The organism is Streptomyces sp. NBC_01237, from assembly GCF_035917275.1.
Taxonomy (GTDB): Bacteria; Actinomycetota; Actinomycetes; order Streptomycetales; family Streptomycetaceae; genus Streptomyces.
In genome coordinates this window covers 7623919-8085291 of record NZ_CP108508.1, presented here as the reverse complement: position 1 = coordinate 8085291, position 461373 = coordinate 7623919, and the positions used below count along the sequence as shown (strand labels likewise).

The window sequence follows — 461373 nt, the reverse complement described above, 5'->3', positions numbered from 1 at the left end:
GAGCCGATGGAGAGCCGGTACGCGGCGAAGGCGGCCGAGCTCGAGGTGGCGACTCGCACGGTCAAGCGGTGGGTCGCGGCCTTCCGTCAGGACGGTGAAGCAGGGCTTGTGCCGGCCCGCAGCGGGCCACGTTCGGGGCATCGGAACGCTGAGGTGTGGTCGGAGGCGGCGCTGGAGGTGATGGTCGAGCACACGGGCCAGTCCAAGCCGTCGCGCAAGATGGTCATCGAGCGGACCCGGGCCCGGCTGCTGGCCAGGGGCTTTACGGAGGAGGACTTGCCCAGCCGGGCGACCACCTACCGCCTCCTGGAGGATCTGGAGCGGCGTCATCCGACGTTCCGGCTGAGCACGAAGCGGAACCGGGACATCGCCACCCGGCCCGGCGGCGTCTACGGGAAGCTGCGGCCGACCCGGCCGGGCGAGTACCTGCTGATGGACACCAACCGGCTGGACGTCTTCGCCCTGGACCCGGTGACGCTGCAGTGGCTGCAGGCGGAGCTGACCGTCTCGATGGACTGGTACACGCGCTGCGTCTTGGGGATCAGGATCACGCCGGTGTCGACGAAGGCCGTCGATGCCAGCGTTGCCCTCTACCAGGCGTTCCGCCCCCGGCCTGCGGGGGAGGACTGGCTGGCGCATGCTGTCTGGCCCGAGCACGGCATCCCGCGGTCGGTGCTGATCGACGTCACGGCGTTGGAGGGGCCGATGCGTTCGGCGGCGTCGCCGGCGGTGGTGCCGGAGACGGTGCTGGTCGACCACGGCAAGGTGTTCGTCTCGGAGCATCTGACCAGCGTCTGCCGCCGGTTGGGGATCTCGGTGCAGCCGGCCCGGCTGCGGACGGGCCGGGACAAGGGCCCGCTGGAGAGGTTCTTCCTGACCCTGCGCGAAGACCTGCTGCAGGGCCTGCCCGGCTACAAGGGCCCTGATCTGCACTCGCGCGGGGAGCGTCCCGAGGGTGAGGCGTTTTTCTTCCTCCACGAGCTGGAGGCGATCATCCGCGAGTGGGTGGCCTGCGTCTATCATCACCGGCCGCACACGAGTCTGGTCGATCCGGGGGTGCCGGGGCTGCGGATGTCGCCGGCGGCGATGTTCGAGCACGGGCTGAATCGGGCCGGCTACGTCGAGGTCCCGCGCGATCCGGACCTGGCGTTTGAGTTCCTGCGGGTGGAACGACGGAAGATCCAGCACTACGGGATCGATCTGGATGCTCGCCGCTACAACGGCGCCGCCCTGGATCCCTACCGCGGTCTGCTCAGCGGCGAGCGGGACGGCAAGTGGCCCGTCGCGGTGAACCCGGACGACATCAACGCGGTCTACTTCCGCGATCCCGCGAACCGCGGGTGGCATGCGCTGGCTTGGGAACACGCACCGGGCCGGGACATGCCGGTGAGCGAGGAAGCCTTGCAGTTCGCCCGCCGCCTGGCCGCGTCCCGCGACCGGTTCCCTGACGACAAGGCCGCGGTCCGGGACCTGTTCGAACGCTGGAATCTCGGGCTGGGCACCACGCTGGTCGAGCGCCGCATGGCCCTGCGGCTCGCCCGGGAACAGAAGGCCCTGGATCTGCCCGAGCCTGAGGAGAGCGTCGCGACGCTGCCGAGCGTGAGACGCCTCATGGACTTGCCGGATGAGGCAGAACCGCAACTCGCGTCCGGGGCCGCACCGGAGATGGGCGATGACGACGCGGCTGACGAGGCCGAATTCGTGGAGCTCGAAGACGACAGCGACTTCTACTCGGGCGCTCTGGAGGACGCGTGAACAGCGAGGGCACCTGGACGCCGGGAGACTCCCACCGTCTGGACGCGCTGACGCTCTCGCGCAAGGAGGGCTGGGCGGCGTTCGCGGAAGCCGCACCGCGGACACAGCCGGAACTGCTGCCCCGCGACGAGTACATGGCGCTGGGCGAGCGCGCGAAGGCGCAGTATGACCAGGCCCGGCGGGTCTGGCACGCGAACCTCGGGCCACTGCGGACCCCGCAGCTGGCCGAGCTGCACGAGGACTTGTGGGACATCCTCGATAGCAACCAGCAGGATGGTGACCAGGCCAAGGGCGCCGTCGCGGTGGACGCCTTCCCCGGGCTGGGCAAGACGACGGCGGTGCTGGCCTTCGCCCGGGACTTCCACCGCCGGGAGATCGCCGAGGGCGGCGCGTTCACCGCCGGCGGGCACGAACGGCTCCCCGTCTGCCGGGTCGGCCTGACCGGGAACACCGGGATGAAGGACTTCAACCGGGCGATGCTGGAGTTCTTCGGCCACCCCGGCCGCACCACCGGCACCACGGCACAGTTCGCCCAACGGGCCCTGGACTGCGTGCTTTCCTGTGATGTGAAGCTGCTGGTCGTCGACGATCTGCACTTTTTGCGCTGGAGGGCGACCGGCGGGGTCGAGGTGAGCAATCACTTCAAGTACGTCGCGAACGAGTTCCCGGTCACGTTGCTGTTCGTCGGGGTCGGCCTGGCCAAGCGCGGCCTGTTCTCCGAGGGCGAGTCCTACGACAACGCGGTCCTGGCCCAGACGGGCCGGCGCACGACCCGCCTGGACATGGGGTCCTTCGAGCTGGTCACCGACCAGGGCCGCAGCCAGTGGCGCCAGCTGCTGCTGGCCCTGGAGAAGCGCCTGGTCCTGCGTGGCACCTACCGGGGCATGATCGCCGACGACCTGTCCGACTACCTGTTCATCCGCTCCAGCGGCCACATCGGCTCGCTGATGACCCTCATCAACCGCGGCTGCCAGCGAGCCGTCCGCACCGGCGCCGAGCGTCTGGACGAGGAACTTCTCAGCCGCGTCAAGATCGACCAGGCGGCGCACCTGGCCCAGGACGACGTACGCAATCTCCTGAAGGGACAGCGCTCCCGACGGACCCGCCAGAAGGCGGCCCGCCGGTGACGCGCGCGCGGACCCTGCCGATCCGACTCGCCCCGCAGCCGGGCGAGGCACTCGACTCCTGGTGGGAGGCGATCGCCCACCGGCTGGGCACCACCACCGGCGACGTCCTGGCCTCGATGGGCCTGCTGCCCCGCGGATCCGCCCGGCCGGTGGACTCGGGCATCTTGAGGCGCCTGGTCACTCTTCTCGACGCGGACCAGGCGGCGGCCATCTCATGGTCGGCCGGCCCCACCCCGGCGCAGGCACACGCCATGACCCTGGCCCGCTACGACCAACGAGCCCTCGTCGTCGACGCACAGCGTCGACGCGTGGCGGCACGGCATGTCTGGGGTCGGGCCCGAGGATCTCGATACTGCCCGGCCTGCCTGGCCGCGAGCGGCGGCAGATGGCGACTGGACTGGAGGCTGGGTTGGTCCTTCGCCTGCCTCGATCACCGCATGCTGTTGGCGGATGCCTGCCCGCGCTGCAGCCGCATGCCCCGGCACTTCCCGGCGACCACCCGGCACCCGCTGACTCCGGGCCGCTGCCACAGCCCATCGGAGAACGACGCGCCGCCGACGCGCTGCGGTCAGCCGTTCGAGGAGGTCCCCGCCCTCACGCTCGCCACGGGAGGACCTGTGATCGCGGCCCAGGCGATCATCGAGAAGACGATCGCCTCGGGGCAGGCCGATTTCGGCGTCTACCAGGACCACCCCCAGCCCAGCCTCGCGCTGTTCGGTGACCTTCGGGCGCTGGCCTGCATCCTGCTTCGCCGTGTCCCCGACCGGCTGACGGACTTCGTCCCGCCGGAAATCCTGGCACTGCACCAACAGCCCCTGCCCGAGAAGCGGCGATCCTTCGATCCTGTCGAGGAGACCCGCCCGGGACGTCTTGCCCCACGGCGGGCCGCGACTGCCGCCCTCGCCGTCACCGCGGCCCTGCGCATCCTCCAGCACAGCGACGTCCACGCGGCCGGAGCCGCCCTTCGCCACCTGATCAGCCACGCCGACGGCAGCATTCCACTCGCGGTCGGGCTGCAGTGGGCCCACACCAGCCCGGTCTTCGACGCGATCCATCTTGCAACGCTCGCACCTCGTCTCGGAGGCCCTGATCAGCTGCGTTACCGCACTGCGCACCAACTGCCACGCAAGCCGGGCCGCTCGGCGGCAACACGGGTCGCCGAGCGGGCCCGCAGGACCCCGACGCAGCTCTGGCCCGCCTGGTCCGCCCGGCTCAGCCCTCTCGACGGGGCCCTCTCACGCACCATCCGCCCTGCCCTGTCGTGCTACCTGCTGCTGATCGGAGGCACAGGGAACTTCACCACCACGGCCCGCCTCCTCAACGCACCGGTGGAGGAACGGCTGGGATCTCACATGACGTTCCGGCTCACGAAGCGGGGCCACTTCCACGGCATCAGCCTCGGCCTGCTTGCGTTGGCGGACTACCTCGACCAGGAAGGATCACCGATCGACTACACCCGTCGCCGCACGGTCGACTACCGCGATCTGCTGCCGCTGGACACCTGGACGCAGCTCTGCCGGGGCATCGACTTCGAAGCCGGCGGAGTACGGCGCCACCAGTTCGCCCGAGCGATGCTGTTCGAACGGCTCAGCGGACTCCCCGCAACCCTCGCCCCGGCCACCTACGCGCCCAGCACCACGGAACTGCGGACCATGCTGCGGACCTTCGAAACAGATCTCACCCCGGTGCTGATGAGCCAACTCGAAGGACACGCAGCCGAGTTCCTCACCCAGCAGGGAATCCACGACGAACCTCTCTCCTGGCAGCCCCCGACAGACATCGTCCGCGATCTCAAGTTACCCGGTTGCGACCTGCGGGACATCGACCCCGGCATGCTGCACCGGCTCATCAGGGACGAACGCCTGACAACAGCACAGGCCGCCCGCCGCCTCGACGTCAGCCATGACGCAGTCCGCTTCATCCTGCGGGAGCGGCCAGCCCCTCCCGCAGAGGCGAAGAGCGCGAAGTGGGAGAGAGGAGCCACGGTCCGAAGGGCTCGCGCCGCCCTTCCCAGGGACAAGTTCGCACGCTTCTACCTCGACGAATACCGCTCGCTGAAGTGGATCGCGGAGCACGCCGGCGTGAACGAAGAAGCCATCAAGGTCCTCGTTCGCGAATACGGCATGAAGCGCGACGGCAAAGCCACCCGCTGGCGCCAGATCGATCTCGACTGGCTCCACGCCCAACGGGCCGTCGGACGCACCTGTCGCCAGCTGGCCGAGGAGACAGGCTTCTCGATCGGGATGATCAGCTACCTGGCCCGGCGCCATGACATGCCCGGTGGCCAGCCAAGGGCCAGCCGAGAGACGCACTGACCCTGCAGACTGGTGCCACTCGACCGCCTTGGCCTCCCGATGGACGCGCTTGTCGACGTCGGCCCGGCGGCAGTCGACGCACGCCTCGTCGCTCCAAGCCGTCCGCTCCCGCTGCTCCCACCGCTCGTCCGAAGCCGCCCGGCAACCCCCCAAGGAGTGTCCCGGCATGGCCGTTGACCATGTTCGCGGGTTCACTGCCACAGCTGCTTCGACCAGTCACCCCGAGGGTGATAATCACGACCGTCGCCGACCTGCTTCATCCCGCCGGGAACAACGTCCCCGTGGTACGGATACTGTTCCGTCACCGCCGCCAGCAGGAACTCCAGGAAGCCGCCCTCAAACAGGTCCCACTCCTGCATCGAGTCGAACTTGGCGGCAACCGGCCACCGGTCTGGGTCCGGGTCCCGCATCAGCCAGAAGAACTGGTCGGAGTTCCAGTTGTTGCCCCACTTCAGAAGCCCGCCCTCGGCCGGGAACAGCGGATACGGGCACTCGTTGTAGTCCCCGCCCTGGTAGGCCTGGGCCAGCATGGCGCAGTATCCGTAGGGGTCCGTCGTGGCGTACAGGAATCCCTCGAAACCCAGCGGCTCCCCGATCTGGGGACTGGGCGCTGCCGATGGTGTGTAGATGTGCAGTTCGTCACTGATACTGACCATCCCGTACCGGTCTGCGAACGCCCGGTAGTCCGCAGGCAGTTGGAAACCGAGCACCTCACGCCCGAGCTCCCACGGAACCGGCACCACTCCGCCCGCAGGCGGCGGCCCGATCACCGCGCCCAGCCGGTCCAGCATCTCCTCGACGTTCATGTCCACTCCCGTCGGCCGCCCGTTCTCGCCGGAGGCTAGTAGTTTCCCAGGTTCGCAAGTCCGGTCGCGCCGTAGCGCGCGTTGTCCACGACCGTCCATGCAGAGTCCGTGCTCGCCCCGGTGGTGGCATCCCAGGCATAGAGCGACATACTCCATTTGCTCGGAATGGTGCTTCTGGTGCTGTTGTACTGCGGATGCACGTTGTACAGCACATAGCCCCGGTTCATGCCGCTCTCGGCTCTGGTCTCGAAGGTCCGCATGCTGTTGGTGATGGTGCCGCCGGTTGCCTGATTGGTGTTGGCCCCCTGCTGGAAACACGGCGTCAGGTTCCGCTCGTCCGCAGTTCCGCCGGCCATGCGTGGCACGGAGTGGCAGCGGGCGATGGCTTTGCCCGAGGTGAACCCAAGGGCGGTGGCCCGCGCCTCAGCGTCGTTCCAACCCCGGATGTTGCCGGTCGCGGACTGCCCCCTCTTGGAGCTGGGCTTCCCTTCGAGACAGGCCTTGACTCCCCGGTTACGGCCCTGAGCGTCCGGCGGCAGGTAGTCGACCCATCCTCCGCCGTTCAGGTCCGTGGCTCCCGAAGGCTTCAAGTTCTTGCAAGTGGGGACGCTCCGGTTGCTGTTCCCTCCGGGGTTCGGGCCGCTGTGTCCCGCAGCGGGCTCCGAGGAGACGGGGACTTCCTCGACCGTCGTGACCTCGTCGACGGGGAGTTGTTCGCCATTGAGGTGCACAACCAGCCCCCCGGGTCCGAGGACCGCCGGGGCTGGGGCATTGGCGGCGGCCGGGGCCTGCACCCGTAGCGCAATGTAGTGGCCGTTGGACTTGCGGACCAGCCCGTCGTAGCTGATGGCCGGGCTGCCGAGAGTGGCTGCCTGCGCGGGGGAGAGCCGCCGGACGGCGTTGGGCGTCAGGTACGCCGTGCCCGGTCGCATGTCGACGGTGGTCCCGTTCTGCTTCGCGTACTGCTTCAGTGCAGAGGCCCGGGGCTGCCGGTAGGGGGTGTCGCCGGTGTCCTCGTCCTGGCTGACGGACCGGTTGCCGTCCTGCGGGGCTGGAGCGGGCGCGTCCCCGCCCTGGTGCATCGCGGCCGCTGGGTTCGACGGAGTGGAGGCGAAACTCTGGATCACCTGCGCCATCTGCGCGAGCAGTTGCTGGCTCTGGGACTGGAGCTGCTGTGCCTTCGTCCTGAGCCCGTCGGCCTTCGTGTCGTTGGCCTTGGAGGCGGCGTCGAGCCGGGAGGACCTGGCGTCGATCTGGGAAGCCTTCTGCTTGATCTGGCTTTCCTCGCCCTGGATTTTGTCCTCCACGGCGTTTTCCTTGTTCTTCTCGGCCTCCAGTTGGCGGGCCTCGGCGTCGTAGGCATTGGCTGCGGCCGCCTGCGCCGGCAGTTTGAACCTGTTCGGTTTGGCGTTGTGGGCGGCGATCTTGCCGTGTAGGGCCTTCGCGCGTTTGTTGTGGCCGCTGATCTCCTGGTTCACCGCGGCGACTTTGGTGTTGAGCGCGGTCTTGCTGTCGCGGATGGCGGCGGACTCCTTGGTGATCCGCTCTGCCTCGGCGACCACGTCTTTCTCCTGCTGCGCCAGCTTTGCCGCCTGTCGGTTCGCGTCGTTGATCTCCACCAGGCGGGTCGCCAGGGCGGCCTCGAACCCCCGGGGCGTCGCCAGCGGGACGGGGGCAAGTGCGCCGGCCTGTACCGTGACCGCCACGGCGTCGGTCGCCGTAATCGTTTGCGCTCCCGCAGCAACGATCGGCGCCAAGAGGGCCATCAGCACGAGGTGGAGGATGCGGGGCAGCATCCGCCGGCGGTGCGCGGCCGTGCTGCGCGAGGGCGCGGTCATCCGGTCACCTTGCCGGTGAGCTCGTCGGCGATCATGGAGACGGTGGGCTCGCCGTCACCGGCTTGGCAGACGGAGGTCTGTATCAGGCTTGCGCCCTTCACTCGTGCCTGGTGGTAGCAGGCCCAGTTCGCGGTGTCGCCCTGCGTCGCGGTCCACGCCACCGCAACCTCGGTGGCGGGGTGCGCCGTGTAGGCCCATTTCGAGGTACGTCCGGCCTGGTCGGTGAGTGTCGAGGACGGGCACTTGGTGAGGCCGTCGGCGAGGGTGCGGAAGGCTGCGGTCGCCTTCTTGCTGTCCGGGAACACGCCGATCACCTGGTTCACGGTGTAGCTGCCCGAGCCTGCGGCGTCCTGGTAGGTCGCCGACAGGAACGCCTTCCACGCCTGCCCGTAGACCGACTGCGTTGTCGGTCCGGCGGCGATGGCGCATTCCGACGGGGTCACGGTGAGCGGGGCGTGCGGCCGGTTCGATTGGGGCCCGGCCACCATTGCCGTTCCGGCCAGTTTGCTGACGCTGTCGGCGCTGAGTAGGTCCGCCTGGACGGTTCCTTCGGCGATGTGCGGCGGACCACTCGCAGAAGGCTGCGGCCAGAGCCACCACCCGATGCCGGCCAGCAGGAGGCAGGGCATCATCGCGGCCACCAGCAGCCGCCAGTGGCGCAGCAACCTATTTCCCCGGCGCGCTGCCTGCGCCGCGGGCGGCGGCTGCGTGCCCGTCCCGGCAGCCGGTTGTACGGGCGTGGACGGCGCCGCGCCGCCGCGGCCGAGCTGGGGCGGTACCGCGCGTGGCGTCTGCTGCCAGGTGGGCGGCGCCGGTGCGGCCGGGTTCTGGTTCCAGTAATGCTTCGTCATGACGTCCTTCCTGGTTGCGGTGTTCGGGTTAGCGACGTTCACCGGTTGCACGAGGCGGCGAGGATGAACAGCAGGAACAGCACGGCGAGGACGCCGAGGCAGCCGATGCTGCCCTCGGGGTTCTTGGTGTTGGCCTCGACCGTTCCGCCGGGGCACAGGCCGGGGTGGCGGTCGGTGTAGTGCGTGATCTGCGCCTGCTCGCCCTGGGATTCGGTGCCCCAGGAGGTTTTGAAGCTGCACTCGCCGCACCGGTAGCGGTATGCCATGTCGGATCCTTAAAAAACTCTGTCGGTGGGATGGTGGGTCGGTTGTCGCGCGGCGGGGTCAGCGCCAGCGCCAGCAGACGGTGTAGCCGAGGTCGGGGTACTCGTTGGAGCGCCAGGAGGTGGAGCCGTCCTGGCCGCAGAATGCGGGGTGGTTCGGCGTGCTGGTGCGTCCGGTGACGTGGACGTTGGAGCGGTCGCAGCTGCCGACGTTGGTGAAGGTGGAGCCCGACTTGGACAGGCATTCGCGGACGGTGGCGTAGCCCGCGTCATCGGGGAACACCATGGACAGGCATTGCAGGACGTCTTGGCCCGCGCCCTTGGGGCCGGAGACGGTCCGCCACTGGTTGTAGTGGGGCCAGCTGTCGCACTTGGAGTGGTTGCTGGTGCCGTGGTAGACGGCGAGGACCTTGAAGGCGCCGGTCCGGCAGGACAGCAGTGACCACGGGCCCGCGCTGTTCGGCCCGAAGACGCAGTCGCCCTGCCGGGCGTGGTAGGAGTCCCCGCCAGAACTCTGGTAACTGAGGCACAGGACACGCTTGTAGCGCTTGGAGCTGACGCTTTCGTCGTTTCGGGGCACGTTGGCGCAGCCGTCCAGGTCGGTGCTGCCCTCGTTGATTCGGACGACCTTGAACGTCCCGGTGGTGCAGGTGGTCGGGGTGAGGTCGGCGTTCCCGCTGGTCCCGGTGTCGAAGAAGCAGTCGCCGACGCCCGCGGTGGCGACCGGGTCGGTAGGACTCGGGCTCAGGCTCGGGGTAGGAGTGGGTGTCGGTGCCGGGGTTCTCGGACGGGTGCTGCTAAGGGTCGGATCGGGCTGCGGGGACCGGTACGAACTGCTGGCGGAGCGTGACGGGTGAGTGGCCATCGGCGTGTCGTTGTCGGCGACCGAGTGGGCGTCGGCCGGGTGGGAGTCGTCACGGTGGGTCACGATCAGCAGCATTGCCACGACGGCGGCCACGGCGGCGAGTACCTTGCCAACCTGGGCCGTCGCGCTGCCCAGTCCCGTGCCGCCTGCTGCGGAACCCGCCGAACCGGCTCCGCTGTTGATGTGTGGTCGTGGGGCAGCCGGCACGGTCGGCGGCTTCGGCTTCGCTCCCCTGACTGCTTTCGGCCCGTGGCTGGGCTTCAACTTGTTCGAAGCCGATGTCAGTTGCTCGGACCAGGCGGCGGGCGTCGGCCGGGCGTCCGGGGCCGTTCCGAGCGAGGCACGGGCCAGGGTGCCGAGGGCCGGGTCGATCGCCGCCAGCGCGGCCGGGTCGGTGGTGCTTTGGTCGCGGGCGAAGAGGCGGACGGCGAGCAGGGCGAGCTTGTAGGTGTCGCTGTGCCGGGTCGCCCGTTCCTCGCCCGCGGGGACGTGCCAGTCCGGGGTCTCGGCCTGCGGAAGTACCGTCGCAAGGTCGGTGCGGGCCGCGTCACAGTCGATGAGGAAGCACTCGGGCTGCGGTGCGAGGGCGAAGAGCAGGTTCTTCGGCGAGAGGTCGCCGACGGCGACGCCGAGTCGGTGCAGCCGGTCGAGGGTGGTCGCGAGGTCGGCGAGCAGCAGCAGGCGGTCCCGGTCGGTGACGTTCAGTCCGATCCCGGCGACGTAGGCGTCCTCGTTGAGGAGGTACTCCAGGGTGGCGAGCCGGGGCGAGCCCTGGTTGCCGGCCGCCAGGGTCCGGAGGGTGAAGCGGAAGCGGTCGGGGGCGGCCCGCATCAGGAACCCGCATGTCTGTCCGCCGCGCCGGACCACGGCGGCTGGCCAGGCGGTCTTCTCGCACAGCCAGCGTCCCTGTTCACCGGTCAGCCGCCCGGGCAGTGCGACCGCGGTGGCCAGCGCGGCGGCGTCCACCTGAGGCAGTACCGCGGGGGCGTACTCCTTGTAGACGACCTCCCAACCGCCCTCGGTCGCTGACTCGTTGATGTGCTTGTTACGTACCCGGTGGACCGATCCCTGGCCTCCTCGGCCGATTTCCCCGTCCAGCGTTAGCGTGGCGAACTCGACCGGGCCGGCCGACCGCGCGCTCACGTCGCTCCCTCGGCCCGGGGCCAGATCGCCAGTAGGGTGCGGTCGTCGTCGAAGGTCTCCCGGGTGAAGTCCAGCACGTGGCCGAGCCACAACGGCGGCGGTGGCGAGGCGAGGTGACGGGCAAACAGCTCCCCGACCCGGCCGTCTCCCTCGCCGAGCGGGTCGCCGAACCCGTCGGTGCCGACCAGCAGCGTCCACGGCTCGGCCAGCCGTCCGACGGCGGTCTCCAGCCGGTCGGGGACCAGGGGAAGCGGGGAGACCTCGTTACTGACCAGCGGCGTGCCCGGTACGGCCTTGCCGCCGAACATCGGGTGGTAGCCGCCGTCGGCCCGGTCGAGGAGCCACGCCCCGGAGTCGCCGATCCGGAACACTTCGGCCTCCAGGACGTCGCCTGCGGCACGGACCACCCCCGCCACCAGGGTGGTCGCGTACAGCCGGGCCACCTCGGCCGCCTGCGGCTCGGCGATGCCGAGCCGCCACCGCGCCAGTTCGCGCAGCCGTTCCGCGGCGTGGGCCGCGACGTCGGGGCAGTCCAGCCGCTCCGCGTTCCGGTCGAGCAGGTGCAGGATGCGTTCGACAGCGGCCCGGCACGCCTCGACGGCGCCTTGGTGGGACTCGGCGGCGCTGGACACGCCGTCGGCGACCGCGAAGACGATGCTGCCGGTGGCCTCGTGCACGGCGGCGCGCGCCGCGTCCTGGCGCGGCTGCCGGTAGTAGCGGTGCTTGGCGCCGCGGACGGAGGCGAACCGCAGGGTGAGCCGGTCGGTGGACCAGCCCTCGCACTCGCTGTCGGGGAAGTCGAAGGCGTACTGGCTGGGAGGCCGGGCCTCGAACTCCAGGCCCGGCACGTCCACGGTGATCCGCTGCCACGGCACCGGGTCAGGTCCGGTCGCCGGGGGCGGCCCGGCGGGCTTCGGGGGCGCCGCCGACGGCACGGGGTCCGGGTCGCCCCGGCGGGCGGGCGTCACCGGCCGACCTCGTCGATGGCCATGGTGAACTGGTCGGGCCGGTTCACCACCAGCTGCGGGTTGGCCGAGTTCAGGGCGTGTCCGGAGGCCACCAGGCTCATGGTGAGCGAGTGGAAGAACTCCGAGATCGCCCGGCCGACGTCGGTTCCGGACTTGGCAAGGAAGGCGAACTCGGGGCGGGTCGCGACCTTGACCATCGTCTGCGCCCAGGCGTCGCCGAGACCGCAGGCGATGATGTTCGGCGCGGTCGGCGTGCGGTCCCGGTCGGTCAGCTCCGCGTGCGGCGCGTGCCAGGACGAGCCGTCGGTGGGCTGGCCGTCGCTGAGCAGGAAGACCACCGGGCGGTGCACCCGGTAGCCCTCGCCGCGCAGCCACTTCACGTCGCCGGGGATCCGTTGCAGCAGGTCCTCGAAGACGGCCTGGTAGTTGGTCACCCCGCGGATCACCAACCGGGGCACCGTGGTCTCGGTGCGCATGTCGGCCACCGCGAGCCGGACCTGGACATCGTCGGAGAAGCCCAGCACGGCCAGCCGGAGCTTGGCCGCGACCATCGGCTCCGCACGCAGCCCCTCGCACAGCGACGCCACCCCGTCCCCCAGCTCCCGCTGGTACGGGGCCATCGAGCCCGACTCGTCGGCCACCACGTAGGCCGGCAGCAGGACGCCCTTCGCCTCCGCCATCGCAAACACCGCCTCTCTCAAGTTCACGCAACTGGTGTCGCGGACGGGGCGGCCCGGACCGTGCAACGAGGTGCGCCGGGGGCCGCAGAACTGCTGTCCGCACCACCGATGCTGGCGTCGCATCAGGCAAACGCACAGGTCACAGCGCCGGTCATATGTGACCGGTCGCCAGCGGTAGGCTCGACGCCTGTTCTTTTGAACTTCGGGGGAAGGGCGGGGCGTGGCGGAGACGCTCGGAGCACTGCTGCGGCAGTTACGGAAGCAGGCCGGTCTGACGCAGTTCCAGCTCGCCGAGCGGGCTGGGCTCGGCGAGAGCACTGTCCGCCGGATCGAGACTGACCGGCCCTTCGATCACCGGCTCGGCACCATCAACCGCATCGCGGACGCGCTCGACGCCGGCCCCGAGGACCGCCGCTGGCTGAGCGCCCTCAGCGGGGGCACCGTCCCGGAAGCCCCGGCGCCCCCACCGGAACCACCGCCGCCGCCCCGGGACCACGGCCCGCTCACCGACACCGCCGAGGAACTGGCCCGCGAGAGCCGGCAGCGTTGGCGCCGCGAGGAGGCCCAGCACCGGGTGCACCACCCGTTCGCACTTCCGGTGCGCTGGCAGCAGGTGTCGGCGGGCGTGGCCGACCAGTCGGCGAACGCCCACCTGCTGGCCCCCGGCGAGGCCCGCACCGAACCGGACCTCAACGGCGACCTGCGGCGGGTCGCCGAGATCTACCGGCGCGTGCCGTCGGGCCGACTGGTGGTCCTCGGCCGGGCCGGATCGGGCAAGTCGATCCTGGCGGTGCGGTTCGCCCTCGACCTGCTGGACGCCCGCACCCGCAACGAACGGGTGCCCGTGATCTTCAGCCTCGGCGCCTGGAACCCGACCACCGTGGCCCTGCGCGACTGGCTGATCGCCCGGCTGCTGCGCGACTACCCGCACCTGGCCCGGCGGGTCCCCAGCGGCAAGACACTGGCTGCGGACCTGCTCGACGACGACCTCCTCCTCCCCGTCCTCGACGGGTTCGACGAACTCGCCGAAGACCTGCGCGCCCCAGCCCTCGAAGCACTCAACCTCGCCCAGCTGCCGCTCGTCCTGACCAGCCGGCACACCGAGTTCACCGCCGCCGTCCGAGAGGCGCACGCCCCGCTGGCCGCCGCAGTCGTCCTGGAACTGCGCGACCTCGACCTCGACGACCTGCGCGGCTACCTGCCCCGGACCGACCCGGCCTTCCACGAGCCCGCCGACACCGGTGGACAGGGCGCGACCTGGGAGGCCGTCCTCGACCCCGCCCGGACGGCGGAGAGCGCCGGCCGCACTAACCTCGCTGCCGCGCTGCGCACCCCGCTGATGATCGCCCTCGCCCGCACCATGTACAGCGACCACCCAGATCGGCGGCCGGGCGAACTCCTGGACACCGCCCGCTTCCCCGACCCCGATGCGATCGAGGAGCACCTGCTGGCCGGGTTCGTCCCCGCCGTCTACCGCCCCCGTCCCACTGAACGGCTCGACACAGCCCACCGCCAACCCGGATCGTGGGACGCGGAACGCGCCGAACGCTGGCTCGGCCACCTCGCCGACCACCTGACCCGACTCGGCCGCGAACGGCAGGACATCACCTGGTGGGAGGTCGGCACCGGCATGAGCCGCTTCTCCCGCACTGTGATCATCGCCGTCCTGGCCGGCCTCGCCTTCGGCGTCACCACCGGGATCGGCAACGTCCCCATCGATCTGGTCGCCACTTCGCACAGCCTCCGGTTCGCTGTCGTCCGAGGCCTGCTGGTCGGCGTTCTGCACGGCCTCGCCGCCGGCACACTCTTCGGACTCGTCTACTGGCGCGCCTCCGCCCGCGCCGCCCTCAGACCCTCGCCGGTCCGTATGCGGCTCGGCATCGGCACCCCGACAACCCGCCGCAATGCCCGCATCCGGTTCCTGATCGGTCTGTTGGGCGGAGCAGTCGGCATGGCGCTGCTCATCCTGGTCGACGAAGGCCTGGTGGCCCCGCTCGGCCTCGCCGACGGACAAGGGGCCGGCCTCGTCGCCGGTCTTGTGTTCGTTGTACCGATTGCCCTCTCGATCGGGATGGTCTTCGGCCTGATTGCCCTGTTCGAAGCCCCGGTCCGCATCGAATCCGTGGTCAGTCCCGCAGACCTGCTGCACATCGACCGCCGCAACGTCGCCTACCACCTGCTCACCTGGACTCTCGTCCTCGGCATCGGCGTCGGTCTGGTCAACGGCATCGTGTATGGGCCGCTGCGCGGCTTCGAGGTCGGCCTGGTGTTCGGGCTAGAGGGTGCGTTCGGTGCCGGGCTCGGCTACGGACTGAGCCTGACCGCCTGGGGTCAGTGGGTGGCACTGGCCCGCATCTGGCTGCCGCTCACGGGCCAACTGCCCTGGGCACTGATTGCCTTCCTGGACGACGCCCACCAGCGCGGCGTGCTCCGCCAGGTCGGCGCGGTCTACCAGTTCCGCCACGCCTGGATCCAGAGCCACCTGAGCCGCAGCCACCAACAGCGCCACGGCCGCAGACAACGCCGACGCGACCACTCGACAAAAGGGGCACGATGAGCGCCGAATCCCGTACGCACCGCCCGAGAAGGCGCACCCGGCACGCGGCAGTTGCCGCAACCGCCATCGCTCTCGCCACCGCCCCCGCAGCAGCCCAGCCCGCCGCCCCCACCCTGCACTACACCTGCATCTTCCCAACCATCGGCGGACAGGCCATCACCGCCAGAATCTCCGCGGACATCCCCGCCACCCTGCCGGCCGGCGAGTCCAGCCCGGCCTTCGCCATCCAGGCGGCCGCCACCGTCGAGGCCTCCTTCACCCTCGGCCTGCGCTACGTCCTCGGGGTGCGCACCATCGAAGGCTCGATCGACGCCGAGACCCGCGTCCTCGCCCCGCAGAGCGAGACCGCCGTCCCCGTCCGCCTCACCATCACCCGCACCGCCGTCCCCGCCTCCGGCTCCTTCGAGATCCCCGCCACCGGCAACGCGCCCCGACTCTCCTTCACCCGCCCCGGCACCGGACGCGTGACCGCCGGCAGCTTCACACTCCACCTCGTGCCCAAGGACGCCGACGGCAACCTGGCCGGGCCCGGCCAGGTCGACGTCCCCTGCACTCTGAACGCCGGCCAGGACAAGACCGTCGCCCCCTTCAAGGTCACCCCCGCGAAAACCTCCCCCACCCCGTCCCCCACCGCCCCGGCCTCACCCTCTGCAAGCCCTGTCACCACCCCGCCGGGAACGGACGCCTCCGCTGTCGCAACCCCGGCCGCCACTACCACCCCGCAAGCCCCTCCACCGTCGGCATCCGCCGTCCCGCTGACACAAACCGCCCACCCCGCGGGCGTCGGCCTGATCACCGCCGCCATCGCCGCAGCCATCGCCGCCATCGCCGCAGCCGCCGTCCTCCACCGGCGGTCGAAGCGCCGCAGCACGTCATAACCGCCCGTCACCGGGCGCTGGTCCCTCTCACTCTGTGCCGGGGCATGTCATGGCGCTGGGCGCCGGATGTCGGCATACACGCGCCCCTTCACCCCCAGTGCTCCCGGTTCGCTGTGTACAGGAGTGCTACCGGAGCTGGCCCACCGCTGTTCCTGCGTGGCCATGACGGCGTGGGCGGTGTCCTCGTCGGCGGCGGTCATGTCGAGCACCACGAGGTCGGGCTCGGCGATGTGTCGGGAGTCGATCTCCATGCCGCTTCTGACGCGGTGACTGCTCGGCAGGGGGCATGGGCACCGTGCCCGTAATCCGTACGAGCGACGGGGCCCGGGGCGGTGGACGGCACCGTCTGACCCAGGCCCGACGGAGGGTCGGATGAGGTGGGCTGGTCCGGGTTCAGGGGATGTCGCCGACCCAGTCCCACCGGTCCGGAGTGCCGGGGCGTGCTTCGTATTCGGCGCGGCCACCGGCCCCGTACGCGCCGTCGTTCGTGATCAGCGTGGCCCCGGTGGCCCGCTCCGCGGGCGTCCAGTGGGTGGCATCGACGAACTGGCCGTCCAGGGGCGCCGCCGACGAGCTCGACCTACTCGTGGCCGGGCTGCTCGTAGGGGTCGGGGTCGTCGTGGAGTGACCCCTGAAATTCCGACACCTGGGCGCTGGATGTTTCGTCATCCAGGGGAAGTGAGCCGGCCCCTCCCGCAGGGGCGAAGAGCGCGAAGTGGGAGAGAGGAGCCACTGTTCGACGCCCTCGCGCAGCTCTCCCCAGGGACAAATTTGCACGCTTCTACCTCGACGAATACCGCTCGCTGAAGTGCATCGCGGAGCACGCCGGAGTGAATGAGGAAGTTATCAAGGTCCTCGTCCGCGAATACGGCATGAAGCGCGACAGCGAAGCGACCCGCTGGCGCCAGATCGATCTCGACTGGTTCCGCGTCCAGCGGCGCGTTGGTCGCACCTGCCGCGAACTCGCAGAGGAGACCGGCTTCTCACTCGGAATGATCAGTTGCCTGGGCCGGCGGCACGACCTGCCCGGCCGCCGCCCGGGGAAGAACCGACCGACCCTCAGGGCTCCAATGAGTAATACCCCGTTATAACGGGGGCCAATGGTCTATCCTGAACAGGTCGCCTTCGCATCTTTCCCCCCTCACCCGAGGCGGCCTCGCAGGGAGGCGCGATGATTCAGATCACCCTCGGCAAGAAGAAGGATGTCGACCCGAACAGCGATGCCCTCCAGCGCTCGCAGATCGGCTGGAGCGACGGGCTGTCCGACCAGCAGCTCCACGACATCGCCCGCGGCGTCTGGGTCATGCCTGGATCACGCGTCGAACGAGAGCGGTTCGCGGTTGTCAACGGCGGCGGGATCGTCCGCCAGGCCATGGAGATCGAGCGGATCGTTGACGTCCCTGGTGGGCGACGAGCTTTCGAAGGCCGCATCCTCGGCCCCGGGCACCCCGTCCACGATCACTACGTCGGCAAGCCGGCCCCGAACGGCGCCCAGCAGAACCCCATCACCTACTTCGACTCCCCGCTGGGCAACCGTGAATGCAACTGCGGATGCGGCAAGCCCATCAGCCGAGGCGACTTCCTCCCCGGTCACGATCAGCGAGCCATCCACGAGAGGATCGCCCGCATCGGAACCGTGAAGGACTTCATCGCCTGGTTCGACCAGACCTGGAAGCCCGCCGACGACCCGCAAAGCGATGCCGCGTGAGGAAATGCCACCGAGCTGAGACCGAAACCGTGGGACAACCAATGAGACAGCAGCGCAAGCAGCAGGTCACCGCGGACCGGAATGACAACGGTCGCGCGAACCTACACGACGCCGTCCTGGACGAAGGGGAGTAGGCCGTGGGCGAGATCGACGACGCGATCGAGCGGGCCGACCGCGAGGCGTTCACCAAGGATCCGCCCAAGACCCTCAAGGGGCAGGTCGGGTTCCTGATCAAGCAGTTCGGCAGCGCCAAGGCCGTCGCGGCGGAGCTCGGCGTCACCGCCGACTCCGTCAACCGCTACCGGCGCGGCGCCCGCAAGCACGCCCGCGCCGACGTCGCCGCGAAGATCGACGACGCCGTACGGCAGCGGTGGCAGCCCCAGGTACGCAAGCGCCGGCAGAAGCAGGCAGCCGCCTCGGGCGGGATCACGGTGGAGACCCGGGCCCGGTTCGGCTACACGTCGTCCGCCGGATCGACCGACGACGGCCGCTTCCGCCGCCTCACCGTCAAGCTCCCCGCCACGTACGCGCAGCGCCTCTTCGACGCCCGCGACACGGGGGCCAGCGACCAGGACATGCGCGGAATCATCGCCGAAGGATTCAAGGAAGTGTATTTCCAGGACGGCGGAGGCCGCGCCATGGGACTCTCGGACGTCACCCTCAATGACATTGATTACCTGGATCTGGGCTACTGAACAGGAGTGAATGCATGCCCACCGAATTCCCGGCCGTCGACCGGGACAAGGCACCCGGTAGGAGGGGATCGCCGCATGTCCGCTTCCACGGCCACCCGGCGCGCGTACGGTGAGGTGACGACCCGCCGGGAGGACCAGATGAGCGCGCAGCCCGACCACGCACCCCTCACCCCGTACGCCCCCGCACCCGGAGCTCCGGCCGAACTCCTCGCCCAGCTGCGCGCCGACCGGCGCGCCCCGCAGTGGGTGCCGGCCTTCGAGCGGGAGTGGGCGACCGCGCTGGAGAAGTCCCGCAAGTCGTTCTCCCTCGCCGGGCTGTACGAGGTCGTCCAGGAGTGGCAGGGCCTCATCGCCTCCGCTCCGGCGGTCGACGCGTTCGTCGCCTCCGGCTACGACGACAGCGACTTCGTCGACATGGCGGAGCTCCGCGGCAGGCGCCGGTGACCGGACAGCCGTACGCGGTCCGTTTCTCCGCCCCGGCCGCCAAGGTTCTTGACGCCCTGCCCGAGCACGCAGAGGACACGGTGTGGGACGTCCTGGACGCCGCCGCGGCCGACCCCTGGGGCTTCCGGCAGTTCAACACCGACGACCTGGAAGGCGAGGACGTACGCCACGCGACCGTCGGCCAGCTGTCCCTCACCTACTGGGTGAACCGGCCCCTGCGCCACCTGTCGGTCCTCACCATCACCTGGCTCGGATAGCCACTCGTGACAACGCCCTGCCCCCGGCATCGCAACTGCCGGGGTCAGGGCGTTTCCGATCGTAGCCACGGCCGTATCCACCGGTAGCTACCCGGGCGGCAACGCGTTGCCGCCCGGGTAGTCACCAGCGGCCGCGAGGCCGTTCGGCACCGAGCTGGACCTCCCGCCGGCACTCCGGGCAGTCCGGCAGGTCCTCCACCCGGCGCGGCCTGTCGCCCTTCGTCCAGCTGAACCCGCACAGCGCCTTGTGCGTGACGCCCCGGAAGCCCTCGTCCTTGGTGGCGTGCGAGCCGTAGCCCGGCACCGCCCAGGTGAACGACGCCTCCCCGTCGTACGGGGCGCCCTCCGGCCAGGCGTACACCGCCTCGGTCGTGGTGCAGCGCATCCGCACATCAGGCCCCGTCCAGCGCTTGCCGTGCCGGACCTCCGAGCTGGCATCGACCGCGTCCGCGAGGCGTTCGAAGGACAGGTCGTAGTCGTCCATGTGCTTCCACTTGCCGGGCAGCTGCTCGCGCATCAGCTTGCGGAACATCAGCAACAGCCGCGCCAGGTCGTGCTGACCGACCCGGACCGTGGCCGTCTCCGGGTCGTAGCCGTACGTCGGGTCGTGGGCGGGCTTCTTCGACATCGGTCCTCGTTCGCGTTGCGGTGGCGGTCAGCGCGCCGCCACCGGGCCTACGGCGCGGCCGGATGCTCAACGACCCAGGCCCGCCGGAGCCACGCTGACCGCCGCCGTTCGTGCGCCGGCCGAACCGCCGTGGGCCTCGCGTCTCAGGCTTGCGGCGGCGTCACCCCAGGGAGCTCCCGAGAGAAGGCCCACCACTGCTCGATGGTCCACACGGCGGCGCTGGAGCGGTCGGTGGACATCCGCAGCCACACCTCCTCGCCGCCGGGCATAAGCGCCACCTCCAGGTGCTCCTCGTCCCACGTGCCCACCGGGTACATCCACTCAATGCCGTCGGGCCAGGTCCGCATCGCCACCGTGCGCACGCTCAGCGCCGCGGCGAAGGCGTCCAGAGCTGTCTTGGGTATCCGCACCTCCGCCGGCTCCCGCTCGATCCCCGCCACCAGGCCCCCTCGCATCGTGTGCGCGGGACCAGCGCCCGCCGTCGCGGATCAGCGTGACAGACCCGTGCGCCCCACGGTGTCACGCTGTGAGTACCTGTTCCTGAACCTGAAGTTCCTGTTCAGGAGAGTCTGGGGCCTCAGTGGTGACAGAGCCGTTTGGCTTGCCGTCACCGAGAGGTCAAGCCGAACGGCTTCTTATTAGGGGACCAACTTGATGTCCCGTCGGGGCGATGGTGCTGAGACTGGCTATGCGGCGGACTGGTTCGGGCCTGTGACCGGTTCGCGGCGGCTCAGGGCTACGGGTTCGATCTTGTGGCGCTTGACGAGCACCACAACGATGAGGGTGACCTGGAGGAGGATGATGAGGGCCATGCCTACGGACGCCTGGGGCTCGTCGCCGACGAGGTTGGAGATCAGGCTGGTGTCCCAGAGTCCGTGGACGAGCATCGGCAGCAGGATGATGCCGCCGACGCGCAGGCACAGGTAGAAGAAGTAGCCGGAGGTGGAGACGATGAGGGCCTGGGCAATGGCCTGTGCTCCTTCGCCGAAGGCGTTGCTGATGTGCACAAGGCCGAAGACCAGGGAGGAGTAGAGGGCGACCTTGCCTTCGGTGAGTCCGGCCCGGCGGAATACGTGGACTCCGATGCCGCGGAACATCAGCTCCTCGCCGACGCCGACGAACAGGCCGAGGACGAGCAGGCAGGCCACCAGGGAGAGGCTCTGGTCGGCGAGGTGACCGTAGTTGACCCCGACCAGCGCGACCACGAGCATCGAGATCGGCACCCAGCGCACCCAGCGCCGCACAGGCGCGCGATAGTGCAGGACCTCGCGCCACCAGCCGAGCCAGGTCACAACGGCCGCCGCGAACACGATCGACGCCCCGATGGGAATCAGTGCGTTGCGCACCAGGGACTCGGTGGTGGGGAACTGGCTGTCGGAGTAGCTGGTGTCCACCCCGATCAGCGCACCCAGCCCCTGGATGATGGCCGCATACGCGATCACCACCACCAGGAACCACGGCCACGTCAGCCCGCGCCCCGGTCGGCTGTCCTGTGTGGAACTGGTTCCGGCACGCACCGGCTACCCCATTTCGTCTGGTGGTCAGGGGCCTTGCCCTGCCGGGTTGCCCGGCCGGTCAAAGCCGACGTCCCGCAGATCATCTCATGTGATTTAGCTTTAAATCTCCCAAAGGATCTATATGCGGACACTCCTGATCCAGAGCTGACGTAGCCTGCCCCCGCTCTCCTGCCCAGGCCACGGCTTCGTTGCGTGGCGGTCCTGATATCGGCCTGGCCGCGGACGGTGCCGGCGGTCTCCGGTGTCAGGGCACTCCGGAGGAGGCCGGTGACAGTCCGCCGAGAGGCCGGAACCGGTGGCAGGAGGCCGGTCAATGCGCACTCGGGCGTCGGTGGCGTGCGAGGGGGGGCCTACCCGGGGGGTTTTCGGGTCGCCGTCTTCAGCCGCCCGGCAGGGATCCGCATGATCGGCGCCCCGGCCCTCACGCCCCAGGAGGTGCAGGACGGTAGGGGCACCTGGTCTTAGCCCGGCTTGCCGGGCCCAGCTGGCAGAAAATCGGTCAGGGCCAGCGTCTTTCCGGTCGTTTGTCCTCAGATCCCGATCAAGTTTCTGTCCGTGCACCGTTCGCCGGGCGGTGTCGACCAGACTGGCCGGAAGTCCTTACCACCCGAAGGAGCAGTACATGAGCTGGCTCGACCAGACCCTGCTGATCATCACCGACCTCGACCTCTACCCGCTGATCATTCCGTTCACCGGCTGATTCCTGGCCGCGCGGCGGCCGTCGCTTGGGATCCGGGCATGTTCTGTGGCTCAGGTCCGGGTGCCGGCCGCCGCTACCGCCTGCTGTCTGTGTCGGTGCGGGCGGTGACCCGCAGCCGGAGGCCGCGCGGGCTCATGACCGCGGCCCGGGTAGGACGGACCGGGCCGCCGCCGACAGGGTGCAGGTTCCAGCGGGAGACGACGGCCGCCAGGGTCATCACGGCCTCTGCCTGGGCGAGGCCGTTTCCCACGCAGCTGCGGGCGCGGTCCCCGAATGCGAGAAAGGCATGCCGGTCGGGCGGGGTGCGTCCGGGGCCCCAGCGGTCGGGGTCGAAGACGTCGGCGTCCGGGTAGCAGTCGGCGCGCTGGTGGATGAGGTAAGGGCTGAAAGCGACGACGGTGCCGGCGGAGACCGGGTGGCCGCCGAGCACGGTGTCCGCGGTCACCGTGCGGGTGACGATCCACACCACCGGGTGCAGGCGCAGCGTCTCGGTGACCACCTGCCTGGCCAGGGACAGCGCGGGCAGGTCCTGAACCGAGGGCGCACGGCCTGCCAGGACGGTGTCGGCCTCGGCCTGGAGCCGCCGGGCGATATCGGGGCGGCCGGCCACGGAGTGCAGCATCCAGGCCATGGTGGCGGCCGTCGTGTCGATACCCCCCACGAACATCGTGACGACCTGGTCGACGAGTTCGGTGTCCGAGAGACCCCGCCCCGAATCCGGGTCCCCGGCCGCCAGCAGCGCCGACAGCAGATCCCCGTCATCACCACCGTCGCCGCCCCGGCGGGCCGCGACGATATCTCCGGCGAACCGGCGCAGCCTGTCCCGGGCCAGGAAGTAGCGGCGGCTGCCCGGCAGGGCGACCCCCGCGAGGGCGGGCGGCAGCACGGTCCGGGCGCCGATGCCCGCAACAACCGTGCGCAGGTCGGCGCCCGCCCCGCGAAGCGCCTGGGGCGAGGGCACCGACTCGCCGGAGAAAACGGTGCCCAGCAGGATCGCCGTGCTGAGCTCGCGCATCTCCGCCACGACATCCACCGTCCCACCGTCGTCCCAGGACGCCGTTACTCCCTCGACCTGGCCGGTAAGAACCCGGCCGTATCCGGGCAACCTGGACCGGTTGAACGCGGGCTGCACCAGGCGCCGTTGCCGCCGGTGCGCCGCGTGGGGACAACTGCCCAATCCGTCCCCGGTGGTCTCCCGGAGCCGGTCGAACAACGGCCCGCCCTTGTCGAATGTCCGGTCGTCGCGCAGCACCTGCTGCACCAGCTCAGGGCTGCAGACGAACACCGCGCGGACTCTGCCGAGCCGCACGGCCACCAGATCACCGTGCTCCGGGAGCGATCTGAGGAAGCCCAGCGGGTCCCGCAGCAGTACCACCGCATGCCCGAGCAGCGGCCAAGCACCCGGCACACACGGCACTCCTGATCCAGTCGTCCTCACAGTTGAGCCCTCCCCTCAGGCACGATCAGGCACGATCGATGGATCCCTCACCGTCCGTCAGGAACACCGCTCTCCCCGGGTCGGCGGTGACTCTGACAAGGCCGGCGGAGGGCGGGGAACCGAGTCCGCCGGCCCACTCCAGGTGGCCCACTGGGCCGACGGTCCTGGTCTCAGGATCTTCTTGAGCTCATGCCCGGCCGCCCGCGAACGGGATCGGGCGGGACTCCGCACCGCCGAGGGCCGGTACACAACGGTGGCATCCTGGCCTCGCGTGAACCGTTCAGCATGCCACCCCAGCAACCAGGTGGACGAGCCGATGGTGCGGACTCCCAGTGTCCGGGCGCAGGTGGGATCAGTTGTAGCAGGCGGCGGAGGACGCGTGGTTGTCCTCCGACGACAGCACGTTGACGCGGTAGCCCGGGTCCATCACATGGGTGCCGCTGCCGACTCCGTTCTTCCACCAGAAGCACGGCACACCCGTGTCGTTCGACCAGGACGACATCTGGTCGTTGAAGCCGTACCGCCAGAGTTCGGAGATCTCGCTCCAGCGCGAGAGGTAGACACCGCCGCCGGTGAAGTTGGAGTCCCTGTAGAGGCATGCCTTGTTGGCCGGGCAGGCGGAACCGGAGAACGTACCGACCGGGTCAACGGCCTGCGCGGGGCTGACGACAGCCAGACTGACCCCTAATGACAGAACAGCGGTGAGCAGAGAGAAGCGACGCATCAGGGAGCCTCCTGGGCTCTAGTTCGGCGAGTGGAGTAGACCTCCGAACCGGACTTGCCCAGGCAGTTCCGTTCCATGCGACTGCCGTCTCGATGCCACCCAAACGGACTCAGTATCTGCCTCCTGACCTGGAGCGTCTCCGCACACTGGAACCCTGGCTGGCCCTCTCCCTGGATCGGGTGCGTGAGCAGATCGCGGCTGTCGAGCGGCCAGCGCAGCCCCGGCGCGCACCGCAGCCCCCGGCCGCCGCCCGGCCGCACCGTACGCCGACGCCTGGCTGGGGTATCTCTGCTGTCGGTATCGGGGCTCCCATCGCTGAGGTTCGCCGGGGTGACTGCTTCGCCGGGGGGAAAGGGCGCTGCGGCCGGTCCGTGCGGAGCGTGCCCGTGCGGAGCTGGCCGGCGGTGTCCAGGCTTGTGGGGTGTGCCCGGGTCCGCCTGCTCCCCCGTCGGCGCGCTCGGCATCGCCGGAGACGGGACGCCCCGCCAAGTGCTACATGGCAATGACGGCCAGGCTCGGTGGAGCTATGACTCGAACCGCGGGTAGTTTCTCAGGCTGGTGAATGTGCGCGAAGGGGTTCAACCGCTGGTTGGCGCGGATTTCCTCGGCCAGTTTGGTGCAGCGTCCTTTCCTGCGATGCGCCTGGTCATGAGAGTGATGGCTGCCCAGGTGATCAGCGTCTCGGAGTGTTGGACGAGCCGCTCGTAGTCGCGGGCGTGGCGGCGGGCGTTCATGATCCAGGCGAGGCTTCGTTCGACAACCCAGCGCCGGGGGATGACGACAAAGCCGGTGGCGTCCTTGGGCCTGCTGACGGTTTTGATCGTCAGGTTGAGGTGGCGTTTGGCCCAGGTCACGAGCTTGCCCGCGTAGGCTCGGTCGGCCCAGACGATGGTGATCTCGGGGTGCATCAGGCGGAGGCGGAAGAGGACCTCCTTCGCTGCGGCGGAGTCGTGCAGGTCGGCGGGGGTGACCATCACGAGCAGCGGCAGGCCGCGGGTGTCGACGACGAGGTGCCGTTTGCGGCCGTTGATCTTTTTGCCCGCATCGTATCCCCGGCTGTCCCTGCCGACGGTCGAGGCGGCTTTCACGGACTGGGAGTCGATGATGGTGGCGACCGCCCGGAGTCCTTTCCCCATGTCCCGGCGGATCCGCCCGGCGAGGTGGTCTCGGATCTGGCCGACGATGCCGGCGGCCGCCCAGCGGGCCATGAAGCCCCAGACCGTGCGCCAGGGCGGGTAGTCGGCGGGCAGGGCCCTCCATTTGCAGCCGGTGTCCACGACGTAGCGGATCGCGTCCACGATCTCCCGCCGGGGGTGCTTCTCCGGGCGGCCGCCGATCGTGGTCTCGCAGGCCGGGATGGGCAGCAGCGGTTCGAGCAGGGCCCATTCGGTGTCGGTGGTGTCGGTGGGATAGCGGCGGCGGCGCATGGCAACAGGTGTCTCCAGACATGGGTGCGGGGGTAGGTCAGGCTGAGGCGATGAGGTCGAGTGTGGATTCGATGGAGTTGAGCTGGGCGACGATGTGCCGTACCCACTTGTCGTTCGGGTGGGCGGCGGCGTGCGGTGCGACGGTGCCGGTGATGAACCGCCGGAACTGGGTCAGTTTCTCGCCCACGACCTGTCGTTCGTAGGCTTCCAGCGCGGCCCGTTCCGCGCCGAGCTGGTAGCCGTCGAGCCGATTCCAGATCAGCGGCGGCCAGCCTTTCGACCCGGCCTCGTCCTTCAGCGCGGCCAGGCCGGATCGGACCTGGTGCGGGGAGAGTGCGCTGGCGCGGACCAGCTGGTGGAACTCCAGTCCGGCCGGGCGGGCTTCGAAGAGGACGAAGCGGACGGTGTCCGCGTGCCGTCTGGCGGCGTCCCCTTTGCGCCGGGAGGCGCGGGGCACGACTACTCGCCCCGCAGCATGGCCGCGAGCTCGTCGTCCATGTCGACCTTGCCGGTGTCGACCGCGGTCTCGATCCAGTCCAGCGTCGCCCGCACTTTCGCGACGTTCTGGTGGACGATGGCGCCTTCGTCTTCGGACAGGGTCCGGTCGCGCAGGCCGGGGACGGTGCGGCCGGCCGCGGCGACGAACGCGTGGCAGGCGGTCACCAGGTCCAGGAACTCCACCGTCCGGTCGATGTTTCGGACCGCCGGGGCGACCGGGCTGGTGTCCTCGAAGTGCTGACGGGCTTGCCGGCTGCGTTCGTTCTGAGCATGGTTGACCTGGAAACGGGCGGTGTCATCGCTCATCGCCTTGAACGCGACGTCCGGCCGCCGCAGGAGGTTCGTTGCCGCCGTGGTGGCGACGCCCTCGTCGCGGGTCAGTTCCTCCACCACCCGGACCTTGTTCTCCGTGGAGACTTTGGCCGCGACCTGCGGGCGCCGGAGGAAATCGGTGGTCACCGTCGCGGCAACCTCCTCGTCCTGGGCCAGGTGGTGAATCGCGGTGATCCTCTCCTGCGGGGTCTCCGGGCTGTCGACCGTCCAGCCGACCCGCCGCCTGGCGTCGTCCGCAGTCCACCGCGATTTGCCCTCGGGAGGGCTCTTGATCGCGGCCCACCTCTCCGTGTCGTCCTCGATCCGGCCCAGGATGCGGTGGATCGTGAACGACACGTCGGCCTGGCGGTGTTCCTTCGGCCAGCGCGACGCGTTCCACCTCGCGTTCTTCACCGTGTTGAACGTCAGGCCGATGTCCTCGGCCAGACGGACCAGGGACTCCCGAACTGTCCACTCGGTGTCCGGGGTGCCGCCACGGGGCCTGACCGGCTCGATCTCCAGGGCCCGGTCGCCGATCGTGAACTTGCCGCGGGTTTGCTGTTCGACGACTTTCCGCAGCTCGGCAACGATCTGCTCGTAGCGGGACTGGCTGACGGCTCCGATGCTCTCAATCTGCTCGGACATGGCTTTCACCATCCAAATACGGCCCGAGGCACGGCACTTGGGGCCGCGACAGGGCAAGGACCGCATCTGCTTCCGAGAGTCGGACCGTAAATACGAAGATCACAAGGAATGACCACAATTGACCGTTCTGTGAACGGAACCGGTCCGAGGATGCGTTCGGTCAGTGGTCACTGTGAACGGTCCGCGAACGGATCCTTCCGCTTCCGCCAGGCCCTCACGACGCACCGTCGCGAGCAGAACCGGGCGTCCGAGCGGCGGTCAACACCGGCCACCCAGCGAGCTCCGCACTCCGGGCACTCGACCGCGCCGGCTTCACCCTGGACGGCCGCCAACCGCTTCCGCAGCCGTTGCTCCTTGCGCCACTGCCTGGAACGACATACCGACGAGCAGAACACCGCCTCGGGCCGGGCACCCGGCCTGAGGCGTTCGCCGCAAGCCCGACAGCCCCTCTCGCCAGCCCTCCTGGCACCCTCAGACACCGGTCCAGGCTAGGGCGCAAATCTGCCCAGAACCTGGGATCGGAAACAGCTACTAAGCGGACCACCTTGTGGTCTGCCACTACCCCTGGGCCCTGATGGGTCACATTTGCTGGTCACGGCTCCCCTGAACAGGGGAGATCCACCAAAATGCACCAGATGTTCCGGCTGCCAGCCGGGCTCTCTGCAGGTTTTTCCGGCGTCGCCGTCACATCCAGCCCCGGCTTTTCACTTGGGCCGGGTGTGGATCATAGTTACGCCCTCGAGACCCGCCGCGTCCTGCCGTGCCGTCTGCTGTCTGTCGGCGGCTGTCTGCGTATCGCCTGGCTGGGCCGGTGAGCGCCGTGGCAGCCAGGGCTGCCACAACCACCCCGCACAAGCGCCGCCGCGGCGGCACCTTGCGTGCCGTACCGGACCAGGCGGGCCCCGTGACGCAGCTGGACCTGGGTAACCCGCTCCAGCTCACGGAGACGATGCGGACCCGCCTGCTGGCCGCGGTCCGGGCCCTGGTGCGGGACCCGGCGCGGACGACGTCGGACGGTGCCCGCCTCGCTGCCGTGGTGCTGACCGCCAAGGCCCGGGTCCGGGACGACTACCGGACGGCCATCACCACCAGGGAGCTCGGCCGGTGGCTGGGGCTGGGGAGATCGCAGGTGGGGCACACCGTGCTGCCGCAGCTCCGGGCCGCAGGTCTCCTCGGGGCGAAACCGTCGACGAGCGACTTCGGGCGGACGACCGGCCTGGAGTGCTGGGTTGTACCGATGTACCGGGCGCAGCACGCGGGGGACCGGCAGCATGTGCTGGCACTGTCGCGTGCCGAGCTCGCGGTGCTGCTGCGCCTCGTCGAGGTGTTGTTCGGACCTGGCTGGACGCACCGGGACGGTTCGGTGACCCCGCCGGGGCTGCTCGCCGGCCGAACCGGCCGTGGTGCCGCGACGGACCGGCTCGGACTGCTGCTGATGGTGCTGAGCACCAGCTCGCAGGGCTGGATGCGGCTGTGCTCGGGGTCGGTCGATACCGAGCGGGGCCGCCCCGCCGTGACGGTCGCAAGGCTGTTGGGCTGCTCGGCGTCGGCCGGGGCGAAGGTGCTTGCGCGGCTGGGGGCGCAGGACGGTCCGGTGCTGGTGGAACGGCTTGGGACCGGTTCGGGTCTGCACGGCCGGTCGCGGGTGCGGATCCGTCCGGTCGCCGAGGCGTACGGACGCTTCGTCATGGAGGCCCGCAAGGCGTCCGCCTCTGTGATTGCAGACCTCCCGGTTACTGCATCCGGAGATCATGAGCCCGCAGAACAGAGCGTGACCCGTGTGATTACTGAGGTGCCCGGTGCGCCGGAGGCCAGGACACCTGGATCTCCAGACCTCGCCGGTAGTGCACACCTTCACTCTCTCCACGCTCCTATGGCTCCCCCCGGTGGGTCTCTCTCGCTCTCTGGTTGCTTTTCCGGCGAAGGCCGTGGGGGTGACCACCGGCTGCCGGACCGCGCGTGCGAGCGCGAGGACCAGGCCGCCGACGGCGATGCCGCATCCCGGCTGACGCTGATCGGCAGCCAAGGTCGCCCGCTGCGCGGGGAGAAGCCGAAGAAGTCCCCGTCGTCAAGCAGCAGGAAGCCCAGCAATCGGCCGGTGGCCTCAACTTCGGCGCGGCCCATGGACGGACCGGGACGGAACAGCCAGCAGCGGGGGAGGGCGGCGGTCCGGCCGTCGGAGAACCTGCGGGCCGTCCTGGATCCGGTCCAGCTGTTGTGGGCGCGCCTGGACCGACAGGCCGCCCGACGGCTGGTCGAGGCCGCGACCCGTAGCGAGCTGGCGCGGATCGTCGGGTTCGCCGGCCGCACCGACGCGCCGAAGGTCCTCACTGCCCGGCTCACCCGGCGTCTGGGCGACCAGATGCGGCTGGGCGGGCCGATCACGGACCCGGTCGGCTGGCTGATCGCCCGGGGCCTGCCCCAGCGTCAGCAGTGCGCCGACATCCGGTGCGACGACGGCGCGCTTCTCGGCTCCGGCCGGGACTGCCCACGCTGCGCGGACCGGCAGGCCGACCGCCATGCCCAGCGTCAAGCGGTCGCGGCCGCCGTCGAGACCGCGATGCCGCACGCCTCCGGGACCGAACGCCGCAAGGCCGCCGAGCAGCGGCTCCACGAGACCGTGACGGCCAGGGGATGGGCCCGCGAGCACGAGCGGGAGCAGGTCCGGGCCCGACGGGCCGCCGCAGGGGACCGCACCGCAGCCGCGGCCGCTGCGAAACCATCGCAGCCCGATGTTGCCCCTTCGGGCGCGCCAACGGTTCCGATCGTGCCGTTCGCGACGCACCCGGCGCCTGTCATTCCGGAAGCCGAAGTCGTCGACGGCGACGGCGACGGCGACGGCGACCAGGAGCTGATCCTCGAAGACCTCACCCGCGAGCAGGTCCTGGACTGGCGTAACCGCGCCGCCGCCGACCACCAGCTCGTCCACGACCACATCGACCGGTACGGCGAGCACTCGGCACAGCGCCTGTTCACCAGGGCATTCGTCGCACAAGTGCAGCGCATCTCCGGCCTTGGGCACCTGAACCTCGGCCACACCACCTGGCGGCAGGCATGAGCGAGGTGTCCGGCGTCGACCTCGCCCGCGTCGCCCTGCGCGCCGCACAGAGCGACGCCCGCCAGCGCGGCAACCGGCCCGCTCGCAAAAACGACGAGAAGCGCCCCCACCGGGCCCGCCGCAGCGGACGCGATCCGCTCGGCCTCGGAGACGCGATCAACGCGTTGGTCGGCGAACGCGGGTGGACGGCCCCGACTGCCGGCGGCGGTGTCTTTGCCGAATGGGAGGCCATCGTGACCGCAGTCGCCCCGGACCTCACCGGGCGCACCCAAGCAGTGCAACTCAACGTCGACACCGGGCAGCTCGACGTCGTTCCCAAAACCGCGGCCGAGGGCACGATGCTCCGGTGGACCGCGCCGAAGCTGATCGCCCGCATCAACCAGTCGGTGCCGGGCTCGAAGGTCCGCACCCTGCACGTCCTGCCGCCCTCCACGCGTGCGGCCGCGCACACCGAGCGAGCCGCAACCGTCGCCCCGGCACCTGCTCCGGCGCCCGAGACTCCGGTACGGACCCGCGAGACCGCCTCGAACGGATACCGGCTCACACTCGCCGCGCACCAGACCAGCCGGCACAACGAGGAAACCGAAATAGACGCCCGCATCCGCGCCGCCGCCGAACGCCAGACCCAGGCCCTTCTCCGCAAGCGAGAACCCGAAGCCGTGCACGTGGAGGCCTACGGCGAGCAGCGGCACGAGCAACGGCAACCGCCCCCGGACCGGCTCGACGCAAGCATCCGGGCTGCGCTCGCCTACAAACACCGCCACAGCAGCCGCAGCTCCGGACAGCCACTCTCCCGAAAACCGTAGACCTTACCGGGGCTTGAGGAACATCGGAACGAAAACCGGCGCTAACCTAAGCCTTGCCTGGTCTTGAGAGGGCTTTGACCTGGGCTTCTGTGGGGGTCGAACCTTCGGCAGTCGTATTGATCGATTGTCTGGAGGTCCGGGGTGCCTGTCGAGTTTTTGACGGATGAGCAGGTAGAGGCGTACGGGACGTTCGCCGAAGAGCCGACGAGGCCCGAGCTGGAGCGGTTCTTCTTCCTGGACGACGTGGACCGGGATCTGATCGCCCTGCGGCGGACGGAGTATCACCGGCTCGGGTTCGCGCTCCAGATGTGCCCGGTTCGGTACGTCGGCCTGTTCCTGGAGGACCCGCTCGCGGTGCCGTGGCCGGTGGTCGAGCACCTGGCCGTGCAGCTCGGCATCGAGGACCCGTCCGTGGTCAAGCGGTACACGGAGCGGCGCCAGACGCTGTACGACCACGCGTGGGAGATCCGGGACGCCTACGGCTACCACCCCTACGAGGACGCCGAATGGGGCCGTCGATTCCGTACGTTCCTGCACGGGCGGGCGTGGACGCACGCTGAGGGCCCGAAGGCGCTGTTCGACCACGCGGTGGGCTGGTTGCGCCGTCACCGGGTCCTGCTGCCTGGGGTGTCGGTGCTGGCCCGGCAGGTGTCGGAGGCGCGGCAGGTCGCGGAGAAGCGCCTGCACGCCACGGTCACGGGCGCCGCCCGCCGCGCTGACCCGGCGCTTCCCGGGGATCTAGTGGCGACGCTGAAGACGCCGGAGGGCTCGCGGTTCTCGGAGCTGGAGCGGCTGCGCCGGCCGCCGACGCGGACGACGGGGACGGCGTTCGCCCGTGCGCTGGAGCGGGTGGACGAGATCGGTGCGTACCGGCTCGGCAGGTTGAGGCTGTCGCAGATCCCGCCGAACCGGATGGCGGCGCTGGCCCGGTACGCGCTGGGGTCGAAGGCGCCGCTGCTGGAGCGGGCGGCGGAGCCGAAGCGCACGGCGATGCTCACTGCGGTGATGCGGCACCAGGAGGCGAAGGCGATCGACGAGGCCCTGGACCTGTTCCAGGTCCTCATGGCCACCCGGCTGCTGAACGCCGCGAAGCGCAAGACGGAGAAGGAGCGGCTGTCGACGCTGCCGCAGCTGGAGAAGGCGTCACGGGTGCTCGCGCGGGCGGCGAAGGTGCTGTTCGAGGAGCTGGAGTTGGTAGAGGAGCACGACGCGGACCTGGACGTGGCCGCCCTGTGGGCAGCCGTGGAGGAAGTGGCCCCGCGCGCCGCCGTGATGAGCGCGGCGGCCACCGTGGTGACCCTGGTGCCCGAGGACGAGAACTCGGCCGAGGTCGCCATGCGGGCCGCGCTCGCGAACCGGTACGCCACGGTGCGTCCGTTCCTCGCGCTGCTGGGCGAGTCGAAGGCGCTGGACGCGGCGAGCGCCGGGAAGCGGGTCCTGGCCGGATTGCGGGGTCTTCCGGCGCTGGCGCGGCGGAAGGTGGGGGTCAAGCCGCTGCTGCCGCGCGAGGTGGACGACAAGCTGGTGCCGCCGGCGTGGCGCAAGGCGGTGTACGCCAACCCGGATCTGCCTCAGGGTGCAGTAGACCGGGACGCGTACGTGGTGTGCGTGCTGGAGCAGCTGCATCGGGCCCTCAACAACCGCGACGTCTTCGCCTCGCCCTCGCACCGCTGGTCCAACCCGCGCGCTCGGCTGCTGGACGGGCCCGACTGGGACGCGGTGGAGGAAGACGTCCTGGCGGCCCTGAGCCTGGACATGCCCGTCACCGAGCATCTGGCGGAGTTGGTGCGCGGCCTGGACGCCGGGTGGAAGCAGCTCGCCGAACGTCTGGAGGAAGCGGGCCCGGCGGCGAAGGTCTCCATCGAGGTCCAGGACGACGGGCGGGTGAAGCTGAACGTCGACAAGCTCGGCGCGCTCGGCGAGCCGAAGTCCCTGACCTGGCTGCGCCAGCGAGTCGAGAAGATGCTCCCGAAGATCGACCTGCCGGACCTGCTGTTCGAGGTGAACGCCTGGACCGGGTTCCTCGACGCCTTCGTCCACCTCGGCGACGGCACCACCCGGATGAAGGACCTGCCCACCTCGGTGGTCGCGCTGCTGGTCTCGGAGGCGTGCAACATCGGCCTGGCCCCGGTGGTCAACCCCGGCTACGAGGCCCTGACCCGGGCCCGGCTCGTGCACGTCGACCAGTACTACCTGCGCGCCGACACCATCGCCGCGGCGAACGCACGGCTCATCGCCGCCCAGGCCGGCATCCCGATCGTGCGCTACTGGGGCGACGGACTGCTCGCCTCCGTGGACGGGCTGCGCTTCCAGGTGCCGGTGCGCACCATCCACGCCGCCCCCTCGCCGAAGTACTTCGGGTTCAAGCGCGGCATCACCTGGCTCAACGCCGTCAACGACCAGGTCGCGGGCATCGGGCAGATGGTCGTGCCCGGCACCCCGCGCGACTCCCTGCACATCCTGGACGCCCTGCTGAACCTGGACGGCGGGGTGAAGCCGGCGATGGTGGCCACCGACAACGCCTCGTACTCCGACATGGTGTTCGGCCTGTTCAAGATCCTCGGCTACAACTTCAGCCCGCGGTTCCGCGACCTGGACGACCAGCGGTTCTGGCGGGCCACGATGCCCGGCGTCGAGACCGGAACGTACGGCGCGGTGGAGGACCTGGCCCGCAACAGGGTGAACCTGAACAAGGTGATCATCCACTGGCCGGACATGCTGAAGGTCGCCGGTTCCCTGGTCACCAACCAGGTCCGCGCCTACGACCTGCTGCGCGTGGTCGACCCGGTGGACGACACCTACCAGCGGCAGATGAACCGGCAGCTCACCGTGCAGGAGTCCCGCCACAAGCTGGCGAGGGACGTGTGCCACGGCAAGCGCGGCACCATCCACCAGGCGTACCGCGACGGGATGGAGGACCAGCTCGGCGCGCTCGGCCTGGTCCTCAACGCCATCGTGCTCTGGACCACGAAGTACATCGACGCCGCCGTCGCCCAGCTCCGCGCCGAGGGCCACGAGATCCGCGACGAGGACATCGCCCGCCTGTCCCCGCTCAAGCACCGCAACCTGAACCTGCTCGGCCGCTACAGCTTCACCGCCAGCGTCCCGGCCGCTGGCGCCCTGCGCCCGTTGCGCGACCCGGACGGGCCGGAGCTGGACGAGGACGACGACGGAAGCGGGCAGGACTAGGCGGGGCCGGAAAGGGTGAGTGCGGGTACGCCTCGGCGATCGCGGCGCGTCCACCCTTCAGCTCGGGCTTCGGCACGTCAAGGGGGCCTCAATAGTCAGTTACGCCTGACTTCCGGTCAAGCATCCACGTATATCTGGCTATCCACCCGGACCGACGTGAGGATGCCTTTTGCGCAGGGCGATGAGCCCCACAATCGCGAGTCGGAAAGGTGTTCCAATGAAGCGTGTGTTAGCAAGTGCGTTCGCTACGCTGGCCCTGGTTGGGGCGAGCGTAGCGACCTCCGCGTCATCCGTGTCGGCGGCTCCTCAAGGCCCGTCCGCGCTGTCGTGCACCAAGGTATTCGATGACGGCAACACTGCGGGCATCAAGTGCACGGGCAGCACCTTCGTAGGTTGGGCCAAGTGTGCGAACGGACGCACCGCCCAGGGTGCAGCCGCAGCATCTGGCACCACCTCGTACGCGTACTGCACCACCTACAACTCACATCTGGCCTCGCCCCGCTCATGGGGTGGAATTCCCTGGTAAGCAGTTGAGATGCTGAGCCTTCGAGGCCACCGAGTGCTTCGACGACTCCGTGCATGACGGTGACGCGGCCGTCCGCCTGTCGTCAAACGATCGTTTGACGACAGGCGGACGGGACGCCCAATGAACCCGTGCAATCAGGGGGTTCGCCGCCGCGCGAATCCAATCAGATCCGATGGTGATTGCTGACAGGGTTTGACGACAGATAGGGTCCGATCCTCCGTACGGAAGGGGCCCCACTGTGGCGAACCTGGTCTACAAGCGGGTCTCGACCGACCAGCAGTCCACCGCCCGACAGGACCTCGTCCTGGCCGAAGCCGGGATCGAGGACCCGGTCGCCTTCGAGGAGGACCCGGGGACCTCCAGCCGCCTCCACCCGCTCCAGCGCCCGAAGTTCCGCGAGCTGCTGACGTACGCGCGGCCGGGCGACACCGTCCACATCTCCGAGATGTTCCGCCTCGTGCGCGGCAACCAGCACATCCTCGACGTGCTGGGTCCTGCACCGCGACCGCCTCGCGCTGCGCATCCACGACGGCGCGTTCTCCGCGATGGACCTCACCGCCCGCCACCCGCGCACCGGAGAGCTGCTGTCCACCGTGAAGTTCATGGTGCAGACCCTCGCCGCCGCCGGCGAACTCCAGCGCGACCTCCAGCGCGAGCTGACCTACGACGGACTGCGCGCCGCCGAGGCCAAGGGCAGCAAGGGCGGACGCCGACCCGCCGTCCCGGCCGCGCAGACCGTCGGCGTACGCACCGCGTACCTGGAGGGCCGGTCCATCTCGGCCCTCGCGCGCGACCACGACGTCAGCCGCGGCGCGATCCGCACAGCCGTCGCCGATCTCCTGCCCGAGCACACGGCTGGCGACCCGGGCGTCCCGGCCCCGGAGCTGCCGGTCGTCCTCGACATGCCCGGCAAGGTCGCCGACTACCTCCGCACCACCGAGCTGGAGCCCGTCGAGCGGGCGGCGCTCGACCAGGGCGTGACCGTACGGCGCGGTCAGGGCTACACCCTGCGCGTCAGCGCCGTCCCCGCCGTGCACCGAGGGCTGCTCGCCCGCTGCCAGCCGCTCGACGGCGTCCAGGGCGCCCCCGCCGTTCCGGCCCAGCGCAAGGCCCGCCGCGAGTACGAGAACCGGGTCAGCACCCTCATGCCCTGACCAAGATCGTTCTCACCGATAACCGCTGTACCAATGTTCCCCAAAGCCGGAGTTGACGCAGATCAAGCGCGAGCGGACCAACCTCCAACACCGGCTCGACGCGGCAGCCACTGTCATCGCCGCACTCCACCACGACAACACAGCCCTCCGCGAAGAACTCGCCGCCCACAGCACGATCGTCGACCTCGACCAACGCCGAACCGCCCGCCCTGACGTCATCGGCCCCTGCTGAGCTCATTCTTCAGGGGTTGGGACGTCCTCGGCGATGAACGTGAAGTTGATGGTCGGGTCGGCCCGAAAGCGGCCGGCCAGGCGACCCTGCATAACACCGAACGCGTGCTGTGCCTCGCGGACGTTGCTGAACCCGTCGGGGTGGTCAGCGCGGCGACGGTCGAACCATTGCTCGACACGCTCCGCGGCGTCCGGCGTGAGGATGTAGCCCTCGGAGGCACTTCTGCGGCGTAGCACCTCGACGAGTTCCTCGGTGGTGTACGAGGGAAACTCCAGACGCTTCGTGAAGCGGGAGGCCATGCTGCTGTTGCTGCGCAAGAACGCGTCCATTTCACGCGGGTAGCCAGCGGCAATCACCACGAGTCGGTCGTTCCAGTACTCCATCTCCCTGACCAAGGTGTCGACAGCCTCATTGCCCGCCAGGGCGTAGGCCTCGTCGATGAAGAGCAACCCGTCGAGGGCCTGATGCACAACTGCGCGGACCTTGGACGCGCTCTGGCCGACGTACTCGGCAACCAATTCAGAGCACGTGACCTCGTGCACGTGGCCCTTGCGTAGCAGCCCCAGGGACTGGAGCCATTCGCCGACATGCCGTGCCACAGTGGTCTTGCCGGTCCCGGGCGGCCCCACGAACACCAGCGCGGGCAGGCTCTCCCCGCGGGCATGGTGGAGCCGAATGCGGTTCTTGAGCTCTGTGAGGGCATCGCGCACCGTGCCGAGGCCGACCATGTCGTCCAACGCAGACACTAGGGTGCCATCTCTGATGAGAGTGTCGGGGTGTTCGGAACTGAGTAGCCGTTCACGATCTGCCAGCACCTGTTTTTGCAGGGTGACGGCCTCGTGCGTCCGCCCCGCCTGCCAGTAAGAGTGGGCGAGGTTGTGGCGGGCGGTGAGAGTGTCAGGGTGCTCAGAACTGAGCAGCCGTTCACGATCGGCCAGCACCTGCTCCAGCAGAACGATGGCCTCCCGCATCCGCCCCGCCTGCCCGTAAGAGACGGCGAGGTTGTGGCGGGCGGTGAGAGTGTCAGGGTGCTCAGAACTGAGCAGCCGTTCACGATCGGCCAGCACCTGCTCCAGCAGAACGATGGCCTCCCGCATCCGCCCCGCCTGCCCGTAAGAGACGGCGAGGTTGTGGCGGGCAGCGAGAGTGTCAGGGTGCTCAGAACTGAGCAGCCGTTCACGATCGGCCAGCACCTGCTCCAGCAGAACGATGGCCTCCCGCATCCGCCCCGCCTGCCCGTAAGAGACGGCGAGGTTGTGGCGGGCAGCGAGAGTGTCAGGGTGCTCGGAACCCAGGGTTTCCACACGCTGTGCGAGCACAGCTGTCCGCAGGGGTATCGCATGACTATCGCGCCCCTGCTGATACAGGTGCTGCGCTGCTGCTTCGTAAGCACGGACGGTGTTGGTGGACGGTGGATTGTGCTCAGGGGTCGAGTCCGCAACCGCCATGAAGTGGGGCAGGACCTGATGCCATTCTGTGGCGGCAGCCCCCGCTGCAGGAGTGGCCTGCTGGATGAGGCGCTCTGCCTCTTCTCTGCCTGGTCCATACGCGCCAGGGGCGCTGGTGCCCCTGTGGCGGAGAACCGTCTGTACGAGACGGTGGACATGAAGGCTCTGCTCGGCGCCGTAGGCGATCATGCTGTAGGCGCGCAGTACGCCTAGAGCCTCGTCGAGGGCGGCTGGTTCCGGGCATAGGGGAGCGAGCAAGGCCCGGGGGATGTCGGCGGGGGCAAACCAAGCAATCGCGCTCAGCACGGTGACCGACTGCGGATTGCGGGCTTCGACAGCGACGAGAGTGTGGTCCCAGATTCGGGCGATGGTGCGTTCGGAGTCGATCCCGCCCGCGTCCGAATCGATGACCTGGCCGAGCAGAGTGCGGTAGTCGGCCGGCGCCATACCGGTCTCGTGGAGGTAGGCGCCCGCCTGCTCCAGTGCCAGGGGCAGGTAGCCCAACTCGGCTGCCAACGCTTCCGCATCCTCTCGCTTCCCTGGTGGGAGCGCGTGCTCGTCTCCGAAAGCGAGGATGCACAACAGCGTGACGGCGGCATCAGGGTCGAGGAGGCCGAGGGGCATAGTAGGAGCGATGCTGTGCCAGCCGGTAGAGATACGGCTGGTTGCCAGGTAATGACCGCCTTGAAGCGTCCCCAGGTAGTGGTTCAGCTTGCGGGGATCCTCGACGTTGTCAAAGATCAGCAGCCACCCGGGATGGATCTGAAGCCACGAGATGGCCCATGCAGCCCGCTCGTCGGTGTCTGCAGTCCCGGCCCACTGCGGGCACAGCCGCATGGCCAGGGCGGCCAGGCTGGAGGGGATGTTGTCAGTTCCGTCTCCGGTCGAAGCTGCGTCGATCCACCACACCAACGTGTACTCGCTGCGATAGCGGTGCGCGTACCGGGCCGCGAGCGTGGATTTACCGATACCGCCCAGTCCGTGGATAGCCCGGGTCCCGGACTCCTGCGTGACCGCCGCCCCACCCTCATCGGTCAGACGTCGCCGCAGTTCAGCGAGTTCATCTTCACGCCCGACGAACACACCTGCGGCAGACCGCGGAAGATTCCCGGTGCCCGGCGGCGCCTCGATCTCCTGGACCCAGCGCACAGCCTCTGGTGGCAGATGCACGATCCGATTGTTGTCTCCGGTGATCGCCACACCGACCGTCCCCGCGGCGACGGACCGGTCACCCGACGCTTGCGGGCCCTTCGACTCAGGCACAGGCGCTCCTGTTAACGCTGGACCGTGTTGTTGTCTCCGGTGATCGCCACACCGACCGTCTTCGCTGCGACAGCCCCCGTACCAGAGGCCGTCACCTGCACCGACTCTCCAGTCGACAAGATCCCAGCCAGCTCAGCCCGCAGGCCGGCGTCATCCCGCAGCGCCCGCTTGATCTGCTGCCGCACCGCACCGACCGCATCGGCGTCTTCCGGCGCTTCTGCCACGTCCTGAACGGCGGCCTCCAACGCGGCCTGCCCCCGCTCGTCCCGCCTGCCCCAGACCGCCTGCAACATGCGTCGACCGGTATTCGCCGTCGCGTCCACTGCAGCGTCCTCGGCCCGCTGGAACACCGCCACCCCGTACGCTCCCACGGCACTCGCCACGTAGGGCCACGCTTGCTCAACCCACTGCGCGATCTCGGCACTCACCCTTATGCCCCCTCGAATCCAGCCGACGTCCTTGGCTCCAGAGCCTGTTCCATCCTCGCAGCTTCGAGAGCACGCTTCAAAAGAAGGCCGCCCGCTGAGCCCGCTGTCACTTCTCTCGGCCGGGGAACACCATCTGCAACTACGTGCCCCAGCTAAAGGGCGGTCGCCTCGCCCGTCAGACCTGCTGGGTACGGAATAAGCCAGCAGGATCGGTGACAGCATTCTTACCGGCACCCCTACCCGTAAGACATTCTCGCGCATACCAGTGTCACGACATTGCGATCGGTAGGGGGGAGTCTTTTTCCTGGGACGCTTGGTGTTCGGCTGCCGACAGCGCGCCCCCGCATCTGCGTCCCCGCTTCCGCCTTGCGCTACGCGTCGTTCTGCCAGCCCCATGCGAGGTGTCCGAGACCAGCGTTGGTGTCTTCGATGGTCTGTCACTCTATCCCTGTGGGGTTCCGTGCCTGGGGTAGGTGCGTGCCGCTGTCCGTGGTGATGTTGTCCTGGTGGGCGTTCTCGGTTTCCTGCGGGGCGTGCTGGGGGAGATCGCCCGGAGAGGTGCCGCTGGGGGAGTGGCTGGTTCGTCGGAGGAGAGGGCAGTTGTGGCTCGGCTGGTCAGCAGGCAGGGCTTGGACGTGGAAGTGGATTTCTACGGCTGGTGTCTGCAGGACGTGGACGACACGGTCGTGCCTGTGCCGTTCCCCGAGGGTTTTGACGGGGAGTCTTTCCTGGCCGCGCATGAGGGCCGTCTTGATTTCAGCAGCGCCGGCCATACCCATACCGCGGCGCTGACCGCCGAGGTCTGGGACGACGAGCCCGCAGAGGCCGGGGCGGAGAACGGCTGGGACGAGGTCGCCGAGGGCGTGATCGTGTGCCGTTCGGGGGAGTTGGCGGTGTGGGCGGTGGCTGGCGGCCCGATGCCGGTGTATGTCCGCCTTTCCGGCCAGGCCGGCCGATGGCGGGTGCGGGCGCACTGTCGGGGACGCGAAGAGGTCCGCCGTCTGGCCCGTGAGGGCGTTCCCGAGGGCGTGGAACGCTATCTGATCCAGTTCTGGCCCACCGAGACCTACTGAGGAAGGGGGGAACTACGGCTCCCCCCTTCCTGTCAGGTGGTCATGAGGTGATTTTGACCAAGAAGCCGTCATCCGGACCGTCGATGATCCGGTTCTTGGTCAGGAAATGGCCAAGTATCCGGCCCGCATCCTGGTTCTGCGTCGCGTCGACCGGCAACACGGAGAAGTTCAGTTTTTCCGAGTGCGGGTCGTATTCTGCCTGCGCGGCACCTTCGTAGGTGGTTGCGAAGGGGTACTCGTCGCAGTCCTTGCCGCCCTTGGTGTAGTCGGCGCCGAAGTACCGGCGGCAGTTGCTGACAGCTCTGGACCGGTTGTCCTTACGGCGTTTCGCATCAAGGTAGAGCCGGTGCAGGGGGGTGTCGACGTTCTGGCCGGGGATCCGCTTGTCGCCGTTCGGCGGCTGTGTTGTCTTCGGCTTGGTGAACGCCTTCTTGATGTGGGCTGCCGCTCCGCGCTCGGGAGCGGTGGCTTTCGTGCTGTACTCGAGTGTCGAGAGGTAGCTGAAGGCGGCGCTGCCCTTGTTCGCCGGTTTGGTGCCGCCGGTCGGGTTGTTGAGGTACTTGGCCGCGTCCCAGCGTGGGGCCAGCAGGAATGGTTTGCCGGTGCTGGGGGCACCGATCCAGCCAGGCACCGCGGACGCGGTGACTACCGGCTGGTACACCGCGAAGACGACATCGGCCGCGCCCGCACCGGTGCCCTGCCCCGGCGCGTAGCGCACCGTATGGGTGAAGTGGGCGGATGGCATAGCCCTCAGTGCGTCGAAGCTCTTGGTGACGGGCAGGCTGCCGCCCTTCGTGTAACGGGCTTTGGACGGCCACGTCTGCGGGATGGTGCCTTCGATCTTGTACATCTCCCGATCGGTCGGAATAGCCCCGACCTTTTTGAACCCGACGACGTCGTAGTCGAACGTCATCGTCCGGTCGGCCTCCTTCGGCACCGTGCCCCGGATGAAGATCTTCGTCTCGCTGGTGCCCACGGGTGCGCCACGTTTGGTCCAGGTGGAGATCATGCGGATGCCCGTGCAGACGGCGAAGCGGGACTTGACGTAGAACTTCCCGCCGTCGGGCCGGTCGATCTGTGCCCGGCACTCGGCAAGTGAGATCGACCGAGCCGGATCGGGATAGGTGACCGCTGCAGGCCCCACTGTCCGAGGGCTTCGGGGTGTCGGTGCTCCAGTGGCCGAGGCTGTCGAGGCGCGCGCTGTATAGCCGGACACCGGGCCGGCAGTCTCCATTGCTGTCGTTCCTTTGCCTGTCAGCGCTGTTCGATGACCCAGCGTCTTGAGTGCCTCGGCGCCGACCAGCCCATCAGGCACGGCGGTCCCGAGAGGCAGGGCATAGGAGATCCGCTCAAATTCGCCCGGGTGGTCCGCGGACGCTGCCGGTGAACTCGCGGCCATAATTACGGTGGTCGCGGCGAACGCCCCGTTCCGTAAGAACCACATGCTCGTACGCATAATGAACCCCCTGTGGTCGTGTGGCCCTCCGAACAGCGGGTCAGGCTGATCCGGACCAAGTCAGGGAGACCCTCGCACCCCATGTGCGAACGGGCGAATGAATTTCAAACACATGGCGGAAACGGGACCCTTCCCCCTGCACTTGAACTCGGTCGCGAACGAACAAAGAAGCATGCCGCCGGATACCCAGGGCACGCGGCCGCTCCCTTTGATCATGTGCCCGTGCCTCGCCCAGGGGCACTGCTCTTCGGATGGTACTTCTGTACGCCCTGGTCCGGAGTGCCCAGGAGGTATCGGGGCTGTGATACGCGGGGTATGAGGGCCGGATCGCATATTCTGACCCTTCCGGGCGTGGTTGCGATCCTCCCCCGCCACGAAATCCGCGCGCCACTTCGGCCGCCGGGCATGACTTCCCACACGGAGTAGGTTGCGATCCTCGCTCACCGCGAGAGGTGAGCGCCACCCTCGGCGACGAAACGAATCTCGGACAGGCGATGTCGTTTGCGACCCTCACTCGCCCTGGGGGACGAGCGCCATTCGATCTCGTCAGTCCAGTGGCTGTTGTAGACGTCGTTGCGATCCTCGCCCGCCCCGAGAGGTGAGCGCCACCTGGGCCGCCACCGCGTTCCACCGCCAGCGCGATGTGTTGCGATCCTCGGTCGCTCCGGAGGGCGAGCGCCACCCGGGAGCGCGGCCACGAGCGCTGCGAGCGGCAGGGAGTTGCGATCCTCGGTCGCCCCGGAGGGCGAGCGCCACTCGCCGAGCCCGGTCTCCCCGCGGTCCAGCCACACGTTGCGATCCTCGCTCGCCCCAAAGGGCGAGCGCCACCGGTGGCTCTCGAATTCGTCTCCGTCTGGCGTGAAGTTGCGATCCTCGCTCGCCCCGAAGGGCGAGCGCCACCGTGGGTGCCCTTCGATGGAGGGTGGCCTGCGAAGACGTTGCGATCCTCGCTCGCCCCGAAGGGCGTGGCGGTCGCCCTCCGGGACGACCGAGGATCGCAACCACGTGGCCGAGATCTCCCGGACCGACGGGAGCCGGTGTGGCGGTCGCCCTCCGGGGCGACCGAGGATCGCAACGGCGCGGAGTGGCAGTCCCGCGCTTTTCCCCGGCTGCGGCTGCCGCAGGCTGACCGGGCCCCAGCGCGCTCTCGCCGAGCGGCTGGCCCGCCGGCCGGGGAGCTGCGGGCCGGGGCCGCCCTAAACGACGGGGACGGCGGGCTGCCGGTGAGTGACGCGGTCGCCCTGGCGGCCGTCCGACTCGGCTTCTCGCCCTCGGGCTGACGGGTACCGGCGGTCTCCTCCCGCCGGCGGGCGGTGTACGGCTGCCGCGGGCGGGAGGAGGATCGGTGCCGCCCCGCGGCCATCGGCCGCCGCGGGGCGGGTGTCCGGGCGTCGGCGGGTCCACCGGCCGGGACGCGACCGCGGACGTCCGGGTGTCCGGGCTGGAGAAGCCCGCGGTCGCACAAGCTCCTTTCCCCGGGCCCGCGCCGCTCTGACACCGTCCGGGCCCTGCCCCACGAACGGGTAACCCGGACCGCCCGGAAGGCGCAGCCCGGGACGCCGGGCCGTGCTGCATGTGGTTGAGCCGAAGTTGGCGTCCCGAGCGTCTCAGTCGGCCACGGGCCGATACACAAGGTGAGGTGGTGAAGTCCAGTGCTGCGACTCGGGGTCCCATACAAGGAAACCGGAGGGGCCACAGGCTACCCAACAGGATCCCGTCCAGTCGATCGCCCCGAACGGCGGGTAGGGGAGGCTGCCATCGATGGCGGCAGGGGGGTCGACACGGCAGAAATCGACTAGCTGTGTCAACCCCTCGACGGGAAGGTCGCCTGTTAGATGCACACGCCATCCATGCTCTGTCTCCAGCGTTATCTCAACCCTGGCCGTCCGCGGCAACACGTCTTCGGATGGGTCGACTTGTTCCTCAGCCTGACGGCGCAGGAAACGCGCCACTGCCCAGCGGGCGCCTTCATCCACCGCACCAGCCAGCCGGTTGCCGAAGTGAGTGGCGAACGCTTGCAGAAAGGGCGCTGCTGCCATTCCGACTGCGACACTCACAAAAGTGTCCGCTTCAATATTCCTAAGTTCAGGTTCCGGCTCTGTACTCATCTCAGCCCCCTTGCCGCAGCGGTGCAATACCCCCCGTAGGGGGCAAGCGTGACATGAACCGCAGTGCTCCATCGCATCAGCTCCGTGCCCGATCCCCACTTTGACGCATCAACAAGGGGCGGCGACTCCGAAGTGAGGATTTCAAAGGCTCACTGGCAAACGAAACGCCCAGCCATAGCCCCGGGCACCAGCGACGACGACCGGTCCGCCTGATCACCCAGCACCTCCCGCCGTCGTACGCGGCCCGCCTCTGCGACGCCCAGGCCGCCGGCGCCACCGATGCGGAGCTCCAAGCCGTCGTCGCCGCCGGCCTCCAGGACCAGTCCAGTACTTCACCGACCGCGGCCGCCGCGCCCCCGGGCTTGCAGGTCGAGTTCACCGACATCGACTGCATCGAAATCCGCTGCCAGTGACCGCACGTTGTCGGAGGCCGGGCTCCTTGGCCTCCCGCAGTACGCGGATCAAGGGATGAGTCGGCGGCGCCACGCTCCGGACGGCGCCCAGCCCGCCGTCGTCGGTATCTGGCCCGGCAACCTTCCGGAGGCCCCGGTGCCCGGTCTGATCTTTCCGGCCAACAGGTCACTTTGCGTCAGCATCCGATAACTGGGCGGCACGGGTGGGAGATCCGGGATACATAAGGGGGGTTGAGCGGCCCGCCCTGTACCGGCCGGGCCCGGATGAAGTCCGACCGGGGGCGGGGACAGACAGAGTGCTGACGATCAATCTGGGGCTGCTGCTCGCCGTCATCGTCGTCTTCCGGCTCCGGCGGCGCACCGAGGCCCGCAGCCGGAGGGACGAGAAGTTCGCGTCGTCATCGTGCTCGCCCTGGGTGTGGTCATCGCCCCGACCCCGGTGGGCGAGGGGATCCTGGAGTTCCTGGGCCAGCTCGTCTCCGGCATCTCCGACTCCGGCCGCTGACGACCGGATCGCCCTGATGGCCACCCGCCGCACACCGCGCCGCCCGGGCCCCGCAACGCCGAAACAGTGAGACGCCTACCTGAAGGAGCCGACCGTGACCGACGACGAGCAGCAGCTCGCCGCCCTCCTCGATGACCTTCCCGGGCATGAGGGCGCCCGGTTCTGGCGCGGGCTCAAGGAAGCCGCGGGTATCTACCGCATTCGCTCGACCATGTCCTCCGCCGTCAGGGAGGCCCAGGACGGCGACTTCGGACCGCTCGCCGCGTTCGTCCTCGACGTGTTCAACCGCGACGCCCAGCTCAAGGACATCACCACCGCCCTCGCCACCCATCTCGGCAGCACCCTGCGCGCCCGGGCCTGGATCACCGACGCCATCGCCACGGCGGACCGGGTCAACCGGACACACACCGGGGATCCCCTCGACGGGCTCAACGGCAAGTGGTGAACACGGTGGCGGGGCCGGCAACAGGAGTCGTCGGACACGGTCACCCGTCAGCCTTCGCTCCCAAGCTCTGCAACGTCTTGAAACCGGTAGGGCCGGGCTCCCCGCCCCTACCGCTGACAGCCTCGCGCGGCAGTGCCATCACTCTGCCTGACGGGCAGGTACTGGATACGGCCGCTGGCCGCTCGGCGCCTGAGTCTGAATGCGTCACGGCGCAGGTGTAGGTGTGTCTTGCGTGCTACAGGAACGGTGGGTCGGGGCCGTGTCTGACCCCCGTCGTCCTATCAGAAGGAAGAGGAATTCACCGTGTACCGCCTACGTCCGGTCGCCAACGGCACCCGTACCGACTACCCGGTCCCTGGCTTGCCGTTCATCAATGACGAGCGTCTGCCCCTGAGTAATCCGGACGCGATCGAACGAACCGGACGCAATCAGGGCAAAGGGCTCTGGGGTCGTACCGATCCGACCGCGGCCGGAGGATGGGTCGCGTTCACCACCGAGCCCAAGAACCCCGCCTACGCCTGGGCTGTGCACCACCACCCGGACTACGGGCGCACCGTCCTGCTCATCCGGGATGGAGACCAGGGCGATCTGCACCACTACTGGAAATACGACCACGACGGCTTCCTTCACCGCAGCGGCGGCTACTGGTGGAACGGAAAGCGCTGGTACCGGCCGAGCCAGGTGTGGGACTCGGCTTTCGAGCACTACGACCTCAGGCCCGTAGACGAGCCCACCACTGTCACTGCCGCGGACCTGCTCAGCAGCTCCGGCAAACCCGAGAACGGCAGGGTCGAGAAGATCGCCAGCTTCACCGGGGCCGGGAACCCCCTGCCTGGCTGGGAGGACCACCTGGCGCTGTGGGCGCAGCTGCGAGCCTCGCAGCCCGGAGCGCGGCCCCTTGAGGACTGCGTCGTCGACCTGCGGACGCCGGAGCTGGAAAGGGCGAAACTGATCGGCAGGACGGGGCTGGCCGAGGCCGCGGGCATCAGCGTGGAGGACCTGCCGGACCCCAGGTACGGTCGCGGCGACCTGCCCGTACCGCAGCACGAGAATGCTGAAGACGGTATGTGGTGGTCGGTGCCGGTGGCACAGGACTGGGCCGAGCACTACCGCCGGAAAAACGGGCCCGAAGCCCTGCTGTCGGCATCCACCGTCTACGGCTCCACCCAGCCCGTCGGCCTCGTCGCCGACCATGACCGGCTGCGCAGGATGTTCCACGACGACCTGACCAGCCGGCGCCAGAAGGGGAAGAAACCTCTACGGCCCTACATGGAGGGGGAATCGGCACAGGAAGCCGCCGACGCTCTCGCATGGGGTGCCGCAGCCAGCTTCATGTACGGCCATGACCAGGGGTTCGTCCCCCACGGGATTCTTCGCGATGTACTGGTCGCGGCCATCCTCCGCAGTCTCATGGAAGACGTCGAGGACGGGGTCGGCTACGGCAAGAAGGTGGAGGACCTCTTCCTCGGTGACCTCCCTCTCAGCACGGTCAAGCTCCTCTCCTGGTACATCCAGCGCCAGCCCGGCTCCACGGCGGGCATCTTCGGGGAAGTGTGCCTCAGCGCGCGTACACGCCTCGGGCTGCGGCCTCTCCAAGTCGGGCGGCTGCTGCGCCGGTCGCTCCGCTTCGACAGCAGCCTCGACGTCGAGATGATCGACGCCTTGCTGGCCATGACTCTGCCTCCCTCGGCGAAGGATCCCAACCGGCAGTAGACCGCCGGGACCTGCCGCCGCTGCTCTCGTTCCATCGAGAGCGGCGGCGGTCGTTCGTTTGGTCGGTCACGGCGGGCGGTTTCCCTGTGTGCCGGTCCCTGGAGGCCGTGCCGTGTTCCTGTTGCCAGGACGTCTGCGTCACCGGGAGCGGTGGCATATGCGCCGTCGCGCCATGTGGGCAGGTGAGGGGAAGTCAGGCCGTGAAGTGGGCGATGTGTCGGGCTTGTGGTGGGCCTGTGCCAAGCATGAGCTGCTGCAGCCACACCTATATCGGACGCCTGACCCATACGGCGAGCGGCAGTCAGCGTCTACTGGCACCATACGGTTAACTCCAGCCATTTCCCCTGATACCACCCCCGCTACTGGTGGTGGCCGCTACTATCCGCAGTTTCTGGATCCGGGGGAAAGGGCGGGATGTGTTCCGGTTACAGGCGTGGCAGCGGTTCCTGGCAGTGACGGTGTGGGACTTCTTTGAGCCGGACAGCACCATGGTCTACCGCAGGGCTGTCTCCAATGTCCTGGCCGAGCCGGCTATGGCACAGCTCCTGGGCAAACGCCCGGGCGTGGACCGCGCAAACGTCGAGGCCGCCCTCCGTGACCCCCACTACGTTGATTTTGCGACCAGCCAGTGCGCGCCGGGCCCGCGGGCCGCGTTCGAGACAGCGTCCGAGGACCTGGAGGAGATTGCCGACAAGCACCGTCAGGTGGCGGCCGAGTCCGAGTGGAACTGGCTGGCGGTCTGCCTGCTGATCGCAGCGGCCATCGTCACCGCCTTCATCCTCGGCGGCGTGTTTTCGGTCCTGGGCCTGTTGGCCGCCGCCGTAGCCGCCGCCACCATCTTCTACTTCCGGGGGACCGCGGTCTGGTTCAACCTCCGCCTCAGCCTCCTCGCCGCTGGCTACGGCGTCGCCTGGCTGGCCCAGCGTGTGGAACTGGGAACCGTCGCTGTCCGGTGGGGTGAGGCTCTGCGCGACGACGGAGCCCGCCTCCTGGTGCAGCCCCTCGTCCGCCACATGCTCGGCCCCGACCCCGACTCCGTGTTCATGCCGGACGGCCACGACGGGCTGCGCACCCCCCGGGCCCGCGCCTACCTCGTCGACACCAAGGCATCCGGCCATCTCAAACGCAAGCTCTCTCACCTGGAAGACGGCACGATCGCGGTATGCGGCCCGCGTGGCGCCGGCAAGACCACACTCCTGGAACAGCAGGTCGACACCGCCGGCTTCGGTGTCCTGGCCCAGGCTCCCGCCACCTATACCCCTCACGAGTTCCTGCTCACTCTGTCGGTCCGTCTGTGCCGCACCTACATGGCCAAGCATGGGGCCGAGCCACCCGAGTTCACCCGGCTCTCCCCCTTCGGCCGCCTCCTCAAGCGAATGTGGAAGCGAGCCGGACGCCTCGGCCGCTGGGGGTCCTACGCGCTACCCGCCACAGCACTGTTGATCCTCTCGTTCTCCAGCCCGGTCCGCGCCCTCTACACCCGCTACGCCGAAGTCCTCACCCAGTTCGCCGTCCGGCAGGCTCACAGGGCCGCGGACCTGGCCCTCGATATCTGGCACGGCCAGGCCGTCGCCGCCAGCGTCATCGCCGTCTTCGTTGCCCTCGGCCTGTGGAACTCCCGGAAGACCTCTTGGATCCCACGCCTCCTGCGCCGCGTCACGACAAGAGGCTGCCTGATCCTCGGATTAGTCCTGATCGGTGGAAGCCTCTTGAGCGTCCTCGTCGACTATGGCGACGTCTCTGTCCACTTTTCCCTCAGACCTCTGGGCCTGACCACGGACCCGGGCCCCTGGCCGCTGGACAAGGAGCCCCCCTGGGATGCACTGATCCGCGCCGGCCTGGTGTTCGCGGTGTGGGTCCTTTTCGCCAGGGCCCGCGACTCCGGCATCGAGTTTCCACTCGGCAGCCGTCACATCCACCTGCGGAGGATCTTCACCCCGCTGACCACCCTGGCCGGCGCCTGCACACTGCTCTACCTCGCCCAGGACCCCGACACCTACCGCCTCATCGCCGACGAGGAAAACCCCCTCCGCCTCGCGGCCTTCAATGCCGGCATCCTCCTTATGCGCGTCGACGACTGGGAGCCCCGGTCCCGCGAGCCCGAACTCGTCTCGCGCTGCCGCGACTACCTCTTCCGCCTCCAGACCGTCCAATCGTCAGGCAGCACCTTGACCACAGGGATTTCCCAGCTCCTGAGCCTCGGCACCACCCACAACACCTCCCTGTCCACCGTCCCCCCGAACTTCCCCGAACTTGTCGAAGACTTCCGCGCCCTCCTGCGTCTCATCGCCCACGAATATGCCGAAAAGGGCAAAACCGTGATCATCGCCATCGACGAACTCGACCGCCTCGGCTCCGACACCAACGCCCTCGCCTTCCTCAGCGAGATCAAAGCCATCCTCGGCATCCCTCACGTCCACTACCTGATCTCCGTCGCCGAGGACGTCGGGGCCGCCTTCGTCCGCCGCGGCCTCCCCCACCGCGACGTCACCGACAGCTCCCTCGACGACATCGTCCACGTCCAGCCCAGCACCCTCGCCGAATCCCGCACCGTCCTCGCCGAACGCTCGGCCCTCCCCACCCCCTACACCCTCCTCGCCCACACCCTCTCCGGCGGCATCCTCCGCGACCTGCTCCGCTACGCCCTCCAGATCCGCGAAATGCAGGAAAGATCCCGCTCCCACGAACTCGCCGAGATCTCCCGCCACCTCATCCTCGAAGAGCTCTCCGAAACCCTCGCCGGCTTCCGCACGCTCCTGAGCAAGCGCCAGTGGACCCCCGACACCGAAGGCACCCTCAGCGCCTTCCGCACCCTCGGCGGCCACCTCCGCGTCCCCTGCCCGTGCAATCTCCGCACCCTCGCCCATGGACTCGAACAACTCGCCTACCACCCCCTCACCGGTCACCGCCCAGGCTCGGACACCTCCGACACTCTCAGCGAAGACGCACACCAGCTCATTGCCGAAGCCTCCGCCTACGCCTACTTCTCCCTCACCCTCCTCGACATCTTCAGCACCACCGGCTTCGACGAACGCCTCAAGCAAGCCCAGGCCCAAGGCTTCCCCGGAGAACCCGAACGCCTCGCCGAAGCCCGCCAGGAACTCGGTATCTCCCCCTACAGCGCCCGCACCCTCATCACCGACATCCGAAAAGCCTGGTCACTGGCCCTCAGCCCCGAACCCAGCGGACCCATCCCCCCGCAACGCTCCGCGCGCTGCGCGATCCACCCCGCCATCTGACCGGCCCTGCGGTCCTGTTGCGGTGGTGGTTCGGTATCTGTACCGACCGGCACCGCCTGGATCAAGATCCGCAGGCGTCCGCTCGTTCGAGGTCATCGTCGGGGGCTGGGCGCAGGACCGCGCTTGCCTCCTAGAAGGCGCTGGCATTGCCGACCCCGGGAACCGTCCTGGACGACCCACCGTGGGGGGAATGGCGCAGCGGTCATGCCCGCGGGTTCAGCGCTGCCTGATTCCTGTGGGGTTCGGGGTGCTTCCGCTCGGCTTCGAAAGCCCGGTTCCCGGATGGGGCAGAGCCGGGGGTGGGGCGGTGAGCCGCCGCGTCCGTAGGCGCCGGCTCACCGGGGTGCGCCGGTGAGCCAAACACCGGTGCGGTAGTCCCTGCTCGACTGCGGTTGGAGCCGGTAGCGGCACAGGGTGCACGAATCGTTCCAGCGGAACACATCTGACGCAAGTGAAAGTGTGGCAGCGCTGCATGAACATCGGGCGAGATGAAAAACGGAATCCGTGACACCGGAACGGTGCCGGGAAAACCGGCAGGTCGCGTATCGGGTGATTACTGATAGCTGCCGCCTTGGCCTGAGCTTTGGGTGCGAAGACGCGATCGCTGCCCGAAAGGATTACGGCCCTGCCGTAGCTTGCCTCCGGCAAGGCAATGGGACGAACTTCCACGCGTGAGACAGGAGTGAACTTTGTGCCCCTGAACCGGCCTGAATGATCTTCACACAGTGGCACGATGCTCTCACGTGACGTGGCGAGCCAAACGCCCGTACGGATCAAGCCGGTTGGAGCCGGACGCTCTCGTGTTCCGAGAGCGCCTCGTTGGCCGCCCCTGGTGGCAGGCACAGAAAGCGGAGCACCATGTCCTTCATTCGCACTACCCCTCGTCAGCGTCGCCTCGGAGCAGCCGGCGCCGCCGTCATCATCGTGATCGTGGTGGTGGCCGCCATCCTGACCGCGACCACCCCCGGCGGCGCGCCGGCTCAGCCCGCCGGTGTCCTCGGTCTGCTCGCCGCTTCGTCCTTCACCGGCGTGGTCGTGGTCCGTCTCGCCGCTACCGGACTCGTCGATCCCCTGCTCACCCTGATGGCACGCATCCTTGCGTCCGCGCACCCGCAGACCTGAGGATCCGGCTCCATGACGCCCCGGAAGGGCCGGCCACCGGGACCGGTGGCCAACGCCGGCAACGACATAGGCGAGCTGGCGGAGTACCTGCGATCGGCCCGCCTCAAGAAGGAGCTGACACGCGAGCAGCTCGCAAGCAAGCTCGGATGTTCCATCACGACGGTCCAGCGAGCAGAGGGAGGGAAGACCCCTCCCGCACGGGACACCGTCCACGGATACGTCCGTGTCTGCGTCCTAGACCACACCCGAGCCGAAGCCCTGTTCAACAAGGCCACGAACTTCCGCCGCGGCCGCACACGACCCAACTACACGCAGGCTCCCAGGCCCGACCTGGTGCGCACCGCCGATGAACTCGGCGCCGCACTCGCCCGGGCCTGGGAGCGCAACGGCCGCCCCTCCACACGGGAGATGGAGAAACGCGCGGACCGCCGTTACCCGGAGACGAGGGCTTCTCTCTCACGCAGTACCGCGGAGAGGATCTCGCGGCGTAAGTCGCTGCCGGGTTCGGAGCGGACGCTGAAGGCGTATCTGATCGCGTGCGAGGTCCTGGACACGCAGTTCCTCATGTGGACGCAGGCATGGAGACGCGTGCACGAGAGGCGCCTGGCCGCGCGGGAGAGGGACCGCAGAGCGGCCAGGAGGGCGATACGGAGGCAGGCACCCGAGGCCAAGGCCCGCATGCGGGAGGCTGGCCTCATCGCGCTCGACAAGTTTCCCGGGCCGGTGGCCCCGTGGTCCGCCCGGCACATTCCGTGTGACACGGTCAGCCGATTCCGACTCCGGTCGGTACTTCAGGGCACCGCTCAATGCCCCGTCTGCCACGAGCTGGTCGCCGCCGGGGGCAGGGAAGACAGGAAGTGAGAACCGGCGACCCCAGCCGCAGCGGCCCGCGACGTACCGGGCCGCCGCGGGAGCTCCGGGCCCCGCACTCGGTCGGGTGATCACTCCGGAACCGCGGAAATCGCCCGGCCCGTGCGACGTGATGCCGTACACGGACCCGATCAACGAGAGGCACGTGAAGGAGCCGGGGCTGGTCGTCATCGACATGGCGGCCACCCATGACGTGACGGCGCTCGCCCCCAAGGCTTGTCCCGCAATTGATCTCTGGAGCATGGTCGGCTGCTTCGCAGAGACGGGACTGAGCCTGTTAGCTTGTTTTTTAACCGTTTCGTCGGGGTTTGGTGCCGACCTTGTGGTGGGCGGGACGGGTGTATGCCTGGCCAGTGATGAGGACTCTGCCCACGTCGTGGCAGGTAGCGGGGCGTCGGTTCTTTGAGCCGGGCGGGCGTCCGGGGCCGGGGCGGGTGGGTTTCGGTGCACGGGCTGGAGAACCCGTTGTCGTGCGGAGGTTCCTGAACCCGCGTCGGACCCGTGCGGGGGTGAGCTTGCTCGGCGGGGCAGGCTTTTCCCACGGCCGACGGAGATCCGTGGCCAGCGGGCGGGCGAGCCGGAGCTGAGTGTGGGCGACGATCACCAGCCAGGTCCAGCGGTCCGCCGCGGCCGAAGTGCGAAGCCGTGGTCTGGTCCAACCGAGGGTCTGCTTCAGCATGCGGAAGGTGTGTTCGAGGTCGAAGCGGCGGAGAAAGGACTGCCAGCAGCGGTCGACGTCTGCTGTGGTGGCACCGGTGCCCGACCACCACAACCAGACCGGCTTGTTGGCTCCGCCGGAGGGCAGGCGCTCGACAACCAGGCGGATGACGGAGCCCTCGATAAGGGGTAGCGGCCCGTCGTGATCGAGCCAGGCGGCCCGCCGGGTCAGCCTGGGGTGCAGCCGGTCCCACGCTTGCGCGGTCGCCTTCCCATAGAGGCGAGTGTCGGTGACCGTGATGGCCTGCTCGGTTCCCCAGGTGACGGCATCGCCAAAGACGAACTTGCCGCCGTGTTTGGGCGGTCGGCCGCCCTTGGGATCGTAAACCCGCGGCGGTGTCGGACGGCGCATCACACGATCGGAACGGAGCCGACCAAGGATCTGCACCGGCAGGCCAGCCAAGAGGTGGGCGATGCGCGGGGCGTCGTATCCAGAGTCCAACACAACCAGGATCTGTGGGTCGCCCTCCGCCCACTGCCCGGCTTCTATCAGACGCTCGACCACCTCGCGGATCTGCGCGGTGGTGAGCGCGGCGAGGTCTGCTCCAGGCTGTAGACGAACCGCGTCCAGGAGCGCAGTCCAGGAGGTACGGCCGGTTTCCAGCGCGGCCACGATCGAGTACGGCCAGCCGGGCATCATCTGATGCTTGGCCTCGCCACGGCCGTAGGTATGGCAGAACGAGCGGTCGGGCACCGTGGCAGCGTCGGGCCGCAGCCACGGCGAGACGTCCACTGCCAGGACCAGACGGCCGTCTGCCGCCTTTGGCAGCGGCAGCCCTGCCAGCGTCCGACGCAGTCGGTCCAGGTCGATCCGGCCTTGGTTCAACCCGGCGTAGAGAGATCCATGCCCACGGCGGTGTTCCGGCGCGAGAGCCAGCTCGACCAGTGACCGCACGGGCCGGTCCGTGCAGAGCACGGCGTCCGTCAGCTCGAACAGAGCATCGGCGCGGGTGGTCAGGCAGCCGTAGAGGTCGGCCCGGAACTGGGATAAGACGGTCAAGGACTCGGCGTACAGCGAACTAACCCTCGTGGCCATGGCGTGATCAACAGCGTCTCTACAACGCACATGATCACATTCTGGCCGAACCACCGTCACACCAGGAGCCCCAGGCCGAAGTCCTCAGGCCCCAGCTACGCGGGGAGGCAAGCCGGTCGGTAATACCGTGTGTGCTCACCGGGCCAATTCGAGTAGTTCGTCGATCACCGGCTCCTCACCACCGTTACCGAGGTGGGCGATGGCCGCGAACGGTGCGATCACCTGACTCCATGAATGGAGCCGCTCGCCGTCGAGTCGACACGCCACTGCCACGTGCTCGCAGCGGGTCTCGATGCCCTCCAGCCCGGCGCCGGCTACGACGTAGTCCACGGCGTCGAAGCACGGATCGCCGACACAGGCTTTCGGGTCGATTGCCATAAGGTCGCGATCTGCGCCGCCGTCGAGGACGTTGCCCAGGTGCAGGTCGCCGTGGAGCAACACGGTGGTCGCTTCCGTGTCCAGTAGGCGTTCGCACCGCTGGATGGCCCTGTCCCACGCGGTGGCATCCATCCGCGCGCTGATCTCGGGCTCGGACAGCCGCCTGCCGACCCGGGTGAATGCCTCCTCGCACCGCCCACGCAGCAAACGCGTGGGCAGCGGAGGCGGCGCGACCCCGTGCAGAGCGGCGAGCAGATTCGACCATTGTTCCGGAAGCGGCGCCGCGGGCATGTCTCCCGCCGGTGTCCCGGGCACGATCTCCTCCAGCACCATCGCGCCCGCTTCCCTGTCGACGGCCAGCACCGCAGGTACCCGGCCCGAGGCAGCGAACCACCCCAGCATGTCGACCTGTTCGGCCATGAGAGCTTGGTCCGGACTGACCTTCAACACCGCCGGCGTCCCGTCGGGCAGGCAGCACCGTATGGCGATCGACGAAGCGCCATCCGGGAGGGGTTCACCGAGTGAGAGCCCCCACTGGGACGATAGCCGCGCGATGAGATCCGGCGTGTCAGCGCACCATCCGGCCACCCGGGGGCCGAATCGGCGTACCAACCGCGCAGTGACGCCTTCCACATCCACCAGCAGTCGATTCACAAGGGTCAGTGTGCCGCTCACGCGATCTTTGTCCACCGCTTTTCCATGGCTCGCTGTGAACGCGAGCCCACGAGCGAACCGGACTGGAGCAGCCCCCGAGAACCACTCAGCTTCCACTGAGAAGTACCGCATGGACGTTAAAAAACAAGCTTAGAGGTCGTTTTCATCCGTGTTGCCCGTTTGTAAGTGGATTCTCGGAGTGCTCGGTTGCGGTGCAGGTGAGGTGGTGGAGGTGGTCGATGCCTGCGGGGCGGGAGGGGTTGTGGATGGGGCGGAAGGCTATGTGCTTCTGTCTCATCCCGGGATGACCGATCTCCGGGATCGTGTGCTTCCGTCGTCATCGCTGTGCGCCTGGGCGCATTCGGTCCGGCGCGGTACGCCGGAAGGATGCCGAAGCGACGTCCGTACCCGAGCGATCTGTCCGATGCCCGCTGGGAGTTGATCGAGCCGGTCCTGGCTGCGTGGCGTTTCGAGCGCCGCGGCAGAGCCCTGGACTTCGGCCGGCCGCCCGAGCACGACCTGCGCGACATCATGGACGCGATCTTGTACGTGGACCGCACCGGGGTCCAGTGGCGCTACCTCCCACACGACTTCCCGCACTGGAACACCGTCTACGGCTACTTCGCCAAATGGGCCGACGAGGGCGTGTTCGCCCAGCTCAACGGCCTGCTCAGGCAGCTGCTGCGCGAGAAGGAAGGCCGGGACGCCGAGCCGACGGCCTGCGTGATCGACGCCCAGAGCGTCAAGACCTCCACCAGCGTTCCCGCAACCGGCCAGGGCATCGACGCCGGGAAGAAGATCGTCGGACGGAAGCGGAGCATCGTTACCGACACACTCGGCCTTCTCCTCGCAGTGCTGGTCACCGCGGCGAGCGTGCAGGACTCCGTGGCCGGCACCGCGCTCATCGACCAGGTCGCCGCCGAGCACCCCAGCATCCGCAAGGTGTGGGCCGACGGAGGCTACCGCCAGCACCTCGTCGAGCATGCCGCCACCCTCGGCATCGACATGGAGATCACCGCCCGCAAGCCCGGGACCAGGCGATTCACCCCGATCCCGAAACGATGGGCGGTCGAGCGCACCTACGGATGGCTCATGCTCCACCGCCGTCTCGCCCGCGACTACGAAACCCTGCCCACCCGCTCCGGAGCCGTGATCCACATAGCCATGACCGACCTCATGGCCCGCCGCCGAGCGCGAACACCATCTCCTGGCGTCCATCCTCGCGGAAGTCACCGGTACGAGCGTGCACAACGCGACGCGATGGGCCACCTTGGCCAAGCGCGACTGGACGGAGTACATCGCCACCCGCCGACACGACTCCGGAGCTCGCTGAGTGGTCATCCCGATCACGGATGGTTTTGGCTCTGCCTACCGTCGAGGATGTCCACGAGATCTTCGAGTATCCCAACGAGCTCTGCGGTCGGGATTTTCGCTACGAAGACCTGGCCCGCTTGCTCAGGATGCTTGAGCAGGTGTTCGTCCCGCCGGAACTGCAGCGTGATCAGTGACCCGTCCCCGTCTCGGAAGAGGTGGGTCGTCACATTGTCGGTCGTGGGGCCCCAGTCCATGACACGGAACCGGCTGCGAAACTCGAAGTCGGCTTCGGTTTCGTCGTCAGCTCCGGCGCGGAGCATGAGATGCCGGTGTGTGGCTTGCGGGGACAGGCCATCGAATGGCAATGCAGAGGCCATGCCGGACCGCAGCCACGCGGCCGTGTCCCGTACGTCGCGGCGGAACTGCCGGACGAAGACCATGTTGTCGTCGCAGGTCAGCCACTGCCCCGCAGCCCAGATGTCCACCCGGCACAGCTCGTGGTCCCAGTCATCCACTTCCGTGGCGAACCGCTGCCTGTCTCCCAAAATCGTGCTCACGCCGGGACCCTCGCAGGCCACGCCTTCGTCCGCAAGTAAGTTCCCGCGCTGCAGTGGCCGCCACACGGCACTGGGGCTTCAACTGTGTGCCGGGGGTGCTGCCCACCACTCGTGAATCAGGCGAGGCCACCCTTTCTTCAATGCTGCGCTGCTCTGCTGTTGGAAAAGCGGTCCCGCCCGCGCCTCGATACCGCGCCCGCGCAACTGAACGCCACCTACCTGGACCGGAATACGACACCTTCGGAACATGTGCACTCCGCCAGTACCGCTGCGCACCCAGGGCCGTTGCGACCCCTGCGACAAGGGCTACGAGCCCAGCCCCGACAGCTACGTCGCGTCCACGGCGCCGGTGATCCACCGGCTCGCCGCCTGATCAACGATCCCTTCGAAGGAGAGTCACTGTGGCTCTGTTCACCCGCACCGCCCCCACTGCCGTCCCCGAGACGTGGACGCCGGAGGGCACGATCGTCTCCCAGCGCTACCGGGCGCTGGAGGGCGCGACCGTCCTCGTCTACACCGCCGACACCAACCACGGCACGCCGCCCTACGTCGCCGCGTGCCTCGGCTGCACCCACCGCGCGGACCGCAACACCGCGGGCGCCTTGATGACGGAGGCGGAGGCCGCCCGCGCCGCCAACGCGCACGCCACCACATGCCGGGCGCTGCCACGCGGCGTGCCCGCCCGCCCCGACGACACCGCGGCCGCCGCACTGATCCGCACCCGGCTCTGGGCCCACCGCTACAGCACGACCCCGCACCCGGTGCGCCTCTCGGACTTCGACGTGCTCCGCGTCGACCTCCAGCGCCACACCGACTGGATCAAGGCGGCGCTGGCATCCCTCGCACAGACGGAGCCCGGCTTCCTCACCGCGACGCCCACCAGCTCCGGACAGGGCACCCGCTTCACCGTCCAGCCCTGACGTACGAACTCCGCCCCCGGCTACGCAGGCCGGAGACGGAGTTCGTACACCGGGGCGACCGCAGCATCGGCAAAGAGGCCGGCCGCCCCGCTCCCTCACCTGTATCGAGATCAGGAGAACCCCAGCATGCCCCGTCTGTCCCTGACCACCGAGCGCATGGCCCTCTTCGGCACCCTGCTGGCGATCTTCGGCGAGCTGCACGCTGCCTGTGACCACTGGGCGCAGGGATCGAAGACGGCCTCGCGGAAGCGTCTGTACGGCGAGGACCTGGTCCACGCCGACGGCTCCCCCGCCACGCCGGACTCCACCCTGCCGACCATGACCACCAGCACGCTCGGCAGGCGCGCGGTGGCCTGCCACGTCGCCTCGGCACGGGTGACCCTCCGCCAGAACGCCAACGAGGCCCACCGTTTCCATCGGAAACGGCAACCCCCGCGCGAGGTAGGCCGCTGACTCTCCTTGCTCGGACTGCCGACGACGGCCTCACCCTCCCCCGGATCTACCCCAACCGCGACCAGGAGCCCACCCGATGAAGCTGCGACTCTCCCGCCGCCGCTGCGGCAACACCGCTGGCACTGCTCTCACCTCCGAGGACCAGGCCGTCGTCGACGCATTCCGCTCCATGCTCGCCGCCCTGCGCACCCCGCAGCCGTGGGCACCCGGATGCGCCCGGGACATCGCGGTGAGGATCGGCCCGTTCGTCGAGCGCGCCCGCCCCCGCCCCGGCGACGACCACGGCCCCGACCTCATCGCCATCGCCCTGCAACACCCCGACACCCCATACGCCACGGCCTGCCTCCGCAGCAGCCAACTCGGCTACACCAACAAGGGCTGGCTCCGCTGCGAGACAGCCACGATCCTCGGAGTCTGGAACCCCGCCTACACGCCGCTCACCCACGCCGCGGCTGGCCTCGACCTCCCCGACGACGTCGGCATGAAACCCGCGCACTACGGAGTCCACGTCGAAGTCCGCCGCAGCGACGGCACCGGCCACACCCTGCTCCGCCTTGGCCCCTACACACAGACCTGGCTCGCCGCCCGGGACGCAGACCGCCTCAACACCGAACTGGAGGGCAGGGCAGCCACCGCCATCCCCGGATTCACCATCACCGCGCACGGCGCGCCGTTCGACTTCCATGGCCACGAGCGCTACGCCGATCCGTACGAGGCGAACGTCGTCGCGCTCCTGGCCGCCGCCGTCGAGGACGGTGAACGAGGCACGCAAGCTGGCTGACATGTACGACTGACGGGAAAGGTCCGTACCCCCGAGGCCTCGGGGGTACGGACCTTTTGTGTTTCGGACGCCCCGGCACATTTGGATTTGTGCTCGCGGTCCAGCTGTCGCCAGCACATCAATCCGACAAAAGGCCTGAGTTACCAGAAATGCGACGCCCAGAATGGCGCCTCAGGCGGCTGAACGCGATGCACCTGGTGTGAGACTGTGTCGAGCTTCGTGGTGAGCCGCCAGAGAGGCGCACAGCGGTTATTGGTGCCAGGGAAGTGGCGCTGATGCGCCATACGAGCCGCTGAAGCCTGGGAGTGATTGGTCTCTACTGCTCTGACCGGGATGGTTCACCGGGTTGCTTCGCGGTCAGGGGCCGGGGGCCAGTTGGATGTGGGGACACACCCGATCTGGTGCGTGGAGGCATGGTGGCAGAACCGGTCAAAGCCCGCAGACTGACCGACCAGGAGGGGCAGCGGCTGCAGCAGATCGTGCGGCGGGGCAGCACCAGCTCGGTGCGCTACCGGCGCGCGATGATGCTGATGGCATCGGCCGGCGGGAACCGCGTGCCGGTGATCGCCCAACTGGTGGCGGCCGACGAGGACACTGCGCGCGACGTCATTCACCGCTTCAACGAGATCGGCCTGGCCTGTCTGGACCCTCAGTGGGCGGGAGGGCCGTCCCCGCCAACTCACTCCTGAGGAGGCGGACTTCTTCGTTCTGACGGCCACTACTCGCCCGGCCAAGCTCGCTCAGCCCTTCACGCGCTGGTCGATCCGTAAGCTTGCCGCCTACCTCCGCAGAGTCCATGGGCGGGTGATCCGCATCGGTCGTGAGGCTCTGCGCTGCCTGCTCGCCCGACGCGGCGTCACTTTCCAGCGAACCAAGACCTGGAAGGAGTCCACCGATCCTGACCGCGATGCCAAGCCGGATCGGATCGAGCACGTCATGGACCATTTCCCTGACCGCGTTTTCGCGTTCGACGAGTTCGGGCCGCTCGGAATACGCCCGACCGGCGGATCCTGCTGGGCCGAGCAGGGCCGGCCCGACCGGATCCCGGCGACCTACCACCGCACCCACGGCGTGACCCACTTCCACGGCTGCTCCCCCATCGGCGACGACACCCTCTGGGATGCCAACCGCCGCCGCAAGGACACCACCAACAGCCTGGCCGCGCTCAGGTCCATCCGCGCCTCTCGCCCCGACGACGCCCCGATCTACGTGATCATGGACAACCTCTCCGCCCACAAGGGCGCCAAGATCCGCCGGTGGGCGAGGAAGAACAACGTCGAGCTGTGCTTCACCCCGACGAACGCCTCCTGGGCCAATCCGATCGAGGCGCACTTCGGGCCGCTGTGGCAGTTCACCCTGGCCCACTCGAACCACCCCAACCACACCGTTGAGACCCGCGAACTGCACCGCCATCTGCGCTGGCGCAATGCCAACGCCCGCCACCCCGACCTCCTGGCCGCCCAGGCCGCCCAACGCCGCGAACGAGCCCGCATCCGCAGAGAGAAGGGTCTCCGCTGGGGAGGCCGACCGTTGGCCGCGGCCTGAGGCTTCCCGCGATGGCGGCCTACTCGGCCATCTCCTCGGGAGAAAGACGAGTGATCTTCTTTCCCGCTTCGGTCTCGACCAGGGTCAACGCGCCAATCCAGTTCCCGTCTTCGGGATACTCCCAGTTGGCCACGTCTTCGAGAATCGCCGGAAGCTGATCACGAGGCACCAGCTCGCCGGGCTGGAAGCCGTTCTCCCCGGCGGGGGAGGTCCACGGCGCGAGTCGACGGACCTCGATCCACCCGCGATCGATGAGAGCGAGCAAGATTCCCACCAGCTCGTCGACCGGTCGGGACTGGTCGGCTTCGTCGAGGTCGCCCCAGACACCAGGCAGGATGTCGATCTCATAGGAATTGACCAGGAAGGCTTCTTCAGACTTGGTCAATGTGTCCCACTCTTGCTTGCTCACTCAGCAATCGTCGCAGAGCCGGGGCACGACAGGCTCCCTCCACCGCTGACCAGACCATCCCAACTCGGAGCTCACCCTGACCGCCCGGACCCGGTGAACCTTCGCGGTCACAGCACTACCGTCGTCGCCCGCCTCGGGGCACGCACGACGTAGACGCTGACCCCTTCGAGGTCGGCCTCTGAGGAGTCGGTCGGCCAGCCGTTCCCCATTCCGGCCAGCATCAGATCGGGGCCTGAGCGGCTCATTGACTCTTCTCGGTGATCATGCTGATCAGGCCCTGGGCCGTGCTGTACTCGGAGTCGGTCCCCGGAATCTCTCCGCGTTCCGAGGTGGTGGCCGCTGCGCTGCGGGGGAACATGGCCTGCTCGTACTCGGTGAGCGCGGCGAGGGGCTTGCCGAGTTCGGCGCCGTCGTACATGGCAAGGTTGGCGCCGTCGCCGTTCGGGGGCGCGAGGTGGGTGGCGTCGCCGATCAGGGTGACCCCCGGCACCCGGTCCCACCGGTGCCCGGTCGGCAGGGCGTACTGGGGGCGCAGGGCCGGCGCGGTGTCGCCGTCGGTGATCAGCGCGGTGAGTTCCGGTGCCCAGCCGTCGAACTCGGCCGCGATCCGCGCGGTGGCCGCCGCGGTATCGGGGAAGTCGGTACCGCCCTTGCGGAACGCGGCCGGTGCGCTTCAGATCCGCCTGAACTCTTTCGGCTAACTCCACTTGCCCACCGGGCGGGACGGCTCCCCGCCCCGCCCGCTGCCGATCGGACGGCGGACATCCGCGACCAGCACGACCTCGACGGCTCGCTTTCCCTGGAGTTCAGGAATTCATCCTCAGCCAGGAATGGGGTGGTTGGCGGTCCTGGCCCGTCAAAGCCCCGACGGACTGCTGGAAAGCCAGTTGGCATGCCTCTCGCGCGTGAGATCCCGTTCCTCAGGCGTGGTGAGGAAGACGTCAGCGCCCCCGTCGTAGGGGTGGTGGATGCGCCGCATCTGCATGTCGGTGACCAGGACTCCCGCCACTTTCTCGTCGGCGATGTCACGAAGCAGCTCGTCGAGGCAGCCATACCGCCAGGGGCGGCGGGCGGCGAAGAGATGGCAGTAGGTGCGGAGTTCCGGGTCGGGATCGTTCTCCACCAGCAGGCTCTGCCAGTAGGTGGCGTCGGGCCGCAATGGCGGAACGTCGGCTTCGGTCGTCCAGACCGGCGTGATCACGTACACATCCCCACCAGCGAACAACTCATCGAGGACCGCGTTGTACCGCCCCAGGACGACGGCGTACTCGTTCTCGTTCTCCGCGTATCGCTTCGACTCCGGCAGGCTGTGGAAGCGCACCCAGACATCGCGATACGGGTCGCGGAGCTTGTAGCCAACCGGTGGGCAGTCGGGCCAATGCTGCTGCCACAGGTCCGTCAAGTCCGTCCGTACGTCTCCAGACACCTGTCGCACTCGTCCTCTCGGGCATGGGCTCCCGTCGAGGACCATGATGCCCGGCACCTACCCACCAGGAGAAGCAGTGTCTCAGTCCGGAAAAGGGCATCCGGCCTCACGGAACTGATGGTCCGCGGCCGGAAAGCCGAGCAGCTGCACGTCCACCTGCCGCGCGTACTCAAGACACCCGCCAGACAACTGCCCTGCCTGCGCTGCTTGCAGGACTCGCGATCGAAAGCCGACCGACCAGGCAGCCTCCGCTCGGAAACCGGGCTGCGGCCGGCGGACCGGCTCTCAACATTGCTCGGCCAGCTGCGCTACAGCCTCTCCACTGAGGGAGGCAGGTTGTGCCACGTGTGTCCGCAGGTGCCTCTGCAGTAGGTCTGTCTGCGGCGGGTGTCGGCGACGGACAACACCGAGACAAGGACACGGAACGCTTTGACGTGCTCGTCGGCGGGGAGGGCTACGAACCCGTAGCGGGGTGGGTCCATGCAGATCATCACCGCAGGGTTGGCGGTGGGCTTCACTCCGGACCGGGCAACCCCCGCGTGGCCGTCCGCCGACGTGATGTGCGCTTGCATCGCGTAGCCGGCGACCTCCTGCAGCACAACCTGCCGTCCCGACTGGGAGAGGGCTGCGAACCAGGATGTCCCGTCGTCCAACGTGCGGCGTCCTTGCGCGACCCCGTTGACGACTCGCTCGGCCTCACGCCGAAGGGCTCGCCCGTCCTCACTGCTGGTCCCCCGCATTTCTCGATCATCCCACGTCACCTCGGGTCGAGAGGGAGCTGGCGGCATGCCGCACGACTCCTCCCCCGGCCAACGCCAATGATCGACAGGAAACGGCCGCGGACTCTTGCTCGTGACGCATTCCTCGACGCCCGAGGCTGGTCCGCTGGATTCTGGAGCACGTCGGCTTCAAGGACTTCGAGGAGTGGCAGGGAGCCGCAGGATTTTCCTATGCCGCTGGCCGCAAGGGGCGCTGACGACGCCTTTGCGCCGCCACCACGTACGACAACTCAGTACGCGGCCGTTCAGGCTTCATCCCAGCCGGTACAGCCAGCAAGTACCCCCAGCGCACTCAACCGCGCGGCCAGGTTCCCTGAGACAGAATCCGCCGGTGTGTTGGGGCTGGTCCAGATGTGAGGGTGCGGGCTGGTGATAACGCCGTTATCGAGGTGTGCGGTGATCGGGAGGCGTTGACCTGTCTCAGTAGACGCGGGCCATCGTGAAGTCGTGACCTGGGGTGGTTCAGGCTGAGTGAGACGGCGATGGCTGGTCTGTCTCACTCAACCCGAGCGGTTGGAGCCTGTGGCTATGGCCCATCGTCGTAGCGGTGAGCGTGCCAGAGGCGCCTCAGGGCTTCGAGTTCGGTTCGAGGGAAGTGCTCGCCCCATTTGCCTCGGTAGCCGCTCTCGCCGTAGGTGCGAACGACCTCGTCGAAGCAGCGGATCACGGCTCGGGCGAGTGTGTCGATGGGGAGTTGGGCCGACCAGATCTCTGTGCCCCTGATGTCGTGGTCGCTGCCGCGACGTAGTTCCAGCAAGCGGATCCAGACATCCGCAGCTTCGCGGTAGAAGACCCGCCGGTAAGCGGTCGGCTCGGCTTCAAACTGGGCGCGGGCTTCCGTCTCGCCCGCGACGAGCCGGGCCACCGCCGTCAGAAACGCTTCGGGCGCGTTGCTGATGTGGGACGCGGTCAGCTCCGCTGTCGCCTGGTGGTCCTCAACGACGCAGTCGGCCCACCCATGTGCCCCCAGTGTCCAGGTGATTCGTATGCCGGCTGTCACCGCGGTTCCCCGGCGAGGAAGTGCCGGACATCGGCCGCCAGGGAAGCCATCTGCTCACCGGCCTCCAGCCAGGTGGTCACCGAGGTACTCCAGCCGCCGGCGGCCTTCGGCCATGGCCGCAAGGTCCAGGTCAGTCCGACGTGGCCGCCGGACCGGAAGGCGGCTGACACTGCGAGGTCACGGTCGTTGGTCTGCCAGCTCCATTCGCCGTCCCATCCCCGGTAGTCGGCGGCGAGCTCTTCCAGGAACGGGACCAGATCGCTGTCCCAGATCCAGGCGACGACCTCATTGACTCGGGCGGCCAAGCCTGGAGCCTGTAGTTCGACGGCGTAGTGCACGGAGTCTTCGTCGAAGCTGAACCGATCGCAGAACCTCACACCGACAGACGAGTTGTCCTGGCAGCGGATCGTCACGCTGGCCTCATCGTCAGTGCCGATGTCTGTGGTGGTCATGGGCGGAACGCTAGGTCAGCAGCACGTTCGACGTCACTTGGATTCGCTGTCCGTGGGGTGGAGAACGGCTTCGGCGATTTCACGGACGCGCTCCATAGTGATGCCGGTCCGCTGTTCGACTGCGAGAGGGTGGTCGGTCGGCTCCAGCTCGATGAAGGGACGCTGTCCGATGGGGCGGGTGTGGACGTGGGTCTTCAAGTTGATGGTGCTGGGCGAGTAGAGGAAGAGGTTGGTGGAAAGCCACCCGAAGTACGGCTCCTCGGTCTCACGTCCCGGGGTGTCCCAAAGGTCTGCGGTTCGGGCGAAGTTGTCCCGGCTGAGGGAGACCCATGCGGCCCAGGAGAACACCTCGTCCCTGCCGATGATCGGGATCTCGATCAGACCCTTGACGAAGTAGTGCTGTGCCTGGATGACGCACTGATCCGACGAGAGCAGGCAGTCCGCAGAGTCGGCGAAACGCGGATCCCAGACGTAGGGGGCCGTGGCCGAGTAGTTCATCGGCAGCTCGGCGTGATGGCTGCCGCAGCACGAGCAGGCGAATCCGGGGTCGCTGGTCATGAGCGGAGTCTAATGATCGGCTCCGACGTTGCTGACGTCAGTTCCCCTGCTCCGTCGGCCCCGTGTGCTGCCGGTAGGCCCGCGGCGGCGTCGATGGTGTCCGCGATCATGCGGAGCTGGTGGATGAACCACGGCCTGGCGGTGGTGCGGAGGTGGCGCAGAAAGAGCGAGACGGATCGGTAGATGACCCAGATTGACCGGGACGCAAGACCAGATGACTCGGATAGCCCGAGACTGGCCCGCCTTCAGCAAGACAAGTCAAATGGGATGGAAACGGGTCTGATCCCTTGCGAGTCGGGCCCCACGCTGCCAGTGGAGTTAGTAAGGTGCCTTCATGGTCATCCAAAACCCCTCCGGAGACAGAGAGAAAGTTGTCTCCAAGTTGCCAGCCGAGCTGCGCCAGGATCTGAAGGTACGAGCGGCCGAACTCGGCGTGGACATCCAGGACGCTGTCACCGAAGGCGTCGAAGCCTGGCGTACCTCTTCAAGAGTGCACGAAGTCATCGACACGGCAGGGTCCGTGACGTTCTCGACCTGGCTGTTCTCAGGCCAGTGGGAGGACCTGAAGGCGACGTGCGGGCGGCGCGGCATTCCGTTCGTCCAGGGACTCGCACAGTCGGTCGCCCTGTGGCTCGAGATGCACCCCTCCCCCAAATACAGGCCCGTCACTGGGCTCCCCCGACGCATCGTGGTGTGCAACCAGAAAGGCGGTGTGGGGAAGACCGCCATCTCTGCCGGCGTTGGCGAGGCCCTGGCAGAGGGCGAGTCCTACGTAACCGTGGCCAAGAACGTCGAGGCGCTCCTGGAAGAATTTCGGGGGCTGGGTCTGCGAGTTCTGCTCGTCGACTACGACCCTCAGGGCCACCTCACCAAGCAGCTCGGCCTGCAGTCCCTTCCCGCGAAGGGGCCCAGTCTGGCCAAGTTCATGGCCGGGCAGATCAAGGACGCCTCAATCAGGGACCTCGTAGTCGCTGTCGACGATGAGCGATACGGAGACCGCCTACACGTCCTGCCGTCCTGCCCGGACGCGTTCCTCCTCGACATCATGATCGCGATGGACCGCAACCGGCAGGCAACTCTCGAGCGCGCTCTTGAGCCTTTGGAGAAGGACTTCGACGTCATCGTCGTTGATTCGCCTCCCAGCCTGGGTGTGGGCATGGACGCGGCGATCTACTACGGGCGGCGCCGTGAGGGCGAGGCCAAGGAACAGTCCGGCGTGATGATCATCGTGCAGGCGGAAGACTCGTCAGCGGATGCCTACGAGCTGCTGATCGAGCAGATCGAGTCCGGCAAGACGGACTGGAGGATCGACGTCGAGTATTTGGGTCTCGTAGTCAACATGTACGACGCCCGCGACGGCTACGTCGTCACCTCCTCCCTCAAGGAGTGGGAATCACTCAGCGACCCCAGGGTCCTCGCCAAGGTCGCCCGCCTCAAGGAACAGCGCGAGGCAGTCAGAAACAAGATGCCGCTCCTGTCCTACGCACCGGAGTGCGACCAGGCCATGAGCATGCGCAAGATCGTCCGGGAGATCACGTGAGTACCCGCCAGTCCGCCGCAGACCGTGTCGGGAGCTCAAGCTCCTTCGGCCGGGCAGCCCTCGCCCGCAGTACCCGCGGCCAGCTCATCGCAGCCGCGACAGGCGAAACACAAGAGAACACCGTCACCGAACTCAGCCTCGACGACATCAGTCCGAACCCCGACAACCCCCGCGACGCCCTCGGGGACATCGAGGGCCTGGCCTCCAGCCTCACCGAGATCGGACTCGTCCAAGCGATCACAGTCGCCACCGTCGAGGCCTACCTGAACGAGCGGCCCGGACGTGAAGACGAACTCGCCGCCGGTGCGAAGTACGTCGTCATTGACGGCCACCGGCGCCTCGCAGCCGCCCGCGAAGCAGGCATCGACTTCGTCCGTATCACCGTCAACGACGCCCTGGCGGCCACTGACGAGAAGCTGCTCGAAGCCGCCTTCGTCGCCAACGCCCAGCGTGAGAACCTGACCGACCTGGAGGAGGCCCAAGCCCTCAGCCAGCTCGTCAAGCTCTACGGCTCGCAGCACAAGGCAGCCAAGCGGCTGGGAGTGACACAGCCGTACATCTCCCAGCGCCTCTCGCTCCTCGCGCTCGCACCTGACCTCCAGGCAGACCTGGAAGCCGGTCGGCGCAAGGTCGAGCACGTGCGCGGCCTCGCCAAACTCCCCCCCGAGAAGCAGCGGACGACAGCCGACGAACGGGCCGCCGCACCCCAACCACGGCGCCGGAGCGCCGTGCCGGCCCAGCCCTCGGCCCCTGCGACTGATAACGCCGTTATCAACGCGCCGACGGCTGCACACCCAGACGACACCACATTGGTCCCCCCGACGACTGATAACGCCGTTATCGCCTCCAAGTCCGAGGACCAGCGCACAGAGCCGCCGGCGACCGATAACGCCGTTATCAGCGACGAGACCTCCTCCGCCCAGCCGACGGACCCTCGGAAGGTGCCCCCTGCGCTGTGGCACGACGGCAACGCCGTCATGGACCTCGTCATGGCCACCTTGGACGAAGAGCAGCGAACCCGATTCCTGCATCGCTATGTCGAGCGCAGCGGGAGCAAGGAGGCGCTGGTCGCTGACCTCGCACGTGGCCTCCCCCGGGAAGGGCGCCTCCAGCTTGCTTCGATCCTGGCCGCAGTGGCAGCCGACCTGGGCTCTATCTGATCGACACGTAGATCGAGAACTGTGCTCACGTAGCACCTCCATGCAGAGGCCGGACTCGGCGAGAGTCCGGCCTCTGCGTCTGGATGGATCCGTGCTCGGTTGGGGAGCTGTAGAGCGCACGGACAGCCGGATCAAGGGAGGGGATCGGAGCATGGGAACGGGAATGGTGCTGCTCATGGCCTTAGCGGTTCTGGCCGCAGGGGGTGTGACGGTGGCCCTCGTGCACGCCGGCCGCCGCGAGGCCGAAGCCGAGAAGGTCCGGCTCGCGGAGCAGGCGCGGCTCCAAGCGCTGCACTCCATGGAGGTGATCTGGTCACTGGGGGACCGCGAGTTCGAGGAATACGTCGCGGCCCTGTGCCGCCGGGACAGCTGTACCGAAGTTCGCCGCGTAGGCGGCGCGAATGATCTGGGTGCCGACGTGATCGGACGGCTGCCGGACGGTCGGAAAATCGTGGTGCAGTGCAAGCGATACGCGAAGCACCGCACAGTCGGCAGCCCGGACCTTCAGAAGTTCAACGGAACCGCACGCAGCGAACACGGAGCGGACGTACCGCTCTTCGTCGCCTCGTGCAAGTTCACCAAGCAGGCCCGGGCCTTTGCCGCCCGCCACGGTCTGGTCCTCGTCGATGTCGACCTGCTCGGCTTCTGGAACAGTGGCACAGCCCTGGCCTCGCTTCTCGACCTGGACATCAGCCGCTCCGGCACCAACCGGAAGCTGGCCCCCGACAACTGAGCTCTTGTTCCGCTCAGAGGCGTCGACTCCCTTCCAGGCGTGCCGATCCCGCGCCGGCGCAGCTCTCGACTACCAGGAAGCACGCGGTACCCGCGGCAGGCTGGTGCCCAGCGCTGCGAGGCCTGCCGAGCGCAGGCGGTCAGCGTAGTCGTCTCGGCTACTTCGGGTCGCGGTCGAACTGCGTTGTCGACCAGTGGTAGCCGAGCACAGTGAGGTCGACGCACCGGGCGCTCGCGTTCCAGGCGTGTTGCCGGATTCGGTGCCGAGGAGGAGGCCGCGAAGGGTTTCGATGGCGAGGGTGAAGGGCTGGTACTCGGCGATCGGCTGGAACGAGCCCGGCCTCGTTCCAGCGGGGATGAACGCGCTGGAGATGAGCGCCAAGAGGATCAGCGGCATGGCCGTGTGCCGACCGCCTCGGGTTCGAACTGGCCGCCCAAGCCGACCGCGATCCAGGTGAGTGCCAGCGAGAACAGCGTGATCAGCCCGAACACCACAGCAGGAAGCACGGGCGCGGCAACGGGCACGGGGCGGAGCCGGACATGGAGGAGTGCGGGAGCTGCCAGCCGGAGACGGGTCTGGCAGAGGGGTAGGCCAGTCTGGTCCCGCACCAGGTGCGGGCCACCACGGCACACCCACCGTCACCGGACACGGTGTCGGACAACAGCGAGGGCACCGCCGCCTCCTTCGCCTACAGCGCGGCGCGTGTCACGAGTTCTGCAGCAGCTACCTGTCTGTTCCTCGGGTGTGGTGGTGCCGGACCGGCGCGGAGTGTTCGTCGGTACGGCACCACTGTGATCATGCCGTCTTGCAGTCGTGGGGGAGTAGGGGGCGGGTCAGGCCAGCGGCGGGCGCGCCGGTCGTCGGCCTGACCGGCGGTCCGGACCCATTGAAGGGAGGAGAGTTGGACACCCGTAGCTCTTTACGTGCTCGGACCGGTCACGGTGGTCATCGGGACGATCAGTCGGCCAACCGGCGGCCTGAGCTCGAGAGATGGCCGTCGGCCAGGGGCCGGTCCAGGATGCTGTGGGTCCCGATGCGGTGCCACACGATGTGGCGTGCTCCGGTGACCTTCTCCCGGCCGTACGACCATGTCGCGCGCCCGTCCGGTGCCCAGGTCAGCTCGTAGACGCCGGGGGAGACACGCACACCCTTGATGCGCAGGCCGGGGCGGAACGGTCGCCCCGTGCGGAGGTCGGGGACGAAGGAGTCGAGGACGACGCGGCGGAACCGCCGACGCTGGGCGGGGGTGAGGTGCTGGAGGTCGGTGGTGAAGCGGGGGCAGGTCTCGAAGGTGGGCACGGTGGTCTCCTTCGGGGCAGCACGACAAAGCCCCCGGCGGGTGCCGGGGGCTGATGTAGGCGGGGCTCGTTGGTGGTGCACTTTCCTTGGTGCTCAGTGGCGCTCGGTGGTGTTGTCCGGGGCGTGAGATGTGGACTGCCGGAGAGCGATGACATTCGCTGACCGGCCAGAGCTGCTTTCCACCTGACGGGCACTCGACAAGAAAGTTCGGCTGCTACTCCCGCTTGGACGGACGTCCCGCTGATCGGCTCTTTCTTGGAGTTCAGGGCCGTGTGGTGTGGTTCGCATGATGGATATCGCGATCATCGGAGCCGGACAGATGTATCGCTACTACTTGCGCCAGTTCCTCGTCGGCGATGGTCGCCGTCAGTCAGGCCCGCACGCCGCTCCGTGAGGCTCAGGAGGAGGCTGGTGTGCTGACCGGGCGACGGATGGGGTCGTGCTTGGTTTGACGGCGGGGGAGGAGGCCACCGAGCAGCTGCGGAACCTCTTCGGTGAGCGGGGCCGGCACCCGTACGCGGACCGGATCGAGGCCGAAGAGCTGGCCGTGGGAAAGCCACCGAAGCATGAGTTGAGACTCGGGGCCCTCGGGCGACGGGTGACAGCCACCGGTTTCGATCTCGTGCTCCGGCTGCAGCCGACGGTCCACCTGTTGTGGGCGCTGGGTGATGAGGAGACCCGGCGAGAGGGGCCACTCACTGCGGTCGTCGACACCCTCATCCGGGCCGCCGACACGATTGGTGTCCCGCTCGCTGACCTGGTGTGTGAGTAGCCCGGCTGGTCACCAGAGTCCGTGGCGGTTCGGGTTGTGGCAGGCGCCTTTCGTGGTGCCGCATCCGGCGCATCCCTGGCCGCCTTCGTCGTTCGCGGGCGGGGAGGGGATCAGGTTGCTGTGCATGGTGGTTCCGTTCAGGCGGGTTTCAAGGTGTGGCACGGGCACGCGCAGTCGGGACGTCGGCAGTGGTCGTGCCCGTCGGCCAGGTGCGGATGCTGTGCTGCGCGGCAGTGGGCGCTGTGTGTGTCGCCGCGGATCTCCTCGGCGAGGTCGAGCACCTCATCGAGCCGGGCTCCGGCGGCTGTGGCTTGGGCCAGTTCGGTGTTCGTGATCGGTTCGCCGTGCCACAGGAGGGTGATCCCGTGTTCGGGGCACCGGGCCATGTCGTCGGTCTCGATCGGGAAGTCGTGGACGCCGCCGCTGTGGTGGCACTTCACTCGTCGTCCCTCCCTGTGCGGTCCGGGGGAGTGGCCGGGGTGTTTAGCCATTCCCGTTGGTCGCTGGAGGCGCGCCAGTCGTAGTGGGGTCCCGCGTGGTCAGGAGGCTGGGTGCAGCGGGCGTACGAATCGGGGCGCTCCGCCGAGCAGTACCCGTGCCCGATCGGCGCGCTCACCGCCGTGTCTTCTTCCACCCGCGGCCAAGCCGTATGACGGTCGCGCACCGTGCCCCAGCACGGCAGGCGTCGCGTGCCAGGGTGTGCCCGAGGCACGCCTGATACGCGTGGTCCGGGGGCTGGTGCGCGGTCCGCTGCTGCGTTGATGCCATCACCGGGCTGCCCTCCGCCCCGAGCACACGAGGATGTTCACGCACTCGCGGGGGAACCACGCGTACGCGGAACCGTTGGCGGGGGTGACCCGCTGCTCGCCGAGGTCGACACCCAGGTCGGCACCGAGCGGCGCCGCGCACCATACGCAATGCCAACCGCGCTGCTGCTGTTCCGACAGCGCACTGACCGGCGGTAGCTGTTGCACAGTCATGGGGCTCCCTGAGTCATCGCAGTGGACCTCAGACCGTAAGGACCGCCTGTGCGTGCACACCAGCCATGTGCAGATGTGTGCACCTCCGTCCACTCGACCGATTGGACCGGCCGAATCATGCCCTTGACCAGCCGAGACCAGTGGCTCGACTCTGTTGCACAGAACTGCACACCCCGATACCGGAGGTCAGCATGTCGCTACAGTTCGTCGGAATCGACCCCACAACCGGAGACAAGCAGAGCCCTACGGTGTGGGTCGACGCCGACGCCAAGGAGCTGGTCTTGCAGGGTTGGAAGCCGGACCCCGACCTCGAAGCCGAGTGCGCGGCGTTCACCGTGCCCGGTCATGCCGTCGGCATCCCCCAGAACGAGGCTGTCATCCGCATCCCCGCCCGTATGGTCGGCATGATCAGGGAGGCGTGCGATGCCGTCGAGCGTGCCGACCTTCGATGACCTGATCTCCAGCTGCGCCACAGCCGTCCACCTGGAGATGCGGGACAGCTACGCCGTCGACTACGAGGAGGGGCCATTCGCCCAGTGGCGCGCCGGCTTCCGCCACGATCCGGCCGACCGCGCGTCCTGGTGGCGCCCCTGGCTCGACGTGATCCAGGACACCGCCGAGCGGGGAGCAGCGGTCAAGCGAGCCCGGATCGTGTCCGAGCCCGTCAGCGAGTACACCCGGTTCCTGTACGACGGGACGTTCACCAACGTCGCAGCCGGCGAGCAGGTCCGGTGGCTGCCCCGCCGCCAGGCCTCCGACATCGCCCTGCCCGGCAACGACTTCTGGCTCTTCGACGACCAGTGGGTCCACTGGAACCACTTCTCCGGCGACGGCGCGTCACTCGGCGAGGAAATCACCGACGCCCCGGCCGCGGCCAAACTGTGCGCCGACGCCTTCCGCACGGTGTGGGAGCGCGCCACACCACACGAGCACTTCACGACCGGCTGACAGGAACCTCGCCGCCCATGCCTATCTCCCCCTCGTCGTCCGCCCAGGCCGCGCGCGAGAACGTCGCGCTCCGTCTGCGTGACCTCCGGAAGGGGGCGGGACTCACCGTGGTGGAGCTGGCCAGTCAGTGCGGGTGGCACCACGCCAAGACCTCGCGAATCGAGAACGCACGTACCGCCCCGTCGGCCTCTGACATCGGCCGGTGGACCACAGCGTGCGGCGCCTCGGACCAGGCGCCTGACCTGGTGGCCCAGTCCCTCAACGCGGAGTCGATGTACCAGGAGTGGCGACACCAGGTACGAGCCGGGCTGAAGCAGCTGCAGGACAGCTGGGTGGATTTCTACCGGTCCGCCCAACTGTTCCGCGTGTACTCACCGACGCTGATCCCCGGCTTGTTGCAGGCCGAGGGATACGCGGCCGCCCTGCTGTCCTCGATCGGCAGGTTCCGCGGTATTCCGGTCAACGACGGTGCGGAAGCGGGAGCCGCCAGGGTCGACCGGTCCCGCGTCATCCGCGAGCCGGGGCGCAGGTTCGTCTTTCTGATCGAGGAAGCCGCGCTCACCTACCGGGTCGGAGACGCGGACGCGATGGCCGCACAGCTTGGCTACCTCCTGAGCGCAGGGGCGCTTCCGTCCGTGTCGCTGGGTATCATCCCGTCGTCGGTGTCCCGTGATCAGGGCTTGTGGCCGCAGGAGATCTTCCACATGTATGACGACAACTTCGTCTCTGTCGAGCTGCTGTCCGCTCAGGTCAACATCACTCAGCCGTCCGAAGTCGAGCTGTATGTCCGGGCGTTCGAGCAGTTGCGCGGTATGGCCGTATACGGAGCAGCAGCGAGAGCCCTTGTGGTGAAAGCCATCGAAGCCCTCGCCTGACCACAGACGCACGAAAGAGCCCCTCCCGCACCGGCGGAAAGGGCCTGGACCGCCGGCTCGGCTACACGGCGCCGGAGTGGGGCTGATACTCGACGATCTGCTGCCCGCGCCACTCTGCGAGCACGGCCAGTGCCGCAACCTCGGGGCGTCTGTGGTCAGGCTCCAGCGGAGCTTCGTCGAGACCCAGGGCTGTCCCGTAAATGGTGCGCCGAGTGGGGTGCCTGGCATGACTTGGTACGGTTTCCCACATTTGGATGGCGGCCTGGACGTGTAGTGGGCCTCGGATTTCATGGAGGCCGAGCGGTGAGGTTCGCCTGCCGAAACTTTGGACTCTCGGATCTGCCGCGGCGCGGTCTCGCCCTGCACGAGGCTCCCCTGGAGGTGCTTCTCCTTGACATCGAGGCAGAGCTGTCCATCTGGGATGAGGGGAGAGTGGCGTGGTCCGAGAAGTCGTTCCCCGTGGCCGATCTTGCCTACCAACTGGCGCTCTGGCTCCAGGGCCCCGCAAGCCAACAGAGCTTCGAGCTCGACTCGATGCAAACGGATGCGGGACTGATCCGCATCGCGAGTTCTGACGGAGGATGGCGGATTGGCTCCGACTTCACGCCCGACTTCTGGACCTCTCCCGTTGCTTGGGATGCTCTCGTGGCAGAGATCAAGCAGTTCGACCGTTCCGTACGTGGGGGAGTCACTGCGATGGGTATCGAGCCGTCCTTCATCCCCGCGGTCTGACGGCTCTTCCGTCCGATCGGGGCAGGACAGAATGATCATGATATGGATGGTGTGATCACGGCGTCAGAGCCGTCCTGGACAGGCCCGTTCACCGGGCTGAGCCCGCGCCGGTTAGCCAAGCTGGTGACCGCGCTGCGGCGCGACGAGCGGACGCGATCCACAAGGGGCGACCATGGGGTCTTCCGCTGGAAGGCCGAGCGTTTGATCGCGGCGGAACTCGGCGTTCGAAGCGAACGCGTGCCGGGCGTGTCCGCGGTCTCGAACAGCCCACTTCCACACCGCGAATGACCTTGGTGCCCATGGTTTCCGCGATGGCCAGCTCCTGGCGGGCCCGGTGCCCACCGGCCAGCTGGCGGCGCCACGATCTGTACTGGGTCTCCAGGCCGACGAGCCTTCCTTTCAGCTCGGCAGCCAGGTCTGGGCGGCCCACCGCCCCGGCCCACTCCGTGAGGTCCGCTGCGGTGGGGGTCTGCTTTCCGGTCTCCAGACGTGAGACCTTCGAGCGCTGCCATCCGAGAGCCTCGTCTACACCCTTGCCGTCGAGGCCGGCTTCGGTGCGCAGCTCGCGGAGCCGTGCGCCGAGGACAACTCGGGCAGATTGGAAGTCAGTGCTCACGCGGTCGAAGTTACCGTCCTGGTGAAGTCGGCGGTGGGAGTTGCGTGGTGCCAGGCTGCGTCCCTGGTCTGGCAGGCTGCGGCGATCTCGGTCGGGTCCTCGCTCAGGATCACTCCGAGGGTGGTGTCGGCCTCGTCGAAGACGAACCGGGCGAGGAGCTTCGAGTCGAAGAGCCAGAAGTCGGCGTCTGGAACGCCGAGTTGTGCGGCTTGGGAGCGGTTCAGGTTTCGAATGTCCTCGCCTGCGGCGACGTTGCTGTGCCCGCTGTCGAGGAGGAACCGTTGCCCCTCTGTCAAGGGCTGGTCGACGAGCCGTACCCGCTCGAAGCGCTTTCCCTGCTCGGTCTGCCGGCGGATGTTCTCGCGCCACGCGTTGTCCGGCTCCGTTGCGATGTCCGCGCCCTCCTTCCAGCGGGTCCACTTCGGGCTGTTGCGGTCTGAGGCGTAGCCGCGGCGGGTCTCCAGCCGGAAGGCGGTGTGCCTGAACTCACGGAACAGCGAAGCGATCTCAGAGAAGGGGATCATCTTGCGGACGGCGGTGCGCGGGGCGAGCCGGATGAGGAGTTTGCGCGGGACGAGTACGAACGTCTCACTCTCTTTGACGTCGCGGAGACGGGCGAGCTGTTCGGGGTCGGTCACGCGGTCGCCCTGAACGAGGACGTCTATGGTGCCTTCTACCTCGTAGAGGGTCGGGCAGTCGCCGTCGTCGCTGGTCGTGCCGAGGAACCTGAGCGTCATGGTGCCCTCCGTATGCGCTGGGTGAGCGTCCAGGATGCGACGGATAGCGAGGGATCGCTGGCGGATTGCGGCAGATTGCGGATTGCCGTGAGGTGCGGACAGTTGCGTGCAACCGAAAGGATGAGCTGCGCTCTTGCGCCAGACGCACAAAATGCGCCCCCTTCGCCGAAGCCGAAGGGGGCACGGACCGTCGGCTCGGCTACAGGGCGCCGGAGGCAGGCTGATAGTCGACGGTCTCCTGTCCGCACGACTCTGCGAGCACGGCCAGTGCCGCGACTTCAGGGGCGTCTGCGGTCAGGCTCCAGCGGAGCTTCGTGGAGACCCAGTCCGCGGCGTATGTACAGCGGGCGTCGGCCAGCGGCGGCAGCCAAGTGCTCGGGTCCTGGTCGCTCTTGCTGCGGTTCGTCGTCGCGGTCACCGCGACCAAAGAGCGGTCGGCTCCCAGGTCGTTCGCGTATGCCTCCCGGCGAGTGGCCGTCCACTGAGACGCCCCGCTGTCCCAGGCTTCGGCGAGGGGGACCATGTGATCGATGTCCAGACCGCCGGGGGCGGTGACGGTCACGGCGTCGTAGTACGAGTACCACTGGCCAGCGACGATCTTGCACCCGGCTTCGATCGTGGCCGGAACACGGGACTCCGAGATCAGCACCTCAGCCCTGGTGTTGCATGAGTCGTGGTCGGCATCGACCCAGTGCTTGAACTTGGCCCGCTCGTAGCCGTCGCGGGACTCCGCTGCCAGCGGCAGCCGCTGGACCGCTTCGGAGAGAGCGAGGACCTCGGGGACCCCGGTGGCCTGGGACGGGGAAGCAGAGAGCAGGGGCAGGATGGCGAGAACGGCGGCGGCAAGACCCCGCACAGCATTGGTGATCACGCAGCCTTGCTACACGCTGGCGGATCCCCCCGACGCAGAACCGGCTGCCCGTCACCCGGGCGAGTGGGAAGTCGTACCGCAGGCTCGCCTGTCATACGCATCGAACCGACAGCGAGCGGTAGGGGAATCTTGTTGACCTGTCGTTAGGAAGGGCCTTAAGGTGCCCTGGTGGCTTCTGAGGCGTTGTTCGTGATGATTCATGTAGGGCAGAAGGTCGGGCACCAGCGGAACCTGGAGCACGGCATGGTGACGCGTTCCTGGGGATTTCCGAGGAAGCCGGACTGGTACGGCCAGCGGGAGCCGGTCTTCGCGGTGCTGGTGACCGGGGCAGCGCCGCGGGTGCAGCCGGGGGAGTGGGAAGCGAAGTCCGTGCGGATGGTGCTGTGCAAGGTGCAGGTCGGTGTGTACAAGGGCACGGCGCCGCACTGGCCGGACGAGGTCGCCGAGGAGCGGGTCATCTACCCCTACCGGCTGGGCCTGGAGCCACTGGCCGTGCTCGATGAGGTGCCACTGGGCCCGGACGGTCCGCTCAGTGCGGAGGCGTCGGACGCGGCGCGCCGGTCGGGGACCCAGCAGGGAGTGGGGTACCTGGTGGGGATGGACCCGCAGCCTCTGTTCGACGCGGCCGGCATCGAGGCCGACTGGGCCGCGGACCATGATGTCGCGCTCGCCACGACACCCGGCGTCACGCTCGAGCAGCTGGAGGGCCCCAACAGCCCCCGGCGCGGGCGGCGGGGCGCGGGCCGGCAGATGGACCCGGAGAAGCGCAAGGCGGTCGAGCTGTACGCCGAGGAGAAAGCCGTCACCCACTACCAGCATCCCGAGCGGGGCTGGACGGCGCACAAGGTCGGCAAGCCCTACGACCTGCGCCTGGAGCGGGGAGGGCTGGAGCGGCGGGTGGAGGTCAAGGGCACCACCGGCGCTCCCACCAGTGTGGAGCTGACCGTGAATGAGGTCTTCCACGCCCGCGATGCCCGTCACACTGTCGACCTGTTCATCGTCAGCGACATCAAGGTCACCAAGACGGACGGTACATACCACTGCAGTGGCGGCGATGTCCTGCTGCTCGACGACTGGCAGCCGGCCGAGGAAGATCTGCGCCCCACCCGCTACCAGTACCTCGTCCCCCAACCCCTCGCCGCCTCGCACTCATAACTGCGGCCCGGCTCGCCGGATCTGGCCCCCTGCACTCGGAGGCCGGGACAAGCGACACACGCGCGCGGCAGACGCGTTACGGACAGACCCCTCCGGTGCCGAGCGAGGACAGCCCCTGCGGGCCGGTCCGGTCCGCGTGGCCGGGCAACGCCGCCCGACCACCACCAGGCCGCGCTCACCCGCGCGGGGCCGCCCGCGCTGCTTCACCAACCGCATCCGACCGAGGAGACGATGATGCCGTTACTGCGCATGCCCGTGCACGAGTTCGTCGACCGCTGCCAACAGGGCACGTTGGCCGATGACCTGGCGGGCCGTCACCGGCGGGCGCGACTGGGCCGGCTGGAGGACGGGGAGATACGGTCCTGGCGCAACAGCCTGCCCGCCCTGGCCCGCGTGCTGGATGACGCCGGACTGCAGCATGTCGAGGTACTGATCGAGTACCAGCTGGCGCTGTCCAGCCTGCGGGCCGACGTGGTGCTGGCCGGCTGGCACCCCCACACCTCCCAGCCGTCCTACGTCATCGTCGAGCTCAAGCAATGGACCCACGCCCGGGCCCTGACCGACACCGAGGACCTCTGTCTGCCAGGGGCCGGCAACAATAACCGGGCCTTCTTGCATCCGGTCGCCCAGGTACGGCGCTACTGCCAATACCTGCAGGACTTCACCACCGTCCTCGATGCGGAACCCGACGCGGTGGCCGGCGTGGCCTACCTCCACAACGCCAACAGCACGCGTGTAGCCGACCTGCTCGCCCTCGAACCCGACCACCACGGGCGCCTGTTCACTCACAGCACCCGCGATCACCTGATCACCTACCTGCAGTCGCGCCTCTCACCCGCGCACGGCACCACAGCCGCCGACGAACTCATCGACAGCCCCCTGGCACCCAGCCGCTCCCTGCTGCGCGCGACCGCGGAAGAGATCCTGCACACCGACCGGTTCGTCCTGCTCGACGAACAGCAGACCGTGGTCTCGCTGGTGCGCCGCGCGGTGAAGAAGGCCCGGGAAGCGGACAGCAAAGAAGTCCTCATCGTCACCGGCGGCCCCGGCTCCGGCAAAAGCGTCATCGCCCTGCACTTGATGCGCCACCTTGCCCACGACCGCCACACTGTGGTCCACGCCACCGGATCCAAGTCCTTCACCCGTACGCTCCACCACGCCGTCGGCACCGACAACCCCCAGGTCCGTAAGCTTTTCGGCTACTTCATGAACTTCGCCGACGCCCCCAAGAACGGGCTGGATGCACTGATCTGCGACGAAGCCCACCGCATCCGCGCACACTCCGTCCGCCACCGCGGGGTACGCCAGATCGATGAACTTCTCGACGCCGCCCGCGTCCCCGTCTTCCTCCTGGACGACCACCAAGTCGTACGCCCCGGCGAGATGGGCAGCCGCCAGGCGATCGACCAGGCCGCCGCCGCCCGGGGCCTGCAGCCACGCCACATTGACCTCAACGGCCAGTTCCGCAACGGCGGCAGCCGCGCCTACGAGCAGTGGGTCCTGCGCCTGCTGCAGCTCACCGACGAGCCCGCCACCGAGTGGGCCGACGAGCGGACCTTCCACGTCCGCGTGGTCGACTCCCCGCAGCAGATGGAAGACCTCCTGCGGGCCAAGGAGGAGCAGTACCTCACCGCCCGCATCACCGCCGGCTTCTGCTGGCGATGGAGCGACCCGCGCCGCGGTCGTCTGGTCGACGACATCACGATCGGCTCCTGGCGCAAGCCGTGGAACCTGCGCGGCGAGTCCCGCCTCGCCGACGTCCCTCCGTCCTGGCTGTGGGCCACCGACCCTGGTGGCTTCGGTCAGGTCGGCTGTATCTACACCGCCCAGGGCTTCGAGTACGACTGGAACGGTGTCATCCTCGGAGACGACCTCGTCTGGCGCCAGGACCGCTGGCTCCCCAACCATCAGGCCAGCAGAGACCCCGCGCTCAGCAGCACCGACCCCGAGACCTTCCTGCGCCTGGTCCGCAACACCTACAAAGTCCTCCTCACCCGTGGCATGTCCGGAACCCTCTTGTACTCCACCGACTCCGAAACCCAGGAAAGGCTGCGTCAGTTGGTCCCCGCGCCGAATGCGGCAGAGCCCGGCAGTCCTGTGTCACCGGTGGGTGCAGGAACCACTGGGCCTTGACCCTGGATGTTGAACACGTCTATGCGGCTTGGGCCAGGGTATTTGCTGCTGGTTGGAGGTCGTTTTCGTAGGCGATCGGAGATCGCTGGCCGAGGCGGGAGTGCCGGCGGCGGGTGTTGTAGCGGGTCAGCCAGCGGAAGGCGTCGAGTCCGGCCTCGCGTTCGCTCGACCAGGCTTTGCGGCCTTTGAGTGTCTCTCTTGAAGGCGGCGTTGAAGCTTTCCGCGGCGGCGTTGTCCGCGCTGGAGCCGATCGCGCCCATGCTCTGCCGGACCCCGGCTGACCTGCAGAGTTCCGCGAAGGCCCTGCTCGAATATTGAGATCCGTGGTCCGTGTGCATGATCGCTCCGGTCAAGTTCCCGCGGGTCCGCTCGGCCGCCGTCAGGGCGTCGATGACGAGCTCGGTGCGCATGTGGTCGGCGATGGCCCAGCCGGCCAGCCGGCGTGAGGCGAGGTCGATGACGGTTGCGAGGTAGAGCGGCTTCGCGCCGCTGACCGGCAGGTATGTGATGTCGCCGACGTACTTCATGTTGACCTCGGCCGCGGTGAAGTCACGTCCGATCAGGTCCGGTGCCTTCGCCGCGGCCTGGTCCGTGACAGTGGTGCGGTGCCGGCGGCGCAGACGGACTCCCTCGATTCCGATGGTCCGCATGATCCTGGCGACGCGCTTGTGGTTGACTGCCGGGCCGCCCTCGTCGCGGAGTTCCGCGGTAATTCTGGGGGCTCCGTAGGTGCCGTCGGAGTCCTGGTGGACCTTGCGTATCCGGGCCGCGATCCCGGCTTCGACACTCTGGCGGGCCGCTCTCGCGGATGCGGTGCGGCACCAGTAGTAGAAGCTCGAGCGGGCCAGGCCGAGGATGTCGCAGAGCCGCTTCACGCCGTGCCGGCGCTGGTGATCCTGGACGAACTGGTAGCGGTTCACCAGCGCGTCTCCGTCGCGAAATACCGGGCCGCCTTGCGGAGTATGTCCCGCTCTTCCTCCAGCTCACGGATCCTCTTGCGGGCGGCGGCCAGCTCCGCTTGGACGGCGTCACCGCCGGCCTGCGAGGCGGCCGCCGGTGCGGAGTGGGCGCCAGGTCGGCGGCCGTCGGCGGCCCGGATCCAGTTCCTCAGCGTCTCGGTGTTCACCCCGAGATCACCGGCGACCGACTTGATCGTCGCTCCCGGCCTCGACCGGTACAACGCGACCGCGTCCGCCTTGAACTCGGCCGGGTAATGCTTCATCCCCACAGGGACTCCGTTCTCCTGGACCATCAAGATCCAAGTGTCTCCGGTGTCCAAAACCCGGGGTCAAGGCCCCTATCGGCCTCACCCAGGCGTAACCACAGTCGCCCGGCCGCGCGAGCGCGACCAAGCAGCTCAGCTCGCCAACGGAGCAGCGACGAGGGGGACGCGTCCGCCTGATCACCCAGCACCTCCCACCCGTCTACGCCGCTCGCCTCTTCGACGCCCAGGCCGCCGGCGCCACCGACGCGGAGCTCCAGGCCGTCGTCGCCGAAGGACTCCAGGACCAGTACTTCGCCGACCGCGGCCGCCGCGCCCCCGGCCTCCAGGTGGGGTTCACCGACATCGACTACGTGGAACTCGGCTTCTGACCGGCTCGATCGAGCAACCGAAGGGCGTCGCTGCTGGTACTGAGCGTTTCGGTTGGCCATTGAGTGATTCAGTTGGCCGCCCTGGTGCTCAGGGTTGTTGATCAATATCTGGCGCCGCTCAGCCCTCGTCGGGCCGCCACAGCCAGCGGAGGGCATCGGGGAGCAGGACGCCGCCGTGGTTGGGGCTGTGACCGCCGTCGCCCAGGACGAGGCGGAAGTTGTAGCCGGCTTCAGCGAGCGTGGCCGCGACGCGCAGGTTGTTATGGAATCCGGCGCCCACCCGACGCAACAGCCGGACCCTTACCGCACCCGCAACCAGCCACGACCCCGAAATGGTCCGTCGGATATTTCGACGGACCGTAACGAAAGATCGAGGCTAGAAGATCGTTTCCGCGTTGCGCTGTCCTGTTTTCCACCACCTAAAGGTTGTCTCGCTCCCCGGTCTGGGGAGCGAGACAACCTTTAGCAGCCTGGCGTGCCAACACGTCCGAGTGTCTGGCAATGCTGCTGCGCGGGTGACTACTGCCGAGGTGATCGCCCGGGTTCGGGGCGATCACCTAGACGGCGAAGGTCCTCCCTCAGGGTGCTTGGAAGACCTTCTGATGGGTCGAGGTTGACTTACGTCCCGTAGGTTCGCATTCGAGACCTATCAAGGAATTCGAAATTTGAATCAACAAATTCCTCCAAGTCGCAAACGAGAAGCAGCTCATATTTTCGAGTTTCATTCAATCTCGAAAATACGTAACGCGCAAACTGTTCCGCGTCCGACCATTTCGTGTGGTCCGTCGGGTAATGAATATCCACCACTAGCGGATGCTCCTCGAAAACATCCCAGACCTCCCCGCCCCCCGGGGGAAGCGCCATGACATTAGCCACAGCCGATGGACTCCGAATCGTCATTACCTGCGCCGCAAGGGGTGGCGGGGCTCCGATTGCCGTTGCCACGTCGAGTGCCAATTCGTGAGCGAATTCGGACTGACCCTCAACTCCGGACCGCCTGACGTAGATCTCGAAGTCGCCCATAATTATCCGTACACTTTATCGAACCTCTGATCTCTGGGTATCAGAGATCTGTCCGAGTTCCCGAAGATCACCCACACCTCGCTGAAGCTGGGCCCTCCGCCGAATGACTGGACCTGCCCGTTCACGGCGCGCCGGACAGTGTCGAAATCCCAGGAAATATTTGTGCCGCGAACATCCAAGAATACAGTGTCCACATTCTGCGTGTGCGCCTTTTTTAGTCGCTGCTGAACCGCGTTTCTCGAGGATGGCGCCTTAAATTCTGAACGTTTACCATCGACCCAGGCGTCACCGCGCTTATCGGTATCGTCGCGCGAGGTTACTTTACTTTCACGCAGAGCCAGATATATGGCAGTTGCGTATTCCTTGTCTGAAAACCCAAAGCCCTTATTCTCTTTGCGTGTGCCAGAGTCTGCCCAGGATTCGTCAATCCGGTAGACCGCTTTACGCACATCGTTCCACGTTTTGAATTCGTAGGCTTCTTCCATGCCACCGCAGACGGCCTTATCGATCATCTTCGCCATGCAGGTCCATTCAACACCATCGCCACTTTCGTCAATCTCGTCTTTGATGCCGAACTTGCCCGTCATCAGCTGAGCGAACCGCATATCTGCAAGCCGCCGGGCGCTCGCTGGATCAGTATTATGCCTTTCGGATTCGAAACCACCTCCGCCTCCGCCTCCGCCTCCGCCTCCGCCTCCGCCTCCGCCGCCTCCACCGCCGGAAGTACCGCCCGTGTTCGGTGCCGGGTTGGTGTTGATCGGGAAGGCCGGGTCCGGCTTGCCGCTGTTGTTGCCCGGTTGGCAGTGGCCGTTGCCCGGGTCGAGGCAGGTGCCGGTGGGGTCCGAGTTGGTGGCAGGGCTCTGGCCGGCGTAGCTGTAGCCGTTGAGCGTCTGGTGTTTGGTGGTTTCGAGCAGTGGGTCGACGCTGATGAATTGGCCGATGGTGGGGTCGTATTCGCGGGCGCCGATGTGGGTGAGGCCGGTGGTCTTGTCGTCGGTCTTGCCGAGGAAGGACTTGTCGTCGGGCCAGATGCCGGTGGTGTTGCCTCGGGCGGAGCCGAAGGGAGTGGTGTAGCGCTTCGTGACGGTTTGTGCGCTGTCTGCGGTGATGGCGATTGAGCTCGTGCTGTGGTGGTCGGCGGCAAGGAAGCTGAGCTTCTCGGTGCCGGTCTCGTTGGAGCGGATGGCGATGGTGGAGCCGGCCGCGCTGTAGTAGCGGTTGGCCCACTTCTTGCCGGACTTGAGGTGTACCTCGGTGTCGCCGAGGTAGAGGACGGTTTCTCCGGAGGTTGCGTTGTCGCGGCGGATGAGGAGTTCACCGTTGGCGTCGTAGACGTAGTCGGTGGCGGTGGTGCCTTCGGTGAGCTTGACCGGCTTGCCTTCGGCGTTCCACTGCAGGGACTGAGTGGTGGTTGAGCCGGCCTTCTCAACGCGGGTGGTGGTGTTGCCGGTCTTGTCATAGGTGTACTGGGCGGCGACTCCGGTGCAGGTGGAGCTGGTGGTGGCGGTCAGCCCGTGGGGGTGGTCCGGGTCGTTGTAGCAGTAGGTGCGGGTGACCGGGGTGCCGGTGTTTTGCTTCTCAGTCTGGCGCTGCCCTGCCTTGTTGTAGGTGTAGGAGGTCCAGTAAGGAGCTGGGCCGCCGAGGTTGGCGGTGGTGCGGCCTGCCGCGGCGCAGTCGGCGGTCTTAGGGGTCCAGGCTTCGGTGAGGCGGTTGTTGCCGTCGTAGGTGAAGCACTGGTTGTCGGTGCTGGTGCCAATGTCGGCCTGGTCGGCGATGGCGGTGACATTGCCCGCCTGGTCATAGGTGTAGTTGAGGTCCTGGACAGGGCCCCGGGTCTGGTCGTCGGTTGCTGCGGTGATCAAGCGCCCGGTGCCAGCCTCGTAGGCATTGGTCTGGAAGACCCGCTTGGTTCCGGTGGCGGTGGAGGTGCCGAGCTGGAGCTGGGCGACCTGGCCGAGAGAGGTGTAGCTGGCTCCCAGGAGATACCCGGAGGCGCCGGACAGACCGGTGATCAGGCCGCTGTCGGCGTTGTAGTCGGCGGTGACGGTCTCGGCGGCCAGCCCGCCGCCGGCAGCCGTTTTGAGGCTCTTGAGCGTGCCGTCCAGACGGTAGGCGACCTCTGTGGGGCTGTTTGCCGTGACCGCGCCGGAGGTGACCAGGGCGTCGGTGGGCGGCAGGGCCACCGTGGCAGCGGTGGCGCGGCTCAGCGCATCGTAGGCGGTTACCTGCTTTGTATAGGTCTTGCTGCCGCTCTGGCCCTTGCCCTCCTCATAGCGGGTGGAGGCGACCGGGAGCCCCTTGGCTCCGGTGATGCTGTCGAAGGTCCACTCGGCCTGGAGGTTGGTGTCTGTGCGGCTGGTCTGCCACTGCTTCGTCTTGCGGCCGAGTTCGTCGTACTCGTAGAGGAGGACCTTGTTCTCGGAGTCGGTGATGGACTCCATCTGGTCGAGCTCGGTGTAGCCGGTGGTCGCCTTGCCCTTGTCGGGGTCAGTGGCTGTGCGCTGACGGCCGAAGAGGTCGTAGGTGTAGTACCACTTGGTGTCGTCGATACCAGTGATCGTCTCGGGCTTGCCGTCCCTGGTGTGAGTGTGGGCGGCACGGGTGTATGGGGTGCCGAGGGTGGCGCCGTACTGGGTGTCGTCCGGTTGGGTGCCGGCGTAGGTACGGGTCTCCTTCACCCGGCCCAGGACGTCGGTGATGGTGCGGCTGGCGTTGCCTCCGGCCGGGGCCGTGGTGGCGGTGGAGTCACCGGTGTACGTGGTGGTGGTGTCCCACTTCTTGACACCGTCGACCATGAAAGTGGACTTGGTGGGGCGGCCGGCCCCGTCGTAGTCGGTCAGGGTCTGGGAGCCGCTGCCGTAGGGCACCTTGGCGTAGGTGCCCGTGGGGGTGTTGTCCTTGTCGTAGACATCGGCGTACGTCTCGTAGGCGATGCCTCGGGAGTCGTAGCGGGTGTCGGTGAGGATGCGGCCGCCGTTGGGCGAGGGTCCTTGGGTCTGGACCGGACGCAGCATCGAGTCGAGGAGTGCGTAGACGGTCTTGTAGCTGGTGCCGTCGGCTTTGAGGGTGGCGACCGAGGTCCAGGGAGCTTTGTCGCGCTCCAGGCCGTAGTCGTACTTAGCACTGGGGCTGTCGCCGCCGGACTTGGAGCGGTTGGGCATCCAGGTAGCGGTGATCCGGCCCAGCGCGTCGTAGGTGTTCTCGGTGCGCTTGAGGTTGGCGTCGAGGCTGTAGTTGACGGTACCGCGGGAGGGGTCGTGGTAGGTGCTGGTCTGGTGGGCCTGGTTGTTGGAGGTCAGCTTGGGCTTGGTGATCACCACGGTGGCCAGCGGGCCTGCGGCAGCCGGGTAGTAGGTGGTCGTGGTGGTGCGGTACTTGGCGTCGGTCACCTTGAGCGGGCGGCCGAGCTTGGCGGTGGCGGTGTCGTACTCGGTGGTGGCGACGGTCTGCCAGCCGCCGGAGACGGCGGGGTTACGGTCGGCGGTGTCGTTGGCGGCCGGGTATGCCTGGGCCCGTCCGGTCCAGGTGGGCAGGCCCAGAGTGGGCTTCTGACCCGGAGCCCAGCCGGTGACGGTGGAGCCGGCGGTGTCGTAGACGACGGCGGTGTCGGACAGGACGTCGCCTCGCTTGTCCTTGCCTTCCGCGAGGGCCGGCAGGGTGAGCTTGTCGTCGGTGTCGGCGCAAGCCTTGGCGACCGTGCGGGTCCGGGATACCAGGTTGGTCAGACCGACGTCGGTGTTGCGGGCGTACCAGGTGCGGGTGCAGGTCTCGTCACCGGTCGCCGACCAGTTGCCGTGGTCTTCGGTCTTGGTGGCCATGCCGTACGTGTCGTCGAACGTGTTCGAGACGGCGGTGACGCGCCAACTGTTGCTCGCGGTGAGCCAGGTGCGGCTGTAGGTGCGGGCGGTGCGGATGTAGTGCGCTTTGACGTGGGCGTACGACTTCTGCTGGCTGGCGGTCTGCTTGGCCCACAGGTTGTTGAGGTTGGTGGCGATCGGGGTGCTGCCGGTGTAGGTGATCTGCTGGCGGAGCTGGCCGGCCCAGTAGTCGGTGTCGGTGGCATCGGGCATGTCGGCCGACGGCAGGTCGATGCCTTGGACGGTGGCGGTGCGGGTGGTGCCGTCCTTCTTCTTGTCGCCGTGCATGCCTTGCATGTAGAGGCTGACGGTCTTGGATTGAGTGCCGCCGACTTCACCGCTGGTGGTCGTGACCTTCTGGTATCCGCGCCAGGAGGACCAGGTGCGTTCCTTCTCCTTGGTGAAGGGGTCGTCGTTGTAGTGCCAGCCGGGTGTCGCGTAGGAGTACTGGGATTCGGTGCCGGGGTTGCCGGTGGCCGGGTCGTTGGTGGTGACGGCGAGAACGCGGTACTTGTGGAACCAGTCCAGTGCGGGGTCACCGCCGTTGATTGGCCAGTAGACCGGGTAACAGGACTTGTTGTTGTCGTCCTCGGCGGCCGGCATGTTGCTGCCGCGCACGCACTCGGTCGGGGAGAGCGCGACGGTGGTGATCGCGCCGGTCTCGGAGGTGATGTGCTCGATGCGCGGACGCGTCAGCGGCAGGATGTCGTCGAAGGTGGCGTCGACGCGGTTGGGGCGCTGCTGGTAAGTGAACTCTACCGGCGGTGCGCTGACGGCTGGCGTGGCAGTCTTGCCGGTGCGGACGAGCTTGGTCAGGACCAGGCTCTGGTCGGAACTGTTGTCGATGTCCTGGCCGTCCCAGAACTTTTGGGTGAGGGCGTAGGAGTCGACCGGGACGTAGGCGTCCGGTTCGGCGGCACGCGACCACGAGTAGGTGTCGATGTCGGTGAGCCGCTTGCGTGTGAAGAATGCCGGTCCTGTGCCCTTGCAGTCCGTCTCCGAGGCGGAGCAGATGGTGTCGAAGGGGACGTCGGGCCAGTTGTCCGCGGTGTCCTTGGTCAGCGAGGAGCAGTCACTGGCGGTGCAGCGCTCCTTGTAGGTATAGGTCACCTTGCCGGAGGGCTGGCCGGTGAACAGGGTGTCGGCGCGCTGGCCATAGCGGATCTCGCTGACGTAGCCGCCGCGGGTGTATTCGGCGAGCTCGGTCTTGTCGCCGTTCTTGGCATAGTGGTTCGTGTCCGCCTTGTACCAGTAGGTGGCGGCGTTGCCGTGGACGTCGGTGACGAGGTCGAGGTTCCAGCGCCACGCCTGGGTCTTGGCACGGCCGGAGAAGCCGGTGCCGGAGGAGTATCCGGGTTCGCCGGAGTCGTCGCCGAAGACGGGGACGGTCCAGACGGAGTTGGTCCGCTCGGTTCCCGCACCGGGCAGCTTGTTCAGGCCGAAGGTGTAGACCGTTCCGTCACCGGTGACGACCTTCCAGTACTCGCCCTTGCCGTCGCCCTTGCCGCCCACGATGTCGTCACCGTCGTCATCGTTGGTGGCGCCGGTCTCGTGGGTGACCTGGGAGGCGTCGTCGTTCTTCAGCCGCCAGACGCCCGTGCCGTCGTCCTTGACGAGCTCATTGGACTTGCCGTTCAGGACAAGGGAGGCATTCTCGTACTTCCAGCACTGGTCGAACTTGTCGCTCTGGCCGTCGTCCTCGCACGAGCCGTACTTGCGCTCGATGTAGGAGGAAGTCAGGTCAAACCCCTCACCGACCTGGGAGCTCTGGTTGTTGGTGTTCGCGGTGCGGCCGTCAATGCTGCCGGAGTCGTACGACAGAGCCAGCGACGGGACAGGGCCTGCAGCCGCCGGGGGGACGGTCAGCGGGTAGGTCCAGGAGAAAGCGCCCGAGGAGGCGCCGGCTTCCCAGGAGGAGGAGGCCGAAAGCGCAGTCGCCTTGAAATCCCCCAGGCCAGAAGCAGAGGTCGCAGTCGCGGCCGTCACAGCAAAGACGGTGGGGGCGGAGATGGCCTCGGCCTTGTGGGGCACGGTACGCGCACTGGCGGTGTCGGCGGTGGCGATGGCAGTGCGGGCGGTGACCGTCTGGGTCTGGGGGTCGTTGACCGACTCCACCGAAGTGGTGGTGCGGCACTTGTCCTTGTCCGGGGTGGTCAAGACACATGCGGGCATCTGGACGAGTCCGAGTCGCCCGGCCCAGTCACCACCGATGGCTGAGGCGAACCCGGAGTAGTCCACTGTGACTTTGGCCGTGCCGGGCTGCTCGGCGGCGGCAGTGAACAGGACACCGGTGATGCCAGCCTTGTCCGCGACCTTCTGGTCCAGGACTGTGATCTTCGCGGTGCCACCTGCCCTGGGCCGGGCCTGGCGGGAGGACTTGTCGGGGGTGACGGCGTCGACGGTCACCGGGCCGATCGGCTTCGCACCGGCGGCGTCCAGGTCGGTTGCGGCAGAAGTCTGCTTCGGCCATGTGGCGCGGGCACGTTCGGCCTCGGCATGGTCGAAGCTGCGACGATCGTCCCTCTTTGCCGATGCCACCTTGGCACGGGCTTTGGCCGCGCCCGGCGTGGTGGTGTTCTCGACCGTGGTGGACTTCACGTCGGACACGCCGGGACGGCCGGGGCGTTCGGCTGCCGAAGCGAGCGGGGTCAGGGATGTGGGTATCGACAGCACTGCAGCGAGGAAGGCAAGCAGTGCTGTTCGTCTGCCTCGGGGGCGGGACGGTGGTGAGGAACTCTTGGACATGCACTCTCTCCGGGAGAAAAGGGCGGAAGACCCCGTGCCGGCCGGCACGGGGATGGTGAGAATCGAGACCGCGATGGTTGAGCGCCGGAGCAGACAATTGCTTCGGCGCATCACTGCGGTAACCGGCTGGCCCGTCCCTCGCCTGCTGCAGAGCCGCAGCCGGAAGCGCGCGGGCGCCGCATCAGGGGAGGGGGTGTTCCCCGGGCTGTGGGGCCCGGGGAACACCCGTCAGTCGGTCAGTAGCCGACGACTGTCGAGACCTGGGTCTCGTCGGTGACAGCACCGGCCCACAGGCGGATATCGGTGATGCGGCCGGGCAGGAAGTTGCCCCACGCGCTGCTCAGCCAGCCCTGGCCGACCGAGAGTTCACCGGTACCGGCCTGGGCGGTGTAGGCGAGCCGGTCCCCCTGGATCTCGCTGCCGACGTAGAGCGTGATCTGCCCTGTCCTGGAGTCGAAGGTGCCGACCAGGCCCACGGGGGTGTCCAGTGCAGCCAGAGTGTCGCTGGCCACAGAGGTTCCGGTGCCGTCGGCGGTCAGACGGCCGAAGTGCCAGCGGCCGACCGGAACGATCTTGGGAGGAACCGGATTCCCGTTCTCGTCCAGGACAGGGTTTTCGTCCTCGTCGACGACAGGCTCGCTGATGGTGCCGGTCTTCTCAAGCCACAGTCCCCACGAGGAGCCGGTGGCTGTGCGCTGCCCCATGATTTGAGCGCGGTAACCGTCAGGCTTGGAGGCCAGCGCTGAGGTGGTCACGGCAACCTCGGTAGCGACGGTGAACGAACCGGTGTCATCCACCGGGCGACGTGGCGCGGTGGCCGAGCCGGAGCTGCCGTTCAAGACGAGACCCGTACCGTCCAGGGATGCCCCGGAGCCGAGCGTCACCGTGTTGCTGTAGTTACTCAGATCGGTAAGCGAGGTGGCTCCCGATGCGGCGGCCTCGGGGTTGTAGTGGGCGACGAGTTCGGCATACGCCTTGCCGTTGGTGTCCACCGGGTTGGCGTCGCGGGCGATGTCGCCGGCGGTCTTCGCCTCCTGCCACACCGTGACCTCGTCGACCTCGCCGGCGAAGTGGTCAACGTAGCCGCTCTTGTGCTTCACCCGGCCGATCTGGAGCGGACCGGAAGACGACCAAGCCCCGGTGGTGAGGTCATCGGAGTTCTGCAGGACTCCGTTGACGTACAGATGCAACTTCTTGCTCTGGGTATCGACAACGCCGGCCAGATGCGTCCAGACCTTGGCCGAGGCGGGCTGCTTGCTGTCGGCCCGCTGGTTGTCCAGTGATGTCACAGCCGCATCGGCATCTGCCAGCCGGAAGCACCAGCGGTTGACGCTCTCGCAGTAGCCGAGGAAGAAGGGACTAGAGTGCGTGCCGTCCTGGCCGAGCACGGTGAAGTTGCGCCCGATGGTGTCCAACCGTACCCAGGCCGCCACGGTGTAGGACGCCTGCGTCTCCAGTACCTTTCCGGAGGTGGAACCGTAAGCGGAGTTCGCCAGCCACAGCCCCTTATCCTCACCGGTGGCCGTGGTCGCTCCCATCACACCGTCGGTGATGGTCTTCTCGGTTACCACCCCACGACGACCGTTCGAGGTTCGGGAAGCGCCCGCCAGGGTGACATCGTCACGCAGAGCGGAGGTTGTGGCGGAGAGGTCGTAGCCGACACCGGAGGTCTCGTTGAACGACCACTTGCCCAATGGGGCACCACCCTCACCGACCAGGAAGCGGACAGTGTTCTCGCCGGTGCGGTTGAGAGAGTCCTTGGTCATCACGTTGAGAATGACCGTGCCCGAGTCCGTAGGGACGATGTTCTCGGTGACCGTCGCACCCGGCTTCCAGGGCCGCCAGGCAGCGTCACCGGTCAGCTTGTAGGCGTAGGCCACATTCACATCACTAGTGCCAGCCGCAGGGCCAAAGGTCACCTGCCCCACGGCCCCGGGCTTGCCACCGGGTACACAAGAACCCGGAAGGCATGCGCTGTAGACGGAGTTGAAGGTGATCGTGGGCGGCTTGGGTGCCGCACTGTCGATGGTGAAGTAGCAGAAGGGGGAGCCACTGCTTCCGAGATACTTCGCGTACGTGGTGTCGTAGTAGGAACGGGTGTACGCGGCGTAGCGGTACTGCTTCCCATCAGCAAGCGAGACGTCCCACGTCTTGTTCTGGTCCGCTCCGTCACCGACGTGGCCGCTCGTGGGCTTGAGAGAACCGGAAGTAGGCTCAGAGAAGTCCGACCAGCTACCGTCGGTGTTCTTCACATCAATGTCAAAGTAGGCCCGGAGCATCGCCCCGCTCTCGCCTCCAGAGGCGGTCTGCGGGGTCGCTGCCAGGTTCGGCGTCGGGTCGGACCAGACGGTCGGCTTGGCGGAATCCTTGCTACAGACCTGCCCCGTTCCGGTCTCCAAACCGTACTCGGTGGGAACGGCGGGCTTGCCTACGTAGATGACCCTCAGCACCGCGTCGTCGTCGAACCGCTTCCACGCCACGGCGTCGGACTCGTCCTTGGCTTTCAGCATCAGAGTGAGCGTCGAGAACTTGCCCGCAGCAAAGTCCCTCACCGTCGGAGTGAGGTTCTCGTCCGGCTCAGGGGCATAGTCACTGAACGTGACGGGTGCACGAGGCTGAGAGGGGCTGCAGGCGCTACCGCGGCCATGGGAAACATTACGGTCGCCCATCTGGTCCCAGGAGTTGTCCGACTTCGGACCGCCCGGCCCCGGCCACTTCGTGGACGCGGAGATGCCGTCGGTACGCTCCAGGTCCACCCAACGGGCGTCACAGGAGAAGGACCACGTCTCCGTCACCGTGAATTCGGCGTCCAGGACGTGCTTGCCCTTGAGGTTGCCGGCGGTGAACTCGTAGTACATCCGGTTGGTGTAGGGCGTGCCGCTCGTGCAGTAGTACCGTGTCCCGCCGATCACGGCGGAGCCGCAACGGCCCACGCTCATCCCGTTGTCGCCACCGGAGAAGTTGTAGAACACATCGCCGTCGGAGGACAGCACGGTCCTTTCGGACTTGTTCGCATTGACCGCAGGGTCGATGTAGACAGGGAAGTCGGCCGGAGCGGTCTGCTCGATCAGGCCGGCGTCGGGGGTAACGGTCAGAGAATTGTGGGAGACAACGACGTCCATCACTGCTGCCTCGTCGCCGTCGCCAGGGCCCGCCAGCGGGTCGCCCTCCCCTGCGGGAGCGACCGGGGCGGATTCAGCAGACTGAGAGGCTGCGGGGGTAGTCGACGCAGAAAGCGGGCGGACGGCCAGGGACTGAGTGCTGACGCCCTCGTCTGCCCTGTTACCGGCGGAGTTCCACATCTGGGCCGTAGGAGACCGGAAGACCACCCGACCGTTACCGTCCAGGGCCTCCATAGTGCCCACAGCACCGGTACGGACCGTCAGGCCCTCGGCTTCCATGGAGTATTCGATGGACTTCAGCTCCGGATTGGCCGCCGCTTCAGGTGTCTCAACCTCCAGCACCTGCCGGAAGCCCTCCACCGTGGCCGTCATGATCAGATTCACATCGGGCAGCACGTTCTCGTAGACCGCGCGTTCACCGTCGAGCATCGGAGCGGGCAGTGCTCCGGGCCATCCCAGGGAGATCGTCTGCCTGTCCTCACCGATGGTGACAAGACCGTTTCCCTTGCCTCCAGGGGAGAAGGTGAGGTCAACGGTCGCAGCCTTTGGTCCGATCGAACCGTCTGCCCGCTTCACCAACGTCGCGTCCGGCTCCTGCCATCCACCGCCGGGCTTCTCCACGCGGACCGGAGTGATCGACTTCTCCAGCGTGAACGTCGCTCCGTCCGGGTTGGCAAAGGTCGTCTCGTACTCGGTTCGCTCCTCTACGACCTCGACCTGCTGTCCTGAATCAGAGGCCTGCGCCAGGGCGTTCTGGGGAGGATCGGCCGCTGAGGCAGTTTCAGTTACGGATGCCTGCGCGGAAGGCACCGTTATGAGCACCGGGGTGCCCGCGAGGACGGCCAAGACTGCCAGCGAGGTGAGGATTCGACGCTTTCCCCCACGATGACTTTTTTGACCGTTTAGCAACTTTCTCACAGAATCCCCATGGTTACTCCAAAAGATCAATCGACCTGGCACATAGAACAGTCACGATTACGCCAGGTCAACGGCCGTTACAGGAACGCAATTTCCGATCGCGCCCAAGGGTGCACGAAAGGCAAATATGCGGAAAATGCGAGAGGCTCGTGGCTGAGCTCGCGAACATCAGGCGAGCCCCTGCCTGCCGTCGCCTGCGTGCACGCGCTCCTCTGTCCACAGCCAAACCATGAGGCCCTAGCGGTGGTTTGTTAAACCGGGCAGTAGAGATCAAGCGGGTGGCCTGCGCCGACAGCGTTGATCAGTGCTTGGAGTTCGGGTGGTGGCGGCTCGTTGGTCCAGGCTCGCCAGCAGCGTTGGAGGGTGGTCCAGGGGTCGAGCCAGGCCCGGACGGCGCGGATCGCGCATTACCCGGCCGAGTTCAAGGCGGACGCGGTCGCGTTGTACCGGTCGAGGCCGGGAGCGACGATCAAGTCGGTCGCCGGTGATCTCGGGGTGAACACCGAGACGCTGAGGAACTGGATCCGGGCCGCCGACGGCCGCCGACCTGGCGCCCACTCCGCACCGGCGGCCGCCTCGCAGGCCGGCGGTGACGCCGTCCAAGCGGAGCTGGCCGCCGCCCGCAAGAGGATCCGTGAGCTGGAGGAAGAGCGGGACATACTCCGCAAGGCGGCCCGGTATTTCGCGACGGAGACGCGCTGGTGAACCGCTACCAGTTCGTCCAGGATCACCAGCGCCGGCACGGCGTGAAGCGGCTCTGCGACATCCTCGGCCTGGCCCGCTCGAGCTTCTACTACTGGTGCCGCACCGCATCCGCGAGAGCGGCCCGCCAGAGTGTCGAAGCCGGGATCGCGGCCCGGATACGCAAGGTCCACCAGGACTCCGACGGCACCTACGGAGCCCCCAGAATTACCGCGGAACTCCGCGACGAGGGCGGCCCGGCAGTCAACCACAAGCGCGTCGCCAGGATCATGCGGACCATCGGAATCGAGGGAGTCCGTCTGCGCCGCCGGCACCGCACCACTGTCACGGACCAGGCCGCGGCGAAGGCACCGGACCTGATCGGACGTGACTTCACCGCGGCCGAGGTCAACATGAAGTACGTCGGCGACATCACATACCTGCCGGTCAGCGGCGCGAAGCCGCTCTACCTCGCAACCGTCATCGACCTCGCCTCACGCCGGCTGGCCGGCTGGGCCATCGCCGACCACATGCGCACCGAGCTCGTCATCGACGCCCTGACGGCGGCCGAGCGGACCCGCGGGAACTTGACCGGAGCGATCATGCACACGGACCACGGATCTCAATATTCGAGCAGGGCCTTCGCGGAACTCTGCAGGTCAGCCGGGGTCCGGCAGAGCATGGGCGCGATCGGCTCCAGCGCGGACAACGCCGCCGCGGAAAGCTTCAACGCCGCCTTCAAGAGAGACACTCAAAGGCCGCAAAGCCTGGTCGAGCGAACGCGAGGCCGGACTCGACGCCTTCCGCTGGCTGACCCGCTACAACACCCGCCGCCGGCACTCCCGCCTCGGCCAGCGATCTCCGATCGCCTACGAAAACGACCTCCAACCAGCAGCAAATACCCTGGCCCAAGCCGCATAGACGTGTTCAACATCCAGGGTCAAGGCCCGGTCCATGGTCCCCCCAAGGATGATCATTGGCGGTACCAGCCTAGGCGTCCGGACGGTAGGCCGTGACGGCTTGCGCGACCCCGCGCGCCCTGAAGGCAGCTTCCCGGCCGGGGACAATGGCCTCTCCGCCAGCGCCCGATACGAAGGAAGTCCCTTGTCAGAGCAGTGGAGTCCGCAGGCCGCCGAAGAGGCTGTGCTGGCCGTGACCAGGTGGTACGCCGAGCAGATCAGGAAGCGGCAACGCTCCGGGGAGGGCCCGGAGGTGCTCCAGGTGCTGAAGGAGGGCCTGGCCGTATGCGCCGCCGACCTGGAAACGCTCCAGGAAGGCGGGGAGGAAGCGGCTGAGGTCGGGGCCCGTTACGCGGCCCTCGCCCAGGAGCTGGAGGGCCTGTAGGGAGAGCTCGTCCGGACGGGCAGCGGGGCCGGGGTGATCGGCACCGCGAGCACCTCGCACTACACGGCGCTACGGATGCTCCTTATCGAGTTCAGCGAAGAACTGGCGCACAAGATCGACACCTCACGGCCGGAACAGTAGCTCCAATAATCGAGACCAAGTTCCATCTATGAGCCGGAGCCCGCTATGGCGTGAACGGCTTCGCTGGTGGCATTCGACGTCGGTCCAGGGTGTTCAATCCAGTGGCACACGGGCTTCCAGGACTCTGGCGGTGAAGGCCGTCAGGTGAGCCCGCATCTGCTCACGGGTCATCCGCTGTTGGCCGACGAGGTGTTCGACGAGGTCGGCGCGGGTGGCAGCAAGCAGAGCATGCGCAGTGAAACCGCTGTCGGCAAGCCCGGGAATCTGCTCCAGGGCGGCCTGGAGTGTGCTGTGCCACCACTCGTAGTGTTCTGCCGCGTAAGGGCTGTCGCCGCCGGTTCCCTCCAGTGCCAGGGCAAGGTGGCGGTTGTCGATCTTGAAGCACAGCACGGCGTCGACGAGGGCGGGTACGCGCTCCAGTGGCGAGGTGACGGGCCCCAGAGGTGGTGGCCCCTCTTCGGCGGCGAGCCTGATCGGTGCGAGCCGCAACGCGTAGAGCGCGTGGATCAGGCCGGTGCGGTCACCGAAGCCGCGGAAGAGCGTTGCCTTGCCGACGCCGGCTGCTGTCGCGATGTCAGCCATGGTGACCGCCTCAGGGCTCTCGCAACGGGCGAAGAGCGTGTCGGCAGCCGCAAGGACGGCCTCCCGATTGCGAGTGGCGTCCGCGCGTGGCTTGCGTTCGGGCATGCGGTTCCCTCGATCCTCCGATTGCAAAACGGACCCGGGGTCCGTATCGTCAGCTGCGTGAAACGGACTCAGAGTCCGTATCGTACGGGACGGAGCACCCCATGAGCACGAACATCGCATCGGCGGACGTGTACCGCCACGGCCTGCAAGCATTGCTAGACAAGGACATCTCCGCCTGGGTCGGCCTGTGGGACGAGAACGGGATCTTCGAGTTCCCCTTCGCGCCGGAAGGCTGGCCAAAGCGGCTGGAGGGCAAGGCGGCCGTCGCCAAGTACATGCGCGACTACCCCGACCACATAGACCTTCACGACTTCCCCTATGTGGAGATCCATCAGACCATCACCCCCGAGACCATCGTGGTCGAGATGCGCGGTGTGGGCCGTCTGGTGGCCACTGACAGCCCCTTCGACATGTCCTACATCGCCGTGGTCACCGTCAAGAACGGCCTCATCGCCCACTACCGCGACTACTGGAACCCGCTCGCCGTCCAGGACCCCGCCACCCACTTCGCCGGAAGCAACTCATGAACGCATCCCAGGAGTTCGCCCTGGTCATCGGGGCCACCGGCACCACCGGCAGCCGCGTCGCCGCCCAACTGGCCGCCGCAGGCCAGCGCGTCAAGGCTGCCAGCCGACGCGTCACCCCCGTCGACGGGGCCTGTCCCGTACGATTCGACTGGGACGACCCCGCATCTTTCGAAGGCGCACTCGAAGGCGCGGACCGGGTCTATCTCATCCCGCCGCTCGGCTCTCCGGACCCGGCAGCCGTCATGCTGCCCTTCCTCCAGCAGGCCCGCACCGCAGGAGTCCACCGCGCTGTCCTGCTCAGCTCGTCGGCGATCCCCGCCGGCGGCCCCGCCGTGGGACAGGTTCACCAGGCCCTGCCCGGCCTGTTCTCCCAGTGGGCGGTCCTGCGACCCTCGTGGTTCATGCAGAACTTCAGCGGCGACCATGCGCACGCCCGGACCATTCGAGCGGACGGGACCATCCGAACGGCAACCGGCGGGGGCCGCGTCGGGTTCGTCGACGCCGACGACATCGCCGCCGTCGCCGTGCACGCGCTGACCGAGGCGCAGGCCCCGAAGACCGACCTGATCATCACCGGGCCCCAAGCGCTGAGCTACGACGACATCGCCACCGTCCTCGCCCACGTCACCGGCCGGACCATCACCCACCGTCGGCTTACCTACGAGCAAATGCGCGACCGCCTGATGGCCGACGTGCCCGCCGAGTTCGCCGCGATGCTCGCCGGTATGGACCACGCCATCGCCGAAGGCGCCGAGGACCGCACCACCGACACTGTCCAGCGCCTCACTGGCCGTCCGCCGCGCAGCTTCCGCGCTTTCGCGGAACGGGAGATGCACCGAATCCGGGGCTGACGTCCCCCAGTTCCAACATGCGTGACCAAGTTCCAACTAGCGTGTCCTGGCTCAAACGTAGTGGTCGTCCAACTTCCCTGGCAAACGATCCAGGTTCGGTGTCAGAGGACAATCGTAGGGCGGTACTGACGCCTCTCAGCCACCTGCCAGGTATGAGGCTCACACCTCTTTCCCCCAGGTGAACGCGCTGACCTGTAAGGCAATGAGCCTGTGAGATTCAGCCCGGCGATGCGTTGTCACCCTCGCATCCGTCAGCATCCAGTACGCCCCACCCCTCGATCCGGTGAACTGCTGATCAGCAGAGCCCTGAAACCGGCTCATCGGTTCGCTGCCGCACGCCCTGGTGGCGCCCTCCGTTCCGGAGGACGATGGAGTAGTGGGCGAGCACAACGAGGACCAGGACGACGTCGTCGAACCGGCGCGGACGCCGCTCAGCGCGGAGCAGGCCCGCGAGGTCACAGCCGGGCTGCGCGACGCGATGGACGACGTCCGGCGCTCCGTGGCGGTGCTCGCCGCCCGGGTCCGCGACGCGCACGCCGCCCGGGTGGGGCTCCCCCTCGGGCACAGCCGCTGGGAGTCGTACTGCGACGCGGAGTTCGGCATCAGCCGCGCCCAGGCGTACCGGCTGCTCGACGTCGCCCGCTCCCTCGCCTCGATCCACGCCGCCGTTGCCGCCAGCCCCGATCTGTCTCGCATGCGAGACACCGACCCGGCCGCCGCGGCCGCGCTCGACTACGGCCTCTCCCGGCGCGCCCTGATCGACGTCTCCAGTCGCAGCGGCGACGTCGCGGAGCTGATCACCCGCCGACTCGGCACGCTCGCCCACAGCGGCCTCCAGGCCCTCAATGAGGCCACGGTGCGTGCCGTGGTTCGCCAGGCCGTCCGCGACATCCGCACCGCACCGCCGGTGCCACCCGCCGATCCGCCGGCGGACCCGACCGTCGCCGCGCTGCGCCGCGTCGTCGACGACCTTGCCGCCAGCAGCCATGCGATCGGGGAGTTGATGCTCGAAGTCGCCCCGGCCTACCTCTCCGACACCGACGCAGCCGACGTCCTGGCGCTGCTGTGCGACCAGATCGGCGAACCCCTCGAACACGGCCTCGCCGCCCGCCGCTACGCGATGTCCGGCGACCGCCGCGCCCTGCACGGCACCGTCCTGTAGACCTCCCATCCCGGCTGCTCCTATGAGGCACACAGCCCGTTTCCCCAGGTAGACGCGGTGCGCGTGAAGGTGTGAGGTGTGAGCCGCAGGCCTGCGGCAGCTGTCCTCTGACAGATGATCTTGACCGATTACCAAGAGGGTTTGACCGGGTCAGGTGCTCGGCCGGTCGCGGTGAAGCTCCGCTCGACGTTCTTCGACGAAGTCCATCGCTTCGTGGATCGTGCAGCCTGACACGTCCCGGTACGCCTTGATCGCATGGATGATCCGGCCGTTCAGGATCTCGTGATCCACGCTCTCTGGCACGTGCTTCATGGGCCGACCGTACCGACAGACGTTCGACCTCGTCGGTCAAGATCACCTGGCAATCGGTCAAGATCATCTGTCTAAGGACAGCAGCGGAGTGCTGCTGCTCCTGGTCGTGCTGCTCGCCGGGGTGCTGTGCTGGTCCTGGTGGTGGTCCTCGGAGTGCAGCAGGGCTGCATTGCGAGTGCAGCGCAGCATTTGCATGGGCCAGGCGGCCCACGGGTGCTGCACGGGTAGCAGGCTGGCTCCGGCCGGTGCAGCTCGGCCAGCTGCTGCACGCTGCTCGGGCCGTGCTGCCTCCAGCCGGCGCCTGCTGCTCCGCAGTGTCAGCAGGGCCGTTGGCCCGCCCACGCGGCTGCATAACATCGCAGGTCTGCGATGTTCCACGCGAGATCCATGCACAGCTGCTGCATCCAACGCCGGATCGGCTACCAGCAGCTGCGCTCTGTGGGAGGCTGAGGTGCTGCAGCTGAGCCAAAGCACGGTAGTTGTCCCATGGGCGGGCGTGCTGTCACCAGGGCCGCCGGGCGGCGAATGTCGAGCGGGGTTCTGGACCGCATTGCGGTCTCAGTTGTCCACCCCGGCTTCCCACTTGCGTCGGCGCAGCGTGTGGTCGCTGAAGAGGTGTCGGCTCCGGTCGAGCAGTTCGCCCACCTCCGTATCCCCGCGTCGCTCGTCCGGCGACGGATGCCAGTGCTGTACTGATTGCGCGGCCCGGGTGCGCAGCTTCATATCCGAATCTTCGAGCAGACCGACTGCTGCCTGTAGTGCCACGGTGCCGCCGCGGGCGTCGAGCAGACGGAACGCGCCGACGCGGACGTGCCGCAGCCGATCTGTACTGGCGCGCTCCAGTAGCCATTCGGCGGGCAGTTCCTTGGCCAAGGGCAGCAGGGCTGCGGCGGTCTCGCGGACCACCGCGGCGGCAGGGTCGTCGAGGAGCGGCCGCAGCTGCTTCGCATCCACGCAGTCCAGCGCCCGCAACCCTGCCACTGCTCGCGCCCGCACCCCGGCCGCCGGGTGCACGAGCAGTAGCTGCAACAGCCCGGCGTCCGCGTGGTTCCCGCACTCGGCCAGCCCGATGACTGCACCGGGTGGCAACTCGGGGTCGTCCGCTGCCGTGCACCGCTCCCGGTACCAGGCCGCCGGGTCACCACCCTGCTGTCGTACGACATACCGGGCACAAGCACGCACGAGTGAGGAACGGTCACTGAGAAACGGCTCCGCCTGCTCGGACCGCCCCGCTTGTCTCAGCGCGGTGACGCCGGCCGAACGGACACGTGGGTTGCGTGCGGACAGCAGTGGAGGCAGCACATCCTCGTAGGCATCCTCGTCGCCGAGAGCCGTGAGAGCCGCAGTGGCACACAGGTCCTGGACCACGGTGTCCTGGTCCCGGGTGGCCGCGCTGGCCAGCTCGGGGGGACGGAGGAGCCGGCCCTCGATGGCCAGCCGGTAGGCGAACCGCCGGACGAAGCGGTCGGGGGCAGCGAAAAGAACAGCGAGCTGCTCGTGGGATGCCTGACACAGGATGTGGCCGAGCACGTCGACGCCGAAGGCACCTCTGTCGCGGCGGCCGATGCGGAGGATGAGCGACGCGAGGTCGAGGGCAGAGTCCACGTTCAGGGCCTTGCGCAGCAACTGCCGTGCGTGCTCGCGCACGGGGCCGACCCAATCGGCGCAGCGGACAACGACCAACGGCAGCAGACCGGGGTATCGGACCGACTGACGCAGCGCCTCCTGACGGATCCGCCCGTCACGGTGGCAGAGGGCGACTGCGAGCAGAGACTCGCCGAGCTCAGTCAGGGGGCCGGGGTGCTCCCACCCTGGCAGGAACTGCGGACGGTACCAGGCCACGTCACGCGCTCCAGCGTCCAGCGCGAGCCAGCCACCCGGGTCGGCGACATCAAACGTGCTTGAAAGCGGCGCACCGCCCGCGAGCCGGATCGCTGCCGCTGCCCCGTCCTCGATGTCCTCAAGCATTCCCGCCCCTCCAGCAGTCGTACATGTGATCGTAGGACGCGGGGATGGTGTAGGGCGCGTGGAATATGGCCCGTGACCGCCGGGGCCGCCGCCTGGCATCCACCAGAAACCGAAGGCGGTGACATCGCCCATGCTTCGCTTGCCGCTGATGACAGGTAGCACGCTGCACCGGTGACAACCACCACGCTTTGTCCTACTGAAGCCGCAGGCCAGCGGATGCCGATGGTGACAACTATCGTGCTTCGACCACACCAGGCCGGCCCCATCCATCTGCAGCCGGTCCAGCTCCGCCAACAGGGGCAACCGCTGCAGGATCGCTGTGGAGGTCAACGTGTCCGGAGACCGGGCAAACGTCAGCTACGTTCGGTGGCCAGGGAGTCGAAGGTCTCCCTCATCATCCGGTCGATGACTCCGGGCCGTCCGGTGAGGGAATCGAAGAGGTCGGCGAGCAGCCACAACACGAAGCTGTGCACCAGAGCCTCCTCCGGCGGGATCTGCCCGAACCGATCGCGCCAGGCCACGGTGTCCATGCCCATCGCAGCGGCCATGAGAACCCCGGTGACCATCGGCACCTGAGCCGGGTCGGCCATCTCGAAAGTGGGCAGTCTGCGGATCACCGCGGGGATCAGATCGCTGAGCGGGTCAAGACGATCCTCGCCGCCGGCTTGTTCGGCGATCAGGTATCCGGTCAGCACACCTACCAGAAAGACCGTGCCGCGGGACACCTCCTCACGCCCATAAGTGTCCGTCGCAGCCTCGACCCGCTCCCGCGCCTCTTGGCGCTCCTCGGCGGAAGTCCGCTTCTCCAGGATCCGGTAGGAGTCCCACGCCGCATGGATCGCCTCGTCCACGACTACGCCATCACTGTTCATCAGCCAACCGTAACGACACGACGGGTCCCGCAGGATCGGCGTGAGGGAAACGCGCCCGCCACGAAGACCTGATGAGCACTACTCCCTCACGGCAGCGGACGTCCATGAGCCGTGACAAGGCTCCCGCCAGCACTCTTGAAACCTGCCCCGGCCGCAGCGCTGGCTTGCCAGCGCTGCGGCTGACCTGCACCGGAGCATTCGTCGCCGCTGGAGAGGCTCTGCGACGACGACCTGTCAGAAGCCGATCACGGGACTGACGGGACTGAGGTTTGTACATAGCTCAGCCTTCCGGTGACGGGAGTGTTCTTCAGTCCCGCAGGGGCTGAGTCCCGTACCGGGGCTCGGAGGAAAAGGCCAGGTCAGAAGCTACTTGCTGCAACCGTGCGGGACTGACGGGACTCAGCTCCGCAGTTATCACCTGTGTGTGGTGTCTTCGTATACGCGCGGGTGTACATGTACTGAGTAGTCTTGAGGAGCCTATAACTGCCAAGGTTGGTCCCGTCAGTCCCGTGGAGGGCGATGAGGGTAGGGCTGACCTGCGAATATGTGGTGCGGGACTCAAGCGGCCGGTGCCCGGACGGGACTGAACGAAAGCCCTCGCCCTTCGTGAACGGCTGACCCAACGGGTCTGACGGGACTCAACTTCTGCGACACGCGGAAGAACCTGTGTGGGGGCGACATACGGTGAGCTACGCTCTGTCCCGTAATGCAGAAATCTTGGTCCCTTCAGTCCCGTAAGTCCCAGCGAAGACTGCCGCTGATCAGGACTTCCCGTCTCTGGGACAAGAACGTCAAAAACGATACGGACTTCGACAAGGACACAGCCGTTGCCCCGCAAGCCCGCGACATCGTTGACGGTCCCGGACGCACCCCTTGAGTGTCATGCGATCGCCCGGCGAACCCTCCGAGCAGGGCGACCGGTGTGGTCCGTCCCAGCGATCTGGCGTTCTGTGACGGTAGCCGACCGAATCCTTGACCCACTCCAGGCTGAGGGCGACAGCCGCGCGACAACACCGCAAGGCGCAGGAATCACAGAGAAGCTCAACCGAGCCGTCCCCACCGCTGGATGTCTCGTCCAAGAAGGCCGCCTCACCGAGCCCGAGGCGAGGGACCACATGCTGGAGACCTCAGAGTCGGTGCGCCCCCACCAGGATCGCGGCAACTTCACGATCATCGAGTCCGCTCTGTCCGCAGGTGCTCAGCACCCGCTCCACCCCCGAGGACGCTCATGAGCGCCGAGCCCATCCGCTTCGATGCAGAAGGCGCTGCCGAGCAGATCCGCCAGCAAAGCCTCGACCTCGCGCTCCCCGAGACGCCCAGCCTCCCGGCCCAGCAATCCGACGCCCGCAACTCACCCCCCACCAGTGCTCCTGTCGTGCTGCCCGACTCACTGACCGACCGCGGCAACGCCAAACTGTTCGCCCGCTTCTACGCCGACCAGTTCCGCTACGTCGTCGGCATGGGCTGGCACTCATGGGACCAGTACCGCTGGAAACTGACCGGCGGTGACGAAGCAGCTGTCTGGGCAGCCGGCGAGATGGCCGAGCAGTTCGCCGAAACCGACCCCAGAGGACGCTTCAGCAACCGCGAACTCGCCAGCCACCGCAGGCGCTCAGAATCGACCTCGGGCGTGAAGGCTCTGCTGTACCAGGCACAAGCGGCACCGAGCCTTCGCCTGGACCCCGACGTCCTGGACGGCGACATCTACGCCCTGTGCACCCCATGCGGAGTCGTCGACCTGCAGACCGGAGAACTGCGCAAGCCGAACCCGCTCACCGACATGCACTCGCGCGCCACCATGGTGGCACCCCAAAAAATGCCGATCCCTCGATGGGAAAGCTTCCTGCGCGACACCTTCGGCGACGACGCCAAAGGCATGGAAACCACCCGTTTCCTGCACCTGCTGCTCGGCTACTCCATCACCGGTGACGTCGGCGCACAGGTCCTCCCCTTCCTGTACGGCTCGGGAGCGAACGGCAAGTCCGTGCTGCTCGAGGTGATGACACAGATCCTCGGTGACTACGCCAACGCCGCCCCGCCCGGATTCCTCATGGAAAAGGGAAAGTTCGCCGAGCACAGCACCGAGCTCACCGAACTCCACGGCCGCCGTATCGTCGTCTGCAGCGAACTGAAACCCAACGACAAGTTCAACGAGGCCCGCGTCAAGCTCCTCACCGGCGGCGACACCATCACGGCGCGCCGCATGCGCCAGAACTTCTTCACCTTCACCCCGACACACAAGCTGTGGCTGCTGGGCAACCACCGCCCCGAAGTCGGCACCGGCGGCCACGCCTTCTGGCGGCGCATGCGCATCATCCCCTTCGAGCGACGCGTCCCCGACGAGCGGAAGATCGACAACCTCGCCGCCGAACTCGTCCGCGACGAAGGACCAGGCATCCTGCACTGGCTGATCGACGGCGCCCGCCGGTACCTCACCACACGCGACCCGCTCACCGGACCGGCCTCCGTCCGCGTGGCCACCGCTGCCTACGAGACAACCGAAGACCACATCGGCCGCTTCATCACCGAATGCTGCACCAAGGGCAACGACGGTCGGCCCAACCCCGAACTGCGCGTCGAACAGAAACTCCTCTACGAGACCTACGGGCGCTGGTGTGCCGACGAAGGGATCAGGCCCTCGACGAGCCGGGCCTTCGCCAGCCGCATCAGACAGGAACTCGGACTGTCCTCACCCGCCGAGATGATCAAGAACAACGCCACCAAGCTCTACCCCGGCCTGGGACTCCTCCCGGATGACAGCGACCCCGACGGGGAAAGAACCTCGTGACCAGCCACTGCGCCCTGGGATCCCCAGCAGACCGACCGTACGATGGACGCGATGCTCCCCTGAAGGACTGCACACGGTCCGCCAGAGGCCGAAGTCGCATGACCGCCACACCTGCCGACCGGCACCCGGCCGTAGACAACCAGGAGGCCCAATGAGCGCGATGCCCCAAGAAGGCGATCTCGCCCAGGAAGCCGAAGTCGTGTGGCTGGAGAGCACGGAAGATCTCGACTACGTCCGGCAGGCCCTCGACAAGGTCAGCACGCGTAAGGGCAAACCGCGCTACGAACGCGATGGCCGCCTCGTCGGCTACACCAACCTCGCTCCGACCGCGCCGCGGCGGCCTGACAGCGGCCTCTTCGCACGCCGTACGTTCTACCTCTTGCCGCACGACCGTCCCAACCAACCCGACGACCCCGAGTGCCCCTACAAGGTGGGCTCGCCACTCGAAGCGGTAGACCCCCGGACCGTTGAACCGGGAAAGGCCGGGGAAAAAACTCCTCGTTCCCAGGCCACCTTGGAAATAGTGCCTGCCGCCTCCTGACGCGAGCGGCTGCCGCGGTGAGCCCTTTTTCTCACCAGGTGCCTGTGGGCCTGGTGGAAGCTGCCGACAAGTGGGTCTGGCTCAAGTTCTGTGGTCTGTGACGTTGGGTAACCGATTAGATCTCGAAGAGGGCTTCCTCTTGTGGCGGGATCGGAGGGCCAAGGATGTCGCGGAGGCGGGTGATGTCCTGGCGCCACTTTGACCAGTTCGCAGCTTTGGCCCACAGCTCGGCGAGTTCAGACCGGTTGGAGATCACTTGGTCCAGGGCGTCGACGGCGAGCATTCGAAGGTCTGCAGGCAATTCTGGTAGCGGCTCTGATGGGCCATAGTTCGAACACGCCGGATCGCCCTCAGGATGCTGGGCGACGACCAGGGCCGCCGCGGCCACGGCACGCTCGCCGTCGCAGATACCCAGGAAGTCTGCAGACCCGGCGGAACGCTTGAGCACGCTCCGGACCATGGCTTCATGTTCTTCCAGTGCTGCCTCGTCCAGGTCACCGGCGAAGTCGGCGGCGGTGTCGTTGTCGAAGGGGCCGATGTCCCACGTACCCATGTCTCTCCTCGCGTGGTCGTCCCGGGATCGTCGCATTGGCCGCCGACAGCGAGGTCAGGATGCAAGCAGTACCCGCATCCTTCGCTGTGAGGAAAGTTCTCCCAAGGAACGTCGTCGAGGACGGCTCCGTCGATCTTCTCGGGCCGAATGGGCCGCCACCACAGCCCGGATGTCGAACGGACCTCCTACGAACGAGGGCAGATCCGCCCCGTCCACCAGAGCCCGGCACATCGCGAATGTCGGATCGGTCCGCCAGTCCCCCACACCACACCACCCACACCGTCGAATTCTCTGAGGTTCGATCATGAGCGATCCGTACGTCGCGAAGCCACCTCGGCAGTCAGAGCGCTGCACGCCACGGCGTCTTATGACCCATGAACCCACCAGCTCAGTGTGCCCTTACCGCTTTCGCGTGGGCCAACTATTGCGCTCAGTCACAACCCCCACTGTGACTGAGTGTGTTAGATGGCCCGTCTGGCCAGCTGCGGGCTCAGTCTTGCGCCACGGGGACGCCGGGCGCGAGAGGGGACGACGTCGTCCACGGCCTGCAGAGTCTTTAGATGCAGTACGTGCCTGTTGGCACGCCGTGGGCAACTCCGTACGGGGTCAGGGCGATGACGCCGACACCGCGTGAGGTGGTCTCCGAGTTGATGCGGAGAGGGCTGGTCCCGAGATGCTGGGCGATCTGGGGTGCGAGTTCGAACGCTGCCCATTGCCATTCGTCGGCGTCGTCCTCGGATTCCAGCGCGGCGTCCCATACGGGCTGGAGGCCGAGTTCCTCTCTGCGTGTCTGTTCGAACGTAAGGGGATCGCCCAGGGTGAGCAGATGGTCCTCGCCTTCGCCGGTCTCGCTGTAGCGTCGGAGCACCTTGCCGTGATCAGTGACGAGCCACGCGGAGCCATCGCCTTGAGCGCCGTAGTAGTACGCCGCGGCGCGTCCGTAGCGTGAGCTGAGGAGAGTGCAGAGCCTCAGGACGTCCTCGCTCCGTTCCGCGTCGCAGGGGTCGCACCACGCGCCGAGCACGAAGGTCCAGCCTTCGAGGTCCGGGGTGACGAAGACCCTGGTGAAGCGCCCGTGACTCCCCGGTTCGGCGTCGTGTCCGTCGGAGTCCACGATGTCGTTGCCGAGCGCGAAGGTCACCGGTCTCGGGTCCGTGAGGCCCAGGATGCTGATGATCCCGGCCTGATCCCCGCTCGGTACCGCGATCCAGTGATTCCAGCAGGCCCCCGACACCGTCGGCCGGTCATTCGGGAGCTTCACGCGGATGAGGCGCTCGACTGCCGCCACGTCTTGCGCGGGCAGCACGGTCTCACCGCCGAGCGCCGCGAGGACAGTCAGCGCCCGGGCACGCTGTCGGCCGGGCCCCGCCCGCCGGATCTGCTGGAGGAGAGGAACAAGGCTGGCTTCGATCTCCTTGCCACGGATCACCAAGGTGTCCTGCGCCTGTTGGGCGACCTCAGGGTCGGGGTCGCCGAGTAACGGCACCAAAGCAGGGACCGTCGACACGCCGGCCCCATCACAGAGCCGTATCCCGACCACCGCCTGACAGCGGACGAACGCCGAGGTATGAGACATCGCCGTGACGTACTGGTCCAGAAAATTCGCGCCCAGCCATGTGAACGCGAGGCCGACCCTGTCCTTGGCCTCCGCCGTGGACGCGTCGAGGAGTCCCTGGACCAGGCAGTCGAACGCCGCGTCCCCGATGCGCTGGAGCACGGGCACGGCATCCAGCCACTGCACCGGCGACAGCTCATCCGCCAGCTCACGCACGATGGCCTCCGCCGCCACCTTCCCTCCGCTGACCAGTACCTCCGCCGCCGCGACGCACCGGTCCGGGCAGCCCAAGTCCCTCACCAAGCCATTCATCGAAACCCCTCCCAGTGACCTTCCGCCCGGAGACCGCATGATCGCGCAGGCCTACGACAACGCGCCGAGCCGCCGGACCCACCGACCGGTTTCGCCTCGCTGCTGAACGCCGCCGACCACAGCTCCGTCCGGTCACGCTGCACCTTGCGGTGACCCGGCTCGAAAGCGGTGCTGTGGCGCCCCGCGCTGCGGGGGCACGATGTGCCGGGCGAAGGCTGCGCAGGGCGACCACAACACCCACGTCCTGGCTGATACACGTTGCCCAAAACTCGCATGTTCGAATTACTGTTCGATACAGTTGAAATGTAGTTGGGTGTTTGGTATCGATTTGGGGGTATTCAGGCGGAGGGTGTCATGCGTGGAGGAGTTCCTCACTTGCATGTCAGTAGTGGGTTTTCGGCCCGCTACGGTGCCTCGCACCCGCTCGACCTGATCACCCGGGCCGCCGAGCGCGGGATCGGGGCGCTTGCCCTGACCGACCGCGACATGGTCACCGGCACGGTGCGTTTCGCGAAGGCGGCCGCGGCCGCGGGTGTGAAGCCGCTGTTCGGGGTCGATCTGGGTGTCGCCGCCCACGCCCCGCCCGCCACGGTGCGCCGCCGGACCCCGGTGCGCGGCGGCGAGCATGTCGCCGAGGCGCCGTTCCGCGCGACGTTCCTGGCCCGGAACGCAGGCGGATGGGGGCGGCTGTGCCGGATGGTGTCCACCGCACACGCCGACGCCTTCCCCACGGGCACACCGCCGATGGCATCGTGGGAAGCCCTCGCCCGATATGCGGACGAGGGGCTGACGGTGCTGCTCGGCCCCGCCTCCGAGCCCCTGCGCGCTCTCGCCGCCGGCCGCCCGGACGTGGCCGAGCGGCTCCTCGCCCCGTGGCGGCAGACCGCCGGGGACGGGCTGCGCCTGGAGATCGTGTGCTGGGGCCTGTCCGGCACCGGCCCGGGCTCCGTACGCCTGGCCGCGCACACCCTCGCGCTCGCCGACCGCCTCGCCATCCCCGCGGTCGTGACCAACGCCGTCCGCTATGCCGACCCCGCCCAGCACCGGATCGCGGACGTCCTGGACTCGGCCCGCCTGCTGCGGCCCATCGACCGGCGCCGCCTGGACTGCGGTGAGCGCTGGCTCAAGGACGGGCCGGCGATGACCGCGATCGCCGAGCGGGTGGCGGCCGCCGCCGGGGCCGGATGGCGCCGGGCCGGGCAGCTGATCGCCGACACCGTCGCCGTCGCCGACGCGTGCAGGATCGACCCCGTACAGGACCTGGGGCTGGGAGTACCGCATTTCCCCGAGCCCTCCGTGGTCGGCGCCGGACCGGGGCCGGAAGGAGGAATGCGGCTCCTGCGGCAGAGGTGCGAGACAGGCATGACCGCCCGCGGCCTCGACCGGGACCAGCGCGCGATGGACCAGCTCGACTACGAACTCGGCATCATCGGCCGCCTGCACTACGAGCCCTACTTCCTCGCAGTCGCCCAGGTCGTCGCCGACGTGCGGGACATGGGCATCCGGGTCGCGGCGCGCGGCTCCGGCGCCGGATCCATGGTCAACCACAGCCTGTTCGTCGCCACGGCGAACCCGCTGGAGCACCGGCTGCTCTTCGAACGGTTCCTGTCCGAGCGGCGGGCATCGCTGCCGGACATCGACATCGACGTCGAATCCGCGCGCCGCCTGGAGGTCTACGACCGGATCATCACCCGCTTCGGCCGGGAACGGGTCGCGGTCACCGGCATGCCCGAGACCTACCGCGCCCGCCACGCCCTCAGGGACACCGGCCTCGCGCTCGGCCTGGAACCGGCCACCGTGGACCGGATCGCGAAATCCTTCCCGCACATCCGCGCCTGCGACATCCGCTCGGCCCTCACCGAACTCCCCGAGCTCCGGCAACTCGCTGCTGAGGCGGAGAAGTTCGGGCCGCTGTGGGAGCTCGCCGAAGGCCTGGACGCGCTGCCGCGCGGAATCGCCATGCACCCCTGCGGGGTGATCCTCTCCAACGCGAGCCTCCTGGACCGGCTGCCGGTGCAGCCCACACCCGGCGGCGAGTACCCCATGCTCCAGGCCGACAAGGAGGATGTCGAGGACCTGGGCCTCCTCAAGCTCGACGTCCTGGGCGTGCGGATGCAGTCCGCCATGGCCCACGCCGTCACGGAGATCCGCCGCACGACCGGCAAGGCCATCGACCTCGACAATCCCGACCACGTCCCCCTCGACGACCGGTTCGCCTTCGCGCTGATCCAGAACTCGGACACGGTCGGCATGTTCCAGCTGGAGTCACCTGGGCAGCAGGATCTTGTCGGCAGGCTCCAGCCCCGCGGCCCGCAGGACGTGATCGCGGACATCAGCCTGTTCCGGCCGGGCCCGGTCCAGGGCGGCATGCCCGCCCTCTTCATCGCCGCCCGCCACGGCGCCGCACCCGTCTACCCGCATCCCGACCTGGAGCCGGTCCTGCGCGACACGTACGGGGTGACCATCTGGCACGAACAAATTATCGACATTCTCGCGGTCATGACCGGCTGCGACCGCGCGCTGGCCGAGGTAGCCCGCCGCGCACTCAGCAACGAACAGCGCCTGGCACACGTCGAGACGTGGTTCCGGCGACTGGCCGGGGCCCGCGGCTACAGCCCTGAGGTCCTCGACGACGTCTGGGACACCGTCGCCTCGTTCGGAGCGTACGGATTCTGCCGCGCCCACGCCGTGGCCTTCGCCGTTCCCGCACTGCAGTCCGCGTGGCTCAAGGCACACCACCCCGCCGCCCTCTACGCCGGACTGCTGGAGCACGACCCAGGTATGTGGCCGGCCCGGGTGATCGTCGCCGACGCCCGACGCCACGACGTGCCTGTCCTGCCCGTCGACATCAACCTCTCCAAGCCCCAGTACACGGTCGAACAGACCGAATCCGGCGGGGGCGTACGGATCTCCCTCGCCTCGGTGCACGGCATCTCCGACCAGGAGGTCACACGGATCGCCCACGGCCGCCCCTACACCTCACTGCAGGACCTCTACGCCCGCGCCCACCCCAAACTGCCGACCCTCGAACGCCTCATCCGCATCGGCGCCCTCGACCGGCTGAAGGGGAACACCACGCGACGCGACCTCCTGCTCCAGGCGACCGAGATCCACCACCAGGCCCGCACCCGCCCCACCACCGGACAGCTCCCGCTCGACACCCCACTCCACGCCGCAGGCCCGTCCGGACTACGGGAGACGACCGCCCGCGAACAACTGGACGCCGAGCTCGGCGTCCTCAAGATCGACGTCTCCAGACACCTGATGGAGGACCACCACTGGCTCCTGCGCGAGATCGGCGCCACCGACGCCGCACACCTGCGCACGATGCACCCCGGACAACGCGTCCTCGTGGCCGGCGTCCGCGCCTCCACCCAGACCCCGCCCATCGCGTCAGGAAAACGGATCATCTTCGTCACCCTCGAAGACGGCTCCGGCCTCGTCGACCTCGCCTTCTTCGAGAACACCCACGAGGAATGCGCACACACGATCTTCCACCACGGCCTGCTCCTCGTCCGCGGAACCGTCGAAGCCCGGGGCCCACGACGCACCGTCGTCGGCGAAATGGCGTGGGACCTCGACGCACTGGCCACCGCCCGCGCCACCCACGGACCCCAGGCCGTCCTCGACCTCCTGGACCAGGCCCCGGCATCCACACCCGCCCAGCCCCACACCGTCAGGACAATCCCGGACGGCACCGCAGGCGCCCGACTCCACCCGTGGAGCGATCTCCAGCCCGCCGGCACCCGCTCGGCCGACCTCACCCGCCTCGGCCACAAGAGCCCGGGGAGCGCCGGATGACCACGAACACCACGCCGCCGCGGCCACGCGCGATCCTGCGGATCCACTTTCATCCCGCAGAGCGGACCGACAGCCTGTACGGACAGTTCCTCACAGTCCTTGAAGGCATCAGCCCCCGCATCGAGCCCCTGCCCGCCGACTGGTCCGCCTACGCCGACCTCACCGGAGCCCTGAGATTCTGGAACCGCGACGTCGAAGGCATCGTCGACCTGCTCCGCCTCCGACTGCTGGCGCTCCACGGTGTCCAGAGCTCGGCCGGCGCCGGTCCCACACGCGGGATCTCGGCCATGGCCGCAGCCTCCACCCCGCCCGGCGCCGCCACGGTGGTCGGGGACGACCCGTACGAGATCGCCGCATTCCTGCGCCCGAAACCGGCCGCGGCCCTGCCCGGCATCGGCCCCAGGACCGCCCGCACGCTCGCCCGCTACGGCATCACCACCGTCGGCGCCATCGCCGACACCCCGCCCGCCACACTCCAGCGAATCCTCGGCACCGGCGCCGCCCGCCAAGCCCACGACCTCGCCCGCAGTATCGACGAACGCCCCGTCGTCCCATCCGCCGCCCCCAAGACCCGCAGCGCCCACCACCGCTTCGACCACGACGAACTCGACCCCGACCACCCACCACCGCACCGTCCTCGGCCTCGCCGAAGAACTCGGCGCCCGGCTGCGAACCACCGGCGAGATCACCCAGGCCCTCACACTCACCGTCACCTACGCCGACCGCACCCAGACCACCCGCAGCCGCACCCTTACCGAACCCACTGCCCACACCCCCGCCCTCGCCACCACCGGCCGCGAACTCCTCACCGCCCTCGGCCTCCAGCGCGCCCGCGTCCGCACACTGGCTCTGCGCGCAGAGCGCCTTTGCCCCGCCGAGCACGCCGTGCACCAGCTCACCCTCGACGACCGCGACGAGAAACTCCGACGCCTCGAAAATGCCCTCGACCGGGCTCGTGCCCGCTACGGCCCCGGCACCGCCGGAGCAGCCTCCGCCTTCCCGAGAGCCGGATAGCACCAGCAGGCCGACCAGGTGACCGACACCGAGCCGGTGACCCCCGACCACCCCACGAAGAGACCCGGCAGCACCTGCACCGCACACCCATCCGCCCCACCCCGAGCCCAGACCCGGCCCACCGCACGGGCTCGGGCCGCCCGCACCGCCCCGGACGACCGACACCACGCCGACCTGGACCTACGCGGACACGAACCGCAGGGGCGGCATCCCTGCCTCCCGCCCCTGGGTTCGTACCCTGGAGGCCATGAGCATTCAGACCGGTCCCTGCGCCTCGTGCCGTCAGCCCACACAAAGATACGGAGTCGGCGGGAACCCGCTCTGTCCCTCGTGCCGGGCGGACCTGGAGGCAGCGCGGGCACGGAAGTAGGCCATCACGTCTGCCGGCGGAAAGCCCGGGCGAGACACCCTCACCCGGTCGGAGGCCGCCGGACGCGAGAAGCCAGCCCCCACCGGCCCGGATGCGAGGAACCGGGTGCGGCGTGAGGATCAGTACTACGGGCAGCGGCCCGACGCGCCAGGCCCCCCAAGGGGCCGGTTCCCCCTTCCGGCGCTTCCGGCCCGCTTCCCGGCCCAGCCGCCAGGGGGGGCCTGGCGGAAGCGATGCCGCGCCCCCTGTGGACCGGAGCCATCAGCTTCGGCCTGGTCACTTCTCTGAACCAAGCCGCGGTAGGCCGGTTCGCGAGGTGGAGCGCGGCCAGTGGTTGTGGCCTATTGGGTGACATGAAACCGGTGCATTTACCGGCGAACGTTTCCTACCGCTGATGTTCCTCAAATTTGGGTCGTAGGTGTCGAGGGCTGGGCATCTTGTTGTCATGTCGCTTGCAGCAGTCGCCCTCCTTGTCGCCGTGTGTAGCGCTGTTGGGACCATGGCCAACATGGTCGCGTCCTGGGCCACTTATCGCAGGAATGCGCCCCGCCTGAAGCTTCGGGTGCGTCGGCGTCCCCACAACATCCGCGAGGCATACCTGGCGGAAGACAAGAGCCGGTGGTGCACGTCCTTCCATGTCCACGCCATCAATCGATCTGCGGCGGATGTACAGGTCGAGAAGGTCCAAATGATCGGGTGGATGCCGTCCTTTTGGCCGGTCGGCGTCGCCATGAGGTATGCGTTCAGGCGACTGCTGGAAATGCCGGTGATCGCACAGTTCTTCGATTTCACCTTCCTTGAGGGCGAAGATCAAAAAGTGATACCCGCTCATGGCGGGGTCAGGTGGGTTCTGGCCGACTTGATCAGCCGAGGTCCATACCCGCAGAGGTGGTACACCGCCCTGATGGCGTTCCAGCTGCGTGTGACGCTGACTAACGGTCGGGAGATTCGGAGCCGGCCGATGCCCCTGCGGCGAGTAGTCGCGGAACATCGCGAGGTGTACAAGGCGGGCCTGGCATTTGTGGAGCGGAGCAAGGGCGACGTCACCTTGGACGATGCCCTCAAGGAGCTGGAGGAGGAACGGAAGGGCACGGCCTGAGACGGCCTTCTGAGCTCTCTCGTTAGCCTGCGGCTCACACCGATCTCGCTGCTCCACGGCTGGGACTCAGGGTGCGGTGGCCCGTGCGAGGCGCGAGGATCGAGCTGCGGTGGCGGCCGGGCCACGCTGATAGACCGCCAGGCGCGGCCTGCCTCCGCCTCTGAGAGAAGTGACTATCTCTGCACTTCGAGCTGGTCCCGCCCTTCGAGACCAGCGACCTGCTCGCACGAATGAATCATCTATCCCCCTCTTGATGTTCCATCAAGAGCAGGATCCTCCCCGACCACGGGCTACTGGAGGAATACGCGAGGACCGGCCGCACCCCCACCTACCGGGTCGACCCCGTCAGAACGGTGAGCGACGACGAGCACGTAGTCGCCACCACGGACGTGCTCCTCCGCGAACCCCACCCCCTCATCTCGCCCGACCCCGACGACAACACCTACATCCGGGACCCCAGCGGCCACTACATCCCGGGATTCGACGGCACCCTCGGCGACGCGGTGGCCGTCCTCGCCCCCCGCTACGCCTCCACGGTCGGGGTGCCCCTGGCCGAGGCGTCCCAGCGGGTCAGGCACTACCTCAGCGGCGCGTACATGGTCCGCAACAGCGCTCCGGACAGCACCCTCGTGGACGCCCGGAGCGCCCGCCGCGACTACGTAGAGGCGATGAAGGCGACCGGATGCGACCGGTACTGACGCCGCCAACGCCCAACGCACCTCCCACCCGACCACCGGTGCCATGCGCACCAGGAAGCAGACGCCGCCATGATCGATCTGACCGCCAGCTACACCATCACCGACGGACCCGAAGCCGGCACGGTCATCAACGCCAAGGTCAGGACCCGGGAGCGTGACGGCGCGACCATCACGTCGGTACGCGGCATCGCCGCGCTCCTGGCGTGCCGTGCTCCTTCGGGAACGCGGTGAGAGAGGTGCATCCGGACCCCATGGGTGCGTTGACGGGGACTGTCTCTTCGGCGGGGACGGTCTCAGCGAGGTGCGGCACTCCAGTCGAGGAGGGCTCAAGCCGCACTGCGCTAACCCAGAGGTGAGCTTCGACCGCGCGGAGTTCTCCGGCGGCAGCGTGGACTTCCGCAACACGGCCAGTCCGGCTCCTCCGGGGCTTCTTGCTGCCGTCGGCACACCTCCTCCTGCGGAGGTCACCCTGCCTTCCGCTTGGCTACTGCCAGCTCCATAGGACCCTGGGGGGCTTAACCGGTCGTACTGGCCAAGGCCTGTGGTTGTCCTCTGCCGACTGCAACCGTTGACCTTGGCGCCCTGTCTTCATCGTCATGACGTCCAGGCGAAGTTCACGATCACTGAATGAACGCGAGCTGCGGCTGTGGAAGGTCGGCCGCGCCCTGGTTCTGACCTTCGTCGCTGCGGTCTTGGTCGCGGGCGGAGTCTTCTACGGACTGGTCGTCCTGCTGGACTTCAAGGAGATTGGCACCACCGCGAAGCTCGACGCGAAGACGCTCTTCGACTTGGTCAAGCTCTCCTTTGGTGTGGTCGCCGGGGCTGGCGCGCTCGTCGCCCTAGTCGTCGCGTACCGCCGCCAGCGCGTCGACGAAGCCGGCGCCCACCGAGAGGCCACCCGGCTCCATACCGAACGCTTCTCCCAGGCCGTCGACAAGCTCGGCTCGGACTCCCCAGCCGTCCGGCTCGGCGGCGTCCACGCCCTGGCCGGACTTGCCGACGACGCCCCTGACGACAACCTGCGCCAGACCTGCATCGACGTCCTGTGCGCCTACCTCCGCCTGCCCTTCTCTCCCGATCCCGGCGACCTGCCCGGCCCCTTGCCTGATGGGACCTCGCCCTCCGAGGAACGGCGCGATGCCCATCAGGACAAAAGAGACCGGTACCGCGCACTGCGCGAGGTTCGGCACACGATCTTGCGGCTCATCGGAGATCGCTACTGCATCCCCAAAGGCACTCAGCGCTCGTGGCAGGGCTACAACCTTGATCTCACCAGAGTCGTCATCGACAGCGGCGTGGACTTGAACTTCGGCGGCGCGATGTTCTCCGGCGGCACCGTGGACTTCGGCGGCGCGACGTTCTCCGGCGGCAGTGTGTACTTCGGCGGCGCGATGTTCTCCGGCGGCACCGTGGACTTCGGCGGCGCGACGTTCTCCGGCAGCAGGGTGGACTTCCTCCACGTGACGTTCTCCGGCGGCAGGGTGAACTTCTGCGACGTGACGTTCTCCGGCGGCAGGGTGGACTTCATCGACGTGACGTTCTCCGGCGGCAGGGTGGACTTCGGTCCCACGGCGTACACCGGCGGCAGGGTCCGCGGCGCGATGTTCTCCGGCGGCACCGTGGACTTCGGCGGTGCGACGTTCTCCGGCAGCAGGGTGGCCTTCCGCGGCGCGACGTTCTCCGGCGGCACCGTGGACTTCGGCCACGCGATGTTCTCCGGCGGCAGGGTGGACTTCGGCGGCGCGATGTTCTCCGGCAGCACCGTGAACTTCGACTACGCGTCCGGTCCGGCTCCTCATCAGCTTCTGTCTGCCGTCGGCACCCCTGCTCCTGCAGAGGTCAACCTGCCTTCCGCTTGGCTACCCCCAATTCCATAAGACTGCGGGGGGGCTTAATCGGTCCCATCAGGTCGAACATTCACTGCAATATGCGGTCATGGCTCAGCCTGGCGTCCTGAGCTGGCCACTACCCACCCAACGAGAGGCAGCAGTAATGAGCAGCAGCAACATCGACCGGGCTCACGTCCTCGGCTTCGCCCTGGCCACCGCGGCGATGGATGCCAGCAAGAAGATCGCCCGGCGTGACATACAGGGGTTCCTCAGCTACGCCATGGCCGACTTCCTGCGCAATTTCGGGCCGGGCAGCGAGGAACGGAGTGTGCTCTTCAGCACGATCGGCTCGACGGCACGCCGCCGCGGCTACAAGGGTGACCCTCGTCGTCTGTTCGGACTGCTGTGCGGGGCCATGATCGAACACGGCGCAGCGACCAAGGACGAGCTGGACGAGCTGATTGCCGACTAACTCCGAACACCGCCCCGCCGCGCCCCGTCTGCCTCACGGCCAACGGGGCGTTGTCGCTGCCGGGACCCTTGATTGGCCATCGGGGGCGAAAGCGGCCGTCTTAGCTCCCTCCGGCCGATCGAGGCGAGACGAACGAAAGGGTCGCATCGGTGAGCCGATCCGATCCCGTCCAATCAGGATTACGCCCCGCCATTTCACCCCCGGGAGTGACCAGGGTGCCTGAAGCCGATCCGCTTCCCCTTCCCGGCCTGCACTGGCCACCGCTCACATATCCGGAGTCCACACACTGACGCGTCCTCAGACCCGTCCGCACAGCACCTGAAGCGGAGCACCACGACCCAGGACGCCGCAGACGGATTCGCACAGCTCGACGGCGGCGGCGACGACTTCCTCACCATCTACGACCTCCACAACGCGGCCTTCAGGAAAATGATGGCGGAACGGGCGCAGCAGGCCCAGAACGGCGAAGCCCCGGTCGTCGCCAGCGCCCGTAACGCCTGACGGGTGCGCACCCGTGCGGATGTGGGAGCGGATGTGCGGTGGGGTTTGCCCGGCGGGACGAGTAGACCCGTGAACACCTCCCTGGTGTCTCTTCCGTGTGAACTGCCGTGGTCGCGGTGGGTGGTTGGGTACTGTCCTGTGCGCATGCGGGCTGTGGACTGTCAGCCGACCGGATGAGGACGTGGGGGAGACGGGTGCTGAGCGACGAGGAAGTCCTCAAGGCCGTGCAGGACGAGATCGCGAAGCGAGGGGAATCCCTGTCGGGCACGCCGGGTGCCGCGGCGATCACGTGGCATCCCCTCCTGGAGGGAAGGATCGTACGGTGCGTCGAATCCCGCACGGAGACGGAGCGCTTCCACGCTGGTCCTCTCGACCTCTCGGACCGTCCGGTGTACGACACGACGATCGGCCGGCGCCGGGTCCCGCCGCCCCGGGATCCGTCCAAGCCGACCACCATGAGACTGGTACAACGGGGGTCGGTCGATGCCCGGTCCTGTGACTGCGGCAACGGGAACGTTGCCTGCCAACGCTGCAAAGGCGCAGGTGACATCCCCTGCGAGCAGTACCGCCCCTGCGGCGCATGCCGCAGCCTCGACAGCTGCCTCCGCTGCGACGGCACCGGCATCCCCACCCCCAAACCGGCCGGCCCCTCCGCGCAGGACACAGACGAGCGCGTCCCGTGCGGGCAGTGCGGCGCCCTCGACGCCGCATGCGCCGCATGCCGCGGCCGCGGCCGGATCCAGTGCACCGCCTGCCAGGCCACAGGATCCCGCTCCTGCCCCGACTGCGACGGCGACGGCACCGTGCAGCACCGGCGCTGCGCGGGCACGGGCAGGACCGTGACCTGGACAGAAGGCGTCATCACCAGAACGCCCAGCACCGGCGAGGTCAAACTTCCCGCATACGGCGTGCCCTACCTCGCACGCCAACAAGTACGCGAACGCGGCACCTGGACCCCGACGGACCTCACCGACAACGACCCCCTGCGCGACCACCTCACCAAAGCGTTCGGCCCGACCCTGAAGACGCTGCTCCTCCCGCACGACCAGGAAATCGCACGTCACGCAACAGCCCGGTACATCCGGCTCGCACGAGTCGTCGTGACGGAGCACCCGCACAGGGTCTACTTCGTCTTCCCCGCCTCCACGGGGCCGCACGTGCTGGTGCTTCCCTCGCAGAAGCGAACCTGGCAGATCACCGCGATCGTGCTCGGAGCACTCGTACTCCTCGCTCTGATCGCCCGCCTCGTCCCCTGACCCAGGCAGCCCGGCACCGCCCGCCCGACAGCCGGTCATGCGCTCGGGGGTGAACTCTGCGCCTCGTGCGGGTGAGTTGATCCGTGGTTGCGTGCGGGCGGACCCGTTGCACCGCTACAACCCGTTTCATGATCAGGAAATGGATGCGTGGTTGGGCCGCGCTCGCTCTGGCTCTTCCTCTGCTCGCCACCGCCCCGGCCGCTCACGCCACCAGCACGCCGCAGGCCGCGCCCGTGGTCCCTTCTGCGCGGACGGCGTTGCCGTTGTTCGATGCGATCGACCGGATCCCGGTAGCGGAGGAGCACCGGGAGGGCTACAAGCGGGATCTGTACAAGCACTGGAACCGCGGCCTGCTCTCCGACGGGTGTGACACCCGTAAGGAGGTCATCCTCTCCGAGGCTGTCGTCGCCCCGGAGGCCGCTCCGGGGTGCAAGCTGACGGGCGGGTCCTGGCGCAGCGCCTACGACGGTGTGCTCATCACCGACGCCGCCCGTCTCGACGTCGACCACTTCGTCCCGCTCGCCGAGGTGTACGACTCCAAGTAGGCGGAGTTGGGGTGGCTGCATCATTCCGCGCCGTCCGCGGGTCCTGCGGCGGCGGCCGGGAGCGGGGGTGTCGCTCGTCCAGGTGACGCTGTGGGGTTCTGGACCTGGGGCGGTGTATCTGACGCCACGATGTTGCATTCGGTGCAACCGTCGGAGGTGTGGGGTGGGTGTGGCAGATGTGCCGGGTGCGATCCGGCTGGTCCGCGCGGGCAACGTCCGCGCTCTGGACCCGGAGCCCGCCATGTTCGACGCGATGCTGCGGGGGTGGCAGGACCAGCAGCGGAGCAGGCTGCTGGCGAGGAAGACGATCGTGGACCGGTTGAGCCTGGTGCGCCGGTTCGCCCAGTTCACGGGCACGTATCCGTGGGACTGGACGCCCGAGGACGTCGAGGCGTACTTCTCGGTCCGGCTCTCCCGCGGTGAACTCGCCTGGTCGACGGTGCGGGGGCAGCAGGGCTCCCTGGAGCTGTTCTGCGCGTTCGTCACCGATCCGCGGTACGGGTGGGCGGCGGGCTGCCTGGAGGAGTTCGGCCGGTTCCCGGTCCAGGTGTGCCACGACTGGAACACCGCCCAGCACGTCGCCGCCTACGAGGGGCGCCCGGGCCGGCGCGCGTTCACCTACGACGAGCTGCAGACGCTTTTCGACGCAGCGGACGACCGGGTGGAGCAGGTCCGCAAGCGGGGCCGGAAGGGGGTGCTGGCCGCTTGGCGGGACTCGGTGCTGGTCAAGCAGGTCTACGCGTACGGTACCCGGCGCCGGGAGACGTCGATGCTCGACCTGCCGGATCTGCGGCACAACCCCCGCGCGCCCCAGTATGGGCGGCTTGGAGCCCTCGAAGTCCGGTATGGGAAGGCGTCGCGGGGTAGTCCGCCGAAGCGGCGGACCGTGCTGACGGTGCCCGAGCTCGACTGGATCGTCCCGGTCGTCCTGGAGTGGGTCGAGGAGGTCCGGGGCGGGTTCTCCCCGGGGCGTCATCCGGCCCTGTGGGTGTCGGAGCGGCGGGGCCGCCTCGGCGGACGCCGGCTCGACGAGATCTTCGCGGTCCTGCGGGAGCACGCTGGTCTGTCCGCGGAGCTGGACCTGCACTGCCTGCGGCACACCTACATCACGCACCTGATCGAGTTCGGGTATCCGGAGCGGTTCGTGCAGGAGCAGGTCGGGCACTCCTACGCGGCGACGACCGCCCTGTACACGTGGGTGTCGGACGAGTTCCGCAACCGGCTGATCGAGTCCGCGCTCCAGCGGCGTCTGGAGCCTGCTGCTGGAGGGGTGTTGCCGCGGTGATGAAGCGGATGGGCTTCACGTGGAATCTGCGCCGGCTGATGGCGGAGCGGGACATGTACCAGACCACCGACCTGGTCCCGCTGCTGGCCGAGTACGGGGTCCACCTCTCGCGAGAGCAGGTGTTCCGGCTGGTCACCCAACCTCCGCAACGCCTCTCGATGGACACCCTCGCCGCCCTCTGCGGCATCCTCGGCGTCACCCCGGCGGACCTGATCGAGGTAGCCGAGACCCGTGTCCAGGTCGCGAAGCCGACGGCGACCGGCGAGAACGCGGGTACGGCGAAGGCTCCGCCTGCCCGCCGTGTTCGAGTCCTGCGCCCGGGCGATCGGTGAGCGGCCCGGTGCCCGCTCGGGCCTCGTGGGAGGAACTCGCGGAGCAGGTCGCCCGGTTCCTGCCCGCTCTCGTGCCGGACGAGGCGGCCCGGATCGTGGCCGGGCTGACCCCGTCGGCCCGGGGGCGGATCCGTGCTCACCTCGCAGCGCACCCCGACGCGCTGGTCAGCGGGTCCTCCCTCGCCCCGCTGTCGGTCCAGGCCCTCATCACCACCCTCACCGCCATGGGCGTCGCCGGGGTCCGGACACCGGCCTGCCTGCGGTGCGGCCGCATCCGGCCGCTGCGCCGGGCGGTGCCCGGCGGCAGGGTCTGCCTCGGCTGCGAGGGCATCCTGGCCGCGCAGGCCGACGTCGGCCCCTGCACCGCCTGCGGGGAGACCCGGCCCCGCCCGAGCCACAAGACCTGCGGGCCCTGCCGCCGGGACCAGCTCTCAACCGGCCGGGCCTGCTCGGACTGCGGGAACCGCTCCCTCATGGATCCGTGCGCGAACTGCCGCCCCCGCCCGCTCGCGTCGTGCGCCGTGTGCGGGGACCGGGCACCGGTGTGTGCCCGGTGGCCGCTCGGGCCGGTCTGCAAGCCGTGCTACCGCCAGGCCCGCCGCAATCCCGCCCCGTGCCCGGGGTGCGACCGCCGCCGCGTGCTCATCGCCCGCGCGAAGGGACGCCGGGTCTGCGGACCCTGCGCCGGGCACCCGGATCCGCATGCCTGCCCGCGCTGCGCCGAACCCCGCTCCTACCAGGTCAAAGGGCTATGCGACCGATGCGCGGTGCACGACCAGCTCACCGCACTGTTCCCCACCGTCCCTGACGACGGCGCGTACGCGCACCTGCGCGCGACCCTGGCCGACAGCCCGGAGCCCGGCACCGTCCTGACCTGGCTGCGCAACTCCCGCTCCGCCCCGCTGCTCGCCGACCTCGTGGCCACCGGCCGGCCCGTCACCCACGCCGATCTCGACCTCACCGCGGCCGAAGGCCGGGCCGCCGCCCGGACCGTGGAGTACCTGCGCGGCCTCCTCACCGCCTACCAGGTACTGCCCGAGCGCGACGAGCTGTCCGCGCGGATCGAGCGCCACCTCCAACGGGTTGCCGCCCGCCACCCCGAACACGCCCTCCTGCTCCGCTCCTACGTGCGCTGGTCGCTGCTGCCGCGAGCCCGCCGCCACGAGCGGCTGCGCGGCGGCGGATTCCTCTTCCGGGCCCGCGGCGCCTACGCCCGCATCAACCGCGCCGCCGAGTTCCTGAGCGCGATGACCGCGCGCGGACTGCCCCTGCAGGAAGTGACCCAGCACGAGGTCGACGGCTGGCTCGCAGTGAGCCCCGGCACCCGCTTCGCCGTCCGAGACTTCGTCATCTGGGCCACCCGCCGCGGGCACGCCCGCATCCTTCATGTCCCGCACTGGCCGAAAAAGGACCCGGTCGCGCTGGACGAGGACTCCCACTGGGAACTCCTCCACCAGTGCCTCACCGACACCGACCTGCCGCTCGAAGTCCGCGGAGCCGGCGCGATCCTCCTCCTCTTCGGCCAGCACCTGACCCGGATCACCGCTCTGACCACCCAGGCCGTGACCACCGTCGGCGAGGACACCTTCCTCACCCTCGACCGCACCCCCATTCCCCTGCCCGTTCCCCTGGGCGCCCTGCTGGCCGACCTCGCCAACCGGCCTCCGCCCACCAACTGGGCGGCGAACACCGCCCGGGGCTGGCTCTTTCCCGGGGGCCGCCCCGGACAACACCTCTCCGCCACCGTGCTCGGCCGCCGCCTGGCCGCCCACCAGATCCCCAGCCGGCCCGCCCGGGCCACCGCCCTCGTCACCCTCGCCCAGGACCTTCCCCCCGCGGTCCTCGGCCCGATGCTCGGCCTCCACCCCGTCACCGCCGCCCACTGGCGCCGACGTGCCGCCACCGACTGGACCGCCTACCTCGAAGCACGCCTGGCCGCCCCACCCTCCTGACCAGCCCCCGTCGACCCCGCTCCGTGGGCCGGTCCGCAGAGCGGGAGTGTCGTTTCGCCGGTGAATCCGGCCGCGCATTCGGGTGACCCCTGCGGAGCAACGGCCCGCCGACGGCGGGCAGGCGGCTACAACCGGCTCCGTGATGATCACTGTGATGCGCGCGGCCGCCGCCTTGGCCCTGACCGTGCTGCCCCTGTCCCTGCCCACCACCGCCCAGGCCGCGGCCGCCGCCCCCGAGGTCCTGCCGATCGGGGTTGCGGTCTCCGCGCTGCGGATCGCGGACGAGTCCCGGGACGGCTACGACCGTGACGCGTTCAGGCACTGGAACGCGGGCGAGAACCGTACCGACGGCTGCGACACCCGCCGGGAGGTCCTGATCGCCGAGGCCGTCGAGCCGCCGGTGGTGGGCCCGCGGTGCACACTGACGGGGGGCAGCTGGTGGTCGTACTACGACGAGCAGACCGTCACCTCCGCCACCGCGCTGGACATCGACCACATGGTGCCCCTCGCCGAAGCCTGGGACTCCGGCGCCTCCACCTGGACACCGGCTCGGCGTGAGGCGTACGCGAACGACCAGCAGCAGACGTCCAGCCTCGTCGAGGTCACCGCGCGGTCGAACCGGCAGAAGGCCGACCAGGACCCCTTCGAGTGGCTGCCGCCGGCCTCGGAGGCGCTGTGCCGGTACGCCTCGGAGTGGACCGCGACCAAGCTCCGCTGGCAGCTCGCCGTCGACCGAGACGAGCAGGACCGCCTGTACGACATCGCGGCCGGCTGCGGCGGCAACACCGTCACCTACACCCCCGCCCCGTAGCGTCGACGAGATTGATCGGCAGACTCTCCTCGGACTCGTCGAGGCTTGTCCCGCCACCCACCGTCGTCTACGAGGCCGCCCCCAGGGCCGGGGCAGTTTCCGCTCGTGCTGTGGCCCCGGTGCTGAACGGTGCACCGGGGCCCGCCGACGTACACGGATCCCCGTGGGGGTCGTTCGGAATCCGTGCGCGTCGGAGAACCAACGATGCGGCACCCTTGCCAGTTGCGGTGACGCGGATGACGGATGTCAGCCGAACACCCAGTCCGCAGTCATCCGTCCACACTGGCGGCCACCCCGTCGGCTCAGCACCGCGCGGCGCCGTGTCAGATCTGGCCGTTGAAGCTGAACTTGCGCGTCACGTTCTGCCCGTCGATGGTGACGGCGACGCTGCCTTCCATGCTGAAGCTCAGGTTCTCGTCACCGCCGGCAGTGCCGCCGGGTGCGCCGCCCGCCGAGGGGAGGGCAGCGCTCCAGGTGCCGGAGCCGGGGGTGCCCGTGTTGCCCGCGCAGGAGAGGGTCTGGGTGGTGGCGCCGAGCGGGAGGCCGGTGATGCGGTCGGCCGCCGTGAGGCGGAGCGTCACCGTGCCGACCGGGGTCTCGCAGTCGAAGCCGCCGGAGACGGTCAGGCCGCTCGGGGTGGGGGTGACGCCGTCCAGGGACGCCTTGTTGAGGCGATTGCCGACCAGGGCGACCTGGTCGGAGGCCAAGGTGGCGCCGAGCAGGCCGCGCATCGTGGTCGTCAGGGTGATCTCCCTGCCCCAGGAGCCGCCGAGTCCCAGCAGTCCGGTGCTGACGGTGCCGCTGACGGATGCGCCGGTGACCTTGCCCAGGCAGGTGATGACGGCCAGGCCCGTCGCGCTGTGGCCGAGTTCGTCACTGGCGTGAACCGTCACCGTGTTGGCGACACCGCCCGCGCACGAGTAGCTCCCCGACCAGGCAAGGGTGCCCCCGGAGCTCTGCGCGGAGACGATCCTCACCCCGGTCCCGGCAGGCTCCGCGGCGTGTGCCACGCCGGAGAGCGACCCGGCCGCTACCACCGCACCGCAGGCCGCCGCACCCGCGACCAGAGCGCCTCTGCGCACCGCCGGACTCTTCGATATCAACGCAGGAACCCTTCCAGGACATGACCAGGACATGACGATCATGCCCCATCCGGCAGGCCTGGTACCGGCGTTCGCGAAGAACCCGATCAGGTGTCACATGCCGGCTCCTGCGATACCCGCCCACCGCCGGCTTCTGCCCCTCGTGCATGGCGTGGTGCTTCGGCTCGCCCTGCGGCAGCGGCATTTCCGCCAGTTCGCCGCAGGTCCGGTAGGGGATTCCACCCCTTGGGGTGGGCTGCCCCGCTGAGCCTGGCGGGCTGCCGGCGGGCCTGGAACGATCTGCTGAGACGACTGTTTCGGTCGCCGCCTGTCGCGTCGGCCGTCCGCAAGGTCGCAGACCCGCAGGACGGCAGCGAAGTCCCTGGCGCAGATGCGGACGGCCAGGCCGCTGGCGCGCAGGTGCGGACGCGCGCCAGCGGCCTTGTCAGTGGCCAGCGGATCTTCCCGGCTGGTGGCCAGCATGGTGCGGGCTGCTGGCCACGACGATTCCAGACGGATGGCCAACGGGTGACAGTGTGTGATGATTTCCGGTCGCCGTCGGGGGTCTTGGGCAGGGGACCGTTCGGGCCGCGTCGGCCTCCGGTCCGGCGAGTTCCGGAGTCGGGCCGTTGGACTGGGGCTGGGCCAGGACCGTTACCGCCCCCGGGCGGCAGTCGTTGTGGATCATGGCCGTCCGGCCGACATCCTGAGCGAAGGTGCGACTGTCCGATGCCGCCGAATACCAGCCCTCCGTCCCGCCTGCCCTCGGCCCAGCTGGAGGCCGGTGGCGGCACCGGGCCGCTGGCGGTGCACCCGAAGGTGTTCCGCGACGAACTGACCGCCGCGGCAGGCTGGGTCGCCGACTACCTCGGGCAGATCAACGAGCATCCGGTGGCCCGGCCCATCCCGCCGGCGCACCGGCAGACCCTGGCAGCCGGGGCGCTGCCGCAGGAGGGCCAGGACCTCGGCGCCCTGCTGGAGTTCGTCGACCAGGCGATCGCCCCGTACCCGACCGGGAACGGCCATCCCGCCTTCTTCGCCTGGATCAACTCACCGCCGTCGCCGGCCGGGGTGATCGCGGAACTGCTGGCCACTGCGGTCAACGCGACCTGCGGCATGGGCGAGCACGCCCTTATGGACCTCGAACGCGGAGTGGTGCGCGACCTGGCCTCGCTGGCGGGCATGGCACCGACCGCCCGCGGAGTGCTGACCAGCGGCGGCTCGATGGCCAACCTGCTCTGCCTGGGCGCCGCCCGCACCTGGTTCCTGCGCCAGAACGGCGCCACCGACGGCCCCGCCTACGACCAGGCCCACGCGCGCCTGACCGCCTACCACAGCGACCAGGCCCACATGTCGGTCGCGAAGGCCGCCGCCGTGATCGGCCTCCCGCCGTGGCGGCTGCGCGCGGTGCCCACCACAGCGGAGCGGCGCATGGACGTCGAGGCCCTGGAGGAGATGATCGACGCCGACCGCGTGAACGGCCTGCTGCCGTTCTGCGTCGTGTCCAACCTGGGCAGCACCGCCAGCGGCGCCGTCGACCCGATCGAGGCGATCAGCCGCGTGTGCCGCCGTCAGGGTCTGTGGCACCACGCCGACGGCGCGTGGGGCGGGCTCGGCGCCCTCGTCCCCGAACTGGCCACCCTCTACCGAGGCGTCGCAGACCTCGACTCACTCACCGTCGACCCGCACAAGACCCTGTCCGTCCCCGTCGGCTGCGGCGCCGCCCTCGTCACCGAACCCTCCAGGCTGCGCGACGCGTTCACCTTCCGCGCCTCCTACCTCGAAGGCGACCAGGACTGGCCCTGGATGTCCGACTACACGATCGAGCTCACCCGTCCCGGCACCCGCGCCCTCGCCCTCTGGGCCACCCTTCGCCAGCTCGGCCGCTCCGGCGTGATCGCCCTCCTTCAGCACTACCAGGACCTCGCCCAATACCTGCGCCAACGCGTTCAGGAGCACCCCGGACTGGAACTGTGTAGCGACGGCCCACTGCCTGTGGTCTGCTTCCGCCTGACCGACAGCCCCGACACAGGGCGTCGGGATGCGCGAGCGGACCTGCACACGGCGGTGGCCGCACGCGTCCAGGCCCGCAGCCACGCCTATCTCGCCACCGTCTGCCACGACGGCGAAACGGTCCTGCGCGCCTGCGTCTGCAACTACCTCACCACCACCGACGACGTGGACACCCTCCTCCAGGAAGTCCAGGCCGCCGTCGACCATCTCCGGACCACCGACCCCTCAGGCACCCCGTTCGAACCCCAGACTTAGTCACCCTGCGTCAGGCAATTCGAGGAACCTCCTGGTGGCCACCGGCCTGGACTTTCCGATGGCCACGAACAGGCCTGATGGGCCAAGGCCAGAGGTAGCTGGGCACCGAGAGCGGGCGGTGCTGCCTCCTGACCACCCCACCCTCCTTCGGCCGGCATGGCCACGCCTGGCCTGAGCTCGTCGGCGCAGGTACGGCATGCCGGTCCCCTCGATCCGGACGTACAGCTCACCGATCTTGTGAACACCATCATCCGATCGAGGGGATCTTGGTCTTCCGATGCGGTGCCCGTGGCGGCGATCGACCAAGATCGTCGCATGAGCAGCCCCATGACACGACGTCACATTCTCGGTGCGGCAACGGCGGCCGGCGCCACCGTCCTCCTTGGCAGCGGGACCGCAGCATCCGCCGCCCGGGCCGCATTGGGCCCCGCACCCGTACCGTCGCGGGCCACCGCGGCTGATGTCGCCCCCGAGGAGAGGGCGTTTCTGGAGGGCCTGAAGCAGGTCGCGGACCCCCAGTGCGACGAGGCCGTGAGCGAGGCATTCGAGCGGGGACAGGGAGCGGCTGTCAACGAGGCGCTCAAGGGGTGGAAGACCAACGGCCAGGCGATCCCCGGCGGTCTGCCTGCGAAGCTGCGCGACTTCCTGGAGACGACCCGCCGACTGCCGTCCTGGGTGGACCCGGAGGCGCTGGCCGCCGGTCACCGTTTCGGGATGGCGCACGCGCAGCAGATCTCCTTCGCCGCGGTGCTGGACGTCACGCCGGAGAGGATGCGCTTCCCCGCCGCGGCAGCGGCCATCATCGGCATCGAGGGCCCGCACGACAACAAGCAGGGCTTCGCCAAGGCGCTGCGCGCGGTGGGTGACATCCTGCACAAGACCCCCTACGGGCCCGAGGGCGCGGCCTTCGTCACCCCTGCGCGGGTACGGATGGCGCACTCCGCCGTGCGCTACCTGCTGCACACCGAAGGGCACTGGGACACCGCCAAGTGGGGCCTGCCCATCAACCAGCTGGACCTGCTCGCCGAGGGAAGCCTGTTCACCAGCTACCTGATCGACCACCTGGACAAGCTGGGCGTCCACCCCAGTGAGCAGGAGGCGGAGGCCTATTTCCACGAGTGCCGCGTCGGCGGTTATCTGATGGGGATCAGGGCGGACGGCATGCCCCCGACGCTGGCCGCGGCGCGCAAGCGCGCGGCGGCCGTCGACGCCGTCCACGCGCGGGTGACGCCGCAGTCCGCGAAGTACGTGAAGGCCACCATCGAGTACTTCTCCTCGTTGGCCGGCCCGAAGGAGATCACCGTCCCGCCCGCGACCGCGCTGGTGCGGTACATGATCGGCGACGTGGACGCCGACGCGTTCGACCTCGCCCGCTCCACGTGGGACGCGGTCGTGCCGACTGCCGTTCACGGCTTTTTCACCGGCACCCAGGCGGGCGGCCTGCCGACGCCGTCCGCGACCATGACCCGCGTGGCGGTGCAGATGGTGGAGCGTGCGATGAACGACGGCAAGAGGGCGGAACTGACGATGCCCCTGCACCTATACGGGCACCGGTAGAGCGGGGTTGCTCACCACAGGCGCCGTCCCCTTCGCCCCCTGCTGTCTTCGCCCCGGCCCCGGCCGCCGCCCGGGTCCTGGGTGGGGACGGCGGCTCGCGGCGATGATCGCGTGCTCGCAGGCGCAGGGGGCGCCGGGGCCTGATCGGCACACCGGAGGACGAGCCGACGGCCTCGGCGCGTGCTCCACCTTGACGTAGCGGACGGTGTCGGCCACCTCGGCCAGCGGGCATTCATGGTCGACGACCGGTGTCAGGTGTCCTGCCCTGACCAGCGCCGTCAGTGCCCCAGGCTGTTGCGGTCCGGCGCCGCCGTGAGCACCCACAGCCGCCGGGTGACCGGGCTCGGAGACGCCCCGATGCCGAACGCCGGCCCGCTCGTGGGTGGCCGGGCTCCGGCCGTACGCAGGACACCGCAGCCCTACCAGTCGGCAGAGAAGCCTTGCCCCTCACCTGCCGGGCAGCCGGCGGGATGCGGGCGCAGTGGTGGGAGGGGTTCGGTGAGGCTGAGCCGGCCGGAGGTGGAGCCGTCGGGGACGTGACCGTCACCGAAGTAGCGTGGGGTGAGGTAGTGGTGCGCCTGGGTGCCGCCGATGAGGTGGCCCACCGCCCCGAAGCCGGCGGCGACATCGGGGCGGGCGCCGAGGGGGCCCTGCAGGGTGCGGGCTTTGGGGTAGGCCTAGACCTCGATCAGCCGGGTGGTGTTGCCGCCGCACGCATCCTGCTGGAGGAAGCCCCGGGATTCGTTGGCCAGGCATTCGGTCCTGCCCTTGAACGGCTGGGAGATCTCGGTGAATCCCTCGCTGTCGGGCTCGTTGATGCGCCAAGCCTTGCGGGCGAAGATGTCCGAGCAGGCCTTGGAGGTAACCCAGGTGGGTTCATGGGGCCTGGGCGCGGAGACGCCGAGGCACTTACCGGACGAGGCGCTGCGGAAGGTCGTCACGGTGAGGGTGGTGGTCACGTTCCACACGGTTGACGTCGAACAGTCGTTGCCGAGCGCGATCATGTATTCCGATCCCTTTGCGATTTCCTTCGCGCACTGACCGCCCACTTGGATCCGGTACTTCCCGTTGGGAGTCGCGGCCGATGCCGGTGAGGCGGCGAGACCGACGGCGACAGCGGCGGCCAGCAGACCGCCCAGCACGTGACGACTACGCATGAAATCTCCCTCTGAGAACGGGCCTTGTGACGTCGTCCGGTGACGAGGCGGTCCGCTTTCTGCATGATCACATAAGACCGATGGAGCCCGGCTGCGGGAGGCCGACCTTGTCCGGTTCCAAGCGTGCCGCGAGCGTTTCCCGCCTGCAGGGCTCCGATCCCATATAGCGCGTGGCCGCGAAGAGCCCAGCCAACGGCACAGGCTGTGAGTCGGCCGCGACCGGATCGCTAGGAGATCATGTTGATCTTCTTCGTCTCGTACGCCTCGGCGGTTGCGCCGGTGGCCCTGGCCAGCTCGGCGAACGTCGTGGCAGAGGTTTCGTCGAAGAACGCCAGCGTGAACGAGGAGTCGGAGCGTCCCAGCAGGTTGTCGATCTCCGCGGGGCCGTATTGGTCACCGACCCTCTCCTCGAGGACGGCCCGCAGCAGGTCCTGGTCCCCGCCGGAGACGTCGACGTTCCACAGGTAGGAGATGGGCCTGCCCGAGGAGGTCAGGGTGCCGTTCATTTGGTCGCTGCCGAGCCCGTTGTCGTAGTAGCCCATGATGCTTGCCTTCCGGTCGGTGTGACGAGGGGCGGGAGGACCTTCGCCGTGGCCGGGCCACGGGCGTGGACCCTCATCCCCCAGATGGAGCGGCCCCAGGTGCGGGAGGGCCGTCGTGAGCGTTCAACCGCCCTGACGCCGTCCGGTTACGGCCGCAGGCCGCGTGACCGGGACTTCCGGCAGTGGGCTCGGGCCGGGGCTCGACGGACGGCCCGGCCATGCCGACGCCCTTGCCGTGGAACACATCGGGGCACACCGGCGATCCCGGATCCGCCCTACGTGCCGGGCCCCGTAGGGCGGCCGTCGGCCCACGACCGTGCGGCGTTGATCCCGGAATCCCCGACAGGCCGACCGGACCGTGTCCCGCACGGTGACCGGCGCGGCCTGTTCTCGTTGACCATTACATGATCAAGAAGACCGCGCAGGCCGCACTCGTCGTAGGCACCGTCCTGCTCTCCGCCGGCTTGGCGCACGCCGACGACGCCGTCGACGAAGCCGCCCTCAGGGACCGTGTCAACATCCTCACGGCAAACGTCGAGGAGCAAAACCTTTACAGTTCAGGGCTGCCGGCGGTCACCGACACCCTGGGCATGCCCCGGCCCGGCGACAACATTCCCCTTCCCATCGAGGTCGACTTCACCGCCAACGAAGACAGCAAGACGGCCCAACTGGATGTGACGGCCGACCAGGCCTGAACCCGGCATCCACACGGTGCGAGACCCCTGCCCACGCAGCCCGATCTCATCATCCTCACCGGCAAACGCAAGGGCCGGGCGCCCAGCGTGGCGAGCATCTACCGCGCACTCGCCGTGGGCGGCGGGCTCCGCCTCCAGCCCGAGCGCCGTCAGGATGGTCGGCTGCACGCTCTCCCACCACTGCCCGGCCAGGAGCTTGGCCCGCGGATCACCCCACCGGTCCCCGCTCCTTGCGTACACGTCCCGCCGCCGCAGGGCCCCGTGAGGGTGTTTCATCACGCAGAGCGAGTACGCCGCCTTGTCCGCCAGGCCCGGTTCGGTGCCGGGAGCGGCGAAGACCGGCGCCGCCACGACCCGGTCACCAGCTCCCGCTCGACGTCCGCGGCAGGAAGCTTCTTGGTGGATCAGGTGCGGCAGCTGGCGAAGCGCCCTGGCCATCGGGGCGCCGGCCGGAGCCGCGCCGAAGTCGACGACAACTCCCCGCTCTCGGTTGCCGGGGCGGTCTCCAGCAGGAACCCGACCTTCGCGACCCGGCCCGCGGCCCGCTTCTGCTTCGGCAGCGCCTTGAGTTTCTTGTCCTTGCCGACCTGGTCCGCCCGTGCGAGGAGGCGGAAGGCCATCAGGACGTCGAGGAGGTCCAGGGCGCCGTCCACGCTCGCCAACTCCAGATGCCGCACCGTCGCCTGCAGCGTCGTCGTCTTCCGGCTCTCCTCCAGCTCCCGCAAGGTCGGCGCCTTCGAGCCCAACCCATACCGGGCCAGGCCCGCCATCCGCGCCGCCGGCACCACCGACGTTGGCACGAGGTGCGCACGAGCCCCCGTACGCCCTTCGCCCGTTCCAGCGCGCCCGTCATCGCCGACCCCGACACCCGCATCGGGCCGATCCGCAGCCGCTCCAGCTCCGAGACCCGCTTCCCGGCGGGACCCCAGAGTCCGGTACGGCAGCAGTGCCTGCGGTCGGCCGGGGTGTTCTGGTGCCGGAGGGGTGGGTCGACGGCCACCGCCGCCCCATCAGGCGACCGCGGGGCGGTCCGTGGCCGGGCACAAGCGTGCGAACCCTGGTGGAAGGCTGTGGAGCGGCGCAGGTCTCGTCGCTCGATCGGCTCCGTTGCCGCAAGGGCGGTCCAAAAACGATCTAGTCGTCACGTGGTGCGACGGATACGGTTCGTACCGTAAAGGCGGTATAACGCAAGGGGATTTTTCATGACCGGACTGGACTACGCTGCCGTGCTCGCCGAGGTCGAGGCCGACGCTGCCGCTCTCGGCAGGTCGTTGAAGAAGCTGGAAGGCGCTCCGGAGCCGATCAGGGCACAGGCCCGCAAGGCTGTGGTCCAAGTGCAGCAAGCCGCGGTCGGCGGCGGCGGGTTCGCTGGCTACGGCGGTGGCGCGGCGTACGATCAGGCGATTCAGGCCCAGTTGGCGCGGCAGGCGCAACAGGGCTAACACGCCCCGTGAACGGCAGCAGCTGGTGGATGCAGCCAGCCTCATTAGGCCGGTGGTTGTGGACGCCGCCGGTGCTACGGCGGTACCCGGCGCCGGGTCAAGGCGGACAGGTCGGCGCTATTCGCGGGTAGCTCCGACCGGTCCGCCGTGCCATCGGCTGAGGATGTCCCCTTGGCGCCGGGCGGCGGCTCGACCCGGTGCCCGGCGCGGAGCCCCTGTGTCACCGAATCCCGTGCCTGGGTGTGGTACCCGTCAGAGTTTCCGGCCGGGGCCTGCCCCCTACGCCACGGTGGGCGTCCTCTGCGGCTGGGGGCGCAGTCGGGCGAGGGGTTCGGTGAGGCTGAGCCAGCCGGAGGTGGAGCCGTCGGGTGCGTAGCCGTCGCCGAAGTAGCGCGGGGTGAGGTAATGGTATGCCTGGGTGCCGCCGATGAGGTGGTCGAGGGCGTCGAGGTAGGTTGCGACGTCGGTGCGGCCTCCGAGGGGGCCGTTGAGGATACGGTCGCGGGCGGTGAGGTAGGCGCGGCCTTCGGCCTCGATGAGGTGGCAAAGCGCGTTGACGGCGTCCTGGAGGTCGAGGTTGTCGTTGTGCTGCAGGACGGCGACGGCGTTCATGGTGTCGGCCCGGGCATGTTCCTTGCGCCAGGACAGCAGGTCGTTGACGAGGATCATCTGGCGCACCGCGTGCCCGTTGGCCTTCTCGAACTCGGGGGTCGGGTGGAGGTCGATCATGTCGACGCGGGCGCCGTACTCGGTCATCAGTGCGACGAAGGGCCAGCCGAAGCTGACCACGCGCAACTTCATGTAGCCGTCGAGGGCCAGGACGTGGCCCGCGTGGCGGTGGGGTACCTCATCGGCGTAGCCGCCCAGGCTGATGGCCAGGCTCTCCTTGAACCGGCCCACCTGCGCCGGGGAGAGACCGGGGGTGATGCGACGCCACAGGTCGGCGCCGGCGCGGATCAGCGGCGAGGTGTCGTCGGTTTCGGTCCCGAAGCCGTGGGTGATCCTGGCGAGGGCGCCGCGGGCCTGCTGTTCGGAGGTGGATGTGCCTGCGATGGCGTCGTCGACGATGGTGACGTATTGGTAGAAGTCGGCGATGTCACCAGCCCGTTGCCCGTCCGCGAGCGGTGAGACGGCCGGGCCGTAGAGACCGGCGCGCTGGCGCAGATACGAGAGCAGGGCCTGCTCGTCGGTGAAGCAGGACTGAAGGTGGCGGCACACCCACGCGTTGGATCGGACCTCGATCTCGACGGCGTTGGGGTGGTACGCGGACGGCAGCAGACGCGGGAGTTCCGGAAGATAGAACTCGGTCTCCTGCGTGCCGTGAGCGGCCTGCGGTGGTGTACCGACCAAGGGCAGTTCCTGCGGCCGGTCGGTGTCCTGGCGGCTGGAGGGTACTGCGCTGGTCATCGTCGTTCCCGCATGGTGGTGAAGTGCCCGGGGCCGGGCGCGGGCCCGCCCGCGGCGACCCCGGTGGATCATGCCCGAAGCGAAGCGCCGAGGGGAACACCGGCCCGGATCCGCATCGACTGCCAGCGGTCGGGGCCGAAGGCGGCAGCCCGTTGAGTCATGGCTGCCGGCCGCCAGGCTCCTGGTCCGCACCCGTCGGCGCCCAGGGCGGTCCGCGCCCGCTCCTCGCAGGCGGGAGGGTCTCTGTAAGCTGGCTGGGGCTCCGTCACGGCGGCCGTGGGCACCGGCTACCTTCCCTTTGGGATCATCCGATCGGTGGCGCGTCCGCCGTGTTCTCCGCTTCGAAGAGCCCTGGGGGAAAGTCCTGATGCACCGTCCGATCAGGCCGCCCGGCCTAGATGCCACTCACGCGTGCCACACCGGCGGCCCGCAGGGAGGGCTCGGGTGACACCGGCTCCTTCCCCCGAGAGCCTGGGTGGGAACGCCGGGCTGATCTTGCGTCAAGCCCGCGATCTGGTCGATCCGGAGCTGCGTAAGGCGGTGGGGCGGCTTCCCCCATCGGCGCGGACCGTGGCCGGGTACCACTTCGGCTGGTGGGACCGCAACGGAGTGCCGGAGCCGAGCGCTTCAGGCAAGGCCCTGCGTCCGGCATTGGCGCTGCTCGCGTGCCAGGGCGTCGGCGGCCGGGCGGAGCAGGCGCTGGAGGCCGCGACGGCGGTCGAGCTCGTGCATAACATGTCGCTGCTGCACGACGACGTCATCGACGGTGACACCCTGCGGCGCCACCGTCCTGCCGCTTGGTCGGTGTTCGGGCTGCCCGCCGCGATCCTGACCGGCGACGCCCTGCTCTCCCTGGCGATGCGGATCCTGTCCGAGGCGCCCGCTCCGACCAGCGGGGCGGGTCCGGGGTGGCTGGACGACGCCGTGCAGCAGCTTGTCGAGGGCGAGTTCGCCGACACCGCGGCCGAGGACCGCCATGACGTCACCTTGGCCGAGAGCATGGCCGTCGCGGAGGCGAAGACGGGTTCCCTGATCGCCCTGTCGTGCGCGCTCGGGGCGCTGGCCGGTGGCGCGGATGCGGCCCGGACGGCCCACCTGCGCCGGTTCGGACACCACGCGGGAGCCGCGTTCCAGCTCGTCGACGACATCCTGGGTATCTGGGGCGACCCGCAGGCCACCGGGAAGCCGCACCTGTCCGACCTGCGGTCCCGCAAGAAGTCTCTGCCAGTGGTGGCCGCTCTCACCGCGACCAACCCCGCCTCGGAGGAACTGGCACACCTCTACCGTTTGCCCGCCCCGCTCACCGAAACCCAGCTGGCAGACGCCGCGGCGCTGGTGGAGGCAGCGGGCGGCAGGACGTGGGCCGAACGCGAGGCTGAGCGACGCACGGCTGACGCGACGGTGGCACTCGAGGCCGCCGAACTGATCGGGCCCGCCCGCGCCGGCCTGCTCACCCTCACCCGCATGATCAGCGACCGCTCTCACTGACCCCGGCTGCTCTAGGCCTCCGGTTCGGCAGGAGCAACACAGCGCCGGACCGCCTCCAGACTGCTCAGTCTCTCGGGAGATCCGCACTGATCGTGATTCCGACGCCCGGAGAGGGACCTGCGGCCAGCGCCCGCCACAGCACATGCGGAACCGCCCAGCTCACGGGCGGCCGCCCCCTCCGCTATACCGGTGCGTGCCGGGGACTCGGCTCAGACCGGTACCGGCAACGCCTGCCGAGAGAAGGCGCCGGTGGAGTAGCCGTCAGACTTGGCGACCACACGGTGATGTCCGTTCCGCCTCGTCGAAGAAGACGCGACACCTCACCCGCGGTCCCACCAGCCCCGAGGGCCTTGCACGCCCGACCGCCTTCGGGCATCACCGGCGACGTGGCACCGGACCGTATCCGGCGTGAACCCGGTCCCGCCTGCGGAGAACCCGCCGAGCCCTTGAGGGTGCTTCGGCCGAGAGCGGGCACACCGGCGGCTGCCCCCGAGCCGCACTCCCCACCACCCGTCGGCTTCTCGCCGACGACCGGGTTGCCGGGGCACGGACACCATCGGCGGCGACCCTCCGCTGTCGGATCACCACCTTGCGTAGTGGCATCATCGGCGGGCGGCCGGCGCCCTGCCGCCGCATGAGGAGGATTCGCCATGACCGAGAAGGACCTCTACGCCGACGAGCCCGAACTCGTCATCACCACCGTCGCCGGTGACGAGGGCGCCCAGGACGGCTCGGAGGAGGGGGCACCTGCCGAAGGGCAGGCGCAGGCGCGCAACATGATGCAGCAAGGCCAGTCCTGACCCACACCGACAGGTCTCCCGGCCCTGTCCTGTCCGCCCGAAGACAGGCCCGCCGGCCGCGGTCGCCGTTCCGCCGGGGCGAGCGGTAATCGGTCACCGGCCTGATGTGAGTCCGGTGATGAATTTGCGGCAGTGCCCCTGGTGGACGGGGTTGATGCCATGGATGAGCTGGGCCCCGTAGACGGTGGCGGTGCCGGTGTCGGCGGGCAGGACGGTGGGGCTGCCGGTGACGGTGTGGATCCAGGACGTGTCCTGCTCGCCGCGGGAGATCTTGTCGTGGGGTGCGATACGGGTGAACCGCATGCCCGGCTCGTAGCCGGTGTGGGGTCCGGCGTCGAGCCGTGTGTCCCATACGGCTTCGCCGGGGCCGGTCTCGATGAAGAACCCGCCTCCGGCGGTGGCGTCCTCGATGGTCACGCCGATGCGGGCGACATGCCGCGGGTGGGCCAGCGGGTCGGGCCCGATGCCGTCGAGGTGGCGGACCGCGCCCTCGCCCGGCCCGAACTGGATGAACTGCCACGGCGAGGCCCCCACAGCCGAGGGGAACACCTGGCGGATCTCCGGCAGGTGCCGGGCGACCGCACGGTCGAGTACCTCGTGCACGCGGGCGGGAAGGTCGTCGAGTTCCTCGCCCACGTACGCGGGGCGCCAGCTGATGGCCGCGAGATGATCGTCAAGGAGCGCGGTGAGCTCGGTGATCTCTTTCGGGTCCAGGAATCCGGGCACGGTGCGGACGGCGAGCGTCTCGGTCAGGGTGATCACGGTCATCCCTTCGGGCAGGCGACGGAGCGTCCGGCCGCATGAGGCGGGCGGGCGGGCTTCATCCTCGAACAGTGTTCGGGAGCCCGGCGGGGCGCGGCGGCGGCGCACGGGCGCACATGCGCAGCGGCACCGAGGCCTTCGTGGCCCGCCTAGTCTCGGCCTTCCCGCTGTGCCGACCTGCGAGGTTTCCCCCGTGAGTGAGCTCGACGACTACGCCGCCAAGATGGCGGCCCGCTTCCACACCTTCGACCAGGACGGTGACGGACACATCACCCGCCGGGACTTCCAGCTCATGGCCGAGCGGGTCGCTCGCGCCTTCGACGTCGCCGACGACACGGGCCAGGCCGCTCTGCGGGAGGCGGCCGACCGGTACTGGGAGGGCATGGCCGGCCTCGCGGACGGCGACCTCGACGGACTCATCACCCGCGGGGAGTTCGTCGGCGCCGCCCTGGCCGGCCTGCACCAGGACCCGGAAGCGTTCACCCGGATCGCCCTGCCCTGGCACCGGGCGGTGTTCACGGCCGCCGACCACGACGGCGACCGCCGCGTCACCGTCAACGCGGTCGACCTCATGCTCGTCACGCTCGGCGCGGAACCGGACCAGGCACGCCGCGTCGCCGCCGAACACCACACCGACCCCACCGGCCTGATCACCGAGGACGAGATCCTCACCGCCGTCACCGCCTACTACACCACCGGCCAACCCCAGCAGGCCTTCGCCGTACCAGTCTGACGCGTCTCGTCCCGTACCGGGTGAGACGGCCGTGCCGGATCCTGGCCTCGCAAAAGGGCGCGGCCGGTGGCGCATTGGTGCGCCGGGCGTGCGCCCTGTCGAACCCGCTTGGCTCCGCGTTGGCTACGGGCATGACAGACGCTCTGAGAGACGGACGGCAGACGGCCCCGGCAGACACCTTCGTAGGGCCGCGGACCCTGTCCGGCCCGGTGAAGCCGGTGGCGGTGATCCCGGCTCCGATCCTGCGTCTGGACGGTTTCCTCGGCGCCGAGAACGCGGAACGCCTACACGCCTTCGCCGTCGATCACCAAGCCGAGTACGTGGCCGGCGACGACTCCGAGTTCGGGCGACAGGCGGCCTACCTGCCCATCGACAGCCCGTTCCTGCGCCAGGCCCTCGCGAACGCCGTGCCGCTAGCCCGTTCCGTCCTGGGCAGCCAGGCACCCGGCGTCAAGGTCGCCACCCAGATCACGGCCTACGGCGACGGCGCCGGCTTCGCCCCTCACACCGACGCCGGTGAACTCGGCTTCGACCCCGTCCACCAACTCACTGCCCTCTACTACTTCCACCGTCGGCCGAAACCGTTCACCGGCGGGGCCCTGCGCCTGTACGACGTCGCTGCTGCTGACGGCAAGGCGTGGCGTGCGGACTCCTACCAGGAGATCGAGCCCGCCTTCGACACCTTGCTCCTCTTCCCTGGGACCGTCTACCACGAGGTACTGCCCATCAGCTGTCCGTCCGGCAAGTTCGCTGACAACCGCTTCGCCGTGAACGCCTGGATCTCCTGAACCGCACCGGCACCACTCATCACCACCCGAAGGGAACCTGCACATGGAATCGACCCAGCCCAGCCCCGTCCTCGTCCTGCTCCGTCACGCCGCCGAAACCGACCCGCGCGGCTGGGGCCGCGAGCCCGCCGTCACCGAGCTTCCCAGCCCCGACGCGAACCGCCTGGACCCGCTGCACGTCCTCTGACACGGCCGCAGCACCCGCGTCCGACCGACCTGTGATGCCGGCGCCCCCTGAGCACAGGGGGCGCCGGCATCGTGCGTACCCGATCCGGATCGGCTGGGACTGGACTCCGCCGTCTCGGCTGCGCCTGGCAATCGACCGGCCGACTCGGGGCCCGGCGGGCGGGACCAAGGCCTGCGATCAGCGCGCGGTGGTGCACGGTGGTCTGTCGCGACCCTGTGGTGCGATTTGCTTGGGTACCCGAGGGACTTCCCGGTGGATGCTGACGGACCAGGCGGTAATCGCCTCGGGCGCCGAGCCCCCCGGAATTGGTCGCGACACACACGCCAGCCGCCATGAGCGCCAGACGGGAATACCGCACGATTCGAATACCGCTCCCTGCCAGCTGAGCCGACGCCGTGGAGTGCGGCGCGGCGGGAGGCGTACGCGAACGACCAGGGCAGCCCCGACACGCTGATCGCGGTCTCCGCGGCCTCCAACCGCTCCAAGTCCGACAAGGACCCGGCCCAGTGGCTGCCCTCGGACGGCGCCTACCACTGCACCTACGCCGCTGCCTGGGTCGGGACGAAGCTGCGCTGGGACCTGGCCATGGACGAGGCGGAGCGGCAGGCGCTGCTCGGCCTCGCGGAGGACTGCCCCACCACCACGGTCGTCTACGAGCACGCCGCGTGACCTCCGGCATACGCAAGTCTGACCGTTCGTCCGGGCGCCCGGACTGGTTCAGCGGCTCCTGACCCGCACGGCGGAGCCCCCTCGGTCGAGGGGGCTTCGTCATGCGGGCTGGGGTTCGTGGGTTGTGGTGGGGTTACCGGCCGGTCCAGGTGGTGGCGGGGGTGATGGGGGCGGGGTGCCGGCGTCGGGGTGCGGTGGGGGAGTTGGCGGGGCGGGTGGTGTTGCTGAGGACGTTGCCGAAGGCGGTGATGAGTTCTTCGATCCGGTTGGTGCTGCTGTGGCCGGTGGAGGCGGGCGCGGCTGTACTGGTACCGGTGTTGGTGCCGGCGGGGGGTGTGGGGGCACTGCCGCTGTGGTGGGTGGTTGCCTGGTGCCAGAGCGGTTCGAAGTAGGTGTATTCGCCGTCGAGGGTCTGGACCAGGATCTGGATCTCCTCCCAGGTTCCTGTCGTGGTTCCTTCGAGGAGGCCGGTGATGTGGTCCTGGGTCAGGAGGTGGCCGCTGTTGAGGGACATCGACCAGGCGGTGGGGCTGCCGGCCCGGTGGTGTAAGTAGCGGAGTGCCGAGTCCAGGGTCTCGGGTCGGGGCTTGCGGCTGCGGCGGATGTCGGCGTCCTCCCAGACCTTTCTGAGGACTTCGGGGTCGGCGCCGCAGGCGCGGGCGATGGAGACGGTCGCTTCCCAGCTCGGGAAGCGCTCGCCGCTCATGGTCCGGGACAGGAAGCTGGGGGAGAGGGCGGTCTTCTTGCTCAGGGTCCTGAGGCTGTGCCGGGAGGCGCGCTGGAGGTTGCTGAGCACGCAGGCGAAGTCCAGCGGTGCGGGGCGGGTGCTGAGCGGTGCGGGTGAGGGGGCGGGGTCTGTGTCCGGTGCGGGTTCGGTGTTCTCGTTGTCGGTGTCCTCGGTGCCGGGGTGCTGGACGGAGGGCTGCTGCTGGGGCCGGCGCTGCGCGGGAATGGACGGGGCGGGCCGGGGGGTCGGGCCGGCGGGCGCCGTCCTGCAGTGGCGGCGGGTCAGGGCGCGCTGGACGACGGAGGAGTTGTACTTCTTGCGGACGGTGTCCTTGTTCATGCCGAGGAGCTGGCTGATCATCTCCCAGGAGGAGCCGAGGCGTTTGGTGCGGCCGACCACGGCCGGGGTGAGCTGCTCTATGCGCCGCTGCAGTTCCAGCAGGCGTTCCAGGGGCGTTTCGGCGGGGCTGGGGGTGTGCAGGGCCCGCTGGAGATCGCGGATCTCGGCGCAGGCGGAGTCCAGCTCGCTGTGGAGGAAGGTGTCGAAGTCGGCGGTGTCGGGGAGCAGCCCCTTCTGGCGTTGGGTGTGGGCTGCCTGCCGGCACTTGGTGCTGCAGTACTCGCCGGGGCGCCCGGTGTGCCGCTGGTCGCGTTTGCCGCCGCACCACTTACAGTGGTCGGACGAAAATGTGTTCCCCATCGTTCGCTTTCTTGGGTCCGGTCCCGGGCGACGAAACGGGTGTCGCCGCCCGGGAATCGTGAGGAAAAGCGGTGCTCGCCCGGCCGTTTCGTCGGATGCGCCGGTGCAGGGTCACTGCTGAGGGCTGGTCAGCGCGATGTCGTACTGCCGCGCGAGGCCAGCCATACGGTGAGCGTCCACAGGGCCACCGGGGCCAGCATCAGGGCCAGGGCGGTGTAGCCGGGCGAGCCGGGAACAATCAGCAGGGGCGGAAAGGCGATACCCGCGGCAGGGTGGGGAACCTGCGGGGTGTTGCCCAGCTGTGCCGCGTTGTTGACAGGCATATCGCGGGCCGCGACCTGTTTGTTACTGTCACCTGCGAGTCGGCGCCATACGCGTTTGGCTTTGAAGCGATCCGGGGACGAAGGCATAGAGCCCTCCTCTGGGTTGTAGTCGCATTGGGGGCGCGAACCCAGGTCCGTGAGAAGAGCGGGTTCGCGCTCCGTGAGCGTAGTTTCACGCTCTGCCCAAAGCCATTCGGACATTTGGGCCCATTCCCTATAGAAGTCCGGTCCGATCGGACACTTTCGTCGGCACCGGGCGGGCAATCGGCATGCATTTCCGATAAGCGCACCCATTCGGGGCGTGATCTTGGTATTCCAGCCCCCGCCCCGCCCGCCCCACCGCTCCGAACATCCCCGCCCGGAGACCCTCTTCGTGCGGCGAGCCAAGGCCGGCCCGCCCACCGCCCCGCGCAGCGGATCGCGGGCAGGGCCCGGCTGCCGGAGCTGTCGACCGTCATCTCGACGCACCCGTTCCGCCAGGCCCCGGGCACCGGGGACACGTCGGTGCGTGCGCCTCACCGCGGTGGTTCTCCCGCGTCCGGCGACGGGAAGGTGCCGGGACGCCGGGTGTCGGCGTAGACGCGTGCCCGGATGCCCGGATACCCGGGAGTCCGCTGCCCGGTACTGATGCCGGATGTCGCCCACCGTTCCTGAAGGCCGGCCATCACGGTGTCCAGGGTGGTCTCGTCGGGGGCGGTGATGTCCAGGACCACCAGGCCGGGCTCGGACAGATGCTGCTCATGGATCGGGTGCATGCCCTCACCGACGCCCTTTCCCGCGCCGTCGGTTCGGGGGAGCGGCCGGCCCAACCCGGACGGGGGATCCCGTGCGAGTCCCACCAGGGTGAGTTCCGCTGCCGGAGGCATGGTCCTCGTCGCGACGTCACCGCGAGAATCGTTGCCGTCGCAGCTCAGCCCGCTGACGGGATGGATTGTCAGCGGGCTGAGGGCAGGCGTTTCCAGGGCGTCTCCCAGGAATTCCGTAGAAATACGGGATCGGACCGAGCCCGGTACCACGGGCCGTACCGTCAGTGCATCAACCGCTATCGAGCGAGGGGCACCCATGACTCGGGAGGAAGTTCTTGAGCGGCTGAAAGGCTTGTCCGGCACCATCCGTACAACGGCAGCACTCCTCCATGAGGGGTGGACAACAGCCGAGGCAGCCGAATTTTACGGAGTCGTCCCGGAGACCATCCGGCAGCGCGTACGCAAGGCACAGCGCGTGCTCGGCATCACCCGGGCCGAGTGGGAGACGTTCCTGCGGGACCACGGGCAGCTGCTCGCCCCCTGCCTGGTGCCGTCCGACCCTGCCCGGGCAGACGGCACACCCTGCCCGAGAATCAGGGGGGCTGCTCAGTGTGCCGCTTGCGACGAACTCGCGGAAAGGAACCGAGAGCTTCTGGGACGAGACTGTCCCCCTCTTGCTGATGGTGTGTCTGATTAGTCCCGGCACCGTACGAAGCGGGGCGGCCGTCGGTCACGGTGACCGGGTCACGGCCAGCTGCCGGCCCGAGCGGAACTGCAGCTGCTGGCCGGGTGGTTGGCCGGTCCCGCAGCATCGCGAATCCGGCAACGCGCTGTCCGGGCGGCTCCCACGGTGCCCGTTCGAGGGCCCCGGAGATGGCCAGGCCGACACGTCGGCCGATGGCCCGATCCAAGTCACCGTTGCCGTTTCCCTGCCACGGCGTTGGTTCCGGGGATCTGGGTCAGCGGCGGGGCGGACGGGCCGGCGCTGACCCGGCCCGGCCGGTGGTGCGGCGGTATTCTGGGATCAGACGGTCTTCCTCCGGGGTGCGGCGCTTCATGGCCCCCCTCACGAAGGCCGCCGCCACGTGTCCCGTGCCATGTGCCGCCACCGTCCGGCTCCGGCTACGCGCGCAGTCCGGGGCACTCGGCCGCCCAGTGCAGTGCCTGGGTGGGCGTGAGGCTGTGCTCGGGGCAGTCGGCATCCTCGGTCCCGGCCGCTACGCCCCCGCAGGCGGCCTTGGGGCAGACGCACACGGGGTAGGAGTGGCCGTTCCTGGTGAGGCCGCCGTGCCGCACGTAGTCGCTCGCCTCCATGACCCCCCGGATGTCCGGGGCCGTGGCCGTGGCCGGTGCGGGCGAGGAGATCCGTCATGTGCCCGGCGGTCGTCATCAGCCGTGCCGCGTGGCCGGGGTCGTCGGCCGCCTCGCGTCCGGCGGAGTGGGAGAGCAGGCGGACCGCGTGCGCGAGGGCGCCCCGTAGCTCCTCGATGTGCTGGTGCAGGGCGGCGATGGGCTGGTCGCCGCGGATGGTGGGGTCGGTGTCGGTCATGGGTCGGGTCCTCTCGTGCGGCCGACTGTCCCGGCCGGGGTGGCCGTGTGCGTCGTCGTGCGACCCGGCGCGTGACCGGGATGACGTACGGCGGTGAGCACCAGGAGCACGGCGCCGTGGCTCTGTTTACGAGTCCCGGCGGCAGAAGACCCTGGACGGATGAGCGCCCAGGGTCTCCGTGCGACATGACGTGACGTCTGTCCCGACAGGGTTCAACGACCGGCCACGCCCGGTGTCACGCCCTGCCCCGCCCCGGGTCCCGCAGGCAGGGGCTCCGTGCCCCGTGGGCGCCGTAGGGCCGGGCGGCGGCATGGGGCGGCCCTGCGGTTTCCGTAGGGCGCCAGCGCGCCCGTCAGGCAGCGTCTTCGTCCTCGTCCTGGGGCCACGCCTCCTCGCGGAGGAGTTCGGCGCAGGTGCACGATTCCGGCGGGTCGGCGTAGGTCGGGTACATGCAGTCCTCGTGGTGGTCCTGGCCGTCGTACACGATCTCGATCACGCGGGTCCTCCCGGTGGGTGAAGCGGTGCGGTTCTCCCGTACACCGCCGCGTGGTCGGAAGGCGGTGGATCCGGGCGGAGGACATCAGAGTTGAGGCAGGTGTGACGGGTGTGACGTGCCGGGGCGCGGTCGCCGAGGACGGCGCCGGCCGGGCCGGAGTCACCGGGAGGGTCAGGGCACACCGCGCTCCCGGACCCACGGGCCGCAGGGCAGCTGATGGCCGGCAACACGGGCGGGAAGCCACCAGGAGCTACTGGGGCTCAAAAGGCAACTGCGTATCGCTGTCAGTAATGGATGAGTCAGTCTGCCCCTTTATCATGTCCGCGCCGCGCAGGTCCGCGCCGCGCAGGTCCGCGCCGCGCAGGTCCGCGCCGCGCAGGTCCGCGCCGCGCAGGTCCGCGCCGCGCAGGTCCGCTTCGCGCAGGTATGCGTCGCGCAGTTTTGCCTCGGGCAGGTCCGCGTCGCGCAGTTTTGCCTCGGGCAGGAACGCGCGGCGCAGGTTCGCGCCGCGCAGGTACGCGTCGCGCAGGTTCGTGCCGCCCAGGCTCGTGCCGCGCAGTTTTGCGTAGGGCAGGTACGCGCGGCTCAGGTCCGCGCCGCTCAGGTTTGCCTTGTCCAGAGCTGCCTCGGAGTCGCCGAGGATGAGGGTGATGTTGGGGAGCTTGGCGCCATGGAGGTCAAGGCGGAAGGTGCCGTCCCGGGTCGCGTCGCGGGCGGCGAGGGCGGTGAAGGCGGCTTGGACGTCGGCCTCGACGTCCTGGCCTTTCGCCGGGGGTTTGGCGGCGTGGGTGCGGATGTAGGTGGCGAGGACGTTGGCGATGGTGGGCTGGTCACGGCGGGAGTCCTGCATGATCCGCTGCAGGGCGTAGATGCCGCCCAGCCGTACGTCCATCTTGTCCTCACCGAGGTTTCCCACCGCCGCCGTGTACCGGTCGGTGATCTGCCCCTCCTTGGCCAGCGCCCGGTCATCCCGCGCCTGCTCATTGGTCTGCCTGGTCTGAACGTTCGAGTACCAGAGACCCACCACCGCCACCACAGCGGCGACCACGACCGTGAACAACTCGATCCGCCGCGCCCAGTCCAGGGTCTCCGGACGTTCCTCGGGGGCAGGAGCCGGGGCCGGGCCAGGGCCAGGGCCGGGGGCAGGGCCGGGGGCAGGGGCAGGGGCAGGGACAGCGGGGGTGCCTGGTGGCTGGGTGGAGCCTGCTCCCGGGCCGGCGGAGGTCCGGGCAGTGAGTCGGGTGCTACGGCGTAACCGCGGGCGACGGGCAGGCGTGGAAGGCATACCTGTATTCGATCCCAACACCCCACTCCGGCGCAGCGATTCGGGTCGATGAAGCTGCGGTCTCGGTGCGGCACACCCGTGGTGTGGCGGGTTTCCGGGAGCGGCGGCACTCCAGCGGTGACGGGTTGCTCCGCACCTGCCTTCTGGCTGGATTGCTCACCTGTGGGGGTGTCTGCCTCGTACGGTGAGGTGGTGGACGACACGACGACCGAGGTGGAGCTGTACGGCGGGCCGCTCGATGGGTGGGTGGTGCCGGTGGGCACCGACGATCCGGATCCCTGGACCGCGATCATCAGCGACTACGGCCAGTTCTCCGGCGGCCGGTCGCTGTACGCACCGGACGGCTCCGGCGTCTGGCGATGGGTGAGGGATCTGCGCCCGGAAGAGCTGTGACCTTCTTTACCCCGCTCGGCTGGGCCGGGCGCCGGGCCCAGCCGAGCGGGGCGCTTCTTTGGGCCTCGTTTCGGGTGCGGTTTTTGAAACCGGGGTTCAGGCCCAGAGGGTGACAGGCACTGACGCCAGGGTGGGGTGTTGCCGGTGGGTACCGCCCCGTGCGGCACGCGGGCGTACGGAGACTGACGCGTCATCCGGACCCGTATGCGCTCCCCGCATCACCCATGCGCGGGGCGGGTGCGGTGGAGGGCTCGTCCCAAGGGAACTGGTACCGCACGAAGCAGAGACGATGGGCGCGTGCACCTGGCTCCAGTGGCAGGGAGCAGAGCCGCGCTACCGGTTCGTGAGCGAAGCGGCAGCGAAGGAATGGCTGCAACGCAACGAGCACGACGACATCGTGACGACGTGGTTCGGCCCGGTGGAGGAGGAGTTCGGCCCGACGAGCGTCGGCGGGCGCCCTGCGGTAGGCACGAAGGCCGAGCCCCGGCTCCCGGACGACATCCTGGCCGCCCTGGACGCACGGGTTGCTGCTGAGGGCCTCACGCGCACAGACGATCCGCAGCCTCGTGACCGCCGGCCTCCAGCCCGCCTGACCCACACACAACACCGACAGCACGAGACCCCGGACGACACCGCCCGGGGTCTCTCTGTGCAGTGCCGTTCCACCGGTTCAACGATTCGTGGCCGACGTCGCTCCAAACGGCCGCCGTCTAAGAGGTTCACCGGCGGAGGCCGCTACAGCTGGCGAGTGCCTCCAAGCGCTGCATCCGCCCGGCCCGTCCCTCCCTGCCTACGGAGCTGGACGTCGTAGTCAGGGTTTTGCCCGGAGAGCGTCATTGGCGAGTCGGTTGAGCTTCGCGCTGTACTTCTTCAGCTCGGGCGAAACATGGTCGGAGTCCTCTATGAGCTTCCGCGCCTTGCGTGCCTGTTTCTGCACGCATTGTTCCACTGATTCGGCGTCGCCTTGCTTCACTGCGTCATCGACAAACCAAAGTACGGCCTCGGTGAATGAAGAGTCCATGTACGTCATCTCTGGGACTTCGATGCGAGATCCATCATCAAGGTCGAGATTGATCTTAAAAATGTAGACGAGTGGAAGGGCCCCCTCACCGGAAAACTTCTGACCGACGGTGAAGGCCACCCGCTCCTGTTTGTGAGGTGGAATAGTGTACTTCATCTTGCGGACCATTTCAAAGGGCGCACGTGCTTCTCCAGGGACCTTGATGTCATACCGGGCATAGATTTCGGTTCCCCCGGCACCGTACGGGCAGCCCAATTCGTCCATCGAGCTAAAATTTAATGTGGCTTGCGATACTAGAACGGGATTATTGCTTTTGTTTCTGAGGGTTATGGTAATGAAAGATGCCTTCCAGTCTTTAATCACCCCTTTCCCTAAGGAGCCTTCGTCGACCTGCCAGTCTGCCTGAATGTTTGATTCCTTATCAATGTCGAAGTCCATCAGTTCAATTGCTGACTCAGGGGTTGGCTCGGGCTGAATATCGGGGAACAGTAAGAACAGGAGTCCGAGGATTCCGGCGACGATGGTCACCACCCCGCCTGCAACCGCAAGCACCCCCTGAGGGCGCTGCAAGAAGGGGCGCTCACTGCCTCTGGGCTGTTCGCCGTCCGAGGTGCTCGGCTGCCCGGTTGTTAATTCGGCGCGCGAAGTGTCTCGATTTTCCGTCATGTGTGCTTCCACCTCATTCGGATACAGCTCCCCAAGCCCATAACCCTGATGGGGCAGGCTCGGCTGCTTCCTAGTTCCCCAGGTTTTCCCAGGGGGCATAGCCACCTGGGAAGTTGGCCGGTCGCGAGAGTGTTATTCACAGTGATGGTGATGCCCAACACGTCCAGCGTATGCCGACCTTGGACAACTGCTCTACCCGTTCCTCTCGAATCAACCCGGAGCGTGCTCCGCGATGAGCCGACGGCACTGTCCTGCACGGTAGGCCAGTTCGTCACCCAAAACGGAGAGCTCATCCAGGTAGCGCAACAGGTCCGCGGTGGCATCGTGGTCCGGGCCACCAGCGAGAAACAATCGAGTTGCTTCCACCACGCTGCTCTCCGGTTCGATAAGCAGCACCCGGAACAGCCCGAAGAACCTGGTGGCATCCCCTTCTGGCGTACTCACCGGAGAGGCGAGCAACTGATCCCACCGCTCCGCACACCCTTCGAGCCCCGACTCCACTGTCTCAAGCATGAGCTTCTCGAACGCGAAACCGCGATGCCCAACATCGGCTTCGACAGCACGTTCCAGATCCTCCCGAGCTTCGCCGTAGTGGCCTGCCTGCCGGTGCGCCACTCCGCGAGACGTGAGTACCGAGGTGAGTGTGGGGTCGAGTTCGAGTGCGGCGGTGTAGTCGGCGATGGCTTGGTCGTAGTGGCCTGCTTGCCGGTGTGTCTCTCCGCGAGACGTGAGTGCCCAGGTGAGTGTGGGGTCGAGTTCGAGTGCGGCGGTGTAGTCGGCGATGGCTTGGTCGTAGTGGCCTGCTTGCCGGTGTGTCTCTCCGCGAGACGTGAGTACCGAGGTGAGTGTGGGGTCGAGTTCGAGTGCGGCGGTGTAGTCGGCGATGGCTTGGTCGTAGTGGCCTGCTTGCCGGTGTGTCTCTCCGCGAGACGTGAGTGCCCAGGTGAGTGTGGGGTCGAGTTCGAGTGCGGCGGTGTAGTCGGCGACGGCCTGGTCGTACCGGCCAACCTGCTGGTGTGCTCGGCCGCGGTAGCCGAGTGCCCAGGCATCGGCAGGGTTGAGTTCGAGTGCGGCGGTGAAGTCGGCGATGGCTTGGTCGTAGCGGCCGGCCTGCCGGTGTGTTTGGCCGCGGTAGCCGAGTGCCCAGGTGAGTGTGGGGTCGAGTTCGAGCGCGGTGGTGAGGTCGGCGATGGCTTGGTCGTACAGGCCGGCCCGCCGGTGTGTCTCTCCGCGAGATGCGAGTACCCAGGCGAGTGTGGGGTCGAGTTCGAGCGCCGCGGTGAAGTCTGCGACGGCCTGGTCGTACAGGCCTGCTTGCCGGTGTGTTTGGCCGCGCAGGCACAGTGCCCAGGTGAGTGTGGGGTTGAGTTCGAGTGCGGTGGTGAGGTCGGCGATGGCTTGGTCGTAGTGGCCTGCTTGCCGGTGTGTCTCTCCGCGAGATGCGAGTGCCCAGGTGAGTGTGGGGTCGAGTTCGAGCGCCGCGGTGAAGTCTGCGACGGCCTGGTCGTACAGGTCGGCCTGCAGGTGTGTCTCTCCACGAGACACGAGTGCCCAGGTGAGTGTGGGGTTGAGTTCGAGTGCCGCGGTGAAGTCGGTGACGGCCTGGTCGTACCGGCCAGCTTCCATGTGTGTTTGGCCGCGTTGGCCCAGTGCCCAGGCGTAGGTGGGGTTGAGTTCGAGTGCGGTGGTGAGGTCGGTGATGGCCTGGTCGTCGTGGCCGAGCAATCGATGGGTTTCCCCGCGACGAGCCCAGGCACGGGCGTTGCGGGCGTTGTGCCCGATGGCTCGGTCGAACTCGGCGAGCGCATCGTTCTCCCGGTCGCAGAAGTGGAGGCGGATGCCCCGATAGGTGAAGGCCCAGCTTCTGCTTTCAGCACTCAGATGGCTGTGGGACAGCAGGGCCCGAAGACACACGAGAGCGGGCTCGTCGCCGGTGAGTGCGCCCCGAAGGCGCTCCGCCCAGGAGAGCAGGGCTGTGTCGGTGGTGTCCTGCGCGGCCTGTTCCAGGGTCTCGATCCACTGCCGCAGCACGGTGGCGTCCTGACCCGCAGCGTGCACGAGGTCTTCCAGAGCGGCCGTCAGATACGCAACCGGGTGGGCACACAGCCGGTGGTACGTCTCGTCAAGGCGGTGCCGACGCCATCCAGCGTCTCTCCAGCGCTTGCCCTCGGGGAGCCGTTCCTCGGCCGCGGCACGCCAGGCGGCATGAGTGTCAGCGAGCCGCAGATGCGCCGAAGCCCAGCCCTGCGGGGAGTGGATACGCTGCTGGCCTACCATGCTGGCGCGGACTACCGCATGGTAGTGCTTGTAGTCGCCACGGCCACTGACGAACGGCTGCCCACACAGCCACTCCCACAGCCCCGCTGCGCCAGGGCCTGCCGCGGCGGCGAAGACATCCTCGTTCAGCTGCAACGGCAGCGCGCATGCCCGCACCGCCTCACGCTTTTCCGGGTCCGTGATCCACTGGACGAAGCGCTCGACGGCCACGTCGGCGAGGTCTCCGCCCGCGTCGACGTCCTCGACCGTGTGCGGCCGGGCCAGAGCAAGAAGCTCGACGAGCAGCGGAAGCCCCATCGACAGCTGCAGCACCGCTTCCACCACCCCCGGATCGGTCACCTCCCGCGCAGTCAGCAGCGAGCGTGTCTCCGCCTCGGTGAAGACTCCCAACGGCACGTCCGCGACCTGATCCCGCAGCGGCGCCCACTCCCGCTCCGTCAGCTCGTCACGGCCCGCCATCACGACGATGACGTTCGCCGGCACCGGACCAAACTCCTCGTCCAGCAACCGCAGCAGCCACCCGTCCAAGTACTGCGCGGTCTGCTCCCACGTGTCGAAGAACAGCACCACCCACCGCTGCCGACGACACAACCGCTCCAGCTCGCCGACGAAAGCACGGCTCAACCCCGTCTCATCACCCCGGCCACCACGCCGCTGGGCACGAGTCCGGGACGCCGACCTCAGCCGGTCCAGCCCCTGAGCCGCAACGTCCGGATTCGCCATCGCCGCCACGACACCGGCCCCCGGTATCAACGACGCCGCTCCCAACGCGACCTGCGTCACCGCCCGGCTCGATACCGACGCTTCACCCTCCACAGGCGTCGGCTCCGCCTGAACCGCCTGCTCCCGCCTGAACTGCTCCACCGCCTTGTCGAACTCCTTGCACGGCCCCGCCTGCTCCGACAGCTGTCGGGCCAGCTCGACCAAGGCCTGCTCCACCCCATGGACATCGTTCTCGTCCACCACTGCCGTCACCGCGTCCGCACGCCGGGCCGCCTCCTGCCACTGCCGCAGCAGCGTGGACTTCCCCACACCGCCAACACCGCGCACATGGAACAGAAAGTCCGCAGGAGCCTCCTCGGAGAAAGGGTCCTTCGACAAATTCTCCGTGAACAGCGCCAACTGCGCCCGCCGACCCACGAACCGCGCTTTCGCACGCTGCCGGATCAACGCCCCCCGCGACAGACCCCGCATACCCGACCCCGACCCCGACCCCGACATCCCGCCACCCCCGCCACTCGCCTACCTCACCCGGAGGACGACATCACGCCCGCCCACGCTCGCTGCGTCAGACGCAGACCATCAGTGTCCAATCCAGAGCTCCCGTCTGTCAGCCAAGCGCACCAGAGCGCCAGCATTCAAAAATCTCGCGGTCAGAGCGAACTCGGTGCTCTACGCCGCCCACTCCAGCCCCAGACCGGCGAGAAGTTCGCGCTGCTCGGGGGTGAGCTTGTCCCTCCGGGTGCGATCTCTCGGGTTGGTGTCAGTGGTGGTGAGGGTCAGTGGCGGGGATTGTTGTCGTGGGTTCTTGTTGCTGGTCAGAGCGGTGTCGATCGTCTGGTTTCACTGTCATGAAGTGAGAGATTTTGCTGTCATGAGGCGTTGTCTCATGGTGGGTGACGCTGTCTTAAGGTTCGAGAGTTCTTATGCAGTGAGGCCGGTGGGTGCGGTCTGATCGCAGGGTGGGGTCTGCGGACCGGGTGTTGGGGAGACCGCGGGCCGCCCGCGGTCTCGGCAGGGTCACGGTGGAGCAGGGCGACCCGACGGCGGAGGTGGCCATGACCGCCGCGGAGCTCCGGACCGTCGCGGCGGGCAGCGAGCAGTCGGAGAAGGGCCTGTCCATTCGGCCTCGGCCCTGTTCATGAGGGGAGGCCGGTAGACATGCCCGTCCTGCCGTCGCCCGGTCTATCCGGCGGGTGATGTCTCGTCGATGATCCTCAGGATGGTGACGTGGTCGTCGGGGACGGTGTGGGCGGTGGTGGTGTTCTGGGTTGTCCACCAGGTGTCGCTGACGGGTTGTCCGGCGGTGCCCCACTGGGTGAGGGTGAGCTCCTCGCCCTGGGTGAAGTGGCGGTGGATGGGTGGGTCCGCGGTGACGGCGGTGTGGTCGCGGATGATCCTGACGCGGGCCCGTACGTACCGGTCGCTGCGGGCGACGGCGGGCTCGGCCCTGTTCTGCATGGGGGTGGTTCCTCCGGTCGGTGCGGGTGTTCTTGTGCGGGTGCTTTCCCGCCCAACGTCCGGAGCGGCCGGGGAAGTGCCTGATTCGAACGGAGGATCCCGGGCACCGATGTCCGGGATCCCGCTGGCTCTCCCTTCGTGTTTCTATTGCCCCATGGACGAACGGCAGGCGCTGGGGTGCCTGGACCTCTACCACGCGCAATTGCGGGGGCGTGTGCTCGGAGAGCGGGGTGACCTCATCGGATGGCTGAGCCCGGCCGCCGAGGACGCGGGGCCGGTGGCGCGCATGTTCGATCCCGTGGAGGGACGGCTGTTGCTGTATCCGGCGCCGACCGCCGCAGGCGGGTGGGATCCGGACATGCTCATCGCCGGTGAGTGCGCCCGCAGCGTGGCGATGAACGTACCGCTGACGTGGTACTGCCGAGACGACGCCTCCGACGGCCTGCCCGCCGGTCTGCGGGCGGCCGGCTTCGTGGCCGAGGACCGTGAATACGTCATGGTGGGCCGTTCCGCCGACATCGCGACCGGCCCCGGCGCCCACCCCGCCCTGCCCGAAGGTTTCGTGGTGCGCCAGGTGGCGACGGCACAGGACTTCACGCGGGTCCGGGAGCTGACCGAGAGGGCCCGCGGCGGCTGCTGGAGCTGGCTCCCTCCGGCCCTGGAGCACTGGGCAGCCGACGAGAGGGACCCGGCCGTCGTGACGGTGGTCGAGACACCGGACGGGGACGTCGCCGCCGCGACGCTGCTCCGCTGTCACACCGGCACCGACTTCGCGTCGCTGTGGAGCACCTCGACCCTGCCGGCCTGGCGGGGCCGCGGCCTGTACCGACTCCTGGTTGGACACCGCGCCGCGCTCGCGGCCCGCCGCGGCCATCGGTACCTCTATGTCGAGGCCCTCCCCGCCAGCCGGCCGATCCTCACGCGACTGGGGATGGCGGTCGCGAGCACGCAGACCCCCTATCGCCTCACACCGCTCACCGACGACAACGCGAGCTCGGCCCGGTGACCGGGCGCGGGCGGAACACCGCCGGACAACAGGACCGCGCCGCACCGTGAACACCACCCCGGACGCGTCGGGCGAACCCGGGAGTTCACCGGTCGGGAACCCAGACCGGCGTGGCTCGCCTTCAGGTACCCCGGCCAGGATGGCGAGATCGATGCTGCGGTGGCCGACGCCGCAGGCCCTGCGCGGATGCCCCCTTGTCCTCCAGGGCGGAGCATGTTTTCCGGGGTCCGCCGCGCGAGTACCCCGGCGCGACTGATGGTGCGCCCCACGACGGCACCCAGGGCACGACTCAGGGCTCGACCTGATCCGTCACCACCCCTGGCCGCTGTACCGGACTGCGGGATCCTGCCCGCCGCGGCAAGTGCATTTGCTCCTTCCAGTGCTGGCTGCCCGGTCGTCTGACCAGCATCGCCGACCGCGACTTCTCGCTGATGTCGGGCCGCCGATTCATGTTCCCGGCGAAGCCGTGCTGGAGCACTACGAGAGGGTGGCGGCATGCTCGCGCAGGAAGGCTCCGGCATGAGCGGCGGCCTCTTCCTTCGTCGCGTACCAAGTGCCGCCCTCGGCGGCGCCGCAGGTTTCGTCCTCGCCTTCGCCTGCCCAGGCCCAGCCACCGGACGACGGGTCCTGCACGAGTTCGGCTGTGCCGCCGAAGAGTTCGAGCGTCGCGCCCCTCTGTGCCGTCACGGCAGCGGGTCGGGGAACGGCGTCGGGCCATTTCTTGCGCGCGCCCTGGCGGGTTATGCCCCAGACGGCGCCCATCTGCTCGTAGTTCGCGCCGTAGGAGCCGGCTGTGGCACCCGGGCGGGCGCTGCGCTGGCTTGCCGGGCCTGTGTTCGGCCGGTGCACGGTCCCGTGCCCGGGGTGAGCGCGGGCACGGGACCGTGCACCGGCTTGCTGGGTATCAGTCTGGCTCTTGCGGGCGGGGGCGTCAGCGTGGGCGGGATGGGTCATCCGTTGAGCGCAAGACCACCGCCAGGCAGCATCCCGACCGGGATGCCCAGTTCCACCACATCAACGACCGTGCTGACGTGTTGTCCGAACGGCTGCGCCAGTCAGACAGCTTGCGCCCGTGACAGTGGGGCCAGTTGATAGCGCTTTTGAGACAGCCGCCGTTAAAGCGGTGGCCAGCTGACTGAGGGTGACAGAGGATACGTGCCGCTGCCGACCTTCCGTGAAGAATGCGAAGTGGAGCAGCTAAAAGGGGAGGGAACACCATGCTTAGGAAGACTGCGGCTGTGGCCGTGTCGCTCACCAGCATCATGGCTCTCAGCGCTGGAACGGCTGCTGCCTTCGGCTCCAAGAGCACCACGCTGTCCAACGGCGTGCTGACCATCACGGCGGACGACGGCTGCTCTGTCAGCGGCAACTGCACGCTGTACTACTCCGCGACCACGTACAAAAAGACCGGCGGCGGTACCGTTTCCATCGAGCTCGCAATGAGCACATCAGATGCCCTCTACAAGGCTGCCGCCGTGAATATTTCGTCCGGGCAGACCAAGACGCATAGCTGGGGCGGGAAGGCGAAGTCCCAGGTATCGGACTGTGACATCACCGGATACATGGTGGCGTCCACCGGCAGCTACTACACCCCTCCCGTCGACGTCTGTTAGTCCCGCTGATCCGGGGCTGGGCAAGGAAATTGCCCAGCCCCGGACCGTTTCTTGAGGTCACGCTGTGATTGAAGCCTCCATCGGCGCCGTCCCGGGCCTGATTATCTCTTTCCTTGTCCTGGCTGCGATCACCGCGATCCCCGCAGCCCTCATCTGCAGGGCCTGCGGCAGCCCAGCTCTCCTGCCAGCTCTGGCCGTAGCGGCGACCGCGGGAATCGTGACAGTCACGCTGCTTCCCAGCAGCGCCGGAATTTCGAGCGGGCAGTGCGACGCGGGCATGCCGCGACACGTGCTCACCTCCTCCAGCGCCCTGCTCAACATCGCCCTGTTCGTTCCGGCTACGGTTCTTGCCGTTACGGCTTCCCGGCGGCCGGTGACCATCGCAGCGACGTTCGTGGCGTCCAGTGGCGGCATTGAGTTCCTGCAGTCGGTGCTGCCTCTCGGCCGTGCCTGCAGTGTCACCGACATGGTGGCCAACTCGATAGGCTCCCTGATCGGCACTGCCCTTGGCGTCCTTGGGATGAAGCTGGGCAAGCGGCCCATCCAACGGCTTAGACGTGATGCGGTCTGGGGCATCGGTGTCGCTGCGGTCTCCGCGGCGATACTCGCGGGGTCGTTCCAGACGCAGGTTCGGGCGGTCGACGCCGTGGCGATCGAGGACCGGAACAGAGCGTATGGCGACAGTCTAGACGGTTCGGACGAGTGGATCCGTGACGCAGCGGTCGGCGTTTTCGGCAAGGGGACGCAGGTCACGGAGACTTCAGCCGAGAAGAGTGGACAGCGTTCCCTGATCACCGCCGTGACCAACCGGGGCCCCATCTCTGGGTGGTGGCCCGACCGGACGCTGGTGCAGGCATGGGCGACGGACAATCAGGGCGACGAAGGGAAACTCTCCGAGGCCCAAGCTGGGGAAGTCGCTCACTCGTACGCCCAGAAGTGGTTTCCCGACAGCGTCCAGGGCAGCACGAAGAAGATTCGGCAGGTCGGTGAGGACCACGCACAGGCCGTCTATGCCGTGACCTACCGGCGCTACGTCCACGACGTGATGATGCCGATGCGCCTCGACGTAACCGTCACCAAAACGGGCCGCATCATGGGTTTCACCTCCAAGCCCGTCAGGGACCCCGTACTACCACCGACAGCAATTACGGAGAAGGGCGCTCTGAGGCGCGTGGCAGAGCAAACCAGAGCGAAGCCAACGAGCACGAAGCTGCTCGCTCAGCAAGTAAGAGGGAAGTGGCGGCCGGTCTGGCTGATCGGCGTGAACGGAGACGACGTTTTCATCGACGCTGCCACGGGACAGAAGACTCAACCCGATAGGTGAGGATCAGGGACCACTCCCGGCAAGCCTGAGGCGGCCCTGGGCAAGCCCACCCGGTGACGGGCTTGCCCGGGGTCGTTCGTACGTAGGAGCGCGAGCACACCCCGGTGTCCAGACACCCTGAACCCAGCCGTCCGCAGGGGCGGATCGCAGGCCGTCCCAGGCGCCGCCGGACCGTTTCTTCCTCTCTCGCCTATGAGCCCCGGCCCGGTCGAATCTTCAAAGTCCGCCGCGAAGCCAAGTCAGATGGTTGCCACTTTCCGCCCGCACCCACGGCCTACTCCCAACCCGCCTCGGACGCCTCATGGTGCTACCGACGCTGCTCCGCGCTGTCCGAGAACGACGACGGCGCCCTCCATGTCGGGGGCGCCATCGTGCTATGCGGGATGCAGCTCAGGTTCACCCGGCAAGCCGGAGGGCGGGCCGGGCCTCGGGGGCGGGCGCGTCCTGGCCGCCGTCCGGGTCGGGGTCGAAGTCGGTGCCGGTGCCGGTGCGCCCGTCCCGTACGCGGGCGGGCGGATGACGCCGCCGGGGAAGTTGATGGGCCACACGTGGGCCTGCGGGACTTGCCGGCGACATCGACCAGCACCGGCGCCTGCATGTGGTCGGTCTCCCACACGTGGTTGCGCCAGCTCCGTGGCCGGGCTAGCTCGGCAGCGGTCTCGGGCAGCTTCTCCGCGAACGCGCGGGCCTCCTCGACCTTCTGGTGGGCGGCCTTCCTCCGGACGCGGGTCTACCGGCCGGAGTCCCTGGTGTGGCTGGAGGGCTACCGGCGACACGCCCAGGCGTTGAGCGAGTTCCTGCTGACGGATGTGGACCAGGCTTCGACGTGCTCACCGCGCGCCAGGAGCCGCGGCAATCCCTGCGGGCGGGTGAGCTGGAGGAGCGGCACAAGACTGCGAGCACACCGCGACCATCGGCGCCTGGTGGCCTACCAGGCGCCACGCCTGGGCGGTCTGCGCGAGCAGGTCCAGGGTCGGCACCGTGACGAGGATCCGGCCGTCCGCGGAGCTCTCCAGCGCGCACGCGGCGGCCGTGATCGTCTTGCCGGAGCCGGTCGCGGACACGATCGTGCCCCGCGCCCTTTGCGGGGGCACGGATGACCGTGCGGGGAATCCCACCCACTCTCGGAAGGCCGCCTTCTGGACCACCTGGTGTTCGCGCAGCTTGATGACGGACATGGACGCCCTCCCCTCGGATTCGGTACGGGTTAGTGCTGCGGATCGTTCCGCCGGAGTTCACGCCGGAGATCGTCTAGTGTGCGTCCGTCGGGCAGGTGCCACAGTGTCCAGCCGTTGATCACGTTGCCGGTGATCGCCTCAGCCGCTTTCGACGGGGAGGGAAACGGGGAAGCATGCCCGTCGACGATGAGCCGCCCCTCGGCAGTGACGACGGCCCGCCCCCTGCGGTTGGCGCGCCGCTGGAAGAAGGTGAGTTCGGTACCCGCGCTGAGCAGGCCGGCCTGCAGGAGTTCGGCGAGCGGGCCGTGAGGAGCTACCGGGGCGGGGCGTGACCTTGAGGGCCTCGTCGCCTCCGCCGAGGGACAGGGTCAGGTGGACGGTGTCGCCGCCCGTCGCGCGGGCGAGATGAGCGAAGACAGACGGATCGAAGTGAAGGCTGACCGTGGGCATGAACACTCTCCAAGTACTGAGGCTGAACTCGTGGTGTCGTAGGGGGTGACGGCTGGTCGGTGGCTGCGGTATCACCGGAGTCATGCGGTATCCACAAGGAGGCGGGCTGACCGTCGAACGGCAGCAGTTCCGCGAGGAGTTACGACTCAAGGCGGCCGAGCGGTTCGCCTTGGGCGAGGGCAGTTCAGCGATCGCCAGAGATCTGCGAGTCAGCGTCCGCTCGGTCCAGCGATGGCGTCACGCGTGGGCGGAGGACGGCCCGCGGTCCTTGCGGTCGCAGGGGCCGGCGTCGTTGCCGAGGCTGAGCGAAAAGCAGTTCACCCAGTTGGAGGCGGAGCTGGCCAAAGGGCCGACCGCGCACGGCTGGGAGGACCAGCGCTGGACTCTCAGCCGGGTCAGGACAGTGATCGGGCGACGCTTCCATCTGACGTACACGATCCAGGGCGTGCGGAAGCTGTTGGTACGAAACGGCTGGTCCTGCCAGGTGCCGGCTCGTAGAGCGATGGAGCGGGACGACGACGCGGTCGCGGGGTGGGTCAAGGAGGTGTGGCCCTGCGCGGAAGGCTCGCGGCGGCCCGTGGAGCCTGGCTGGTCTTCGAGGACGAGGCCGGATTCTCCATGACGCCGCCGCACGCGAAGACGTGGTCGCCACGCGGCCGGACCCCGGTAGTTCGGGTCCGCGGACGTTCCCGCAGACGCATATCCATCGCAGCTCTGACCTGCTACAAACCCGGCCACCGGTCAAGGCTGATCTACCGGCCCCGCCGCGACGACGGCAACCGTGACGGGCGCAAGAGCTTCTCCTGGCGCGACTACCGCGACCTGCTCATCGCCGCCCACCAGCAGCTCGACGGCCCGATCGTTCTCGTCTGGGACAACCTCAATGTGCACAAGGCCGCCGGTCTGCGGAAGTTCGCCGAAGCCCGGGACTGGCTGACCATCTACTACCTGCCGCCCTACGCACCCGACCTCAACCCAGCCGAAGGCATCTGGTCCCTCCTGCGGCGCGGCTGGCTCTCCAACGTCGCCTTCAGCACCCCGGAACACCTCGTCCAGACCATCCGGCACGGCCTACGGCACATCCAGTACCGCAGCAACCTCATCGACGGCTGCCTCACCGAGACCGGCCTGACCATCCGACCCCCTAATCAGCAACACGACATCCCGAGTTAGACCTCAGTAACTTATGGATTTTCATCCATTAGGTCTTCGAGACTGTTATGCAAGCGCTCGCTCTGCATTCTGGTGGACGACCAAGCCCGACTGAAATGCACGAGATGCTTGGCATCTGATCGACTGCTCAATCCGAGATCCACAACAGCGCGAATGCACTCGACTTGCGATAGGCCCGCCTCCTTCAACTTGATCAGGATGGCTTCACGGCCAGCACCGTCTTCAAAGTCCCCGCGCGCTGAGCTCAGCGCACTTAGGTATCTATCCATGCAGATACTCTTCCCATCGTTTGGTGAGCTTTCGCTAGCATCCCTTAGGAAGGTCGATATTCCATTTTCCCGACTTACCATTCTCCGGACCTGAGCTTGTGCGAAGCCAATTGACCTCAAGCTTCCCAAATCCCTGGGCTGCAGCCGCTTCTATGATATTTCTCTTAAGAGCCAAGAAATCACTTGCACCGACAGAGCCTCGGGGAAGATCGCCGTCCGCTCCATAGATAGCCACATTATCTAGTACGAGCTTATTTCCATCGATTTCGACGAAGGCTCCGACGTCTATGTTCCCCTGGGCTGTGTTCAGCACCGTATGAAAGTAGGATCCGCCTCTAAAGTCATCGATAGATGCGTTACCCGAGCTGTTGTGCACGAGTACTGGTGTGCTGCCTGCGAGGACATAGTACGTGTGCAGGTCTGCGACCGTCAGGTTGTAGACCTTGGCTACCTGGGCCCAGTTCTTTACGTCGGCTACGCGCTCAAGCTTTCCGGCACTCGTACGAAGGTGCTGACCTGCACGAAGATCTTCGGCATCGACCCATTGCCTGAGCTCCGCCACCCAGAAGGGATGGCCGGCTGTGGCTGTGATTGACGCTGCTTCGGAGTTTCCATTGGGGTCAAAGGTGACTCTTACGAGGGTCTTGGGGCCCTGCCCAAGGATCTCTGCCGTTACGGTCTTCGCTATGGTTTCGCCGGTTTCTGGGTCCGTGGCCAGAACCTTGTCGCCGACTTCAACATCGGCAATCGCTTTGCGTGTCCCGTCAGCCATGAGAACGCTGGTGTCGGGCAGGAAGCTGTTGCACTTGCCGCGCTTCGCCATTTTGGCGATCTTGGCGATCTTGGCGATTTTTCCAACCGGAATGAGCCCTGCGACCGTCCAGACGCAAGAACTGGCGCTCCCTCCGACGCAACGCATTGCGTCTCGGACACCGATGAGCTCGAGAAAGTCCTCGGTTGGGCTAATCCACCCGAGATCATGAGCTGCCTTGCAGAAATCAGTACCGCTATCGGACGAGCACTTATTCTGAGCCCATTTCACAATCAGTTCGCTGTACGAAGCAGGCTTGCCGTAAGAATACCCGCTGTAGTAGAGCTCGGCTTTGGTAGGAATCGGCTCACCGCCAACCACCGGCCGTTCGTCAGAGCCGTTCGCGGAGCCGGAATTATCGCCTGTGGGATTCGCTGACCCGCTCCCGCCACTGCTGCCAGTAGCTTTATCCTTGTATTCCCAGCCGTCATCGGTCTTTGTGTAGCTACCGGTATCCGCGGAGCACTGGTGGGCTCCGCCACAGGCACCGTCGGGACGTAGACCGCTCGGGTCGGAGAGTGTGGCGGGATTGTTGTTGGCGTAGGTGTAGCCGTGCATCTGCTGGGGGTCGGACAGGTCGAGGATCGGGTCCACGGATATGAACCGGCCTGTGTCCGGGTCGTATTCGCGGGCGCCGAGGTGAGTCAAGCCAGTTGTTTTGGTGTCGTCGGTGCCGCCGACGAAGCCCTTGGTGCCCGGCCAGTTGGTTGGCGTCTGGCCACGTATTTCACCGAAGGGGAGGGTGCGGCGTTGCGTGATGGAGAGGTTGTTTGCCTGGATGGCGAGTTCGCCGGTGCCATGGTGATCGGCGATGGTGAAGGCGAAGGAGCCGTCGTCGCTGCGTATGGCCGTGTGACCGCCGCCGAGGCTGACGTAGCGAGTGGCTTTGGCCTGGTCGGCCCCTGTGGCAAGGGTGACCTCGGTGTGCCCCAGGTGAAGCGTGGTTTCGGTGGGTGTGCGGCTGATCAGCCGATTGCCGGAGGTGTCATACAGATAGCTGGTGGTTTTGCCGTTCTCGGTGACCGTGGCGAGGTGGTTCTCGGCGTCCCAGGTCAGCTCCTGTTCTGGGCGGGTGGTTGTGTTGCCGGCCGGATCGTACACGTACGACTCGGTGCTGGTTCCGGTGGAGTCCGTCGTGGTTCGTGAGGTGAGGCTGTGTGGGTTCTTCGATCCCGCCGGCGGATAGTTGTAGGAGCGCGTGATGTCCTTGGCCGCGTTGCCTGTGCTGTCGTGCAGGGTTTCGGTTTTGCGGTTTCCAGCCTTGTCATACGTGAATGACTGCCAGTAGGGTTCCGGCCCTCCTAGCTTTTCAGCAGCGGGAGCCGTTGCGCAGGTCGTGACGGGCTGGGTCCATGCCTCAGTGAGTCGGGTGAGGTAGTCGTAGGTGAAGCATTGGTTGTCCGTACCGGTGCGGGACACATCGGCGATGGACAAGACGTTGCCGGCCTCGTCGTATCCGTAGGTGGCGTGACGATCGACTCCAGCCTGATCCTCACGGTCGACCCGTGCAGTGGACAGCCGCTGCGTGCCCCACTCATAGGAGTTGGTGACGGTGGTCTTCTTGCCGCCGTCCGTCAGGCCCATCTCATACTGCAATGGCTTGCCGGTGGAGCTGAAGGAGGCGCTGGCCGTTACGCCTTGTCCGTATACGCCGATGGGCCTGAGCGTCTGCTCCTCGTAGGTGTACCCGACCGAGCCTCCGGGCAGCGATCCGGCCGCAGAGTAGTTGGTGCCGTCAGGCAGCCCTGAGGGGAGGAACGTGGCACCGGTCTGGTACGTCCCCTGAAGCTTGCCCTCGACCGCAGGGATGACGACGGAGGTTCTGATCGCGCGGTAGAGCGCATCGTAGGAAGTGACCTTGGTCGTGTATTCCTGCTCGCCGACGTACCGTGTGGACTCGGCGAGCTGCCCCTTCGCACGAGCAACCGTGTCGTACACGTGCTTGATGCGCGGCGCCCCGGTGACAGAGCCCTCACGCACTTCGGTCTGTCGGCCGAGGCCGTCGTAGATGTATGCGAGTCCCGGCACGTCGGCGCGGGACCCCTTACTGAACGTCAGTTGGCCACGATCGTCATACGTGCTCTCGCTACGGCCCTTGTCCGGGTCCGTGGCGGTCTTCTGGCGTCCGAGCTGGTCATACTCGTATGTCCAGTTGTTGCCGAGGGGGTCGGTGACCTTGCTCAGCTGACCGCGCGGCGTGTACTGGTAGGAGGTGCTGTCGAAGGGGGCGTCGGCACTGGGTGTGTGGTGCTGGCGCAGCTCCGTCGTGTTTCCGCGGACGTCCGTGAGTGTCGTGGTCGCCGTCGAGCCCACAGGCGGGATGGTGGTGGTCCGGTCACCGTCGTAGATGGTCTTCGCGGTGCTGAGTACCTTGCCGCCGTCTCCGTTGCCTGCGATCTGGCGTGCTTCGACCGGACGGTTCAGGCCGTCGAATGTGGTATGGGTCTGAGTTTCGATAGACCAGGCGTTGTCAGGTTTGAAGATCGTGGCGGACGGCTTTCCGGTCACGAAGTAGGGCGCGAACGACTTCGTGGCCAGGCCGCGCTCGTCGTAGAAGACGTCGCTGAGGATGCTTCCGCCTTCTGGCCCGGGGGCCTGATTCTGACGCTGGCGCAGCAATCCGTCGTACAGCACGTAGGAGGTGAGTTGGCCGCCCTTGTTGTCCAGTGTTTTCGCGGCCACGGCAACTGCTTTGCCCTCAGTGATCGTATAGATGAACTCCTCGCTAGGCGTCTTGCTGACAGGCCGGTCGGGGCGCCACACCTTGACTGTGCGGCCGAGTGCGTCGTAGGCGATATGCGTGGCGTTGTTGTTCGCGTCGGTCTGCTTAACAGCGGTACCCCGTCGGGGGTCGATCGTGGTGATACTTGTCAGCGCTGAAGCCGCATCACCGGCTTTGGCAGGCGGGGTGGTCATCTTGATCGTTGCGGGCAGTCCGCTGGAGGGTGTGTACGTTGTCGTCGTGGTGAGCCCGTCGTTTCGAACTGCGCGAACGGGTACCGAGGTGCCAGTCACCGTGACGTCGGCAGCCAAGTCCACCATGGTCAGCTGACGGCCGTATGCGTCGTGGGTGCTGCTGGCCTCCAGGTAGGTGGCCTTGGTGCCGTCGTGGCTCTTCAGAGTGGCCGCAGCTGTGACGTCGCCCCTGGTCGGTGCGGCGCCGTACGCACCGCCGTCATAGGCCGCTCTTGCGTCGGAGATGACGTCCTTGGACCTGTCGATCTGGGTGATGCCGCATGCCTTGGCTATCGTCTCGATGCGAGACGTGAGGCCGAGAATGTTCTTGGTCGTCACCTCTGGATACGTCGTACGTGTGCACTGGTCGTCGGTGTCGGTGGAGTCGTCAGCGAAGTCGTCGATCTGGACGACTCTCCCAGCTATCGTGTCTTGTTTGGTTGCCTTTGACGTGGTGCGCCACTTGGCGCCGGCACCTCTGTCCAGGGAGACCCATTGCTTCGCGTTCGACGTACCGGTGAAGTTGGCGGTAACCGTGCCCCAGTCGCGGACCTTCTTCGCGGTCTCGTGGTGCCATGGGCGATCGACAGCCTTCTGAAGGACCTTGCCGCCCGGTTGGTCGAAGGTCACGGTCTTGTAGCTGAAACCGGCAGCGGACTCGTGGTCGGTGATCGAGTCACCCTCGTTGTCGGGGAGGGCGACGGAGACACTCTTGACTCCGCCGGTCTTGTTCTTGCGGTCTCCGTCCATTCCCCTCAGGAAATACGAGTCGCGCTGTGTCTTCATCGCGGCGTCGCCCCCCTGGCCTCCGCTCAGGACGCGGACTTGCCCGTATCCACGCCACTGCGACCAGGTCTTTTCCTTCTCCTTGATCAAGCCGTCGTCATCGTTGTAGTGCCAGGCAGCGCTGCCCAGGTACTGATAGCGCGTCAGCTGATCGGGAGCGCCACCGGTACGGTCCTTGGCGGTGACCGAAGTTGTCACATACTTGTTGAACCAGTGCTGTTCAGCGGGTATCGAGCTGGTCCCTCCGATGAACTGAGGGAAGCATCGGGTTGAGTTTGTCTCCGGGGTCGGGAGCGCGTTCCAGTCGCAGGCAGGGGCCGAGTAGTTGGCGCTGACCTGCCCTCCGTACTCGTCGTCGACGGTGGAAAGGCGCTCCTTGATGAATGGAGCGTATCCGTCCCCCGTCTTGTCCAGGCGGTTGGCGAGCTGGGTGTAGGCGAACGTTGTCTTCGGGAGAGTGAGGGCTGGGGTCGCAGACTCACCGGTGTGCTGAATGCTCTCCAGAAGAAGCTGGTAGTCGGTGTCGGCCATGCCCCAGCGGTGGTCGAGTTTCCAGGAGTCGACCTTGTCGTATGTGCCGCCGGTGTTCAGTACCTGAGTGGTGATGCCGGTGAGACGGTTGCGGGTCCAGAAGGAGGGAGACAGCCGGCCGTTGTCGCAGCTGGTTCCTTCATCGCAGTTGAGGTCCCAGGGCGTGTCGTACCAGTAGAACGCCTTGGCGTCGATGGTGTCTGGGGCGCAGGTGACGCCGGTCTGCGGGAGGCAGCGTTCGAGGCTGTCGAAGACGACCTGTGAGAGAGGTTTTGAGGCATACAGGTCGTTTGACTTCTGTCCGTAGTCGATGCGCTTGAGAGTGCCGCCGCGGGTGTACGGGGTGTCGTCGTTGGCCTTGAGATTGCGGCCGTAGGAGTTGGTTTCCTTGGCGTAGTGGTAGCTGACTGTATTGCCGTGGGTATCGACGGCATAGTCGAGGTTCCAGCGCCATGCCTGCTGACACCAGGAGTCCGAGAATGCCGAAGTGTGGCACTCCTCCCCGGTGTCGTTGCCGTAGACCGGGTGCGTCCAGGTCGAGTCGGTGGTGGGTTTTCCGGCGGCCCAACCCGGCAGGCGGTGATAGCCGAAGAAGTACTGAGTTCCGTCATTCGTGGTGAGTCGCCAGTACTCGTTGTCGTTGTCACCGTTGGCACGGTCGGCTGACTCCAGACGATTAATCCGGGTGCCGTCATCGCTCTTGAGCTTGAACTCGTCCTTTCCTGCTGGCACGAGTTCACCGCTGGAACCGTTGAAGGAAATGAACGCGTTGTCGTAAGCCCAGCACATATCACCGGGCTCACTACCATCGGTGTTCTTGACACCATCGTCCACGCACGGTTTGTAGCGTCGCTCGATGAATCCGGGCCACAGGTCAAAACCGTCGCCGACCCAGGAACCCTGGTTGTTCGTTCCCCCGGTGCGGCCGTCCATCGATCCGGAGGAGTAGGAGAGTCCGAGCCGCGGTTTGAGACCCCCCGGCACATCAGGGACAGGTATGTCATAGGACCAGGTGAAGTCACCTGTGTTGAGGCTAGTGATCCAGGTAGACGAGGGGGACAGAGGAGTCGCTTTGTAGTCGCCCTTGTCCCCGGTGGCAGTTGCGGTGGCAGCCAGCACCGTGGCGGCGCCGGACCTTAGAGTCACCGCATTTGTGGTCAGGGTTTGACCTGCCGTGTCATTGGTTGCGGTCAGCGGCTTGCCGCTGCGGCACTGCTTCCTTTCCGGCGTGGTGAGTGCGCAGACGGGCAGTTCGATCAGCTTCATGCGTGAGGCATAGGCGCCCCCGTAGGACTCCGCGAATTCCGAGTAGTCCACTGTCACGGCGAACGGTGACTTGGCCGGGTCTTGGGGCGTGCGGTCCGAAGCGGCAGGACTCTTCGGGGTGAGTGTGAACATCATCCCGTTCACACCAGCGCGCTCGGCCTGGGTGCGGTCGAGGATGCGTGATGTCACTTCAGTCGTGGCGGGGGTTGAGCCCGTCCCGACACTTGCGGCCTTGTTGGCCACAGTGCGGGCACTGGTACGACCGATGCTGATCGGTTGTCCCTTGGGCCGGACGAAGTGTGGCGCATCCTTCGCCCCGGTCGTCGGAACTGTGACCGTCCCCTTGGTGGGGGCTGGTTTTGACGCCTTCGGCGCGTTGGCGGGTATCCGGGGCCCCTTCGTCACTGCGCGGGGCTTGACCGTGTTGTTCTTGGCGCCCGTGATGGGCTTCTCCGAAGCGGGCAGGCCGGGGAGGTTCGAGGAAGCGGCAGCGACGACCGGAGCTGCTGCGGTCTGCAGCAGGCTGGCGATCATCACTGCGGACAGCGCGAAGGAAGAGCGGCGGAGCATCCTGGCTCTTGGTGGGGATATGCGTGCGGTTCTCATGAGGTGGTATATCCATCGCTGCTGGGTGCTGTGCCCGGTAGCGGGCAAAACACGAAACGTAGAAAGGTCAGGACGGCCCCGGGGCGAGCGCGACCTGTAGCAGGGCCCGCCCCGGGTGCGATGGTGTCATCTGCCGCTGGGTACTTCGGTGGGGGTGTCGTACCAGGCCCGGTACAGCTCACCAATCTGGCTTTCGGTCAGCGATCCCTGGAAGGTCCAGACGTCGTCGATCGAGCCGGCGAAGTACTCGCCGGGGTTGTCTTCCTGAGCGCACCCGACCTGGAGCGACTTGGTCGCCTTGACGGTCAGGACGTCATCGGCCCAGGCGATGAGTTCTTGACACGCCGCGTCGCCAGCTTCAGGGTCGCTGCAGGCAACTTCCTGAAGGATGCCATTGACATACAGGCTCGCTTCCTTGGCGAATCCGTCATAGACCACCGCGATGTGGTTCCAGTCCCGGGCGTCGTTGAACTCAGTGCTGCTCAGCTGCTTGACGGTGGCCGTCGCACTGTCCTTGTCGGGAATGGCGAGCCCGAAAGAGCCCAGTCCATCGGGGCTTGCCGCATCGGGGTGGAACCGGACCTCCAGGGCGCTTCGTGTTGTGCCCCCGGCGCTGAAGACCGCCATGTCGTGGTCTGGCAAGGCAGCCGCCTGGGCCCAGGCCGTCATCGTGAAACTGGTGCTCGTGTCGACAGGCATGATCGCCGTCGCCGCGTAAGCGTCCGTGCCATTCAGCTGAAGACTGCTGCTGTCGACCATGCCCGCACCCAACCGGGCCGCTCCGTACAGGCTCAGACGGTTCTTCTCCGTTGAGGAGTCCGGAGTGGTCACCGGCGTTCCGGCAGCCGTCTCCTCGAAGTTCCACCGGCTCTTCACCAGAGGGCGCTGACGGAACAGTTGCTGGACCTCTTCGGCAGAGACGGGCCGCTCGAAGAGTCGGACGTCGTCGATCACGCCAGGGAAGTAGTTCCTGATGACCTTGCTGGAGGCACCGGCTCCGATCAGCATCGACTGGGCGGCGTAAAATGCGTCACCGAGTGCGACGGACTCGGCCTTCTGCCCGTTGACGTAGAGCGTCAGGGTGTGCGCCACGGTGTCGTGCACACCAGTCAGGTGGGCCCATTCACCGGCCCGGGCGGTCGCACCGTCCGGCTGCATCGCGCGGACCGGTGTGGCGTCCGCAGTATCGGCCGAGTACTGGTTGAACGCCCACCGGTCGTAGGTAGCCGAGTAGTACAGCTCGAAGCCGGGAGCATAGCTTCCGGTCTGGGAGGCGACGATCGCCGCGCTCTTGGGTTTGACGGTATCCATCTTTACCCAGGCGCTCACACTGAAGCTGCGCGAGGTGTTCACGTGAGGACCGCTGGTCTGGCCGATCTTGGCGTATCCGGTGGTCCCGTCGAACTGTGCTGCCTTTCCCGCGATACCCGGGACTCCGGTGTTGACACCGCCGATGTAACGAGCGGGCAGCACACCACCGTGGCCGCGGATCTCTGTGGCATCCGGTTCTTCGTCGAGAGCGAAGACGGCCACGGCCGGGCGACCTGGGTCGCCTACGGGCTGCTTCTGGTACAGCTTGTCGACTTCCGACTGCACGATCACCTTGTCGAAAATCTGTATCTCGTCCACGGCTCCGGGGAAGAATGCCTTCGCGACCCCGCCGTACGAACCGGCACCGATCTGGAGACCGCGACGGCCATTCCACGCGTTGGGCAATGGCGCTTCACCGACAAGTTTGCCGTTGACGAAGAGGCTCAGCTTTTTGGCCACACCGTCGTAGGAGCCGACCAAATGCGTCCATACGTTCGGGCTTACGCCTCCCGGCTGTGCAGCCATGGCGCGGATGACGCCTGCACCGGGCGTGTCCGTCTCGTACTGGTTGAACACCCAGCGATCGAGCGCGGCGGAGTAATACAGCTCGAAGCTCGGACTGTGGTTGCCCGGCTGCGCCGCGACGATCGCCGCACTGGTGGGCAGCTTGGACAGCTTCACCCACGACGAGACGGTGAAGCCGCGCGTCGTATCGACTGCTGAGAGGTCCGACGAGGCATAGCCGTCGATGCCGTTCAGCTCAAGCGCCGTGCCCTTGGCGCCAGCAACGCCGGTGGTGACCCCTCCATGGAGAGCGAGGGCCCTCGGCGGGGTTGAGCCATCGGCCTGGGCAGCTCCGGCGGGCTCGTCAAGCTGCCACGTGGCGCGTTCGGGCTGGCCGGCCTTGACGCGGAACTGATACGTACGGATTTCCGAACCGTTCCCGGCGGCGTCGAAAGCCTGGGAAGTGATGAAATTCAGGCCCGGTTTGGATGGGAGGAAATCTATGTCCTTCGGCGCACCGCCGGTGGTGGCCAGCTGGCGTGCCGACGTCGGGTCGCTGTTTATGCCATACCAGTAGCGAGTCACATCAGTCGATGCCGTGTCGAACGTGAAGGTGCCGTACTGACCCACACCGTCCAGCCACGGATCGTTCGGGTCATCGGGACGGGATGCGGGATACTCCCCGGACGCAATGCTGGGTGCTGCCGGAACCGTCTTGTCGTAGACGAAATAGCAGCCGGTCGGGTCTCCCGCAGAAGACCAGGGCGAGTAGTGTCCCCCATCAAAGGCACGCACGTACCAATTGACTGTCTTACTCTGCGGGATCGTGGTGGGAAGACTCAATGCGAAGCTTGCACCTGACCTGCCGTATGACGTTCGAGCAGGCTGCCATCGAACGATCAGGCCCTTGCCATCGCCTGCGTCCCAGGCGGCACGCACTTCCACAGCGACGTTGTCGCCGTCCGGGTCGGTGACACCGTTTATGTAGATCTCGCCGAGAGTGCGTACGCGCGGAGCACTGTCAGGGCGCTTGCAGAACCCTCCGTACTTCATGGAAAGCTGAGACATCTTCACCTGGGGGGGGCGGACGGTTGTACAACACCCTCAGATGTGCCTTGTCCGAGAACCGCTTCCACCCGAGAGCGTCCTCCTCGCTCTCCGCGCGCAGCCCGAACGTCAGCGAAGGCGACTTGCCGTTCGCGGACTCCTGCACCGCGGACTTCACATTGAACTCGGCATCCTTCGCCGCGCATCCGTCGTGGCCGTACGCGAACGATTCCGTGGCAAGTTTCTTGATCCAGAAGTCCGATTTGTTCTGCGAGGTCCAAGTCGTCGAGGAGGAGATGTCGTCGGTCCGCCACAGCTCGACGCTCTTGGCCGTACAGGAAGCAGCCCACGTACTGCGGACGACGAATGTAGCCTCCAAGATCGACTTCCCGGCGAACTTGGAAGTGGGGATCCGATACATCAGGCGCTTCGTGTCGTGGGGTGCGCAATAGCTCCAATTGCAGTAGCCCATACCGGCGGTCGACTCACCATTGAACTTCCATTGCGGTGAGGAAGCCCAGTATTTCGAGGCCATCGTCCACGCCGAAGCCCTGGGCGAATACCACTGTGGATCGATGAACACCGGATACGTGGTGTCCTTCCCACGAAGCACATCGGCGTCCGGCGTCAGAATCAGCTCCGTGCCGTGCTCGGGCAGCGTCACTCCGACGGGAGCGAGCTTTCCCGATTCCGTGGCCGCAGGTTCGCTCGCACCGTCAGATGTGGGGGCCTCAGGTGCCGCACGCTCCGGCGCCACGGACGGCTCTTTGTTCGGCACGCCTGCGGCCGGGGTGCTGGAGTCCCACATCATGGGTTTGGGCGCTTCAAACACGGCTCCTAGAGCACCTTTGTCGACTGCCTCCAGGCCGCCTTCACTGGTCTCCTTCACGTCCATACCGTCTGCAGCCAGTTTCAGGCGCAGTTCGGAGAGTGCGTCGTTCGCCGCAGCCACTGCGGAGTTGACCACCAGCAGCTGTGTGAAGCCGTCCTCTTGAGCCTCCATGCGCAGATCGACATCGGGCAGTACGTCGCGGTATATGGCGGTGGCACCGTTGAGTTCAGGGGCCGGCAGCCGCCCGGGCCACGAAAGGGCCAGCTCACGGCCGGACTTCGTCATCCGTACGAGCGGAGCGTCACCGCCCCCGGAGAACGTCATGCCCACAGTGGTTGTCCTCGGGCTGACGGAGCCGTCCGCCGACCTGATCAAGTCTGTCTCTATGGGCTGCCACTTGCCCTCGATACGTGCACGCACGGGACGCAGATACTCCCGCGCCTCCAGGTTCCCTTCCGGCGTCGCGAAGACATCGCTGCTCTCACCGCGCATCGACGTCACCTCAACAAGGCGGCCGGTCTGTTCGGCGGCATCCTGCGCGGCGTCCAAGCCCTTTCCGTCGTCCGCGGCTTGCCTCGCGGAAGAGGCAAGCCGCTCTGACGGACCGGCGGCCGCTTGAGGTGTCACGGTCACCAGTACGGCGAGGCTGACTCCCGCCACCACCGCACGAGTGCCTCTAGGCGAACGCAGACGTCTCCACACAGTCCCCACCCCAACCCGAAGAAGAAGATCCCCGACAGTGAGGAGCTCAGCGGGACTCTATGAAGATCCTGTGTGAATATCTAGATGATTATCTGGACCTCAAGCGTCTGAAACTGGACGCCAGGTAGGTGACTTGCCCCACATCTGGTCGGCCTCCAACTTGGTGCATGATGGGGGTGAGGTGCCCTCCGGAGTGTGGACACAGGGGTTCATGCCGCGAGTGGGGTTCTATGTTCTATTTGGTGCTGTTGTTCGAACTCGACGGGTGAGAGGTAGCCGAGCGAGCTGTGGCGCCTTCGCCCGTTGTAGTACGTCAGCCACTGGAAGAGTTCCAGTCTGGCCTGGCTGATCGTCGTGAAGAGCCTCTGGTGCATCGTCTCTCTCTTCAGCCCCTGCCAGAAGCTCTCGGCGCGGCGCTGTCGTATCTCGACCCGATGCGGCCCATGCTCCTGCGGATCCCGAAACGGTCGCAGACCTAGGCGAACGTGTTCGAGGTGTATTGGGATCCCCTGTCCGCGTGGAAGATCACCCCGGTCACGCTGCCGCCCCGGGTCGCCACCGCCATCTTCAGTGCGTCGACGACGAGTTCGGTCCGCATGTGGGTGGCCATCGACCAGCCGAGCACCCGGCGTGAGCAGACGTCCAGGACGCAGGCGAGATACAGCCATGTGCCACCGGCCTGCACGTATGTGATGTCGCCGCACCACTTTCGTGGAGCTGCCCGGCATGGAACACGCGGTTCACCAGGTCCGGGGCCTGCGGCGCGAGCCGGTCCGGGACTGTGGTGCGTTTGCGCCGCCGCAGATGGCGGCCCTCGACACTGTTGACGCGCATCAGCTGCTCGACGCGTTTGAGATTGACGGTGTGCCCGAAGCCGCGCAGTTCGGCGTGGATGCGGCGGACTCCGTACGTGCCCTTGTGATCGGCGTGGATCTCGCGGTTCTCCTCGACCAGGGCGTCGTCGGCCGCCCGGCGGGCTCGCCGGGCCTCCGCCCCCGCAAGCCACCGATAGTAGCCCGAGCGCGAGACCTCAAGGACCCGGCATATCCTCTGCACGCCGAAGTCGGCGCGGTGGGCGGAGATGAAGTCCCAGCGACCGGTCATGCCCTCATCTCCTTGGCGAAATACTGGGCCGCCCGGCGCAGGATCTCCCGCTCGAGTTCCCACTCCTTCTCGGCCTTGTGCAACCGGCCGAGTTCGGCCCGGAGCCTCACCAGTTCCTCGTCCCGATCCTCTGCCGTCTCCTCACCGCGGACCTGCCCACGGCCGGCGGCCTCGTCGGCCTGCCGGACCCAACTGCGCAGCGTCTCGCCGGTCACCCCGACGTCCGCGGCGACAGCGACATTTGTCCGCTTCCCTCCCCCACACGGTACAAAGCCACCGCGTCGTTCCTGAACTCCACCGACTTCCGTCCCACCAGAGCGCCCTTGCTCGGACCTACAGGATCCATTTTTGTCAGAGTGTCCACACCACGGGAGTCACCTCAATCCGTCCCGCGGCCCGGGTACTGGACGGTTAGGGTCGGCAGTGACCGGTCAGTTGCCGCAGCCTGTGAGGTATTCATGTCTTCCCCCGTACCGGACAGCCGTGCCGAGTTGGTACAGCATTTTGGCGTCGAGGGGCTGCGGCTGTTCGGACGCGGCAGCTTGCTGGGGGCTCAACTACCGGCTGCGGCATCGGTACTGCTGGAGGAGACCGGGGTGCCGAAGGCTGTCTCGCCGTACTTCCAGGCGCCGGCGGCTGACGAGCCGGTCACTCTCGGGGTCGTGGCCGCTCGTTCGGGTGGGCTGAGGCCGCACTCTTCGTTCGATGCGTGGCCTCGGATAGGGTCCGACGGACTCGCCCAGCTGTGTGTGCGTCCCGATGGTGCCGTCCAGGCAGTTCTGTTCGGTGATGTCGGAGACGACATGTTCGTCAACACGGATGTCTCCACCTTCAACGCGTCACTTCTGGCGCTGGACCGTGCCCTGCCTCTGATCTCGGCGGCTTCGGGCCTGACCGAAGCCGCAGGCGTCTTCCGTAACCTGAGTTCGGAGGTTCGGCTGATCGATGCGGCCGCGTTCGAGGCCCGTGAGGCGTGGTGGCCGCGAGTGCTCGACGACGTCCGGCACACCCTGAACTTTCCCTTCTCCGCCGCGATCGAGTACGTCGATGCAGCCGGCGCCAAACAGGTTGTTACAGAAGCGACGGGGCCTGGGCAGCCGCACCCGGAGGAGATCATCTGGCGGCATTTGTCCGGAGATGGAGTGGAGGCGTCCCAGGTCCGTCGCGTCTACTGCGAGCTTGCCCCCTGCCTGATGCCGGGCCACTACTGTGCGGTGTGGATGCAAGACCTCTTCACGCAGGCCGAGTTCAGCCACAGTTTCGACTACGGGCAGGACGCCGAGTCCCGCGAAGAGGGGATGAAGCAGTTGATCACGCATGCCGCCGAGCAGGCGAGGCGTCGCTGATGCGCTGGGAGCGGCCGCTGGGTGGGCGCGAGCCGGCGGCAGCGGCCCTGCTGGGCTGGCTCGCCGATCCGCACGCTCCGGGTCTGTGTCTGGTTTCCGGATCGCAGGGGTGTGGGAAGTCGGCATTGCTCGCCTGGCTCGTCCGCCACGGAAGCAGGAGCGGAACCCCAGCAGAACGCGCTGTTCACGCCGTTGTTCCTGACGCCGGGCAGAGCGTCCGGGGAACCGTGTGGGCGCTGGCTGACCAGCTCGGTGTCATAGCCCGGTCTCCGGACGAGCTGGTGCACGCACTGGGCCATGACCCGCGCCGCACGGTGATTGTCCTGCCGGATCTGCACGGCGGCACGCTGGTCGATCTTGTCCTGGATCTGATGCGCCTGCCGCATCTTCGTCTGGTGGTGGAATCCCGGTCCGGGGGTACGGCCCATCGCCTTCTGGCCGAGGTCGAGTGCGCCGAAATGGACTTGGACCTGGAGCAGTGGAGGGACAGGGGTCGCTTCGCGCAGGGGCGGGCTTTCCCGCCCGCGGACCAGGGGTCTGGCGGGGTGGCCGGAAGTTGTGCGGTCGTGGATCTCTCCGACCCGGCTGCAGTCTGCTGTGCTGATCCCTGGGAGGTCACCGCCCTCTACGAAGCGGCGGATGGCCAGTCTCACGGGGGGCTTCGGCAGGCGTGGTTGAGAGCTGGGCAGTCGCTCTGTCAGGAGCAGGCGCCGGCTTCCCGGGCTCTGATCCTTCTGACCGCTCTGGGTGACCGTGCCGATCCCGACGTCATATCCGTACTGTCCGAGCTGGCCTCGGACGCGTCCTGGTCCATGGAGTGGAGCCGTGTGCGCGGTGATCTTGCCCCGCCCTGGCCGGGGCCCGTGTCCGCGCTGGCCGTGGGAAAGGGCCCCCTTGGCGGTCGTCTGCTGGTGACCGCAGGCCAAGGCACCGTGCGGGCTGTGGACATGGACGACGCCCGATCACGCGGACGCTTGGCCGTGCACGGTGTTCAACCGGTGTCGGTTTCCGTGCTGGGAGACGGAACCGTGCTGCTGCTCGATGACAGCGGCCACGTACATGCAGACAGCACGTGGGCCTCCCGGGCCGCGGGATCAGGTATCGAGGGGCTGCTCAACGATCAGCCCACGCGGCTCGAACTGCTGATGGCAGCGCTGCAGAGCCACATTGGTACCGCCGTCGCCTCGGCGACGGACGACAGCGTCACCGGGGTTGTGGCGCTCGGAGACGCCTCTGGAACGGTGCGCTCCTTCGGCGACGTGACGGACTCGGCGGAACTGCACAGCGGGCCCGTGAGCGCCCTCTCCGTGCTCAGCGTGCCGCTGGTCGGGGAATCAAGGGCGACCTTCGTCTACAGCGGCGGGGCCGACGGCAGGGTTCGGGCCTGGTCTCCGGGCCACACTCCTATGAGCGCTCCGCTTCTGGAACGGTCCTGCCGTGTGACCGCCCTCGATGCCGCCATGACGGCCGCGGGGCCTGCGCTTGCGGTCGCCTGGGGCGATGGTGCCGTCGACCGGATCCTCTGGGACACAGGTGAGCAGCGAACGTTCCGGCCAGGACCACCCGTCCGGGCTGTTGCGCTCGGTGCCGACGGCCGGGTCGTGATCGGCATGGACGAAGCACTGACCTGCCTGGCCCCCGCCCCCTCACACCCCGCCAGTGAAGGCTCTGGGCAGATGTTCATCTGACTCATTCACGGCGCCCTCACCTGAACGAAGTTGACGGCCAATCAGAGTGCGTCGGAGGGTGGTGTCAATGATCACGCGACGGGGGGACGGGTGGGAAAGCAGCTTCCGGACGATCTGGTCGATGTCCTGGACCTCATCGGCATCGACTGGCCGCAGATAGACGAGGACGAGGTCGAGAGCTCCGCGAAGGACTACCGGCATCTGGCCGAGGGCATCCGGGACGCGGTCAAGGAAGGCAACAACGCCTGCTCGCACATCGTTGCCGGCAAGAGCCGGGGCGAGACCGTCACGGCCATCGACCGGCGCTGGGGCAAGCTCACCACGCGGGACCTGGCAACGTTCGCCAACGGATGCGACGATCTGGCCGACGCCCTGGACGAGTGCGCCGGTCTCATCCTCACCTGCAAGATCGCCATCATCGCCAAACTGTCGGCCACCGCGGCCACCGCCACCGCGGGCGTCGTCGGCATGTTCTTCACCGCCGGGGTCAGCGGCCTGTTGTCCGCCGCCGCAATCGCCGCCGCGCGGTTCATCATCCAGGAAGCCATCGACTACGCAGTCGGCCAGATCACGTCGATCGTCACCGACAAGATCGAGGCAAAAGTCCTCGCGGAGATCGAGAAGCTGTTCTCCGACCGGCTCGGTGGCGGCAGCACCTACGACGTCATGGCTTCCGGTGACGCCGGCATGGCCCAGGACCTGGTCATCGAGTTCGACGAGTTCGACCGTGCCGCCGGCGACTACCGGAAGACCGCCACCAACTTCGACAAGAAGAAAGGCGACTTCAAAGGCGGAGGAGGCACACGAAAGACGTCCGTCAGGAAAGACAGCCGGTTCCACAAGCTCGCCACCGTCATGGACAAAGCCGAAGACGCGGTCGAGAAGAAGGCCGACGAGATGGTCAAGACGCTTGAGGACCACGGCGGCAAGATCGACAAGAGCAAGGGCGACCACAAGGGTCACGACGAAGAACGCAAGCGGGACTTCGACAGATGCAAAGACGATGATGACGAAGTCCCGATGTACTTGCTCAACGCCGACGGTTCCGTCAAGGTCCTACACACCGACGGCTCGACCAGCGACGTTTCCAAGACTGACAAGTCAGGTGTCTGGGGCTTCCTCGAAAAGGACGGCACCGTCTGGCGGCCGGCCCCCCGGGAGAAACACGGCTTCAACCTACCCACCAGCCGCAAAGGCCCCAAGGTCACGTCCACGAAGATCGCCCCCGGGAGCACCGACCTGTCCCGGGCGACGGAAATCGCCCGCTTCGCGAAACAGGACTACCGCGGCACCAATTTCGCCGCCGGCCGCTATATCGACCCGGACTCCAACAAAGAAATCATCCTCGTCGGCGACAGCGAAGGACCGCATTCCGAGCGGACGCTCGGCTACCCACTGCTCAGGCACAACAAGGAGGCCAACCTGAAGGAGGTGTACACGGAGCGGGAACCCTGCCAACTGTCCCCCAAGTGCGACCAGTGGTTAGACCTTCACTTCAAGTCAAAGAATCCAGACCTTGAAGTAACACATGCCAATTCATACGACCAGACAGACAAAAGCTCCAAGAGAGACAATGAACACAGGCTGTACGTGAGAGAATTAGCGAAACGCCACAACGCCCAAGGGCATCCGTAAGAAAGGCCGCCCGTGCTGATCGACATCCAGCCCGAACAAGCCACGCGCACGTTCGGGCTGACAGGCATCACCTACTTCCCGCGCACCAGGGGGGGCCACCTGCACGCGGCAACAGCCCAGTTCCTGTCCACCGTCGGCCTCCCGTCGAACAAGTTCTTCTCCCCCAAGCTCGATCTCGACGACCCCACACGCCTCGAATGCCGACCATCCCTCAAGACAATGTTCGACGCCGATGGCACACCCTGCCCGGCCGAGGCCGAAAACTGGGAAATCCTCGGCGAGTTCCAGTACGCAACAGTCGCCATCGACCCGGAGTCCGGGAAGATCTACTCCTTCGGCGAAGGGGAAGAATTCGCCGTCCCCATGCACGGCGACGCTTCCTCCCTCGTGCATGCGCTCGTCACCCTGGAGATCAGTCTCACTGAGCTCAAGAAGATCGCACCCGATGACGACCCCGCCCGGGAGTTGGCGGTCGACAGCCTTCGCCAGCAGATCCTCAAGTCCGACGCCACCCCGTTCGCCAGCGAGGACGGAGAGTGGAGCAAGCTCCTGGAAGAGATCGGCTTCGGCATGTGGGGATGACCGAGCCCGCGCCAGGCCGACGGAACTGCCCACGAACCCAGGCTCTGAATGGACGACGGTCAGGAACCGGTCGTTCTGGACGGCGGGGAGGACACCACCGCAGAATGGCAGTCCAGAACGCACACGGTCCCTTGGCTGCTGACCCCTGACTGATCTCCCGCTCGCATCAATCCGAGGAGACGCTCGCGCGGAGATCACATCGAGTCCTTGGGGAAGTTGCACTTGCCGCACGACTCACCTCTGCTTGCGCGGAGAGCACTGGAGGTCGAGCGCCTCCCGCTCCTGCTGCTGCGGCTCACCTCCGCTCGCGCGGAGAGCACTCCAGGCAGCAACCGCGGCCCGACTTGCGGACCGGCTCACCTCCGCTCGCGGAGAGCACGGCCGGAGGCTCGGCCGCCGTCGCCGCCGTCGCGGTTCACCTCCGCTCGAGCGGAGGTGAGCCGGCATCTGCTGGGCCGTCAGAATGAGGATGCCGGTGCTCTCCGCGCGAGCGGAGGTGAACCGGAGTGGAAGATGGCGTGGATCGACGGCATCACGTGTCTCTCCGCGCGGAGCGGAGGTGAGTCGGCGGTAGCCGGGACTCTGCATCAGGGGGCCAGCGGGGCAGGAGAGACGTTTAGGGCGAGGCGGATGACGCTGCGGGCGCCAGTTCCGAGCCAGGACATGATGGTTTCCGGCCTCGGATGGCGGCTGACAGGGATTCGGCGGCGCAGAAGTGGAACTGATGCGCGTGTGCGGACACTTGTTGCTGTGGACATCCCATTGCATGAACGGGTCCGATCTGGTGATCGGGCGGCGTTCGCCGAGATTTTTGACGAGCATGCGCGCGTCGTCTATGCCCACGCGATCCGCACGACGGGTGACTGGGCCCTGTCCGAAGACGTCATGTCGCTCACCTTTCTGGAGGCCTGGCGGCTTCGGGACAAGCTGCGGGGAGAGGTCAGGAGCGTCCGGCCGTGGCTGCTGGGCATTGCGACCAATGTGATGCGCAACATCGCACGGGCTGCACGTCGGCATCGGGATGCGATGTCCCGTCTGCCGCCGCCGGAAGTGATGCCTGACTTCTCGAACGAGGTGGTCGGGCAGATGAACGACGCTCGGCGGCTTGCCGCTGCGGCGAGAGCGCTTCAACGCCTGAAGCGGAGTGAGCGCGAGGTCTTCTCGCTGGTCGTCTGGTCCGACCTGGGGTATGCGGCGACTGCTGAGGCGCTGGGGATTCCTGTGGGCACCGTGCGCTCCCGGCTCTCACGAGCACGGCAGAAACTGCGCGTGCTGGTTGAGGAGGAACTTGCCGTGGACCCCCGTACTGCGGAACTGCGGACCGGTAGCGGACACATGTCACAGAGCGGAGTGAACGCGACCCGCACAGGACACAGGAGGAGTACAGGATGAATCCGCAGCAGCAGGAGCAATCCGAGCGTGAGCAGGCGAGCCGGACGCTGCCTCCGCCTCCCGCTCCGGAGCCGGCACCCGGGCGAGTCGCAGCTCGTCGCGTGCACTTCCTGAGCGAGATTGACCGGCAGACACCGGCCCGCTCCTACCGCCCGATGCTGCGGCCGGGAAAGCGCTGGGGCCTGGCGCTGGGTACTGCAGTGGCTGCCGCAGCCTCCATTGCCGTTCTCAGCCTCGGCTCTGGATCCCCCGCCGCTCCCGCCAAGGTGCCACCGGCCTCTGCAGCGTCGGTCCAACTGCTGGAGAGAGCGGCTCTGGTGGCTGCTGCGACGCCGCAGACGAAAGCCCGCGCAGGGCAGTACACGTACATCAAGACGGTCGGCCATACGTCTGTACTGTCCGAAACGAAAACTGGCGAGATGGCACTCCTCCGCCAGGACGAGGGCATGGAGCAGTGGACCTCGGTGGACGGCAGCGCGCAAACGCTGCAGCGCAAGAATGGCAGCGACACCCTGCTTCCGGGAAACCCGGGTCAAGGCAATCTGAACTCTCCGACCTACAACCTCCTGGACGGCCTGCCGACCGATCCCGAAGCCCTACTGAAACGCATCAGCGATGACGCCGAGGAAAACCACGGTGCCGGTTCCGAGTCCACGACCGGACCGCACCAGGAAGCTTTCGTCACCATCGGAGACCTTCTGCGCAACGGTGGGACTCCCCCCGACACCACTGCTGCTCTCTACCGTGCCGCTGCTCTCATTCCCGGCGTCGACGTCGTCCCCGACGCCGTGGACGCAGCAGGCCGGCACGGGGTCGCTGTGGCCAGGACACACGACGGCGAACGCATCGAGTGGATCTTCGACGAGAGCACCGTCCGCCTTCTGGGCGAACGCACGGTGCTCGTGGAAGACAACGCCTGGGGTAAGGCTGGCACCGTCGTCACCTCCGTTGCCCTCATCGACTCCGGAATTGTCGACGAGGCTGGGCAGACCGACTAAGGGCGAGCCCTTTCGCGGAACAGCGCTGTACACCCATGCCCTCGCCCCCGCAAGGTCGAACATCCGGACGATTTCGATCGAAAACTCGACGCACCCGACCCCGTCCGCCCCATGACCCCTACGCATGCTGTGGGATCACTGTGACTCAACAACACATCACCACCACAGGAGCACCACATGCACCGCATGCGTATCCTCGTTCCGCTTCTTGCTCTGTGTGCCTTAGCCGTGGGCGTGGCACCGACCGCAGCCGCGGAACCGCTCCCGTCCGGCGTCCCCGAGGTCGGCCTTGCCACGCCGGCGGAAGAGGCCCTGCTACAGCAGCAGCTTGCCGAGGCCATGCCTGTGATTGCTACCTACAAAGGAAAGAAGATCGATCTGGCCGATGGGTGGCAAGGTGCGCAAGCTTGTTCCGAAGTAGCGACCGGTGAGGTCTATTGCTACGACAGTGCAGAAGAAGCTGACCAGGCGCTCGCTTCCATCGCCCCTGCAGCCGGAGGAACCCCCGAAGGCGGCGCGGCCTCAGCAAAGGGCAGCGGCGATTTCGGTCCCACAGCCATCGGGGACTGCCTCTACCGGTGGGTCTGTCTCTGGGAGCACTCGAACTTCACGGGGCGGCGGCTTCAGTGGCAGGCGGGAGGTACGAAGCAGCTCTCGACCTGGGACTTCCGGGACAAGGCCAGTGCCGCCTGCGTGAACCGTGATCAGGGTGGTCTTCTGGCTTATGACGCCAGGACGGCGCAGCCCGATCCGTACATGGCCCTGGGTGTCGGCTACTGCTACAAGTTCACCGACTCCAGCTACCCCTACGGTGGCACCTTCAACGACAAGGTCGACTACATCAAAATGTAGCCGCCCGGGAGTGACATAGCCCCCGATGACGGCGGTTTTTGAGGTACCGACACATGGGGGCGTGTTCTGCCCTTCCTGGCTGTGATCCCAGTTGATCCCAGCCGGGGACCCGGCTATCCGGTCGGCCATCTGGGGCGCCCTGTTCAGCAACTAAGGGCTTGCAGGGAATTAACCTGCTGTCGAACACCCGGCCTGAGCTGTGGTGTCAAGACTGGCAACACGCAACTTATTTTTCTGCAAGCCCTAAGGGTTGTCCCGTAAGTTGCGGGCGCCCGCGATCCGGTGGTCAGCCGAAGATGATCTCAACGTCTTTGTCCAGGCAGAACTTCATGACGGTGACCAGTTGGCGGGTGTCATCGATGCGTCGTTCGAGAGCGGGGTCGCTGCCATCGTGGCGCCGCTCATCGATGATGGCTTCCAGCCGGGGCAGCATGGCCGCGCATTGAGCGGGCGTGAGGTCCGGACCATTGTCATCTGGATGGTCGAGTAGTGGTGTCAGCGTTGTGGAGACGCTGCTCCACGGGCGGTCTCCGTCGAAGCCGTGCATCTCGGAGAGGGTGAACCCCTCGGCCTGGGCCAGCCAGAGTAATGCTGCGCCCCAGAGCCTGGGGCGCAGCAAGTTGGGAGCTGCCATTAGTTGCAGGCACCTATCTTGAGGTAGTTGTCGACTACCACCGTGCTTCCGGCCTTCATGTACGAGTACACCTGGCCGCAGTAGCCCTTGTTCTGGTAGACGGGTCCCGCGTAGGTGCTGTACGTGCCGAAGTCTTCAACGTCGGGGGTGGCGGTGTAGTTGTCCTTCAGGCGGATGCCCATGGAGCGTGCGACGCCGGTGTCGTTGAAGAACACAGCACAGATCGGGGCGTCCTGTCCACCGGCCCGTCCGCCGGAGCCGTCGCCTGCCTGGGAGTACTGCTTAGGTTCCCTTACTGATTCCTTGGTCACTGCTCCCGCCACGCCGAGTAGTTTGCCGAGCACCCGGACAGCGCCTGATGTCAAGCCTGAACCGTCGCCATCTATCAGCTACTTGGGGAAAACAAAGGTTGTCACGCTCGGCGCCACCGAGATACGGGCCACTCGTAACGCACTCGGCATTAATGTCGCCTGCAACACAACCAACACCACTGACTCGAATCGCAACATCAGAGTCACAGTTAGCGTCGGCAACGGAACGGACTGGGTGCAAGTCAACAACTTTGAATTTCAACAAGTAGCGCCAGGTCAGATCGGCAGAGAATCCGTACTCATGGGCGCTTCCTATGAAGGCAACCTGCCGGACGACCCGAAAATCTACATCGATTCAGTCATGTACTACTGATGGACCAGGTTCCCCACTGGTACTTGCTGAGCGGCTCACCATGTCGACCATGGTAACGAGCGAACATTATTTTCACTCAATGTTAGGGAAGGTGGGTTATCGTGGCTGATGCGAAGGTCCTCGAGGGTCAGAAGTGGGTCAATGCCACTTATGCCGGCGTGTCGGGGTACGTCAAGTGCCCGGAAAACGGTCAGACCAGCTGGGCTACCATGAACTCACTGATCATGGGCCTACAGCATGAGCTGGGGATTAGTCCTGTCGTTGCCTCGTTCGGAGCAACGACAATGAGTAAGCTCGAGGCGCTCAAGGGCATCACGGACGGAGAAAACCAGCCTAACAAAAATATTCCCTACATCGTTCGCTACGGCTTGTTCTGCAAAGGCTACTGGGGCGAAGCCGGGGACACGTTCAACGCCGACGCGCTTGAGTCGATGAAGAAGAACATGGGTATATGGCAAGAGGGCCAGGGGGCTTGGAACCGCATGGTTCAGGCCAAGGTTTTCAAGGCCCTTCTCACCATGGATGCCTACGTTGTGGTCGCAGGCGGAACTGACAAGATCCGCGGAATTCAGCAATGGCTAAACGGCCTGTACTGGGAAAAGTCAGCCTACTCAATTGGCCCGTGTGACGGCCTGTATTCGCGAGACGTGCAAAAATCCCTGGTGATTGCCCTGCAGTATGAAATGGGCATCGCGTCACCGAATGGCAACTTCGGTCCTGGCACCCAGGACGCCTTGAGGAACCATACGCTCACCGAGGGTGCCACCGGAATCATGGTGCGACTGTTCACTGCTGCCTGCGTGTTCAATGAACCGGTACCGGTCGGGGAGTTTGCGGAACGTACCACCTTTACCTCTACTTTCGACGCAGCCACCACCAGGTACGTGAAACTGTTCCAGAAGTTTTCCTACCTAGAGGATTCCGGCAAGGGCGACTATGACACTTGGTGCCAGTTGCTCGTATCCATGGGAAATCCCGACCGTCAGGTGTTCGGCTCCGATACCCGGTTCGTCATCAATGCCGACCGCGCCACCTGGCTAAAGAACCACGACTACCAGATCGTCGGCCGGTATCTATACAGCCCGGATCCCAACTTCGAAAAGGAGATCAAGCCCGGCGAGCTTGAAGTTATTCTCGATGCTGGCCTGAGATTCTTCCCGATTATGCAGGTCCACGGCCGGGACGCGACTGAGTACACGTACACCACTGGTTTCCAGCACGCTTTGATAGCCCATGAGAAGGCGACGACGTTCGGCGTTCCACGTGGGTCGGTCATCTACTTCGCGGTGGACTACGATGCCACCCAGGACCAGATGGACTACATCGTGAGGTATTTCAACGGCGTGGTCGCCGGCCTTGCAGATCGCGGAAAAAAGTACGTCCATGGCGTGTACGGGTCGAGGAACGTGTGCATCAACGTCACCAACAAGACCTATGCTCGGTACTCATTCGTTTCGGGTATGTCCTGGGGCTTCTCCGGGAATCTCGGCTTTCCCCTCCCGGCGAACTGGTCGCTGAACCAGATCAAGGAGATCTCCGGCATCGAGATCGGCGGCGCCGGGGGAAAAATCGACCTGGATAACACCGTATGGCGACTGCATGACGACGGCGGAGACCCCGGCGTGTCCTCCTTGGCCACCGCTGCCTCCCCGGCGGCAGATTTTATATCCTATATTGACCAACTGTATGCCACCGCTCAGGACTACAAGGCTGCCAACTCCACCCACCGCAGTGCATCCCAATTGGTGATGGAGTTCGTCCGCCACGAAGATTACGGCGGGGCGGACTGGGGCTATCTGATCGGCCCCTACGACCGGGATTGGGTCGCCTACGCCAAGAGTAAGGGCCACAAGATAAAAAAGGATTTCATCGATCCGAACTCGGGCTATGAAATGGGCCCCGAGCACTTGCTGGCCACCGCTAACGGCCACTTGCTCTTTACTCAACCCGCGAACGTGAAGTCCGTGAACGCTGGGGACATCGCCGGGTGGGTCGGCGATCTCATGACCTTCTACGCTAACTGGCGCAACGACGAGCAGCAGTATGCATCCGGCAAGGCATACTGTGACGCAAAGCTCGCCAAGCCGGGCGTGGCCTCTTCCTTCTCCTTCAAGGACCTACTCGAAGACGCCGACGGCTACCTGATTGCCCGCGCCTGCACTGCCGGGACCCCGATTAACCAGATCGTGCGTGAGCACTACGGCGACGGCGGTGGCCACCGCACCCGGTTCACCCAATATTTCTCCAAGCGGTTTTTCACCGCAGCAGATTGCAAGGACCAGGCGTACAACGCTCTGACGATGGAGAACGAGACCTACAACGTGGCGCGCGGCGCGCTGATCCTGGCAACGGGGGCGCAGTCTCCGACAGTACTTGCGAACCTTCCTGGCGGGTTTGATAAACTGCAGAGCTTCTGCCAGGGGTTTGTCGACGCGATCGTCGCAAGGGTTGGTGCCGAGTCCTAATGTTCCTCCTCGTCTTCGCAGCTCTCGGCCCGGCCATCCTGGCAGGACTGATGCTGCGTCGCAGCATTAGATCGCGATGGTACGAGCAGCCTATTGAGCTCATTGGTGCCGCCGCAGCAGCCGGCGGTTTCGCGGTCGTGGTATGGGGGGTCGGCGTCTTCGCCGGCGGGCTGGACGATCGCGAGACCTGCCAGCTTACCCACCACACCACCTACGACCAAGCGTGGCGTGAACGCACGGGAGCAAACGGCCAGTCGTTTTTCCCGTTGGCCAACGCATGCAACGAGCACATCAGCCTGGTTCCCGCATGGGTGAACCCAACGATCACCGTTCTCGCTGCCTTCACCATCAGCGCTCTCGCCCTTGCTCTGTTCCGAATCGTTTATGCGATTTTCCACAGAAAGGAGCTGGTCTCCTCATGATCGGTATAACCAGCCGTAGAAGTTTGCTCGGAGTAGGCGCAGCTACCGCTGCCGGCCTCGCTCTCGCCACCACCGGGAGCCCCGCGCAGGCATCTGCCCGGCCGAAGCCACTGCCGAAGGCCAAGCAAGTAGAGCTACCGGAAGGCAAGGAATGGATCGGACGGAAGTCTGCAAACGGATGGGACATCCCAGCCGAGGCCACCAAGTACCAGGTGCAGGGCGCATCGAAGCTCACCGTTAGCCTTGCAGCGGGCCCCGCTGCAACCGTGCTGCTGTACGTAGTCCGCCGCTATGCCTACGAGATCGACATGCTCCGGCCCGAGGAACTGACAGGGCACACCACGGACCGTACAGTGGGTGCAGCTTTCGAATCGAATTACCTGTCGGGGACAGCCGTAGCGATTCAGTCAGCGCTCTACCCGCTGGGAGGTACGGCAGTTAACGGCATGAGCGAGCTTGCAGTGACAGTGGTAGAGGACATTCTTGCCGACGTGGGCGAAGTCGTAGCCTGGGGCGGAGAGCTAGACCCGCTCAAACAGTCCCATTTCCATATAGCCACCCCCCCAGGCGATCGGCGCCTTGAAGCGTTGGCTGACCGCATCGGCGAATGGAACACCCGTCCCGGAAAGGGCGCTGGCTGCATCGACGCCTTCACCCACTCCCGAATCTCTCGTTCTCGAGCGGCAAAGAACGCACGCTGAAAACTGAGCCTTTTCCAACCTGATGGCGCTGGCCGCGTGTTGGTCGGATCTGCGGAACGACGAAGCTCCTGGTAGACGGGTTCACGACCAAGATCCACCGCCCGCCAGGAGCTTCGTGTGCTTGTCTACCCGTCATCGATCGACCTGTCCAGTCGCTCCCTGCGGTGCCTGCCCGGACGACTCGCTGCACGGCGAGGGGAGAGCGGGACCGGGTGGCGGTGTCTGACCGCCGGCCGTCATGCTCTCCTCGCCCTGGCCCATCTGCGGTGCGGTGACACCTACGCCCAGCTCGCGCCGGATTCGGTATCCGCATCGCGACGCATAACGCTCCATACGCGAAGCCGTCGACGTACTGGCCGCGCTCGCGCCCACCGTGGCCGAGGCGATGCGCATCGCGCGGACCAAGGCGTTCCTGATCCTGGACGGCACCCTGCTGCCGATCGACCGGATCGCCGCCGGCACCCCGTACTACTTGGGCAAACACAAGCGCCACGGCATGAACGTCCAGGTCCTCGCCGACCCGATCGGCCGCCTGCTGTGGGCCTCGCCCGCGCTGCCCGGCTCTACCCACTACTTGACCGCCGCCCGCGCCCACGGCATCGTCGAAGCACTCGCCAACGCCGGCCTCAAGTGCTGGGCCGACAAGGCATACCAAGGCGCCGGCGGTTCCATCCGGGTGCTCTTCCGCGGTCAGCGCCTCAAGCGGTGGCAGCACCACCACAACAGCACACACGCCAAGACCCTCTGCCTCAGCGAGCAGGCCATGGCCACCCTGAAGGGCTGGCGTCTCCTGCGGAAGCTCCGCTGCAGCACCAACCGCATCACCGCGATCGTCCAGGCCGTCCTCGTTCTTCACCACACGCCAGCGTGAGGTTGGAGAGGCCAGTACCGCGCCCCAGGCCGACCTCACCGCGACGCCTAGGGCTCTGACCTGCCCGAACTCCTGGACGCTGCAACGTCCGACGACATCGGTACCGAGAACCCGTTCCGGTAGAACGCGGGGTCGTATACCCGACGATCCCCGGTTACCGAAACCGGGGATCGTCCGGATGCTTGTTCCTCCCACCGCCTCCCCGCGCACCTCGTGGAAGGAACCTCCTGCTGTGCCCGTCTCCCGCCACCCGCATGCCCCAGGTGACATCGTCACCCCCGAACGCGACATCACCCACGCCCACTTCCGGCCCGGCGACCAGGTCGTGATCCTCAAGGGCGTCGCCGGAAGCGAACTGTGGGGCGATGCTTACAAGGTCGTCACCCCCTCGTGGCACACCCCGACCGACGAGGACGGCTGGCGCCTGTTCGACCCGTCCGGAGGTGAGCGCACCTACATCACCTCGCACCCGCGCTACCTCGTCCACCTCTCCAGCCGGTGCCCCGACTGCCTCATCTACCAGCAAGCCCTGCGCACGTACCTGGTACCGCGCCTGGCCGGCGCCGACGAGGACATCGACTGCGGCTGGTACTCGGTCACCCACCTCAACCAGGTGGTGCACGTCGCCGACGCCCGGGGTGGTAAGTGACACACGCACTCGACTCGGAGCGCACCGCAGCCCTGACTGGTGCGGCTTCAGTGGCCATCGAGGCGATCACCGGGAGCGAGTGGCCGACGCTGCTCGCCGAGGCTCTGCGCGAGATAGAGGCGACGTGGCAGGAGTCGGCCGAAGTGTGCGCCGACATCGCCTGGCAGGCCCGCGCAGCCCAAAATAGCGCGCTGGTCGTACTCCACCCCGAGCACGTCACCGCCGCCGGCCCGGACCCGGTGATTCGGCGGACGTACCGGCACCTCTACCTCAGCACTTTGCGCTACGACTTCCGCTGCCGCGACATCGAGGACCTCATGAACAAGGTGCCGGTGAGCGTGCTGAACGAAGACCCGTACAGCGAAGCCCTCTACGGCTTCTCACGGTTGGGGCAGTCACGCTCCGACGGCCTCGCCGTCATGCACCGGGTCCTCGTTGCCGCACCCGGCCACCCCAAGACCCTGCACGTCCTGCTGCACGGTGTGTGGCTGGGCACCTTCCTTCCCGGCCGAGCGCCCATGCTGCTGATGCTGGTGGGGCTGCTCCCCGAGGGCGGACTCGACGATCCGATCGCACTGTTCCGCATGGCCTCGGCCCGGCGCGCCCTGGGCCACTATCCCGAGGCCCTCACCGCCATCGACCACGCCGTGGAGCTGCTGGCGCCCGGCGAACTGGCAGTTCACGCCGACCTGGTACGCGAACGCCTCCTCATCACCGCCGCACACGACCTGACCCGCCTCATCCACAACCGTCCGGACCCCACCCCATGATCATCCGCGTCAACCCGCGCGACCTCAGCCCCAACGAGCCGCTCGCCGAAGCCCTCGGCCGCCCAGTCAGCGGCCAGGAGGGCCCGACCGACCACACGGTGGTCGGCCACTGGCCGGGGCTGGACTACTACACCCCCTTCGACGAACAGCAGATCTGGACGTGCACCGAGTGGGCCGAGCACCTGGACGCCCCCACCTGGCAGCGCTCCTTCCCCGCCAACCCGAACGACGACCACCGCACCATCTGGCACGCGGACGTGCGCCTGGCCCCCGACGACCGCGACCTCACCGGACCGGAGTGGTCCGAGATCGCCCACCGGATCGCCCGCACCGCCGGCATCCAGCGCCCCGGAGACGAACAGGGCTGCCGCTGGATCGCCGTGCAGGCGCAGCCCGGCCGCCTCGATCTGCTCGCCAACCTCATCCGGTCGGACGGCACATGGACCGCACAGCCGCATCGGCTTCTCGCGCTCCTGACCGCTGAGGGCCGACGCATCGAGGCTGAGCTGGGCCTCATTTCGCCCCGGGCCGGAGGCCCTGACCTGGATTCAGCCGCCCGGTTCGCCCGGCGCGCCACCCCGCAGGCCGACATTGCTGACGCCACCACGCAACTCGCCGGGCTGCTGAGGCAACTCGCCGACGAGAACACCGGGCCGCTGTCCACCGTCCGCGGCCTCGTCGAGCACGCGGCTCATCGCCTCGGCCGCCTCCCACACGCTCACGCCCAAGACACCGCACACCAACTGGAATTGATCGCACGCCGCCTCCACGGCATCCAGCAGGACCTCGACGCCACCGCCGCCGCCCTGCCCACCGCCCCAGTGGCCCCGGCGCGACCGACACCCCCGCCGTACCGGGCCCCGGCAGCCCCCGCCCCGCCCGGCGCCCGCCTTGCCCGCTGACCCGCCAGAAAGAACCACCACTTGGCCCTTGCCGATCGCTCCCTGACCCTGCGGCGCGCCTGCGCCGCCGAGGTCGGACGGGACGAACGCGAAGCATCCGCCGTCTGCGCCTGCCCGCCTCATCCACCGCGCCTGGCCACCAGCCCTGTCGCACCGCCGACCGCACCTGCCCCCGCAGCACGCCCCCGGCACTGAGCCCGCTCCCCTTCCTTGTCTGAGGAGACCATGCACGACCCCACCCCCGACACCGGTCTCGGCTCGTTCGCTGCCGTCCTGGCCGACGAACTGCCCGGCGACTGGACCAGCACGTACCACCCGGACCGTGGCGGCCTCAACGTCCATCACGTCCTCACCAACCGCGTGTGGGACATGAATGACGTAGCCGATGCCCTGGCCAAACGCAATGTGGACCACTGCGCCGTCCTGCACCGGCATGACGGCACCCGCCTCTTCGTCGCCGAGCAGCCAGGACGCGGCGAGGGATACCTCATCGCCGCCATGGCCCCGGACGACGCACCGGAGGAGGCATTCCGCGGCGTACGCGAGCCCGACGGTCTCGCGGTCGACGCCGATCCGTTCAGCGCCGCCGAGGACGTCACCGTCGACCTGCTGCCCCGGTACTACGTAGCGCTCGCCCAGGTGCGCGGCGACGCCGACCGGCTGGCGATGCCGCAGGCCGACCCGCAGCGCGTCGTTATGACCTGGTCTGACGGCTCGCTCGTCGTCGACAAGCCCGACCGCGCCGACATCGCTCGGGCCCTGACGGACAACGGCTTCACCTTCGACCCGGACCGCGACGTCCTCGTCCTGTCCGGTGACGACATCGCCCACCAGGCCGCCTCCGCACGAGCCGCCGGAACCCGCCTGGATGAACTGGGCATCGGCGTCGTCCTGCGGCACCCGCAGGCCCGGCCGGCACTGGGCACCGCCTCGGTCGCGCCGCCGACCCCGACGGTCGCCGCACCGCACCGAAGCCGATGACGCACCGCGACGACGAACCAACCTTCTTCGCCCTGGACTACGTCACCATCACCCGCGATCCCGGAACCCAGCTGGTCGTCGCGATCGGCGGCGACCCCCGTGCGGCGGGCATCCTGCAGACCACGGGAGGTTTCCACTCAGCCCCGAGCGCCGGCCGCGACTACCACCGCCCCCGCACCACATGCCGGTCGAGCACCAGCGCCATGGCGCCACGGCCGCAGCCCACGCCCTGCTTCTCGCCGGGTACAGCGTCCATCTCGCCCCCTCCCTGAACACCCTGACCGCTCCGGACGGCGACCGGCAGGCCGCCCGCCGCTACCTCGACCGACTCGCCGAGCGCGCCCGTGCCGCCGAGACCGAGCAGGACTTCGCCGACGTCTTGGCCGAGATCGCCGCCCCGGAGGTAGGGCTGCTCCCGCAGCTGGTGCAGTCCCTGATCTCCACGTGGGCGACATGGGGCGAGCGCCGCCGCGAAGCCGGCCTTGATGAAGAACCCGCGGACCAGCTGATGGAGATCACCAGCAACCTGTCCAACCACGCCTGGCGGATCACTCAGATCCGTAACCAGGCCGCCCGGCACACCTCGCCGGCCGCCGTTTCCGGAAAGGCCGTCCCGCCTCCAGCCCCTCGGCCGCGCCGTCTGCGCGACGGCGATAGCCCCGACTCGTAGGAGCCACCCTCACGGTGGGAAACCGTGCCGACGACGAAGGCACCGACGTCACGATCTACCGCAAGGCCCTGACCGACACCGTCCACGCCGACACCCCAACCGGCGCGCCCGAACAGCTCCTGGCCCTGCTCGACCGCCTCGGCTTCGAGCGCCAGACTCTGGCCACCGCCGGGTCGGTCTACATCTGGCACGAAGTGCCCGGCCACCTCGACGAAGCCGCGAAGAAGCAGCTCGCCACCCATGCGGTGCCCTGGCTGCGCAAGGCCGGATACATGGTCCACATCACCGATGACGTCTGGGACTCCGCCGCCTACACCGACGCCGCCGCGGCGATACGCAACCAGAACGTCCCGGCACCGCCGCCGGCCGTGGCCGCAGTCCGGACCACCGAGCGTCCGCCAGGCACCCGCCGCCGGTGAGACGACCAGCACCAGGAGCATGCCCCGGCCTCCGCACCGCGCTCTGCGCGTGCGCGCCGTACCCGCTGGCCACCCGACCACGCCAGCCCCTTACCACCGGGGCCGGCGCCCGCCCTCACCAGGAGCCCCCGTCACCGACGAACCCGACCGCACACCACCGCCCATCAGCACCAGCCGCAAACCCCGCCTGGCCACCGCCCTGTTCCGCCGATACCTGCGAGCCGTGACCGTCGGCAGCGCTGAACGCACCATCACGCTGGCCAGCGGACGCCCCGAGGCAGCACTCGACGAAGCCCGCCGCCGCGACGCCCTCCTCCTCGTCGACAGCTACCGCCTCCGCCACCACGACTAACACCCCGAACCGCCCTGTTCAGGAGGCCCATGACTGACTCGAACCTCCCTTCCGTACAACTGGCTGAAGCCATCGCCGGGCAGCTCGGCCAGCTCCGTCGCCTCCTCGCCCTGGCGCCGCCGCACGAGGCGGCCCAGATCCTGGCAGGCGTCCTCGACTACGACACCGGCATCCTCGGCGAGGTCACCCAACTCGTCGAAACCGGATCGCCCTTCGCGAAGGTCCACTCCGAGCACGGCGTCCTGCCCCCCGAGGTCTGGCTGGCCCTCGGCCGCGCCGCCAACGAACTCGACAGCGTGGGCGGCGACCTCGCCGAACACACCGGCACGATCAAGCAGGTGGCCAAGCCCACCGCTCCCTCCAGCAGGCCGACCGCCGCGCCGGTCGCGTCCGCGATGGTCATCAGGCGGCGCCGGTGAAGAAGAACCAGCAGTGGGCCGGCTGGGGCCTCACCAGTCAGCAGGCCCAGCAGCACTACCTCGTCGAGCCCCGCCACCTCGCCGGCGGCGGCGACGTGCGCTACGTCACCGAGTTCCTGCGCGCCTCCGGGTGGAAGGACAGGTCCAAGAACGGCGGACCGGCCGTCTTCGACAGCCCCGACAAGTCCGTGCGCATCGGATACGACCCGTTCGCCCAGCCCGGCGGCTGGACCATCAGCGGGAAGCAGACCGCGACGCAGGAGGCATGGCACGCCGCCCTCGGCCGCCAGGTCCCCGTCGAGATCGTGGCCGGCGTCACCGACGCGCTCACCTGGCCCCGATCCGCGCACGCCCCCAACGTGTGGGAACCCCTCCAGCAACAGGGCTGGGAAACCGAGCGAGGACAGCACTTCACCGCGCGCAGCCCTGACGGAGACGCGTTCGTCCGCTTTCACCAGTCCGCTCCCGGACAGGCGCACTGGTGGGCCGGCGCCCGCAATGAACACGGCCGGGTGTGGGAGGCCGTGTTCACGCCGACCACACCGATGCACCTCGTGCAAGCGTTCAGCACCGCGCTCGCCGATCCGGAGCCGGTGATGCGGCCCCTCGGCCACGTGCCGCCCTCCCAGAGAATCCGTACCACCTCGGTGTCCGTGCTGCCCTCGCAGCTCAGTGCCTGGCAGCAGGCCCGGATCACCGCGGCGCGCGCCGCCACCTGGGCCAGCAACGCCTTCGCCACCAACAAGGCGCGCTCTCAAGGCCCCGGAGCCCGCCCGTTCGCCAAGGCCGGGCGGACGCGGTGAGCCACGAACGCTTCTACTCGCGCGTCAACGGCCCCACCCTGCATCGCGTCAACACCGTCCGATGGCTGGACGAGGTCTCGCCGCGGCACCTGGCCGGCGGGGGCGACCCCCGGCACGTGACCGAGCACCTGCTTGCGTCGGGCTGGAGCAGCCACTCGGTGCCCGGCTTCCCGCACGTCCTGCTGGAGAGCCCCGACCACCGCCTGCACCTCACGCTGGAGCCCCAACCCGACGCACACAGTGCCTGGTGGCGGATCCACCCGGCCGAGAACCGCATGTGGTCCGCCCAGTTCAACGGCCATACGCCCGTCGAGATGATCGCGAAATTCACCGACGCCCTCGACAGCCCAGCTCCACGCCCGGACACGGACCTGTGGCACCTGGCTGCCAGCCGGGGCTGGTCCCGGCTGGCAGGCAGAGAGCAGGCGAGCGTCCAGGTCTCCGTCCCCCTCTCCGACGGGCAGCATCGGTGGGTCTGGAACGCCTCCATCGACGAAACCGCTCCGGCCGCCGCGCTCGCCGGGTTCGTCACCGCGCTCACCGAGCCCGGCCCGCTGCTGCGCGACGAGGGCCAGACCCCAGCCCTCACGTTCGGATACCTCGACTCCCACCGGAGCGTCGTCACCCCGGAACAGCACCGTCGCCAGCATCTGCAGCGCCTCGAAGCCGCTCAGCATCCCGGCCCGCCCGATCCATCGCCGTCAGCACCGGCCCCGCCTCCTCCGCAGCGGCAGCCCCGCCACAAGAAGCACCGCTGACCAGGCGCGCCCGTACGCCTTCCTCTTTCCCCCTTCACGAAGGACGTTGATGCCCAACCCCTCTGTGCCCAGCGCCGACCAGGTCGCGCAGGCGACCGCCACCCTGGCCCAGGCCAAGGACTACCTGCGGACCCATCCGCCGGTATCCGACGTACTGCCGCTTCTCGCCGGGCTCCTCGACGAGGACACCGGCGTGCCCATTCTGCTCGGCGATGTCCTGCGCAGCGCAGCGCGCCTCATCGCCCAGCAGACCAGCGCCGAGACCGACGAGATCCGCCTGATCATCACCGGACTCCGGGAGGCCGCCCAGGAGGCCACCGACTGGTATGTCCTGCACTGGGACGTGCAGCGCCTGCGCGGCTACACGTCCGAGGCCGCCGGGCCGCCGCCGGCCACGTGACGCGTCCCTACATCGCCAGCAAGGGCCGACGCCCCCTGGTCCCGAATCTGGTTCGACACCACACCCCGCCACCTCGCCGGACCCGGCGACCCGCGCCATGTCACTCAGGCGCTACGAGCCGGCGGATGGAAGAACTTCGGCGACCCCGACTTCCCCCACGTCGTTCTCGCCAGCCCCGATTACCGACACACGCTGGTCCTGGAACCCACACCGGAGACGTACGGCTCCTGGTGGCGCATCTCCTCGACGCCGTGGGGCGGGTGGCACGCGTCCTTCGGCGGCAACACGCCCGCCGAGATCATCGCCGGATTCACCGACGCGCTCCCGCACCCCCCGCCCGAGACCGAGCCGGGCATCTGGCCCGTGCTGCAGGCGGCTGGCTGGACCTACGAACGCGACGAACGAGGCAACGAGCACGCACGTCACCCGGACGGCATCACCACCATGGAGCGGTCGGCCACGCTGACCAGCGACCACTTCGCCTGGACTACCGAAGTCGCTCTGCCCACCGGGCTCGGCGGCCACAACCGGCTGTGGCACGCGTACTTCGACGACCGCACCCCTCGCCACCTGCTCGCAGGATTCGCCGCCGCCCTCACCGATCCGGCCCCCGTCTCCCGTGGCCACTACGACGTCCCCCACTCCCACCTGGTCACGCAGGTGGAACGCGGAGCCCAGGGTGATCATCTCGCTGCCGCCCACGACGCGCGGCTGAAGGCCATCCGGACCGCCGCCCGCAAGTCCCGCCGCACTTCCGCACCCACCACACGTCCGGCCTCGCCGCCCGGCGCCGAGGCGACCGCGCCTGCGGCCCGAAGCCGCTGAACGGTGCGGAGCGGCCCCAACCGCTCCGCACCCGGCCCGACCACAACCGCACGCCCGAAGGCCCTTCTTGACGATCTCACTCGAACCCGGGAGCCAGGAGCACCGGCTCTACCTGAGCCAGCTCGCGCTCTACCTGCGGCACAGCCGGCAGATCCTCGCCGCCTGGGACCACTACTCCGCCCGGCACTCCGACCCCGTAACGTTCCAGCCCCACGACGAGGACGCCTACGGCCTGCGCCAGCAGCAACGCGACGCCCACACCGTGTCCGCCTTCGGCCGCGTGTACTACCACGCCGACGAACTGGTGCATGTCGCCGAACAGCAGCTCGCCCAGCTGGCGGTGTCTGACCGTACGCGGCGCTACGCCTGGCAGGTACGGGAACTGCAGGAGGCCACGGAATGCCTGTATGCCGTCTACGACGACTGGCTTACCGTACGCGCCGCGCTGCCCGAGAGCGCCCGGCCCGGCACGACGGCGTATGAGGGACCGCTCGCCGAGAGCAACGCGGAAGCATGGCACTACCTGGACCAGTGGGCGATCCACGGCCAGGCCCTCTTCGCCGTCAACGCGCTGGCCGAGCGGCAGTCGAAGACCGGCGCACCCACGGCGGTCGCCGCCCCTCCGGCACCCTCCGCTGTGCGGCGGTGGGCGCCGTGACCGAGTCCATCGAGCAGACGCTCATCTCTCCCCGCTATCTGGCCGGTAGCGGCGACCCGGCCTGGGTCACTGTTCCCCTCCGTCGCGCCTGCGGCTGGAGCACCGCCGAAGATCCGCTGGTGCCGCGGGTCATCCTCACCAGCCCCGACCAGCTCGCCCAGCTGCGCATCGCGCCGGACCCGGACCCGGCCGAGCCGTGGTGGACCCTGCGTCATGCGCATCACGGTGATCAACGCGCCTGGGAGATCACCTTCGACGCCCAGACTCCGGTCGAGATCATCGCCGCGGTCACCGACACGCTCACCTGCTCCCCGCCACCACGACGGTCTCACCTCGCCCAAGGGGATGAGTTCCCCCGACGGCCTGGCACGGGTCGACCGGATCGTCGACGAGAGCGGGCGCAGCGCCGGCTGGATCGTCGAAACGTCCGTCCATCACCTCCCCGCCATCTGGCGCGCGTATGCAGACGGCAACACTCCGTCCCACGTGGTCTCCGCGTTCTTCGGCGCGCTGGCCGACACGACGCCCCTCATCCGGCATCCACACCGCGTTCCTTCTCTGGCCGTCGCTCACGGCAGTACCAGCACCCGGCAGGTCAGCGCAGAGTCCGTCGCCTTCGCGCTCAGGAACCGCGCCACCGCCCTCGCCCAGCGGAACCCCGCATCGCCGCCGTCGGCGCCTCCCGCTCCGCCGCACGCCTCGACGGCGCGTCGCGCCCGCTGAACGGCACCACCGCGCCCCACCTCCACGCTCCCTGGAACAGCCCCTTGCCCCAGCCCAACTCCACGTCCACTGACGGATACGACATAGCCTTCCGCGTCCTGGGCATCGTCCTTGCCATCGCGATCCCCCTGGCCAACCTGGCCTGGGTGGGCGGCACTATCACCGCCCGGGTCACCGACGCCGACACCGGTGCCCCGTACCAGCCCGTCGCAGCCCTGCTCCATCCCGAGCAGCTGTGGCCCCACCTCGGTGAAACGTCACTGCTGATCTGGACACGCATCGTTCCCGGCGCCCTGCTGCTGTCCCTCGCCGTCACCACCGCCGTGCTCTACAAGCGGCACAAGGACGGCGGAAGCGGACGCAAGAAGCGCGTCGTGGGCATGGCCAAACACAAGGACATCGAACCTCTGATGTCCAAGGCCATCACCGCCAAGGCCCGTTCGCTGCGCCCGAGTTTGAAGGACGCCAAGCACATCGACGCAGCCGATTCCGGCATCCTGCTCGGCAACCTCCAGGGCACCAAGTACGAGGTGCGGATGGGATACGAGGACGTGGCCGTCGCGATCATGGCGCCCCGCTCCGGGAAGACCACCAGCCTGGCGATCCCCTCCATCCTGGCAGCGCCCGGCCCGGTCCTGCTCACCTCCAACAAGGCCGCCGGGGATGCCTACACCGCAACGATCGACGCACGGGCAGCCGTCGGCCGGACATGGTCGATGGACCCGCAGCAGATCGCCCACGCCGAACGGGCGATGTGGTGGAATCCCTTGGCCGACGCCAAAACCCTCGACGGTGCCGGGCGCCTTGCCGGCCACTTCCTCGCCGCCAGCGTCGACGCCAGTCAGCAGGGTGACTTCTGGTCCAAGGCCGGGTCGAACATCCTGAGCCAGCTGTTCTTGGCCGCCGCGCTCGCCGAGCGGCCGATCACCGACGTGATGGCATGGCTCGCCTTCCCCGCCGACCGAACCCCGCTCGACATCCTGCGTGACCACGGCTTCGCCGCAGTCGCCGCTCAGCTCAAGGGAACGGTCGAGGGGCCGCCGGAAACGAGGGATGGGATCTATGAGACGGCCCGCCAGTACGCCGCAGCCCTCCTCAACACGGAGATCGCTGCCTGGGTGACCCCGCAGAAGAACGTGCCGGAGTTCACACCGTCCACGTTCGTCACCTCCAAGGACACGCTCTACCTGCTGTCGAAGGACGGCGGAGGCGGCGCCAGCGCACTGATCGCCGCGTGCGCGGACAGCGTGATGCGGGCCGCGACCGCCCAGGCCGAACGTGCTGGTGGACGCCTCGACCCGCCGATGCTCGCGATCCTCGACGAGGCCGCGAACGTGTGCAAAATCAGCGACTTGCCCGACCTGTACTCCCACCTCGGCTCGCGGGGCATCATCCCGATGACCATCCTGCAGTCCTACCGCCAGGGCCAGAAGGTGTGGGGGGACGCGGGCATGGACGCCATGTGGAGCGCCTCCACGATCAAGGTCATCGGCTCCGGCATCGACGACCCGGACTTCGCGGACAAGCTGTCCCGCCTGATCGGCGACCACGATGTCGAGACGACCTCGACCTCGACGTCGGATTCGGGTAAGTCCACCTCCGTGTCGATGCGGCAGGAACGGATCCTGGCCGCCGACGCCATCCGCGCCCTGCCCAAGGGAACCGCGCTCGCATTCGCCACCGGCATGCGCGCGGCCATGCTCGACCTGCGGCCCTGGTATCTCGAGCCCGGCGCCGGCGAACTCTCCGCCGCCTCCGCCCGCGCGTCCAAGGGCATCACCGAACGCGCCATCGCCAAGGCGGCACCGAAGCAGAGCGACTTCGGCCCGGCCGCTTAACCGTCACCGCACCCGCGGCCCCGCCCCACTCGACTGGAGAAGAGACTCATCGCCCCCGCCCGCCCGCACGGCGGCGCTCATGACCGAGCCACCCGCCGAAGCCCTGCTGTTCGATGTCCCGCCGCCGCCCACCCCCGTCGAGCGGCTGCTCCACCTGGCCGACCAGTACACCCAGCACAACGACGCACTCGACCTCCACCTGCGCACCACCGCCCCGTCCGGGCCGGACACCCACGCCGACTCGGCGCTGCGCCTGGCAGCCGACACCCAGTCCGCGATCAAGGCGATCCAGAGCGAACGACTCTACGAGAGCGTGGAACTGACCGAGACGGTCATGCGCCTGCAGCAGCTCGCCTTCCTCGCCACCGCCTCGGCGGACCTCCGTACCGGGGCGGCTCGCGGGCTGACCGCCCTGGCCCCGGAAGCGGCCGTCAGTTGCGCGGTGACCCTGGCCGCCGAGACTCGCCGGCGCCGCTGGGCCTCCGCCCCGGCCGCCGATCAACGGCTGACTGAGGCGTGGGCGGTACCGACGGATATCCCGAAGGCTGCGGCGATCTGGGCGAGGGTGTCGTGGCGGCGCAGGTATACGAGTGCGACCAGCGCGCGGCGGTGCGGCGGAAGTTTGCACCGCCGGTCACCCTCGCGGGTGACGATGAGCATCGTGACCCACTCGACCAAGGCGTGGGGCAGGTCGAGTGCGGCAGGATAGGGAACCAAGAGGGCTCCAGTGCTGCTGAGTTGAGACGTCGAACACCTCCCTCAACGGCACGGGGGCCGTGTCCGTTGCCCACCCGACCTCACACTGGCCCGTCACCTGATCAGTGGCCACACTGAAAATGCTCTCTGACTCAGGTCACTAGGGCCGAGCAGGCAAACGCAGTAGCCCCACCTCATTCTGGGAATTCTCTTGCGCTTCTCACCCGCATCCACACTGCACCATTCTGGACAAGATCGACCTTTCGAATCTGACGGGGTGGCGCGAAACACGCTTGAATCCATGCATCACACAAGTTAAGGTAAGTCAGTCCGTCGAGCCTTTCCGGAAAAGCGAGGGAAACAGATGGCCGAACAAGAGAGTATTGGCGTTTTTTTAGTATGTGAAGACCAATTGGAATGCGCCGGCCTGATTGCCCTCCTCAACAATGACCGGGGAATCTCTATTGTCGGAGACGCTCCCTCTGCGGCTACGGCGCAAAGAATGATCTCCACACTGAGACCTAATGTGGTTCTCCGCAGTGAGCGCGCATTGTCACATCAGACGATCGAGCTTGCCGAAAAGCTTGCAGAGCAGTCCAATGAATTCAATCCCATCCATCTCATCGTCCTGCTCCCCTCGCTTAACGACCCGGACATCGAACTCCTGCGCATCGACCGATGCATCGTGCTGGACCGACGCATGAGTTCGGCCGAGCTTGTCGCCGCCATCCGAGTTACCGCCGCTGGTTACCTTCCAGTACGCAGTGACTTGGCCGGCAGTTTGGCTCGAGCGTCGGTAAGTCTCAAAGGAGCCAGCGGGACAGCGGGGAAGCAGGTGCTGAATCTGACCAAGCGCGAGCGCCGCGTGTTCGAACTCATGATCCAGGGGCTCTCCAACCCAGAAATCGCCGCTGCGCTCAACGTGGCCGAGTCGACCGTCAAGTCACATGTGCAGGGCATCTTGAACAAACTTGACCTGCGCGATCGCATCCAGGCGGTGATCTACGCCTACGAAGCGGGATTCGTGCAGCGGTCGTTCCAGCTGGAGGAGCAGTGCATGCTTGCCCACTGTTGAGCACGATCCCATCCTGCGGAGCACACGCCTCCGGCTGCAGCCGGGCGAAAGATCCTTTCGCCCGGCTGCAGCCGTCTCCGCGGCCACGTCACGGGGCCAGACTGCGGCTCGGGGGCCCGGGCTGCCCGGTGAACGACCGAGCCTCCCGAACCAGAGGGTCCGCTTCCCCGTTATCTTTTTCGCGGTCCTGCAACGGGGCCGCTGGCCTCCGGGCTCGGCATGACTGTGTCCCCCTGTCGAAGGAATGACCTGGGGGGTGGTGTCACCGGGCCCGGGGGTGTTCGTCGGAGACGCTGATCAGAGGTCCGGCCACCGTCCGGTCCGGCGCAATGCCGGACAGTTCGCGGGCGGTAGGTCTGCATAACGTGGATGCGCGAGCACGACACCCGAGCCGAGGCCAGCACCGTCAACACCCTGGAAAGGGCACGATGTTCGAGATCGAAGACGTGGGCGTGTTCCTCGGTTTGGACGTCGGCAAGTCCGCTCACCACGGCCATGGGCTGACGCCGGCGGGCAAGAAGGTCTTCGACAAGCCGCTACCCAACAGCGAACCGAAACTGCGGGCCGTCTTCGACAAGCTGACCGCGAAGTTCGGCACCGTCCTGGTCATCGTGGACCAGCCCGCCTCCATCGGTGCCCTGCCGCTGACCGTCGCACGCGACGCCGGCTGCCGCGTCGCCTACCTGCCCGGCCTGTCCATGCGCCGGATCGCCGACCTCTACCCCGGAGAGGCCAAGACCGACGCCAAGGACGCGGCCGTCATCGCCGATGCCGCGCGGACCATGCCGCACACCCTGCGCTCGCTGGAACTGACCGACGAGATCACCGCCGAGCTGACCGTGCTGACCGGCTTCGACCAGGACCTGGCCGCCGAGGCCACCCGCACCTCCAACCGGATACGCGGCCTGCTCACCCAGTTCCACCCCTCCCTGGAACGCGTCCTGGGACCGCGCCTGGACCACCAGGCCGTCACCTGGCTCCTGGAGCGTTACGGCTCCCCGGCCGCCCTGCGCAAGGCCGGCCGCCGCAGACTCGTGGAACTGATCCGCCCGAAGGCCCCACGCATGGCCGCCCGGCTGATCGACGAGGTCTTCGACGCGCTCGATGAGCAGACCGTCGTCGTCCCTGGCACCAGCACCCTGGACATCGTCGTGCCCTCCCTGGCCGCTTCCCTGACCGCCGTGCACACCCAGCGCCGGGCGATGGAGGCCCAGATCAACGCCCTGCTGGAGGCCCACCCTCTTTCCCAGGTCCTGACCTCGATGCCCGGCGTCGGCGTCAGGACCGCCGCTGTCCTGCTGGTCACCGTCGGCGACGGCACCAGCTTCCCCACCGCCGCCCACCTCGCCTCCTACGCCGGCCTCGCGCCGACGACGAAGTCGTCGGGCACCTCGATCCACGGCGAACACGCACCCCGAGGCGGCAACCGGCAGCTCAAACGGGCGATGTTCCTGTCCGCCTTCGCCTGCATGAACGCCGATCCGACCTCCCGCGCCTACTACGACAAGCAACGCGCCCGCGGCAAGACCCATACCCAAGCCCTCCTCCGCCTCGCCCGCCAACGCATCAGCGTCCTGTTCGCCATGCTCCGCGACGGCACCTTCTACGAGTCACGCGTCCCCGAAACAGCTACCGCATGACCAGCCTCGGACTTGCGTAGCTGAACCAAACGGCCTCACAGGCAGTCGCATCCTGTGGAGTAGAGCAGCAGGAAGAGGGCCGTCATGGCGGTCACGGTGAAACCGACAGCGGTCAGGGCGGCGAGGCCCCGACGGCGCCCCTTCGCGGGGGTGCGGAAGGTCTGCCAGGCGCCGTGGGCGAGGAGGAGGCTGAGCAGCCCAGCCCCCGCGATGGTGAAGCGCGGGCTGAGGGACCAGCTCAGGTAGGCGATCAGAGCCAGGCAGCCGAGCAGGGCACAGGCGAGCAGGCTGAGGATCACCTCGGCGACGGCTTCTCCCAGCGCCTCGACCAGGAAGTCGCCGACGCCTTTCGCTGCCCTGCGGACCCCCATGACGCTCCTCCCTCTTGCGTCGAGGCCCCGAGCGGGGCCTGGTATGGAGGACCCCCGCCGAGCCGGAATGGTTGCCGGGGTGCTCAAGAGTCGCCTACTGCGGCACACGGTCACACCTTGACGAAGGACATAGAGGCACCCCCCGTTATCTTTTTCGCGGTCCTGCAATGGGGCCGTTGGCCTCCGGGCCCGGTACGACTGTGTCCCCTCTGTCGAAGTGATGACCTGGGGGGTGGTGTCGCCGGGTCCGTGGGGTGCCGTCGGAGACGCTGATGAGAGGTCCGGCCACCGCCTGGCCCGGTGCAATGCCGGGCAGCTCGCGGGCGGCAGGTCTGCATAACGTGGATGCGCGAGCACGGTGCCACCGCCGAGGCCGGCAAGGTCAACCACTTGGGAGGGGTGCGATGTTCGACACCGGCGATGTGGGCGTCTTCCTGGGCATGGACGTCGGCAAGAGTGCCCATCACGGCCACGGGCTGACCCCGGCCGGGAAGAAGGTCTTCGACAAGCCGATGCCCAACAGCGAACCGAAACTGCGGGCCGTCCTCGACAAGCTGACCGCGAAGTTCGGCACCGTGCTGGTGATTGTCGACCAGCCCGCCTCGATCGGTGCTCTGCCCCTGACCGTCGCCCGGGACGCGGGCTGCCAGGTCGCCTACCTGCCCGGCCTGTCCATGCGCCGGATCGCCGACCTCTACCCCGGAGAGGCCAAGACCGACGCCAAGGACGCGGCCGTCATCGCCGATGCCGCGCGGACCATGCCGCACACCCTGCGCTCGCTGGAGCTGACCGACGAGATCACCGCCGAGCTCACCGTCCTGACCGGCTTCGACCAGGACCTCGCCGCGGAAGCCACCCGCACCAGCAACCGGATACGCGGCCTGCTCACCCAGTTCCACCCCAGCCTCGAGCGCGTCCTGGGCCCGCGACTGGACCACCGGGCCGTCACCTGGCTCCTCGAACGATACGGATCCCCGGACGCCCTGAGGAAAGCCGGCCGCCGCAGACTCGTCGAACTCATCCGGCCCAAGGCCCCGCGGATGGCACAGAGGCTGATCGACGACGTCTTCGACGCCCTCGACGAACAGACCGTCATCGTTCCCGGCACGGGCACCCTCGACATCGTGATCCCGTCCCTGGCCGCCTCGCTCGCAGCGGTCCACGACCAGCGCAGAGCGCTCGAAGCCCAGATCACCACCCTGTTGGAGGCCCACCCTCTTCACCCGGTCCTGACCTCGATGCCCGGAGTCGGAGTCAGGACCGCCGCCGTCCTGCTGGTCACGGTCGGCGACGGCACCGGGTTTCCCAGCGCAGCCCACCTCGCCTCCTACGCCGGCCTCGCCCCCACAACCAAGTCGTCCGGGACCTCGATCCACGGCGAACACGCACCACGAGGAGGAAACCGGCAGCTCAAACGCGCGATGTTCCTCTCCGCCTTCGCCTGCATGAACGCAGACCCCGCCTCCCGCACCTACTACGATCGCCAACGCGCCCACGGCAAGACCCACACCCAAGCACTCCTCCGCCTCGCCCGCCAACGCATCAGCGTCCTGTTCGCCATGCTCCGCGACGGCACCTTCTACGAGTCCAAAGCCCCCACCGCCATCCTGGCCGCATAACCACCCCAAAAGCCCGCACACCCGGCGCCACGTCCTTGACGAAGGACATAGAGGCACCCCCCCCATCGGACGAGAACGGGCCGGAAACCGCATCCTTCGATGGACCCATATCCCTGGACGTTAAGCCTGGGGAGGGATTTACCACGCGCCACAGGGACCGTAGCGTCTCCAATCGAGCTCAGAACCCGCACTTCGGATATCCAGAGAGGTCCTTGTGCGCCCTTCAAGAACCTCCCCACCCAGAGCCGAGAAGGGGGAATCCGCGTTCGTCGTTTCTTGATCAGCTGTTGCCGCGCGACGGTTGTACAGGTTATTGATTTCTAATGTCCGGAGAACCCTTGGCGTTCTCCACATGTGTGGACACGTCACACCGGACAGCCCAGACCGTCCTAGCCTGCCGAAAGTCGGCATTAACGAAGACCGTGTCATCGCCGACCTGTAGCAACCACTGAAGATGCCGCATTGGCGGCAGGGCCTCTTCCATAGAACGAGGCATTCCCTGGACTATTCGGAAGGGTTGAGCCGCCATTACCTCCCATAATTTCAACGCTGAGTCTCGGCAGCCGGCCCACATCGAAAAGGACGGGTTTCCGCTGTCGTTCGCACAGCAACGGCTCTGGTTCCTGAGCCAATTGGGGCTCAACCAACAGGAGTATCTGGTTCCCCGAGTGTTACGGGTGTGGGGACGCTTGGATGTGGAGGCGTTGAGGGCGGCGTTCTCGGGTTTGGTGGCGCGGCATGAGGTGTTGCGCACGCGGTTCGTCATCGGTGCCGGAGGCGAGCCGGTTCAGGTGGTCGACGAGCCCGGCCCGGTACGGATACGCCTAATCGACCTGTCCGGTGTCCAAGACTCGGAGGCCCGCGAGGTCCAGGTGCGCGAGACGGTCGACGCGGAGGCCCTCAAGCCGTTCGATCTCGCCAAGGATGCGCTGCTGCGGGTGTGCCTGGTCCGAGTCTCCGACGAGGACCACGTCCTGGTGCTGGCGATGCATCACATCGTCTCGGACGGCTGGTCGATCGGCGTCCTCACCCGGGAACTGAGCGAACTGTACGCCGCAGCGGTCCACCACCGTGACGCCAAACTGCCCGAACTGCCCCTGCAATACGCCGACTTCGCGATCTGGCAACGCCAATGGCTCCAGGGAGACGTCCTGGAACGCCAGCTCGGCTACTGGCGCGACCAGCTCGCCGCACTGGAACCGCTGGAACTGCCCACCGACCACCCCCGACCGGCCGAACGCACCGGCAAAGGCGCCACGGTCGAATTCGACCTCCCCAGCGACCTGACAGCCGGTCTGCGCGCCGTGGCCGCCGACACCGGCACCTCCCTGTACATGGTGCTGCTGACCGCGTTCAACATCCTGCTCGGCACCTACGCCCGCCGCGACGACATCGCCATCGGCACCCCGATCGCAGGCCGCAACCGCGCCGAGATCGAAGGCCTCATCGGCTTCTTCGTCAACACCCTCGTCATCCGCGCCGACCTCCGCGCCAACCCCACCTTCAAAGACCTCCTGGCCCAGATCAAAGACACCACCCTCGCCGCCTACGACCACCAAGACCTCCCCTTCGAACGCCTCGTCGAAGAACTCGCCCCCGAACGCGACCTCTCCCGCACCCCCCTCTTCCAAGTCATGTTCATCCTCCAGAACGCCAGCGACGAAACCTGGCAGTTCACCGACCTGGACACGGAGCTCAGGGCGCCGAACGAGACCACGGCGACCTTCGATCTGGTCATGTCGCTTCAGGAGTCCGGCGACGGTCTCTGTGCCCAGCTGATGTACAGCACGGACCTGTTCGAGGCGCCGACCATGAAGCGGCTGGCCGGCCACTTCGAGAACCTGCTGACCTCGGTGGTCGCCGATCCGACGGCGTCGCTCAACGACCTGGACATGCTCTCCGACACAGAGAAGCACCAGCTGATCGTCGAATGGAACGACACAGCAGCGGACTTCCCCCGCGACCGTTGCATTCACGAACTCGTCGAAGCACAGGCAGCCCAACGGCCCGACGCCCCGGCCGTGATCTTCGGCAACCAGGAACTCACCTACGCCCAGCTCAACGCCAAAGCCAACCAACTCGCCCACCACCTACGCACCCTCGGCGTCGGCCCGGACACCCTCGTCGCCATATGCCTCGAACGCAGCCCCGACATGATCGTGTCACTGCTCGCCGTCCTGAAGGCCGGCGGCGCCTACGTCCCACTCGACCCCCAATACCCGGCCGAACGACTCACGTTCATGCTGACCGACACCGCCGCCCCCGTCCTCCTCACCCAAAGCAACCTCCACAACCAACTACCCCACAACAACGCCCAGACGGTCTGCATCGACACCGACATCAACACGATCGCCAGCTTCCCGGTCACCGACCCTGACCGCCGGGCCACTTCGGACGACCTCTTCTACGTCATCTACACCTCCGGCTCGACCGGCACCCCCAAGGGCGTCATGGTCGAGCACCACTCCGTCGTACGGCAGGTGCGCTACAACTGGCTGGAGCGGCTCACGCCTGATGACTGCGTGGCCCAGGTGACGAGCTTCTCCTGGGATTCGTGTGCCATCGAAATCTGGAGTGCGCTGGTCGCGGGGGCCAGGCTCGCGATACTTCTGCCTAACGAGATCCGCAACCCCTTCCAGCTCCGGAATGTCGTACGCGAGCGTGGCGTGACGGCGATGATGATGACGGCGTCGCTGTTCAATCATCATGTGACGGCCTGCCCGGACGTCTTCGAGACCGTGCGGTACACGAAGTACTGCGGTGAGAAAGTCACCCGGGCCGAAGCCGACTCACTGATTCATGGTGCGCACGCACCCGAGTACTTGCTGCACACCTATGGTCCGACGGAGAACTGGGGAGACACGACGCTGCTCCGGGTGTCCCCGGACAGCCCGAGTGCGGCGTCCATGCCGATCGGTGGACCCGCACCGAACACGGACCTCTTCGTGGTGGACGGTGCCGACGGGCTGGTGCCGGTCGGTGTGCCCGGAGAGCTGCTGGTGGGTGGCACCGGGCTGGCGCGAGGGTATCTGAACCGCCCGTACCTGACCGCCGAGAAGTTCGTGACGGTCCGGGTCGCGGGCACGACGCGGGAGGTGTATCGCACCGGCGACCTGGTCCGGTGGTTGCCCAGCGGTGTGCTGGAGTTTCTCGGCAGGATCGACGACCAGGTCAAGGTCCGTGGGATGCGGATCGAACTCGGTGAGATCGAATCGCAGTTGGTGGCGCACGAGGATGTGGCGTCGGCGGTGGTCACCGTGCGGGAGGACTCCCCGGGGGACAAGCGTCTGATCGCCTATGTGGTCCCGCGCAAGGGTGCACGGCCGGAGACGTCGATGCTGCGGCGCTGGTGTGCCAACAGGTTGCCCGACTACATGCTGCCCGCCGGTTTCGTGGTCCTGGAGAAGCTGCCGTCGACCCCGAACGGGAAGGTGGACCGCAGATCGCTGCCCGCTCCGGACAGTGACCGGCGCGACCTCGCGGTGGAGTACGTGGCCCCGCGCGACCGGATCGAAGCCACCGTCGCCGACATCTGGTCCCAGGTTCTCGGCGTGGACCGGGTCGGCATCCACGACAACTTCTTTGACCTCGGCGGACACTCCCTCCTCGCAACCCGAACGGTCTCTCTTCTGCGGCAGGAACTCGGTCGGGAAGTGCCGGTGCGGGAGCTGTTCACCTCCCCCACCGTGGAGCAACTGGCCGACGCGATCAGCAGGGCAGGCTCGGCGGCGGATGGCGTGAAGCTGGTACCGGTCGCGCGCGGCGAGGACGGGTCGCCCTTGTCCTTCGCACAGCAGCGGCTGTGGTTCCTCGAACAGCTCGAACTCGGCATCGACCGGCTGACGTACCCGTTACGGGTGTGGGGGCGCTTGGATGTGGAGGCGTTGAGGGCGGCGTTCTCGGGTTTGGTGGCGCGGCATGAGGTGTTGCGCACGCGGTTCGTCATCGGTGCCGGAGGCGAGCCGGTTCAGGTGGTCGACGAGCCCGGCCCGGTACGGATACGCCTAATCGACCTGTCCGGTGTCCAAGACTCGGAGGCCCGCGAGGTCCAGGTGCGCGAGACGGTCGACGCGGAGGCCCTCAAGCCGTTCGATCTCGCCAAGGATGCGCTGCTGCGGGTGTGCCTGGTCCGAGTCTCCGACGAGGACCACGTCCTGGTGCTGGCGATGCATCACATCGTCTCGGACGGCTGGTCGATCGGCGTCCTCACCCGGGAACTGAGCGAACTGTACGCCGCAGCGGTCCACCACCGTGACGCCAAACTGCCCGAACTGCCCCTGCAATACGCCGACTTCGCGATCTGGCAACGCCAATGGCTCCAGGGAGACGTCCTGGAACGCCAGCTCGGCTACTGGCGCGACCAGCTCGCCGCACTGGAACCGCTGGAACTGCCCACCGACCACCCCCGACCGGCCGAACGCACCGGCAAAGGCGCCACGGTCGAATTCGACCTCCCCAGCGACCTGACAGCCGGTCTGCGCGCCGTGGCCGCCGACACCGGCACCTCCCTGTACATGGTGCTGCTGACCGCGTTCAACATCCTGCTCGGCACCTACGCCCGCCGCGACGACATCGCCATCGGCACCCCGATCGCAGGCCGCAACCGCGCCGAGATCGAAGGCCTCATCGGCTTCTTCGTCAACACCCTCGTCATCCGCGCCGACCTCCGCGCCAACCCCACCTTCAAAGACCTCCTGGCCCAGATCAAAGACACCACCCTCGCCGCCTACGACCACCAAGACCTCCCCTTCGAACGCCTCGTCGAAGAACTCGCCCCCGAACGCGACCTCTCCCGCACCCCCCTCTTCCAAGTCATGTTCATCCTCCAGAACGCCAGCGACGAAACCTGGCAGTTCACCGACCTGGACATCGACACCTACCCCAACGCATCACGAGTCGCCCAGTTCGACCTGACCCTCTCCATCCAGGAGACAAGCGAAGGACTGAAGGGCCTGCTCCTCTACAGCACCGACCTCTTCGACGCACCGACCATGAAGCGACTGGCCGGACACTTCGAAAACCTGCTGACCTCGGTGGTCGCCGATCCGACGGCGTCGCTCAACGACCTGGACATGCTCTCCGACACAGAGAAGCACCAGCTGATCGTCGAATGGAACGACACAGCAGCGGACTTCCCCCGCGACCGTTGCATTCACGAACTCGTCGAAGCACAGGCAGCCCAACGGCCCGACGCCCCGGCCGTGATCTTCGGCAACCAGGAACTCACCTACGCCCAGCTCAACGCCAAAGCCAACCAACTCGCCCACCACCTACGCACCCTCGGCGTCGGCCCGGACACCCTCGTCGCCATATGCCTCGAACGCAGCCCCGACATGATCGTGTCACTGCTCGCCGTCCTGAAGGCCGGCGGCGCCTACGTCCCACTCGACCCCCAATACCCGGCCGAACGACTCACGTTCATGCTGACCGACACCGCCGCCCCCGTCCTCCTCACCCAAAGCAACCTCCACAACCAACTACCCCACAACAACACCAAGACGGTCTGCATCGACACCGACACCGACACGATCGCCAACTTCCCCGACACCAACCCGGACCACCACACCACCCCGGACCACCTCGCCTACGTCATCTACACCTCCGGCTCCACCGGCACCCCCAAGGGCGTCATGATCCAGCACTCCGGGATGGTGAACATGGCCGGTGCGCTGGGGAGGGAATACCGACTCCATACCGGCAGCCGGATTCTTCAGTTCGCGTCGCTCGCATTCGATGCCTCGACCTTCGAGATCTTCTCGATTCTCGGGGTCGGCGGAGCGGTGGTGCTCGCCTCTCGTCCGCAGCTGATGCCCGGAGGTGAGCTGGAGAACACCATCCGAGCCTACGGAATCAACACGATCACGCTTCCTCCTTCGGTTCTTGAGCGAGCGGACACGAGCTTCCTGGAGCAGTTGGACGTGCTGATCGTCGGCGGTGAAGCGTCCAATCCGGAGTCCTGGCAGGCGTGGCAGCGGTGCCCGCGGCTGATCAACGGTTACGGCCCGTCAGAGGCGACCGTGTGCGTGATCACGTTCGATGGAAGGGGAGCCGTGTCGGGCTCCGTGCCGATCGGCCGTCCTGTCGCGAACACCGAGGTGTTCGTGGTGGACCAGGCCGACAGGCTGGTGCCGGTCGGCGTGCCCGGGGAACTGCTGGTGAGTGGGTCCAGTGTGGGGCGGGGCTACCTGAACCGGCCGGAGCTCACGGCCGAGAAGTTCGTCGAGGTGGAGATCGGCGGAACGACTCGCCGGGTGTATCGCACCGGTGACCTGGTCCGATGGCTGCCCAGCGGTGACCTGGAGTTCCTCGGCCGGATCGACACCCAGGTGAAGATGCGGGGCATCCGCATCGAGCTGGGTGAGGTCGAGTCACGGTTGGTGGCGCACCAGGACGTGGCGTCGGCCGTGGCGGTCGTACGTGAGGACTCCGTCGGGGACAAGCGGCTCGTCGCCTATGTGGTGCCGTACCAGGGCGCCACGTTGGACACCACGGGGATGCGGCGCTGGTGTGGCGACAGCCTGCCCGACTACATGGTGCCCGCCGCGTTCGTGGTCCTGGACGCCCTGCCGCTCGCGCCCAACGGCAAGGTGAACCGCCGGGCCCTGCCCGCCCCCGAGAGCGACCGGCCCGACCTCGCCGCCCAGTACGTGGCGCCGCGCGACGAGATCGAGGCCGCCGTCGCCGGCATCTGGGCCGAAGTGCTGGGCGTCGACCAGGTCGGCGTTCACGACAACTTCTTCGACCTCGGCGGACACTCCCTGCTGCTGACACAGGTACGCGGTCACCTCGCCACGCGACTGGACGTGTCGATTCCCATCGTCGCCTTGTTCCAGCACACCTCGGTACGCGCCCTGACCCGGTATCTGTCCGACCGCGACACGGCGCCGGTGGACGGCACGGCGCTCGCGCGGTCCCGGCAGAGCGGCAGGACGAGGCTGAGTCAGAGGCGCCGCCGCAGCTCTTCGAGGGGAGACAGCTGATGACCGACGGCGACACCTTCGAGGTGAACCCTTCGCATATCGCCGTCATCGGGATGGCGGGCCGCTTCCCGGAGGCGGAGGACCTGGACGGGTTCTGGCAGAACCTGGCTCAGGGTACGGAGTCGGTCAAACCTGTACGGGTTTCGGGCGACGTGTCGCACCGTCCCGCGTTCGCCGAGCTCGGCGATCCCGACTGCTTCGACTCGGACTACTTCGGCTACGCGCCAAGAGAATCCCTGATCATCGATCCGCAGCATCGCCTCTTCATGGAATGCGCGGTCGAGGCTCTCGAATGCGCGGGAGAGGACCCGGCACGTTTCCCCGGGCCCATCGGCGTCTACGCGGGCGGCAGCCAGACGGGCCACCTGGAGTCGCTGCGTGCCGTGCGGGACCGGCTGGGGAATCCGAGCGAGATGATGCTCGGATTCGGCACCGGCATCGCCTTTCTGACCACGCGCGTCGCCTATCAGCTCGGCCTCCGGGGTCCCGCCGTCACCGTGCAGACCGCCTGCTCCACGTCGCTGGTGGCCGTCCACCAGGCCGCACAGGCGCTGCTGGCGGGTGACTGCGACATGGCGCTGGCCGGCGGGGCCAGTGTCCACATACCGACGCCCGTAGCCGAGTACACCGAGGACGGGGCGATGTCCGGCGATGGACACTGCCGGGCGTTCGACGCTGCCGCCAGCGGTTCGGTGGGCGGCGACGCGGTGGGCATCGTGGTCCTGAAGCGCCTGGAGGACGCGGTAGCGGACGGGAACACGATTCACGCCGTGCTGATAGGCACCGCGGTGAACAACGACGGTCACGACAAGATCGGATTCACGGCGCCGAGCGTGTCGGGGCAGGCCGAGGTGATGCGGACCGCGTTGAAGATCGCGGAGATCGGTCCGGACACCGTTTCCTATGTCGAGACCCACGGCACGGGCACGCGATTGGGTGATCCGATCGAGGTCGCCGCGCTCACCGCGGCGTACGGGCCGGGGCTGGTCGCCGATCGACCGCGGGGTCCGATCTGGATCGGTTCGCTCAAGACCAACATCGGCCATTCCGATGCAGCCGCCGGGGTCGCCGGCCTGATCAAGACGATCCTGGCACTGCGCCACCGGCTGATACCGCCGAGCCTGAACTTCGAGACGCCCAATCCGGAGATCGACTTCGAGAACTCTCCGTTCCGGGTGAACGCGGCACTGCGCGAGTGGGAGTCCCACGGTGCTCCTCGCCGGGCAGCGGTCAACGCCATCGGCGTCGGCGGCACCAACGCCCACGTGCTGCTTGAAGAGGCGCCGCCGGTCCCCCGCACGACGGCGGAGAAGCCGTCCCAGCTGGTGGTGATCTCGGCCAAGTCGCGTCCGGCCCTGTCCGACGCACGCAGTCGGCTCGCCGAGCACCTCAAGAAGCACCCCGCCACGGACCTCGCGGACGTGGCCTGGACCACCCAGATGGGCCGTCAGGGCCATCCGTACCGGCAGGCCTTCGTCGCCTCGACCGGGCACGATCTCGTGGCGCGGCTGGCCGACACCGATTCCGCCCCGGTCGAGCCTGTCAGGGGGACCGATCGTTCGGTCGCCATGGTCTTTCCCGGTCATGGGGGCCAGAAGCTGGGCATGGCCCGGGAGCTCTACCTCCATGAGGAGGCCTTCAGGGCGTCCTTCGACTCATGCGCGGCGGCGTTCGCTCCCCATCTCGATGTCTCGCTGCCCGATGTCCTCTTCGGCGAGGCATCCTCGTCGGCGGGGACGGACTTCGCGGAGTTGCCGGTCGCGCACGCGGCGATCTTCAGTGTCGAGATGGCCCTGTACCGGCTGTGGGAGTCATGGGGGATCACGCCGGACGTGGTCGCCGGTCAGAGCCTCGGAAGCTACGCGGCAGCATGTGTGGCCGGGGTCTTCACCCTGGCCGACGCGGCGGCGGTCGTGACCTGCCGCAGTCGACTGCTCGAAACGCTGCCGAGTGGAGGAATGCTCGCGGTCTCTCTGCCGGAGTCCGAAGTGTCCGGGCTCCTGACGGACGGAGTCTCGCTCGGAGCAGTGAACGGACCCGACCAGTGTGTGGTGTCCGGACCGATGACGGCGGTCGTGGAACTGGCCGCACGGTTGGAGAAGGACGGAGTCGACGTTCGCCGGCTGCACATCCCGGGCGCCGGTCACTCCTCGCTGGTGGACTCGATCACCGGGCGATTCGCCGACTACTTGGCGTCCGTCGAGTTCGGCCGACCGGTCGTCCCGTTCGTCTCCGACAGCGACGGCCGTCTGATGGACCCGGATCGGCTGACCACCCCGCAGTACTGGGTGAACCACATGCGCAGCACCGTGCGGTTCGGTGACGTCGTCTCGACACTGCTCGATGCCGACAACAAAACGATCCTCGAAGTGGGGCCAGGACGCAGCATGACCACGCTGGTCCGCAGGCATCCGGATCTCAGGAAGGACCACCTCGTCGTCTCAAGCTTGCCCCACCCCTCGGCGCCGGTCTCCGATCTTGAGCACATTCTCGGCTCGGCGGGCTCCCTCTGGGGCGCCGGCCACGACCTCGACTGGCACGGAGTCCACTCCGGAGCTGCGAGACGACGCATCGCGCTGCCCACCTACCCGTTCCAGCGCACCAGGTTCCGGCTGGACCCCACAGCTGAGGAGCCGGTGCAGATCGAGCGGGTGGCTGTAGCGGACGTCGATCCCGAAGTGCTGCTGGAGGAGCCGGGGACGACTACCGAAGCCGCCGTGGCACGTGTCTTCGAGGAAGTGCTCGGCATCTCCCAGCCCGCCAGGCAGCACGACTTCTTCAAGCTGGGTGGAGACTCCCTGCTGGCGACGCAGCTCACCTCACGGCTGCGCAAGGACCTGTCCATTCGAGTTTCGGTCCGGGAGGTCTTCCACGCCCCCACGGTCGCGGCACTCGCCGAGCTCGTCGAGACGAAGCTGGCCTCAGCCTCCGCCGACCGCAACGATGCCGCGACATCCGACGGGGCGGCGCTCGTGCCGGTGCCGCGTGCGGAAGACGGCATGCCGCTGTCGTTCGCACAGCAGCGCCTGTGGTTCCTTGAACAACTGGGACTGGACGGGCTGGATCTGTCCATTCCTGGGATGCTGCGGGTGCGGGGGCGCTTGGATGTGGAGGCGTTGGGGGCAGCGTTCTCGGGTTTGGTGGCGCGGCATGAGGTGTTGCGCACGCGGTTCGTCATCGGTGCCGGAGGCGAGCCGGTTCAGGTGGTCGACGAGCCCGGCCCGGTACGGATACGCCTAATCGACCTGTCCGGTGTCCAAGACTCGGAGGCCCGCGAGGTCCAGGTGCGCGAGACGGTCGACGCGGAGGCCCTCAAGCCGTTCGATCTCGCCAAGGATGCGCTGCTGCGGGTGTGCCTGGTCCGAGTCTCCGACGAGGACCACGTCCTGGTGCTGGCGATGCATCACATCGTCTCGGACGGCTGGTCGATCGGCGTCCTCACCCGGGAACTGAGCGAACTGTACGCCGCAGCGGTCCACCACCGTGACGCCAAACTGCCCGAACTGCCCCTGCAATACGCCGACTTCGCGATCTGGCAACGCCAATGGCTCCAGGGAGACGTCCTGGAACGCCAGCTCGGCTACTGGCGCGACCAGCTCGCCGCACTGGAACCGCTGGAACTGCCCACCGACCACCCCCGACCGGCCGAACGCACCGGCAAAGGCGCCACGGTCGAATTCGACCTCCCCAGCGACCTGACAGCCGGTCTGCGCGCCGTGGCCGCCGACACCGGCACCTCCCTGTACATGGTGCTGCTGACCGCGTTCAACATCCTGCTCGGCACCTACGCCCGCCGCGACGACATCGCCATCGGCACCCCGATCGCAGGCCGCAACCGCGCCGAGATCGAAGGCCTCATCGGCTTCTTCGTCAACACCCTCGTCATCCGCGCCGACCTCCGCGCCAACCCCACCTTCAAAGACCTCCTGGCCCAGATCAAAGACACCACCCTCGCCGCCTACGACCACCAAGACCTCCCCTTCGAACGCCTCGTCGAAGAACTCGCCCCCGAACGCGACCTCTCCCGCACCCCCCTCTTCCAAGTCATGTTCATCCTCCAGAACGCCAGCGACGAAACCTGGCAGTTCACCGACCTGGACATCGACACCTACCCCAACGCATCACGAGTCGCCCAGTTCGACCTGACCCTCTCCATCCAGGAGACAAGCGAAGGACTGAAGGGCCTGCTCCTCTACAGCACCGACCTCTTCGACGCACCGACCATGAAGCGACTGGCCGGACACTTCGAAAACCTGCTGACCTCGGTGGTCGCCGATCCGACGGCGTCGCTCAACGACCTGGACATGCTCTCCGACACAGAGAAGCACCAGCTGATCGTCGAATGGAACGACACAGCAGCGGACTTCCCCCGCGACCGTTGCATTCACGAACTCGTCGAAGCACAGGCAGCCCAACGGCCCGACGCCCCGGCCGTGATCTTCGGCAACCAGGAACTCACCTACGCCCAGCTCAACGCCAAAGCCAACCAACTCGCCCACCACCTACGCACCCTCGGCGTCGGCCCGGACACCCTCGTCGCCATATGCCTCGAACGCAGCCCCGACATGATCGTGTCACTGCTCGCCGTCCTGAAGGCCGGCGGCGCCTACGTCCCACTCGACCCCCAATACCCGGCCGAACGACTCACGTTCATGCTGACCGACACCGCCGCCCCCGTCCTCCTCACCCAAAGCAACCTCCACAACCAACTACCCCACAACAACACCAAGACGGTCTGCATCGACACCGACACCGACACGATCGCCAACTTCCCCGACACCAACCCGGACCACCACACCACCCCGGACCACCTCGCCTACGTCATCTACACCTCCGGCTCCACCGGCACCCCCAAGGGCGTCATGATCCAGCACCGATCACTCGGTGCCCGGGTCTGGGACATGCGGCGGCACTACGGGCTCGGGCAGGGCGACGCGTTTCTTCAGTTCGCCTCGATGACGTTCGACGTGGGTACGGAGAACGTGTTCACCACGCTGCTGGCGGGCGGGCAGCTGGTTCTCCGGGCTGTGGAGTGGACGCCGGAGGAACTCGCCGAGATCATCACGCGCCGGGGCATCTCTGCTGCGAATCTGCCTCCGGCGGTGTGGGAGCAGATGCTCCCCCATCTCGATCCTGCGAAGGCCGCTTCGCTGCGGCGGCTGGTTCTCGGGGGCGAGGCGCTCTCTGCGGCGCTCGTGTCCGAGTGGTTCCAGCGGTTCTCGGTTCCGCTCGTCAATGCCTACGGTCCGACGGAGACCACGGTCACGGCGACTACGGCGGTCATCACGTCTGCGGATGCCGGTGTGCCGATCGGTCGTCCCGTCGCCAACACCGAGCTGTTCGTGGTGGACCAGGCCGACAGGCTGGTGCCGGTCGGTGTGCCCGGGGAACTGCTGGTGGGTGGAGTAGGTGTGGGGCGGGGCTACCTGAACCGGCCGGAGCTCACGGCCGAGAAGTTCGTCGAGATGGAGATCGGCGGAACGACCCGTCGGGTGTATCGCACCGGTGACCTGGTCCGATGGCTGCCCAGCGGCGACCTGGAGTTCCTCGGCCGGATCGACACCCAGGTGAAGATGCGGGGCATCCGCATCGAACTGGGTGAGATCGAAGCCCGGTTGGTGGCGCACCAGGACGTGGCATCCGCGGTGGTCGACGTCCGGGAGGACTCTCCGGGGGACAAGCGCCTGACCGCCTACGTGGTGCCGCGACCCGGTGCGCGGCCGGGGGCGTCGGCGTTGCGCCGCTGGTGTGCCGACGGCCTGCCCGACTTCATCGTGCCCGGGGCCTTCATGGTCCTGAGCGAGCTGCCGCTCACGCCCAACGGCAAGGTGGACCGCCGGGCGCTGCCCGCCCCCGACGCCGACCGTCCCGAGCTCGCCGCCGCCTACGTGGCGCCGCGCGACGAAACCGAAGCGGCCATCGCCGGCATCTGGGCCCAGGTGCTCGGCGTCGACCGGGTCGGTGTCCACGACAACTTCTTCGACCTCGGCGGACACTCCCTGCTCGCCACCCGGGTCGTGGTCGATGCCCGCGCAAGGGGCTTTCGGCTGCTGCCCAAGGACATCCTGAAGACTCCGACGGTCGCAGGTCTCGGTGCTGTACTGCGGTCGCCCGGGAAGAGCGTCCGGGCCCTGTCGGTACCGGATCCGTCCGCTCCGGAGATTGTGCGTCTGAACCTCCATGTGCCCGGCCGTCCGACGTTGTTCTGCGTGCACGAGATCGGTGGCGGCACGAGTGCCTACGCTCATCTGGCCCATCAGCTCGACGGGCAGGTGAACGTGCTCGGGATCGACGTGCCGGCGGACGGGACCGCCGTGGAGAGGGACATCACCGAGCAGGCCGCGCGGTACTTGGCGGCCGTTTGTGAGCTCGACCCCGAAGGGCCCTACTGCCTGGCGGGTTGGTCGTTCGGTGGGCTCGTGGCGATGGAGATGGCGAGGCAGGCCAGGGCGTCGAACCTGGAGGTCGGCATGCTTGCCGTGATCGACTCCGTGCTCCCTTCGGAGCAGGTACGGAAACGGACCACCGAGGATGCCGAAGCCATCGACGCTCTGCTCGCGGACATCGACAGCCTGCGGAGCGTTGACGAGCCGAACGGGATCAGGCCGGACGCCATGGACGTGATGCGAGCAGCCGGGGTGAGCGACGACATCCTGCTGCTGGGGCACGACGCGGTGGAATCCCACCTCAGGATCAGGAAATTCCAGATCCAGGCGATGGCCTCGTTCGTGCCACGCCCCGTGGACTGCAATCTTCGGCTGTACACCGCCCTCGACAACCAGTGGATGAATTCCCTGGAAGCCGTCTGGAGCCCCTTCGTCGACTCGATCGAAGTATCGGACCTGGCGGGAGACCACTACTCGATCATGCGGCTCCCGAGCATTGGCCTGATAGCCGACGACATCGTGCGGCACATGGCGGAGATCCGGAATTAGCGGCCTGTCGTTCTGAACTTTCACCATTCGAAAACAGGAGATTGCGTTGAACTCCTCGAACACCAGCACTCTGTACGAGGTGGGGGATCTGCCCCCACTCGGGGCCGTCCCCCGCTCCATGTACGCGTCGGTGATTCGTCCCGAGCGGTACGGCGATCCTGAAACGGCATTCCGGACGGAAGTCGTCGACACCCCCGAGGTTCCGCCGGGATTCGTTCTGGTAGCGGTCATGGCCGCCGGAATCAACTTCAATAATGTCTGGGCCGCCAAGGGCAAGCCCGTCGACGTCGTCGCGATGCGCCAGAAGCAAGGAAGCAACGAGCCGTTTCACATCGGCGGTTCGGAGGGCTCCGGCATCGTCTGGAAAGTCGGATCCGGCGTACGACGAGTCAAGGTGGGCGACGAGGTCGTACTCTCCGGCTGCCGGTGGGACGAGGACGACCCCGACGTCCGGCTGGGCGTCGATCCCATGCTCGCGGCGTCGCAGCAGGTATGGGGGTACGAGCTGAACTGGGGCTCGTTCGCCCAGTTCACACTGGTGGCAGAGTTCCAGTGCCTGCCCAAGCCCAGCAGGCTCGACTGGGCGGAGGCTGCGGGGTACCTCCTCACCGGTGCTACTGCGTACCGGCAGCTCAACGGCTGGCCGCCCAACACGGTGCAGCCCGGGGACACGGTTCTCATCTGGGGCGGGTCCGGCGGACTCGGCTCGATGGCCATCTCCTTGACGCTCCAGATGGGAGGAAGACCCATCGCGGTGGTGTCGTCTCCAGAGAAGGCCAAATACTGCCTGGAGTTGGGCGCCGTGGGAGTCATCGACCGGACCGTATACCAGCATTGGGGCCGCGTGCCGCCGGCCGGTACCGAGGAACACAATCGGTGGGCGGCGGACCTGCGGGCCTTCGGGCGGGAGATCTGGAATATTCTTGGCGAAAAGGCGTCTCCCAAGATAGTGTTCGAACATCCTGGCAGCGACACCATACCGACGTCGGTTTTCGTGTGCGCCCCGGGTGGGATGATCGTGATCTGCGGTGCCACGTCCGGCTTCAATGTCGACGTCGACCTCAGATATCTCTGGATGCGGCAGAAGCGGCTCCAGGGCTCTCATTTCGCCAATCCACGAGAATGCCAGGCCGTAACACGTCTGGTCGACATGGGCCTTCTTCCTCCTCATCTCGGCCATACCTACACCTTCGACCAGATCGGCCAGGCCCATCAGCACCTCATGGAAGGTGTACAAGCACCGGGCAATGTCGCCGCACTGGTCGGTGCAAGCAATTAGTTCAGGTCAAGCCGTTCGACGGGAAACGACTGTGGAATTGCAGTTCTACGCGCATCCACCCGACACCGCGGGCCTGGACGTCGTGGTCAGCAGCGTGCCTTCGGACGCTCACACCTGGAATCTGGTCTACCTGCAGCTCCTCCTCGAAGAGCTGGGGCACCGGGTGACCAACCTCGGTGCCTGTGTGCCCGACCAGCTGGTGGTCGACGAATGTCGTGCCCGGCGTCCCGATCTGATCGTGGTCTCCACGGTCAACGGGCACGGCTTCGTCGATGGCAAGCGCGTGGTGAGACTGCTGCGCAGCTGCCCCGAACTGCACGCCACCCCCATGGTCATAGGGGGCAAGCTCGGCATCGCGGGTGGAGAACATGGGCGCGGTGTCCGGGAGTTGAGCGAGGCCGGATTCGACGCAGTCTTCGAGGAGGGCGCCGGGATCGTCAGCTTCCGTGACTTCGTCCAGTCGCTGCCGTCCGGGGTGACGCGATGAGCGGGGGCAAGCACGCACGGCTCGTGCCGCATCTCGGCGACCGGCCCGGCACCGGGCCGTCGGCCAGGTCCTTCGGGGCGTTCGTCGACGCCGCTCAGCGCGCCGGTCATCTGGTGGTCCAGCCTCGGATGGGAATGAGTGACCCGCGGCTGATGCGCTCGGGGCTGCGGGCCACCCGGCAGGCCGAGGCGGTCACGGTGGGCACGATCACGCTGGACAGCTATACCCGTCTGGACTCCCACGAGTTCGCTCGTCGCGCGCTGGCCGAGGGCGTGGCGCTCAACGGCTACCCCATCGTGGCCCACGGCACCGCGACCACGCTCGCCGTCATCGATGGGATCGCCGGTCCGGACTTTCCCATCCAGGTCCGGCACGGTTCACCATCTCCCTACGCGATCTTCGAGGCCTTGACGGCCGCGGGACTGGCCGCCACCGAGGGCGGCCCGGTCTCCTACTGTCTGCCGTACAGCCGCAACCCGTTGGAGCGGTCCGTGGCGGACTGGGCTCGCTGCTGCGAGATGTTCGCGCGTCTCCAGGAGACCGGCGCCGAGCCGCACTTGGAGACGTTCGGCGGCTGCATGATGGGCCAGTTGTGCCCGCCCGGTCTGCTGGTCGCTCTGGCGGTGCTGGAGGCGCTCTTCTTCAAGCAGCACGGGCTGCGCAGCGTCTCGCTGAGCTATGCGCAGCAGACGAGTGCCGCGCAGGACGAAGAGGCGATCGCCGCTCTGGCCACGATCGCCGACGAGCTGCTGGGCACCATGGACTGGCACATCGTTCTCTATGCGTACATGGGGGTGTTTCCGCGTACGCCGGCCGGGGCCGCGCTGCTCCTGGAGGACGCCGCCCGTCTGGCGGTGCGGACCGGAGCAGCCCGGCTCATCGTCAAGACCTCCGCCGAGGCACATCGGATCCCGAACATCGCGGAGAACGTCGCGGCCCTGGAGCTCGCCGCGCAAGCTGCCGCGCGTGAACCGGTCAGGCACACGGCGTCCGGCAGGGAGAGCACCGGCATCCTCGACGAGGCGCGGACGATCATCGATGCCGTTCTCGCTCTCGCCCCCTCCGTCGGCGGGGCACTGGTCCAGGCGTTCGCGACGGGGTTGCTGGACGTTCCGTACTGCCTGCATCCGGACAACGCCGGGCGCACGCGGAGCTACTTGGACGGCGAGGGACGGCTGCACTGGTGCGACGTCGGCTCGATGCCGGTCCGCCGAACGGTCCACAGCCGGGTCCGGCTCTCGTCCGCCGACCTGCTTCGCTCCCTCTCCTTCGTCGAGCGCACCTACGACCAGCTCGCACTGGCCGGCGCGACGTTCTCCCGAGTCATTCGAACCCGACACGAGAAGGAATCCGTCTCATGACGCATGTTCCGCAGTCCGCGCTGCTCGGGCAGCCGCTGCCGTCCCCCAGTCGGGTCCGGCAGCACCTCACCTCGGACATCACCAGGGCCGTGCTGGCCATCCAGCGGCACATGCTGGTCGCGGCCCGTGAGCACCTCACCGCGGCCGGGTTCGTGGAGATGCTGCCGCCGATCATCGGCCCGGTGACCGACCCCGGGACCCGTGGTTCGAAACAGGTGGACGTGGATTTCTACGGCCACCGGTACAAGCTGATGACCAGTGCAATTCTCTACAAGCAGGCCTCCCTGCTGACCTACGACAAGATCTTCTGCATCGCGCCCAATGTCCGCCTGGAGCCACTGGAGACCACCAGCACCAGCCGCCACCTGGCCGAGTTCCATCAGATCGACGTCGAGATGGCCGGTGCCTCGCGCGAGGAGATCACCGGTGTTCTGGAGCAGTTGGTCCGGCAGATCGTGCGGCGGGTGATCGCCGATCTGCCGGCGGAGCTGAAGACACTGGGCCGTGATCCCTCGGCCTTCGAATCGCTGGTGTCACAGACCTTTCCGACCATGACTCATGCTCAGGCCTTGGAGCAGCTCCGGGAACTGGGTCATGTGCAGAGCACGGGCACCGAGATCGAATGGTCGGGTGAGGCGCTGCTGTCCCGCCACCTGGGTCGGCCGGTGTTCGTCACCGACTACCCGAAGGGGTCACGTGGCTTCTACGACCGTGAAAGCAAGACCGAACCGGGCGTGCTGCGCAACTTCGACCTGCTGGCCCCGGAAGGGTACGGCGAGCTGTGCAGCGGCAGTGAGCGGGAGTACGACTACACGCGCATCGTCAGCCGCATCCGGGAGACCGGCGAGAACCCGGCCAAGTACGGCTGGTATCTGGACCTGCTGCGCGAGGGCATTCCCGCCAGCGCCGGTTTCGGGATCGGCCTGGAGCGGTTCACCCGTTACATCGCCGGCCTCGACAGTGTCTGGCAGGCGTCCGCGTTCCCGAAGCTGCCGGGAGTGGTGTCGCCGTGACCGATCTGCACACCCACGGCTTCGGCGAGGAAGCGGTCCGAAGACGCGCTCGCGAGGGCACGGCGGCTGCCTTCCCCGACCGGCGGGTCTACGGGCAGCTCCTCTTCGGCTCGGCCCCGGTGCCCGCCGGCACCGGCGATCCCCTGGACGGCATCCGGCTGACTCCGCCCGTGTTCATGCCGCAGCGCCTGGAGAAGCTGCTCGAACTCGGCCGGGAACCCCTGCACGGCGACGTGGACCTGGACACGGTGATCGGCGGGCTGCGCTCCACGCTGCCGCTCTATGTGTCCGCCTTCGGATCGACCAGGGCCGCCGGCACGGAGCAGGTGCTGAACGCCGGCCGGCAAGCCGGTCGCCTGGGCATCCCGATGACCATCGGCGAAAACATCGTGCCCATGACGGGCTACGGCAGGGCCGGTGAGCAGAGCCGTCGCAGTGTTCTTAGCCGGCTCTCCGCCTACCAGGAGGAACTGCCGGAGGGATACGGCGGGGTGGCGATCCAGCAGTGCACCGAGGACGCCGATGCCGAGGTCTGGAACCTCGTCTACAGTGACCCGTCCGCCCAGCCGCTGCTGGACAGCGGGCGGCTGGCGTTCGAGCTCAAGGTCGGTCAGGGAGCCAAGCCCGGCCTCGGCGGGATGGCCTTGCTGAACCGCTCGGCCGTCGCGCAGGTGGACAAGCAGTTCGCGATGGACGAGATCTTCGGCCGGGGCTCGGACGAGGTCCTGCGTTCCGCCAGTGCGGGGACCTTCACGGAGGAGATCCTGCGCCAGCAGATCCGGCTGATGCGCAACAACTTCCCCCGGGTGAAGGTGTGGGTGAAGCTGCATCCGGGGCGGGACATCGCGCACGCCGCGGCCACCGCCTGGGAAGCCGGCGCGGACGCCGTCGTCCTCGACGGCGCGGAGGGCGGCACCGGCTGGGTCCCGCTCGCCACGATCGGCCAGGTCGGACTGCCGCTGGGCGAAGGTCTGGCCCGGATCGGGAACCGTGATGCGTGCCTGCTCGCCTCCGGCCGGATGTGGGAGGGCGGCCGAGCCGTCAAGTGCCTGGCGCTGGGTGCCACTGCGGTCGGACTCGGGCGCGCGGCGCTCGTGGCCGTGGATGAGGATCCGGCGGCGGGACTGTCCCGTCTGGTGTCCTGTCTGGCTTTAGAACTCCGGCTGCTGATCCACGCGTTGGGAAAGTACACCCCCGGTTCTCTGGGGCCAGAGGACCTGTGGCCCGTGCCCGCCCACGGCGGCTCCCGCGACCAGTTGACCGACTACCCCTTGGGAATTCCCAGATGACTCCACCAGCTTTCGATCAGGCCCGGCTCTGGCTTCACGACCTTCCGGAGGGTCCCCGCCCACAGGGCACCGTCCCGTTGAGCATCAGGCTGCGGGGACCGTTGAACGTCGACGCCCTGCGGGATGCGGTCACCGACCTCTTACCGGAATGGCGACTCCCCCGGGCGGTGTCCCACTGCTCCGAAGAGGACCTTCACGACGCACTGGCAGCGGCCGTGCGCGACTGCGTACGAGCGGGCGAGGCGTCCGTGCACGCTCAGCTGTTCTCGGTGAGCGCCGAGGACCATGTGGTGCTGTTGGTGACACAGCACCCGAACGGTGTGCGCGGGTCACTCGGCCAGTGGCTCGGCGATCTGGCCACGGCCTACACCGCGCGGTGTCAGGGCGGCACGCCTGATGTGCACCTGCGTCGTGAGGCTCCGGTGTCCGACGGGCGGAGCGAGCTGTCGCGGCAACTCGCCCACTGGCGGCGTGTCCTGGCCGATCTGCCCGAGGAGTCGGCCCTGCCCACCGACCGGCCGCGCCCTGCGTCGCCGTCGCTGCACGCCGCGGTCCATGCGGCACGGATCGAGGCCGGACCGCACGAACGACTCATCGCTTTCGCGCAGGAGCATCAGGTGCCGGTGTTCCTGGTGCTCCAGGCAGCCATGGCGGGCCTGGTGTCCCGGCTGGGCGTGGGCACGGACATTTCCCTGGGCACCACCCCCGCTCCCGAACGAGGAGCGGCCGGAGTGGTCAACACCGTTGTGCTGCGTACCGATGTGTCCGGGGACCCCTCGTTCCGTGAACTCGTCGCGCGGGTCCGCAAGACCGCCCTCAAGGCCGACGCCCACCAGGACGTGCCCTTCGAGCGCCTCGTGGAGGAACTGGCACCTGCTCGCCTCCCGTCCCGCCACCCGTTCTTCCAGGTGCTGCTGGCCCCCGGCGAACTCATCACGAGGCACGCCGAGTTCGCCGGCCTGACCGCCGAGGCACGCGTGTTCGACCTGAACCTCGCCGCCGTCGATCTCGTCATGGAGCTCTCCGAGGGACACTGCTCGGACGGGTCCGCAGCCGGCGTCGATGTCTGCGTGAGGTACTCCGTCGAGCTGTTCGACCGATCGTCGATCGTCGCCCTGACGAATCGTCTGGTCCGTTTCGTGGAGGCGGCACTCGCCGGCGCGGATCAGCCGTTGAGCCAGTTGGAGGTGGTGTCGGACGCCGAGCGCCGGACCTTGCTGGTCGACTGGAACGGCTCGCCGGCACGGCAGCCGGCGGACCGGCTGGTGCATGAGCTGTTCGAGCGGCGGGCGGCGGAGCGGCCGGACGCCGACGCCCTGGTCTTCGAGCGGGAGCGGCTGTCGTATCGCGAGCTGGACGTGCGGGCCGGCCGGCTGGCCCACCACCTCGTCGCCGCCGGGTTGCAGCGCGGCGATGTCGTCGGGGTGTATCTGGAGCGCGAAATCGAGCTGGTGGTCGCCGTGCTGGCCGTGCTCAAGGCCGGCGGAACGTACACGATGCTCGACCCCGGCCTGCCGGTCGCTCGTGTGGAGGCCTTGCTCGCCCATGCCTGCGCCCGGGCCGTGGTGACCGGGACGCAGCTCGCCGGGCGGCTGTCCGTGCGTCCCGGCCTGCTGGTGCGTCTCGACGCCGAAGCGGAGGCGATCGCCCGTCGGCCGGCCCACGGGCTCGGGCACCGTGCCGGTCCGCAGGACGCCGCCTGTGTGATGTTCACGTCGGGCTCGACGGGCGTGCCGAAGGGCGTGGTCACTGCGCACCGCGCGATCGTCGGCACGATGATGGGCCAGGACTTCGCGGCCATGGAGCCCTCCCAGGTGTGGCTTCAGTGTTCGCCCGTGTCCTGGGACGCCTTCGCGCTCGAACTGTTCGGTGCCTTGTTCTCCGGCGGCGTGTGTGTGCTCCAGCCGGGGCCGCGCCCCGAACCTGCGGTGATCGCCTCCCTCGTGCGCGAGCACGGCATCACCACTTTGCATGTGTCGGCGAGCCTGCTGAACTTCCTGCTGGACGAGCACCCGGAGACCTTCACCGGCCTGCGGCAGGTGATGACCGGCGGGGAGGCCGCGTCGGTGCACCATGTGATGCGGCTGGTGCGGGAGTTCCCGCAGATCCGACTGATCAACGGCTACTCGCCGGTCGAGTCGACGATCTTCACCCTGGCCCACCGGATCGCCGCCGGGGACGGGGCCCGGGCCTCCATCCCGGTCGGGCGGCCCCTGCACGGCAAACGCCTGTACGTGCTGGACGACAGCCTCGCTCTGTCGGCTCCGGGGACCGTGGGTGAGCTCTACATGTCCGGGGTGGGGCTCGCTCACGGGTATCTCGGCCGGCCGGACCTGACGTCCGAACGGTTCGTCGCCTGCCCCTTCGGCGGGCCCGGCGACCGCATGTACCGCACCGGTGATCTGGTGCGCTGGCGGGCCGACGGGGTCATGGAGTACCTGGGTCGTGCCGACGGCCAGGTGAAGATCCGCGGCTTCCGGGTCGAACCCGGCGAGGTGCAGTCGGCGCTGGCCGACTACCCGGGGCTGGTGCGCACCGCAGTTGTCGTACGGGAGGACGTGCCCGGCGACAAACGTCTGGTGGCATACGTCGTGGCCGGGGCCGGCAGTGGTGTGGATCCGGTGGCGGTCCGTGCGTTCCTGGCCGAACGGCTGCCCCACCACCTGGTGCCGTCCGCGGTGGTCCCGGTGGACGCGCTCCCCATGACGGCGACCGGCAAGCTCGATCGGCGCGCCCTGCCGCTTCCCGTCGTCGCTCCGCGCGAAGCCGGCCGTGAACCGCGCACCGGGCAGGAAGCCGCCCTGTGCGACCTGTTCGCCGAGGTCCTCGGAATCGACCGCGTCGGCATCGACGACAGCTTCTTCGACCTGGGCGGTCACTCCCTGCACGTCACCAAGCTGATCAACCGGATCCGCTCGGCTCTCGGGGCGGAGCTGTCCATCAAGGCGGTCTTCGAAGCTCCCACGGTCGCCGTCCTCGCCGGCCGGCTCGCATCGGCTCGCCCCGCCGGACCCGCGCTGACCGCCCGCCGCCGAGGCGACTCATGACTACCCGTCCGCATCGAGGAGGTACGACAGTGACCACCGCCCCCGACCGACAGCTCGCGATCCGCACGGTCCGCCGCTTCTACGACCTGGTCGACAGCGCAGACGTGCACGGCCTGGCTGCTCTGTTCGCCCCCGACGCCGCCTATCGGCGGCCCGGCTACGACCTCATGGTCGGACCCGAGGGGCTGCGCGGCTTCTACGGCCGGGACCGGACGATCCGCGCCGGCCGGCACGCTCTGACCACGCTGCTCACGGACGGTCACACCGTCGGTGCGTTCGGCGAGTTCCAGGGCGAGCTGCACGACGGCACCCCGGTGCATCTGCGCTTCGCGGACAGCTTCACCGTGCGTCCCGACGGCCTCTTCTCCAGCCGCGACACCTATTTCTTCGCCCCTCTCGTCTGAGACCACCCTTCCGAAGGAGCCGCCCGCATGTCCGCCGTATCCGAACCGAGCATCGCCTCCTCCAGCCGTGTGGTGCGGCACCCCGGCCATGGCGAATCGTTCACCGAACACCTGATCAGCATGGAGTGGACCGAGGGCGAGGGCTGGTCCGAGGGCCGGATGACTCCGTTGCAGAACCTGTCCGTCCACCCCGGGATGATCGGCCTGCACTACGGTCAGGTCGCCTACGAGGGGCTTAAGGCACACCGGCGCGCCGACGGTTCGATGGGTGTCTGGCGTCCCTACGACCATGCCGCGCGCTTCCAGCGTTCCTGCCGGCGGCTCGCCATGCCCGAGCTGCCCGTCGAGACGTTCGTGGCGGCCATCGACCAGCTGATCAACGCCGACGAGGGCAGCCTGTCCGACGATCCCGCCCACAGCATCTACGTACGGCCGATCATGTTCGGGACCGACACATCGCTCATGCTGCGTCCGTCGCGGACGTACCGGTTCCTGGTCATGGCGTTCGTCGCCGGGGGCTTCTTCGGTGACGACGTCGAGTCGGTCTCGGTCTTCGCGAGCCATGAGTACAGCCGCGCCTTCCCCGGCGGCACCGGTGACGTCAAGGTGGCCGCCAACTACGCCCCCTCGTTCCTGGCCCAGCGGCAGGCGGAAGCGGCGGGCTGCCAGCAGGTCCTCTGGCTGGACGCCGCCGAGCGGCGCTACCTGGAGGAGATGGGCGGCATGAACCTCTTCCTGGTCCGTGGCCAGGGGGCGCAGGCGCAGGTAGTCACCCCGAAACTGACCGGCACCCTGCTGCCCGGTGTCACGCGCACCACGATCCTCACCCTGGCCGAACGCCTCGGCTACGCCGCGGTGGAGGAGCGCGTCTCCCTGGACCAGTGGCGCACCGAGTGCGACGAGGGCCTGATGTCCGAGGCGTTCGCCTGCGGAACGGCCGCCGTGATCACCCCGATCAGCACCGTCGTGGACCGCGGCAGCACCTGGAGCATCGGGGACGGCAAGCCGGGCCCGGTCACGCTGGCGCTGCGCACGGCTCTGACCGATCTGCACCATGGGCTGGCCCCGGATCCGGACGGCTGGCTGCACTCTCCGGCCGGCCCGGGCCGCGCCGCGCACTGAGCCGCCCGTGCGGCAGGGCTCGGTGCCCATCGACGACGTGGACGACCTCATCGTCGCGAATCCAATAGCTTCCCGAAGGAGTGGATCCTCCATGCCCGCTGTGGGCCAGGCGGCCGTCAACGGCCAGGTCGTGCGCAACGTACTCGACCGGTACTTCCAGCAGATCCGGGCAGCCGCGCGCAAGACTGCTGCCGCACGTACCGCCCCACCGCCGCTGATACCTCTGGAGATGGACGCGAAACCAGCCGCGTTCACCAGGTTCACCGAGGTCACGGATGTCGGCCTGACCCAGGTCCGGCCGCAGCTGTACCTGCTCGATCTGATGCGCAATCCGGGTGCGCGGACGACGAAGACGGTCGCGTCGCTGCTGATGATCGCCCGCGCGGCGGCGCACATCCGCCGCACCGGCGAGCGGGTGCTCCTGGTCACGCCGACGTCCGGCAACAAGGGGACGGCGCTGCGCGACGCGGTGGCCCGCGCCTACGAGACCGGCCTGGCCACGCCGGACGAGCTGCGGATCGTCATGCTCGCCCCCGAGGCGTCACGGTCCAAGCTGCGTGACTGCCCGCTGACCGCCGAGCCGTCGCTGCGGATCGCGAATCCCGTGGTGGTCGCCGATGTCGATCGGCCGGGCGATGTGAAGCTGCTCAGCAGTGAGGTCGTCGAGCGGTCCGCCGCGGAGATCTTCGACACCACCGGCTTCCGGATCTGGTACACACTGGACCTCGACAACTACCGCATCGCGGACGCGGTACGTGCCTTCGTGGAGGCCGAACTGCTGCCCGTGACCGAGCAGTCGGCGCCACGGCTCCACGCCCACGCCGTCTCCAGCGCCTTCGGTCTGCTCGGCTACCACCTCGGGCACCAGCTGCTCGGCGATGGCGCGACCGGCCTGCCGTCGCCCGCCCGGCACCCCGGGTTCTTCCTGGTCCAGCAGCTCGCCACGGCTGACATGGTGACCAGCCTGCTCGGCATGAAGGTTCCCGAGTACACCCACGACGAGGAGTCCGGGCTCTGGCGGCAGTCCACGGCGGCAGAGTTTCCCGCGGTCACGGACCACCCGCAGGAGGTGATCGACGCCACCTTCTACACCAAGGAGCCGCCGACCCGGACACAGGTCAACGAGATAGTCGCCCGGCACGGGGGCGGCGGTGTCGTGGTGTCCCGCCGGGAGTGCCTCGACAAGTTCGAGGAGGTGCGCTCGCTCGCCGTCGACGCCGGCATCACGATCGCCGCCGACCCGTCCCTGATCCGTGAGTGGTCGCTGGTCAAGGCGATCACCGGGGTGCTCGTGGCCCGTGAACGCGGCCTGATCGCGGCGGACACCGACGTGGTGGTGCACGCCTCCGGCTACTACAGCGACGAACTGCTCGCCCCGCTGCGGGACGAACACCTCACGCGGGTGTCCGCCGCGGACGACCTGGCCAAGGTCGTGCTCGCGGCCGCGCACGCCTAGGGGCTGCTCCACCAGGAATAGCGGGACCTCCCTTGGCCCAGGTCCGACCGCCCCACCGACCCGAGAGGGGACAGCCATGTTCCGTACGATGCTCAAATCCAAGATCCACCGCGCCACGGTCACCCAGTGCGATCTGAACTACGTCGGCTCACTCACCGTCGACGCCGATCTGATGGACGCCGCCGATCTGCTCCCCGGCGAGCTGGTCCACCTGGTGGACATCAACAACGGCAACCGGCTAGAGACCTATGTGATCGAGGGGCCGCGCGGCAGTGGCGTCATCGGGGTCAACGGTGCGGCGGCCCGCCTCGTCCACAACGGTGACCTCGTCATCGTCATCGCCTACGCGACGGTGCCCGACGAGGACGCGGCCGAGCTCGTGCCCAGCGTGGTGTTCGTGGACGAGCACAACCGTGTCGTGGGCCGCGACGCCGCTCTCGCGTCCGCTCCCGACGGCTCCGGTCTGATCGCCGGGGACACGGTGGATGCGGGGTGATCCCACCGACCTGGCGGTACGTCTGGCACAACAGCGCCGACCCTCGCGTCGTACGGGCGCACACCCTGGCCGACGCCGTCCTCGCCGCGCGGCCCCGGGTCACGCTGTCCCGGTCGCACGGGCCGGGCCCGGTGCTGGCGTACGGCGGTCTGCCCCAGGGCCTGACGCACGTGCTGCCCTTCCTGGAGCAGCGGCGCGGTACGGCGTCGCATCACACCCGGCGGGGAACGACGTGGGCCGACCTGTTGCACGGTCGGGCCGCCCCCGGTGCCGACATCCTCGCGGTCGGGATGCTGCGCGACCGCGTCCCGGCCCGGCTGCCGCGGCACAGCCTGCTGCTGCCGTTCCGGGTCACTCTGGCCGTGCCGGTCGGGCCCGACCCGCAGGACGTGCTCGGCAGGCTCTCCCGCAAGGCGCGGCAGCAGCACGCGCGCGAACTGCGCTCCCACCACCGCACGCTCGAAGTGGCCGCCGGCGAGGACGATTTCGCGTTCTTCTACGACGGCATGCACCGGCCGACCATGGTGAACAGGCACGGTGATGCCGCCCGTTCGGAGGACCGGGACAGCGCGCTGCTGTGTCTCTTCCGACGCGGGGTGCTCTTCTTCCTGTGCGAGTCCGGCCGCCGAGTGGCGGGGATGCTGTGCCGGCTCGAAGGGCGGACGCTGGTCGTCCGCCTGGCCGGTGTGGCCCGGGGCGATGATCAGGCGTACGCATCCGGCACCTACTTGGCGATGTACGTGCTGATCCTGCAGTGGGCGGCCGAGCACGGCCTCACCCGTGTGGACCTGTCGGGGTGCGAGCCGTTCCTGAGCAAGGGGATCTTCCAGTTCAAACGGAAGATGCACCCGGAAGTGGCCCTGCCCGGCAACCACTTCAGCGGCAAGAGGCTGATGCTGCGGGTCCGCCGGGACAGCCCGTCGGTCCGCGACTTCCTGGCCGCCAACCCCGTCCTCGCGTTCGGGCAGCAGCAGGGCTTCGAGGCGGTCTACTTCCACGACGAGGACCGTCCGCCCCGGCTCGACCTGCGCTGGAATTGTCCCGGGGTGCGGGGGCAGCGCCTCGTCCATTTCGACGACTTCCTCGCCGGCCTCCCGGACACCGCGCGGCAGCCGCCCGCCGTCCACCCGAACCTTCCCTGACGATTGCACCAGGAGCGCATGATGTGCGGCATTGCCGGCTGGATCGACTTCTCCCGGGACCTCACCCTGGAACGGCAGACCGTGGAGGCGATGACAGCTTCCCTGCACCGGCGGGGCCCGGACTCGGACGGAGTGTGGCTCGCCCCGCACGTCGCCCTCGGGCACCGGCGTCTTGCCATCGTCGACCTGGAGGGCGGCAAGCAGCCCATGGTGGTGCACCCGCGCTCGACCGGGGCGCCGGTGGTGCTGACGTACAGCGGCGAGGTGTACAACTTCCGTGAGCTGCGGGCCCAGTTGACGGCACGCGGGCACCGGTTCGAGACTGTGTCCGACACCGAGGTGCTGCTGCATGCCTATCTGGAGTGGGGTGCGGCCTTCGTCGACCACCTGACGGGGATGTTCGCCTTTGCGATCTGGGACGCCGGCCGCGAGGAACTGCTCCTGGTGCGCGACCGGCTCGGCGTGAAGCCCTTGTACTACCACGTCTACGACGGGGGTCTGCTCTTCGGCTCCGAACCCAAGGCGATCCTGGCCAACCCGCTGTTCACGGCCCGCACCAGCGAGGACAAGCTTCCCATTCTGTTCAACCCCCGCCTGTCCATGCCCTGGGAGACGCCCTTCACGGATCTGCGTCAGGTGCAGCCGGGCCACCTGGTGCGCTTCGACCGGGCGGGCGGGCACGAGTCTCCCTACTGGCGGCTGGTGAGCCGGGAGCACCACGACGACACCGCGACCACCGCGGCCCGGGTCCGCGAAATCCTGGAGGACGTCGTCGTTCACCAGCTGGTAGCGGACGTGCCACTGTGCACGCTGCTGTCGGGCGGCCTGGACTCGTCGGCGATCACCGCGCTGGCCGCCGCACACCAGCCGCCGGGACTGCGCTCCTTCTCCGTCGACTTCCAGGGCGCCGACGACGACTTCCGCGCCACCGCCCTGCGCCCCGAACGCGACACCCCCTTCGCCCTGGCGGCCGCCGCACACCTGGGTGTCGAGCACACCTCGCTCATGCTCGACCCGGAAGCGCTCCCCGGGGTCGTACCGGAGACGCTGCTCGCCCGGGACACGCCCAGCCTCGGCCAGTTCGACTCCTCCATGTACCTGCTCTTCCGGGCGATCCGGGAGCGGTCCACGGTCGCCCTGTCCGGGGAGGCGGCCGACGAGGTGTTCGGCGGGTACCCCTGGTTCTTCGATCAGGACACCGTCTGGGGTGACACCTTCCCCTGGCTCGGCAACAGCCCCCGGCTCACCGACTGCCTGGCACCCGACGTCCGGGCCCGGATCCGCCCGGACGACGACGAACGCGACCGCTATGCCACGCTCCGCGCCCGTGTCCCGCGTCTGCCGGGCGAGTCAGGTCTTCAGGCCCGGATGCGCGAGGTGCTGTATCTGAGCCTCCAGGGGCCGCTGGTCTATCTCCTGGACCGCAAGGACCGGATGAGCATGGCCGTGGGCCTGGAGGTGCGGGTGCCGTTCTGCGATCACACGCTCCTTGAGTACGTGTGGAACGTGCCCTGGAAGATGAAGTTCGCCGACGGCCGGGAGAAGAGCCTGCTGCGCGCCGCTGTCGCCGACCTGCTCCCGGCCGAGGTGCTCGAACGCCGCAAGAGCGCCTACCCCGCCACCTTCTCGCCGGCCCACGCCAAGACGGTCCGTGCCGCGCTGGACGCCGTGCTGGACGACGGCGACTCACCGCTCGCCGGGCTGCTCGACGTGCCCAGGGTGCGGGAACTGGCCGCCGGGCAGGGCCGGATGATGACCATGGCCGACAACCTGCATCTGCTGCTGCCCCTGATCGAGGTGGATCGCTGGATGCGCGGTTACAACGTCTCGTTGACCGCATGAGGACCCGACTTGCCCGGGCCTCCCACGGATCGAGAGCGAGGAGACGACGATGAGCGGTGGCAGCACCGAACTCGGCGGGCTGGCCGAGGAGTTCTGGGCATGGCGTACGGCCACCCAGCCCGACTCCCACGACGATGTCACCCGGATCGAACGACCGGCAGGCCTGCTGGCCGACTGGTCACCCGACGCGATCGCGGAACGGCGCCGGGCCCTGGCCGGGTTCACGCAGCGCCACGGCGACCTGAAGGTTGGCGGGGAACCGGTCGCCACCCGGGTCGACGCGACCCTGCTGGGTTCCGCGCTCGCCCGGGTGCACTGGGAGCTGGACCTGCTGCGCGACTGGCGCCGCAATCCCTGCTTCTACCTCGACCAGGCCCTGGTGCCCCTCTACAACCTGCTTCTTCAGCCACCTCCGTGGCCCGGCACGCGCGGCCGGGAGATCGTGGCGCTCCTCGGCCATGTGCCGGACGTTCTGGAGCAGGCGAGGCGCAACCTCACCGGGCACGCGGCGGGCCCGTTCGCCCGGTACGCGCTGCGCCTGCTCGACACCGCCGACAAGGCGCTGGGTACGGCCATGACGGCACTCGGTCCGTTCCTGCCGACCGCGCGGACGGAAGAGCTCGCCGCCGCAACGGGCGGGGCACAGCGCGCACTCGTCGGCTTCCGGGAATGGCTGCGGGAGCACCTGCCCGGTTTCGGGGCGCCGATCAGCGTCGGCCCGGAGGCCTTCCGCTACTTCCTGCACCATGTGGCCCTGCTGCCGTACTCGATGCGGCAGTTGCTGGACATGGGCCGCCAGGAGTACGCCCGCACCGCCGCGGCCGAGGTCATGCTGCGTCGCCGGCACCGGGACCTGCCCGAGCCGCCCCCCTTCGCCGACACGGCGCGACAGGTCGAACGGCAGCGCACAGACGAGCAGGACGTCAGGGCCCTGCTGCGCCGCGAAGGCATCATCGACCTGCCTGACGACCTGCGCCACTACCGCAATACCCCCATGCCCGCCTACTTGGAACCGCTCACGTGGCTCGGCGTTCCGCACTACATCGCCTCGGCGCGCCGCCCCGGCGATGACGCCTTGCGGTATCTGCGTCCGCCCCGGGCGGACCTGCCCTACTTCCAGCGGGTCGAGGCCTACGATCCGCGCGTGGGCATCGTCCACGAGGGCGTGCACGCCTGGCAGGCGGCGCTCTCCTGGCGCCACCCCGATCCACTGCGGCGCCACTACTACGACTCGGCGGCCAACGAGGGCATCGCCTTTCACGCCGAGGAACTCGCTCTGCAGGCGGGGCTGTTCGACGGCACTCCGACGAGCGCCCTGTTTCTGGTGAACGCGATGCGCCTGCGGGCTCTGCGGGTGGAGGTCGACATCGCCCTGGCCGTCGGCGAACTCACCCTGGAGCAGGCCGCCGCAAGGCTCGCCGAGCAGGTTCCCCTGGATCCCGGCACGGCCTGGGAGGAGGCGGCCTTCTTCGCCGGGCATCCGGGGCAGGGGCTGAGCTACCTCACCGGGAAGATCCAGATCCATGGCCTTCTCGCCGACGCGGCGCGGCGCCGGGGCGAGGGCTTCCGGCTCGATGCCTTCCTGGGCCGACTGTGGCGCGACGGCAACGTTCCCTTCGCCCTCCAGCGCTGGGAACTGCTCGACGACCGAAGCCACTTGGACGCGGCTCAACGACGGGGAGGTGACCGAGGTGCGTCTGCTGTCGGCCTGGCGGAAGCTGCTGAGGGGTGACGAGGACGGCGCAGGACCGGACAACGGGAGCAGGTCGCACTGGCACGCCGGAATCCTCGCGGGCCTGGCCGGCGGTTCGGTGGCGATCCACGCGCTCGCGTCGAAGCGTCTCAAACGCGCCGAGGCACCCGATTCGAATTACTCCAACGAGAGGCGCAGGACATGAACACCAACCGCATTCGGTACCTCCACACCCTCGGCCCGCACGGCACCAACCTGGAATCCGCGGCTCATGAATGGCTGCACAGACGCGGTATCGACGGCAACGTCGAGCTCCACGCATCGTTGGAAACCGCCCTCGAAGCGGTGCCCGACGACGGGGAACACGCCCTGGTGGCCTGTGCGGTCTATCCGGCACTGCACACGCTGACCTTCGGGAACCTGCACCGACTGCACATGGTCGACAGCTTCGTCATGCCGACCCACAACATGGTGCTGGCCAGTGCGGGAGCGGAGGCTCCTCGTACCGTCGCCACCCATCCGGCCCCGGTGGGGCTGGTCCCTGATGGTGCCGAAGCCCGGCTGGTGCTGAGCAATGCGCAGGCGGCCATCGACTGCGCGGCCGGCCTCACCGACGGGTGCGTCACGACCGTCGTCGCGGCGGAGCGGAACGGGCTGCGGGTCCTGCAGGACTTCGGCCCGGTGCCCATGGTCTTCACCATCCACCAGGTGTGCGGACTGGACACGGCGCAGGACCGCCTGGAGAGCGCCGGAGTTCCGCGGTGACGAACGTGGCGAGCGGTTCCGCTCTCGACGACCGCGACGGCGTCATCTGGCTCGACGGCCTGTTCGTCCCCTGGCGGGACGCCCGACTGCACGTCCTCACGCACGGCCTCCACTACGGCGGCAGCGTCTTCGAGGGTGAACGCGTCTACGACGGCCATGTCTTCAAGCTGGCCGAGCACACCCGACGGCTCCACAAATCGGCTCGGGAGCTGGGCTATCGACTGCCCTTCACCGAGGCGGAGTTGATGGATGCGACGCTTGAGGTCGTCCGTCGGCAGGGAATCGACGACGGGTATATCCGACCGGTGGCATGGCGTGGCAGCGAGCACATCGGCGTGGCCGGCGGGGACGCATCCGTTCATGTCGCCATCGCCACCTGGGAGTGGCCCCCTGTCTTCTCGGCCGAGGCCAAGGAGCGGGGCATCCGGTTGGGCACCTCGCGCTGGCGCCGGCCCTCACCGGACACGGCACCGGTTCGGGCCAAGGCGGCTTCCCTGTACAACATCTGCACCCTCGCACGCGATGAGGCCCATCGGCTCGGCTACGACGACGCACTGCTGCTCGACTACCGCGGCCAGGTCACGGAGGCCACCGGGGCCAACCTCTTTCTCGTGGCCGGGGAGACTCTGCACACGCCCGTGCCGGACTGCTTCCTCGCCGGCATCACACGCGCGACGGTGCTCGACCTGGCGGGCGACCTCGGGATCCCGGTGGTGGAACGGCACGTCCGACCCGAGGAACTCGGCGGGTTCGACGAGTGCTTCCTCACCGGCACGGCATACGAGATCCAGCCCGTGCGGTCGATCGATCAGCATGAGTACCGGACGGGCAAGACGACCAATGCCGTGGTGGAGGCCTACGGCCGCCTGGTACACCAGGTCATGGCGTAACCTCTACGATCCCCCTAAGTAGGTACTTGAATGCCAACATCCTCTCGCCTCGGACTCCTGCGGGATCCGGACTTCGGCCGCCTGTTCGCGGCCACCGCGCTCGGCCAGCTGGGTGATCGCATCATCTTTCTGGCCCTTCCGCTGGTGGCCATCATGGCGCTGGACGCCGATGAGTTCCAGGTCGGGCTGCTGACCACAATGACCACCGCGGGTTCCCTCCTGGTCGGGCTGCCGGCGGGGGCGTGGGTGGACCGTATGCGGAAGCGGTCGGTGTTGATCAGCACCGATATAGCAAGGTCTCTGGCGCTCGTGACGATCCCGGTGGCCTGGTCGACGGACCTGCTGACGATCTGGTGGCTCTACGCCGTCGCCTTGTTCCACGGGATTCTGACCGTCTTCTTCGACGTCGCCTACATCAGCTACCTCCCACATCTGGTGGGACGAAGCCATCTCGTCGAGGGGAACTCGAAACTCTCGGCGATCCGCTCCGTATCCAGCATCAGTGGGCCCTCGATCGCGGGGCCGATGGTGGGGTGGGTCGGAGCCCCCGCGACAGTCCTGGCGAGCTCGATCGGGATGGCCATGTCGGGTCTGCTCGCGATGAGCATCCGGGCCCGCGAGCAGAAGCCGGAGCCCAGCGAGCGCCCGCAATTGGGCCGGGAGATCAAGGAAGGGCTCAGGTTCGTCCTCAAGTATCCCGCGCTGCGCGCGATCGTTCTGGGGGACGGAATTTTCAATCTCTTCCTGGTCATGTATCAAGCCATGCTGCTCGTCTTCCTGAAGAGGGAGATCGGCCTCGACTCCTTCGAGATCGGACTCGTCCTGTCGGGCATGGGGTGCGGTGCCCTGCTGGGTGCGCTACTGGCCACCAGGATCTCCCGGCGGGTCGGGCACGGCCCGGTCATCTGGATCGCGCCCCTGGTCACGTGTCCGCTGACGGCGTTGATGCCGATGGCTCAGCCGGGCTGGAGCGTGTACGTGGCCGCCGTCGGGCTCGCCTCGCTCTCGATGGGCGGTGTGGTCCGTGTGGTGGCTCAGTCGAGCTTCCAGCAGGCCCTCACGCCGGATCATCTCCTGGGCCGCATGAGCGCGACGGCCCGGTTCGTGTCCTGGGGTGGCATTCCGCTCGGCGGCTTTCTGGGCGGGGTCTCGGGCTCAGCTTTCGGAGCGAAGACCACGCTGTGGATCGGTGTCGTGGGGATGACGCTGAGCATCATTCCGAACTTCCTGTCCCCGCTGCGCACCATGCGCGAACTGCCCGAGCAAATCAACACCCCTCCCCTGCCCGAGCCCGACCGCCGGAGGTAGGCATGCGTGTCGGAGTGCGCATTCTCCCGTCAGAGCACTGGAAAGCCGCTAGGCATGCCTGGCGCCTCGCCGAAGAGATGGGCTTCGAGCATGCGTGGACGTACGACCATGTGGCCTGGCGCGAGCGCATGGGGTCCACCTGGTATGCGGCGATGCCCACGCTCGCGGCCGCTGCGGGAATCACCGAGAGAATCCAATTGGGAACCTTGGTGTCCTCGCCCAACTTCCGCCACCCCGTGCCTTTCGCGAAAGAGATTGTGACGCTGGACGATCTGTCGGACGGGCGTTTCATCCTGGGTCTTGGAGCCGGCTCGGGTGGCGTAGACGCAGAGGTCACGGGGAACGCTCCGTGGTCGGCGGCCGAGCGGTCCGCGAGGTTCCAGGAGTTCGTCGAGCTGACGGACAAGCTGCTCCGTACGTCGACCACCGACTACGCGGGTCGGTATTACCGGGCCAAGGAAGCCTGCATCGATCCGGATGGCCTGACGCGCGCGCGAGTGCCGGTCGCCGTCGCCGCCACCGGCCCGCGAGGCATGCGGACGGCCGCCCGGCATGCCGACATCTGGGTGACCAACGGGCACTCCCCCAAGCCCGGCGTAATCGCACCGAGAGCTTCTCCCGGCCTGGTGCGAGAGCAGATCAGCCGGCTCTCGCGCATCTGCACGGGCGAGAATCGGGATCCGAGCACTCTTCGCAAGCTCGTGCACCTCGGCCAGGACCGATCGATCCTCGAATCGGTAGACACATTCATCGAAGTGGCAACGCAATACCGGGACGCCGGCGTCACCGACCTGGTGGTTCCATTCCCCGACGGGACGGCCAGAGACCATGGAGATATGAAAGTGCTGGAACATATAGCGACCGTTGTGCTTCCCTGAGGGCTGTCCCACAATTCCTGGTGGAACAACGTGCGGCGTCAGATGCGGTGCATCGCAAGCCGAAGGGACGTCCACATACTGGATTTATGTGGACGTTTCGACAACGCGGCGAGGTGCCGGAGCCGTCGTCGCACATCCGCCAGGAATTGCGGGACAGCCCTTAGCCGATCCGTCCGGATCGAACACCCACGGCTACGGGCTGTGGCGACATGCGAGAGACCTGTCAGGTAGGCTGGCCGCTCGAAAAGAGCGGCTGGAGGCTATGCGCATGTTAGGTACGTGGATTATGTTTTCCGCCTTCCCCCTGTTTCTTCTGGTGGGAGTATGGTTCGTGCGCTGGATCAACCGGAGGCGTCGCGAATCCTCAGGATTCGCCGGAAACTTCGAAGTCCTCGAAGTGTTCCATCCGTCTCAGCGGCATGTCAGCGAAGAGGTCCAACGGCAGCGGCTGACCAAGCAGGACGACGGTGACGCCGCCCCGCCGCTGGACCTTGATTCGGGGCGGGCATCATTCGTGGTACGTCGCCCCGCCGACAGCGACAAACAGAACTAGTACACGGGTGCCGACAGCCCGGGTGTGAGCCCGGGCGGGCAGGTCGAGGTGACCGAACCGGTCAATGAGCGGCGTCACCCATGGCCACGGCCAGGCTCTTCGGCCGCATGTCCGTCCAGTGCTGCTCCACGAACTCCAGGCATGCGGCCCGCTTGTCCGCATGTTTCGCGACGGCCCAGCCGACCGGAACGTCGTTGGCGGCGGGCCACAGGGAGTACTGCCCCTCATCGTTCAGCAGCACCAGGTAGTGCGTGTCGTCGTTCTCAAAAGGGTTCGTCATCAACATCTCCACAGCATCTGATTCTGAATCTGATTCCGTTGTGCCAGGCTCAGGCTATGGCCGCTCAGCGCGGCGGTAAATCCTTCAGCCGTGGCACGGAAGATTCCTCTCGTACCGTCGGAGGACCTGTAATCCCCCCTCCCCCTCCGACAGGAGGAGATGAGGGCCACCCGTGGAGCGTTCTCCGCCTGCCATCTCTGGCCGGATTCGTTCGGTATCCCGACGGCGAGAATTAGCCCCCGGGTTCCCCTCCGACTGGAGGAGATGATCACGAAACGCGTCGATGGGACGATTCACCTCTCCACTTCGGAGTACGTACGATCCCGACTTGTGAAAGCCATTCCCGGATTGAGATCTACCGGGACTTGACAGGGGATCAGCGTGATACGGGGGAATGACAGCATGCACACGCCTGAGGGGCTGCTCTGCCGAATCGTGGCCGATTTGGTGGGGCGGGCCCGAGTTGATGTCGACGACAGGTTCTTCGACCTCGGCGGAGACAGCATCACGGCCATGCAGTTGGTCAGCCGGGCACGGGAAGCCGGGCTGGTCATCACCCGGCGTGATGTGTTCCGCTGCCAGAGTGTGGCCGAACTGGCCAGCGTAGCACGGGAGGTGGCGCCGTCCGCAGGCGCCGACGCCAGGCAGGGTGACGGCGGTGCGGGGCAGGCCGGGGACGGTGTGGGCAGTGCGTCCCCAACCCCGGCGATGCGCGCTTTCGACATCGACGGTATGGGTGTCGACTCGCTCCAGCAGGCGGTCGTGGTGCGGGTCCCGGCAGGTGCCTCGCTTCCCCAACTCACCACTGTGATAGAGGCGTTGCTGGACCAGCATGACGTACTGCGTGCCCGCGTGTCCGGGCCTGTCGGAGACAGGCACCTGGAGATTCCCGAGCCCGGCTCGGTCGATGCCGCCGCGTGCATCGAGCGCGTCGCCCTGGCGTCGGACGTCGACGCCGATGGTCTGGCCTCCGTGGTGTCGGAAGGTATGCGCCGGGCCCAGGACCTGCTGGATCCGGCCGCCGGGGTGATGTTCCGCGCGGTTTGGTTCGACGCCGGCCCCGGGGCACCCGGACGGCTGCTGCTCGTCGCCCACCAGCTCGTCATCGACGGTGCCTCCTGGCACATCCTCCTGCCCGACCTGCCCGCGGCCTGGGAAGCGGTCACCCAGGGACGCCCGGTCGACCTGGCCCCGACGGGCACCTCATTCCGCGCTTGGTCGCAGCTCCTGGACGAAGAGGCTCAGAACCCTGCCCGCGTCAAGGACCTCCCCTACTGGGCCAGGGTTCTGAAGGGCTCCGAACCGCTGCTGCACAGCCGGGAGTTGTGCGCCACCCGTGACACGCTGGGCACGGCCGGGACGGCAACATGGACCCTGCCCGCCTCGGAGACAGTCCCTCTGCTGACGAGCCTGCCCTCGATGTACTCCTGCGGCGTCGACGACATCCTGCTCACCGGACTCGCGCTCGCCTTCGCCCGGTGGCGACGGGCCCAGGGGCGGGAAGAACACCAGTCGCTCCTGGTGGACTTGGAGGTACACGGCCGCCAGGAGATCACCGCGGGTGTGGATGTCTCCCGGACGGTGGGCTGGTTCACCCGCGTCCACCCGGTCCGGCTGGACGCGGGCACCGACACCTCGGTCGGCACGGCCCTCAAGAAGGTCAAGGAGCAACTGCGATCCGTGCCGGACTCCGGCATCGGCTACGGCATGCTGCGCCACCTCAACCGACACACCGCGCAGCGGCTGGAGAAGCTCCCGCAGCCCCAGATCGCGTTCCACTACCTGGGCCGGTCCTCCGCGCCCCAGGACGCCGACTGGGCCATGACCGTGGAGAACGCCGCGATCGAAGGCGCCGGTGACGAGCGGATGCCCCTGCGCCACGCCCTGCGCCTCACGGCTGCCGCTCAGGACCACGTGGACGGGCCGCAGTTGACGTTCACCTGCACCTGGGCCGGGGAACTGCTGGACGAGCAGGACGTCCGCAACCTGGGCGACGCCTGGGTCACCGCCCTGACCGCCCTGGCCGAGCACGCGCAGGACCCGCACGCCGGCGGGCGGACCCCTTCGGACCTCTCGCTGGTCTCCCTCGACCAGTCGGAGATCGATGACATCGCCCAGCAGCTGAGTCTCTGAGCGCGACCTGACGTCTCCGCTCCGCTGTTCCACGAGCGTCCCTGGCTATCGCACGCGACGCCGACATCGCGTGCCCGGATCTCGTCGGCCTGCGCCCGTCGCGCTGCCACCCGTCACACCCGTATCACCGCCCGTAACGCACGAAGGTCATGAGAGAGGTATTTGCAATGCAGCGGGGATTCCTTGACATCCTTCCTCTGTCTCCGTTGCAGGAGGGGTTGCTCTTCCACGCTGCCTACGACGAGCAGGGCCCGGACGTCTACGTCGTGCAGCTGGCCCTGGAGCTCGAAGGACGGGTGGACGCACAACGCCTGCGGTCAGCCGGTGACGCCCTGCTGCGACGCCACCCGAACCTCTCCGCCGGCTTCGTCATGCGCGGTACGGGCCAGCCGGTCCAGGTGATCCCGGCGGAGGTGGAACTGCCCTGGCACGAAGTGGACCTGCGAGCCTTCACCGACGACGACCGGTCGGCCCGACTCGACGATGTCGTGGCGGACCAGGCAGCACACCGATTCGACATGAAGCAGCCGCCCCTGCTGCGCTTCGCACTCGCCCGACTCGAAGAAGAGCGCTACACCTTCATCCTCACGGTCCACCACATCCTCGTGGACGGCTGGTCGGTGTCCGTGCTGATGCGTGAGCTGTTCGCGCTGTACGACAGCGCCGGTGACGACACCGGTCTGCCGGACGCGGCACCGTACAAGACGTATCTCGCCTGGCTCTCGGGGCACGGCCGCGAGGAGAGCAGTGCGGTGTGGACCGAGGCCCTGTCCGGTCTGGAGGAGCCGTGCCGCCTTGTCCCCGGGGATTCCGCACGCGCGGCGGCGACGGCTCCCCAGCAGATCGTCCAGACGCTTCCCGCAGACATTTCCGCACTGTTGCAGGAGCAGGCTCGCAGCCGTGGTCTGACGATGAACACGGTGGTGCAGGGCGCCTGGGGGCTGCTGCTCGGGGCGCTGACGGGCCGTGACGACGTCGTGTTCGGCGCGACGGTCTCCGGGCGTCCGCCGGAGCTGCCCGGCATCGAGTCGATGGTCGGCCTGTTCATCAACACCGTCCCCGTACGCATACGCCTGGACTCCTCCGAGACCCTCCTGGACCTCCTCGCCCGCGTACAACGCGAGCAGACCGACCTGCTGGACCACCAATACCTCAGCCTCGCCGAAATCCAGCAGACCGCCGGCATCGGAGAACTCTTCGACACCACCACCGTCTTCGAGAACTACCCCCTCGACGCGGAAGGGTTCGTCGACGCCATCGACGACCTGAGCATCGTTTCCTTCACCGCGTACGGCGACGGCATCACGCACTACCCGCTCACCCTCGCCGTCGTGCCGGGCCGGGAGCTTCAGCTGAAGCTGGCCTATCGCCCTGATCTCTTCGACCGGGAGGCCGTTGAGGAGATCGCGTCGCGCTTTGTGGCTGTGCTGCGGGCGATAGCAGACGACCCCGCGCTGCGGGTGGGACGGGTCGATGTCCTCTCCACAGCCGAGCGACAGCGACTGCTGGTCGACTTCAACGGCCCCGGTGTGGAGACGGAGCCCGGGTGCATCCCGGCGGTGTTCGAACAGCACGCGGCCCAGACGCCGGACGCGGTCGCGGTCTCCTTCGAAGACGAGTCCCTGACCTACGCCGAGCTCAACGAACGCGCCAACCGACTGGCCCACCTCCTGATCGGCCAGGGCGTCGGCCCGGAACAGACCGTGGCACTCGCCCTGCCCCGCTCCCTCGAACTCGTGATCAGTGTCCTGGCGGTACTCAAGACCGGGGCAGCCTATCTGCCGCTGGACCCCGACTACCCGGCGGACCGTCTCACCTACACCCTGACCGACGCCCGGCCCACCCGCCTGGTGACGGTGTCCCCGGCAGCCTCCGCTCTGCCGGAGTCCGAGACGCCCGTCCTTCTCCTGGACGCCCCGCAGACCCAGACGGAACTGGCGGCTGCGGCAGCAACGAACCCCCAGAACATCGGCCTGCGCCCGGACAACGCCGCCTACATCATCTACACCTCCGGCTCCACCGGCCGCCCCAAGGGCGTCGTCATCCCCCACCAAAACGTACTGCGCCTCCTCGACGCCACCGACCACTGGTTCGGCTTCAACAACACCGACGTATGGACCCTCTTCCACTCCTACGCCTTCGACTTCTCCGTCTGGGAAATCTGGGGCGCCCTGCTCCGCGGCGGGCGCCTGGCCGTGGTCCCCCACACCACCACCCGCACCCCCGCAGACTTCCTCAACCTCCTCGTCCGCGAACACGTCACCGTCCTCAACCAAACCCCCTCAGCCTTCTACCAACTCGCACAGGCAGACGCGGAAGAACCAACCCTGGGCGCTGAACTGGCCCTGCGGCATGTGGTGTTCGGCGGCGAAGCCCTCGACCCCAGCCGCCTCACCAGCTGGTACGAACGGCACACCCCGGACACACCCATCCTGGTGAACATGTACGGCATCACCGAGACCACCGTGCACGTCACCCACACCGCACTGGACACCTCGCACACCACCAGCACGCTCAGCACCATCGGCGTACCCATCCCCGACCTGCGCGCCTACATACTCGACGCAGACCTGCGCCTGGCACCCACCGGAACCACCGGCGAGCTCTACATCGCCGGAGCCGGCCTCGCCCGCGGCTACCTCAACCGCCCAGGACTCACCGCAGAACGCTTCATCGCCGACCCCTACAGCACCCCCGGCACCCGCATGTACCGAAGCGGCGACCTCGCCCGCTGGAACACCCACGGACAACTCCAATACCTCGGACGCGCCGACCAACAAGTCAAGATCCGCGGCTTCCGCATCGAACTCGGCGAGATCGAAGCCGCCCTCGCCGCCCACACCGACATCGCCCAGGCCGCCGCCGTCGCCCGCGACGAACAACAACTCGTCGGCTACATCGTGCCCACCGAAGGCAACACACCCGACCCCACCCAAATCCGCGACGCACTGTCCGAATCACTGCCGGACCACATGGTCCCCTCCGCCATCGTCGTACTCGACCACCTCCCCCTGACCTCCAACGGCAAGCTCGACCGAAAAGCCCTGCCCGCCCCCGACTTCGCCGCCGTCGTCGGGGACCGTGCTCCGCGCACGCCCCGCGAAGAGCTGCTGTGCGATCTGTTCGCCGAGGTGCTGGGGCTCCCCCGGGTCGGCATCGACGACAACTTCTTCGAACTCGGCGGACACTCCCTCCTCGCCACCCGCCTCATCAGCCGCATCCGGACCGGTCTCAGCACCGAGATCCCGCTGCGTGCACTGTTCGAGGCGCCGACCGTCGCCGCGCTCGCCGGGCGTTTCGACGAACCCGCGGATGAGGTCAGGCCCGAGCTGGTCCCGGCAGATCGCCCGGACGAGGTTCCCCTGTCGTTCGCGCAGCGGAGACTGTGGTTCCTCAATCAGCTGGAGGGCCCCAGCCCCACCTACAACGTCCCCTTCGCCCTGCGGCTGTCCGGCAGGCTCGACCACCACGCGCTCGATGCCGCCCTGGCAGACCTCGTGGCCCGGCACGAGAGCCTGCGCACCGTCTTCCCCGACCGTTCCGGTGTCCCCCACCAGGTCGTCCTGGACCCGGCCGTCGCCTTCCCGGGGCTGGCGGAGGCTGTACGGACCGGCGAAGCTGAGCTGTCGGGCGCCCTCGACGAGGTCGTGCGCCAGGGATTCGACCTCGCGGTCGAGGCCCCATTGCGCGCCCGGCTGTTCCGTCTGGGCGCTGACGAGCACGTACTGGCGGTGGTGATTCACCACATCGCGGCGGACGGCGAATCGGTGTCGCCGCTCCTTACCGACCTTCTTGATGCATACCGCGCTCGGAGCGCTGGTACGGCACCATCCTGGGCCGCCCTGCCGGTGCAGTACGCCGACTACACGCTGTGGCACCACGCCCTGCTCGGCGACGAGAGCGACCCGGACAGCCTGGTCTCGCGCCAGCTCGGCTACTGGCGTGAGGCGCTGGCCGGTCTGCCCGAGGAGACGCCTCTGCCGCACGACCGGCCGCGTCCGGCCGTGGCGAGCCAGCGCGGGGAACTGCTCTCCTTCCGGTTGAGCCCGGAGCTGCACCAGCGCCTCTCCGAGGTCGCCCGCACCAACGGTTCCAGCATGTTCATGGTGATGCAGGCCGCGCTCGGCACTCTGCTCAGCCGGATGGGTTCGGGGCCGGACATCCCGATCGGCAGCCCGGTCGCGGGGCGCAGCGACGCGGCGCTCGACGGTCTGGTCGGGTTCTTCGTGAACACGCTCGTCCTGCGCGTCGACACCTCGGGCAGCCCTTCCTTCGGCGATGTCCTCACGCGGGTGCGGGAGGCCGACCTGGCCGGCTTCGCTCACCAGGACCTCCCATTCGAGCGGCTGGTGGAGGTGCTCAACCCCGTCCGCTCCATGGCACGGCACCCGCTCTTCCAGGTGATGCTCACGGTGCAGAACCAGCCGAGGCCGACGGTCGAACTCCCGGGTCTCGCGGTGGGTGTCGAGACACTTCCGTTCGGTGTCGCGAAGTTCGACCTCTCGATCGCCCTGACGGAGCACACAGGCCCGGACGGCGCCCCCGACGGCATCGGCGGACTTCTCGAATACGCGCACGACCTCTTCGACCGGCAGACCGCCGAGGACCTTTCGGCACGCTTCGTCCGGCTCCTTGAGCAGGTCGCCGCCGACCCCGGCGTTCACGTCGACGAGATCGACATCCTCACCGAGGGCGAGCGTCATCGCGTCCTCTCCGAGTGGAACGCGACGAACCGCGAGCTGGCGTCCGGCTGCCTGGCGGATGTGTTCGAGTCCGTGGTGGCGGAATCGCCGGAGCGGACGGCCGTCGTCTTCGGCGAGGAGTCGGTCACCTACTCCGACCTCAACCACCGGGCCAACCGACTGGCCCACCTCCTCATCAACCAGGGCGTCGGCCCGGAACAGACCGTCGCACTGGCCCTACCACGCTCGGTCGACATGGTCGTCGCCGTCCTGGCCGTGATGAAGGCCGGAGCCGCCTACCTGCCCGTCGACGCGAACTACCCGGCCGACCGGGTCGCCTTCATGCTCGACGACGCCCAACCCATACGCGTGCTGACCACCTCCACCACCGCCCAGCAGCTCCCGCTGAACAGCACACCCCAGATACTGCTCGACACCCCACACACCGCCGCCGCCCTCGCCGAGTGCCGCGACAGCAACCCCACCAACACCGACCGCACCCACCCCCTCCACCCCGGCAACACCGCCTACGTCATCTACACCTCCGGCTCCACCGGCCGCCCCAAGGGCGTCACGGTCACCCACACCGGCATCCACAGCCTGGTGACCGCCGAAATCGAACAGTTCGCGGTGGACGCGACGAGCCGTGTCCTGCAACTGGCGTCCTTCAGCTTCGACGCCGCCTTGATGGAGATCCTCATGGCGTTTAGCGCGGGGGCGACCCTGGTCGTCCCGCCACCGGGGCCGCTGGTCGGCAACGCGCTGGCCACCGAGATCGTGGAACGCCGGATCAGTCACGCACTGATCCCGCCGACGGTTCTCTCGGGCCTGCCCCGGGTCGCCGGACCGGAGTTTCGGACGCTCGTGGTCGGAGGCGAGGCGTGCTCCGCGGAACTGGTAGCGCACTGGTCTCCGGGCCGCCGCATGGTGAACGCCTACGGTCCGACGGAAGCGACCGCCTGTGTGGCCATGGCGGGCCCGCTGGAGGGCGGGCGCCCGCCCATCGGGCGGCCCGTTCCGAACGCGCGCCTCTATGTGCTGGACGCGGGTCTTCGGGTGCTGCCGGTGGGCGTGGCCGGAGAGCTGTATGTGTCGGGTGCGGGTCTGGCCCGGGGTTACCTGGGCCGGCGTGGCCTGACGGCGGAGCGGTTCGTCGCGGACCCGTACGGCGAACCCGGGACACGCATGTACCGCACCGGAGACCTGGTGCGCTGGCGCGCCGACGGACAACTGGACTACATCGGACGCGCCGACGACCAGGTCAAGATCCGCGGCTTCCGCATCGAACTCGGCGAAATCGAGACCGCCCTGTCCGCCCACCCCGGCATCGCCCAGGCCACCGCCATCGTCCGCACCGACCAGCCCGGCGAAAAACGCCTCGTCGGATACGCCGTCCCCACCGAAGGAACCACCCTCGACCCCACCGACATCCGCCGCACCCTCGCCGACACACTGCCCGAGTACATGATCCCCTCAGCCGTCGTCGTCCTCGATCGGCTGCCTCTCACCTCTAACGGCAAACTGGACCGCAAGGCCCTGCCCACCCCCGACTTCGCCGCCGCCGTGGACGGCCGCGCACCCCGCACACCCCGCGAAGAACTCCTCTGCGACCTGTTCGCCGAAGTTCTCGGTCTCCCCCACGTCGGCATCGACGACAACTTCTTCGACCTCGGCGGGCACTCTCTCCTGGCCACCCGCCTCATCAGCCGCATCAGGACCGCCCTTCGGGCCGAGATTCCCCTGCGTACTCTCTTCGACGCCCCGACCGTCGCCGCACTCGCGGAGCGGTCTGACACCGGCGCCGAGACCCGCATCCCGCTGACACGGCGGGAACGTCCCGAACGCGTGCCCCTGTCGTTCGCGCAGCAGAGACTGTGGTTCCTCAATCAGCTGGAGGGCCCCAGCCCCACCTACAACATCCCCTTCGCCCTGCGGCTGTCCGGCAGGCTCGACCACCACGCGCTCGATGCCGCCCTGGCAGACCTCGTGGCCCGGCACGAGAGCCTGCGCACCGTCTTCCCCGACCTGTCCGGAAAGCCTCACCAGCATCTGTTGCAGGTCGACGAGGCCTACACGAGGCTTCCGGTGGCCCAGCACGTCGACGGGGGCGAACTCGACGAGCGCCTCCATGAGTTCGCGTGTCAGGGCTTCGACCTGGCCACCGAGGTCCCGCTGCGCGTCGCGCTGTTCCGGCCCGCCGACGACGAGCATGTGCTGTCCGTCGTCGTCCACCACATCGCCGCCGACGGCGAGTCCGTCGCCCCGCTCTTCGCCGACCTCGTCGCCGCGTACGAGGCCCGCTGCCGCGGTGAGGCCCCCAACTGGACCGCCCTGCCGGTGCAGTACGCGGACTACACGCTGTGGCAGCACGAGCTGCTCGGTGACGAGGAGGACCCGGACAGTCTGGCGGCACGCCAACTCCACTACTGGAGCGAGACCTTGGCAGGGTTGCCGGAGGAACTCCCGCTGCCCTACGACCGGCCTCGCCCTGCCGTTGCCGACCATCACGGCGACACCGTCGCCTTCCGGCTGCCGCCCCGGCTCCACCGGGAACTCGCAGCGCTCTCCCGCCGCACGGGCACCAGCCTCTTCATGACCGTCCAGGCGGCACTGGCCGCCCTGCTCACCCGGCTGGGCGCCGGAACCGACATCCCCCTGGGCAGCCCCGTCGCCGGACGGAACGACGACGCGCTCGACGACCTTGTCGGGTTCTTCGTCAACACCCTCGTGCTGCGCATGGACACGTCCGGCGACCCCACCTTCCACGAGCTCCTGGAGCGCGTACGCGAGACCGACCTCGCGGCCTACACCCACCAGGACCTCCCCTTCGAACGCCTGGTGGAGGTCGTCAACCCCGTCCGCTCCCTGGCACGCCACCCCCTGTTCCAGATTCTCCTCACCGTGCAGGGCGACCCGGCTCCCGGCGCCGACCTGCCGGACCTCCGGATCGGCCTGGAAGCCCTGGCGCCCGGGGTGGCCAAGTTCGACCTCGCCTTCGGTCTGGTCGAGCGGACCGACGCCGCCGGCGGGCACGGCGGGATCGACGGGCTCCTGGAGTACGCGAGCGAACTCTTCAACCCGGAGACCGCCGAGGCACTCGCCGCCCGCTTCGTCCGTGTACTGGAAGCCCTCGTCTCCGACCCCGATGCCCCCATCGGGCGGATGGACATCCTGACGGACGAGGAGCACCGGCAGATCGTCGAGGACTGGAATCGGACCGGCAATGGGCTTCCCGAAGCCGCCGGGACACTGCAGCGCTGCTTCGCCGACCAGGCCGCTCGTACGCCGTCGGCCGTGGCGCTCCGACAGGGCGACGACGTCCTGACCTACCGCGAGCTCGACCTGCGTTCGTCCCGCCTGGCCCGGCGGCTCGCTCAAGCCGGCGTCGGCTCGGAAGACGTCGTCGGCGTGCTGCTCGACCGCTCGCCCGCGCTCGTCGTCGCCCTGCTCGCGGTGCTGAGGGCGGGGGGCGCATACCTCCCCCTGGACCCCGCCGAGCCCGAGGCCCGCAGACAACGCATGCTGGCGGAGACCGGAGCCCGGGTGCTCCTCACCGACCGGTCCGGCTCAGACCGGGGCGGCGTGTCCGACGACGTCGTGCTGCTCGCCCCGGGCACCGACGAGACCCCGGCCGCCGACCAGACCCTGTTCTGCGCCCCGGGCCACGCCCAGAACGCGGCGTACGTGATCTACACATCGGGGTCCACGGGTGAGCCCAAGGGTGTGGCGGTCCCCCACTCCGCAGTAGTCCACCTGGCTCTCGACCGGCGCTGGCAGGGTGAGGCGCATCGCCGCGTCCTCTTCCACTCGAAGCACTCGTTCGACGCCGCCACGTACGAGATCTGGGCGCCCCTGCTGTCCGGCGGCGAGGTGGTCGTCGCCCCGGCGACCAGCCTCGGTGCGGACGAACTGGAGCACCTGACCGCCGACGGCCGGGTGACCGGCCTCTGGCTCACGGCCGGACTCTTCAACCTCATCGCACGCGAGCGCCCCGGCAGCTTGGCCGGTGTGCGAGAACTCTGGGTGGGCGGCGACGTCGTCGACCCCCACGCGGTGCGCCGCGTCCAGGGAGCATGCCCCGGCATCAGCATCGTGGACGGCTACGGCCCCACCGAGAACACGACGTTCACCACGTCGTACCGAATCCCCGACGCGGACGCGGACGAGATCCGCTCGGTGCCGATCGGCCGCCCCATGGACAACACCCGCGTGTATGTCCTGGACGCGGCTCTGCGCCCGGTGCCGGTCGGCGTGGCCGGCGAGCTCTATGCGGCCGGTGCGGGTCTGGCGCGCGGCTATGTGGGCCGGCGTGGCCTGACGGCGGAGCGGTTCGTCGCGGACCCGTACGGCGAACCCGGGACACGCATGTACCGCACCGGAGACCTGGTGCGCTGGCGCGCCGACGGACAACTGGACTACATCGGACGCGCCGACGACCAGGTCAAGATCCGCGGCTTCCGCATCGAACTCGGCGAAATCGAGACCGCCCTGTCCGCCCACCCCGGCATCGCCCAGGCCACCGCCATCGTCCGCACCGACCAGCCCGGCGAAAAACGCCTCGTCGGATACGCCGTCCCCACCGAAGGAACCACCCTCGACCCCACCGACATCCGCCGCACCCTCGCCGACACACTGCCCGAGTACATGATCCCCTCAGCCGTCGTCGTCCTCGATCGGCTGCCTCTCACCTCTAACGGCAAACTGGACCGCAAGGCCCTGCCCACCCCCGACTTCGCCGCCGCCGTGGACGGCCGCGCACCCCGCACACCCCGCGAAGAACTCCTCTGCGACCTGTTCGCCGAAGTCCTCGGTCTCCCCCACGTCGGCATCGACGACAACTTCTTCGACCTCGGCGGAGACAGCATCGTCTCCATCCAGCTCGTCAGCCGGGCACGAGAAGCCGGACTGATCATCACCCCACGAGACGTGTTCCAGTGCCGGACGACCGCAGAACTCGCGGAGGTGGCCAAGGAGCTGACACCGACCGCTGGTACGGGTGAGGCCAGGGACGGTGTGGGCAGTGTGCCGCTGACCCCGGTGATGCACACCTTCGACGTCGACAGCACCGACTTCGACACGTTCCAGCAGTCGGTCGTCGTCCGTGCCCCCGCAGGTGCCTCCCTTCCGCAACTCATCGCGGTACTACAGGCGTTGCTGGATCACCACGATGTGCTGCGAGCCCGCCTGACCGGGCCCGTCGGAGACAGGCACCTGGAGATCCCCGAGCCCGGCTCGGTGAACGCGGACTCGCGCATCGAGCGAGTCGACGTGTCGGACCTGGAGGCCGGGGGGCTCGCCTCTGCGCTGTCGTCCGGGATGCGCCGAGCCCAGGACCTTCTGGACCCCACCGCCGGTGTCATGCTCCGCGCAGTCTGGTTCGACGCCGGCCCCAGCACACCAGGACGACTCCTCCTCGTCGCCCACCACCTGGTCATCGACGGCGTCTCCTGGCGCATCCTCCTGCCCGACCTCACCACCGCCTGGCACGCAGTCACCCAAGGACACCCAGTCACCCTGGCACCCACCGGCACCTCCTTCCGCCGCTGGTCACACCTACTCACCGAAGATGCCCGGAGCGAAGCCCGCATCAGCGAACTGACCCAATGGGAGAAGCTCCTCCATGAGCCCGAACCTCCCCTGGGAAGCAGGGAGTTGGATCCGGCGCGTGACACACTGGGCACGGCCGCGTCGGCAAGGTGGACCCTGCCCACCGCGGAGACGACACCTCTGCTGACGAGCCTGCCCGCCCTCTACTCCTGCGGCGTCAACGACGTACTGCTGACCGGACTCGCCCTCGCCTTCACTCAATGGCGCCAGGCCAAGGGACGGGAAGAACACCACTCCCTCCTGGTCGACCTCGAAGGACACGGCCGCCAAGAAATCACCCCGGGCATGGACCTCTCCCGCACCGTGGGCTGGTTCACCAGCATCCACCCCGCCCGCCTGGACCTCGGCACCATGAACAGCTCCTTGGGTGCAGCTCTCAAGGGAGTCAAGGAGCAGCTGCGGAGCGTGCCCGACACCGGCATCGGCCACGGCATGCTGCGCCACCTCAATCCACGCACAGCGCAGCGGCTGGAGTTGCTCCCCCAGCCTCAGATCGCATTCAACTACCTGGGCCGCTTCCCGGCACCCCAGGACGCCGACTGGGCCGTCGCCGTCGACGCGGAGGTTCTGACTGCCGGGGCGGACGATCGTTTGCCTCTCGCCCATGTTGTCAGCGTGAACGCTGTCACCCATGACCACGTGGACGGGCCGCAGTTGACGATCACCTGCACCTGTGCCGGGGAACTGCTGGACGAGCAGGACGTCCGCAACCTGGGCGACGCCTGGGTCACCGCCCTGACCGCCCTGGCCGAGCACGCGCAGGACCCGCACGCCGGCGGGCGCACTCCTTCGGACCTCCCGCTGGTCTCCGTCACGCAGCAGGAGATCGACCACTTCGAGGAGCAATCGAAGGTCTCCGACGTCCTCCCGCTCTCCTCGCTTCAGGAGGGGTTGCTCTTCCACGCCGTCTACGACGAGCAGGGCCCGGACGTCTACGTCGTGCAGCTGGCCCTGGAGCTCGAAGGACGGGTGGACGCACAACGCCTGCGATGGGCCGGTGACGCCCTGCTGCGACGCCACCCGAACCTCTCCGCCGGCTTCGTCACACGGGGCACGGGCCAGCCGGTCCAGGTGATCCCGGCGGAGGTGGAACTGCCCTGGCACGAAGTGGATCTGCGAGCCTTCACCGACGACGACCGGTCGGCCCGACTCGACGATGTCGTGGCGGACCAGGCAGCGCGCCGATTCGACATGAAGCAGCCGCCCCTGCTGCGCTTCGCACTCGCCCGACTCGAAGAAGAGCGCTACACCTTCGTCCTCACCTTCCACCACATCCTGCTCGACGGCTGGTCCATGCCGGTGGTCATACACGAGCTGTTCGCGCTGTACGGCAGCGGCGGTGACGACGCCGATCTGCCGCGCGTGGCCCCGTACCGGGGCTACCTGTCGTGGCTGGCGACCAGAGACCGGGAAGCGACCAGGGCGGCGTGGGCCAAGACCCTGTCCGGCCTGGAGGAGCCGTGCCGCCTCGTCCCGAGCGCGTCGGGGGACGTCGCGACCGCGCCGGAGCAGGTGCTGCGATCGGTCCCGGCGGAGCTGACCGGAGCCTTGCAGGAGCGGGCGCGCAGCCGTGGTCTGACGATGAACACCCTGATACAAGGCGCCTGGGCACTGCTCCTCGGCACCCTCACCGGCCGCGACGACGTCGTGTTCGGCACAACCGTCTCCGGCCGCCCGCCGGAGCTGCCCGGCATCGAGTCGATGGTCGGCCTGTTCATCAACACCGTCCCCGTACGCATACGCCTGGACTCCTCCGAAACCCTCCTGGACCTCCTCGCCCGCGTACAACACGAGCAGACCGACCTGCTGGACCACCAATACCTCAGCCTCGCCGAAATCCAGCAGACCGCCGGCATCGGAGAACTCTTCGACACCACCACCGTCTTCGAGAACTACCCCCTCGACGCAGAGAACCTCGCCGGGCCGACGGACGGGCTGCGCCTGGTGAAGGCCGAGGGCCGTGACGCCACGCACTACCCGCTGAGCCTCGCCGTACTGCCCGGCCGGGAACTCCAGCTGAAGCTGGGCTATCGGCCCGATCAGCTCGACGCGGACACGGTCGCGGACACCGCCGCTCGCTTCCTGCTGATCCTGGAGAGGATCGCCACACACCCGGACGAGCTGATCGGCCGGATCGATCTTCTGTCGGACGACGAGCGCCACCGGATGCTGGTGCAGTGGAATTCCACCCACGGTGATGCGGAACTGCGATGCCTGGCGGATGTGTTCGAGTCCGTGGTGGCGGGATCGCCGGAGCGGACGGCCGTCGTCTTCGGCGAGGAGTCGGTCACCTACTCCGACCTCAACCACCGGGCCAACCGACTGGCCCACCTCCTCATCAACCAGGGCGTCGGCCCGGAACAGACCGTCGCACTGGCCCTACCACGCTCGGTCGACATGGTCGTCGCCGTCCTGGCCGTAGTGAAGGCCGGAGCCGCCTACCTGCCCGTCGACGCGAACTACCCGGCCGACCGGGTCGCCTTCATGCTCGACGACGCCCAACCCATACGCGTGCTGACCACCTCCACCACCGCCCAGCAGCTCCCGCTGAACAGCACACCCCAGATACTGCTCGACACCCCACACACCGCCGCCGCCCTCGCCGAGTGCCGCGACAGCAACCCCACCAACACCGACCGCACCCACCCCCTCCACCCCGGCAACACCGCCTACGTCATCTACACCTCCGGCTCCACCGGCCGCCCCAAGGGCGTCACGGTCACCCACACCGGCATCCACAGCCTGGCCGTGGCGCAGATCGAGCGTTTCGGAATCGACGCGTCGAGCCGTCTGCTCCAGTTCGCCTCGTTCAGCTTCGACGCCGCGGTGTCGGAACTCGCCACGACCCTGCTGGCCGGTGCCGCTCTGGTGCTCGGTCCGGCGGAAGGGCCGCTCGCAGGACCGGAGCTCGCCCAGTTGCTCTCCCGGCAGCGGGTGACACATGTGACCCTGCCGCCCGCGGCGCTGCACGCCTTCCCTGAAGGCGTCGGACTGCCCGACGGCTGCACGCTGGTGGTGGCCGGTGAAGCGGTGTCCGGGGAGCTGGTGGCCCAATGGTCCCCGGGCCGGCGAATGATCAACGCCTACGGTCCGACCGAGTCGACGGTGTGCGTCGCCATGTCGGAACCGCTGGCCGGAGGCGCGCAGCCTCCGATCGGCCGTCCGATCATGAACACCCGGGTGTATGTGCTGGACGCGGCTCTGCGCCCGGTGCCGGTCGGCGTGGCCGGCGAGCTCTATGCGGCCGGTGCGGGTCTGGCCCGCGGCTACCTGGGCCGGCGTGGCCTGACGGCGGAGCGGTTCGTCGCGGACCCGTACGGCGAACCCGGGACACGCATGTACCGCACCGGAGACCTGGTGCGCTGGCGCGCCGACGGACAACTGGACTACATCGGACGCGCCGACGACCAGGTCAAGATCCGCGGCTTCCGCATCGAACTCGGCGAAATCGAGACCGCCCTGTCCGCCCACCCCGGCATCGCCCAGGCCACCGCCATCGTCCGCACCGACCAGCCCGGCGAAAAACGCCTCGTCGGATACGCCGTCCCCACCGAAGGAACCACCCTCGACCCCACCGACATCCGCCGCACCCTCGCCGACACACTGCCCGAGTACATGATCCCCTCAGCCGTCATCATCCTTGACCACTTCCCGCTGACGTCGAACGGCAAGCTGGACCGCAAAGCTCTGCCCGCCCCCGACTTCACCACCGCCGTCGGAGACCGTGCACCGCGCACACCCCGCGAAGAACTCCTCTGCCACCTCTTCGCCGAAGTCCTCCGACTCCGCCACGTCGGCATCGACGACAGCTTCTTCGACCTCGGCGGAGACAGCATCGTCTCCATCCAGCTCGTCAGCCGGGCACGAGAAGCCGGACTGATCATCACCCCACGAGACGTGTTCCAGTGCCAGACAGTCGCCGAACTGGCCCACACTGCACGGGACATGGCCTCAACCGCCGAACCGAACGAGACCGGCCACGGTATCGGCAGCGCACCACTGACCCCCGTGATGCACACCTTCGACGTCGACAGCACCGGCTTCAGCACCTTCCAGCAGTCCGTCGTGCTGCGAGCCCCGGCGGAAACATCACGCGAACAGCTGACCTCCGTACTCCAGGCACTGTTGGACCACCACGATGTGCTGCGAGCCCGCCTGACCGGGCCCGTCGGAGACAGGCACCTGGAGATCCCCGAGCCCGGCTCGGTGAACGCGGACTCGCGCATCGAGCGAGTCGACATGTCAGAGGTCGCGGCCGAGAACCTGGCCTCCGTGATCTCGGAGGGCATGTGCCGAGCCCAGGACCTCCTGGACCCCACCGCCGGTGTCATGCTCCGCGCAGTCTGGTTCGACGCCGGCCCCAGCACACCAGGACGACTCCTCCTCGTCGCCCACCACCTGGTCATCGACGGCGTCTCCTGGCGCATCCTCCTGCCCGACCTCACCACCGCCTGGCACGCAGTCACCCAAGGACACCCAGTCACCCTGGCACCCACCGGCACCTCCTTCCGCCGCTGGTCACACCTACTCACCAAAAACGCCCTGAGCGACACCCGCACCGGCGAGCTCACCCAGTGGGAAGAACTCCTCCAAGGGCCCGAACCACTCCTTGGCAAGCGTGAGTTGGACCCGGAACGCGACACACTCAGCACCGCCGCCTCCGCAACATGGACCCTGCCCACCACAGACACAACACCCCTGCTGACGACCCTGCCCGCCCTCTACTCCTGCGGCATCAACGACGTACTGCTGACCGCACTCACCCTCGCCTTCACCCAATGGCGCCAGACCAAGCAACCAGAAGAACACCACTCCCTCCTGGTCGACCTCGAAGGACACGGCCGCCAAGAAGTCACCCCGGGCATCGACCTCTCCCGCACCGTGGGCTGGTTCACCAGCATCCACCCCGCCCGCCTGGACCTCGGCATGGTCGCCACCGGCTCCTGGTCTCTGGACGGTGCTGTCGCCGGTGAGGCGCTCAAGCACATCAAGGAGCAGCTGCGGACCGTGCCTGGAACGGGCATCGGCTACGGCGTACTCCGCCATCTCAACCCGGACACGGCACGGCAGTTGGCGGCCCTGCCGCAGCCCCAGATCGCGTTCAACTACCTGGGGCGCTTCGCCGCGCCCCAGGACGCCGACTGGGCCATGACCGCGGAGAACGCCGCGATCGAAGGTGCCGGTGACGAGCGGATGCCGCTGCACCATGCGCTGGAGATCAACGCCATCACCCATGACCACGTGGACGGGCCGCAGTTGACGATCACCTGCACCTGGGCCGGGCAACTGCTGGACGAGCAGGACATCCGCAACCTGGGCGACGCCTGGGTCACCGCCCTGACCGCCCTGGCCGAGCACGCGCAGGACCCGCACGCCGGCGGGCGCACCCCCTCCGATATGCCCTTGCTGGAGTTGAGTCAGAGCGAAATTGATGAATTCGAAGACGAGCTGGGCTTTTGAGTAGGGAGACCCCATGAGCAAGTCACGCCTGGAAAGCATTCTTCCGCTCTCTCCGCTGCAGGAGGGGCTTCTGTTCCACGCCCTGTACGACGAACAGTCTCCGGACGTCTATGTCGTGCAACTGGCCTTGGAATTCGAGGGAAATCTGGACCCCGAGCGGCTGCGCGCCGCCGCGGACGCGGTATTGAAGCGGCATGCCAATCTCCGTGCCGGGATCCGTCAGCGTCGTCAGCAGGAGGGCCAACCCGTTCAGCTGATCGCGGCAGACGTCAAGGCGCCATGGAAGCTGGTCGATCTGCGCGGCCACGAGGCGGAGGAGCGGATCGCCGTTCTCGAACGCGGCGTGGCGGAGGAAAAGGCCCGCCGCTTCGACATGGCCCGCCCGCCACTGCTGCGTTTCACGCTGTTCCAGCTGGCGGAGAAGCGCTTCGTTCTCCTTTTGACGGCACATCACATCCTGCTCGACGGCTGGTCCATGCCCATCCTGATGCGCGAGCTGTTCGAGCTGTACGGCACCGGCGGCAGCGATGCTGGTCTGCCACGCGTGGCCCCGTACCGGGACTACCTGTCGTGGCTGGCGGCCAGGGACCGTGAGACGGGCAAGGCCGCTTGGGCTGCCGCTCTGTCCGGTCTGGAGGAGCCGTGCCTCCTCGCCCCCGTTGGGGCGGCCGACGGGGTGGCCCGCCCCGAGAAGATCACGCGCATGGTCCCGGCGGAGCTGACCGGAGCCTTGCAGGAGCGGGCTCGCAGCCGTGGTCTGACGATGAACACCCTGATACAAGGCGCCTGGGCACTACTCCTCGGCACCCTCACCGGCCGCGACGACGTCGTGTTCGGCACAACCGTCTCCGGCCGCCCGCCGGAGCTGCCCGGCATCGAGTCGATGGTCGGCCTGTTCATCAACACCGTCCCCGTACGCATACGCCTGAACTCCTCCGAAACCCTCCTGGACCTCCTCGCCCGCGTACAACACGAGCAGACCGACCTGCTGGACCACCAATACCTCAGCCTCGCCGAAATCCAGCAGACCGCCGGCATCGGAGAACTCTTCGACACCACCACCGTCTTCGAGAACTACCCCCTCGACGCAGAGGAGTTCTCCAGCTCGATCGGCGGCCTGCGTCTGGTCCGTGCGGAGGGTGACGACGCGACGCACTACCCGCTGAGCCTCGCCGTACTGCCCGGCCGGGAACTCCAGCTGAAGCTGGGCTACCGGTCCGACCTTCTCGACGCGGACACGGTGGACAGCATCGCGTCGCGCTTTGTGGCTGTGCTGCGGGCGATAGCAGACGACCCCGCGCTGCGGGTGGGACGGGTCGATGTCCTCTCCACAGCCGAGCGACAGCGACTGCTGGTCGACTTCAACGGCCCCGGTGTGGAGACGGAGCCCGGGTGCATCCCGGCGGTGTTCGAACAGCACGCGGCCCAGACGCCGGACGCGGTCGCGGTCTCCTTCGAAGACGAGTCCCTGACCTACGCCGAGCTCAACGAACGCGCCAACCGACTGGCCCACCTCCTGATCGGCCAGGGCGTCGGCCCGGAACAGACCGTGGCACTCGCCCTGCCCCGCTCCCTCGAACTCGTGATCAGTGTCCTGGCGGTACTCAAGACCGGGGCAGCCTATCTGCCGCTGGACCCCGACTACCCGGCGGACCGTCTCACCTACACCCTGACCGACGCCCGGCCCACCCGCCTGGTGACGGTGTCCCCGGCAGCCTCCGCTCTGCCGGAGTCCGAGACGCCCGTCCTTCTCCTGGACGCCCCGCAGACCCAGACGGAACTGGCGGCTGCGGCAGCAACGAACCCCCAGAACATCGGCCTGCGCCCGGACAACGCCGCCTACATCATCTACACCTCCGGCTCCACCGGCCGCCCCAAGGGCGTCGTCATCCCCCACCAAAACGTACTGCGCCTCCTCGACGCCACCGACCACTGGTTCGGCTTCAACAACACCGACGTATGGACCCTCTTCCACTCCTACGCCTTCGACTTCTCCGTCTGGGAAATCTGGGGCGCCCTGCTCCGCGGCGGGCGCCTGGCCGTGGTCCCCCACACCACCACCCGCACCCCCGCAGACTTCCTCAACCTCCTCGTCCGCGAACACGTCACCGTCCTCAACCAAACCCCCTCAGCCTTCTACCAACTCGCCCAGGCAGACGCGGAAGAACCAACCCTGGGCGCTGAACTGGCCCTGCGGCATGTGGTGTTCGGCGGCGAAGCCCTCGACCCCAGCCGCCTCACCAGCTGGTACGAACGGCACACCCCGGACACACCCATCCTGGTGAACATGTACGGCATCACCGAGACCACCGTGCACGTCACCCACACCGCACTGGACACCTCGCACACCACCAGCACGCTCAGCACCATCGGCGTACCCATCCCCGACCTGCGCGCCTACATACTCGACGCAGACCTGCGCCTGGCACCCACCGGAACCACCGGCGAGCTCTACATCGCCGGAGCCGGCCTCGCCCGCGGCTACCTCAACCGCCCAGGACTCACCGCAGAACGCTTCATCGCCGACCCCTACAGCACCCCCGGCACCCGCATGTACCGAAGCGGCGACCTCGCCCGCTGGAACACCCACGGACAACTCCAATACCTCGGACGCGCCGACCAACAAGTCAAGATCCGCGGCTTCCGCATCGAACTCGGCGAGATCGAAGCCGCCCTCGCCGCCCACACCGACATCGCCCAGGCCGCCGCCGTCGCCCGCGACGAACAACAACTCGTCGGCTACATCGTGCCCACCGAAGGCAACACACCCGACCCCACCCAAATCCGCGACGCACTGTCCGAATCACTGCCGGACCACATGGTCCCCTCCGCCATCGTCGTACTCGACCACCTCCCCCTGACCTCCAACGGCAAGCTCGACCGAAAAGCCCTGCCCGCCCCCGACTTCGCCGCCGTCGTCGGGGACCGTGCTCCGCGCACGCCCCGCGAAGAGCTGCTGTGCGATCTGTTCGCCGAGGTGCTGGGGCTCCCCCGGGTCGGCATCGACGACAACTTCTTCGAACTCGGCGGACACTCCCTCCTCGCCACCCGCCTCATCAGCCGCATCCAGGCGACCTTCGGGGTCAAGCACACGATCAGGACCTTGTTCGAGGCGCCCACGGTGGCCGGGCTGGCCGAGCGGCTCAACTCCGACGATGTCGGCGAGGCGCTCGAAACCGTGCTCCCGCTCCGTCCGGAGGGCAGCCGCACCCCGCTGTTCTGCGTCCATCCGGCGGGCGGTCTGAGCTGGTGCTACTCGGGTCTGATGAGCGGCCTGCACACGGAGTACCCGATCTACGGCCTTCAGGCGCGCGGTATCTCGGGAGACGAGCCCCGGCCGACCAGCCTGACCCAGATGGCGGCCGACTACGTCGAGACGCTGCGCAGCATCCAGCCGCACGGCCCCTACCAGCTCCTCGGCTGGTCCTACGGCGGCACCGTCGCCTTCGCCATGGCCGTGCACCTGCGCCGGCTGGGTGAGGAAGTGGGCCTCCTGGCGATGCTCGACGCGTACCCCGAGACCCAGTTTGGGGAAAAGGTCCCCGGCGACCTGGACGCCCTCAAGCTGCTCCTCGACTACGTCGGTCTGGACATCGACGAGGAGATCACGGAGTCCACCGACATCACGCGGCTCCTGGAACTCATCCGTACGGAGAGCAGTGTGCTGGCGAACCTTGAGACCGAGCAGGTACGCGGGCTCGTCGACATCGTCATCAACAACATCCACCTGATGGACGCCTACGCCCCCGAGATGTTCGACGGCGACGTCCTCTTCTTCACCGCAACCGAGGGCAAGGCCGAGGACTGGATGAGCTACGAGGCGTGGGTGCCCTATGTGAAGGGCCAGGTGGAGAACCACCTCATCGCCTGCGAACACACCGAGATGACGGAACCCGGCCCCCTGCGGGAGATCGGCGCCGTCGTCAGCCGCGCCCTCTCGCGCCGTCCCGCGCAGCAGTGACCGACCAGGAGACATGAGTGAAACTCGACCACCTTCACGTCAGCGGCCTCGGGACCTACCTGCCCGAACGCATGAGCAGTCGGCGGGCCGTGGAACTGGGCCTGTACGAAGAGATCCTCATGCTGGACTCCGGGGTCACCGGCACCCTCGTCGCGGGTGACACACCACCCGTGGAGATGGCGGCCTCGGCTGCCCGGGAGGCCGTCGAACGCGCGGCCCAGGACCCCGCGGCCATCGACCTCCTGGTGCACTCCTGCGTGCTGCAGCCGGGCCCGGAGATGTGGTACCCGGGCGGCTACATAGCGCGTGAGCTCGGCACCGGCCACATCCCCGTCTTCGAGGTGCGGCAGGGCTGCAACGGCATGCTGGCCGCCCTGGAGCTGGCCGCCGGCCAGCTCGCCCTCGATTCCTCGCGCACCACCGCGCTGCTGACGACCTCCGACAACGCCGGAGCGGCGAGGTTCGACCGGTGGCGCGGCTACGGCCCGGGCACCGTGGTCGGTGACGCCGGAAGTGCCCTGCTGCTGGACACCGCCAGCGGATTCGCGCAAGTGCGCTCGATCAACCATGTGCTGATTCCGGAACTGGAGGCGCTGCACCGCGGGGCCGAGCCGCTGTTCGGCGGGCAGGCCCGGGAGACCGTCGACATGGTCGAGCGGGCGCGGCACTTCGGCCGTACGGGCACCTCACTCGCCGAGGTCAACGAGACCATCGCGAAGTGGCAGGGAGAGGTGGCCCGGCGCTCCCTGGACGAGGCCGGAATCGGCGTCGACGACATCGCCAAGGCCATCTACGTCAACCAGGGCCAGTACCTGGTCGAGCAGTACTTCCTGGAGCCGCTGGGCCTGCCCGAGGACAAGTCGAGCTGGGACTTCGGCCGGACGGTCGGTCACTTGGGGGCGAGCGACCACGTCGTCGCGCTCGACCACCTGGTGACGACAGGTCAGCTGCAACCGGGGGATCACGTCCTGCTGGCGGGTGCGGCACCGGGATTCGTGGTCAGCAGCGCTGTGCTGACCATCGGTGCCACCGCGTCATGGGCGATCTGAAGAGCGAGAGGAAACACAGCATGACCGGCCGCAAGCGCCAGGACAGCAAGGGCGCCGCCCTGGAGAAAAACGGGGCGGGTCGCTCCGCGACCACGAGGACCACCAGGACGAGTCCGAGGACGACCACGAAGACCACAGGGACCGCGGGAACCACGAGGACGAGAACGAAGACGACGGCCAGAACCAAGCAGGCCGAATCCGGGACGCCAAAAGTCGGCGGACCTGCCATCGCCGTCATCGGCATGGCCTGCAAGTTCCCGGGGGCGGACGGCCTCGCGGAGTTCTGGGAGCGGCTGTCCGCCGGCCACGACAGCATCGTGGAGGTGCCGCCGAGCCGGTTCGACATCGACGAGGTGTACGACCCGCGCCCCGGCACGCCCGGCAAGCTCATCAGCCGGTACGGCGGGTTCCTCGACGGCATCGACGCGTTCGACGCCGATTTCTTCGGCATCGCGCCGCGCGAGGCCCAGCACATGGACCCGCAGCAGCGGCTGCTCCTGGAGACCGCCGCGGCGGCCACGGAGGACGCGGGCCTCACTCGCGCACAGCTGGCGGCCGGCAGCACCGGTGTGTTCATCGGCTCGATGGGGCGCAACTACTGGGACACGATGAGCCGGGCCGGCGTCCTGAACCTGTACGCGAACCCCGGCACCGCCCCCAGTGTCCTGTCGGGACGGTTGTCCTACGCCTTCGACCTCAAGGGCCCGAGCTTCACCGTCGACACCGCGTGCTCCTCGTCCCTGACGGCCGTGCATCTGGCCTGTCAGAGCCTGCGCAACGGCGAGTCGTCCACGGCGCTGGTCGGTGGGGCCAACCTCGTCCTGGTCCCCGAGGAGAGCATCACCTTCTCCGACGGGAAGATGCTGTCACCCGACGGCAGGTGCAAGTTCGCCTCCGCCACCGCGGACGGTTTTGTGCGCAGTGAGGGCATCGGCGTCGTCGTCCTGAAGCTCCTGGACGATGCGATCGCGGACGGCGACGCCATCCGTGCGGTCATCCACGGTTCGGCGACCCTCAACGACGGCCGCAACGGCGGCGCGATGATCGCGCCGGCCCGGTCGGGCCAGGAGCAGACGCTGCGGGCGGCCTACGCCGACGCCGGGGTGGACCCCGCTCAGGTCGACTACGTGGAGGCCCATGGGACGGGCACCAAGGTCGGTGACCCGGTCGAACTGGGCGCGCTGACCGCGGTGCTCGGTGAGGGGCGTCCGGCAGGCCGGCCGCTGGTCGTGGGTTCGGTGAAGACGAACATCGGCCACTGTGAGGGTGCCGCCGGCATCGCCGGTCTGATCAAGGCGGTGCTGTGCCTGGAGAAGGGGGTGATCCCGGCCAGTCTGCACAGTGCGGAGCTCACGCCCGCGGTCGACTGGTCGAACGTTCCGCTGGAGGTGCCCCAGGAGCTGCGGCCGTGGCCGCAGAACGAGCGGCCGGGCCTCGCGGGCGTCAGCTCGTTCGGTATCTCCGGCACCAACGCCCATGTGGTCCTGGGTGCCTACCGGCCCGAGCCGGTCCCCGAGACCGAGGTCGAGGAGCGGCCGCGGCTGCTCGCTCTGTCCTCGCACACGCCGGAGACACTGCGGGAGACGGCGGCCGGCTATCTGCACTACCTCACCACGGGCGGGTCGGGCGGCGACCTGTCCTTGCGGGACATCGGCTTCAGTGCGGCCACCCGGCGTGAGCACCGGGAGAGCCGTCTGACCGTGGTCGGCACGTCCCACAAGGAGATCGCCGGGAAGCTGGGCTCGTTCCTCGACGGCGCGTCCACGCCGCTGCTGCGGTCGGCCGACGATGTGTACGAGTCGCCCGCGCAGGTGGTATTCGTGTTTCCCGGCCAAGGCTCCCAGTGGGTCGGCATGGGGCGTGAACTGCTGTGTACACAGCCGGAGTTCAGGCGGGCGATGGAGGAGTGCGACGCGGCGATCCGTGCCGAGGCGGGCTGGTCCGTGATCGAGCGGCTGACCGAGGGTTCGGCGCTCGACGGCGTCGACGTCATTCAGCCGACGCTGTGGGCGATGGAGGTCGCCCTGGCCGCGGTCTGGCGGGCGTGGGGCGTCGAGCCCGACTACGTCGTGGGCCACAGCATGGGTGAGGCCGCCGCCGCGTGTGTGTCGGGAGCGCTGAGCGTCGCCGACGCCGCCGCCGTCATCTGCCGCCGCAGCGCCCTGGCGAAGGAGGTGTCCGGCCGTGGCGCCATGGCCTCTGTGGAGCTGAGTGCCGAGGAGGCCCGTCGCGAGCTGGAGCCGTACGCCGACACTATTTCGGTGGCCGCGATCAACGGCCCCCGGTCGACGATCCTGTCCGGTGACGGGGACGCGATGCGGGGCCTGCTGGCCTCGCTCCAGCAGCGCGGTGTGTTCTGCCGTCTGGTGCGGGTCGACTTCGCCTCGCACGGCCCGCAGGTGGAGCCGATACGGCAGCCCCTGCTCGACGGGCTGCGGACGCTGAGCCCGCGGGCCGGAAGCGTGCCGATGTATTCCACGGTCCTGACGGAGCCCGTGGACGGCAGCGGTCTCGACGCCGACTACTGGGCCCGCAACCTGCGCGAGCCGGTGCATTTCGGGCCGGTCATCGAGCGGCTCCTGGAGGGCGGCCGCACCCTCTTCGTCGAGATCAGCCCGCACCCGATCCTCACCCCGGCGATGAGCGAGTACATCGACCGGTCGGACGGCGGGAGCCTCGCGGTCGGCTCCACCCGGCGCGGCGAGCCCGAAGTACCGGCTCTGCTGGACTCGTTCGGCGCGCTCCATCTCAGTGGGCATCCGGTGGACCTGGCCAGGCCCTTCGAGCCGGAGGCGCGGTATGTCCGGCTGCCCGGGCCCGCGTGGCAGCGGCAGACATACTGGTTCCCCGAGGCGCCGGAGGGCGGCGGGCCGGTCACCCGCCGCACGGTGTCTTCCGGGGCGGCGGGCGACGGTCACCCGTTGCTGGGCGCTCCCGTCCAGGGCGTCGACCATGTCTGGGAGGGGGCCCTCGACCTCGGGCGCAACGCTTACCTGCGGGACCATCAGGTGCAGGGTGTGGTGATCCTGCCCGGTACGGCCTCCGTCGAGCTGGTGTCCGCTGCCGGTGCGGTCGCCTTCGGGGCGCCGCCCGCGCTCCGCGACATCACGTACCACGAGGGCATCTTCGTCAACCCCGCCGAGGAGCCGCCGGTCCTGCGTGTCTCCCTGGACCGGAAGTCCGACGGCACCTGGACCTTCGAGATCAGCACCCGGTACGCCGACGACGAGCCTCGGCGCAATGTCACCGGGCGCGTCGACCCGTCCGAGCCGGCCGCACCCCGTGGTCCCGGCGAGTCGCGGGAAGCCGTTCAGCGGCGCGGCCGGACGGCCGAGGGGCAGGAGTTCTACCGCCGGTTCGCGGCGAAGGGCAATCAGTGGCTGGGGGCCTTCCAGGGCATCGAGCGGCTGTGGACCCGGGACGGCGAGGCTCTCGCCCGTGTCGAGATCCCGGCGTCGATCCGCGACGGTGTGGCGCACCATCTCTTCCACCCCGCCCTCCTCGACGCCTGCGGGCACACTTTGGCCGCGGTGGTGGAGGAGTCCGCCCCGGGGAGCGAGCACGACGCATTCGTCCTGGGCGGGATCGACCGGGTGCGCCTCCACGGCACTCCGCGGGGCACGCTCTGGAGTCACGCGGTGCGTACCGAGATCCGCTCTGACGCCCTGGTGGGCGATGTCGAGATCCGGGACGAGGACGGCACGCTGCTCGCCGAGTTCCAGGGCCTGCGGCTGCGGTACCTCATACCGCAGGAGCCTGCGCGAGACGCGTCCGGGTGGGTGCACGAGGTGATGTGGCGGCCGGCCGTGCCCGCCGTCGCCGGCCGCCCGGACACCGGGTTCTGGCTGGTGTTCGCCGATTCCGGCGGTACCGCCGAAGCGCTCACCGCCCGCCTGGGCGGGCGGTGCATCGTCGTCGCGCCGGGCGCCGGGTACGCGAAGCGTGACGCCGACCGGTACGACATCGACCCCGTGGCGGCCGATGACTACCGAGCGCTGCTGGACGACGTCCGGCGGGAGACCGGCGACCTGGTGTGCGAGGGCATCGTTCACCTGTGGTCGTGCGACACCTCGGACCCGCGTTCCGCCGACGCGGACCCTGCCGCTTCGGTGGCGCTGGCCGAGCGGCTCGGCTGCCACAGTGTGCTGCGGCTGTTCCACGCCCTGGACGCGACGGCGTGGCCCGACACCCGCGTCTGGCTGGTCACCGGCGGCGCCCAGCAACTGCCGGGGCACGAGGGCCTGGTCTCGGTCGGCCAGGCCATGCTGTGGGGATTCGGCCGTTCACTGATCCAGGAGTACGGCCAGTGGCGTGGCGCCCTGGTCGACCTGCCCGCGGGCGGAGGCGCCCGTGCCGCCGAGCAGCTCGCAGCCGAGTTGCTGTCGGACGGGACGGAGAACCAGATCGCCTACCGCGCCGGGAAGCGATACGTGGCACGTCTGACGCGCCGCCATGTGCCCGCCGCGGATCACTCAGGCACGGGTCCGGCGCCCGGGTCGCAGGCCGCCGGCCAGGGCCGCTTCGAGGTCAACACCCCTGAGGTCGGCCTCCTCGACCGGCTCGGGCCGCTGCCCGCCAAACACCGCCGGCCCGGCCCGGGCGAGGTCGAGATCCGCGTGCGCCATGCGGCACTGAACTACCGCGACGTCCTGACCGCTCTGGGCCGTTACCCGGGCGCGCCACGGGGCGCCAAGCTCGGCTGGGAGTGTGCGGGCGTCGTCACTACGCTCGGTGACGGTGTCGCCGGCCTGCGCGTCGGTGACGAGGTGGTCGCCGTCGCCGAGGGGGCGCTCGCCAGCCACGTGGTCGCCGACGCCCACCTGGTGGCTCCGGTTCCGGCACGGTTGCTGGCGGAGGAGGCGCTCACCCTGCCGGCCGCCTACCTCACGGCGTACTACGGCCTGTGCGAGCTGGCTGCCCTCGCTCCCGGCGAGCGGGTCCTGATCCATGCGGCGACCGGCGGCGTGGGACTGGCCGCGCTGCAGATCGCCCGCTGGCGGGGAGCGGAGGTCTACGCGACTGCCGGCAGTCCGCACAAGCGGGCGCTGCTGAGGGCCATGGGCGTCAAGCACGTCGCCGATTCCCGCTCCGGGGACTTCGCCGAGTCGGTCTTGGCCGCGACACGCGGGAAGGGCGTGCACGTGGTCCTCAACTCCCTCGCGGGCGAGGCGATCGAGCAGAATCTGTCCCTGCTCGCGCCGTACGGCAGGTATGTGGAGCTGAGCAAGAAGGACCTGCTGGAGAACAGTGCCATCGGTCTGCTGCCCTTCTCGAAGAACCTCTCGTTCTTCTCGGTGGACGTCATCGATCTCTTCCGCAACCGTCCCGAGAAGGCGGGGGCGCTGCTGGAGCGCATCTTCGAACTCGTCGACGGGCGGGTGCTCGAACCGCTGCCGTACGAGGTGTACGACGTCGGGGACGTGGAGTCGGCGTTCCGGCAGATGGCCCGGGCGAGGCACGTCGGCAAGATTCTGGTGCGTTTCGACGAGGCGCCGGAGCCGTCCCGGTCCGTCGCGCCGGCCGGCGGTGGTCAGCGGCTCTCGGCCGACGGCACGTATCTGGTCACGGGCGGGCTCGGCGGCATCGGCCTGAAGCTGGCCGAATGGCTGGTCGGATGCGGGGCGGGGCATGTGATGCTGCTCGGCCGCAGCCCTCTGGGCGATCGGGCCGTGGCACTTGACCGCCTGAACCGCACCGGCGCGCAGGTCACCTACCACGCGGTGGACGTGGCCGACGAAACGGCGATGCGCGGTCTGCTGCAGGAGCACACGGGCGGCGGCCGGCCGCCGGTGAAGGGCGTGATCCACGCCGCCGGGGTGCTCGACCTGGTCTCCGCAGCCGAGCTGGGCATCGAGCAGTTCGAGGCCATGGTCCGGCCGAAGGCCCTCGGAGCGTGGACGCTGCACCGGCTGCTGGAGCGCGAGCAGCTCGACTTCTTCGTGTTGTTCTCCTCCGCTTCGGCAATCCTCGGCTCGCCGCGCCTGAGCGCGTACGCGGCCGCCAACGCGTCCCTGGACGCCATGGCGCACCTGCGCCGGTCGCAGGGGCTGCCGGCACTCTCGGTGAACTGGGGCTTCTGGGCGTCCGTCGGCATGGTGGCCCGGTATGCGGAGCAGCACGGCCGGGTACTGACGCCGCAGGGCATGCAGAGTTTCACGCCGGAGGAAGGCATCGCCCTGCTCCAGCATCTCCTCGACGCCTCGGTCACCCAGGTCACCGTCCTCCCTGCGGACTGGGTCCGCTGGCGCGCCGCATACCCCGACGCCGCACGCGACCCGCTGCTGAGCGAAATGTTCCACTCCGCGTCGGAATCCACCCAGGTACCGGAGTCGAAGTCTGCACCGGTGGTCGTGGAGCCAGTCGCGGCTCCGGCGCCCTCCACACGCAGGAGCACTGATATACAGAACTTCCTGGTGAATCGGGTCGCAAAGGTACTGGCACTTCCCGCCGACCGATTGAGTGTGCGCAAGCCGCTGAACCGGATGGGAATGGACTCCCTCATGGCGACGGAAGTACGCAGCGAAATCCAACGCGAATTCGGCGTGATCCTACCGCTGGCCAAAATACTCAGCGGTCAGAGCCTGGCCGACCTCACCGACTTCGTTTCCTCGCAGAACGGGGCGCGCACGGAATCCGTCCCCGCCGAACCCTCGACTCCATCCGTACCGGATCCTGCATCGATGGTTGGGGAGACAGCGGCGGCTGAGACAGCTTCCGCAGAGAGAAGCAGTGATGTACAGAGCTTCCTGGTGAAACGGGTCGCAAAGGTACTGGCACTTCCCGCCGACCGATTGAGTGTGCGCAAGCCGCTGAACCGGATGGGAATGGACTCCCTCATGGCGACGGAAGTACGCAGCGAAATCCAACGTGAGTTCGGTGTGATCCTTCCGCTGGCCAAAATACTCAGCGGTCAGAGCCTGGCCGACCTCACCGACTTCGTCTCGGAGGAACTGACCACGAAGGGCTGAGGTCACAGCCGACGAGCCCGGGCCTCATGGGTCCGGGCCCCTCGGAGTCACGGCTTCGGCGTAGTCGAACGACGTCCGGTTCGCGACGAGAAGTCAGAAACGTGGCGGGGTGGCAAGCGAAGCAGGCACGGCTTCCAAGGTCATGGGGTTCTCGACGCCCCGTGATCCCGGTGGAAGACCGTGCCTGCCGACGCAGCATCCCCGATCCCTGCCGCTCTTGACCAACTCCGCGCGCCCGCCTCGGCAGAAATGCCCGGACTGCTGGAGCGCCTGGCTGACGTCCCCGGCCCGCGTGATCCACGCGGAGTGCGCCACTCAATGTCGACCACCGTGTCCGCCTTCGCCTGAGCGGCCCGCAGCATCCGGTCGAACGTCCCGTCCGCCGCCCACCGGCGAAAACGCGTGTGCAACGTGACCCACGGACCCTAGCGCCCGAGTACATCCCGCCAGGCGACACCGGTGTGGAACTTCCACACGATCCCGTTCACGACCTGGCGCCGGTCCCGCACGGGTCTGCCCATGCGCCCCGGCGCCAGCAACGGAGCGATCAACGCCCAGGACTCATCCGTCAGTTCATATCGTCGCACCACAAACGGAGCAACGAGCAATCGATTACGGACACGGCCTATTAGGGCGTGTATCGAATGTGCTGGTCACAGCCACTCATTGATGACTGCGATGAGGACGGTCGCTTCGTATCGGACCGCAAGCTTGTCGTACCTCGTGGCCACGGCCCGGTTTCGCTTGAGGCGATTGATGCCGCACTCAACCGCGTGGCGTTCGCGGTAGTCGATCTTGTCGAACTTCGGCGGCCGTCCACCGTGCGAGCCGAGGTTCTTGCGGTTCCGGGCCTGGTCCGCCTTGTCTGGAATCGTGCAGCGGATACCGCGCCTGCGCAGGTAGGCGCGGTTCTTTCGGGAGGCGTACGCCTTGTCGGCGCGGACCCGATTCGGACGGGTGCGTGGCCTGCCCGGACCGGGACGGGAGACGCGGATCTTCTCCAGGACGGGTTCGAACTGCGGAGAGTCCCCTCGCTGTCCGGCAGTGATCACGATCGACATCGGCTTCTGGCCCTGCTCGACGGCCAGATGCAGCTTGGTCGTCAGACCGCCGCGCGAGCGTCCAAGGCCGTGGTCGTCCGGCTCCGCCGTGCCGACACCGCCGGGCGGCTCCTTTTGTAGATCCCCCTTTTCCGCGCCCCGGCGGCGTGCTGGTGGGCCCGGCACACGGTGGAGTCGACGTTGATGTCCCAGGTTATGAGTTCCTTGGCGTCCGACTGGGCCTGCAGTTCGACAAGGATGCTCTGCCAGGTCCCGTCCCGCTGCCAGCGGCGGAACAAGTCGTACACCCGGCCCCAGGGGCCGTACCTCTCCGGGACATCTCGCCATGGGACGCCAGTGCGGGTCCGAAACCGTATGCCGTCGATCAGCTGCCGTCTTGTCCATATCGGTGGACGTCCCGGCTTCTTGCCCCCGGGCAGCAACGGCGCCAGCCGGTCCCACTGGGTATCCGTCAGATCTCCACGCGCCACCTGGCGATCATCGCAGAGGCTGATCGACTTCAGAACTGGAGGCCAGACTGGTCGCAGTCAGGATCGTTTCGACTGTCCCTTCAACCGTCTGCGCAGCGTTGTCGATCCAGGTTCCCTGCTGCCCGAGCTCGGAGCGCATCGCCCCATCCAGTGGCGACCAGTCCGTGGCCAGGGCCTTCTCCCGAGCCTGGTTGCGCCGCCATGCCTCCGCCGGGCCGGGAGCCAGGACGACGATGTGGAGTGGCACGGCCGCCAGCGTCGTGCGGTAGAAGTCAAGGTGGGAACGACGGACCACGACATCATCGAGCACCGGGATGAAACCGGCCCGCACGAAACTGTCCGCCAGAAGGCACGCGTTGCGGGCCCGCAGGAAAATCTGCCGGTCGGCTTCCGCGTTCGCGGTCGGCGAGGGCCATTGCCCACCGCTGACGATCATCTGCTGAAGTGCGTCCACCTCGATATGGGCCGACATCCGGAACCGGCCGGCCAGCGCAGCGGCCACCGTCGACTTCCCACTCCCGGGGATGCCGGTCAGCAGGACAGCCCCGGCGGCCGGCTCGCGGTCGACGGGCACCAGATCCAAGCTCATACGACTCCTCCAAGCGCAAATGATCAGGGCTTTGAGGGTACGTGCTGCCCCTGATTCGCCGAGTCGGCGACTGCTTGATCCACTTTCAACACACTCCCTAGTGCTTGGTCAGGTCGGTTGTGGTGGTGCGTGTCTATCGGGTTCGGTGTGGCGTTGAGGGTGTGTGACTCCGGACGAGATTGTGGCGGTGCGTGGTGAGTTGGAGGCGTTCGCGGCGGAGGTGTTCGAGCCGTTCGCGCGGAAGGATCAGCGTCGGTGGGGGCAGGTCTATCTGCGGGGGCTGCTGACCGACGGGCGGCGCAAGTCGGTCGAGCCGATGGCGGCCCGGCTGGGCGAGGACGGGAATCGGCAGGCGCTGGCCAATTTCGTGACCACCAGTCCCTGGGATCCGGCGCATGTGCGGGCCAGGGTGGCCTGGAGAATGGAAACGGCGATCCGGCCGTCCGCGCTCATTTTCGACGACACGGGGTTCCTCAAGGACGGGGCGCTTCGGCGTGCGTGGCGCGGCAGTACACCGGCACGGCGGGCAAGGTCACCAAGGGCATCGACCACAACCCCTCCCTCGAACAGGCCCTCGCCTACCTCCGTCACCGCCACGGCGATCTTCTTCCCGACCAACTGCGCCAGCCGGCCGCAGTTCCCACGCCCCGCACCGGGGCAGCCCATAATCCGGCTGTCTGATCCGGCCCGGGCGAAGGTCTGGGCCCGCCCAAGAGCTCTCCACGCCAGACCATAGCCCCGACCACGGGTCCGACCATGCCGTGTCGAAAGACGGACGCGAACTGCGTCTCGCACTGGCCTGGTAGTGCGCGCAACCGGCGACCAACTCCAGATCGTGGGCACCAATCGCAAGGCGACACGGTGACGAGTCGGCCCGGCCGCCGCCTCACCTCATACGGCCCCCTGTTGCGCTGGAGGTTGCGACAGGTGTTGGGTGGTGTTGCCGACGTACTCACGTTTCACTCGACGACCTGTTCCGCCAGGCCGAGGCAGCAGGCCGCGGGCTGTGGTCCGCTGGGTACGAGGAGCGGGATATCGCGTCATTCGTTGCCGCCCTGCTCTCTGCCCAGATCAGCATGGTCGCCGACGTCCGCCCGACGCCCATCAGCCGCAAGCTGGGCTTACCAAGACCCACCTCACACGCGCCGTCGATGAGGCCGGCATCGCCTACACCCACCTGCGCGCCCCGGGCAACCCGAAGGATAACCGGGCCCTGTTGCGGGACGGGCGGGTCAGCGAGGGCGAGCGCGCTTCCGTAGCCTGCTGCACTCCGATGCGCGGGCCACGCAACACGTCTCATCCGAACGAACGTCCTCTCACAAAGCTCCGAATTACCGCGGAAGTTACGGGCATCGTCTCCGGGGCAACACACCCGGGAACCGCGAGAGGTCCACATGCACCAGACCCTCAACGAGCGGCAGCAGACCGTGCTCGATTGGGTGGGCCAGGGATGTCCCGACGGAGTCTGGCCGGACAGCACATTCAAGGTCAGCGCTCAGGCACTACAGAGTCGCGGACTCATCAAAATCACCAAACGCCGAGGACATTGGAGCGCCAACCTCACCGACAGAGGGCGGCAGCATCTCACCGACCGCGGCATCTGCCCCGTCGAGCAGAACGCTGCACCACCCGCGCAGCCCAGCCGCAAACCGGCACCACGCCCCAAGACCGCACCCAGGGCCCGTACGAACTACACAGACCAACTCCTCGAAGAACTGGCCGCGAACGACGGCTGCCTCATCAAGCCCATCGAACCCGGCCCACACGCAGTGAATTGGACATCACGGGTGAACACCGCCCGCAAGTCCGGCAAGATCCCGCGCACACAAGAGCTCTACGCATACCGCACCCACCGCGGCTACGAAATCAAACTCGTCGACATCCCCGCCTGGCGCCTCGCCGAACTCACCCCGCTCCCCGTTCCGGCCAGACTCACCAAACCCCACTCCCTCGTGGCCGCCCTCCAACAACGGCCACAGCCCATGGGGCTCACCAAATCCATCCAAGGCCGAGCCCTGCGCATCATCCAGGCCCTCATCATCGCCACCGAATCACAAGGCCATAAGACAGCACTCGGAACCACGCAAGGCGCTCCCCCACCCCACCGTCGCCGCAGCGCACCACCACACTTCACCATCACCGCCCAAGGCGAAAGCGTCGGATTCCTCGTCCTTCAAGAACAGGACCGCAGCGAACACATCCCCACAGACAAGGAACTCGCCGACGCCAAGAAGCACTCATGGATGCGCATCGCCCGCTTCGACTACACCCCCTCAAACCGCCTGCGCTTCATCCTCCGCGGCGGCAGCCCGCACCGTGCGAGCGAATGGGCCGATGTCCCCGAGAGGCCACTAGAAGACCAACTCGCCGAAATCGCACAAGAAGTCGACCTCCGCGGCAAAGCCGCAGAACACAAACGCCTTGCAGACCAGCAGGCCAGGGAAGCCCAGCAGAGGCGCTGGGAAAGCGCCATGGAGGAAGCGCGCACCGCATACGCCTACGCCTATCGCGTTACGCACCTCGAAGAACAAGCAGACGCCTGGCACCAGTCCAAGCGCCTGACCGAATACGTCACAGCAGTACGCGACCACGCCACATCGCTGCCACCCGGACAGGAAAGAACAGAGATCGAGGCGTGGCTCGCCTTCACGGACGCCCGGCTCCAGCACCTCACCGAGTCCGCCGCAGCGCCGAAGCTGCCCACCCCACCCAAGCCCAGCGGCGACGACCTCAAGCCTTTCCTCGGCCACTGGAGCCCTTACGGACCCCGTTCCTACTGAGCCTTAAATCAGGCGATATCGAGCACCGTTTCACCAAGAGGCGGTAAAGAGGGAGCCTCTCAAGCCGCACTCGACACACCGCCACCTGCAGGAATGACCACGTGACGCCTCATCAGGACGTGCGTCAAACGTGCGTCAGACGTGCGTCACGTGCGTCGAATATGCGTCAAGATATCGCCCGTAACGCCCACAGCGCACATAACGCACACTCGGCGAAACCGCAGGTCAGACGCCCTTTGCGGCGGGCTCAAGGATCGCGACGCACTCGACATGGTGGGTCATCGAGAAACATTGATCGGCACAGTACGTGATACTCACCGCGTCGCAAACGAGGGCAACATAGCCGAACATCGCCGGTTAGCCAAACCGGCGCTTCTGCAGACGATTGTTGTCCACCGTTTGCCCAGAGCACCACTGCGGATCAGTTCCATCAGAAGGGACTCACCGCTTCTGTGCATGCAGAACCCCACGGTTCTCCACCTGCGGGACGCGTCGCTTGTCGCCGAACGCCTTCTTCGGTATCCCTTTGGTGCTCCATACCCCCGGAGATCCACCACCCTTGCCCACCGAACCGATAGCAGACTACACAGACCGTCAAACGCACATGAAGAATGAGGGCGATGCCCCATTCGTCCGAGATGACAGCCGGTCGTCTCTCCTGGCCAATGCCTGGTATTCGACGAGCGACCTCGCCGCCTGCCTGCGTGTAGATTCCTCGACCCTGCGCCGTTGGCGCACCGCTCGACCTCCCCAGGGCCCGCCGTTTGTCGCCGTTTCGAAACGCGTCATCATGTACAGCACGCTCGACGTTGAGGAATGGCTGCACAGCGTCCGGACCGTCCCGCCTCGAGAAGCCTGATGGCCGATAAAGCCGTTGTACCGGTCGGTGTCCGACTCACCACCGACATCGAGTACCGGCCTGATCGCCCCAACCCGTACCGCGCGCGAGTCCGCTGGTTCGATCCGGCTACGAAGCGGCGTCTGTCCCTGTCGGAGGGGAAGGCGGACGAGGATAAAGCGCAGGAGTGGCTCCAGTCCATCATCGAAGCGGCTGAGGCAGGACTGTCCCCGTCGCTCGCCACCATGAAGCTCGCCGAATACGGCAACGCGAACATGGACCTCGCCCTGCGCGGCCTGGAGTTGAAAACACTCGACCCCTACCTGTCAGGCTGGCGGATGCGTGTCGTGCCCGCCCTGGGCCACGTCGCGGTCCGGATGATCACCAACGGCGCTGTCGACCGCACCGTGCAGAACTGGATCGCCGACGAGCTCAGCCGCTCAACGGTCAAGAACACCATCGCCGTCCTGGTCCGCGTCATGGAGCAGGCAGTCCGCGACGGCATCATCAAGGTGAACCCCGCCCGGGTGACCGGCTGGCAGAAGCTCTACAAGCAGGCCGAGGACGAACTGCTCGACCCACGCGCGCTCGCCCTGCCCGACTGGGAAACACTCGTCGCACTGGCCGACGCACTCGTGGCCGCCTCCCACGACGAGTACCGCGGCTGGGGAGACGTGGTCATCTTCGCCGCGTGCACCGCCGCACGGATCGGCGAGATCTCAGGCTGCCGCGTCGGAGACATCGACACCACCCAGTGGATCTGGACCGTGCGGCGTCAGACCACACCCGCGCCCGGCGGACTGACCGACAAGGGCACCAAGGGCAAGCGGGTCCGCAAGGTTCCCATCGTCGAGGAGATCCGCCCCCTCGTCGCCCAGCGCATCCTGTCCGCAGGCCCCAATCCCGACGCCCGCCTGTTCACGGGCCCACGAGGCGGACGCATCTCCACCGCCGTCCTGCGCGACGCCACACACTGGGACGACGTGGTCACCAAGCTCGGCTACGAGCATCTGCGCCGCCACGACCTCCGGCACACCGGACTGACCTGGTTCGCCGACGCCGGGGTCCAAGTACACGTCCTCCGCAGAATCGCCGGCCACGGTTCACTGACCACCACCCAGCGCTACCTTCACCCGGATGTCCACAAGATCACCGCAGCCGGGGCGGCGCTCTCGGCCCACTTCAGCGCGCTGCGCGCACCACGCTCACTGCCGAGCCCCATCGTCATGACCCGCTGACCCGGTCAAGGACGCCGGATCCTCGCTGGTCCCCAACTGGTCCCCAAAAATGGTCAAGGGCCGGTTTCGGATTGCTCCGAAACCGGCCCTTGATCTGCGACTGTCTCCAGTCGGGACGACAGGATTTGAACCTGCGACCCCTTGACCCCCAGTCAAGTGCGCTACCAAGCTGCGCCACGTCCCGTTGCCCGCTTGACCTGGGCTTTTCCCCTGGCCGAACGCGCATGAGAACAATACCGCACTTGAGCGGGTGGTCACGAACCCCTTTACGCTTGACCTCAACCTTGGTCGAGGTTGAACACTGAGGGGTATGACGCACACGACTGCCGCACCGGTCCGCGGATACCGCGACCTGAACCGTCTGATCAGCCTGATGACGGGCGACGAGAAGCACGGCCCCGCCGCCCATTCCACGCTCGATGCCCTGTGGGTGCTGTACGACCGGGTGCTGCGGGTCGCGCCCGACACCGTCGACGCCCCGGGGCGGGACCGCTTCCTGCTCTCCAAGGGGCACGGGCCGATGGCGTACTACGCCGTTCTCGCGGCGCGCGGATTCTTCGGCGAGGAACTGCTGCCCGGCTTCGGGTCCTACGACTCGCCGCTGGGGCACCACCCGGACCGGCTGCTGGTGCCGGGCGCGGAGATCGGCAGCGGGTCGCTGGGCCACGGGCTTCCGCTGGCCGTGGGGAGCGTGCTGGGGCTGCGGGCCCAGGGGCTCACCGATCCGCGGGTGTGGGTGCTGGTCGGGGACGCGGAGCTGGACGAGGGCAGCAACCACGAGGCGATCGCCTACGCCGGTCCCGCCGGGCTGGAGCAGCTGCACACCCTGGTGATCGACAACGCCTCCGCGACCCACGCGCTGCCCGGTGGCATCACCGCCCGGTTCGAGGCCGCCGGATGGTCGGCGGTGACCGTGGACGGGCGGGATCACGAGGCGCTGTACGAGGCGTTCACCACGCCGCACCCGGGGCGGCCCCTGGCCGTGGTCGCCCGCGTGGAACCCAAGCCCTGACATCCCACGAGCGACGCGTGCACGAGCCGTCGGTCCGGCTGCGCCCGGACCGGCGCGAAGACCAGCGACAACGGAGGAACATCCCCATGGACACCATGCGTGACCGCTTCATCGCCACCACCTCACAGCTCCTGGACGAGGACCCGCGGCTGGCCGTCGTACTGGCCGAGATCAGCCGCGACGGCTTCGACGCCGCCCAGCGGGCCCATCCGGACCGGGTGATCAACGTGGGCATCCGGGAGCAGCTGCTGATCGGAGCGGGCGCCGGGATGGCGCTGACCGGGATGCGGCCCCTCATCCACACCTTCGCGAGCTTCCTGGTGGAGAGGCCGTTCGAGCAGGTCAAGCTGGACCTCGGGCATCAGGGCGTGGGTGCGGTCCTGGTCAGCGCCGGAGCCTCCTACGACTGGCCGGCCGGAGGTTTCACCCATATGTCCCCGGGTGATGTGGCGCTCCTGGACACGCTCGACGACTGGACCGTGCTGGTGCCGGGCCACCCCGACGAGGCCGAGGCGCTGCTGCGGCAGGCGGTCGTGGGTGACGGCCGGGTGTACGTGCGGCTCTCGCTCCAGTCGAACCGGGAGGGGCGGCCCGTTGGCGGGCCCGGCTTCACCGTGGCGCGCGAAGGACGCGGCGGCACGGTGATCGCGGTCGGGCCGATGCTGGACAACGTCCTCGCGGCGGTCGCGGACCTGGATGTGACGGTGCTGTACGCGACGACGGTGCGCCCCTTCGACGCGGCCGGGCTGCGGCGTGCCGTCGGCGCGGGCACCGGCGCCGATGTGGTGATCGTGGAGCCGTATCTGGCGGGCACCTCGACGGCGGCGGCCAACGACGCGCTCGCGGAGCAGCCCCACCGGGTGCTCGGCCTGGGGGTGGGCCGGGCGGAGCTGCGCCGGTACGGGCAGTTGGACGAGCACATGACGGCGCACGGGCTGGACCCCCGGGGGCTGCGCGAGCGGATCACGGGATTCCTGCGGGCCTGAGCCCCGGCCCGCAAAACCCGGCGGGCCGGCCCCTCGGCCGGCCGGCACGATCCGCCGCCCGGCCTCCGCGCCGGGCGGCGCCCGCCCGTCACCCGCGGTCCCAGCGAGCCTCCGCAGACCGCGCCCGTCACCGCGCGGTCACAGCGAGCCCCGCAGACCCATTGACCCCGCGGAAGAGGTGAACCTACGCTGAACGGCGTACTCCAGAAAGCGCTTTCTACACCCCCGCAGCCGGCATCTACCGCACAGGGAGCGCCCATGAGTCATCGTCCGTTACGCCATGCCCCGTCGGGCAGACAGCCTTTGCGTGATCGCGTTCCACGCGGCCTCCCCTCGCCGCTCATCGCTCTCACCTCGCTCCTGGCGCTGATTGTCGCTCTGCTGGTGGCCACACCACCCGGAGCGCAGGCAGCGCCTTTTCGTGTCCTCGTCTACTCCGAGGTCACCAACTTCACCCATGACTCGATCCCCGCCGGAATCGCGGCGGTCAAGAAGCTCGGCGCCGAGAACGGCTTCGAGGTGGAGGCGACAGACGATTCCGCTGTCTTCAACGACACCGATCTGTCCCGCTTCCAGGCAGTCGTCTTCAACAACACCAACTCCACACCGGAGAAGGGCGATCTGCTGACTGCCGCGGAACGGGCCGCCCTGCAGAAGTACATCCGCGCGGGCGGCGGCTGGGTGGGGCTGCATGCCGCGTCCGCCAGCGAGCGGGACTGGGACTGGTACGAGGGGCTGGTCGGCGCGATATTCGACCAGCACCCGGCCGTGCAGACCGGCAGGGTGAAGGTGCTGGACCACGCGCACCCCTCCACCAAGGATCTGCCCGAACTCTGGGAGCGTACGGAGGAGTGGTACAACTGGCGCTCCAATCCGACCTCCAAGGTGCACACCCTCGCGCAGATCAAGGTGCGTGACGGCATCACCGGCCTGGACGAGGGCGTGGACCATCCGTGGTCCTGGTGCCAGAACTACGACGGCGGCCGTTCCTGGTTCACCGCGGGCGGGCACGCCGCGTCCGCGTTCCAGGAGGAGGGCTTCGTCAAGCACCTGCTGGGCGGCATCCAGTGGGCGGCGGGCGCCGAGCAGGGTGACTGCACCGCCACCCGGACCGGTTCGTTCCAGCGCACCGCGCTGGCCACCGAAGATCTCGCCGACCCGTTCGAACTGGCCGTCGCTCCCGACCGGCGGGTGTTCTTCGCCCAGCGCACCGGGAAGCTGAAGGTCATCGACCAGCAGACCATGAAGGTGTCCACGGCGCTGGACCTCGCGTACACCCCGGAGATGACCAGCCAGTCCGACGGGCTGCTCGGTCTGGCCCTCGATCCGGACTTCGCGCGGAACAACTGGCTCTATCTGCTGCACTCCGACAAGAGCGAGAAGCGGCTGAACCTGTCCCGGTTCACGGTCAACGGCAACACCGTCGACACGGCGTCGGAGAAGAGGCTGCTGACGATCCCGACCCTGCGGGGCGAGGGCCGGGCCAATTCCCATATGGCCGGTTCGCTCGCCTTCGACAAGAGCGGCAACCTGTACGCGGCGACGGGCGACAACACCGATCCCTTCGCCTCGGACGGCTTCACCCCGATCGACGAGGGTGAGGGGCGGCGAGCCTGGGACGCGCAGGGCACCTCGGGCAACACGAACGACCTGCGCGGCAAGGTCCTGCGGATCACTCCGCAGGACGACGGCACCTACACCGTGCCCGAGGACAACCTCTTCGCGCCCGGTACGCGGAAGACGCGGCCCGAGATCTACGCGATGGGGATGCGCAATCCGTTCCGGATCACCACGGACCCGGTGAGCGGTGCGCTGATGGTCGCGGACTACGGGCCGGACGCCCGGTCGGCGGTGGCGGACCGGGGACCCGAGGGAACCGTCGAGTACACCCGTATCACCGAGGCGGGCAACTTCGGCTGGCCGTACTGCGTGGGCGACAACACCCCCTTCAACGACTACGACTTCACGACGAAGAAGTCGGGCGCGAAGTTCGACTGCGCGGCGCTCGTCAACGACTCGCCGAACAACACGGGGCTGCGGGAACTCCCGCCCGCCCAGCCGGCCACGGTCTGGTACGCCTACTCCGCGTCCCCCGAGTTCCCGGAGCTGGGCACCGGAGGCGGCGGCCCGATGAGCGGTCCGGTCTACGACTACGACCCGGCGAACACGTACCGCACCAAGTTCCCCGAGTACTTCGAGGGGAAGTGGCTGAACTACGAACTGACACGGCGCTGGTTCAAGACGTTCTCGTTCCAGCAGAAGGACCAGACGTTCACCGATCCCCGGTTCGCACCCGCCAGGGCCGGTGATCTCCAGTCGGTCAACGGCATCTTCGAGGACATGGCGTGGAACCAGCCCTTCGACGCGGACTTCGGTCCCGACGGGGCGCTGTACGTCATCGACTTCGGGCTCGGCAGCGGCACCGGACGCGGCGGCAGCAACGAGGGGGCGGGCATCTACCGGATCGACTACGTCGGTGACGGCCGGCTGCCCGACGCCAAGGTCTCCACCGACCGGGACAACGGCCCGGCACCGCTCACCGTCGCCTTCTCCAGCGCGGGTTCCGGCCTCCCGGACGATCGGCCGGTCTCCTACGCCTGGGACTTCGACGGAAACGGCAGCACCGACTCGACGGAGGCGAACCCCTCGTACACCTACCGGGCCAAGGGGCTGTTCACGGCGCGCCTGACGGTCACCGGCCCCGGCGGGCTGACGGGGCTGGCGGTGCGGGACATCACCGTCGGCAACACGCGGCCCGAGGTGACGATCCAGCACCCCCCGAAAGGCGGGATGTTCAGCTTCGGCGACACCGTCCCGTTCACCGTGAAGGTGAAGGACAAGGAGGACGGGCGCAGCGGTCCGATCGACTGCTCGCGCGTGGTGGTGCAGTCCCAGCTCGGCCATGACACCCATCTGCATCCGCTCGACAACTACACCGGCTGCACGGGCGAGATCGTCACGGATGCCGGGGACAGCCACGGTCCGGGCCAGAACCTCTACTACGGGATCACCGCCCAGTACGAGGACAAGGGCGCCCCGGGCGCCCCCGCGCTCACCGGCTCCACCTCGCTGACGCTGCGCACCACGTTCCGGGAGGCCGAGCACTTCACGGCGACCGGTGGCACCCACGACGGTGTCGTGGTCGGCAGCCGGGCGGACGCCTCCGGCGGAAAGCGGCTGACCGAGATCGAGGACGGGGACTGGATCGCCCTCGATCCGGTCAGCCTCAAGGGCATCGGCTCGGTGACGGTCGGCGCGGCCTCCGGCGGCATCGGTGGCAGCGTCGAATTCCGGGCGGGCTCCCCGGCCGGCCGGCTGCTCGGCACGGTGAACGTCCCGAACACCGGCGGCTGGGGCAGCGTCGTCTCGCCCACGACGGCGCTGAAGGACCCGGGTGGCACCACCAAGCTCTACGCGGTGTTCACGAATCCGGAGTGGAGCAGCGAGAAGGCCGACCTGTTCGCGGTCGACTGGCTGCACTTCAACGGTCCGGGCGTCGAGAAGAGGCCCGGCACGAACGTCACGGTGAAGGCTGCCCCGGCAACGGGCACCGCACCCCTGACCGTGGCGCTGAGCAGTGCGGTCGTGCCGGTGGCGGGGCGCGAAATCGCCTCGTACCACTGGGACTTCGGCGACAACGCCGCACCTGCTGGGGCCGAGGGGGCGAGCGCGAAGCACACCTATGGCCGCAAGGGCGCCTACACCGCGCGTCTGACCGTCACCGACGACAAGGGGGATACGAGCACCGGTTCCGTTCGCATCGACGTGAGGTGAGAGGAGAAGCCATGAACAGCACACGCAGAGCGTTCCTCGGTACCGCCCTGGGAGTCGCCGCGGCCACCGTCCCCGGCACCCTCCCGGCAGCCGCCGTCGGAGCGGGACACCACCGGCGCATCCCCCGGTCCGGGATCGGCATGCACCTCTACACCATGCGCACGGCGCTGGCGACGGACTTCAGGGGCACGCTGGAGCGGCTGGCGGAGATCGGTTACGCCACGGTCGGGGTGAGCGGCCGGCACGGCAACAGCGCGTCCGCCATCCGCCGCATGCTCGACGGGACCCGCCTCAGGGCCGTGCTCGAACACGTCGGCTACGACATCGTGCGGGGGGCCGGGCTGCCGCAGGCGCTGGAGGACATCCACACACTCGGCGGGAAGTGGATCGTCGTGCCCAGCCTGCCGGGCACGCTGCACTCTCCGGCGGGATACCGGGAGGTGGCGAAGGAGTTCAACAGGGCGGGGCTGGCCGCCCGTGAGTCCGGGCTGAAGCTGCTGTACCACAACCACGGCAGCGACCACGAGGTGGTGGACGGGGTGAGCCTGTACGACATCCTGCTCACCGAGACCGATCCCGAGCTGGTCGGCTTCGAGCTGGATCTGTACTGGGCGGCCAACGGCGGCGCCTCCGCCCCGGGCGAACTCTTCGTACGCCATCCGCGGCGCTTCCCCGCGCTGCATGTGAAGGACATGGCGCCGAACGGGGACTTCGCCGATGTCGGATCGGGAGTGCTGGACTTTCCCGCCATGTTCGACACGGCACGGCAGGGCGGGGTGAGGCAGTGGCTGGTGGAGCACGACTCACCGGCCGATCCGTTCGCGTCGGCGCTGGCCAGTTACCGGTATCTGGCGCGGCTGCGGTACTGAGCGGACGAAGCACGGTCCGGCCCCGGGTGTCTCGCGGCGCCCGGGGCCGGACCACCGTGTCCCTCGCGACACCCGGCGCCGGACCGTACCCGGTGTCTCAGTCGTGGGCCGAGACCGCGCCCAGGAGGTCGCGGATGTGCCCGGCGGCCTCGCGGAACTCCGGGCGGCCCAGCGTCCGGCCGTAGTCCCGCTCCGCGGGCAGCCCGACCTCGATGATCTCCTGGATCGTGCCCGGCCGTGGGCTCATCACCACCACGCGGTCCGCCAGGTAGACGGCCTCCGAGATCGAGTGGGTGACCAGCAGCACCGTGGTGCCGGTGTCCCGCCAGATGCGGTGGAGCTCGGTGTTCATCTGCTCCCGGGTGAGGGCGTCCAGCGCCCCGAACGGCTCGTCCATCAGCAGGACCGGCGGTTCGTGCAGCAACGCGCGGCACAGGGCGACCCGTTGCTGCATCCCTCCCGACAGCTCGTGCGGATAGGCGTCCTCGAAGCCCGTCAGACCCGTCATCCGGATCAGTTCGTCGGCCCGCCCGCGTGCCCGCGCCGCGGGCATTCTGCGGATCTCCGCCTGGAGCAGGATGTTGCGCAGCGCCGATCTCCATTCCAGCAGGGCGGCGCGCTGGAACACATAACCGATGTCGTGCCGTGGCCCCTCGACCCGCTCCGCACCGAGCCGTACCTCCCCCGAGGACGCCTTGAGCAGTCCCGCGACCAGCTTGAGCAGGGTCGACTTGCCGCATCCCGAGGGCCCGACGATGGCGACGAACTCGCCGGGGCGCACATCGAGCGAGACCTCGCTCAGGGCCGTGACGTCACGTTTCCTGCTGCGGAAACGGACCGCCACGCCGGTCAGGGAGACCGCGGCGGCGGGCGACAGTACGTCGGTCACGGCCGAGTGCGTCGCGTTCGTGTCCGGCATCGTCATCCCTTCAGCGCCGTCTTCTGGTCCCAGTACTCCGACACCGCCCCGGGCTCGGTGACCATGCCCGCCTCGGCGAACACGTCGATGGTCTGCTGCCAGTCCGCCTCGGTGTTGACCCCGGGGGCCTTGTCCTTCGTCGCCTCCGTGTGGAGCAGGGTGAGGGTGGTGCGGAACTGGTCCGCCAGGACCGTCTTCGGCGGCAGTTGTTCCGAGGCCCCGTCCATCGCCGCGACCGCCGGGCCGGGTGCCTTCTCCGCCGCCGCCCACGACTCGCTGACGGCCCGCACCATGCGCCCGGCCAGATCGGGCTCGGACGCGAGGATCCGCTGTCCGGCGAGCAGACCGTTGGAGTAGAAGTTCAGTCCGTTCTCGGAGAAGCGCAGATACGAGACGGGCTTCTTGGCCTTGTCCTGCATGGTGGGTCCCTGGTCGCTGGCGTAGCCCAGCAGCCCGTCGGTCCGTCCCGAGATCACGGCGGCGATCTTGCCCGCGGGGTCGGTGTTCTGGACCGTGACGTCCGACGCGCCGATGCTGTTCTTCTTCAGGAAGATCGGGAACGTCTTGGAGAGCGCGTCACCGGCCGTCCCGGCGATCGTCCTCCCCTTCAGGTCGGCGGGCGACTGAATGCCCTTGGCGTCGAAGGACTGCACCGACGCGGGGGTGGTCTGGAGGAAGACGCCGAGGCTCTTCACCTTCACTCCCTGGTCCACGCCCGCCAGCAGGGCGGGGGTGTCCGCCCAGCCGAAGTCGGTCTGGCCCGCGGCGGTCGCCTGCACGGTCTTCTGCGAGCCCTGGCCCGCCCGGATGTCCAGGTCGATGCCGTGCTTCTCGAAGATCTTCTGCTGCTCGCCGTAGTAGAACGGTGCGTGTTCGCCGTACGGATACCAGTTGAGCGTCAGCGTGACCCTGTCCAGTTTCCGGCCGGAGTCACTGGTGGTGGTCGATGTGCCGTTGCCACCGCAGGCCGTGGCCACCAGGGCGAGGGGGACGACACCGATCAGGAGTCTGCGCGCATGCATGGGCTGGCCCTTCTCGCGACGAGGTCAGTACGAGGTGGTGGCTGAGCTGTCCCGGCGGCTGGCGTGCCAGGGCAGGAGGAGCTTCTCCGCGATCTCGACGACGACGAAGAGGACGACGCCGATCAGGGACATCACGAGCAGTCCCGCGAAGAGCATCGGGGTGTCGAGGTTGCCGTTGGCCTGGAGGATCACATAGCCGAGTCCCTCGTTCGCGCCGACGAACTCGCCGACGACGGCACCGGTCACGGCCAGCGTGACGGCGACCTTGAGGCCCGAGAAGAGATGCGGGAGGGAGGCCGGGAAGCGGATCTTGAGGAAGGTCTGCCAGGGCTTGGCGCCCATCGTCGCCGACAGCTGGAGCATCTCCGGATCGACGGCCTTCAGGCCGGTGACCATCGAGATCACCACCGGGAAGAAGGCGATGAGGACGGCGATGAGGATCTTCGGCGTGATCCCGAAACCCAGCCAGACCACGAACAGCGGAGCGATGGCGATCTTGGGTACGACCTGGGCGAACAGCAGGATCGGATAGAGGGTGCGCTCGACGGTCGCGGAGTACACCATGACGACGGCCGCCAGCACGCCGACGACGACCGCGATCACGAAACCGAGCAGGGTCTCGTACGTGGTGACCCAGCTGTGCTGCCACAGATAGTCCGTCCTGCCGGTCAGCACATCGAGGGTCGCGCCGGGTGACGGTACGAGATACGGCTCGACCAGTTCGGCCGCCGAGATCACCCACCAGGCGGCGAAGCAGACCAGCAGCAGGGCGACGGGGCGCCAGCTCCGCTCGGCCGCCCGGCCGAGCCGCTCCCCCGCCGACGGTCCCGGCCTTCTGGCAACTCCCGCCACATCAGGGGGGCTTTTGGCCAACGCGCTCTGGGTCACTGTGAACTCCCTGCACTTCGGGGGCAGTTGTGGAGAGCTGTGCGATCCTGCGGTGCCGGAGAAGGCGCTTTCAGAAAGCGCTTTCTGGTAGGGTTGCCGCCACGCTAATGACTGTCCGTACGCACGGTCAATAGGTCGTCCCGAAGTTTCGGGGCCCTGCCACCACCGCACCCCCGGGGGTCGAGTTGAGTGAACGGGAAGCACCGGCCCGCCCGGAGCAGCGACGCCGCGGAACGGCCCATGTGACGCTCGACGCCGTGGCCCGCGAGGCCCGGGTCTCGCTCGCCACCGCCTCACGTGTCCTCAACGGCACCGCCCGGGTCCGCGAGGATCTGAGCCAGCGGGTGCGCACGGCGGCCGGCCTGCTCGGCTACACCCCGAACGCGCACGCCCAGGCCCTGGCCGGTGCCGACGGCAACCGCACGGTGGGGGTGATCTGCCACGACGTCAGCGACCCCTACTTCGCGGCCATCGCCAGCGGGGTGATGCGGGCGGCCGCGGAGCGGAACCTGCTGGTGATGCTGGCCTCCACGTTCCGGGAGCCGGCCCGGGAGATCCGTTACGTCTCCCTGCTGCGGGCGCAGCGCGCGCGGGCCATCCTGCTGATCGGCTCCGGGTTCCAGGACCGGGCCTGGGAGCGCGCGATGGACGCCGAACTGGAGCCGTACGTAGGCGCGGGCGGGCGGGTGGCCGTGGTCAGCCGGCACCGGAGTCTGCGGGTGGACACCGTGCAGCCGGAGAACCGGGCGGGTGCGGCGGCCCTCGCCCGGACGCTGGTGGGGCTGGGGCACCGGACCTTCGCGGTGCTCACCGGGCCGCCCGGGCTGACGACGGTCGCCGACCGGCTCGGCGGGTTCCGGGAAGGGCTCGCCGAGTCGGGCATCCCGCTCGGCCGGGTGGTGGCGGGTGCCTTCACCCGCGACGGCGGGTATGCCGCGGCGCGTCAACTGCTTTCGGCCGGGGCGCCGTTGCCGACCTGTGTGTTCGCGGTGACCGATGTGATGGCCGTGGGCGCGCTGGCCGCCCTGCGGGAGGCGGGACTGCGGGTGCCCGAGGACGTGTCGCTCGCGGGGTTCGACGACATTCCCCTCGTACGGGAGCTGACCCCGCCGCTCACCACGGTGGCGCTGCCGCTCACCGCGATGGGCGAGAGCGTGATCGCGCTGGCGCTCCGGGAACCGACGGGGACCGGCCGGTCCCGGGTGCTGCGGATCGAGGGGGACGTGGTGCTGCGGGGCAGTACGGGGGCGCCGCCGAGCGGATGACGGGCCGGCCGGGGCGGCCCGGCGCCCGAGGGGAGGACGCGCCCTGTGGCGGGCCGGGTGCCCACGGCCCCGTACAGGCGAGGTGGGCGTACGCGCACGGGGCCGGGCCGGGCGCACACGCGGAGGTGCGCGCCGGCCGGCCCTCAGCGCCTGCCGCGCCGTGGCGTCCACACAGACACGCGGACGTGCGCGCCGGCCGGCGCCGGGGCGGTGGTCAGTCCTCGCGGACCTGGCCCCGTTCGAAGTACGCCGCCAGTTCCGGGTCCAGCGCGGGCACCCGGGCCGGGGTGCCGCCGTCGCGCAGCGAGGCCGTGGCGTGCACCCCCGCGGCGACCGCCATCCGGGCCGCCACCGGTGAGGTGTCCGTACGACCCCCCTCCCGGACGAACCGCAGGAACTCGTCCACCAGCAGCGGATCGGCGCCGCCGTGCCCGGCGTTGTCCTCGGCGGCCGGGATCTCGTGGATCTCGTCCGCGTCCGGGCGGTAGCCGGAGCGCCGGGTGTTCCAGACCTTCACACAGCCGCCGGGGCCGTCGCCGAAGTTCTCCAGCCGGCCCGCGTCGCCGATGACGGTGTAGTTGCGCCAGTAGTCGGGGGTGAAATGGCACTGCTGGTAGGAGGCCAGCACACCGTTGTCGAGGCGCATGTTGAGCAGGGACACGTCCTCGACGTCGATGACGGGGTTGAGCGCCCGCTGGGTGTGCGGGGGCCAGCGGCCGTCCTTGGTGTACCAGTCGTCGGCCTTGGGCTCCCCCGGCTCGCGGCGGTGCGGGTTGTCGCCGTAGACCATCAGGTCGCCGAGGGCCTGGACGTCCTTCGCGTAGCCGCCCGCGAGCCAGTGCAGGACGTCGATGTCGTGGGCGGCCTTCTGGAGCAGCAGCCCGGTCGTGTACCGGCGTTCGGCGTGCCAGTCCTTGAAGTACCAGTCGCCGCCGTAGCCGACGAAGTGCCGGATCCAGACCGTCTTGATCTCGCCGATGGCGCCGTCCCGGATCAGGTCGCGCATCAGTCGGACGACGGGCATGTGGCGCATGTTGTGGCCGATGTAGAGCCGGGTGCCGGTCTCGTACGCCGTGCGCAGGATCGTGTCGCAGCGCTCGACGCTGATGTCGAGGGGCTTCTCCACGAAGACCGGCTTGCCCGCCCGGAGCGCTTCGCAGGCCAGGTCGGCGTGGGTGTGGTCGGGGGTGAGGACCAGGACCGCGTCGATGTCCGGGGCCTCGATGACCGCGCGGTGGTCACTGGACAGGGTCGCGCCGGGGAAGGCCGTGGCCGCCTCCGCACGGGCGCGCGGGTCCGGTTCCGCCAGCGCGGTGACGCGGGAGCCGGAGCCCGGCCGGTGGGCGGTGCGGGCGAGTGAGCCGCGCAGGCCGTAGCCGAGCACGCCGATGCGGAGGTCGGTCATGGGGACTTCCTTCGTTGTTCCGTGGTGCGTGGTGGTCGGTGTCAGGGGTGGACGAGGACCTGGGAGAGGGCCACGCGTCCGGCACCCCGGGCCATGATCCGCACGGTGCGGGTGCCGCTGTCCAGGTCCAGGACGGTCGGGCGCAGGGACTTCCCGCTGACATGGATGGTCCGGTCGTCCGTGATGACGTCGAAGTCCGCCGTCGTGGAGGAGGCGTTGTTCCAGATCTCGATCTGCCGGACGCGCCGCTTCGTGCCGAGGTCGACCTGCCACCAGGCGCCCGCCTCGGCGAGCGTGCGGGTGTCGGTGTTGGTGTCGGCGTCCAGGGCGAGGGCGGCGGTGGCCGCACCCTCGGTCGAGGACTGGGTCGCCGTGCCGCTGCGGGCCAGGTCGGTGCGCAGTTGCTCGACGCGCCCGCCGTGGGCACCGGCCCGGGAGGCGACGGCGAGTGCGGCGGCCGGCAGCCGGTCGAGCCCGGTGAGGTTGTCCGTCATGACGGAGCCGGTGCCGCCGAGGGCGGGGGCCGCGGTGTCGGTCCAGTTGCCGCGGGCGGTGTTCCGGATTCCGTAGTCCGCCCAGTTGGAGACCCACTTGTAGCCGATGCGGGTGATGACGTTCTTCTCGACGAGGATGTGCGAGGACTGCTCGTCGAGGTAGATGCCGTTGCCGTCGCGCTCGGTGTTGCCGAAGGCGGAACGGTTGATGTAGTTCCCGGACAGGACGGTGCCGGGCTGGGCGCCCTGGGTGTAGATCGCGCCGCCGTCGTGCTGTTCCTGGGCGACTTCCATCACGTCGGTGATGCGGTTGTCCGTCACCCTGTTGTCGCGCAGGACGGACTTCTGGGCCTCGGGCTGGTTCCAGCCCCAGCCGACGGAGATCCCGGAGTACGGCAGGTGTCGCAGGGTGTTGTGGTCGACGGTCAGCTCGGCCTCGTACCCGGCCCAGATGCCCACCGAGTCGGTGTACTCGACGCCGGAGCGGTGGATCGTGTTGTACGAGACGGTGTTCCGCTCCCCCGCGAGGGCCGTGCCGGGCAGCGGCTCGGTGTCGCCGACGTACACCGCGCCGGAGGACAGGTCGGTGAAGGCGGACCGGGTCAGGGTGCTGTCCTTGGTGCCCGCTTCGAGGATCGCGCCCGCTCCGCCGAGGTGGTCGAAGCGCGCGCCGTCGATGCTGACGCGCTGTCCGCCGCGCACGGTGAGTGCGGCGGCGGGCTTGGTGTAGTAGCGGCCCGCGTGGTCGACGGGGCCCGTCGCGCCGGTCAGGGTGAGACCGGCCTGCATGCCCGCGTAGCCCTCGTCGGTGCCGGGCTGACGGTAGGCCGCGTAGGCGAATCCGATGCCGCTGACGGCGATGTCGTGGGCGCCGTCCAGGACGAGGAGCTGCTCGGTGTGCGGGGTGACCGCCTGGGCGCGGCGCATGTTCTCGCCCTTGCGCGGCAGGTAGGTGACGGTCCGGTCCTGCGAGTTCCAGGTGAACTCACCCGGTGTGTCGAGGAGTTCGGGGGCGTTCTCGAAGAAGGCGACGCCGCTGTAGCGGGTGGAGTCGACGGTGGTGGAGTCCCAGGCGGGACCGGTGCGGTCGGTGCCGCTCGCGGAGTTGGTCCAGCAGGGCTGGGCGAAGGTCATGATGTCGCCGCTGACGCCCGCGATCCGGCAGTGGTAGTTGCGCCAGCGGACCCTGACCACGGCTTCGGCGTCGGTGGGGCGCTGCCACTGGGCGATGCCGGTGGCGTTCGCGCCGGTCATCCCGGTCGTGGTGGCATCGCAGACGGCGGCCGCGCAGGCCCCGCCCCGTGCCCTGACCGCCCGTTCGCCGTCGATGAAGAGCTGGCGCGGGGTGACTCCGGCCGGTACGGACGCGGTCCAGGTGCGGTCGGCGTTGCGCTGCCATCCGGTGAGGTCCCGGCCGCCGGACAGTACGGGGCGGGCGCCGGGGGCCGCGGCCCAGGTGACGGTGCGGCCGTTCTTCCCGGAGTCGTCGGCGCCGAGCTTCAGGGGCTCCGCGAGCCGGTACGTACCGCCCTTGAGGAGCACCCGGACGTCCCGGCCGCTCTCGGTGCGGGCGAGGTCCCGGGCGCCTTCGAGGGTGCAGGGGCGGGAGACCGTACAGGAGGTGCCGCGCCCGTCGGGGGCCGCGTACAGGGTGTGGGCCCCGGGGGCGGCCTGGGCGGTGGGGGCGGCGAGGAGTGCCGCGAGGAAGGCGGTGGTGGCGGCTGCGGCGGTTCCTCGCAGGATGTGCGCGGTGCGGTTCACGCGGTGGCCTTCCAGTCGGGGTGGCCGGGCATGGGCGGGTTGACGGCTCCGAAGAGCCAGTCGCGCAGGAACGGGTCGAGCGACTTCCTGCCGGTGACCTTGACGGTGTGCCGGATGAAGTCCTCGCTGGAGACGTTGCGGTCCTTGAAGCGCTCGGGCCACAGCCGCATCACCCGGTCGAAGTCCCGGTCGCCGATCTGCCGGCGCAGGGCGTAGAGGACCAGGGCGCCGCCGTCGTAGATGTTGGTCCCGCCGAGCGCCTTGGGCAGTCCGGGCGGGCCGTCCTTGGCGCGGATCGCGTCGAGCTTGCCGTAGGTGGCCTTCATCTTGTCGGCGAGGACGGACCAGCCGCGCTCCTCGCCGTACACGGCGGCGTAGTAGACGGCGGGGCCCTCGTTCAGCCATGCCTGCTGCCAGTCGGCGGGGGTGACCGAGTCGCCCCACCACTGGTGGACCAGCTCGTGGACCATGGTGGTCTCATAGCCGGGGTGGCCGTCGGGGTGGGGTTTGAACCAGTTGGTGGAGAAGAGGGAGAGGGTCTGGTTCTCCAGGGCGTCGGTGTAGCCGTCGTAGATGTGGACGCCGTAGACGGAGAACGGGTAGCGGCCGAACTTCGCCTCGCACCAGGCCAGATGGTCGGCCGTCCGGGCGACGATCGGGGCGTACGTGTCCTCCAGGCCCTGGGGCACGATGTGCCGGAGCGGCAGGCCGCGGTGGCCGGTGCCGTACAGATAGGTGCCCTTGACGACGGCGATGCCGATCAGTTCGGTCGCCATCCGCTCGCGGAGCGCGAAGTGCCAGACGGTGGAGCCGTCGGCGCGCGGGGTCCGGTGCAGCAGTTCGCCGTTGGCGGTGGCGACGAAGCCCTTGGGGGCGCTGATGTGGAAGGTCCAGGTCGCCTTGTCCGACGGGGTGTCGTTGCAGGGCAGGAAGGTGTCGGCGCGGGAGGACTGGGCGGCGGAGGCGAATCCGCCGTCGGTGCCGAACTTCCATCCGGTGAGGCCGAGCCGGGGTGCCTTGCCGTTGCCCCGGTAGCGGACCTCGACGGTGAACGCCTGTCCGTCGCGCAGGGGGCGGGCGGGGGTGACGGTGAGTTCCTGGCCGCTCCGGCCGGCCGTGATCGCCCAGGTGGCCGCCCGGCCCTGGACGGTGATGGCCTCGATGGTGTGGCCGTCGGTGTCCAGGTTGAACGCGGACAGGTCCTGGGTGGCGCGGGCGTTCATCCTCACGGCGGCGGTGAAGTCGTACGTCACCGGGGTGAAGTCGAAGGTGAGGTCGTAGTGGAGGACCTGGTAGCCGCCGTTGCCGAGGGTCGGGAAGAGCGGGTCGCCGACGCCGTCCGCGCCGGGCTTCGGGTCGAAGCGGTGCGGGCGTGCCGCGGCGGGCGTACCGAGGACGGGTACGGCCACGGCCGCGGCGACCGCCGTGCCCGCGAGTCTGAGGGCGGAGCGTCGCGTCGTCACTTCTTCCCCTTCTGGAACGCCTCTTCGAACTCGCCGCGGGCCTGCTCGCCGCCCTTGGCCAGGTAGTCCTTGACGAGCTGGTCGTAGGCGGACATGGGCTTGCGGCCCGCGACGATGTCCTTGAGCGCGTCCTGCTTGAACGAGTAGAGACTGCCGTAGCCCTTGGAGTCCCAGGTGGGCGAGGAGTACTGGAGCGTCGGGTCCTGCTCCATCATCGGGATCATCCTGGTGAAGGCCTCGTGGACGTGGCGGACGCCCTGCTCGGAGTCGGCGCTGTAGATCGCGGGGACGGCCGAGGCCATGAACTTCCACGGCACGGTGACGTCCTGGGTGCCCTGCTTGGTGAGCGTCGGGTTGCCCTTGGCGTCGCGGGTGAAGTCGGTTCCTTCGACGCCGTAGTTGATGAGGGTGTACTCCTGGCTGCCGAAGGGCGAGGCGGCGAAGTCCGCCAGCGCGAGGACCTGCCGGACCCGCTCGCCGGACGCCTTCTTCAGATGGGTGTTCTCCAGCTTGACGTTGTCCATCCAGGCGACGGCTCCGGTGCCGAACGGGACGAAGGGCCGCGGGTCGTACGTCTTGTCGATCGCCTTCATGGCGGCGATGTAGCCGACGCCGGGCGCCAGGTAGGTGGGCATGCCGTCGTAGACGTACGCCCCCTTGCCGTTCTTGAACATGTCCGTGTACTGGGCCTTCTGCGCCCCGGACATCTGGAGGGTGCCCGGGTAGTAGCAGCCCGCCTTGTACAGCGAGCGGGCCGTCTCGATGGCGAGGCGGTACTCGGGGGTCTCCAGGTCGGTGGTGAACTTCCCGGTCTTCGCGTCCATCCGCCAGGCGTAGGGCGCGCCCGCCGACATCGCGAGGACGTTGTTGGCGCCCGCGATGATCGCGTACTGGTCCTTCTTGGGGCGGGTCAGTTCCTTGCACGCCTCGACGAACCGGTCCAGGCCGGTGATCTGGTCGAGGTTCGTGATGCCGATCTCCTCGAAGAGATCGTGGCGGTAGAAGCCGGCGCCGCCGGTGCCGGTGCGGGCGATCGGGACACCGTAGAGCTTGCCGCCGAAGATGGCGGCCTGCCAGGCGCCCTTCGGGATCGCGGCGAGGTTCGGGTAGTCCTTGATCTTGTCCCCGGCCAGGTACGGGGTCAGGTCGGCGCACTTGGCCTGGAGGAAGGCGGACTTGTTGTCGACGCCACCGACCTCGGGGTACATGAAGAGGTCGGGCAGGCTGTCGCTGGCCACCATCGTGGAGAACTTGGTGCCGTAGTCGTCGGCGGGGACGGCGGTGATGTTCACCTCGCCGCCGAGGAGCTTCTCGATGCTCTGCCATGCGGCGTTCTTGCCCCGCGCGGGCGGCGGCGGCGAGAAGGTCTCCATGGTCGCGCTGATCGGTGCCGCCCCCTTGAGCGGGGTGTTCTTCGTCGCGCGCAGCGGCTTGGCCGGGTAGCCGAAGAAGCCCTGCGGCACTCCGGCGGCGGTACCGGCCAGGTCGGGCTTGAGTCCGATGTTGCGGATCGCCGTGGTGGGCAGCAGCGAGGCGCTCTTGGCCTCCGCCTTGGCGACGGTGCCGCCGTCGCCGCAGGCGGCGAGCAGTGGGGCGGCGGCAAGCCCGAGACCCAGGCCCGCTCCCATACGGAACAGGGATCTGCGGTTGATGGGGGTGGAGCTCGACACGGAATCTCCTTGGGTGAAGGGAGGAAAAGGCCGGGAAGGTCGCGTTCAGCCCTTGATGGCGCCGGTGAGCACGCCCTTGGTGAAGTAGCGCTGGAGGAAGGGGTAGACGAGCAGGATCGGCACGACGGCGATCACGAGGACGGCCATCTGTACGGCCTGCTGCGGGGCGAGGGCCTCACCGGCCGAGGCGCTGTTGAGGCTCTGGCCCTGGAGGACATAGGTCCGCAGCACCATGGGCAGCGGCCACTTGTCGGAGTCGTTGAGATACAGGAGCGCGTTGAAGAAGGCGTTCCAGTACGTCACGGCGTAGAAGAGGCTGATCACGGCGAGGACGGCCTTGGACAGCGGCAGGACGATCCGCACGAGGATGCGGAAGTCTCCGGCGCCGTCGACCTTCGCGGCGTCGTACAGCTCCTCCGGCAGGTTCATGAAGAAGGAGCGCAGGACGACCAGGTTGAAGGCGCTGACCAGGGTGGGCATGACGAGCGCCGCGTAGGTGTCGTACAGCCCCAGGCCCTTGATCAGGAGGAAGTTGGGGATGATGCCCGCGTTGAAGAGCATCGTGAACAGCGCGATCATCAGGATGAAGCGGGAGCCGGTGACGTCCCGGCGGGAGAGCCCGTAGGCCATGCCGACCGTGACGAGCAGACTGGCCAGGGTGCCGACGAGCGTGATGCCGATGCTGACGAACAGCGCCCGGGTGACGACGCCGCCGGTGAAGATGGTGCGGTAGGCGTCGAGGGTGGGGTGGTCGGGCCACAGGACGAGCCCGGTGGAGCGGATGATGTCGCTCTGCGAGGCGAAGCTCGTGCCGATGACGCCGAGCAGCGGGTAGGCGACGGCGGCGACCACGACGACGATGGCGAGGCCCTTGGCGAACTGGCCGAGCCGGGTGGGCCGCTCCATCCATGGCGGCCGGCCGTCGGACTTCGCACCGCGCGCGGTACGGGTGGGTCGGAGGGTCTTCTTCGCCGGTGCCGTGGGGACGGGCTTGGCGGGCGGCTTCTCAGCGGTCAGCACCGCGGTACACCCCTTCGTGGCCGAGGCGGTGGGCGAACTTGTTGGCGCCCAGGACGAGTGCGGTACCGATGACCGCCTTGACGAGTCCGACGGCGGCGGCGACGCCCCAGTCGTTGTCCTTGATGCCGTGGTAGTAGACGTAGGTGTCCAGGACTTCACCGGCGTCCGGGCCGACCGCGTCGCGCTGGAGCAGGATCTGCTCGAAGCCGACGGAGAGGATCTGCCCGAGGTTGAGGATGAGCAGCAGGATCAGGACCGGGGCGATACCGGGCAGGGTGACGTGCCAGAGCCGTCGCCGGGGTCCCGCGCCGTCGATGGCGGCGGCCTCGTACTGCTGCTTGTCGATGTTCAGCAGGGCGGCCAGGATGATGATCGTGCCCCAGCCTGCGTCCTTCCAGGCCACCTGGAGGGTGAGCAGCCAGGGGAAGACGTCGGGGTCGCTCATCATGTCGTAGCGCGGGAGACCCAGTTGTCCCAGGACGTCGGGCAGGAGCCCGGCGCCGCCCAGGATCTGCTGGAAGATCGAGACGATGATGACCCAGCCGATGAAGTGCGGCAGATAGACGACGCTCTGCACGAAGCGCCGCAGCCGCTCGCTGACGATGCTGTTGAGCAGCAGCGCCAGGGCGATCGGGATGGGGAAGAAGAACACCAGCTGGACGAGGGCGATCTCCAGGGTGTTGAAGGTCGCGGACCAGAAGGCCGCGTCACCGAACGCCGCCGTGAAGTTGGCGAAGCCGACCCAGACGCTGTGCATGTAGCCGAGGTAGGGCTGGTAGTCCTGGAACGCCACCACGTACCCGAGCAGCGGGATGTAGTGGAAGACGATGAAGTACAGCAGACCGGGCAGCGTCAGCAGAAGCATCACCCGGTCCCGCTTGAGGCGCTGCCGGAGCGTCAGGCGGTGCGGTACGGGGGCCGGCCGCCCGGCGGGCGAGGCGTTCGACGGTGCGGGTTCTTCGGCCCCCTTCCGCCGTTTTGACCGCTTCTGCCGCGGCAGCGGGGGTGCTGTTTCAGCCATGGTGCGTCCTGTTCGGCTGGGTGGCGCGTGGTGAGCCTTCTGCCGCCGCAAGTTAGTAAGCGGTTAACCCATAGGTCAAGAGATCTGAGAGAAAGCCCGCGATACGGGATCATCACGAGATCAATTCCGGGGGCACAGAACCCCTAAATCCCCTATCAAATAGGGCAATCAACAGGGACCGCCGCTTGACGCTCGACCATCCGGGTCCTTAGCGTGCCGGTCATTCCATAGAACGCGATTACTGTCCGGAGGCAGGGTGCGAACCACCGAAGAGGCACCGGCTCGGTCCGATGCCGATGCCGCGACACCGCCCCCCGAGCGGCCGCGCACGGTCCTGGTCATGAGCCCCGGACTGCTGGACGACGTCTTCCCACCACCCGTACGGGCCCGGCTGGAGGAGACCGCCGACCTGCACAACCCCGCGGTGATCAGTGAGTTCGACTCCGCGCAGGCCGCGGAGGCGCTGGCCGGCGCGGAGGTGCTGCTGACCGGCTGGGGCTGCCCGCCGGTGGACGCCGCCCTGCTGGACCGGGCGCCCCGGCTGCGGGCCGTGATCCACGCGGCGGGCACGGTGAAGACGTTTCTGTCGCCCGACGCGTTCGACCGCGGCATCGCCGTCTCCTCGGCCGCGGCGGCCAACGCCGTACCGGTCGCGGAGTACACGCTCGCCGCGATCATCATGGGCGCCAAGCGGGTCTTCCCGCTGGCCGAGCTGTTCCGCACCCGGCGCACCCACCGCACCGGCGCCGACCTCGACCGGCAGCACTGGCTCGGCACGCACGGGCTGACCATCGGCGTCGTCGGCGCCTCCAGGATCGGCCGCCGCGTCATCGAACTGCTCCGGGTCCTGGACGCCGACGTGCTCCTGTACGACCCCTACGTCGGCCCGGCCGAGGCGGAACTGCTCGGCGTCACCCCGGCCGACCTGGACACCCTGGTGGCGACGAGCGACGTGGTCACCGTGCACGCCCCGGACACCCCGGAGACCCGTGGGCTGATCGACGCACGCCGGATCGGCCTGATGCGCCCCGGCACCCTGCTGGTCAACACCGCGCGCGGCCCGCTGGTGGACACCGAGGCGCTGACCGGACACCTGGTCAGCGGACGGCTCGACGCGGTCCTGGACGTCACCTTCCCCGAACCGCTGCCGCCCGGCCACCCGCTGTGGGACCTGCCGAACGTCTTCATCACCCCGCACCTGGCGGGCGCCCAGGGCAACGAGGTCGGGCGCCTGGGCGCACTCGCCGTCGACGAACTGGCGCGGTACGCGGCCGGATCACCCTTCGCCCACCCGGTGCACCGGGCCGACCTGGGGAGGATCGCATGAACCCCACCCCCGCACAGGCTCTAGGCTCGGCGTCACACAACAGCCAGCAGGGGGTGAGCCGGATGCGCCGGCAGAGCACGGCCGCGGACGGACAGCGGCGGGCGACGGTCACCGATGTGGCACGGCGCGCGGGAGTCTCCACGGCAACCGTCTCCCGGGTCCTGAACCGCAACTACCCGGTGGCCGAGGCCACTCGGGTGCGGGTCGAGGCCGCCATGCGCGACCTCGGCTATGTGGTCAACGCCCACGCCCGCGCGCTGGCCGGGGTCTCCAACCGCACCGTCGGCATCATCGTCAACGAGGTCATCGACCCGTTCTACGCCTACATCGCCCGGGGCGTGGAGCGCGAGGCGGCGCTCGGCGGCCGGCTCTGCCTGGTCTGCTGCACCCAGGGCGACCCTCAGCGCGAGCTGGCCTTCATCGACCTGATGCACGAGCGCCGCGCGGACGCGGTGGTGGTGGTCGGCGGCAGCATCGCCGACCGCGGCTACACCTCCGAACTGGCCCGCCGGGCACGGGAGCTGGACGCGGGCGGCTCCAAGCTGGTGCTGTGCGGAAGACCGCCGCTGGACGAGCCGGCGCCGACCGTGGCGGTCGAGTACGACAACGAGGGCGGCGCCTTCGCCATCACCGACCACCTCCTGACGCAGGGCCATGAGCGGATCCTCTACCTGGGCGGCCCGCCCAAGCTCTCCACCACCCGTGACCGGCTGGCCGGGCATCTGCGGGCCCTGGAGCTGCGCGGCGTGACGCGGGACCCGGACCTGGTGCAGCCCGGCGCGTTCAGCCGCAACTTCGGCTTCCGCAGGATGAGCGAACTCCTGCGGGAGGGACTGGACTTCACGGCCGTCTTCGCCGCCAACGACATGGTGGCGGCGGGAGCCGCGCAGGCCCTGGAGGAGGCCGGGCTGCGGGTGCCCAAGGACGTCTCCCTGGTGGGGTACGACGACATCCCGGTAGCCCAGGAGCTACGGCCCCGGCTGACCACGGTCCACGTACCGCTGGAGGAGATGGGCCGGCAGGCGGTGCGCCTCGCGGTCTCCGGCGGGGACGACGACGACTGGCGCGAGCCGACGACGGGTGCGCTGCGGCTCGGCACCCACATCGTGGTACGCGATTCCGTGGCACCGAGGCCGGGGCGAAGCGGTCGGGCGTGACCGGTTACCGAACGCCGGACGGCGCTCGGCCATAGTAAATCGTAGTAACTTCCCGACTCCCCTTGCGGCTTCATAGCAACCGCTTACATGCTGACGGCGGGTTCACCACCCCCGCACGCTTTGGCCCCTCACTCATTTCTGCAGGGAGAGTTCCGCATGCGCTTCTCCGCTTCAGCCGCCACGGATGCCACCGCTGCCGCCGCAGCCACCCCCGTCGGCCGTCGTTCCGTCCTCGCCGCGGCGGCCGGCGCCGGGGCCCTGGCCGCGCTCGGCGCCGCGGCAGCCCCGGCGTCCGCCCAGGGTTCCGCGCACGCCCACGGCTCCGCGTCCGCCCACCGGCCGGTCGGGGTGACCGTGACCGCCCGCCCCGCCGCCGAGACCGAGCGGCTGCGTCTCGCACAGGCCCTGCGCGGCAGCGAGTTCACGCCCACCGGCCGCTATGTGCCGCCCGGCGCCCCGCTGAGCCTCACCGTCCAGCCGCACGACGGTGCCGTGCCCACGCTCTGGATCGGCGCCTGGGACTACTACGGCGAGATCAAGGAACCCCGCAGCTACCCGCTCACGGCGGGCGCGAACACCGTCACCGACCCGCACGGCGGCCCGGTCTACCTCACCCTCGCCGGGGACGGCGAACGGGCGGGCGTGGTGTTCCGGTCCGGCTCGTCCGCCATGCCCGTCTTCACCCTGGGAAGCACCCGGGAGGCCGAGTACCAGCGGCAGTTGGACACCCTGACGGCCTCTCCGTACGTCGAGCTCCACGCACCGCACACGATCATGACGCTCACCCGCGAGGGCGCGCTGCTGTACCGCGGCGAGGACCACGCCGCCCTGCTGCGGCTGGTCGAGCAGATCATCGACTCGGCCGCCCGGATCAGCGGTCTCGACGGTTCGAAGCCGGTCCACCGGCGCAAGTCGGGGCCGTACCACTTCACCGAGGTCAGCAAGGTCCCCACCGGCGTCGGCGCCTACGCGACGCACGGGTACAACGGCTTCCCGCGCGCCTACCTCGACCGGGCGACCACCGTGGAGGGGCTGCGCACCCGCGGCTGGGGGCTCTACCACGAGCTCGGCCACCTCCACCAGCAGATGGCGTACAAGCCGGGCGGCCTCACCGAGGTCACGGTGAACATCTACTCGCTGGCCGCCCAGCGGGCCCTGCGGCAGCCCTCCAACCTCCTCACCGTCGACCCGGTGACCGGCCTCACCGCCTTCCAGACGTCGCGGGCCAAGTTCGGCACGGCCGGGCTGACCTACGAGAAGTCCTTCGGCGCCTACGAGAAGCTCGTCCCGCTCCGACAGCTCGAACTGGCCTTCGGCGACGACTTCTGGCCCCGGCTGCACCGACTCGTGCGCGAGGAGAACCCGCAGTCCGACTACACGGAGAACGCCAAGCGCTACCGGGCACTGGCCACCTACTCCAGCCGCGTCGCGGGCCACGACCTCACCGACTTCTTCATCGGCACCTGGGCGTTCCCGATCGACGCCACCGGGAAGGCCGAGCTGGCCGCGCTGAACCTGCCGAAGCCGCCCGTCGACCCGAGCACCCTCAGCGACTGACCGCGCGGAAGAGAAGCAGACAAGGAACCAGCATGGATCTGAGCAGAAGAACTCTTCTCGCCGTCACCGGTGCCACGGCCGCCACCGCGCTCGTCACGGCGGCGGGACCCGCCGCCGCCACCGGGCGCTCCGGCGGCGCGGCGGCCGAACCCGGCTTCGGCACCCTCCTCCAACGGGCCGAAACCCTCCTCACCGGCGGCGCGTTCGACCCGTCCGACAGCGATTTCGCCGCCGCGGTCGCCGCGCTCGACACCACGGCGCGCGGCCTCTGGGACACCCTCGACCGCGCCCCTGTCCGTACCGCGCTGTGGCCGGACCTCGCCCCGGTCACCGACGCCGGCAACTTCGGCCAGAGCTACACCCGGCTGCGCACCCTCGCCACCGCCTGGGCCACCCCCGGCACCTCGCTCGCCGCCGACGCGGAGGTGGCCGACGCCCTCGTCGCCGCACTGCGCTTCGTCCACGACACCGCCTACAACCCCGCCAAGCCGGAGAAGGGCAACTGGTGGTTCTGGGAGATCGGTGCGCCGCGCGCCCTGATGGACTGCTGCGTGCTGCTGCGCGAGAGGCTGCCCGCCGCCGATCTGGCGGCCCATCTCGCGGTCGTCGACCGGTTCTGCCCGGACGCGGACCGGCGTACCAACTCCCCCACGCTCGCCGAGACCGGCGCCAACCGCACCGACAAGGCCGTGATCGTCGCCCTGCGGGGACTGCTGGGGGGGAACGCGGACAAGCTGGTCTCGGCCCGGGACGCCCTGTCCGACGTACGCGACGGAGGCCGCAACAGCCTCTTCCGGTACGCCGCTTCGGGTGACGGGTTCTACGAGGACGGTTCGTTCGTCCAGCACGATGTGGTCGCGTACACCGGTTCGTACGGCACGGTGCTGCTGAGCGGCTCGGCCTGTCTGCTCGCGCTGCTGGCCGGTTCGCCGTGGGCCGTCGCCGATCCGGCGGTCTCGGTGATGTACGAGGCGGTCGAGCGGTCCTTCACTCCGGTGATCTTCGACGGGCTGATGATGGACGCGGTGCGCGGCCGGGCGGTGTCCCGGGAGCGGGCCGGTGACCACCGGGACGGTGCCTCGGCCGTGGCGGCGATCCTGCTGCTGGCCTCGGGTGCGCCCGAGGCGTACGCCGACCGCTGGCGCTCCGTCGCCAAGGGCTGGCTGACCCGCAACCGCACCGCACCCTTCGCCTCGTTCGCCTCGCTCCCCCAGCTCGCCCTGGCCAAAGCGGTCCTGAGCGACCGCGCTGTACCGACCGGGCACCGCACCACCGGCTCGTACGTCTTCGCCGACATGGACCGGGTGGTCCACCGGCGGCCGGGCTGGGCGTACACCCTGTCGCTGTCCTCGAAACGGATCTCGGCCTACGAGGCGGGCAACGGCGAGAACCTGCACGGCTGGTACACCGGCGACGGCATGACCTATCTCTACGACGCCGATGACCTGGGGCAGTTCAACGACGGTTTCTGGCCCACCGTCGACCCGTACCGGCTGCCCGGCACGACCGTCGACACCCGGCGGCGCACCGATCTCGGCACCGGCGCGGGCACGTCCACCTACCGGCCCTCCAACGCAGTCGCGGGCGGCGCGGTCCTCCACGCCCGGTACGCCGCCGCGGCCATGGAGCTCGTCGGCGCCCCGGGCACGACGCTGCGGGCGAAGAAGTCGTGGTTCCTGCTCGACAACGCGGTGATCGCGCTCGGCGCGGGCATCACCTCGCGCGACGGGCAGCCGGTCGAGACGGTCGTCGAGAACCGCAACCTCGGTACGGACGGCCGTCATCGGCTGGTCGTGGACGGCGTCCGGCAACCCCTCGCACAGGGCTGGTCCAAGGAGTTCGGCCGGGCCCGCTGGGCGCACATCGAGGGCGTGGGCGGCTATGTGCTGCCCGACGGCGCCGCGCTGCACGCCCTGCGCGAGGAACGCACCGGCACCTGGCGCGCTCTCAACACCGGAGCGGACACCGGAGGTTCGACCACACCGGTCACCCGCCGCTATCTCACGCTGTGGGCCGATCACGGGGCCTCCCCCACCGACGCGGGGTACGCCCATGTCCTGCTGCCCGGGGCATCGGCCGCCGCCACGGCCGTCTGGTCGCACTCCCGGCCGGTGCGGGTCCTCGCCAACGACGCCACCGCGCAGGCGGTGGAGGTGCGCCGGCACGGACTGACGGCGGTGAACTTCTGGGCCGCGGGCACCGCGGGCGGCATCACCTCGTCCGGTCCCGCGTCGGTCCTGGTGCGGCGCCACGGCTCCCGCGTCTCGGTCGCCGTCGCGGACCCGGGCCGTACCCTCACCGGTCTCACCATCGAACTGCCGCACCATGTGCGTACGGTGGCGAGCGCCGATGACACCGTGAGCGTGGTGCCGGGCCGCCGTCCGGTCCTGACCGTGGCGGTCGGTGGCTCCCGCGGCCATACCCACCGCGCCGAACTCGTCCAGTAACCCACACCAGAGGAGCAGCACCACCATGTCCGTCGCCCCGCATCTGCGTCTGCCGCCGCCCGACCGGCTCCTGTCCTCCCGCACCGGCTGGACGCGGGCCCACTGGGAGGTGACGGCGGACCGGATGCTGGACGCGCTGGTGCCGTACGCGACACCCGGCTTCGCCCAGTACCGGCTGCCCGGCCGGTCCAGCTGGTCGGGTGTCGTGTCGGACGGTCTGGAGGGGTTCGCCCGCTCGTTCCTGCTCGCCGCGTGCCGTATCGCGGGTGCGGGCGGGGCGGTCGACCCGGCACTGATCGACCGGTACGCGGCGGGACTCGCCGCGGGCACCGACCGTGCGAGCGGCGAGTCCTGGCCGGAACTGACGGACTGCTCGCAGCAGATGGTGGAGGCGGCCTCGATCGCGGTCGCGCTGCACGAGACCCGGCCGTGGATCTGGGACCGGCTGGACGCCCGGGTACAGGAGCGGGTCGTCGACTGGTTCTCCGGGTTCGTCGGCGGGCGCACCTGGGACAACAACTGGCGGCTGTTCCAGGTGGTGTCCGAGCAGTTCCTCGCCTCGGTGGGCGCGCCGTACAGCCGCTCCGACATCGAGTCCAACCTCGACAGGATCGAGGACTGGTACGTCGGCGACGGCTGGTACACCGATGGGGACGGCCGGAACTTCGACTACTACATCGGCTGGGCGATGCATCTGTACCCGCTGCTGTGGTCACGGATCGCGGGTCCGGACGACGGGGGCCGGACCGCGGTCCACCGGGAGCGGCTCAGCCGCTTCCTGGAGGACTATCCGCACTTCTTCGGTGCCGACGGCGCACCGGTGCATCAGGGGCGTTCACTGACGTACCGGTTCGCCGCGCTCGCGCCGGTGTGGATGGGTGCGCTGGCGGACTGCACTCCGCTGGCGCCGGGTCTGACGCGCCGGCTCGCCTCCGGCACGCTGCGGCATTTCGTCGAGCGCGGGGTGCCGGACGAGCGGGGGCTGCTGACGCTGGGCTGGTACGACACGTTCCTGCCGGTCACCCAGCCGTACTCGGGGCCCGCGTCCCCGTACTGGGCGAGCAAGGGCTTCCTCGGCCTGCTGCTCCCGGCGGACCACGCGGTGTGGACGGCGCGGGAGCTGCCGCTGCCGATCGAGGAGTCCGACCAGTACACCGCGCTGCCCGCTCCCGGCTGGCTGCTGCACGGCACCCGGCACGACGGCATCGTCCGGCTGATCAACCACGGCAGCGACCACAATCCGCCGTACTCCCCCGCCGATGATCCGGCCGACGGCGAGGAGGACCCGCACTACGCGAAGCTCGCCTACTCCACGGCGACCGCGCCGGAGTCGGCCCCGCACGCGATGGCCCGGGGAATCGACAACCACCTGGCGCTGCTCGCCCCTGACGGCACGCCCAGCCGCCGCGGCCGTGTCCACCCGCTGCACTGCGAGGGCCGCACGGCGGCTTCCTGGTACGCGGCCCGGCTGCCGGGCGACGAGCGGACGTACCGGATCGGGACGACGAGCGTGCTGCACGGCCCGTGGGAGATCCGCGTGCACCGGATCGACGCGCCCGAGGGGGCGGCGGTGCGGGAGGGCGGTCACGCGGTGGCGCACGCACAGGCTCCGGTCGCGACGTCCGGACCCGGGTGGGCCATGGCCCGTACGGCCGACGGGCTGAGCAGCGCGGTGGTCGCGCTGTACGGCTGGGGGGATGCGCCGGGCGCCGACGGGGCGGGCGGGGTCGCGGCGGAGGTGGCCCGGGACGTGCAGTCCAACGCGTTCGGGCCGCATTCCGCGATCCCGTATCTGCGCCGGGACAGCCATCCGGGCGGCCGGAGCGTCCAGGTGTCCCTGGTCGCGCTGTCCCGCGACACGTTGCATCCGCGGGCGCTGCGGGATTCGGTCGCGGTACGGGTGGCCGACGGTGGGGCGTCGGTGGTGCTGACCTTCCTGGACGGCTCGACGGTCGAGGTGGCGGGCTGACCGGCGGCGTGCTCCGTGCCGGCGTCGAAGTGCCGGAAGCGTCGGCGGCGCTTCGAAGTGCTGAGACCGTCGGCCGCGCTTCGAGGTGCCGGGGTGTCAGCCGCGCTTCGAAGTGCTGAGACCGTCAGCGGCGCTTCGAGGTGCCGGGGGTGTCAGCGGCGCGGGGCCTCCCTGCGGTCGATCTGGCCGATGAGTTCCTGGGCCAGCGACTTGATGGTGGCGAGCCCGGGGCGCCCCCAGGGACGTGGCACGGTGTCGACGGCGCAGACAGTGCCCAGGGCGACGCCCGTGCGGTCGATGAGTGGTGCCCCGAGGTAGGAGCGGATGCCTATTTCGTCGACGACCGGGTTCCCGGCGAAGCGCGGATAGTCGCAGACGTCCTCCAGGACGAGGGCCTTGCGCCGTACGAGGACATGCGGGCAGTAACCGTGGTCGCGGGCCATGTAGCGGCCGCTGCGGTTGCAGCTCGCCGCGGCCGCGCCGAGGTCGGCGCCGCTCCGGTTGCCCGCGGGGGTGTGCAGTCCCGCGAAGAACTGCCGGTTCTCGTCGATGAAGTTGACCATCGAGTAGGGGGTGGAGGTCACTTCGGCGACCCTGTCGGCGAAGGCGTCGAAGCTGTCGAACGAGGCGTCGGCCCGTTCGCCGAGGCCGAGTGTGCGCAGCCGTTCCGCGCGGACGTGGCCGTCCCGGTCGACGGGCGTCAGCAGCAGCCGGCCGGTGGCGTAGTGGGTCATGGATGGGCTCCGAAACTCTGCAGCGGAGCCGGGGCGGAGGTGGCGTTGATCAGGTGCTGGACGAGGGTGACCAGCGCGCCCGTGCCCGAGCTGGCGATCCGGGCGTCGCACAGGACGACCGGCACTTCGGGTCCGAGGTCGAGCGCGGCCCGGACCTCGTCGGGTTCGTAGCGGTAGGCCCCGTCGAACTCGTTGACGGCGACGATGAATCCGATGCCGCGCCGTTCGAAGAAGTCGACCGCGGCGAAGCATTCCGCCAGGCGGCGGGTGTCCGCCAGTACGACGGCCCCGAGCGCGCCTTTGGACAGTTCGTCCCACATGAACCAGAACCGTTCCTGGCCGGGGGTGCCGAACAGATAGAGCACATGCTGATCGGAGAGGGTGATCCGGCCGAAGTCCATCGCCACGGTGGTGGATGTCTTCGACTCGACGCCTTCGAGGTTGTCGGTCGCCATGCTGACCTGGGTCAGCAGTTCCTCCGTGCTCAGCGGGGCGATTTCGCTGACCGCGCCGACGAAGGTCGTCTTGCCGACGCCGAATCCTCCCGCGACCAGGACTTTGAGGGCGACGGGGAAGAACACGGAGGTTCCGGTGCTGTCAGAGCTGTCGTCGTAGACCATCGAGCACTGCCTCCAGCAGGTGTCGGTCGGTGGGCATGTCATGGAAAGCGGGGGCGTGGGCGGTGACCGCGCCGCAGTCGACCAGGTCGGAGAGAAGGACCTTGGTGACGACTGCGGGCAGCCGGAGGTGTGCGGCGATCTCGGCGACGGACATCGGGCCGTCGCACAGGCCCAGGGCCACGGTGTGCTCGGGGCCGAGGGGCGACTGGGGCTCGCTTCCGGTGGCCATGATCAGGGAGAGCAGATCGAGCATGGCGGACGGCCGGGTGCGGCCGTTGCTCACGGTGTACGGGCGGATGAGCCGGCCGGCCGCGTCGTCGAGCAGGGGCCCGTCCTGCGGGGCCGGCATCCTCACAGCCCCGGAGTGAACGGCGCCCCGGCCGGCTGCCGCAGCGGGGTCATCAGATAGGGCCGGACGCTCTTGACCAGCATGGCCATCTCGTAGCCGAGCACCGCGGCGTCCGCCTCGCGTCCGGCGAGGACGGCCAGGCAGGTGCCCGATCCGGCGGTGGAGACGAACAACAGCGTGGAGTCCAGCTCGACGACCACCTGCCGGACGTCTCCGTTGTCGCCGAAGCGGGCCCCGGCGCTCCGGCCCAGTGAGTACAGGCCGGCGGCCAGGGCCGCCATGTGGTCGGCGCTGTCGGAGTCCATGCCGTGGACGGACTTCACCAGCCCGTCGGCGGAGAGCAGGACCGCGCTGCGCGTGTAGGGCACGCGTTGGACCAGCCCGCTCAGCAGCCAGTCCAGGTCCGAGACCTGACCGGACGGCATATCGCTCGCCATGGTGCATCTACTCCTTGAAAGTGGTGTCGTCACGGGGTTCCGGGACGGACGGACCCGGTACGGATCGGTCGGGGGCGGCGGGGTCGGGCGCGGGAGGCCCCGGCTCGGGACTGAAACGGCCCGGTTCGGCGAGGTAGGGCTCCGGCGCCTGCCACACGGGCTGCTCCGGTCGGTGCCGTTCCTGCACGAACTGCTCCGGTACGGACTCCGGCACGTACTGTTCCGGCACGTCTTGTTCGTGGACGTACTGTTCCGGTGCGTGCTGCTCCTGGACGTACTGTTCCGGCACGTCTTGTTCGTGGACGTACTGCTCCGGTGCGTACTGCTCCTGGACGTACTGTTCCGGTGCGTGCTGCTCCTGGACGTACGGCTCCGGTGCGTGCTGCTCCGGTACGTGCCGTTCCTGGATGTACGGCTCCGGTACGTGCTGCTCCGGTACGGCCGGTGCCGTGAGACCTCGGACGGGCAGCGGGGCCGGCGCCTGCGGCGGAGCATCCAGCGCGCTCGGCACCGCCGACCCGAATCCGGCGCCCTCGTCGTACGGGGCCGAGGCGGCCGCCTCCTCGGCGGACTGCGCCTCGGCGAGGCCGACCCCCCGCCGGAAGGCCGCCATCAGGCCCGGGTCGTGCACGGCGTACTCGTCCCCGGCACGCGGGACGGGTGCCTCCCTCAACTGCGGGACCAGATGTTCCTGGTTGGCCCGCCGGGGAAGCTCGGGACGGGACGGGACGGGCACGGGACCGTCGGCGTGTTCGGCCGGCACCGGACGGTCGACGCGTTCGGCGCGCAGCGGCAGCGGTGGCGCCTGCTCCTCGCGCCGCGTCTGCTGCGGTGGCCGGTGCGAGTGGCCCGGCGCCGGCCCGGAGGGGAAGGACGGTGGCTGCGGCGTCCGTCCCCCGTCCTCGGCGGTTGGCCGGTGAACCGCCCCCGGTGGCGGGACGGGGGCGGCGTCGGCGGGTGCCGGGCCGTCGCCGTCGATGCCGAGCAGGCACTGGGGCAGGACGAGTACCGCCTGTGTCCCCCCGTAGATGTTGCTCTGGAGGCGGACCGCGATGCCGTGGCGGCGGGCCAGCGCCGAGACGACGAACAGGCCGATCCTGCCGTCCTGGAGCAGATGGCCGACATTGACCTGGTCGGGGTCGGCGAGCAGGGCGTTCATGCGTTTCTGTTCATGGCCCGGCATCCCGAGCCCGCGGTCCTCGACCTCCAGTGCGAGCCCGGCCGTGACGTGCTGGGCGCGCAGCAGTACTTGGGTGTGCGGGGCCGAGAACACCGTGGCGTTCTCCACGAGTTCGGCCAGCAGGTGGATCACGTCGGCCACGGCGTGCCCGCGCAGGGTGCCGTCGAGCGGCGGCACCAGCTTCACCCGGGGGTACTGCTCGACCTCGGCGATCGCCGAACGCAGCACCTCGGTGATGGTGACCGGGTTGCTCCACTGCCGACGGGAGACCGCCCCGCCGAGTACGGCCAGGTTCTCCGCGTGGCGGCGGATCCGGGTGGCCAGATGATCGACGTGGAAGAGGCCCTTGAGCAGGTCGGGGTCCTCGACCTCGTGCTCCAGCTCGTCGAGGATCTGGATCTCGCGGTGGACGAGTGACTGCAGTCGCCGGGCGAGGTTGACGAAGACCTCGACCTTCTGTTCGTTGCCCGCGTTGCTGAAGAGCTGGGACGCCTGGACGACGGCGGCCGCCGCCGCGTCGTGGGCCCGGCCCAGTTCCTGGCCGAGCAGGTCGAAGGCGTCGGCGCCGGGGGCGGCGGGCGGCTGGGGCCGCCGGGCCGGCACCGGATCCCCGTTGCGGAGCTGTTCCATCACCTGTTGCAGCTCGGCCTGCCCCTGGGCACTGATGCGGCGGAGCGCCAGCACCCGGTCGAGCACACCGGAGGCCACCCGGTGGGCCCCCAGATAGGCGGCCGCGACGGCGGCTACGGCCAGCGCCGCGGATCCGCCGAGCGCTGCCCAGAGGCTGCCGGACGGGCTGACCGCGCTGGAGCGGATGGTGAAGATGACGGCGGCGGCGCCGCTCAGCAGCGCGGCGACCGTCGGCAGCAGGGCGGTGCGCAGCAGTTGGGGGCGTATGCGGACCTCGGGTGGCGGCTGAGCAGCGCGCGGCCTGCTCGCGGCCGAGTGGGAGCGTGCCCCGGGGCGGCCGTGCCGCCCGCCCTCTCGGCGTTCCGGTCGCGCGTCGGGTGCGCGAAGTTGAGACATCAGCGTCCTCGGTACATGGGGCACCAGGAATCGGCGTTCATGCGGTGGCACCTACGGTGGTCGGTCAGGCTCGGGGATCGGTCGGGCGGGCTCACGGGATGGGAGCCCACTGTTGATCACCGGCCACACACGGTAGTCGTCAATCACGCATGTGCGACGGGCAGTTGTCGAACTTGCCCGCCATCCGTCCCGCTCTGGTATGACCTCTCGCACGAGCGACCGATTTACGCCGCATTGACGCCCGGCGTCCGGCACCCCACCGGGGCCGCAGGCGGCGCCCCGGCAGCACCCCGTCCGGGGCCGTGCCCACGGGTGCACCGGGCACGCCTCACGCCGTCCCCCGGGACCGAACGGCCACTGGGGTGCCGCCGGGGACTCACGACCTGAGCCGTGACGCCCGACAGCACCCCAGTGCCCGCTCTTCGCCCGTTACGCCGTCGGAGCGACCTCGGCATGTCCGGAATCCGCTTCGGCCGCGGAGGAGGCTCCCCCCGCCGGCCCTCCCGCACCGCCGGGCGCCAGGGCGGGCACGCCCTCCGCCATCCGCGCCGCACCGGCGGGCCGGAACTCGATCGGCTGCGGTGCCACCGCACGCCACCACGGATCGGCGGGGACGTGCTGGCCGCCCGGCTCGAAGGGCTCACCCGGACGGGGCAGCGCCAACGGCTGGCCCGCGTCGTCGGCTGCTGCGAGCGTTCCCTCGCCGGGCTCGGCCCACGGGTGCGGGGCGAGGTTGAAGGTGGCCCAGTGGATGGGCAGCATGACCCCGTGCGGGCGCCCGCCCTGGAGGTCCAGATGGGCGCGCATACCCTCGGCGGGCGTCATGTGGATGTCGGGCCAGTACTCGCTGTACGCGCCGATCTGGATCATCGTCGCGTCGAACGGGCCGTGCTCCGCGCCGATGTCCTCGAAGCCCGGGAAGTAGCCGGTGTCGCCGCTGTGGTAGATCCGGTGCTCGGGCCCCGCGACGGCCCAGGAGGCCCAGAGCGTGTGCTGCTGATTGCGCAGACCGCGGCCGCAGAAGTGGCGTGCGGGGGTGGCGGTCAGGCTGATCCCGGCGACCTTCGCGGTCTCGTTCCAGTCGAGCTCGTACATCCGGTCGGCGGGCACCCCCCACCGCTCCAGGTGGGCGCCGACGCCGAGCGGCACGGCGAAGACGGTGTCCGTACCCGCCAGGGCCCGGATCGTGGGCAGGTCGAGATGGTCGTAGTGGTCGTGGGAGATCACGACCACGTCGACCGGTCCGAGCGCCGCCAGCGACAGCGGCACCGGGTGCAGCCGCTTCGGGCCCGCGAAGGCGAACGGGGAGCAGCGCTCGCCCCAGACGGGGTCGAACAGGACCCGGCGTCCGTCGATCTCGGCGAGGACGCTGGAGTGCCCCATCCAGGTCAGCCGCAGGCCCGTGGCGGGCGGTGCGGCCAGATCGGCGAGCGTGGTGGCGTGGACCGGCACGGTGCCGGTCGGCGCCCGGTGGACCCGCTGCTGCTTGTGGAAGTAGACCTTCGCGAATTCGAGCGTGGACCCGGACGGCCTCGTCCGCGCCCCCACCGGGTTCTGGAACACTCCGTCGGCGAAATTCGGCGAGCGGCGGATGCGCTCCATCCGGGCTCCGGCCGGATCGGCACCGAAGGCGTCGGTGCGCAGGGAACGCAGTCTGGTACGGAGCGGAAGCAGATAATCGGCGCCGGTCACAACATCTCCTGAGGGAGTCGGTGTCGTCTCATTATGGTCGGGCAGTACGACAGGGCGAGAGCGGAGCGGTGAACGGAGCAGTGCGGCCCCCGGTACGGCGCGTACGGTGAGCGGCCGGTCGTCCCTCAGGCACGCGGCTGCCCGTACACATGCTCGACGTGCAGGGTCAGCAGGACCCGGCCGTCCCTGACCATCGCCTGCCGGTAGTCGTCCCAGTCCGGGTGCTCACCGGCGACGTCGCGGTACAGCGTGATCAGCGCCTCCACCGTGGCGTCATGGGGATCGGCGGCGGGCGGGGTGAGCTCGGCGGCGCAGTCCGCGACCGTCCAGGCCCAGCGGTCGGCGCTGGTGACGTGGTAGGCGGCCCGCGGGTCACGGCGCAGGTTCCGGGTCTTGGCCCGGCCCTCGGTGATCGAGACCCGGATCAGGTGCTCGTCGGGGTAGTAGGCGTGATTGACGTTGGACAGCTGGGGCCTTCCGTCCCGCTTCAGCGTCACGAGCACTCCGCCGTCGTGCTCACCGATGAGCCGCAGCAGCGCTTCCTGCGCGGGTTCGAATTCCGTCATGCCGACTCCAACGTCCATGCGCGCCCAAGGATTCCGTTCGGTTCGCGCCCCGATGTCGCATCCGCGGACCGTCGTGCGTCCCACCGGTGACGTGTCCGAGGCCGGCGTCCCGCGCCGTGCCGCATCTCGCACCGGGAGACCTCCATGACCGCCCGTATTTCGTTCGACCCGCCGCACCCCGTCCTCTAGCGTGCCGTGCTGGTACTCCAACCGAACGTACGGCAAAGTCACCGACCCCGTACGGGTCACCGCCCCCACGCCGAGGTGCTGCGGGCGGGCCCGCGCTTCGAGCCGTCCGCGGGCCGCCGGAAGGCCCCGGGCCCGGATGACGGCCACCTCGCCGCAGGTCGGGGACGTGTTCGTCGACCGGTCGCGGGGCACCGCGGCGGCGGTGGGACCGACGACCACGATCTCCGCCGAGACCATGCGCTCACGCACCGATGCCGCGCCCGGCCCGGCCGGCCAGGGCTTCGGGGACCACGGCGACGGCCCGTGCCCGGCCGGGGACCGAACGGCCGGCCGACGGTGGGCCCGGTCGGCCGTTTATCGCTTTGACAGGGGCGCCACCACCTCCCAATACTGAACGACGATTCAGTAGCGCGACGCGTTCGCGGAGGGAGGCAGCATGTCCGATCAGACCGGATGTACGTCGCTGACCGGCGGCGAGGCAGTGGTCCGCGCGCTGGCGGCACATGGTGTGACGCAGGCGTTCGGCATTCCCGGCACACACAATCTGGAGATCTACCGGCACCTCGGCCCGTACGGGATCGGCCATGTCGCACCCCGCCATGAGCAGGGTGCGGGCTACGCCGCCGACGCGTACGCGCGGGTCACCGGACGGCCCGGCGTCGCGATCACCACCACGGGCCCCGCCCTGCTCAATATCGCCGCGGCGGTCGGCCAGGCGTACTCCGACAGCGTTCCTCTGCTCGTCGTGTCGCCCGGCATGCCCCTGCGCCACCCCCGGCAGGCGACCGGACTGCTCCACGAGATGCGCAGCCAGACCGAGGCACTGCGCGGGGTCGCGGCGTTCAGCCACCGGGTGTCGTCGGTCGAGGAGATCGGCTCGGCGGTGGCGCGGGCGTTCGCCCTGCTGCGCCACGAGCGCCCGCGCCCCGTCCATGTCGAGGTGCCGCTCGATCTGCTGGAGGCCGCGGAACCCGCAGGTCCGGTGCGGCTCGCCCCGCCCCTGGCCCGTCCGGGTGCGGAGGCGTCCGCGGTGCGCGAGGCGGCGCGGGTCCTGCGGTCGGCGAAGCGGCCCGCGCTGGTGCTCGGCGGCGGGGCCAGGCAGGCCGCTGCCGCGTGCCTGACGCTCGCCGAACTGCTCGGCGCCCCCGTCGTCACCACGGCCAACGGAAAGGGCATCGTCGACGAGAGGCATCACCTGGCGCTCGGGGTGTCCCTGCACAGCCCCGCCGTCCAGCGGTGGCTGACCGGCTGCGACGCGGTGCTGGCCATCGGTACGGAACTGGCGGAGTCCGACCTCTGGTCCGCGCCGCCCGCCCTCACGGGCACCCTGATCCGCGTCGATCTGGACCCGGCCCAGATGTACACGGGGCTGCCCGCCGGACAACCGCTGGTCGGAGACGCGCGGACCACGCTCACGGCGTTGCTGACGGCGCTCACGGAGCCGCCGTCAGCCATCGATCCGGGGCCGGAAAACTGCGGCGAGAACAGCCGCGGGATCCGGGAAAGCGGCGCGGACGGGCCCGGGACCAGGACCGGCGGCACCAGCGCGGACAGGTGCGGGTCACCGGACCGTGCCGGTTCCGTGGCGACCCTGCGCGCCGCCCGGGATGCGGAGACGGCCGGCCGCGACGCCCGGTGGCTGCCGTATCTGCGTGCGGTACGGAGCGTGCTCGCCCACGACGCGGTCCTCACCTCCGACAGTGCGCAGTGCTGCTACTACGGCGCGCTGCCGCACCTGCCCGTCGGCCCCGAGGGGCGCTTCCTCCACCCGACCGGCTTCGGCACCCTCGGCTACGCGCTGCCCGCTGCCGTCGGCGCGAAGACGGCGTACCCGCGACGTCAGGTCGTGGCGCTGAGCGGCGACGGCGGCCTGCAGTTCTCCGTGCAGGAGCTGGCGACGGCCGCGCAACTGGGGCTGCCGCTGCCCGTCGTCGTCTTCGACAACGGCGGCTACGGCGAGATCCGCGACGGAATGACGGCCCGCGGGGACCGGCCGTTCGCCGTCGACCTGCCCGCCGTCGACCTGCCCGCGCTGGCCCGCGCCTACGGCGGCCGGGGCAGCCACGCCGACTCGCCCGAGGCTCTCGCCCGCGCCCTTTCCCTGGCCCTGACCACCCCGGGGCCCACCGTGATCACCGTGACCGAGGAGCCTTTCCGATGACCGCCACGAAGCCGCAGAGCCCGCTGATCTCCCTCACCTGGACGGATCATGTCACCGACCGCCGGGGGTACTTGGTCGTCGACCGGCTGGTGCGCGGCGTCTCCAGCGGTGGCCTGCGGATGCGGGAGGGGTGTACCCAGGCCGAAGTGGCGGGACTCGCCCGCGGCATGACGATGAAGGAGGCGCTGCACTACGACGCCGACCGCACCGAGGCCCGCTACATCCCACTGGGCGGCGCCAAGGGGGGCATCGACTGCGACCCCCGTGACCCCGAGGCGTACGGCGTCCTCGTCCGCTACCTGCGGGCGGTGCGCCCGTACATCGAGAACGTCTGGACGACCGGTGAGGATCTCGGGCTCACCCAGGAGCTGGTCGACCGGGCGGCGGCCGAGGCCGGGCTCGTCTCGTCCGTCCAGGCGGTCTACCCGCTCCTCGACGACGAGGCGGCGGCCCGCAAGCGGCTGGCCGACGCCTTCGAGGTGACCGTGGACGGCATCGGGCTCGACGCGCTGGTCGGCGGATGCGGCGTCGCCGAGTCGGCCCTCGCCGCCCTGGACCGCGCGGGTGTCCCGTACGGGAACGCCCGGGTGTCCGTCCAGGGGCTCGGCACGATGGGCGGGGCCACGGCACGTTTCCTCGCCCGAGCCGGTCTCCGGGTCGTCGCCGTCGCCGATGTGAAGGGCACGATCGCCAACCCGGCGGGGCTGGACATCGAGGCGCTCCTGAGCGCGCGTGACGCCCACGGGACGGTGGACCGGGGCGCGCTGCGCGCAGGGGACCGGGAACTGCCGGGCGACGCCTGGCTGACGACGGACGCGGAGGTGCTGGTCCCGGCCGCCGTGTCGTACGCCATCGACGCCACGAACCAGTCCGGCATCAGGGCGCGCTGGGTCGTCGAGGCGGCCAACATGCCGGTGCTCGCGGAGGCCGAGGAACTGCTGACGGCGCGCGGGATCACGGTCCTGCCCGACGTCGTGGTCAACTCCGGTACGAACGCCTGGTGGTGGTGGACCCTCTTCGGAGACATAGAGGCCGACGCCGAAGAGGCGTTCGGACACACCCGCCGGGCGATGCGGGAGCTGATCGACCGGATACTGGCCCACGCGGAGGCCCATGGCACCACACCGAGGGCGGCGGCACACGCCCTTGTCGCCGAGCGGCTGCCGGTGATGGCCGAGCGGTTCGGCTGGTACCGGTAGCGGCCCTCCCCCGGTCCCCGGCCGGGCGGACGGCGGCGGCTACGGCACAGCCCGTACGTTGGTTAGGGTGGCTGTGTGGCGAGAGTGCGGTTGGGTGTGGCGGAACGGCGTGAGGAATTGCTGCGCGCCGCGGTGGAGCAGATCGAGGTGCGCGGGGTCTCCTCCGTACGGATCGCCGATGTGGCCTCCGTGCTGGGGGTGAGCAACGCACTGGTGCTCTACCACTTCTCGACCAAGGAGAAGCTGGTCGCCGCCGCGTTCGCGTACGCGGCGGAGGCCGACCTCGCCCACCTGCGCAAGCTGCTGGCCCGCCGTACCAGCGCGGTGCGACGGCTGCGGGCGGCCGTCCGCTGGTACGCGCCCACCGGGCAGGCCAAGGGCTGGCGCCTGTGGATCGAGGGCTGGGCCGCCTCCCTGCGCGAGCCCGCGCTGCGCGAGGTGGCGGGCGATCTCGACCAGCAGTGGAAGGCGGAGCTGGCCGCGGTCCTCGAAGAGGGCGCTGCCGCCGGTGAGTTCCGCTGCGAGGACCCGGTGTCGGCGGCCTGGCGCCTGACCGCCCTGCTGGACGGTCTGGCCGTGCAGATGACGTCGTACGCGGGTCCGCTCTCCCGTGCCACGATGCTGCGGTGGACCGACGAGGCGCTCGCCCGCGAACTCGGCGTCGACCAGAAGACCTTGACGGCCTGACGCCTCTTCCCTCCGGCGCCATGTGCCTCTCCCCTCCGGTCGCCGTGCCTCTCTTCCCTCCCGCCTGTCCTTCCTCCCTGCCCTTCCTCCCTGTCCTCGCCCCTCCCCGGGCCGTCGTGCCGGGTCAGGTCTGACGTACCGGTGCGTAGGCCGATCCGTCGATCCCGAACGTCCAGGCCACCCCGTCCTTCGCCGTCCTTGTCGTGGGCGGCACCCGCAGCCAGTAGGTGCGGTGCGTGCCGTCCGGTTCCGGGGTGGAGTTGACCACTTCGACCATCACCACGTCCTCGTCCCCGTCCAGCGAGATCCGCCAGAGGATGCCCGTCTCGTCGCGGTGGACCGGTTCGGCGCGGGACTCGGTGAGGTAGCGGTCGTAGCCGTAGTACTCCAGCATCACGCGGCGCAGCTCCGCGTTCTCCTCGGCCCGTATCCGCTGTGGGGTCAGCGTCGCCAGCTCCGCCAGGAACGCCGCGGGAACCGGCATGCCGCGCCAGGCGTACAGCGCGAAGCCGTCCGTGTAGGCGAGTGCCGGCCCCTCCCCGTGGTCGAGCCGCCCCGCCTCGTCGCGGTGGAGCACCTCGGGCCGCTCGCTGATCACGACGGCGTGCTCGTAGGGCCACCACCAGCCGGCGTTGCGCGCCACCTCCGCCAGGCCGGTCAGCCGGTCGCCGCGCCCGTCGAAGGCGGCGAGCCAGGCGGCGTCGTGCTGTCCGAGGACGGCGTCGAGCAGCCGCAGCCGGATGGCGGACTCGTCCTCGGGCCGCGCGGCGAGGTCCGCGACGACACCCGTCCGTATCCGGTCGGCGAGGGCGCCCGTGGTCTCCCAGAGCTGGGCCCCCGTGGCGGACCAGAGCGCGGACCAGCCCGCGGCGCCCAACTCGTCGTACATGCGGCGCCGTTCCTCGGCCCAGGGCCGGGTGCGGATGTCGTCGCGCACCGAGCGTCCGGCGTCGGTCAGCTTCGCCACCGCTTCGACCGCCGCGCGGGGCGAGTCGGCCCAGATGATGCGCTCCGGCTCGGCGAGACCGGCGCTGCGGTAGGCGAGCCGCACCCCGTCCTCGGCCGCGGCCCGGTCCGCCGCGCCCGTCGCCGCCGCCACGGCCCGCCAAGAGTTCACGTACTGCATCGGTTGTCCCGTCCCCTGTTTCTCGATCTCGGTCTCGGATCCCGGATGTGAGATCTCTGTGCTCGAATGGCTGCCGCGCCGCCCGGTCGCCGGTCGCGGCGGCCGGATCAGTCCGCGACGATACGGATCGCGCCCGGCGCGTACTCCCGCTGGCGCACCACGCGGAACCAGCCCTTCGGCAGCGAGATCGCCGCGTGCTCCTCGTGCACCACGCGTCCCCCGTCCGGAAGATGGAGCAGCATCGGCCCGAACTGCCCCGCCTCCCTCATCAGTCGGCCGGGGCCCTGCACCGCATGGGCGTGTCCCGTGACCTCGCCCAGTGCGAGCACCAGGCGTCCCCGGCCGTCGCGCAGCTCGCCCGTCGCCTTCAGGAAGTGGGCGGGCACGGCCGACTCCTCCACCGCCACGATCAGTACATCGCCCTGCCGGTACACAGACGTCTCCCCTCGTCGCGGCACCCGCTGTGCCGAACACGAGGAAAACGCTACGGGGAGGGTCTGACAATCGGCCGGTGCGGTGCGCGGGCCGGATCCCGGTCATCGCGTTGTCAGTGGGGCTTGATAGACCTTGCGGACAACAACCGTTCCCAGCATCAGGAGCTCAGGGCCATGTCCGGTGTGGACCACCTCAGCGAGCTGTGCGGCCTCGCGGCCGTCGACTTCCAGCGCAATGCCACCGAAACCCCCCGTCCGGCCGCCGACGCCGCCGCGTGGCGCATCAGCGTCGATCCGTACGACGACGAGGACGCGGACCACACCTGGGAGCAGGAGTTCTCGGCGTTCCTGGAAGCCGTCGACCCGGCCGGGGTCCGCGCCCTGATCATCGGGCAGTGGGGCGAGTCGTACGACGACAAGTCCGATGTCCCGATCGACCTCGTCATCGCCGCGGCCGACAGGCTGACCTCGCTGGAGGCGGTGTTCGTCGGAGACCTGGTGCTGGAGGAGGCGGAGATCTCCTGGATCGAGCAGTCGGACGTCACCAAGCTGCTCGCCGCGTTCCCCTCGCTGGTGGAGCTCGGGGTGCGCGGCGGCAGCGAACTGGAGTTCCCGGCGACCAAGCACGAGCGGCTGCGCTCGCTCACCATCGAGGCGGGCGGGCTGCCCGTGCAGGTGGTCCGCGGCGTGCTCGACAGTGAACTGCCCGCGCTGGAGAAGCTCGATCTGTGGCTGGGAGTCTCGGCGTACGGCGGCGATGCCGATGTGGCGGACCTGGCGCCGCTGCTCTCCGGCACCCGCTTCCCCCGGCTGCACCACCTGGGCCTGCGCAACAGCGAGGTGGAGAACGAGATCGCGGCGGCCGTCGCCTCGGCCCCGGTGGTCGCGCGGCTGCGCACGCTCGACCTGTCGAACGGCACGCTCGGGGACGAGGGCGCGGCGGCACTGCTCGAAGGCCAGCCGCTCACCCATCTCGATGTGCTCGACCTTCACCACCACTTCCTGTCCGAGGCGATGGAGCGCCGGATCACCGAGTCGCTGGTGCCCCACGGGGTCCGGGTCGATCTGTCCGAGCGCAGCAAGCCGTGGGACGACGGCGGCCCCAGGGGCCGGTACACGGCTGTGGCGGAGTGACACGATGTCCGGCATCGCACACCCCGAGCTCTTCCACAGCCTGCCGGTCCTCACCCTGCCGGGACCTGCCGCGGAGCAGCCCGAGGAGTTTCCGGCCGCGCACACGGTCGCCTGGCGGCTGGACTGCGGCTGGGAGGGTTCGCTGACGTTCCCCGTCCTGTGGCAGCACTTCCTGGACTCGGTCGACAGCGAGCAGGTCGAGGCGCTGGTGATCGGTCCGTGGTGGCAGGGGCACTACAGCGAACTCACCCCCGTGGTGGAGCTGATCGCCGCGGACGCGGACCGCTTCCCGGCGCTGCGGGCGCTGTTCCTCGCGGATGTGGAGCGCGAGGAGTGCGAGGTTTCCTGGCTGAAGATGTCGGACATCACTCCGGTGCTCAGCGCTCTTCCCCTGCTGGAGGAGCTGGTGGTGCGCGGCGGCGGTGACTCCGCCGCCGAAGGGGCGGGGCTGCGGTTGTCGCCGGTGCGGCACGGCGCTCTGCGGTCCCTCCGCTTCGAGTCCGGCGGTCTGCCGTCCCATGTCGTGCGGGCGGTCGCCGCGTCCGAGCTCCCGGCGCTGGAGCGGCTGGAGATCTGGCTCGGGACCCGCTGGTACGGCGGCGACGCGCAGGTGGAGGACCTGGGCCCGCTCCTGTCGGGCGGCACGTTTCCGCGATTGCGGCATCTGGCTCTGCGGAACAGCGAGATCCAGGACGAGATCGCTGCGGCGCTGGCCTCGGCGCCCGTGGTCGCTCAGCTGACGTCGCTGTCGCTCGCCATGGGGACCCTCGGCGACACCGGTGCGGAGGCGCTGCTGGCGGGGCAGCCGCTGAGCCATCTGTCCACGCTCGACCTGCGACACCACTACCTGAGCGAGGTGATGCTCGACCGCATCCGTCAGGCGTGCGCGCCGGCTTCGGTCAACAGTGAGGAACCGGTGGACTACTGGGACCCCGAGGAGGACGAGGAGCGCTATGTCGCGGTCAGTGAGTAGCCCCGCGCCGCGCTTCACGGTCGTCGGCAATCCGGACAACCGCCGCGTCGCCCTGTTCCAGGAGGCCGTGCGCGCGGCCGGGCTGCCGGACGCCCGTGTCGTGTCCTGGCTCCAGGTGCTCGCCGGTGAGGCGGCGTTCCGGCCTGCGGAGACCGTACGGATGGACTCGCCGGGCGAGGACCCCGAGGTGGATCGGCTGCTGCGCGGGGTCGGCGATCCGACCCGTGTGGAGGGGACGGCCCGTTGGTACGCCACGTTCCTCACGGCCGTGCGGGAGGTGGCGCGGGCCGCTTCGGCGGCGGGCGCCGATCTGCTCGGCACTCCCGGGGACATCGCGGCACTGTTCGACAAACGGCTGTGTCATGCCGTGCTGGACGGTGCCGGGATTCCGGTGCCCGCGTCGCCGACGTCCGGTCCGGGGGCGCCGGTGGTGCGGGGCTGGGCGGATGTGCGCGGGCTGATGGCGGAGCACGGCATGCCGCGGGTGTTCGTGAAGCTCGCCCACGGCTCGTCCGCCTCGGGGGTGCTGGCCGTGGAGACGGCCGGCCCCGGACGGCTCCGGGCGAGCACGTCGGTGGAGCGGGACGCGGAGGGACGGCTGTTCAATTCGCTCCGGGTGCGCCGGTACACCACGGAGCGGGAAGTGGGCGCGATCATCGACACGCTCGCCCCGGACGGGCTGCACATCGAGCGCTGGCTGCCGAAGGCGGCGCAGCGGGGGCGCGCCGCGGATCTGCGGGTCGTGGTGGTCGGCGGGCGTGCGACCCATGCCGTCGTGCGCACCAGCACTTCCCCGATGACCAATCTCCATCTCGGCGGCGTCCGCGGCGATCTCGACGAGGTGCGGGCCGCCGTGGGGGCGGCGGGCGGGAGTTGGCGGGACGCGCTCGCGATGTGTGAGCGGGCCGCCGCCTGTTTCCCGGGGACGCCGTGTGTGGGCGTGGATCTGCTGCCCGCGACCGGCTGGCGGCGGTTCGCCGTCGGCGAGGTCAATGCCTTCGGTGATCTGCTGCCGGGTCTGACCGGTCTGCCGGGCAGCGGCGCCGAGGGGCTGGACACCTATGCGGCGCAGGTCGCCGCCGTACTGGAACGAGCAAGGAACCACCGTGTCGTCGCTGCCCCCTGACCCCACCCGCGTCAACCCCATCCCCGCCGGCCCCGTCCACGTCGATCCCGTCCACGTCGGTCCCGTGCATCCCGTCCGGGACGTCGGTGGCCAGGATGCCGGTGGCCGGGACACCGACGGCCCGGAGACGGGTGAAACCGACATGAGTGACATCGTCGGGAGTCACGATCTGCTGTTCGTCACCATCGACACCCTGCGCTACGACGTCGCCGTGGAGCTGGCCGCCGCCGGACGCATTCCGCATCTGGCCCGGCACCTGCCCGGTGGTGTCTGGGAGAAGCGCCATGCGCCGGGGAGTTTCACCTATGCCTCGCACCAGGCGATGTTCGCCGGTTTCCTGCCGACACCCGCCACGCCGGGGCCGCACCCGCGGCTGTTCGCGGCACGTTTCGCGGGCAGCGAGACGACGGCGGACGGCACGTTCGTCTTCGACGCCCCCGATCTGCTGTCCGGCCTCGCCGCCGTGGGCTACCGCACGGTGTGCGTCGGTGGCGTCGGCTTCTTCAACCGGCAGGGCCCGCTCGGCTCCGTACTGCCCGGCATGTTCCAGGAGAGCCACTGGGAGCCCGGTTTCGGTGTCGCCTCGCCCACCTCGTTCGAGCAGCAGGTGACCCGCGCCGAGGAAGTCGTCGCCGAACTCCCGAAGGACCAGCGGCTGTTCCTGTTCGTCAATGTGTCGGCGCTCCACCAGCCCAACTGGTTCCACCGGGCGGGGGCCACCCGTGAGGCGGGCGACTCCCGCGCCACGCACGCCGCCGCCCTGGAGTACGTCGACCGGCACATCGGCCGGCTCTTCGCGGCGGCGAGCAGCCGCCGCCGCTGCTTCGCCATCGTCTGTTCCGACCACGGCACGGCCTACGGCGACGACGGCTTCACCGGCCACCGGCTCGGTCACGAAGCCGTCTGGACCGTGCCGTACGCCCATTTCTTCCTTGAGCCCGGGGACGCAAGATGACCAGCACGACCCTTCCCTCGACAGCGGCGGCAACCGCCGCCGCCCCCGCCGCCACGGCCCTTCCCGCCGTCAGGCCGTACGAGAGCTACGTCTACGCCTATCCGCACAAGACGGCCTACCGGCCGCTCACCGGCCGGCCCGCGCTGCGTGAGCTGTGGGCGGCGGAGCCCAAGGACGCGCTCTCCCTCTATCTCCACATACCGTTCTGCGAGGTCCGCTGCGGCTTCTGCAACCTGTTCACCCGGATCGGCGCTCCCGGGGAACTGACGACCCGCTATCTCGACGCGCTGGACCGGCAGGCCGTCGCTGTCCGGGACGCGCTGGGCGACCGGGAGCCGGTGCGGTTCGCCGCCGCGGCGTTCGGCGGCGGCACACCCACGTTCCTGACCGCCGCCGAGCTGGAGCGGCTCTGCGACATCGCGGAGAAGCGGATGGGGGCCCGGCTGCGTGCGGTACCGCTGTCCGTGGAGACCTCGCCGTCGACCGCGACGGCGGACCGGCTGGCCGTGCTCGCCGACCGCGGGACGACCAGGATCAGCATCGGTGTGCAGAGCTTCGTGGACGACGAGGCGCGCGCTGCGGTGCGCCCGCAGCGCCGTGCCGAGGTGGAGGCGGCTCTCGGACGGATCCGTGATGCCCGCATTCCGGTGCTCAACATCGACCTGATCTACGGCATCGACGGACAGACGGAAGAGAGCTGGCGGACCTCGCTGGACGCCGCGCTGGCCTGGCGGCCCGAGGAGCTGTATCTCTACCCGCTGTACGTGCGCCCGCTGACCGGACTCGGCCGGCTCGGTGCGGCGGGGCCGGCCGCCGAGGAGCTCGCGTCCGCCGCCTGGGACGAGCAGCGGCTGCGGCTCTACCGGGCGGGCCGCGACCATCTCCTGGCCCGCGGATACGAGCAGGTGTCGATGCGGATGTTCCGCCGCGCGGACGCCCCGCAGGAGGGCCCCGACGACTACGCGTGCCAGACCGACGGCATGATCGGGCTCGGCTGCGGCGCCCGCTCGTACACCGCGTCTCTGCACTACTCCTTCGACTACGCGGTGGAGATGCGGGAGATCCGCGGCATCATCGACGGTTTCACCGCCACCGAGGACTTCTCCCGTGCCGAGGTCGGGCGGTACGTGGACGCCGGCGAGGCGCGCAGGCGCCACCTCCTCCAGTCGCTGCTCCAGGCCGCGGGGCTGCGGGCGGACGAGTACCGGCAGCGCTTCGGTACGGATCCGCGCGAGGACTTCCCGGCCGAGCTGGACCGTTTCGCGGCGCGCGGCTGGCTGGACGGGAGCGCGGGTGAGGGTCTGCTGCGGCTCTCCGCCGAGGGGCTGGCCCACTCCGACGCCCTGGGCCCGGAGCTGTTCTCCCCCGCGGTACGGGCCGCGATGGCCTCGTACGAACGGAAGTAGCACCGCCATGGACCTGACGATTCTCTACCGGGGCCCGCTGGCCTCGTGCGACTACGACTGTCCGTACTGCCCGTTCGCCAAGCGGCGCGACAGCCGGGAGCGGCTGACGGCGGACCGGGCGGCGCTGGAGCGGTTCACCGCCTGGGCGGCGGAGCAGACCGGTGACCGGCTGTCCGTGCTGTTCACGCCGTGGGGCGAGGGGCTGGTGCGGTCCTGGTACCGGCGCGCGCTGGTCGAGCTGTCGCTGCTTCCGCATGTGGGCCGGGTGGCCATCCAGACCAATCTGAGCGGCCGTACCGACTGGCTGGAAGGGGCCGATACGGACCGGGTCGCGCTGTGGTGCACCTACCACCCGGGGCAGACGCCGTTCGAGCGCTTCCTCGGCAAGTGCCGGGAGCTGACCGGGCTCGGGGTCCGCTACAGCGTGGGTGTGGTCGGTTTCGACGATCATCTCGACGAGGCGCGGCGGCTGCGGGCCGCGCTGCCCGACGAGGTCTATCTCTGGGTCAACGCCGCCGAGGGGCACACCTACACGGACGAGGAGGCGGACCGCTGGACGGCGCTGGACCCGCTGTTCCCGTACAGCAGACATCCGCACCGATCGGCCGGGATGCCCTGCCGGACGGGTGAGTCGGTCATCTCGGTGGACGGCGACGGCACGGTGCGGCGGTGTCACTTCGTCCGCGCGGAGCTGGGCAATCTGTACGACGGCAGCTATCGGCGGGCGCTGGGGCCGCGGGCCTGCCCGCTCGGCGTGTGCGACTGCCACATCGGCTATGTGCATCTGGAGACGCTGCCGCTGTACGACGTCTTCGCGGGCGGTGTGCTGGAGCGGATACCGGCTCCGGGCAGCGGGATCACGCCGCCGGACGGGCTCGTGGTGCCGAGCCCGTCCCGGCGTGCCCTTCCCCTCACGGTCCTGCGCGACGCCCGCTGAGGGCCGGCAGGTCCGGTCAGAGGGGAAGCAGGTCCGGGCGCTTCGCCTCGGCGTGGTCGCCGGAGGACTCGCCGCGCAGCCTTCGGCCGATCCACGGGACCAGGTAGTCGCGCGCCCAGTGGATGTCGTCGCGCCGTTCCTCGAAGGTGCCGCGCTGGGCCCGCGGCGGCCACGCCTGGTCCGGATCGGCCGGCACGTCGACGCCGAGGACCTGTGCCGCGCGCAGCGCGACCCGGGTGTGCCCCTCGGGCGACAGATGCAGCCGGTCGTCGTCCCAGGCACGCCTGTCCTGCACCGAGCGCAGGGACCACAGGTCCAGGACGGGGCAGTGGTAGCGGTCCGCGATGGCCCGCAGATGGATGTTGTACGTCGCGATCTTGCCGCGCATGTGCCGCAGTACCGGCACGCCCCGGGTGTCGAATCCGGTGGTGACCATGACGGTGCCGACCGCGTTGCTCAGATCGGCGACCGCGCGCTCGAAGCGCTCGGCCAGATCGTCGGGGTCGGTGCCCGGCCTGATGATGTCGTTGCCGCCCGCGCAGAAGCTGACCATGTCCGGGGCCAGTTCCTTGGCACGGGGCACCTGCTCCTCGACTATCTGGTCGAGAAGGCGTCCGCGTACGGCGAGATTGGCGTACCGGAAATTCCCGTGCGGGGAATCCTCCGGGCTCGTCGCTGCATCGGGGACCGGGAGCTGGTCCGCCAGCAGCACCGCGAAGCGGTCCGCCCAGCCGACAAAGGTCCCGTCGGGGCCGGGGTCTCCGACGCCTTCGGTGAAGCTGTCGCCAATCGCCGCGTACGACCCGATGATGCCTGGTTGATTGATTCTCGAATCGTCTGCCACAAGCGCATATCCTGCACCTTCGAATGTGACCTACGCGACCGTAATACGGGGTTGACGGGTGGTGAGATAGACCACCCGGTCAGTTTTTGGTAAAGCCGGAATAAGTACAGGGGCGGTGCGCTCGTGCGCACCGCCCCTGGGGGAACCGCTCGTCACCGCTCCATCAGATGGAGACGCCGTGCTGACGCAGGTACGAGATCGGGTCGACGTCGGAGCCGTAGCTCGGGCCGGTGCGGACCTCGAAGTGCAGGTGCGGGCCGGTCGAGTTGCCGGTGGAGCCGGAGAGGCCGATCTGCTGGCCGCCGGTGACGGTCTCGCCCACGGAGACGTTGAGCGAGGACTGGTGGGCGTACTGGGAGTACATGCCGTCGGCGTGCTTGATGACGACCTCGTTGCCGTACGAGCCGCTCCAGCCGGCCGAGACCACGGTGCCCGGACCGATGGCGCGGACGACGGTGCCCGAGGCGGCCTGGAAGTCCGAGCCGGTGTGGTAGCCGCTGGACCAGCTGGCGCCGGAGGCCCGGTACTGGGTGGTGACGTTGGCGTTGGCCACCGGGGTCGTCCAGCCGGAGCTGTTGCTCTGGGAGGCGCTGGTGTTCGTGGAGGTGGTGGACTTGCCGGCCGCGGCGGACGAGTCCGGGGAGGACGTGGTCTTCGGGGCGGGCTTCGCCTTCGGGGCGGCCGGGGCGGCCTTCTTCGGCTCGGCCTTCGAGGGAGCCGGCGCGGACTGCGCGGCGTCCGGGGCGGCGGCGGAGCCGGACGCCTTGGCGCCGAGGGTCAGCTTCATGCCGGGGAAGATCAGGCTCGGGTTCCCGCCGACGACGTCGCGGTTGTCCTGGTACAGCTTCTGCCAGCCACCCTTGAGCTTCTGCTCGGCGGCGATCTTCGACAGGTAGTCGCCGGAGACCACGGAGTAGGTCTTCGACGCGGTCTGCGTCTTCACCACGGCGGCACCGGGGGCGGTGTGCGCGGCGGCGACCGAGGCGGCGGCGGGCGCGGCCTTCTCCGCGGCGTGCGCTCCGGTGGCACCGATCAGCGGGAGGGCGAGGACGGCGCCGCCGGTCCCTGCGGCGAGGACACCGCGGGCGATCGGGCCGGTCTTCGTACGACGGTGCTTACCCTGTGCGGGCATGGGGGAATTCCTCTCCGGCGCCTACGAGGTGAGCTGTCGGGTTCGGGCTGGAGATGCCCGGTCGCTGGCTGCGACTTCACCCCGAGCCGGTCCGGATCTCTCCGGGCCGGCGGCTTACCTGGGTCCCCCGCTCCTGCCACGCGTATGTGGGTGGGTGTGAATTCCGGGCGGCGGCAGGATTAGGCGGTCCGTCCGGATTGACGGTGACCGTAAACGAGTCAGGACGACGGGAACAAGCCATCGGTTGCGTACCGGAATCCCCGATTCAATTTCGGTTCGGATTTCCGGTGACACTCCGTGGATTACGGATCTTGGCTTTCCGCGCGGCGCCCGGATTACCTCCGGGCGCCGCCACCACACACCGTCACGGATATGATCCCGCTCACCAGCGGGTCACCATCTCCCCCACAAGTGGGGCATGTTCCACTAAATGCACCAATACGGACATGTCATGGCCATCACCTCTGACGCAACCTCAGCACCCGCGCGTCGAGATCTCCCGTCAGCCCCGTGTGCAGCCCCCGGTGCAGCAGTGCCGATCCCTCGTACACCGTCCCGGTGTCCTGGCAGACGTACACCGCCGAGGGGTCAAGACCGCGGAGCCGCAGAGCCGGGGGGCGCTGCCCGTACCGCTGCGCTTCGAGCCACATCAGCACCACGGTCTCCTCGCCCCGCACGTACTGCACCGCGCTCAGCCCACCGCGCGGAGCCGCGAGCCGGTACAGGGCGCCGTGCTGGACGACCGGGCGGATCTCCTTGTACAGGGACACCCAGTCCCGCGCCTCGGCCAGCTCCTCCTCGCTCCACTCGGTGAGGTCGCCGCCGACCCCGAGCACCCCCGCCATGGCGCTGACGAAGCGGAAGCGCAGCGAACTCGCCCGCCCGTTCATCTGCTCGTTCGGGCTGTCGGTGACCCAGGCGGCCATCACCCGTGCCGGGTGGATCTGGCCGAAGCCCTCCTGGATGGCGAGCCGGTCCAGCGGGTCGGTGTTGTCGGAGGTCCACACCTGATCGGTCCGGGCGAGCACCCCGAGGTCGACCCGGCCCCCACCGCCCGAGCAGGACTCGAAGGCCACCCCGGGGTGTGCGGCACGCAACCGGTCGAGCAGCGCGTACAGCGCGTGCACATGCTCGATCCAGAGCTTCTGCGGATACTCCTCGCCCGGCCAGCCCGCATCGGTGAAGCAGCGGTTGAAGTCCCACTTCACATAGTCGATCGGAGCACTGGAGAGCAGGGTGTCGAGCTGTTCCCACAGGTATTCCTGCACGTCCGGCCGGGCCAGGTTGAGCACCAGCTGATGACGGAACTCCGTCCGCGTCCGCCCGGGGACGTGCTGGACCCAGTCGGGATGGGCCCGGTAGAGATCACTGTCGGGGTTGACCATCTCCGGCTCGACCCAGATACCGAACCGCATGCCCAGTCCGCGCACCTCTTCGGCCAGCGGCCTCAGCCCACCGGGGAAACGGTCGGGGTTCGGCGTCCAGTCCCCGAGTCCGGCCCGGTCACTGGTGCGCTGCCCGAACCAGGCGTCGTCCACCACGAACAGCTCGACACCCATCTCCGCGGCCCGCACCGCGAGCTCCCGCTGCTGCTCCTCGACGATGTCGAATCCGGTCGCCTCCCAGGAGTTGTAGAGCACCGGGCGCAGCGCCTCGGCGTCCGGAATCACATGGGCCAGCTGCCAGGCGTGCCAGGCGCGGCTCGCGCCGCCGAATCCGTCGGGGCTCCACAGCCCGGCGAAGACGGGTGTGGTGTACGACTCCCCCGGCGCGAGCCGCAGCAGCCCGGACTCGTCGTAACCCGCACCGCCGGTGATCTGCACCAGGCCGTCGGGCAGCTGGTGCACGGCGATCCGCCAGGACCCGGACCAGCCCAGCGCGCAGCCGTACACCTCGCCGTGCTCCTCGGTCGCCGCGGCGTCCGCGTCCAGCGCCACCCAGGGCAGATGCTGGTGTCCGGTGTGTCCCCGGCGGCTGGAGAGGATCTTCTCGCCGTACGTCAGTTCCGACCGCACCAGCCGGGACTCGGCCCCCCAGCTGCCGTGGAGCTGGCTCAGCCGCCAGCCCTCACGGGCCGGCAGCGTCCAGGTCGCCGCGTCGGCGCGCAGCAGCTCCAGGGGCGGGCCGTCCGGCCCGGCGTGCGTGACGGTGGCCCAGCGCTCGATCACATCGGAGTCCCCGCGCATCCGGTAGTGCAGGGTCAGCGCGAGCCGGTGGACTGCGTCGGTGAAGCCGAGCCGGAGTTCGTCACCCCGCGTCTCGGCGTCCGCGAACGCCCACTGCGTACCCCTGACCTCGGCGGTCCGTACGGAGAGGGCCGGGCGGACGAATCGGGGTCCACCCTCGACCGGATACTCCTCGCGGCCGTCGAGCGGGGAGTCGAAGCCCGGACCGGGCGGGAAGGGCTCGGCCGCCAGCGCCTCGGCCGCGGCCATCGTGAGTCGCGGCCCCCAGTGGAGATGGAGCAGCTCATCGCGGTCCGTGAGGTGGAGCGCGTAGCTGCCGGTCGCGCCGCCGAGCACCCAGGTACGGCCCGTGACACCAGTCTCGATCATCATTCCCCCACGTTCGAACAGTTCCGCACATCATCAACCATTCGCACGGTGAGGGGCAATGCCCTCACGGCACGACTGGCCGGCATGCGGCCGACCGTCGCGCGGCAGAGCGCCGCACGGTCGGGACGATTGCCCGAGGAACCGATGTCGTATCGTCACGAGAGTGCCCTCGTCGGCGAGCAGCGCCGACGCCAGACACCCCAGGAGCCACCCGTGACGCAGCAGGTGCCGCAGGTCCCGCCGACAGAAGCCGAGCTGACCGGAGTGCGCAATTTCCGGGACGTGGGCGGGCTCCCGACGACGGACGGGCGCCGCGTGGCGTTCGGGCGGCTCTACCGCAGCGGTCACCTGGCGCACGCCACGGAGCAGGACACGGCGATCCTCGGCGGGCTCGGCCTGCACACCGTCTTCGACTTCCGCAACGCCGCCGACCGGAGGCTGGACGGCCATGACGTCGAGCTGGCCGGGGTGCGCAATGTCAACATCCCGCTCTCGGACCCGGCCGACGGCGCGGAGTTCTGGCGGCTGGTCCGCGACGGCGACATCGAGCAGCTGCGCTCGATCCTCTCCGGCACCAAGGGCGCGGAGCGCATGATCACCTCGTACCGGTCGATCATCAGGGACCGCACAGCCGAGCACAGCCGGGTGCTGCACGCCCTGGCCGAGGACAGCGTCCCCGCCCTGATGCACTGTGCCGCGGGCAAGGACCGCGCCGGTCTCTCGATAGCCGTGTCGCTGCTCGCCGTCGGCGTGGAGCGCGACGCCATCGAGGCCGACTACCTCAAGTCCAACGACGCGCACCGCCGGTACCGGGTACGGCGCACCGACATGTCGGAGACGGGGATGTCCCAGGAGGTGCTGGAACTCCTGAACCCGCTGTTCGGCGCGCACGCCGAGTACCTCGCCGCGGCCTTCACCGCCATCGAGGAGACCTGGGGAACCACGGACCGCTACCTCACCGAGGGCCTGAAGGTCACCCCGGAGACCCGGGAGCGGCTGCGCGGACGCCTGCTGGACCCGGCGTAGGCGCTCCACTCCCCCCGGCGGACGGCATCGGACGGCGGATCGTTCCGGGCCGTGTCCGCGCGTTTCCGCCCGGCGGGCAGGACTACTTGTTGCCGCCGGCCACGGCGAACAGCAGGTAGAGGAAGCCCGCGATGACGTGTCCGGCCACCAGATACGCGAACAGCCGGATCACGACTCCGCGCGGCATCTTCCGCTCGTGCGGGTCGTAGTTCTTGGGCCGCTGCGGGGTCAGGGGGTCGTAGTGCTCGGAATCGGACATGACAGTCCTCTCTGCCGGCCTCACGGCCGGTGAAGCGAAGGATGGAGCAGGTGCGGCGACGGGGCCGACGGCCCGGTCAGCGCCGATGGATCCCGTTGCCGAGACACAGCTCGGCGGCGGGGCTCTGCATCAGTGAGTGGACGAAGAGGAGCTCCGCGCCGCCGCGGTCGACCGCCGCGATCCGGTGCGGGGTGAGCGAATCGAAGTGCGCGCTGTCGCCGGGGTCGAGGTCGTGCACCGTCTCCCCCAGGACGACCCGCAGCCGGCCGTCCAGGACGTACAGCCACTCCTCGCCGGGGTGGACCCGCACGAGATCGCCCTGGGCGCCGTGGGGCACTCTGACCCGCAGTGCCTGCATGGCACGGCCGGAGCCGCCCGCCTGCCGGTACATCCAGCCGTCGGCCTCGGCGCCATCGAAGCGGCCGCCGCGGACGATCGCGTCACGTTCGGGAGGCGTCTCGCCGAGCAGCTCGGAAACCGTCGTACCGTAGATACGGGCGAGCCCGAGCAGCATCGGCAGCGAGGGTTGCCTGCGGCCCGTTTCGAGCCGGGAGAGATGGGCCGGGGAGAGTCCCGCCCGCTGGGCGGCGCTCTCCAGGGTGAGACCGCGACCGCGTCGCAGTTCGCGCAGGCGGGGTGCGACGCCGGGAAGCTCGTCCGCCACCCCTCCGTCCGGAGGATTCATACCTTCATTGGGCCAGGAACTTTCCTCCGAGGCAAATTTCTTACCTCCGAGGCAAATCCCCCGGACGTCGGCCCGGTGACCGTCAGCGGTCGGCCGTCAGCGGTCGGCCGTCAGCGGCCGACGGACCTCGGCCGGCGGACCTCGGCCGGCGGTCCTCGGCCGGCGGTCAGCGGTTGGCGACGGCCTGCTTCACCAGGGTCCGCCCGAAGTCCCACATCAGCCCGCCACCGTTGTGCGCGTCGTCCATGACGGCGGTGAACGCCGCCACGAAGCGCTCCACCTCCGGCTCCCCGATGACCAGCGGCGGAATCAGCTTGATCACTTCCAGATGGTCGCCGGACACCTGTGTGAGGATGCGGTGCTTCCGCAGCAGCGGCACGACGACCATCTGTGCGAAGAGCCCCTTGCGGGCCGCCTGGAGCATGGTCCAGCGGCTGCGGAGCTTCAGCGAGGCCGGCCGGCCGAACTCGATACCGATCATCAGCCCGCGCCCGCGCACCTCGTGCAGCAGCTCGTAGCGGTCGACGAGGGCGGCCAGCCGCTCCCGCAGCAGATCGCCGGTGCGCCGGGCGTTCGCGACGGTCTCCTCGTCCTCCATCACCGCGAGCACGGCGAGCCCCGCCGCCATCGCCTGGGCGTTGGAGCCGAAACTCGCGGAGTGGACGAGGACCCGGTCCATGGACGAGTAGACGCGTTTGAAGATCCAGTCCTTGCCCAGGGTCGCCCCGACGGGCACATAGCCGCCGGAGAGCGCCTTGGCGACACAGACCAGATCGGGCTCGACGCCTTCCTCGTGCTGGTACGCGTAGAAGTCGCCGGTCCTGCCGAGCCCGGTCTGCACCTCGTCGGCGATGAGGAGCGCCTTGTGCTGATGCAGCAGTTCCTGCGCCGCCCGCAGGAAGCCCGGCGGCGCGGCGTGCACGCCCTTGCCCTGGACGGGTTCCACGACCAGGGCCGCCACATCGCCCCGCTTCAGCTCGCGCCGCAGGGCGTCGAGGTCACCGAGCTCGATCGCGGTATCGGGCAGCAACGGGGCGAAGCCGTCCCGGAATCCGTTCTCGCCGTTGACCGAGAGCGAACCGGTGGTGAGTCCGTGGAAGGCGTGGGTGCAGTAGAGGACCCGCGGTTTCCCGGTGGCGTAGCGGGCGAACTTCAGCGCCGTCTCGACCGCCTCCGTGCCGCTGTTGCCGAAGAAGACCCGGTCCAGATGCGGGCTGTGGGTGAGCAGTTTCTCGGCGAGCAGTCCCGGCAGCGGCTGGCAGTCGAAGCGGGTGAGGTCGGCCAGCGAGGCGTCCAGGACGTCGTGCAGGGCCTTGCGGACGACGGGGTGGTGCCGCCCCAGGCCCATCACCCCGAATCCGGCGAGCATGTCGAGGTAGTCGTTGCCGTCGGCGTCCCAGAAGTACGCGCCCTCGGCCCGCTCGTACACCTTGTCGAAGCCGATGGTGTGCAGCATCCGCGGCAGTTGGTGGTTGAGGTGCCGTGCGTGCAGCTCGTAGCGTTCGGCGCCGCGTTCCGCGAGGAGCCGCGTGAGGTCGAAGCCCCCGGATTCGCCGTCCTTCATCGCCCGTTCTCTCCTTCGGCAGGTCCAGCTGGGCCGCCGGCCCGGCCCGGACGCGCCACGAGGGGCGGCGCGTCCGGGCGGCCGGGCCGGCGGGACGGGGAGAACCGGCGTCCCGGTTCTCCGGCGGTCAGGACGTCACCGGTTGCCGGTGACGGTCTCCCGTGCGGCCCTCAGGGACTCCTTCAGCGACCCCATGGTGGCGAGCACCGCCGTGGGCTCGTATCCGCAGTGCGCCATGCAGTTGGCGCAGCGTGGGTCCTTGCCCCGGCCGTACTTCTCCCAGTCGGTCTCCTCGATGAGCTGACGGTACGTCGGGACGTATCCGTCGCTCATCAGGTAGCAGGGGCGCTGCCAGCCGAAGAGCGAGTAGTTCGGGATCGCCCACGCGGTGCAGGAGAAGTCCGCCTTGCCTTCCAGGAAGTCCAGGAAGAGCGGCGAGTGGTTCAGCCGCCAGCGGGCCCGGTTGCCGCCCGCGAAGGCCTTCTTGAACAGCTCGCGGGTCTGCTCGACGCCGAGGAAGTGCTCCTGGTCGGGTGCCTTCTCGTACGCGTAGGCGGGCGAGATCATCATCTCGTCGACCTTCAGATCGTCATTGAGGAAGTTGAGGACCTCGATGATGGTCTGCGGGGTATCGGTGTTGAAGAAGGTCGAGTTCGTGGTGACGCGGAATCCGCGGCTCTTGGCCTCCTTCATCGCCGCCACCGCCTCGTCGAAGACGCCTTCCTTGGCGACCGATTCGTCGTGCCGTTCTCGCAGCCCGTCGATGTGCACGGCGAAGGCGAAGTAGGGCGACGGTGTGAATTTGTCGAGCTTCTTCCGCATGAGCATCGCGTTGGTGCAGAGGAAGACGTATTTCTTCTTCGCGACGAGCTGACGCACGATTTCATCGATCTGCGGGTGCATCAGCGGCTCACCACCCGCGATGGAGACCATCGGCGCGCCCGATTCGAGCACCGCGCCGACGGCCTGGGCGACCGGCATGCGCTGTTTCAGGACTCCGGCCGGATGCTGGATCTTCCCGCATCCCTCACAGGCCAGATTGCAGGCGAACAAGGGCTCCAGCTCGACAATGAGCGGGAACTTCTCTCGCCTGCGGAGCTTTTGTTCAATGAGGTACGTCGCAACCTTGATGGACTGACGAAGCGGCATGGCCATCTGGCTCACCTCCTGGGGAGCAGCAAAGATCGGTGCCATTCATGGAAAGCCGGCAGGACGGCACGGAGAACGCGGAAGGCTGATATTCCACCGCGGACCGTACCGATGCGGACGAGCTCATGCTCTGGAGCGTCCACGACCACCCGTACGGCCGCAACCGGGCGTGGACCGTGGTGCAGGGCGGTGCGCAGTGTGGCGGCGGACTCCATGTCCACCGCGATGGCGCCGGTGGCCCTCAGCTCGGCCCGCTCGGGCCCTCGTACGACATGGTCGGAGCCGAACAGCGGCCCGGTGTGGACGGTGCGGCCGGGCACCGCCCTGGCGAGGGCCGCGACGAGCAGACCCGTGCCGGTGCAGACGGTGGAGCCGGTCGCGTCCCGGGTCTCCTCGGCGACGACCAGGTCCCCGGGGTGCATCCCGGGGGCCAGTCCGGCGCAGAAGCCGGAAGCGATGACCGCGGCGCCCCGCGCTCCGTCCCGGCCCAGCGAGCGCCCCATGGCCGTCTCGGCGGCCTTCGGGCCCATCCCGGTCCGGATGACGCTCACCGGGCCCGGGGCACCGCCGCCCCGGGCACTGCGCAGGGCGAGCTGTTCGATGCCGAGGGCGCAGGCGATCAGCAGCGGTGCGGCGGGCCCGGACGGCCTCGGTGCATCGCCCATCAGGCCCCCTCGCCGACGGACGTGCGGCCGGCGAACGGATCGCCGTACACATAGCGCCCCAGCGCGGTGAGCGGGAAGACCTGCCGGTAGAGGTGGTAGTTGATGGAGAAGTCCCAGGGGAAGCCGGTCCCGGTGAAGTACGGCTCGTCCCAGGAGCCGTCGGCCTGCTGGGTCTCGGACAGCCAGGTGACGCCACGGGTCACCGAGGGGCTGTCGTGTTCGCCCGCGGCGAGGAGTGCCAGCAGCGCCCAGGCGGTCTGGGACGCGGTCGACTCACCGTGTCCGATCCACTTCTCCTCCTGGTAGGAGCGCAGGTCCTCGCCCCAGCCGCCGTCGTCGTTCTGGACGGACTTGAGCCAGCTCACGGCCCGGCGGATCGACGGGTGACCCGCGGGCAGTCCGGCGGCGACCAGCGCGGGCACCACGGATCCTGTCCCGTAGACGTAGTTGACGCCCCAGCGGCCGAACCAGGCGCCGCACGCCTCCTGTTCGGCGAGCAGCCACTCGATGCCCCGCCGGGTACGGGGGTGCCGGGACCGGCCCTCCACGGCGAGCATCTCCACGACATGGCCGGTGACATCGGCCGACGGCGGATCGATGACCTCCCCGAAGTCGCAGAACGGCAGACGGTTGGGGAACGGGCTGGTGTTGTCCGCGTCGAACGCGCCCCAGGCCCCGTTGCGGGACTGCATACCGAGGTTCCAGCGCACTCCGCGCTCGATCGCGGCTTCCAGCCGGGCGGGGTCGGGATGCGCGACCCGGCGCAGCGCCAGGACCACTTCGGCCGTGTCGTCGATATCCGGATAGTTGTCGTTGTGGAATTCGAACGCCCAGCCGCCCGGCTTGAGTTCGGGCTTGCGCACGGACCAGTCGCCGGGCCGTGCGATCTCCTCGCCGAGCATCCAGTCGGCGGCCCTCACGAGCGCCGGGTGGTCGGGCGGGAGCCCCGCGTCGGCGAGTGCGATGGTGGCGAGGCAGGTGTCCCAGACGGGCGACTGGCACGCCTCGATCATGCGGGCGCCGTCCTCGCGCCACACGGCGAACCGGTCCAGCGAGGCGAGCCCGGCCCGCATCACCGGGTGGTCCAGGTCGTAGCCGAGCAGATGGAGGGCGATGATGGAGTAGACCGCGGGTGGCTGGATGCCGCCCCAGCAACCGTCGTTCTCCTGGCGCTCGATGATCCAGCGGGCCGCCGCGTTCATCGCGATGCGTCTCAACGGACGCGGCGCGACCTTGTGGTAGAGGTGCATCCCCTTGTCGATCCGCTGGAAGATCCCGTCCCAACTGGCCGCCGGAGCCATGCGTTTGGGAGGATTGGGGCGCGCGGGGTCGGTGTGCAGCTCGTCCAGGGCGAACGGCGCGGGCCGGACCGGCCGCTTCGCCGAGACGACGGTCAGCGGAACAATGGTCTGACGGGCCCAGCAGCCGAAGTCATAGATATTGAGTGGCAGCCACTTGGGAAAGAACATCAACTCGGGTGGCAGCTCCGGCAGGTCATCCCATTTCCACCAGCCGAAGAGGGCCAGCCAGATCCGGGTGAAGACCCGGGCGGCCGCGATGCCGCCCTGTTCCCTGACCCACCCGGCGGCACGCGCCATGTGCGGGTCGTCCGGCCGGTCCCCGGCCAGCCGCAGCGCCACGTACGCCTCGATGGTGGCGGAGAGGTCTCCCGGTCCGCCGTAGAATGTGGCCCAGGTACCGTCACCGAGCTGTTCGCCACGGATGAACCGGGCCGATGCCTGGACCGTGGCCGGGTCCTGGATCCCGATGAACTGACGGAGCAGCAGGTCCTCGGCGTCCATCGTGACGTTGGTGGCGAGGTCGCCCTTCCACCAGCCCTGCTCGTCCTGCCTGCCGAGGAGATGCTCCACCGAGCGTTCCGCGGCCCGCCGCGCGACGGCGAGTACGCCGTCCGCGGCGATGTTGGATTCGGTCGGATCGCCGTCCGAGGCTGCGCGAGGGTTCGCGGCTCCGGTGCTTCCGTCGGTCGTCGCTGTCATGGCTTCCCCTTCGTGCAGTGTGGTCCTCTGCTGTGCTGGGGTCTCCGTCGGCCGGCGCCCGGTACGGGCACCGGCCGGCGACTGCGAGTCATATGCGAATGGTGATCATCTCTTTCGTACGACGACGAAGTCGGCGAGCGCGGTGAGCTGCGCCCGTACGTGCTGCGGCATGTCGACACCGTGCAGCGCCTCGATGGCGACCGCATGCTGACGGCGGGCCTCCTGGGCGGTCCACTCGCGACCGCCCGCCTCCTCGATGAGTGCCGCGCGGGCGGCGAACTCCTCCTCGGAGAAACTCTCGAAGTCATTGCTCTTGGCGTCGGCGGCGAGCAGCTCGCCGAGACGCTCGGAGGCGGGGCCGCCCGCGGCGAGCGCGGCGACGACCGGCAGGGACTTCTTGCGCTGACGCAGATCGCTCCAGGTCTGCTTGCCCGTGGACTCCGGGTCGCCCCAGATGCCGAGCAGATCGTCGACCGCCTGGAAGGCGAGGCCCAGGTGGTAGCCGTACGCCTCCAGGGTGTCGGCGGTGCGGTCGTCGGCACCGCCGAGGACCGCACCGATGGAGACGGCACAGGCGAGCAGGGCGCCGGTCTTGTTGCCCTCCATCTCCAGGCACTCCTCGACGGTGACCCGCTCGCGGTGCTCGTAGGAGATGTCCTGGGCCTGCCCGTCGATGAGCTTGCGGGAGGCGGTGGTCAGCCGACGGGCCGCCCGGCCCGCCTCGACGGTGCCAAGTTCCAGCAGGATCTCGTTGGCGAGCGCGAAGAGGGCGTCGCCCACCAGGATCGCCTGGGCGGGACCGTGCACCTTCCAGACGGTGTCGCGGTGGCGGCGCTGCTCGTCGCCGTCCATCAGGTCGTCGTGCAGCAGCGAGAAGTTGTGCACGAGTTCGACCGCCACCGCGCCGGGGATACCGGCCTCGGCCGGAGCGCCCGCGGCCTCGGCGGACAGCAGGGCGAGCGCGGGGCGCACGGCCTTGCCGCCGTCGCCGTCGGCGGGCCGGCCATCGGCGTCGATCCAGCCGAAGTGGTAGGCGGCGACGGTGTCCATGGGCGGCGCGAGCCGGTCCACGGCAGCCCGCAGCACCGGCGCTGACAGGGCCCGTCCACGCTCCAGAAGCGCGGTGACGTCCGCGGTGTCTGCCACGGTGTCGAAAGCCGGATTCGCCGGGGTCACTGACTCTCCTCTTGTTCCGGTGGTACTGCTCATGCCGCCTCCTGCAGCGGATGTCCAAGGGTGCGACCGAGGTCCACGAGCGCGGCGTCGGCGGCGCTGACGCCACTGCGCACGGCGCCCTCCATCGTCGCGGGCCAGCCGGTGGCGGTCCACGCGCCCGCCAGGTGCAGGCCGGGGGCACGGGTGCGGGGTCCGGGTCGCAGCCGGCCGACGCCCGGCGCGGGCGCGAAGGTCGCGGTGCGTTCGCGGGTGACGAAGAAGTCGCGGATACCGGCCCCCCGGGCGGCCGGCAGGAGCCGTTCCAGTTCGGGCAGATAGCGGGCGCGCAGCTCGGCGACGGGCAGGTCGATCTCGTCCTGGGCCGCGGACTGGGAGACCGCCAGATACTGTCCGCCGCCGGTGAGGCCGGAGGATTCGGTGCGGTCGAAGACCCACTGGACCGGGGAGCCGAGCGCGGCGAAGAACGGCCGGCGCAGGACCTTGCGGTCGTAGACGACGTGCACGTTGAGGATCGGCGCGGAGTCGATGTCGAGCAGCAGCTCCGGCTCGTCCAGCGCGCCTTCGGGCAGCAGGCCGTGGGTCTCGGTCTGCGGCACGGCCAGGACGACGGTGTCCGCCACGATCCGTTCCCCGCCGCTCTCGACGGCCCAGCCGCCGTCCTCGGTGCGGCTCAGGGAGCCCACCTTGGCGCGCAGCTCGGTCCGTACCCCCGCGGAGTCGAGCGCCTTGCGGGCGAGGGTGTCGTGCAGTTCGCCGAGCGGCACGACGGCCCAGCCGATGTCGGCGGCGCCGGGCTCGGAGAGCAGACCGGTCTTGAAGACCTTCGCGGCGAGTGCCATGGAGGCGTTCGGCGCGGTCGCGTTCAGGGTGGCCACGCCGACGAGGTCCCAGAGCGCTTCGATGGTCCGCTGCGACTGGCCGTGCTGTCGCAGCCAGGTGGCGAAGTCGATCTCGTCGAGCGCGGGGTCGGCCGGATCCAGCCGCCCGAGCGCCAGCGCCGCCCGCCCGACGCTCGCCTTCTCGGCGAGCGAGAGGTGCGGGTAGGCCGCGAGCCCGGCGGCCAGGTGCAGGGGTACGGGGAGGTTGTTGCGGCGCAGCCGTCCCAGGCGGGGGCCCGCGGCCCGCCCGACATCGAGCACGGGCACGTCGAGGCGGTCCTGGAGGGGCGCCAGATGGGCGCCTCCGACCCGGTCCAGGAACCAGCGGTAGCCGGTGCAGCAGCGCAGATAGACGTGCTGGCCGTTGTCGACGGTCAGCTCGCCGCGCTGGAAGGAGAAGGCGAGTCCGCCGAGCCGGGGCCGCCCTTCGAGCAGGGTCACGTCAAGTCCGGCATCGGCCAGCCGGAGGGCCGCTGTGATCCCCGCGATACCGCCGCCGACGACCACCGCGCGGGAGCGCGGGCTCTCGTCGCTCATGCGTCCCCCTTTCGTGACCTCGTCGCCGCATCGGGCGCCGTCGGCCGGAACATCGGCATCCAGATCGTCGCAGTCAGGGACGCGCCGGGCCACCGGAGGGTTGCCCGGTGGCCGGGCCCGGTGCGGTCCATCAGGTCCGCCCCCTGGCCGTGAGCTTCGAGATGTGGCGGGCGTCGAGGCCCGACAGACCGCGCACCGCGACATACGCCTTCTCGTGGCCGGGCAGCGAGACCCGGCCGCGGAGCACGGCCTCGGGGTCGCGTTCGATCCGGTCCAGGAGGCGGCGGTAGATCCCGGCCATGGCGGCCACACAGGCTCCGCTGCGGCGGTCCAGCATCGGCAGCAGCCGGTAGCCCTCGGCGAACAGGGCGCGGGCCCGGCGGACCTCGAAGTGGATCAGACCCGCGAAGTCCGAGCCGGGCGGCGGAGTGGCCCGGTGGAATCCCGCGGAGCAGCCGAACTTGGCGAGGTCGTCGGCGGGCAGGTAGGTGCGCCCGTTGCCGGCGTCCTCGCGGACGTCGCGCAGGATGTTGGTGAGCTGGAGGGCGAGGCCGAGGGTGTCGGCGTACTCCGCGGCGCGGTCGGCGCCGGGTGCGCCCGGCTCGGTACCGAAGACGCCCAGGCTGAGCCGCCCGATGGCGCCCGCGACACAGCGGCAGTAGATCTTCAGGTCGTCCCAGGTCTCGTACGTCGCGCCGCGCACATCCATCAGCACGCCGTCGATCAGCTCGTCGAGACCGCCCAGGGGCAGCGGGAAGCGCCGGGCGGCGTCGGCGAGCGCGACGGCCACCGGGTCGGTGTCGTCCTCGTCGACGGCGCCGTTGCGGATCCGGTCGAGCAGCCCGCGGGTGCTCTCCAGCCGGGTCCGCTTGATCTCCGGGGCCAGCTCACCGTCGCCGATGTCGTCGACCCGACGGGAGAAGGCGTACAGCGCCGACATGGCCTGCCGCTTCTCGTACGGCAGCAGCCTGATGCCGTACGCGAAGTTACGCGCCTGCTGTCCGGTGACGGCCTCGCAGTAGCTGTATGCGGCCTGTACCGGTGCCGACATGTACGTCGTCTGTCCCTCCACGGTCCGGCTCATCCCTCTCCACGCGCTCTTCGCAAGACGACTCCCACTTCGCGCAGCAGGCTGGGCTTGGTGGGTCTGGGCGGTCCGGGCAGTACGTCGAACCCGGCGGCCGAGATCGCCGTGAGGGCGGAGCGCCCTCCGGCGACGAATCCGGCGAGGAGCAGCTTGAGTCTGCCGTGGACGCTGCCCACCAGCGGGGCGCCCTCGTCCAGCAGTTCTCGCGCACGTTCCGCTTCGTAGGCGACCAGGGCACGTACCGATGCGCCCGCGGAGGGCAGCGCCAGGTCGGATTCGCTGACATGGAACCGGGCCATGTCCTCGGCGGGCAGATAGATCCGGTCACGGCCGAGGTCCTCGGCGACGTCCTGGAGGTGCTCGACGATCTGCAGGGCGGTGCAGACGGCGTCGGAGCGGCGGATCCGTTCGGGACTGGCGGTTCCGGTGATCGCGAGGACCAGGCGGCCGACGGGGTTGGCGGAGAGCTCGCAGTACGCGCTGAGCTCCTCGTACGTCCCGTAGCGGCGGATCTTCTGGTCCTGCCGGTTGGCCTCGATGAGGCCGAGGAAGGGCTCGGGGGTGAGCGCGCGGCGCCGCACGGTGGGGCGCAGGGCACGCAGCAGCGGGTGGCGCGGACCGTCGCCCGTGGTGGCGAAGACCCGGTGCAGATCGGCCTCGAAGGCGTCGAGCATGGCGAGCCGGTCGTCGGTCTGCGCGGGGTCGAGGCCGAGGTGGCGGGCGTCGGCACCGCCGGGGGCGAGATCGCCGTCGCCGATGTCGTCGACGAGCCGGGCGTATCCGTAGACCGCCATCAGATCGTCGCGCCAGGCGCGGGGCAGGAAGAAGGGGGCCACGGGGAAGTTCTCGTCCGCGGCCTTGTCGAGGGTGCCGGTGGCGGCGGCGTCGTGGCGCGCCTGCCGGGTACGCGTCACCGCGTACCGCCCGGCGCGGAGACGGCCGAACCACGTCGGAGCTGGAGATCTTCCGTCATTGCCGTCACATCTCCCGTTCTACACTGCCGACCCAAAACATCCCTTTTCGGACACGCCGCTGCTCCTCCCGAGTGCACAGGCGCACCGCGGGTGTCGTGCCGAGGGGGTATCGCCCCACTTGCCACGAATCAGCACCGGTACAGCTTACGTTGTACAGCTCACAGAGCGGCGCCGGGGTGCGGCACGCCCGGCGCGTGCACCTCTCCGCCCGTCAACCTTCCCCGTACTCAAGGGAATTGACCTCATCCGGCGGGAGGAGATCGTCCGGGAACCGTACTGCGTATGGTCTCCCGGACCGGTGCGCGTCGCCGTGGCGGCCGGCACGGACACCGCGGACACCGCCGTGGCCTCCGCCGGAGTGTTCCGGAGGAGGCCACGGGGAGTGCGGGAGACTACTTGCCGGTCTCGCGCTCGTACGCCTTGAGGACTTCCTCGGTCGGGCCGTCCATCAGGAGCTCGCCCTTCTCCAGCCACAGCACCCGGTCGCAGGTGTCCCTGATCGACTTGTTGTTGTGGCTGACCAGGAAGACGGTGCCCGCCTCCTTGCGCAGTTCACGGATCCGCTCCTCCGAACGGATCCGGAACTTGCGGTCACCGGTGGCCAGCGCCTCGTCGATCATGAGGACGTCGTGGTTCTTGGCGGCGGCGATCGAGAAGCGCAGCCGCGCGGCCATCCCGGAGGAGTACGTCCGCATCGGCAGGGTGATGAAGTCACCCTTCTCGTTGATGCCGGAGAAGTCCACGATGCTCCGGTAGCGCTCGCGGATCTCCTCGCGGCTCATGCCCATGGCGAGTCCGCCGAGCACCACGTTGCGCTCGCCGGTCAGGTCGCTCATCAGCGCCGCGTTCACACCGAGCAGCGAGGGCTGACCGTCCGTGTACACCATGCCGGACTCGGTCGGCAGCAGTCCGGCGATGGCCCGCAGCAGGGTCGACTTGCCCGAACCGTTGGTGCCGATGAGCCCGATGGCCTCGCCCCGGTAGGCGGTGAAGGAGACACCGCGTACGGCGTGCACCTTCCTCACCCCGCGCGGCTCGCCCTTGCCGCGGCGCACCATGCGGCTGAGCGCGGCGGTGGCGCTGCCCCTGCCGCCTCCCGCGCCGTTGACGCGGTACACGATGTGCACGTCGTCGGCGATGACGGTGGGAACATGACGTCCCTGCGTGTTGTCCTCAGCCACGGCCGTACCGTTCCTCTGCCTTCCAGAAGTACACGAAGCCCACGATGCCCACGAGCAGCGCCCAGCCGAGCCCGACCGCCCAGACGTGCTGCGGCAGGTTCTCGGAGCCGTACCCGTCGATCAGCGCGAAGCGGACCAGGTCCATGTAGATGGCCGCCGGGTTGTACTGGAGCACGTCCGCGATCCACGCCGGCTTGTCCGCCAGCATCACGGGGATGGAGAACATGACGCCCGACGCGTACATCCACGTCCGCATGACGAAGGGCATCAGCTGCGCCAGGTCGGGGGTCTTGCTGCCGAGCCTGGCCATCACCAGCGCCAGACCGGTGTTGAAGAAGAACTGCATGGCCAGCGCGGGAATGACCAGCAGCCAGGAGAGCGTGGGATAGCTGCCGAAGCCGACCGCCACGAGCACCAGGACGATCATCGAGTACAGCAGCTGCTGGAGCTGCTGGAGCGAGAAGGAGATGGGCAGCGAGGCACGGGGGAAGTGCAGGGCCCGGACCAGCCCGAGGTTGCCGGAAATGGACCGGACCCCCGCCATCACCGAGCTCTGGGTGAAGGTGAAGACGAAGACGCCGGTCACCAGGAACGGGATGAAGATCTCCTGGCTCATCCCCTTCCGGGTCCCCAGGATCAGGCCGAAGATCAGGAAGTATACCAGGGCGTTCAGCAGAGGGGTCGCCACCTGCCACAGCTGGCCGAGTTTGGCCTGGCTGTACTGGGCGGTCAGCTTCGCCCTGGAGAAGGCCATGATGAAGTGGCGTCGGCCCCAGAGCTGCCTGATGTATTCGAACAGCCCAGGCCGGGCGCCGCTCACGGTCAGGCCGTACTTGGCGGCCGTCTGGGCCGCGCTCAGCCCCTCGTCGGCGGACGACAGGGTGCCGAGGGCTACCCCACCGTCGTGGGTTGTGTCACTCACAAGTTGAAACTCTCGTCTTCAAGATGCGCAGCCAGTCGCGGGCGCGGCTCAGGCGGACAGGTCCCGGAAAGAAGAAATACGCCTCATGCTCTCAGAGGAAAGCCTCTCAGATCACGGGAGGTCGGCCCAGCCTCGTCAGCCGCCATACCGTACGCCACTTCATGGGGCGCCGCGGCCCGCAGGGCTTCGCCCAGCCTTCCCGGAAACCGCCGATCCACGCCTTGAGCGCGGGCCCGGAAGGTCTGCGCAGCAGGGTCAGCAGCAGCCAGACCCCGACGTACACGGGGACCAGCGGCGCGGGCAGGTTCCGGCGGGCGAGCCAGACCCGGTTGCGGGCCACCATGCGGTGGTAGACCGCGTGCCGCGAAGGTGCGGTGGTCGGATGGTTGAGCACCATGTCCGCGCGGTAGTCGATCATCCAGCCGGCGTCCAGCGCCCGCCAGGCCAGATCGGTCTCCTCATGGGCGTAGAAGAACTCGTCCGGCAGCGCGCCGACCTCGGCGATCACCTGGGTGCGTACGGCGTTGGCGCCGCCCAGGAAGGTCGTCACGCGCGAGGAGCGCATCGGGTCGGAGGCACGGAGCCTGGGCACGTGCCGGCGCTGGGTGGCGCCGGTGTCCGGGTCGGCGATCCGGAAGGTGATGATGCCCAGCTTCGGGTCCGTGTCGAACGCCCGCCGGCACAGCTCGGCGGTGTCGGTGTTCGGCAGCAGGCCGTCGTCGTCGAGGAAGAGCAGGCCGTCCACGTCGGCGCCGGAGGGTCCGAACGCCTCGATGCCGACGTTGCGGCCGCCGGGGATGCCCAGATTCTCGGGCAGCTCCACCGTCCGTACACCGGCCGGGACGTCCGGGACCGGGGCGCCGTTGCCGACGACCACCACCTCGATCCGGTCACCGTCCTGCGCGGTGACCGAATCCAGGAGGGCGCGCAGCTCGTCGGGGCGGTTGCCCATGGTGATGATGACCGCGCCGAGTTTCATGGGAGAGCTCACTTCAACCTGCTGGAAGCGAGCACGGACACGAGGTGGAGCAGGGTCTGCAGGAGAGCGATCCCGGCCAGGACGGCGACGCCGAGCCGCGAGAAGAACAGGTCGTCCCGGACGCTGTCCGCGATCGCCGCGGCGAGGATCAGCAGCGACGCCTCGACGCCGAGGACCAGCCGGTGGAACTTCAGCGCCGCGGCGGCCCTGCGGGCCAGCGCCATTCCGGACGAGCGCGGCTCGGAGGCCGTCTCCTTCACCGGCGGCATCCCGCCCTGGTGACGGGCGACACCGACCAGGTCGGTCTCGGCCTTGATCAGGATCGCGCCGAGCGCGGCCAGGGTTCCGAGGAAGGCCCACAGCCAGTCGATCCGCCCCTCGCCCCAGATGTCGGCGGCGCGCAGGCCGAAGCCGACCAGGACCGCGGCGTCGCACAGATACGCGGCGACCCGGTCCAGGTAGACCCCGGCGAGCGAGTACTGCTTCTTCCAGCGGGCGATCTCGCCGTCGACGCAGTCGAGCAGCAGATAGAGCTGGACCATCAGCACGCCGAGCAGGGCGCCCGTGATGCCCGGTACGAGCAGCGCCGGGGCCGCGAGGGCACCCGCGACCGTCATCACGTAGGTCAGCTGGTTGGGCGTGACCCGTGTGTTCACCAGATGCCGGTCGATGCGCAGGGAGACCTCGCGCATGTAGAGCCGGCCGGCCCAGTGCTCGCCGCTCCGCCGGTCCTTCACACCCGGGGGGTGAACGACCGGTCGAAGCTCAGCTACCGATGGCTTTTGCATAGTCTGCGTAAGCGTCCTTGATCTGGTCGGTGGACAGGTTGAGGTGTTCCAGGATCGTGAAGCGTCCCGGACGCGTCTGCGGGGCGTACTCGACGGCGGTCACGAACTCGTCCGCCGTGAAGCCGATCTCGTCCGGCAGGACCGGCAGGCCGTGGCGCCGCAGTACCGACGTCATCAGCAGCGCCTCCTGACGGGCGCCGCGCAGATGCATCGCGAAGCAGGCGCCGAGGCCGACCTGTTCGCCGTGGCTGGCCGCCCGCTGGGGGTACAGCAGGTCGAAGGCGTGGTTGATCTCGTGGCAGGCGCCGGAGGCCGGCCGGGAGTCCCCCGCGACCGACATCGAGATACCGGTCAGCACGAGCCCTTCGGCCAGCACCTTCAGGAAGGCGTCGTCGCCGACCCCGCCGGGGTGGCGCAGCACGGCCTCGCCGGCCTGCCGCGCCATGGCGGCCGCGAGACCGTCTATCTCCTCGCCGTTGACCTCGTGGGCGAGCTCCCAGTCGGCGACGCAGGAGATGTTCGAGATCGCGTCGCCGATGCCGGAGCGGACGTAGCGGGCGGGCGCCTCACGGATGATGTCGAGGTCGATCACCACGGCGATCGGGGTGGGCACCCCGTAGGAGCCCCGCCCGTTGTCGTTGTCCAGCGTCGCCACCGGCGAGCACAGACCGTCGTGCGAGAGGTTCGTCGCGACGGCGACCATCGGCAGTCCGACGCGCGCCGCGGCGTACTTCGCCACGTCGATGATCTTGCCGCCGCCGAGGCCGACCACGGCGTCGTACCGGTTGCCCTTGATGCCGTCGGCGAGCTTCACCGCCGAGTCGATCGTGCCGTCGGACACCGGGTACCAGTCGGCACCCGGCAGGACCGGAGCGAGCCTCTCGCGCAGGGCGCGCCCGGAACCGTCGCTGATCGCGACGGCGAGCTTGCCCGAGGAGGAGATCCGCTGGTCGGCCAGCAGGCCCGCCAGATCGTCCATGGCGCCGCGCCTGATGTCGACGACGACCGGGGACGGAATGAGCCGGGTCAGTACTGGCACGCGATCTCACGGCCCTTCGCGAGGTCGTCGTGGTTGTCGATCTCGACCCACGTCACTTCGCCGATGGGGGCCACGTCGACGGTGAAGCCGCGGTTGACGAGCTCCTGGTAGCCGTCCTCGTAGTACAGGTCGGGGTCGCGCTCGAACGTCGTCCGCAGCGCGTCGGCCAGCTCCTCGGCGGCCTCGGGCTCGATGAGCGTGACGCCGATGTACTCGCCGGTCGCGGTGGCCGGGTCCATCAGCTTGGTGATCCGGCGGACACCCTTGCCGTCCTCGGTGATGACCTTCATCTCCTCGTCGGCGAGGTTCTTCACCGTGTCGAGGGCGAGGATGATCTTCTGGCCCTTGCCGCGGGCGTCCAGGAGGGTCTTCTCGACGGAGACCGGGTGCACGGTGTCGCCGTTGGCGAGGATGACGCCCTTCTTCAGGACCTCACGGGCGCACCACAGGGAGTAGGCGTTGTTCCACTCCTCGGCCTTGTCGTTGTCGATGAGGGTGAGCGTCACGCCGTACTTGGCCTCGAACTCCGCCTTGCGGTCGTAGACCGCCTCCTTGCGGTAGCCGACCACGATCGCGACCTCGGTGAGCCCGACCTCGGCGAAGTTGGCCAGCGTGAGGTCGAGGACCGTCTTGTCGCCGTCCACAGGGACCAGCGCCTTGGGCAGCGTGTCCGTGTAGGGGCGCAGACGTCGTCCTGCACCGGCTGCCAGTACGAGGCCGATCATGCGAGTTCTCCTTCGTCGTGTACGGCGGGGGCCGAGGAGGACACCCAGAAGCGGATGGACTCCACGAGCACCACCAGAGCCACGGCCACCGCGAGCGCGGTGAGAGCCGTGGTGAAACCTGAATGCTGAGTCAGTACGGCGGCGAGCACGGCCACCAGCGCGGTCCGGCCCTCGTGCCCACCGATCGTCCGCACCAGCCACTGGGGCGGCGCGCCGGTGCCGCCGCGGATGCGGTACACCGTGTCGTAGTGATGGTAGGCGACGGCCGACACCAGGCCGAAGGCCGCGGGAACGGCGTGCGGTACGTCGCTGCGGGCGGCCAGGATCAGGATCGTGCAGTACTCCGCGGCCCGGAAGACCGGCGGGACCAGCCAGTCGAGGACGCCCTTGAGCGGACGGGCGACGGCGATGCCGGAGAGGACCGTGTAGATCCCGGCGGCGGCGACGGTCAGCCAGCTGCCGAACGGGAGGAGGAGGGCTCCGCCGACCATGACGAGCGCGCCGAGGAGGGCGAGCGCGGGAGCGGTGAAGGTGCCGCCCGGCCGGGGGATCACGGCGCCGACGGCCTGTGCGAGCGGCCCGGAGTCGGCCAGGTCGGCGAGGGCCCGTGCGGCACGGTCGGTGCGCCGGGCCTTGCGGGTCAGCGAGCGCAGCAGCCGGCCGGCCGTGGTGTAGCAGGCGGCCAGGGCGCAGCCGATGAGCAGGGCGTAGAAGACGATCCGCGGGGTGGTGACGGCCGTGAGGACGGCGATCATCGCCCATCGCTCGCCGATCGGCAGGACTATCATCCGGCGCAGCCAGACGGTCCAGCCGACGCTGTCGAGCCTGTCGGACAGGGCGGCGGTGGGGCTCGTGTTGGAGACCGCGTCGTGATTGGCCTCGTTGAACGAGAAGTCGACGACATGCCGGCATGCCTGGAGCACCATCGCGCCGAGTGCCAGCACCCAGACGTCGTCGCCGCCGCGGGCCGCTCCGAGGGCGAGGCCCGCGTAGTACGCGTACTCCTTCGCCCGGTCGAACGTGGCGTCCAGCCAGGCGCCCATCGTCGAGTACTGGAGCGAGTAGCGGGCGAGCTGCCCGTCGGTGCAGTCCAGGACGAAGGAGAGGAGCAGCAGCACTCCGGCGGCGACATAGCCGCCCCGGGTGCCGGTCGCCGCGCTGCCGGCCGCGATGAGCGCGGTGATCAGCGAGGCGGTGGTGACCTGGTTCGGGGTGAGGCCGCGGCGTGCGCACCAGCGGGCGATGTAGCGGGAGTACGGGCTGATGAAGAACGTGGTGAAGAAGCCGTCGTGGGCCTTCACCGCGTTGCGCAGCCGTACGGCCTCGTCGTCGACCGAGGCGACGGCGGCCTCGGCGGCCGTCCGCTGCTCGGGTCCGGTGGGGACGGCGGCGGCGAGCGAACCGAGTTCGGGGCGCTGCACGGCGATGCCTTCGGCGTCCAGCGCGACGGCGAGTCGGCCGGGCACGCTGCGGTCCTCGGCGTCCTGCCGGTCGTCGGGGGACCCCACGGGGCTGCCCGCGCCGACCGCCGCGACGGTCCGGTGCAGGGCCCGGACGAGCGCGGCACGTGCCTCCGGCTGCGCGGTGAGCGCGCCGGGGACGGTGGCCGCGGCGAAGCGGGGGTCGGTCAGTCCGAGCCGGAGGGCGTGGCGGTGCCCGACGAAGCGGGGGTCGACGAGCGCGACGCGGCGGCTCGCGGGAACCGCCGCGAGCAGCTGGGCGGCATTCGTGGCGTCGGTGGCTGTTTGTACCTCGAAGCCGAGTGACCGCAGATCGTCCGCGAGCGACGATCCGGGTACCGGCGCACCGGTGAGGATGGCGGTCGACAGACGAACTCACTCCTTGGTACTGGCGTGGACGGCGCGCGACAGTGCGGCCCTGAGGCGGACCGGCGGCGCGTCGGCTGAGGCTATCGGATGAACGGAAGACCGAGTTCACCGCCCGTTTGTGCTCCGTTCGGGGCGGACCCGCACCATGGGGCGCCGTTCGCGATCATCATTGTCGATCAGCGCCTCGCCCCACAAACCGCGCGGGGAGCAGCGCATAGGCTGACGGCCATGACGTGGCTGATCACAGGCGGAGCGGGGTACATCGGGGCACATGTGGCGAGGGCCATGGCCTCGGCGGGGGAACGGGTCGTCGCCCTCGACGACATGTCGACGGGCATCGCGGGGCGGCTTCCCGCGGACATCCCGCTGGTGCGCGGCTCGTTCGCGGACCGGGCGCTGATGGACCGGGTGCTCACGGAGCACGCGGTGAGCGGTGTGGTGCATCTCGCCGCGCGGAAGCAGGTGGGTGAGTCCGTCGAGAAGCCGCTGCTGTACTACCGGGACAACGTCGCCGGGCTGACCGTCCTGCTGGAGGCCGTGGTCGCGGCGGGCGTGCGGCGCTTCCTCTTCTCCTCCTCGGCCGCGGTCTACGGCGTTCCGGATGTCGGCCTCATCACCGAGGAGACGCCGTGCTCCCCGATCAACCCGTACGGCGAGACCAAGCTCACCGGCGAGTGGCTGGTGCGGGCGACGGGCCGGGCGCACGGGATCTCGACCGCCTGTCTGCGGTACTTCAACGTGGCGGGGGCGGCCGAACCGGAGCTCTCGGACACCGGGGTCTCCAATGTCATCCCGATGTTCTTCGACCGGCTGACGCGCGGCGAGGCTCCGCGGATCTTCGGCGACGGCTATCCGACGCCGGACGGCACCGGCGTCCGTGACTACATCCATGTCGCCGATCTGGCCGAGGCGCATCTCGCCGTCGCGCGGCACCTGGACGCGCGGAGTCCGGGCGGGCCCGAGGGCGGCGATCTGACGGTGAACATCGGCCGGGGCGAGGGCGTCTCGGTGCGGGAGCTCACCACCCTGGTCGCGGAGGTCACCGGTCACCGGGTGGAGCCGGTGGTCGAACCGCCGCGGCCCGGCGACGCGGCGAGGGCCGTGGCCTCGGCCGCCCGGATGACCGAGGAGCTGGGGTGGACGGCGCGCCACGGAGTGCGCGAGATGGTCGAGTCGGCCTGGGAGGGCTGGTGCCTGCGCCACCCGGAGGCCCGCGCCCAGTAACCCGCGAACGATCAGGTCACGGCTCTGACCTGGGAAGCATTTGCGCAGGTCAGAGCATATGACAACGGTGTTCAGTCCCGTGTTGCCGGATACCCCCCACCCGTAGTTCACTGGCTGCACCGGGCGATCCGCGTCCGCGTCGCAGCACTGACCTGGAGGCGTTTTCATGGGGGCTGGCCACGATCACGGACACACGCACGGCGGGCCGCCCCCGACGGGCACGGCGGCCGCCGCGTACCAGGGGCGGCTGCGGATCGCCCTGGGGATCACGCTGAGCGTGATGGTCATGGAAATCGTCGGCGGGGTGCTGTCCGACTCGCTCGCCCTGATCGCCGACGCGGCGCATATGGCGACCGACGCACTGGGCCTGGGCATGGCCCTGCTCGCGATCCACTTCGCCAACAAGCCGGCCGGTCTCAACCGCACCTTCGGCTTCGCCCGCGCCGAGATCCTGGCGGCGCTGGCCAACTGTCTGCTGCTGCTCGGCGTCGGCGGGTTCCTGGTCTTCGAGGCCGTCGAGCGGTTCATCACCCCGGCCGACACCAAGGGCGGCCTGGCCATCGCCTTCGCCGCGGTCGGCATGGTGGCCAACCTGATCTCCCTGTCCCTGCTGATGCGCGGACAACAGGAGAGTCTCAATGTGCGGGGCGCCTATCTGGAGGTCCTCGCCGACACCCTCGGTTCGGTCACGGTGCTCGTGTCCGCGGGCATCATCATGGCCACCGGCTGGCAGCCGGCCGACCCGATCGCCTCACTCGTCATCGGCCTCATGATCGTCCCCCGTACCGTCAAACTGCTGCGGGAGACCCTGAACGTGCTGCTGGAGGCGGCCCCCAAGGGCGTGGACATGGGCGAGGTGCGCGCCCACATCACCGCGCTGCCCGGCGTACTGGGCGTCCATGACCTGCACGCCTGGACGATCACTTCGGGGATGCCGGTGCTCTCCGCCCATGTGGTGGTGCACCAGGAGATGCTGGACTCGATCGGACACGAGAAGCTGCTGCACGATCTGCAGGGCTGCCTCGGCGATCACTTCGACGTGGAGCACTGCACCTTCCAGCTGGAGCCGAGCGGCCATGCGGAGCACGAGGCGAAGCTCTGTCTCTGAGGCCGCTGAGCGCACCGGGGCAGGCGAGGTCGCCGAGGCCGCCGTAGGGCCGGGGCCGGGGCTGTCGCCGCCCCCGGGTACCCGGGCCCCCGGGTACCCGGGGGCCGGGCCCCCGGGTAGCCGGGGGCGGCGGTGCTACGGTTCCGGGGTGGGACGTTTCGAGTCTCGCGTTCACGTTTTCGCAGTGGAGCGAAACCCTTTCCCGAGAGGAGCTGAGGTTGATGACTGTCGCGACGACGGCTGCCCGGCGCAGCGATCGGTCCTTCCTCATCTCCCGGGTTCCCGGCTGACCCCGGCGTCACCACGTCGCCGCGTCGGCCGGAGCCCCCTCACAAGGGTTTCCCACGTTGACCGACCACACCGACGCCTCGCGCGATGACGCGCGTACCGAGGCGTTCTTCTCCCTGCACCACCGTCTTCCCCGGCAGAGCCCCGGCTCCGACGCCACCACGCGCCGGCTCCTGGGCCTGGCCGGCCCCCTGCCCGCCCGTCCGCGCGTCCTCGACCTGGGCTGCGGCCCCGGCCGGGCCGCCCTGCTGCTCGCCGCCGAGGCGGGCGCCGAGGTGACCGCGGTGGACCTGCACGAGCCGTTCCTCGACGAGCTGCGCACCGCGGCCGAGGCCCGCGGTCTCGGTGACCGGGTGCGTACCGTCAAGGCCGATATGGGCGACCTCACCGGTCCCGACTTCCCGGCCGGCTCCTTCGACCTGGTCTGGGCCGAGGGCTCGGCGTACTGCATCGGCTTCGACAACGCCGTACGGGACTGGCAGCGGCTGCTCGCCCCCGGCGGCACCCTGGTGGTCTCCGAATGTGTCTGGACCACCGATGCGCCCACCGGGCGGGCACGTGCCTTCTGGGAGCGGCACGGTACGACGCTGCGCCAGGCACCGGCCACCGCGGCGGCGGCCGTCGACGCCGGCTGCCATGTCCTGGCGGCCCTCATCCAGCCCGGGAGCGACTGGGACGAGTACTACGTCCCGCTCGCCGAGCGGGTCGCGGCCGCCGATCCCGCGGCTCCCGGCATGGCGTGGGCGCTGGCGTCCACCCGCGAGGAGCTGGACATGCGGCGCGAGCACGGCACGGAGTACGGCTATGCCGCCTATGTGCTGCGCCCCGCCGATCCGCGCTGGCCGGTCCGTCCCGAGTCGGCGGCGGACCGTGCGGCGGTGCACGCGGTCAACGCGGCGGCGTTCGAGACCCGGGCCGAGGCCGATCTGGTGGACGCCCTGCGGGCCGACGCCGACGCGTGGCTGCCGGGCCTGTCGTACGTCGCCGAGAGCCAGGACGGTCAGGTCGCCGCGTACGCCCTGCTGACCCGGTGCCGGGTCGGTGACGCTCCGGCGCTCGCGCTGGCCCCGGTCGCGACCTCGCCCGCGTACCAGCGGCAGGGCGCGGGCCGGGCCGTGGTGCGGGCCGTGCTGGACGCGGCCCGGGTGCGGGGCGAAGCACTCGTGCTGGTGCTCGGCCATCCCGAGTACTACCCGGAGTTCGGTTTCGTACCGGCGTCCCGCTACGGGATCGCGCCGGCCTTCGAGGTGCCCGACGAGGCGATGATGGCCCTGGTCCTCGACGAAGCGGTGCCCGTGCCGGCGGGCGTGATCCGCTACCCGGCGCCCTTCGGCGTCTGACGCCTCGTCCGCCCCCGCCGCGCCGTCCTGGCACGGCGGGGGCGGACATGCGGGACCCGCAGTACGGACAAGCGGCTTTTGTGCGGCAGACTTGACCGGACTCCAGGGGTCCGGCGCACGAGGCCGGGGACCAAAGCGAAGGATGGGTATGCCGACCACACCAGCCACCGCGACGCACAGCTCGTCGAACGGCACAGCAGAAGCGATCATGCTCGAACTGGTCGACGAGAACGGCACCACCATCGGCACCGCGGAGAAGCTCGCCGCTCATCAGGCTCCCGGTCAGCTGCACCGCGCGTTCTCCGTGTTCCTCTTCGACGAGAAGGGGCGGCTGCTGCTCCAGCGCCGCGCGCTCGGCAAGTACCACTCCCCCGGTGTCTGGTCGAACACCTGCTGCGGCCATCCGTACCCGGGTGAGGCGCCGTTCGCGGCGGCCGCCCGGCGCACGTACGAGGAGCTGGGGATCTCGCCCTCGCTCCTCGCCGAGGCGGGCACCGTCCGCTACAACCACCCCGACCCGGCCTCGGGTCTGGTGGAGCAGGAGTTCAACCATCTCTTCGTGGGGATGGCCCAGGAGCCGCCGAAGCCGGATCCGGAGGAGGTCGGCGAGACGGCCTTCGTGACCGCCGCGGAGCTGACCGCACAGCACGCCGAGGCGCCGTTCTCGGCCTGGTTCATGACGGTGCTCGACGCGGCGCGGCCCGCGATCAGAGAGCTGACGGGGCCGTCCGCGGGCTGGTGACACCCCGCGCGGTACGGGGCGGTCAGAGCTGCGTCCTCAACGGCAGCGCCGCCCAGATGATCTTGCCGCCGCCCGCGGTGTGCTCCACGTCGCAGGTCCCGCCCGCCTCCGCGGTGATCTCCCTGACCAGCAGCAGCCCCCGGCCGCCCGTCTGGGCGTGGTCGGTCTCCAGCGCGGTGGGCCGGTAGGGATGGTTGTCCTCCACCGACACCCTGATCCAGTCGGCACCGATCGCCACCTCGACGGCCAGCTCGGGCGAGAGCAGCGCGGCGTGCTTGACCGCGTTGGTGACCAGTTCCGAGACGATGAGCAGCAGCCCCTGGAGGGTGTCGTCGCCGAGCGGCACGCCCTGCCGGTCCAGCAGGTCGCGCACGGCGTGCCGGGACTGCGGCACGGACACGTCGACGGCGGGGGCGGTGAAACGCCACACCCCTTCGTACGACGCGGGACGGGCCGGGACACTCCCGCGGCTCTCCATAGACCGGCACCCGCTCTCGACTCGCACATCACTGACCGTCGAGTAAAGAGTGTTCGGAATCGCACGGTCCGACCCATGCCACTGATCAGAAGTAGTCGACTATCGACGTCATTTGATCGAATGCGGAGGACAGTGACAGCTGCGGGACTATTTTTAGTCTTTTTCCGATGTCTTGCCCGGACCGTCCCGGTCCGTCTCCGGTGCCATCTGCTCCGAGACAAGACCGACGATGCGCCGGCCGCCCACTCCGATGGCGATCAGGCCGAGACCGTCGAACAGCAGGGCCAGCGAGAAGAAACAGCCCAGCACGTACAGGCTGCTGTGCGGCCAGTCGAACAGCACCAGCAGACCCAGCAGCAGCCCGAACGCGCCCTGCAGCAGCGTCCAGCCGAACTGCGGGCCGCGCACCACGACGCTGCCGACCAGCCGGAACACCCCTCCGGTGAGGAAGAGCAGCGCGGCGAACATGGTCAGCGCCTCGGCCGTGCCGTGCGGATGGCGGATCACGACGACTCCGGCCGCGAGGTTCAGCGCGGCCACCACGACACCCAACCAGAAGTAGTTGGTGCCGCGGGACTGGACCGCGTGCAGCAGTCCGACCAGACCGCCGACGAGCAGCAGCCACCCGAAGAGCAGCATCGAGGTGAGGGTGGCGACGCCGGTGTAGACGAGGCCGACGATCCCCGCGACGACGAGCACGGCCCCGAGCAGGGCGAGCCAGCTGAAACTCCGGCTGAGCTTCTTGCCTTCGACTCCGGGACCGGCCATCGACAGCTCCCTACGGTGCGTGCCCGCTTCGTGACCCCTTCCTGATCATAGGTTCGAACGGTACGGATAGCATCCGGCGCATGGACCGTATGGACAGCGGGGAACGCGGGACCCGGCCGGAGGCGCGGCTGGAGCACGGTGTCGCCGACGGCGTCGCCACCGTCGTCATCAGCAACCCCGCCAAGCGCAATGCGATGACGGCCGCCATGTGGCGGGCCCTGCCGGATCTGCTGGAGCGGCTGGCGGCCGATCCCGCGGTGCGGGTCCTGGTGCTGACGGGGGCCGGGGACACCTTCTGCGCCGGGGCGGACATCTCCTCGCTCCGGGACTCCTCCGGTGATCCGCAGGTGCTCGCCGTGGCGGCCGAGGAGGCGCTGGCCGCGTTCCCGCTGCCGACGCTCGCCGCGGTGCGCGGGTTCTGCGTGGGGGGCGGCAGCCAGCTGGCTGCCGCCTGCGACCTGCGGTTCGCCGAGGAGGGCGCGTCGTTCGGGGTCACCCCGGCCAAGCTCGGAATCGTCTACCCCTCGTCGTCCACGCGACGGCTGGTCTCCCTGATCGGGCCGGCCGCCACCAAGCACCTGCTGTTCTCCGGCGAACTGATCGATACGCGGCGGGCGCTGGGGTCCGGTCTCGTCGACGAGGTGCTGCCGCCCGGCGGGCTGGACCGGCGGGTCGAGGCGTACGCAGGGATCCTGACGTCCCGCTCGCGGCTGACGCAGGCGGCGGCGAAGGAGTTCGCCGCGGGGCGCCAGGACCGTGACGGGTACTGGGCGGAGCAGGCACGCGGAAGCGGCGACACCGCGGAGGGGGTCGCCGCTTTCCTGGAACGCCGCACGCCCCGGTTCACCTGGACGACAGGGGCTGCCGGAGGTGCTCCTACCGGAAGGTGAACCGGCTGTTGGCGCGGAACTCCGCGACCAGCGCGGCCGGGGCCTTGTCCGGCGATCCGGCGTCGTAGGGCGGCTGCGGGTCGTACTCGGTGAGCAGCTGTACAGCCCGGGCGTGCTCGTCGCCCGCGATCCGGCCGAGCAGGGTGAGGCCCATGTCGATCCCGGAGGAGACCCCCGCGGCGGTGACGTACTTGCCGTCGAGGACGACGCGTTCACCGGTCGGCTCGACGTCGAACTCCTTCAGGATGTCCAGGGCGAGCCAGTGCGAGGTGGCCCGCCGCCCCGTCAGCAGACCGGCCGCCGCCAGCAGCAGCGAGCCGGTGCACACGGAGGTCGTCCAGGTGCTGGTGGCATCGGCGGCGCGCAGCCAGCCGAGCAGCGCCTCGTTCTCCATCTGGTCGCTCTGGCCGGGCCCGCCGGGCACGATCACGACATCGGGTGCGGGGACCTCGGCGAGGGTCTTCGCCGCGACGAGTTCGAGGCTTCCGCTGTCGTTGCGCACGGGACCGGTCCGCTCGGCGACGAACACGGTTTCGGCGCCGGGGGTGCGGCTGAGGATCTCGTACGGTCCCACCGCGTCCAGGGCGGTGAAGCGGTCGAAGAGCAGGATGGCGATCTGCACGGTCGTGGCCTTTCGATCTGTCAGTCGGTGGCTGCTGAGGTGCGGAAGCGGCGGCGGTATTCGGACGGCGTCGTTCCGAGGGCTTTGACGAAGGCGCGGCGCATGGCTTCCGGGGTGCCGTACCCGCTGGCCCGCGAGACTTGGGTGACGCCTTCCGCGGTGTCCTCCAGGAGCCGTCGGGCGTGCTCCAGGCGCACTTGGTCCACGTACCGGCCGGGTGTCAGACCGGTCTCCGCCCGGAAGGCGCGGGCGAAGTGGCGGGGCGAGAGACTGGCCCGGTGCGCGAGCGCCTCCACGCAGAGATCGCCGTCGGGGTTCTCGGTGATCCAGTGCTGGACGTCCCGCAGGGGCTCGCGGCCGGCCGTCTGGGCGGTGAGCTGGGCGCTGAACTGGGCCTGATTGCCCGGTCGCCGCAGGAACACCACGAGATGGCGGGCGACGGTGAGTGCGACGTCGCGGCCGTGGTCCTCCTCGACCAGGGCGAGTGCGAGGTCGATGCCCGCGGTGACGCCCGCCGATGTGGCCAGCTTCCCGTCACGCACGAAGATCGGGTCCGGGTCCACCCGGACGGCCGGGAAGTCACGGGCCAGCTGCTCGCAGTAGTTCCAGTGCGTGGTCACCCGGTGGCCGTCCAGCAGGCCCGCCCCGGCCAGCAGCAGGGCGCCGGTGCATACCGAGACGAGCCGCTCCGCGTGCGGTGCCGTCGTGCGCAGCCAGTCGGTCAGGGCCGGGTCGGCGGCGCGGGTGCCGTGTCCGCCGGGGACCAGGAGGGTGTGCGGCACGGCGGCATCGGCCAGGCGGCTGTCGGGAAGGAGGGTGAGTCCGCTGGTGCAGCGGACCGGGCCGCCGTCGAGCGAGGCGGTGCGCAGCTCGTACGGAATCCCGGTGACGAGGGAGGCTCCGGCGAAGACCTCCACCGGACCGCTCACATCGAGGCTCTGGACGCCGTCGAAGAGAACGACGAGCACGGATCGCTGCTTCATGGGTGCCATCCTGGGCGACGTGCCGGATGGCCGCAATGACGTGTTCCCCACCTTTCCTGCCACGGCAAAACGGCCCGCGCCGGGCGGCGGCGCCGGGCTCTCCCGGGGGTTCCGCAACGTACTAACCAGTCGGTAACGTGCGGGCATGAGTACTCTGCCGCCCCGCGCCGGACGCCGCTGTCACCACGCCCTCAACCCGTTCCACTCGACCGTCTACTTCTCCCCCGACCTCGGCAAGGAGTTCGGGGAGCTCGGCATCGACAATGCGAGCGCCGCCTACTTCGCCGCCCGCGGCGCCGCGCTGGGCGCGGTCGGCGCGGGCACGGTCACGGCGACCTTCTACAACTTCAACCATGAGCTGGTGGCCCGTCATGTGCCCGCCGTCTGGTCGGCCGCCACGCCCGCGGCGGTCCTCGACGCCCGGCTGCGGGCCGTCGACTCGACGCTGCGCCGGCTGCTCGGGGAGGAGACCCTCGCCTCCGCCGAGCTGGCCGAGGCGGCCCGGCTCGCGCTGCGCGCCACCGAGGCGTGCACCCGACACGCCCGGCCGTTGTACGCCGCCCACGCGGATCTGCCGGTGCCCGAGCAGCCGCATCTGGCGTACTGGCACGCCGCGACCCTGCTGCGCGAACACCGCGGCGACGCCCATGTCGCCGCCCTGCTCGCCGCCGGTCTCGACCCGGTCGAGGCCCTGGTCAGCCACACCGCGACCGGCAAGGGCATGCCGCCGCGCTGGATCCTCGCCACCCGGGGCTGGCGCCGCGACGACTGGGACGCCGCGGCCGAGCGGCTGCGCGGCCGCGGGCTGCTGGACGGCGAGGGCGGGTTGACCGAGTCCGGCGCGGCCCTGCGGGCGGAGCTGGAGGAGGCGACGGACCGGATGGACGCCGCACCGTACGAGCACCTGGGCGCGGCCGGTGTGGAGCGTCTGACGGAGCTGGGGCGCGGCTTCCTGTTCGCGGCGGCCACGGCGGGCGCGTTCCCCGAGGACCTGACCGGCAAGGGCTGAGCCTGCCTCCGGGCCGTGTTCGTGGAGGGCGCGCGACACGGCCCCCGGCCACCCGGCACAATGCAGGCGAAGGGGACCACCCCCGAAACAGCGTGCAGCGGTAGGAGCGGAAAGCTCTGTGCACGGCCAGCACAGCCAGTACAGCCAGTACGAGAAGGCGAGTCGGGAAAACCGTGACGACGTCCATCGAAGGCAGGATCGCCGAGGAGCTCGGCGTACGTGAGCGCCAGGTGAAGGCGGCCGTCGAGCTGCTCGACGGCGGGTCGACCGTGCCGTTCATCGCGCGCTACCGCAAGGAAGCGACCGAGATGCTCGACGACGCGCAGTTGCGCACGTTGGAGGAGCGGCTGCGGTATCTGCGGGAGCTGGAGGAGCGGCGCACGTCGATCCTCGACTCCGTACGTGAGCAGGGCAAGCTCGACGAGGCGCTGGAGGCGCGGATCCGGGCCGCCGACACCAAGGCGCGTCTTGAGGACATCTATCTGCCGTTCAAGCCGAAGCGCCGCACGAAGGCACAGATCGCCCGGGAGGCGGGGCTCGAACCGCTGGCGGACGGACTGCTCGGCGACCCGTCGGTGGACCCGCTCGTGTCCGCCGCCGCGTTCGTCGACGCCGACAAGGGGGTCACGGACCCGGCGGCGGCACTGGAGGGCGCCCGCTCCATCCTCACCGAGCGCTTCTCCGAGGACGCCGATCTGACCGGTGAGCTGCGCGAGCGCATGTGGTCGCGCGGGCGGCTCGCGGCGAAGGTCCGGGACGGCAAGGAGGAGGCGGGCGCGAAGTTCGCCGACTACTTCGCCTTCTCGGAGCCGTTCACCGCGCTGCCCTCGCACCGGATCCTCGCGATGCTGCGGGGCGAGAAGGAGGACGTGCTCGACCTGGTCCTGGAACCCGAGGAGCCCTCGGAGGCGGACCGGCCCGGTGCGTCCGCCTACGAGAACATGATCGCCCGCCGCTTCGGCGTCGCCGACCGCGGCCGCCCCGGCGACAAGTGGCTCGGTGACACGGTGCGCTGGGCGTGGCGGACCCGGATCCTGGTGCACCTCGGCATCGATGTGCGGCTGCGGCTGCGTACGGCGGCGGAGGACGAGGCGGTACGCGTCTTCGCGTCGAACCTGCGCGATCTGCTGCTCGCCGCCCCGGCCGGGACGCGGGCCACGCTGGGGCTCGACCCCGGTTTCCGTACGGGGGTCAAGGTCGCCGTGGTCGACGCGACCGGCAAGGTCGTGGCCACCGACGTCATCCACCCGCATGTCCCGGCCAACAAGTGGGACCGGTCGCTGGCGCAGCTGGAGCGGCTGGCGAAGGCGCACGACGTCGATCTGATCGCGATCGGCAACGGCACGGCGTCCCGCGAGACGGACAAGCTCGCCGGTGAACTCATCGACAAGCACCCGGAGTTGAAGCTCACCAAGGTGATGGTGTCGGAGGCGGGTGCCTCCGTCTACTCCGCTTCGGCGTTCGCCTCGCAGGAACTGCCCGACATGGACGTGTCGTTGCGCGGCGCCGTCTCGATCGCACGGCGACTGCAGGACCCGCTGGCCGAGCTGGTGAAGATCGACCCGAAGTCGATCGGGGTCGGCCAGTACCAGCACGACCTGTCCGAGGTGAAGCTGTCGCGTTCGCTGGACGCGGTGGTCGAGGACTGTGTGAACGGTGTCGGAGTCGACGTCAACACCGCCTCGGCGCCCCTGCTTTCGCGGGTCTCGGGGATCAGCTCCGGGCTCGCCGAGAACATCGTCGCGCACCGGGACGGCAACGGCCCCTTCCGGTCCCGCAAGGCGCTCAAGGACGTGGCGCGGCTCGGCCCGAAGGCGTACGAGCAGTGTGCGGGCTTCCTCCGGATCCGTGACGGCGACGACCCGCTGGACGGGTCGAGCGTGCACCCCGAGGCGTACCCCGTGGTGCGGCGGATGGTGAGGACGACGGGCGGCGAGGTCGCCTCCCTGATCGGGAACGCGACCGCGCTGAAGTCGCTGCGGGCGGCCGACTTCGTGGACGACACCTTCGGTCTGCCCACGGTGACCGACATCCTGAAGGAGCTGGAGAAGCCGGGCCGCGACCCGCGCCCGGCGTTCCGGACGGCCACGTTCAAGGAGGGCGTCGAGAAGCTCGGCGATCTGTCTCCCGGGATGGTGCTGGAGGGCGTCGTCACGAACGTCGCCGCGTTCGGCGCGTTCGTCGACATCGGCGTCCACCAGGACGGTCTGGTGCATGTCTCGGCTCTGTCGAAGACCTTCGTGAAGGACCCCCGGGATGTCGTGAAGCCCGGGGACATCGTGAAGGTCAAGGTCATGGACGTCGACATTCCGCGCAAGCGGATCTCGTTGACGCTGCGGCTGGACGACGAGGACCGGCCGGCCGCGGGCGCCGGGTCCGGGCAGTCGGGACAGGGCGGTGGCCGGGGCGGCCGGCCGCCGAAGCAGCGGCAGGGACAGGCGCAGGGGCAGCAGCAGGCCGGCGGTCAGGCGGCGCGCGGTGAGCGCGGCCGGGACGGCCAGGGCGGCCGGGACCGGCGCGGTGGTGGCGGTGCGCCTCGTGGCGGGGGCGGTGCCGCTCGTGGTGGCACGGGGGCTCCCGCTCCGGCCAACAGCGCGATGGCCGACGCACTGCGGCGGGCCGGGCTGACGGATCCGCAGCAGGGCGGCCGGAAGCGCTGAGCCTGACGGGGACGGGGTGGGGACGGGCCGCTGCGCGCGGCACCGTCCCCACCCCGCTCGGTCGCCCCCGCGTTCCTTCGCCCCCCGCGTTCCTCCACGGGACGGGGGCCGGGCCCTCAGAGTTCCCTGACGCCGCCGTCGGCCACCTCGACCCGCCGGGTCGTCCGCACCGCTTCCAGCATCCGCCGGTCGTGCGTGACCAGCAGCAGCGTGCCGGTGTACGACTCCAGCGCCGACTCCAGCTGCTCGATCGCGGGCAGGTCCAGGTGGTTCGTCGGCTCGTCGAGGACCAGGAGATTGACGCCCCGGCCCTGGAGGAGGGCGAGGGCCGACCGGGTGCGTTCGCCCGGGGACAGGGTCGTCGCCGGGCGCATCACATGGTCCGCGCGCAGGCCGAACTTGGCGAGCAGGGTGCGGACCTCGGCCGGCTCGGTGTCGGGGACCGCCGCGCAGAACGCCTCCAGCAGCGACTCCGCGCCGAGGAACAGCTTCCGTGCCTGGTCGACCTCACCGACCACCACTCCCGAGCCGAGCGTGGCGTACCCGGAATCCAGCGGCAGCCGGCCCAGGAGGGCGGCGAGGAGGGTGGACTTGCCGGCGCCGTTGGCCCCGGTGATGGCGACCCGGTCCGCCCAGTCGATCTGGAGTGATGCCGGGCCGAACGTGAAGTCGCCGCGCACGACCTGTGCGTCGCGCAGGGTGGCGACGACCGATCCGGAGCGGGGTGCGGTGGCGATCTCCATCCGCAGCTCCCACTCCTTGCGCGGCTCGTCGACGACATCGAGCCGCTCGATCATGCGCTGCGTCTGCCGGGCCTTCGCCGCCTGCTTCTCGCTCGCCTCGCTGCGCGCGTTGCGGCCGAGCTTGTCGCCGTCGGTGGCCTTGCGCCGGGCGTTCTTGACACCCTTGTCCATCCAGGAACGCTGCATGTGGCCGCGAGCTTCGAGGGCGGACCGCTTGCCGGCGTACTCCTCGTATCCCTCGCGGGCGTGCCTGCGGGCCGTCTCGCGCTCCTCCAAGTATGCCTCGTAGCCACCGCCGTACAGGTTGATCTGCTGCTGGGCGAGGTCGAGTTCGAGGACCTTGGTGACCGTACGCAGCAGGAACTCGCGGTCGTGGCTGATGACGACCGTACCCGCGCGCAGTCCGGCCACGAAGCGTTCGAGGCGTTCCAGACCGTCCAGGTCGAGATCGTTGGTGGGCTCGTCGAGCAGGAAGATGTCGTAGCGGGACAGGAGGAGCGAGGCGAGTCCGGCGCGGGCCGCCTGGCCGCCGGAGAGTGCCGTCATCGGGAGATCGAGGCCGATGGTCAGTCCCAGGTCGGCGGCGGTCTCCTCGGCCCGCTCGTCCAGGTCGGCCCCGCCGAGGGCGAGCCAGCGCTCCAGGGTGTCGGAGTACGCGTCGTCCGCGCCCGGCGCCCCGTCGACCAGGCCCTGCGTCGCGGCGTCCATCGCTCTCTGGGCGTCGGCGACCCCCGTACGGCGGGCCAGGAACTCCCGCACGGTCTCCCCCGGGCGCCGCTCGGGTTCCTGCGGGAGGTGCCCGACCGTGGCGGTGGGCGGGGAGAGCTTCAGCTCCCCCTCCTCCGGCCGGTCGAGCCCGGCGAACAGCCGGAGGAGGGACGATTTACCGGCGCCGTTGACTCCGACGAGACCGATCACATCACCGGGTGCGACCACGAGGTCGAGCCCGGCGAAGAGCGTGCGGTCGCCGTGTCCGGCGGCGAGGTCCTTGGCGACGAGAGTGGCAGTCATCAGGGGTCGATAGTAATCCGCGACCGGGCCGCCGGTCAGCCCGGCCCGGCCCGATGGCCGGTCCTCGACGGGTCCCCGCCGCGCGCCGGGACCGGTGCGCGGCGGCTCCCGTACGGTGGGCCGGGCCGCCGCCGCACCCCTGCGCGCGGTTCCCGGTACTCGCTTCCCGGAGGGGGCCGTCAGTCGGTGGGGCCGGACGTGTGGCGCCGGTCCGTGGTGATCTGGGTGGTCCCCGGACCGATCCGGATCTCGAAGTCCCCGTCGTACTTGGCGTGGCCCTCGATCACGGCGGACTCGACCGCTTCGACCCCGAACTCCTGCCGGACGATCATCGGGTCCTGCCGCAGGTCCCGCATCAGGGACACACACATCCCGATCATCACGATGGTGAACGGCGCGGCCACCAGGATGGTGAGGTTCTGGAGCCCGGCCAGCGCATCGCCCTTGCCGTCGCCGATGAGCAGCATGACCGCGGCGACGGCGCCGGTGACGACGCCCCAGAAGATCACGACCCACTTGGCCGGTTCGAGAACGCCCTTCTGGGAGAGCGTGCCCATCACGATGGAGGCGGCGTCCGCGCCGGAGACGAAGAAGATGCCGACGAGGACCATGACCAGGACGCTCATCGCGGTGGCGATCGGGAATTCCTGGAGGACACCGAAGAGCTGGGCCTCCGGAGTGTTGGCGTCGTTGAGCTTCCCGGCCTCCTGGAGCTTGATGGCCGAGCCTCCGAACACCGCGAACCAGACCAGGCTGACGGTGCTGGGCACCAGGATGACGCCGCCGATGAACTGCCGGATCGTCCGGCCGCGGCTGATCCGGGCGATGAACATGCCGACGAAGGGCGTCCAGGAGATCCACCAGGCCCAGTAGAAGACCGTCCAGTCGCCGAGCCAGGTGGCCACCTCACCCTTGCCGGTCGCCTCGGTGCGTCCGGCGAGCTGTGCGAGGTCGCCGAAGTACGCGGCCAGCGAGGTGGGCAGCAGGTCCAGCACGATGATGGTGGGACCGGCGATGAAGACGAACACGACCAGGACCAGGGCGAGCACCATATTGGTGTTGGACAGCCACTGAATGCCCTTTTCCACGCCGGACACGGCGGAGGCGACGAAGGCGACGGTCAGGACCGCGATGATGGTGACCAGCAGTCCCGTGCCGGTCTTCTCCTTCCAGTTCAGCTCGTGAAATCCACTGCCGATCTGGAGGGCGCCCAGGCCCAGGGAGGCGGCCGAGCCGAAGAGGGTCGCGAAGATCGCGAGGATGTCGATGAACCGGCCGACGCCTCCGTGGGCGTGCCGTTCGCCGATCAGCGGCTCGAAGACCGCGCTGATCGTCTGCCGCCTGCGCCGCCGGTAGGTGCTGTACGCGATGGCCAGCCCGACGACCGCGTAGATCGCCCAGGGGTGCAGCGTCCAGTGGAAGAGGGTGGTGGCCATGGCCGTCTGCATGGCCTCGGCCGCGTCGGCGGGGTGGGTGCCCGGCGGCGGATCGATGAAGTGGGCCAGCGGCTCACTCACTCCGTAGAACATCAGACCGATGCCCATCCCGGCGCTGAACATCATCGCGACCCAGGAGACCGTACGGAATTCGGGCTTCTCGCCCTCCTGGCCCAGCGAGATCTTCCCGTAGCGGCTGATGGCGAGCCACAGCGCGAAGACCACGAAGCCGGAGGCCGCGAGCATGAAGGCCCAACCACCGTTGTGGATCAGCCCGTTGAGCAGTCGGCTGGACACCCTTTCCAGCGAGTCGGTGGCGATCGAACCCCAGAGCACAAAAGCGAGGGTGAGGACCGCCGTGACACCGAACACCACCCGGTCGGTCGTGGGGCGCCTGCCGTGGGGCGACTCGGCGGGGAGGTCCGCCGTGACCGACAGATCTCCCCGCCCACCCGTTCTCTCATCGTCCTGCGACACAAATGGCACCTTTCACGGAGTCCGAAAATCGCTCTCCGTAGGCAGTACCACATCGGCCGCACAACTCAGGGGATCAACAAGCGGTATCGGCTTGACCGTTTGTGAGGTGATATGTCGCCCGCTCGTCCAGCAGCAGGGGAACCAGGTCCCGCGCCGACTGACGCAGGGGTACGTACGCTCCGTCACCGTCGCGCCGGGAGGTGACACCGTGCAGGGCCAGTTCGTCCTTGACATCGGCGTACTGGGCGGCGTCGAGCCGGTAGCCGCACGGCGGATCCTGAAGCACCTCGTCCGGCTCCGCCGGGTCGTTGTCCGCCCCGCCGAGGTGGATGGGACCGCGGTCGCTGAACCCCGCGAGGCGCGAGGCGGTGGTGGCGGCCTCGATCCGGCCGCGCTGTTCACCGGTGAAGGCGAACAGACCGTCGAGCGCCGCCTGCTGCGACTGGACCCGGCGCCGCTGGTTGAGCGGGTGGTCGGCCTTCTCCGCGTCGGAGAGCGCGTCGACCCGGGACTCGATGAGGAGGCCGACCGCGTGCTTGATGCCCGAGGTGTTGCGCAGGATGCGCTCCTGGCCGTCGCCCGCCGTCTGCTTGATGGGGTCACCGGTGACCGGGTCCGTCCAGATGCCGTACAGACCGCTGCTGTACCCGGCCGCCGTGGCCGCCGTCCTGACATAGCGGTCGGAGAGGGTCTGCGAGGCGTCGTGCACCCCGTCGTCGACATTGAGGTTGCGCGGCCACAGGACGAAGAGGTCCTTGTCGTAGTACGGAGGCGTCGCACCGTACTCGTGCAAGTCGTAGATGACGTCGGGCCGTTGGTCACGGATCACCGCGGCCATGGCGCGGCCCTCGGCGGTCCGCAGGGCGATGTGGTCGCGGTTGATGTCGACGCCGTCCGAGTTGCCCCGGGTGTTGGCGGCGCGCCCGTCGGGGTTGGCCGTCGGCAGGACCAGCACCGTCGTGCGGGACAGGAAGGCACGGGTCGCGCGGTCCTCGGCGAAGGCGAGATCGCGGACCGTGGACAGACACGCCTCGCGGCCGGAGGGTTCATTGCCGTGCTGACTGCAGATCAGCAGCATCGTGTTCGCCGTGGGGCGGTGACCACCGATGCGGACGAGCTGGAGCGGCCGGCCCTGCTCGGTCGTGCCGATCCGGTCGATGGAGACCCGGTCGCTGCCCCGGTCGACGGCGGCGAGGAAGGACCGCTCCTCCGGCTGCCCGGTCCAGCGGGCCCCGTCGCTGAGCTCGAAGCCGGTGCGGGGCGGCGGGTGCGCGGCCTCGGCGGGGACGGTGGCGAACGGTACGGCGAGTGCGGCGACCGAGGCCGCCAGCGCCACTTGGCGCAGGGCCGTGCGACGGCGTGGGAGCCCCGGTGCGCTCGTCCGTCGCCCGTCGCCCGGCATGGGGGCCGGGCGACGGGTGAGGATGCGGAGAGCTCGGGCGATGCGAGGGGTCATCAGCGACTGCCTCCCGGGATGCGGAGGACGGGCACGGGGGTACCCGCCGGCCTGTCGGCGTGTGCGGAAGGTACCCCGGTGAACTCCTGTGCAACAGGGGGCGATCACCTGGCCACCGTGACAGCCGGATGGCGATCGTGTGACAGAAATGGCCATGAGCCGGTCAAAAGCGGTCGCGCCTGATTAGTCTCACCAACGACCGGTCGGAAGATCATCCGTCCCGACGACTTGGAGCATTCGTGCACCGCAGACTCATCGTCCCCAGCGCACTCGCGGCCACCCTCGTGCTGGCGATCCCGGCATCGGCCGCCGAAGGCACCGTGGGCGCCCCGGGTATCGGCGACCCCTACTACCCGGCCAGCGGAAACGGTGGCTACGACGTGTCCCACTACGACCTGCGGCTGAAGTATCAGCCCGCGACCGATCTGCTGGAGGGCACGGCGACGCTGGTCGCCACCCCCACGCAGCAGTTGTCCCGCTTCAACCTCGACTTCGCACTCGCCGTCTCCGAGGTACGGGTGAACGGCAAGAAGGCGCGCTTCACGAAGACCGGGGAGCAGGAGCTGGAGATCACCCCGTCGGCCGCCCTCACCAAGGGCAGGCCGGTCTCGGTCGTCGTCCGCTACGCCGGAAAGCCCTCCGAGGTGAAGGTCAACGGCTGGACCGCCTGGGCCCGTACCCCGGACGGCGGCGTCGCCGCGCAGGAGCCGGACTCGGCGGTGTGGTGGTTCCCGAGCAACGACCACCCGTTGGACAAGGCGACGTACGACGTGTCGGTTTCCGTGCCGGACGGCACCCAGGCGATCAGCAACGGGGTCCTCCAGTCGCAGAGCTCGAAGCTCGGCTGGACCCGCTTCAACTGGCGTTCGAACAAGCCGCAGGCGACCTATCTGACGACGCTCGCGGTCGGCAAGTTCGACATCACGACGGACAAGACGGCGGACGGTCTGCCGGTCCTGAACGCGTACAGCAAGGACCTCGGCGACAACGACGGTGCCGCGCGCGCCAGCATCGAGCGCACGGGCGAGGTCGCCGAGTGGCTGACCGAGGTGTTCGGGCCGTATCCGTTCAACGCGCTCGGCGGCTACGTCCCCAATGTGACCAGCGGATTCGCCCTGGAGACCCAGACCCGCCCGTTCTACAGCCCGAAGCAGTTCGCGAACGGCGCCAATGTGTCGGTCGTCGTGCATGAGCTGGCGCACCAGTGGTACGGCGACAGCGTGTCGGTCGAGGGCTGGAAGGACATCTGGATCAACGAGGGCTTCGCCCGCTACAGCCAGTGGCTGTGGTCGGAGAAGGAGGGCGAGGGCACGGCGCAGGAGCTGGCCGACTACACCTACGCCCAGCACCCGGCCGACGACAGCTTCTGGACCGTGAAGCCGGGCGACCCGGGCCCGGACAACCAGTTCGCCGGGGCCGTCTACGACCGGGGTGCGCTGGCGCTCCAGGCACTGCGCAACAAGGTCGGCGACGAGACGTTCTTCGAACTGCTGAAGGGCTGGCCGGCCGAGCACGCCCACGGCAACGCGAGCGTGGGCGACTTCGTACGGTACGCGGAGCGGGTCTCGGGCAAGCCGCTCGCCGCCTTCTTCGACACCTGGCTGTACCAGCCGTCACGGCCCAAGTCCCCGGCGGCCGACGCCTCCGCGGGCGCACGGACCCAGGCACCGGCCGCGCGGGAGGCCGCGCGCAGGGCCGCCCGTGAGGTGGCGAGCCCGGAGCGGCCCGCCTCCTGGAAGAAGATCGCGGCGACGAACACCATCCACGACCACCGCTGACCCTCACCGGTACGCTCCGGGCGCCGCCGCCGTCACCCGACGACGGCGGCGCCCTGTTCCGTCCTCCGGCGAAAAACGGCTCCACGCTTCCCGTGAGGGACGGCGCCGGGCTTCCGGGGGAGGGACGGCGCTCCGGCACCCGGCAAGGGGCGGCGGATAGGCTGGCGGTGTTCGAGCAGTTCCGCCAGTCCCCGGCTGTTCCCGGCCGGATTCCCGTGCGTACGAGGAGCGTCCCTTGTCCGGTCCGAGCCCCGATTCCCTGCGTGCCGCCCGGCCCACCCTGGAGGCGGTGGCGGCCCGTGCGGGAGTCTCCCGGGCGACGGCCTCCCGGGTCGTCAACGGTGGCGCCGGGGTGCGGCAGCCGCTGGTGGATCAGGTACGCAAGGCCGTCGAGGAGCTCGGCTACATACCGAACCACGCCGCGCGGACGCTGGTCACCCGGCGCAACGGGGCGGTCGCGGTGATCATCGACGAGCCCGAGTTCCGCATCTTCTCCGATCCGTTCTTCTCCCGGCAGATTCGCGGCATCAGCCGCGAACTGAATCTGCACGACGCCCAGCTGGTTCTCCTCCTCGTGGAGGGCAGCGGTGACTTCGACCGGGTCACGCGCTATCTCGCCGGTGGCCACGTCGATGGCGTGCTGGCGTTCTCGCTGCACACCGACGACGAACTGCCCGCGATCATCCGCCGGTTCCATGTCCCCACGGTGTACGGCGGCCGCCCCGGGGCGGGTTCCGGACCGGCGGTGCCCTATGTCGACTGCGACAACCGGGGCGGTGCGCGCGAGGCCGTGCGCCATCTGGTCTCGCTCGGCCGACGGCGGATCGCACACATCGCAGGACCGCGCGACCAGACCTCGGCGCTGGACCGCATCGACGGTTACCTCGATGTACTGCCCGACGGCGATCCCGGCCTGATCGTGGACGCCGACTTCACCGCCGAGGGCGGCGCACGGGCCATGACGGAACTGCTGGAGCGCCACCCCGATCTGGACGCCGTCTTCGTCTCCAACGACCTGATGGCCTCGGGGGCCCTGCGGGTGCTGCGGGAGAACGGCAGGCAGGTGCCCGAGGACGTGGCTCTGGTGGGCTTCGACGACATGACGTCCGTCGCGGAGGCCACACAGCCGCCCCTGACGACGGTGCGTCAGGATGTCGAGGGTATGGGCAGGTTGATGGTGCGGCTGCTGATGGAGCGGCTGAACGGCGCCTCGGGCGACGGGGTCGAGTCCGTGATCACCCCGACCGAGCTGATCCACCGCGCCTCGGCCTGATCCCCGCCGACCGCCTCCGTCTACTCTCCTCTCCTCTTCCCTTCCTCCTCCCGTCGGCCCGCTTCCCGCTCCCGGGACGCGGGCCGACGGGATGCCCGCCGACGGCCGCCCCACCCCTTCCTGGAATATGTGTCAGCAGTGTTGACGCGACTCATGAAACAAGTCGATAGTCTTTGTAACATTGACTCCCGTGGAACAGATGTCTCCTCAGAAGCCGTCCGCATCATGGGAGTTGAGCCGGAAGATCATCGTCACCGCTCGCACAGGAGGGTGCACCATGGGCCGCTACAGCCGTCTCCGCGAGATCCGCCAGATGGATCCCAGCCGCGACTATGCCGAGATCCTCCGGCTGATCACGCAGTACGAGTTCCCCTGGGACTACCGGCAGGGCGTGAGCATCGCGTTCCTCCGTGACTTCGGGGTCCCCCGGATCTCCGTACTCCTGGACCGCACCCAGGAGTTCGAGCGGTCCGGGCAGAAGCGGTACGACGACACCGTCCTGATCGGGTACGAGATGTCCGCGGACGGCTTCGACTCGGCGCGCGGCCGGGCCGCCGCCCGCCATCTGAACCGGATCCACGGCAAATACCGCATTCCGAACGAGGACTTTCTCTATGTGCTGGCCACGACGGTCGTGGGACCGAAGCGCTGGATCGACCGGTTCGGCTGGCGGCCCCTGTGCGTCCAGGAGGTCGAGGCGCTGACGCAGGTCGCGCGGAAGACGGCGGCCATGATGGGCATCGAGGGAGCCCCCGCCACCTACGAGGGCTTCGAGCTGCTCCTCGATGCCTACGAGGAGCGGATGTTCGCGTACGACCCGGCGAACCGGCGGGTCGCGAGCGCCACGTTCCGGACGATGGCGAGCTGGTATCCGCGCCCGGTCCGCCCGCTGACCGCACGCTTCTCGCTCGCGCTGCTGGACGAGCCGCTGCTGCGGGCGCTGGGCTTCCGCGTGCAGCCCCTCCCGGTCCGGTCGGCGGCCGCAGGTGCCCTGAGGGCACGGTCCCGGCTGGTGCGGCTGCTGCCGGCCCGGCCGCGGTGGCTGCCCTCACGCCCGCAGCCCCGCTCGTACCCGTTCGGCTGGCGGCTGGATGATCTCGGTCCCCACTGGGCCCGCAACCGTCCCCTGGAGCCCCTGCCCGACGAGGTCCGGGCGGCGGCGCCCCCGGCCCGGGAACCGTCGTGAGCACCCGTCCGGGCCGGGGACGCCCGGCACCGGACGCCCGGCCGAGCCCCGGCAGCGGAGGCTGACCGACGGACCGGCTGACCGGCTATCCGGCGGCGAGCAGCGGCACGAAGTAGCGGCGCGCGAAGGACCGGACCTGCGCGTCGTCGTCCAGCGCGAAACAGCTGACCGGGTTGAGCAGGAACGAGACGGTGATCCGCACCATCAGCTCGGCGACGGGTGTCGGATCGCTCTCCGGTCTGCCTTCGGCCCGTCGTGCCTCGCGCAGCCGGTCGGCCAGATATCCACGCATGGCGAGAAAGGCCGGCCCGCTCTCCAGGGTGAGGAAAGGAAGCATGATCTCCGGTTCGAGCCTCAGCAGTCCGCCGACGAGCGGGTGTTCACGGATGTGCCTGAGGACGGCGACAAACCCCTCGACCATCCGGTCCTCGATGGTGGGCAGCATGGCGACCGCGTCGTCCACCTCCACCAGGAAGCGCCGGTACTCACGCAGCAGACAGGCCGAGACGAGGCCGTCCTTGTTGCCGATCCGCCGGTAGACGGTCACACGCGAGACCTTGGCCCGTTTGGCGACATCGTCCACGGTCGAACGGCGCAGTCCGAACGTGATGAACTGCTCGCGCGCCGCGTCGAGGATCTGTTCGCTGAGCGCGTCGGACGGCGGGGTCTGCGTGAGCGCCCCCGCGAGCAGCGCCTCGTTGGTGTCCTGCGTCGGCATGAGCCCTCCCCCCGTCACTGCGGTCCGACTCCACCATAGCCATGCCGGGACAGAGCGACATGATCCGTCACCCCGTAACTCTCCCCCGCTCAGGCAGCCTTCCGGAAGCTTCCGCCGCGAGGTCGGTCCGAGCCGTGGTCGTACACCGTCACGGGTATGTCCTTGCCGACGAGCCGTTGTCCGATCAGCGGCTCGATCCTGGACCACTTGCCCCCCGCCAGACCGCAGCCGATCCGCGGCATATGGACCGATGCCCCCAGCTCCGCCGCCCGTTCGGCCACGGAGCCCAGGGCCGCGTCCACCGCCTCGTACCGTATGGGCACCCCCTTGCTGCCCGTACGCATTCCCCGCTGCCCGATCATGTTCGCCACCCAGAGGTACGGACCGACCTGCACGAACTGCACGGCCCCCAGGGCGAAGTCGTTCCCCGCGCGCTCCCGGTGCCAGCGGCGGTACTCCCGCTCCGGCTCGGGCCAGCGGCGCGAGAGGGCCAGGACGAAGCCCTTGCCCCAGCCGCCCAGGTCGTTGCAGACGTGCGCGATCAGCTTGACACCCTTGCCCTGCGGAGCGGTGGCGTCCCCCCGTACATACGTGATCTCCAGCATGTCACCACCGTACGGACCACCACTGACAATCGCTTTCCGACGTCGGCGACCACTTTCACAACAGTGGTGAGACAGCAATACTGATGAACCGGATCGGCGCACGGGTACAGCCGTGGGACGCAAGGAGCAGACATCGTGACCGGGACCGACGAGCCGACGCTGACCGTCGACGAGCTGGCGGCACGCGCCGGAGTCACCGTGCGTACGGTGCGCTTCTACAGCACCCGGGGCCTGCTGCCGCCTCCGGTCATCGGTCCGCGCCGGGTCGGGCACTACGGGCGCGAGCACCTGTCCCGTCTCGCCCTGATCGAGGAGCTCCAGCACCAGGGCATGACGCTGGCCGCCATCGAACGGTATCTGGAGCAGCTGCCGCCGGATCTGAGCGCCCGTGACCTGGCGATCCACCGGGCCCTCGTGGCGTCCTGGGCTCCGGACAAGGCGGAGGAGACGACCAGGGCCGAGCTGGAGCGCCGGGCGGGCCGGGCCCTGACCGAGGGGGACCTGGACCGGCTGGCCGCGATGGAGGTGCTGGAGCGTCCCGAGGTGGCCGGGGGCACCTACCGGGTGGACCCCGGGCTGCTGCGGCTCGGCGTGGAACTGCTGGACGTGCCGATCGCGCACGAGACGATCCTGGCGGCGCGCACGGTCCTGCTGGAGCACACCCGGTCGGCCTCCCAGGAGCTGACACGGCTGTTCCGGGACGAGGTGTGGAATCCCTACCGTGAGCGCGAGTCGGACCCGGAACACGTCGCGGCGATGAAGTCGTTGTCGGCCCATATGCAGCCGATGGTGGTCCAGGCGCTGGTGACCGCGTTCCAGCGGTCGTTGAAGCAGGAGCTGCGGGCCGCGTTCACGGCGGAGTGAGCACGCCGTGCACACGGCCCGCGCCGCCCGGCCTCAGTCGTGGAAGGTCTCGCCCTTCCCGGCCATCTCCACGAGCAGTGCGGGCGGCAGGAACCGGTCCCCGTAGCGCTCGGCGAGTTCGCGGGCGCGGGCCACGAAACCGGGCAGGCCGCCCTCGTACCCGTTGATGTACTGGAGCACACCGCCGGTCCACGGCGGGAATCCGATGCCCATGATGGAGCCGATGTTGGCGTCCGCGACGGAGATCAGGACGTTCTCCTCCAGGCAGCGGACGCTGTCCAGCGCCTCGGAGAACAGCATCCGCTCCTTCATGTCGATGAAGGGCACATCGGCGTCCGGCTTCGTGAAGTGCTCGCGCAGCCCCGGCCACAGGCGGGCCCGCTTGCCGTCCTCGTCGTACTCGTAGAAGCCCGCGCCGCCACTGCGTCCCGGCCGCCCGAACTCGTCGACCATCCGGTCGATGACCTCGTCGGAGGGGTGCCCGGCCCAGGTGCCGCCCGCCTCCTCGACGGCCCGCCGGGTCTCGTCGCGGATCTTGCGCGGCAGGGTGAGGGTCAGCTCGTCCATCAGGGAGAGCACCTTGGCCGGGTAGCCGGACTGCGCGGCGGCCTGCTCGACCGAAGCGGGCTCGACGCCCTCGCCGACCATGGCGACGCCCTCGTTGATGAACTGGCCGATGACGCGCGAGGTGAAGAAGCCGCGTGAGTCGTTGACCACGATCGGCGTCTTCTTGATCCGGCGGACCAGGTCGAAGGCGCGGGCCAGGGCCTCGTCGCCGGTCCGCTCCCCCTTGATGATCTCGACGAGCGGCATCTTGTCGACGGGAGAGAAGAAGTGGAGGCCGATGAAGTCGGCCGGCCGTGACACACCTTCGGCGAGGACCGTGATCGGCAGCGTGGAGGTGTTGGAGCAGAGCAGGGCGTCGGGCTCGATGACGTCCTGGATCTCCTGGAACACCTTGTGCTTGAGCGAGGTGTCCTCGAAGACCGCCTCGATCACGGCGTCGCAGCCCGCCAGATCGGCCGCGTCACCGGTCGGGGTGATGCGGGCCAGCAGCTCGTCGCGCTTCGCCTCGGTCGTGCGGCCCCGCGAGAGCGCCTTGGCGAGGAGCTTCTCGCTGTACGCCTTGCCCTTGGCCGCCGCCTCCGCGGAGACGTCCTTCAGGACGACGTCGATGCCCGCGCGGGCGCAGGAGTACGCGATTCCGGCGCCCATCATCCCGGCTCCGAGGACGGCGACCCTGCGGACCGGGCGCTCCGGGACGCCCTTGGGACGGTTGGCGCCGGAGTTGACGGCCTGGAGGTCGAAGAAGAACGCCTGGATCATGTTCTTCGCGACCTGGCCGGTGACCAGCTCGGTGAAGTAGCGGGCCTCGATGGTCAGCGCGGTCTCGAAGTCGACCTGTGAGCCCTCGACCGCGGCGGCCAGGATGTTGCGGGGCGCGGGCATGGGGGCGCCGGCGATCTGCTTCTTCAGGTTGGACGGGAAGGCGGGCAGATTGGCGGCGAACCGCGGGTTGGACGGGGTGCCGCCGGGGATCTTGTAACCCTTGACGTCCCAGGGCTGCTGCGACTCGGGGTGCGCGTCGATGAAGGCGCGGGCCTTGGTGAGCATCTCCTCGCGGGTGGCCGCGACCTCGTGGACCAGACCGTTCTCCAGGGCGCGCGCGGGCGTGTACTGGGTGCCCTGGAGAAGCACCTTCAGGAGCGCGTCGGCGATGCCCATGAGGCGTACGGTGCGGGTGACACCGCCGCCCGCGGGCAGCAGTCCGAGGGTGACCTCGGGCAGGCCGATGCGGGAGCCGGGCGCGTCGAGGGCGACCCGGTGGTGGGAGGCGAGCGCGATCTCGTAACCGCCGCCGAGGGCGGCGCCGTTGATGGCGGCGACGACGGGCTTGCCGAGGGTCTCGATGCGGCGCAGCGACCTCTTGATGGCGGTGCCGGTGTCGAAGGCGGCCCGGGCGTTCTCGGGGCCGACCTTGATCATGTCCTTGAGGTCGCCGCCCGCGAAGAAGGTCTTCTTGGCGGAGGTGTAGATGATGCCGCGGATGGAGTCCTTCTCGGCCTCGGCGCGGTCGGCGACGGCGGCGATGGAGTCCTTGAACGCCTGGTTCATCGTGTTGGCGGACTGGTCGGGGTCGTCGAGGACGAGGGTGACGACGCCGGTCTCGTCCTGTTCCCAGCGGATGGTCGTGCTCTCGGTCATTGCTCTTCTTCTCCGTAAGCAGGGGTGGCCGGGGACGGTCAGAGACGTTCGATGACGGTGGCGATGCCCATCCCGCCGCCGACGCAGAGGGTGACGAGGCCGTACCGCTTGTCGCGCCGCTCCAGTTCGTCGATGAGCGTGCCGAGGATCATCGCGCCGGTCGCGCCGAGCGGGTGGCCGAGCGCGATGGCGCCGCCGTTGACGTTGACCTTGTCCAGGGAGAGGCCCATGTCCTTGACGAAGCGCAGGACCACTCCGGCGAACGCCTCGTTGATCTCGACGAGGTCGATGTCGTCGATGGTCAGCCCGGCCTTGGCCAGCGCCTTGCGGGTGGCGGGAGCGGGGCCGGTCAGCATGATGGTCGGCTCGGAGCCGGAGACGGCGGCGGAGACGATCCGGGCGCGCGGGGTGAGGCCGTAGCGCTCGCCGACCTCCTTGGAGCCGATCGCGACGAGGGCGGCGCCGTCCACGATGCCGGAGGAGTTGCCCGCATGGTGGACGTGGTCGATCTTCTCGACCCAGTGGTACTTCTGCAGCGCGACGGCGTCGAAGCCGCCCATCTCGCCGATCGCCGCGAAGGACGGCTTGAGGGCGGCGAGCGAGTCGGCGGTGGTGCCGGGCCGCAGGTGCTCGTCGCGGTCGAGGACGACGAGGCCGTTGCGGTCCTTGACGGGAACGACGGAACGGGCGAACCGCTCGTCCTTCCAGGCCGCGGCGGCGCGCTCCTGGGACAGGGCGGCGTACTCGTCGACATCGCGGCGGGAGAAGCCCTCGATGGTGGCGATGAGGTCGGCGCCGATGCCCTGCGGGGCGAAGCCGGTCTCGAAGTTGGTCATCGGGTCCATCGCCCAGGCGCCGCCGTCGGAGCCCATCGGGACCCGGGACATCGACTCGACGCCACCGGCCAGGACGAGGTCCTCCCAGCCCGAACGGACCTTGGCGGCGGCCAGGTTGACCGCTTCGAGGCCGGAGGCACAGAAGCGGTTCTCCTGGACACCGGCGACGGAGTCGGGGAGCCCCGCCGCGATGGCGGCGATCCTCGCGATGTCGGAACCCTGGTCGCCGAGCGGGCTGACCACGCCGAGCACGATGTCGTCGATGGCCGCCGGGTCGAGGTCCGGGAATCGGCCGCGGATCTCGTGGATGAGGCCGACGACCAGGTCGATCGGCTTGGTGCCGTGCAGGGCGCCATTGGCCTTGCCGCGGCCGCGCGGAGTGCGGATCGCGTCGTAGACGAATGCTTCGGTACTCAAGACAGCTGCCTTTCGGGGGTGGTTGGGCGACGAGGGGTCGGACGGGGAGGATCAGGCGAGCAGCGAGCGGCCGATGATCTCCTTCATGATCTCGGTCGTACCGCCGTAGATGGTCTGGATACGGCCGTCGGTGAACGCCTTGGCGACCCGGTACTCCGCCATGTAGCCGTAGCCGCCGTGCAGTTGGAGGCACCGGTCGGCGACGCGCTTTTGCAGTTCGGTGGCCCACCACTTCGCCATGGAGGCGTGTACCGCGTCGAGGACGCCCTCCGAGTGGTCGACGATGCACCGGTCCAGGAAGGTCCTGGTGACGGCGCACTCGGTGGCCATCTCGGCGATCTCGAACCGGATGTGCTGGAGCTTGGAGAGCGGCCGCCCGAACGCCTCGCGCTCCTTGACGTACTGCGTGGTGATCTCCAGAAGGTGTTCGGCGGCGGCGATCCCGGCGACCGCGATGCCCATCCGCTCCTGGGCGAGGTTGGTCATCAGGTGGACGAAGGCGCCGTCCCGCTCACCGAGGAGGTTCTCCTTGGGCACCCGGACGTCGTGGAAGAACAGCTCGGCGGTGTCCTGGGACTTCTGGCCGATCTTGTCGAGATTGCGGCCCCGCTCGAAGCCCTCCGCGCCGCGTTCGACGACGATCAGGGAGAGTCCCTTCGCGCCGCCCTCGGCCGTGGTCTTCGCGACGACGATCACCAGATCGGCGAGGACCCCGTTGGAGATGAAGGTCTTCGAGCCGTTGAGCAGCCAGTGGTCGCCCCTGTCCTCGGCCGTGGTGCGGATGCCCTGGAGGTCGGAGCCCGCGCCCGGTTCGGTCATGGCGATCGCGGTGATGGTCCCGCCGCTGCAGAAGCCGGGCAGCCAGCGGCGCTTCTGCTCCTCGGTGGCCAGGCCCGTGAGGTAGGGGCCGATGATGTCGTTGTGCAGACCTACGGCGAATCCGGGCGCCCCGGCCCGGGTGAACTCCTCGGCGAGAACGGCGCTGTAGCGGAAGTCGGCGTTGCCCCCGCCGCCGTACTCCTCGGGGACGGCGAAGCCGAGCAGGCCCTGCCGTCCGGCGGCGAGCCATGCCTCGCGGGAGACGATGCCGTCCTTCTCCCACTGCTCGTAGTGCGGGAGGACCTCCTTGGCCAGGAAGGTCCGGACGGTCTCGCGGAACGCGTGGTGCTCCTCGGTGAAGATCTGCCGCTGCACGGGGCCCCCTAGAGCCGGTTCTTGACGGTGGAGGTCGGCCGGGCGGCCTCGGGGCCGCCCGGCGTGACGGTGGGTGTGCTGACGCCCGCGTCGCGGAGTGCGCGCCCCATCAGCCGGTGGCGCCCTTGCGTGTGGCGGCTGTTCCGGTGGTGTCCGTTCCGGCCGTTTCCGCCCCGGCGGCGTCCGTTCCCGGCGTCCGTGCGGCCCGCAGGCCCGGTACGTCCCAGTCGGCGGCGACCGCCTCGGTGTCCGCACCGGGCCGCGCGGGTCCGCCGCGTACGGAGACCGGGGTCACCGAGAAGCGGGGGGCCGGCGCGGGCTGGGTGAGGCCGCCGTGCTCGACGAAGGTGCCGCGGGCGGCGAGATGCGGATGGTGCGGGGCCTCGCGGAGCGAGAGCACCGGGGCGACGCAGGCGTCCGTGCCCTCGAACACCTCGGTCCACTCCTCGCGCGTCCGGGTCAGAAACCGCTCGGCGACAGCGGTGCGCAGGTCGTCCCAGCGGGTGAGGTCCTTGCGGTCCGGGGCCCGGTCCGCGATACCGAGCAGGGTGATGAACTCGTCGTAGAACCGCTGCTCCAGCGGCCCCACCGCCATGTACTGCCCGTCGGCGGTCTCGTACGAGCCGTAGAACGGGCAGCCGCCGTCGAGGAGGTTGGAGCCGCGCCGGTCCTGCCAGCCGCCGGCCGCCAGCATTCCGTGGATCATCGTCGCGAGGTGGGCGGCGCCGTCGACGATCGCGGCGTCCACGACCTGGCCCGCCCCGCCGGGCGTGCGGGCGTGCTGGAGGGCGGCGAGGACGCCGACGACGAGATACAGCGAGCCGCCGGCGTAGTCGCCGACCAGGTTGGCGGGGACGGTGGGCGGCTCACCGGGTCTGCCGATCATGGAGAGGGTGCCGGTGAGGGCGATGTACGCGATGTCGTGCCCGGCCCGCTCCGCGAGGGGGCCGTCCTGTCCCCAGCCGGTCATCCGCCCGTAGACGAGTCGCGGATTGCGGGCCAGACAGCTCGCGGGCCCGACCCCGAGACGTTCGGCGACACCCGGCCGGTATCCCTCGATGAGGATGTCGGCACGTTCGGCGAGGTCCAGGACCCGGCCGGGCCCGCCCTCGGCCTTGAGGTCGACGAGGACCGAGCGCTTGTTGCGGTTGGTGAGGTCGTACGCGGGGTCGATGCCCAGACCCGAGCCGCCGGGGCGGTCGACCCGCACCACGTCGGCCCCGAGGTCGGCCAGCAGCATCGCGGCGAACGGACCGGGCCCGATCCCCGCCAGCTCGACGACGCGCACCCCCGTCAGCGGGCCTCGCGGGCTGTGCTCTGTCCTTGCCATCAAGCCCCCAGCGGTGTGACACAACCGATGTAACATCGATGATGCTAAGAACGCGTCACGCTCCGCACAACCCCTAGGACCGAGCAAGCGCTTAGTTCTCCCTCCCGATCCTCCCTCAAAGTCGCCGCCCGGCCGTGCCCCGCCGCGTCCCGCTCCGCTAGCCTCTGCCTGCCACATCGGCACCGGCTCCCTGCGGAGGTACTCGTGAACAGGCAGAGCGGGGCGAAACGCCCCTATGACGTCGTCCTTTTCGGTGCCACCGGATTCGTGGGGGTACTCACCGCCGAATATCTGGCCGCGAACGCGCCCGCCGACTGCCGCTGGGCACTGGCCGGCCGCGATCGCACCAAGCTGGAACGGCTGCGCGAGCGGCTGACCGCCATCGAGCCGCGCTGCGCCGAACTGCCCCTGGTGCAGGCGGACGCCGACGACGCCGACGCGCTGCGCGCGCTGGCCGAGTCGGCGCGGGTGGTGGCCACGACGGTGGGTCCGTACGTCTGGTACGGCGAGAAACTGGTCGCCGCCTGCGCCGAGGCGGGAACGGACTATGTGGACCTCACCGGTGAGGCGGAGTTCATCGACCGGGTGTACCTGGAGCACGACACCCGGGCGCGCGAGACGGGGGCACGCATCGTGCACGCCTGCGGATTCGACTCCGTACCGCACGACCTGGGCGCGTACTTCACCGTTCAGCAGCTGCCCCGCGACGTACCGCTCGTCATCGACGGCTTCGTCCGGAGCAACGCCGCGTTCTCCGGCGGCACGTTCGCCTCCGCCCTGACGGCGATGGGGCGCGGCCCCCAGATGCTCCAGGCGGCCAAGGAGCGGCGTCTGCACGAACCCCGGCTGGTCGGCCGACGCGTGCGGGCCCCGCTGGGCACCCCGCACTTCAGCGCCGCGACCGGCACCTGGGCGCTCCCGCTGCCGACCGTGGACGCCGGGATCATCGGCCGTTCCGCGCGGGCGCTGGAGCGTTACGGCCCCGACTTCCAGTACCGGCACTTCGCCTCGGTGAAGCACCTGCCGGTGGCCATCGGCTCGACGGCGGCTCTCGGCGCGCTGGTCACGGCCGCCCAACTCCCGTCCGTACGCGAGTGGCTGATGAGCCGATACGAGCCGGGCGAGGGGCCCGACGCGGAGCGCAGGAAGCGGAGCTGGTTCACGGTGCGCTTCGTCGGGGAGGGCGGCGGACGCCGGGTCTTCACGGAGGTGTCCGGCGGCGATCCCGGCTACGGGGAGACGGCGAAGATGCTGGCCGAGTCGGCGCTCTGCCTGGCCCTGGACGAGCTTCCGGCGACGTCCGGGCAGGTCACCACGGCGGTGGCGATGGGTGACGCGCTGCTGGGACGGCTCAGGGCGGCCGGTCTGGGCTTCCGGGTCGCGGCGGTCCGCTGAGCGCCTGCGCCCCGTTCGGTCCGGTGGCCACCGTCTCTTCCGGTGGCCACCGTTCACAGGAGCCAGGCGGCCAGGGTGTAGAGCATCGCGCCGAGCCAGACGAGCCCCACGGCACTGCCGAGGGCCATGCCCACCGCGATCCGGCGCTGAGCGGGGTGCAGAGGTGCCGTACGGACAGCCGTACGAGAAGTGTTCATACGTACCAGCCTGCCGATCATGACCGGCAGGCGCTATCCGTACGCGTACTCAGGCGGTCTCCTCGCGCAGGGCCCGCCTGCACAGCGCGTCGGCCTTGCGGGTCGTCTCCGGCTGCCGGAAGCGACGGGCCAGCCGCAGGGTGTGGGCGCAGGCGTTGTCCAGGCTGATCCGGTGGCCGACCGAGACGAAGACCGGATTCGTGCCGACCTGGGTGCGCAGGGCCCGGCCCACCACCTCGTCGCCGTCGAGCAGCGGCGAGGAGCCACCGCGCAGGGGTCCGGGGGCTTCGTACGAAAAGGTGAACGGGTTCTTGCCGACGCCGATGACCGGCAGCCCGGTGAGGACTCCCAGGTGGCTGGCCAGCCCGAAGCGGCGCGGGTGCGCCAGCCCGTAGCCGTCGCAGACCACGAGGCCGGGATCGACGGAGAGCGACTCCAGCGCCGCCAGGACCGTGGGCATCTCGCGGAAGGCGAGCAGCCCGGGAATGTACGGGAAGGTGACCTTGCCGACGGAGGTGGCCTCCTCGACCACGTCCAGGGTCGCGGCGTCCAGGACCACGGCCGCCGCGACGACGACGTTGCGTTCCTCGTCGTAGGCGACGTCCACCCCGGTCACCAGGCCGGTGCCGGGCGCCGGTCCCGGCTCGTCGAGCACCACGCGCGAGCGCAGGGTCTCCTGGATCGCGCGGGCCTCGGACTCGTCGGCGGGCATCGTCACTGCGGGCATCTCGTCGGCGGGCAGCCCGTCGTCGGGCATCCCGTCGGCCGGCATGGGGGGCTTCGTCATAGTGAGGTCCACCATAGGGAACGGCCGGGGGAAGAGGCGCGGCGGGCGGGTCCGGGGCCGCACGGCGGGAGCGCCCCCGGGCGGGCCGGGGCGGGGGCGCGACGGATCGGCGCGGGCGGGGCAACGGATTCTGCGGGCGGCGGGCGCCCCGGTAGCCTGACGATCATGTTCGTACTCGAATTGACCTATACCGCTCCGGTCGAGCGGGTGGACGCGCTGCTGCAGGACCACGTCGCCTGGCTGGACGCGCAGTACGCGGCCGGGGTGTTCATCGCCTCGGGCCGCAAGGACCCCCGGGACGGCGGGGTGATCCTGGCCGTCGGGGACGACCGCGCGCGGATCGAGAGGATCGCGGCGGCCGACCCCTTCGTGGTGCACGCCGTGTGCGCGTACCGGATCACGGAGTTCATCGCGACCAAGACGTCGCCCGAACTGGCCTCGTACAAGCAGCGGTTGCCCGGCTGAGGGCTCTCCCGCCACCCCTGTGCGCGAACGGGGGCGGGGCGGCCTAGAAGCCGAGCCGTGCCACCCGGCCCCGCTCTCCGGCGGCCCAGCAGCCGAAGTCGGATGTGCAGTCGACGGTGTCGTAGGAGCCCGTGTCGACCGTGCGCCAGGTACGGCCGCCGTCACGGGTGAGATCGGTGCCCGTCGGGCCGACCGCCAGCGCGGCGGACCTGCTGTGCGGCAGCCAGGCGACACCCGAGCGGTAGGCGGCGGGCGGGGTGGCGGACTGCCGCCACCTGCGGCCGCCGTCGGCGGTGACGGCCGAGGCGTTCGGCGACGCCTGGTCGGCGCGGTAGTCGCCGCCGACCGCGATGCCGTGCGTGCGGTCGCGGAACGCGACGCCGAAGACGCCCCGCGCCGGGTCCCCCGCCGGGATCGTGGACGCGGTCGCCGTCCAGGTCAGGCCACGGTCCCCGGAGTGCAGCACCCGTGCGGTGGCGGCACCGCCGGTGGTCAGCCAGACGTCCCTGGGCCCCGAGCTGACCAGGCACTGGCCGCTCGCGGCGAAGCCCGCCTCCCCGGTCTGTGCCGCCGGCATCCCGGCATCGGGCAGGACATTCCAGCTGCGGCCGCCGTCCGCCGTGGACAGGATGCGGAACTTGCCGTCCACCGGATCGCTCATGGCGAGCCCGTGCCGGCTGTCGAAGAAGGTCAGGCAGTCGTAGAAGGCGCGGGCGTCGGTGTTGCGGAACGATTCGGTCCAGGTGGCGCCGCCGTCGTCGGTGCGCAGGACCCGGGACGCCTCTCCCTCGCCGATGGCCAGCACCACCGCGCGGCGGCTGTCGAATGCCTCGATGTCGCGGAACTCCAGATCTGCCGCGCCGGGCGGTGACACGGTGCGCCAGTTCCGGCCGCCGTCGGTCGTCCGCAGGACCGTGCCCTTCGATCCGGCGACCCAGGCGGTACGCCGGTCGACAGCGGCGAGTCCGCGGAACCGGGCGTCGGTGCCGGTGTCGGTGAGTACCCATCCCGGTGCGGTGTGTGCGCCGCGCGTTGCCGGCGCGGCGGGTGTTGCCGATGTTGTGTCTGCTGCCGTTGCTGTGTCTGCTGCTGATGTTGCGTGCGCTGTTGGTGCGGCCAGTGCGGCAGTCACTGCCGCCCCGCACAGCACCAGCGACATCAGTCGTCTCGTCTTCCCCAAGGCCCTCATGGCGCTGGAAGCTAGCCCACCGGCAGCGGGCCGTCCAGGGTCCGGCGTCCGGAACCGGGCATCCGTACGGCGACGTGTTCTTCGGTGACGCAGCTCACGCCACCCGCCAGTGCACGGATCGAGGAGATCCGTCGTCTACTCCCATGCCGGGAGCCGTTCACCCAGCCGTGAGAGGGAGCAGGTCTTGTCCAGCGTTATCGAGCAGTCCGTGCAGGCCCGCATGGTCGCATCCGCTCCGCAGATGGAGACCCTGCCCGCCACCCTGCAGTACGACCGCGAGGACCCGTTCGCCGTACGCATGGCGTTCCCCGGCCCGGCGACCCTGGAGGGCACCGAGGTGTCGTGGGAGTTCTCGCGCGAGCTGCTCGCCACGGGGATCGACGCACCGGCCGGTGTCGGCGACGTCCGGGTGCGGCCGTTCGGTTTCGAGCGGACCGTGCTGGAGTTCCATGCCGTCGAGGGTGTCGCGATGGTGCACGTGCGGACGGCGGAGCTGCGGCAGTTCCTCGACCGGGCCCAGGAGATGGTGCCGGTCGGTGACGAACACCGGTTCATGGACCTCGACCGCAGTCTGACCGACCTGCTCGGTGGGGCCTGTTGACGCTACGGGTGAAGTAACGCCCAGGTCTTGGAGCCGCCGGAGGGTGTCAGCGCCGGAGCCAGTCCCCAGTCCCCGCCGTGTTCGTCGACCGCGGCGGCCAGCAGCCACATGCTCGCGCTGCGTCGTTCCCGGCACTCCTCGGACCGCTCGGCCTCCTCGTGCGCCGGGTGCTGGTCGTAGAGGACGATGCGCAGCGCGTCGAACTGCCAGTGGACCTTCAGCAGCATCTCCCGGTCGGGGGTGAACCGGTAGGCGGCCGCCACCAGTTCGGAGGCCGCCAGGACTGCCGGGTCCCGCAGTCCGGCGAGTCCGTGCCGCTCCAGGAGTCCGTGCACGGCTTCGCGGGCGAGCCCCGCGCAATACGCGCCGCCCGGCAGGGCGAAGGAATAGCTGAGATTGTCCGGCACCGGCGGGCGGGGTCCCGCGGGTACGGGTGCCGGGAGGCAACACATGGCGCCCTTCATCCAGGTACTCACATTTCTCGGTACATGTGGGGACGATCACACACAGGCACGGTCGCCCCGTGTGAGACTTGCGCTACCGACCGTAGCGCACACCGGAGCACAGTGCTACTACTTGTGCTGTTCCGGTCATTTCGCCGACCGCCCAACCGGAAGGAGGCCACAGTGCCCCCCAGGAGCACCCCGACAGCCAGGCAGCAGCGCCTCGGCTACGAGCTGCGCAAGCTGCGGGAACAATCCGGAATGTCGGCCCAGCAGGCCGCCGCCCTGCTGGGCGTCGACCGCACCCGCATCCCGAACATCGAGTCGGGTCGGTTCGGCATAAGTTCCGAACGGGTGCGGACGCTGGCCTTCAACTACGGCTGCCCCGACACCGGCCTGATCGACCTGCTCGCCGAAATCGCCCAGGAGCGGGCCAGGGGCTGGTGGGAGGAGCACCGCGGACTCCTGCTTCCGAGCCTGCTCGACATCGCCGAACTCGAATACCATGCAGTGGAGTTGAACACTTCGACCACCACGCACATCCCCGGTCTCCTCCAGACGGAGGAGCACGCGCGAGCGGTGTTCGACACCGCCGACCCCCGGCTGCCGGGGCCGGATCTGCAAGCCCGGCTCTCGCTCCGGCTGCGTCGCCAGGAGGTTCTGGACCGGGACCGGCCCCCGTTGTACGAGGCGGTGATCCATGAAGCGGCGCTGCGCATGCAGTTCGGCGGACCCAAGGTGAGCGGCGCCCAGCTGGCCCACATCCTGGAGCAGTCCGAACGGGACCGGACGACGGTCCGGGTGATCCCGTTCACGGCCGGCGGCTTCCCCGGAGCGGGACAGTCCTTCACCTATGTGGGCGCCGCGGTTCCTCAGCTCGACACCGTGCAGCTCGACTCCTCGCACGGTTCGATGCTGCTGGACGCGGACATGCAACTGCGCCGCTACCGGGGCCTGCTGGAACGACTGCGGACGCTCGCACTGCCCGTCCAGGAGTCGCGCGACTTCATCAGGTGCATAGCCCAGGACCTCTGAGGAGAGAGACCATGACCGATATCCGCTGGGACGAAGCCTTCTGCAGCGAGGGCGCGAACTGCTTCCGCTTCGGCCAGGACGACCAGGGAAGGGCCTACATCGGGTCCACCACCGACACCGCCACGTACATCACCGACTCCATCGAGGCGATGCGCGCGCTGATCGCCGCGGTGAAGTCCGGCGCCGCGGACCATCTGCTCTGACCCCTCGCCCCTGCGAACGCCCCGTGCCCCCGTGCCCGGCGCTCCGAGTACGCCGACCACTCTGAGCGGAAATCAGCACCGGGGGCCCGCGGTCTCGCGGGTTCCCGGGCCGGGCCGGGCCCGGTCCGAAAGCCCGGCTCGGGAGCCCGGCCCAGGAGCCCGATAAATCACGACAGGACCTGTCCGGTATTACGGTTAGCTTCGCGACCATGGATCGGAACATGGACCGGAGCATCATCATCACCGGCGCGCGCGAGAACAACCTCCGCGACGTCTCCCTCACTCTCCCCAAGGGCCGCATCACCGTCTTCACCGGGGTGTCCGGGTCGGGCAAGTCCTCGATCGTCTTCGACACCATCGCCGTCGAATCGCGGCGGCAGCTGAACGAGACCTTCACCTCGTTCCTCAGGAACCGGCTGCCGAAGTACGAGCGGCCGCACGTCGAGTCCGTCGAGGACCTGTCGGTGGCGATCATCGTCGACCAGAAGCCCGTGGGCGGCAATGTGCGCTCCACCGTCGGCACGATGACCGACATCTGGTCAGTGATCCGGGTGCTGTTCTCCCGGCACGGCACGCCGAGCGCCGGGCCGGCGACCGCGTACTCGTTCAACGATCCCGGCGGTATGTGCCCCGAGTGCGACGGCGTGGGCCGCACGGTCCGGCTGGACCTCGACCGGGCGGTCGACTGGTCGAAGTCGCTCAACGAAGGGGCTCTCCTGCTGCCCGGCCTCTCGGTCGGCAGCTGGGAGTGGAACCTGTACGCCGGTTCGGGGCGCTTCGACAACGACCGGCCGCTGGCGGACTACACCGAGGAGGAGCGCCGCCTCCTGCTGCACGGCAAGGGGTTCACGGTCCGCCTGGAGCTGCGGACCGCCTCGGCGGACATGCGGTTCGAGGGCGTCGTGGAACGCTTCGAGCGGCTCTACCTCAAGCGGGACACGGAGTCGCTCTCCGAGAAACGGCGCGAGGCCGCCCGCCGGTTCACCGTCGAGACGGTGTGCGGCTCCTGCGACGGTGCGCGGCTCAACGCGGCGGCGCTCGCCACCCGTATCGACGGGCACTCCCCCGCCGACTACGCGAGGATGGAGGTGGCCGACCTCGTCGGCGTACTGGCGAAGATCGACGATCCGGTGGCGGGTCCGATCGCGGTGGCCGCCCGCGAACGGCTGGAGCGTCTGGTCGGCATCGGCCTCGGCTATCTCAGTCTGGACCGGGAGACCACCACGCTGTCGGGCGGTGAGGGACAGCGGCTCAAGATGGTGCGCCATCTGGGCAGTTCACTCACCGGCCTGACCTTCGTCTTCGACGAACCGAGCGTCGGACTGCATCCGCGCGACGTCGGCAGGCTCAACGATCTGCTGGTACGGCTCCGGGACAAGGGCAACACCGTGCTGGTGGTGGAACACGACCCGGATGTGATGGCCGTCGCCGACCATGTCGTCGACATGGGGCCGGGCGCCGGCACCGACGGCGGGCGCGTCGTCTTCGAGGGGTCCTTCGACCGGCTGCGCGAGGCCGGTACGCTCACCGGCCGGTGTCTGCGCCGGCGCACCCCGGTGAAGGAGGCGTTCCGCTCCCCGACCGGGTGGCTCCCGGTGTCCGGCGCCGACCTGCACAACCTCAAGGGCGTGGACGTGTCGTTCCCCGTCGGGGTGCTGACGGCGGTGACCGGGGTGGCCGGGTCCGGCAAGTCGACTCTGGTGTCGCGGGTATTCACGGCGGCGTACCCGGACGCGGTGGTCGTCGACCAGACGGCGATCACCGCCTCGTCCCGTTCCACCCCGGCCTCGTACCTCGGCGCGCTCGACACCATCCGCAAGGTCTTCGCCAAGGAGAACGGTGTCGATCCGGGACTGTTCAGCTTCAACTCCTCGGGGGCCTGCGCCGCGTGTGCGGGACGAGGCGTGATCATCACCGATCTCGCGTTCATGGATCCGGTCACCACGACCTGCCGGATGTGCGAGGGGCGGCGCTTCCAGGACCACGTCCTCGCGCACCGGGTCGGCGGCAAGTCCATCGTCGACGTACTGGACATGACGGCCGCTCAGGCCGTCGGGCTGTTCGACGACCCTGCTCTGCTGCGGAAGTTGCGCACGCTGGACGAGGTCGGGCTCGGGTACCTCACGCTGGGCCGGCCCCTCAGTTCGCTCTCGGGCGGTGAGCTCCAGCGCATCAAGTTCGCGACGCGGCTGCACCGTACGGGCAGTGTGTACGTCCTGGACGAGCCGACGACCGGACTGCACATGGCCGACACCGGCACACTGGTGGATCTGCTGGACCGGCTGGTCGACGCGGGCAACACCGTCATCTGCGTCGAGCACAACCTGGATGTGGTCAAGCGGGCGGACTGGGTGATCGACCTCGGCCCCGACGGCGGCAGGAACGGCGGCGAGCTGGTCTTCGAGGGCACCCCAGCGGCGCTGGCGGCGCATCGCACCTCGTTCACCGCCGCGTATCTGCGCCGGGATCTGGAGCAATGGCGAGGCCGCGGGGCATGATGGCGGCCCGACCGCCGCCACGCCCCTGGAGAGCCCTCGTGCCCAGCAGAACAGCCCTGGTCCGCCGTGCGAGCCCGCGACTCAGCGAGGGGCTCGTGACCCATGCCGAGCGCATACCCGTCGATGTCGGACTGGCCGCGGAGCAGTGGGAGCGGTACGTCGCCGTGCTCGCCGAGCACGGCTGGGACACGGTCGAGGCGGACCGGGCCGACGACTGCCCGGACGGGGTGTTCGTCGAGGACGCCGTCGTGATGTTCCGCAACGTGGCGCTGATCGCCCGGTCCGGGGCGGAGTCCCGCCGGGGCGAGACCCCGGGCGTCGAGGAGGCGCTGGTGCGGCTCGGCTGCTCGGTCAACCGGATCCGCGAGCCCGGCACGCTCGACGGCGGCGATGTCCTGAAGATCGGCGACACGGTGTACGTCGGGTGCGGCGGGCGGACGAACGCGGAGGGGGTCCGGCAGCTCCGGGCCGCCTTCGAGCCCTTGGGCGCCTGTGTCGTGGCGGTGCCGGTCAGCAAGGTTCTGCATCTGAAGTCCGCGGTGACGGCGCTCCCCGACGGGACGGTCATCGGGTACCCGCCCCTGGTCGACGAGCCCTCGGTGTTCGGACGGTTCCTGCCGGTGCCGGAGGAGGCGGGCGCACATGTGGTGCTGCTCGGGGGTGGCGATCTGCTGCTGGCGGCGAGCGCCCCGAAGTCCGCGGAACTGTTCCGGGAGCTCGGATTCCGGCCCGTCGCGGTCGATATCAGCGAGTTCGAAAAACTGGAAGGCTGCGTGACGTGCCTCTCCGTACGCCTCCGTGACCTGCACACATAACGGTACGTAAGCGGATGCCCGGAGGGACGGGCTTGGCTTGGGCCTTAACGTCGCTTTAACCTACGGTCACGTAACCTACGAAGCCGTAGGTAATTCTCCCGTCCCCAGGAGCTCCCCGTGACGATCACCTCTCCCCACCTCGGCAGTTCGAAGGCGTGGACCGACGCCCAGCTGCTGTACGCGCTGGAAGAGGTGGTGGAGAAGGAACTCAACCGCCATCTCAAGGTCGCCAAGGACTGGATGCCGCACGAGTACGTCCCGTTCTCCGACGGCCGGAATTTCCCCGGTGTCTTCGCGGACGGCGACGCCTGGGCGCCGGAGCAGTCCAAGGTGACCGACATCGGCAAGATCGCGCTGGTCGTGAATCTGCTGACCGAGGACAACCTCCCCAGCTACCACCACGAGATCGCCTCGCTCTTCGGCCGTGACGGCGCCTGGGGCACCTGGGTGCACCGCTGGACCGCGGAGGAGGGCCGGCACGGCATCGTGATGCGCGACTATCTGCTCACCTCGCGCGCCGTGGACCCGGACAAGCTGGAGCAGTTCCGCATGGCGCACATGGCGGAGGGCTTCGAGTCGGACAACCGCCACTCGATGCTGCACTCCGTCGCGTACGTCGCCTTCCAGGAGCTGGCGACCCGGGTCTCGCACCGCAACACCGGCCACCAGTCGGGCGACCCGGTCTGCGACCGGATGCTGGCCCGGATCGCGACCGACGAGAACCTCCACATGGTCTTCTACCGCAACCTCCTGGGCGCCGCCTTCGAACTCGCCCCGGATCTGACGATGCAGTCCGTGCGCGATGTCGTCGTGAACTTCCGGATGCCGGGACACGGCATGCCGGGCTTCGAGCGGGCCGCCGCGCAGATGGCGATCGGTGAGATCTACAACATGCGTATCCACCACGACGACGTGATCCAGCCGGTCCTGCGCTACCTGAAGGTCCTCGACATCGACGGGCTCGGCCCGGAGGGTCTGAAGGCACAGGACGAACTGGGCCTGTACATGGGCGGCCTGGACAGCGAGGCGTCGAAGTTCGACGAGAAGCTGGCGGCCCGCAAGGCACGCATGGTCGCGCGCGGCCGGGCCTGACCCTCCCCGTGCGGGACTGACACCCCCGCACACGACAGCGAGCACCGGCACCGAGCGCCGGACGGGCCCGACACCACGGACCGTCCGGCGCTCGCGTCGCTCCGGCCCCGGTCGGCTCCCGCGCTCAGCCCCGCACTCGTGTGAGGTCGGGCCCCGCTCACTCGCGCGCCCGTGCCAGGCCGGCCCCCGGCTCACTCGCGCGCCGTCACCTCCGCGTACGCGGCGTCCCGCACATCGGCGGCCGGGTGCTGGCGCAGCATGCGCAGCTGGGTGCGCCAGGGCCCCGTCCATCCCGTGCGGCGGCCTCCCGCCACGGTCAGCCCGGCGGCGAACAGCCCTTCGGCCGGGTCGCCGCTGTCCGTGAGGCGTGCGGTGACGACGAGCAGCGTGTCGAGGCCGCCGACGGCCGGACCGTCCGCAGCACCTGCCCGCAGGCCGACACTCTGCGCGGTACGGGCGGCGAGCACCGGCCGCCCGTGGTGCAGTCCGGCGAGCCGGACCAGCGCGGAGTGCAGGGGCTCCGCGTCCGCGTCGAGATCCACGGCGTGCGCGAGCAGACCGGCCGCCTGCGGCACGAAGTCCCGGAATCCGGCGAGTACTTCCCCGGTGGCGCCGAGCACGGCCCGTGCCTGCGGGCCGCGGCCCGGGCCCCGCCGGCCGAGCGCCTCGGCCATGTACACCACCCGCTGCCGGGCGGGCCGGTCCCGCTCGGCGCCCGCCTCGTCCGCCGTGTCGCCGGTGGCCAGGGCCGTCAGTACCCGGTTGAGCGCGTCCACCGCCTCCGGGGCCGCCATGGCCGCCCCGATCAGCGCGTCCGCCGCGGACCGCCAGGTGCCTCGCCGGTCCAGGTCGGTGAGCGCGCCCACCAGGACCTCGCACGCGCCGGGCGCCCACGGCAGCCAGCGGGCCACCGCGTGGTGGGCGAGGGCGGCGAGCTCCTCGTCGTCGGTGTCGCACACCCGCTGGACCAGCCCGGCGTACCGCTGCCGGTGTCCGGCGGCCAGCTCCGCCGGGTCCGCCCGCAGCACGGCGGAACGCGGTGCACCGGCACCGCTCGCCGCGTCGGCCATCACGTCCCATATCCGCTCGTCGTCGAGGAGGGGGACGCCGAAGGCCACACAGGCGGCCCGCACGTCCGGATGCTGGTCCGGCAGGGCGTACGCGTGGGCGAGCAGCCCCGCCGCGTGGGTGATGGGCAGCCGGAGCGCGGCGAGCCGCACCACCTCCTTGCGGCTGGTCACCTTGCCGGAGCCGGGGGCCACCCGCGCGGCCAGCGACCCGGCCAGCTGGGAAGGCCGCACGAACAGGGAGACGCGGCCCGCCGCGTACACGGCGACGCGGGCGCGGTCGTCACCGGTGTGCGCGAGCAGATCGGGCAGCACCTCGGCGGGCCTGTCGGTGCGGGCGAGCGCGGCGAGGGCCGCCTCGGCGAGCACGATGTCGGCCGAGCCGGTCCAGGGGCGTACGGCTTCGGCGCCGATGCCCGGCAGCCGGGCCAGTTGCCCGAGGGCCGAGGCCCGGGAGTACAGCGGCAGCTTCTCGTCCCGCACGACCCGTTCCAGGTCCCGGCCGGCGGCCCGGTGCTGCCGCGGCACCCAGCGGATCACGTCGTTGTCGACGGGCACGGTCCATGGGGTGCCCGCGGCGAGGAACCTTCCCCACGGCGGTGTCTCGCCGAGGAACCGGTCGAGCAGATCGGTGCGGCGCCCGGTGACCACCTGCCGCACGGCGGGCAGGCCGATGGCCGACGGATCGCGGGTCAGAATGCTCTCGACGCGTTCGTCCCGGTGCGCGGGAGGCTCCAGCCGGAAGCCGATCGCGGCACCGGCGGTGGAGCTGTTGCCGTAGAGAACCGCCTGCCGGAGCATTTCCTGAAGGTCCGGCATGGCCGTGGCGCGGCGGCCGACGGCCCGTGCCAGGGCGAGGACGAGGCCGTAGTCCGACCGTTCGGCCCCCGCCTCCAGCCAGGGCCTGAGCGCTTCGAGCACGGTGTGCTCCTGGCCCCGGCGCAGGGTCCGGTCGAGCCGGCCGAGGTCCGCGCTCCCGCTGTTCCCGGAGATCCGGACCAGGGTGCGCAGGGCCCAGTTCAGCAGGGCGCGCTGCCCGGTGACCGCGTGTTCGCGCAGGACGCCCACGGCGAGCGCGCTGAGTGCGGAGCGGGTGGCCGCCGACGAGTCGCGGGCCTCCACCGCGTCCGCGGCTATCCGGTCCAGCAGGGGTTCCACGGCGTCGGTGCAGAGCGCGGGCGGGACGGTGAGCAGGGCGCGCAGCGCGGCGGAGCGGACCGGGTCCTGTTCGTTGCGCAGCCGCAGCATGTCGTCGAGCACGGTGGCGACGGCGGCCGGGTCCGCGGAGCGGCCCGCGTTGCGGATGAGCAGCGACCAGGCTTCGGCCCGGTCGTCGGCGGCGGGCCTGCGCGTCGCCGCCAGGAGCCGTTCGCGTACCTCGGCGACCGGCAGATACGACTCGGCGAGCAGGACCGTGTCCCGGCCGGCTCCTCGGTCACGGGCTCTCGCCGCCATCCGCCGGGCCACGGGCGCCACATGGCTGCGGGGCAGCGCGTCCAGCACCGTGGTGTCGACGGTGCCGGACGCGCCGTCGCCCCGGCCCTCCACGACCGCGTCGTAGAAGGCGCCACGACGGCCCGGCGGAAGGGCCAGGACCAGCCCGGCGAGCAGCTCCCCGAAGTCCGCGACGGACCGGCCGAGTTCGACGAGGAGCTCGTCGGGCACCGTACGGGCAAGGCGCCGCAGCAGCACCTTGCTGAGCACTCTGCCGCGTGGCGGCCGAAAGCCTTCGGGGCCGAGGAACAGACGCGCGAAGCGGACCGGGTCGGCCGCGAGGAGCTCGCCGAGCCCTTGGCGCACCGGAAGTGCCGAAGGGCCGTACCGCTCCAGGAGGTCGAGGACCCGGTGCGGGTGGGTCGCCGCCGCCGCGGCGACCCCGCGTTCATGGCCGTACCACTGCCACCAGGCGTCACGTCGCGTCCTGGGCTGCGACGCCAGGTCGCGTTCCGCGGCGTCGAGGAACGGGCGGGGGTGGTGGGTGCCGAGGGAGGACCAGCAGCTCACCGAACGGAACAGTTCGGGCAGCAGCCGGTCCACCACCTCGGACGAACAGCCGGGCAGCAGCCGGGACGCCTCGGCGTCGCCCCAGGTCCGGCGCAGGGGTTCGATCAGCCGGTCGGCCAGTGCGGTGCGGCGGTCGGCGACGACCGCCCGGATCAACTGGCGGCGTACGGCCGCCGGCGCGTCGTCGAGGGCCGCCTCGTACGCGGTGTCCGGTACGCCGAGACCGCGCGCCACCCGCAGGGCCACGCCCCTGACGCGGGGGTCCTCGTCGGCGATGCGGTCCTCGATCCACCCCGTGTCGTGGGCGACGGCCGCGGCGACGACGGCGAGGTGACGCTCGTAGGGGTCGCCGCCCGCCAGTTCCTCCAGGACGGGCCGAAGTACCCCGTCCGCGGCCAGGCGCCGGGCGCGCACGGCGAGTTCCCGCATGCGCCGGTGGTACGGGAGCGGCTCCAGGGCGTCGAGCAGGGTGCAGGCGAGGACGAGCGGCTGAGCGTCGGTCATGGAGCGATTCTGCCGTGTACGGACAGGATCACCCCAGAAGTTTACGGAGCGTATCCACAACGGCCCCGCCGCGGCCGGACGCCGCCGACCGGCCGCGGCCCCCTATCCGACGGTCCGGTGGACGCTGCGCACCGCGGCGACATCGGCGTGCGCCGTGGGACGCGGCAGGTGCGCGCTGAACGCGTCGAGCCGACGCCGGACACTGGTCGCGATGCCCTTGCCCAGGACGTAGCGGGTCGCCGTGCTCGCGTCCGCCGCGGTGTCCAGGATGCGGTGGGCCTCCCGGCTGCGCATGCCCGTGTGGCTGAGGACGAGGTGGGTCAGCAGGTGCGGGAGCGCCGCGAGAGAGGACCCGATCCGTGCGGCGGCCTCGGTGTCGATGTGGTTGTCCGGCGCTCCGAGCGTCCCGGCGGCCCGGACCCGGCCCAGGTCGAGCAGGCGCACACCCGCCGTCGCGGCCGCCGTCACCAGCCGGGCCGCGGCGCGGGGCCCGATCCCGTTGCTGGCGACGGAGATCCGGGCGGTACGGCCGTACGGCGCGCGGGCCAGGCCGGCTGCGAGCACATCGGCCCCCTCGTCCCCCAACCGGGCCGCCGATACGTAGAGTTCGGTGATCGCCCCGGCGGCCAGGAGTGCCGCCAGCGGTGCCGCGCCGACGGGTCCGAGCGCGTTGCCGCCGATGAACAGCCGCTCCACGGGCCGCCCCGCCACTGCCGCGGTGAGCATCGCCTCGGCGAGGACGGCGGTGCCCGCCGCGTCGAGTCCGGTCTGAACGAGGTCGAGGGTACGGAGCGTGGCGGCGGCCTCGACGAGCTGGGCCGCCGCCTGTCCGCCTCCGGTGCCGAGCGGGTTCCGCTTGAGCCAGACCCCGGTCACCAGGTGCTCCGAGGCGCGCAGGCTGTCAGCGATCCGGCAGGCGCCGCCCGCGGTGATCCGGTTGCAGCCCAGGTAGAGGGTCTCCACACCGGTTCCCGCGCTGCGGTCCGCGACGGCTCCGGCACCCTCGTCACCCAGCCCGTCGGTGCCGAGCAGCAGATGCCGTACGGGGGCGGGTCCGCCGTCCGCCGCACGGGGGCGCAGGGCACCGGCCACCAGTGCGGCTCCCCGGGGGCCGAGCGCCTGTTTGCACAGGTCCAGACGACCGTCGGGCAGCGCGGTGCCCGACGGGAAGTCCAGCCGTTCGCCGGCGCTCACGCCGGAGTGCAACCAGCCCAGCAACGGGCCGAGTTCCGCGACCGAGCGGGGCAGCACCGGGGGCACTCCCGCGTACGGGGGCGAGGACGTGACCGACGCGGAGCCCGGGGAGGACGGCGAGGCGGGCACGGCCGGCGAGGACGGTGGCACGGGCATGGGCTGGGGCGCGGGCGGGGGCGGGGGCGGGGGCGTTCCGGGGGTCACCACGACGCCTCCCGGTAGTCCTTGAGGAACACACCGGAGACGGGGGATCCGGCCTCGCCCCGGACGATCGGGTCGTAGACGCGGGCCGCCCCGTCGACTGTGTCGAGGGGCGTCCGGAAACCTCCGGCGGCGAGCCTTCGCTTCTTCGGGGCCGGGTTCTCGTCCGTGATCCAACCGGTGTCGACGGCACACATATGGACGCCCTGTTCGGAGAGTTCGGCGCCGCTGGTACGGGTGAGCATGTTGAGTGCCGCCTTGGCCATATTGGTGTGCGGGTGGCCGCCCGTCTTGTTGCGCACCGCGAACCGGCCCTCCACCGCCGTCACATTGACGATGTAGCGACGCGGCCCCGGCGAGGCCAGGAGCAACGGGAGCAGCCGGTCGCAGAGCAGTGCCGGGGCCAGCGCGTTGACCAGCTGGGTCTCCAGAACCTCGGCGGGGTCGAGCGAACCGAGCCGCGCCGACCAGGAGTTCACGGGTGAGGTGTCGGGCAGCAGACCCGCCTCGTCCGCGTCGGGCAGCAGGAGGGCCAGCGCCCCGGGGGCGACGGTGCCCTCGACGGCGGACATCGGTGTGTAGCCGGGTGCGCGCAGCGCGCCGGTGGGCAGCGCGCCGTGCTCCCCCGCGGTCAGCAGGGCGTACGCACCGGGTGGCCGACGCACGGTCTGGGCCGCGTTGTTGACGAGGATGTCGAGCGGTTCACCGGCTTCCCGCAGCTGCTCGCACAGGCCCAGGACCTGGCGCGGGTCGCGCAGGTCCACGGCGAGCACGGTGAGCCGTTCCAGCCACTGCGGGCTGTCCGCCTCGGCCCGGAACCGGCGCAGCAGATCGTGCGGGAAGCGGGTGGTGACGAGAAGGTCGGCACCGTCCCTGAGCATCATCAGCGCCAGCTGGAATCCGATCTTGACGCGCCCTCCGGTCAGCAGGGCGCGCCGCCCCGACAGATCCGTACGGCTGGTGCGCCGGGCCCTGTTCTCCGTCGCGCACTGCGGGCACAGGAGGTGGTAGAAGGAGTCGACCCGGCGGTACCCCGCCTTGCAGATGTAGCAGCGTCGGGGCCGGGCCAGAGTGCCCGCGGGGGCCGGGGCCGCACCCGCGGGGTCGAGCGGGGCGTCCTCCCGCCGGTTCTCGGCGCCGGTCGCGGTGGCCGCCAGGACGGTGGCGTCCGCGGCGGCGCGCCGCTCGCCGCTCGCCCTGCGGCGCTTGCCGCGGCCGTCGCGGGTGAACGACGCGGCGACCTGTTCGGCGCGGAGGCGGACGGGGTCGTCGGCGGGCAGTGCGCGAAACCGGGCGACGAGCCGGTCGAAGTCGGCCGACTCCGCTTCGGTGACGGTCCGTCCGGGGCCCGCCCCGTGCGGGTCCGCGGACGCGGGGCGCGCGCTTCCGCCCGGGGTCCGGCCCCCGGCCGGTCCGTCATGGCGGTACGTCGCTTCGTGGTGCATGCGTCTGCGCTCCCCGTGGTCCCGACCGGATTCGAACCGGCGTCCCTCCGCATGTCATACGGACGCGTCTGCCTCTGCGCTACGGGACCCCGGGGGCGGCCTGCCCCGACGACGCGCCTGCTTCTGCGACTCGTCCGGGCATGGGGAGATACTAAGGGCTGTCCCGTCATCCCTGGTGAATCAGCGCACGGCGTCGGATGCGGTGCATCGCAAGACGGAGGGACGTCCGCGTACGGGATGTATCCGGGCGTTCCGACAACGCCGCGAGGTGGCGTAGCTGTCGTCGTGCGCCCGCCAGGGATCACGGGACAGCCCTTGGCCAGCTGTCACCCGGGCGTCCGCACGAATAAGCGGCCGTCCGCCGCCCGGCCGGGGCGGCCATGGGGGCGTGGGGGTGCCAACGGGTAACGCGGGGCCGGTCCGCCGTTCCGTACGGCGGACGTACCGGGCGGGCGCGGACCCCTCGGTACGGTGGTTCAGGCCCGGTCGCGATCGGCTCGGCGCAGCCGTTCGCGCTCCTTCTCGGAGAGTCCGCCCCAGACGCCGAACCGCTCGTCGTTGGTGAGTGCGTACTCCAGGCAGGCCACTCGTCCCTCGCAGGCGTTGCACAACTGCTTGGCCTCGCGCGTCGAGCTGCCCGGAGCGGGGAAGAAGAACTCGGGTCCGGCCTGCGCGCACAGCGCGCTCTCCTGCCAGGCGAGTGTCTCGTCTTCGGTCACGGTGTTGATCAGCATGGGCCTCACGGTGCCCGGTCCCGATAAACGACCGATCAACGATTCATCAATCGGGGTCACGGCCCGAGGCGGAACGGCCCGGTCCGCGACCGCCCGGTCAGCCGGCCTGCCTCGGTGCGGGCCTGATCACCGCGAAGGCGGCGCCGTAGGGGTCGGCGAGATTGGCCATCCTGCCGACCTCCGGGATGTCCATGGCCGCCAGGGTCTCCTTGCCGCCGAGCCGCTTCGCCGCGGCCACCGCGGCGTCGACGTCGTCGACCGTGAAGTACGGCAGCCAGTGCGGACCTGCCGCCGCCTCGGTCGGTGAGTCCTTGAAGGGCACGAGGCCGCCGAAGGCCGAATCGGGTCCGGTGTTCGCGGGGCGCACCGTGGTGTAGGTGTACTCGCCGCCGCCGAACCCCATCTCGTCGGTCTGCCAGCCGAAGACCTTCTGGAAGAACGCGGCGGCCGGGGGCACCTGCGGGGTGTAGAGCTCGGCCCAGAGGAACGAGCCCGGTTCCCGGACGACGCCCAGGCCCGGATTCTCCTTCGGCTGCCAGACGCCGAAGTACGCCCCGGCGTTGTCCTTGAAGCCGGCCATGCGGCCGAACTCCATGACGTCCATGGGTTCCAGCAGCACGGCGCCGCCCGCCCGCTCCACCTTCTTGGCCGTGGCGGAGGCGTCGGGCGACTGGAAGAAGACCGACCAGGCACTCTTCGACTGCTCCGCGGGGACCTTCATCACACCGGCGGCGGTACGGCCGCCCAGTGTGTACATCCCGTAGCCCCCGACCTCGGGACCTCCCGGAACCAGATCCCAGCCGAAGAGACCGTGGTAGAAGGCGGTGGCGCCGTCGAGGTCCGGTGTACCGAGGTCGATCCAGTTGGGGATGCCGTCGACGAAAGTGGGGCTGAGCATGGTGTGCTCCTTCAGCGAGTCCCATGGTCTCGCTTGTCCTGATGCGCGGGCCTTTCTCCTGACTTTTCGAGTCTCGCACCGGGCACCGAGAGCCGCAGTCCGCGCGAGGCCGGGTCCGCCGCGTGAAACGCGGACACGGGAGGGGCCCTCTTCGGCGCACCGGCGCGGGCCGTGGGCCATGGGGGGCGTCACGGCGGCCGACGGCCCGCCGGTCTGCTCGGCCGAAGGGGTGAGGAGCCGTCGCCGGACGGCAGCGGGGTGGTGCCCCGGGGCGCCCGCCCGGGGCGGCATCACGGTCCCGGCCGGACCGTTCGGCCCTGATCCGACGATGATCGCGTGTGCCATGCCGCCCAGCGTAGGGGCGGCTCCCCGGACGGGCCGAAGCATTGCGGCGGTGCGGCGCGTCTCTTCTCAGCGGCGTACGCCGAGTGCCGGAAGTACCGTCTCGGCGACCCGGTACGCCTCCTCCAGCAGCGGGTTGCCGGACAGGATGAAGGTGTCGACGCCCAGGTCCTCGAACTCCTTGAGCCGTTCGACGACCTGGGCCGTCGACCCGACCACCGCGGTGCCGGGACCCGGCCGGAACAGGCTCATGCCCGGCCACATATTGGGGTGGACCTCCAACTCCCGCGCCCTGGCGGGGACCTTGCCGCCGTGCTGGCGGAACTGACGCTGCCAGCCGACCCCGTCCTCCCCCGCCCGGTCGCCGAGCTGCCGCGCGTACGTGGCGTCGCTGGTGACGTCGAGGAGCCGGTCCGCCGCCGCCCACGCCTGGTCCTCCGTGTCGCGGACGATGAGGTGGAGGCGCAGCCCTATGCGCAGGGTGCGGCCGTACGCGGCGGCCCGCGCACGGACCCGGTCCAGCTTCTCCTTCAGCAGGTGCGGAGGCTCGCCCCAGGTCAGGAACACATCGACATGCTCGGCCGCCATCTCGATACCGGGCGCCGATGAACCGCCGAACCAGAGCGGGATGTGCGGGTCCTGGACGGGCTTCAGCTCACGGAAGGAAGCGCCCGCGTTCTTCAGGTCGTAGAAGCGCCCCTTGTGGTCGAAGACCTCGCCCGCGGTGAGGCGCTTCACGATCGACCAGTATTCGGCGCTCAGTTCGTACCGTTCGTCGTGCTCCACATGGAGGCCGTACTCCCGGAGGGACGCGGTCGAGCCGTTGACCACGTTGAAGCGCAGTCGCCCGCCGAACAGGGTGTCGAAGCTGAGCGCCATCTTGGCCAGCAGCGTCGGCGCGATCAGCCCGGGGTGGACGGCCAGCAGGGGTTTGAACCGGGTGCTGGTGGTGGCGGCGAGCGCACTCCCGAGCGGCCAGACGTCGTAGAGATCCGTGGCGAGCAACGCCCCGCTGTAGCCGAGCTGTTCGACCGTTCCGGCGAGGCGGCTCAGATAGCCGAGGTCGACGGGGCGGCGACCGGCCTGCTCCCAGGGATAGGCGCCTTCGCGCGGGATGATGTACCAGAGGACTTCGCTCGGCATGACGCTCAGGCCGCCTTCGGCGCGGAGGGGCGGGCGACGGCGGCGGCCACGGTGACGGGCCGTTCGACGAAGCCGGTGCGGTGGAAGATGTCGGCGGCCTCCTGCTGCTCGGCGAGGAACTCCTCGCTCACCGCCTCGATCAGCCAGGGCAGGGAGCGCAGCGCGCTCTCCCAGTCGTCGGCGCTCCCGCCCAGGTCGGCCGCGGCGATCTCGGCAGCCCGGCGCGGGTGTGCGGCGACCCATGCGTCGGCGTGGCGCAGGGCGCGGGTCAGCGCCTCGATGATCTCGGGACGCTCCTCGGCGAGTTCGCGCCGGGTGAAGAACACGGAGCGGTCGGTGATGACGTCGGCGGTGGGCACGAGGGTGCGCAGTCCGCCGGTGCGCCGGGCGGCGGCGAGCTGGGCGCCCTGGGCGACCCAGGCGGCGATCCCGCCGGTGCGCAGGAGCTGTTCGCTGTCCTCGGTGCCTCGTACGGCGGTGATGTCGTCGGCGTACGAGAGCCCGGCGTCGTGGAGCGCCTTGGCGATGAGGTGGGTCTGCCAGGAGCCGATCGCCAGATGGACGACCGTGCCCTTGAGGTCGGCGACGGTACGGACCGGGCTGTCCACGGGCACCAGCAGGGCGCCGTGATCCGGGCGCGGGGCGGAGACGGCGGTGTAGACGAGGTCGTGACCCGCGGCCTGGGCGGTGACGGGCGGGGTCGAACCGGTGCCGCCGAAGTCGATGACGCCCCGGGTGAGCAGTTCGCCGGTGCGGACGCCGTTCGTGTACGGGTGGAAGACGACGCTCTCGCCGAGCGGGGCCAGCTCCTCCTGGGCGAAGCCGAGCCGGGTGAGGTGGTACAGGTAGTAGAGGGACGGATTGCTGCTGTGGACTCCGATGGTGATGGTCATTCAGATCACTCCGATTTCGGTGCGTTCGGTAGCCGGCGCGGGGACGGTGGCAGGCGCGGCGGGCTGGGCGGGGGCGGGCGGTGGGGGCGTGTGGACCCCGAGGTCCTGGAGCAGACGGCGGCGCAGGGCGACGAACGCCGGGTCTCCGGGTTCGCGCGGCCGGTCGACGTCGACCGGCTCGTCCGTGACGAGCCGCCCGTCCCGCAGGACGGCGACCCGGTCGGCGAGCCGTACCGCTTCGTCCACGTCGTGGGTGACGAGGAGGACGGCGGGGCGGTGCTTCCGGCACAGTTCACCGACCAGGTCCTGCATCTTCAGCCGGGTCAGCGCGTCCAGTGCGGCGAACGGCTCGTCCAGCAGCAGCAGTTCGGGCTCACGGACCAGGGCGCGGGCGAGGGCGACGCGCTGGGCCTCACCGCCGGAGAGGGTGGCGGGCCACGCCTGTGCGTGCCGTTCCAGACCGACCTCCGCCAGGGCCCGGATGCCGTCCTCGGAGCGGCTTCGCGGCAGGGCGACGGTCACATTGGCGAGGACCTTCTTGGACGGTACGAGGCGGGGTTCCTGGAAGACGACGGTGCGGGCCTCGGGTACCAGGACCTCTCCCCCGTCGGCGCCGTCCAGTGCCCCCAGGATGCGCAGCAGGGTGGTCTTCCCGCTGCCGCTCGCGCCGAGCAGGGCGACGAACTCGCCGCGTGCGATGTCCAGTTCCAGATCGTCCAGTACGGCGCGGGCGCCGAAGACGCGGCGCAGCCCCCGTACCCGTACGGCGGGCGTCGTCGTTCCGTGGTCGGTCATCGGGAGGCTCCCTGCGGGGTACGCCACGGCATCAGGACCCGCTCCAGCAGCCGTACGGCGATGTCGGCGCCCAGGCCCAGCAGGCCGTAGACCAGGATGCAGACGGCGAGGATGTCGGTGCGGGCGTAGCTCTGGGCCTGCGACATCAGATAGCCGATGCCCGCGGTGGCGTTGATCTCCTCGGCGGCGATGAGCGCGATGACGCTGAGGGTCATCGACAGGCGCAGTCCGGCGAGCAGGGACGGCAGCGCGCCGGGCAGCACGACCTCGCGGACGATACCGAGGCGGCTCATGCCGAAGCTGCGCATCGCCTCGATGAGTTTGGGGTCGGTGTTGCGCACGCCGCTCGACGTCGAGACGTACATCGGGAAGGTGGTGGCGACGGCGATGAGCAGGATCTTGGCGGTCTCGTTGATGCCGAACCAGACCATGAACAGCGGCACCAGGGAGAGGAAGGGGATGGTGCGCAGGGTCTGGAGCGAGGAGTCGAGGAGTTCGTCGCCCAGGCGGGTGAATCCGGTGGTGATGCCGAGCGTCAGTCCGGCGGCCAGCCCGATGAGCAGGCCGAGACCGGAGCGGGTGAGGGAGGTGGTGAGGGCATCGGGCAGCTGCCCGTTCCCCCACAGCTCGCCCACGGCGCGGATGACTTCGGCGGGCGAGGCCAGCACGTCCGCGGTCAGGACTCCGGTCGCGGAGGCCGTCCACCACAGGGCGAGCAGCGCCACGGGGCCCAGTGCCCGTACGGTCAGGGCGTAGGTACGGCCGCGGGCCTTGCGCAGCTGCGGGCGCGGGGGGACGAGTGAGGTGGTCGCGGTGTCGCTCATGTCAGCTTCTCGACGTCGAGCAGATGGGCCGCGACGTCGACCTGCGTCTTGGTGACCTTCTGCTCGGCGTAGAACGCGGCGACCGCCTTGAAGCGTGCGATGTCCTCGGGGCCGATCGGATCGACCGTGCCGCCCTGGGCGGTGAAGCCGGTCTGGACTTCCGCCGCCTTGCCGGTGACGGCGGTGGGGCCGACGTCGGTGAAGACGTTCAGATACGCGGCCGGGTTCTTCTTCTCCTCGGCACTGGCGTCGTGGAGGTACTGGTAGAGCGCCTGGACGACCTTGGGGTGCTGCTCGGCGAAGGCCGTACGGACCGCGTTCAGGCTGTAGTTGTCGGAGCCGATGGCGGTGCCGTCGGCGACGAAGTGCGCCTTGGCGCTGCCGATCTCGGCGACGGCGTAGGTGGCCCAGACCGCCCAGGCATCGACCTTGCCCGCGTTGAAGACGGCGGCGGTCTGGTCGGGGCGCAGATAGACGCGCTGCACCTTGTCGGCCGGGATGTTCGCCTTGGCGAGTGCCTTGAGCAGCAGGTATTCGCCGGTGCCGCCCTGGTTGACGGCGACCTTCCGGCCGACGAGGTCGGCGACGGACTCGATACCGGAGCCGTTGCGGACCAGGATGCCCTCGCCAGCCGCGTCCGGGTCGACGGCGGTGAAGAACTTGAAGCCGGGGCGCTGGGCGAGCGAGGTGATGCCGGAGGTGATGGAGCCGGTGGCGATGTCGAGCTGGTCGGCGTTCATCGCCTGGGCGGCCGGGGCGAAGGGGCCGGCGCTGCCGGTCCACTCCACCTTGGCCCCGACCTTGCCGAGCGCCTTGTCGAGGCTGCCGTCCTTCTTGCCGAGGGCGAGCACCCCGGAGTTGCCGGGGTCGGGGATGCGTACGGAGACCGTGCTCCCCGCGCCGGAGCCGGAGGCGCTGTCGGCCTCGGACGTGCCGCAGCCGGTGACCGCGAGCAGCGCGGTGGCCGTGAGGAGGGCGGGGAGTGCGGCGTTGCGCAGTGGTCGGGTCGCATTCATGGTGGCGGGGATCCTCAAGGCTCAGGGGGCGGCGGGCAGTCGGGCGGGGGGCGGGCCGGTCAGGGCCGCGGCGCGGCGGAGCGGCCCGGGGTCGGCCCAGGCGGTGATGTCGACGCGTTCGGGCAGGAAGCCATGGGCGTACAGCGCGGACTCCTGCTCGGCGAGCAGGGCGAGGCGCCGCGGTGTCAGGTCGGGGTGCAGGGTGAGGTGGGTGCCGGGGCGGTACGCTCCCGCGACTCCGTCGGCTCCGGCACCGGTCTCGGCGCCGAGGATCCGGGCGACCTCGTCGGGCCGGCCGGCGGCCCAGTCGGCGGCCCTGAGCAGGACGGCGAGGAAGCGGTCGACGAGGTCCGGGTGTTCGTCCAGGAGATCCTGGTGGACGGTGATGGGGCGGGGGGTGCCGTTGTTGATCCGGAAGCGGTGGCCGGGCAGTTCGTCGAGTTCGACGGCGACCTCCGCGCCGGAGCGCCGGGCCGCCTCGACGGCGAGGGCACCCTTCACGTACACCGCGTCCACGTCCCCGCGGCGCAGCGCGGCGAGTTCGGCCGCCCACTGCCCCTCGTGCCCGTCGGCGGGTACGTCGACGAGTACGGCGTCCTGCTGGCTCAGCCCGGCGGAGGCGAGTGCGCCCTCGAAGCCGCGCAGGGCCATGGCCCGCCAGAAGTCGATGGCGATGGTGTGCTTCGGCACGGCGAGCCGCAGTCCTCGCAGGGCCTCGGCGCCCCGGATACCGGAGCCCGGCGCGACGAGCACGCTCTGGCGCTCCTCGATCCAGGTGAGTCCGATCAGCCGGGTGCGCTCTCCCCGCGAACGCGCCCACAGGGCGGGCACGTTGCCGCCCTCACGGAACAGTCCGGGGAGCGCGTGGGTGAAGTGCGCGGCGCGGTCGGCACCGGGGGCGGCGTCCTGGAGGGAGCGCACCTCGATGCCGTCGGGGGCGAAGGCGTCGGTGAGCCAGCCGCGGTCGGCGGCGATGCCGGTGGCGGTGGGTACGGGGCAGCGGGTGAACCAGAGTGTCCGGGGCAGGACGGCGGCATGCGGCATGGGTGTCATCCCGGTCGGTCGGCGAAGTGGGCGCGGGCATGCGTGACCGGACCGCTCGGGAGCGGCGCGGTGAACGCGGGAGGGTGAGGCGGCGGGGAGATCGCGGTGATGCGGCGGCGGGTGCCTGTCGGTACCCCGGATCAACGGATCACCGGGTCACCGGGTCACCGGGTCACCCATGGATCGGTACGGGGCCCGCGACGACGACGCCGACAGGCCGACGGAAGATCCGGAAGTCTGAAAATCCTGGGTGCACCGGAAGGCGCGGGAGGAGAGAAGCGTGCGGAGGGTCAGCGACAGGCCGCGCTGGAGACGCGCGCCAGATCGATGTGACGGCGCAGCGTGAGGGCGAGCGGCACCGGAGCGGCGGTGGCGCGGGAGTGGTCCGCGATGCGGCGGCCGGCCATGGCACTGCTCCTTTCCTGCTCGTCGGTGGTGACGGCTGAAGCCTGCCACGGATGCGAGCACCCGGACAACTCGCTTCCCATCATGTGGGATTACATATGAACGGAGTGTTTCTTGACCCGGTTGAGCCATGGGTCAACTCCCGTAATGTGGCAATGAAAGGCACCCCTCCCACCCCACGAGCGGAGAGTGAGACCGACATGACCGAGGCCGCGACAGCGCGCGCTCCGGGCGGGGCCCAGGCGGTCCGGCGCGCGCTGGACGTCCTGCACTGTTTCCACGACAACGGCCCCGACCTCAGCGCCTCCGACCTGGCCCGGCGTCTGGAGCTGTCGGTGTCCACGGCCCACCGGCTGGCCCGTACGCTGCTGGGCGCGGGCTTCCTGGAACAGGACCCGCGCACGTCCCGGTACCGGCTCGGCCCCTCGGTCACCGAACTGGGCCGGCTCTCCTACCACCAGCGGGGGCTGCATCTGGCCGCCCCCGAACTGGCCGACCTCGCCGAACGCACCGGCGCCACCACCGACCTGGCGCTGCGCAGCGGCCCGCACGCGGTGATCGTGGCGGGCGGTTCGGTGACTCCGAAGGTGGGTCTGCGCAGACCGCTGCACTCCACGGCGCTGGGCAAGGTGCTGCTGGCCTGGGCGCGCCCCGGCGAGGGCGGCCCCGACTCACTGCCTCCGCTGCCCGCGTTCACCGATCGCACGATCGTCGAACCTGCCGCGTTGCGGGCCGAGTTGGCACGCGTACGGGCCGACGAGTACGCGCTCAATGACGGCGAATCGGCGTACGGGGTGCGGACGCTGGCGGTTCCGGTGCTGGACGGCGCGGGTCACTCGCGGTTCGCCCTGGCGGTACGGGCCACCCCGAGCGTGATCACACCGGAGCGGACCGACTGGCTCCTGACGCAGGCGCGGTCCTGCGCGCGGGCGCTGGAGGTGCTGCTGCTGTCCCCTGCCGAGCGGCGACCGCCCGCACGGTAGCGGCCGAGCGGCGACCGCCCGCACGGTAGACGCGTGCGGGCCCGGTCCCGGCACGCGGGCGCGCTCCGGCGCGGGCATGGCCGCACCGCGCGAGCCGGAGTGCGGGGTACAGGTGCCGGACGGACGGTTGTTGAGGTGCGGGTGCCGGGGGGAGAGACCGCCCCCCGGCGCGTTCCGCTCAGTGCTCGTGCTGCCCGGCCGCCTTGTCCGTGCTCGCCGCCTCGTCCGCGCCCGCCGCCCTGTCGGCCTTGGCCGTGGGGCTCTTCGCGCTCGACACGTGGTGCGGTTCGTGCCCCGGGACCGTGCCGTCGGGCTTGGCGACCAGCAGCAGTCCGGCCATGCCCATGTCGGAGTGGCTCTGGACATGGCAGTGGTACATCCAGGCGCCCGCGCCCACGTTCTCGCCCGCGATGATCTGGAATCCGAACGAGTCGGCGGGGCCGCAGATCTTGGTGTCCACCACCCGACTGGGGTCGTCCGGACCGGTGAGCAGCCCGGTCCTGTTGTCCGCCCAGCGATGACCGTGGATGTGGAACGTGTGGTAGTACTCGCCGTGCGTGATCATCACGACCTCGACCCGGTCACCCACCGTGGCCTCGAAGTTCGGACTCTCGTGGCCCGCCTTGTTGTTGATCGTCATGTCGTTGAAGACGATCGTGATCGTCCTGTCCGGCAGGATGTCGCCCTGGCGCCGCACGACCAGCGGCCCGTAGAGCCCCTTGCGGATGCCGCCCGTGCCGTGGTCCGTGCCGACGACATGGTCGTGGTAGTGCCAGTAGCCCGCGCTGCCCGGCCGCCAGGTGCCGTCCTTGCGACGGCCAGGGGCGTGGGTGCGCCAGGTGTAGGTACGGGTGCCGCCCGGCTCCACATGGCTCTTGTTCATCCGGGTGCCGTCGCTGGCGATGTCGTAGTCGACGCCGTGGACATGGAGGCTGGCGTCGACGTCCGTCGTGTTCTCGAACTCGATGTGCAGGGTGTCGCCCTCGTTGATCTCGATGAGCGGCCCGGGAATCGACGCCTTGCCCTTCTCGAAGCCGTACCCGAGGGAGCCGTCCGCCAGCTTCTCGGCGTACATCTTCAGCCGGCGCACCACCCCTCCCGCCGGTGCCGTCCTTGGCGGGTTCTCCGCCGAACTCGCCTCGACCGCGCCGAGAGACAACGATGTCACGCCGGTCGCCGCCGCCGCTGCGCCACCCACCAGCATCCGCCGGCTGAAGGTCCTTCGATCCATGCCGAACTCCCCAATGCGTGAAGGAAATTGCTGAGGCTCAGAGCCCAGTCGGGCACAGGAGATCCCCGGGACGGCCCATACCGTAGCCGGGGGATCCTCGTTTATCCACACCCAGGACAAAGTTAGTTCGAATGCTGCCATAGCTATTGGCGCGCCACGAAAAGAGGTCTAGCTTCATGCGCTGTTGCAGTGACCGAAAAGTTGCAGTGACCAAGAGGGGTGGGTGACACATGCAGCGCACACCGCATCACCGGTCCAGAACACGCCGCGGTCTCGCGGCGGCCGTGGCGACCGGCGCACTGACCGCGTCCTTGCTGGGCGGCAACGCCGCCAGCGCCAGGCCCTATCCGGAGCCGGCCGACCGGCTTCCGACAACGTTGTCCCTTCCGTCGCCGCCCGGCGGGGCCAATGTCAAGGTGCTGGTCTTCCACGCCTCGGCGGGCGACGAGTCGCCGACCGTGGACGCCGGTATCGCGGCGATCGAGAAGATCGGGCTGAGCGGGCCGGAGGCCGGACGTTTCAAGACGGTCGCCTCGGACGACGCCGGGGTGTTCACCAACGCCAAGCGGCTCGGCACGTTCAACGCCGTCGTCTTCCTCACCGGCGGCGGCGATGTCCTCGACCCGGAGCAGGAGGCCGGTCTGGAGGCGTACATGGAGGCGGGCGGAGGGTTCCTCGGCATCCATGACGCGGCACGCACCGAGCCGTACTCGGACTGGTTCACCGGTCTGGTCGGGGCCCGTCCGGCCGCGAACAGCCCCACCACCGCGCAGCGCGCGACGGTGGAGATCGGGGACCGGAGCCACCCGGCGACCAAGAACCTGCCGCTGGAGTGGAAGCGCCCCGACAAGTGGCTGAACTGGACGAAGAACCCGTCCGGTGACGTGCACACCGTGGCCAGGGTCCGCGAGCTCACCTACAAGCCCGGCGCGAGCGCCAACGGCTGGGACCACCCGGTCTCCTGGTGCCGCGACTACGACGGCGGCCGGTCCTTCTACACCGCGATGGGCGGCACCGTCGACAGCTTCGCGGAGACGGACTTCCGTGACCATCTGCGCGGTGCGCTGTCCTGGACCACCCGTCTCTCGCAGGCCGACTGCACGGCCACGATCAACGCCAACTACAAGGCCGAGCGCCTGACCCAGCCCAACCAGCCGGGGAAGAACGACCAGATCGGCGAGCCGCACGGCCTGGTCACCGCCGCCGACGGCAAGGTCTTCTACATCGGCCGCGGCGGCGCGGACAGCAGCGTCCCGGTCGTCACGGACTGGAAGGACCCGAACGTCGGCAAGGGCCTGGGCGAGATCCACGTCTACGACCCGAAGACCAAGAAGGTCACGCTCGCCGGGGCGCTGACCGTGTTCGGCAACAAGGGCGGCGGCGACGAGCTGGTCAAGGTGGAGGAGGGACTGCTCGGCATCGAGCTGGACCCGGACTTCGCCTCCAACGGCTGGGTGTATCTGCACTACACGCCGCACGCGAAGATCGACCGCGACAAGCAGATGGCGGTACGCCAGGTCTCCCGCTTCACCTTCGACCCGGCCACCGCCGAACTGGACCTCGCCTCCGAGAAGGTACTGCTGAGCTGGCCGGTCCAGATCCACAGCTGCTGCCACGCGGGCGGCGGAATGGCCTGGGACTCCAAGGACAATCTTTACATCGCGACCGGCGACAACAACTCCTCCGGTTTCAGCGACGGTTACTCCGGCAACAACCCCCAGCCGAACTACAAGGGCGTGTCGTTCGCCGACGCCCGCCGCACCGCGGGCAACACCAACAACCTCAACGGGAAGATCCTGCGGATCCACCCCGAGGACAACGGCACGTACACGCTGCCCGAGGGCAATCTCTTCACCGGCAAGGAGCCGGACGAGGGCGGCGGCAGGACCCGCGGCGAGATCTATGTGATGGGGGTGCGCAACCCGGCCAGGATCTCCATCGACAAGTCGACCGACACGTTGTACGCGGGCTGGGTCGGCCCGGACGCCGGGGAACCGAGCACCACCTGGGGTCCGGCCAAGTACGACACGTTCGCCGCGATCACCAAGCCCGGCAACCACGGCTGGCCGTACTGCATGGGCAACAAGCAGCCCTACCGGGACCGCAATCTGCCCGACCCGGGCAAGCCGCTCGGCTGGTACGACTGCGACGCCCCGAAGAACGAGTCGCCGAACAACGACGGGCTGGTGAAGCTGCCGCCGGTCACCTCCAACACCATCTGGTACTCGCCCCAGGGCGGCGGCGTGGACTACCCGCGCAACGCCGACGGCGTCCCCAGCTACAAGGTCGAGGAGCAGAAGCAGCTCCTGCCGTGGCTGAAGGGCGGCGGACAGGCCACGATGAACGGTCCGGTCTACCGGTACGACGCCGCGAGCACGAGCGCCGACAAGTGGCCCGCGTACTGGGACGGCAAGTGGTTCGTCGGTGACTTCTACGACGCCGACCAGCCGCGGCACGCCGTACTCACCGACCCGAAGACCGTCGGCAAGGGCGGTCTGCCCACCCACGCCGAGTCCCTGAAGAAGATCATCCCGGTCGGGGCCGACGGCATCCGCAACCTGATGGACTGGAAGTTCGCCCCGGACGGTTCGCTGTACGTCCTGGACTACGGGCGCGGGTTCTTCACCTCCGACTCCAAGTCCGCGCTGTGGCGTGTGACGTACAAGGGCGGCGGCCCGACCCCGGCCGCCGCCGAACTGGCCAGGAAGGCGGCAGCGCAGTGAGACACCCCTCGCTCCTCGCACGACGGCGATACCGTCCCGCCCGGCTGTGGGTGGCCCTGCTGGGATCGTTCCTGATGGTCCTCGGGCTGACCTCGACGGCGGCGTACGGCCGCACGGACGACGACCGTGCGGCGGCGGCCGACCAGGTCCTCAACTGGACCGCGGGCGACCCCATCGACCACTATCTGTCGGCACCCAGGACCGCGGTGGCGGGCAGGGCCACCATCGTCTTCGAGAACAGCACGGCCACCGGCAACACGACCGGGATGCCGCACACGCTGACGTTCGGCGTCTCGGACCCCGAGTTCAACGACGACGTCCAGCTGAACATCCTCGCCAACCCCAGCGACAGCGAGGGCGGCAAGCACAGCGTCGAGGTCACCCTCACCCCCGGCCGGTACTTCTACCACTGCACCATTCCGGGGCACGGGTCGATGCAGGGCATCCTCACCGTGACGGACGGCGGTGGCGGTGAGGACACCACCGCCCCGGAGACGTCCGCCGTGGTCGACGGCGACAAGAACGCCGACGGCGCGTACCTCGGCCAGGCCACCGTCACCGTGGCGGCGACCGACGAGGGCTCCGGCGTCGACACCGTCGAGTACGCCCTCGGTGCGGACGGCGCCTGGCAGCCGTACACCGCCCCCGTCGTGGTCAGCGAGGTCGGCACCCACAAGGTCCGCTACCGGGCCACCGACAAGTCGGGGAACGCGGCGGCGGAGAAGGCCGTCGACTTCAGCGTGGCCGCCCCGCCGACCGACGACGGGACACCGCCGGAGACCTCGGCGACCGTATCGGGCGAGAAGGACGACCAGGGCGCGTACCTGGGCATGGCCACGGTCACCGTGACGGCGTCCGACACCGGCTCCGGCGTCAACACCATCGAGTACGCCCTCGGTGCGGACGGCGCCTGGCAGCCGTACACCGCCCCCGTGATGGTGCACGAGGTGGGGACGCACAAGGTCCGCTACCGGGCCACCGACCGGTCGGGGAACGTGGCCGGCGAGAAGGCCGTCGACTTCACCGTCGTCGAGCCGCCCTCGCAGGACACGACCGCGCCGGAGACCTCGGTGAAGGTGGCGGGCGACAAGAACTCGGACGGCGCCTTCATCACCAGCGCCAGGGCCACGATCACGGCGAGCGACGACGACTCCGGGGTGGACAAGGTCGAGTACTCCCTCGACGGCGGGCCGTATCTCGCCTACACCGCTGTCGTGATCGTCGACCGGGTCGGGTACCACACGCTCGCCCACCGGGCCACGGACAAGGCGGGCAACACCTCCCAGGCGCAGAAGGTGTCGTTCACCGTCGCGCAGAGCGGCGGAGTCCCGGCGCCGAACTGCGCGGAGTTCGACGAACGGCTCACCGTCATCGTGGGCACCGTCGACACCGGTGTGCCCAACCGGATCACCCGCAACCGCTGCACGATCAACGAGCTGATCGAGGACGAGAAGGACTGGTCCTCGCACGCGCTGTTCCTCAAGCACGTGGACAAGGTCCTCGACCGGCTGCTGACCGACGGTGTGATCGACACCCGTGAGCACAAGAAGATCTACCGCGCGGCCAAGCAGTCCGGTATCGGCAGTCCGGGGCAGTCCGAGGGCTACACCAAGCTCTTCGACGGCACGGCCGCCTCGCTGACCAAGTGGCAGCAGGTGGGCGGCGGGCAGTTCGCGCTCAACGAGGAGGAGGGCTCGATCACCAGCTCCACGACGGTGGACGGCATGGGCATGCTGTGGTTCCCGTCCCGGAGTTACGGGGACTTCTCGCTGAAGCTCCAGTGGCGGGACGACGCTCCCGGCGCGGGCAACGCCAACGGCGGCGTGTTCGTCCGCTTCCCGAACGTCCACGACAACCCGGAGGAGGCCCGTCCGGAGTGGGTCGCCATCAAGTACGGCCATGAGATCCAGATCAACGACCGGCCGGACGGCGACATGTACAAGACGGGCTCGCTCTACGGCTTCGACCGGGTGGGTCTCGGCGGCGCCGGGGTCACGCCCAAGGGCACCTGGAACGACTACGAGATCCGTGTGGTCGACCAGCACTACTCGGTCTACCGCAACGGTGTCCTGCTGAACGAGTTCGACAACAACGGCGGACAGCTCTTCGAGCCGCCGCGGGGCGACGACCCGGGCACCGACGGCCGGCGGTTCGCCTCCGGCCACATCGGGCTCCAGGTCCACAGCACCTCGGACGTCATCTCGTACCGCGACATCCGGGTCAAGGAGCTGTAACCCGCACACGCACCTCAGGAGGCCGCGGCCGCATGCTCCGGCATGTGGTCGCGGCCTCCGGGGTGCCGGTGCCGCCACACCCAGAACACCGTGCAGGACACCAGCGCCCAGGCGCCGAGCACCAGATACGGGAAGAGGAACTGGTGCCCCCGGTAGTAGACCGCGGTGTGCTGGGCGTTGACCGAGGCACCCGGCGGCAGCCAGCGGCCGATGTGGCCGAGCACCGAGGGCAGCAGCGGCCAGGACACCGCGCCGCCGGACGAGGGATTGCCCAACAGCACCATGAGGCCCCAGGTCGGGATCATCGCCCAGCGCCCCATCAGGGTGTTGAACATCGTGAAGACCATGCCCGTGGTGAACATCGTGAGCGACAGGATCAGCCATGAGTGGACGAAGGGCAGCTCCACCGCGCCGAGCAGCCAGTCCACGACCGCGACGATGGCGAAGCCGCCGAGCAGGGCGTAGGCGACGGTGAACGCGATCCGCTCCAGCGGCACCAGGGCGCGCGCGTGCACGCTCAGCTGGATCGATCCGACGAAGCCGATGATGACGGCGGCGAGCGAGATGTAGAAGAGGGCGAGACCGCGCGGATCGCCCTTCTGGAGCGGCTTGAGGTCCGTGACCGTGACCGGCACACCGAGGGTGTCGCCGACCTTCACCCCGGTCTCGGTGAGCAGTTGGGCCACCGTGGCGCCGGAGGCCGCGGCCACGTCGAGGGCCACACCCGGTCCCCGGGGCCGCACGATCGTGAACACCTTCTGCTCCTCCAGCGCCTCCCGGGCCCCCGCCGGGGTGGCGTAGACACGCAGGTCGAGCGAGGCGTCGAGCGCCTTCTCCATCCCGGCGACGAACGCCCTGGTCCCCGGTTCCCGGGCATCACCCACCAGGGCACCCGGAATCCGGTGCGGGGTGGGGTTGGCCATGGCGTACGTGTACGAGCCCGCGAAGAGTCCGGCCGCGGCCGCGATGATGAACAGCAGCACGGTCGCGGGCAGATACGGCGACTTCTTGAACGCCTCCCACCGGTCCCGGCTCGTCGGCGGCCGACCGTGCGCACCGTGCGCCGCGCTCCGTTCCCTCATGCCGCGTCGCCGTCACCGTCGCCGCCGTCACCGCCGTCGTCGCCGCGCCCGTCCGCGCCGTCGTCGTGCCGGGCGCGGCTGGGCTGCACCCGCTTCGGTTCGCCGGGCATCTTCGGGTACTCCGGCGGGTAGGGCATGTCGCCGAGCCCGCGCTCCTTCTCGTCCCGGTCGGCGAGTTCCAGCAGCGCGTCGAGCCGGAACGCGTGCTCGTCCATGTCGGCGTGGACATCGCCGAGTTCGGCGTAGCGCGCGGGCAGGGTCCTGATGTCGAAGTCGCGGGGCTCGGCGTCGTCGACCTCCTCCCAGCGCAGGGGTGCGGAGACGGGGGCGTGCGGGAAGGGCCGTACGGAGTAGGCGGAGGCGATCGTGCGGTCGCGGGCGGTCTGGTTGAAGTCGACGAAGATCCGCTCGCCGCGCTCCTCCTTCCACCATGCGGTCGTCACGCGCTTGGGCATGCGCCGTTCCAGTTCGCGCCCGGCGGCGATGGCCGCCCGTCGCACCTCGGTGAAGGTCCACCGCGGGGCGATGGGCACGAAGACATGGATGCCGCGGCCGCCGGAGGTCTTGGGCCAGCCGCGCAGCCCGTGGTCGTCGAGGACGGAGCGCAGTTCGTGGGCGGCGGCCACGGCGTCCGCGTAGTCCGTGCCGGGCTGCGGATCGAGGTCGATGCGCAGCTCGTCGGGGTGGTCGGTGTCGGCGCTCCGTACCGGCCAGGGGTGGAAGGTGAGGGTGCCGAGGTTGGCCGCCCAGATCACCGCGGCGAGCTCGGTGGGGCTGATCTCGTCGGCGGGACGGCCGCTGGGGAAGGCGATCCTGGCGGTCGGGATCCAGTCGGGGAGGTTCTTCGGCGCCCGCTTCTGGTAGAAGAAGTCCCCCTCGACACCGTCCACGAACCGCTGGAGGGTGGTCGGCCGGTCGCGCAGGGCACGGGTGATTCCGGGCCCCACGGCCAGGAAGTACTCGGCCACGTCCCTCTTCGTGTAGCCCTTCTCCGGGAAGTACACCTTGTCCGGGTTGGACAGCCGTACGGCTCGTCCGCCCGCGTCCAGCTCCACCGCTGCTCCCATGACGGCCACCGTAGGCCGCTCGCACATATGCCGCATATCGGGAGACGTACGGCGGCGGGCGGGTGAGAATCGGGCCATGGATCTACCGGTGATGCCACCCGTGAAGCCGATGCTCGCCAAATCCGTGTCCACGATCCCGCCGGGCATGCAGTACGAGGCGAAGTGGGACGGCTTCCGGGCGATCGTGCACCGGGACGGCGACGAGGTGGTGATCGGCAGCCGCACCGGCAAACCCCTGACCCGCTACTTCCCGGAGCTGGTCACGGCGGTGCGGGACAATCTCCCGCCGCGCTGTGTCATCGACGGGGAGATCGTCGTCCCGTACGAGGGGCGCCTGGACTTCGACCGGCTCGGGGAGCGGATCCATCCGGCGGACTCACGGGTGCGGCTGCTGGCCGAGCAGACCCCGGCCGGTCTGATCGCCTTCGACATCCTCGCGGTGAACGACGATTCGCTGCTCACCACCCCTCAGTCGGACCGGCGGGAGGTGCTGGAGGCGGCGCTCGCCGATGCCTCGGCGCCGGTCCATCTCGCTCCGGCGACCACGGATCAAGCACTCGCCCGGCAGTGGTTCGAACGGTACGAGGGCGCGGGGCTCGACGGTGTCGTGGCCAAGCCGCTCGACCTTCCCTACCGGCCCGACGCCCGGGTGATGTACAAGATCAAGCACGAGCGGACCGCGGACTGTGTGGTCGCGGGATACCGCGTGCACAAGAGCGGCCCGGTCGTCGGCTCGCTGCTGCTGGGCCTGTACGACACCGGGGGCGTCCTCCAGCACGTCGGGGTGTGCGCGGCCTTCCCGATGAAGCGGCGCGCGGAGCTGGCCGAGGAACTGGAGCCGCTGCGCACCGGGTTCGCCGAGCACCCGTGGGCGGCCTGGGCGGACGCCGGGGCGCACGAGAGCGCCCGGCTGCCCGGGACGCAGAACCGCTGGTCGGGCAAGAAGGACCAGTCCTGGGTGCCGCTGCGCCCGGAGCGGGTCTGCGAGGTCGCCTACGACCACATGGAGGGCGACAGGTTCCGGCACACCACACAGTTCCGGCGGTGGCGGCCGGACCGCACTCCCTCCGGCTGCACCTACGGGCAGTTGGAGGAAGTGGTGCGGTACGACCTGGCCGAGGTGCTGTCAGGCGGGTGATCCCGGCTCGCCCGACGGGGTGGCGCAGGGGTCCTCGCTCCCGCCGGGGTCCGGCGTGGGCGTGGGTGCGGTGTCGGACGGGTCGGGGCTCGGGGAGCCGGTGGGGCAGCCCGGCCCGGTGGGACCGGGGTCGGTGGGACCGGTGTCCGTCGGGTCGGGGCTCGGACCGGGGTCGGTCGGGCCGGTGTCCGTGGGGTCGGGGCTCGGACCGGGGTCGGTGGGACCCGTGTCCGTGGGGTCGGGGCTCGGGCCGGGTGAGGCGGAGCCCGTGGGGCGGGGCGTGGGGGACGGGCCCGGTGTGCGGGTGGGCTGCGGTCCGATGACGATGCCGCCCCCCTTGCCGGGGGTACCGGGGCCGCCGACCGGGGCCTTGGGTTCGGCCCGGCCGCCCGCGCCGGGGCTCGTGGGGATCACGCCCTTGCCGTCGGCCACCGGATGGGTGCCCTCGCGGTAGAACGCCAGCCAGGACAGCACGGTGCGCAGGTAGGTGTCGGAGTGGTTGTAGCTGAGGATCGCCCGGTCCAGGTCGCCCCCAACGGCCAGGTCGCGGGGACCGGCGCAGAGGTAGTGGCCGGCGGCGAGGGCGGCGTCGTAGATGTTGTTGGGGTCCTTGCGGCCGTCGGCGTTGCCGTCCTTCCCCCAGTGCGCCCAGGTGGAGGGGATGAACTGCATCGGGCCGACCGCCCGGTCGTAAGCGGTGTCGCCGTCGTACGCGCCGTTGTCGGTGTCCCGGATCGTGGCGAAGCCCGCCCCGTTGAGCACGGGGCCCAGGATCGGGGTGAGTGTGGTGCCGCGGGCGTCGACGCGGCCGCCGCGGGCCTGGCCCGACTCGACCTTGCCGATCGCCGCGAGCAGCTGCCACGGAAGACGGCACCCCGGGTCGCTCCGCCCCAGGGCGCTCTCGGACGCGCGGTACGCGGCCAGCACGGTGGCCGGAATCCCGGACTGCGCCCAGGACTTGGCGACGGCCGGGTTCGGCCGCGTGCCGGCCTTCGGCGGCTCGGGCGACCTCAGTGGGGGCAGCTCGGTGTGGTACGAGTCGTCGTTGGGCACCTGGGTCCACACCACGTCGTCCGCCGCCGCGGCCTTCTTCGGGTGCTGTGCGGGGCCGGCGAATCCCGGCGCCTGGGACGCGGTGAGCGCGGCCATCGCGGCGAAGGCCGTGGCCGTGCCGGTGAGTCCGCGGCGCATCGTGCCGTTGAACCTCATGCGTGCTCCCTTCTCCTGCGGGTCACCGGGTGAACGTATCGATGGCGGCGATCCGCCAGGTGTCGCCGCGGCGAACGGCGTCCACGGCGAACATGGCCGCCGCGTAGGTGGTCTCCTCGGCCTTGCCGGTACGGGTGTTGCTCTGGTCGGCGAAGATCAGCAGCCGGGCCCGGTCGCCGTCGAGCAGCTCCACACCGCTCTCGGTGACGGTCGTGGTGAGGACGAGCTTCTGCTTCGGCGCCTGGGCCCGCACCTCGGCGAGCATGTCCTTGTGCTGCCCCACCGCCTTGCCGACGAGATAGGTGCTCGCGGCCCGGTCGGACTTGGCGGGCGAGGCGTAGTCGTACGAGAAGACGGCCCCGACGGCCTCGGTGATCTGGCCCTTCACCTCACTGGTGCGGCCGATGTCGGTGAGGGCGGTGTTCTGCCGGGACGGGTCCTCGCGCAGGCTTCCGGCGGAGGTGAACGCCCAGGCCGCGAAGGCGCCGAGGAGCACGGTGAGGGCGCACAGGAGGGCGGGCAGAACGGTCCGGAGGCGGGGCGGGCGCCTCTTGGGCCGGGGCTCCGGTCCGGCTTCGGTCCTCTTCCCGGCCTCGTGCCGGGTGGGTGTCCTGTCGTCCGGCTCCGCTTCGGGGCCGGGGGTGTTGATCTCCCCGGACTCCTTGGGCGGTGCGGGCGCGGCGGTGCGGTCCGCGGCGGCGGTGGCCAAGCGGCGCTGCCGGTTGACGAGGTGACGGGTCGTCGACATGTCGGGGTCCTCTCGGTGGCGGGGCGGGGAGCGGGCGTCAGTCGGCCGTGTTGCCGACGGGCGCCTGGCCGAGGGCGCTGAGCTTCCACCCCTGAGAGGTCCGGGTGAGCTGCCCGAGCATCCTGCTCTCCTTCACCGCGGGTTCGCCCTTCGGTGCGGTGACGGTGACCCGCAGCGCCACCATGACCCCCGCACGCCCGGCCCGGTCGTCGAGTTCGGTGACCGCGCCGGAGAGGACCTTCGCGGTGCTGACCGTCTTCGCGGCCTGGATCTGCTTCACGAACTCGTCCCGGCCGTCGATGAGTTGCTTGTGCAGATCGCCGGTGGTGGAGCTCTCCCAGCTGTCCAGCCCCTGTTCCAGCTTCTGGTGGTCGAGGGTGTTCATGTTCTGCACGGCCTGCTCCCCCGCGGCCAGTGCGTCGTCGCGGGCCTGCGCGTACGCCGCCGAGTCGTCGTGCACGGCGTCGTACCGGGACCAGCCGCCCCAGCCCGCCGCACCGGCCGCCACGACCGTCAGCGCGATCGCCACCATCACCAGTGGATTCCTCGTCGTGCGTACCCGTGCCATTGCTTTGCCTCTCCCCTGCCCGCTGAGCCGATCCGGGCCTTGTGCGTTGTCTGCGTGCGCTACCTGGAAGTGATCTCGACGATGCGCCAGTGCCCGTCCCGCAGTTGGGCGGTCACCGAGAGCTGCGCGGCCGCTGTCGTGGCGGGCTTGCCCCGGCGCTCGTAGACCTGGTCGAGAAGGACGAGGAGGTGGGCGCTGCTGTCGGTCAGCCGGGTCACCCCGGCGCGTACGACATGGGTGGTGAGCGTCAGTTCCTGGTCGCCGGACTGTTTCTCGACCTGGCCGAACAGCGCCGCGTACTGCTGGAGCGCCTTCCCCGCCAGGACCTCCTTCGCCGCCTCCTTGGTGACGGCGGTGGCCTGCGGGCTGTACGAGAACACCTTGCCGAGCGCGTTGCTGACATCGCCCACGACCCGTGTGGTCGCCTCGGCGTCGGTGAGCGCACGGTTGGACGTGGCGGGGGTGTCCCGCAGCTGCCGCCCCTCGGCGAAGAGCAGACCGCCCGCCACGAGCAGTGCGCACACGAGGACCCCGCCGATGACCCGGAGCCGACCGCGGTCCCGGCGGGGCGTCCCGAGCGCGGGCGCGTCGGCCCGCGTGGGTGTCCTGTCCTCGGGCCGCTCCGCGTCGGCTCCCTCGTCGCGTTCCTCGGTCCGCCCTGCCGTGCTCGTGCCGTTCACCGTCGCCGTCCCTCCCCGCTGTCTCATCCGCCGCCTCCGACCCCGATCGCCGTGAGCGCCTCGACCTTCCAGCCGTCCGCCGTTCTCACGAGGGTGGCCTCGAAGCGTTTGCGCTGGGTACCGGCCTTCCCGGTGCGCGGGGTGACCTCGATGTCGACGGTCGCGATCAGTCGCGCCGTCCGGGTCCGCTCGTCGAGCGCGGTGAGCGCGGCGTCGGTGACCCTGCCGCGTGCGGTGGCTCCGGACGCCGTCAGCTCTCTCTCGTCCGTCTTCCGGGTCCGCTTGAGCTGGTCGTGCAGCGGTCCGGTCGAGGAGTCGAGCCAGGCGCGCAGACCGGTGTCCACGCTCCCGGCGCTCTTGCCGTCCAGGCTGTTCAGCGTGGCGATGTGCCGGCGCCCTTCGGACAGTGCGGCGTCCCGGCTCTTCGCGAACGCGAGCGTGTCGTCGCCGCGCGCACCGGCGTACGACCAGCCGCCGAGGGCGCAGACCAGCACGGCGGCGAGCAGCACTCCCCAGCCGCTCAGGGTTCTGGTGCGGCGCGTCATTCGTCTCCTCCCAGGCCGAGCAGACCGGACATGCCGTCGGCCGGGGGCGCGGTCCGGGCGTCGAGGCCCAGCGCTCCGGGCAGCCGGTCCGCCGCGTCGGTTCCCCGGAACACCGTTCCCGCGGTGGCGGGCTCGGGTACGGGTCCGCCCTTCGGGGCGTTCGCGCTGCCCCGTACGTTGATGCCGGTGCCGGGCGACGAGGTGCAGCGGGCCTTGGTGTTGAGCGGGGGTGCGGCCGAGGTGTCGAGGCCGTTGCGGTAGGTCGTCGCGCCGTATCCGGCGGTGCAGGGCAGCGGTTCGAAGAAGGTGACCGACATCCCGAACCGGGCGCCGCCCTCGTCCACCGCTGTCGCGCCCGCCGCCGCCACGGCGGGCAGCTTCACGAGCAGTTCCTCCAGGCCGCGCTGGCGTGTGACGGCGACCTCGGACGTGGTGAGGAGGTTGGCGACGACGACTCCGAAGCTGGGGTCGAGGTCGCGCAGCAGTCCGCTGACCTGCCCGGCCGCGTCCGGGGCGGCCGCGATGAGCTTGCGCAGGTCGGTGTCGGAGCCCTTGAGTTCGGCAGCCAGCTCCTTGGCCCCGGAGGCGAAGCCCTTCAGTGCCTCGCCCTGTTCGGCCTGGGTCCGCAGCACGGTCTCGCCGTCGGCCATCAGCCTGGTGGTGACCGGCAGGGACCTGTCCGCCGCGTCGATGAACTCGCTGCTGGTGTCCAGGAGCACCTGGAGGTCGTCGCCACGCCCGTTGAACGCGGTGCCGAACTCGTCGACGACCGTGCGCAGGTTCTCCAGGTCGACGGAGCCCGCCAGGTCGTTGACGCTGGTGAGGACCTCGGTGGGCGGTGCCGGGATGGTGGTGTCGGCCTGGTCGATCACCGAACCGTTGCCGAGGAAGGGGCCGTCCCCGCGGGTCGGCCGCAGGTCGACGTACTGCTCGCCGACCGCCGAGAGGTTGGCGACGACGGCCTGGAGGCTGTCCGGGATGGGAGGTGAGTCCTTCTCGATGCGCAGTTCGGCCTCGACCCCTTCGTCGGTCAGCTCGATGGGTCCGACGCGGCCGACGGAGACACCCCGGTAGGTGACGTTGGAGTGGGTGTACAGGCCGCCCGTCTGCGGGAGTTGCACCGTGACGGTGTAGTAGCTGCGCAGTCCGACGTAGTGGCCGAGGTCGGCGTAGCGCACGCCGAGGTAGCCGAGCACGAGGACCGCGATGACGAGGAAGGCGATGTTCTTGAGCCGGATGGCGAGGGTGATCATCGGTTGCTCCCCTGCGAGGTCTCGGGGACTGAGGGCAGCGGGAGCGGGAGCGTGTCCTTCAGGGGCGCCCCGCCGCCCGTACCGCCCGTGGGCTGCGGGGGTACGGGGTCGCCGGGGATGAGGGCCGGAATGACCTGGGTGCCGGGCCGGGCCGTCACATCGAGGTAGACGTTGAGGTAGTCGCCCTTCACCCCGCGCAGCACCTCGTCGGTGAACGGGTAGGTGAGCAGCACCTGGAGGGAGTCCGGCAGGTCGTTGCCGGAGTCGGCGAGGGCCTTGAGGGTCGGGGCGAGGGCCTTGAGGTCGGCGATCATGTCGGCCTTGCTCTTGTTGATCGTGTCCACGGCCACGGTGGAGAGCGTGTCGAGCGAGCGCAGCATCGTCAGGAGCGAGCCGCGCTGCTTCTCCAGGACCTTCATGCCGGGGCTGAGCCCGGTGAGGACCGTGCCGACGTCCTGTTTGCGGGTGGCCAGCGTGGCGGCGAGCCGGTTGACGCCGTCGAGGGCCTGGGTGATGTCCTCCTTGTGGCCGTCGAGGTTGGTGACGAGGGTGTCGACCCGGTTCAGCATCGAGCGGACCTGGGGTTCCTGTCCGGCGAGCGCCTTGTTCAGTTCGGTCGTGATGGTCTTCAGCTGGTTGACCCCGCCGCCGTTGAGGAGCAGGGACAGGGCGCCGAACACCTCCTCGACCTCCGGGTTCCGGTTGGTGCGGGCCAGCGGGATGCGGTCGCCGTCCGCGAGGGAGCCCCGGGCGCTGCCGCCCGCGGGGGGTGAGAGCTGGACGAACTTCTCGCCGAGGAGGCTGGACTGTTCCAGGTGGGCGTAGGCGTTCCGGGGAAGTTCGACCTTCCCGTTGACGCGCATGGTGACCTTCGCGGTCCAGCCGCCGGGGGCGAGGGAGATCTTGGTGACGCGTCCGACGGAGACGTCGTTGACCTTCACCGAGGACTGCGGGGCCAGGCTCAGCACGTCCCCGAACTCGGCGGTGATCTCGTAGGGGTGTTCCCCGAGGTCGGCGCCGCCGGGCAGCGGCACCTGTTCGATGCCGGTGAAGGCCGGCGCGTCCACGCTCGTCACCACGAGGGCGATGCCGACTCCGGCGGCGAGCAGCGCGGCGGCACCGGTGAGCACCCGGGGCCCGGGTCTGCGCAGGGCACGGCTCATCGCTTCGCTCCCTTCCTGTCCGGTGTCGGGTCCTTCTCCGGGGTGCCGTAGACGGTGCCGACCTCCGGAAGCGGCAGTGCCGGCAGGGCCTTTCTGCGGGTGGGGTCGACCGGGGCGAGTCCGGTGAGGGAGGGGTTGCGCGCGTCGCTCTCCGGTTCGACGAGCGGTCCGCCCATGGAGAGTTCGTTGAGGTTCGTACGTCCGTTGAGCGTCCGGTTCACCGGGTCGTAGGCGTTGAGGACGTTCCCCGCGGCGAGCGGGAGGGTGTCCATGGCCTCGGCGAGGGAGGCCCGTTGGTCGACCAGGGTCTGGGTGAGGGGCACCAGTGCGTCCACGTTCTCCTTCAGGGCGCCGCGGTTGTCCTCGATGAAGGTCTTGACCCGGCCGAGCGCGGTGCCGAGTTCCCGCAGTGCGGCGCTGAGGTTCTCCTTGTCCTCGGCGAGGAAGCCGGTGACCGAGTTGAGCTGCTGCTCGGCGGTGCGGACGTCGCTGTCGTTGTCCTTCAGCATGGTGGTGAAGGACTGGAGGTAGGACAGCGTGTCGAAGAGGTCGCCGCTGCTCCTGTCCAGGGTCTTGGTGGCCTTGCCGAACTGCTCGATGGAGTCCCCGATGGCCTTGCCGTTGCCGTCGAGGTTCTTGGCTCCGGTGTCCAGGAGTCCGGCCAGCGCTCCGTCGGCGTTGGCCCCTTCGGGGCCGAGCGCGGTGGACAGCTCGGTGATCGACGCGTACAGCTGGTCGACCTCGACGGGTGTGGCGTTGCGTGCGGCGGGCAGTACGGCGTTGTCGGCGAGCCGGGGCCCGCCGTCGTAGGCGGGCGCGAGCTGGATGTACCGGTCGGCGACGAGGCTGGGCGCGACGACGACCGCGTGGGCGTCCTTCGGGACCGTGATGCCCCGGTCGAGCCGGAGGACGACCCTGACCTCCTTGCCCCGCGGCTTCACGGATTCGACCGTGCCGACCCGTACGCCGAGGATCCGCAGGTCCGATCCGGCGTAGACGCCGGTGGCCTGGTCGAAGTAGGCGGTGACGGTGGTCGTCCCCTCTTCGTCCAGCGCCATCACCCCGCTGGTGGCCGCGACGGCGACGACCGCGAGTCCGGCGCCGATGCCGGCGATGCGCGTGAGTCTCATGTCAGCGGCCGCCTTGCTGCTTGGGTGGCATGCATCCGGTCGCCGGGGGCGTGCCGGCGGGCAGGTAGTTCTTCGGGACGACCCCGCAGACGTAGTTGTCGAACCAGCGCCCGCTGCCGAGGGTGTTGCCGATGAGGCGGCTGTACGACCCGGTCATGGCCAGTACCTTGTCGAGGCTCTTGCGGTTCTTGATCAGGACGGCGGTGACCCGGCCGAGCGAGTCCAGGGTGGGTTTCAGCTGCTTCTCGTTGTCCTCGACGAGCCCGGTGAGCTGGGTGCCGAGGTTCCTGGTGCCGGTGAGCAGCAGATGGATGGAGTCGCGGCGCGCCTGGATCTCGCCGAGGAGCAGATTGCCGTCCTCCAGCAGGGTTTCGAAGCTGCTCTTCTTGTTGGCGAGGGTCCTGGTGAGCTGCTTGCTGCCCTGGAGGAGGGTGGCGAGCTGGGCGTCGCGCTCGGAGACCGTCTTCGACAGCGCGGAGAGGCCGTCCGCGGCGCTGCGTACGTCGGGGGGTGAGTCCTTGAAGGTGGCGGAGATCGTCTCGAAGCTCTTGGCGAGCTGGGCGGTGTCGATCTCCCCGATGGTCTCGCCCAGGCCGTTGAACGCCTGGGTGACGTCGTACGGGGAGGTGGTGCGGCTCGCGGTGATGCGCGCGTCCGGGTCCTGCGGGGCGTTGCCCAGCGGGTCGACGGCGAGGTACTTCTCGCCCAGCAGCGTCTTGATGGCGATGCCGACCGTGGAGGAGTTGCCGATCCAGGCGTCCTTCACCCGGAAGTCGACCTTGACCTTGGGGCCGTCGAGGGAGACGCCGGTGACCTCGCCGACCTTCACTCCGGCGATCCGTACCTCGTCGCCGTCGGTGAGCCCGGCCGACTCGGTGAAGTCGGCGCTGTAGGTGGTGCCGCCGCCGATGAAGGGCAGCGAGTCCGCGCGGTAGGCGGCGAGACCGATGAGGGTCAGGACGAGGAGTCCGACGATGCTGACGGCGACCGGGTTGCGTTCCCGGATGGGTGTGATTCTCATGCCAGGCACCTCGGTTGGGTGATCGCGATGCCGGTGGGCGGCGCGCTGCCGTCGTCGGTCGTGACCCCGCTGACCTTGGCTTCGCAGAGGTAGAGGTTGAGCCAGGATCCGTAGGACGTGAGGCGGCTGATCGCCTCCATCTTGGCCGGCGTCTTCTGCAGGAAGTTCTCGATCTTCGGTGTGTTGTCGCCCAGCCGGTCGGAGAGGCGGCCCAGTTGCCTGATGTCGTCCTTGAGCGGCTTGCGGCCGTCCTCGAAGAGACCGGCGGTGACCGTGGTGAGGGCGCCCATCGCCGTCACCGCATCGCCGAGCGGTTTGCGGTCACCGGAGAAGCCGGTGACGAGCTTCTGGAGGGTGACGACGAGGTCGTTGAAGCCCGCCTCCCGGTCGTTGACCGTCTTCAGGACGGTATTGAGGTTCTTGATCACCTCGCCGATCACCTTGTCCTTCGCGGCGACGGTGCTCGTCAGCGAACCGACGTGCTGGAGGATGCTGTCGACGGTTCCGCCCTCGCCCTGGAGCACCTGGACGATGGACCCGGCGAGCTGGTTGACGTCCGGCGGGGACAGCCCCTCGAACAGCGGCTGGAAGCCGTTGAACAGCTGGGTGAGGTCGAGGGCCGGGGTGGTGCGGGCGAGCGGGATGGTGTCTCCTGCGGCGAAGCTCGCCCCGACCCGGCCGGCGCCCTGGTCGAGGTCGATGTAGCGCTGGCCGACCATGTTGAGGTACTTGATGGAGGCGGTCACCGAGGCGGGCAGCTTGCGGCTCTTGCGCACGGCGAAGGACACCTCGGCGAGCCGTTTGTCGGCGACCTCGATGGACTCGACCTGGCCGACCTTGACCCCGGCGATCCGGACGCTGTCCCCCTCGATCAGCCCGGTGGCGTCGGTGAACCTCGCCTTGTACGTGGTGGTGTCCCCGACCCCCGTATTGGCGATGGAGAGCCCCAGCACGGTGGTGGCCAGCACTGTCACCAGGATGAAGACGATCGATTTCGTGAGCGGTCCCGCGAGGGAGCGGCGATTCACTTGAGCTTCACCTCCGCACCGCGGAAGGCCGGACCGATGAGCACGCTGCTCCAGTCGGGCAGGGTCTGCGGCTGGACTTTCAGTGAGGGAGCGACCAGTTCGTTCACGAGCCGGGACTCCTGCGGCGAGTTGGGCAGGCCGAGGGCGGTGTCCTCGGCCGGGGGGCCTGCTGCCGCGTCCCGGCCGGCGGCGCCGTCGGGGGTGACGGCCTGCGCCTTTCGGGCATCGGCGGTGGGTACGTGCTTGCCGACGTAGGGCACCGAGTAGCAGTGCGGGCCGCCGTCGGCGTCGTAGACCGGGGTGTCCTTGCCCGCCACGTACTTCCCCTTGGACGGGACGGACTTGACGCTGACATGCAGGCCCGGCCGATCGGTCCCCTTGCCCAGGGCCTTGTCCATGGCGGGCACGAACCCGGCCACGGTGCGCAGCGTGCAGGGGAAGGAGGACGAGTACTTCGCGAGGACTTCGAGCGTCGGCCTGCCGGACGCGGAGAGCCTGATGAGGTTGTCCTTGTTCGCCCGGAGGAAGGAGGTGATGTCCTGCGCGGTGGCGGTGGTGGCCCCGTACAGGTCGGCGAGCTCCGCCTGCTGGTCGGCGATGGTGCCACTGGTGGTGGTGAAGTCGGTCAGCGCGTCCAGGACATCGGGCGCGGCGTCCCCGTACACCTTGCTCACCTTGACGAGTTCCTTGATGTCGGCGTTGAGCGTGGGGAGTTGGGGGTTGAACTTCTTCAGGTGGGCGTCGAGCGTGACCAGTGTGTCGCCGAGCTTGTCGCCCCGGCCCTCAAGCGCCTGGGCGACGGCGTTGAGCGTGGCGGACAGCTTCTCCGGCTTCACCGCGGTGAGCAGCGGCAGCACGTTGTCGAGGACCTGTTCCAGTTCGATGGCGTTGCTGGAGCGGTCCTGCGGGATCACCGCCCCGGCCCGCAGCGTCCGGTCGGAGGGGATGCGTGGTGGCACGAGGGCCACGAACCGTTCGCCGAAGAGCGTGGTGGGCAGCATCTGCGCGGTGACGTCGGCGGGGATCTGCCCGAGCTTGCCGGGCTCGATGTCCAGGGTGAGACGGGCTCCGTCGCCCTCGGACGCGATGTGGCGCACCTGGCCGATGACGACTCCGCGCAGCTTCACATCGGCGTTGTCGTGCATCTCGTTCCCGGCGGAACCGGTGTGTACGGTCACGGTGGCGTTGTCGGTGAAGTCCTTCTCGTACACCGAGACCGACACCCACACCAGGACGACGGGCACGAGCAGGAAGGCGACTCCGGCGAGTCTGCGACGGACCGTCCGGGTGCTGCTGCGGGCATTCATCAGCCGGCCACCTTCACCGTCGTCGTGGCGCCCCAGATGGCGAGCGAGAGGAAGAAGTCGGTGACGCTGATGAGCACGATGGCGTTGCGCACCGACCGGCCGACCGCCACTCCCACCCCGGCGGGGCCTCCGCTGGCGTGGAAGCCGTAGTAGCAGTGGGCCAGGATCACCAGCACGCTGAAGATCAGCACCTTGAGCACCGACAGGATCACATCGTCCGGGGAGAGGAAGAGATCGAAGTAGTGGTCGTACGTTCCCGCCGACTGGCCGTTGAAGAAGATCGTGATGTAGCGGGAGGCGACGTACGAGGAGAGCAGCCCGATCGCGTACAGCGGGATGATCGCGACGACCCCGGCGATGATCCGTGTCGTGACGAGGTACGGCATCGACCGCACGCCCATCGCTTCCAGGGCGTCGACCTCCTCGTTGATCCGCATCGCCCCGAGCTGGGCGGTGAAGCCCGCGCCGACGGTGGCGGAGAGTGCGAGACCGGCGACGAGGGGCGCGATCTCACGGGTGTTGAAGTAGGCGGAGATGAAGCCGGTGAAGGCGGAGGTGCCGATCTGGTTGAGCGCCGCGTATCCCTGGAGGCCGACGACCGTACCGGTGAAGAGGGTCATCGCGATCATCACGCCGATGGTTCCGCCGATGACACCGAGGCCCCCACTGCCGAAGGCCACTTCGGCCAGGAGGCGCTGCACCTCCTTCAGATAGCGGCGCAGGGTGCGCGGGATCCACACCAGTGCCCGTACGTAGAAGGTGAGCTGGTCGCCCGATCTGTCGAGCCAGCTGAGCATCGACATCGGTCAGCTCCCCTTCGCGGGGACGATCTGGAGGTAGATCGCCGTGAGGACCATGTTCACGAAGAACAGGAGCATGAAGGTGATGACGACGGACTGGTTGACCGCGTCACCGACCCCTTTGGGACCGCCCCTGGGGTTCAGGCCCCGGTAGGCGGCCACGATCCCCGCGATGAAGCCGAAGATCAGCGCCTTGAACTCGCTGATGTACAGGTCGGGCAGCTGGGCCAGGGCGGAGAAGCTGGCCAGATAGGCGCCCGGCGTGCCGTCCTGCATGATCACGTTGAAGAAGTAGCCGCCGAGGGTGCCGACGACGGAGATCAGCCCGTTGAGCAGGACGGCGACGAACATGGTCGCCAGGACCCGCGGGACGACGAGGCGCTGGATGGGCGAGACGCCCATGACCTCCATCGCGTCGAGCTCCTCGCGGATCTTGCGCGAGCCCAGATCCGCGCAGATGGCCGATCCGGCCGCTCCGGAGATCAGCAGCGCCACGATGATCGGGCTGGCCTGCTGGATGACGGCCAGCACGCTGGCGCCACCGGTGAAGGACTGCGCGCCGAGCTGCTGGGTGAGCGAGCCGACCTGGAGGGCGATGACCGCGCCGAACGGGATGGAGACGAGGGCGGCGGGCAGGATGGTGACGCTGGCGACGAACCAGAACTGCTCGATGAACTCGCGTACCTGGAAGGGTCTGCGGAAGATGGCCCGGCTCACCGCGAGGCCGAGCGCGAACAGCTTCCCGGTCTCCCGCAGCGGGGCGAGCAGCCGTGTCGGGGGCTTGTTCCCGGGCGGTCGGGGCGCGGACTCCCCGGTCGTGGGCGGCTCCGGGGGCCGTACCGGCATGGGGGCCGTCACGGGCGCACCCCGCCCGCGGCCGGCGAGTAGCTGTTCATGATGGCCGTACGGGCGGCCTCCGGCAGCTGGCCCATCATCGACATGACCCGCTCCCGGCGGCGCAGCGCCCCCTGGCGTACGGGCATGCCGGGCGAGGGTTCCAGCTGCGGGACGACGGTGCGCGGCCCGGTCGCGGGCGCGGCGCTGCTGTCCCGCTGCTCGGCGGCGAGGGTGGCGGCGTCCTTCTCCTCGGACATCCCGATGGGGCCTTCCCGGCGTCCGGCGAGGAACTGGGAGACGACCGGGGTGTCGCTGGTGAGCAGCACCTCGCGCGGGCCGAAGGTGACGAGATTGCGGCAGAACAGCATGCCCATGTTGTCGGGGACGGTCGCCGCGATGTCGAGGTTGTGGGTGACGATGAGCATCGTCGCGTCGATCTGCGCGTTGAGATCGATGAGGAGCTGGGAGAGGAAGGCGGTGCGGACCGGGTCGAGTCCGGAGTCGGGCTCGTCGCAGAGGATGATCTGCGGGTCCAGGACGAGGGCGCGGGCGAGGCCGGCGCGCTTGCGCATACCGCCGGATATCTCGCCCGGCAGCTTCCCTTCGGCACCGAGAAGTCCGACGACGTCGATCCGCTCCATGACGATGCGGCGGATCTCGGATTCCTTCTTGCGGGTGTGTTCACGCAGTGGGAAGGCGATGTTGTCGAAGAGCGACATCGAGCCGAAGAGCGCGCCGTCCTGGAACATGAGCCCGAACAGCTTCCGGGTCTCCATGATTTCGCGCTCGGGGCTGTTCACCATGTCGACGCCGTTGATGAGGACGCGCCCCTGCTCGGGCTTGAGCAGTCCGATGATGGATTTCAGGAAGACGGTCTTTCCGGTGCCGGAGGGGCCGAGCATCACGCTCACCTCACCGGCGGGCAGGGTGAGGCTGACGTCCTGCCAGATGTTCTGTTTGCCGAAGGACTTCGTGAGGCCCTCGACGACTACTTCGATTCCCATCGGCCCTCCTTCGAAGTGGTCGTGAACGTAGTCATCTGTCTGCGCTCCGGCTCTGAGAAATCCAATGGCGGCTCGTCACACGTGCACCAGGAGGCGCACGTTATGTCCGTCGAAACCGCCAGGACAAGCAGTTGAACAGCGGAAATCGGCGAACGAGGCGCTGGAAGTGGATCACTTGTCACTCGATGACAAATCCGCCCCCCGCTTTTGTCGCACAGTGCGCAAACGATTCGGCGCCCGAGCCGGGGCCCTGACCTGCCGATTCGCCGCACCGTGCATGCGAACGGGAATCCACGAACGCCGAACGAGCAGGTGCCGAGGGGTTCCGAGTCGCTCATCCGGGACGCTACGGCCGAGTAACCTGACTGCGCAATACCGGATACGGAACTTTCTGCCAGGTGATTGCGGGGCCGCGAATACTTGTCCGGAGGTGAGTAATCGGCGCGCGAAACCTGTGAAAAAGTGAGGACCCATTCGCCAATGACGCGGGAGACATCCGCCGGCGCTGCGCCCGCCACGTGGCTCTTCCGCGCCGATTCCACACCGATGAGCCCTTCCGGTGAGGTGCCACCGGAAGGGCTCATGGGACGGTTCGTACGGAGGTCGGGGCGGAGGTCACCGCTCCGGCTTCGGCACCTTCGGCGGGCAGTCGGGGCCGTCCGGGTTCGTGGACACGCACAGGGGTGCCTGGGTCATCTTGATGTAGTTCCCGCCGCCCGAGATGGACGCGGTGAGCAGCGGATCCAGGTCCTCCCCGACGCCGCATCCCTCGAAGGCCGGGATATAGGTGTTTCCGTCCATGGTTCCGCCGTACTGGACGGTGTATCCGGCGCGGGGGTAGGTCGTCCCGAATGCCTTCAGCGTCTGGTCGATCGGCTTGGACGCCCGGCAGTTCGGCCCGACGTCGAGGGGCACGCCGTTGACCTTGACGTCCTTGACGCGCAGTTCGAACTTGGCCGTGATGGTGGTGTATTCGGGGTATCGCGGGTCGACGATGAGGTCGTTGATGGTGAGGGAGTCGATGTTGGCCGTCGGGCCGACCTGGCTCAGGATCATCGTCGCCGTGGTCGGCATGAACCCGAACGAGAGGAACGTGCCCCGGGACGGCGGGAGCTGCCGCTTTCCCTCGTGCTCGAACTCCGCGCCGCTCAGTACCCGCACGGTCTTCAGGCAGGGGTCGTTGGTGTAGTTCATCATCATCGTCACGTTCGTGCGGGCGGGCCCCAGGAGCGCCGCACCGTTCAGCTTCTTGACGTTGGTGAACCCCGCCACGTACGCCTCGGAGGGCGTCGGGAGCTGCATCGAGAAGGGGCACGGTTCGACGTCGCCCTCGCTCCCCTCCTGCGCCCGGCCGGCTTCCCGGCGCGCGTCGTCCAGCTTCTCCCGCTGATCGGGCGGGAGCGTGTCGTCGCGGTCGGGGTCGGCCGGAGGCGGCTCGACGGGTTCCTCCGTCGGGGTGCCGCTGATGGGCAGTGAGGCCAGGACGGTGTCAGCTCCCGGCACGGGACGGCAGGTCACGTCGATGCCGGCCGGTTCGGCGGGTGAGCCGTCCGCCTTCAGCGGGCTCAGTGTGAGGGTCAGGTCGGAGGCCGACAGGGTGGCTCTGCCGGGTGAGCCGAAGGTGGCTGTCGGGACCGGCCCGGCGGCCTCCAGCGTGACGCTCTCCCGGCCCGTGATGTCCTGTGCGGGGGCCGCCAGACCGGACCAGTCGGCCTTGGCCGAGTCCGTCGAGTCGGTGTACAGGACCGCGAGCTGGGCCAGGGCGGAGACCGCGGTGGCATCGAGCTGTTCCAGTTCGCCCAGCACTCCGCGCGGCAGGTCGAGGCCGACCGTCACCTCACGGGCGGCGACGGGGTCGCCCACCGTGCCGGCCGCCGGATATCCGGCGGCCACGACGGCGGTCACCGCGCGGCTGCCGGAGGGGAACCGGCAGTCGTAGTCGATGACGGCCTCGGTCCGCTGTCCGTCGGCCGCCGACTGGGCACCCGGCAGAAAGGTGGCGGCGACGACCAGGAGGCCGCCCGCGGTCATCCGCGCGGTGCGGCCGGGGGCCGGACGTGCATTGGCTGCCATGCTTCTCTGCCTTCCGGACTCGAATGTACAAGATCGCCCAGGGGCGGGCGGCCGTTGCGCGTTGCACCGGGAATGCCTCGGACCCGCACGGCCGTCCGAAACGAGGAAATGACGTGCGTCCCAGGGGAATTGACCGGGTCTCCGCAGGCGTCCACGGCCGCTTACCGGTCGGTACGCTACGCGGCGCCCGAGAGGATTGGGAAGCGGTTCGCGCCCGGCTCTTCCGGACCGGGGCGAGAACACGAGAAGAGTGACAAGAAACGCGGGCTCTTTTATCAGTTGATGAGTATTCCGGCGCCCTTCACCGACGGGTCCGGCCCGGCCGCGGATACCGCGGCCGGGCCGGAGCGCTCGGGCGATGCGACAGGACCCGAGCGATTCCCGCCCGCGGATCAGCTGTAGCTGATGACGGGCGAGCCGCCCACGGCGGCCACGACGTTGTACGTGCCCTTGAAGGTCGCCGTCGCGCCGACGATGCCGCAGCCGCCGCCGACCTTGCTGCCGATGGTCAGCAGACGGGGGCTGGTGGCGGCCGGAGCCACGGCCAGCGTGCCGTTGGCGCCTCCGGCGCTCGGGTTGTTGTAGGCGCCGTCCACCGTGCCGGTCACCTTGAAGGTGCACGGGCCGAGGACGCTGGAGCCGGTGACGGTGGCGCTGATGCCGCCGATCCAGCCGGTGGTCTTTCCGGTGCCGTTGGTGCCGCCCCCCGCGGCGTACCCGCCCGGGGTGTTGCCGTTGAGCGTCCAGGGGGTGGTGGCCGTGACGGTCCAGGTACTGCCGAACGGACCGGTGCACGGCGCGTTGAACGAGGCGCCGGTGATCTGGGCCAGGACCGGCCCGGCGACGGGCGAGGAGGCGGTGCCGTTGGCGGAGGCGGTGGCGCACTGGATCACGTTGCCGACGTTGTCCGTCAGGGTCGTGACACCGGCCGTGCCGGTGAACGCTCCGGCCGGCGCGATGGTCCAGGCGGCGGTGGGTCCGGCGATCGCGGACGGTGTGGCCAGGGCGACCGCGGCGGCGGCGGCACCGACTGCGGCGAGCATACGCGTCTTCTTGAGCATGGAACTTCTCCTGTCCCGTTGGGGAATTGGGCCGGCGGAATTTGCACCCGAAAGGGCACTCCACTGTCCGGCACGGATTTCTTGGGGAAGTACTCCCGTTCGCGAACGAAGGGGATACAGCTGTACGTGAACCTATCGATGCCTTGATCAGGCGGCTCTCCCGGGCAACGATCGTGCCAGGCATTCGATTTCCGGTTCCCGAATTGATGCCGATCCATTTGATGACTCAATGACTACTGACCGGTACTTTACTGCGCCAATTCCGAGTTGAGAAGAGTTGGTGCAGAATTCCGTTCCGCTCTTCGGTTCTTACTTCAGCGCCGAGTGCCAGAACCGCGAGAGCTCCTTGCCCTCGTTCGGCGCGAGGCTCGCCGGGGTGTAGGGACTGGCGAAGTAGGTCGAGGTGTTGTCGAGGACCACGTTGTTGTTGCCGGCGGCCGACGGCAGCCCCGTCTTGAGGTTCACCGCCCAGTCCAGGAGCCCGGCCCCGCAGCCGCTGGCACCCGGGACGGCGAACGTGGCGTCTCCCTGATCGGCGCTGTCGAAGGTGTACCGGCCCATCTCGCCCGCCTCGTCCGAGGCCCCGTTCGCCGCGAACCGCTGGAGCGAGAGCGTGGGCTGGGTCAGGTTCTGCGGCTTGAGCAGAACCGGATTCGCCGTGGTGCCGATGTAGCACTTGTCCCCGAGGAACGGGTTCTTCAGGTGGATGCGGACCGGGATGGTGAGAATCGGCTGACCGGTGGAGAAGGCCCCTGCCATGTGGAAGTCGCGCGGCGCCCCGGCCGGTTCGATGGTGGCCGTCACCCGGTTGAGGTTGTTGTCCGTGAGCTGCTTGCAGATGCCCGAGATGACGGGGATGCCGTTCGGGCACATGAGACCGAGCAGCCCACCGGGGATTTCCGCGGAATCCGCGATGAGCGCACCGTCGGACGGGGGGACCAGGGTGGTGGTTCCGTCACTGTGCTGGATCACTCCGAGCTGGAGGTCGCTGTTGCCGGTCGGCACCTGCGACTTGCCGAGCTTGATGGAGCCGCTGGCCGAGCTCGACGAGATACAGGTGGCGACGTCGTTGACGCCGTCCGCCGCGAGCATGGCGGGAGCGTCCACCGGGCAGCGGCTGAACGGCGCCCAGTGGCCGTTCAGCTGACTCGCCGCGGTGGCCGAGCCGGTGGAGAGCAGGGCGGAGAACGCCGTGAAGGCTGCGAGCAGCCCCACACGCGTTCTGGTGGAAGCGGATCTCATGTCGTCCCCTCTTGACTGCCGCCGCGGTGACGGCCTTGTCCACGGAGTTGATCGGTTTCGGCAATGCCCGGACGTGGAGGTGGCGTGCGTCGGCAGCTCGACGTCCGCGGTGCATCGTGGTGGACCGGAAGAACGAAAGGTCTGAGCATCAAATTTCAGGCAGATTTCATGCCCGAATTGACCGAGGCGTGATGTTACTCGCGAGAAACAGGGCGACACAATCCGTCCGTCTAAGATCTTTTACAGAGCACGGATTTTGATCCGGAAATGAGCACAGCAACGGTTCCGCTTTATCAAGTGGTGCGCATTTATGGGACCGGGCGCGGTTCCGCGGGGCAGGAATCCCGCCGGTCGCGCACACCGGGCCGGTGTACGGCGGCGCCCGGAGGCCGGCGCCTCGATCCCGCGCTCGGGCACGGCTCCCGCACCCTCCGGCAGCGGCCGTCGCGGACACCCGGTTCGCGTTCCCCGTGGTGAGCGCCCCCGCACCCGCCGAATCCCGTACGCCCGCCGGGTGTTCCGGAGCCCTTGGCCCGATCCGCGCCGGCGGCGAATTGAGTTTCTTGTCGGCCGCCGAGCAAGCGGCCGAAATACATTGTCCGAAAGTGAGCAGTCCGCCCCACCTGCACCGCAGCACCACAACACGGCCGAGATGTGTGCCCCCTGCACTCCGATCTTGTCGAAGAGGTGGGCAGTGCCCGTGACTTGGTCTATCTTCATCGCGGACTTGGTACGCACCTGTCGGTTCGTGGGAGCGCCTCCCCCCACCGCCTCACCCCACCACCGGGCGCCGAGAGCAAGGGGACACGCATGCCACATCTCATACAGCCGTTGGATACCGAAGACCCCCTGGGGCCCCTCCCCCAGGAATTCGCCGCGATGATGCGGCCCGAACTTCCCAGTCTCATCAAGGAAATCGGCATAGAAGTCACGCGGGCGTACCCGGAATACGCCCGGCTGCTCGACGGCCCGAACGGACTGGCCATACGCGTGGGCGTGGAGCAGAGCCTTTCCTCGTTCGTCGACCTGGTGGCCGAGCCCTCCGCCTCCACCACCCTCCGCGACGACATGTGCCGTCGTTTCGGACGGTTCGAGGCGTACGAGGGAAGGAGCATGGACACCCTCCAGGGCGCCTATCGCCTCGGGGCGAGGGTCGCGCTGCGGCGCGCGAAGAAGGTCGGGCAGAGCTACCACCTCTCCCCCACGCTCATGCTGAGCTTCGCCGACGCGCTCTTCACCTATGTCGATGAGCTGGAATCCCTTTCCCGCGAGGGATTCCTGGAGGTGCAGTCCCAGTCCGGCGAGCAGGGCGAGGCCGTGCGCCGCCGCCTTCTGCACCTCATCCTCGCCGGCCGCCCGGTGCCCCGCAGCGCCATCGCCGACCTGTGCGAGCAGACCGGCTGGGCCCTGCCCGAGCAGGTCACCCTGATCGCCGTACGAGCCCCGGTGGGCCTGGACCGGCTCTGCGCCGACCGTGACGTCCTGTCCGATCTCAGCGATCCGCAGCCGCACTTACTGATTCCCGGGCCGATCGACGACGCACGAAGATCCATGCTGGAACAGGCCCTGCCCACCGCGCGCGCCGCGATCGGGCTGACCGTCCCGACCGCCCTGGCCTCGGACTCGATCCGCTGGGCCCGCCGGGTGCTCGAACTCGTCGACACGGGCGTGATCGACGACGCACCGTTCATCCGGTGCGAGGACCACCTGATCACCCTGTGGCTCCTGTCCGACCCGGCCCTTCTCGACCAGCTCGCCCAGCGGGAGTTGGCCCCGGTCGCCGCCATCAGCGTCAACCGTCGCGAACGGCTGATCGAGACGCTCAGGATCTGGCTCGACACCCGCGGCACCGCGGCCCAGATGGGCGAACTGCTCGATGTCCATCCGCAGACCGTCCGCTACCGCATGCGTAATCTGGAGAACATCTTCGGCGACCAACTGGTCGACCCGGAGAGCCGGTTCTCCACGGAAGCGGTATTGCGCGCACTGCGACTGCGTGCCCGCAGCGACGCCCCACCCGCCTGAAGGGGCGCGCGCTCCCGCCCTTCGGGGCAGATGCACGATCGGCGCCGCAGATCAACTTACCGGCGGGTAAGGCGAAATAGACGGTCAGTCCCAAACGGTTGCGACACGGAGACGTATCCAACGAGAAACCCGGAACCTCGTCCCGTAGACATGGAGGAGCCGGCCGCCCACCAGGCGGCCGCATCCCGGCACCGCCTCCTGGCCAACCATCCGAGAGGGAACCCCCCCATGACCGCCTCGCACCTGCTCGTCCCCGTCCCGATCCCGGACCGGGTCGCCGCGCTGATCGGCTCCTGCATCCCACCGCACATCCTCCAGGCGGAGTTCGACGCGGACTGCGCGGCCCGTGAGGTCCGCCGGTTCCGCGGGCCGCGCCTGGGGATCGAGGACCAGGCCGACCGCGAACAGGCGCTGGCCGAACTGGCCCGCGCCAACAAGGTGCTCGCCGCCCATCACCCCCGGCTGGCGGTGCGTCCGGGCTCCACCTGGTGACCGGTGGCCGCCGTCCGCCCGGTCGCACCGACCGCTTGCGGAGCGACGGGACGGCCCTTACCTTACTCAAAAGTAAGTTTACTTCAGAGTAAGGAACTGGCGTGGCCGACAACAGCAGCGGCAACCTGACGGACGAACTGGCCGGGCTCGACTTCTCGGCCGTCTCCCCCGAGGAGTTCGCACGGATCGTCAAGGGCCTGTCCGCCGGTCAGCTCGGCGAGGTGATGCGCGGCCCCCTGCGCACCCGCATCCTCGACGAGGTCTTCGGCAGGATGAAGCAGCAGTTCCGCCCGGCGGCGGCGGGACAGCTCAAGGCCCTCATCCGCTGGAAGATCACGGGCGAGAGCGACGAGATCTTCGAGACCGCCATCGCCGGGGGAACCTGCGAGATCACCCGGGGCCGCTCGGAGGCCGAGCCCCGCACGACACTCGTCATGGCGGACGCCGAATTCCTCCGGCTCGTCTCCGGCAACGGCAACCCCGTGACGATGTTCATGATGCGCAAGCTGAAGATCGCCGGTGATGTCGGCCTGGCCTCGGGGCTCACCCGCTACTTCGACATCCCGAAGGTCTGAGCCGATGAGCTTCTTCTCCCTGGCCCTGACCGAGGAACAGCAGGACCTGCGCAACTGGGTGCACGGCTTCGCCGCCCAGGTGGTCCGCCCGGCGGCGGCCGAATGGGACGCCCGGGAGGAGACCCCGTGGCCCGTCATCCAGGAGGCGGCCCGGATCGGTCTCTACGGCTTCGAATCGCTGGCGGACATGTACGGGGACCCGACGGGGCTCTCCCTCCAGATCGCCAACGAGGAACTGTTCTGGGGCGACGCCGGGATCGGCATGGCACTCTTCGGCACCTCGCTCGCCGTCGCCGGGATCTTCGCCTCCGGCACGCCCGACCAGCTCGCCGAGTGGGTGCCGCAGTGCTACGGCGACGCGGACGACCCCAAGGTCGCGGCCTTCTGCGTCTCCGAACCCCAGGCCGGGTCGGACGTCTCCGCCATGGCCACCGGGGCCCGTTACGACGAGGCCCGCGACGAATGGGTGCTCCGGGGCCAGAAGGCGTGGATCACCAACGGCGGGATCGCCGACATCCATGTCGTCGTCGCCTCGGTCGACCCGGCGCTCGGCTCCCGCGGACAGGCCGCGTTCATCGTCCCGGCGGGAACCGAGGGCCTGGTGGCGGGCCGCACCGTCAAGAAGCTGGGGCTGCGCGCCTCGCACACGGCGGACCTGTTCCTCGACGACGTACGGATACCCGGCCGCTGTCTGCTCGGCGGCAAGGAGAGGCTCGACAGACGCCTCGCGCGGGCCCGCGAGGGCGGCACCGCCAAGGGCCAGGCGGCGATGGCCACCTTCGAGGTCAGCCGCCCCACCGTCGGCGCGCAGGCGCTCGGCATCGCGCGGGCGGCGTACGAGTACGCGCTGGAGTACGCCGGGGAGCGGGAGGCGTTCGGCCGCCCCATCATCGAGAACCAGTCGATCGCGTTCGCCCTCGCCGACCTCCGTACCGAGATCGAGGCCGTACGCCTGCTGATCTGGCAGGCCGCCTGGATGGCCCGCAACGACCGGACCTTCGACGCGGGCCAGGGCTCCATGTCCAAGCTGCGGGCCGGTGAACTGGCGGTCTCGGCAACGGAGAAGGCCATCCAGATCCTCGGCGGCGCCGGGTACAGCAGGGAACACCCGGTCGAGCGGATGTACCGCGACGCCAAGATCTACACGATCTTCGAGGGGACCAGCGAGATCCAGCGACTGGTCATCGCGCGGGCGATCTCCGGACGTCACATCCGCTGAGAGGGACGGCCACCGTGCCGCCCGGTACGCCCATGGGGTCACCGGGCGGCTCGCCGCGCCGACCGGCCCGGCCCGGCCCCTCGGTCACCCCCGGTCCGGTCGGGCTCCGACCGGGGTGAACCGCACCGGCAGCGAGGTAGGCCCACGGGTGAAGACTCCCTGTTCCGACGGGACGTAACCGTCCGCGAGGCGCACGTCCGGCATCGCGTCGAGCAACTGGTTCACCCCGGCCTCCACCTCGGCCCTGGCCAGCAGCGCACCCACACAGAAGTGCCGGCCGAGCGCGAACGCCAGATGGTCCGCCGCCGCCGAGAACGCGGTGGTGCCGGTCAGATCGGTGCGGAAGATGTCGAAGCGGTCGGGGTCCCGGTAGCGGGACTCGTCCCGGTTCGCCGCGCCGATCAGACAGGTGACGGTGGCACCGGCCGGGACCGTGCCACCGCTCAGCTCCACCTCCACCGCCGTCTGCCGCATGATCATGTGCACCGGCGGGGTGAAGCGCAGGGTCTCGGCGAAGGCCCGGTCGATGAGGGAGCGGTCCTCGCGTACCGCCGCGAGCTGCTCGGGGTGGCCGAGCAGATTGGCGAAGATCGAGGCGATGGCCTTGTCGGTGGTCTCGCCGCCCGCCGCGAGCAGCAGACTGCAGAACGCCTTGATGTCCTCGTCGCTCATCCGTACGCCGTCGACCTCGGCGGCACAGAGCGCGGAGAGGAGGTCGTCGCCGGGCGCGCTCCGGCGCCGCTGGATGACCGGGATCATGTACGCGGCGAATTCCTGGCGGGTGCGCTCCCCGGCCGCCGCCACGTCCGGGTCCCCGGCGAGGTTGCCCAGAAAGGCGATGACCGTGGTGTACCAGGCGTGGAACCGGTCGTGGTCCGCCTTGTCCAGGCCGAGCATGTCGGCGATGACCAGGACGGGGAAGCGGGTCGCGAACGCCTCGACGAGGTCGGTCTCGCCGGAGTGCCGGAAGGCGTCGATCAGCTCGCGGGCATTGCGTTCGATGACCGGCAGGAACTTCTCCTGGAGCTCCCTGCCCCGGAAGGCGGGCGCCACCAGGGCCCGTCGTACGGCGTGCTCCCGGCCGCTGAGCTGGAGGATCGTCCTGCCGTGGACCGGTTCGATCTGCCAGTCGTAGTTGTCCGTGGTGAACTCGCCGGCCTTGTCCCTGAAGACCCGCTCGACGTCCTCGTACCGGGAGATGAGGTAACTGTCCGTGGCCTCGTGCCGGATCAGCGGCGCATGGGCGCGCATGGTCCGGTAGGCCCCGTAGGGATCGGCGGCGAAGGCGGGCGAGAGAATGTCGGGCGAAGACGACGCGTGCGATGCGGTCGGCTCCTGCGGCGCGGTGGTCATGATGCTCCAGGGTCGGGAACGGGCAACGCCGTCAAGGCTATTGATCATCCGTCCGTCCACACACCCTCTGGGGAACGCCATGTCTGCCGGTCCGCGGCCCTCCGTCCTCCTGGTCACCGATCTCACCTACGAGGCGCGCGGTCGCCGCTACTGCGACGAGGACATATTCCTGAGCTCCCGGCTGCGCGAGGAGTTCGACGTCGCGCTGTGTCACCCCCGGGACGCGGCCGCGCTGCTGGCCGGTTTCGATACGGTCCTCATACGCAACAGTGGCCCGGTTCTGCACTACCAGGAGGCGTACGACGCGTTCTGCGCGCGGGCGCGGGAGCTGGGGACCCGGAGGTACAACCCGCTCGGCGGACGCGGGGACATGGCGGGCAAGCAGTATCTGGTCGATCTGAGCCGTGCCGGGTATCCGGTGATCCCGACCGTGGACCGGGCTGCGGATCTGGGGCTCCTGCCCCGGGCGGACGAGTACGTGGTGAAGCCGAAGCTGGGGGCGGACTCGGTGGGGCTGCGGTTCCTGCGGGAGGCCGCGCTGCCCGAGGGGGCAGACGGCACGCTGCTCGTCCAGCCGAGGATCGACTTCCGCCACGAGGTGTCCTTCTACTTCGTCGATCACGACTTCCAGTACGCGCTGTACGCCCCGCACCCCGAGCGGCGGTGGGAGCTGGAGCCGTACGCGCCGAGCTCGGCGGATCTGGAGTTCGCCCGGCGCTTCATCGCGTGGAACAGTCTCGCCCACGGCGTGCAGCGGGTCGACGCCTGCCGGACGGCCCGGGGTGAACTGCTGCTCGTCGAGCTGGAGGACCTCAATCCGTATCTCTCGCTCGACCGGGTGGCGAAGGAGGTCCAGGAGGCGTTCGTGGCCCGGCTGAAGAGCTCTCTGCGGGCGCTGCCGGCCTGACCCGTCCGGCCTCGGTCCGCATGCGGTCGGTGCGGGCCGGTGTGAGGGTGCAAGCGTGACCACTGCCAGCGAGACCGCCCCCGCCGCGCAGAGTGCCGCCGCGCCGCCCGTACTCGACCGACGCCGCCGCAATATCGTCTTCGCCACGATCGTGCTCGGGATGCTGCTGGCGGCGCTGGACCAGACGATCGTGGGAACGGCCCTGCCCACGATCGTCTCGGACCTCGGGGGCGCCTCCCATATGTCCTGGGTGGTCACCGCGTATCTGCTCGCCGAGACGGTGGCGACGGTCCTGGTCGGCAAGTTCGGTGACCTGTTCGGGCGGAAACTGGTCTTCCAGGTTTCGGCGATCATCTTCATCACCGGATCGTTCCTCTGCGGTCTCGCGTCGAACATGCTGCTGCTGATCATCTGGCGCGGCATGCAGGGCATCGGCGCGGGCGGTCTCATGGTGACGTCGATGGCGCTCATCGCCGATGTGATCCCGCTGCGGGAACGCGGCAAGTACCAGGGGGCGATCGGGGCCGTCTTCGGTATCTCCACGGTCATCGGACCGCTGCTGGGCGGGCTGTTCACCGACCATCTGACCTGGCGCTGGGCGTTCTACGTCAATGTGCCGATCGCGATCGTGGTGGTCATCGCCGCCGCCCGGAACATTCCGTCCGTGAAGGCGGCCGGCCGGCCGGTCATCGACTATCTCGGCATCGCGCTGGTCACGGTGGGGGCGAGCGCCCTGATCCTGGCGACGAGCTGGGGCGGCAACGAGTACGCCTGGGGCTCGCCGGTCATCATCGGTCTGTTCATCGGCGGCCTCGTCGCCCTGGCGCTGTTCTGCGTGGTGGAGACACGGGCGCGGGAACCGATGCTGCCGATGCGGCTGTTCCGCAATCCGGTCTTCACGGTCTGCTCGATCCTCAGTTTCATCGTGGGCTTCGCGATGCTGGGCGCGATGATCTTCCTGCCGACGTATCTCCAGTACGTGGACGGGGACTCGGCGACGCTGTCGGGGGTGCGGACGCTGCCGATGGTCATCGGTCTGCTGATCGCCTCGATCTTCAGCGGCAATGTGGTGAGCAAGACCGGCCAGTACCGGCTGTTCCCCATCATCGGCTCCATGATCATGGCCGTCGGGCTCTTCCTCCTCTCCCGGATGGGACCGGAGAGCGGGGTGTGGCTGGAGTCGCTCTACATGCTGGTGCTGGGGCTCGGCATCGGGCTGTCCATGCAGGTGCTGACGATCGCCGTGCAGAACACCGTCGACTACGCGGACCTGGGCACGGCCACGTCGGGCGTGACCTTCTTCCGTACGCTCGGCAGCGCCTTCGGCACGGCGGTGTTCGGCACGATCTACGCCAACTCGCTCAAGCCCAACCTGGCCCGGGGCGTCGCCGAGGCGGCACGGACGGGTGGTGATCCCGCGACGTTGGTCAAGGCCTCGCAGAACCCGCAGGCCCTGCACGCCCTGCCCGGCGCGCAGTCGGCGCCCCTGGCACAGGCGTACGCGGACACCCTGCACACGGTCTTCCTGTGGACGGTGCCGGTGGCCCTGATCGGGTTCGTCGTGGCGCTCTTCCTGAAGCAGGTGAAGCTGCGGGACTCCGCGCGCGCCGGATCGACGGACATGGGTGAGGGGTTCGCCCAGCCCAGTACCGGGGACTCGGCGAAGCTGCTCGAATTCGCCGTGGCCACCATCCTGCACGACGCGGGTCCCGACACGGCGCGCCGGATCGTGGCCGAATCCGACACCCGGCTCGACATGGCCGGGGCGTGGGCGGTGATGCAGGTCGATCTGTTCACCCGGATGGTGGGCCACGCGGGCCTGGGCCTGATCGCGACCCGGCACCGGATCCCGCCCGAGGTGCTGGTGCCGGTCTTCGACCGGATGATCGAGGAGGGCTATCTGACCGGGGACGGCCGGCTGTTCACCCACACGGCGGCGGGCCGCCGTGAGGCCGCGACGATCTCCGGCGCCTGGGGGCACTGGCTGAACGCCCGGCTGGCCGAGGACGGTGCCCGGCCGGACGACCGTCAGCTGCGGGCGGCCGTCGATGTGATCGCCAAGCGGCTCCTGGCGGAGGACCTGGCCCAGGAGCTGTCCCCGGCGGCGCGGGCGAGGGGGGCGACGCGGGTGGGCGCCCCGGTCTGACGTCAGCCCTGCTCGTGGTCGCCACCCGCCCGGTGGTCGCGGAGCAGGCGCCGCCATTCCGCGGTGCCGCCGGGCAGGGGCCATGCCCAGGTGGGCCGGCGAGCCGAGTGGAGTTCCCGGAGCCGGGTGGCCAGAAGCGGTCCGGCGACCCGCGCGCCGTCGGGCACCCGGCTTCCGCGGCCGGGCCCCATCCGTTCCCGCAGCCAGGAGAACCGTTCCAGTTCGCTCTCGTACGCCGCGACGGCCGCCGCCGTACCGGAGTCCTTCTCGTCCTGCGGCACCGTCCGGTGGAGATCGAGCAGCGTCGGCTCCACCGACTCCGCGAGGGCCGCCGCCAGCCGGGCGTGACCGTCGAGCACGGCGAAGCAGTCGAGTCCGCTGACCCACCACAGCAGCACGGGCGGCAGGATGCCCTCGCGGGCCTGCTTGCGGTACGCCTTGACGCGGGCGTCGTCGGCCTCCGGCAGGGCGCGCAGCGGCAGGAGCTCCCACGAACCGTTGTGGACGAACCAGTCGATCTCCCCGCTGGGGTGGCCCTCGATCAGCAGGGACCGCCAGTACTCGCCGGGCGGCCGGGACCAGCGGTTCCAGTGGTGCGAGGCGGCCTCGCGGCCGAGTACCCAGCGGCCGTCGTGCAGGGGGCCGCACGCCGTGTCGACGAGCCCGTCGGCGAAGTGATACGCCCAGCGCCGGGCGCTGCCCCCGTATCGGCGTGCGGTCTCCGCCCGCAGCGGCGGCAGGACCGGGCGGAAGCCGTCGGTGCGGTAGAAGTCCACGCCGCAGTGGTCCGGGGTCACCGCGGCGAACAGCAGCGGGTCGGGTCCCTGGGTGAGGAGCATCCGGCGTTCCGCGGTGCGCACGCCGAGTGCGGGCGTCGGCCGTCCGCCGACGTCCAGGAGGAGTCCCGCCCAGGCGCCGTCGGCACCGGTCAGCGGGGCGCGGCGCGCCCGGACCGTCGGGGTCGCCACGGCGTCAGTGCTCCCAGGACCGGGGGCGGCTCTGCGCCTCCCACTCCTCGCGGAGCAGCGAGAGGAGCGCGCTGTCGTAGCGGCGGCCCCGGTGCAGGCATGCGGAGCGGCGTACGCCCTCCCGGACGAAGCCCGCGCCGGCCAGGACGGCGAGCGCGGCGGTGTTGTCGGTGTGGGTGACCGCCTCGATACGTTGCAGCGGCAGTTCGCCGAAGGCCAGATCGGTCAGGGCGGCCAGGGCGTCGGCGGCGTACCCCTGGCCCCGGTGCTCGGGGGCCAGCAGCAGATACGCCTCCGCGGTGCCGTCGACGAAGTCCTCGTCGCTGAGCGAGATGTGGCCGGCCGGGGTGCCGTCCGGGAGGAGGACGAGGAAGTCGTCACGGGTCCGGTCGTCGATCCAGCCCTCGATGCGTTCGCGGAGTTCGTGCAGCGCACCCGGCCAGATGCCTGTCTCGTGGGCGGCGACCGGGTCGGAACGCCAGTGCTGGATCAGCCCGGCGTCGTCGGGCTCGATCGGGGTGAAGGCCACGGTGCGGCCCCGCCAGAAGCGCTCCCGTACGGTGTCCGGCTGCTCGGCATCCTCGTTCATGCGCGGATCGTACGGGGCCGTCGGCACCACCGTGAACAGCTTTTCAGTCGACGAAGACGGCTGCCGCGTAGACCCAGGCACCCTGGTGGCGGACGAAGCGGCTCTGCTCGTGGAGCGAGTCGGGCCGCCCGTCGTCCGTGTAGTGGGCCCGGAAGGTGACCGTGCCCGTCGTGTGGAAGGCGCTGCCTTCCGTGGTGTCCAGGATCTCCAGCCGCACCCAGCGCATCGCGGGGTCGAAGTCGACGGCGGGCGGCCGGGTGTCGGGGTGCCAGCTGCGCAGCAGGTAGGCCGCGTCCTGGACCACGAAGGCCGTGTACCGGGAGCGCATCAGCGCTTCGCAGCTGCGGGCGGCGGCCGTTCCGGAGTGCAGGGGGCCGCAGCAGTCCCCGTAGGCGGCGGGCAGGCCGCACGGGCAGGGTGAGGTGGGGGTGATCCGTGGGGCCTGCGGTGCGGCGGTGGCGGGCCGCCGCGTTCGGGAGGTGCGTCGTGACATGGGTCCATTGTGACCGGTGCGGCGTGGGGTCCGGCTGTCACCCGGTGGTTCATCGGGACACGGGGCCGGGGCGGCATCGGGCCGGTTGCCGCCCGGTGCGGCATCCGCTCAGGGGGCCGGGGTGAAGCGGCGGCGGTACTCGGTGGGGGTCAGGCCCGTACGGCGGCGGAGCTGGGTACGCAGATTGGTCGCGGTGCCGAGTCCGCTGGTGCGGGCGACCACGTCGAGGCGTTCCTCACCGCGCTCCATGAGGCGGCAGGCCAGGGTGACGCGCTGTTCGGTCAGCCAGGCCAGCGGGGTGGTGCCGAGCTGGGCCCGGAAGCGGCGGTGCAGGGTGGCGGGGCTGACGGCGGCACGGGCGGCGAGTCCGGGCACGTCGAGGGCGGCGCCGATGTGCGCTCCGGCCCATTCCAGGAGCGGGCCGAGCGAGGTGTCGGGGACCTCGGGCACGGGGTGCTCGACGAACTGACGCTGGCCGCCGTCGCGGTGCGCCGTGAACACCAGACGCCTGCCGACCGCCGCGGCGATCTCCGCGCCGTGGTCGCTGCGCACCAGGTGGAGGGCGGTGTCGAGAGCGGCGGCACTGCCCGCGCCCGTGATGATCTGCCCGTCGTCGACGAAGAGGACGTCGGGGTCGAGACGCACCTGGGGGTAGCGGGCGGTGAAGGTGTCGGCCCACCGCCAGTGCGTGGTGGCGCGCCGGCCGTCCAGCACTCCGGCGGCGGCGAGCGTGAACGAGCCCGTGCAGAAGCTGACCAGCCGGGCGCCGCGTGCGGCGGCGCGCCGGATGGCGTCGAGGACGGCCGGGTCGGCGGCGGCCTCGGGATCGGGGCGGTTCGGCACGATCACGGTGTCGGCGCGGTCCACGGCGTCGAGCCCGGCGATGCCGGTGAGCCGGAAGAAGCCGGAGTGCATACGGACCGTCGGGGTCGCGGCGCAGAGCGCGAAGTCGTACCAGGGAACGGTCAGCTCGGGGCGGCGCAGACCGAAGATCTCGGTGGCCACGCTCATCTCGAAGGGGTTGGAACCGGCCGAGACGATCATGACGACCCGGTGAGAGGATTCTTTCGCCATATGCGATTCCTATCACTCCCCCGGTCCGGGGGTCGAACGGCACGATGGTGGGCATGAGCGATGACACGACAGGCCCCGCCACGGACCCGATCCTGCTGAGCGACGCGCTGAGCACCTTCGACGCGCTGTGGAGCCCGCGCATCGTGACCCGCGTCAATGACTACGACGTGCGGGCCGCGAAGGTGCGCGGCGAGCATGTGTGGCATGTCCACGAGGACACGGACGAGTTCTTCCTGGTGCTGGAGGGGGCTCTGGAGATCGCTCTGCGCGAGGAGGGCGGCGAGCGGGCGGTCACGCTGGAGCGCGGTGCGGTGTTCGTCGTCCCACGCGGGATCTGGCACCGGCCGTCGTCGGCGGACGGCGCCTCGATCATGCTCTTCGAGCCGTCCGGTACGTCGACGGTGGGCGACGCGCACGACGAGGTCCCCGCCCATGTGGACGCGACGACCGGTCACGCGCTCGCGCTCTGAACACACGAGGACCGGGTGGCCGCCGGCGACGACGATCGCCGTGGGGCATCCCCCGGCCCCTGGGCGGCGGTGACGGTGGCGGGCGCGGTCAGGGCTTGCGGGCGACGCCCGCGTATCCGGGGATCGGCTCGTCGCCGGGGACCTCGATGACCTCGCCGAGTTCCGGGTGCCAGTCGGCGGAGAGCGAGACGCCCGGCTCCACGAGGTCGAGTCCGTCGAAGAACGCGGTGAGTTCGGCACGGGTGCGTGGCCGCAGCGTCATCCCGCGCGCCTTGTACATGGCACGCGCCTGCGCCGCGCCCTCCGGGTTGAAGTCACCGGTGGTGTGCGAGAGGACGAGATAGCTGCCGGGGGCCAGTTGTCCCACGAGACGGTCGACGAGCTCCGCGGCGCCGTCCTCGTCGTCCAGGAAGTGCAGCAGCGCGAGCAGCGACAGCGCGATCGGCCTGTCGAAGTCGAGGACCTTTCCCGCCTCGGCCAGGATCGCCGCCGGCTCCCGCGCGTCGGCCTGGATGTACTCGGTGGCCCCCTGCGAGGTGGAACGCAGCAGGGCCGCGGCGTGGGCGAGCACGATCGGATCGTTGTCGCAGTAGACGATGCGCGCGTCGGGGGCGGCCTGCTGGGCGATCTGGTGGAGGTTCGGCTCGGTCGGTATGCCGGTGCCGATGTCCAGGAACTGGCGCACGCCCTGCTCGGCCAGCCAGCGGGTGGCCCGGTGCATGAACGCCCGGTTGACTCGTGCCATGTCACGGCCGCGGGAGTCCAGCACGAGCAGTTGCCGGGCCATCTGTTCGTCGACCGGGTAGTTGTCCTTGCCGCCGAGGAACCAGTCGTACATCCGCGCGGGATGCGGCTTGCTGGTGTCGATCTCGATGGACTGGGGGTCTTGCCCGGTCATGGCACGCTCCGTAACTGGCTGTCCGTACGTCGACGTTCACAGTGAACAAAGAGATATGGGGCGAGAATAGGTGCCGGTACGTCAGGTGAGAAGGAAGTCGGCCTGCCCCGCCTTGGCACCCTGGATGAACGCGGCGATCTCGCCGTTGGAGTAGATCAGCGCCGGACCGTCGGGATCCGCGGACTGGCGTACGGCGACCCTGCCGTCGGCCAGCTTCATGGCCTCGATGCAGTTGCCGCCGTTGCCGCCGCTCCACGGCTTGTACCAGCCTTCGGAGCCCAGGTCTCCGGCCGGCATGCCGTTGTATATGTGGTTCATCACAGCTCCTTGCGGAAGTCCCTGAGGATTTCCTTCGTGCGTTGTGCAGTTGCCGCCTGAGCCGCCATACGGTCCATGACTTCGAGGTAGGAGGCCACCTCGGGGCGCGCGTCGAAGTAGACGGCGCCGGTCAGGTATTCGCTGTAGACCATGTCGGGCAGTTCGGGGACGGCGAACCGGAAGAGCACGAAGGGGCCGTACGTGCCGGGGTGATGGCCGGTGGCGAATTCCGCGATCTGGATCGTCACATGGGGCATCTCGGTGGCGTCGAGCAGCTTGTCGATCTGTCCGCGCATCGCGTCGACACTGCCGACCGGGCGCCGCAGGACGGTCTCGTCCATGACCACCCACAGCTTCGGGGCGTCACCCTTGGCGAGCAGTGCCTGGCGCTCCATCCGCAGCGCGACATGGCGCTCGATGTCCTCGGGCCTGGTCTGGCCGACGGCGCCGGTACGCATCACGGAGCGCGCGTAGTCCTCGGTCTGGAGCAGCCCGGGGACGAAGTGCGGCTCGTACATGCGGAGCAGACTCGCGGCACCCTCCAGGCTGACGTACATGCTGAACCAGTCGGGCAGCACATCGTGGAAGCGCTGCCACCAGCCCGGCTTGTTGGCCTCCTCGGCGAGCTCGACGAAGGCCTCGGCCTCGTCGTCGGCTATCCCGTACGCCTTCAGCAACAGCTGGACATAAGGGATTTTCAGCCCGACTTCGGCCGTCTCCATCCTGCGTATCGTCGCGGGGGCGACCCTGAGCACCTTCGCGGCCTGGTCACGGTTCAGGCCGACACGCTCCCGCAGATCCTGCAGGCGCTTGCCCAGAACGACCTGTCCCACGGTCGGGGCGGACCGCGGTTCGCTCACTTCAGACCTCCCCATGCACTGTTTGGCAGCAGTGTGCCATGTGCGTGCCACCAAGGACACATCCACTCTGAAATTTTCAGAGTGCCCCTTGCCAAGTGTTCACGTCAGGGGGAGAGTTGGCGAGTGAACCAGTTCACTTGGTCGCGCCCGCCTTTTTCACAAAGGAACAAAGCGTGACGCAGCCCCCACTGTGAGGAATCGGTCGTGGCACCTGGCAGTGCGCTCATCCCCCGGCTCATGGACCTCAGCCCCGGGACGGAAGCGCTCCGTTACTGCTTCGCGCTGCCCGCGCAACCGGAGTCGGTAGCCGGTGCGCGACGGCTGACCCGGGCCCGGCTCGACGCCTGGAAGCTGGACGGTGACACCTACGACGCCGCGATCCTCATCGTTTCGGAGCTGGTGACCAACGCGATCGTGCACACCGCGAGCGCCCGTGTGGTGTGCGAGCTCCGATGTCTCGGCAGGCGGCTGCGCATAGCCGTACAGGACCAGGGGCACCAGCCGGGCGGCCCGCGCCTGCGCCGCACGGCCGACGACGAGCACGGGCGCGGCCTGCTGCTCGTCGACTCGATGAGCAGCGCCTGGGGGTCCGAGGACGCGGGGGACGCCTCCGGGCGCATCGTCTGGGCGGAACTGCCGCACGGCACGGAGCAGCCATGCTGAGGAACGCCATGTCCCGGCTGCGTGGAGCGCAGCACTCCGCCGACCGGGACGAGACCCGCGAGGGCCGGGTACGGCTTCCCCTGCCCCCCGCGCTGTCGGCCAGCCTCGGCTGTGACGCGGTGGGGGTTCCCGCGCGGTACGGATTCCGGCTGATGTCGCACCTGCCGCGCACCGGGTGCGTCTTCGCCGATGCCGAGCGGTGGTGGTGGATCGTTCCGGCGGGCTCGGATCTGGACCTGGACTGGCCCGAGCAGGTTTCGTACGAGACCGGGGTGTACGTCCCCGCCGTGCGGCCCCGGCTCATTCACGCCCCCGACAGCCTCACGCCCTACACCCCGCCCATTCCGCTTTTTCTGATGGCATGCCAGGTGACCGGCGTGACCCCGTCCTGGGCCGCGGCCGGACGGCCCAGCGTCGTGTCCGCGCCCTGACGGAAGTCCCCCTCGCGGACGGCCCCGCGGTGCCGTTCGGACCCGGTCGGCACCCTTGTCACGCTGCGTTGTCAGTGGTCGGCCCTACTGTGGCAGCACTGATCGAAACGCCCGCGGCGGAGCGGGCTGTCGGGGTGTGAAGGGGGCGTTCCTGTGCGGCGCTGGGAGTATGTCGAGGGCACTGCTTCGAAGTTCTGGGAGACCGGCGCGGAGGGTGCCACGGTCACCGTGCGGTACGGGCGTTGCGGGAGCGACGGCCGGACGCAGACGAAGGAGTTCGCGTCGGCGGACGCCGCCGAGGAGCAGATCCGCAGGACGATCGCGGAGAAGGAACGCAAGGGCTACCGCGAGGTGGGTGCGGCGGTCGCGGACTCTGCGGAGACTTCGGCGCCTTCCGCTTCCCCGGCTTCAACGGTCCCGGCGGCATCTTCGGCTTCCTCGGCGTCATCGGGCGCCACGGTCCCCTCGGTGTCTTCGGTCCCGGCGGCGTCTTCGGCGGGTGTCCTCCCCGACGAGGACACCTTCGAACTCCCCGCGAACTGGCGGCGGGTGCTCCACCCCCGTCGGGGCGGCGTGCCGCGGCCGCCCGGGAAGCCCCGGCGCCAGGTGCTGGAGGCGGTCGAGGCACGGGTGGCCGAGGAGGCCGCGTGGATCGAGGAGTTCCTGCTCGCGCCGCGCACCGATACCGCCCTCGCCGAGAAGGTGCGCTCGCAGCTCGCCGGTGATCCGTCCCCCGTCGGCGCGGCCGCGGTGGCCGCGATCGTCACGATCTCCGGGTCGCACTCGGCGTGGGCGGACACCTGGGTCGCCCGGCACGGGCTGCCGTTCGCCGCGCGCGCGGCGGTGGAGTTCTTCCAGATCGACGCGCGCTGGAACCAGAACGGGCGCCAACGGAACAAGCCCCTGCTCCAGCCGCTCGGCGGCGCCCGGCACACCTACTGGTCCAGCGAGCGCCGCCCGGCGCTCGACCGCTTGCGGGTCCTGATCGCGGCGGCCGACGAGGAGACCTACCGCGCGACGGTCGCGGCACTCGCCGACTGCCGCACCGACACGCAACGCAAGATCATCGCGGCCTATCTGGCACCGAGCGAGAGCGGCTGGGTCGCCGATCTGTGCTCGGACGCACAGGTGATCGCGGAGCACGACCTGACCCTGCGCTCCCTGGTGTTCTGCTCGCTCAACTCCGTCGACCAGATCGAGCTGTTCGACGAACCGCCCGGCTTCGACCACAGCGTCGCGCTGATCGCGACAGTCGCCGAAGGCATCGGCACAGCCATCACTCCGCTGCTCGCGGAGGCCCTCACCGGCTACTACTACGCGGACGGGGAGAAGCTCGTCGCCCAGGCGCTGATCGAGATCCCGACCGACGAGGCGTTCCTCGTCCTGCTGCACCACTCGGACAAGAAGCACTCGCGCGCCGCCTTCCTCGATGCGATGCGCCGCTATCCCGTACGGGCGCTGCGGCTGCTCGGCGCCGACGTGCGGGACACGGACAGCCCGACGTCCAAGGCATCGCGGAAGCTGCTCCTCGGCCATATCGGCGCCCACCGTGAGCTGGTGGCGACCGTGCTCCCGACCTTCTCCCCCGAGCTCGCGGAGATCGTCGAACCACTCCTCAACCCCGTGGACCGGATCGCCGACGCGCCCCTGCACGCGCTGCCGGCCGTGCTGACGTCGCCGCCGTGGTCCCGGCCGCGCACCCAGGCCGGGACGGTCGTCGTGACCGGACTGGAAGCGGTGCACGAGCCCTCGGTGCACTGGCAGCCCGACGAACGGGACCGGTGGGCGGCATGCACCAGCTGGTACACCCGCGAGCACAATATCCACGACTGGGAGAAGGAGATGACGCAGCTGCGTCACACCCTCGACTCCGACAGCCTCCAGCCCGCCTGGGTCTACATCCACGGGCCCGAGGAACTGGTCGCACCCCACCTCGCCACCTGGGACCCGACCGACCTGTGGGACGCCGGGGACACGCTCAGGCCGATCACCGCCCGTTTCGGGCTCGCCGCCCTGCCGTTGCTGCTGCGGGCCGTACCCCGCCAGCCCGGTCAGCTCGCGCCGCTGCTGCTCCCGTTCCTCGATGTGCGCGTCGCACGGCAGATGGCCCACTGGGCGGTGCGGCTCAAGTCCGCCGCGACGACGGCGCGCGCCTGGTTCGCGCGGCACGGAGCCGAGGCCGCCGCACTGCTGGTTCCCGACGCGGTCGGCAAGGCCGGTGCCACCCGGCGCTCCGCCGAGCACGCCCTGCTCCAGATCGCCGCGGTGCACGGCGACCAGGTGGTGCGCGAGGCCGCCGCGTCGTACGGTCCGCGGGCCGCGGAAGCCGTCGAGGCGCTGCTCGCCACCGATCCGCTGGAGCGCGTCCTGCCCTCGAAGATGCCGGCCGTACCGGGGTGGGCGGAGCCCGTGCTGCTGCCGCAGATCCTGGTCCGGACCGGTGGCGCGCTCCCCGAGCAGTCGGTGCGCGACGCCGTGATGATGCTGGCCCTGTCCAGGCCCGGGGAGGCGTACGCGGGTGTCGCCGCGCTCACGGAGACCGCGGACGCCGGTTCGCTCGCGGAGTTCGCCTGGGCCCTGTTCCAGCAGTGGCAGCACGCCGATCTGCCGGCCGCGGAGTCCTGGGCCCTGCATGCGCTGGGCCTCCTGGGCGACGACGGGACGGTGCGCCGATTGACTCCGATCATCCGGTCCTGGCCCGGAGAGGGCGCACACCACCGGGCCGTGGAGGGCCTCGACGTGCTCGCCGCCATCGGCAGTGATGTCGCGCTGCTGCATCTGAACGGCATCTCGCAGCGGGTGAAGTTCAAGGGGCTGAAGGTCCGGGCCCAGGAGAAGATCGCCGAGGTGGCGTCGGCACTGGAGCTGACCGGGGAGCAGCTCGCGGACCGGCTGGTGCCCGACTTCGGGCTGGACGACAACGGCTCGACGGTCATCGACTACGGCACGCGGACGTTCACGGTCGGCTTCGACGAGCAGCTGAGGCCGTATGTGCTGGACGCCGACGGCAAGCGGCGCAAGGACCTGCCGACGCCCGGCGCTCGGGACGACACGGAGCTGGCCCCGGCGGAGCGCAAGCGGTTCATGGCCCTGAAGAAGGACGTGCGCACGGTCGCCTCCGATCAGGTGCGGCGGCTGGAAGCGGCCATGGTGACGGACCGTTCCTGGACGGCTCAGGAGTTCCGCGAGCTGTTCGTCGGCCATCCGCTGCTCCGGCACCTGGTACGCCGGCTGGTGTGGCTGAGCGAGCTGGACGGGGTGCGGACACCGTTCCGGGTGGCGGAGGACCGTACGTTCGCCGACGCCGAGGACGAGGTGTTCGCCCTGCCCGACGGGGCCACGGTCGGCCTCGCGCACCCGCTGCACCTGGGGGACGAACTGACCCTCTGGTCGGAGATGTTCGCGGACTACGAGATCCTTCAGCCGTTCCCGCAGCTCGGCCGGGCGGTGTACGCGCTGACGGAGGAGGAGGCCGGAGGCTACCGGCTGCCCCGGTTCGAGGGGCTCACGGTGCCGATAGGCAAGGTGCTGGGACTGGAGCGGCGCGGCTGGCAGCGCGGAGTGCCGCAGGACGCGGGCGTGGAGCGCTGGATCTCCAAGCGGCTCGGCGAGGACTGCTATCTGGTGATCGGCCTGTACGAGGGCATCGCCGTCGGAGTCGTCGACATGTTCCCGGACCAGAAGCTCGAAACGGTCTGGCTCGACACCGAGCCCACCGATCACTGGGAGAGGCGCGCCCACCCGCTGCGTTTCGGCGGCCTCGGTGCGGTGGTCGTGTCCGAACTGCTCGCCGACCTGGCGGAGCTGACCGAGGGTGTCGTGGCATGAGCGTGCGGACGAGGGAAGAGGACGGGGCCGTGGTGCCGGGAGACGGTGCCGCCGAGGCGAGCGGTGCGTCGGTACGGGGGAGCTCCCCCGTCGAGGAGGGCGGGCCGGCCGCCGTGCAGCGGCCACCGGCCGAGGTGCGGTACGCGGACGAGCTGGCGGCGCTGCGGGCCGCGGACCGCGATCCGCGGCCACCGGGCTGGGAGCTGAGCCTGCGGGCGGCCAGGCGGTTCGTCATCGGCGACGACAGCGCGGGCGTCAGCCGCAAGTTCGTCGGCAATCCGTCGCTGGTCGACCGGGCTCTGGTGACGCTCGCCACCAGCCGCGGGCTGATGCTCGTCGGCGAACCGGGCACGGCGAAGTCCCTGCTGTCCGAGCTGATCGCGGCGGCGGTCAGCGGGGTCTCGACACTCACCGTGCAGGGCGGCGCGGCCACCAGCGAGGACCAGATCAAGTACGGCTGGAACTACGCGCTGCTGGTGGCCGAGGGCCCCTCGCCCCGGTCGCTGGTACCGGCCCCGATGCTGCGCGGGATGGCGGAGGGCCGGATCGTACGCTTCGAGGAGATCACCCGCTGTCCGCTGGAGGTCCAGGACTCGCTGCTCTCGCTGCTCTCCGAGCGGGTCGTGGCCATTCCCGAACTCCCGGGCGCCGACGGCATGGTCTTCGCCCGTCAGGGGTTCAATGTCATCGCCACCGCCAACACCCGGGACCGGGGCGTCAATGAGATGAGCGCGGCGCTCAAGCGGCGGTTCAACTTCGAGACGGTATTCCCGATCCCCGATCTGGACACCGAGCTGGCCCTGGTCGAGGCCGAGGTGGCCACGCTGCTGCGGCGTTCGGGGGTGGAGCCGCCGCCGGACCGGGATGTGCTGGAGGTCCTGGTCGGTACGTTCCGGGACTTGCGGGCGGGCGGCGGCGCCAGGGGCGGCGCGGGCCCGGACCGGCCCGCGGCGGTGATGAGCACGGCCGAGGCGGTCTCGGTGGCCCATGCGGTGGGGGTGCGCGGCTGGTTCCTGCGCGGTGAGCCGGGCAGCGCCGCCGATGTCGTGGCCTGTCTGGCCGGTACGGCGGCGAAGGACAGTCCGGAGGACCTGGCCCGGCTGCGCCGCTATCTCGAACAGCAGGTGCAGCGTCGCCGGGGCCCGCAGTGGCAGGCCCTGTACGACGCGCGTCATCTGCTGGCCGACTGATGTCCGCCGTGTTCCTGGGGGTACGCCACCACTCCCCGGCCTGCGCCCGGCTCGTCGAGCGGACCATCGAGCGCCTGCGGCCCGCCCATGTGCTGGTGGAGGGCCCGGCCGAGATGAACACCCGGCTGGACGAACTGCTGCTCGGGCACGACCTGCCGGTCGCGGTGTTCAGCCACTACCGCGACGAGGACCGGTCGGCCACGTCCTGGGCGCCGCTGTGCGACTACTCCCCCGAGTGGGTCGCGCTGCGGGCGGGCCGGGCGGCCGGGGCCGAGGTCCGCTTCATCGATCTGCCCGCCTGGCACCCGGCGTTCGCCGACCGCTCAAACCGGTACGCCGATGCGGAGGCCCGGTACGCGCACGCCACGGCGCGACTGTGCGAGCACTTCGCGGTGGACTCCTCGGACGCCCTGTGGGACCGGCTCTTCGAGGTCGAACCGGACGACGGGCTCGCGGAGCGGCTCGACGCCTACTTCGCCCTGGTGCGCGGCGACGCGGAGGCCGATGACCGCGACCGGGCGCGCGAGGGGTACATGGCCGCGTGGGTGCGGTCGGCTCTCGCCGCGTCCGGCGGCCGCCCGGTACTGGTGGTCACCGGCGGCTTCCACCAGCCGGCGTTGCGCGCGCTGGTGGCGGGTGGCACCGAGGGCGGGTGGACCGTCGGCGCGGACGGGTGGCCGGAGGTGCCCGTTCCGCCTGCCGGTGCGCAGGCCGGGAGTTTCCTGGTGCCCTACTCCTTCCGCCAGTTGGACTCCTTCTCCGGCTATCAGTCGGGCATGCCGTCGCCCGGCTACTACCAACAGGTGTGGGAGGCGGGCCCCGAAGCCGCGGCGGACGGGTTGCTGCGTGTCGTCGTCGAGCGGCTGCGGGCCCGTAAGCACGTCGTGTCCACCGCCGATCTGATCGCGGCCCGGAGCATGGCCCAGGGCCTCACGGCGCTGCGCGGCCATCCCCGTCCCGCGAGGATCGATGTCCTGGACGGCCTGGCGGGCGCGCTGATCACGGACGATCTGGACGGCCCGCTCCCCTGGACGTCCAGGGGAGCGCTGGCGGCGGGCACCCATCCCGCCGTTGTCGAGATGGTGGCGGCGTGCAGCGGTGACCGTACGGGACGGCTGCATCCCGCCACCCCGGCGCCCCCGCTGGTGCACGATGTGGCGGCACAGCTCGCCCGGCTGCGGCTGGACGGCGCCCGGGAGACGGCGTACAGCCTCGATCTCATGGACGCCGGCGATCTGGAACGCAGCCGGGTCCTGCACCGGCTGCGGGTCCTCGGCGTGCCCGGCCACACCCGGACCGCGGGCCCCGAGCACGGCATCGACCCCGTGTTCACCGAGCGCTGGGAGTCCACCCCGGCACCGGGCCGGGACGCCGCACTCGTCGAGGCCGGGGCGTACGGGGCGAGTCTCGCGGAAGCCGCGGCGGCCTCGCTCACCGAGCGCACGCGCGTGATCGAGGCGGGGGCGGACACGCTGGCGGGCGCCCTGTTCGACGCCGTGCTGTGCGGAGCGGGCGCCCTGTCCGAACCTCTCCTGACCGAACTGGCGGACCGGGTCGACGGGTTGAAGGTGCCCGGCCCGCTCGGTGAGGTGCTTGCCACGGCGCTCGGCCTGTGGCGGCACGACCGGGTGTACGGGGTGGCCCGCGGCCCGCTCCTCGGCTCCGTGATCGACGGCGCCGCGGTCCGGCTGCTCTGGCTGATCGAAGGGGCTCGCGGGGCTCCGGGCGTGGACTTCCCCCGGCTGCGGGCGGTGGCCGCGGTGCGGGACGCGGTGCTGCACGCGCCCGGACTGCTGTCGGTGGCACGGGAGACCGTGACCGGGATCGCCCTGCGGGTCAGCCGCGACCTGGCCGCGCCGCTCGACCTGCGCGGCGCGGCCTTCGGCCTGTACCGCACGCTGGAATCCGGTGTCCCCGACGATCCGGGCCCCGCCGTGCACTCGGTCGCGGCAGGCGGTGCGGACGCGCTCGGCGACTGGCTGGCCGGGCTGTTCGCGGTGGCCCGCGAGGAGGTGACCGGTGTGCCGGCCGACGGTTCCGCGTCGCTGATCGCGGTGCTGGACGATCTCCTCGGCGCCCTCCCCGACGCGGACTTCATGTCCGGGCTGCCCGCCCTGCGCCAGGCGTTCGCGTACTTCCCGCCCCGCGAGCGGGAGCGGATCGCGGCCCGGCTCCTGGAGCGCCGCGGAGTACGGGGCTCCGCACGCTCGCTGCTGCGGACCACGGCCGACCCGCTGCTGACCGTCCGGGCCGGCGCCCTGGAGGAGGACGTGTCCCGTTTGCTGGCCCGTTACGGACTGGGAGTCGCACCATGACCGCATCCGCACCCCTGCCCGCCCACGGGCATGATGGGCCGGACGGGCCGGAGGGAAGCGACCGTTCCGGCGTTCCCGGCGTTGCTGCGACTGCGGTGACTGCCGTGGCTCCCAGTGCTTCTGACACTCCTGGTGCTTCTGGCACTTCCGGCGCTCCTGGCGCTCCTGACGCGGGACTTGAACGCTGGCGGCTGGTGCTGGGGTCCCCGGCCGAGACCCGTACCGGGCCGTTGGGCGAGGGGGCCGCCGCACAGGACGCCGCGCTGGACTGGCTCTACGGCCGGGATCCCGACCTCGGACGGCGCGGTGTCCGGCGCTCCGGATCCACCACCCGGCGTACCGCGGGCGACGGGCCTTCGGCCGTGACCGCGATCGACTGGCTGGAGGACATCCACCGGCTCTTCCCGAAGGACACCGTCGAACGCCTGGAGCGCGACGCCGTCGAGCGGTACGGCATCCAGGAGATCGTCACGGACCCGGCGGTGCTGGAGCGGGTCGAGCCGAGCCCCACCCTGCTGCGCGCGGTGCTGCGTACGAAGCATCTGATGAACCCGCAGGTGCTGCTGCTCGCCCGGCGCATCGTCGCCTCGGTCGTCGAGCAGTTGCTCGCCCGGCTGCGACCGGAGATCCGCCGGTCCTTCCACGGCACCCGCTCCCGCAGACCGAGCCGGGTACCGCTGGCGAGGGACTTCGACTTCCGGCAGACGGTGCGGGCCAATCTCGCGCACTACCAGCCCGAGGAACGCCGCATCCTCATCGAGCGCGCCTACTTCCACTCCCGTACCCAGCGGCATCTGACGCAGTGGCAGCTGATCCTGCTGGTGGACCAGTCGGGCTCGATGGCGGGTTCGGTGATCCACTCCGCGGTGACCGCCGCCTGTCTGTGGGGGGTCCCCGGCCTCAAGACCCATCTCGTGGCCTTCGACAGCAATGTCGTCGACCTGACCTCCGATGTGACCGATCCGGTGGAGCTGTTGATGCGGGTACAGCTCGGCGGCGGCACGGACATCGCCCGCGCCGTGTCGTACGGGGCGGGCCTGGTGGAGAATCCGCGCCGCACGATCGTCGCCCTGATCACCGACTTCTACGAGGGGGGCGACCCCGTCCGGCTGGTGCGTTCGGTGCGTGCGCTCACCGAGCAGGGCACCACCGTGCTGGGGCTCGCGGCGCTCGACGAGGACGCGACCCCCGACTACGACCGCGAGCTGGCCGGCCGGCTGGCCGGGGCCGGGGCGCACATCGGTGCCATGACACCGGCGCGGCTGGCCGAGTTCGTCGCCGAGAGGCTGGGCCGATGACCGACACGACCGCCCTCACGAACGCCCTGCCGGGTACGGGCGGGGCGGGCGCCGCCACCCGCCGCGACCTGCTGGCCCTGACCCCGGACACCCTCGCCGCCCTCGCCAACCGCGGCCTGGTCAAGCGCGCCACGAAGGAGCTGGACGCGGGGACGGTCCCGGCGGTCACCATCGATGCCGACGCCACCGTGGGGGCCCGCTTCGGGGACGGGACGGCCACCTCACTGCCGCCCGGCGCGGGGCTGGAGAACGGTGCGTGCAGTTGTGCGGCTCCCGGTGTCTGCCGCCACCTCATCGCGCTGGTGATCGCCTACCAGCGCACCGCCACGCCGCCGGAGCACCCACCGGCCGCGCCCACATCCGGCGAGGCACCGGACGCGGGACCAGGAGCGGGGACGGAGCCGGGGTCGGCAACGGGGGCGGCGCCAAAACCGAGAGCGGGAACAGGGGCGGGTGCGGTCCCGGCCCCCGTCCTTGCCTGGTCCCCCGGTTCCGCGGACGACGCAGTACTGACGGCCGCCTTCGGGGCCCGCGCACTCGCCTCGGCCCGTCGCACCTTCGAACGCGGTTACGGTGCACGCGTCCACCGCCCCACGGCACAACGGCCCGGCCCCTGGGTCGAACTGCCCACGTGCACGGTGAGCTTCCCGATCCCCGGCGAGATCGCGTATGCCCTGACCGACGCGGCCGCGATGCTGAAGGGCGAGGTGGTGACCCTCGCCGTGTGGGCGTTCCGCGAGGCGGACCGGACGGGTGAGTCCGCCGTCCGGGTGGGCGGCGGTGCCACCGTCCGGGCCGCGGCGGGCCGCGGGCTGGACACGGTCGCCGGTCTGGCCGACGAGCTGCTGCTGTCGGGCGCGGCGCACGCGAGCCCGGTCCTCGGGGGTGCGCTGACCCGTGCCGGTGAGGCGCTGACCGCGAGTTCCCTGCACTGGCCGGCCGGTGCCGTGGCCGAACTGACCGACCAGCTCTCGGCGTACGCCGACCGCAGCGCCCGATACCGCCCCGAGCGGGTCGCCGAACTGCTCACGGAGATCCATGCGCGGCGCCGGGCGGCGGCGCTCCCCGGCGTTCTCGGCACCCAGGAAGCGGGCGACACCCCCCTGCGCCGGGTCCGGCTCATCTCCCTCGGCTGCCGGATACGTACCGTCGGGAACAGTTCCGTCGCCGAGGTGTACTTCGCGCATCCGGGCGCCGCCACCGTGCTCGTACTCCGCAAGGAGTGGGCCGCGGCGGACGGGGAGCGGACCACCGGGGCCCGGCTCTCCACCCGGCGTGTCCTCGGTACGAGCCTGGCCGCGCTGGCCACCGGCAGCCTGGTCAGCGAAAGCGTGCGACGGACGGCGAGCCGCGCCCTGACGGTCGCCCGCGGCCGGCTGGGCACGACCAGCATCACTCCGGTCGGCGGCGCCTGGACGGAGCTCGCCGAACCCCTGCTCGTACGCGATCTGGCGGCGCTGACCGCCTCGTGGGAGGGCAGGCCGCCCCGGCTGATCCGCCCGCGTGTCGAGGCGGAGACGGTGCGGGTCATCGCGCTGTCGGAGGTGGAGAGCATCGGTTACGACCCGGCCGAGCAGCGGCTCGAAGCGGTGGTGCGGGATGCGGCGGGCACGTCGGCCCTGGTGTGTTCCGATTACCGGCCGGAGTGTCCCGGGGCGCTGGACGCCCTGGCCGACGCGTTGTCGGGCGGGCCCACACTCATCAGCGGCGCGGTGCACCGCTCGGGCGGCGGTATCCGGATCGACCCGATCGCGGTGCTGACACCGGCCGGGGTGACCGTGCCCGATCTGACCCCCGGCGACGGCTCCGCGGTCCTGGCCGCGGTGGTGCGGCCCTCGCCCGATCCGCTGGCCGTCGCGCTGGACGAGGCGCTCGCCGCCCTCGCGGCGGTGGCCCACAGTGGCCTGCGCCATCTGTCGGCCCCGGCGCGCGACCGGATCGACGAGGCGGCCACCGCACTGGCCCGGACCGGACTGACCCGGTCGGCGGCGCTGCTGCGCGCCTTCCTGAACGCCGGCACCACCACCGACGGAGACGGAGACCACAGCACCGGTGACGGGAGTGGCGGCGGCGAGCGCTCGGGTGAGACGGCCCGCTCCGCCGCCTGGCTGGAGGCTCAGCTCCAGCTCCTGGTCAGCGCCGAACTCCGGGCCGCCGACACCCCGTGACGTGAACGGAAGGTCACCCGTGCGGCCCGGGAACCCACCCGGGACGCCATCTGAGACGTCGTCCGGGAAGCGGCGCCGGAACCGTACCGGGCCGACCGACGACGGCCGGTTACGGCTTGTCGAGGTAGGCGAGGCCCGGGTGGGCACGGAGGTATCCGTCGAGCAGCCGGCGGGCCACCGCGACGGAGTCGACCAGCGGGTGCAGCGCGAACGCCTGCGTCGCTGTGGTGCGTGAACCGCTCGCGGCCGCGTCGAGCACCGCCCGTTCGACCGCCTTCACCGAGGTGACGAGGCCGACCGCGTGGTACGGAAGGGGCGAGACGGCGACCGGGTGGGCGCCGTTCGCGTCGACGAGGCAGGGCACCTCGATGACGGCGTCCGCGTCGAGCACCGACAGGGTGGTGCGGTTGCGGACGTTGAGGATCAGCGAGGTCCGCTCGTTGCGGGCGATGGCCCGCATCAGGGCCAGGGCGACCTGTTCGTAACCGCCGGACTCCAGGTCGCTCCCGTCGCGCTCGCCGACCCCGGCCACGTCCCGGTTCTCCGACATGTACGTGGCTTCCCGCTCGGCGCGCGTCCGGTCCCAGGTGGTCCACGCCGGGGCGTCCGGCTGCTGCATCCGGGCGTAGAAACCCTGCTGCTGCTCGCGCAGGAAGGCGCCCCGGGTCTGCTCCGCCTCCTGGTAGGCGCGGACCGCCTCCCGGTTGAAGTAGTAGTAGTGCAGATACTCGTTGGGGATCGCACCCAGCGACCGGAGCAGTTCGGCGCCGAAGAGCCTGCCCTCCTCGAAGGAGCCGAGCAGTGCCGGGTCGGCGAGCAGCCGGGGCAGCTCGTCACGGCCGTCGACGTACAGGCCCCGGACCCAGCCGAGGTGATTGAGTCCGGCGTAGTCGACCCAGGCCCGGTCCGGGTCGGCGCCGAGCACCCGGGCGATCCGTCGGCCGAGCCCCACCGGGGAGTCGCAGATGCCGATGACCCGGTCGCCGAGGTGGCGGGACATGGCCTCGGTGACCAGGCCCGCGGGGTTGGTGAAGTTGATGACCCAGGCGTGCGGGGCGAGCCGGGCGATGCGCCGGGCGAGGCCGACCGCGACGGGCACGGTGCGCAGTCCGTACGCGATACCGCCCGCACCGACGGTCTCCTGGCCGAGCACACCCTCATCGAGGGCCACCCGTTCGTCGGCAGCGCGTCCTTCGAGTCCGCCGACACGGATCGCCGAGAAGATGAAGTCGGCGCCGCGCAGGGCTTCGTCGAGTTCGGTGGTGGCCACGACGGCGGGGGCGTCCGGGACCCCCGCGGACTGTTCGTCGAGCACCCGGGCGACGGCCGTGAGCCGGTCGGCGTCCGTGTCGTACAGGGTCACCCGGGAAACGCGGCCCTCGGCATGATCGCCGAGCAGAGCCCCGTACACGAGAGGCACCCGGAATCCGCCACCGCCAAGAATTGTCAGCTTCACGCTGCTCGATGGTACGGGGGTGGCCGGACGAATCCACGGTGCGCGCCGGTCGGCGGGGTGCCCCCTGCGCGCCGTGGCGGGGCAGCGGCGGGGTTCGGCCGAATCATGGGCGTACGCGGGCCATTACGCACACACGGCGTAGACAGCGCTTACCACCAGGAGGGTCAATGCCTTCCGTGCGCCACCTGGCATGCCCATGAAAATCCTGATCCCGGCGCAGGACGTGCGCCGGGGCAGGACGGCCCCGCACCGCAAGGGGAGGAATCAGCACCCATGAACATCGACACTCCACCGGACGGACGCCGTTGGCGACGGCGCGCCTCGCTCACCACGCTCGCCGCAGCCGTGGCGCTGGGCAGCGTGCTGACCGCGGCAGCCGTGTCATCGGCCGACAGCGCCGACGGCGCCGCCGATACCGCGAGTACCACCGGTACCGGTCGTGCCACTTCCCAGGTGGTCACCTGGGCCGCGAGCGCCGACCGTCAGGTCGCTCCCACCCAGGACCGCACCTACCGCCTCGTCGTGCGCACGAGCACCGGCGGCCAGGGCCTGCGGATCCGTCTGTCCAACGCCTTCGGCGATCAGCCCGTCACCTTCGGACGGGCGTACGCCGGAGAGCGGGCGACCGGCGCCACGGTGGTCCCCGGCACCAACCGGGCCCTGTCGTTCGGGGGTTCGCCGTCCGTCACCGTACCGGCGGGCGGTTCCGTGTACAGCGACGCGCTGCCCGGCACCGTCCGGCCGGGATCGGACCTCGCGGTCAGCATCTACGTACGGACGTCCGGAACTATCGCGTCCGGTCACCGGATGGCGCTCCAGACCTCGTATGTCGCGCCCGTCGGTGATCACACGGCGCAGGAGTCGGCCGACGCGTTCACGCAGCGGATCTCGTCCTGGTTCTATCTCGACGCCGTCGTGGTGGGCGCCCGCCTCGGCACGGGTGCGGTGGCGGCGCTGGGCGACTCGATCACGGACGGGTCGAGTTCGACGCAGGACACCAACCGCCGCTGGCCCGACCTGCTGGCGGGACGGCTCGCCGTCGACCGGAGCACGCGCGTCAAGGGTGTCGCCAATGAGGGCATCTCCGGCAACAAGGTGCTCAGCGACGGCGCCGGGCAGAGCGCCCTGAAGCGGCTCGACCGGGACGTCCTGTCGCAGCGCGGGCTGGAGACGGTGATTCTGCTGGAGGGGGTCAACGACATCAAGTCCGTCCCGGCCCCCACCGCCGGCCAAATGATCGCGGGATACCGGGAGATCATCGCGCGTTCGCACGCGGCGGGTGTCTGTGTGGTCGGGGCGACCGTCATGCCGTACGAGGGCTGGCGCGACTGGAACACGGGCGGTGAGCAGGTCCGGCAGGCGGTGAACGCGTTCATCCGCGACAGCGGAGCCTTCGACGCGGTCGCCGACTTCGACGCGGCGACCAGGGACCCGTCGGCTCCCGCCCGGATGCTGCCCGCCTTCGACAGCGGTGACCATCTCCACCCCAACGACGCGGGCATGGAGGTCATGAGCCGCACCGTCGACCCCGACGACCTGCGGTGCGACCTGAGCTGAGCGGGCGCAGCCGGGTACAGCCGGAGCCGAACCGGGCGCAGCCGGGTGTATCCGGAGTTCTCCCCCTGCCGGGTGGCCCCGGACCGCGCGGGTCCGGGGCCCCCGGTGGCGTCGTGCGACGGGCGTCAACGGGGCTTCAGCTGCCGTACCACCAGCGCGACACCGCCCGCCACAGTCGGGCCGGCGCCCCCGGGCCACGTTGTTGCGGAATCGCGGCGGTACCGGCCGGGTCACCGCCCGCCGGATCGTCGCTCTCCCGGACGGCCGCCGGGTCTGCCGTCGGGCCGCCCGTCGGAACGGACGGCGGAGCGGGCACCGGATCGACCGGCGGAGCGACTGCGGGCACGACCGGCCGGACCGCCGTCGGCTCCGGCTCCGGCGCCATCACCGGATCCGGGTAGGGCACCGCTCCCGGAGCATGGGCGGGCGGCGTCCCCACCGCGCTGGACGCCGGCGCGGGGACGGGGCGTGACGGGGAGGAGACCTCCCAGTCGACGGCCGGCCGGGAGCGGGCCATCATCGACAGCGGATCGGAGTCCACCGCCTGCTGCGGGCTCGGCGCGAACGTGGCGGGCAGCTCCACCAGGTGCCGCGACATGATGTTGCCCACCCAGCGCAGTTCGCTCTCCTCGACGCCGAGTTCCAGGTCCGGCAGGCGCATCAGCAGGGCGTCGACGCCGACATCGGCGATGGCACGGCCGATGTCCTGGCCGGGGCATTCGTGCGGGCCGCCGCTGAAGGCGAGATGCGAGCGGTTGCCCTCCATGTTGGCGGCGAGGTCCGGCCGTACCCTCGGGTCGGTGTTGGCCGCGGCGATGCCGACGAGCAGGGCGTCACCCGCCTTGATCTGCTGGCCGCCGAGTTCGGTGTCGCCGACCGCCCAGCGGCCGAAGACCGCGGTGAACGGCGGCTCGTCCCACAGCGTCTGTTCCACGGCCTCCGGCACCGTCATGTGGCCGCCGCTGAGACGGGCGCGGAAGCGCGGGTCGGTGAGGACCATCCGCAGCACGTTGGCCATCAGATTGGCCGTCGACTCGTAGGCGGCGATGAGGATCAGCCGCAGGTGCTCGACGACCTCGACATCCGTCAGCGAGGCCGGATGCTCAAGGAGCCAGCTGGCGAGGTCCGGAGCGGGGGCGGCGCGGCGCCCTTCGACGAGCCGGGTCAGCGCGGCGACGACATGGGCGTTGCTCGCGACGGCGGTCTCGGTGCCCCGGATCATGTCGCGTGCCGCCTGCACCAGGGCGTCGTCGTACTCCTCCGGCATGCCGAAGATCGCACACACCACCATCATCGGCAGATGCTCGGCGAACTGGCCGACCAGGTCGGCGGTGCCCTTCTCGCAGAAGTCGTTGACGAGCCGGTTGCTGAACCGGTTGATGTGGCGGCGCACCCCACGGGTGTCGATGCGCTCCATGCTGTCGGTGACCGCGCCGCGCTGACGTTCATGGGTGGCTCCGTCGGCGAACACGCAGACCGGCTGCCAGGTGAAGATCGGGGCCAGCGGGTGGTCCGGGGCGACGCTGCCGTCCTGCAGGGCCCGCCAGCGCCGGGAGTCCCGGGAGAACTGGGAGGGTGTCCGGGTCAGGTGCAGGTTCTCGCTGTGCCCGAGGACGAGCCAGGCGGGTACGTCCCCGTGCAGCAGCACCGGGGCGACCGAGCCGTGTTCGGCACGCAGCTTGTCGTAGAGACCGGCGGGGTCGTTCTCCGCCTCGGGTCCGTAGAACCGACGCAGCCCGCCAGGTCCGACTCCGACGCCGTGGGCGGGGCATTCGGGAGGCGGGACCGGTCCGGAAGCCGCTCCGGGTTCGTCGTGGAAGGGGATGGTCACAGTCGCTCCAGGATCAGGATTCCAAGGATCGGGCAAGGGGCGCGGACGAGGGGCGCGCCGACCGATCGGCGCACGGGGTGGTGCCGCGCGGGACAAAGGCGCGCGCAGGGGTGTGCGCGCGCCTTTGTCTTCAGTTGGTGCGTCGGGTGAACAGTCAGCGGACCCGGTGCCGACGGACGAAGTCCGCGGGTGGCCTCCGCGGGTGGTCTCCGTGGGCGTTGTCCGTGGGCGTAGCCCAGGGGCGGTGCCGTCGGCAGGAGTCCGCGGCCGAGGTCCTCAGGTGAGGGGGACGGCCAGGCTGTGCAGGTAACGCATCAGAGTCATCAGCACATCGCGGCTGGATGTCCGCGTCCGGGCGTCGCAGTCGATCATCGGGATCTCGTCCGCCAGGTCGAGCGCTCTGCGCAGGGCCTCGACCGGATGGTGCGGTGCGTCGGGGAAGGTGTTCACGGCGACGACGAACGGGACACCGCGCTCCTCCAGCCGGCCGATCACGTCGAAGCTGACCTGGAGCCGCCTGGTGTCGATGAGGACGACGGCGCCGAGGGCCCCTTCGAAGAGTCCGTTCCACAGGAACCAGAAGCGTTCCTGGCCCGGGGTGCCGAACAGATAGAGGATCAGTTCCTCGCTGAGACTGATCCGGCCGAAGTCCATGGCGACGGTGGTGGCGGTCTTGCTCTCCACACCGACGTTGTTGTCGACGCCGACCCCGGCCTCGGTCATGGTCTCTTCGGTCGTCAGCGGCCGGATCTCGCTCACCGAGCCGACCATGGTGGTCTTGCCGACCCCGAACCCGCCGACGATCACGACCTTCACCGCGGCGTTGGCCGTGGTGGGAAGGACGTCCTCGCTGCGGGGTCCGGTGATCGTGTCAGAGTTTCTGAAGTCCATGCATCACCGCTTCGAGAAGGGACCTGTCGGGCAGAGTGGCTCGGACGAGAGGGGCGCGCGACTCGATGAGTTCGGTCGCGAGCAGATCCGTCAGGAGCGAAGTGACCACGCTGAACGGCAGGCTGAGGTAGGCCGAGATCTCGGCGACGGATAAGGGTGCCCGGCAGATCCGCAGGATCGCGGCCTGCTCGGGCTGGCACGTCGGCGTGGGCTCGGCGTGCGCCACGACCATGGTGACCAGGTCGAGCGAGGCCCGCCCGTCGCCGTCGAGTTCGCCGGTGATCACATACAGCCGTTCCGGATCGCTCAGCGCCGGATCGGCCTTGCGGCGTTCTCGTCGGGGAGCATTCATCCGGACTGCCTGTCGTGGCGCGGCGGACTGGTCAGATGGGCACCGATCCGGACGACGAGATCACGCATGCGGGCGCCGACCATCCCTGCGTCGATGGTCTGACCGGCCAGGACCGCGAGATACGCGCCGGTCCCGGCCGCCATCAGGTAGAAGAACCCGCCGGTGACTTCGATGACGACGAGCTTCATCAGCCCGTCGCTGTAAGGGATTTCGGTGGCGACCGCCGCGGCCAGGCTCTGCAGTCCGGCGCAGGCCGCCGCGAGGCGGTCGGCGACGTCGGGGTCTCCCCCGTGCATGGCGATGCGCAGACCGTCCGACGAGAGCACCACGATCTGGTGGATGCTGGGTACGTCGTCGGCCAGTTCCTTGAGCATCCAGTCCATGTTCCCGCGCTGCTGGATCACTTCAGGTCTCCCTTGTCCCACGCATCGTCAGAGTCCTCGCCGTTCCTGGGTTCCTGCGGCACGCCGTTGACGGCCTTGGTGAAGGCCTCCAGCCAAAGGCCGGGGGGCTTCTCCTCGCCCCTGGCGGGCCCGCCCTCCTCATCGCCCGCCGCACCCCACCGGCCGCCGTGCCCGCCGTTCGCGGAGTCGACGACGGGCTGTACGGGCTGCTGCGGCGGGAGGTTGTGCGAGCCGAGCGGGGCACGGCCCCTGCTGCGGCGCTGCGGAAGACCGCCCTCGGTCCACTCGGTCACGATCGGGCCGTCGTCCTCCATGGCCGTTGGCGTGGCGGTCGGATGCGGCGAGGGTCCGGACACCGAGCCCTCGGGGAGACCCGCGACCACGGAGGGCGGCAGGCCGGTGGACGGGGGCTTCGGCTTGCGCTTGCCGGGCGGCGGCACGACGTGCTGGAGCTGTGTCATGTCCAGCGAGCTGTTGGGCCGCGAGGTGGCACCGATGCCGTGGGCGATGCCGGGTGCCGGACCGGTGGTGATCATGTCGCGCGGGACGATCAGCACGGCACGGACCCCGCCGTACGCCGACTGGCGCAGCGACACCTGGAGTTGGTACATGCGGGAGAGGCGGCCGACGACGGCCATGCCCAGGCGCGGGGACTCCCCGAGGTCGTTCATGTTGATGCCGGCCTGGGCCTGCGCCAGCATGTTCTCGGCGCGGGCGCGGGCCTCCTCGCTGAGGCTGACACCGCCGTCCTCGATCTCGATGGCGATGCCGGTCTGCACCTCGACCGCGGTGACGTGCACCTTGGTCTGCGGGGGCGAGTAGCGGGTCGCGTTGTCGAGGAGTTCGGCGCAGGCGTGGATGAGCGGCTCGACCGCGGTCCCCACGATGGCGATCTTGGAGATCGAGTGCAGCTCGATGCGCGGGTACTCCAGGATGCGGGACATCGCGCCGCGCAACACGCTGAACAGCGGTACCGGCTTGGGCCACTGGCGGCTGGGCCGGGCTCCGCCGAGTACGGAGATCGAGTCGGCGAGCCGGCCGATCAGCGCGGTGCCGTGGTCGATGCGGAGCAGGTCGTCGAAGACCTCGGGATTGCGCCCGTAGTGGTCCTCCATCTCGCGCAGTTCGCTCGCCTGACGGTTCACGATGGCCTGGACCCGCCGGGCGACGGCGACGAAGGCGCGCTGCGCGGAGTCACGCCGCGCCTCTTCGCCGTCG

General features: G+C 69.2%; 356 protein-coding genes, 2 tRNA genes, 23 pseudogenes and 1 riboswitch (2 of these 382 cut by a window edge). Of the genes and pseudogenes, 200 read left to right on the top strand and 181 right to left on the bottom strand.

Annotated elements, in window-relative coordinates; all coding sequences use genetic code 11:
* The 3 genes in view from OG251_RS35650 to OG251_RS35640 are tightly spaced (each overlapping or abutting the next) and all read left to right on the top strand, a layout consistent with a single transcriptional unit that may run on beyond the window.
* On the top strand, window positions 1-1755 hold the 3' portion of the coding sequence (locus OG251_RS35650) for a Mu transposase C-terminal domain-containing protein (protein ID WP_326680971.1). The gene continues 375 nt to the left of window position 1, outside the view; the window shows 1755 of its 2130 coding nt (coding positions 376-2130); the start codon falls outside the window, past its left edge; its stop codon occupies window positions 1753-1755.
* On the top strand, window positions 1752-2882 hold the full coding sequence (locus tag OG251_RS35645; protein ID WP_326680970.1) for an AAA family ATPase: 1131 nt from the start codon (window positions 1752-1754) through the stop codon (window positions 2880-2882). Before OG251_RS35650 ends, OG251_RS35645 begins: the two co-directional genes overlap by 4 nt.
* Complete coding sequence (locus OG251_RS35640) at window positions 2879-5197, top strand: TniQ family protein (protein ID WP_326680969.1); 2319 nt, start codon at window positions 2879-2881, stop codon at window positions 5195-5197. The genes OG251_RS35645 and OG251_RS35640 overlap by 4 nt, the downstream gene beginning before the upstream one ends.
* A 191-nt stretch (window positions 5198-5388) precedes the next feature.
* Here OG251_RS35640 and OG251_RS35635 read toward each other — a convergent pair whose 3' ends face one another.
* Genes OG251_RS35635 through OG251_RS35605 form a run of 7 tightly spaced genes read right to left on the bottom strand, consistent with a single transcriptional unit; the run spans window position 5389 to window position 12611 of the window.
* Window positions 5389-6003, bottom strand: coding sequence for a hypothetical protein (locus tag OG251_RS35635; RefSeq protein WP_326680968.1), 615 nt, complete (start codon window positions 6001-6003; stop codon window positions 5389-5391).
* A 35-nt stretch (window positions 6004-6038) separates the two neighbouring features.
* Entirely contained in the window at window positions 6039-7841 is a 1803-nt protein-coding gene (locus OG251_RS35630) for a hypothetical protein (RefSeq protein WP_326680967.1), read from the bottom strand.
* Window positions 7838-8692, bottom strand: coding sequence for a sensor domain-containing protein (locus OG251_RS35625; RefSeq protein ID WP_326680966.1), 855 nt, complete (start codon window positions 8690-8692; stop codon window positions 7838-7840). Before OG251_RS35625 ends, OG251_RS35630 begins: the two co-directional genes overlap by 4 nt.
* A 38-nt stretch (window positions 8693-8730) precedes the next feature.
* On the bottom strand, window positions 8731-8958 hold the full coding sequence (locus OG251_RS35620) for a hypothetical protein (protein ID WP_326680965.1): 228 nt from the start codon (window positions 8956-8958) through the stop codon (window positions 8731-8733).
* Between the two features lie 58 nt (window positions 8959-9016).
* On the bottom strand, window positions 9017-10963 hold the full coding sequence (locus tag OG251_RS35615) for an LppU/SCO3897 family protein (RefSeq protein WP_326680964.1): 1947 nt from the start codon (window positions 10961-10963) through the stop codon (window positions 9017-9019).
* On the bottom strand, window positions 10960-11931 hold the full coding sequence (locus OG251_RS35610) for a protein phosphatase 2C domain-containing protein (RefSeq protein ID WP_326680963.1): 972 nt from the start codon (window positions 11929-11931) through the stop codon (window positions 10960-10962). Before OG251_RS35610 ends, OG251_RS35615 begins: the two co-directional genes overlap by 4 nt.
* Window positions 11928-12611, bottom strand: a complete 684-nt coding sequence (locus OG251_RS35605; RefSeq protein WP_326680962.1) for a vWA domain-containing protein — start codon at window positions 12609-12611, stop codon at window positions 11928-11930. Before OG251_RS35605 ends, OG251_RS35610 begins: the two co-directional genes overlap by 4 nt.
* A gap of 220 nt (window positions 12612-12831) precedes the next feature.
* On the opposite strand from OG251_RS35605, the gene OG251_RS35600 reads away from it, so the two are divergent.
* Both OG251_RS35600 and OG251_RS35595 read left to right on the top strand, forming a co-directional pair.
* Window positions 12832-15168: a helix-turn-helix domain-containing protein gene (locus OG251_RS35600; protein WP_326680961.1), complete on the top strand. Its 2337-nt coding sequence runs from the start codon at window positions 12832-12834 to the stop codon at window positions 15166-15168.
* Window positions 15165-16046 carry a DUF6801 domain-containing protein gene (locus OG251_RS35595; protein ID WP_326680960.1) on the top strand — a complete coding sequence of 294 codons (882 nt, stop codon included), beginning with the start codon at window positions 15165-15167 and terminating at the stop codon, window positions 16044-16046. Before OG251_RS35600 ends, OG251_RS35595 begins: the two co-directional genes overlap by 4 nt.
* Before the next feature lie 47 nt (window positions 16047-16093).
* Here OG251_RS35595 and OG251_RS35590 read toward each other — a convergent pair whose 3' ends face one another.
* Window positions 16094-16297, bottom strand: coding sequence for a DUF6207 family protein (locus OG251_RS35590; protein WP_326680959.1), 204 nt, complete (start codon window positions 16295-16297; stop codon window positions 16094-16096).
* Between the two features lie 149 nt (window positions 16298-16446).
* Between OG251_RS35590 and OG251_RS45050 the strand changes: the two genes are divergently transcribed.
* The 6 genes from OG251_RS45050 (at window position 16447) to OG251_RS35560 (ending at window position 19150) form a co-directional block, all read left to right on the top strand.
* Window positions 16447-16674 carry a hypothetical protein gene (locus OG251_RS45050; RefSeq protein WP_442818400.1) on the top strand — a complete coding sequence of 76 codons (228 nt, stop codon included), beginning with the start codon at window positions 16447-16449 and terminating at the stop codon, window positions 16672-16674.
* A gap of 202 nt (window positions 16675-16876) precedes the next feature.
* The gene (locus OG251_RS35580; protein WP_326680958.1) at window positions 16877-17137 is read left to right on the top strand and encodes a hypothetical protein; all 261 of its coding nucleotides are present in this window, start codon (window positions 16877-16879) and stop codon (window positions 17135-17137) included.
* Between the two features lie 80 nt (window positions 17138-17217).
* Complete coding sequence (locus tag OG251_RS35575) at window positions 17218-17754, top strand: hypothetical protein (protein WP_326680957.1); 537 nt, start codon at window positions 17218-17220, stop codon at window positions 17752-17754.
* Window positions 17755-17891: 137 nt separating this feature from the next.
* Entirely contained in the window at window positions 17892-18449 is a 558-nt protein-coding gene (gene tpg, locus OG251_RS35570; RefSeq protein ID WP_326680956.1) for a telomere-protecting terminal protein Tpg, read from the top strand.
* A gap of 138 nt (window positions 18450-18587) precedes the next feature.
* Window positions 18588-18893: a DUF6247 family protein gene (locus tag OG251_RS35565; RefSeq protein WP_326681531.1), complete on the top strand. Its 306-nt coding sequence runs from the start codon at window positions 18588-18590 to the stop codon at window positions 18891-18893.
* Window positions 18890-19150: a hypothetical protein gene (locus OG251_RS35560; protein ID WP_326680955.1), complete on the top strand. Its 261-nt coding sequence runs from the start codon at window positions 18890-18892 to the stop codon at window positions 19148-19150. Before OG251_RS35565 ends, OG251_RS35560 begins: the two co-directional genes overlap by 4 nt.
* A gap of 121 nt (window positions 19151-19271) precedes the next feature.
* Here OG251_RS35560 and OG251_RS35555 read toward each other — a convergent pair whose 3' ends face one another.
* From OG251_RS35555 to OG251_RS35545, 3 genes are all read right to left on the bottom strand, one after another.
* Window positions 19272-19778 carry a hypothetical protein gene (locus OG251_RS35555; RefSeq protein WP_326680954.1) on the bottom strand — a complete coding sequence of 169 codons (507 nt, stop codon included), beginning with the start codon at window positions 19776-19778 and terminating at the stop codon, window positions 19272-19274.
* A gap of 143 nt (window positions 19779-19921) precedes the next feature.
* Window positions 19922-20218: a hypothetical protein gene (locus tag OG251_RS35550; RefSeq protein WP_326680953.1), complete on the bottom strand. Its 297-nt coding sequence runs from the start codon at window positions 20216-20218 to the stop codon at window positions 19922-19924.
* Between the two features lie 246 nt (window positions 20219-20464).
* Entirely contained in the window at window positions 20465-21295 is an 831-nt protein-coding gene (locus OG251_RS35545) for a CPBP family intramembrane glutamic endopeptidase (RefSeq protein ID WP_326680952.1), read from the bottom strand.
* Window positions 21296-21869: 574 nt separating this feature from the next.
* Here OG251_RS35545 and OG251_RS35540 point away from each other — a divergent pair.
* A complete protein-coding gene (locus OG251_RS35540; protein ID WP_326680951.1) occupies window positions 21870-21995 on the top strand; it encodes a hypothetical protein in 126 nt (41 codons plus the stop codon).
* A gap of 73 nt (window positions 21996-22068) precedes the next feature.
* Here OG251_RS35540 and OG251_RS35535 read toward each other — a convergent pair whose 3' ends face one another.
* The 5 genes from OG251_RS35535 to OG251_RS35515 form a co-directional block, all read right to left on the bottom strand.
* A complete protein-coding gene (locus OG251_RS35535) occupies window positions 22069-23403 on the bottom strand; it encodes a cytochrome P450 (RefSeq protein ID WP_326680950.1) in 1335 nt (444 codons plus the stop codon).
* Window positions 23404-23785: 382 nt separating this feature from the next.
* Window positions 23786-24157 carry a peptidase inhibitor family I36 protein gene (locus tag OG251_RS35530; protein WP_326680949.1) on the bottom strand — a complete coding sequence of 124 codons (372 nt, stop codon included), beginning with the start codon at window positions 24155-24157 and terminating at the stop codon, window positions 23786-23788.
* Window positions 24158-24735: 578 nt separating this feature from the next.
* Window positions 24736-25584 (bottom strand): IS5 family transposase, encoded by an 849-nt coding sequence (locus tag OG251_RS35525; RefSeq protein ID WP_326680948.1) that lies wholly within the window; start codon window positions 25582-25584, stop codon window positions 24736-24738.
* A 37-nt stretch (window positions 25585-25621) separates the two neighbouring features.
* Window positions 25622-26041 (bottom strand): RacP protein, encoded by a 420-nt coding sequence (locus OG251_RS35520; protein ID WP_326680947.1) that lies wholly within the window; start codon window positions 26039-26041, stop codon window positions 25622-25624.
* Between the two features lie 2 nt (window positions 26042-26043).
* Entirely contained in the window at window positions 26044-27039 is a 996-nt protein-coding gene (locus OG251_RS35515; RefSeq protein ID WP_326680946.1) for a DUF6192 family protein, read from the bottom strand.
* 820 nt (window positions 27040-27859) lie between these two features.
* Between OG251_RS35515 and OG251_RS35510 the strand changes: the two genes are divergently transcribed.
* The 6 genes and pseudogenes from OG251_RS35510 (at window position 27860) to OG251_RS35485 (ending at window position 36004) form a co-directional block, all read left to right on the top strand.
* A complete protein-coding gene (locus tag OG251_RS35510) occupies window positions 27860-30097 on the top strand; it encodes a hypothetical protein (RefSeq protein WP_326680945.1) in 2238 nt (745 codons plus the stop codon).
* The gene (locus OG251_RS35505; protein ID WP_326680944.1) at window positions 30094-30903 is read left to right on the top strand and encodes a DciA family protein; all 810 of its coding nucleotides are present in this window, start codon (window positions 30094-30096) and stop codon (window positions 30901-30903) included. The genes OG251_RS35510 and OG251_RS35505 overlap by 4 nt, the downstream gene beginning before the upstream one ends.
* 141 nt (window positions 30904-31044) lie before the next feature.
* Entirely contained in the window at window positions 31045-34092 is a 3048-nt protein-coding gene (locus OG251_RS35500; protein ID WP_326680943.1) for a Tn3 family transposase, read from the top strand.
* 764 nt (window positions 34093-34856) lie between these two features.
* Window positions 34857-35045 (top strand): annotated as a pseudogene (locus tag OG251_RS35495) (recombinase family protein); the annotation flags it as partial.
* 118 nt (window positions 35046-35163) lie between these two features.
* On the top strand, window positions 35164-35772 hold the full coding sequence (locus tag OG251_RS35490) for a hypothetical protein (protein ID WP_326680942.1): 609 nt from the start codon (window positions 35164-35166) through the stop codon (window positions 35770-35772).
* Between the two features lie 52 nt (window positions 35773-35824).
* Window positions 35825-36004, top strand: a complete 180-nt coding sequence (locus OG251_RS35485) for a hypothetical protein (protein WP_326680941.1) — start codon at window positions 35825-35827, stop codon at window positions 36002-36004.
* A 2-nt stretch (window positions 36005-36006) separates the two neighbouring features.
* On the opposite strand, the gene OG251_RS35480 is transcribed toward OG251_RS35485, so the two are convergent.
* The gene (locus OG251_RS35480; RefSeq protein WP_326680940.1) at window positions 36007-38652 is read right to left on the bottom strand and encodes a tetratricopeptide repeat protein; all 2646 of its coding nucleotides are present in this window, start codon (window positions 38650-38652) and stop codon (window positions 36007-36009) included.
* Between the two features lie 74 nt (window positions 38653-38726).
* Complete coding sequence (locus tag OG251_RS35475; protein WP_326680939.1) at window positions 38727-39143, bottom strand: hypothetical protein; 417 nt, start codon at window positions 39141-39143, stop codon at window positions 38727-38729.
* A gap of 602 nt (window positions 39144-39745) precedes the next feature.
* Here OG251_RS35475 and OG251_RS35470 point away from each other — a divergent pair.
* Window positions 39746-40216 carry a hypothetical protein gene (locus tag OG251_RS35470; protein WP_326680938.1) on the top strand — a complete coding sequence of 157 codons (471 nt, stop codon included), beginning with the start codon at window positions 39746-39748 and terminating at the stop codon, window positions 40214-40216.
* 40 nt (window positions 40217-40256) lie between these two features.
* Here the strand turns inward: OG251_RS35470 and OG251_RS35465 are convergent, their stop codons facing one another.
* Window positions 40257-41672, bottom strand: a complete 1416-nt coding sequence (locus OG251_RS35465; protein ID WP_326680937.1) for a NucA/NucB deoxyribonuclease domain-containing protein — start codon at window positions 41670-41672, stop codon at window positions 40257-40259.
* 2817 nt (window positions 41673-44489) lie between these two features.
* Here OG251_RS35465 and OG251_RS35460 point away from each other — a divergent pair.
* The 7 genes and pseudogenes from OG251_RS35460 (at window position 44490) to OG251_RS35430 (ending at window position 52493) form a co-directional block, all read left to right on the top strand.
* Window positions 44490-44698, top strand: a pseudogene (locus OG251_RS35460) (hypothetical protein).
* A gap of 94 nt (window positions 44699-44792) precedes the next feature.
* Window positions 44793-45143 carry a hypothetical protein gene (locus tag OG251_RS35455; protein ID WP_326680936.1) on the top strand — a complete coding sequence of 117 codons (351 nt, stop codon included), beginning with the start codon at window positions 44793-44795 and terminating at the stop codon, window positions 45141-45143.
* A gap of 303 nt (window positions 45144-45446) precedes the next feature.
* On the top strand, window positions 45447-46856 hold the full coding sequence (locus OG251_RS35450) for a hypothetical protein (RefSeq protein ID WP_326680935.1): 1410 nt from the start codon (window positions 45447-45449) through the stop codon (window positions 46854-46856).
* 416 nt (window positions 46857-47272) lie between these two features.
* The gene (locus OG251_RS35445) at window positions 47273-50095 is read left to right on the top strand and encodes a hypothetical protein (RefSeq protein ID WP_326680934.1); all 2823 of its coding nucleotides are present in this window, start codon (window positions 47273-47275) and stop codon (window positions 50093-50095) included.
* Window positions 50096-50953: 858 nt separating this feature from the next.
* Complete coding sequence (locus OG251_RS35440) at window positions 50954-51217, top strand: hypothetical protein (RefSeq protein WP_326680933.1); 264 nt, start codon at window positions 50954-50956, stop codon at window positions 51215-51217.
* Between the two features lie 12 nt (window positions 51218-51229).
* Window positions 51230-52078, top strand: a complete 849-nt coding sequence (locus OG251_RS35435; protein WP_326680932.1) for a helix-turn-helix domain-containing protein — start codon at window positions 51230-51232, stop codon at window positions 52076-52078.
* Between the two features lie 121 nt (window positions 52079-52199).
* Window positions 52200-52493 carry a DUF6207 family protein gene (locus OG251_RS35430; protein ID WP_326681530.1) on the top strand — a complete coding sequence of 98 codons (294 nt, stop codon included), beginning with the start codon at window positions 52200-52202 and terminating at the stop codon, window positions 52491-52493.
* On the opposite strand, the gene OG251_RS35425 is transcribed toward OG251_RS35430, so the two are convergent.
* The gene (locus tag OG251_RS35425) at window positions 52377-53840 is read right to left on the bottom strand and encodes an NF041680 family putative transposase (protein WP_326680931.1); all 1464 of its coding nucleotides are present in this window, start codon (window positions 53838-53840) and stop codon (window positions 52377-52379) included. The two genes, OG251_RS35430 and OG251_RS35425, sit on opposite strands and share 117 nt — an antisense overlap.
* A gap of 135 nt (window positions 53841-53975) precedes the next feature.
* A complete protein-coding gene (locus tag OG251_RS35420) occupies window positions 53976-54851 on the bottom strand; it encodes an aminoglycoside phosphotransferase family protein (protein WP_326681529.1) in 876 nt (291 codons plus the stop codon).
* A 408-nt stretch (window positions 54852-55259) separates the two neighbouring features.
* On the opposite strand from OG251_RS35420, the pseudogene OG251_RS35415 reads away from it, so the two are divergent.
* Window positions 55260-56081, top strand: a pseudogene (locus OG251_RS35415) (IS5 family transposase); the annotation flags it as partial.
* Window positions 56082-56218: 137 nt separating this feature from the next.
* Here the strand turns inward: OG251_RS35415 and OG251_RS35410 are convergent.
* Entirely contained in the window at window positions 56219-56743 is a 525-nt protein-coding gene (locus OG251_RS35410) for a hypothetical protein (protein ID WP_326680930.1), read from the bottom strand.
* 247 nt (window positions 56744-56990) lie between these two features.
* Here OG251_RS35410 and OG251_RS35405 point away from each other — a divergent pair, with 247 nt between their 5' ends.
* The 5 genes and pseudogenes from OG251_RS35405 to OG251_RS35385 all read left to right on the top strand — a co-directional run bounded on the left by OG251_RS35405 (window position 56991) and on the right by OG251_RS35385 (window position 60442).
* The gene (locus tag OG251_RS35405; protein WP_326680929.1) at window positions 56991-57116 is read left to right on the top strand and encodes a hypothetical protein; all 126 of its coding nucleotides are present in this window, start codon (window positions 56991-56993) and stop codon (window positions 57114-57116) included.
* A gap of 28 nt (window positions 57117-57144) precedes the next feature.
* Entirely contained in the window at window positions 57145-57663 is a 519-nt protein-coding gene (locus tag OG251_RS35400; RefSeq protein ID WP_326680928.1) for a hypothetical protein, read from the top strand.
* A 126-nt stretch (window positions 57664-57789) separates the two neighbouring features.
* Window positions 57790-58116 carry a hypothetical protein gene (locus OG251_RS35395; RefSeq protein ID WP_326680927.1) on the top strand — a complete coding sequence of 109 codons (327 nt, stop codon included), beginning with the start codon at window positions 57790-57792 and terminating at the stop codon, window positions 58114-58116.
* 76 nt (window positions 58117-58192) lie between these two features.
* A complete protein-coding gene (locus OG251_RS35390; protein WP_326680926.1) occupies window positions 58193-58897 on the top strand; it encodes a hypothetical protein in 705 nt (234 codons plus the stop codon).
* Between the two features lie 416 nt (window positions 58898-59313).
* Window positions 59314-60442: pseudogene (locus OG251_RS35385) on the top strand (IS630 family transposase).
* 19 nt (window positions 60443-60461) lie between these two features.
* Here the strand turns inward: OG251_RS35385 and OG251_RS35380 are convergent.
* From OG251_RS35380 to OG251_RS35345, 8 genes and pseudogenes are all read right to left on the bottom strand, one after another.
* Window positions 60462-60851, bottom strand: a complete 390-nt coding sequence (locus tag OG251_RS35380) for a hypothetical protein (RefSeq protein WP_326680925.1) — start codon at window positions 60849-60851, stop codon at window positions 60462-60464.
* A gap of 107 nt (window positions 60852-60958) precedes the next feature.
* Window positions 60959-61096 (bottom strand): hypothetical protein, encoded by a 138-nt coding sequence (locus OG251_RS35375; RefSeq protein WP_326680924.1) that lies wholly within the window; start codon window positions 61094-61096, stop codon window positions 60959-60961.
* Window positions 61093-61491, bottom strand: a pseudogene (locus OG251_RS35370) (FAD-dependent oxidoreductase); the annotation flags it as partial. The pseudogene OG251_RS35370 and the gene OG251_RS35375, both read right to left, overlap by 4 nt.
* A gap of 216 nt (window positions 61492-61707) precedes the next feature.
* The gene (locus tag OG251_RS35365; protein WP_326680923.1) at window positions 61708-62277 is read right to left on the bottom strand and encodes a DUF3885 domain-containing protein; all 570 of its coding nucleotides are present in this window, start codon (window positions 62275-62277) and stop codon (window positions 61708-61710) included.
* 308 nt (window positions 62278-62585) lie between these two features.
* Window positions 62586-63017 (bottom strand): DUF5958 family protein, encoded by a 432-nt coding sequence (locus tag OG251_RS35360; protein ID WP_326680922.1) that lies wholly within the window; start codon window positions 63015-63017, stop codon window positions 62586-62588.
* Between the two features lie 565 nt (window positions 63018-63582).
* Window positions 63583-64056, bottom strand: coding sequence for a hypothetical protein (locus OG251_RS35355; RefSeq protein ID WP_326680921.1), 474 nt, complete (start codon window positions 64054-64056; stop codon window positions 63583-63585).
* Window positions 64053-64508 carry a DUF6228 family protein gene (locus tag OG251_RS35350; RefSeq protein ID WP_326680920.1) on the bottom strand — a complete coding sequence of 152 codons (456 nt, stop codon included), beginning with the start codon at window positions 64506-64508 and terminating at the stop codon, window positions 64053-64055. Before OG251_RS35350 ends, OG251_RS35355 begins: the two co-directional genes overlap by 4 nt.
* A 33-nt stretch (window positions 64509-64541) precedes the next feature.
* Window positions 64542-65006 carry a DUF2199 domain-containing protein gene (locus OG251_RS35345; RefSeq protein ID WP_326681528.1) on the bottom strand — a complete coding sequence of 155 codons (465 nt, stop codon included), beginning with the start codon at window positions 65004-65006 and terminating at the stop codon, window positions 64542-64544.
* Window positions 65007-65400: 394 nt separating this feature from the next.
* Here OG251_RS35345 and OG251_RS35340 point away from each other — a divergent pair, with 394 nt between their 5' ends.
* From OG251_RS35340 to OG251_RS35330, 3 genes are all read left to right on the top strand, one after another.
* Window positions 65401-66606, top strand: coding sequence for a ParA family protein (locus OG251_RS35340; protein ID WP_326680919.1), 1206 nt, complete (start codon window positions 65401-65403; stop codon window positions 66604-66606).
* Complete coding sequence (locus OG251_RS35335; RefSeq protein ID WP_326680918.1) at window positions 66603-67766, top strand: ParB/RepB/Spo0J family partition protein; 1164 nt, start codon at window positions 66603-66605, stop codon at window positions 67764-67766. The genes OG251_RS35340 and OG251_RS35335 overlap by 4 nt, the downstream gene beginning before the upstream one ends.
* Window positions 67767-67917: 151 nt before the next feature.
* Window positions 67918-68499, top strand: a complete 582-nt coding sequence (locus OG251_RS35330; protein WP_326680917.1) for a restriction endonuclease — start codon at window positions 67918-67920, stop codon at window positions 68497-68499.
* Between the two features lie 157 nt (window positions 68500-68656).
* Here the strand turns inward: OG251_RS35330 and OG251_RS35325 are convergent.
* Both OG251_RS35325 and OG251_RS35320 read right to left on the bottom strand, forming a co-directional pair.
* Window positions 68657-68987 (bottom strand): annotated as a pseudogene (locus OG251_RS35325) (ABC transporter permease); the annotation flags it as partial.
* A gap of 469 nt (window positions 68988-69456) precedes the next feature.
* Window positions 69457-69798, bottom strand: a complete 342-nt coding sequence (locus tag OG251_RS35320) for a hypothetical protein (protein ID WP_326680916.1) — start codon at window positions 69796-69798, stop codon at window positions 69457-69459.
* Between the two features lie 439 nt (window positions 69799-70237).
* Between OG251_RS35320 and OG251_RS35315 the strand changes: the two genes are divergently transcribed.
* On the top strand, window positions 70238-70570 hold the full coding sequence (locus tag OG251_RS35315; RefSeq protein ID WP_326680915.1) for a GNAT family N-acetyltransferase: 333 nt from the start codon (window positions 70238-70240) through the stop codon (window positions 70568-70570).
* 137 nt (window positions 70571-70707) lie between these two features.
* Here OG251_RS35315 and OG251_RS35310 read toward each other — a convergent pair whose 3' ends face one another.
* From OG251_RS35310 to OG251_RS35300, 3 genes are all read right to left on the bottom strand, one after another.
* Window positions 70708-71010, bottom strand: coding sequence for a hypothetical protein (locus OG251_RS35310; RefSeq protein ID WP_326680914.1), 303 nt, complete (start codon window positions 71008-71010; stop codon window positions 70708-70710).
* On the bottom strand, window positions 71007-71186 hold the full coding sequence (locus OG251_RS35305) for a hypothetical protein (RefSeq protein WP_326680913.1): 180 nt from the start codon (window positions 71184-71186) through the stop codon (window positions 71007-71009). The genes OG251_RS35310 and OG251_RS35305 overlap by 4 nt, the downstream gene beginning before the upstream one ends.
* A gap of 151 nt (window positions 71187-71337) precedes the next feature.
* The gene (locus OG251_RS35300) at window positions 71338-71550 is read right to left on the bottom strand and encodes a hypothetical protein (RefSeq protein ID WP_326680912.1); all 213 of its coding nucleotides are present in this window, start codon (window positions 71548-71550) and stop codon (window positions 71338-71340) included.
* Between the two features lie 191 nt (window positions 71551-71741).
* Between OG251_RS35300 and OG251_RS35295 the strand changes: the two genes are divergently transcribed.
* The 5 genes and pseudogenes from OG251_RS35295 to OG251_RS35275 form a co-directional block, all read left to right on the top strand.
* Entirely contained in the window at window positions 71742-72002 is a 261-nt protein-coding gene (locus OG251_RS35295) for a hypothetical protein (protein ID WP_326680911.1), read from the top strand.
* Window positions 71974-72498 (top strand): DUF6879 family protein, encoded by a 525-nt coding sequence (locus OG251_RS35290; RefSeq protein WP_326680910.1) that lies wholly within the window; start codon window positions 71974-71976, stop codon window positions 72496-72498. The genes OG251_RS35295 and OG251_RS35290 overlap by 29 nt, the downstream gene beginning before the upstream one ends.
* Window positions 72499-72515: 17 nt before the next feature.
* Entirely contained in the window at window positions 72516-73373 is an 858-nt protein-coding gene (locus tag OG251_RS35285; protein ID WP_326680909.1) for a helix-turn-helix domain-containing protein, read from the top strand.
* A gap of 303 nt (window positions 73374-73676) precedes the next feature.
* The gene (locus OG251_RS35280) at window positions 73677-74105 is read left to right on the top strand and encodes a DUF7878 domain-containing protein (protein ID WP_326680908.1); all 429 of its coding nucleotides are present in this window, start codon (window positions 73677-73679) and stop codon (window positions 74103-74105) included.
* Between the two features lie 42 nt (window positions 74106-74147).
* Window positions 74148-74305 (top strand): annotated as a pseudogene (locus OG251_RS35275) (IS5/IS1182 family transposase); the annotation flags it as partial.
* A gap of 7 nt (window positions 74306-74312) precedes the next feature.
* On the opposite strand, the pseudogene OG251_RS45045 reads toward OG251_RS35275, so the two are convergent.
* From OG251_RS45045 to OG251_RS35260, 3 genes and pseudogenes are all read right to left on the bottom strand, one after another.
* A pseudogene (locus tag OG251_RS45045) lies at window positions 74313-74721 on the bottom strand (helix-turn-helix domain-containing protein); the annotation flags it as partial.
* Window positions 74718-75458: a DUF6879 family protein gene (locus OG251_RS35265; protein WP_326680907.1), complete on the bottom strand. Its 741-nt coding sequence runs from the start codon at window positions 75456-75458 to the stop codon at window positions 74718-74720. The gene OG251_RS35265 and the pseudogene OG251_RS45045, both read right to left, overlap by 4 nt.
* Window positions 75459-75657: 199 nt before the next feature.
* A complete protein-coding gene (locus OG251_RS35260) occupies window positions 75658-76329 on the bottom strand; it encodes an HNH endonuclease family protein (protein WP_326680906.1) in 672 nt (223 codons plus the stop codon).
* Window positions 76330-76521: 192 nt separating this feature from the next.
* On the opposite strand from OG251_RS35260, the gene OG251_RS35255 reads away from it, so the two are divergent.
* A complete protein-coding gene (locus tag OG251_RS35255; RefSeq protein WP_326681527.1) occupies window positions 76522-77484 on the top strand; it encodes a protein NO VEIN domain-containing protein in 963 nt (320 codons plus the stop codon).
* 231 nt (window positions 77485-77715) lie between these two features.
* Window positions 77716-79617: a DUF2075 domain-containing protein gene (locus OG251_RS35250; protein WP_326680905.1), complete on the top strand. Its 1902-nt coding sequence runs from the start codon at window positions 77716-77718 to the stop codon at window positions 79615-79617.
* Window positions 79618-79636: 19 nt separating this feature from the next.
* Here the strand turns inward: OG251_RS35250 and OG251_RS35245 are convergent.
* Window positions 79637-80845, bottom strand: a pseudogene (locus tag OG251_RS35245) (IS3 family transposase).
* 164 nt (window positions 80846-81009) lie between these two features.
* Here OG251_RS35245 and tpg (OG251_RS35240) point away from each other — a divergent pair.
* Window positions 81010-81210 (top strand): annotated as a pseudogene (tpg, locus tag OG251_RS35240) (telomere-protecting terminal protein Tpg); the annotation flags it as partial.
* 118 nt (window positions 81211-81328) lie between these two features.
* On the opposite strand, the gene OG251_RS35235 reads toward tpg (OG251_RS35240), so the two are convergent.
* The 3 genes from OG251_RS35235 to OG251_RS35225 form a co-directional block, all read right to left on the bottom strand.
* Window positions 81329-81499, bottom strand: coding sequence for a hypothetical protein (locus OG251_RS35235; RefSeq protein WP_326680904.1), 171 nt, complete (start codon window positions 81497-81499; stop codon window positions 81329-81331).
* Window positions 81500-82235: 736 nt separating this feature from the next.
* Entirely contained in the window at window positions 82236-88697 is a 6462-nt protein-coding gene (locus OG251_RS35230) for an RHS repeat-associated core domain-containing protein (RefSeq protein WP_326680903.1), read from the bottom strand.
* Window positions 88698-89071: 374 nt separating this feature from the next.
* Window positions 89072-92803 carry a LamG domain-containing protein gene (locus OG251_RS35225; protein ID WP_326680902.1) on the bottom strand — a complete coding sequence of 1244 codons (3732 nt, stop codon included), beginning with the start codon at window positions 92801-92803 and terminating at the stop codon, window positions 89072-89074.
* Window positions 92804-93274: 471 nt separating this feature from the next.
* On the opposite strand from OG251_RS35225, the pseudogene OG251_RS35220 reads away from it, so the two are divergent.
* Window positions 93275-94477, top strand: a pseudogene (locus tag OG251_RS35220) (IS3 family transposase).
* A gap of 183 nt (window positions 94478-94660) precedes the next feature.
* The gene (locus OG251_RS35215) at window positions 94661-94900 is read left to right on the top strand and encodes a hypothetical protein (protein ID WP_326680901.1); all 240 of its coding nucleotides are present in this window, start codon (window positions 94661-94663) and stop codon (window positions 94898-94900) included.
* A gap of 234 nt (window positions 94901-95134) precedes the next feature.
* Here the strand turns inward: OG251_RS35215 and OG251_RS35210 are convergent, their stop codons facing one another.
* On the bottom strand, window positions 95135-95728 hold the full coding sequence (locus OG251_RS35210; RefSeq protein ID WP_326680900.1) for a TetR/AcrR family transcriptional regulator: 594 nt from the start codon (window positions 95726-95728) through the stop codon (window positions 95135-95137).
* A gap of 101 nt (window positions 95729-95829) precedes the next feature.
* On the opposite strand from OG251_RS35210, the gene OG251_RS35205 reads away from it, so the two are divergent.
* From OG251_RS35205 to OG251_RS35195, 3 genes are all read left to right on the top strand, one after another.
* Window positions 95830-96255, top strand: a complete 426-nt coding sequence (locus tag OG251_RS35205; protein ID WP_326680899.1) for a nuclear transport factor 2 family protein — start codon at window positions 95830-95832, stop codon at window positions 96253-96255.
* Window positions 96252-97106: an NAD(P)H-binding protein gene (locus OG251_RS35200; RefSeq protein WP_326680898.1), complete on the top strand. Its 855-nt coding sequence runs from the start codon at window positions 96252-96254 to the stop codon at window positions 97104-97106. The genes OG251_RS35205 and OG251_RS35200 overlap by 4 nt, the downstream gene beginning before the upstream one ends.
* Window positions 97107-97482: 376 nt before the next feature.
* A complete protein-coding gene (locus OG251_RS35195; RefSeq protein WP_326680897.1) occupies window positions 97483-98268 on the top strand; it encodes a hypothetical protein in 786 nt (261 codons plus the stop codon).
* Window positions 98269-98418: 150 nt separating this feature from the next.
* Here the strand turns inward: OG251_RS35195 and OG251_RS35190 are convergent, their stop codons facing one another.
* The 3 genes from OG251_RS35190 to OG251_RS35180 all read right to left on the bottom strand — a co-directional run bounded on the left by OG251_RS35190 (window position 98419) and on the right by OG251_RS35180 (window position 101420).
* Window positions 98419-98580, bottom strand: coding sequence for a hypothetical protein (locus OG251_RS35190; RefSeq protein ID WP_326680896.1), 162 nt, complete (start codon window positions 98578-98580; stop codon window positions 98419-98421).
* Between the two features lie 558 nt (window positions 98581-99138).
* A complete protein-coding gene (locus OG251_RS35185; RefSeq protein WP_326680895.1) occupies window positions 99139-100548 on the bottom strand; it encodes a hypothetical protein in 1410 nt (469 codons plus the stop codon).
* A gap of 353 nt (window positions 100549-100901) precedes the next feature.
* A complete protein-coding gene (locus tag OG251_RS35180; RefSeq protein ID WP_326680894.1) occupies window positions 100902-101420 on the bottom strand; it encodes a hypothetical protein in 519 nt (172 codons plus the stop codon).
* Window positions 101421-102648: 1228 nt separating this feature from the next.
* Between OG251_RS35180 and OG251_RS35175 the strand changes: the two genes are divergently transcribed.
* On the top strand, window positions 102649-104208 hold the full coding sequence (locus OG251_RS35175; protein ID WP_326680893.1) for a DNA primase family protein: 1560 nt from the start codon (window positions 102649-102651) through the stop codon (window positions 104206-104208).
* Window positions 104209-104359: 151 nt separating this feature from the next.
* Window positions 104360-104749, top strand: a complete 390-nt coding sequence (locus OG251_RS35170; protein ID WP_326680892.1) for a DUF6009 family protein — start codon at window positions 104360-104362, stop codon at window positions 104747-104749.
* Window positions 104750-104864: 115 nt separating this feature from the next.
* Here the strand turns inward: OG251_RS35170 and OG251_RS35165 are convergent, their stop codons facing one another.
* Window positions 104865-105302: a DUF4259 domain-containing protein gene (locus OG251_RS35165; protein ID WP_326680891.1), complete on the bottom strand. Its 438-nt coding sequence runs from the start codon at window positions 105300-105302 to the stop codon at window positions 104865-104867.
* 556 nt (window positions 105303-105858) lie between these two features.
* On the bottom strand, window positions 105859-107169 hold the full coding sequence (locus tag OG251_RS35160; protein WP_326680890.1) for a HEAT repeat domain-containing protein: 1311 nt from the start codon (window positions 107167-107169) through the stop codon (window positions 105859-105861).
* A 354-nt stretch (window positions 107170-107523) separates the two neighbouring features.
* On the opposite strand from OG251_RS35160, the gene OG251_RS35155 reads away from it, so the two are divergent.
* From OG251_RS35155 to OG251_RS35090, 14 genes and pseudogenes are all read left to right on the top strand, one after another.
* Window positions 107524-110970, top strand: coding sequence for a DNA polymerase III subunit alpha (locus OG251_RS35155; RefSeq protein WP_326680889.1), 3447 nt, complete (start codon window positions 107524-107526; stop codon window positions 110968-110970).
* Window positions 110967-111416 (top strand): annotated as a pseudogene (locus tag OG251_RS35150) (hypothetical protein); the annotation flags it as partial. The gene OG251_RS35155 and the pseudogene OG251_RS35150, both read left to right, overlap by 4 nt.
* A gap of 220 nt (window positions 111417-111636) precedes the next feature.
* Complete coding sequence (locus OG251_RS35145) at window positions 111637-111984, top strand: DinB/UmuC family translesion DNA polymerase (protein ID WP_326681526.1); 348 nt, start codon at window positions 111637-111639, stop codon at window positions 111982-111984.
* An 869-nt stretch (window positions 111985-112853) separates the two neighbouring features.
* Window positions 112854-113453: a hypothetical protein gene (locus OG251_RS35140; RefSeq protein ID WP_326680888.1), complete on the top strand. Its 600-nt coding sequence runs from the start codon at window positions 112854-112856 to the stop codon at window positions 113451-113453.
* Between the two features lie 353 nt (window positions 113454-113806).
* Entirely contained in the window at window positions 113807-114151 is a 345-nt protein-coding gene (locus OG251_RS35135) for a hypothetical protein (protein ID WP_326680887.1), read from the top strand.
* 69 nt (window positions 114152-114220) lie between these two features.
* Window positions 114221-114382: a hypothetical protein gene (locus OG251_RS35130; RefSeq protein ID WP_326680886.1), complete on the top strand. Its 162-nt coding sequence runs from the start codon at window positions 114221-114223 to the stop codon at window positions 114380-114382.
* A 365-nt stretch (window positions 114383-114747) separates the two neighbouring features.
* Entirely contained in the window at window positions 114748-116028 is a 1281-nt protein-coding gene (locus tag OG251_RS35125; RefSeq protein WP_326680885.1) for a pentapeptide repeat-containing protein, read from the top strand.
* Between the two features lie 115 nt (window positions 116029-116143).
* On the top strand, window positions 116144-116452 hold the full coding sequence (locus OG251_RS35120; protein WP_326680884.1) for a hypothetical protein: 309 nt from the start codon (window positions 116144-116146) through the stop codon (window positions 116450-116452).
* A 1340-nt stretch (window positions 116453-117792) separates the two neighbouring features.
* Window positions 117793-118209: a hypothetical protein gene (locus OG251_RS35115; protein ID WP_326680883.1), complete on the top strand. Its 417-nt coding sequence runs from the start codon at window positions 117793-117795 to the stop codon at window positions 118207-118209.
* A 128-nt stretch (window positions 118210-118337) separates the two neighbouring features.
* Window positions 118338-118754, top strand: a complete 417-nt coding sequence (locus OG251_RS35110) for a hypothetical protein (protein WP_326680882.1) — start codon at window positions 118338-118340, stop codon at window positions 118752-118754.
* A gap of 169 nt (window positions 118755-118923) precedes the next feature.
* Window positions 118924-120039 (top strand): tyrosine-type recombinase/integrase, encoded by a 1116-nt coding sequence (locus OG251_RS35105; RefSeq protein WP_326680881.1) that lies wholly within the window; start codon window positions 118924-118926, stop codon window positions 120037-120039.
* Window positions 120036-120371 (top strand): helix-turn-helix domain-containing protein, encoded by a 336-nt coding sequence (locus tag OG251_RS35100; protein WP_326680880.1) that lies wholly within the window; start codon window positions 120036-120038, stop codon window positions 120369-120371. Before OG251_RS35105 ends, OG251_RS35100 begins: the two co-directional genes overlap by 4 nt.
* 8 nt (window positions 120372-120379) lie before the next feature.
* Window positions 120380-122323, top strand: coding sequence for a hypothetical protein (locus OG251_RS35095; protein WP_326680879.1), 1944 nt, complete (start codon window positions 120380-120382; stop codon window positions 122321-122323).
* 139 nt (window positions 122324-122462) lie between these two features.
* Window positions 122463-123134 (top strand): HNH endonuclease family protein, encoded by a 672-nt coding sequence (locus OG251_RS35090; protein WP_326680878.1) that lies wholly within the window; start codon window positions 122463-122465, stop codon window positions 123132-123134.
* A gap of 323 nt (window positions 123135-123457) precedes the next feature.
* On the opposite strand, the gene OG251_RS35085 is transcribed toward OG251_RS35090, so the two are convergent.
* Window positions 123458-124216 (bottom strand): hypothetical protein, encoded by a 759-nt coding sequence (locus OG251_RS35085; RefSeq protein ID WP_326680877.1) that lies wholly within the window; start codon window positions 124214-124216, stop codon window positions 123458-123460.
* Window positions 124217-124945: 729 nt separating this feature from the next.
* Here OG251_RS35085 and OG251_RS35080 point away from each other — a divergent pair.
* Together OG251_RS35080 and OG251_RS35075 are read left to right on the top strand one after the other, a co-directional pair.
* Window positions 124946-126484: a pyridoxal phosphate-dependent decarboxylase family protein gene (locus OG251_RS35080; RefSeq protein ID WP_326680876.1), complete on the top strand. Its 1539-nt coding sequence runs from the start codon at window positions 124946-124948 to the stop codon at window positions 126482-126484.
* A 315-nt stretch (window positions 126485-126799) separates the two neighbouring features.
* Entirely contained in the window at window positions 126800-128041 is a 1242-nt protein-coding gene (locus OG251_RS35075; protein ID WP_326680875.1) for an oxygenase MpaB family protein, read from the top strand.
* A gap of 677 nt (window positions 128042-128718) precedes the next feature.
* Here OG251_RS35075 and OG251_RS35070 read toward each other — a convergent pair.
* Entirely contained in the window at window positions 128719-129198 is a 480-nt protein-coding gene (locus OG251_RS35070) for a hypothetical protein (protein ID WP_326680874.1), read from the bottom strand.
* A 227-nt stretch (window positions 129199-129425) separates the two neighbouring features.
* Entirely contained in the window at window positions 129426-129740 is a 315-nt protein-coding gene (locus tag OG251_RS35065) for a hypothetical protein (protein ID WP_326680873.1), read from the bottom strand.
* Between the two features lie 404 nt (window positions 129741-130144).
* On the opposite strand from OG251_RS35065, the gene OG251_RS35060 reads away from it, so the two are divergent.
* A complete protein-coding gene (locus OG251_RS35060; RefSeq protein WP_326680872.1) occupies window positions 130145-130435 on the top strand; it encodes a hypothetical protein in 291 nt (96 codons plus the stop codon).
* 404 nt (window positions 130436-130839) lie between these two features.
* On the opposite strand, the gene OG251_RS35055 is transcribed toward OG251_RS35060, so the two are convergent.
* Window positions 130840-131160: a hypothetical protein gene (locus OG251_RS35055; RefSeq protein WP_326680871.1), complete on the bottom strand. Its 321-nt coding sequence runs from the start codon at window positions 131158-131160 to the stop codon at window positions 130840-130842.
* A 477-nt stretch (window positions 131161-131637) separates the two neighbouring features.
* On the opposite strand from OG251_RS35055, the gene OG251_RS35050 reads away from it, so the two are divergent.
* Entirely contained in the window at window positions 131638-131877 is a 240-nt protein-coding gene (locus OG251_RS35050; RefSeq protein ID WP_326680870.1) for a hypothetical protein, read from the top strand.
* Between the two features lie 279 nt (window positions 131878-132156).
* Here OG251_RS35050 and OG251_RS35045 read toward each other — a convergent pair whose 3' ends face one another.
* Window positions 132157-133284, bottom strand: a complete 1128-nt coding sequence (locus tag OG251_RS35045; protein WP_326680869.1) for a terpene synthase family protein — start codon at window positions 133282-133284, stop codon at window positions 132157-132159.
* Window positions 133285-133728: 444 nt separating this feature from the next.
* Between OG251_RS35045 and OG251_RS35040 the strand changes: the two genes are divergently transcribed.
* Together OG251_RS35040 and OG251_RS35035 are read left to right on the top strand one after the other, a co-directional pair.
* A complete protein-coding gene (locus tag OG251_RS35040) occupies window positions 133729-134772 on the top strand; it encodes a polyprenyl synthetase family protein (protein ID WP_326680868.1) in 1044 nt (347 codons plus the stop codon).
* Window positions 134773-135422: 650 nt separating this feature from the next.
* Window positions 135423-135572, top strand: coding sequence for a hypothetical protein (locus OG251_RS35035; protein WP_326680867.1), 150 nt, complete (start codon window positions 135423-135425; stop codon window positions 135570-135572).
* A 93-nt stretch (window positions 135573-135665) separates the two neighbouring features.
* On the opposite strand, the gene OG251_RS35030 is transcribed toward OG251_RS35035, so the two are convergent.
* A complete protein-coding gene (locus OG251_RS35030; RefSeq protein WP_326680866.1) occupies window positions 135666-136334 on the bottom strand; it encodes a hypothetical protein in 669 nt (222 codons plus the stop codon).
* 193 nt (window positions 136335-136527) lie between these two features.
* On the opposite strand from OG251_RS35030, the gene OG251_RS35025 reads away from it, so the two are divergent.
* The 4 genes and pseudogenes from OG251_RS35025 to OG251_RS45040 form a co-directional block, all read left to right on the top strand.
* Entirely contained in the window at window positions 136528-137067 is a 540-nt protein-coding gene (locus tag OG251_RS35025) for an EF-hand domain-containing protein (RefSeq protein ID WP_326680865.1), read from the top strand.
* A 131-nt stretch (window positions 137068-137198) separates the two neighbouring features.
* Window positions 137199-137855, top strand: coding sequence for a 2OG-Fe(II) oxygenase (locus tag OG251_RS35020; RefSeq protein WP_326680864.1), 657 nt, complete (start codon window positions 137199-137201; stop codon window positions 137853-137855).
* Between the two features lie 43 nt (window positions 137856-137898).
* A complete protein-coding gene (locus OG251_RS35015) occupies window positions 137899-138042 on the top strand; it encodes a hypothetical protein (protein ID WP_326680863.1) in 144 nt (47 codons plus the stop codon).
* Window positions 138043-138438: 396 nt separating this feature from the next.
* A pseudogene (locus OG251_RS45040) lies at window positions 138439-138711 on the top strand (HNH endonuclease); the annotation flags it as partial.
* 133 nt (window positions 138712-138844) lie between these two features.
* Here the strand turns inward: OG251_RS45040 and OG251_RS35010 are convergent.
* The 4 genes from OG251_RS35010 to OG251_RS34995 form a co-directional block, all read right to left on the bottom strand.
* On the bottom strand, window positions 138845-140137 hold the full coding sequence (locus OG251_RS35010) for a helix-turn-helix domain-containing protein (RefSeq protein ID WP_326680862.1): 1293 nt from the start codon (window positions 140135-140137) through the stop codon (window positions 138845-138847).
* Between the two features lie 128 nt (window positions 140138-140265).
* Window positions 140266-140460, bottom strand: coding sequence for a hypothetical protein (locus tag OG251_RS35005; protein ID WP_326680861.1), 195 nt, complete (start codon window positions 140458-140460; stop codon window positions 140266-140268).
* A gap of 515 nt (window positions 140461-140975) precedes the next feature.
* The gene (locus OG251_RS35000) at window positions 140976-141215 is read right to left on the bottom strand and encodes a DUF6207 family protein (RefSeq protein ID WP_326680860.1); all 240 of its coding nucleotides are present in this window, start codon (window positions 141213-141215) and stop codon (window positions 140976-140978) included.
* Between the two features lie 1113 nt (window positions 141216-142328).
* Window positions 142329-142520 carry a hypothetical protein gene (locus OG251_RS34995; RefSeq protein WP_326680859.1) on the bottom strand — a complete coding sequence of 64 codons (192 nt, stop codon included), beginning with the start codon at window positions 142518-142520 and terminating at the stop codon, window positions 142329-142331.
* On the opposite strand from OG251_RS34995, the gene OG251_RS34990 reads away from it, so the two are divergent.
* Window positions 142519-142686 carry a hypothetical protein gene (locus OG251_RS34990; RefSeq protein ID WP_326680858.1) on the top strand — a complete coding sequence of 56 codons (168 nt, stop codon included), beginning with the start codon at window positions 142519-142521 and terminating at the stop codon, window positions 142684-142686. The two genes, OG251_RS34995 and OG251_RS34990, sit on opposite strands and share 2 nt — an antisense overlap.
* 421 nt (window positions 142687-143107) lie before the next feature.
* On the opposite strand, the gene OG251_RS34985 is transcribed toward OG251_RS34990, so the two are convergent.
* Both OG251_RS34985 and OG251_RS34980 read right to left on the bottom strand, forming a co-directional pair.
* Entirely contained in the window at window positions 143108-143251 is a 144-nt protein-coding gene (locus OG251_RS34985) for a hypothetical protein (RefSeq protein WP_326680857.1), read from the bottom strand.
* Between the two features lie 250 nt (window positions 143252-143501).
* Entirely contained in the window at window positions 143502-144311 is an 810-nt protein-coding gene (locus OG251_RS34980; protein WP_326680856.1) for a pentapeptide repeat-containing protein, read from the bottom strand.
* A 417-nt stretch (window positions 144312-144728) separates the two neighbouring features.
* Here OG251_RS34980 and OG251_RS34975 point away from each other — a divergent pair, with 417 nt between their 5' ends.
* The gene (locus OG251_RS34975) at window positions 144729-144929 is read left to right on the top strand and encodes a hypothetical protein (protein ID WP_326680855.1); all 201 of its coding nucleotides are present in this window, start codon (window positions 144729-144731) and stop codon (window positions 144927-144929) included.
* An 811-nt stretch (window positions 144930-145740) separates the two neighbouring features.
* On the opposite strand, the gene OG251_RS34970 is transcribed toward OG251_RS34975, so the two are convergent.
* From OG251_RS34970 to OG251_RS34960, 3 genes are all read right to left on the bottom strand, one after another.
* Window positions 145741-146616 carry a hypothetical protein gene (locus OG251_RS34970; protein WP_326680854.1) on the bottom strand — a complete coding sequence of 292 codons (876 nt, stop codon included), beginning with the start codon at window positions 146614-146616 and terminating at the stop codon, window positions 145741-145743.
* A 210-nt stretch (window positions 146617-146826) separates the two neighbouring features.
* Complete coding sequence (locus OG251_RS34965) at window positions 146827-149994, bottom strand: tetratricopeptide repeat protein (protein WP_326680853.1); 3168 nt, start codon at window positions 149992-149994, stop codon at window positions 146827-146829.
* A gap of 804 nt (window positions 149995-150798) precedes the next feature.
* Complete coding sequence (locus tag OG251_RS34960; RefSeq protein ID WP_326680852.1) at window positions 150799-151074, bottom strand: hypothetical protein; 276 nt, start codon at window positions 151072-151074, stop codon at window positions 150799-150801.
* A 154-nt stretch (window positions 151075-151228) separates the two neighbouring features.
* Between OG251_RS34960 and OG251_RS34955 the strand changes: the two genes are divergently transcribed.
* Window positions 151229-152080 carry a GNAT family N-acetyltransferase gene (locus OG251_RS34955; protein ID WP_326680851.1) on the top strand — a complete coding sequence of 284 codons (852 nt, stop codon included), beginning with the start codon at window positions 151229-151231 and terminating at the stop codon, window positions 152078-152080.
* A gap of 477 nt (window positions 152081-152557) precedes the next feature.
* On the opposite strand, the gene OG251_RS34950 is transcribed toward OG251_RS34955, so the two are convergent.
* Window positions 152558-152767, bottom strand: a complete 210-nt coding sequence (locus tag OG251_RS34950; RefSeq protein ID WP_326680850.1) for a hypothetical protein — start codon at window positions 152765-152767, stop codon at window positions 152558-152560.
* 530 nt (window positions 152768-153297) lie between these two features.
* Here OG251_RS34950 and OG251_RS34945 point away from each other — a divergent pair.
* Both OG251_RS34945 and OG251_RS34940 read left to right on the top strand, forming a co-directional pair.
* Window positions 153298-153693: a hypothetical protein gene (locus tag OG251_RS34945; protein WP_326680849.1), complete on the top strand. Its 396-nt coding sequence runs from the start codon at window positions 153298-153300 to the stop codon at window positions 153691-153693.
* Window positions 153694-153757: 64 nt separating this feature from the next.
* Window positions 153758-155017 (top strand): VanZ family protein, encoded by a 1260-nt coding sequence (locus OG251_RS34940; RefSeq protein WP_326680848.1) that lies wholly within the window; start codon window positions 153758-153760, stop codon window positions 155015-155017.
* A 396-nt stretch (window positions 155018-155413) separates the two neighbouring features.
* Here OG251_RS34940 and OG251_RS34935 read toward each other — a convergent pair whose 3' ends face one another.
* From OG251_RS34935 to OG251_RS34925, 3 genes and pseudogenes are all read right to left on the bottom strand, one after another.
* Complete coding sequence (locus OG251_RS34935; protein WP_326680847.1) at window positions 155414-155563, bottom strand: hypothetical protein; 150 nt, start codon at window positions 155561-155563, stop codon at window positions 155414-155416.
* A 350-nt stretch (window positions 155564-155913) separates the two neighbouring features.
* Window positions 155914-156195: pseudogene (locus tag OG251_RS34930) on the bottom strand (DEAD/DEAH box helicase family protein); the annotation flags it as partial.
* A gap of 29 nt (window positions 156196-156224) precedes the next feature.
* A pseudogene (locus OG251_RS34925) lies at window positions 156225-156485 on the bottom strand (DUF4357 domain-containing protein); the annotation flags it as partial.
* 242 nt (window positions 156486-156727) lie between these two features.
* Between OG251_RS34925 and OG251_RS45035 the strand changes: the two are divergent.
* A protein-coding gene (locus tag OG251_RS45035) for an IS630 family transposase (protein ID WP_442818399.1) occupies window positions 156728-157818 on the top strand; the annotation gives its coding sequence in 2 pieces (ribosomal slippage) (window positions 156728-157174 and window positions 157177-157818; 1089 coding nt in all).
* A gap of 303 nt (window positions 157819-158121) precedes the next feature.
* Here the strand turns inward: OG251_RS45035 and OG251_RS34910 are convergent.
* From OG251_RS34910 to OG251_RS34900, 3 genes and pseudogenes are all read right to left on the bottom strand, one after another.
* Window positions 158122-165006, bottom strand: coding sequence for a polymorphic toxin-type HINT domain-containing protein (locus OG251_RS34910; RefSeq protein WP_326680845.1), 6885 nt, complete (start codon window positions 165004-165006; stop codon window positions 158122-158124).
* Between the two features lie 162 nt (window positions 165007-165168).
* A pseudogene (locus OG251_RS34905) lies at window positions 165169-169228 on the bottom strand (LamG-like jellyroll fold domain-containing protein).
* A gap of 419 nt (window positions 169229-169647) precedes the next feature.
* A pseudogene (locus OG251_RS34900) lies at window positions 169648-170855 on the bottom strand (IS3 family transposase).
* A 145-nt stretch (window positions 170856-171000) separates the two neighbouring features.
* Between OG251_RS34900 and OG251_RS34895 the strand changes: the two are divergent.
* The 7 genes from OG251_RS34895 (at window position 171001) to OG251_RS34865 (ending at window position 179035) form a co-directional block, all read left to right on the top strand.
* A complete protein-coding gene (locus OG251_RS34895) occupies window positions 171001-171888 on the top strand; it encodes a nucleic acid/nucleotide deaminase domain-containing protein (RefSeq protein WP_326680844.1) in 888 nt (295 codons plus the stop codon).
* Window positions 171888-173576 (top strand): hypothetical protein, encoded by a 1689-nt coding sequence (locus tag OG251_RS34890; RefSeq protein ID WP_326680843.1) that lies wholly within the window; start codon window positions 171888-171890, stop codon window positions 173574-173576. The genes OG251_RS34895 and OG251_RS34890 overlap by 1 nt, the downstream gene beginning before the upstream one ends.
* 90 nt (window positions 173577-173666) lie before the next feature.
* Entirely contained in the window at window positions 173667-175211 is a 1545-nt protein-coding gene (locus tag OG251_RS34885) for a WXG100-like domain-containing protein (RefSeq protein WP_326680842.1), read from the top strand.
* Between the two features lie 12 nt (window positions 175212-175223).
* Complete coding sequence (locus tag OG251_RS34880; RefSeq protein ID WP_326680841.1) at window positions 175224-175793, top strand: SUKH-4 family immunity protein; 570 nt, start codon at window positions 175224-175226, stop codon at window positions 175791-175793.
* Between the two features lie 750 nt (window positions 175794-176543).
* Window positions 176544-177185, top strand: a complete 642-nt coding sequence (locus tag OG251_RS34875; protein ID WP_326680840.1) for an RNA polymerase sigma factor — start codon at window positions 176544-176546, stop codon at window positions 177183-177185.
* Complete coding sequence (locus OG251_RS34870; RefSeq protein WP_326680839.1) at window positions 177182-178183, top strand: CU044_5270 family protein; 1002 nt, start codon at window positions 177182-177184, stop codon at window positions 178181-178183. The genes OG251_RS34875 and OG251_RS34870 overlap by 4 nt, the downstream gene beginning before the upstream one ends.
* A gap of 177 nt (window positions 178184-178360) precedes the next feature.
* Window positions 178361-179035, top strand: coding sequence for a peptidase inhibitor family I36 protein (locus OG251_RS34865; RefSeq protein ID WP_326680838.1), 675 nt, complete (start codon window positions 178361-178363; stop codon window positions 179033-179035).
* Window positions 179036-179321: 286 nt separating this feature from the next.
* Here the strand turns inward: OG251_RS34865 and OG251_RS34860 are convergent, their stop codons facing one another.
* Both OG251_RS34860 and OG251_RS34855 read right to left on the bottom strand, forming a co-directional pair.
* A complete protein-coding gene (locus tag OG251_RS34860) occupies window positions 179322-179669 on the bottom strand; it encodes a hypothetical protein (protein WP_326680837.1) in 348 nt (115 codons plus the stop codon).
* On the bottom strand, window positions 179669-180034 hold the full coding sequence (locus tag OG251_RS34855) for a hypothetical protein (RefSeq protein ID WP_326680836.1): 366 nt from the start codon (window positions 180032-180034) through the stop codon (window positions 179669-179671). The genes OG251_RS34860 and OG251_RS34855 overlap by 1 nt, the downstream gene beginning before the upstream one ends.
* Window positions 180035-180062: 28 nt before the next feature.
* Here OG251_RS34855 and OG251_RS34850 point away from each other — a divergent pair, with 28 nt between their 5' ends.
* From OG251_RS34850 to OG251_RS34745, 22 genes and pseudogenes are all read left to right on the top strand, one after another.
* Window positions 180063-180353 carry a hypothetical protein gene (locus OG251_RS34850; RefSeq protein WP_326680835.1) on the top strand — a complete coding sequence of 97 codons (291 nt, stop codon included), beginning with the start codon at window positions 180063-180065 and terminating at the stop codon, window positions 180351-180353.
* Window positions 180354-180454: 101 nt separating this feature from the next.
* Window positions 180455-182818 carry a glycoside hydrolase domain-containing protein gene (locus OG251_RS34845; RefSeq protein WP_326680834.1) on the top strand — a complete coding sequence of 788 codons (2364 nt, stop codon included), beginning with the start codon at window positions 180455-180457 and terminating at the stop codon, window positions 182816-182818.
* Window positions 182818-183240 carry a hypothetical protein gene (locus tag OG251_RS34840; protein WP_326680833.1) on the top strand — a complete coding sequence of 141 codons (423 nt, stop codon included), beginning with the start codon at window positions 182818-182820 and terminating at the stop codon, window positions 183238-183240. Before OG251_RS34845 ends, OG251_RS34840 begins: the two co-directional genes overlap by 1 nt.
* Window positions 183237-183941 (top strand): hypothetical protein, encoded by a 705-nt coding sequence (locus OG251_RS34835; RefSeq protein WP_326680832.1) that lies wholly within the window; start codon window positions 183237-183239, stop codon window positions 183939-183941. The genes OG251_RS34840 and OG251_RS34835 overlap by 4 nt, the downstream gene beginning before the upstream one ends.
* 117 nt (window positions 183942-184058) lie before the next feature.
* Window positions 184059-184812, top strand: a pseudogene (locus OG251_RS34830) (transposase family protein).
* Between the two features lie 232 nt (window positions 184813-185044).
* Window positions 185045-185461 (top strand): hypothetical protein, encoded by a 417-nt coding sequence (locus OG251_RS34825; protein WP_124264743.1) that lies wholly within the window; start codon window positions 185045-185047, stop codon window positions 185459-185461.
* Window positions 185458-186231: a hypothetical protein gene (locus OG251_RS34820; RefSeq protein ID WP_326680831.1), complete on the top strand. Its 774-nt coding sequence runs from the start codon at window positions 185458-185460 to the stop codon at window positions 186229-186231. The genes OG251_RS34825 and OG251_RS34820 overlap by 4 nt, the downstream gene beginning before the upstream one ends.
* Window positions 186228-187133 carry a hypothetical protein gene (locus OG251_RS34815; protein WP_266490120.1) on the top strand — a complete coding sequence of 302 codons (906 nt, stop codon included), beginning with the start codon at window positions 186228-186230 and terminating at the stop codon, window positions 187131-187133. Before OG251_RS34820 ends, OG251_RS34815 begins: the two co-directional genes overlap by 4 nt.
* A gap of 225 nt (window positions 187134-187358) precedes the next feature.
* A complete protein-coding gene (locus OG251_RS34810; protein WP_326680830.1) occupies window positions 187359-188114 on the top strand; it encodes a hypothetical protein in 756 nt (251 codons plus the stop codon).
* A gap of 181 nt (window positions 188115-188295) precedes the next feature.
* Window positions 188296-188784, top strand: a complete 489-nt coding sequence (locus OG251_RS34805) for a hypothetical protein (protein WP_326680829.1) — start codon at window positions 188296-188298, stop codon at window positions 188782-188784.
* Window positions 188785-188798: 14 nt separating this feature from the next.
* On the top strand, window positions 188799-189203 hold the full coding sequence (locus OG251_RS34800) for a hypothetical protein (RefSeq protein ID WP_326680828.1): 405 nt from the start codon (window positions 188799-188801) through the stop codon (window positions 189201-189203).
* Between the two features lie 223 nt (window positions 189204-189426).
* Window positions 189427-189555: a hypothetical protein gene (locus tag OG251_RS34795; RefSeq protein ID WP_326680827.1), complete on the top strand. Its 129-nt coding sequence runs from the start codon at window positions 189427-189429 to the stop codon at window positions 189553-189555.
* A gap of 29 nt (window positions 189556-189584) precedes the next feature.
* Window positions 189585-189974, top strand: a complete 390-nt coding sequence (locus tag OG251_RS34790) for a hypothetical protein (RefSeq protein ID WP_326680826.1) — start codon at window positions 189585-189587, stop codon at window positions 189972-189974.
* Window positions 189971-190777: a DUF317 domain-containing protein gene (locus tag OG251_RS34785; protein WP_326680825.1), complete on the top strand. Its 807-nt coding sequence runs from the start codon at window positions 189971-189973 to the stop codon at window positions 190775-190777. The genes OG251_RS34790 and OG251_RS34785 overlap by 4 nt, the downstream gene beginning before the upstream one ends.
* Entirely contained in the window at window positions 190774-191535 is a 762-nt protein-coding gene (locus OG251_RS34780; RefSeq protein ID WP_326680824.1) for a DUF317 domain-containing protein, read from the top strand. The genes OG251_RS34785 and OG251_RS34780 overlap by 4 nt, the downstream gene beginning before the upstream one ends.
* Window positions 191536-191584: 49 nt before the next feature.
* The gene (locus OG251_RS34775; protein WP_326680823.1) at window positions 191585-191935 is read left to right on the top strand and encodes a hypothetical protein; all 351 of its coding nucleotides are present in this window, start codon (window positions 191585-191587) and stop codon (window positions 191933-191935) included.
* Between the two features lie 45 nt (window positions 191936-191980).
* A pseudogene (locus OG251_RS34770) lies at window positions 191981-192214 on the top strand (DUF317 domain-containing protein); the annotation flags it as partial.
* Between the two features lie 84 nt (window positions 192215-192298).
* Window positions 192299-192760, top strand: coding sequence for a DUF317 domain-containing protein (locus OG251_RS34765; protein WP_326680822.1), 462 nt, complete (start codon window positions 192299-192301; stop codon window positions 192758-192760).
* A 67-nt stretch (window positions 192761-192827) separates the two neighbouring features.
* Entirely contained in the window at window positions 192828-193418 is a 591-nt protein-coding gene (locus OG251_RS34760) for a hypothetical protein (RefSeq protein WP_326680821.1), read from the top strand.
* Window positions 193406-193672: pseudogene (locus OG251_RS34755) on the top strand (DUF317 domain-containing protein); the annotation flags it as partial. The gene OG251_RS34760 and the pseudogene OG251_RS34755, both read left to right, overlap by 13 nt.
* A gap of 91 nt (window positions 193673-193763) precedes the next feature.
* Window positions 193764-194141, top strand: a complete 378-nt coding sequence (locus OG251_RS34750) for a DUF317 domain-containing protein (protein WP_326681524.1) — start codon at window positions 193764-193766, stop codon at window positions 194139-194141.
* A gap of 44 nt (window positions 194142-194185) precedes the next feature.
* A complete protein-coding gene (locus OG251_RS34745) occupies window positions 194186-195979 on the top strand; it encodes a type IV secretory system conjugative DNA transfer family protein (RefSeq protein WP_326681523.1) in 1794 nt (597 codons plus the stop codon).
* 504 nt (window positions 195980-196483) lie between these two features.
* On the opposite strand, the pseudogene OG251_RS34740 reads toward OG251_RS34745, so the two are convergent.
* A pseudogene (locus OG251_RS34740) lies at window positions 196484-196696 on the bottom strand (helix-turn-helix domain-containing protein); the annotation flags it as partial.
* Between the two features lie 343 nt (window positions 196697-197039).
* Here OG251_RS34740 and OG251_RS34735 point away from each other — a divergent pair.
* Complete coding sequence (locus OG251_RS34735) at window positions 197040-197750, top strand: response regulator transcription factor (protein ID WP_326680820.1); 711 nt, start codon at window positions 197040-197042, stop codon at window positions 197748-197750.
* A gap of 428 nt (window positions 197751-198178) precedes the next feature.
* Window positions 198179-199390, top strand: a complete 1212-nt coding sequence (locus OG251_RS34730; protein ID WP_326674933.1) for an IS110 family transposase — start codon at window positions 198179-198181, stop codon at window positions 199388-199390.
* A 35-nt stretch (window positions 199391-199425) separates the two neighbouring features.
* Here OG251_RS34730 and OG251_RS34725 read toward each other — a convergent pair whose 3' ends face one another.
* Entirely contained in the window at window positions 199426-199761 is a 336-nt protein-coding gene (locus OG251_RS34725) for a lysine transporter LysE (RefSeq protein WP_124721702.1), read from the bottom strand.
* Between the two features lie 404 nt (window positions 199762-200165).
* On the opposite strand from OG251_RS34725, the gene OG251_RS34720 reads away from it, so the two are divergent.
* From OG251_RS34720 to OG251_RS34615, 22 genes are all read left to right on the top strand, one after another.
* The gene (locus OG251_RS34720) at window positions 200166-201380 is read left to right on the top strand and encodes an IS110 family transposase (protein ID WP_326680819.1); all 1215 of its coding nucleotides are present in this window, start codon (window positions 200166-200168) and stop codon (window positions 201378-201380) included.
* Between the two features lie 527 nt (window positions 201381-201907).
* Complete coding sequence (locus OG251_RS34715; RefSeq protein WP_326681522.1) at window positions 201908-208360, top strand: non-ribosomal peptide synthetase; 6453 nt, start codon at window positions 201908-201910, stop codon at window positions 208358-208360.
* Window positions 208360-215295: a non-ribosomal peptide synthetase/type I polyketide synthase gene (locus tag OG251_RS34710; RefSeq protein WP_326680818.1), complete on the top strand. Its 6936-nt coding sequence runs from the start codon at window positions 208360-208362 to the stop codon at window positions 215293-215295. Before OG251_RS34715 ends, OG251_RS34710 begins: the two co-directional genes overlap by 1 nt.
* 118 nt (window positions 215296-215413) lie before the next feature.
* On the top strand, window positions 215414-216574 hold the full coding sequence (gene ccrA, locus OG251_RS34705; protein ID WP_406486736.1) for a crotonyl-CoA carboxylase/reductase: 1161 nt from the start codon (window positions 215414-215416) through the stop codon (window positions 216572-216574).
* A gap of 31 nt (window positions 216575-216605) precedes the next feature.
* On the top strand, window positions 216606-217061 hold the full coding sequence (locus OG251_RS34700; protein WP_326680816.1) for a cobalamin B12-binding domain-containing protein: 456 nt from the start codon (window positions 216606-216608) through the stop codon (window positions 217059-217061).
* Window positions 217058-218422, top strand: coding sequence for a methylaspartate mutase (locus tag OG251_RS34695; RefSeq protein WP_326680815.1), 1365 nt, complete (start codon window positions 217058-217060; stop codon window positions 218420-218422). Before OG251_RS34700 ends, OG251_RS34695 begins: the two co-directional genes overlap by 4 nt.
* Window positions 218419-219435, top strand: a complete 1017-nt coding sequence (locus OG251_RS34690) for an asparagine synthetase A (RefSeq protein WP_326680814.1) — start codon at window positions 218419-218421, stop codon at window positions 219433-219435. Before OG251_RS34695 ends, OG251_RS34690 begins: the two co-directional genes overlap by 4 nt.
* Window positions 219432-220724, top strand: a complete 1293-nt coding sequence (locus OG251_RS34685; RefSeq protein ID WP_326680813.1) for a glutamate synthase-related protein — start codon at window positions 219432-219434, stop codon at window positions 220722-220724. Before OG251_RS34690 ends, OG251_RS34685 begins: the two co-directional genes overlap by 4 nt.
* A 77-nt stretch (window positions 220725-220801) precedes the next feature.
* A complete protein-coding gene (locus OG251_RS34680) occupies window positions 220802-223771 on the top strand; it encodes a non-ribosomal peptide synthetase (RefSeq protein ID WP_326680812.1) in 2970 nt (989 codons plus the stop codon).
* 29 nt (window positions 223772-223800) lie between these two features.
* Entirely contained in the window at window positions 223801-224175 is a 375-nt protein-coding gene (locus OG251_RS34675; protein ID WP_326680811.1) for a nuclear transport factor 2 family protein, read from the top strand.
* A 27-nt stretch (window positions 224176-224202) separates the two neighbouring features.
* The gene (locus OG251_RS34670; protein ID WP_326680810.1) at window positions 224203-225297 is read left to right on the top strand and encodes a branched-chain amino acid aminotransferase; all 1095 of its coding nucleotides are present in this window, start codon (window positions 224203-224205) and stop codon (window positions 225295-225297) included.
* A 91-nt stretch (window positions 225298-225388) separates the two neighbouring features.
* Window positions 225389-226753 (top strand): DUF6002 family protein, encoded by a 1365-nt coding sequence (locus tag OG251_RS34665; protein ID WP_326680809.1) that lies wholly within the window; start codon window positions 225389-225391, stop codon window positions 226751-226753.
* 76 nt (window positions 226754-226829) lie between these two features.
* A complete protein-coding gene (gene panD / locus OG251_RS34660) occupies window positions 226830-227249 on the top strand; it encodes an aspartate 1-decarboxylase (RefSeq protein ID WP_326680808.1) in 420 nt (139 codons plus the stop codon).
* Window positions 227246-228391: a GNAT family N-acetyltransferase gene (locus OG251_RS34655; protein WP_326680807.1), complete on the top strand. Its 1146-nt coding sequence runs from the start codon at window positions 227246-227248 to the stop codon at window positions 228389-228391. Before panD ends, OG251_RS34655 begins: the two co-directional genes overlap by 4 nt.
* 18 nt (window positions 228392-228409) lie before the next feature.
* Window positions 228410-230233, top strand: coding sequence for an asparagine synthase (glutamine-hydrolyzing) (asnB, locus tag OG251_RS34650; RefSeq protein WP_326680806.1), 1824 nt, complete (start codon window positions 228410-228412; stop codon window positions 230231-230233).
* Window positions 230234-230282: 49 nt separating this feature from the next.
* On the top strand, window positions 230283-231965 hold the full coding sequence (locus tag OG251_RS34645) for a DUF885 family protein (RefSeq protein ID WP_326680805.1): 1683 nt from the start codon (window positions 230283-230285) through the stop codon (window positions 231963-231965).
* On the top strand, window positions 231925-232131 hold the full coding sequence (locus tag OG251_RS34640) for a hypothetical protein (RefSeq protein WP_326680804.1): 207 nt from the start codon (window positions 231925-231927) through the stop codon (window positions 232129-232131). The genes OG251_RS34645 and OG251_RS34640 overlap by 41 nt, the downstream gene beginning before the upstream one ends.
* Window positions 232128-232691 carry a bacilysin biosynthesis protein BacA gene (locus OG251_RS34635; RefSeq protein ID WP_326680803.1) on the top strand — a complete coding sequence of 188 codons (564 nt, stop codon included), beginning with the start codon at window positions 232128-232130 and terminating at the stop codon, window positions 232689-232691. The genes OG251_RS34640 and OG251_RS34635 overlap by 4 nt, the downstream gene beginning before the upstream one ends.
* On the top strand, window positions 232688-233581 hold the full coding sequence (locus OG251_RS34630) for a branched-chain amino acid aminotransferase (protein ID WP_326680802.1): 894 nt from the start codon (window positions 232688-232690) through the stop codon (window positions 233579-233581). Before OG251_RS34635 ends, OG251_RS34630 begins: the two co-directional genes overlap by 4 nt.
* A gap of 30 nt (window positions 233582-233611) precedes the next feature.
* Window positions 233612-234889: an MFS transporter gene (locus OG251_RS34625; RefSeq protein WP_326680801.1), complete on the top strand. Its 1278-nt coding sequence runs from the start codon at window positions 233612-233614 to the stop codon at window positions 234887-234889.
* Window positions 234890-234891: 2 nt separating this feature from the next.
* Window positions 234892-235767 carry an LLM class flavin-dependent oxidoreductase gene (locus OG251_RS34620; protein WP_326680800.1) on the top strand — a complete coding sequence of 292 codons (876 nt, stop codon included), beginning with the start codon at window positions 234892-234894 and terminating at the stop codon, window positions 235765-235767.
* Window positions 235768-236098: 331 nt separating this feature from the next.
* The gene (locus OG251_RS34615; protein ID WP_326680799.1) at window positions 236099-236320 is read left to right on the top strand and encodes a DUF6191 domain-containing protein; all 222 of its coding nucleotides are present in this window, start codon (window positions 236099-236101) and stop codon (window positions 236318-236320) included.
* A 61-nt stretch (window positions 236321-236381) separates the two neighbouring features.
* On the opposite strand, the gene OG251_RS34610 is transcribed toward OG251_RS34615, so the two are convergent.
* The gene (locus OG251_RS34610) at window positions 236382-236600 is read right to left on the bottom strand and encodes an MbtH family protein (RefSeq protein WP_326680798.1); all 219 of its coding nucleotides are present in this window, start codon (window positions 236598-236600) and stop codon (window positions 236382-236384) included.
* A 402-nt stretch (window positions 236601-237002) separates the two neighbouring features.
* Here OG251_RS34610 and OG251_RS34605 point away from each other — a divergent pair, with 402 nt between their 5' ends.
* The 5 genes from OG251_RS34605 to OG251_RS34585 all read left to right on the top strand — a co-directional run bounded on the left by OG251_RS34605 (window position 237003) and on the right by OG251_RS34585 (window position 266460).
* Window positions 237003-238733, top strand: coding sequence for a condensation domain-containing protein (locus OG251_RS34605; protein WP_326680797.1), 1731 nt, complete (start codon window positions 237003-237005; stop codon window positions 238731-238733).
* Window positions 238734-238882: 149 nt separating this feature from the next.
* Window positions 238883-254482, top strand: coding sequence for a non-ribosomal peptide synthetase (locus OG251_RS34600; RefSeq protein WP_326680796.1), 15600 nt, complete (start codon window positions 238883-238885; stop codon window positions 254480-254482).
* A 13-nt stretch (window positions 254483-254495) separates the two neighbouring features.
* The gene (locus OG251_RS34595; protein WP_326680795.1) at window positions 254496-258443 is read left to right on the top strand and encodes a non-ribosomal peptide synthetase; all 3948 of its coding nucleotides are present in this window, start codon (window positions 254496-254498) and stop codon (window positions 258441-258443) included.
* 17 nt (window positions 258444-258460) lie between these two features.
* Window positions 258461-259492: a ketoacyl-ACP synthase III family protein gene (locus OG251_RS34590; RefSeq protein ID WP_326680794.1), complete on the top strand. Its 1032-nt coding sequence runs from the start codon at window positions 258461-258463 to the stop codon at window positions 259490-259492.
* Between the two features lie 20 nt (window positions 259493-259512).
* A complete protein-coding gene (locus tag OG251_RS34585) occupies window positions 259513-266460 on the top strand; it encodes a type I polyketide synthase (RefSeq protein ID WP_326680793.1) in 6948 nt (2315 codons plus the stop codon).
* A 311-nt stretch (window positions 266461-266771) separates the two neighbouring features.
* Here OG251_RS34585 and OG251_RS34580 read toward each other — a convergent pair.
* The 3 genes and pseudogenes from OG251_RS34580 to OG251_RS34570 all read right to left on the bottom strand — a co-directional run.
* A pseudogene (locus tag OG251_RS34580) lies at window positions 266772-267068 on the bottom strand (transposase); the annotation flags it as partial.
* Window positions 267069-267113: 45 nt separating this feature from the next.
* Window positions 267114-267991, bottom strand: a protein-coding gene (locus OG251_RS34575) for an IS5 family transposase (RefSeq protein ID WP_406484926.1) whose coding sequence is annotated in 2 segments (ribosomal slippage) — window positions 267114-267599 and window positions 267602-267991 — 876 coding nt in all. Because the reading frame shifts where the segments join, the coding sequence is not laid out codon by codon here.
* 7 nt (window positions 267992-267998) lie between these two features.
* Entirely contained in the window at window positions 267999-268580 is a 582-nt protein-coding gene (locus OG251_RS34570; RefSeq protein WP_326680791.1) for an AAA family ATPase, read from the bottom strand.
* Between the two features lie 163 nt (window positions 268581-268743).
* On the opposite strand from OG251_RS34570, the pseudogene OG251_RS34565 reads away from it, so the two are divergent.
* The 3 genes and pseudogenes from OG251_RS34565 to OG251_RS34555 all read left to right on the top strand — a co-directional run.
* Window positions 268744-269117: pseudogene (locus OG251_RS34565) on the top strand (transposase); the annotation flags it as partial.
* Window positions 269118-269974: 857 nt separating this feature from the next.
* Window positions 269975-271360 (top strand): hypothetical protein, encoded by a 1386-nt coding sequence (locus OG251_RS34560; RefSeq protein WP_326680790.1) that lies wholly within the window; start codon window positions 269975-269977, stop codon window positions 271358-271360.
* An 858-nt stretch (window positions 271361-272218) separates the two neighbouring features.
* Complete coding sequence (locus tag OG251_RS34555) at window positions 272219-273436, top strand: tyrosine-type recombinase/integrase (RefSeq protein ID WP_326680789.1); 1218 nt, start codon at window positions 272219-272221, stop codon at window positions 273434-273436.
* Between the two features lie 110 nt (window positions 273437-273546).
* Here the strand turns inward: OG251_RS34555 and OG251_RS34550 are convergent.
* Window positions 273547-273620, bottom strand: a tRNA-Pro gene (locus OG251_RS34550).
* A 126-nt stretch (window positions 273621-273746) separates the two neighbouring features.
* Between OG251_RS34550 and OG251_RS34545 the strand changes: the two genes are divergently transcribed.
* From OG251_RS34545 to OG251_RS34530, 4 genes are all read left to right on the top strand, one after another.
* Window positions 273747-274448, top strand: a complete 702-nt coding sequence (locus OG251_RS34545) for a transketolase (protein ID WP_326680788.1) — start codon at window positions 273747-273749, stop codon at window positions 274446-274448.
* An 86-nt stretch (window positions 274449-274534) separates the two neighbouring features.
* Window positions 274535-275434, top strand: coding sequence for a transketolase family protein (locus tag OG251_RS34540; RefSeq protein WP_326680787.1), 900 nt, complete (start codon window positions 274535-274537; stop codon window positions 275432-275434).
* Between the two features lie 258 nt (window positions 275435-275692).
* Window positions 275693-279208 carry a ThuA domain-containing protein gene (locus tag OG251_RS34535; protein ID WP_442818398.1) on the top strand — a complete coding sequence of 1172 codons (3516 nt, stop codon included), beginning with the start codon at window positions 275693-275695 and terminating at the stop codon, window positions 279206-279208.
* Window positions 279209-279219: 11 nt separating this feature from the next.
* Entirely contained in the window at window positions 279220-280077 is an 858-nt protein-coding gene (locus OG251_RS34530) for a sugar phosphate isomerase/epimerase family protein (protein WP_326680785.1), read from the top strand.
* 97 nt (window positions 280078-280174) lie between these two features.
* Here OG251_RS34530 and OG251_RS34525 read toward each other — a convergent pair whose 3' ends face one another.
* Genes OG251_RS34525 through OG251_RS34515 form a run of 3 tightly spaced genes read right to left on the bottom strand, consistent with a single transcriptional unit; the run spans window position 280175 to window position 282906 of the window.
* A complete protein-coding gene (locus OG251_RS34525; protein ID WP_326680784.1) occupies window positions 280175-280996 on the bottom strand; it encodes an ABC transporter ATP-binding protein in 822 nt (273 codons plus the stop codon).
* Between the two features lie 2 nt (window positions 280997-280998).
* Window positions 280999-282018, bottom strand: coding sequence for an ABC transporter substrate-binding protein (locus OG251_RS34520; protein WP_326680782.1), 1020 nt, complete (start codon window positions 282016-282018; stop codon window positions 280999-281001).
* A 24-nt stretch (window positions 282019-282042) separates the two neighbouring features.
* Complete coding sequence (locus tag OG251_RS34515) at window positions 282043-282906, bottom strand: ABC transporter permease (protein WP_326680781.1); 864 nt, start codon at window positions 282904-282906, stop codon at window positions 282043-282045.
* 242 nt (window positions 282907-283148) lie between these two features.
* On the opposite strand from OG251_RS34515, the gene OG251_RS34510 reads away from it, so the two are divergent.
* Complete coding sequence (locus OG251_RS34510) at window positions 283149-284171, top strand: LacI family DNA-binding transcriptional regulator (RefSeq protein ID WP_326681521.1); 1023 nt, start codon at window positions 283149-283151, stop codon at window positions 284169-284171.
* 214 nt (window positions 284172-284385) lie between these two features.
* Here OG251_RS34510 and OG251_RS34505 read toward each other — a convergent pair whose 3' ends face one another.
* The 6 genes from OG251_RS34505 to OG251_RS34480 form a co-directional block, all read right to left on the bottom strand.
* Window positions 284386-285576 carry a Gfo/Idh/MocA family protein gene (locus OG251_RS34505; protein WP_326680780.1) on the bottom strand — a complete coding sequence of 397 codons (1191 nt, stop codon included), beginning with the start codon at window positions 285574-285576 and terminating at the stop codon, window positions 284386-284388.
* 41 nt (window positions 285577-285617) lie between these two features.
* Window positions 285618-287831, bottom strand: a complete 2214-nt coding sequence (locus OG251_RS34500; protein WP_326680779.1) for a right-handed parallel beta-helix repeat-containing protein — start codon at window positions 287829-287831, stop codon at window positions 285618-285620.
* On the bottom strand, window positions 287828-289294 hold the full coding sequence (locus tag OG251_RS34495) for a M1 family metallopeptidase (protein WP_326680778.1): 1467 nt from the start codon (window positions 289292-289294) through the stop codon (window positions 287828-287830). Before OG251_RS34495 ends, OG251_RS34500 begins: the two co-directional genes overlap by 4 nt.
* Window positions 289291-290964, bottom strand: coding sequence for an extracellular solute-binding protein (locus OG251_RS34490; RefSeq protein WP_326680777.1), 1674 nt, complete (start codon window positions 290962-290964; stop codon window positions 289291-289293). Before OG251_RS34490 ends, OG251_RS34495 begins: the two co-directional genes overlap by 4 nt.
* A gap of 45 nt (window positions 290965-291009) precedes the next feature.
* Window positions 291010-291870 carry a carbohydrate ABC transporter permease gene (locus OG251_RS34485; RefSeq protein ID WP_073719926.1) on the bottom strand — a complete coding sequence of 287 codons (861 nt, stop codon included), beginning with the start codon at window positions 291868-291870 and terminating at the stop codon, window positions 291010-291012.
* Window positions 291871-291970: 100 nt separating this feature from the next.
* Window positions 291971-293005: an ABC transporter permease gene (locus OG251_RS34480; protein WP_326680776.1), complete on the bottom strand. Its 1035-nt coding sequence runs from the start codon at window positions 293003-293005 to the stop codon at window positions 291971-291973.
* Between the two features lie 340 nt (window positions 293006-293345).
* On the opposite strand from OG251_RS34480, the gene OG251_RS34475 reads away from it, so the two are divergent.
* From OG251_RS34475 to OG251_RS34455, 5 genes are all read left to right on the top strand, one after another.
* The gene (locus OG251_RS34475; protein WP_073719927.1) at window positions 293346-294332 is read left to right on the top strand and encodes a hydroxyacid dehydrogenase; all 987 of its coding nucleotides are present in this window, start codon (window positions 293346-293348) and stop codon (window positions 294330-294332) included.
* A 62-nt stretch (window positions 294333-294394) separates the two neighbouring features.
* Window positions 294395-295489, top strand: coding sequence for a LacI family DNA-binding transcriptional regulator (locus OG251_RS34470; protein WP_326681520.1), 1095 nt, complete (start codon window positions 294395-294397; stop codon window positions 295487-295489).
* A gap of 156 nt (window positions 295490-295645) precedes the next feature.
* Complete coding sequence (locus OG251_RS34465; RefSeq protein WP_326680775.1) at window positions 295646-297046, top strand: M60 family metallopeptidase; 1401 nt, start codon at window positions 295646-295648, stop codon at window positions 297044-297046.
* Window positions 297047-297078: 32 nt separating this feature from the next.
* The gene (locus OG251_RS34460) at window positions 297079-299493 is read left to right on the top strand and encodes a polysaccharide lyase 8 family protein (RefSeq protein WP_326680774.1); all 2415 of its coding nucleotides are present in this window, start codon (window positions 297079-297081) and stop codon (window positions 299491-299493) included.
* Between the two features lie 25 nt (window positions 299494-299518).
* On the top strand, window positions 299519-301462 hold the full coding sequence (locus tag OG251_RS34455) for a DUF2264 domain-containing protein (protein ID WP_326680773.1): 1944 nt from the start codon (window positions 299519-299521) through the stop codon (window positions 301460-301462).
* A 152-nt stretch (window positions 301463-301614) separates the two neighbouring features.
* Here OG251_RS34455 and OG251_RS34450 read toward each other — a convergent pair whose 3' ends face one another.
* From OG251_RS34450 to OG251_RS34420, 7 genes are all read right to left on the bottom strand, one after another.
* The gene (locus OG251_RS34450) at window positions 301615-302196 is read right to left on the bottom strand and encodes a GAF domain-containing protein (protein ID WP_326680772.1); all 582 of its coding nucleotides are present in this window, start codon (window positions 302194-302196) and stop codon (window positions 301615-301617) included.
* The gene (locus OG251_RS34445; RefSeq protein WP_073719715.1) at window positions 302193-302816 is read right to left on the bottom strand and encodes a GTP-binding protein; all 624 of its coding nucleotides are present in this window, start codon (window positions 302814-302816) and stop codon (window positions 302193-302195) included. Before OG251_RS34445 ends, OG251_RS34450 begins: the two co-directional genes overlap by 4 nt.
* A complete protein-coding gene (locus OG251_RS34440) occupies window positions 302794-303165 on the bottom strand; it encodes a DUF742 domain-containing protein (RefSeq protein ID WP_326681519.1) in 372 nt (123 codons plus the stop codon). The genes OG251_RS34445 and OG251_RS34440 overlap by 23 nt, the downstream gene beginning before the upstream one ends.
* Window positions 303166-303167: 2 nt before the next feature.
* Complete coding sequence (locus tag OG251_RS34435; RefSeq protein WP_326680771.1) at window positions 303168-303602, bottom strand: roadblock/LC7 domain-containing protein; 435 nt, start codon at window positions 303600-303602, stop codon at window positions 303168-303170.
* Between the two features lie 7 nt (window positions 303603-303609).
* Window positions 303610-305808: an ATP-binding protein gene (locus OG251_RS34430; protein ID WP_442818397.1), complete on the bottom strand. Its 2199-nt coding sequence runs from the start codon at window positions 305806-305808 to the stop codon at window positions 303610-303612.
* A gap of 429 nt (window positions 305809-306237) precedes the next feature.
* Window positions 306238-307500, bottom strand: a complete 1263-nt coding sequence (locus tag OG251_RS34425; RefSeq protein ID WP_326680770.1) for an MBL fold metallo-hydrolase — start codon at window positions 307498-307500, stop codon at window positions 306238-306240.
* 125 nt (window positions 307501-307625) lie between these two features.
* Window positions 307626-308066 (bottom strand): PPOX class F420-dependent oxidoreductase, encoded by a 441-nt coding sequence (locus tag OG251_RS34420; RefSeq protein WP_326680769.1) that lies wholly within the window; start codon window positions 308064-308066, stop codon window positions 307626-307628.
* Between the two features lie 625 nt (window positions 308067-308691).
* Between OG251_RS34420 and OG251_RS34415 the strand changes: the two genes are divergently transcribed.
* From OG251_RS34415 to OG251_RS34405, 3 genes are all read left to right on the top strand, one after another.
* Window positions 308692-310416 (top strand): thiamine pyrophosphate-dependent enzyme, encoded by a 1725-nt coding sequence (locus OG251_RS34415; protein WP_326680768.1) that lies wholly within the window; start codon window positions 308692-308694, stop codon window positions 310414-310416.
* Complete coding sequence (locus OG251_RS34410; protein WP_326680767.1) at window positions 310413-311615, top strand: glutamate dehydrogenase; 1203 nt, start codon at window positions 310413-310415, stop codon at window positions 311613-311615. The genes OG251_RS34415 and OG251_RS34410 overlap by 4 nt, the downstream gene beginning before the upstream one ends.
* 75 nt (window positions 311616-311690) lie before the next feature.
* Complete coding sequence (locus OG251_RS34405; protein ID WP_326680766.1) at window positions 311691-312302, top strand: TetR/AcrR family transcriptional regulator; 612 nt, start codon at window positions 311691-311693, stop codon at window positions 312300-312302.
* Window positions 312303-312426: 124 nt separating this feature from the next.
* Here the strand turns inward: OG251_RS34405 and OG251_RS34400 are convergent, their stop codons facing one another.
* The gene (locus OG251_RS34400) at window positions 312427-313428 is read right to left on the bottom strand and encodes a DUF6745 domain-containing protein (protein ID WP_326680765.1); all 1002 of its coding nucleotides are present in this window, start codon (window positions 313426-313428) and stop codon (window positions 312427-312429) included.
* 107 nt (window positions 313429-313535) lie between these two features.
* Window positions 313536-313862, bottom strand: coding sequence for a hypothetical protein (locus tag OG251_RS34395; protein ID WP_326680764.1), 327 nt, complete (start codon window positions 313860-313862; stop codon window positions 313536-313538).
* Between the two features lie 174 nt (window positions 313863-314036).
* Between OG251_RS34395 and OG251_RS34390 the strand changes: the two genes are divergently transcribed.
* The 6 genes from OG251_RS34390 (at window position 314037) to OG251_RS34365 (ending at window position 320393) form a co-directional block, all read left to right on the top strand.
* The gene (locus OG251_RS34390) at window positions 314037-314996 is read left to right on the top strand and encodes an STM4015 family protein (RefSeq protein ID WP_326680763.1); all 960 of its coding nucleotides are present in this window, start codon (window positions 314037-314039) and stop codon (window positions 314994-314996) included.
* 4 nt (window positions 314997-315000) lie between these two features.
* Window positions 315001-315969: an STM4015 family protein gene (locus tag OG251_RS34385; protein WP_326680762.1), complete on the top strand. Its 969-nt coding sequence runs from the start codon at window positions 315001-315003 to the stop codon at window positions 315967-315969.
* On the top strand, window positions 315950-317095 hold the full coding sequence (locus tag OG251_RS34380) for an STM4014 family protein (RefSeq protein WP_326680761.1): 1146 nt from the start codon (window positions 315950-315952) through the stop codon (window positions 317093-317095). The genes OG251_RS34385 and OG251_RS34380 overlap by 20 nt, the downstream gene beginning before the upstream one ends.
* A 142-nt stretch (window positions 317096-317237) precedes the next feature.
* Complete coding sequence (locus OG251_RS34375) at window positions 317238-318050, top strand: STM4013/SEN3800 family hydrolase (RefSeq protein ID WP_326681518.1); 813 nt, start codon at window positions 317238-317240, stop codon at window positions 318048-318050.
* Window positions 318047-319456, top strand: a complete 1410-nt coding sequence (locus OG251_RS34370) for an STM4012 family radical SAM protein (protein ID WP_326680760.1) — start codon at window positions 318047-318049, stop codon at window positions 319454-319456. Before OG251_RS34375 ends, OG251_RS34370 begins: the two co-directional genes overlap by 4 nt.
* A 7-nt stretch (window positions 319457-319463) precedes the next feature.
* Window positions 319464-320393: an STM4011 family radical SAM protein gene (locus OG251_RS34365; RefSeq protein ID WP_326680759.1), complete on the top strand. Its 930-nt coding sequence runs from the start codon at window positions 319464-319466 to the stop codon at window positions 320391-320393.
* Window positions 320394-320409: 16 nt separating this feature from the next.
* On the opposite strand, the gene OG251_RS34360 is transcribed toward OG251_RS34365, so the two are convergent.
* The 3 genes from OG251_RS34360 to OG251_RS34350 form a co-directional block, all read right to left on the bottom strand.
* The gene (locus OG251_RS34360; RefSeq protein WP_326680758.1) at window positions 320410-321237 is read right to left on the bottom strand and encodes an SGNH/GDSL hydrolase family protein; all 828 of its coding nucleotides are present in this window, start codon (window positions 321235-321237) and stop codon (window positions 320410-320412) included.
* A gap of 163 nt (window positions 321238-321400) precedes the next feature.
* Complete coding sequence (locus OG251_RS34355; protein WP_326680757.1) at window positions 321401-322369, bottom strand: M23 family metallopeptidase; 969 nt, start codon at window positions 322367-322369, stop codon at window positions 321401-321403.
* Between the two features lie 5 nt (window positions 322370-322374).
* Window positions 322375-322532: riboswitch (cyclic di-AMP (ydaO/yuaA leader) on the bottom strand.
* A gap of 295 nt (window positions 322533-322827) precedes the next feature.
* Window positions 322828-324924: an alpha-galactosidase gene (locus OG251_RS34350; RefSeq protein ID WP_326681516.1), complete on the bottom strand. Its 2097-nt coding sequence runs from the start codon at window positions 324922-324924 to the stop codon at window positions 322828-322830.
* 213 nt (window positions 324925-325137) lie between these two features.
* Between OG251_RS34350 and OG251_RS34345 the strand changes: the two genes are divergently transcribed.
* Window positions 325138-325950 carry a tyrosine-protein phosphatase gene (locus tag OG251_RS34345; protein ID WP_326680756.1) on the top strand — a complete coding sequence of 271 codons (813 nt, stop codon included), beginning with the start codon at window positions 325138-325140 and terminating at the stop codon, window positions 325948-325950.
* Window positions 325951-326032: 82 nt separating this feature from the next.
* Here the strand turns inward: OG251_RS34345 and OG251_RS34340 are convergent, their stop codons facing one another.
* From OG251_RS34340 to OG251_RS34260, 17 genes are all read right to left on the bottom strand, one after another.
* A complete protein-coding gene (locus OG251_RS34340) occupies window positions 326033-326209 on the bottom strand; it encodes a DUF6126 family protein (RefSeq protein ID WP_198953040.1) in 177 nt (58 codons plus the stop codon).
* A gap of 76 nt (window positions 326210-326285) precedes the next feature.
* Complete coding sequence (locus tag OG251_RS34335) at window positions 326286-326894, bottom strand: helix-turn-helix domain-containing protein (RefSeq protein ID WP_326680755.1); 609 nt, start codon at window positions 326892-326894, stop codon at window positions 326286-326288.
* A 166-nt stretch (window positions 326895-327060) separates the two neighbouring features.
* Window positions 327061-328458, bottom strand: coding sequence for an aspartate aminotransferase family protein (locus OG251_RS34330; RefSeq protein WP_326680754.1), 1398 nt, complete (start codon window positions 328456-328458; stop codon window positions 327061-327063).
* 135 nt (window positions 328459-328593) lie between these two features.
* Window positions 328594-329613, bottom strand: a complete 1020-nt coding sequence (hpnH, locus tag OG251_RS34325; protein ID WP_326680753.1) for an adenosyl-hopene transferase HpnH — start codon at window positions 329611-329613, stop codon at window positions 328594-328596.
* 5 nt (window positions 329614-329618) lie between these two features.
* Window positions 329619-330272 (bottom strand): phosphorylase family protein, encoded by a 654-nt coding sequence (locus OG251_RS34320; RefSeq protein WP_326680752.1) that lies wholly within the window; start codon window positions 330270-330272, stop codon window positions 329619-329621.
* Complete coding sequence (shc, locus tag OG251_RS34315) at window positions 330272-332272, bottom strand: squalene--hopene cyclase (protein ID WP_326680751.1); 2001 nt, start codon at window positions 332270-332272, stop codon at window positions 330272-330274. Before shc ends, OG251_RS34320 begins: the two co-directional genes overlap by 1 nt.
* Window positions 332273-332377: 105 nt before the next feature.
* Window positions 332378-333481 carry a polyprenyl synthetase family protein gene (locus OG251_RS34310; RefSeq protein WP_326680750.1) on the bottom strand — a complete coding sequence of 368 codons (1104 nt, stop codon included), beginning with the start codon at window positions 333479-333481 and terminating at the stop codon, window positions 332378-332380.
* Window positions 333478-334956 (bottom strand): hydroxysqualene dehydroxylase HpnE, encoded by a 1479-nt coding sequence (gene hpnE / locus OG251_RS34305; RefSeq protein ID WP_442818396.1) that lies wholly within the window; start codon window positions 334954-334956, stop codon window positions 333478-333480. The genes OG251_RS34310 and hpnE overlap by 4 nt, the downstream gene beginning before the upstream one ends.
* A gap of 37 nt (window positions 334957-334993) precedes the next feature.
* On the bottom strand, window positions 334994-335947 hold the full coding sequence (hpnD, locus tag OG251_RS34300) for a presqualene diphosphate synthase HpnD (RefSeq protein ID WP_326680748.1): 954 nt from the start codon (window positions 335945-335947) through the stop codon (window positions 334994-334996).
* Window positions 335944-336864 (bottom strand): squalene synthase HpnC, encoded by a 921-nt coding sequence (hpnC, locus tag OG251_RS34295; RefSeq protein WP_326680747.1) that lies wholly within the window; start codon window positions 336862-336864, stop codon window positions 335944-335946. The genes hpnD and hpnC overlap by 4 nt, the downstream gene beginning before the upstream one ends.
* A gap of 452 nt (window positions 336865-337316) precedes the next feature.
* Window positions 337317-338105 (bottom strand): ABC transporter ATP-binding protein, encoded by a 789-nt coding sequence (locus tag OG251_RS34290; RefSeq protein WP_326680746.1) that lies wholly within the window; start codon window positions 338103-338105, stop codon window positions 337317-337319.
* The gene (locus OG251_RS34285) at window positions 338098-339027 is read right to left on the bottom strand and encodes an ABC transporter permease (RefSeq protein WP_073719743.1); all 930 of its coding nucleotides are present in this window, start codon (window positions 339025-339027) and stop codon (window positions 338098-338100) included. The genes OG251_RS34290 and OG251_RS34285 overlap by 8 nt, the downstream gene beginning before the upstream one ends.
* 106 nt (window positions 339028-339133) lie before the next feature.
* The gene (locus OG251_RS34280; protein WP_266813224.1) at window positions 339134-340006 is read right to left on the bottom strand and encodes a glycosyltransferase family 2 protein; all 873 of its coding nucleotides are present in this window, start codon (window positions 340004-340006) and stop codon (window positions 339134-339136) included.
* 8 nt (window positions 340007-340014) lie between these two features.
* On the bottom strand, window positions 340015-340794 hold the full coding sequence (locus OG251_RS34275) for a CDP-alcohol phosphatidyltransferase family protein (protein ID WP_326680744.1): 780 nt from the start codon (window positions 340792-340794) through the stop codon (window positions 340015-340017).
* Window positions 340772-341833, bottom strand: coding sequence for an iron-containing alcohol dehydrogenase family protein (locus OG251_RS34270; RefSeq protein WP_073719746.1), 1062 nt, complete (start codon window positions 341831-341833; stop codon window positions 340772-340774). Before OG251_RS34270 ends, OG251_RS34275 begins: the two co-directional genes overlap by 23 nt.
* Window positions 341821-342558 carry a phosphocholine cytidylyltransferase family protein gene (locus tag OG251_RS34265; protein ID WP_326680743.1) on the bottom strand — a complete coding sequence of 246 codons (738 nt, stop codon included), beginning with the start codon at window positions 342556-342558 and terminating at the stop codon, window positions 341821-341823. Before OG251_RS34265 ends, OG251_RS34270 begins: the two co-directional genes overlap by 13 nt.
* The gene (locus tag OG251_RS34260; RefSeq protein ID WP_326681515.1) at window positions 342555-344330 is read right to left on the bottom strand and encodes a DUF5941 domain-containing protein; all 1776 of its coding nucleotides are present in this window, start codon (window positions 344328-344330) and stop codon (window positions 342555-342557) included. The genes OG251_RS34265 and OG251_RS34260 overlap by 4 nt, the downstream gene beginning before the upstream one ends.
* Window positions 344331-344615: 285 nt before the next feature.
* Between OG251_RS34260 and galE the strand changes: the two genes are divergently transcribed.
* The 4 genes from galE to idi all read left to right on the top strand — a co-directional run bounded on the left by galE (window position 344616) and on the right by idi (window position 349089).
* Window positions 344616-345611, top strand: coding sequence for a UDP-glucose 4-epimerase GalE (gene galE / locus OG251_RS34255; protein WP_326680742.1), 996 nt, complete (start codon window positions 344616-344618; stop codon window positions 345609-345611).
* 166 nt (window positions 345612-345777) lie between these two features.
* The gene (locus tag OG251_RS34250; protein WP_326680741.1) at window positions 345778-346719 is read left to right on the top strand and encodes a cation diffusion facilitator family transporter; all 942 of its coding nucleotides are present in this window, start codon (window positions 345778-345780) and stop codon (window positions 346717-346719) included.
* Window positions 346720-347066: 347 nt separating this feature from the next.
* Window positions 347067-348347 (top strand): bifunctional class I SAM-dependent methyltransferase/N-acetyltransferase, encoded by a 1281-nt coding sequence (locus OG251_RS34245; RefSeq protein ID WP_326680740.1) that lies wholly within the window; start codon window positions 347067-347069, stop codon window positions 348345-348347.
* A gap of 148 nt (window positions 348348-348495) precedes the next feature.
* On the top strand, window positions 348496-349089 hold the full coding sequence (idi, locus tag OG251_RS34240) for an isopentenyl-diphosphate Delta-isomerase (RefSeq protein ID WP_326680739.1): 594 nt from the start codon (window positions 348496-348498) through the stop codon (window positions 349087-349089).
* A 22-nt stretch (window positions 349090-349111) separates the two neighbouring features.
* On the opposite strand, the gene OG251_RS34235 is transcribed toward idi, so the two are convergent.
* The gene (locus OG251_RS34235) at window positions 349112-349567 is read right to left on the bottom strand and encodes an ATP-binding protein (RefSeq protein ID WP_326680738.1); all 456 of its coding nucleotides are present in this window, start codon (window positions 349565-349567) and stop codon (window positions 349112-349114) included.
* A 153-nt stretch (window positions 349568-349720) separates the two neighbouring features.
* Window positions 349721-350335, bottom strand: coding sequence for an HdeD family acid-resistance protein (locus OG251_RS34230; protein ID WP_326680737.1), 615 nt, complete (start codon window positions 350333-350335; stop codon window positions 349721-349723).
* Window positions 350336-350424: 89 nt separating this feature from the next.
* Here OG251_RS34230 and OG251_RS34225 point away from each other — a divergent pair, with 89 nt between their 5' ends.
* A complete protein-coding gene (locus OG251_RS34225) occupies window positions 350425-351225 on the top strand; it encodes an enoyl-CoA hydratase/isomerase family protein (protein WP_326681514.1) in 801 nt (266 codons plus the stop codon).
* On the opposite strand, the gene OG251_RS34220 is transcribed toward OG251_RS34225, so the two are convergent.
* Together OG251_RS34220 and OG251_RS34215 are read right to left on the bottom strand one after the other, a co-directional pair.
* Window positions 351212-351847 (bottom strand): DJ-1/PfpI family protein, encoded by a 636-nt coding sequence (locus OG251_RS34220; RefSeq protein ID WP_326680736.1) that lies wholly within the window; start codon window positions 351845-351847, stop codon window positions 351212-351214. The two genes, OG251_RS34225 and OG251_RS34220, sit on opposite strands and share 14 nt — an antisense overlap.
* A 20-nt stretch (window positions 351848-351867) precedes the next feature.
* Window positions 351868-352830 carry a GlxA family transcriptional regulator gene (locus OG251_RS34215; protein WP_326680735.1) on the bottom strand — a complete coding sequence of 321 codons (963 nt, stop codon included), beginning with the start codon at window positions 352828-352830 and terminating at the stop codon, window positions 351868-351870.
* A 145-nt stretch (window positions 352831-352975) separates the two neighbouring features.
* On the opposite strand from OG251_RS34215, the gene OG251_RS34210 reads away from it, so the two are divergent.
* Together OG251_RS34210 and OG251_RS34205 are read left to right on the top strand one after the other, a co-directional pair.
* Complete coding sequence (locus OG251_RS34210; RefSeq protein ID WP_326680734.1) at window positions 352976-353839, top strand: SCO6745 family protein; 864 nt, start codon at window positions 352976-352978, stop codon at window positions 353837-353839.
* Between the two features lie 173 nt (window positions 353840-354012).
* Window positions 354013-356499, top strand: a complete 2487-nt coding sequence (locus OG251_RS34205) for a Tex family protein (protein ID WP_326680733.1) — start codon at window positions 354013-354015, stop codon at window positions 356497-356499.
* A 116-nt stretch (window positions 356500-356615) separates the two neighbouring features.
* Here OG251_RS34205 and OG251_RS34200 read toward each other — a convergent pair whose 3' ends face one another.
* From OG251_RS34200 to OG251_RS34190, 3 genes are all read right to left on the bottom strand, one after another.
* Window positions 356616-358253, bottom strand: a complete 1638-nt coding sequence (locus OG251_RS34200; protein ID WP_326680732.1) for an ABC-F family ATP-binding cassette domain-containing protein — start codon at window positions 358251-358253, stop codon at window positions 356616-356618.
* A 179-nt stretch (window positions 358254-358432) separates the two neighbouring features.
* Complete coding sequence (locus OG251_RS34195) at window positions 358433-360166, bottom strand: BCCT family transporter (protein ID WP_326680731.1); 1734 nt, start codon at window positions 360164-360166, stop codon at window positions 358433-358435.
* Between the two features lie 73 nt (window positions 360167-360239).
* Window positions 360240-361622, bottom strand: coding sequence for a M14 family metallopeptidase (locus OG251_RS34190; protein ID WP_326680730.1), 1383 nt, complete (start codon window positions 361620-361622; stop codon window positions 360240-360242).
* 239 nt (window positions 361623-361861) lie between these two features.
* On the opposite strand from OG251_RS34190, the gene OG251_RS34185 reads away from it, so the two are divergent.
* The 3 genes from OG251_RS34185 (at window position 361862) to OG251_RS34175 (ending at window position 365859) form a co-directional block, all read left to right on the top strand.
* Window positions 361862-363400, top strand: coding sequence for a M1 family metallopeptidase (locus OG251_RS34185; RefSeq protein ID WP_326680729.1), 1539 nt, complete (start codon window positions 361862-361864; stop codon window positions 363398-363400).
* Window positions 363401-363635: 235 nt separating this feature from the next.
* The gene (locus OG251_RS34180; RefSeq protein ID WP_326680728.1) at window positions 363636-364673 is read left to right on the top strand and encodes a LacI family DNA-binding transcriptional regulator; all 1038 of its coding nucleotides are present in this window, start codon (window positions 363636-363638) and stop codon (window positions 364671-364673) included.
* 277 nt (window positions 364674-364950) lie between these two features.
* Window positions 364951-365859: an oxygenase MpaB family protein gene (locus tag OG251_RS34175; protein ID WP_326680727.1), complete on the top strand. Its 909-nt coding sequence runs from the start codon at window positions 364951-364953 to the stop codon at window positions 365857-365859.
* A gap of 85 nt (window positions 365860-365944) precedes the next feature.
* Here the strand turns inward: OG251_RS34175 and OG251_RS34170 are convergent, their stop codons facing one another.
* On the bottom strand, window positions 365945-366577 hold the full coding sequence (locus tag OG251_RS34170; RefSeq protein ID WP_326680726.1) for a TetR/AcrR family transcriptional regulator: 633 nt from the start codon (window positions 366575-366577) through the stop codon (window positions 365945-365947).
* Between the two features lie 89 nt (window positions 366578-366666).
* Entirely contained in the window at window positions 366667-367182 is a 516-nt protein-coding gene (locus OG251_RS34165; protein WP_326680725.1) for a macro domain-containing protein, read from the bottom strand.
* Between the two features lie 132 nt (window positions 367183-367314).
* On the opposite strand from OG251_RS34165, the gene OG251_RS34160 reads away from it, so the two are divergent.
* Window positions 367315-368046: a MerR family transcriptional regulator gene (locus tag OG251_RS34160; protein ID WP_326681513.1), complete on the top strand. Its 732-nt coding sequence runs from the start codon at window positions 367315-367317 to the stop codon at window positions 368044-368046.
* 33 nt (window positions 368047-368079) lie between these two features.
* On the opposite strand, the gene OG251_RS34155 is transcribed toward OG251_RS34160, so the two are convergent.
* From OG251_RS34155 to OG251_RS34140, 4 genes are all read right to left on the bottom strand, one after another.
* Window positions 368080-370251 (bottom strand): 3-hydroxyacyl-CoA dehydrogenase NAD-binding domain-containing protein, encoded by a 2172-nt coding sequence (locus OG251_RS34155; protein ID WP_326680724.1) that lies wholly within the window; start codon window positions 370249-370251, stop codon window positions 368080-368082.
* Between the two features lie 38 nt (window positions 370252-370289).
* Entirely contained in the window at window positions 370290-371504 is a 1215-nt protein-coding gene (locus OG251_RS34150; RefSeq protein WP_073719769.1) for an acetyl-CoA C-acetyltransferase, read from the bottom strand.
* Between the two features lie 51 nt (window positions 371505-371555).
* The gene (locus OG251_RS34145) at window positions 371556-372698 is read right to left on the bottom strand and encodes an acyl-CoA dehydrogenase family protein (protein WP_326680723.1); all 1143 of its coding nucleotides are present in this window, start codon (window positions 372696-372698) and stop codon (window positions 371556-371558) included.
* Window positions 372699-372807: 109 nt separating this feature from the next.
* Complete coding sequence (locus OG251_RS34140; protein WP_326680722.1) at window positions 372808-374028, bottom strand: CaiB/BaiF CoA transferase family protein; 1221 nt, start codon at window positions 374026-374028, stop codon at window positions 372808-372810.
* A gap of 204 nt (window positions 374029-374232) precedes the next feature.
* On the opposite strand from OG251_RS34140, the gene OG251_RS34135 reads away from it, so the two are divergent.
* Window positions 374233-375423 carry a saccharopine dehydrogenase family protein gene (locus OG251_RS34135; RefSeq protein WP_326680721.1) on the top strand — a complete coding sequence of 397 codons (1191 nt, stop codon included), beginning with the start codon at window positions 374233-374235 and terminating at the stop codon, window positions 375421-375423.
* A gap of 53 nt (window positions 375424-375476) precedes the next feature.
* Here OG251_RS34135 and mmpA read toward each other — a convergent pair whose 3' ends face one another.
* Both mmpA and OG251_RS34125 read right to left on the bottom strand, forming a co-directional pair.
* Window positions 375477-375620, bottom strand: coding sequence for a morphogenic membrane protein MmpA (mmpA, locus tag OG251_RS34130; RefSeq protein WP_326680720.1), 144 nt, complete (start codon window positions 375618-375620; stop codon window positions 375477-375479).
* Window positions 375621-375669: 49 nt separating this feature from the next.
* Complete coding sequence (locus tag OG251_RS34125; protein WP_442818441.1) at window positions 375670-376347, bottom strand: endonuclease V; 678 nt, start codon at window positions 376345-376347, stop codon at window positions 375670-375672.
* A 225-nt stretch (window positions 376348-376572) separates the two neighbouring features.
* Here OG251_RS34125 and OG251_RS34120 point away from each other — a divergent pair, with 225 nt between their 5' ends.
* Window positions 376573-376872 (top strand): YciI family protein, encoded by a 300-nt coding sequence (locus OG251_RS34120; RefSeq protein WP_326680719.1) that lies wholly within the window; start codon window positions 376573-376575, stop codon window positions 376870-376872.
* A gap of 43 nt (window positions 376873-376915) precedes the next feature.
* On the opposite strand, the gene OG251_RS34115 is transcribed toward OG251_RS34120, so the two are convergent.
* On the bottom strand, window positions 376916-378061 hold the full coding sequence (locus OG251_RS34115) for an oxidoreductase (RefSeq protein ID WP_326680718.1): 1146 nt from the start codon (window positions 378059-378061) through the stop codon (window positions 376916-376918).
* A 184-nt stretch (window positions 378062-378245) separates the two neighbouring features.
* On the opposite strand from OG251_RS34115, the gene OG251_RS34110 reads away from it, so the two are divergent.
* Window positions 378246-378662, top strand: coding sequence for an SsgA family sporulation/cell division regulator (locus OG251_RS34110; RefSeq protein ID WP_326680717.1), 417 nt, complete (start codon window positions 378246-378248; stop codon window positions 378660-378662).
* Between the two features lie 2 nt (window positions 378663-378664).
* On the opposite strand, the gene OG251_RS34105 is transcribed toward OG251_RS34110, so the two are convergent.
* Window positions 378665-379069 carry an ATP-binding protein gene (locus tag OG251_RS34105; RefSeq protein WP_241838412.1) on the bottom strand — a complete coding sequence of 135 codons (405 nt, stop codon included), beginning with the start codon at window positions 379067-379069 and terminating at the stop codon, window positions 378665-378667.
* 219 nt (window positions 379070-379288) lie between these two features.
* Between OG251_RS34105 and OG251_RS34100 the strand changes: the two genes are divergently transcribed.
* The 5 genes from OG251_RS34100 to OG251_RS34080 all read left to right on the top strand — a co-directional run bounded on the left by OG251_RS34100 (window position 379289) and on the right by OG251_RS34080 (window position 384748).
* A complete protein-coding gene (locus tag OG251_RS34100) occupies window positions 379289-380140 on the top strand; it encodes a Scr1 family TA system antitoxin-like transcriptional regulator (protein ID WP_266811998.1) in 852 nt (283 codons plus the stop codon).
* Window positions 380141-380151: 11 nt separating this feature from the next.
* Window positions 380152-380343 (top strand): hypothetical protein, encoded by a 192-nt coding sequence (locus OG251_RS34095; RefSeq protein WP_073719777.1) that lies wholly within the window; start codon window positions 380152-380154, stop codon window positions 380341-380343.
* Window positions 380344-380564: 221 nt separating this feature from the next.
* Window positions 380565-382841, top strand: coding sequence for an excinuclease ABC subunit UvrA (locus OG251_RS34090; RefSeq protein WP_326680716.1), 2277 nt, complete (start codon window positions 380565-380567; stop codon window positions 382839-382841).
* Window positions 382842-382879: 38 nt separating this feature from the next.
* A complete protein-coding gene (gene ddaH, locus OG251_RS34085) occupies window positions 382880-383656 on the top strand; it encodes a dimethylargininase (protein ID WP_326680715.1) in 777 nt (258 codons plus the stop codon).
* Between the two features lie 117 nt (window positions 383657-383773).
* Window positions 383774-384748: an acyl-ACP desaturase gene (locus OG251_RS34080; protein WP_326680714.1), complete on the top strand. Its 975-nt coding sequence runs from the start codon at window positions 383774-383776 to the stop codon at window positions 384746-384748.
* A gap of 191 nt (window positions 384749-384939) precedes the next feature.
* Here the strand turns inward: OG251_RS34080 and OG251_RS34075 are convergent, their stop codons facing one another.
* The 13 genes from OG251_RS34075 to OG251_RS34015 form a co-directional block, all read right to left on the bottom strand.
* Window positions 384940-388323 (bottom strand): hypothetical protein, encoded by a 3384-nt coding sequence (locus OG251_RS34075; RefSeq protein WP_326680712.1) that lies wholly within the window; start codon window positions 388321-388323, stop codon window positions 384940-384942.
* 102 nt (window positions 388324-388425) lie between these two features.
* Complete coding sequence (locus tag OG251_RS34070; RefSeq protein WP_326680711.1) at window positions 388426-389724, bottom strand: ribonuclease inhibitor; 1299 nt, start codon at window positions 389722-389724, stop codon at window positions 388426-388428.
* Window positions 389718-391163, bottom strand: a complete 1446-nt coding sequence (locus OG251_RS34065) for an SDR family oxidoreductase (protein ID WP_326680710.1) — start codon at window positions 391161-391163, stop codon at window positions 389718-389720. The genes OG251_RS34070 and OG251_RS34065 overlap by 7 nt, the downstream gene beginning before the upstream one ends.
* 16 nt (window positions 391164-391179) lie before the next feature.
* A tRNA-Val gene (locus tag OG251_RS34060) sits at window positions 391180-391252 on the bottom strand.
* 387 nt (window positions 391253-391639) lie between these two features.
* A complete protein-coding gene (locus tag OG251_RS34055) occupies window positions 391640-391897 on the bottom strand; it encodes a WhiB family transcriptional regulator (RefSeq protein WP_073719783.1) in 258 nt (85 codons plus the stop codon).
* Between the two features lie 97 nt (window positions 391898-391994).
* Window positions 391995-392795 carry a VOC family protein gene (locus tag OG251_RS34050; RefSeq protein ID WP_326680709.1) on the bottom strand — a complete coding sequence of 267 codons (801 nt, stop codon included), beginning with the start codon at window positions 392793-392795 and terminating at the stop codon, window positions 391995-391997.
* 411 nt (window positions 392796-393206) lie between these two features.
* Window positions 393207-394280, bottom strand: coding sequence for an LLM class flavin-dependent oxidoreductase (locus OG251_RS34045; RefSeq protein ID WP_326680708.1), 1074 nt, complete (start codon window positions 394278-394280; stop codon window positions 393207-393209).
* 5 nt (window positions 394281-394285) lie between these two features.
* Complete coding sequence (locus tag OG251_RS34040; RefSeq protein WP_326680707.1) at window positions 394286-395173, bottom strand: ABC transporter substrate-binding protein; 888 nt, start codon at window positions 395171-395173, stop codon at window positions 394286-394288.
* On the bottom strand, window positions 395174-395968 hold the full coding sequence (locus OG251_RS34035) for an ABC transporter ATP-binding protein (RefSeq protein ID WP_326680706.1): 795 nt from the start codon (window positions 395966-395968) through the stop codon (window positions 395174-395176).
* Window positions 395965-396792, bottom strand: coding sequence for an ABC transporter permease (locus OG251_RS34030; protein WP_326680705.1), 828 nt, complete (start codon window positions 396790-396792; stop codon window positions 395965-395967). The genes OG251_RS34035 and OG251_RS34030 overlap by 4 nt, the downstream gene beginning before the upstream one ends.
* On the bottom strand, window positions 396789-397808 hold the full coding sequence (locus OG251_RS34025; RefSeq protein WP_326680704.1) for an NrtA/SsuA/CpmA family ABC transporter substrate-binding protein: 1020 nt from the start codon (window positions 397806-397808) through the stop codon (window positions 396789-396791). Before OG251_RS34025 ends, OG251_RS34030 begins: the two co-directional genes overlap by 4 nt.
* A gap of 21 nt (window positions 397809-397829) precedes the next feature.
* Window positions 397830-398852 carry an ABC transporter substrate-binding protein gene (locus OG251_RS34020; protein WP_326680703.1) on the bottom strand — a complete coding sequence of 341 codons (1023 nt, stop codon included), beginning with the start codon at window positions 398850-398852 and terminating at the stop codon, window positions 397830-397832.
* Between the two features lie 290 nt (window positions 398853-399142).
* A complete protein-coding gene (locus OG251_RS34015) occupies window positions 399143-399259 on the bottom strand; it encodes a putative leader peptide (RefSeq protein WP_326680702.1) in 117 nt (38 codons plus the stop codon).
* Between the two features lie 198 nt (window positions 399260-399457).
* On the opposite strand from OG251_RS34015, the gene OG251_RS34010 reads away from it, so the two are divergent.
* Window positions 399458-400240 carry an IclR family transcriptional regulator gene (locus tag OG251_RS34010; RefSeq protein ID WP_326680701.1) on the top strand — a complete coding sequence of 261 codons (783 nt, stop codon included), beginning with the start codon at window positions 399458-399460 and terminating at the stop codon, window positions 400238-400240.
* Between the two features lie 178 nt (window positions 400241-400418).
* Here the strand turns inward: OG251_RS34010 and OG251_RS34005 are convergent, their stop codons facing one another.
* Window positions 400419-401471 carry a multicopper oxidase domain-containing protein gene (locus OG251_RS34005; protein ID WP_326680700.1) on the bottom strand — a complete coding sequence of 351 codons (1053 nt, stop codon included), beginning with the start codon at window positions 401469-401471 and terminating at the stop codon, window positions 400419-400421.
* A 230-nt stretch (window positions 401472-401701) separates the two neighbouring features.
* Here OG251_RS34005 and OG251_RS34000 point away from each other — a divergent pair, with 230 nt between their 5' ends.
* Both OG251_RS34000 and OG251_RS33995 read left to right on the top strand, forming a co-directional pair.
* Window positions 401702-404194, top strand: coding sequence for a ThuA domain-containing protein (locus tag OG251_RS34000; protein ID WP_326680699.1), 2493 nt, complete (start codon window positions 401702-401704; stop codon window positions 404192-404194).
* The gene (locus tag OG251_RS33995) at window positions 404191-406428 is read left to right on the top strand and encodes an OmpL47-type beta-barrel domain-containing protein (protein ID WP_326680698.1); all 2238 of its coding nucleotides are present in this window, start codon (window positions 404191-404193) and stop codon (window positions 406426-406428) included. Before OG251_RS34000 ends, OG251_RS33995 begins: the two co-directional genes overlap by 4 nt.
* Before the next feature lie 14 nt (window positions 406429-406442).
* Here OG251_RS33995 and OG251_RS33990 read toward each other — a convergent pair whose 3' ends face one another.
* Window positions 406443-407510 carry an ABC transporter permease gene (locus OG251_RS33990; RefSeq protein WP_326680697.1) on the bottom strand — a complete coding sequence of 356 codons (1068 nt, stop codon included), beginning with the start codon at window positions 407508-407510 and terminating at the stop codon, window positions 406443-406445.
* Window positions 407507-408577, bottom strand: coding sequence for a non-homologous end-joining DNA ligase (gene ligD / locus OG251_RS33985; RefSeq protein WP_326680696.1), 1071 nt, complete (start codon window positions 408575-408577; stop codon window positions 407507-407509). The genes OG251_RS33990 and ligD overlap by 4 nt, the downstream gene beginning before the upstream one ends.
* A gap of 76 nt (window positions 408578-408653) precedes the next feature.
* On the opposite strand from ligD, the gene OG251_RS33980 reads away from it, so the two are divergent.
* Window positions 408654-409715 (top strand): ATP-dependent DNA ligase, encoded by a 1062-nt coding sequence (locus OG251_RS33980; protein WP_326680695.1) that lies wholly within the window; start codon window positions 408654-408656, stop codon window positions 409713-409715.
* On the opposite strand, the gene OG251_RS33975 is transcribed toward OG251_RS33980, so the two are convergent.
* The 17 genes from OG251_RS33975 to OG251_RS33895 form a co-directional block, all read right to left on the bottom strand.
* Complete coding sequence (locus tag OG251_RS33975; RefSeq protein WP_326680694.1) at window positions 409704-410924, bottom strand: lytic transglycosylase domain-containing protein; 1221 nt, start codon at window positions 410922-410924, stop codon at window positions 409704-409706. The genes OG251_RS33980 and OG251_RS33975 overlap by 12 nt on opposite strands.
* Before the next feature lie 22 nt (window positions 410925-410946).
* Window positions 410947-411672: a hypothetical protein gene (locus OG251_RS33970; protein WP_326680693.1), complete on the bottom strand. Its 726-nt coding sequence runs from the start codon at window positions 411670-411672 to the stop codon at window positions 410947-410949.
* Between the two features lie 37 nt (window positions 411673-411709).
* A complete protein-coding gene (locus OG251_RS33965; protein ID WP_326680692.1) occupies window positions 411710-412240 on the bottom strand; it encodes a hypothetical protein in 531 nt (176 codons plus the stop codon).
* Between the two features lie 59 nt (window positions 412241-412299).
* A complete protein-coding gene (locus OG251_RS33960; RefSeq protein WP_399589008.1) occupies window positions 412300-412947 on the bottom strand; it encodes a hypothetical protein in 648 nt (215 codons plus the stop codon).
* Window positions 412944-413465: a hypothetical protein gene (locus OG251_RS33955; RefSeq protein WP_326680690.1), complete on the bottom strand. Its 522-nt coding sequence runs from the start codon at window positions 413463-413465 to the stop codon at window positions 412944-412946. The genes OG251_RS33960 and OG251_RS33955 overlap by 4 nt, the downstream gene beginning before the upstream one ends.
* Entirely contained in the window at window positions 413462-414718 is a 1257-nt protein-coding gene (locus tag OG251_RS33950; RefSeq protein WP_326680689.1) for an MlaD family protein, read from the bottom strand. The genes OG251_RS33955 and OG251_RS33950 overlap by 4 nt, the downstream gene beginning before the upstream one ends.
* Complete coding sequence (locus tag OG251_RS33945; RefSeq protein ID WP_326680688.1) at window positions 414715-415881, bottom strand: MCE family protein; 1167 nt, start codon at window positions 415879-415881, stop codon at window positions 414715-414717. The genes OG251_RS33950 and OG251_RS33945 overlap by 4 nt, the downstream gene beginning before the upstream one ends.
* Complete coding sequence (locus OG251_RS33940) at window positions 415878-417011, bottom strand: MCE family protein (protein WP_326680687.1); 1134 nt, start codon at window positions 417009-417011, stop codon at window positions 415878-415880. The genes OG251_RS33945 and OG251_RS33940 overlap by 4 nt, the downstream gene beginning before the upstream one ends.
* 1 nt (window position 417012) lies before the next feature.
* Window positions 417013-418032, bottom strand: a complete 1020-nt coding sequence (locus OG251_RS33935) for an MCE family protein (RefSeq protein WP_326680686.1) — start codon at window positions 418030-418032, stop codon at window positions 417013-417015.
* Window positions 418029-419060 carry an MCE family protein gene (locus OG251_RS33930; protein ID WP_326680685.1) on the bottom strand — a complete coding sequence of 344 codons (1032 nt, stop codon included), beginning with the start codon at window positions 419058-419060 and terminating at the stop codon, window positions 418029-418031. The genes OG251_RS33935 and OG251_RS33930 overlap by 4 nt, the downstream gene beginning before the upstream one ends.
* Complete coding sequence (locus OG251_RS33925; protein WP_326680684.1) at window positions 419057-420367, bottom strand: MCE family protein; 1311 nt, start codon at window positions 420365-420367, stop codon at window positions 419057-419059. Before OG251_RS33925 ends, OG251_RS33930 begins: the two co-directional genes overlap by 4 nt.
* Entirely contained in the window at window positions 420367-421170 is an 804-nt protein-coding gene (locus tag OG251_RS33920) for an MlaE family ABC transporter permease (RefSeq protein ID WP_266812051.1), read from the bottom strand. Before OG251_RS33920 ends, OG251_RS33925 begins: the two co-directional genes overlap by 1 nt.
* 3 nt (window positions 421171-421173) lie before the next feature.
* On the bottom strand, window positions 421174-422025 hold the full coding sequence (locus OG251_RS33915) for an MlaE family ABC transporter permease (RefSeq protein WP_326680683.1): 852 nt from the start codon (window positions 422023-422025) through the stop codon (window positions 421174-421176).
* Window positions 422022-423008: an ABC transporter ATP-binding protein gene (locus OG251_RS33910; protein ID WP_073719808.1), complete on the bottom strand. Its 987-nt coding sequence runs from the start codon at window positions 423006-423008 to the stop codon at window positions 422022-422024. Before OG251_RS33910 ends, OG251_RS33915 begins: the two co-directional genes overlap by 4 nt.
* 615 nt (window positions 423009-423623) lie before the next feature.
* Window positions 423624-425081 carry a DUF6801 domain-containing protein gene (locus OG251_RS33905; RefSeq protein WP_326680682.1) on the bottom strand — a complete coding sequence of 486 codons (1458 nt, stop codon included), beginning with the start codon at window positions 425079-425081 and terminating at the stop codon, window positions 423624-423626.
* Window positions 425082-425473: 392 nt separating this feature from the next.
* The gene (locus OG251_RS33900; RefSeq protein ID WP_326680681.1) at window positions 425474-426142 is read right to left on the bottom strand and encodes a hypothetical protein; all 669 of its coding nucleotides are present in this window, start codon (window positions 426140-426142) and stop codon (window positions 425474-425476) included.
* Window positions 426143-426451: 309 nt separating this feature from the next.
* On the bottom strand, window positions 426452-427384 hold the full coding sequence (locus OG251_RS33895) for a hypothetical protein (protein ID WP_326680680.1): 933 nt from the start codon (window positions 427382-427384) through the stop codon (window positions 426452-426454).
* Window positions 427385-428194: 810 nt separating this feature from the next.
* Between OG251_RS33895 and OG251_RS33890 the strand changes: the two genes are divergently transcribed.
* From OG251_RS33890 to OG251_RS33875, 4 genes are all read left to right on the top strand, one after another.
* The gene (locus OG251_RS33890) at window positions 428195-429409 is read left to right on the top strand and encodes a helix-turn-helix domain-containing protein (RefSeq protein ID WP_326680679.1); all 1215 of its coding nucleotides are present in this window, start codon (window positions 428195-428197) and stop codon (window positions 429407-429409) included.
* A 228-nt stretch (window positions 429410-429637) separates the two neighbouring features.
* Window positions 429638-429901 (top strand): hypothetical protein, encoded by a 264-nt coding sequence (locus OG251_RS33885; RefSeq protein ID WP_073719813.1) that lies wholly within the window; start codon window positions 429638-429640, stop codon window positions 429899-429901.
* 101 nt (window positions 429902-430002) lie between these two features.
* Window positions 430003-430476, top strand: a complete 474-nt coding sequence (locus OG251_RS33880) for an SCP2 sterol-binding domain-containing protein (RefSeq protein WP_326680678.1) — start codon at window positions 430003-430005, stop codon at window positions 430474-430476.
* A 4-nt stretch (window positions 430477-430480) separates the two neighbouring features.
* Window positions 430481-431695, top strand: a complete 1215-nt coding sequence (locus tag OG251_RS33875; RefSeq protein WP_326680677.1) for an acyl-CoA dehydrogenase family protein — start codon at window positions 430481-430483, stop codon at window positions 431693-431695.
* Window positions 431696-431779: 84 nt separating this feature from the next.
* On the opposite strand, the gene OG251_RS33870 is transcribed toward OG251_RS33875, so the two are convergent.
* A complete protein-coding gene (locus OG251_RS33870; protein WP_326680676.1) occupies window positions 431780-433048 on the bottom strand; it encodes a cytochrome P450 in 1269 nt (422 codons plus the stop codon).
* A 79-nt stretch (window positions 433049-433127) separates the two neighbouring features.
* On the opposite strand from OG251_RS33870, the gene OG251_RS33865 reads away from it, so the two are divergent.
* Entirely contained in the window at window positions 433128-433955 is an 828-nt protein-coding gene (locus OG251_RS33865) for a hypothetical protein (protein WP_326680675.1), read from the top strand.
* A gap of 55 nt (window positions 433956-434010) precedes the next feature.
* On the top strand, window positions 434011-436101 hold the full coding sequence (locus tag OG251_RS33860; RefSeq protein WP_326680674.1) for an MDR family MFS transporter: 2091 nt from the start codon (window positions 434011-434013) through the stop codon (window positions 436099-436101).
* A gap of 2 nt (window positions 436102-436103) precedes the next feature.
* Here OG251_RS33860 and OG251_RS33855 read toward each other — a convergent pair whose 3' ends face one another.
* From OG251_RS33855 to OG251_RS33840, 4 genes are all read right to left on the bottom strand, one after another.
* Window positions 436104-437069 carry a hypothetical protein gene (locus tag OG251_RS33855; RefSeq protein ID WP_326680673.1) on the bottom strand — a complete coding sequence of 322 codons (966 nt, stop codon included), beginning with the start codon at window positions 437067-437069 and terminating at the stop codon, window positions 436104-436106.
* A gap of 4 nt (window positions 437070-437073) precedes the next feature.
* Window positions 437074-437658 (bottom strand): GNAT family N-acetyltransferase, encoded by a 585-nt coding sequence (locus OG251_RS33850; RefSeq protein ID WP_326680672.1) that lies wholly within the window; start codon window positions 437656-437658, stop codon window positions 437074-437076.
* Between the two features lie 43 nt (window positions 437659-437701).
* Window positions 437702-438151, bottom strand: coding sequence for a YchJ family protein (locus OG251_RS33845; RefSeq protein WP_326680671.1), 450 nt, complete (start codon window positions 438149-438151; stop codon window positions 437702-437704).
* A gap of 108 nt (window positions 438152-438259) precedes the next feature.
* Complete coding sequence (locus OG251_RS33840; protein ID WP_326680670.1) at window positions 438260-439225, bottom strand: GlxA family transcriptional regulator; 966 nt, start codon at window positions 439223-439225, stop codon at window positions 438260-438262.
* Between the two features lie 53 nt (window positions 439226-439278).
* Between OG251_RS33840 and OG251_RS33835 the strand changes: the two genes are divergently transcribed.
* Window positions 439279-439695 (top strand): cupin domain-containing protein, encoded by a 417-nt coding sequence (locus OG251_RS33835; protein ID WP_326680669.1) that lies wholly within the window; start codon window positions 439279-439281, stop codon window positions 439693-439695.
* A gap of 88 nt (window positions 439696-439783) precedes the next feature.
* Here OG251_RS33835 and OG251_RS33830 read toward each other — a convergent pair whose 3' ends face one another.
* From OG251_RS33830 to OG251_RS33820, 3 genes are all read right to left on the bottom strand, one after another.
* On the bottom strand, window positions 439784-440593 hold the full coding sequence (locus tag OG251_RS33830) for an SAM-dependent methyltransferase (protein WP_326680668.1): 810 nt from the start codon (window positions 440591-440593) through the stop codon (window positions 439784-439786).
* A gap of 81 nt (window positions 440594-440674) precedes the next feature.
* The gene (locus OG251_RS33825; protein ID WP_010058136.1) at window positions 440675-440911 is read right to left on the bottom strand and encodes a DUF397 domain-containing protein; all 237 of its coding nucleotides are present in this window, start codon (window positions 440909-440911) and stop codon (window positions 440675-440677) included.
* Window positions 440911-441771, bottom strand: a complete 861-nt coding sequence (locus tag OG251_RS33820; protein ID WP_073719824.1) for a helix-turn-helix domain-containing protein — start codon at window positions 441769-441771, stop codon at window positions 440911-440913. Before OG251_RS33820 ends, OG251_RS33825 begins: the two co-directional genes overlap by 1 nt.
* Before the next feature lie 204 nt (window positions 441772-441975).
* Between OG251_RS33820 and OG251_RS33815 the strand changes: the two genes are divergently transcribed.
* The 7 genes from OG251_RS33815 to OG251_RS33785 all read left to right on the top strand — a co-directional run bounded on the left by OG251_RS33815 (window position 441976) and on the right by OG251_RS33785 (window position 453664).
* Window positions 441976-442434 (top strand): ATP-binding protein, encoded by a 459-nt coding sequence (locus OG251_RS33815; RefSeq protein WP_326680667.1) that lies wholly within the window; start codon window positions 441976-441978, stop codon window positions 442432-442434.
* The gene (locus tag OG251_RS33810) at window positions 442428-442865 is read left to right on the top strand and encodes a hypothetical protein (RefSeq protein WP_073719826.1); all 438 of its coding nucleotides are present in this window, start codon (window positions 442428-442430) and stop codon (window positions 442863-442865) included. The genes OG251_RS33815 and OG251_RS33810 overlap by 7 nt, the downstream gene beginning before the upstream one ends.
* A gap of 153 nt (window positions 442866-443018) precedes the next feature.
* Window positions 443019-446693 (top strand): WGR and DUF4132 domain-containing protein, encoded by a 3675-nt coding sequence (locus OG251_RS33805; RefSeq protein ID WP_326680666.1) that lies wholly within the window; start codon window positions 443019-443021, stop codon window positions 446691-446693.
* On the top strand, window positions 446690-447883 hold the full coding sequence (locus OG251_RS33800; RefSeq protein ID WP_326680665.1) for an ATP-binding protein: 1194 nt from the start codon (window positions 446690-446692) through the stop codon (window positions 447881-447883). Before OG251_RS33805 ends, OG251_RS33800 begins: the two co-directional genes overlap by 4 nt.
* Window positions 447883-450198, top strand: a complete 2316-nt coding sequence (locus tag OG251_RS33795; protein WP_326680664.1) for a DUF5682 family protein — start codon at window positions 447883-447885, stop codon at window positions 450196-450198. Before OG251_RS33800 ends, OG251_RS33795 begins: the two co-directional genes overlap by 1 nt.
* 194 nt (window positions 450199-450392) lie before the next feature.
* Complete coding sequence (locus tag OG251_RS33790) at window positions 450393-451496, top strand: VWA domain-containing protein (RefSeq protein WP_326680663.1); 1104 nt, start codon at window positions 450393-450395, stop codon at window positions 451494-451496.
* Window positions 451493-453664 carry a hypothetical protein gene (locus OG251_RS33785; protein WP_326680662.1) on the top strand — a complete coding sequence of 724 codons (2172 nt, stop codon included), beginning with the start codon at window positions 451493-451495 and terminating at the stop codon, window positions 453662-453664. Before OG251_RS33790 ends, OG251_RS33785 begins: the two co-directional genes overlap by 4 nt.
* A 109-nt stretch (window positions 453665-453773) precedes the next feature.
* Here the strand turns inward: OG251_RS33785 and OG251_RS33780 are convergent, their stop codons facing one another.
* Window positions 453774-455120: a 6-phospho-beta-glucosidase gene (locus OG251_RS33780; protein WP_326680661.1), complete on the bottom strand. Its 1347-nt coding sequence runs from the start codon at window positions 455118-455120 to the stop codon at window positions 453774-453776.
* Window positions 455121-455393: 273 nt separating this feature from the next.
* Between OG251_RS33780 and OG251_RS33775 the strand changes: the two genes are divergently transcribed.
* The gene (locus OG251_RS33775) at window positions 455394-456677 is read left to right on the top strand and encodes an SGNH/GDSL hydrolase family protein (protein WP_326680660.1); all 1284 of its coding nucleotides are present in this window, start codon (window positions 455394-455396) and stop codon (window positions 456675-456677) included.
* 136 nt (window positions 456678-456813) lie between these two features.
* On the opposite strand, the gene OG251_RS33770 is transcribed toward OG251_RS33775, so the two are convergent.
* The 5 genes from OG251_RS33770 to OG251_RS33750 form a co-directional block, all read right to left on the bottom strand.
* A complete protein-coding gene (locus tag OG251_RS33770; RefSeq protein WP_326680659.1) occupies window positions 456814-458508 on the bottom strand; it encodes a cytochrome P450 in 1695 nt (564 codons plus the stop codon).
* 276 nt (window positions 458509-458784) lie between these two features.
* Window positions 458785-459399 (bottom strand): GTP-binding protein, encoded by a 615-nt coding sequence (locus tag OG251_RS33765; RefSeq protein ID WP_326680658.1) that lies wholly within the window; start codon window positions 459397-459399, stop codon window positions 458785-458787.
* On the bottom strand, window positions 459380-459751 hold the full coding sequence (locus tag OG251_RS33760) for a DUF742 domain-containing protein (RefSeq protein ID WP_073719833.1): 372 nt from the start codon (window positions 459749-459751) through the stop codon (window positions 459380-459382). Before OG251_RS33760 ends, OG251_RS33765 begins: the two co-directional genes overlap by 20 nt.
* Window positions 459748-460155 (bottom strand): roadblock/LC7 domain-containing protein, encoded by a 408-nt coding sequence (locus OG251_RS33755; RefSeq protein WP_073719834.1) that lies wholly within the window; start codon window positions 460153-460155, stop codon window positions 459748-459750. Before OG251_RS33755 ends, OG251_RS33760 begins: the two co-directional genes overlap by 4 nt.
* Window positions 460152-461373, bottom strand: the 3' portion of a protein-coding gene (locus OG251_RS33750; RefSeq protein WP_326680657.1) for an ATP-binding protein. 443 nt of this gene lie beyond the right edge of the window; the window shows 1222 of its 1665 coding nt (coding positions 444-1665); its start codon lies beyond the right edge, outside the window; the stop codon is at window positions 460152-460154. Before OG251_RS33750 ends, OG251_RS33755 begins: the two co-directional genes overlap by 4 nt.

What these genes read in the sequence shown, in the direction of transcription:
- OG251_RS35635 (WP_326680968.1), bottom strand. Translation starts at nt 6,003, where the DNA reads ATGAACGTCGAGGAGATGCTGGACCGGCTGGGCGCGGTGATCGGGCCG.
- OG251_RS35630 (WP_326680967.1), bottom strand. Translation starts at nt 7,841, where the DNA reads ATGACCGCGCCCTCGCGCAGCACGGCCGCGCACCGCCGGCGGATGCTG.
- OG251_RS35625 (WP_326680966.1), bottom strand. Translation starts at nt 8,692, where the DNA reads ATGACGAAGCATTACTGGAACCAGAACCCGGCCGCACCGGCGCCGCCC.
- OG251_RS35620 (WP_326680965.1), bottom strand. Translation starts at nt 8,958, where the DNA reads ATGGCATACCGCTACCGGTGCGGCGAGTGCAGCTTCAAAACCTCCTGG.
- OG251_RS35605 (WP_326680962.1), bottom strand. Translation starts at nt 12,611, where the DNA reads ATGGCGGAGGCGAAGGGCGTCCTGCTGCCGGCCTACGTGGTGGCCGAC.
- OG251_RS35595 (WP_326680960.1), top strand. Translation starts at nt 15,165, where the DNA reads ATGAGCGCCGAATCCCGTACGCACCGCCCGAGAAGGCGCACCCGGCAC.
- OG251_RS35590 (WP_326680959.1), bottom strand. Translation starts at nt 16,297, where the DNA reads ATGGAGATCGACTCCCGACACATCGCCGAGCCCGACCTCGTGGTGCTC.
- OG251_RS45050 (WP_442818400.1), top strand. Translation starts at nt 16,447, where the DNA reads ATGTCGCCGACCCAGTCCCACCGGTCCGGAGTGCCGGGGCGTGCTTCG.
- OG251_RS35575 (WP_326680957.1), top strand. Translation starts at nt 17,218, where the DNA reads ATGATTCAGATCACCCTCGGCAAGAAGAAGGATGTCGACCCGAACAGC.
- OG251_RS35565 (WP_326681531.1), top strand. Translation starts at nt 18,588, where the DNA reads ATGAGCGCGCAGCCCGACCACGCACCCCTCACCCCGTACGCCCCCGCA.
- OG251_RS35555 (WP_326680954.1), bottom strand. Translation starts at nt 19,778, where the DNA reads ATGTCGAAGAAGCCCGCCCACGACCCGACGTACGGCTACGACCCGGAG.
- OG251_RS35530 (WP_326680949.1), bottom strand. Translation starts at nt 24,157, where the DNA reads ATGCGTCGCTTCTCTCTGCTCACCGCTGTTCTGTCATTAGGGGTCAGT.
- OG251_RS35525 (WP_326680948.1), bottom strand. Translation starts at nt 25,584, where the DNA reads ATGCGCCGCCGCCGCTATCCCACCGACACCACCGACACCGAATGGGCC.
- OG251_RS35515 (WP_326680946.1), bottom strand. Translation starts at nt 27,039, where the DNA reads ATGTCCGAGCAGATTGAGAGCATCGGAGCCGTCAGCCAGTCCCGCTAC.
- OG251_RS35505 (WP_326680944.1), top strand. Translation starts at nt 30,094, where the DNA reads ATGAGCGAGGTGTCCGGCGTCGACCTCGCCCGCGTCGCCCTGCGCGCC.
- OG251_RS35490 (WP_326680942.1), top strand. Translation starts at nt 35,164, where the DNA reads ATGGACCTCACCGCCCGCCACCCGCGCACCGGAGAGCTGCTGTCCACC.
- OG251_RS35465 (WP_326680937.1), bottom strand. Translation starts at nt 41,672, where the DNA reads ATGCGTACGAGCATGTGGTTCTTACGGAACGGGGCGTTCGCCGCGACC.
- OG251_RS35440 (WP_326680933.1), top strand. Translation starts at nt 50,954, where the DNA reads ATGTCCTTCATTCGCACTACCCCTCGTCAGCGTCGCCTCGGAGCAGCC.
- OG251_RS35435 (WP_326680932.1), top strand. Translation starts at nt 51,230, where the DNA reads ATGACGCCCCGGAAGGGCCGGCCACCGGGACCGGTGGCCAACGCCGGC.
- OG251_RS35430 (WP_326681530.1), top strand. Translation starts at nt 52,200, where the DNA reads ATGCCGTACACGGACCCGATCAACGAGAGGCACGTGAAGGAGCCGGGG.
- OG251_RS35425 (WP_326680931.1), bottom strand. Translation starts at nt 53,840, where the DNA reads ATGGCCACGAGGGTTAGTTCGCTGTACGCCGAGTCCTTGACCGTCTTA.
- OG251_RS35405 (WP_326680929.1), top strand. Translation starts at nt 56,991, where the DNA reads ATGTGCACTCCGCCAGTACCGCTGCGCACCCAGGGCCGTTGCGACCCC.
- OG251_RS35395 (WP_326680927.1), top strand. Translation starts at nt 57,790, where the DNA reads ATGCCCCGTCTGTCCCTGACCACCGAGCGCATGGCCCTCTTCGGCACC.
- OG251_RS35390 (WP_326680926.1), top strand. Translation starts at nt 58,193, where the DNA reads ATGAAGCTGCGACTCTCCCGCCGCCGCTGCGGCAACACCGCTGGCACT.
- OG251_RS35375 (WP_326680924.1), bottom strand. Translation starts at nt 61,096, where the DNA reads ATGAGCCGCTCAGGCCCCGATCTGATGCTGGCCGGAATGGGGAACGGC.
- OG251_RS35360 (WP_326680922.1), bottom strand. Translation starts at nt 63,017, where the DNA reads ATGCGGGGGACCAGCAGTGAGGACGGGCGAGCCCTTCGGCGTGAGGCC.
- OG251_RS35350 (WP_326680920.1), bottom strand. Translation starts at nt 64,508, where the DNA reads ATGACCACCACAGACATCGGCACTGACGATGAGGCCAGCGTGACGATC.
- OG251_RS35345 (WP_326681528.1), bottom strand. Translation starts at nt 65,006, where the DNA reads ATGAACTACTCGGCCACGGCCCCCTACGTCTGGGATCCGCGTTTCGCC.
- OG251_RS35340 (WP_326680919.1), top strand. Translation starts at nt 65,401, where the DNA reads ATGGTCATCCAAAACCCCTCCGGAGACAGAGAGAAAGTTGTCTCCAAG.
- OG251_RS35330 (WP_326680917.1), top strand. Translation starts at nt 67,918, where the DNA reads ATGGGAACGGGAATGGTGCTGCTCATGGCCTTAGCGGTTCTGGCCGCA.
- OG251_RS35300 (WP_326680912.1), bottom strand. Translation starts at nt 71,550, where the DNA reads ATGACTGTGCAACAGCTACCGCCGGTCAGTGCGCTGTCGGAACAGCAG.
- OG251_RS35295 (WP_326680911.1), top strand. Translation starts at nt 71,742, where the DNA reads ATGTCGCTACAGTTCGTCGGAATCGACCCCACAACCGGAGACAAGCAG.
- OG251_RS35290 (WP_326680910.1), top strand. Translation starts at nt 71,974, where the DNA reads ATGCCGTCGAGCGTGCCGACCTTCGATGACCTGATCTCCAGCTGCGCC.
- OG251_RS35285 (WP_326680909.1), top strand. Translation starts at nt 72,516, where the DNA reads ATGCCTATCTCCCCCTCGTCGTCCGCCCAGGCCGCGCGCGAGAACGTC.
- OG251_RS35265 (WP_326680907.1), bottom strand. Translation starts at nt 75,458, where the DNA reads ATGACGCTCAGGTTCCTCGGCACGACCAGCGACGACGGCGACTGCCCG.
- OG251_RS35255 (WP_326681527.1), top strand. Translation starts at nt 76,522, where the DNA reads ATGATTCATGTAGGGCAGAAGGTCGGGCACCAGCGGAACCTGGAGCAC.
- OG251_RS35250 (WP_326680905.1), top strand. Translation starts at nt 77,716, where the DNA reads ATGATGCCGTTACTGCGCATGCCCGTGCACGAGTTCGTCGACCGCTGC.
- OG251_RS35210 (WP_326680900.1), bottom strand. Translation starts at nt 95,728, where the DNA reads ATGCCCGAACGCAAGCCACGCGCGGACGCCACTCGCAATCGGGAGGCC.
- OG251_RS35205 (WP_326680899.1), top strand. Translation starts at nt 95,830, where the DNA reads ATGAGCACGAACATCGCATCGGCGGACGTGTACCGCCACGGCCTGCAA.
- OG251_RS35200 (WP_326680898.1), top strand. Translation starts at nt 96,252, where the DNA reads ATGAACGCATCCCAGGAGTTCGCCCTGGTCATCGGGGCCACCGGCACC.
- OG251_RS35190 (WP_326680896.1), bottom strand. Translation starts at nt 98,580, where the DNA reads ATGAAGCACGTGCCAGAGAGCGTGGATCACGAGATCCTGAACGGCCGG.
- OG251_RS35185 (WP_326680895.1), bottom strand. Translation starts at nt 100,548, where the DNA reads ATGCTTGAGGACATCGAGGACGGGGCAGCGGCAGCGATCCGGCTCGCG.
- OG251_RS35180 (WP_326680894.1), bottom strand. Translation starts at nt 101,420, where the DNA reads ATGAACAGTGATGGCGTAGTCGTGGACGAGGCGATCCATGCGGCGTGG.
- OG251_RS35175 (WP_326680893.1), top strand. Translation starts at nt 102,649, where the DNA reads ATGAGCGCCGAGCCCATCCGCTTCGATGCAGAAGGCGCTGCCGAGCAG.
- OG251_RS35170 (WP_326680892.1), top strand. Translation starts at nt 104,360, where the DNA reads ATGAGCGCGATGCCCCAAGAAGGCGATCTCGCCCAGGAAGCCGAAGTC.
- OG251_RS35165 (WP_326680891.1), bottom strand. Translation starts at nt 105,302, where the DNA reads ATGGGTACGTGGGACATCGGCCCCTTCGACAACGACACCGCCGCCGAC.
- OG251_RS35160 (WP_326680890.1), bottom strand. Translation starts at nt 107,169, where the DNA reads ATGAATGGCTTGGTGAGGGACTTGGGCTGCCCGGACCGGTGCGTCGCG.
- OG251_RS35155 (WP_326680889.1), top strand. Translation starts at nt 107,524, where the DNA reads ATGCGTGGAGGAGTTCCTCACTTGCATGTCAGTAGTGGGTTTTCGGCC.
- OG251_RS35140 (WP_326680888.1), top strand. Translation starts at nt 112,854, where the DNA reads ATGGCCAACATGGTCGCGTCCTGGGCCACTTATCGCAGGAATGCGCCC.
- OG251_RS35130 (WP_326680886.1), top strand. Translation starts at nt 114,221, where the DNA reads ATGATCGATCTGACCGCCAGCTACACCATCACCGACGGACCCGAAGCC.
- OG251_RS35125 (WP_326680885.1), top strand. Translation starts at nt 114,748, where the DNA reads ATGACGTCCAGGCGAAGTTCACGATCACTGAATGAACGCGAGCTGCGG.
- OG251_RS35120 (WP_326680884.1), top strand. Translation starts at nt 116,144, where the DNA reads ATGAGCAGCAGCAACATCGACCGGGCTCACGTCCTCGGCTTCGCCCTG.
- OG251_RS35110 (WP_326680882.1), top strand. Translation starts at nt 118,338, where the DNA reads ATGATCAGGAAATGGATGCGTGGTTGGGCCGCGCTCGCTCTGGCTCTT.
- OG251_RS35080 (WP_326680876.1), top strand. Translation starts at nt 124,946, where the DNA reads ATGCCGCCGAATACCAGCCCTCCGTCCCGCCTGCCCTCGGCCCAGCTG.
- OG251_RS35075 (WP_326680875.1), top strand. Translation starts at nt 126,800, where the DNA reads ATGAGCAGCCCCATGACACGACGTCACATTCTCGGTGCGGCAACGGCG.
- OG251_RS35070 (WP_326680874.1), bottom strand. Translation starts at nt 129,198, where the DNA reads ATGCGTAGTCGTCACGTGCTGGGCGGTCTGCTGGCCGCCGCTGTCGCC.
- OG251_RS35065 (WP_326680873.1), bottom strand. Translation starts at nt 129,740, where the DNA reads ATGGGCTACTACGACAACGGGCTCGGCAGCGACCAAATGAACGGCACC.
- OG251_RS35060 (WP_326680872.1), top strand. Translation starts at nt 130,145, where the DNA reads ATGATCAAGAAGACCGCGCAGGCCGCACTCGTCGTAGGCACCGTCCTG.
- OG251_RS35050 (WP_326680870.1), top strand. Translation starts at nt 131,638, where the DNA reads ATGACCGGACTGGACTACGCTGCCGTGCTCGCCGAGGTCGAGGCCGAC.
- OG251_RS35045 (WP_326680869.1), bottom strand. Translation starts at nt 133,284, where the DNA reads ATGACCAGCGCAGTACCCTCCAGCCGCCAGGACACCGACCGGCCGCAG.
- OG251_RS35035 (WP_326680867.1), top strand. Translation starts at nt 135,423, where the DNA reads ATGACCGAGAAGGACCTCTACGCCGACGAGCCCGAACTCGTCATCACC.
- OG251_RS35020 (WP_326680864.1), top strand. Translation starts at nt 137,199, where the DNA reads ATGACAGACGCTCTGAGAGACGGACGGCAGACGGCCCCGGCAGACACC.
- OG251_RS35015 (WP_326680863.1), top strand. Translation starts at nt 137,899, where the DNA reads ATGGAATCGACCCAGCCCAGCCCCGTCCTCGTCCTGCTCCGTCACGCC.
- OG251_RS35010 (WP_326680862.1), bottom strand. Translation starts at nt 140,137, where the DNA reads ATGGGGAACACATTTTCGTCCGACCACTGTAAGTGGTGCGGCGGCAAA.
- OG251_RS35005 (WP_326680861.1), bottom strand. Translation starts at nt 140,460, where the DNA reads ATGCCTGTCAACAACGCGGCACAGCTGGGCAACACCCCGCAGGTTCCC.
- OG251_RS35000 (WP_326680860.1), bottom strand. Translation starts at nt 141,215, where the DNA reads ATGCACCCGATCCATGAGCAGCATCTGTCCGAGCCCGGCCTGGTGGTC.
- OG251_RS34990 (WP_326680858.1), top strand. Translation starts at nt 142,519, where the DNA reads ATGACCCCCCGGATGTCCGGGGCCGTGGCCGTGGCCGGTGCGGGCGAG.
- OG251_RS34995 (WP_326680859.1), bottom strand. Translation starts at nt 142,520, where the DNA reads ATGGAGGCGAGCGACTACGTGCGGCACGGCGGCCTCACCAGGAACGGC.
- OG251_RS34970 (WP_326680854.1), bottom strand. Translation starts at nt 146,616, where the DNA reads ATGACGGAAAATCGAGACACTTCGCGCGCCGAATTAACAACCGGGCAG.
- OG251_RS34960 (WP_326680852.1), bottom strand. Translation starts at nt 151,074, where the DNA reads ATGCAGAACAGGGCCGAGCCCGCCGTCGCCCGCAGCGACCGGTACGTA.
- OG251_RS34955 (WP_326680851.1), top strand. Translation starts at nt 151,229, where the DNA reads ATGGACGAACGGCAGGCGCTGGGGTGCCTGGACCTCTACCACGCGCAA.
- OG251_RS34945 (WP_326680849.1), top strand. Translation starts at nt 153,298, where the DNA reads ATGCTTAGGAAGACTGCGGCTGTGGCCGTGTCGCTCACCAGCATCATG.
- OG251_RS34910 (WP_326680845.1), bottom strand. Translation starts at nt 165,006, where the DNA reads ATGCTCCGCCGCTCTTCCTTCGCGCTGTCCGCAGTGATGATCGCCAGC.
- OG251_RS34895 (WP_326680844.1), top strand. Translation starts at nt 171,001, where the DNA reads ATGTCTTCCCCCGTACCGGACAGCCGTGCCGAGTTGGTACAGCATTTT.
- OG251_RS34890 (WP_326680843.1), top strand. Translation starts at nt 171,888, where the DNA reads ATGCGCTGGGAGCGGCCGCTGGGTGGGCGCGAGCCGGCGGCAGCGGCC.
- OG251_RS34870 (WP_326680839.1), top strand. Translation starts at nt 177,182, where the DNA reads ATGAATCCGCAGCAGCAGGAGCAATCCGAGCGTGAGCAGGCGAGCCGG.
- OG251_RS34865 (WP_326680838.1), top strand. Translation starts at nt 178,361, where the DNA reads ATGCACCGCATGCGTATCCTCGTTCCGCTTCTTGCTCTGTGTGCCTTA.
- OG251_RS34860 (WP_326680837.1), bottom strand. Translation starts at nt 179,669, where the DNA reads ATGGCAGCTCCCAACTTGCTGCGCCCCAGGCTCTGGGGCGCAGCATTA.
- OG251_RS34840 (WP_326680833.1), top strand. Translation starts at nt 182,818, where the DNA reads ATGTTCCTCCTCGTCTTCGCAGCTCTCGGCCCGGCCATCCTGGCAGGA.
- OG251_RS34835 (WP_326680832.1), top strand. Translation starts at nt 183,237, where the DNA reads ATGATCGGTATAACCAGCCGTAGAAGTTTGCTCGGAGTAGGCGCAGCT.
- OG251_RS34815 (WP_266490120.1), top strand. Translation starts at nt 186,228, where the DNA reads ATGATCATCCGCGTCAACCCGCGCGACCTCAGCCCCAACGAGCCGCTC.
- OG251_RS34810 (WP_326680830.1), top strand. Translation starts at nt 187,359, where the DNA reads ATGCACGACCCCACCCCCGACACCGGTCTCGGCTCGTTCGCTGCCGTC.
- OG251_RS34805 (WP_326680829.1), top strand. Translation starts at nt 188,296, where the DNA reads ATGCCGGTCGAGCACCAGCGCCATGGCGCCACGGCCGCAGCCCACGCC.
- OG251_RS34790 (WP_326680826.1), top strand. Translation starts at nt 189,585, where the DNA reads ATGACTGACTCGAACCTCCCTTCCGTACAACTGGCTGAAGCCATCGCC.
- OG251_RS34775 (WP_326680823.1), top strand. Translation starts at nt 191,585, where the DNA reads ATGCCCAACCCCTCTGTGCCCAGCGCCGACCAGGTCGCGCAGGCGACC.
- OG251_RS34750 (WP_326681524.1), top strand. Translation starts at nt 193,764, where the DNA reads ATGAGTTCCCCCGACGGCCTGGCACGGGTCGACCGGATCGTCGACGAG.
- OG251_RS34735 (WP_326680820.1), top strand. Translation starts at nt 197,040, where the DNA reads ATGGCCGAACAAGAGAGTATTGGCGTTTTTTTAGTATGTGAAGACCAA.
- OG251_RS34730 (WP_326674933.1), top strand. Translation starts at nt 198,179, where the DNA reads ATGTTCGAGATCGAAGACGTGGGCGTGTTCCTCGGTTTGGACGTCGGC.
- OG251_RS34725 (WP_124721702.1), bottom strand. Translation starts at nt 199,761, where the DNA reads ATGGGGGTCCGCAGGGCAGCGAAAGGCGTCGGCGACTTCCTGGTCGAG.
- OG251_RS34720 (WP_326680819.1), top strand. Translation starts at nt 200,166, where the DNA reads ATGTTCGACACCGGCGATGTGGGCGTCTTCCTGGGCATGGACGTCGGC.
- OG251_RS34710 (WP_326680818.1), top strand. Translation starts at nt 208,360, where the DNA reads ATGACCGACGGCGACACCTTCGAGGTGAACCCTTCGCATATCGCCGTC.
- ccrA (WP_406486736.1), top strand. Translation starts at nt 215,414, where the DNA reads ATGTACGCGTCGGTGATTCGTCCCGAGCGGTACGGCGATCCTGAAACG.
- OG251_RS34695 (WP_326680815.1), top strand. Translation starts at nt 217,058, where the DNA reads ATGAGCGGGGGCAAGCACGCACGGCTCGTGCCGCATCTCGGCGACCGG.
- OG251_RS34690 (WP_326680814.1), top strand. Translation starts at nt 218,419, where the DNA reads ATGACGCATGTTCCGCAGTCCGCGCTGCTCGGGCAGCCGCTGCCGTCC.
- OG251_RS34670 (WP_326680810.1), top strand. Translation starts at nt 224,203, where the DNA reads ATGTCCGCCGTATCCGAACCGAGCATCGCCTCCTCCAGCCGTGTGGTG.
- OG251_RS34665 (WP_326680809.1), top strand. Translation starts at nt 225,389, where the DNA reads ATGCCCGCTGTGGGCCAGGCGGCCGTCAACGGCCAGGTCGTGCGCAAC.
- panD (WP_326680808.1), top strand. Translation starts at nt 226,830, where the DNA reads ATGTTCCGTACGATGCTCAAATCCAAGATCCACCGCGCCACGGTCACC.
- asnB (WP_326680806.1), top strand. Translation starts at nt 228,410, where the DNA reads ATGATGTGCGGCATTGCCGGCTGGATCGACTTCTCCCGGGACCTCACC.
- OG251_RS34645 (WP_326680805.1), top strand. Translation starts at nt 230,283, where the DNA reads ATGAGCGGTGGCAGCACCGAACTCGGCGGGCTGGCCGAGGAGTTCTGG.
- OG251_RS34635 (WP_326680803.1), top strand. Translation starts at nt 232,128, where the DNA reads ATGAACACCAACCGCATTCGGTACCTCCACACCCTCGGCCCGCACGGC.
- OG251_RS34625 (WP_326680801.1), top strand. Translation starts at nt 233,612, where the DNA reads ATGCCAACATCCTCTCGCCTCGGACTCCTGCGGGATCCGGACTTCGGC.
- OG251_RS34620 (WP_326680800.1), top strand. Translation starts at nt 234,892, where the DNA reads ATGCGTGTCGGAGTGCGCATTCTCCCGTCAGAGCACTGGAAAGCCGCT.
- OG251_RS34610 (WP_326680798.1), bottom strand. Translation starts at nt 236,600, where the DNA reads ATGACGAACCCTTTTGAGAACGACGACACGCACTACCTGGTGCTGCTG.
- OG251_RS34605 (WP_326680797.1), top strand. Translation starts at nt 237,003, where the DNA reads ATGCACACGCCTGAGGGGCTGCTCTGCCGAATCGTGGCCGATTTGGTG.
- OG251_RS34600 (WP_326680796.1), top strand. Translation starts at nt 238,883, where the DNA reads ATGAGAGAGGTATTTGCAATGCAGCGGGGATTCCTTGACATCCTTCCT.
- OG251_RS34595 (WP_326680795.1), top strand. Translation starts at nt 254,496, where the DNA reads ATGAGCAAGTCACGCCTGGAAAGCATTCTTCCGCTCTCTCCGCTGCAG.
- OG251_RS34585 (WP_326680793.1), top strand. Translation starts at nt 259,513, where the DNA reads ATGACCGGCCGCAAGCGCCAGGACAGCAAGGGCGCCGCCCTGGAGAAA.
- OG251_RS34570 (WP_326680791.1), bottom strand. Translation starts at nt 268,580, where the DNA reads ATGAGCTTGGATCTGGTGCCCGTCGACCGCGAGCCGGCCGCCGGGGCT.
- OG251_RS34560 (WP_326680790.1), top strand. Translation starts at nt 269,975, where the DNA reads ATGCACCAGACCCTCAACGAGCGGCAGCAGACCGTGCTCGATTGGGTG.
- OG251_RS34555 (WP_326680789.1), top strand. Translation starts at nt 272,219, where the DNA reads ATGGCCGATAAAGCCGTTGTACCGGTCGGTGTCCGACTCACCACCGAC.
- OG251_RS34545 (WP_326680788.1), top strand. Translation starts at nt 273,747, where the DNA reads ATGACGCACACGACTGCCGCACCGGTCCGCGGATACCGCGACCTGAAC.
- OG251_RS34540 (WP_326680787.1), top strand. Translation starts at nt 274,535, where the DNA reads ATGGACACCATGCGTGACCGCTTCATCGCCACCACCTCACAGCTCCTG.
- OG251_RS34535 (WP_442818398.1), top strand. Translation starts at nt 275,693, where the DNA reads ATGAGTCATCGTCCGTTACGCCATGCCCCGTCGGGCAGACAGCCTTTG.
- OG251_RS34530 (WP_326680785.1), top strand. Translation starts at nt 279,220, where the DNA reads ATGAACAGCACACGCAGAGCGTTCCTCGGTACCGCCCTGGGAGTCGCC.
- OG251_RS34525 (WP_326680784.1), bottom strand. Translation starts at nt 280,996, where the DNA reads ATGCCGGACACGAACGCGACGCACTCGGCCGTGACCGACGTACTGTCG.
- OG251_RS34520 (WP_326680782.1), bottom strand. Translation starts at nt 282,018, where the DNA reads ATGCATGCGCGCAGACTCCTGATCGGTGTCGTCCCCCTCGCCCTGGTG.
- OG251_RS34505 (WP_326680780.1), bottom strand. Translation starts at nt 285,576, where the DNA reads ATGACCGACCTCCGCATCGGCGTGCTCGGCTACGGCCTGCGCGGCTCA.
- OG251_RS34485 (WP_073719926.1), bottom strand. Translation starts at nt 291,870, where the DNA reads ATGGAGCGGCCCACCCGGCTCGGCCAGTTCGCCAAGGGCCTCGCCATC.
- OG251_RS34480 (WP_326680776.1), bottom strand. Translation starts at nt 293,005, where the DNA reads ATGGCTGAAACAGCACCCCCGCTGCCGCGGCAGAAGCGGTCAAAACGG.
- OG251_RS34475 (WP_073719927.1), top strand. Translation starts at nt 293,346, where the DNA reads ATGAGCCCCGGACTGCTGGACGACGTCTTCCCACCACCCGTACGGGCC.
- OG251_RS34470 (WP_326681520.1), top strand. Translation starts at nt 294,395, where the DNA reads ATGCGCCGGCAGAGCACGGCCGCGGACGGACAGCGGCGGGCGACGGTC.
- OG251_RS34465 (WP_326680775.1), top strand. Translation starts at nt 295,646, where the DNA reads ATGCGCTTCTCCGCTTCAGCCGCCACGGATGCCACCGCTGCCGCCGCA.
- OG251_RS34460 (WP_326680774.1), top strand. Translation starts at nt 297,079, where the DNA reads ATGGATCTGAGCAGAAGAACTCTTCTCGCCGTCACCGGTGCCACGGCC.
- OG251_RS34455 (WP_326680773.1), top strand. Translation starts at nt 299,519, where the DNA reads ATGTCCGTCGCCCCGCATCTGCGTCTGCCGCCGCCCGACCGGCTCCTG.
- OG251_RS34450 (WP_326680772.1), bottom strand. Translation starts at nt 302,196, where the DNA reads ATGACCCACTACGCCACCGGCCGGCTGCTGCTGACGCCCGTCGACCGG.
- OG251_RS34445 (WP_073719715.1), bottom strand. Translation starts at nt 302,816, where the DNA reads ATGGTCTACGACGACAGCTCTGACAGCACCGGAACCTCCGTGTTCTTC.
- OG251_RS34440 (WP_326681519.1), bottom strand. Translation starts at nt 303,165, where the DNA reads ATGCCGGCCCCGCAGGACGGGCCCCTGCTCGACGACGCGGCCGGCCGG.
- OG251_RS34435 (WP_326680771.1), bottom strand. Translation starts at nt 303,602, where the DNA reads ATGGCGAGCGATATGCCGTCCGGTCAGGTCTCGGACCTGGACTGGCTG.
- OG251_RS34430 (WP_442818397.1), bottom strand. Translation starts at nt 305,808, where the DNA reads ATGTCTCAACTTCGCGCACCCGACGCGCGACCGGAACGCCGAGAGGGC.
- OG251_RS34420 (WP_326680769.1), bottom strand. Translation starts at nt 308,066, where the DNA reads ATGACGGAATTCGAACCCGCGCAGGAAGCGCTGCTGCGGCTCATCGGT.
- OG251_RS34415 (WP_326680768.1), top strand. Translation starts at nt 308,692, where the DNA reads ATGTCCGATCAGACCGGATGTACGTCGCTGACCGGCGGCGAGGCAGTG.
- OG251_RS34410 (WP_326680767.1), top strand. Translation starts at nt 310,413, where the DNA reads ATGACCGCCACGAAGCCGCAGAGCCCGCTGATCTCCCTCACCTGGACG.
- OG251_RS34400 (WP_326680765.1), bottom strand. Translation starts at nt 313,428, where the DNA reads ATGCAGTACGTGAACTCTTGGCGGGCCGTGGCGGCGGCGACGGGCGCG.
- OG251_RS34390 (WP_326680763.1), top strand. Translation starts at nt 314,037, where the DNA reads ATGTCCGGTGTGGACCACCTCAGCGAGCTGTGCGGCCTCGCGGCCGTC.
- OG251_RS34385 (WP_326680762.1), top strand. Translation starts at nt 315,001, where the DNA reads ATGTCCGGCATCGCACACCCCGAGCTCTTCCACAGCCTGCCGGTCCTC.
- OG251_RS34380 (WP_326680761.1), top strand. Translation starts at nt 315,950, where the DNA reads ATGTCGCGGTCAGTGAGTAGCCCCGCGCCGCGCTTCACGGTCGTCGGC.
- OG251_RS34375 (WP_326681518.1), top strand. Translation starts at nt 317,238, where the DNA reads ATGAGTGACATCGTCGGGAGTCACGATCTGCTGTTCGTCACCATCGAC.
- OG251_RS34370 (WP_326680760.1), top strand. Translation starts at nt 318,047, where the DNA reads ATGACCAGCACGACCCTTCCCTCGACAGCGGCGGCAACCGCCGCCGCC.
- OG251_RS34365 (WP_326680759.1), top strand. Translation starts at nt 319,464, where the DNA reads ATGGACCTGACGATTCTCTACCGGGGCCCGCTGGCCTCGTGCGACTAC.
- OG251_RS34355 (WP_326680757.1), bottom strand. Translation starts at nt 322,369, where the DNA reads ATGCCCGCACAGGGTAAGCACCGTCGTACGAAGACCGGCCCGATCGCC.
- OG251_RS34350 (WP_326681516.1), bottom strand. Translation starts at nt 324,924, where the DNA reads ATGATCGAGACTGGTGTCACGGGCCGTACCTGGGTGCTCGGCGGCGCG.
- OG251_RS34340 (WP_198953040.1), bottom strand. Translation starts at nt 326,209, where the DNA reads ATGTCCGATTCCGAGCACTACGACCCCCTGACCCCGCAGCGGCCCAAG.
- OG251_RS34335 (WP_326680755.1), bottom strand. Translation starts at nt 326,894, where the DNA reads ATGAATCCTCCGGACGGAGGGGTGGCGGACGAGCTTCCCGGCGTCGCA.
- OG251_RS34330 (WP_326680754.1), bottom strand. Translation starts at nt 328,458, where the DNA reads ATGAAGGACGGCGAATCCGGGGGCTTCGACCTCACGCGGCTCCTCGCG.
- hpnH (WP_326680753.1), bottom strand. Translation starts at nt 329,613, where the DNA reads ATGGCCATGCCGCTTCGTCAGTCCATCAAGGTTGCGACGTACCTCATT.
- OG251_RS34320 (WP_326680752.1), bottom strand. Translation starts at nt 330,272, where the DNA reads ATGGGCGATGCACCGAGGCCGTCCGGGCCCGCCGCACCGCTGCTGATC.
- shc (WP_326680751.1), bottom strand. Translation starts at nt 332,272, where the DNA reads ATGACAGCGACGACCGACGGAAGCACCGGAGCCGCGAACCCTCGCGCA.
- OG251_RS34310 (WP_326680750.1), bottom strand. Translation starts at nt 333,481, where the DNA reads ATGAGCAGTACCACCGGAACAAGAGGAGAGTCAGTGACCCCGGCGAAT.
- hpnD (WP_326680748.1), bottom strand. Translation starts at nt 335,947, where the DNA reads ATGAGCCGGACCGTGGAGGGACAGACGACGTACATGTCGGCACCGGTA.
- OG251_RS34280 (WP_266813224.1), bottom strand. Translation starts at nt 340,006, where the DNA reads ATGAAACTCGGCGCGGTCATCATCACCATGGGCAACCGCCCCGACGAG.
- OG251_RS34275 (WP_326680744.1), bottom strand. Translation starts at nt 340,794, where the DNA reads ATGCAAAAGCCATCGGTAGCTGAGCTTCGACCGGTCGTTCACCCCCCG.
- OG251_RS34265 (WP_326680743.1), bottom strand. Translation starts at nt 342,558, where the DNA reads ATGATCGGCCTCGTACTGGCAGCCGGTGCAGGACGACGTCTGCGCCCC.
- galE (WP_326680742.1), top strand. Translation starts at nt 344,616, where the DNA reads ATGACGTGGCTGATCACAGGCGGAGCGGGGTACATCGGGGCACATGTG.
- OG251_RS34250 (WP_326680741.1), top strand. Translation starts at nt 345,778, where the DNA reads ATGGGGGCTGGCCACGATCACGGACACACGCACGGCGGGCCGCCCCCG.
- idi (WP_326680739.1), top strand. Translation starts at nt 348,496, where the DNA reads ATGCCGACCACACCAGCCACCGCGACGCACAGCTCGTCGAACGGCACA.
- OG251_RS34235 (WP_326680738.1), bottom strand. Translation starts at nt 349,567, where the DNA reads ATGGAGAGCCGCGGGAGTGTCCCGGCCCGTCCCGCGTCGTACGAAGGG.
- OG251_RS34230 (WP_326680737.1), bottom strand. Translation starts at nt 350,335, where the DNA reads ATGGCCGGTCCCGGAGTCGAAGGCAAGAAGCTCAGCCGGAGTTTCAGC.
- OG251_RS34225 (WP_326681514.1), top strand. Translation starts at nt 350,425, where the DNA reads ATGGACAGCGGGGAACGCGGGACCCGGCCGGAGGCGCGGCTGGAGCAC.
- OG251_RS34215 (WP_326680735.1), bottom strand. Translation starts at nt 352,830, where the DNA reads ATGAAGCAGCGATCCGTGCTCGTCGTTCTCTTCGACGGCGTCCAGAGC.
- OG251_RS34210 (WP_326680734.1), top strand. Translation starts at nt 352,976, where the DNA reads ATGAGTACTCTGCCGCCCCGCGCCGGACGCCGCTGTCACCACGCCCTC.
- OG251_RS34200 (WP_326680732.1), bottom strand. Translation starts at nt 358,253, where the DNA reads ATGACTGCCACTCTCGTCGCCAAGGACCTCGCCGCCGGACACGGCGAC.
- OG251_RS34190 (WP_326680730.1), bottom strand. Translation starts at nt 361,622, where the DNA reads ATGACCCCTCGCATCGCCCGAGCTCTCCGCATCCTCACCCGTCGCCCG.
- OG251_RS34175 (WP_326680727.1), top strand. Translation starts at nt 364,951, where the DNA reads ATGGGCCGCTACAGCCGTCTCCGCGAGATCCGCCAGATGGATCCCAGC.
- OG251_RS34170 (WP_326680726.1), bottom strand. Translation starts at nt 366,577, where the DNA reads ATGCCGACGCAGGACACCAACGAGGCGCTGCTCGCGGGGGCGCTCACG.
- OG251_RS34165 (WP_326680725.1), bottom strand. Translation starts at nt 367,182, where the DNA reads ATGCTGGAGATCACGTATGTACGGGGGGACGCCACCGCTCCGCAGGGC.
- OG251_RS34155 (WP_326680724.1), bottom strand. Translation starts at nt 370,251, where the DNA reads ATGACCGAGAGCACGACCATCCGCTGGGAACAGGACGAGACCGGCGTC.
- OG251_RS34140 (WP_326680722.1), bottom strand. Translation starts at nt 374,028, where the DNA reads ATGGCAAGGACAGAGCACAGCCCGCGAGGCCCGCTGACGGGGGTGCGC.
- mmpA (WP_326680720.1), bottom strand. Translation starts at nt 375,620, where the DNA reads ATGAACACTTCTCGTACGGCTGTCCGTACGGCACCTCTGCACCCCGCT.
- OG251_RS34125 (WP_442818441.1), bottom strand. Translation starts at nt 376,347, where the DNA reads ATGCCCGCAGTGACGATGCCCGCCGACGAGTCCGAGGCCCGCGCGATC.
- OG251_RS34120 (WP_326680719.1), top strand. Translation starts at nt 376,573, where the DNA reads ATGTTCGTACTCGAATTGACCTATACCGCTCCGGTCGAGCGGGTGGAC.
- OG251_RS34115 (WP_326680718.1), bottom strand. Translation starts at nt 378,061, where the DNA reads ATGAGGGCCTTGGGGAAGACGAGACGACTGATGTCGCTGGTGCTGTGC.
- OG251_RS34095 (WP_073719777.1), top strand. Translation starts at nt 380,152, where the DNA reads ATGACCGATATCCGCTGGGACGAAGCCTTCTGCAGCGAGGGCGCGAAC.
- OG251_RS34090 (WP_326680716.1), top strand. Translation starts at nt 380,565, where the DNA reads ATGGACCGGAGCATCATCATCACCGGCGCGCGCGAGAACAACCTCCGC.
- OG251_RS34075 (WP_326680712.1), bottom strand. Translation starts at nt 388,323, where the DNA reads ATGACCGACGCTCAGCCGCTCGTCCTCGCCTGCACCCTGCTCGACGCC.
- OG251_RS34065 (WP_326680710.1), bottom strand. Translation starts at nt 391,163, where the DNA reads ATGCACCACGAAGCGACGTACCGCCATGACGGACCGGCCGGGGGCCGG.
- OG251_RS34055 (WP_073719783.1), bottom strand. Translation starts at nt 391,897, where the DNA reads ATGCTGATCAACACCGTGACCGAAGACGAGACACTCGCCTGGCAGGAG.
- OG251_RS34050 (WP_326680709.1), bottom strand. Translation starts at nt 392,795, where the DNA reads ATGCTCAGCCCCACTTTCGTCGACGGCATCCCCAACTGGATCGACCTC.
- OG251_RS34045 (WP_326680708.1), bottom strand. Translation starts at nt 394,280, where the DNA reads ATGCCGAGCGAAGTCCTCTGGTACATCATCCCGCGCGAAGGCGCCTAT.
- OG251_RS34040 (WP_326680707.1), bottom strand. Translation starts at nt 395,173, where the DNA reads ATGACCATCACCATCGGAGTCCACAGCAGCAATCCGTCCCTCTACTAC.
- OG251_RS34035 (WP_326680706.1), bottom strand. Translation starts at nt 395,968, where the DNA reads ATGACCGACCACGGAACGACGACGCCCGCCGTACGGGTACGGGGGCTG.
- OG251_RS34030 (WP_326680705.1), bottom strand. Translation starts at nt 396,792, where the DNA reads ATGAGCGACACCGCGACCACCTCACTCGTCCCCCCGCGCCCGCAGCTG.
- OG251_RS34025 (WP_326680704.1), bottom strand. Translation starts at nt 397,808, where the DNA reads ATGAATGCGACCCGACCACTGCGCAACGCCGCACTCCCCGCCCTCCTC.
- OG251_RS34020 (WP_326680703.1), bottom strand. Translation starts at nt 398,852, where the DNA reads ATGCCGCATGCCGCCGTCCTGCCCCGGACACTCTGGTTCACCCGCTGC.
- OG251_RS34015 (WP_326680702.1), bottom strand. Translation starts at nt 399,259, where the DNA reads ATGGCCGGCCGCCGCATCGCGGACCACTCCCGCGCCACCGCCGCTCCG.
- OG251_RS34010 (WP_326680701.1), top strand. Translation starts at nt 399,458, where the DNA reads ATGACCGAGGCCGCGACAGCGCGCGCTCCGGGCGGGGCCCAGGCGGTC.
- OG251_RS34005 (WP_326680700.1), bottom strand. Translation starts at nt 401,471, where the DNA reads ATGGATCGAAGGACCTTCAGCCGGCGGATGCTGGTGGGTGGCGCAGCG.
- OG251_RS34000 (WP_326680699.1), top strand. Translation starts at nt 401,702, where the DNA reads ATGCAGCGCACACCGCATCACCGGTCCAGAACACGCCGCGGTCTCGCG.
- OG251_RS33990 (WP_326680697.1), bottom strand. Translation starts at nt 407,510, where the DNA reads ATGAGGGAACGGAGCGCGGCGCACGGTGCGCACGGTCGGCCGCCGACG.
- ligD (WP_326680696.1), bottom strand. Translation starts at nt 408,577, where the DNA reads ATGGGAGCAGCGGTGGAGCTGGACGCGGGCGGACGAGCCGTACGGCTG.
- OG251_RS33980 (WP_326680695.1), top strand. Translation starts at nt 408,654, where the DNA reads ATGGATCTACCGGTGATGCCACCCGTGAAGCCGATGCTCGCCAAATCC.
- OG251_RS33975 (WP_326680694.1), bottom strand. Translation starts at nt 410,924, where the DNA reads ATGAGGTTCAACGGCACGATGCGCCGCGGACTCACCGGCACGGCCACG.
- OG251_RS33970 (WP_326680693.1), bottom strand. Translation starts at nt 411,672, where the DNA reads ATGTCGACGACCCGTCACCTCGTCAACCGGCAGCGCCGCTTGGCCACC.
- OG251_RS33965 (WP_326680692.1), bottom strand. Translation starts at nt 412,240, where the DNA reads ATGGCACGGGTACGCACGACGAGGAATCCACTGGTGATGGTGGCGATC.
- OG251_RS33960 (WP_399589008.1), bottom strand. Translation starts at nt 412,947, where the DNA reads ATGAGACAGCGGGGAGGGACGGCGACGGTGAACGGCACGAGCACGGCA.
- OG251_RS33955 (WP_326680690.1), bottom strand. Translation starts at nt 413,465, where the DNA reads ATGACGCGCCGCACCAGAACCCTGAGCGGCTGGGGAGTGCTGCTCGCC.
- OG251_RS33950 (WP_326680689.1), bottom strand. Translation starts at nt 414,718, where the DNA reads ATGATCACCCTCGCCATCCGGCTCAAGAACATCGCCTTCCTCGTCATC.
- OG251_RS33945 (WP_326680688.1), bottom strand. Translation starts at nt 415,881, where the DNA reads ATGAGCCGTGCCCTGCGCAGACCCGGGCCCCGGGTGCTCACCGGTGCC.
- OG251_RS33940 (WP_326680687.1), bottom strand. Translation starts at nt 417,011, where the DNA reads ATGAGACTCACGCGCATCGCCGGCATCGGCGCCGGACTCGCGGTCGTC.
- OG251_RS33935 (WP_326680686.1), bottom strand. Translation starts at nt 418,032, where the DNA reads ATGAGAATCACACCCATCCGGGAACGCAACCCGGTCGCCGTCAGCATC.
- OG251_RS33925 (WP_326680684.1), bottom strand. Translation starts at nt 420,367, where the DNA reads ATGAATGCCCGCAGCAGCACCCGGACGGTCCGTCGCAGACTCGCCGGA.
- OG251_RS33920 (WP_266812051.1), bottom strand. Translation starts at nt 421,170, where the DNA reads ATGTCGATGCTCAGCTGGCTCGACAGATCGGGCGACCAGCTCACCTTC.
- OG251_RS33910 (WP_073719808.1), bottom strand. Translation starts at nt 423,008, where the DNA reads ATGGGAATCGAAGTAGTCGTCGAGGGCCTCACGAAGTCCTTCGGCAAA.
- OG251_RS33905 (WP_326680682.1), bottom strand. Translation starts at nt 425,081, where the DNA reads ATGGCAGCCAATGCACGTCCGGCCCCCGGCCGCACCGCGCGGATGACC.
- OG251_RS33900 (WP_326680681.1), bottom strand. Translation starts at nt 426,142, where the DNA reads ATGCTCAAGAAGACGCGTATGCTCGCCGCAGTCGGTGCCGCCGCCGCC.
- OG251_RS33895 (WP_326680680.1), bottom strand. Translation starts at nt 427,384, where the DNA reads ATGAGATCCGCTTCCACCAGAACGCGTGTGGGGCTGCTCGCAGCCTTC.
- OG251_RS33890 (WP_326680679.1), top strand. Translation starts at nt 428,195, where the DNA reads ATGCCACATCTCATACAGCCGTTGGATACCGAAGACCCCCTGGGGCCC.
- OG251_RS33885 (WP_073719813.1), top strand. Translation starts at nt 429,638, where the DNA reads ATGACCGCCTCGCACCTGCTCGTCCCCGTCCCGATCCCGGACCGGGTC.
- OG251_RS33875 (WP_326680677.1), top strand. Translation starts at nt 430,481, where the DNA reads ATGAGCTTCTTCTCCCTGGCCCTGACCGAGGAACAGCAGGACCTGCGC.
- OG251_RS33870 (WP_326680676.1), bottom strand. Translation starts at nt 433,048, where the DNA reads ATGACCACCGCGCCGCAGGAGCCGACCGCATCGCACGCGTCGTCTTCG.
- OG251_RS33865 (WP_326680675.1), top strand. Translation starts at nt 433,128, where the DNA reads ATGTCTGCCGGTCCGCGGCCCTCCGTCCTCCTGGTCACCGATCTCACC.
- OG251_RS33850 (WP_326680672.1), bottom strand. Translation starts at nt 437,658, where the DNA reads ATGAACGAGGATGCCGAGCAGCCGGACACCGTACGGGAGCGCTTCTGG.
- OG251_RS33845 (WP_326680671.1), bottom strand. Translation starts at nt 438,151, where the DNA reads ATGTCACGACGCACCTCCCGAACGCGGCGGCCCGCCACCGCCGCACCG.
- OG251_RS33840 (WP_326680670.1), bottom strand. Translation starts at nt 439,225, where the DNA reads ATGGCGAAAGAATCCTCTCACCGGGTCGTCATGATCGTCTCGGCCGGT.
- OG251_RS33835 (WP_326680669.1), top strand. Translation starts at nt 439,279, where the DNA reads ATGAGCGATGACACGACAGGCCCCGCCACGGACCCGATCCTGCTGAGC.
- OG251_RS33830 (WP_326680668.1), bottom strand. Translation starts at nt 440,593, where the DNA reads ATGACCGGGCAAGACCCCCAGTCCATCGAGATCGACACCAGCAAGCCG.
- OG251_RS33825 (WP_010058136.1), bottom strand. Translation starts at nt 440,911, where the DNA reads ATGAACCACATATACAACGGCATGCCGGCCGGAGACCTGGGCTCCGAA.
- OG251_RS33810 (WP_073719826.1), top strand. Translation starts at nt 442,428, where the DNA reads ATGCTGAGGAACGCCATGTCCCGGCTGCGTGGAGCGCAGCACTCCGCC.
- OG251_RS33800 (WP_326680665.1), top strand. Translation starts at nt 446,690, where the DNA reads ATGAGCGTGCGGACGAGGGAAGAGGACGGGGCCGTGGTGCCGGGAGAC.
- OG251_RS33795 (WP_326680664.1), top strand. Translation starts at nt 447,883, where the DNA reads ATGTCCGCCGTGTTCCTGGGGGTACGCCACCACTCCCCGGCCTGCGCC.
- OG251_RS33785 (WP_326680662.1), top strand. Translation starts at nt 451,493, where the DNA reads ATGACCGACACGACCGCCCTCACGAACGCCCTGCCGGGTACGGGCGGG.
- OG251_RS33775 (WP_326680660.1), top strand. Translation starts at nt 455,394, where the DNA reads ATGAACATCGACACTCCACCGGACGGACGCCGTTGGCGACGGCGCGCC.
- OG251_RS33765 (WP_326680658.1), bottom strand. Translation starts at nt 459,399, where the DNA reads ATGGACTTCAGAAACTCTGACACGATCACCGGACCCCGCAGCGAGGAC.
- OG251_RS33760 (WP_073719833.1), bottom strand. Translation starts at nt 459,751, where the DNA reads ATGAATGCTCCCCGACGAGAACGCCGCAAGGCCGATCCGGCGCTGAGC.